Here is a 450,155-nt window from a genome sequence, read left to right on the forward strand (position 1 = left end):
CGACGCGACAGGAATTGTCCTCGTCGTGGACCTTGTAACGGGTGGTGCGGCTGACGGTCTTTTGATAGATGGGATGGGGGAAGCGGTTCTCCACCGCCACCACCACCGTTTTCTCCATCTTGTCGCTGACGACGACGCCGACCCTTTCCTTGAGTGCCATGGGATGCGGGGGGATCAGGAGGCGGCGGAGCGGAGACGCTCCTGTTGCACCGTGTGCAGGTGGGCCAGCTTGATGCGGGCCTCCTTGAAGCGGTGGGGGTGCTCCAGGCGGCGGGTGGCCTGCTGGAAGCGGAGGTCGAACAGCTCGCGACGGACCTGATCGATCTGTTCGGTGATCTGGCCGTCGGTGAGGGAACGCACCTCGGCGATGCTTGGGCGTGCCATGGTCAGGACTCCACGGTGGCGGATTCAGCGGCCGCTGCAGCCGCCTCACTCTCCTGGTCGGCCAGGGAGAGGAACTTGGTCTTCACGGGCAGCTTGTACTGGGCCAGGCGCATGGCTTCCCGAGCGATTTCGGGGGTGATTTCTGCACCGCCCATCTCGAACAGGATGCGGCCCGGCTTGATCACCGCCACCCAGAATTCGGGGTTGCCCTTACCGGAGCCCATCCGGGTTTCGGCGGGACGCATGGTGATCGGTTTGTCCGGGAAGATGCGGATCCAGATCTTGCCGCCCCGCTTGACATAGCGGGTCATGGCACGACGGCTGGCTTCGATCTGGCGGGAGGTGATCCAGCCACACTCCTGGGCCTGAAGCGCAAAATCACCAAAGGCAATCGTGTTGCCCCGGGTGGCGATGCCGCGCATGCGGCCCCGCTGCTGCTTACGGAATTTGACGCGTTTTGGACTCAGCATGGTTCAGGCCTCCCTCACTCCTCGTTGGAGCGATCTTCGAACTGTTGGGGCCGCCGGCTGGTGCGGCGCTTCGGAGCGCCACCCACGGGCAGCTTCTCCTGCTGGCCCGGCAGCACTTCACCCTTGAACACCCACACCTTGATGCCCAGAACCCCGTAAGTGGTGCTGGCCACCTTGGTGGCGTAATCGATGTCGGCCCGCAGTGTGTGCAGGGGAACCCGACCTTCACGCGTCCATTCGGTGCGCGCGATCTCGGCGCCGTTGAGGCGACCGCCCACCTGGATCTTCAGACCCAGAACGCCGGCGCGCTGGGCACGCTGCACGGCCATGCGCATGACACGGCGGAATGCGACACGCTTTTCCAGCTGCTGAGCGATGTACTCGGCCAGCAGATAGGCGTCGGCGTCAACGCGCTCCACTTCGACCACATTGATGCGCACCTGACGGTTGGCATCACCGAGGGTCTTCTGGATGCCGCTGCGCAGCTCCTCGATGCCGCTTCCCTGGCGGCCGACGAGCACGCCGGGGCGTGCCGTCTTCAGTTCAACTTCAAGCTGGTCGGCCTTGCGGGCGATCAACACGTCGCTGATGCCGGCAGCCGCGTACTTCTTATGAATGAAGCGGCGGATGCGGTCATCCTCCTGAAGGAGGGTGGGATAGGTCTTGCTGGGGGCATACCAGCGGGACCGGTGCTCCTGGGTGATCCCCAGGCGCAGGCCGGTTGGATGGATCTTGTGTCCCATCGGTCGGTGTCCTCGGGGGTCAGGTGGTGGGAGCTGCCACACCAATGCTGATGTGACAGGTCTGTTTCTTGATCGCGTAGGCGCGACCCTGTGCGCGGGGGCGGAAACGCTTCATCGACGGGCCCATGTCAGCGCTGGCCGCGCTGATCACAAGGGTCGACGGGTCGAGGCCGAGGTTGTGCTCGGCATTGGCCACCGCGGAACGGAGCACCTTGGTGATCGGGCCGGTTGAGCGGTAGGGCATGAACTCGAGCATGATCAGGGCGTCGCGGTAGCTCTGCCCTCGGATCTGATCGAGCACCCGCCGCACCTTGGAGACGGAGCCGCGGATGTAGCGGCCGTGTGCCACGGCCTGGTTGGAATTGGAGTTGGTGTTGGCCATGGCGTCAGCGACCTCCCTTCTTGTCTTTGATGTGGCCGCGGAAGGTGCGGGTGGGCGCGAATTCGCCCAGCTTGTGGCCCACCATCTGTTCCGTGACATACACGGGGACGTGAGCCTTGCCGTTGTGAACGGCAATGGTGTGGCCGATCATCATCGGCAGGATGGTGGAAGCGCGCGACCAGGTCTTGATCACGGTCTTGTCATCGGCGGCGTTCTGCTTTTCAACCTTGCGCAGCAGGCTGTCAGCGACGAACGGTCCTTTTTTGAGTGAGCGTCCCATGGCGGATCAGGCGTACGACAGAGCGGTGGTGGTCATCAGGAGTCGCGTCCGCCACGGCTCCGCTTGGACGTGCGACGCCGCTTGCGCAGCACGAATCGGTTGCTGGGCTTGTTGCGCTTGCGGGTCTTGAGGCCCAGAGCGGGCTTGCCCCATGGCGTGACAGGACCGGAACGACCGATCGGAGCCCGGCCCTCACCGCCACCGTGGGGGTGGTCGCAGGGGTTCATCACACTGCCGCGCACTTCGGGGCGGCGACCCAGCCAGCGCTTCCGACCGGCCTTGCCCAGGCTGGTGTTGCGCTGTTCGCTGTTGCCCACTTCACCGAGGGTGGCGTAGCACTCACGACGCACGAGGCGCACCTCGGTGGAGGGAAGCTTGAGAGCGACGTAGTCGCCTTCCTTCGCCATCACCTGGGCGCTGGCGCCGGCGGTGCGGACCATCTGGCCGCCACGGCCGGCGTACAGCTCGACGTTGTGGACGCTCGAGCCGAGGGGAATGGCCGAGAGGGGCAGGGCGTTGCCGTTCTCGATCGGGGCATCAGGGCCGGAGACCAGCTTCTGGCCCACCTGCACGCCGGCCGGCGCCAGGATGTAGCGCTTTTCGCCGTCTGCGTAATACAGAAGCGCCAGACGGGCGTTGCGATGCGGGTCGTAGTGGATCGCCGCAACGCGCGCTTCGACGCCGTGCTTGTCGCGACGGAAATCGATGACGCGATAGAGGCGCTTATGACCACCGCCGCGGTGGCGGCAGGTGATGACACCGCGGTTGTTGCGGCCCTTGCGGCGATGCTTGGCGATGACCAGGCCGCGCTCGCGTTTCTTGCCGGTGACTTCGCTGAAGTCGGTGACCACCAGGGTGCGGGTGCCTGGGGTGTTGGGCCTGTAGGTACGGATTGCCATTGGAAGTCAGACCTCAGGACTCGGGGAACAGCTGGATGGTGTTGCCCTCGGCGAGGCGGACGACCGCCTTCTTGATCTGGGCGCGCTTCCCGGCGAAACGACCGACGCGTCGGGTACGGCGGGGCGGGTTCATGGTGCTGACGCCGACCACCTTCACATCGAAGAGGGATTCGACAGCCGCCTTGATGTCGGGCTTGGCGGCGCGGTGATCCACCTCAAAGGTGTATTGGTTCAGCTCGAGGGCGCGGGTGGCCTTCTCGGTGATCAGGGGGCGGCGGATCACATCCGCGAGCCTCCCGGCAAAGCGTTCAGCCATCTCCGTAGACCTCCTGAATCCGGGTGATTGCTTCCTCGTTCAACACCAGCTTGTTGGCGTCGAGCAGGTCGACGACGTTGAGCTGGTCGGCGGCGATCAGCTTGACCTTCTCGAGATTGCGCACCGAGAGCTTCACAGCCTCACTGGCGCCTTCCAGAATCAGCAGCACCTTGGCGCCGGACGCGATGCCGAAACGCTCGAGGGCAGCGGTGATCTCCTTGGTTTTCGGGGTGTCGAGCCCCTGGCCGAAGCCCTTGATCACCGTGATGTCGCCGGTGCGGCTCATCAGAGCGGTGCGCAGGGCCAGACGCCGCTCCTTGCGGTTCATCGCCAGCTCATAGCTGCGCGGCTTCGGTCCGAAGACGATGCCGCCACCCGGGCGCAGCGGAGTGCGGATCGAACCCTGGCGGGCACGGCCGGTTCCTTTCTGCTTGTAGGGCTTGCGGCCGCCACCGGCCACCTCAGCGCGGGTGAGCGTGCTGGCGGTGCCCTGACGGGCATGGGCCTGCTGGCGCACGACGGCGCGGTGCAGAAGATCGGCGGCGCTGCTCTCGCGGGCGACGCTCAGGCTGAGAGACGCTTTACCGCTCTCCTTGCCCTGCCAATCGCGAATGACACAGTCAGTCATGGATGTCCTCCTCAGTTCGCGGCCTTGCTGCCCACCCGCTTGGCCGGGCGGATGTCGAGCAGGGATCCGGGCTTGCCGGGTACCGAGCCCTTGACCACGAGCAGGTTGCGCTCGGTGTCGACCTTGAGAATCACCAGCCCGCGGGTGGTGGTCTGCTTGCCGCCGTAGCGACCGGCCATGCGCTTGCCGGGGTACACGCGGCCGGGGGTGGTGCCGGCGCCGGTGGAGCCGGGTTCGCGGTGGTTCTTCGAGCCGTGGGTCATCGGACCGCGGCTGAAGCCGTGGCGCTTCTGATAACCGGCAAAGCCACGTCCCATCGTGTCGCCGCTGACGTCGACCTTCTGGCCGGCTTCGAACGCCGCGACGGTGATCTCGCTTCCGAGCTCGAGGCCGTCGACGGTGTTGACGCGGTACTCGCGCAGATGGCGCAGCAGCTCGTCGCCGGACTTGGTCAGGTGGCCGCGTGCGGGGCGGTTGACAAGCTTCTCGCGAATGTCACCGAAGCCCAGCTGGACTGCGGCGTAGCCGTCGGTGGCTTCGCTCTTGAGTTGGGTGATGCGGCAGGGACCGGCTTCGATCAGCGTGACCGGGATGGACCTGCCTTCGGGGTCGAAGAACTGGGACATTCCCAGCTTCTTCCCAAGGATGCCGATGGACATGGATAGGGACGTGACGCCAGCTGGACGAACCACCCGCTGGATCCTTCGGCCGGCCTGAACGGCGCGGCACCCGGTGTGCGCAGGTGGCAGAAAGGCTGAATTCGGACGATTGCACTTGGAAACCCGGGCGGATCCCTGAGGACCTGCGGCAGGGCCATGGCGCTAGCGGAGCGAAATCAGCGGGCTGGGACTGCTCCGGCAACCGGCGGCAGAGCCACCTGGCTGTGTGTTCCGGCTAGTTTCCCGACGGTTCCGATGCGGTCAGGGGATTCCCCCGTTCCGCCCGTGAGCCGTACTGGCCTGGAGAGGACATCACCAATGACGTCCCCTGTGCTGTCTCCCGGAGGCCCGGCTAGCGGACGGGCGCGGTGCAACAGCACAAGCAACCAATGTAGACCATAGGGTGCAGGGGTACCTCAATGAAGCAGTGCAGCTGCCAGACTGCGGCCCGCCCGCCCGTCCTGCGATGCCTCTCCTGCTCACCGGTCGCAGCTTCCGTCAGGATCTCGAGCGCTCCGGCGCCCTGGCCCTCTTCGCACCGCTCGAGGGCGGCGCTGAGACCCGTCTGATGCGACGTCTTCGTGCCGCCGGCTATCAGGCCCAGATGCTGTCGGCCCGCGGACTGGGTGATCCGGAGGCCTTCCTCACCCGCCTCCATGGCGTCCGGCCGCCCCACCTCGGCCATCAGAGCGTCGGGCGGGGGGCGGCAGTCGGGGAAGTGCAGCGGGCGGCTCCCCTGCTCGGACCGCAGTTCGCGGCCGAGGGGCCGGTGCTGCTCTGGCTGCTCGAGGGTCAGGTCCTCTCCAATGCTGAGCTGGAAGCTCTCTGCCGGCTCTGCCGCAAGGAACCCCGCCTCAAGGTGGTGGTCGAGATGGGCGGCGCCACGGCCCTGCGCTGGCAGCCCCTGGAGACCGCTCTCCCCGCCTGACCCCAGAACCCAGAACCTTCATCTTGAACCTGCCCGATCGGCTGGCGCTGCTCTGGGGCGCGTCCTTCTTCTCCGGCTCGCTCGCCCAGCTGGTGGCCCGGCTGACCGGTCTGCCGATCGTGGTGCTGCTGCTTGGCGTGGGGCTGCTCTTCGGTGAGAGCGGTTTCGGCCTGATCCAGACCTCACTCCTGGGCCGCAGTCTTGAGCCCCTCGTGGGGCTCCTGGTCTGTCTGGTGCTGTTCGACGGCGGTCTCAACCTGCGGCTGGCGGGACCGACCCTGAAGCGGTCGGTGCTGCAGCTGGTCCTGGTGAGGGCGTTGCTGGGTCTCGCCTGTACGGCCCTGCTGGCCCATGTTCTGGTGGGTCTCTCGATGAGCCTTTCCCTGGTCTTCGGGGCGATCGCTCTTGCCACCGGGCCGACGGTGGTCGCGCCGATCCTGCGTCAGCTGGGCCTGGCTCCCTTCCTGTCCTGCCTGCTGGAGGCCGAAGGACTGATCCTTGAACCGGTGGGTGCGGTTCTGGCGCTTCTTCTGCTCGATCTTGCCGTCGGTGATCTGGGCCGCTGGCAGGACGTGGTGGTGCGGCTCCTGGTGCGGCTCGGAGGGGGCGTGCTGATCGGGGCCCTGGCGGGCTGGCTGCTCTCGCTGTTGCTGCTGCGGCTGATCGTCCCCGGTGGCGGCGGCACTGAGGTGCTTTCCCGCGAACGACCGGGGACCCCTCCCCTGGGGCCGGCCTCAGGGCCTGACGCGTCTGGCTTCAACCCCCTGTTGGAGAGCACCCTGCCCCTGCAGGTGACGCTTGGGTCCCTCTTCCTGCTGTTCAGCGGCTGTGAGGCCCTGCTGCCGGAATCCGGCCTGCCCGCCGCCGTCAGCGCCGGGGTGGTGGTGGGTCTCCGGTTGGAGCGATCCGCCACACTGCTGGATGAGCTCATCGCCCAGCTGGCGCTCCTGGCGATCACTGTGCTGTTCCCGCTGCTGGCGGCCGATGTGACGCGTCAGGAGCTGCTGCTTCCGGGCCTGGGGGGCGTGTTCTGCGTGCTGGCCCTCACCCCCGCCCGCTGGCTGGTCGTGCAGGTCGCCGGGCTGGGCCTGCCGCTCAACGGCTCCGAGAAGCTGATGCTCAGCTGGCTGGCGCCTCGGGGCATCGTCACCGCCGCTGTGGGAAGCCTGTTCGCGCTTCGGCTGGAGGAGGCCGGCGTGGCCGGTGCAAGCCTCCTCAAGGGCCTGGTGTTTCTCACCATTCTTCTGACGGTGGGGCTGCAGGGCGCCACCGCTCCCTGGCTGGCTCGGCACCTCGGGCTCAACGCCGGCGCTCCGCCTGATCCCTCCACTCCCGAGGGCCTGCCGGCAGCCGGGTCCGCCGCTGGAACGGCGCCGGGCCTTCTCGCCGTGCCCGCCGCTCCTCTGGCTGCCGGGGATCCTCCATGAGCCTGGGCTCCACCGCCATGGATCCCGAGCGGGCCCTGGCCCAGGGGTGCTGGGTCAAGTGGATCGCCGGTGCCAGCAACCAGGATCTGGCCTCGATCGAAGATCTGGCCGGCATCCATACCCTGGCCGGCGTGCATTGCCTGGATGTGGCCGCCGACGCGGCGGTGGTGGCGGCCGCCCGGCGCGGCATCGCCTGGGCCCGGGAGCAGGCGTCCCGGTGCGTGGCTGCCGACCGGGGCGCGCCTGCGATGCCATGGCTGATGGTCAGTCTCAGCGATGGGGCGGATCCCCACTTCCGCAAGGCCAGCTTCGATCCGCTGCGCTGCCCGCCGGACTGTCCCAGGCCCTGCGCCCGCGTCTGCCCCGCCCTGGCGATTCCTGCCGTACCTGAGGAGGGCGGGGTCCTCGCTGACCGCTGCTATGGCTGCGGACGCTGCCTGCCGGCCTGTCCCCTGGGGTTGATCGAGGAGCGTCAGCATGTCCTCGAGCCGGTGGCCGTGGCCCCCCTGCTGGCGGAGCTCCGGCCCGATGCGATCGAGCTGCACACGCAGGTGGGCCGGCAGGACGCCTTCGCCGAGCGGCTGGCTCAGGTGCGCGCAGCCGGTGTCCCGCTGCGCCGTCTGGCCATCAGCTGTGGTCTGGAGCCGGCGACGGGATCGGCGTTGCCCCCGCGGCCCGTGTCGGTCGGGCAGCTGGCCCGGGAGCTGTGGCAGCGCCACGGCCTGGTGCGGGCCGCCGGTCTGCGGCCGCTGTGGCAGCTGGATGGACGGCCGATGCGCGGGGATGTCGGGGCAGGCACCGCCCACGCTGCAGTGCGCCTCTGGCAGCAGCTGGCCCCCCTGGCCCCGCCGGGGCCCCTCCAGCTCGCCGGAGGGACCAACGCCCATACCCATGCGTTGGCGCGGCAGATGGCTGGCGAGGTGCGCGCACCGCTGGCGGGCATCGCCTTCGGTGGTGTCAGCCGCAGCCTGCTCCAGCCCTGGCTGCTGCGCGCCCAGGAGCGCGGCCAGCGTCTGCTCGACGCCGACGATCTCTGGCCCGAAGCGCTGCGGCTGGTGCGCCGGCTGGTGGACCCCTGGCTGGCGGCCCCGGACCCCCGCGTGGAGCGGTCTCGCTAGAACCAGACCAGATCACGCGAGTCGCGTCGCCTTCCCCGCTGCCTTCCCTCACTCCTCCCTCCCCGCCGGGGCCTCCTCCCCGCCCACAGCCCTCCTCGCCGGGGCTCACCCAGCGGATCACCGACGATCTGGACCGCCTGCTGGCGGTGCTGCCCGCGCCCGTGCAGGACGCCCTGGCGGAGGTCCAGGCCCGGGAGCAGCTGCTGGAGGTGGTTCTGGACCTGGGACGGGTGCCTGAGGCCCGCTATCCGGGGCGCGCCGTGGCCCTCGGGGAGGCGGCGGTGGAGCGGGCTGATCTGGCTTCGGTGCTCGATCGGCTCGGCCCCTTCGGAGGCGATAACCGCGCCGGCATCGAGCGCACCCTGCATCGCATCAGTGCCATCCGCAACCGCACCGGCGAGGTGGTCGGCCTCACCTGTCGCGTCGGCCGCGCTGTATTCGGCACCGTTGGGATGGTGCGCGATCTGCTCGATTCGGGCCAGTCGCTGCTGCTGATGGGGCGCCCCGGCGTGGGCAAGACCACGGCCCTGCGTGAGATCGCCCGCGTGCTCGCCGATGACCTGCTGCGGCGGGTGATCGTGATCGACACCAGCAACGAGATCGCCGGCGACGGCGACATTCCCCATCCCGCCATCGGCCGGGCCCGGCGCATGCAGGTGGCGCGGCCGGAACTGCAGCATCAGGTGATGATCGAGGCGGTGGAGAACCACATGCCGGAGGTCATCGTCATCGATGAGATCGGCACCGAGCTGGAGGCGCAGGCGGCGCGCACGATCGCCGAACGCGGCGTGATGCTCGTGGCCACCGCCCACGGCAATGCCCTCGAGAACCTGATCCGCAACCCCACCCTCAGTGATCTGGTGGGCGGCATCCAGTCCGTGACCCTCGGCGATGAGGAAGCGCGCCGCCGCCGCACACAGAAGACGGTGCTGGAGCGGGCGGCCGAGCCCACCTTCCCGATGGCGGTGGAGATGCACAGCCGCCACCGCTGGCTGGTGCATCGCGACGTGGCCGGCACGGTGGACCTGCTGTTGCGAGGCCACAGCGCCCGGCCTGAGATCCGTGAGCTCGGCGCCGATGGCCAGGTGCTGCGGCGTCAGGAGGCTGCACCGCTGCGACCGCCGTCGCCGGCTGCGGAGCGCTCCGTGACGCCGATCGCAGGCTCCGGGCTGCGGCCCGTCAAACCGTTGGCGCCGGTGCCGATGCCGGACCCTCTGGCATCGCCCCAGGGGGCTGACACTGACCTGGGCCCGGGAGGGACCGTCTCAATGGCACAGGAGGCTGTCGCCAGCCCGACCGGCTCCACGGAGCCGCTGCGGCTCTACGGCGTCGGGCTGCCGGCCCAGCTGCTGGAGACCGCCGCCCGTGGTCGGGGGCTGCCGGTGGAGGTGGTGGCGGATCCGGAGCGGGCGGAAGCTCTGCTGAGCCTGCGTGGCGAGCTGGGGCGCGATCCGGCCCTGCGCCGCCGCGCCCAGCTGCTGGGGCTGCCGATCCTGGTGATCAAGTCGGACAGCCTGCACCAGTTGCAGCGTGCGATGGAACGGCTGCTGGACCGCCGTGGCGGCGTCGATGCCGCCGACGGCCCGGAGCGTTCCCGCGAGGACCCCGACCCGCTCCGGCGGCTCGACGATGCCCACGCCGCACTGGAGGAATGCCGACGGGCCGTCGAGCAGGTGGTCCTGCCGCTTGGGCAGCCGGTGGAGCTGCTCCCCCGCAACGAGCGAGTGCGGCAGATGCAGGCCGAGCTGATCTCCCGCTACCGGCTGCGGAGCGCTGTGTTCGGCCGAGGACCGCAGCAACGCCTGCGGGTCTTCCCGGCCTGAACGCCATGGCTGGAGAAGCGGGCCGGGCTGTTGACGAAGGACCGGCCGCTGTGGGTAACTATCAAGGCAGTCGATTCCGAGGCCTGGCCGCGGATATCCGACCTGCGTTGGGCCGTCGCCAAGCGGTAAGGCAGCGGGTTTTGGTCCCGCCATTCCTAGGTTCGAATCCTAGCGGCCCAGTTTTTGGATTCCTGTGTCGTCTCAGCCATGACCCCTGAGTCCACGCCGGGGCCATTGCTGGTCTTTGACTTCGACGGTGTGCTGGTGGACGGCATGCCGGAGTACTGGTGGGCTGCCCGTGCCGCTGCCCAGCGCCTCGATCCGTCCCTGGAGCTTCCCGCGCAGGCTCCCGCCGGTTTCGCCCGGCTGCGGCCCTCCATCCACAAGGGTTGGGAGATGGTGCTGGTGGCGGCGGAGCTGGCCCGCGGCGCCGCGGCCGGAACTCCGGACTCGCTGATCGAGGCCGGCGACTACGCGGCGGCCCTGGGGCCCGCGCTGGCGCGCCGGGGCTGGACCCCTGATCGCCTGCAGGCAGTGCTGGAGGAGGCGCGTGCCGAGGCCCTGCAACGCGACCGGGAGGGCTGGCTCAGTCGCCATCGCTTCTACCCGGGCGTGGTGGAACGCCTGGGCCGTCTGGCCGCCGAGGGGGCTGACTGGGGGGTGCTGACCACCAAGGGCGGAGCGTTCGCCGCCGAGATTCTCGCCGCGGCCGGGCTGCGGCCCTCCTGCCTCTATGGCCACGAGCAGGGCAGCAAGCCGGAGGTGCTGCTGCAGTTGCGCCAGCTCCGGCGGCCCCTGTGGTTCATCGAGGATCGCCGCCCCACTCTGCAGGCGGTGCGTGCCACGGCGGGACTGGAGGCGGTGCGCTGCTTCCTCGTCTCCTGGGGCTATCTGGCTCCGGACGATGCCCTTGGCCTGGGCGAGGTCGGCATCGGCTGGCTGACGCCGGAGCGTTTCGCGGCCCCCCTGGCGCAGTGGCCCTGAGTCGCTAGAGTACGCCCGTACTAAGCGCCGGCGGTCGTCCTGGCGGCGCCTGTCCCCGGCTCTGCTCCGGCAGGCCGGAGTGGCCGGTCACCCGCCCGATGGGACAGCGCTCCTCTCCTGGTGGCATTGATTCTCCGGGGGGCTGAAGGTTGTCCTTGTCCCCCTGTCACGTCGCCCTCAGATCCGCCTTCCGGTCCTGTGCCGCGGCGGTTCACCTCGCTGGGCTGTTTCCTTCGCTGATTCTTTCCATGCCCGCTGATCCCAAGGCCACCGACTCCCGGAGTTCCTCCTCCTCCGCGGCCGCCGCCGCCCGGGCCACGGCTGTTGACGCCCGGGCCGCCGCCGAGCGGGACAAGGCGCTGGGCCTGGTGCTCAACCAGATCGAGCGCAACTTCGGCAAGGGCTCGATCGTCCGCCTCGGCGACGCCTCCCGCATGCGGGTGGAGACGATCAACACCGGTGCCCTCACCCTCGATCTCGCCCTCGGCGGCGGCTATCCCAAAGGCCGGGTGGTGGAGGTCTACGGCCCGGAGAGCTCCGGCAAGACCACCCTCACCCTGCATGCCATCGCCGAGGTGCAGAAGCGCGGCGGTGTGGCGGCCTTCGTCGATGCTGAGCATGCCCTCGACCCGGTGTATGCCGCCGCCCTCGGGGTCGACATCGAGAACCTGCTGGTCTCCCAGCCCGACACCGGTGAGATGGCCCTCGAGATCGTCGACCAGCTGGTGCGCTCCGGTGCGGTCGACATCGTCGTGGTCGACTCGGTGGCGGCACTGACACCCCGTGCCGAGATCGAAGGTGAGATGGGTGATCTGGCTGTGGGCAGCCAGGCCCGCCTGATGAGCCAGGCGATGCGCAAGATCACCGGCAACATCGGCAAGTCGGGCTGCACGGTGATCTTCCTCAACCAGCTGCGTCAGAAGATCGGCGTCACCTACGGCAATCCGGAGACCACCACCGGCGGTAATGCGCTCAAGTTCTATGCCTCGGTGCGTCTCGACATCCGTCGCATCCAGACCCTCAAGCGAGGCACCGAGGAGTACGGCATCCGCGCCAAGGTGAAGGTGGCCAAGAACAAGGTGGCGCCGCCGTTCCGCATCGCCGAGTTCGACATTCTCTTCGGCCGCGGCATCAGCACCCTCGGCTGCCTGCTCGACCTGGCGGAGGAGACCGGTGTGGTCACCCGCAAGGGCGCCTGGTACAGCTACGAGGGCGACAACATCGGCCAGGGGCGCGACAACACGATCGGCTGGCTTGAGCAGAACCCCTCCGAGAAGGAGACGATCGAGCAGCTCACCCGCCGCAAGCTGATGGAGGGTTCCGAGGTCACCGCCAATTCGATGAAGCCCCTGGCGGCTGCGGCTCGGGTGGCCGCCACCGCCTCAGGCAATGGTGCCGAAGAAGCGGCCAAGTCCGATCTCGAGGAGCTGGCCAGCGCCGGCTGATCCCTCGGTGCCCTGCGGGTGTCCCGGTCACGGGATGCCCGCAGGTGGCCCTGGCACGACGCCCAGGGCCATTCGGCTGGGATCGGCGCAGGGGTCGGATGCCTGTTGAGGTGATGGCACAGGTCCTCGGGCAACCCGGCCTGGTTGTGGACCAGGGACGGCATGAGAGTCCGCTGACACTCGGCCCCTTCTCTGATCCGCGTCGGCATCAGAGAAGGGGCCGCTTGTTCTCGGCTGCTCTTGACCTGCGCCGTTGTGGAAGCACACCGGTTGGGGCAGATTGCCGTCAGCAGAATCCCTGCGGATCTGAGGTCGCGGCCGTCATCAGGTCCCGGCTGGATCCTGTCTGGGAGGCTGCGTGCGACCCCTGCCAGAGATCCGCGTCGGTGCTGAGCGCGAATCAGGCCACGCTGGAGCGAGACGCTCGGATGGAACGGTGGCGGGTGCCTGCCAGGGGGATTGGCGGGCTGAGAGGCTCAGCCACGGCAGCGTCAGCCGTTCTGGGAACGCTGTCGCCACTGTTGAGGTCCTGGAGCATGACCACCAGGCGCTGGAGCTCGTTGATCGCTTCGGCTCCCTCAAAGCGCACGAGTTCACAGCCGTCGCGGCACTCCACCCAGCTGATGCCGGAGTCGGAGACCAGGAAGCGGACGGTGTGGCGCTCGCCCAGGTCGGCGACGAAGGAGGCGCCCTGGTGGATCTGTTCGTCGCCGCACACGTAGCAGGTGGCGACATGCCCGCGCTCCTTGAGGCCCTTGGCCAGGGCCTGCAGGCTCATCACCAGATCCCGCGCCAGGGCTCGGTACTGCTCGGCCAGACGGGGAAACATGGATCGCCTGCAATGGAATGAAACGATCCTAAGGTTTTCTTCCGTTTTGCGCGACGCATGTGGCGCCTGTCGGGATTCGCCCACGAGGCTGGATGCGCCATCGGGTAGTCGGTCGGCGCTCTGCTGCCTGTCACCTGCGTCCCGCGGGCGGTCTCAGCCGTCGGCCAGGGTCCACCAGCCGGCAGCCGGGCCGATGAAGCGCACCGTCACCCAGAAGAGCACCAGGGCTGCGATGCCGATCCAGGCGCCGCGGGTGGTGATCGCCACGAAGCGATCCGCCTGGTTGCGCGTGAGCGGCAGCCAGGTCACCAGGCGTGGGGAGGTGTCGACGCTGGGCTCCGGTTTCTTCTGGCGCGGCGGCAGTCCCTGGGCTGCGCGGCGCTTGGCTTCCCCCATCGATGGTGTGGCAGGTCTCGGAACCCAGGCTACGGAGTTCGTGGATCAGCCCGGCAGCAGCCGCGGCAACTCCACCCAGGGTTCAAGGGCTGCCCCCACCAGCCGGCCCCAGCTGCGTCCCCGCAGGCGACCGTCCAGTACCGCCAGCCGGCCGCCTTGGCGCCTCAGCCCGGCCAGACCCCGTTGCAATCGATTGAGCGCCTCCGGCAGCAGCAGCTCCCGGAACCAGTCGCGTCCCTCCTGACGCAAGGCCGCCACCCGGGCCGCCGTCAGAGGATCCTCAAGGCTGGCGATCGGCAGCAGCGCCACCACGACCTGTCCCGGATGGGGGAGGCGCTCCTGATGCTCCAGCCACCAGCTCCAGCGGCAGCAGATCACGCCGTTCTCCTCCGGTGCGGTGCTCTCCTCATCGACCCGTCGGCCGAACTCGGCCGCCAGGCCGCTGGCCAGCCGGCGCCTCAGCGTCGCGTCGTCGAGCAGCACCACGGTGAGCTGCGCCTGCCCCAGCACCAGGCGGCGGCACTGATCGAGCAGGTGCTGGCCATACAGGGGACTGTTGGGAAGCGGTTGGCGCAGCGGTGCGTAGAGCGGCAGTGGATCGCTCAGCGGCGGATCTCCCAGCGCGACGCTCACCTGCGGCGCGAAGCCCAGATCGGCTGGCAACTCCGAGGCCTCGCTACCCGCGCCGCCCAGCTCTCCCACCAGCACGGCGCCGCGGCCCCGCAGCAGGCCGCTGAGCTCGGCCAGGGGATCGAGCGGTTGGCGATACAGGCGCCATTGCAGCAGCGTCGGGTCAACCTGCGCCCAGCTGGTCCAGCGCTGCGAGGGGGTCGCCAGCCACTGGGGCCAGGGCTCCGGAAGCGGACTCAGCAGCTGCAACAGCTGGCGCAGCGGCGCCTCCTCCTCGGCTGAGATCGGGACGGCCAGATCGGGCTGGCGTGGATGGCAGAGGATGCGCGCACTCAGGCGCCGGTGCAGATCCAGCAGGCTGCCGCTGGCGCTGGGGAGGGCCTGGCGCAGGGTCTCCCAGTCCTTCGGTTCCAACGTCACGCCCATGGCCTGACGCAGCTGACCGGCCAGTCGTTCGGCCTCCGGGATCACCAGCTGCCGCTTGCCCAGGAGCCCATCGCGCCACGCCAACAGCAGTTCGCTGTGGCTGAGCAGCCAGATCCGGGCCTCCACAGGGGCCTGGCGCCCCTGCCAGCAGGCCAGTTCCAGCCCTGCAGCCGCCAGCCGAGGACAGTCCCGCTGCAGCAACCGTTGCCGCTGGGCATCGCTCACCACCAGGGCGACAGGGTCGTCGCTGAGGGCCAGGGGCACCAGCAGGCCGATCCACCAGCTCGGGTCGGTGCCGGGGCTGAGCCGAACCAGGGTGTGGTCGGCCCGCCTGAGGCTGCGCGCCACCAGGCGGCTGAGCGTGAGGTGATGCGGCCAGCGCTCCGCCCCCTCGCCCCGCAGGAGCGCCTTGAGCTGCTGATGGGCTCTGGCTTCCAGCATCGCGGGATCGTAGGAAGCTCTCGGCCCTGACTCTGCGGCATCGATGACAGCTCTCTGGCAGCGGCAGCCGGTCGGGATCGTCGGGCTGGGTCTGATCGGGGGCTCCCTCGGCCTCGATCTGATCGCCCGTGGCGCCGAGGTGCGCGCCCTCGTGCACCGTGAGGCCACCGCCGTCCGCGCCCGCGAGCGGCGCCTCGCCACGACGGTGAGCACCGACCCCGCGGTGCTGGCTGGCTGCGGCCTGGTGGTGCTGGCTCTGCCCCTCGATCAGCTGCTCGACCCGTCTCCGCAGCTGCTGGCGGCCCTGCCCCCCGATGCCGTGATCACCGATGTGGGCTCGGTGAAGGGCCCGGTGCTGGAGGTCTGGCAGGCGCGGCTGGGCCTGACGGCAGGGCGTTTCGTGGCCTCCCACCCGATGGCGGGAACGGCCCATGCCGGCGTCGAGGCCGGCGAGGTCGATCTGTTCCGGGGCCGGCCCTGGGTGGCCACCCCGGGCGTGTGTACCGATCCCGGGGCCTTGGAGGCGGTGCGGCAGCTGGCCGAAGCGCTCGGCGCCCACTGGATCAGCTGCGATGCCGCCGATCACGACCAGGCCGTGGCCCTGATCTCCCACCTGCCGGTGCTGGTCAGTGCCGCCCTGCTGCAGGCCGCTGATCACGGTGCCGAGCAGGCGGGTGGGGCGCTGCCCCGGCTGGTGCGTGCCCTGGCCTCCAGCGGTTTCGCCGACACCACCCGGGTGGGCGGCGGCAACCCGGAGCTGGGCCTGTGGATGGCCCGCTGGAACCGCCAGGCCCTGCTGGAGGGATTGCGCGCCTACCGGCAGGCCCTGATGCAGCTGGAGCAGCAGGTGGAGGGGCAGGACTGGCCGGCGCTGCAGCGCAGCCTGGCGGACTGTCAGCGGTTGCGGCCGGAGTTTCTCTGACCCGTTGTCTCCGTGGAGCGATGACGACGCGGGGCGTTGCATGGATCGTCTCGAGCGTCCCGCCGATGCCGGCGTCAGTTGTCGTCTTCCGGATCCAGGGGCAGTGGCAGGCCGCGGCCCTGTAGCAGCTGGCGCACCGCGATCAGGGCCGAGAGGCTCACCCCGGCGGTGCCCTCGCCGGGGTGGATGCTGTCGCCGCAGAGCCACAGGCCCCGGAGAGGGGTGCGGCTGGCCAGGCCGAACGGCCCGAAGCGCAGCGGGTGCTGCCCGAGGCCGCCCACATACCCCCAGGGCCGCCCCGTCCAGCGGGCCCAGCCCCGTGGGGTGGCCAGCTCGCCGTGGAGCCAGCGCTCCGGGCCGAGCCCCAGCAGCCGCTCCAGGCCGGCCTCGATGCCGCGGCGCGCCTCCGCCTTGCGTTGCCGGTAGCCGCTGGCATCCCCTTCGAGCCAGGGCCGCGCCGGGCTGAACACGCTGGCGATCACGGTGGCCTGCCCCTGGGGTGCGCGGCCGTCCCCCTCGCGGCTCACCGAGACGAACAGCGGTCCGGGTGCGTCCCAGTCGAGCTGCAGATGGCCCGGGCACTCAGGCGGTAGGTCGGCCCGCTCCACCGCGCCGTAGAAGACCACCGCTCCGCTGGGCTCCGGCAGGGTGTCGAGCCGTCGCCGGTAGCCCTCCGGCAGCTCCTCGCCCAGCAGGGCCGGCAGGGTCTGGGGCGGCAGGGTCAGCACCACCTCGCGGGCCTGCAGGATGCGTTCGCGCTGATCGCCGCTCTCGATGGTGAGCCGCCAGCCTCCGTTCTCGACACGCAGGGCCGTGACCCGCTGCTGCAGCCGCAGCTGGCCCCTCTCCTGCGCCAACGCCTGCTCCAGTCGCTCGCAGAGGCTCTGCATCGAGCCCTGCAAATGCCAGAGGCCCAGGGGTTCCTGCACCGTCTGCAGCACGGTCGCGCCGTAAAGGGCGGCGGTGCGATCGGCGGGTTCCTGGGAGTAGAGGCGCAGCTGCAGATCGAGAAAGCGCCGCAGCCGCCGGTCGCCACTGCAGCCGCTCAGCCGCAGCAGATCGGCGATCGAGGCGGTCGTGAGCAGGCCGCTGGCCAGCACAGCCGGGTCGAGGGCCCCGAGCAGCTGCCCCAGGTCCCACAGGGAGCGTGGCGGCAGCACCGGCTGACGGGCGGCAAAGCGCCAGCTGGCGGTGTGGATCGTTTCGCACAGCCTCCAGAAGCGCTCGCTGCCGGGGAACTGACGCGCACGCTCGTCCCGCCAGGCCCGGCGATCGCGGTGCAGGCGCACGGGAGGGTGCCCGTCGGCCAGATCCACCACGCAGCCGGGATCGAGCGGCTCGGCCGGCGGCGGCGCGACGCCGAGGTGGGCGAACAGGCGCCGGTGGATGCCGCCCTCCTCCAGACCCGCCACCTGGGTGGCGCCCACATCGAAGATCCACTCCCGGCGCCGGAAGGTGCCGGCGCAGCCGCCGCTCTGCTGATGGGCCTCCAGCAGCTCCACCTGCAGGCCGGCTCGGGCGAGCAGGGCTGCAGCCGTGAGACCGGCGATGCCGGCACCCACCACCGCCACGTCGGTCCGCTCGGGAAGGCTGGCAGCCGCGGCCTGACTCATGGGCCGCATGCTGCCAGCCGGGCCGGCGCCAGCGTGGCCCGCCTCAAGCGGGCATGGCAGGGTGGGCGCGGCTTCGCCCGGTGGGATGACGACGACGCTGCTTGTTGTCGTGGTGGTGCTGCTGGCCTTGCTGCTGCTGCGGCTGATCGGTCGGGTGGTGGGGCTTGTGCTGCGCCTGGCCCTGCTGGCGCTCCTGGCCGCCCTGCTGCTTCTGGCCTTCGCCCCGCCTCCCCCGGACCCGGCCCCCCAGGGCCCGGGCAGGGGAGACCCGCGTCCCGCGATGACGCATGAAGCGGCGCCCCAGGGCGCCCGGCCGTCCTGACCGCCTTCGTCCCTGCCTGAGCGAAAGGCTCCCTCTCATGAGGTGAGGCGAGGCATCCTGTCCCGCCATGCTGTAGGCCCGGGAGCGGTCGCATGCCGCCGTCTTCCTGCAGGCCGCCGGGGCGTTCTCCGCCTTCCCTTCTTCAATTGCCGCTGATGGTCGCTGCCGGCTCTGATCCCCTGGCCCCATGGCTGCAGCGGCAGCTGGGGGTGGCCCTGCGACACCGCTCAGCCGTCGCCGGTGGGTGCATTCACAGCGCCTGGCGCCTGGAACTGGACGACGGCAGCCTGCTGTTTGCCAAGACCGCCCGGGCCTCGGCGCTGCCGTTGCTGGAAGCGGAGGCCGATGGTCTGGCGGCCCTGGCGCTGGCGGCCGAGGGCTGCGGCCTGCTGCTGCCCCAGCCCCGCGTCCTGGGCCGCAGCGGCGATCAAACGGTGCTGGTGCTCGACTGGCTGGATCTCGAGCGGGCGGCATCTCCACGGGGCTGGGAACGGCTGGGCCGGGGACTGGCCCGCCTGCATCGCCGCAGCCTCGAGAGGCCCTGCGCGGAGAGGGATCGGTGCGACGGCGCCTTCGGCTGGCCCCGCGACAACGTGATCGGCTCCACCCCCCAGGCCAATGGCTGGCTGCCCGACTGGGGTGCCTTCTTCCGCCGCAGGCGACTGGAGCCGCAGTTGGCTCTGCTCGCCGGGAAGGGTGTTCGCCTGCGAGGCGGCGACGCTCTGCTGGAGCAGGTGGAGGGCTGGCTGGCCGCGCACCGGCCCGACGCGGTGCTGGTGCACGGCGACCTGTGGTCGGGCAATGCCGCGCTCACCGCCTGTGGCCGCGGCGCCCTCTTCGATCCGGCGGTGCACCGCGCCGACCGGGAGGTGGATCTGGCGATGGCGCAGCTGTTCGGCGGGTTCCCGGGCAGCTTCTTAGAGGGCTACGGCCAGGAGTGGCCCCTGCCGCAGGGCCATGGCGCCCGGGTGCGCCTCTACAACCTCTATCACCTCCTCAACCACGCGAACCTGTTCGGTGGGGGCTACATCGGCCAGGCCCAGTCCACGCTCGATGCGCTGCTCTCCCAGCCGCCGGTGGCCTGAAGGAGCCCATTCGCTGATGTGACGGCCGACAGACACTCCCTGCCGTTCTGCCCCCATGACCTCGTGGGAGCGCTCAGCCAATGGAGGGAGGTGTGCCCGGGGTCCCTGATCTCGGCTGCGGAGCGGCATGGATCAACACAGTCCACCGAGGTCGACAAAAAAGCCGCCCCGAGAGGGGCGGCGAACAGGTGAGTGGAGTGTTGGCTCAGCCCAGATATTCCTGGCGCAGAGCCTGGACCTTGGTCATCACAGCAGTGCGCTTCTCACTGGTGCTCAGGTTCTGCCAGCTCCAGCGGCCGACGATCACCAGGCCGAGCAGCTCGAGCAGACCCGGCACCACCGGCAGCAGGTTGATGGTGTCGAGCACACCCTTGATCAGGATCTGGGCCACGATCACGGCCAGGATGATGCCGGAGGCCTTGGCGAACTTGCCGACCTGGCTCCAGTCGATGGCATCGAGCGAGGCATTGATCTTGCCGACGACATCAGCCAGTCGGGCGGAGATGTCGGACTCGGCTTCGCCGCTGCCGGGGGTGAACTCGGTCTTGGTCTCGAGTTCAGTCATGGTGTCACTCATGCCTGGCAGGGCAGATCAGTTGGACCGGCTTAAGGTACCGGGGTGACAGGCCGGACGCCAGGGGAGATCCAGATCCGTCGGCGGGCGCTGACGGTTCTGCGCCGGGTGTTGATGGCCGCCCAGCCTCAGGAGGGCTGCGCGCTGCTGCTGGGCGAGGCCTGTTCGGCGCCTGGGGCTTCTCCGCCCGGGATCGAGGCTGCCCAGGCGGGGATCGGTGCGGCGGACGCCCCATTGGCTGCCCCGGGGGCGGGGGCCGTGCCGGCCCAGCGGATCCGGCTGATCTGGCCCTGTCTCAATGTCTGGGAGCCCACCGCCGAGCGGACCAGGCGCTTCCGGCTCGATCCCCGCGAGCAGCTGCTGGCTCAGCGCTGGGCCCGCGAGCGGGAGCTGCAGGTTCTCGGTGCGGCCCACAGCCATCCCTGCAGCGATCCGGTGCCGTCCGCCACCGACCTGGCGTTGGCCTTCGCGCCCACCCTGCAGCTGATCCTCTCGCCGCTGACGGACTGGGAGCCGGCCTGCTGGTGGCTGGAGATTCAGGACGAGGAGCGCCCCACGCCGAGGCCGCTGCGATGGAGAATGGTGGATTGACGCGGTGGCGTTACCGGTTCACGGCCGGCCTGCACGCTCTCCTCGTCCCGATCCGCGCGGATCCGCCGTTCCATCCCGGTCCCCATGCTTCCTCCCGACACCAGCGGTGTTCAGCTCAGCCCCGATGAGGTGGCCCGTTTCTCGCGCCACCTGATCCTGCCCGAGGTGGGCATGGAGGGTCAGAAGCGTCTGAAGGCGGCCTCGGTGCTCTGCGTCGGCACCGGCGGCCTGGGTTCACCGCTGCTCCTTTATCTGGCTGCGGCCGGTGTGGGCCGCATCGGCATCGTCGATTTCGACGTGGTCGATCACAGCAACCTGCAGCGCCAGGTGATCCACGGCACCAGCTGGGTGGGCAAGCCCAAGATCGAATCGGCAAAGGCGCGCATCCTCGAGATCAACCCCCACTGCCAGGTGGATCTCTACGAAACGGCGCTCACCAGTGAGAACGCCCTGCAGATCATCGAGCCCTACGACCTGGTCTGCGACGGCACCGACAACTTCCCCACCCGCTACCTGGTCAACGACGCCTGCGTGCTGCTGGGCAAGCCGAACGTCTACGGCTCGATCTTCCGCTTCGAGGGCCAGGCCACGGTGTTCAACCTCGACGAGAGCAGCCCCAATTACCGCGACCTCTTCCCTGAGCCGCCGCCGCCGGGCATGGTGCCCTCCTGCGCCGAGGGTGGTGTCGTGGGCGTGCTGCCCGGGATCATCGGCGTGATCCAGGCCACCGAGGCCGTGAAGATCATCACCGGCATCGGCACCACGCTCAGCGGCCGCCTGCTGCTGTTCGATGCCCTGGGCATGAAGTTCCGCGAGCTCAAGCTGCGGCCCAATCCCGAGCGCCCGGTGATCGACGGGCTGATCGACTACCAGGAGTTCTGCGGCGTCGGCGGCACCGCCCCTGGCCAGGAGGAGGCCGGCAGCGTGCCCACGATCACCGTGGCGGAGCTCAAGACCGTGATCGACGGTCAGCTGGAGGAGTTCCTGCTGCTCGATGTGCGCAATCCTCAGGAGGCGGAGATCGCCGTGATTCCCGGTTCGGTGCTGGTGCCGCTCGATCGCATCGAGAGCGGCGAGGCGATCGACGATGTCCGCCGCCTCGCCGAGGGCAAGCAGCTGTATGTGCACTGCAAGCTCGGCGGCCGCTCCGCCAAGGCCCTGCTGGCGCTCGGGCGCCATGGCATCGAAGGGGTCAATGTGGCCGGTGGCATCCAGGCCTGGAGCGAGGAGATCGATCCGTCGGTGCCGCGCTACTGAGCTCCCCTGCGGGCCGAACCGGCCAGACTCGCTTCCCCTGGGGCTGACCGGTGGCCTTGCCTCCGTGGGTTTCTCATCCTTCTGAGGTGCTGATGCAGCTGCTGCCCCTGGCCGTGACGCCCCGCGCCGAGGCTGACCGGTTGCGCCGCCAGGAGGGGCGCTACGTGCTGCTGCTGCTCGCCACTCTGGTGCCGATGCTGCTGCTGCCATTGACGGCGAACGCCCACCATGGCGGCTATGCCGTTCTGGCGGCGGTGTTCTCGCTGCTGATCCTGCAGGCGTTGCACACGCTGTCGGTTCCCAGCGGCGGCCTGCGCGGCCTGATGGGGCGGGGTGGCTACCGGTTGCTGGGCCTGCTCTGCCTGGCGGGGATCTGGATTCCGCCGCTGCGCGGCAGCTGGCATCCGGTGGCGCTGAAGCTGGCTGTGCTGTTGCTGCTGTCGCTGTTCTTCCTGGTCAGCTCGGTGCGGCTTGTGCAACTGCTGGCCCGGGCGCCGCGGGTCAATGCCCGGGTGATGGCCGGGGCCTGCGCGGGCTATCTGCTGCTCGGCATCTCCGGCGGCGTGATCGCCACCGCCACCGAAGTGTTCGTGCCGGGCAGTTTCCGGCTCGATGTGGTGGCCGACCAGGAGCTGCTGCTCGATCGCCTCACCTACTTCAGCTTCGTCACGATCGCGAGTCTGGGGCCAGGCGACATTGTGGCGGGCAACGCGGTGGGCGAGCGCTTCGTGATGCTGCTGAGCGTCAGCAGCACGCTCTACGTGGCGATGCTGGTGGGTCTGCTGCTGGGGCGGTTCATCGCCTCCCAGGAGGTGGAGTACCTGGTGGAGGATCGGCGCGTCGAAGTGCAGCGGCGGCTGGGTGGAGGGCGGGAGGATTCGCTCTCTGGTGGCTGGGAGCAGCAGCCTCCGCACTGAGCCGATACGTTGCCCGGGCCTCCAGGCCAGGAGCCAGCCGGCGGCGGTTGCTGCTGCTGCCGTCATCACGCCCCTTTGCCCTGTCCTGTGCGGCGGCTCCACGCTGTGGCTGCGACAGGATCGCGGGCCCTGCGAGCCGCCCATGCTCTTCGGTGCTTCCTTCTCCTCCTGGTTGTATGCGCTCTGCTGGCAGGCGCGGTGGGACTGGCCCCGCCTGGGGGGTGCTGCTGGTGCTCATGGTGGAGGCCCTGGGCCTGGCCCTGAACTGGAGGCTGTGCCGCAGGCTGCTGCGCCCGCTGCTGCAGGACTGGCTGCAGCGGCGCCGACGAGGACGGCGGCTGTTGGAGCAACCGGCCCCGCTGCGGGTGCTGGTGCTGCTGCCGATGAATCTGGTGAACGCCAGCTGTGCCCCGTCGCCCACGCCGCAGCGTCGCTACGCGATCGCCAGGATGGCGCTGGTGCCGCGCTTTGCGGTGATGGTGCTGGCCGGCGCCATCGGGGCTGAGGCGGTGAAGGGGGACCTGGGTCCGTGGACGTTGGCGATGCGACGGTAGGCAGTGCTGGCCACGGCTGCCGTGCTGTGGCGCATGGGCGAGGGTCTGCGCCGCAGCCTCAAGGCCATCCCAGGCGAGACTGGCCGCTCTGGCAGGAGGGTTGTTTGAACGATCCCACCCGAGCGGAACCGGCGCAGCGGGCTGCAATCCCAGTGGAGGCCTCCCGGAGCAGCGATGCCGTGCCTGAGCCGTTGTACCTGGACCCTCAGGAAGGAAAGCGCTTCCGGCCTGACGACCCGCGCTTCCGGCGCCGCAACGCCCTTGTCAATGCGCTTCTGGCCCGCTGGGCGGTGATCGGCGGCACCGGCTCCTGGCTGGAGGCCCATCTGATGGCGCGGTTGGCCCTGTCGATGGGTGTGCCGGGCATGAAGGGCTGCGGCGTCGACGAGCCGGAGGTGCTCGATCTGGTTGGCGCGCGGCCCCTCGGGGAACCGGTGCTGGTGATCCTCTGCGATTCGATCGCGCCGGATCTGGGCCTGGCGCTGATCCGTCGTCTGCATGGCCTCCCCCAGAAGCCATCGGTGCTGCTGATGATTCAGCGGACGGAGTTGCTGCCCGGGGTTCTCAGGGAGAAGCGGCTGGCGCTTGTGGATGTGCGCAGTCTCGGCAGCGGGAGGGTGCTGCAGGCCTTGCAGGCCCTGTGGCACGGGGACAGCTACCGCGATCCGACGCTGTCGGGATCGGAGTCGGACCATCGACCGATGCTGACACCGCGTGAACGGCAGGTGCTGGAGGGAGTGGTGGCCGGACAGAGCAACGGCGCGATCGCGGCAACCCTGGGGATCGCGCCCAGAACCGTGCGCGACTACGTGTCGGTGATGTTGCAGCGGCTGCAGATGCCGAACCGCACGGCCCTGGCCAGCAAGGCCGTCGCCGAGGGCTGGCTCGAACGCTGAAGCCGCCTTCCGCGCATCTGAATATTACGCCCCCGACAGTTGTCGGGTCACGGTTTGCCTGGATCTGGGCATCCTTTCCGAAGGAGTTCCAGGCTCAGCAAGCGCATGCCGTACGCCAGCAGCATCCAGATCGTTAACGACGCCAATGGGACGGCCTATGCCTTCCTGGAGGACGACGGCGCCATCTGGCAGTGCCAGTGGAACGCCGAAGCGCAGCGCTGGGACAAGGGCCTGCTGGTGCCGGAGGCGTTCGGCGGCGAGAAGCTGCAGGCGCTCGTCCTGGAAAAGCTCTGGCCGACGATCGACAGCGGCGGCAACAACCCAGGCACGGCGCCGGGCATCGTGCTGGCTTACCGGGTGGGGGAGGGCAGCAGCAGCCAGGTATTGGCCAGCTTCGGGCGCTGGGGCAGCGATGGGGCGCTGCAATGGAGTGCGCCGGCGGTGCTGAGCGCGCCGGGGGTGGAGGTGCAGCAGTTTGCGCTGGTTCCGGGGGAGGCCAACACCGCTGAGGACAATGGCCAGACGTTTTCGCTGGTGTTGCAGGCGCAGCAAGCGCAGCCGCCGGCGATCAGCACCCTGGAGCAGCTGGCGCAGACGCCGCAGGATCAGCTGGAGAGGGCTCTGGAGCAACTAGCGAGCGCCAGCCGGCCGGACACCGATCTCTATCGCAGCAGCTACCGGATTGCTCCGGGCCGCTCAGCCTCCTCAGCCCCCAGCCTGCAGACCTACGGCATCGATGCCTCCGGGCAGCCCACCTGGGCTGCCGCCAACACCCTGGCGCCGGCCGTGCAGGAGAGCAGCCCGGCCGGGAGCCCTGTTCTGCTGGGGGGCAACACGCAGCTGTCACGTCAGCAGCTGGTGGTGGCTCCATCTTCTGAGCTGCCGGAGAATCTGGCCCGTGCTGAACCGGGTGGTGTTGCTCGAGAGAAACTAAATCTTTATAGCTTGGAGCCGTTAGCCAGCAGCAACGGGAATAGCGACGGCTTCTTTAACAATCCCATAAAAAACAAGACTGCAAATAATACTATACCTTTCTTTCTCACTAGTGAAAATACGCGGCGATGGTCGTGGTTTGGACTCTCCCGCGAGCGCATCCGAAATGCATCTGATCTTAGCGCGAATGAGTCTGATAATAGAATTAGCCTCATATTACAGGGCAGTCTAGGAAAGTCAAATTTCTCCACCTCTTCACACTTCACCTACAGCATAGCCAGGGTTCGCGCTGACTATCAATCTCTTAGAAGTAATAAAAGATACAAGAACGCCGATGGTTTCATCGAAGTTCTAGGGCAATCTGAAGCGGGAGTATCCGGATACATTGGAACCGAATATAGCTACGAGAATAAGATTAGTGGCGGAGACCTGACTAGTGTTAACACGAAGTACGGTGTAGGTGTAGACTTATATCTTAGACGTGTTTACAAAAATCCCGAAAATGGAACCATTCGATTAAGTAACTACGATGCCTTTGGCTATTCCTTGGAGCAGAGTCTCTCCAACCCTTCGGGAATAGAGTTGGGATGGCTCTCTACGAGCGGAAAAATCCCCGCATATGTGAAGCCGATTGTGGGCATCGGTGGCCTTACCCTTAATGCCATTAAAAATCGGGATAAATTTAAGTATTGGAGACGTACGGGCGATCTGCCCGGCTTCAAGACTCCTGGCAAGGACGAGTTGGACGCAAAGAACGTCGGCCTGTGGGCTAATATAATCAGTACAATTGCTGGCCTTGAAACAGCCGTGATAGGTCCAGTCCTTGTGGGTCGTGAGAACGTCCAAGACAGCAACACATTTTCGAAAGGGGAGGGAATATCGGGGTTTGTCAGGATTACGGGTGGTTGGCTAATCAAGGGTATAGCGGGTCCGCAATTAAGTTTTGCAAACAACTTCAACTATTATACTTCTGCTACTTCCTCCGATGTAGCCAATACTTTTGAAGATCGTCTACTGATCAATGTCGGAGTAGCTCTACCGCTCGGTATCTACTTGCCCCTTTTAAGCTACACCAGCAAGTTTGGATCAGGCGTCGGACCTGGGACAAATCTTTCTGAGCCGGAGGTTGTATCCACTGTGGAGGTGGCTGCAGCAGCAACAACCCAGAAATCCGCCTTCATCAGCGCCCCTGATGGTGCCGCCTACCCCCTCAGTTACGCCCCCCAGTCTGCCGATAACAGCTACTTCGCCCCCGATTCATCGGCTGGAGCCACCAATCCCTATCTGCTCGGTGCCAGTACGGAACCTCTTCTGCAGCTGAGCCTGGTTGCCTACACCGGCGCTGTCAACAGCGGTTCTGGAGGCGATGCGCCGTTGACCCTGGTGAACTCTGGCCAGGACCTGGTGGATGGCACGTACAGCGACGTACCGATCCTGGGCCTGGCACTCACGGGTGGCATTGGGGCCTTCGCGAAAGCCTCCTTCACGGTGGCCGGCGGCAGCATCGAGGCCGCAAGCCTGCAGATCACGGCGGGGGGCTCCTGCATCGGCCTGCCGGAAACGCAGCCGGGAAGCGGTATTTATGCCCTGGTGCTGGATGTGTTTTCCAGCGGCATTGCGATACCACCTAGCAAGGATGTGGTTGGCAATCCCTTCGCCAATTTGCCCCTGCTTACGGTCGATAGCACCAAGCAGAACTCGCCGCTGTCCGCCAGCGCGATCCAGCGGATCAGCGGCGTGAGCAGCGTGCCGGCGGAGTCCAGCAGTCAGTCTGCGGCTGCCAGCACCGCCGTGATCTATCCGGAATACAACCCAGTCACCGGGCAGACCAGCGCGCCGCCCAGCAACGACAACGGGCCTTATACCTATCAGTCTGTTGCTGTCACCCTTCAGGACGATTCAGGGGCGACAATCACACTGCTCAACCCCGACCAGCCGACGGCCACGGTGGTGCTCAGCGGCGGCACAATCCAGAGGGTGGATCTCAATCAGCCGCTGCTTTTCAGCAGCGGAACTTCCGGTGGTGCTTCCGGTGAGGCGTACTCCGTCACACTCACCCTGCCGGCGGCTGTGGTGACGTCGCTGCAGCAGTCGCAGGCGCCGCAGGAAGCGTATTCACCCAGCTACGCCTTCAGTCCCCAGAGCCAGGCCTACAACAACGTGGTGGCCGAGGAGGAGTTCAGCGCCCAGAGCGGTGCGCCCGACTCCGGGGTCTATCTGGCGTCGGGAGTCAGTGATCAGTTGCCATTGCTGCCTCAGATGGCCGGCTGGCCGGTGCAGAACCGTGTCACCTACAGCACGTTGAGCAGCGATGAAGGCGTCACCACCTGGGTGCTGAATCGCCTCAAGCAGACGCCAGCAAGCCCGAGCCAATCCGGCAGCACGGAGAACGCCCTACCGATCGCTCCACCCTCGCTGCGAGAGGTGTACCAGGATCAGGAGTCGGTATTCACGGCTGCCAGCCATCCCACGGCGGTGACCATCGCCGGGCCGCAGGGTGCGACCTACAGCGGGACGACATTCGTTGCTTGGGTGGAAGCCTCCGAGCCCGTGATCCCCTTCACCAGCGCTGATGGATCCAGCAACTATCAGCACTTCATGCAGGCGCTATATGGCAACCAACGGATCAATTTCCGCATCCTGCAGACCGACGGTTCCTGGGAGAACCCATCCCTGTTGGATCTCTACAGCCCGGATGGAGCCGTGATCAGCCAGCTTCGGGCGTTTCAGATCGCAGGGTTGCAACCCAGCAGCTGGTACCCGGATGGCGTCGGCACCCTGCTGGTGTGGGATGAGCTACGCATTGACGCCATTCAGGATGTGACGGCCGCGGAGGGGGCTGGCGCTTCCATCCCCAGCGTGCTCAAGGCCGGCTGGATCAACCCCAACGCAACCTCGTTCCAGTGGAACGATCTGTTCAGCTTCACCGACGCCAGCGGCCAGGCGGTCTCCTCGATCCAGACCATTCCCTGGGATGCGAGCACGGCGGTCGGGCTGACGATCAGCGACATCAGCGCCGGCTCTCTGCCGGTGCTGGGAGCCGATGGAAGTGCCGGCACCACGGCGCTGATCAATTTCAGTCAGACGGTCCGCACCCCTTACCGCCAAAGCGTGCTCAATGATCAGCCCACTCTGTACCTGGAACTCGGTGCCCTGCAGAGCGGCATCAACACCATCAACATCGGCACAGTCCAGGATCCAAGCACCACCTCCACCTTCGCCTCCGACACGGGGCTGAATTTCACGATTCCCGGGGCGTTGCCCAAATCCACGGCAGCGGCCGTGCAGAACGTCGATGGCACCGGCGTGCTGAGCACAGGTCTCGGTACACTCAATGCCCCCACTCTGCTGATCACTCGCAACATCCCCACGCAGGTGGCGGTGTTCAGCGGCAGCATCAACGGCACCACCCTCAGCGTGACCAGCCTGACGGCGGGCCGCCCGCAGGTGGGTGATGGCCTCAGCGGTGCCGGCGTGAAGGCGGGCACCACAATCACCGCCATCCTCAACGCCGACTCCACTACTGGACTGGGCACCTACACGGTCAGCCAGAGCCAGAGTGTGGCGCCGGAAACCCTTCAGGCGCTGCCGGCCGCAGGGCTGCTCAGTTTCAGTGGATCCATCGACGGCACCACGCTCACGGTGAGCGCGCTGCCCCAGGGCGAACTGAATGTGGGCGATGTGGTAGCAGGGCAGGGGGTGGCTCCCGGCACCCGGATCACGGCCGTGCTGTCTGCCTTTGACGCCGCCACGGGCCAGGAGGGCACCTATGCCGTGGATCGCAGCCAGACCGTGGCCGCCTCAGCGCTGCTGGCCACGCCGCCACCTCCCAGCGATCCCTACACGCTCGAATTCTGGGCACAGCTGCAACCCGGCAGCAATCCCGATGGCGCCGGCCTGGTGGCGCTGGGTCAGCCATCGGCAGGCGCTGTCGGCCCGGCCGTGCTGCCGGAAGGCTGGCTGCTGGGGGCCAGCTTTGTGGTGGACCGGATCACCTATCAGCAGGCAGCGGGCCAGGGGCTCATCACCGAGATTCCCAGCGGCCAGAATGCCAAGGACACCTACGCCTGGGGATGGGCGGTGGTGGCCACCGGGGCCGACACCACCGCGCTGGGAGGCAATGGCGGCAGCAACCTTTATAGCAATGCACTGCAGATCAGCAACCTGGTCAGCGGTGTGACACTGCAGGGCGTTGACAGTTTTCTCGCCAATTACAATGTCGAAGCCAGCGAGTTGATCGGCATCAATGGCAGTACGGCTGCCACGATGATGAGCCTCCCGTTCATGGAGCTGCAGGTCGACAACTTCCTGGACAGCAGCAACGATAATCTCCCTACATCCAGCCTCAATGGCATCGACGTGGATACCTCCTCGGCGGTGCTCAACGGCGGCCTGGTGCTGGCTGCAGATGTCAGCGATAACGCCGATCTCGATACCCTGTTTAACAGCCTTTGGAGCTTTCAGGAACTCACCGGAGAGGCCAAGGTGAGCTTTGATCTTGCCCCTGGCAGCAGTGACAGCACCACGACACCCGTAGCCAGCAGCAGCGAGCGCTATAGCGGTTACAAGCTGAAATTTACCCTGCTCGATGGACCGGCTGTATCGGTGAATGGAGAGGGACAGCTGGTGTTTGATGTGGCGCCGGGTGTGTCGATCACCGGCACCACAGATCTGCGCGATGGCGCCTGGCACTATGTCGCCGCCACCTATCTGCCGCAGTATGGCAACGAAACAGTGCTAGGCCCGAACGGTGCGCCGACCCAGCCGCCGACACTGAACGGGACTGCCACGCTGGTCGTCGACAACCAGGTTGTGGGCACCAGCTCTGTGCGGGCGGCCTATGCCGCCAATAATCTCAGCGATCAGGCGTTGTTACTGACCAACAACGCCGGGGGGGCCATTGATCAATTGGCTCTTTACGGCAAGGCCCTCACCACCAGCAGCCCGCCGGTGGGAGTTTCAGGGGTGTGGCCGCAACCTACCGCCAACGAGGCCCTCGCCTTGTGGGGTGCCGCCGGGGTGGTGGTGCCTGGGCAAACGCCGGACCAGGGATCCATCCCCGGTGCCCTCACGTCCCACTGGGCAGCCAGGGATGTGAATCCCAACGGTGCTGAACTGGCCACCTACAGCACGGTGTTTGATCCCAGAAGCGGCAGTTGGTCGCAGGCCACCACACTCAATCCGCTGTTGGCCGCGCAGCCTACCAACCCCAGTGCCAGTGCCGGTTCGCTGCAGAACGATCTGGTGATCGCCGTGCCCACCAGCAACTGGACCTCTACTAACAGCTGGGAGGAAACTTCTAGTGGTGAGAGCACATCTGATGGCTTCTTCAATCCCGCCAATCAGCAGCTCACGGGTGTCGCCGTCACGTTGACGAACACGACAGAGACGAGTCAAACGCCTGTCACGATTCAGTTGGCAGCGGATCAGGTGTTGATCGGAGACCAGCCGCTGCAGCTGCTTCAACCCCTGGCCCAGGGAACCTCTCTGAACTACACCGTTCTCAGCGATGCTCCGGCCTTCAATCTTGTGATCCCTAGGGATCAGATCACACCACGGGATCTCTACAACGCCACCTATACCTTCACATTTTCCGATGGCACCAGCGTCAGCAATGCCACGGCAGTACCCGTGAATGCTTTCGCCAGCAGTGTTGCCACCAGTGGCTTGGGCAACAGCGCCGTGCAGGCCACAGTTGAGAGCCGAAACAAAGCACTGGCGACAGCGGCGGTGCTGGAGCAAGCGCCGCTGCAACTGGAGTACATCGACAGCGGCGAAGTGTTCCAGAGTCGGCCGACGGCAGCATCCACCAGCAACACCGCGCTCAGCAATACACCCGAAACATTCGGCACATCCCAGGTGTTCGGATCGTTCCAGGATTCCAGTGGCAACACCAACGGGTGGCTGGCGATCGCCCAACCCAGCTCCTTGAATGCGGCCAGCAACCCCGCCGGTCGCATCTGGATTCAGTACACCGGTCAGTCGACAGATGGAACGCCGAGCAGTGATCCGGCACAAGCTCCGACCACCTGGCTGAATGCGCTGGCGAACAGCAACTTCTCTCCAGACGCCCCCAACCTGCCGCTGCTCGGAGATGCCTTTTATCCCAGCAGCACCGGCGGCCTGTTGATCCAGGCCGATCCCACGGCGGGCTGGAGTCAGCAGATGGGCCAGACCATGTTGGTTGCCGATGTCGATGCTGACGGGTTTGAGGACCTGGTGATCGCGGCACCTGCCGCGAATGGGGGCGGCAAGATTTACATCATTAACGGCAAGTGGATTAGCAGTAATCTGACCACGGAGACGGGCGAGGTGATCTTGAATCTCGCCAATCCTGAGGCCTTTGGCAATAATGTTCTCGTTTTGGAGGCCCAGCCCCAGGCCCTCAATTCGGATGGCAGTGGCTATGACACCAGCGTGGCCGGCTTCGGGACGGCACTGGCGTTTGACAGCACCACCACCACCCTCTGGATCGGGGCGCCACGGGTGCTTCAGCAATTGAATCCTGGCAGTAGCGATTCCCTCAGCTCCCTGGTGCCATGCGGCGCCATTTACAGTGTCGATCTGTCTGGTGGCGCCTTCCAGGAAGATCTGATCTCGCTAAGTCCCACCTACTACGGAACGAGCGGAATGGCCATTGTGCCTGGAGCCGCTGGTGGCTCTGATACCACCTACTGGGGCAGCGAACTGGGCACAGCTCTTGCTGTGGATGGCAGTGGCAATCTTGCCGTGTCGGCTCCGGGGGTCTTCGCCAGTCTTGCTTATAGCGGCACAGAGGCGGTTCAGAAGCAGGCTACGGAAGGCAAGACGATCACAACTCCCTATGGCGATGGGGCCCTGGTGCAGATTCAGTTGCCTGATGCAAGCGGCACTGTGTCGTCGCTGAATGGCGGCGCCAACCCCGATCTCCAACCTGTCGCCAGGCAGAGCATCAAGACAAACAGCGTACTGGCTACAGAAGAATCGGCTTACATGCAGACCCTCAAAACTCTGCAGAGCGTGCAGATTGCCGATGCCACTCTGTTCAACAATCAGGCCTATCAGGCTGCGGCTGTGGGGGCGGTGTATGTCTTGCCGGCAGCTTCGCTTGCGTCGTCATCGACCTCTGCATCCCCGCTCAGTGGCGTCTCACTCCCTGGCAGTGGATACACCCTTTATGGCGCCAATCCCTGGAATGTGCTGGGCCCCTCCGGCTTCGGTAGCAGCCTCGCCTTTGCGGATCTGACCAACAACAATGGTAGCCCGATGCTGGCCATCGGAGCTGATCAGGCCGGAGGCTCCGGGGCTGTCTATCTGGTGGATACCAGCCAATCGTTCAGCGACCCTTCGGGCTCGGGCTGGGTTCAAGACATCAATCTGGGCAGCCAGCAATACCTGGCTCATCTGGCCAGCGCGCTGACGCTGTATGGGGCTGCCTCAGCGGACAACTTCGGCAACGGCCTCGTCAACCTCGGCGATGTGAACGGCGACTCCTATGAGGATCTGTTGATTCAGGCTTTCAATGCCTCAGGCGGAGCTGGCAATGGCTATGTGCTGTTTGGCACCGATCAATTCAGCTCCACATCAACGATCAACAACCCCGCAGCCGGCAATGTCGCCACCAGCACGATCGGCCAGATGAAGCGGGCCGATGGGTCCAGCTTCACGGCCCCTATTCTCAGTGAACTGGGGTATGGCCCGAGTGCCTTCACGGGTCTTGGCAGCTTTGGCCCCGGCGATGTGAATGGCGATGGTTTGCCTGACGTTCTGCTCGGTGCTGGCGGCGATGCCAGTGCCTATGTCACCTACGGTCAGGACTATCTCGAGTCCATCAGTGATCTGCAGCTGCAGAAGCTCACCAGCAGCACCGGCTATCGCCTGCAGGGCCTGGCCACCACCACCCAGGGATCCTTGCGTTCGATTGGTGATTTCAACGACGATGGCTATGGCGACTTCATCTCGATCCAGCCAGGAGATCTTTACACCACGGTGCGTCTGCAGTTGGGGGCTAACACTCAGGAGATCCTGGCGGACTATCTCTACGAGTACTACAGCTTCACGGTGGCCAACGGCACCGAGGTGCTGGGGGCGGGTGATGTCAATGGCGACGGTTATGCCGACATCGCCCTGTTCCTGGAACAGAACCTGAGCAGTGCAGTTGATGGTAATGCCGGCGCTGGCAGTACCACCGGCATTCTGTATGGCCGTAGCTCTGACCAGCTGCCGATCGGTTCCGGTTTCGGACTGCAGGCCCCTGTGGATACCTCCAGCCAGCCACTGGCGGCGCTGCCGGCCAATGCTATCCCCGGTGCCCTGAGCACCCAGGCGCCGGCGATGCTGGCGGAGGATGGCACGATCTATGCCGTCTGGTGTGACGAGACAGGCAACGGCGATCTCTGGTTTGCCCTGAGCAGCGATGGCGGCAACAGCTGGAGTGATGACACCAACCTGAGCAATGCCGTTCCAGGCCTGGTCAGTCTTCAGACTCCCTCACTGGCCCTCTTCAACGGAAGCCTATTTCTCGCGTTCCTCAACAGCGACAATCAGGTGGAGCTGTCCAGCTGGAACCCTGCATCCGGCAATTCCGCCAATTGGAGCTCCCCAACGGTGCTCAGTGATGGCAGCAGCCCTTTTCTTAGCGGCCGCACCCCTCAGCTGCTCGCGACCGGTGATGGCCTGACGGTCACCTGGGCCAACGTCGAGGACGAGGAATCCCTTTACAGCTCGCTCAGCACCAGTCCGCAGTCCTCGCCCTGGACTTCCGTGGATCCCACCGAAAATGGAGGCGCATCAAGTTTCAATCCGGCTCTCGCCATTGATGCCAGCGGCACCATCTATATGGCCAGCCTGGGCTTGGACAATCAGCTCTACTGGACCTCCAGCAGCGATGGCGGCCAGAGCTGGGCCAGCTGGCAGGAGCTGCCCAGCGGCATGACCAGTCAGGACGCCCCCTCGCTGGCGGTGCTGAACGGCAGCCTTTATCTCACCTACCTGGGGTCCGGCCAGGAGCTGACCATCACCCAGCTGACCGACGCAGCCAGCAATTCCTGGGCCACTCAGACCGTGATCAGCGATCAGACCGCCAAGCTCGGTCTGGGTGCTGTCGCAATCGGCGAGACCGAGAACGACGTTGAGGGTCTTGCCATCTACTACGTCGCCAACGACGCCAGTGGGCTGATCCTGCGCACGTGGTCGCCCACTCCCCTCACCTCCAGCAGCTGGTCGGACTCCCAGACACTCGGTGCCACCAGCACTTTCAGCGGCTTCACCACCTCCAGCCCACTGGCGGTGACAAGTTTCAATGGAGACACCTATCTCGCCTACATGGGCGATGCATCAACGTCCAACACCACGGCGTACATCGCCACTGCATACAGCAATCCCAACTCCACGTCGGACTGGGAGACTGTTGTTACGCTTGATACAGGCAACACCAAAGGCATCGGGCTCAGCAGCGACAGCGAGCAGCTGTTGCTCAACACCAGCGATATCGCTAACGATCAGCAAGAAACTTATTCCATTTCCCCCGGCGGTAGCGCTGGTGATCAACGCATCCAGTCCAGCCGTTATAGCATAAGCAACACCGCCAACACAGCCACTCTTCTCGCTATTCCTGCAGCTGCCAACAACGCAAACTTGCTGCTTGCGGTCAGCGATCCCAGCAATGGCAATAGCGTCGCCATCAGCAGTCAAGGCGGCTGGCTGCAGCAGCGGCAACTGCTGGAGCGACTCGAGAGCACAGATGGAACCGTCAGCTTCTCGCCGATCAAAACCCAGGGCCGATTCAGCGCCACCCTGCTGAACGGGGCACCGGTCCTGGCAGTGACGAGCGAAACGGTGGATGTCTATGCCAGCACTGGCAATACAACCTTTACGCTGGCTTCCTCATTCAATTACGAATCCAATGCCAGCGGCCAGGGTGTAGGTGCTATTACCACCACCGACACCGGTCTGGCACTGGCATACACATCCGACGGATCGGTCACGCTTCAACGGCTTGATTTTCTTCAGTCTGATGGCACACCTGTCGATGGCGTCTCGTTCAGTGCTGACGGCAGTCTTGATACCAGCAGCAGCGATCTGCTGTGGCAGGGCATCACCCTGACGGCCACCGAAGGAATCAGCACCGATCTGGCCACGACCCCCCTGAGTGTGAACGGCACCCTGCTGCTGGGCAGCACCAGTAACGCCAGCGGCAGTGCCAATCAGCTGCAGCTCACTGCCATCCCCGTCCTCAGCAATCCAGACAGCACCACCTGGTTGAACAGCACGGTGCAGCTCCCCGACGGCAGCGGCGGCTGGACGGTGCAACAGCAGAGCGGTGGGAGTTCCGGTCTTACGGCGGCTCAAACCGGATCAAGCCTCTCGCCTGTTGGTGATCTCAACAACGATGGCTATGCCGATCTGATCGTCACCGCCAGCAACGTGCTGCTCAATCCGGGTAGTGATCCGTCCGCCGCTGCGCAGGGCACAGGGCTACGGGTGATCAGCGGTGCGGCCACCAGCGCCCAACTGCTCAGCAACAACAACGCCACCGCCAACAGCCAGACCGTGCAGGTGGCGCCCGGGTTCGGCAGCAGCAGCAGCACACCTGTGGCCTCGCTAAGCGCCTCAGTCAATGACGCGCCCACGCTGGTTCTTCGTGCTACCGATCAGAGCAGCGGCCAGGGTTCTGAACTGCAATCCCAGCCCTCCAACACGGCGAGTTCCTGGGTTGCCTCAGCTGGCGAACTGGCCTCTGCCCAGCAGTTGTTCAACCCAGCGACACCCCCGGCCGCAGGACCTCTGGGGCTTGGTCTGGGCTTCGGCGATCCAGCCTTGAACACCACAGGCAGCTTCGGCGATCTCAATGCGGATGGCTATCTCGATTTCCTCGTGGGTGACACCACGTTTGCTTTTGGTGTTACTGGCAGCGTTGGCTGGCATGTATGGAGTATCCGCGCCGCCGGGGACGTGAATGGCAACGGGACGGATGATGTGTTTCTCAGCCTGTCACCGGCAGAGGTCCCTCAGAGTAGCTCCGGCCAACCGCAGGATCTCCAGGCCGTGCTTGTGGATGGATCCCTGTTCGAGGTGGACAGGACCTCGAATAGCTTCAGTCTCAGTTTTCTGCGTGCGCCCCTGGAACCTGGCTCGATGCTGCAGGCCTGGATTCAGCCGGTGCAGTCCTTCCAAGCCCCGGCAATTGATACAACCTCTGAGACATCTCCCTTTAAACTAACCAATACCGCCACTGATAGCTACGGATTCAACGGCGGCAACATTGCCACCACCGTCTCGGATGACGGGGTCGGCTATGTCATTTCCCAAGGTCCCCCTGGTGCCTACTTCGCCCAAGGCGAGATTCCACTGCAGATCCAGAGCATCAACGCGTTGACTTCGGAGGTGCTCAATCTGGGACAGATCACTGCCTCGACACTATTCGGTAGCGACAGCGCTACGCCGCTTGTAATCTATTTCTCCACCAATGGAGCTATTTTCTTCCGAGGTCGCCTGTATCTGGCGATGCAGACGTACGCAACCACTGAGGACTATGAGAATACACAGAATGGTCTTCTGGCCATTTCCTCGATTGCTATTGAGCATCTCACGGCAGAAGGGATCGCGGATTCGGCTAACTGGAGTACTTACACGCTTCCTTCCGCCTACGCATCCACGTTTGCGCCGGCTTTGGTCAATGAGGGTGACCGTCTCGGGCTGTATTTCGTTGACACCACAACCAATTACCTGAGTGGTGTCTATGCCTACGAACCCGAGGAGGGTGCTGCTGATTGGGGGGCGGTGAACGCCGGCGTGTTTATGCCGGGTTCCATCGAAACCATCCAGACCAATCAAGGGCCGGTTACGATGAATACGGGGGGAGATGAGTATGCTAATATTGCCGCAACGAGATTTCTCGGGCGGACGATTGTAGTCACAAATGATCCCAAGGGGCCGTACGACTGTATACTTTTGGAGCAACCTCTGGCCGGCAGTCCCTCCCGGTGGAATCACTACGAACAAGCGCTAACCTCCCCATATGGTGGGTTGTGGCTCCAAGCCAATGCGACTCAGTTATTTCTTGGCGCACCCGATGGCTACTCGGTCTGGGGTGAGGACCTCGATGAAGGTAGTCCTGTTGAAGAATATTCGTTTTCCGTAAATTTTCCTAGGGGGCAAATCGGCAGCCTGCTGTTGCCAGGCTCTGGTCTGAACATTTTCGATTTTTACTCCACCGGTAATGGCGGCGTTGCGGCCGATGGAGAAACGAGCTCCAATTTGGCCCCGTCCACCTGGTTGGCTACGTCTGGCACGCCGATCACTCCGTCGCTGGCTGGCTTTTCCATCGATGCCAACATCGATACCAACGGCGATGGTTTCATGGACATGTTGGTGTCCGATCCGTCGAATCCAGCTGCCGGTCTTGCTAATCAATATGTCCTGTTCGGCGGCGACTACAACCAGCTGGCCTCCCAGGTGGGTACACCCGCCAACGATGTGCTGATCGGCACTCCCCTGGCCGATGTGATCTACAGCATCCAGGGCTCCGATCAGGTGGCCAGCCGCGGGGGAGCCGATGTGATCTACGGCGGAGCTGGTGATGATCAGATCTCGATTACCGACAATGCATTCATCCGCATCGATGCCGGTTCCGGCTTTGATGCCCTGCTGTTGGAAGGTGAGGCAAATCAGCCCTACGACTTCCGCCTTGCTGTTGCCACCCCCCAGTATTTCGCTGGCACCAAGCTACGCGACATCGAGCTGATCAGCTCGATCGATTACGGCGCCAATCTGCTCTCGTTTGATGCGGCGGCGATCAACGCCATCAACCCCGATCGGGTGTTGTTCGTCACCCCCGATGCCAGCGACAGCATCGCCCTCAGCAGTGAATTTGCGCGCAACGCCAACTTCGACACCAGTTACGGCGGCACGCTCTGGAGCGCCTATGCCGCTGCCCCGCAGAGCGCTACGCCCGCCAGCGCGAATCCAGCCCTGCTTTACGTGCGCACCCCCACCGGCCAAACCGCCGACTGGCTCAGCTCGCAGGTGAGCACCACCGCTACCGCGCCGGCCCTGAGCGCGTCCGTTCAATCGGGCGAGCCCCTTGCCTCCCTTCCCACTCCCAGCTCCATCGCCGACACTCAGGAGTTCGGCAACGGCTTCACCCTGCTGGCCCTCCGCGAGGCCCCCGGCGCCGACACGGTTCGCTTCGCGATCGAGCGCAGCGACACCCGCAAGCGTCAGACGGTGCTCTATGCCTCGTCATCGCAGAACAGCAGCGCTGAGCCCGGTCGCCATTACCCCCCCGTGGCCGGCCTGCTGGCGTTTGAGATCGGAGAACTTCGCAAGGACATCACGATCCCGATTGATGCCGCCGCCTTTGCAGCGCTCCGCCGGGGCAGTGTGTCCTTGTCGGTGGAGGAGCTGCCGGATCTGGGACAGCAGGAACGGCACCTGCTGTTCCGCCCCGCCGCCGCCCCCGATGGCGCTGTGCCGGTGCTGTCGGGCTTCGACTTCAGCGTGGATCCCTCCTCCAGGTCGGCGCAGCTGAGTTTCCGCGCTGATGTCAACAACGGCAGTGGCTCGCCCAACACGCTTCGTTTTCAGGTGGGCCAGCGCAGCACTGCCGATGCTGCTGCCCCGTTGGTTGACAGCCTCAGCACCCTTGCCGTGCTGGATGCCGTCGTGTCAGACAGTTCGGTGCCGCCCGCCTACAACAGCGATCTGGCGGCCTATGCGCTGGACACCGACCAGCGCCACAACGCCCAGGTGCGCAGTCAGCTGAAGCTGGATCTGATGGTTCAGGGCAGCGACCCTGCGCTGTTCCTCTCCGGCCCGGCCCTGCGCTGGAGTTCGCCGGCCAGCAGCACCGGCGGCGGCAGCCTGAGCTTCGATCAGACCGTGAACCTCTCCGCCTGGCGTGCGGATCAGGGCACCGGTGCGGTGAGTTTCGCCCTGGTGAGCGGCGACCGGAGCGTCTCCCTGCTGGAGAACGCCATTGGTGGCAGTGCTGGCGCGATCACGCCCGATGCGGCGCTCGATCCGGGCAGCAGTGGCTGGCGCAGCACGGAGGGCAAAGCCGTGGGCAGTCAGGCGGCCTTGAGCAACCTCAATCTCACGGGCAGCACCTGGACCCCAACCGCCAGCCGGGATGGTCAGCAGCTGGCCCTGCAGGATCTGCAGGTGGATGGCAACTGGATCAACGCCCGGTTCGAGGGCGGCGTCAGCCTGCAGCTCTTTCTCGACGCCATCACCAGCGCACCCACCCCGACGCCCGTGCGGCCGCAGGTGGATATCCAGCGCCTGGCCGGCCAGGACAACGGGATCGGGTTCTATGCGGTCGATGCGATCACCGGTGCCGTGGATGGGCTGAATCCCGGCGACAGCGGTTACCTTGAGGCGGCGCTGCGGCGCTCCGAGGCGGCTGACCTGCTGCTCGATGCCAGTGAGCTGCCGGCCTACGGGCAGGAGCGGACCTATCGCGAGCTGGCGCTGGACCCCAATCAGCAATACGGCGTGCTGCTGCTGGTGGATGGCAGCCGCGATCGGCTGTTCTCCTCCTTCGCGGCGGCGAATCCCGGCGGTGCGCCCCAGATGCTGAGCCTTGGTAGTGACAGCAACGGAATGGTGCTGGGGATCGAGGATCTCTCGGTGATCGGCGGCCGCAGCGATGGTGACTACAACGATCTGATCGTGAGGCTTGAGAGCGTCATTGTGGCGGTGTTGTGAGGGGCTGACGCCTCATTGCGCTGGTCAGGCCCACCCCTCAGTAATCAACCCCGCGCTTGAGATCGACGCCGCGCTCGGCGTAGTGCTTGTGGCATACCATCTCAGAGTGGACCGAGGCCAGATCGAAGTAGGCAGGCCTTGATTTGCAGCGGCCGGTGATGATCACCTCGGTCTCGGCGGGTTTGCGCAGCAGCGTCTGCACGATCGGCTCCACCGGCAGCAGCTCCAGATCGACGGTGGGATTGAGCTCATCGAGGATCACCGTCTTGTACAGGCCGCTGGCGATCGCGGCGCGGGCGATCTCCCAGGCCCGCTCGGCCTCCACGTAGTCGATCGGCTGCTGCTGGCCCCGCCAGACGATCGCATCGCGGCCGGAGCGCAGGTGATCCACCAGGTGTGGATAGCTTTCGCGCAGGGCCGCGATGGCGGCGTCCTCGGTGTAACCGTTGCCGCCCTTGAGCCACTGCAGGATCAGCACCCGGTGGCTCTTGTCCTGGCTGATGCCGCGACCGATCGCCTGCAGCGCCTTGCCCAGGGCGCTGGTGCTCTTGCCCTTGCCCTCACCGGTGTAGATCTCGATCCCGTCGAGGCCGCGGCTCAGGGGGATGGCTCCTTCCGCCTCCTCGAGGTCGCCAGGGAGCTGGCGGCGATGGGCGCGCATCTCCGAGTGCAGATCGGCCAGCTGAATCAGCTCGCGCGGCGCTCCGCGGCCGGTGCAGATGATCTCCATCCCCGCCGGCTTGGTGGCCAGCACCCGCACCACCTCGTCCACGTCGAGCAGGCCCAGGTCCAGCACGGGGTTCAGCTCATCGAGCACCACCACCGAGTAGAGGTTGCTGGCCAGCGCACCCTTGGCGATGTCCCAGCCCCGCTGCGCCTCCTGGCGGTCGAAGCGGGTCACCTCCTCGGCATTGAAGTAGTCGCCGCGGCCGGTGCGCACCTGGTCGATCAGGTGCGGGAAGCCCTGCTGCAGGGCCTCGATGGCGGCGTCTTCGTCGTAGGAGCGGCCCGGGCCCTTGAGAAAGCGCAGCAGCAGCACCCGTGTCTGCCGTCGCTCGCAGATGCCCAGCCCGATGGTGCGCAGCACCACACCCAGCGCCGCCTGGCTCTTGCCCTTGCCGTCGCCGTCATAGACGTGCAGCTGACCGTGGACGCGTTCGTCGCTGCCGGCGGCGGTGCGGATGCCGATCCCCCGTCCGGTGCCCCGCTGGGGTGTCTGGGTGCTGCTCGCGGGGGCCATGGACAGGACGCTCCGATCTGGATGCTACCCAGCACCGGCGATCCGTTTGCCAGGATCGCCGCCATGTCCTTCTCCCTGCTGGAGACGCTCCCCGCCGATCTGGAGGTGGCCCTGGTGGCGCTGCGACAGCGGCTGGCGGGCTACGAGCGTGTGGTGGTCGCCTATTCCGGCGGCGTCGACAGCGCCCTGGTGGCGGCCCTCGCGGTGGAGGCCCTCGGCGCCAATGCCCTGGCGATCACCGGCGTGTCACCCGCGCTGGCTCCCCATCTGCTGCGGGAGGCGCGCGAGCAGGCCCGCTGGCTGGGCCTTGCCCATCGGGAGGTGCCCACCGCCGAACTGCAGGATCCCGCCTACAGCGCCAATCCGGCGGACCGCTGCTACGCCTGCAAGCGTGAGCTGCACAGCGTGGTGGCGCCGATCGCCGCCGCCGCCGGCGGGGCGGTGGTGCTCGATGGCGTCAACCGCGACGACCTCGGCGATCACCGGCCCGGGATCCGTGCCGCCCGTGAGTTCGGTGTGCGCTCCCCCCTGGCTGAGCTGGGTGTGGACAAGGCAGGCGTGCGCCAGCTGTCGCGGGCCCTTGGACTCCCCTGGTGGGACAAGCCGGCCCAGCCCTGCCTGGCCTCCCGTTTTCCCTACGGCGAACCGATCCACGCCGACGGCCTGAGGCGTGTCGCCGCGGCGGAGGACTGGCTGCGCCAGCGGGGCTTCGCTGAGCTGCGGGTGCGCAGCCAGGGGGACAGCGCCCGCATTGAGCTGCCTGCCGATCAGCTGCCGCAGGCGCTGCAGGCACTGGCCGCCGGCCCCCTGCGGCTCCAGCTTTTGGAGGCGTTCCGGCAGCTCGGCTTCACGGCGGTGGGGCTCGACCTTGAGGGGCTGGTGAGCGGCAAGCTCAACCGATCCCTGCCAATGGCCGCCGCCCATGCCGCGCCTGGGCTGACCTGTGGGGGCGTTCCCGAGATCCCCCTCTCCCGGTCGTGAGGCAACCGTTCTCAGAGGGACGTCGCTGGCGCGGTGCTGTCCAACAAAAAAGGAGACGGTGTTCCGTCTCCTCACAGGCTTGCCGACTCGGAGACCGGAAGGCGGCCAGCCGCAGCGCTCAGGCAGCCGCCAGCTCAGGTTCCCGGTCGCTCCCCTCGATGCAGGTGGGCGTTTCGCGGCGGAAGCTGGTGAGCTTGTGGCGTCCGGCGCCGAGTTCCTCCCAGAGCACCTGGCAGGCCTTCTCAGGCATGGTGTGATCGCCGCAGGTGAAAACATCCACAGCCGCATAGCCGGATTCCGGCCAGGTGTGAATCGAGATATGAGATTCGGCCAGCAGAGCCAGGCCCGTCACTCCCTGAGGTTGGAAGCGGTGGGTGATGAGGTTGAGCAGGGTGGCACCAGCACGTTTTGCAGCGGTGGTGATGGTGTCCCTGAGAAAGGCTTCGTCGTCGAGCCGCGAGGAGTCGCAGTCGTAGAGCTCGAGGATGCAATGTTTGCCTACCGCGTCGGTGGTGGAGGCCGTCGGGGTCTGCTGGCTGGCGAAGGAGGAGGAAGACTGACTGTCGGCTGCGGTCCATCCGGGGTGCGGGTGGAGGCAGGGCAGGCTCTGGTTCATCAGGGGTCCTGACGAGAGGGCTCAACACCATAGGGCCTGGCAGCGCTGTGCACCCGGCTCTGCCCGGCTGTGGCTCATTCCACACACACCCGACCCGCCTCCATGCGCACCACCTGGCCGGCGAGGCGCCAGTCCTCGCTGAACACCCCGAGATGGGTGGCGCTCACCAGGCACTGGTGTCCCGTGCCCACCGCCTCGAGCAGCAGCTGCTGACGGCGGGGGTCGAGCTCCGCCAGCACATCGTCGAGCAGCAGCAGCGGGGGCTGACCCACCACCTGGCTCACCAGGTCCAGCTCGGCCAGCTTGAGGGCCAGCACCAGGGTGCGCTGCTGCCCCGCCGAGCCATAGCGGCGCGCCGGCCGCTCGGCCAGAAGCAGCTCCACCTCATCACGGTGCGGGCCCGCATGGCACTGCCCCAGGCGCCGCTCCTCGCCGCGCTGCTCCCGCAGCCTGCGCTCCAGCAGCGGCCGCCAGCGCTCCTCGTCGTCGTCCGGGCCCAGATCCCCCTCCAGGGCAGTGCCGCAGCGGTAGGCGAGGGTCAGCGGTTCGCCCTGGCCGCCGATCCGCTCCTGCCAGGCTGCCGCCAGCGGCTCCAGGCGCCGCAGGGCCCGCCAGCGGCGACGATGCAGGCGGGTGCCGAGCAAGGCCATCTGCACGTCGAAGGCATCCAGCAGGGCGTCCTGGCTGCCTTCCGCGAGGCCACGTCGCAGCAATTGGCTGCGCTGCCGCAGCAGTCGGCCGTAGTGGCGCAGCAGGTTGGCGTAGATGGGTTCGAGCTGCAGCACCACCCGGTCCAGCCAGTGCCGACGCAGCGCCGGTTCGCCCCGCACCAGCTCGAGATCGAGGGCGCTGAAGCCGACGCAGCGCAGGCTGCCGGGCAGATCGAGCTGGCGCTCCAGCAGTCGGCCGTTGCGCAGGGCCTGGCGGCCGCCGCGGTGGCGCAGCTGCAGCTCGAGCGTGTCGCCTTCGGTGGTCGTGGCCCGCAGGCGGCTGCCGCTGTGGCCATGGGCGATCAGATCGCGATCCTGGCCGCAGCGATGGGAGCGCAGGCTGGTGAGCAGCTCGACGCTTTCGAGCAGGTTGGATTTGCCCTGGCCGTTGGCCCCGATCACCAGCAGCCGTGGCGCCTGCAGTTCCAGTTCCAGCGCCGCGAGGTTGCGGAAGTGCTGGATCTCCAGGCGATGCAGCCGGATCGGTCTGGCGCGGTGAGCGGTTAAGGTAAGTCCTGCCTGCCGATCGCCGGTTGGCCCCTGCGCGTCGCCACCCAGTCCGAATGCCGTTCGCATCGGCCGCGTGATCACGTTGTGGGCATGTAGCTCAGTTGGATAGAGCGTCAGATTCCGGTTCTGAATGTCGGGGGTTCGAGTCCCTCCATGCTCGTCGTCTGCCTCCCCAGTCCTGAGGGAGGCTTTTTCATGCTCTGCAGCGGGCCATCCCGGCCCCTGTCCGCTCCGGCGCACAGCCCGTCCCGCGTGCTGCGCCCAGCGGCTTCCGGCCGCGAGGCTGTGCATGCCCCTGACGCCACAGCAGCGGATTCGCCCTGAATCCGCGGACCGCTCCGTCCGTTGTGGCATCCCTCCGTGTCGGGGCCTGACGTCGGTGCGACAGGGCTCAGCGCAGGTCGCGGCCCATCGCCCGGATGCCGCCGGGATCGAGCACGAAGCCAACCCGGTTCAGGGCGCTGAGTGCCTCCGGTGGCGCCGACAGCGACACGCTGCAGCCGCCCAGCTCGCGCCGCAGCCGCCCCAGCCCGGCGTGCACCAGCACCGCCAGAACGTCACCGCGGCCCGGATCACCAGGATCGCTGAGCAGATCCCAGAGGTTGGCGTTGAGGGCCAGATCGCTGGTGGCTCGCAGGAAGCCCACCAGTCGCTCCGCGTCGTCGCGGACGCCCAGATGCCAGGTGCTGCGCTCGAGCACCAGCTGCCAGCGGCCGCTGGGCCGGGGCCGCTCGCCGCAGAGTTCGAGCAGGCGGTTGAGCTCCTCGACCTCCAGCGGCGGTTGCCAGAGGAGCTGGTAGCCCTCCCGCAGGCGGGGCTGTGGCGGTTGGCTGCGGAACGGAAGCAAGGGAACAGCGCTGCGGGAGGGGATCAGCCGGTGTTGCGCATGCCGGCGGCGATGCCGTTGATCGTCAGCAGCGCCCCCTGCAGCAGATCACTGCGGCTGTAGGTGCGGCCATCGCTGGCCCTGGCGGTTCCCTCGCTCATCGGTGGCTGGCGGTTCTGGTCACGCAGCAGTCGCAGCAAGGCCACCTGCAGATAGCCCAGGGGGATGATCGTGCGGTTGCGCAGCTCCACCGACAGCTGCAGGGCAGGGTCGCCGTCGAGCAGGCGCTCGTGACCGCTGATCGCCAGCACCAGATCGCGGGTGAGGGCGAATTCGCTGGCGATCGCCTCAAGGATGGCGGCGAAGGCCTCGCGGTGGCTGTCGCGTCCCAGCGAGCGCACGTAGTGACCGGCCAGGTCGAGGTCCACCTTGGCGAGGGTCATCTCCACCTTCGAGATGAGCATGCGGAAGAACGGCCAGCGCTGGTAGAGCAGCTGCAGCAGCTCCATCTGGCCCGCATCCTGCTGCAGCTCTGCCTGCAGGGCCGCCCCGACGCCGTACCAGCTGGGGAGCAGGAAGCGGCTCTGGGTCCAGCCGAACACCCAGGGGATGGCGCGCAGGCTGGAGAGATCCTTGGCGCCGCCCTTGCGCCGCGCCGGTCGGCTGGAGATCTGCAGCTTGCTGATCTCCTCGATCGGGGTGACCTGCTGGAAGAAGGCCACCAGATCAGGGTTGTCGTGCACCAGCGCGCGGTAGTGATCGCGCGAACGTGCCGCCAGCCGCTCCATCAGAGCGTTCCAGCTGGGCGTGTCATCGAGCGGGGTGGTGACGAGGCTGTTCTGCAGCACCGCCGTCGTGACGGTCTCGAGGTTGTAGAGGGCCAGCTCGGGCAGCGAGTACTTGGAGGCGAGCACTTCGCCCTGTTCGGTGATCTTGATCCGCCCCTTCAGCGTGCCGCCGGGCTGGGCCAGGATCGCCTGGTAGGCCGGGCCACCGCCGCGGCCGACCGAGCCGCCGCGGCCGTGGAAGATGCGCAGAGCGATGTCGTGATCGTCCGCCAGGCGCTGCAGGGCGATCTGGGCGCGGTGGATCTCCCAGTTGCTGGAGAGGAAACCCGAATCCTTGTTGCTGTCGGAATAGCCGAGCATCACTTCCTGCAGCGGCTGACCGGAGTCGGTGTTCGCTGTGAGCAGCTGGCGGTAGAAGGGCTCGGCGAACAGACGCCCCATCACCGCAGGCGCCCCCTGCAGGTCTTCCACCGTCTCGAACAATGGAATCACCAGCAGTTCGGAGCGCTGGGCGAGCGGATCCACCAGGCCGGCCTCCTTGGCCAGCAGCAGCACTTCCAGCAGATCCGACACCGTGTGGCTCATCGAGATCACATAGGTGCGGCAGATGCGCGTGCCGAACTCCTGCTGCAGGCGCTGCAGCATGCGGAACACCGCGAAGGTCTCGGCGGTGGCGGGGCTCCAGCGGGCCGCCGGCGGCAGCAGCGGCCGGCGGGTCTGCAGTTCCGACAGCAGCCAGGTGATCCGTTGCTCCTCGTCCATCTCGCCATAGGGCACCGGCAGCTGCAGGTAGCGGCTCAGCTCGTCGATGGCATCGCTGTGCCGGGTGCTCTCCTGGCGGATGTCGAGGCTGGCCAGGCAGAAGGCGAAGATGTGCACCTGCGTGAGCAGATCGCGCAGGGCCTCGCAGCGCAGACCGGTGGCGTCGAGGCTCTCCTTGATCAGCTCCAGGTCGTTGCGGAACTCTTCCGCGGAGGCGAAGTGCAGATCGACACTGGGGGTGCCGATGGCCGGCAGGCCGAAGGATCCCTCCCCGGGAACCGTGGCTGGGCCATCACAGGGTGACTCCCAGCCGGCCTCGGCGAGCTGCTCGTTGCGCCGGGCACTGAGGCGCAGTCGCTCGAGGATGTAACTGAGCTTGAGCCGGTAGGGCTCCTTGCGATAACTGGTGGCCCGCTCCTCGTAGATGTCGGGGAAGCGCAGCCGGTCGAGCTCGAGCGATTCGAGCAGCGCCTTGCTGGGCGGGCTCCACTGCATCGAGATGCTCAGCTGGTCGCGCAGCTCCTCAACGGCGCGGATGTAGCGGCCGAACATCAGCTGACGCTGGAAGCAGGCCGTCCGCCAGGTGATCTCCGGCGTCACCGAGGGGTTGCCGTCGCGGTCGGAACCCACCCAGGAGCCGAAGGTGCAGAAGGCGTCGCGAGGCGGCACCACGTCGGGGTAGCTGCTGGCCAGGGCGGTGCGGATGCGGCTGCGCAGCTGCGGCATGGCGTCGAAGAGCACCTGCTGGAAGTAGTGCAGGGCGTAGTCGACCTCGTTGATCACCGTCGGCTTGAACTGGTGCAGCTCGTCGGTGCGCCACCACAGTCGGATCTCCTCCTCCAGCTGTTGCCGCAGCCGGTCGTGCTCGGAGGGATTGAGGGGATTGCAGTTCTGCAGCCTCTGGATCAGGGCCGCCACGCGCCGCTGCTTGTGGCGCACCGTGTGGCGCACGATCTCGGTGGGGTGGGCCGTGAACACCAGGCGGATGTCCAGCTCGCGCAGCAGCGTCTCCACCTGGGCGGGCGGCACCCCCAGTCCCCGCAGCCGCTCGAACAGCTCCCGGAAGGTGGCCGGCTCGCTCTGACGGGCCAGAGGGGGCACGAACGGGTCGCTGCTGACCACCTGGGGGGCGCTGCGCAGGCTCTCGAGATAGCTGTCCTCCTCGATGTGCTGCTCGATGATGTTGACGAGCTGGAAATAGAGCGAGAAGGCGCGCGCAGCGGCGATGCCGTCGGCCAGATCCATCTCACGGATCAGCTGCACGATGCCCGCCGTGTCGACGCTGCTCTCGTCCGCCAGCTCGGTGGGGGTGATCGGACCGCTGAGCTGTTTGAGCCGCAGCAACCTCTCCACCCGGTCGGGTGGGCACTCGCTGCGCAGCACCGACTGCCACAGGTCCTCGACCAGCTCGAGCCTCTCTGACAGCAGCCGGATCACCCGGGGAGCGGCCTCGTTCAGGCCGGCGGCGTGGGGAGCGCTGGGGAGGGCTTCCGGAGCGGGGCTGGGCACGGGCGTCACGGCCATGGGCGCTGCGGAGGGCTGCCGCATGGGGGCAGACGGTGAAGAGAACGACCCATCATCATCTCAAAGCGTGCGACGCATCTGTCGCAAGCCATGCCATCAGCTGTTCCTCCCGCTCGGCCAGTTCGGCGGCGGCGCTCGCCACGATCGCTGCGATCGATTCCCCGCGGCGGTGGCGCTTCTGCCAACGCATCGCCTGATTGCCGTGCTCCAGCAGGGTCTCCAGCGGGCTGAGAGCCGTGCTCAGCCCCAGTTCGGACGCCAGCGGCGCCAGCTCCGTCAATTCCTGCTCCAGCCAGCGGCGCGCCTCGATCGGTCGTCCGTCGCGCCAGTGGCAGAGGGTGCTCTCCAGGCTGCTGCGGGCGGCGGCGCGGTCGTTGGCATCCGCCAGGGCGGCCAGTTCCGCGCCTCCCAGGCGGCTGCACATCAGCGGGTCGTGCGGCTCCGGGTCGCGCAGGATCCGCTGCAGGCGCAGCTCGGCGAAGGCGGTCACCGCCAGCAGCTCCAGCGGATCGGCGATCAGATCACAGATCCGCAGCTCGACGCGGTTGAGGTCGTGAGGGCGGTCGTCGCCATTGGGCCGCACCGACGTCCACAGGTGGCGCACGTTGAACATCGCCCCGGCCGCCAGCTGCTCCTCCATCCAGCGGATGTAATGGGCGTGATCGGTGAACAGCGGCACCTGGGGCGGTGTGAGCGGGAACTGCAGCCAGCGCTGCGAGTGCACGCCGCAGCTCTCGCCGTCCAGGAAGGGGGAGCTGGCGCTCAGGGCCAGCAGCAGCGCCGCCTCGCAGCGGAGCAGCCGCAGGCCGGCGAACAGGGGCTGCATCGCCTCGATGCCGAGGTTGATGTGCACGCTGGCGGTGACCACCCGCGTGCCGTAGGCGGCCTCGATCGTGTCGTGATATGGGTTTTCGGGGGCTGATCGCTCGAAGCGGTGGCTGTCACCGAGGCTCAGGGTGCTGCCCGGCAGCAGGGTGAGGCCGCGGGGGGCCAGCCAGGCCCGCAGGCGGCGACGGGGCTCCAGCAGCAGCTCCAGCTGGTGGCGGTAGCTGGGCTCTGGCGGGGTGGTGTACTCGAGGTTGCGGTTGTCGGGTTCGGTGACGAAGTCCGCCAGAGCGGCCGCCGCCTCGGCGGCGCAACCCACCACCTGGCCGTCCGGGCGGCCGGTGTACATCTCCACTTCGAACCCCTTGAGCAGACGCGCTGCCGCCATCACGGCCGCTCCGTGCCGTGACCGCCGCCGGTCGCCTCCGGCAGCAGGCAGGCCAGGGCCTTGAGCATGCCCCGGGCCTTGTTCAGTGTCTCTTCGTACTCGGCCTCGGGGCGGGAGTCGGCCACGATGCCGGCGCCGGCCTGCACCTGCACCCGCCAGCCGCGCCGTGAGCTGCCCGCCGCAGCAGGCTCGGGCAGCACCACCATCGTGCGGATGGTGATCGCGGTGTTCAGGGCACCGCGCAGGTCGACGGCGCCGTAGACGCCGGAATAGGGCCCGCGGGCGTCGGGCTCGAGGTCGTGGATCAGCTGCATCGCCCGGATCTTGGGGGCGCCGCTGACCGTGCCGGCGGGGAAGCAGGCCATCAGCAGATCCCAGATGTCCCGGTCAGGCGCGAGCAGGCCCTCCACCTGGCTGACGATGTGCATCACGTGTGAGTAGCGCTCGATCACCATCAGGTCGCCCACGGCCACACTCCCCGGCCGGCAGACACGCCCGAGGTCGTTGCGGCCCAGATCGACCAGCATCACGTGTTCGGCCCGCTCCTTGGGATCGGCGAGCAGCTCCACCTCCAGAGCGCTGTCCTCCTGTTCATCGCCGCCGCGGGGCCGGGTGCCGGCGATCGGCCGCACCGAGGCCCGCACCGTGCCGTCCTCCAGGGGCTCGGCCTTCACCATCACCTCGGGGCTGGAGCCGATCAGGTGCCAGTCGCCGAAGTCGAAGAAGGCCATGTAGGGCGACGGATTGACCATCCGCAGGCTGCGGTAGAGGTCGAAGGGATCGCGCTCGATCCGCGTCTCCAGCCGCTGGCTGAGCACCAGCTGGAACACGTCGCCGGCCTCGATGTGGGCTTCGCCGCGGCGCACGGCGTCTTCGAAGCTGGCCCGCTCGACGTTGCTGCGGATCGCCAGGTCGTGCATCACCTGATCGGTGGAGGCGTCATGCCAGCTCAGCGGGGTGACCGAGGCGGGCAGTGGCTCATGCATGCGTGCCTCCAGAGCGGCGATGCGGCCGGCGGCATGGTGCCAGGCGTGTTCGGCGTCCACCGGGTGCCCATCGGCCCCGGAGAGGTCGGCGTAGGCCAGGGCGGTGATCTGGCGCCGGACCTGGTCGAACACCAGCAGGCTGTCGGCAAGCATCCAGCAGCCGTCCGGCGGCGCGTTGGCAGGGGCGTCGTGCACCGGCACGGTGGGCTCGATCCAGCGGATCAGCTCGTAGCCCCAGAAGCCGAACAGCTGGCCCACCGGCGGCAGCCCCGGTACCGGCGCCGGGCTGAGCGGTGCCAGACACTGGCGCAGCAGCTGGAAGGGATTGCCCTGGAGCTCGTCGTGGCGCCCATCGCGCCAGCGACGCTCACTGCGCTCGCCCCGGGAGGTGAGGGTCCACAGCGGGTCGCTGACCACGAAGCTCCAGCGGCCGAGCCGTTCGCCCCCCTCGACGGACTCCAGCAGCACGCCGTGGCCACGGCCGGCGCCCACCTTCAGCCAGGTGGTCAGGGGCGTCTCCAGGTCGGCGGGCCAGCGCTTCCACAGCGGGATCAGGGTGTGGCCGCCGAAGGCGAAGCGGTCGCCGGAACGCGCCCGGGCGGCCTCCGCCAGGAAGGCATCGCGGTCGGGTGAGCGGGCGGGTGCGGGCATCGGGCGATGGACAGGCAGAAAAAAGGCGGGGCCCCGGGCCCCGCCATTCAAGATGCTCGCCGGAACGGATCAGGCGTCGTAGGTGGCTTTGCCGCTGAACTTGAGTCCGGCGGGATTGGGGTTGGCGCCGATGCTGCGGGGGTTGTGGCCCACCATCGCGCGACCCTCGTTCACCTTCTCGGGGAAGACGCCGTCCTTGGGGTGCAGATATTCGGTGTCGCCGCCGGGATAGATGCGATAGATCTTGTAGTCCTCGATCCGAGGCTTGAATTTCGTGCGCAGCTGCGTGCCCAGAGCCAGGCACTGCTCCTTGCGGGCGAAATACATGATGTTTTCGCCCTCGTTCATGAGGGCGGCGCCACCGGTGGGAAGCTCGAACGCCTGGGACTTGCTGCTGGTCCAGGTGATGGCGTACTTCTCTTCGGTTTCGGCGGAGTTCAGCAGACCACCGGTGCTGCCGATGTGCTTGGGAAGTTGACCCGTGAGGGCAGTCGCTGGCATGGCTCGCTGACCGTTACAGGCGGAAGCTAGCACCGTGTTTTTGGTCGCTCGGGCCCGGTCGCGGCACTCTTCACACTCGTCGACAAACGCTGCGTCGGCCTGCACGAAGGGCGCGCTGGCAACGGCGCCTCTGGCGCTCTCAGCCCATCGGTTCGGCCAGCGGGAAGAACACGATCAAGGAGCTGCCATCGCGTTCGGTGAGCCGTCCTCCCAGGCGATGGAACAGACGGCGTGTCGCCTCGCTGCTCAGCTGCAGGCTGCCGGTGGCGGGGTTCCAGCTCAGTACCGGGCCCACCCGCTCGGCGGCGGTCGTCTCGCCGGTCTCTCGTTCCTCCTCCGCCAGGCCGGTGGCGCCCGCGGCCTTGCTGCTGAGCTGCAGCTTCAGGCGGGACCCCGCTGGTTGCAGGCTGAGTCGCACCTGGCTGCCGCTGGGCAGGCCGCGGCTGAAGCGATCCATCAGGCCGCCGAGCATCGTCTCGAGCCGGGTGGGATCGCTGAGTACCGGCGGCAGCCCCGGCTGGATGCGCAGCTGCAGCGTCAGGTCGCGGCGGGCCAGCTGACGCTGCCACAGCTCCTCCATCGCCTCCAGCAGCCGGCTGAGGTCGGTGCGGGCCAGCTCGCTGGCGGCCAGGGGCTGGCCGCTGCCGGGCTGGCGCTGCAGCTCGGCCGCCAGGAAGATCAGGCCGAAGCGGTCGATCTGCTCGCTGCACTCGCTGTCGATCTGCTCCAGGCGCTGACGCACCAGCGGCGTCAGTTCGCGGCGGCGCAGCAGGGAGCGGATCAGGGTGCGGATCGTGGCCAGCGGCGTGCGCACCTCGTGAGTGAGGGCCTCCAGAAGCTCCAGCTCGCCGGCAGTGCCGTCGGGGCGCGGTGAGGCCAGAGGCTGCAGGGTGACGCTGGGGGCGATCGCGGCCAGGCGTTCGGCCAGCCGGGGCCAGAACTGCAGCGCCAGCTCCGGGTCATTGTCGAGCGGGCCGAGGGCCTGCAGGGCCGCTGCCAGGGCGGCGGCGGCCGCAGGTTGCTCCTCCTGGAGACGCTGCAGCACAAGCTGGAGGGCGCCGGCGAGCACTTCGGCGTCGAAGCGCACGATCAGGCGCCGGGCCTGGGGAGGCCCATCGAGGGCGAGGGCCACCTGCACCGCCGGTGTGATCAGCAGCAGCAGTGGATCGGTGCCGTCGTCCGGGTGCAGCGGCAGGCGCTGGAAGCCGAAGGGCTCGGCGGTCTCCCGGGACTCGTGGCGTCCCGGCAGCAGCGGCGCGCCGGTGGGCAGGAGCTGCTCCACTCCCTCCGGCGCCCACACCCAGCCCTGCAGGCGGCGCAGCAGGCGCGGCTCATACAACGCCGGCAGAGGGGCGGCGAGCCACAGGCCCCGGTCGGCGCCCGGTCCCGGCGCCAGCAGATCCTCCTGCAGGGTGGCAAGGGCAGCCCACCATTGACGCCGCACGCTGTCCTCGTCACCGCGACCGGGGGGAACATCCAGCGACAGCCGGCTGCGCAGCTCCGCGAGGCTCACCACCATCGCTGCAGGGCGCGGGTGCGACCGGCCACCGAGGCACACAGGCCGAGAGCCATGAAGTTCATCAGCAGGGAGGATCGTCCGTAGCTGAGCCAGGGCAGTGGGATGCCGGTGATGGGCCCCAGCCCGATCGTCATGTTGATGTTCACCACCACCTGGAACATCAGCATCGTCCCGACACCGATCACCACAAGCGATTCGTAGTCGCTGCTGGCCTGCCTGGCGATCCGCAGCAGCCGGGCCATCAGCAGGGCGAAGGCGGCTACGACGAGCACGGAGCCCAGGAAGCCCGTCTCCTCGCCGAGGGCGCTGAAGATGAAATCCGTGTGTTGCTCAGGGATGAAGCGCAGCCTGGTGAGCTGCCCTTGCATCAGGCCCATGCCCCAGAAACCGCCTGAGCCGATCCCGACCGTGCTCTGCAGCAGGTGATAGCCACCGCCGAGAGGGTCCTGGGAGGGGTCGAGAAACATGGTGAGCCGCTCGCGCTGGTGGGGCTTGAGGCCGTGCTGCCACAGCCAGGGCGTGGCCACGGCGGAGGCCCCCTGCACCGCCAGCACCACCGCCAGGCCCAGGCGTCTCCAGGGCAGAGAGCGCCAGGCCAGCAGCGCCATCAGCGGCACCCACGCCAGCAGACCCCAGGGGAACACGCCGGCCACGATTGCGGTGACCAGGGGCGAGAGCACAAGGATCAGCCAGTGCAGCGGCATGCCCGCCCAGAACAGCATCACCAGCAGGATCGCCCCGAACACCAGCGAGGTGCCCAGATCGGGCTGCACGAAGACCAGCAACCAGGGCAGCGCGATCACCGCCACAGGGCGCAGCAGATCCACGGGGCGGTCGATCGGGTGGCGCGCCAGCACCCCGGCCAGCAGAAGGATGGCGCCGATCTTGGCGAACTCCGAGGGCTGCACATAGAAGCCGCCGATGTTGATCCAGCTCTGGGCCCCCAGGGCTGAGGTGCCCACCAGCCGCACGGCGATCAGGCTGAGGACCATGGCCCCATAGATGGGCCCCTGCCAGTGGCGGTAGTGCCCGACGGGGATGCGCGAGAGGCCCAGGGCCACCGCCATGCCCACGCCGGCCGTCACCCAGTGCTGATACCAGTCGGCGTAGTCAGCCTGACGCTGGGTGCTGGCGATGAGCACGCCGGCGATCAGGCACAGACCGAGGGGCACGCCCCAGAGGATCCAGTCGATCTGGCCGAGGCGTCGCCGCAGGGCACCCCGTCGCGATGGCCAGGCGCCGCGACGCCGGCCGCGGGCGCTCAGCACGGCCATCGCTTCAGGCCCGGCCGGCCGCGGGAACGGCGCCGGTCAGAGCATCCAGCCGATCGGCCAGCTCCAGGAAGGCGCGGGCACTGAGGGATGTGGGCGCGCCGAGCACCACCGGCTGGCCGCCGTCACCACCGGTTCGCACCGGCATCTCCAGCGGCAGCTGGGCCAGCAGTGGGACGCCGGCCTCCTCGGCCAGCTGGGCGCCACCGCCGCTTCCGAACAGCTCGTAGCGCCGGTCCGGGGCATCCGGAGGGATGAAGGCGCTCATGTTCTCGATCACGCCCAGCACCGGCACCCCCATCTGCAGGAACATCGCCAGGCCGCGGCGGGCATCCTGCAGTGACACCTTCTGGGGGGTGGTGACGATCACGGCGCCCGCCATCGGCACCGCCTGGGCCAGGCTGAGCTGGGCGTCGCCGGTGCCGGGGGGCAGGTCCACCACCAGCACGTCGCGTTCACCCCAGTCGACCTGATAGAGGAACTGGCGGATGATGCCGTTGAGCATCGGCCCCCGCCAGATCACCGGCTGGTTCTCCTGAATCAGCAGGCCCATCGACACCATGGCAATGCCGCAGGTCTCGATCGGACTGAGCACCTGCTCATTGCCGCTGCCGCGCACCTCCGGCGTGCGGTCGGCCACGCCCAGCATGGTGGGGGCGTTGGGGCCGTAGATGTCGGCGTCAAGCAGGCCGACGCGCAGGCCGCGGGCCGCCAGGGCGCAGGCCAGGTTGACGGCCACCGTGCTCTTGCCGACGCCGCCCTTGCCGCTGCTGACGGCGATCACCCGCTGCACGCCCGGGATCGGCTGCCGCTCCGGTACCTGGCCATGGCCGCCTGTGCCGTGGCCGGCACCCCCGATCGGGCCGCTGGAGGGCGGCGTCTGGGCGGCGGCCAGCTCGATCTGCACGTCCTCGATGCCGTCATGGCCGAGCAGGGCGGCGCGGGCTGCCTCGACGATGCGCTGCTGCTGGCTGGCGGCGAAGCGGGGCAGGGCCAGTTCGAAGATGGCGCGCTGTTCGCGGCGGCGCACCCGCCGGATCCAGCCCAGCTCCAGCAGGGTGCGACCGCTGCCGGCGTCGCGCAGCTCGTTGAGGCAGGCCTCCAGAGCGGCGGTTTCGGGATTCGGCGTGGAGGGGGCCGGAGCGGGGGAGGCCATGAACAGGCGCAAGGGGCGGAGAGGGGCGTCCGGGGGAGAGGCCGGCCTGGGTGGCGGGGCGGGCCCCGCGGTGGAGGGCACCCCCACAGGCGGCATCCGGCAGGGCGGATCCTAGGGAGGACCTCCGTGGCGCACGGTGCCGGTCGGGACGGTCGGCCCCCCGTGGGCCCCATGGCCCTGGCATGACAGAGGTTCTCGCCCCCTTGTGTGCGGGGGGGGGCGCCTGAAAACGTAAGGAAGTCCCCACCCTGCGGTTCCGCCCCGCAGATCCGCAGCTCGCCCATGCCGTCCGACACGCCGTCCGCATCAGCTTCCGTCGCCAGCTCCGATGCCTCCAGCGGCGTGGCGGCGTTGCTGCCCTCCGACTCGCGGCAGCGGGCAAAGGCCCTGCTGATGGGCCTGCAGGATTCGATCTGCGCCGGCCTGGAGGCGCTCGACGGCGAGGGCCACTTTCAGGAGGAGAGCTGGCAGCGCCCGGAGGGTGGCGGCGGCCGCTCGCGGGTGATGAAGGGCGGGCGCGTGTTCGAGCAGGGCGGCGTCAACTTCTCCGAGGTGGAGGGTGATCAGCTGCCGCCCTCGATCCTCAATCAGCGGCCGGAGGCGGCCGGGCAGCGCTGGTTCGCCACCGGCACCTCGATGGTGCTGCACCCGCGCAATCCCTATGTGCCGACGGTGCACCTCAACTACCGCTACTTCGAAGCCGGCCCGGTGTGGTGGTTCGGCGGCGGTGCCGATCTCACGCCCTACTACCCGTTCCTCGAGGATGCGAAGCACTTCCACCGCACCCTCAAGGGCGCCTGTGACAGCGTCGACCCGGCCTACTTCCAGGTGTTCAAGCCCTGGTGCGACGAATACTTCTATCTGAAGCACCGCGGCGAAACCCGAGGCGTCGGCGGCATCTTCTACGACTACCAGGATCCCTCCGGACAGCTCTACAAGGGGCAGGACCCGGACGGTCCAGCGGCGGCGGCCGGCCGGGCGATCGGCCCGGTCCAGCACGACTGGGAGAAGCTGTTCGCCCTGGCCAGTGCCTGCGGCAACGCCTTCCTGCCCAGCTACGTGCCGATCGTCGAGCGCCGCAACCCCCTGGAGTACGGCGACCGGGAGCGTCAGTTCCAGCTGTACCGCCGCGGCCGCTACGTGGAGTTCAACCTGGTGTTCGACCGCGGCACGATCTTCGGGCTGCAGACCAACGGCCGCACCGAGTCGATCCTGATGTCGCTGCCGCCGCTGGTGCGCTGGGAGTATGGCTACAGCGCAGAGCCCGGCAGCCGCGAGGCCCTGCTCACCGACCTGTTCACCCGGCCCCAGAACTGGCTGGAGGACGCCTCCCTCGAGGAGCGCTGCCGGCCGCATCAGGCGATCGGCTGACGCGGCCCATCAGCTCCCGCCCGGGCTCAGCGCTGCGCGGTGCGGGAGCTGCCGACGGGCAGCGGGCTGCTGGCCTGGGCCGGGTTGGGGCCGCTGCGGCCGAGACCCTCCTCGAGGGCGCGCACCACCCGTTCGGCGATGGCCTGCACCGTCTGATCGCGGCTGGAGGGATCGCGCAGCGAGGCTTCCAGGGAGCCTTCCAGCTTGCCGATCTCCAGCAGGGCGATGCCGCGCCTGGGGCCTCCCAGCACGTTGCGGAAGCGCCAGGGATAGCCGCCGAAGGCGCGGGCCAGGCTCTCGTCGATGCGGCTGAAGGGCCGATGCAGCGGTGGGATCAGGCCGGAGCCGACACCATCGGGGCCATAGGCATCGAAGTGGATCTCCATGGCATAGCCCCCGGCGACGGCGTGTTGGCGCCCCTCGCTCCAGTTGGTGCCGGGCTGATCGCCGTCGACGATCGTGCGGAATGGTGGCCGGTGGTAGCGGATGTTCAGTCCCCGCTGCTGCCCCAGCTGGACGACGGCGATGGCGACCACCATGTTCCAGTAGAGCTCGTCGCTGATGCCGGTGTACATCGGTGCGGCACCGCGCAGGGCCACCGCTTCACCGGGGGTGCCGGCGCCGGAGATGTTCTGGGAATCCGCATGACCCGCCATCACCAGGATCGGCGTGTCCGCCGGCACGGACCGCAGGCCCACCCAGTCGCGGGACAGGCGGCTGCGCGGACCGGTGAGCGGATCGACGCCTCCTCCTGCGTCGTTCGGCCCGCTGCCGGGGGCCTGCCCAGCCGGCAGCAGAGCGGCGGCGCGGGGACGGGCCAGCTCGAGGGACTGGGCCAGCACCGGAGCGGTGCCCGCATGGAGCGGAGCGAGTGCGGCCGCGGCCAGCAGCAGGCCCAGCGGGCGGGAACGACGGGGCATGGGCGAGGCAGCGGGAGGGGTCAGATCGGCGAGGAGAGCAGCGAGCCATCGCTGGCCAGCTGCAGACGCGGACCCAGCTCCTGCTCGATGGCGATCAGTTCATCGCGGTGAGCGCGCAGGCGCAGGTTGCTCGGCGCGGCCTCGCTGTCGCTGAGGAGGCGCAGCTCCAGGGTCTCGGCACGCGCGGCGCGGCGGCGGTAGACCAGGCCAGCGACGGGCCCCAGCAGGGCGAGCAGCAGCGGCCAGGCCCCCAGCGAGGGCAGCAGCTGAGCCATCACCAGGCCCAGGCAGGCGGCTCCCACCGCGCCCAGCAGAGAGAGCAGCAGGGCCAGGGGAAGGCTGGAGCGCACCTGACCGCGGAAGCGCAGCACCTGGCGTCCGGGGTCGCCGCCTTCGGTCTGCCAGCCGCGCTGCTCCAGCCAGTCCTGAAGGCCCTGCAGCACCTCCAGGGGCGGCCGCGGAGACTGAACATCCACCACGGTGGTGCGGTCCTTGCTGGCGGCGCGCAGGAAGAACACCAGGCCGATGGCCATCAGCAGGGTGAGCAACAGCGTCGAGGCCAGGGGGTGCATCGGCGCGGCGTCGGTCTGTCGGATGCTCATCCTCGCCCATCCTCGGCAGGGGAAACGGTCGCGGGGGCTGCAGCCCGTCTCCGGCAGAGGGGGCCGATGCCGCGACCGGCTTCCCGCCGCTGCTGGGTCACGATGGAGAACCCGTCTCTCCCCGCCGCGATGGCTCAGGATTCCGCCGCTCCTTCCGGTTCGAAGCCGCAGACGCCGCCGCCGCAGCGCTTCGCCGTGTTCGACGGCGACCTCGACGCGGAATGGCTGGCTCTGTACAGCCGTGCCCGTGCCCTGGCGATCGACACCGAGGCGATGGGGCTGATCCACGGCCGTGACCGCCTTTGTCTGGTGCAGCTCTGCGACGCCCAGGACAACGTCTGCTGCATCCGCCTGGCGCGCGGCCAGAGCGAGGCGCCGCGGCTGAAGCAGCTGCTGGAGAACACGGCGGTGGAGAAGGTCTTCCACTTCGCCCGTTTCGATGTGGCGGCCCTGGCCGAGAACCTGGGCATCGCCGTGAATCCGATCTTCTGCACCAAGATCGCCAGCCGCCTGGGCCGCACCTACGCCCCGCGCCATGGCCTCAAGGACGTCGTCAATGAGCTGGTGGGCGTCGAGCTCGACAAGCAGGCCCAGAGTTCCGACTGGGGCCGGGTGGAGGAGCTCAGTGAGAAGCAGCTCACCTATGCCGCCGGCGACGTGCGCTGGCTGCTGGCGGCCCGTGACCGGCTGGAGACGATGCTGCAGCGCGAGGAGCGCTGGGAGCTGGCCCAGCGCTGCTTTGCCTGCATCCCGGTGTTCGCCGATCTCGACCGGATGCGCTTCGGCTCGGTGTTCGAGCACTGAGGTCGGCAGATGCAGGCTCCCCGGCGGGCTGTCTGAAGGACCGGCGAAGGCGTTGGCTTCAGTCCTCGACGCTTCAGTCCTCGACCATGAAGTTGTCGTCGCTGCCGACGGTGTGGAGCTGGGCGTTGAACACCTCGCCCATGTCGATGCCGCTGGAGCGGATCTCCTCCAGCATGCGGCCGGCCAGGGCGATCTTGTCGTCAACGGCGCGCAGGCCCTCCCTGACGGCGCGGATGTCCACCTTGCGGCGCGCCGAGGCCAGGCTGATGCCCATGCAGGAGGCCAGCTGACCGCAGGCCACCGTGTAGTCGCGGTCGGAGATGGGAGGCATCGGGGCGGGGGTTCGGGGGAAGGGAGGCCAGCGGTCGGTGGGTGCGCGCAGCGCCTGAAGGGGGTGGCGCTCAGCCCACTCCCAGCAGGCGTTGATCGATCAGCTCGGCCAGCCGGTCGCTGCCGCCGGGGGCGCCCATGCGGCGGCGGCCGATGCGGCCGAGGCGCTGACGCTCCGCCTCATTGTCCAGCAACGTCAGCAGGGCCTGTCGCAGCGCGTCGGGGGTGGGCAGCGGCCGCACCGCTCCCCCCAGCAGACGGCTCTGGCGGCGGGCGAACCCCGCCTTGAATTGCGGGCCTGGGCCGGGCAGCGAGAGAGCCGGCACCCCGAGTCCCACCAGTTGTTCCGTGGCGGTGCCGGCGGTGGCCAGCCCCAGCTCGCTCCAGCCGGCCCAGTGAGCGAAGCGGCCCGCCCCCGCCCACAGTTCGATGCCGCCACGTTTCCAGATCGCCTCCGGGGCCGCGGCGGGGTCGGTGTCCAGCAGGCCAGGGCTGCTGTCCCGTGGCCGGAATCCCATCCCCTGCAGGACGGCCGCCAGCGCATCGCCGTCGGGTTGGCGGCCGGTGGCCAGCAGCACCAGCCAGCGGGTCTCTTCGGCTTCGCCGGCCCCGGGCAGATCCGGCAGGGCGGCCAGCAGGCGTCGGAGGTTGGTGAGGGCCTCCGGCATGCGGCTGCCGGGCAGCAGGAGCACCCGCCTCGAGGTGCGCTGGGCCCTGGGGAGAGGAGCGCCCCGCAGGCCATCCATCATCGGGTTGCCCGGGGCCAGGGCGGGGACAGCGTGGCGGCGGAGGCCGCGGGCGGTGAGGCCGTCGCGCATCGCCACCAGCCGGCAGCGCCTGCTGCGCATCAGGGCCCATTCCCAGGGATCCCACTCGCTGCCCTTGCAGCGGTGGTAGCCGTCGGCGAGGGGGGAGGTCCCCCAGCCGGGAGGAGGGCATGAAGCCCAGGTGTAGTCGCTCTTGGGGGTGCCCAGGAAGCCGTAGGGGCCGCCGCCGCTCCAGGCCAGCAGCAGCGGCAGCAGATCGCCCACCGCCAGCACCGGATGACCGCGGCGACCCCAGGCGCGCACCAGTCGCCATTGGTGCCAGCTCAGCAGCACCAGGCCCGCCCCGAGGTCGCGCAGCAGTCCCGTCAGGCTCTGGTTACTGAAGCCGCCACTGGGGAGTCTTCGCCGCGGGCCGACCCGCATCAGCAGCCCCCGCTGCTCGGCGCCGGCGAAGGCCTCGCCGGTACCCACCAGGGGCAGCACTGCCACGCTCAGCTCGGGCCTGCGCTGCTTGAGAGCCTCTATCAGGGCCAGGGAGATGACGTCCTCGCCATGGCCGTTGCTGAGCACCAGCAGGGGTGGGGGCTGGTGGCTGGGCATGCCGTGGCTGATACGATCCCGTCACGGGAGTTTGCTCCCGGCCTGGCGGCATGGCCAAGTGGTAAGGCAGAGGATTGCAAATCCTTTATCCCCAGTTCGAATCTGGGTGCCGCCTTCGGGACAATCCCGCTGAAACATTGTGGTGCGGCGGGATTGTCGATGTGACGTCATCTCCGGCATTCACGGCGACGTCCTGACATCCGGACGCTCAGAGCACCACCGGCGCTCCGCCGCCCAGATCGGGGGCGCCGCTGAGTTCGAGCTGGAAGTCGACTGCCAGGCTGCCGCTGCAGTTGCCCTCCAGCAGGCCGTTGCCGTTGCTCAGGATCGTGTAGCGCAGCTGGCCGAGGGCGGTGAAGGGCGCCTCGCCGATCCAGACGAACGCCTGGTTTCCCTTCTGGTCGGAGCGGGCATCGATCGCTGAGAGGTCGATGCGATCCGCGTCGTCGAGGGCTGTGATCAGATCGCGCTTGCCGAGTCCCAGGCCCGCCTCCTTGACGTTGGCGAACACGAACAGGTCGGCCCCATCGCCACCGATCAGCGTGTCCACCCCGGCGCCGCCCTGCAGGGTGTCGTCGCCATCGCCGCCCTCGAGCCGGTTGGCGCCGCTGCTCCCGATCAAGCGGTCGCCGTGGGCCGAGCCGATCAGATGCTCCAGGCCGCTGAGCTGATCACTGCCCGCTCCGCCGGTGTTCTGCAGTGCCGTCAGCGCCAGGTTGACCGTCACCGGGGCGCCGGCGCGGGCATAGCTGGCGGTGTCGCCGCCGACGTGATTCCCGCCGACGAGGGTGTCGTTGCCGCCGCCGCCCTCGAGGGTGTCGTCGCCATCACCTCCTTCAAGGCGGTTGCCGCCCTCATCACCCAGGAGGTGATCGTGACCGCTGCCCCCCAGCAGATGTTCGACGGAGAGCAGGGTGTCGAGGCCGGCACCGCTGTCCTGCGGGCCCTGGAGGCTGAGATCCACCCGCACCGGAGTGGTCGTTCCCGCCCAGGAGGCGGTGTCCAGGCCGTCGCCGCCCAGCAGCAGGTCGTCGCCGTCGCCGCCGACGAGGGTGTCGTTGCCGATGCCTCCCTGCAGGGTGTCGTGGCCGGCCAGGCCCTGCAGGAGGTCGTTCCCCTGCATGCCATCGAGCCAGTCATCGCTGTCGCGGCCGCTCAGCTTGTTGGCGGAGCTGTTGCCCATGAAGGTGTTGGGGAATTGGCTGGCGAGCATGCCGGCATCCCAGCGCGTGCCCGATCCGAATTGGATGAACTGCAGCGGATTCCAGGGATTCAGAACTGATAAATCCCGGAAGAAATCCTCGACGCGGATCGTGCTGTAGCCCGCAAGACTGGCATTCTTGTAGGTGATTGTCAGCAGGTTGTCCTGTCGCTCCAGGATCAGACCCTCCGGTCTGACCAGGGGCAGCTCCAGGGTGTTGGTGCTGGCTCCGCTGCCCTCCGGGTTCGCCGCCAGCAGAACATCGCCGCGGTAGTGCCTGATCAGATTCCTGCCTGCTCCGGGCAGCAACGTATCCACGCCGCTGAGGCCTCGGACCATCAGCAGATCATCGCCATCGCCAGCCTCGATCGTGTCACTGCCGCCCTCGCCATCGAGCGTGTCATTGCCGCTGCCGCCCAGCAGCAGATCGTTGCCATCCCTGCCATACAGCGCATCATTCCCCGCCTCGCCCCAGGTAAGCGTTCAGGGGTCGGGACACCCCAGTGCGTCAGTCAATCTCCGATCTCTCCTCTGAGAGGGGCCATCTGTTCCTTCCACGTGTGATCGCTGCCTCAGCGATCCGGCACCAGCGATGGCATCACGCCGCCGAGGCGATGGGCAATCCAGGCCTGCTCCAGGAATTGCCAGACATCGCGGCCCTGCTGCCGCAGGGTGGCGGTGACGGTGAGCAACCGGCTGCGGCAGATGGCGCCGCCGGAGGACTGGACGCCATGGCTGATCTTGCGGTGAATCACCGATTGCCGCAGTGCCCGCTCGGCAGCGTTGTTGGTGGGCTCGATCCCTGGCGTTTGCAGAAAAGTCCAGAGCGCCTGCTTGCGCTGCAGCAACTGGCGACAGGTTCGCACCGTCTGGGCCCAGGGCGTTTGCTCGCCCCGCTCACAGCCCAGATCCACCACCCGCTGCAGCGTGGCCTCGAACGCCAAGCGGAGGGGGTGGCATCGATGCAGGAGCTGGGGCCGGTCGATCGCTCCGCTCTTCCACTGGTGCCAGTGAGCGAACAGATGCTGCTGCAGAGCCAGCATCTGGGCTCCGATCTCCCTGCTGGCGCCCTGGCGTTCAGCGATGGCCGCCAGATCCCGGATCAGGTGGGCCCAGCACAGCTGCCGCTGCTCCACGGGCAGGTGGTTGTAGGCCGAGAAGCGATCACTCACCACGATCCCTGCAAAGGTATGGCCCAGAAGCTCCATTGCCGCTGCACTTGAGCGGCTCAGGCCCTGCAGGAACACCGTAACCAGTGGTGTGACCATGACCCACTGCCAGCCGCGCCTGCCAGCAGGATTACAACCGTCGGCGTTGCCGGTGGGGGCGCCGGTTTCATCCACGTAGGCCACCGGCTGCTGCCGGGCCACCTCCAGGGCTTCCTCCACCGCCTGCTGCAGGGCTGCGCTCAGACGTGCCCGGATGGTGGCGATAGCGCCGCGGCTGATTTCCACACCCAGCAGCTGATCCAGCAGCGCCTGGGTTCGGCCGAAACTCAGGGGAAAGGCGCTGCCCAGCAGTCCCACCAGGCCGCTCAGGCGTGGGCCGTAGCGGCTGGGCTCCACATCCGCCGGCAGCTCGGCGCAGGTGCTGGTGGAGCAGCAGGGGCAGACCAGACGGTGCAGACGGTGTTCGATCACCACCGGTCTGATCGGTGGAATCTCGATCACCTGATGGCGCAGCGGCTCCGCATCCTCCCCCTGTAGCAGGGTGCCGCAGCGGCGGCAGGCGTCCGGGTGGTGCTCGAGCACCTCATCCACACGCGCGATCGGCAGCAGCTCCGGCCCTGCTCCCGGGTGCCCCTGCTGACCACCCCGCTTGCGACCAGTGCCTTTGCAGCGGGTGGGCGGCTTAAAACCCGTGCCGTCACTGGAGGGCGGCTTGGAGGAGTTGCGGGAGTTGCGGCCGATCCGCTCGCGCAGGCTGGCCAGTTCCGTCGCCAGGTCGGTGAGCTGCGCTCGGAGCTGGTCGTTCTCCTGCTGTTGTCTCTGGAGCTGTGCAAGAACCTCAAGGAAGCCAGCCCTCACGCCCACCGGAGTGGAAGCCCAGTCCGCTTCTGAAATCCCGGCCGGAGGGGTGGTCATCGCAGGAAGTCTCTGCCTGAGATGCAACCGGGATTCAAGCCGACGTCAAGGGTTCAGTCGTATCGATGTTCGCGATGAGCTGTCCCGCCCCCCTGAATGGGTACCGCCCCAGATCGTGTCGTGATTGCTGTATCCGGTGATCTGGTTGTCTGCCCCGTCGCCGCGCAGCAGGAGCTCCTTGACGGTCTGCAGGCTCCAGCTGCTGCCATCGCTGAAGCGGATCGTGCTCAACGGGAAGATGGCTTCGAAGAGGGTGCTGCTGTGTCGGGACTCCTGAAAAAGATTCTCGGCCCATCGGCGCCGAATTCGTCCGTTTGCTTCGCGTTAATCAGGCCGGCAAGCGCCGTGACATCAAGTGGGCCAGATCTCAAAAGTCTGGCTTGCAGATGACCGCAGGAGCTCTGATCGCTGACCAGGCCATAAGAAAGCTGTAGATCCACCCAAAAAGAAGGGCAAAAAAGAGGCGCAGCAGCCTCAAGACCTTTTCCGCGCACATCACGACAAAGGCCATCGAGATGGAGGATTCGGCACCAGCTGGTAGACGAACCATGATCAGATCCAGGGAATACTTGCGCTTTCCATATCCAAAGACGCCTTCCACTTCATTGCGTCGAGCTTGATCAGATCGGAGCTGCTGCTTGTGTGCAGTGGTGACATCAGGATCCTTGGGCGGGCGGCCCAATCGCTTGCCGGAGAGGCGAATACCGTTCCTCATGCAGAAATGCCTATTCTTGGCCGTGATATAAATCCGGTCGGCGCAGATGCGCTCTGGGTAAGATCCTGTATCCAGCTTGTATTTTTCCGCCTGAGCGATCAGGTCTTCTCCTTCGTTGTAGGGGTTCCAGCTGATGCGGTGCAAGAACGGAAAGCCGTTTTGAACCGAAACACTGATTTTGGCACCAAACTCCACCGCAGCACGTGCTTTGCCTCGCACCATTGGGCGGATATGGGTCTGCACAAGATTCACCAGGCGGTCTGGAATGCTGTTGGTCTGAGAGGCGAGCAGAAGGCCCTGCTGCCGCTCCAACTCGCTGCAGGCCAACAACTTCTGCCACCAATGCCTCTTGAGCTCAGAAAGCCTTGCCCCACAGCCGATCAGAGCATCAATGGCTTTGAGATTCTGCCGCACATATCCAAGCTGATGTTTAATGGCAGCCTTCACTTTTCGGCGGCGTGGCCGTTTTTGCTTCGCCACTCTCAGGAAATGAGCACGAGCAAGGCCACGGTCGTAGCGAGGTCGATGTCTCCTGAATCCCGATGACTGACTGCACAGATCATCAATGACTCGCTCGGTCGTTGTGCGAGCCTCGCTGAGGAGCCTGAGGTCTCTGGGATAGGTAATGTCGGCAGGAGTGCAACTAGCATCAATCGTGAGAGTGCCCCAATTCTTTCCTTCTGGCCAGTCAGCAGGCTTGATCAACGCATCAAGTTCCAGCTGAGCGCCTCCTCCTCTGGAATCAGGATCATCATGGTCGTCATCGTCTGCTACCTGAGCAAGTGCTTCCAGAAGGATCTCTTTGCCGCGCTGCACCACCAGCTCATTGATACGGCGCAGATCCTCGTCAGAAAAGCGTTTGCGAAAATGCACCATCATCGAGGCATCAAACGGTGCCTTGGCTGTGTAACCCGCAAAGCCGAGAAAGAACTGCATATAGGCGTTCTCTCTGATCTGATGGACAGTCTCTTCGTCGGTTAACCCCAACTTCTGTTTGATGTAGAGAGCACCAAAGGCCATCCGCACTGATTTGGCTGGAGCGCCAATTGTGGCGTTGAATGAGGGGCATAGGCTTGTTCCAGCTCATCCCATGGCATCAGCCCCTCCAGTTGAACCCAGCGATTCTCGGGATCAAGTGTGCCGCCAAATGGCAGGTGGAACTCCTTGATTGAGATCTGACCGTTATTGTGCCTCCGGTACATCTGGAGTGATCAGGAGTAAAGGCAATCACGGATTGCCTGGTTCACGGCCATTTTAGCGGCTTCTCATGCTTGAGACCAGCCGCGGCGCAATGGATCTGGATTTTTCAGGAGTCCCTGTGTCGGAACTGATTGGGCAGGCGGATGCCGTTGCCTGCAGGGCCGAATTCGAGGCTGAGGTCCGTCTCAGAGCGGACCAGCCGGATGTCAGCAGCGCTGATGCCTGGCCCGAGGAGCAGTTCATTCCGGGCCTGATTGGAGTTGCCGATCAGAGTGTCGTACCCATCCCCAAGGTGATGGATCAGGGTGTTCGTACCGTGCTGGAGGCTGAGGCTGTCGTTGCCTGAGCCGCCGACGATCGTGGTGTGTCCTGCAGCGGCACTGGTGCTGATCAGGTCATCGCCTCCTGAGGCCAGGATCAGGTCGTTGCCGCCATCGCTGAGCAGGGTGTCGGGGCGTTCGGAGCCGAGCAGCACGTCGGCGCCGCCACCGCCGCTGATCGTGGCGCTGCCATCGCTGCCGGCTTCGATCAGTTCATCCTCAGCCTGATTCCAGATCCAGGTCTGAGGCGAGGCAGTCGTCTGCCGTGCGGGCAGCAGCAGCAGCCACAGGCGTCGATCGGGTTGATGCAGGTTGTCCAGGGCATGGGCGCGCAGGCCCTGCGTCAGCACCTGACTCACCAGGACGTGGCTGCGCAGTGCCCGGCTGGCGGCCATCAGCTGCTCGTCGCTGCGGGATCGGTTCAGCTGATCCTCCAGGGCGAGCGCAAACCGCTCCGGATCCAGCTGCGGCTGACCCTCGGCATCAATGCGGATCGACCGGCTCCAGAGTGGGGAGAGGAGAAGCTCGGCTTCGAGCAGGGTTCCGATCTGCCGGCAGAGCGCCTGGAAGCTCCCCCGCAGCACGGTGACCGTGGTCTCGTTGTTCAGATCCCAGGCGGCGTTGAGGAAGCGGTCGTTGCTGAAGGCATGCAGAGCAGCGGGAATGCGTGCGTCGAGCAGCAGGCTGCCGGAGGGGGAGGGCGGGTCGGTGATCCCGGCCCAGCTGAAGGCGATGTCCGCCAGCAGGGCCGGACGCTCGCTGCCGTCCGCCAGCTGCCATCGATGCAGCAGCTCCTGCAGATGGCCGCTGCTGTCGGCGTTCAGGGCCTCCTGAAGCCCCGGCACCCGGCCCATGCCACCGATGTCCGGCCATCGTGAGGACAGGTTGTGCGGCGCCGGGGCGCTGTCGCTGTTGGAGGAGGAGACCGGGCTCACCTCTGCCAGGGCTGTGGTGGGCGCCGGTGCGGTCGCCAGCCAGATGTCGGCGAGCAGGTGACGGGAGCCGTCCTGTCGTCGAAAGTGACCGGCCAGCCGCAGATCATTGCCCTGGGCATCGAGACCGCTGCCGGCGCTGAACTCCAGCTCGAGGGAGGTGATGTTCTGGGAGGAGAGGCTGAGCCATTCGCCGTCGTCGAGGCTGCCGTTGCTGTTGCGGTCGCGCCACAGGCCCAGTTCGCCCCATGCGGCATCACGGGCGTCGATCTGTCCGTCGCGGTGGGAATCCAGGTCGGCGAGGGCGGCGAATCCGTGCTCCGCCCGTTCCCCGTTGCGCAGCAGTGTGTGATCGCCGAACAGTTCCAGGCCGGAGTCGATCCGGCCATTGCCATTGAGATCGCGCACGAGCAGGGCCTCCGTATCGGCGATCCAGCCACAGGCTTCGGAGGTGCCATCGCCGTCCAGGTCGAAGCGGACGCCGGAGCTGCTCAGCGAAAGCGTGGCCAGACCATCCCCCGCGAGATCGAGCACCAGCGGACAGCGGAAGATCGGATTCAGCGGCTGCAGATGGGTGGTCAGGGTGGTCTCGTAGCCTGCAAGGCTCGGGCGGCCGGGTAGGGAGAAATTCCCGAGATTGTTTCCAGTGATCGCCTCGACAGAAAACAGCATCTGTTGCTGAAGGCTCCACTTCTGAAGCTCGGTTGCTTCGATCCAGGCCTCTCCAAGGCGTCGTCCCAGCTCCCAGATCGCGGCGGCAAGCCTCGGCCCTTGATCCCGAAGAATCACGGGGCCTGCCTGCATATAGACTTCCCCAAGTATTTGCCCTAGATCCTCCGCAAGGAATAGGGCTGAGCCCATGGGGAGGGTCAGGCTAGCCGCCATGATCTGCATGGCTCCTGCCAAGGTTTCTCCTTCCTTCAGTAGTCTCAATAACCCCATCGCCAGCTCTCCCGCGACCATCTGGGAGGTGTCATAGAGGTCAAGATAATTGGGGCTGGCTTTGCTGATGGTGCCTGCCAGCAGCGACTCAGTCAGCTCCTCTTGCATGTGAGCCGCCAGAACGCCCATGATTTTCCCCTCGGGGTCATCAAGGCGCAGCATTTCGCCGCCCACATGTCCCTTGCCAAAGCGGGCGACCAGGTCGTCTTCGCGGAAGTAGTGGCGGGCTTGGAACCCTTCCATGATCGTGGGGTCGTAGCCGCCGTTCCGCTGCAATCCCCAGACTGCGCCAAGGGCGTTCCAGGTCGTGAGTGAGAGTTGACTAAGGATCTGTGATCGCTTCTCTTCGCTGTCAGCACTCTTTATGAAGTCATAAGCTGAAAACTGAGCCAATGCCCCGCCGAGGCTGTGGCCTGTGATTTCCACCCTTCCGCCTTCCTCAATTAGCAGTTCCAGAATTCGCTGGATATCTCTTTGTGCACTGGCATATTGTGGCCAGCCCAGATTGGCGTCGGCGGAGAGGTCATTGAGCTTGGTGGTTTCGGTGCCGCGGAATGAAATGATGTAGTCTCTGCTTCCTGTGCGGCGGTAGATCTCCATGTGAAGGCCGCTCGGGCTGCTGAGAACCTCCTTGTCGCGCAGATAGCCGGCAGGGGGAGTGCTGTCTGGATAGGAAGAAAACGCAGCCTGAAGCAGCACGGTGGCTTCCGTGGTCATGGTGGATAGCATTGTGATTGAATGAGTGGGTCAGAGCTCTTTGCTCTTCAGCTTCGGGGCCAGTCGCTGAACTCAGCGTTTGGCAATTGGGATGGCGCCGCACAGATCCAGCACCACGAGGCGCGGTCCGCCCTCCGGGATGCCGGTATCCAGGCGTGGCCGAAAGCCGTAGGCGACCCGGCAGCCGTCGGGCGACACGGACGCCTCCTCGACCAGGCCTTGTTCCAGCAACTGGGCAGGGGTGCCGGGGCGCAGCAGGTAGAGACCCGCACCACCAGCGGCGCCGCCGCTAGCGAAGTTGTTGCTGGTAATCAGAATCCCCGGACGGACCGCGGAAGGAATGCGATCGTGCCCGAGCCAATGTCCACCCAGGGGCCGGCGGGGATTCGAAGGGGCTGGCCCTGCAGGTCGCCATTTAGTCTCCAGATCCTTCGGTGATTCGCTGCTATCCAGAGTTGTTTATCGGTGTGACTCTGATGCATGTCGTAGACCAAATAAGTGCCGTCATGGCTGGCATGGATCGCCATCGGAGCCATCGGCTTCGGCATGTAGATACCGGTGGCTTTGTATGTTCGAAAATCTTTGCTGAGGTAGAATACTTTGTTAAAACTGTTTGTTTTTCCGTCACGTTTTCCGAAATCGAGAAAGCCTTCCCCTTGAGCTAGTGGCAACCAGGTGTGGTTGTTTAAGGGCTTTGGCCTAGTGATCCACTCGCAGCTAGCGGGATCCTGGATGCCCGGTCCTGCTGCTTGCGATGCTGCCTGTGGTTGGGGTTTGAAGTCCGGCGCGCGGAGCCTTACGGTTCTGTTCTGGTTTTTCCCGTTTAATTGAAGTGTTTGTATCTGGTCTCCGACTGTGCAGGAGTGATGGCTCCTGCTTAATAGAATTCTGGGGCGTTCTCGCAGATTCCAGAGATATAGTGACTTGTTGTCTGTTTGGGGGGCAGACGGGAAACCGTGAAAGATCACCTTGTCATTGCCAACCCACCCAATCGACCCGAACGGCATATACCCCTGCAGGACCTGCTTGCGCAGCGGGGCCTGCACCGGCATCGGAGGGGTGAGCTGCGCCACCGGGGGTTTCAGCAGACTGCAGCTGCTGACGCCTGGGGCCAGCAGCAGAAGCGCCAATAGCCGGGTGATCCGCTGCCGGGGGTGCGCCCTGATGTTGGAGAACGGCTGATCCATCGGGGGAGGATGACCCGCGGTTGCCGTCAGTGTTCCCCGCCTCGGACAGGCCGTCCAGTTCGCCTCGTCAGCGGGTCTCTCAGGTGTGCGGTGGCTCGCCTGCCGGGCCGGGTGGCGTCAGTGCCGCATCGCGCCGCTGCCGCTGCCAGACCCCCTGGGCCGTGCTGAACAGGGACTGCTGCATCTCGTCCATGAAGCGGCGCAGGCAGGCCGATCGCCCCTCGCTGGCTCCGAGCGCATCGGAGAAGACAGCTGCGTGGCACAGATCCACCAGCAGGGCCACCTCCTCGGACGACAGGCAGACCAGATGCTCCTCGCCCAGATGGGACACCTTCATGGCCTCCGTCCCTCCGATACGCCTCGTTGTGTCGGGACTCTCTCCCGTCGGGTGCGGGGCATCGCCAGGTTCTGCGCTGAAGCATTCGGGCGATGGGGGCACCACCACCCGTGGCCGCGGACGTCCATGCTGAACTCCCATGGCCTGAGGGGCATCGGCGGCATGGCTGGAGCGGACTGCGGACCCTCAGGGTCTAAGAGTTTGCGGAAAAACCGTCAGAAACGCCGCGTTCCTCCCTCGCGTGATCTGATTACGCGCTGTTCGGGCTGGATTCGTTGATTCAGCGGTTCAGAACGCCAGATTTCAGGCGTTTTGCCCCGTTGGGGCTTCCTGGAAGCCGCCTCGTTGGCACACCTCTGGGCAACCACCTGTTCATGCCGCCGCCATCGCCGGTTTGAGCAGGTTGCCCAGCCGGATCAGGTTGTAGGCGATCACGTGCAGGCCAAACACTGCACCCACCTTTTCGGTGCCGCGCAGCTTGAACTGACGCAGACCGCCCCACTGCTTGATCCAGCCAAACACCTTCTCGATGCCGCGGCGGGCATTGATCGACTTGCCGTAGCCCTCATGGCGAGTGGTGCGGCCATCAATGGCGGAACCACCAGAGCGAGCAGTGTTCTGAGCCACGTGAGGTGTGACTCCGATGCGGCGCATCTCTGCGACAAAGCCCCTGGTGTCGTAGTTCTTGTCGGCACCGATCGTTTTCTGGTGGGCACCGGGACGATCTGCCGCCATCACCTTGGCGGCATCCCGCTCTCCGGTGCCCGTCGCTTGCGTGACGCGACAGTCGACGATCAGGGCATGGCGGTTGTCCATGAGCACGTGCCCCCGGTAGCTGGGCAACGCCGGATGGGCCTTGGATTTGCGGCACAGCAAGGCATCCGGATCGACGCCGGAGCGATGGGTCTTGTTGCTGAGCTTGATGCCGCGGAAATCCCCTTTCGCGCGCTTCCTGCCGGGCTTTGGAGCACCAAAGCCCTCGCCAGGGCCCGATGGCGGCGGCGGCGGATCGTCCTGCCCATCAATTCGCTCCAGCGAGGCATGGGACGCCCAGGCCTGCAGCAGGGTGCCATCCACCGAGAAGTGCTCATCGCTGAGCAGCGGCCTGACCTCCGGCGCACCCATCAACTTCTCCAGGAAGCGCCCCATCACCTCCTCGTTGAGCAGCCGCTCGCGGTTCTTGGTGAACGTTGTCGGATGCCAGATCGGATCATCCGGGCTGAGACCCACGTAGCCGCAGGCCCGGCGAAGCCGTAGCAGCGAAAGAGCAGGTTGTAGTGGAGCTGCTCCAGCAAAAGACGCTCCGAGCGGATGCCATAGAACGCCTGCAGCAACGAGGCCAGAAGCAGCTGCTCGGGCGGCACCGATGGCCGGCCTTCTGAGGCGTACAGCGCGCAGAAGGTGGGATTGAGTCGATCAAGGGCCTGATCGGCCAGCTTGCGGATCCGCCGCAGCGGATGACTGGCCGGAATCCGATCCTCGACCGAGACGTAGGAGAACAGCGAGCCGGTGCGCTCCTGTCGACCTCGCATCACAGGGTGGGCGGTTGCCCCATTTTCGCAGGGATGGGCGGGTTTTTCAGCGAACTCCTAAGGCAGGTCTGCTGAGACCAGGCAGTGCAGAGATCCGCACCCAGCAGGCGGATCAGCTGAATGCTCCCAGCAGCATCGAAATCAGCGCGAAGCCCACGATGCCGGCCAGGGCGAGCAGAGAGGCGGAGGCAGGCATGGGATATCCGGCTTTTTCAAAACCATAAAGGAAATCGAAAGACCGCTGGTTGTCATGGTGACCAAACTTCGCAGCCGGCCCTGTGCCTCCGCCGCTGCAGGGCCGTCGCTCACCAGCGCACCGTCGCCTGCCAGCGGCCGCCTTCGCGGTCGCGGGCGGTGCAGATCACCCGGGTGCTTTCGAGGCTGCAGCTTCCCTGGACCACCCGCGCCTGGGGCAGGCCCAGTGTGCGCACATTGGTGGTGGCGAGTGCGCTGAGCTGCACGCGGACCGGCCAGCTGGGCTCGCAGCGGCTGTCTCGACAGCGCATCGGCTGACTCCCCGGCCGCAGCACTCCGGCGAACAGCAGCTGATGTGACGGGGCGCTGCCTTCCTGTGCTGCGGGCAGAAAGCGGATGCTCAGCAGCCCGGCCAGTTGCTGGTCGAGCCGCACGCCGCTGCAGGGCAGTCGCTCCGGTGGACTCTCCGGCTGCTCCTCGATCTGGATCTCGCACTGCTGCGCATTGCGCTCCCAGCGGCCGAAGTCGTCCTCCGATAGGGTCCGCGGCTCCTCCGGGGAGACGCTTCCCAGCCCGCGCTGGGGCGCCTGCCCCTCCCGCGGGGCCTCCGCCGGCACGCTGCCGGGGGGCCTCCTCCTTGACGGCTCGGCGTTCCGTATCAAGACCGGTGCCCTGCTCGGTCCCCCTGACCTGGCCTGGCGCTCCGCCGGCGGCGTGTCGATCTCCGCTGGCGGAGCGCTCTGCTGCATCGGCGCGGTTTCGTGGTCCTCCGGGGCCGGACCGGCCGCCTCCGGTGCGACCGGCTCAGGTGCGACCGCCTCCGGTGTGACCGGCTCTTCGGGCGGACCGGCCTGTGGCTTCTCCTGGGGAGACTCCTGCGGGTCAGCGGCTCCCGCCGTCGCGGGCTCTGGGGGGGGCGCCTCGGCCAGGGCAGTGGGGACCGGCAGCAGCAGGGCCATCACCAGGGCCCGCCACAGGGCCGCGGTTCGATGCCGGTGGGACTGGCGCGAGGGCATGGGCGGCCTCAATAGCCGGAATCGGCCACGCACATGCCCTGGCAGCTGATGCCGTTGCTGGCGGTGCGCCCGCAGTGCCCGCAGAGGATCGGCTCCGCCGTGAGCGGTGCTGCATCCGCCTGGGTTGCGGCGGCTGGTGCCTCCAGGCCCCGGGCAGCGGCGGCTGGTGTCGCTGCGCCGGGAATGGAATGAGCTGCGCCGCTGGCCATGGGAGCACGGATGGGGTGCACGGGTCCGATCATGGCCACCAGCCTCCTGCATCCGGGTTCGCCATGGAAGCGGCTTCCCTCACGATCGACGCCTCCGATGTGCCTGCGACACCGGGCATCGGTGTGGGCACGTGGGCCTGGGGCAATCAGTTTCTATGGGGCTACGACCCGGATCAGGACGCCGAGCTGGAGGCCTGCTTCCGGCGCGCCGTGGAGCGGGGACTGCTGTTCTTCGACACCGCCGACTCCTACGGCACCGGACGTTTCCATGGCCGCAGCGAGAGCCTGCTGGGTCGCTTCTGCGCCTCCCTGGAGCCCACCCGCCGCGAGGCGCTGACCGTGGCCACCAAGCTGGCTCCCTTCCCCTGGCGCCTGGGTCGCCGCGGCTATCGGTCGGCCTTCGAGGCGTCCTGTCTGCGCCTGCAGGGCAAGCTCGATCTCGTGCAGCTGCACTGGAGCACAGCCCGCTACCTCCCCTGGCAGGAGCTGCCGCTGCTGGAGGGCCTGGCCGATCTGGTTCAGGAGGGACGGGTGGCCGGCCTGGGGGTGTCGAACCTGGGGCCGAAGCGCCTGCGCTGGCTGCATGGGCATCTGGCGGAGCGGGGTGTGCCGCTGCGCAGCGTGCAGGTGCAGCTGTCGCTGCTCTCCCCCGATCCGATCGCCCCGGGTGGCGTGGCCGAGGTGTGCCGGGAGCTGGGGATCGCCCTGATCGCCTACAGCCCCATGGCCCTGGGGCTGCTGGCCCGGCCGGCCGGTGTCGCCCCGGCTCTGAGCGGTGCCCCGCGTGGGCTGCTGGCCCGGCGGGTCTGGCCGCGGATCCAGCCGCTTCTGGCGGTGATGGAGACGATCGCCCGCTCCCGCGGCGGCGATGTGGCGGCGGTGGCCCTCAACTGGTGCCGTGCCCATGGGGCCCTGCCGCTGGCGGGGCTGCGCCGGGTGTCCCAGGTGGACGCCGCCGCCGCCGCCCTGAGCTGGCAGCTCAGCGAGGCGGAGCGACAGGAGCTCGATTCCCTCTCCCGAACCTGCGTGGCGGCGGGTGGGGCGATGCCCGCCAATCCGTTCCAGAGCGCCTGAGCGCAGCGGATCCGCTGTGGCGCTGAGGGGCCGCTGCCGCTTCAGCTGGCCGTGGCTTCGCTCTGTGCCGGAGTCAGCACCACCGGCAGGGCGGCGGGGCGGGGCTGGGGCGGCTCGGGGCGCTGCAGCAGCCGCAGGATCTGGGGATCCTCCGCGCTCCCTTCGCCTTTGGCGGCCGCCGGGCCGCAGGCGGCCAGGGCTTCCTGCAGCAGCGAATCGAAGGTGGAGCCGGGCAGCCGGTGGCGGGCCAGCTCCAGGAAGGCGCGGGCCAGCGACTCGCCGGCGGCCGCTCGCAGGGCGGGGTTGCTGCGGCGCAGCTCCTGTTCCTGGGCGATCGCTGCCAGGAAGCGCTCGGTGACATCACGCTTCGTGCCGGCGCGGATCCGCGTGTCCTGCTCGGCCTCGCTCAGCAGGCTCTGCTGCTCGAGTTCGGCCAGGCGGCGGTTGAGGCTGTCGAGAACGTCCTGGGCTTCCTTGGCGATGTGGGTCAGCTGCCCATCGGACAGGCGGGGCAGATCGGCCACGTAGACCTTGCCGTGATCGCGCAGGGTGAGAAAGGTCGGGCGCTGGCCGCCACCTCCTTCGCGGCCCTCCCGAGGCCCTGGTCCGCTCTCGCGCAGGCGCGGACGGGGCTGGATCGGGCGCTGGGGCGGCACGGGGCCGGCTGAGGAGCGGCGGCGGGTGATGCGGGACGTTCTCTCGAGCATCAGCGATTAGGAGGTGGGATATCCGGGGTGTGGTGCGGCATGCCCCTGCCCTGCGCCGACGGATGGCGCCATGGGCGGAGCGGCAGGCGTCTGAGAGCAGGCAGCCTCGGGCCACCCTACGGAGCGACTGCGGCGGCGTTTTCGCGTCAGTACGGCAATCCCTCCAGCGGGTCACCGCTGGCTTCCCCCTCGATCACCTCGCCCAGCAGCCAGGCCTGGTGCCCCGCGGCGGAACAGACGGCCAGGGCCGCCTCGACTGCTTCGGCGGGGACCACCAGGCAGTAGCCCACGCCCAGGTTGAAGGTGTTCCACAGGTCGGACTCGGGCACCTCTCCCTGCTCCTGCAGCCAGCGGAACAGCGGCGGCCGCTGCCAGCTCCGGGGATCGATGCGGGCATGAACGCCGGCGGGAAGGCAGCGAGGCAGGTTCTCCGGCAGGCCGCCACCGGTGATGTGGGCCATGCCGTGCAGCGGAACCGCCGCCTGCAGCAGTGCCTTCACCAGGCTCCCGTACAGGCGGGTGGGGGTGAGCAGAGCGTCGATCACCGGCGGGCCTTCCGGCTCCAGGGGGGTGTCGGGGCCGATGCCGCCCAGTTCGAGGATGCGGCGCACCAGGCTGAAGCCGTTGCTGTGAACGCCACTGCTCGCCACGGCCACGATCCGGTCGCCGGCGCGCACCAGGCGGCCGTCGATGCGTTCGTCCTCCTCCACCACCGCCACGCAGAAGCCGGCCAGGTCGTAGCGGCCGGGTCCGTAGAAGCCCGGCATCTCGGCGGTCTCGCCGCCCAGCAGGGCGCAGCCACTCCGGCGGCAGCCGTCGGCGATGCCCTCCACCACCTGCGCCATGGCCTCGGGGCTGAGCTTGCCGGTGGCGATGTAGTCGAGAAAGAAGAGGGGCTCGGCGCCGCTGGTGATCACGTCGTTGACGCACATCGCCACCAGGTCGATGCCGACGTCGTGGTGGCGGCCATGGGCCTGGGCCAGCTCCAGCTTGGTGCCCACGCCATCGGTGCCGGCCACCAGCAGTGGCTTGCGCAGGCCCTCCGGCAGACGGCAGAGGCCACCGAAGCCTCCCAGCCCGCCCAGCACCTCGGGACGCCGGGTGGCCTCGACACTGCTGCGGATCCGTTCCACGAAGGCGCGTCCGGCGACGACGTCCACGCCGGCTGTGCGGTAATCCATGGCCTCGGCTGGGTTGGCAGGTTCGATCTTCCGATGCTGCCGCCTCGCGGGACCATCAGCCCCTGTCACGGGTGTGCGATCCCCGGATCGTCACAGCAGGGCATCGGTCGGGCTTATGGGACTCATTGGATTTTCTGATGCTCGTGGGGGCTTGCCAGTCTGGAAACCTCAGCAGCGCAGGCGGTTCGGGGAAACGATGAAGAAAACTGATCGTTGGATTCGGGTGGTTGGCTGTCTTTTGCCGTGCAGTGGCAGCCGTTAACTTTGCGCCGTCGTTAATTCCTGTTAGGAACTCGTCCACTCAGTTCCAGCTGATAGCGGTGATCCGTTTCAGGTCTGGTTCTGCCGGTTCTCTTCTGAATGGCCAGCCGGCCGCCTGGAAACAGACCTGATCCGTGGATGTGTTCCGCCTGTCATGCGTGGACCTCAACTCCTGGGCGCCGCCGCCCTCCTGATCGTAGGCAGCCAGGCTCCAGCCCTCGCTGCATTCTCCTCCCCCACCGCGCCTTCGGCCGTCATCCGTGACGCCGAGCGCACCCCCGCCTGGGAGGACAAGTTCATCAGGAAGGTCGCTCCGGCCGCCCCGGCCAATGGTCTGCTGGCTTCGGCCAGCGTCGGTCAGGCCAGCTGGTACGGACCCGGTTTCTTCGGAAATCGCACCGCCAACGGTGAAGTCTTCCGTCCCGGCACCATGACCGCGGCCCACCGCAGTCTTCCCTTCGGTACCAGGGTTCGGGTCACCAACCTGAACAACGGCCGCACCGCGGTGGTGCGGATCAATGATCGCGGCCCCTTCCATGGCGGTCGCATCATCGATCTTGCCCACGGTGCGGCGCAGCAGCTGGGTGTCACCGCGAGCGGTGTGGCCCAGGTGAAGCTCGAAGTGATCGATTGAGACTTCTCCATCGCTGCGGCGGCTGCGGTCGTCGCCTGCTCCCCAGGTCCATCCGTCAGATTGGCGGCTGGACCTTTTTTTGTTGTGCGGCTGCTGCGCACCCGAGCCGAGCTGCTGAGCTGGCGCCATCTGGAGCCGGATCGGCCGCTCCATTTCGTTCCCACCATGGGGGCCCTGCATGGGGGGCACCAGTCGCTGCTGCGGCGCGCCGCGGAACGGCTGGACGGTCGGCGCCCGCGGGTGCTGCTCAGCGTCTTCGTGAACCCGCTGCAGTTCGGCGCCGGGGAGGACTTCGAGCGCTATCCCCGTGATCTGGAGCGCGACGGGCAACTGGCTGCGGAGGCGGGAGCCGAGGCTCTGTTCGCCCCGGAGCTGTCCGTCATCTATCCCGATGGCCCCGAGGGCGGCACGCGCGTCCTGGCGCCTGCTCCACTGCAGCGAGAGCTGTGCGCTCGCTCGCGACCGGGCCATTTCGATGGGGTGGCCACCGTGGTCTGCCGCCTGCTTGCTCTGGTGCGCCCCGATCGGTTGCTCCTGGGCGAAAAGGACTGGCAGCAGCTGGTGATCCTGCGGCGGGTGGTGGCCGATCTGGGTCTGCCGCTGACGGTGCAGGGCTGCGCCACCATGCGGGGTGAGGGCGATCTCGCCCTCAGCTCACGCAACCGCTATCTGCAGGGCGGTGAGCGGCAGCAGGCGCTGGCCCTGCCGGCGGCCCTGCGCGACCTGGGAGCGGCCGCGGCGCCGGGAGCTCCGGCCGGACCGCTGCTGGCTCTGGTGCGCCAGCGGCTGCAGGAGGCAGGGCTGGCCATCGATTACGTGCAGCTCACGGCGGCGCATACATTGAGGCCGCTGCCCAGGGTGGAGGGACTGTCGCTGCTGGCGGCGGCCGTGCACTGCGGTTCCGCGCGCCTGATCGATCACGTCTTCCTGATGCCCCGTCCCCCGATCGTCGCCATCGACGGCCCCGCCGGTGCCGGCAAGAGCACGGTGACCCGGGCCCTGGCCGCGCGGCTGGGGCTCGTGTACCTCGACACCGGCGCCATGTACCGCGCCGTGACCTGGTGGGTGATGCGGCAGGGGGCCGACCCTGCCTCCGCCGAGGCGGTGGCACCGCTGCTTCAGAACCTCGATCTGCAGCTGTCGCGCGATGCGGACGGTGGCCAGCGGGTCAGCGTCAATGGTCAGGACGTCAGCGAGGCGATCCGCTCGCCGGAGGTGACGGCTCTGGTGTCGCAGGTGGCGGCCCACGGTTGCGTGCGCGAGGCGCTCACCGACCAGCAGCGTCGCCTGGGCGAGAAGGGTGCACTGGTGGCCGAGGGTCGCGACATCGGCACCGCCGTCTTCCCCGACGCCGACTGCAAGGTGTTTCTCACCGCCACGGTGTCGGAGCGGGCCCGCCGCCGCGCCGAAGATCTGCGCCAGCGGGGCTTTGCCGTGCCGCCGCTGCAGGAGCTGGAGGCGAGCATCGCCGAGCGTGACCGGCTGGATTCGAGCCGCGAGGTGGCGCCGCTGCAGCAGGCCGAGGATGCGGTGGAGCTGATCACCGATGGCCTGTCGATCGACGCGGTGATCCAGGCGCTGGTGGACCTGTTCCGCGAGAAGGTGCCCGAGGAGGCCTGGCCGGGGCCGGGGGGGCAACCCCGCGCGTGAGTGTCTCAGGTGGCCACCGGATCGGCGTGGGCTGATGGCGCCGCCCCATCCTGAGGGTTGCAGCGATCAGCCATGGCGGTGTCGGGGGCTCCTGCGGGTGCTCCCGCTCCCCGCCGCGCAGGGCTGCGCGGGTGTTTGCCTCAGGCCAGCTGCCGGCGCTGTTCCAGCAGATCCTCGAGAAGGCCCTCGCAGGCGTCCTCGAGCAGATCCAGCACCTGATCGAAGCCATCCGGGCCGCCGTAGTAGGGATCGGGCACCTCGCTGGCGCGCAGCCGGCGGCAGTGCTCGGTGATCGGGGCGATGCGGGCGCTGGCCGGATGGCGCCGGGCCATGGCGTGGATGGCGCTGAGGTTGTCCGCGTCCATGGCGAGGATGTGATCGAAGCGGCTCAGATCGGCGGGTTCCAGCTGACGGGCGCGGCTGGGCAGATGGATGCCGCGGCGGGAGGCGGCGCTGCGCATGCGCGGATCGGCCGGGTTGCCCACATGCCAGCCGCCGGTGCCGGCCGAGTCGACCTCGAAGGCCTCCTGCAGCCCCTCGCGTTCGAGCAGATGCAGGAACACCCCCTCCGCCGCCGGCGAGCGGCAGATGTTGCCGAGGCAGATGAACAGAACGCGGGTGGGGGCGGCGGTCATGGCGTGATCGGCAGGCGCTGGCGAGCCATGCTCGCCCGCAGGCGCACCACGGGGGTGTCCTCCGCCTCACTGCAGCAGAGGGCCTCCAGGGCCTCCGCGGCCCGGTGACTCTCCTCGGCGCTGGGCTGCATCCGCTGCACCAGGGCCTCCAGGCCGACGGCCACGGCATAGCGCACCACCCACTCGCCATCGCGGCATCCGGCCACCAGAGCCGCGAGGGCGCGGGAGCGCACGGCGCTGCGTTGCACTTCCACCAGGGTGTCCAGCCGCAGATTGCCGAGGCCGCAGGCGGCTGCCCGCCGCACGCTGGGGCCCACATCACTGGCCAGGGCCTCCTCCAGCAGCTCCAGGCCGCGCACGTCGCCGATGCCGGCCAGGGCGCGCACGGCCCAGGCGCGGGCGCCGTAGTTGCGGGGATCGAGGCGCTGCAGCAGCGGCTCCACCGCCGGTGCACCCAGGGCGATCAGGCCATCGACGGCGGCGACGGCCGCCCCGGGGTTGTTGAACCCGAGCACTTCCACCAGGCAGGCGATCGCGGCGCCCTGGTGGTCGGCCGCGGCGCTGGTTGGGGTGCCGGCAGCGTCACTGCTGACGTCCGCAGCGCCCGGCAGGGAGGCCAGATCATCGGCCAGAGCGCGGGTGGCTTCCAGCAGGGCCAGGGCGCTGGTGGCCTGCTCCACCGCCTGGATGCGCTCGCGCAGGGGGAAGGAAGGTGTCATGGCTGGATGGCGCTCACGAAAGCAGGGCGATCGATGGGCCGCCGCCCCGCGGCGCCGAGCGGTGCGGCACCCTGTTGGCACGCGACGGCACCCTGCCCGCGGCGCGAGCGGCGTGGCAGGGTGCCTGGCAGGCCATCCGAGCGCGCCGCCGCGGCCGGTCCGGGTTGGGAGCCCCCCGGGTTGTGTCGGTCATAGCAGCGCATCCATCACCTCCAGGACACGCGCCGTGCTGATCTCTGCTTCATGATGGGCGCCGTGTTCGACGAGGCCGCGCAGGGCGATCAGCTTGAGGCTGTTCTCGGCGAGGGTGACGCGGATCGACTCCAGCGCCGGCCGCCAGCCGCTGGCGCCGAGATCCATCAGGGCGGCGCGGCGCACCTGCAGCTGGGGGTGCTGCAGCAGAGCCAGGAGCTCGTCGGCCCAGCCGGCCTCACCGCTGAGCTGCAGCAGGGCCCGGCAGGCGGCGCTGCGGATCAGCGGCCGATCGTGGCGGGTGAACGGGAGAATCACCGCCACGACCTCCTCGCCACCGCTGCCGATCTCGCCGAGGGCTTCCAGCAGCGCTTCGCAGGGTTCCTGGAGGCGGGGACTGTCCTGGCGCGGGGCACCGGCCACCGCCGGTCCGCTGGCCAGCCTCTGCACCAGGGCCGGCACAGCGGCCTCGGCCCGCAGTTCCCCCAGGGACCGGGCGACGGCTTCGCGCAGACCGTCATCCGGTTCGTCGAGAGCGGCCAGCAGCTCGGGGACCGCCCCCGGATCGCCGAGCTTGCCGAGGGCGCGGGCGGCGTTGCGGGCCACGGCGTTCTCCTCGACGCCGGCGCCGGGATCGCGGGGGCGGCGTTGCTTCAGGGCCGTCAGCAGCAGCGGCAGGGCCTCGGGGTGGCGGCTGCGATTGCGGCCCAGCCACCAGGCGGCGTAGTACTGGGCGGAGGGGTCGCCTGAGCGCAGCCGTGCCAGCGCCTCGTTCTCATCGATCGGGCCCTCGCTCATCGGCGGCAGGCAGGCAAGGGGACTGATGCTGCCACTCAACGCCCTCTCACCGGGGCCTCTGCAACGGGCTGCAAAACAGCAAGGCCGTGATCCTCGTCCCCGCTCCCAGTGCCAGCCACCGCCTGGCGCACTGCATGCCGCACCCCCGCCCTGGGGGTGCACAAAAAAGGGCCCCATGCGGGGCCCCGAGGAAGGAGACGCGATCGATGCTCAGACGAGAGCGTTGATGGCGTAGTCGATGTAGTTGTTGGCGATGACGCCGGGGTCGCCAGCGATGCCGTGGTTGGCCTTGATGTAGTTGAGGGCCTCGACGTACCAGGAGGGGGAGAGTTCGAAGGCGCGGTTGATCTCATCGAGACCGGCGATCAGGTACTCATCCATGGGGCCGGTGCCACCAGCGACGAGGCAGTAGGTGACCATGCGCAGGTAGTAACCGATGTCACGGGCGCACTTGTCCTTGCCACGCTGATCGGCGGCGTAGTTGTTCCCCTGCATCTGGGTGGTGTAGGGGAACTTGTTGTAGACGGCCTGTGCGGCGCCGTTCACGAGTTGGTCAGCCTTGGCGGTGAGGGCCTTGGCGGCTTCCAGGGCGTTCTTGGCGCGCTCGAAGCGACCGAAGGCGGCGTTCAGCTCGGTGTTGCCGAGGAAACGGCCCTGGGAATCAGCGGCGGCGACGGCCTCGGTGAGGGGAGTCTTCATGGTGAGGTGTTGAAGATGAAGGTGAACCGTGAATCGGGTTACCGATCAGGCGACAGCGGCAGCAGCGCGGTCGAAGTAGGTGCCGACTTCGGACATCAGGGCGGAGCAGTCGCCGGGGGTGATGCCGTTGCGATCGTTGGCGATGGCGATGGCGGCGTCCTTCATCTTGCGGATGCCTTCAGCCACGGAGGCGCCGGGGACGCCGAGGGCGAGGTAGGTCTCACGCAGGCCGTTCAGGCAGCGGTCTTCCAGCACGGAAGCGTCGCCGGTGAAGACGGCATAGGTGATGTAGCGGAGAACGATCTCCATGTCGCGCAGGCAGGCAGCCATGCGGCGGTGGGTGTAGGCGTTGCCACCGGGAGCGATCAGGGCGGGCTGCTGGGCGAACAGCTCGCGGGCCGCGTTGGTGACGATGGTGGAAGCGTTGGAGGTGATGCGGTTGACGGTGTCCATCCGCTTGAGGCTGTCACCGACGATCGCCGAAAGGGCGTCGATCTGACCAGCGCTGAGGAATTCGCCGCGGGCATCAGCCTGCGCAACGACCTTGGTGAAGGCGTCGAACATTGATTAGCTCCTGTTCTCGACTGGAGGTCGGGAGGGTGGGAAAGAGGGGTGAAGCGCCGAGGCGCTTCGTGCCAAGCATCGGGACGCGAAATCGAAGACACGGTGATCAGCGGCCTTCACCCCAGGGATGCACCTTCTTGTGAAAGGCGGTCCCGGTTGGGGTTTCTGGTCTGAACCTGGATGGCAGGAGGCTGCTCGAGCGAGTGGCTTCCTGCGCGGATTGATGCCGTGTTTCGTGCCGCGCACTTGGCTGAGCACCGTGACATTCTCGGTGCAACTCCGTCGCCATCCCGACAACTTTACAAAGGGTCATTGGCCCGGTCGCTGCATGCCCCCAGGCCTTTGTGCTGGCGGCCTTGTTGTTGTGTCCGGCTGAACAATGCGCCGTCCACGGCGCCAGCATTGGCGCAATTGCGAAGAAAAGGTGAAGTGTTGCGGGTCCGGTGCGCTCGCCTCCGCTGTTGCTGTGGGGGGGCTTGCTCTGGATGCAGCCAGTGAGAGTGCTCATGCGCTCTTCCCGTGCCCCGCCGCCGTGAGTGCCGGGCCCGGCCGTTGTGTTCCGCGCTTCGATCGCGACGGCCCGCTGGCCGAGAGCGGACTGCCGGTGTGTCGCAGCAAAAGACCCGGCCACGCCTGATGGGCGGCCGGGTCCGGGAGTCTCTGGTGTGAGGCGGCTTCAGGTGAGGCCGCCATTGCCGTCGCAAGGGGGCGTGTTCAGGCGGCCCGTGTTCAGTTCACGGGGGTGACGCTGACGACGCGGCCGCCCTGGCGGTGGATCGCCTGCTGGGTCTCAAGCATCTTGTTGAAGGGCACGAAGCGCACGGTGTTGCTGCGCTTGTGCAGGCGGTAGTTGTTCAGGCCGCTGACCTCCACCCGGTAGACGCGGGCCTTCTGGCCGACGCCCTGCATCATCTGGGTGATGCTGCTGCTGGCGATGCCGGCGGGCTGGGTGGCGGCGGAGCCGCGGCTGGGGCTGGTCACCGGCACGGCGCGATCCTGGTGCAGGGCGGCACCGAGGCGGAAGTTGGTGCCGGCGCTGTCTCCCTTCACGGAGGCGGCGGCGCCGCGGGCGAGTTGCATCAGCCAGGAAAACTGGCGGCCCTGCTGACCGGCGGAGTAGCCCCACCCATGCAGATAAGGAACAACCTCCTCACCGAAGCGGTCCTGATATTCGGCACTGTCGATGTAGGAATCGATCTCTGCGTCGTAGCCCTGATCCTGCAGAATCGTGAAGTGATGCAGCATCTCGGCCTTGTTCTGAGGTGCGCGGCCGAGCAGATGCTTGAAGTTGAGCTCGATGAAGTGATAGGGGTTGCAGTTCTCGAAGAAGCGAGAGCGATAGAGGCCGCTCTTGGCCACCTGCCGCACGAATTCGCGCACGCTCAGATAGCCATTGCGGAACAGCGACTCCACGCCATCGAGACGCTCGCTGTTCATCACGTACTGGTATCCGAGCACCTGCTGATAGACAGCGCGGATGATCGTGGTCTTGTCGTTGTCTGTGGCGTTCGTCCAGTTCTCCTTGTTGCGTTCATTCGCGAAGCGCTCGATGCCCAGGAAGGGCGCATTCACCAAGGGTACCCATTCAGGGGGGCGGGACAGCTCATCGCGAACATCGATACGACTGAACCCTTGACGTCGGCTTGAATCCCGGTTGCATCTCAGGCAGAGACTTCCTGCGATGACCACCCCTCCGGCCGGGATTTCAGAAGCGGACTGGGCTTCCACTCCGGTGGGCGTGAGGGCTGGCTTCCTTGAGGTTCTTGCACAGCTCCAGAGACAACAGCAGGAGAACGACCAGCTCCGAGCGCAGCTCACCGACCTGGCGACGGAACTGGCCAGCCTGCGCGAGCGGATCGGCCGCAACTCCCGCAACTCCTCCAAGCCGCCCTCCAGTGACGGCACGGGTTTTAAGCCGCCCACCCGCTGCAAAGGCACTGGTCGCAAGCGGGGTGGTCAGCAGGGGCACCCGGGAGCAGGGCCGGAGCTGCTGCCGATCGCGCGTGTGGATGAGGTGCTCGAGCACCACCCGGACGCCTGCCGCCGCTGCGGCACCCTGCTACAGGGGGAGGATGCGGAGCCGCTGCGCCATCAGGTGATCGAGATTCCACCGATCAGCCCGGTGGTGATCGAACACCGTCTGCACCGTCTGGTCTGCCCCTGCTGCTCCACCAGCACCTGCGCCGAGCTGCCGGCGGATGTGGAGCCCAGCCGCTACGGCCCACGCCTGAGCGGCCTGGTGGGACTGCTGGGCAGCGCCTTTCCCCTGAGTTTCGGCCGAACCCAGGCGCTGCTGGATCAGCTGCTGGGTGTGGAAATCAGCCGCGGCGCTATCGCCACCATCCGGGCACGTCTGAGCGCAGCCCTGCAGCAGGCGGTGGAGGAAGCCCTGGAGGTGGCCCGGCAGCAGCCGGTGGCCTACGTGGATGAAACCGGCGCCCCCACCGGCAACGCCGACGGTTGTAATCCTGCTGGCAGGCGCGGCTGGCAGTGGGTCATGGTCACACCACTGGTTACGGTGTTCCTGCAGGGCCTGAGCCGCTCAAGTGCAGCGGCAATGGAGCTTCTGGGCCATACCTTTGCAGGGATCGTGGTGAGTGATCGCTTCTCGGCCTACAACCACCTGCCCGTGGAGCAGCGGCAGCTGTGCTGGGCCCACCTGATCCGGGATCTGGCGGCCATCGCTGAACGCCAGGGCGCCAGCAGGGAGATCGGAGCCCAGATGCTGGCTCTGCAGCAGCATCTGTTCGCTCACTGGCACCAGTGGAAGAGCGGAGCGATCGACCGGCCCCAGCTCCTGCATCGATGCCACCCCCTCCGCTTGGCGTTCGAGGCCACGCTGCAGCGGGTGGTGGATCTGGGCTGTGAGCGGGGCGAGCAAACGCCCTGGGCCCAGACGGTGCGAACCTGTCGCCAGTTGCTGCAGCGCAAGCAGGCGCTCTGGACTTTTCTGCAAACGCCAGGGATCGAGCCCACCAACAACGCTGCCGAGCGGGCACTGCGGCAATCGGTGATTCACCGCAAGATCAGCCATGGCGTCCAGTCCTCCGGCGGCGCCATCTGCCGCAGCCGGTTGCTCACCGTCACCGCCACCCTGCGGCAGCAGGGCCGCGATGTCTGGCAATTCCTGGAGCAGGCCTGGATTGCCCATCGCCTCGGCGGCGTGATGCCATCGCTGGTGCCGGATCGCTGAGGCAGCGATCACACGTGGAAGGAACAGATGGCCCCTCTCAGAGGAGAGATCGGAGATTGACTGACGCACTGGGGTGTCCCGACCCCTGAACGCTTACCACCAAGGTCATTGGGGCGGGCGGGAAGAGAGGGGAATGCAGGCGGATCGGCACCAGTTGCAGACAGGCAGATGCTGAAGCCGCAATGATGCACATTGCAGCGCAAGGGCCTTCCTCTGCAGCCCTGAGATGATCCGCAGCATGGATCGGATCCTATGGGCTGCTTTCGCCGCCGAATCATGGACTGCCGCAATCGTTACAGCACGCAAAAGCCTGTTCTCATCTTTCGCGGGGACTCTTGCCTTCGGCTGCTTGCGTCACTCTCGCAGGCGTCCGTAACGATACAGAACGAGGGTCCCCCCAGCATCTTCTCTCCGATCGTCGGGCGCGGTGCGTGTCCACGGCCATCGCGGATGCAGGTATGGGTGGAGCTGGCAGGTGTGGAGGCTCAATCGGCGCTGCATTCCAGGTGCTGCAGACTGTGGCCGATCGGTGATGCGCGGTACCTGCTGGCTGAAGCCGATCGGGTACCAGGCACAAAAAAGGGCCCCATGCGGGGCCCCGAGGAAGGAGACGCGATCGATGCTCAGACGAGAGCGTTGATGGCGTAGTCGATGTAGTTGTTGGCGATGACGCCGGGGTCGCCAGCGATGCCGTGGTTGGCCTTGATGTAGTTGAGGGCCTCGACGTACCAGGAGGGGGAGAGTTCGAAGGCGCGGTTGATCTCATCGAGACCGGCGATCAGGTACTCATCCATGGGGCCGGTGCCACCAGCGACGAGGCAGTAGGTGACCATGCGCAGGTAGTAACCGATGTCACGGGCGCACTTGTCCTTGCCACGCTGATCGGCGGCGTAGTTGTTCCCCTGCATCTGGGTGGTGTAGGGGAACTTGTTGTAGACGGCCTGTGCGGCGCCGTTCACGAGTTGGTCAGCCTTGGCGGTGAGGGCCTTGGCGGCTTCCAGGGCGTTCTTGGCGCGCTCGAAGCGACCGAAGGCGGCGTTCAGCTCGGTGTTGCCGAGGAAACGGCCCTGGGAATCAGCGGCGGCGACGGCCTCGGTGAGGGGAGTCTTCATGGTGAGGTGTTGAAGATGAAGGTGAACCGTGAATCGGGTTACCGATCAGGCGACAGCGGCAGCAGCGCGGTCGAAGTAGGTGCCGACTTCGGACATCAGGGCGGAGCAGTCGCCGGGGGTGATGCCGTTGCGATCGTTGGCGATGGCGATGGCGGCGTCCTTCATCTTGCGGATGCCTTCAGCCACGGAGGCGCCGGGGACGCCGAGGGCGAGGTAGGTCTCACGCAGGCCGTTCAGGCAGCGGTCTTCCAGCACGGAAGCGTCGCCGGTGAAGACGGCATAGGTGATGTAGCGGAGAACGATCTCCATGTCGCGCAGGCAGGCAGCCATGCGGCGGTGGGTGTAGGCGTTGCCACCGGGAGCGATCAGGGCGGGCTGCTGGGCGAACAGCTCGCGGGCCGCGTTGGTGACGATGGTGGAAGCGTTGGAGGTGATGCGGTTGACGGTGTCCATCCGCTTGAGGCTGTCACCGACGATCGCCGAAAGGGCGTCGATCTGACCAGCGCTGAGGAATTCGCCGCGGGCATCAGCCTGCGCAACGACCTTGGTGAAGGCGTCGAACATTGATTAGCTCCTGTTCTCGACTGGAGGTCGGGAGGGTGGGAAAGAGGGGTGAAGCGCCGAGGCGCTTCGTGCCAAGCATCGGGACGCGAAATCGAAGACACGGTGATCAGCGGCCTTCACCCCAGGGATGCACCTTCTTGTGAAAGGCGGTCCCGGTTGGGGTTTCTGGTCTGAACCTGGATGGCAGGAGGCTGCTCGAGCGAGTGGCTTCCTGCGCGGATTGATGCCGTGTTTCGTGCCGCGCACTTGGCTGAGCACCGTGACATTCTCGGTGCAACTCCGTCGCCATCCCGACAACTTTACAAAGGGTCATTGGCCCGGTCGCTGCATGCCCCCAGGCCTTTGTGCTGGCGGCCTTGTTGTTGTGTCCGGCTGAACAATGCGCCGTCCACGGCGCCAGCATTGGCGCAATTGCGAAGAAAAGGTGAAGTGTTGCGGGTCCGGTGCGCTCGCCTCCGCTGTTGCTGTGGGGGGGCTTGCTCTGGATGCAGCCAGTGAGAGTGCTCATGCGCTCTTCCCGTGCCCCGCCGCCGTGAGTGCCGGGCCCGGCCGTTGTGTTCCGCGCTTCGATCGCGACGGCCCGCTGGCCGAGAGCGGACTGCCGGTGTGTCGCAGCAAAAGACCCGGCCACGCCTGATGGGCGGCCGGGTCCGGGAGTCTCTGGTGTGAGGCGGCTTCAGGTGAGGCCGCCATTGCCGTCGCAAGGGGGCGTGTTCAGGCGGCCCGTGTTCAGTTCACGGGGGTGACGCTGACGACGCGGCCGCCCTGGCGGTGGATCGCCTGCTGGGTCTCAAGCATCTTGTTGAAGGGCACGAAGCGCACGGTGTTGCTGCGCTTGTGCAGGCGGTAGTTGTTCAGGCCGCTGACCTCCACCCGGTAGACGCGGGCCTTCTGGCCGACGCCCTGCATCATCTGGGTGATGCTGCTGCTGGCGATGCCGGCGGGCTGGGTGGCGGCGGAGCCGCGGCTGGGGCTGGTCACCGGCACGGCGCGATCCTGGTGCAGGGCGGCACCGAGGCGGAAGTTGGTGCCGGCGCTGTCTCCCTTCACGGAGGCGGCGGCGCCGCGGGCGAGTTGCATCAGCCAGGAAAACTGGCGGCCCTGCTGACCGGCGGAGTAGCCCCACCCATGCAGATAAGGAACAACCTCCTCACCGAAGCGGTCCTGATATTCGGCACTGTCGATGTAGGAATCGATCTCTGCGTCGTAGCCCTGATCCTGCAGAATCGTGAAGTGATGCAGCATCTCGGCCTTGTTCTGAGGTGCGCGGCCGAGCAGATGCTTGAAGTTGAGCTCGATGAAGTGATAGGGGTTGCAGTTCTCGAAGAAGCGAGAGCGATAGAGGCCGCTCTTGGCCACCTGCCGCACGAATTCGCGCACGCTCAGATAGCCATTGCGGAACAGCGACTCCACGCCATCGAGACGCTCGCTGTTCATCACGTACTGGTATCCGAGCACCTGCTGATAGACAGCGCGGATGATCGTGGTCTTGTCGTTGTCTGTGGCGTTCGTCCAGTTCTCCTTGTTGCGTTCATTCGCGAAGCGCTCGATGCCCAGGAAGGGCGCATTCACCAAGGTCATTGGGGCGGGCGGGAAGAGAGGGGAATGCAGGCGGATCGGCACCAGTTGCAGACAGGCAGATGCTGAAGCCGCAATGATGCACATTGCAGCGCAAGGGCCTTCCTCTGCAGCCCTGAGATGATCCGCAGCATGGATCGGATCCTATGGGCTGCTTTCGCCGCCGAATCATGGACTGCCGCAATCGTTACAGCACGCAAAAGCCTGTTCTCATCTTTCGCGGGGACTCTTGCCTTCGGCTGCTTGCGTCACTCTCGCAGGCGTCCGTAACGATACAGAACGAGGGTCCCCCCAGCATCTTCTCTCCGATCGTCGGGCGCGGTGCGTGTCCACGGCCATCGCGGATGCAGGTATGGGTGGAGCTGGCAGGTGTGGAGGCTCAATCGGCGCTGCATTCCAGGTGCTGCAGACTGTGGCCGATCGGTGATGCGCGGTACCTGCTGGCTGAAGCCGATCGGGTACCAGGCACAAAAAAGGGCCCCATGCGGGGCCCCGAGGAAGGAGACGCGATCGATGCTCAGACGAGAGCGTTGATGGCGTAGTCGATGTAGTTGTTGGCGATGACGCCGGGGTCGCCAGCGATGCCGTGGTTGGCCTTGATGTAGTTGAGGGCCTCGACGTACCAGGAGGGGGAGAGTTCGAAGGCGCGGTTGATCTCATCGAGACCGGCGATCAGGTACTCATCCATGGGGCCGGTGCCACCAGCGACGAGGCAGTAGGTGACCATGCGCAGGTAGTAACCGATGTCACGGGCGCACTTGTCCTTGCCACGCTGATCGGCGGCGTAGTTGTTCCCCTGCATCTGGGTGGTGTAGGGGAACTTGTTGTAGACGGCCTGTGCGGCGCCGTTCACGAGTTGGTCAGCCTTGGCGGTGAGGGCCTTGGCGGCTTCCAGGGCGTTCTTGGCGCGCTCGAAGCGACCGAAGGCGGCGTTCAGCTCGGTGTTGCCGAGGAAACGGCCCTGGGAATCAGCGGCGGCGACGGCCTCGGTGAGGGGAGTCTTCATGGTGAGGTGTTGAAGATGAAGGTGAACCGTGAATCGGGTTACCGATCAGGCGACAGCGGCAGCAGCGCGGTCGAAGTAGGTGCCGACTTCGGACATCAGGGCGGAGCAGTCGCCGGGGGTGATGCCGTTGCGATCGTTGGCGATGGCGATGGCGGCGTCCTTCATCTTGCGGATGCCTTCAGCCACGGAGGCGCCGGGGACGCCGAGGGCGAGGTAGGTCTCACGCAGGCCGTTCAGGCAGCGGTCTTCCAGCACGGAAGCGTCGCCGGTGAAGACGGCATAGGTGATGTAGCGGAGAACGATCTCCATGTCGCGCAGGCAGGCAGCCATGCGGCGGTGGGTGTAGGCGTTGCCACCGGGAGCGATCAGGGCGGGCTGCTGGGCGAACAGCTCGCGGGCCGCGTTGGTGACGATGGTGGAAGCGTTGGAGGTGATGCGGTTGACGGTGTCCATCCGCTTGAGGCTGTCACCGACGATCGCCGAAAGGGCGTCGATCTGACCAGCGCTGAGGAATTCGCCGCGGGCATCAGCCTGCGCAACGACCTTGGTGAAGGCGTCGAACATTGATTAGCTCCTGTTCTCGACTGGAAGTCGGGAGGGTGGGGAAGGGGTTGAGGCGAGACAGCCAGTGGTCGGGTGGGCGACTGGCGGGAACCTCGGCGTCGAACGGGAGGTCACGGGGGCGTGGCGCAGGGCGAACGCCGGTTGTGTCTCGTTTGACTGGACCATTGTTGTTGGCCATCCCGTGGCGATGAGGACGGCCTTTACAAATGGTCACCGCGCCTGGGCTGATCAGGCCTTCCCGGCGCCGGCCAGCGGGTGAGATCGGTTCCCTGCCGGACGTCCCGAGGCCCTGGTCGCTCGGCCACAGCAGCCGTCATTGGTTCTTGCAGAGGTACTCGACTCCGCCCGAGACCCTGCCGCGATCCTGCCTGCACGGGCCTGCACGGGCCTGCACGGGCCTGCAACGCCCGGCCTGCGTCGCCCGGTTGTGCCGTGCAGCAGACGCTCCGTCTCAACGCCGGCGACGGGAGGGGCCCTGCGGCTGTCCTGCCGGCAGCGGTGGCCGGAGCTGCTCCGTCTGCCCCGCCGCAGCCCATGAAAAAGGCCCCGTCGCCGGGGCCTGAAGCGCGGAGCAGGGGGGTCAGTCTTCCTTCTTGCCCTTGGCCTTGCGGGGTGCCTTGGCCGGGGTGGGCAGATCGCCGCCGCTGACGGCCACCTCGGTCACCTTGCCGCCCATGCGATGCACGAGGCGGAGCGTTTCGTTCATGCGGGTGAACGGCACCTGCATGACGCAGTCGGAACTGCGGGCGTAGTCGTTGTTGGCCAGGCCGGTCACGGCGATGGTGACCTGGCGGCCGCTGGCGAAGCTGGTGCCTCGGGTGCCTGCGGAAACCTTCATGGCTCGTGGGGGAAGAGGAACGAGGGAGGGGATCAGTTGACCGGGGTGAGGCTGGCGATGCGGCCGCCCTGGCGCTGCACCTGCTGCTGCACCTGCAGCAGCTTGTTGAAGGGCACGAACAGCACGCGGTTGCTGCGCTTGTGCAGGCGGTAGTTGTTGAAGCCGGTGATCTCAACGCGGAAGGTGCGACCCTCCTCGCCGGCGCCGACGCCCTGACGGGTGATGCCGTCGCTGTTGACGCCGCGGAAGATGCTGCCCTTGGCGTTGGGACTCACCACCGGCAGCGGTTTCTCGGCGTGCACGGCCGGGTTGAGACGCGACTGGGTCTTGAGGGCGTCACCACGCACCGAGGCGCCGACACCGCGGGCCAGCTGCAGCACGTAGGAGAACTGAAGACCCTGCTGGCCGACGTAGTAGTTGAAGCCGTGGATGTAGGGCACCACTTCCTCGCCGAAGCGCTCCTGGTACTCGGCGCTGTCGAGGTAGGAGTCGATCTCGGCGTCGTAGCCCTGCTCCTGCAGGATGGTGAAGTGATGCAGCATCTCCGCCTTGTTCTGGGGAGCGCGGCCGAGCAGATGCTTGAAGTTGAGCTCGATGAAGCGATAGGCGTTGCAGTTCTCGAAGAACTTGGCGCGGTAGAGGCCGCTCTTGGCCACCTGACGCACGAACTCACGCACCGTGAGGTAGCCCCGGCGGAACAGCGACTCAGGCCCCTCGAGCCGCTCGCTGGCCATCACGTACTGGTTGCCCAGGACCTGCTTGTAGACGGCGCGAATCAGGGCAGCTTTGTCGTTTTCGGTGGCGTTCGACCAGTTTTCCTTGTCGCGATCGCTGGCGAAACGCTCAATGCCCAGATAGGCAGCGTTGGCGAGTGTCATGGGCGTGGGCCTGGGGAGGATGCGGGTTGGCAGGAGGGAGGGGCAGCGGCACTGAGAAAAGGTGAGAACGTCTCGTGAGCCTGTGATCCTCAGAATCGACGCGTCAGAACGTCCTCAGAGAACGTGCCGGGCGGCTGCAATCTCTCAGCCTGAAGCTGCATGGCGGATCCTATGGGGCACGCCTGGCCAGGGAGCAGGCCTTTCATAATCGTTACAAACCCTGGCGATGCTCCCCTCCGGGGCCAGGTCGGTTTCTGCCGCTCTTGAGTGCTGCGGCGACCATTCCCGCTCGCGGGCATCCGGCTCGCAAGCTTGCCCCTGGCGCCCCACGGCAGGATCGGTACCATCCGGCCACCGCGTTCCCTTGCGCCGGCATGACGCCCGTCTCCCCGTCCTCCCCGGTGGTCCCGCCCTGGGCCCAGCGGCTGGTGGAGCAGCTGCAGCAGATCAGCGAAGTGAGCGAGACGCTCACCTATCGGCTGCTGGAACTGGAGGAGCGGCTGGCCGAAGGCGAACGGGAGCTGGCCGAGCTGCGGGAGCGGGCCCAGGGCGCTGTCGAGATGCCGGAGGCGGTGGAGAGCAGGCTGGAGCAGACCGACGAGCGGCTGGCCCGCGTCGAGGAGCTGCTGCGCCGCGGTGATGCACGCAACTCCGGTGGCGGTGCGAGTGCGGCCCGTCCACTCAAGGCGGTGTCGCCGGCTCTGTCCCGTCCGGCGGCGGCGTCGCTGGATGACGCGGTGGAGTCCGACCCCGATCCCTTTCCGGAGGAGGGGGAGCAGGCGTTTCTGGACGACCAGCCCTTCCTCGACGAGCAGATCGCCTGAGAGCTGCTGCCTGAGAGCACCGGATCGGATGGATGGCCTGGCCGCTCCCGCAGGGGGGGCGCATGTTTGGCCTGCGGGGAGGTCCCTGGCCTCAGATGCAGGCCACGCCTTGAACCCTTGAAGGGGCCACGGCCTGGAGTGTCGGACTGAGGCCCGCGGTTCCCGGGCACCCCGGAGGTCGGGATGCCCGGGCGGTGGGCTCAGGAGCCCGCGGTGCTGAGCATCACGGCCGCCGTGTAGAGCACGAAGGCGGTGAGCACGAAACCACCCAGGGTGACGGTGCCCTGCCAGATGCGGCGGGCCAGGGGCGAGGGGGCATCCGCCAGCCAGGCCGGACGGGGGGCCATGCCGCTGCCACTGGGCTGCCAGCCGCTGCCGTTGCCGGTCGGGGCGCGGCGGGCCATCGCCTCGCGCCAGCTGCGCTCGTAGCGGGGCGCCTGCTGGTTGAAGGGGAGTTCGCCGAGGGGACGGCCGGGCAGCACGCGTGAGCGCTGATACGGCACGGTGTCGAGGCCGAAGGACTGCAGATACTCCTCGGAGTCGAGCAGGCGATCCACCAGGGCGGGCAGGCCCTGCTGGGCGATCAGGATTGAGAGGGCGATGCGCTCGGCGTCGCCATGCACCGGCCGGCCGAGGACGCGGCCGACCAGTTGATCGACCATCCGATAGTTGCTGTTGCAGCGATAGAAGTCATCGCGGAACTTGCGCGAGAGCAGCAGCGAGCGGATGAACTCCCGCACGGTGATGCGGCCATCGCGCAGCTGCGATTCCAGCACCGGGTCGCGATCGATCTTGAAGGCATGGAAATAGATCTGCCGGTAGGCCTGATCGATCAGCGCATCGGCCTGGGTGCTGTTGCGGCCGTCCGTGTGGATCACCTGCCGGGGACTTTCATCGCTTCCGATCGCGAAGCTGGAGACGCGCGCGTTGAGGGTGCGGGGGGCAGTGGCCAGCAGGGGCAGGCTCATGGGCTGAAGGGAGCGAGACGGGAGGCGCTCGGAACCGTAGGGATTCGCCCCGGGGACCGGACGATCCGGCACGGAGTCGCATCACTCCTTCATGACATTCTTGTGATGTTGCCTTCACGCAGCCGTTCACAATCCTTCTGTCAGCCCACAGCTTTCATTGGGAGCGCTGTGAAGCTTCCGTTCTGGCGGAGCAGGCGAATCCGGCGCGGCACCGGAGCGCTGGGCACCCGAGCTGCCGGGCTGACGCTCGCGGCCGTCGCGGCAACTGCCCTCACGCGGTTGCGTTGGGGTTCAAGGCATTCAGCGCAGCTCTTCGAGCCAGGGATCGGGAATCTCGGGGCTGAAGTCGTCGGTGCGCTCGAATTCGAACGGTCCGGCCAGGGAGCCCCAGAGCTGCTCGTGCGTCTCGGGGTCGTGGCCGCGATCGATCGTGCGCATGCCGCGCGGATCGAGCTCGAAGCTGCTCACCAGGTAGGCCGTGGATCCCTTGCGCTCCACCAGGCAGCGGCAGCCGGGTTCCACCTCGCCGATGAAGCCGTCGCCGTTCTCGCGCACCACGTAGGTGCAGCCCTCGAGCAGGCGCACGTCATCAGGGCGGATCGCTTCGCGTTTGGACGTGTCGTCGATGGCGCCCCAGAAGCGCTGCTCGTCGTGCAGGGCCTGGTTGTGGATGATCAGGCCGCCATCGGCGGTGCGCTGGGGCCGCAGCACGCGGATCCGGTAGGGAGCGGCGGGGTTGATCGCATAGGACTGCTCCAGCAGCAGCGAACCGGCCTCCAGCTGCGGCAGCGGCCGGAAGCGCACCAGGATGTGGGCGTAGAGAGGCGGGTTCTCGAAGGCCTGATTCTGGTTGCTGAAGCCGGCGCAGAGCTGTTGCACCAGGCGGGTGAGGGAGCTGCTCATGGGGTGAGGTTAGGAGTCGCAGTCGGCGGCTTTTCTGTGTCTGTGCGCAGCTGTAAAGGCTTGATGGAAGTGGCTGCGCCGCCGGGGCGGGCAGGGACGAGACAGTGCCTCCCTGCCGTCTACAGGCCCAGCAACCGCACCCGGAAGGCCGCCACCTGGCGGGCCTGCTCCGGGTTGTCGATCGCAAAGGGATGATCGGCCACCCGATCGAGGATCAGCGGGATCTTCTCCTCGGCGCTGAGGCCGTGATCGGGCTCCTGTCGCGAATGGCGCTGCCAGGCGTCATCGAACACCATCGCGAAGCTGTCGGCGTTGTTGAACAGCCGATCGGAGCTGGGGGGAATCGAGGGCATCGGGTGGGTTGGCTGGAGCCGCAGGCGTTGTCAAGCCCAGCGGCACGGGGCGGAAGGCCACCCCAATGGCTCCACCGTAGGCAGCGACGTGCGGACGCCCCTGAAAGCCTCCGCCGACGCGGCGAACGGTCGCTGTGGCGTATCGGTCATGGGCGTTCTGTCCGGTTGGGCGGCCTGTTGGTTGAGAGCGGCTGGTGCGGGTCGCCGTCGCGCCCGGCGGAGCCACGGTCGCATCGCTGGCCTGGAGACGGGCCAGCTTGTGGCGTCTGATTCGCGTTGCGTGGTCGGCCAGTCTCGCTGGAGTGCCCGCCGTGGCTAAGCGTCCGGGGGCATGGTGCGTACGCATGCCGCCGGAGGCTCCTGCGCCACGTTTGGGACAGGGGGGATGGGAGCGCTCGCCCGATCCGCTGATGGGTTCGGTCTGTCAGTCCGGAAAACGGTCAGCACCGGGCCGGCTGGCGTGGCCTCCCCTGTCGCGGTTGAGCCTGCCTCGGGAGCATTGATCCCGACCTCGTAGTGCCAGACCCTTCGCCAGGGGTTCGATCGAGGCCGCCCCTGCCGCTTGAGACGATCGCTCAGCCAGGCTGTGAGCGCAGGCCGATGCAGACCGGCGCCAGGCTCCCGCTGCACGGGAACGCGTCTTCTCGGACCGCGTCATCCGGGATTGCGCTGTCTGCCGCAGCGCTGCCGGTCACGGCGCTGGCTTGGCTCGGCGGCCCGGCCTGATCGTCTGGCTGCCTTGCCGGAGCGGCTGGCTTGCAAGTTGACGACTTTCATCACGCAAGGCTGTGAGGGCCGGTCGCTCACAAGACAGACTGGGCAGAAGGCAGTCCGGCCTGAAGAGCGGCGGATCCAAAGCCAGATCGATCAGCACAGAGATGGATCCGAAGCCAGAAAGCAGGCGAAGCGATGCAGCTGAACCCGCTGATGGCTGCAGTCTGGATGCTGTCGCTTCGCGGCAGAAGCCTCGCGGCTGATAGGGCACAATCACTGCGCGAGATTCAGTGTATGGATTCGTCGTTCCCCATTGCTGCTGAGGGGCTTAAACTCAACTCAACTCAACTCAACATAAGCAGCTGACTCTGGTATGTTGCTTTATGCTTCCGTTCTCTACGGGTTGGGGCTCAGCAAGCGCCTTGGCGTCGGCTGCTTCTATGCGTGCATTATTGAAGCCTTGTATGCTTCTTTCTTTCGGTTGGAGATGCCTGTATCGATGGCGGTGTGAATCGCGGCCGGCATGCTTTTGTGATGTCCAGGGTGGTTGGAAGCTCGGGTCTGGTGATTGGCTTTGAAGCGCTCCCAGGTCTGGTTCATGCGGTCAACCAACGCATCGCTGAGGGGGGATCCAGAATATCGAGATCATCCCGAAAGCCATTTCCAACTTTTCTGGGTCTGTCCGGTTCACGCAGGTTGCGGCTGCTGATGGCTTCAGCGGTATCCGCCAGAGAAAGGGAATCCCTCCTGCCGCGCGTGAGTCGATTCGGTTGGTTGAGGTGCCATGCACCACCATCGATGAAGAGCTGGATCGCCTGCGTGGCGCTCATGCTGTTCCTCGCTTCATGAAGCTGGATCTGGAGGGTGGTGAGCTGCACGCCTTGATGGGAGCAGTGCGAATGCTTGCCCGGCAGCAGACCTTCGTCGTGTTTGAGAATGGGTGCCAGGAGTCTGCCGATGTCTATGGATACAGCTGTCATGACTGGTTTGATTTCATGTGCTCAGTCAATGACAAGATCGATGATCCGTTCGGGCGACCGTTTGGTCCGGATGAATGGACGAAGCGTAAGATCCCCTGCTACTTCATCGCGGTTCCAGCAGCTCATCGGGATTGGGTTCCCTTCATGGATGCTGACAACGCCGGCTGGCACGACGCCACCGCGATGCGCTGTCGTCGTGCGGGTGTGCGATCAGGGCGTGAGGGGCTGGTGGGGGTGATCGCCCGCTCTGGAGCTGACAAACCTGGCCTTGCCGGCCGAGCGCCTTCGGGCCTTTCCGCGTTGCAATGGTGGCATCGACCCCGTCGTCGCGATGCTGCGCGGGTGGCCCTCGGCTCTCCGCGGCGCCCCGTTCAGCTCCCTGGCGAGCCCAGCAGTCCCTCGAGGATCCGCGCCGCCGTCGCGGTCGAATGGTGTTCCCGCACCCAGGCGCCCGCCGCTCGGACCAGGCGATCCCTCAGGGTCGGATCCCGTCTGAGCCGCAGGCAGGCAGCGGCAAAGTCCGCCGGCGACTCGGCAAGCAGCAACTGCTCTCCGTCGCTCACGGCAAGCCCCGCCGCTCCGCGCGGGGTGGCGACCACCGGCACCCCATGCGCAAAGGCCTCGAGGATCTTGATGCGGGTGCCACTTCCCGCCCGCAGCGGTACGACCGCCAGTGCTGCCCTGGCGTATTCGGGGCCGAGATCCGGCACCGCGCCGACCAGGTGCACCCCAGCATCGTTCGCCACGGCGGCCACGTCATCGCTCTCCCCCGCTCCCACGATCCACAGGTGCATGCAGGGACGGGCCGCCCGGATCAGCGGCAGAATGTCGGCCACAAAATGTGTGACAGCGTCTTCGTTCGGGGCATAGTCCAGGGTGCCGACGAACAGCATCCGGTCGGGATCCGTCTCCTCCTGCTTCAGCGACGGTGCGGGCTCACGGATCACGTTCGGAAGCTGGCTGAACGCCACGGCCGGGTACTGCTCCTGCAGGCGTTGCTGATCCTCAGGATTGGCCAGCAGAACGTGCTGGAAACGGCTCATGATCACCAGCCGCGCCAGCGTCATCTGGTGCAGCTCGCGCCGCAGACGCCGAGCCTGCTCCGGACGGCCGGCCAGCTCCTGCAGCTGCGCGAAGGGTTCCGTGCGCTCGCATTCATCATCATCGAGGTCCAGAACCGTCGCCTGAGGCCGTGCCTGTCCGGCATCCATGCAGGCGATCGCCGATGGGGCCACCACCTGTCGGAAGGCGTAGACCACGTCGAGCGTTCCACCACCGGGGACGCCGTCCAGGAAATCCGCCAACAGCGGGCGGATCTCTCGCAGCCGTGCGGAACCGACCTGGAACAGGGCGGCTGACCGGGACCGAGCCCACTCCGGGTCAAACAGTCCTGGGCGGTCCCCCCAGAGCCGGGCATGGACCACGATCACCGGCTGTCGCTGCGCCAGGGCTTCAAGGGCGACGCTGGCGCGCATGGCGCAGCCCGAGCCGGTGGGATTGGGGAGGATCGGCGTGATCAACAGGCTGTGTGTCATGCGAGCGGCCGGCGAAGGACGTTGAGCAGGCGGGCGCGCCACAGGACCATCCGCCGGTGCAGGGCGTGTTCGATCCGGGAGCGTCGAAGCGCGCCAGGTTCGGCACCGTGCCCGCGCTGGGCCTGGAGGCGGGCGAAGGCGACAGGGGCATAGCGGGCGGCGAGCCGGGCTGCAGCGGCCCATTCCGCGTCGCTCAGGGGAAGCAGCGCCGCATCCACCTGCCAGGGGATGGGCCCCTGGCAGCGCGCTTCCTCGGCGAGACGCGCGAGCATCAGGTGTGGGGAAGGCAGCAGCGGTTCCGGCCGGCTCCAGAGCTCCTGCTCGTACTCCCTGGCCCGCCAGGGGACAACCCGTGTGGGGCGCCACAGCAGGCGCAGGGACTGGCCCGGTCTGCTCCAGTGCCACTGATCCACCCAGTTCAGTGCCTTCGCAGGCGGTCCCGGCGTTGCAGGCCGCCAGTGCAATTGCCGCAGCCGCTGGTCGGCGGCGTCGAGCTGCTGGCGAGGCAGCAGCAGTTGCAGCTCTCCGATCGGCCGGATCCTGCCGGCTTCTGACAGGCGGCTGTGGAGCGCGGCCTCCCCCGCGATCATCACAGGCCCGACTCCTGCGGCCTGGAGCTCTCCCACGATGCCCCGCAACTGATGGAGCTGCAGCTGGGCTTCACTCCAGGCCCGGCGCACCAGCCCAAGCAGGCGGCCAGCGGCCGGGTCGTCGCCCAACCACGCTTCCAGCTGCGTCTGTGGCAGGAGCGGCAGCAGCTGGATCTCACTCCACGGGAGGGCATCCAGCACCACCCCCGCCCGCCAGGCGCGCCAGGCATTCTCCGCCTCGAGGGGGCCCTGGGCGCACAGCACGGTCGCAAGGCTCAGGGGCATCGGACGTTCTCCGCCCGTCGCCGTCGCTTCTGCAGCAGCCAGTGCATCGCTTCGACGTAGTCGGCGCGTCCACGCCTGTCGCGGGTGGTGTTGTGGCTATGAATCCGCCGCCGCACCAGCACATCGGGATGCAGGCCGGAACGGAAGCCGATCTCCTTGGCCCAGCCGAACCAGGCGATGAACTCGCCGGCGCGCAGACAGGGCAGCGGTCCCGACTGCTCGTAGACCTGGCGCCGCCCCAGAAAGCCGCAGGGAGAGAGCAGCGGATAGGGATCGGGGCGACAGGGATAGGCGCCCGGTGGGTCCGAGAACTCCTCCCCGTGGCAGAACACGATCGCCAGCGAGGAATCCGCCTCCAGCACAGCCTTCTGCCTCTGCAGCTTGTCCGGCTGCCAGAGGTCATCCGCATCGAGGAAGGCGATCAGCTGGCCCTGGGCTCGGGCCAGGCCCGCATTGCGGGATGCCGCCGGACCGGGTGTGGGTTCCTCGAGAAGTTCCACCCGGTTGCTGAACCGCTCCCGCACCAGCTCGACGGTGTTATCGCTCGAACCATTGTCGACGACCAGGACCTGCAGCGAGCCGGGGTTCATGCCCTGCTGGTCGAGGATGGAGTCGACCGAGGCGGCGATGAACCGGGCACCGTTGCGAACCGGAACAATGACGCTGATCTCGATCATCCGAGCAGGCCTGACACGGCGCGGTGGATGCCATCGGGGTCGCTGCCGAGTGCCAGGGTGACCGCTGGACAGGAGCTGACCAGGTTCAGCAGCCGCTCGCAGTCGCTGCCGTTGGCTTCGGGGAGCTGGCCCACGGTGCTCGGCAGCAGGGCCAGCAGGGCGTCGACCGCGCTGGCGGGCTCAACGCGGGTCTCCAGACGGCCGGTGATCCGGGGAATGGCCAGAAGGCGGATCGGCATCCGCTCCACCATCCGGTCGGGCCAGACCTCGTTGAGCATCACCACGGCCTTGCCGTCCCCACCCCCCTCGAAGCCATCGGGGTTGCGGGCGCGGCCGCGCAGCGACGGGAAACGCTCCAGATCGTCCTCCCCAACCAGCTTGCCGCTGCAGTACAGGCTGTACACCCAGCCTGCGGCCGCATCGACGAGGCAGTAGTCGTCGCCCGCGAAGTGCATCCCGGCGGCGGCGCAGAGCATCGAGGTGGTGGATTTGCCGGCGCCGCCTGGACCGACCAGCAGGACCGCTCCACGGGCGTCGCCCACCGCTGCGGCATGGACGAACTGAAGGCCGCGTCGCGCAGACCAGCTGTGGAGCAGAAATCGGAAGGGTGAACCGAGTTCCCAGTAAGGCATCGGCAGCGCATCGAGTTTCACGAACCAGGCCCGGCCTGCCTTCACGTCGACCACGCTCAAAACGTCCGGCCCTGCGTTGTAGATGGCGGAAACATTCGTGCCCTGCAGTTCGAGCACCTCGCCGCGGGGGCCGCAGACCTGTTCCCAGTTCTCACGTAACCGCTGGAACAGATCCGCCAGCAGCGGGGCCGATGGCGGGGTGGCCAGCGTCCAGAGACGAATCTCGAGATCAACCGACACGGCGGGGGGCAGCACCAGCGCCAGGTGGGAAAGGGCGTCCTGAACCGGCTGGGCGTTCTGGCCGGGAATGGACAGGACCCGCACCAGCGCTCCGCCGATCCGGAACCCTCGCCGCTCGATGCCTTCCGCCGCAGCCGTCTCCTCGAAGCAGCGGTCGAGCCGCTCAATCAGCTGCCGGCCCTGGGCCGTCTGCTCGCGCGGCTGGGGCCTTGGGGCCCGGATCCAGGGGCGCATGATCGCCTCGAGCTCATGATGCACCCTGATCCCGATCGGGCTGCCCGAGGGCATCGGGCTCGCTGCTGTGCTGGTGGTGGCCGGCTGGACCAGCCCGGCGGCCTCGAGGCTGCCGCGCAGATCGTGGTCGCTCACCTCCACAGGGCCGGCCTTGAGCTGCTCCCAGAGCGCCGTGCCCCCCCCGTCGAGCACGACGTAGCAACCCAGATCGCGGTTGACGACGAGGCTGGTGCCATCGAGGCAGGCCTCCAGCAGATCCGCGTCCGTGTCCGCTGTCCGTGCCGCATGGGTCGGTTCAGGGAGCCCCGGAGCGGGATGGGGCCAACCGGCCGCTGCATCCACCTCATGCACCGGGTCGAGCAGCAGGAGCTCGGCGAGGTCGTTGTAGGTCGACAGGCTGGGGGGGGCGTAGGGCGTGTTCGTCTCCGGAATGTCGGCGTCCGCCGCGGAGGGAGGCGACGCGGCGCAGGGCACGATCAGCTCCAGATCCAGCAGTTGGCTCAGAAAAGGCTGGAGATCGCCGAGCAGCCGATCTGCGGCGAGGTTGTAGCGCCTGGCCAGCGCCTGCACGACAGCGTCGACGCGGGCGCCCTCACCAGCCAGCAGCAGCCACACCTGGCCCGCCACGGGGGAGAGGCTGAAGTAACCGCCGCTGCGAAGGTCGATGGCGACGATCTCCTCACCGAACAACTGATGAATCACGTCCGGTTCGGCCAGACGGTATCCGCAGACAGGGTCGAGGACCCCGGAGAGGGCAGTCATGCGAGGTCTTCCTTGAGACGGGACAGGGTCCGAACCTGCCACAACCGGGCAGGCGGAGATTGGAGGAGCGAAGCCCACAGGCGAAGCATGCGCTGGAGCAAGGTGGTGCTGGGCTCACCGTTGACGCGTTCGAAGGCCTGCATCAAGACTCTGTAGCGATGGCGGCTCCGCCAAAGCCCCCGCACGATCTTCTGTGCTGCCAGGCCACTGAACAGATAAGCGAGATCTGTGTTGATCGGCCCATGGGCAAGCTGGTGGGTGTAGAGCTCTGCGAGCCGCCGGGCTGCAGTGCTGGCGGCTGGACCAGTCTCTGCCGCCTCCGTTGCACCTAGCTGAACGAGAATGCAGCGCAGGGTCTCGATCGCGGCCGGGATGCCCGCCGGGCCGTCCACGTCGACAGCCGCGTTGCCCAGCAGACGGAGCCATCCCTGGGTATCGATCAGATCGCGGGCGATGGCGTCCGGCACGAGGTCGTTGCGCAGGGCATGGTGGGCTGTGAGGCACAGGCCATCCAAGGGCCCCACCACCCGCAGTGTTCCCCCCGCCACTGGCATCTGTCGGGACCTCGCCAGCAGGTGTTGCGCATCGAATCCCCCCAGCTTCCAATGGAGGTCGATGTCGATGCCCGTTAGATCGACGAGGCTGATCGCTTCATTGCCGGCTGAGCCTGGAGAATTTCGGATAAAGGCGACGTACTCGGCGGGGGGGATTGGGCCGATCTTGGGCCGGAATCCACGCGCCTGGAGCAGTTCGATCGCCCTGGTCGCCTCCTCAGGGGTGACCAGGAGATCGATGTCGCCGATGCTCCGCCCAGCCCCACCAGCATGCAGCAGGGCAAGAACGGCCACCCCTTTGAAGGCGGCCACGGTGATGCCGGCGTCCTGGAGCGCCTGATGCACAGCCGTGGCCGCGCGCAGCTGGCGCGAGCTGTTCACCATCTGCTCAAGAACCGCATGCCGGAGGCGTGCGGCTTGGATGGCAGGCAGGAGATGCCGGAAGCTCGCCAGCCGCGCCGCGAGGGTTGGCAGGACCCGCCAGCGTTCGCAGAGGTTCAGGATCTCGGGCCAGCAAGACTCAGAATCGAGTCCTCCCAGCAGCCCCGGAAGTTCGGCGTCAGGGGCCACCAGCAGGCGCATGGTGCGCGTGCGTGGATCTGACCGTCCCAGCTGGGGCGTGCCTTGAGGCATGACTGAGGCGAACGGTTCCACCAGCCACATCTTTACTACGATCTCTGGCCAAAGACCTCATCTTCATCTTGTGTCCATGGCCCATGCCGGACCAGGCCTGGTCTCTGGCGTGCCCTGGCCATTGGCTGGCAGCCAGGCCTTCTGCGGCATGGATGCAGCCACGCGCCGCCGGTTGGCCAGCCAGCTCATGGCAGCACTTCAGCAGGACGTGCTGGCGACCTGGTTCATGCATTCCGTCGATCGGGAGCGAGGCGGTTTTCTCCCGGACCTCGATCGTCGCTGGCGGCCTGAGGGACGACAGGACCGCCTGCTGGAGTTCCAGGCCCGTCAGACCATGAGTGCCGCCCGTCTGGCTGTGGAATTTTCCTCAGAGCATCGCTGGCTGGAACTGGCTCTGCATGGTTTCCGTGCTCTTCGCGACACCCTCTGGGATGCCCAGTACGGGGGGTGGTATCAGTTGGTCGATGCTGAAGGTCGTCCCCTTGCCCGTGGTACCAAGCATGCCCACGGCACTGCGTATGCGATCAGGGCCTGTCTTGCGATCCACCGCGCCTCGGGTGACCCGCAGGCCCTGAAGTTGGCCTGGGAAGGAGTCGCTTGGTTGGAGCGATCTCTCCATGATTCTGTGCATGGTGGCTACCACGGATGGGCATGCCGGGATGGACGCCCCATCCTCAAGCCGGAGGATGCTCCTGATGGCCAAGTGGATAGTGATCCCCTCGGCCACGGCATTGGTCATAAAGACATCAATGTCACCTCGGATCTCCTTAAAACGTTCGCCGAACTCCACGCTGCGGCTCCGTCATCATTGACCGGACAGCGCCTTGAAGAACTGCGTGGCTGCATCACCAGGATGTTGACACCCGATGGCGCTCTTCACTACGTCGCGCATGCCGATTGGAAGCCGGTCCCTGGCCCGGAGCGCTTTGGCTACGTGCTGCAGACAGCCTTCCGCCTGGCCTCGGCAGGAAGCCTTTGCGGCTGGCCGCGCGATGCAACGTTCGAGACCGTCAGGCGGATGGTGAGCCACGCCACCGAATGCGGTTGGCACAGGGGTGGCGGATTCATGACCGGGGGGGCGGCATCCCCTCCTTACAGCCTGGAAGGCCATTCACTCCAGGTGTCGACGCGCTCGTGGTGGGTTCAGCTGGAGGGGCTGCGGTCGCTGATTCTGCTTGCCGTTCAGAATCATCCCACGCGAGCATTCTTCGCCGACAGGCTGGAGGCCCATCTGCGCTTCATCGATTCTCAGATGCGGGATCATCGCTTCGGGGGCTGGTACGCCACGGCGCCTGCAGATCTGCCCTGGCCAGAGCGCCTGATCCCGTCGCGGCGTCGCGTCTGCCTGGCGAAGGGAAACATCTGGAAGGACAGTTCCCATGAAGTGGATGCCTATCTGAATGGAATCCGCATGCTGCTTGGCCTCGATTCTGAGGCCCCTCTCCCCCGGTTTGGATGAGATCGGCGGCAGATGTTCGCAATCTGTCGATCGGGGACCGATGTTTCTCCTTGGAAAGCAACAAGGGCAACGCGCTTTGTCGCGTTTTTCATGCCGGCAGAATGACGGGGTTCCAGCGTCCCTGAGGGGTGCATCACTTCTGCGGTTCGGCCAGCTCTCATGTTGTCGATTCAGAATGTTGTGCGCATGGCGCCAGATCAACGCATGATGTCCTTGCCCCCAGGAATGCTTCTGCCTGGCGCTGCTCAGCATTGCCGGCCCAGCACCTTGGCTGAAGCCTGATCGCCTCCTCTCTGCACCTGCCATCGTTCAGCGGAGTCCAGTCGCCGCCGCAGCCTGCGCCCGTTGTTGACGGATGCAGGGTCGAAGGCCGCCAGTTGGCCTTTCAGAATTCGCTTCAGCGGATCGCTCCGGAGACAGGGGGATCCCTCAACTGCTCTGCAGCAGCTGCAGGCAGGCGGTGCGCTGGCTGAGCAGCAGCACCAGGTGCTCGCCCGCTCCCACCAGGCCCGTCTGGCGGCGCAGCTGCTCGGTCTGCACCAGGGCCAGGCCGCAGGTCTCCACCAGCAGCAGCGGCATCGTGGAGGTGGTTCCGTGCATCGCCTGCAGGTCGAGTGCCTGCTGCACGGCCCGCCTGCTGCGCTCCAGCCCCAGGCGCTCCACCAGCTCGGGCCAGAGATGGTTCACCGGCGTGAAGCGGGCCAGATCAAGGTTGGGATCGGTCATCGATGAGCGGGAACGGGCTGAGGCGTGGCGGTGAGGCAGGCCGCTCGGTGGGTGAACGGTTCGAGGTTCACGCCGGCTCTGATTGAGCCGCTGTCAACAAGGCGCTGTCATCAAGCTGCCGTCATCAAGACGGCGGTGCTCTGGCCGGCGCTGCTCAGGCCGGGGGGAGCTCCGCCAGTGCCGCCTCGATCATCGCCGCCGTCACCGGGATCGTCTCCAGGGCGTCGTCGTTGTCGAGGAAGGCGTCGAAGGAGGCGTAGCGCCGCAGGCAGGGCTCCGCTCCCGGCGCGTTGCAGGCGGCGTCCCAGTCGCCGTCCTCAGGTGCCACGGCGGCGTAGGCCTGCAGCGCCTCCTGCGGATCGCCGCCATCGCCGATTCCCTCGCCATGCCAGATCACCTCGAAGAACGTCATGGCTATGCGGGTTCAGAGCCCAGGATGGCACCGTCAGAGCCAGCGCCGGTCCTGATGGGGAACCGTGTCCGCTGATCGCCGTCCTCTGGCAGGCAAGGAAGACGGCGGGCGGCAGCGCATCGTGCTGATCTCTGCGCTGTGCGTGTTGTCCCGTGCTCACTCCCGCAGCCTGGGCAGCAACTGCACCAGATTGCAGGGCCGGGTGCTCTCCTCGAGCTGGGCATGGATCAGCCGGTCCCAGGCGGTTTCCACCGCATCGAGCGAACCTGGCAGGACGAAGATCACGGTGCCGTTGGCCACTCCTGCCAGGCAGCGGCTCTGCAGGGTGCTCGTGCCGATCGTCTCGAAGGAGAGCACGCGGAACAGCTCGCCGAAGCCCTCGATCGTCTTGTCGAGAAGCGGTGCCACCGCCTCGGGGGTGCCGTCGCGGCCGGTGAGGCCGGTGCCGCCGCTGCTGATCACCACCTGCACGGTCGGATCGGCGATCCAGCGGCTGATCTCGGAGCGGATGCGGTAGCGGTCGTCCGGCACGAGGGTGCGTTCCACCAGCCGGTGACCCGCCGCCTCCAGTCGCTGCTGCAGCGCTTCACCGGAGCGGTCCTCCGCCAGGGTGCGCGTGTCGGACACCGTGAGCAGGGCGATGGCGAGCGACACGACGGGGGGGCTGCTGGGCGGATCGTAGGGAGGGCGGATGCTCGCAACCGCAGTGGGGAGCCTTTGCTCGGGTGATGCCCATGGGGCCCTATCCGCTCGCCTGGGGGTCGGTGCTCGCCGCCAGTTCGGCGGCTATGAGTCCGAGGAATCGTCGGTGCAGGGGGGAGGGCTCGAGCTGGACAAGTGCAAGCGCTCGAAGCGCGCGAGCCTGGAGTTGATCGCGTCGAGCTGCACGATCTCGTTCTCGAGCAGCGCGATCTCGCTCTCGATCTGCTCGGTGTCGCTCTGCAGCTGCTTCATCCGCTGCTCGTGCTCCTTCTCCCTGCGCTCGAACTCGGTCTTCCTCCGCTCGAACTCGATCGCCCTGATCTCGTAGTCGACGACGGGTCGCCAGTTGAGCATCGCCAACCAGCGTCGCCAACGAGGCAGCGAGGAGAGGAACTCCGATCTGCTGATTGAGCTGGATCCGGGAGACTCCAGGGAGATCGACATGGTCATAGCCAGTGAACAGTGTGATCAGAACCAGCAGCAGGCCGGCGGCGATCGTGATCCAGCCCTGAAGATCAAATCCGAGAAAAACCATAGCCAGAACCGATTGCCCGAACTGCCTTCAGGGATGAGTGGTCGTCCAGCCACCGCCATCCGCCAGGCCTGCAGGCCGTACGCCTCAACAGCCCAGGCTGAGGCGGAGCGACGGGGCCCGCATCCGTGAAAGCACCGAATCGCGTCGCCAGCGGGACGGGGCGCTGAGCCGGCGGCTTCGCCGACGGGGCTCACGGGTGCCTGAGGGGGCGGCGCCGAATGCGGTGCCATGGGCCAGCGGCCTTACCGTGCCAGTGCCGTCCGGCCTCTGAAGCGATGGGTCCACGCCGTGCCGCCTGCCTCCCGCGGCTGTCCGTGCTGCTGCTGCCGGCTCTGGTCTGCCTGCTGCAGCCGGGCGAGGCCGAGGCCGGGCCGCTCGTCCGTCGGGCCCAGGAACGCAGGGCCTGTCAGGAGTTCGCCGGCAGGCTGCAGCAGGCCAGCGGCAACCCCGCCATGGCCCAGCAGGTGTATCAGCAGGGGGTGTTGCAGCTGGTGAGCCGCTTCGGTGAAAACCCCTGCGGCGACATCCCGGCACCGACGGCCGCCGTGACGCCGGCCAACCCTGCGGCGAGCACCTCCCCGGGCGCGGTTCCGGCGGGGGCCAGCCCGGCGCCGACCGCACCTGCTGTGGCGCCGGCCAGTCCGGCAGCGGCCTCCAGCGGTGCCGCAGCGGCCACAGGGGGCACCGCTGCTCCCAGCTCCCAGCAGCAGCAGGCCTGCCAGCAGTTCGCCGGCAAGCTGCAGGCCGCGGCCGCCAGCGGTGGTGCCGCCGCGGCCCAGCAGACCTACACGATGGGGCTCCAAATGCTCAGCGGCATGTTCGGCCCCAACCCCTGCCCGGCGGTGAAGGCGCCGCAGTGATGGCCAGCTCTCCTGAAAGCGGCACCAGCGCCTGCGTGGTGAAGGTGCGCCTGTTCGCCGGGCTGAGGGAGCGTGCCGGCTGGGGCGAGCGGCTGGTGCGCGTGGAGGGTGACCCGGCAACACCGCTGCTGCTCTGGCGGCAGCTGCGGCTGGTCGAGGCCTGGAGCGAATCCAGCGAACAGGGTGCTGCGGCGGTTGGCGAGCCGTTCCACCCGCCTGTGCCGCGGGGGCATCAGGCGAACGAACCCACAGCGGCCACGGTTCGCCGCGCAGCGCCCGCCGAGGCGGACAGGCCCCGCCCGGATCTCGTCGGAGGCAGCCCCGATCGTGAGGCCACCGGCGATGGCCTGCCTGTGGGTGTGCGGGTGGCGATCAACCAGGCCTTCGCCGCGGCCGACACGCCCCTGGCCGACGGCGACGAGCTGGCCTTCCTGCCGCCGATCAGCGGCGGCTGAGCGATGGAGAACAGCGCCCACCGAGCCGAACGACCGGCCGAGCCCATGCCATCCGGATCGGCGGCGAAGCACTCTGGCCCCGCCGGCCGGCTGCTGCCGGGGCAGCACGCCGGGACGAGCCAGCCCCTGAGCGCCGCTCCTGGGCAGAGCCTGGCTCCCCACGGCGCTGGCGCTGAACTGGAGCTGCGGCTCAGCGAGGAACCCTTCAGCCCCCTGGACGTGCTGGGTCGCTGGCAGCAGCGGCTGGCGCAACGGCCGCAGGGAGCGCCGGCCGCCGAAAGCCATTTCCTCGGGCGGGTGCGGGCCATCGGCGGGGCGGGCGAGTGCGTCGCGGCGCTGGAGCTGGAGCACTACCCCGGCATGACCGAGGCCCAGATCGAGCTCCTGGCCCGCAACGCCGCCGTGCGCCATGGCGTCGTTGCGGTGCTGGTGTGGCACCGGGTGGGCCGGGTGCTCCCCGGCGAGACGATCGTGCTGGTGGCGGTGGCGGCCGATCGGCGCGGCCCCGCCCAGCGCTGCGGCCAGGAGCTGCTCGAAGCGCTCAAGCATGAGGCCCCGTTCTGGAAGCGGGAGCTGCGCCCCGACGGCACGGGTCACTGGGTGCAGGGCAACACGGCGTTGTGAAGAGGCCTGCTGTCAGGGCAGTTGCAGAGCACTGGCCACGACTGCGAAGGCGTGCTGCATGGATGTCGCCGGGGCGTCAGAGCGTCTCCACGCCGGTGGATCGCACAGGACTCAAGATCCGCTTCAGAACAACGGCAGCCGCAGCAGCTGGGCCCACAGCGCTGTGCCGGCCGCCAGGGCCCCCAGTTCCGCCGGGATCTCCAGCAGCAGGTCGGCCCCCTGCAGGGAGCCGATGCGCGAGGAGGCCTGAGACCCCTCGACCCGGGCCCGTAACTCCCCCGCCTCATCCACCACGAGCCGGGCGCGGGCCAGCTCCGGCCGGCCGGGATTGCGCTTCAGCACCGCCTCCAGCCGCACCTTCAGCCGCGGCAACGGCTGCGGCTGCGCGGCGCCCTCCAGCCGCTGCAAGGCCGGCCAGAGCAGCTGCAGCGCCGTGATCGCCGCCGCCACCGGATTGCCCGGCAGCCCGAAGAACGGCGTGCCGCCGATGTGCCCCCAGGCGAACGGCCGCCCGGGCCGCAGAAACAGCTTCCAGAAGCTCACCTCCCCCAGCTCCGCCACCAGCGCGCGGATCCAGTCGGTGTCGCCGGCCGAAACGCCGCCGGTGCTCACCACCACATCGCAGCCCTCGGCCAGTGCCCCCAGGGCCTGGCGCAGGGCGTCGGGCTGATCGCCCACCACCCGCCGCTCGGCCACCACCGCACCGAGCCGCTGCAGCAGCGCCTCCAGCAGGGTGCCGTTGCTCTCCCAGATCTGGCCCGGGCCGCGGGGCGTGCCGGCCGCCACCAGTTCATCGCCGCTGATCAGCAGCCCGATCCGGGGCCGCGGCCGCACCGGGAGCATCGCCACCCCGCAGCTGGCCAGCCGCCCCAGCTCCGCCGGCCCGAGCCGCACCCCCGCCGCCAGGAGTTCCGCTCCGGCTGCCGCCTCCTCCTCGGCGCCGCGGATCCAGGGGTTCGGCCCGGCGGGCTTCACCAGCCGGATCGCGTCCGCTTCGGCGGCCACCAGCTCCTGGGGCAGCACCCGCTGGGCTCCCTCCGGCAGGGGGGCACCGGTGAGGATGCGGATCGCCTCGCCGGCGGCCAGGGCGCCGGTGAAGGGAGCTCCCGCCGCCGAGCGCCCCACCAGCGGCCACATCGCCCCCGTCTCCGGCACGGCGGCCTCGCTGATGGCGTAGCCATCCATGATCGAGGCGCGGAAACCGGGCACCGCCTCGGTGGCACACACGGGCTCGGCGCTCACCCGCCCCAGGGCCGCCGCCAGCGGAACGGTTTCGGCGCCGGGCAGAGGGTTGAGGGCCGCCAGCACTTGGAGGCGGGCCTGCTCCAGCGGCAGGCCTTCGCGGCCATAGGGCTCGGACACGGGTGCAGCGCAGCGGAGGCTATGGCCAGGATCCCACCGGCGACGCCTGCGTGGAGGTGCTCGAGGGGCCCACCCCGACGGCGGGCGTCCCCGGCACAGGCATGCCCAGACGATGCAGGTCGAGTGGCGCTCCGCCTGGCGCCTGGTCGCTCCGGTGGCGCGGGAGCCATGGACCGGGAGAGGAGACGCGATGGGCTGTTCCCCTCCCGGTGCAGATCCGCTCTGAACGCTGGTGTGCTGCGAGCGCTCAGCCGGCCCCGCGCCCCGCCTCCCCGTCGCGGACCCAGTCACCGTTGCGACCGCCGCTCTTGGCCAGCAGCCGCACCGGCCCGATCGTCATCGCCGGATCGGCGCTCTTGACCATGTCGTAAAGGGTGAGCAGGCCCACCTGCACGGCGGTGAGGGCCTCCATCTCGACGCCGGTGTGGCCGGTGGTGCGGGCCTTCGCCTCCAGCCGCAGGCCGCTGCCGTCGGCCGTCGGCTCCAGCTGCACCGACACGCCGGAGAGGGGGATCGGATGGCACAGGGGAATCAGCTCCCAGGTGCGCTTGGCCGCCTGGATCGCCGCCACCCGCGCCACCGCCAGCACATCGCCCTTGGCGGCCCGTCCCTCCAGCACCAGGGTCAGCACCTCCGGCCGCATGGTGATGAAGCCCTCGGCCGTGGCCTCGCGCCGGGTCGCCTCCCGGTCGCCCACCTCCACCATGTGCACCTCGCCGGCGGCATTGAGGTGGGTGAGCGACGCGGGGGTGGGATCGGTCATGGTGGCGATGCTGGCAGGGAGGAGGAGCCACAGGCGGCCCTGCACCCTCCGGCCAGCCTGCGCCGAGGGCACCACCCCCCAGGCCCCGCCGCCAGACTCCTCCCATGTCGAACGCCACCGCCAACCCGGCGCCCGCCGATCCGGCCCCCGTGCTGGTGTTCGACGGTGGCTGCGTGTTCTGCCGCCATTTCGCCGAGCTGAGCGAACTGCGCAGCGGCATCCCGGGGCTGCGGATCCGCGATGGCCGCGCCGAGGGGGCGCTGCGCGAGAGCCTTGAGCGACGTGGCTATCGCCTGCGTGACGGTGCGGTGCTGCTGGACGGCGAGCGTGTGCTGCATGGGGCCGAGGCGATCCAGTGGCTGTGCGCGCGCATGACGCCGAGCGCCGCCCTGCTGCGACTGCTGGCGCCACTGCTGGCCACCCCGGCACGGGCACGGGCGCTGTACCCGCTGCTGCTGCTGGCCCGCCGCGGCGCCCTGGCCCTGCGGGGTCTGCCGGTGGATCCGGGCGCGACCGTCGTCGGTCGCGGCGAACGATCCGCGGGCGGCGAGCCGGGAGGCCTCTGACTGCCCTCTTGGCCGCTCCCCGTCCAGTGCCGCCGCAACGGTGTCATGTCACCTGTGACACGTCTCACGGCGGCTGGCAACAAAGCGTCCCTCTTGAATGGCATGGTCTTTGCCATCAAGCCATGAGCGCCCTGGCCTCCTTTCTGGCTGCACTGCCCCGGAGCCCTGAGCTGCAGCAGAAGCTGCGCGAGGCGACCACGGCCGAAGCCTTCACGGAGGTGGCCCAGCGCGCCGGATTCGACCTCAAGCCGATCGATCTGGTGGAGTGCTTCTGCGAGCAGCTGAGCAGGGGAAGCGAGACCGAACGGCTGGAGCTGTTCAATGCCTGCTCCTGGGACTTCGGCGAACTGGCCTGGCTGCTGCGCAGCATCGCCGAGCGGGAGGCATCGGCCGGCTGAGCGGCTCCCAGGATGGGGGCCAGCCTCAGGGCCTGGATGTCTGACATCACGCGTGCAAGCGGGCCGGGCCGCGCCGCCGGGCCCGGTGACAACGGGGTGCCGGTGCTGCTGCTGCAGGGCTGGCTGGGCTCCGGGCCCGGTCACTGGCAGCGGCACTGGTTGCGGCTGCGGCCCCACTGGCAGCTGGTGGATTTCGGCAGCTGGGAGCACCCTGAACCGCAGGGTTGGCGCCTGGCCCTGGCCACGGCGATCGCAGCCTGTGAGCGACCGCCGCTGCTGATCGCCCACAGCCTCGGCTGCCTGGCGGCCGCCGGCCTGCTGGCCGGGCCCGGGGCCCCAGAGGTGGCTGCCGCTCTGTTGGTGGCACCCCCCGATCCCGGCCGACCGGACACCCCGGATGCGTTGCGCCCCTTCCATCCGGTGCCGCGTGCCCGCTTGAGGGTGCCGGGGCAGCTGCTGCTCAGCAGTGACGATCCCTATGCCAGCGAGGCCTATGCCCTGGAGCTGGCCGCCGCCTGGGGCCTGGAGCCGCTGCGCCTGGGACCGCTGGGGCATATCAATGCCGAAAGCGGCCTCGGCCCCTGGACCCAGGGGCTGGCCCTGGCCGAGGCCCTGCTCGAGCGGGTGACCACCGCCGGCTGAGAGGCGGCGGCGGCGAACGATCTCTGCACCGACAGCTCTCTGCGCCCAGACCTCGGCGCGCAGGCCCCCCGGCGCCCGCGGCAGGCCGATCCGCCACCTTCGGTTCACGGCGAGAGACGGACAGGCCCCCGGTGCTCTGCTGCCTACCGGCGCATGCAGGAGCGGCCTCGTCGCCACAGCATGAGGGCAGCGTCGCGAACCCGGTGCAGCTCTCCGCCGCCCAGCCGATCTGGTCCCTGAGCGTGCAGGAGGCCTGGGCCGCCGTGCAGAGCCGCCCGGAGGGGCTCAGCCAGGCGGAGGCCAGCCAGCGTCTGGAGCGCTACGGCGCCAACCGGCTGCCACCCCAGAAGCGTCGCCCCCTCCTGCTGCGCCTCACCGACCAGCTGCTGCACTTCATGGCGCTGCTGCTCTGGGTGGCGGGCACGCTGGCGTTCGTGGCCGGGGCGCCGCAGCTGGGCTGGGCGATCTGGGCGGTGATCCTGATCAACGGCGCCTTCTCTTTCTGGCAGGAGTTCAAGGCGGAACGCACCCTCGAGGCCCTGGCCGGCAATCTGCCGCCGCGGGTGCGGGTGTGGCGCGACGGGCGGCTGCAGGAGCGCAGCGCCGACCAGCTCGTCTGCGGCGATCGGGTGGCGCTGGAGGAGGGCGATCAGGTGCCGGCCGACTGCCGCGTGGTGGAGGCGCACCAGCTGTATCTGGATCTGTCGGTGCTCACCGGCGAGGCGCTGCCGGTGGCCCGTGACGCCGAACCCCACGGCAGCGAGGGCCTGCCCGCCCGGGAGCGCACCAACCTGCTGCTGGCCGGGTGCACCGTGGCCTCGGGCCGCGGCGAGGGGCTGGTGTACGCCACCGCCAGCGAGACGGAGTTCGGCCAGGTGGCGCACCTGAGCGCCAGCACGGCCCGCAGCACCAGCACCCTGGAGGCGCAGATCCAGCGGATCGTGCACACGATCACCCTGATCGCGGTGGGCACAGGCGTGTTCACCTTCACGCTCAGCGTGCTGGTGGAGCGCATGGCACCGCTCGAGAGCCTGCTCTATGCGGTGGGTTCATCGTCGGCCTGGTGCCCGAGGGCCTGCTGCCTCTGGTGACGCTGACCCTGGCGCTGAACGTGCAGCGCATGGCCCGCCGCAACGCTCTGGTGCGGCGCCTCTCGGCGATGGAGACGCTCGGTTCGGTGAGCGTGATCTGCTCTGACAAGACCGGCACGATCACCCAGAACCGCATGGCGGTGGAGGAGTGCTGGCTGCCCGAGGAGGCCCCGGAGCTGCGGCGCCTGCTGCTGCTGGCCGCCAGCCTCTGCTCGAACGCGCGCCTCGAGCATGGGAACGCTGGCCCCGAACAGGTCACCCCCGAGCCCTGGCGGGCCAGCGGCGATCCCACCGAGACGGCCCTGCTGCTGGCGGCGGCCGAGGTGGGCCTGATCCACGGCGAGCAGCAGCGGCGCTTCCCGCGCCGGCGTGAGCTGCCGTTCGCCTCGATCACCGCCGCCGCATGACGGTGGTGATCGAGGCGAGCGGGCCGATCGAGGGCCTGCCGCTCCGCGAGGCCGATGCCGCCACACCGTCTGCCGGAACCTCCTCTGCCGCCACACCATCCCTGCTGGCGATCACCAAGGGGGCGCCGCTGGAGGTGCTGCAGCTGTGCACGGGCTGGCTGACGCCGGCGGGTGTCGTGCCGCTCGATGATGCGGCGCGGCAGCGGGCGGTGCAGGCCAACGATGGGCTGGCCGCGCGCGGCTTCCGGGTGATCGCCGTGGCGGTGCGCAGGGGCGATGCCGGCCTGCTGCCGCTGGCGCCGGAGGTCCTGGAGGCGGAGCTGTGGCTGGTGGGCCTGATCGGGCTGTATGACCCGCCGCGGCCGGAGGTGGGCGAGGCGATCCGCCAGTGCCGCCAGGCGGGCATCAAGGTGACGATGGTGACGGGTGACTATGGCCTCACCGCCCAGGCGATCGCCCGCCAGATCGGCCTGCTCGACCCGCCGGAGCCGAACGGGGCCACGGCTGGCGCGGCGCGGCCGGTTGCGGTCGCGGCTTCCGGTGTCTCCGGCGCCGATCCGGTGCGGGTGATCGAAGGGGCGATGCTGGCCCGCCTCAGCGATGCGCATCTGCGGGCGCTGCTCAAGTACCGCAGCCGGCTGGTGTTCGCCCGCATGGCGCCGGAGCAGAAGCTGCGGCTGGTCCAGGCCTACCGCGACCTGGGCGAGGTGGTGGCCGTCACCGGAGATGGGGTGAACGACGCGCCGGCGTTGCGGGCGGCGGATGTGGGGGTGGCGATGGGCCGCATCGGCACCGACGTGGCGCGCGAGGCGGCCGACATCGTGCTGCTCGACGACCACTTCGCCACGATCGTCGAGGCGGTGCGCTATGGCCGCGGCGTGGTGGCCAACATCCGCAGGTTCATCACCTACATCCTGGTGTCGAACGTGGCGGAGGCGGCGCCGTTCCTGGCGATGGTGGCCTTCCGCATCCCGGCGGCCCTCACCGTGATGCAGATCCTGGCGGTGGATCTGGGCACCGATCTGCTGCCGGCCCTGGGGCTGGGGGCGGAGGCGCCGGAGTCGGGCCTGATGCACAGGCCGCCGCGGCGGCGCCAGGCACCGCTGCTCGATGGCCCGGTGCTGCGGCGCGCCTTTCTGGTTCTGGGGCCGCTGGAGGCGGGCCTGGCGCTGCTGGCCTATGGGCTGGTGTGGCGGCAGGCGGGGGTGACGGGGCCGCAGCTGCAGGCCCTGGCCCCCCAGCTGCTGCAGCACACGGCGCCGGCGGCATTGCAGGCGGTGCAGCAGCGCGCCTCGAGCGTGGCCTTCACCGCGATCGTGCTGGGCCAGGTGGGGGCGCTGATGGCCTGCCGCAGCGAATGGCGGCCCTCCTGGCGGATGCTGCGCGAGCCCAACCCGTTGCTGTGGTGGGGGGTGATCAGCGAGCTGCTGCTGCTGGCGGCGCTGCTGCTGGTGCCGGCCTTGGGGGTGGTGTTCGCGCTGGGGCCCTACCCGCTGCGCTGGCTGCCCCTGCTGGCCCTGTCGGCGCCGTTGATCGTCCTGGTGGACGACCTGCGCAAGCGCTGGCCGCGGCGCCGGACACGGGAGCGAGCCGTGGGCCCGGGCTGACCGGGATTGGTTTCACTGTGCCCAGACAACGCTGCGCCAGGCGGCATGGGGCCGGTACCTTGCGGTTTTCGTGCCGCGCCGGTGGGCTGGGATCACGGTTACTCCTCGCGGGATACCTACACGGCCCATTTCCATAGCGAAATGGCGCCCAACTGGCTGGATTTCGCTGCCCTGGTGAAGGGCCATGCGCCGCCGCGCCGCCGGGAGGGGGCCTCGTTCCGCTATCTGGAGCTGGGCTGTGGCATGGGCTTCGGCCTCTGCCTGCTGGCGGCCCTCTACCCGGAGGGGCGCTTCCTCGGCGTCGACTTCCACCCCGACCACATCGCCCATGGCCGCCGCCTGGCCGAGACCCTGGGCCTGGAGAACCTGCGCTTTCAGGAGGCGGATTTCGTCGACCTGCAGGCCGATCCCTCCCCCCTCGGCTTCGAGCGGGGCGAGACGGGTCCGTATCACTACGTGGCCGCCCACGGCATCGCCACCTGGGTGGTGGAGCCGGTGCAGCAGGCGCTGCTGGCGGTGGCCTCGGCGGCGCTGCTACCGGGCGGACTCTTCTACAACTCGTACAAGACCCTGCCCGGCTGGCTGCCGCTGACGGCCTTTCAGCAACTGGTGCGGCTGGAGCTGCAGCGGGGCGAACCGGCTCTGCCGGGCGAGGCCTTCCGGCGGGCGACCGCCACCCTGGCCAGCCTGCTGGGGGAGGAGGGCCAGGCCACGCCCCTGCGCAATCTGCTGCCGACGCTGAGCACGGAGCTGGACGACCTGCGCCTCGACAACGTCCCCTACCTGCTGGGCGAATACGACAACGCCGGCTGGCAGCCGCTGTATGTGGCCGAGATGCACCAGCGCTGCGCCGCCCACAAGCTGCGGCCGGTCGCCACCGCCAATCTGCCGGAGCTGTTCGAGGAGCTGCTGCCCGAGCCGCTCCGCAGCCAGGTGAACGGCGAACCGAATGGGCTCATCCGCCAGACCCTGATCGATCTGGCCTGCGCGAGACGCTTCCGCCGCGATCTCTTTGCACGCGGCAGCGTGCGCCTCAGCCCCGACGCCTGGCGCCGCCGCCTGAGCGGCCTGCGCCTGCGCCGGCGAGAAACGCCGTCCCGGCAGGACTGGCGCTTCCGCACCAGCTTCGGAGAGCTGAGCGTGCCTCCGGCGATCTGCGAGGCGATGGAGGCGGCCCTGGCCCCGGGCCCGCGCAGCCTGGCGGAGCTGGCCGAGGCGATCGGCCAGCCGCCGGTGGAGGCGCTGCGCCTGGCGGCGCTGCTGCTGCATGAGGAGCGGCTGGGCCTTGATCGCGGTGAGGCGGGAGCTCAGGCTCAGGCCGGCTGCGAGCGGGCGAATGCCCGTCTACTGCAGCGCATGGCGGAGGGCTGGGGCTACGGCAGCCTGGCGGCGCCGGCGGTGGGCAGCGGCGTGGACTGCTCCCTGGTGGAGGCTCTCTGCTGCCAGGCCCCGGGCCAGGGCCCCCTGGGAGCCACGGAGGAGCGCTGGCTGCTGGAGCGGCTGCGCGAGCTCGGTGCCCGATCCGCCTCCACCGCCAACAACGATGTGAAGCCGGTCTACGCTTTGGATGAAAAGACTCTGTATGTCGTGACCGCGTTCCAGCGCGATCGCCTGCCTTTTCTGCAGGCGCTGGGCGTGGTTCTCGCCCGATTCCAGCCCCGGAGTCCCGGCCATGCCGATGCCTGACCTGAGCACGCTTCTGAACTCTTACCGCACCAGGGCCCGCTCTGGCAGCCGAACCGCCGCTTCAGGCGTGCGGGGTCGGCGACGGCGGCGACCGGTTGCCGTGGAAGCGGGCAGCGCCATGCGGCTACGGCGACGGACAAGGGGAAGTGCCCTGGTGCTGGCCCTGATGGCGGGTCTGGTGGCGCTGATCGGTGCGCTGCTGCTGGCCAGTCGCCTGTTCTCCTCCCGCTTCAGCAGCGCCTCCCGCAGCGACACCCTGGCGGCCCGTGAGGCAGCGGAGTATGGGCTGAATACCATTCAGGCGAAGCTGAACACCAACGAGCTCGGCTATCTCTGGGTCACCAAAAAAGAGCAATGGGGCAACGTCACCCGTGAAGCTCTTGGAAACTGTCAAGTGTCCGTCCTTGACGCCGACGGCGAAGAGATTGCGAACCTGCCTGCGCTCCCGGATGAGCTGGCGGCCTCCGAAGCTCAGGAGATCAAAAGCGCAGGCGATACCAGAATCACCTATGAACTCACTGGCTTTCAGCCTCCCAACTTGCCAGTTGGTCCAGAGTTAAAAGATGAAGATAGAGAATCGCTCCTGGCTCAGGAGGCGTTCTGTGGCGAGACGGGATCCGGGAGTGATTTCGGTAATCTCAATGGCGGTTCCGCTATCATCACGGTCACTGGGACCGTCACACGCGGCAATAACAAAACCACGTTCAAGCTCAGTCGTCGCACACACGTGGCGGCTGCATCGGCCGGGACAGAGCTTGTTGCCTCTTTCGTCATTCTTGGTAATGCTTACAAGGCCGACAAAAAGAACAAATTTGGCGACGATTCCGATATTACGCAGCTTCTCTCCGCGGATGGCAATATTTGTTACGGAACGGTTGATAGTCCAGGCTGCTTCAGTCCTGACCTGCCCAAGACTGTCATCGGCTGTTTCGACCTTGGCTCTTGCTTGATTAATAATGTTGATCTTGACGATAAAACACGCTCTAAATATTGCAAAGATGTTCAGCCAAAAGAGAAAGGAAAAAAGAAAACAAAAGCGGGATTTACTTGTAACGAGTTCCAGCAAATTGGTGATCTCCCGCCAGTGCCATTGCCAAGCACCTCTGGGATGGTGATCAGCGGCTCTCTGTATCAGGACTCTGATTGGGAAGATTATTCTCGCGAATATGACTGCAAGGCGGATGAAGTTGGCTCTGGCTCCTCAAAAGTTATTCAATGGAATTGCGAAATTGATGGAGGTATCTCGAGTGGCAAGGGCAAGGGCAAGGGCAAGGGCAAGGGCAAGGACACAAGCGCTGACCTTGAAGATGTCCGCTTCCCCTATCTGAATACTGCCAAGCTTCCCTCCAGTCTTGCTGCGACATGGAGCCTCAGTAATTCAGATTTAGTCCCCGGTTGTTATTTCGCGGGGGTGGACGCAAGCAATTCTGCCAGTAAGGCGGACCAGATCAAAACAACGGCCATCAATTGCTTGGTTGATAAAATAAAGATTGATAATGATAGCAAGTTCGGCAATTTTATTGTGCACACTGCCAACGGCGGGAATCAACTGCTTCCCGTAAATATTTTCCTTCATGGCGATGATAAGGATAAGGTCGAATTGTCCAAAGGGGGCATCCAGGGAAATGACGTGAGCCAATACGGTTGGAATCGATTGCGCATCCTTGGCGAGCCACAGGAGACAGCAGATGGTGATCCAGTGGCCTGCGATGTCTCCAGCCCGATTGTCAGCAAAGGGAGCAAGACCAATGACCTTGATAATCTCTTTCTGTGGCTGCCCAATGCTTCGTTGGAATACGATAAAAAGGGCACCAAAGAAAATTCTTTTGCTGTCATCTGGGTGTGTCAGTTTACTGGTCCCAAGAAGGACAAGGATGGCACTAAATTTTCCATTGTCACGCCCTTCCCCGAGGAGGTGGCGCGAGCCGGCGTTGCCGGAATTGATCCCACGCTCGGCTCCAGTTTCGTCACGGTCGGTGGTGGTACCTATCGCGGCTTCGGATCGCAGGACAGTCCGGGATCGTGAACATCAGGCACCTGTCAGGATCCGATCTGCATCGGGGGGCGAGTCTGTGGCGGTCGCGGCCCCCCATCTCCCTGCGTCGTCGTCCAGCTGTCCGGCAGAGTGGCGGCTTCACCATCCTGGAGGCCCTGATCGGGGTGGTGATTCTCACTGCCTCCATCGGTGCCTTGGCTGTCGTCACGGCCCGGCAGTGGAGCCGCTCCGTGGATGTGGATGTGCTCGATCGGGTCGAGAATGCCGTCGCCAGTGATCTGGGTTGGCTGAAGACCTACGCCAAGTACTGGCGCATGACCAGCGGCCCCTATCCGCTCACCTGTGAGCAGGCCGGCTTCGGCAGTGACTGCACAGATTTTGTGACGTCAAAATTGGCAACCGTCTATGAGCCGGATCCGGCTCTCTGCACAGAAACAACCGGTCTGGCCGAAGGGTTCGTCGAAGCGGCCAGCACGGTTTCGCTCACGCCAGCGCGGCCGTTTGCCATTGATCCGGAGACTCTGACCCAGACCCTGTTGACCAGCGACCCCAACCCTGATCCTGGAGAAGGCCAATACGAATCCTCGCTTCCACCGGGAGCAACCCTGGTGCGTACCATCACGCCGGGCACCAATATTGTTTTCCTCTCGTATTCGCTCACGGGTGGCAATGCGGCTGCCTACGGCTTCCTTCGCGAAGCGGCCCTGCAGTTAGATGCCTCTGCCTGGTGCCCATGAGCATCCGACACCTCCGCCACGTGCATCGAGCGGCGGGTTTCACCCTGGTGGAGTTGCTCGTCACGGCGGCTGTGCTGGTGGTGGTGTCCTCGATCAGCTTCCCGAATGTGGTGCGTTTCTATGAGGATCAGAAGCTGCGCCAGGCTGCCATTGAACTCCAGAGCCATCTGCAGCGTGGTCGCACCCTGGCCCAGCGCTTCCAGAATCTCTGCACCCTGGGGATCAGCAGCGGCGCCGCTGGCGCTGCGGTGCAGGTGAGCGGCACCACCGTCACGAATAATTCCTGTGCAGCCGCCAACCTGCAGGCGCTTGATCTCAGCGCCGTGACGGGTGTGAGCGGCCTCAGCGTCACCTGCTCAGGCAGCGGCTGCAGCACCCCCGTTGCCATCAATTTTCTTCCCCTCGGGGTGCTGGCGGGTGACGCTCAGACCGTGTTCCTCGCGGGAACCGCCACCGCCACCCAGTTCTGCGTGGACCTGGACCTCACCCTGATCCGTGTCGGCTTCCGCAACGGCAGCAGTGGCGCCTGCACCTACTCGCGCAGCTGAACGGAACCATGGCTCAGCCTTCTCGCCCTCCAGTCGCCCGCCGGGCTTCCGTCCTGCGCCTGCAGCGCAGGCAGCGGCAGATCCAGGGCATCAGCCTCACGGAGCTGCTGATTGGGGTGGTGATCTCCATCGTGGTGCTCGGGGCCGGGGTGCAGGTGCTGGTCTCCCTGATCCGGGGGGACACCGCCACCCAGGTGGAACTCAACCGCAAGGACGGGGTCAGCCGCGTGCTCGGTCTGATGCAGGAGGAGATCCGCGACGCGCAGCGGGTGGAGAGCGGAGGTAGCCTGACAGCCCTGTCCGGCTGCAGCACAACGCCGCTGTTGGTCCTCCGTGGCGCAACAGGCGCCGAGGACATCTCTTATGGCCTGCTCACCCAGGCCACCAGCGCCACGTGGCGGGGTCCGGCCCGTGTAGTGCGTTGCGGTCTCCCTTATAACACCAACGGCCAACTGGACACTACGGCCAGTCGTAGCGAGCAGGTGTTGGTGGACAGCCTGACGGCCAATGGGTTCACGGCCAGCACCCTGGGAATCAGCAGCCAGATCAGCCGCAACGTGGAGCTGACCCTCATCAGCGATGCCTCCGGCACAGCCATCAGCAACACGGTTCAGGTGCCGATCAACAGCAACCAGCTCTTCGGGCTCGCCAGCAGCGGCGTCACGGGCGGCTGTGTCGCCACAGGCTGCGCTGATCCAAGCGGAACCTCCATCCATTACAGGCCAGCCCTGACGCAGGGTGGAAGCACGCTCACCGGGAGCGTCGATACTGTCGTTGAAGATATCTTTTATTTTGAAGGTTTGCGCAGTGCCTACAACCTGACGGAAACCCCTGGAACCGGCGCTTGTACAAAAGCGAAGTGCACCGTCCGGTTAGGTGCCTCAGGCCCCTGGGTGACCCTGTCTGAGGGTGAAGTGCTTGTCTTCAGAGATCTCCAGATCCGTCTTTGAGCCGTCTTTGAGCGCCTGACATTGTCGGTGAGCTGGCGATCCTTATGTGTCCCTTTTGCGCAGGCTGAGCCCGTAGCCAATTGGTGCTGCGTCAGGTAGGGACTCCTGAAAAATCCAGATCCATTGCGCCGCGGCTGGTCTCAAGCATGAGAAGCCGCTAAAATGGCCGTGAACCAGGCAATCCGTGATTGCCTTTACTCCTGATCACTCCAGATGTACCGGAGGCACAATAACGGTCAGATCTCAATCAAGGAGTTCCACCTGCCATTTGGCGGCACACTTGATCCCGAGAATCGCTGGGTTCAACTGGAGGGGCTGATGCCATGGGATGAGCTGGAACAAGCCTATGCCCCTCAATTCAACGCCACAATTGGCGCTCCAGCCAAATCAGTGCGGATGGCCTTTGGTGCTCTCTACATCAAACAGAAGTTGGGGTTAACCGACGAAGAGACTGTCCATCAGATCAGAGAGAACGCCTATATGCAGTTCTTTCTCGGCTTTGCGGGTTACACAGCCAAGGCACCGTTTGATGCCTCGATGATGGTGCATTTTCGCAAACGCTTTTCTGACGAGGATCTGCGCCGTATCAATGAGCTGGTGGTGCAGCGCGGCAAAGAGATCCTTCTGGAAGCACTTGCTCAGGTAGCAGACGATGACGACCATGATGATCCTGATTCCAGAGGAGGAGGCGCTCAGCTGGAACTTGATGCGTTGATCAAGCCTGCTGACTGGCCAGAAGGAAAGAATTGGGGCACTCTCACGATTGATGCTAGTTGCACTCCTGCCGACATTACCTATCCCAGAGACCTCAGGCTCCTCAGCGAGGCTCGCACAACGACCGAGCGAGTCATTGATGATCTGTGCAGTCAGTCATCGGGATTCAGGAGACATCGACCTCGCTACGACCGTGGCCTTGCTCGTGCTCATTTCCTGAGAGTGGCGAAGCAAAAACGGCCACGCCGCCGAAAAGTGAAGGCTGCCATTAAACATCAGCTTGGATATGTGCGGCAGAATCTCAAAGCCATTGATGCTCTGATCGGCTGTGGGGCAACGCTTTCTGAGCTCAAGAGGCATTGGTGGCAGAAGTTGTTGGCCTGCAGCGAGTTGGAGCGGCAGCAGGGCCTTCTGCTCGCCTCTCAGACCAACAGCATTCCAGACCGCCTGGTGAATCTTGTGCAGACCCATATCCGCCCAATGGTGCGAGGCAAAGCACGTGCTGCGGTGGAGTTTGGTGCCAAAATCAGTGTTTCGGTTCAAAACGGCTTTCCGTTCTTGCACCGCATCAGCTGGAACCCCTACAACGAAGGAGAAGACCTGATCGCTCAGGCGGAAAAATACAAGCTGGATACAGGATCTTACCCAGAGCGCATCTGCGCCGACCGGATTTATATCACGGCCAAGAATAGGCATTTCTGCATGAGGAACGGTATTCGCCTCTCCGGCAAGCGATTGGGCCGCCCGCCCAAGGATCCTGATGTCACCACTGCACACAAGCAGCAGCTCCGATCTGATCAAGCTCGACGCAATGAAGTGGAAGGCGTCTTTGGATATGGAAAGCGCAAGTATTCCCTGGATCTGATCATGGTTCGTCTACCAGCTGGTGCCGAATCCTCCATCTCAATGGCCTTTGTCGTGATGTGCGCGGAAAAGGTCTTGAGGCTGCTGCGCCTCTTTTTTGCCCTTCTTTTTGGGTGGATCTACAGCTTTCTTATGGCCTGGTCAGCGATCAGAGCTCCTGCGGTCATCTGCAAGCCAGACTTTTGAGATCTGGCCCACTTGATGTCACGGCGCTTGCCGGCCTGATTAACGCGAAGCAAACGGACGAATTCGGCGCCGATGGGCCGAGAATCTTTTTCAGGAGTCCCCAGGTAGAACAGCGTTCTGCTCAATCTTGTGGGCACCCTTCTCGCCCCGCTTCAGGCCGCGTGACGGAAGGCCGGCGGTGCCGCCTCGTGATGGGGCATGGGCGGGACCACCGGCCGGCGGGGAGCCGCCGCCCTGGCTGGGGCCTCCGGGCGTTGCCGCAGCGGTGTGATCGGCGCCGGCGTTGCTTCGGCCTCTCCACGGGCGTCCGGGCGCTCCGCGGGCGCCTGGCCGCCGGCCCCGCGATCGAACAGGCCATCGAGGTAGTGGCGGGCCACCGCACGCTCGCGGCTGCCCTGCTGGAACAGGAACCCTGCCACGGCCACCTGCATCAGCCGGTACTGGTCCCAGTGCGGGTGGCTGCGCACGAAGTTGCGCATGGCGTCATACAGATCCTCCGGAAACTCGTTCACGACGGACACATAGGCAGGGGCGACATCCGGGGTCTGGCTCATGGGGCGGCGCGGGCAGTGCGGCTATGACGCCACGCCCTCCGAGCGTCGTCAAAGTGCCGGCCGCCCTGGCCGTCGCACCCGGACGCACGACGCGAATCCAGTGGTGGCGGTGGATCTGGAGGCGGCATGCGGCTCGGGTTCCACCATTGACAGCTTCATGCGGAAACGTCAAGGGGAGAGAGGGTTTTCCAGTCCTCGCCGCGCCAGGGCCGCCGCTGCCGGCGCCTCAGCACCCCGCTTCTGTGGAAAAACCCCATTCCAGATGGGGAAAACATCCGCCAGCGGGGGAAAACGGCGATTGCTAAGCATCGGTGATCAGTCCCAACCGCGTCCGAATCGATGCCCCGGAGGCCCAGGTCTCTCCGATGTGCAGAGGCTGCATTCCCAACTGAGACCCCTGCCCTTGCCGGGGTGCCCAGCCTCGGCGCCCCAGGGGTCCGCGCGAATCCGCAGGCGGCCCGAAAAGGCGGAGCCACTGCGCTGTTGTGATGTGTCGCAACATTGCGGCGACCCCCGGCGCTGCCATCCGGGCATGAGTCGATCTCCCTTGGGCCGGGGGGACGATTGAGGACGCCAGCTGCTGGGAGGGGTCAGCCCGTCTTTCGTTTCATTGCCAGCTGAATGAGGGATCAGCGGCCGAAGCGTGTAGCTGCCCCGCCCCAGTGCGGGCGGCCTGACGAGGGCGGGATGGTTGATTCGCTGAAGATTTGTCCGAAAAAACTGGCGCTGCTGAACAATCGTCCGCCAACGCCAAGCTTTGCCAGACTTTGATCGTGTGCCGCTCCCGGCTGGGCGGAGCCGGTTCTCCGATGCATCAGGCCCATGACCGTCGCACCGAGCCATCCCCCTGAACGCGATGGAACCGGACGGGAGTCCGGCGCCATGCCTCTCGGCCAGCGTCCGCCGGCGCCGCCGCCGCCTCCGGGCTGGGCTCCCACCTCGGCTGCAGCGCCCGCCGCTGCAGAGGCCGTGAATGGGGCGGAGGCCCTGGCGCCCCGTCGCCATCCGCGCCATCGCCTCGATGCCGAGCCGCCGGCCCGCATCGCCCTGGCGAATCACCAGCCCGTGTTTGTCACCATCAACGACATCAGCTCGGGCGGCTGCTGCGTGGTGCGCAAGGGCAGGCTGGACCTGGCCAACGGCGACATCGTGACCCTTGACCTCTGGACGGAGCAGATCAACACCAGGCTGTCGATCCACGCCCGCGTCTCCTGGTGCAGCCAGCAGGAAAACAGCAGCCGCGTGGGACTGCGCTTCGTGGAGACCGATCACCGGCTGCAGCGCCAGATCGAGGCCTACGTGCACCATTACCGCCAGCCTTTCGATGACTCCAGGCCCCAGGTCAGGATCCCCCAGCAGTCCCGCGCCATCGTCGAGGATCCGCTGCTGCCCCACCTTCCCGTTGATGCATCCGTCCTCGACCCGTCCCCCGCCGTCGAGCCCGGCGAGACGCGAGCCCCGCAGCGCCGGGGGCTGGCGGCGATGCCGAGGCCGGGCAGGCTGAAATCCCTCGATCAGCAGCGTCGCCTGCGGCCGGTCGATCGCCACGAGGTGGCCCGCATCGCCGAGGAGACAGGCCTTCACATCAACACCCTTTACGGCTGGCTGCGCACCCTGCGGCTCGAGGGTGAGGTGGATCCCGAGCGGTCCGGCGACCCCGACACCTGGAGTGCCACCGATAAATTCTCGGTTCTGCTGCAGGTGGCCGGCCTCAGCGCCGCGGAACGCGCCGCCTACTGCCACCGCCATGGCATCGGCGAGGAGCAGCTCGAGCGCTGGCGGCAGGCGGCCCTGCAGGCCAATGAAAAGCCGATGCTCATTCTTCGCGCCGAGGAGGAGCTGCAGCGGCTGCGGTTGCGCGATCAGGCCGAGATCCGCCGTCTGCAGAAGGAGCTGCGTCGCCGGGAGCGCAGCAGTGCGATCAGCGAGGAACTGCTGCAGGTGGTGCGCAAGCTCCAGATCCTCTGGGAGCAGGGCGACAGCCCCTGAGCCTCCCCCTTTGCCGCCATCGATGTCAGAATCCCGGCCAGGATCCGGGCTGCAGGGTTGTTTGTTCGGAGCACTCCTGCGGGGCGTCAGCTTGACCGCCGGCCTCCGCTTCCGCTGATCTGAACCAGCCAGGCGGCCCACGAGCGGACCTCCTGCTTTCCGTTCACGCTCTCTCCCTCCACCTAATTTCTGCGCGGAACCGCACAGCGCCATGGACCAGCCTCAGGGGACGACGACACAGGCCGCATCGGATGGCGATCCCCCACCGATCACCACCGCAGCGCCCGTGGATCTCCTGGCTGCGGCTGAACCGTCCTCCCTGCCCCGCATCACCAATCGCAAGGGCCTGCCCGTGGAGAGCCCAGGCCGCATGGTGCTGCCCAACAAGCAGAGCGTCTTCGTCACCCTGAGCGACATCAGCCGCGGCGGTTGCTGCGTGGTGCGCAAGGGCCAGCTGGCCCTCAAGCCCGACGACAGGGTGTGCATCGAGATGTGGCGCGAGGATATTCAGACCAAGGCCTCCCTGCCGGCCACGGTGCGCTGGATCCGCCACGTCGACGGTGAGACGAAGGCCGGCCTCCGCTTCCAGGACACCTCCGTCAGGACCCATCGGATGATCGATCAGTACCTGCAGCGCAGCTTCCGCCCGGGGGGCTGATGACCTCCTGCCGCTGCCCGCTCAGGCGCCCCCCAGCCAGCGGCGCCGCAGACGGTCGCTGATCTCCTCGCCAGCGAGGGTCAGGGCGGCATACACCAGCAGCAGCGCCGCCAGCTGATCCCAGGCGAAGGAACTGAGGCTCTCCAGCAGCTGGCTGCCGAGCCCGGTCGCTCCGGCCAGGCCCACCACCACCGTTTCGCGCAGCATCACATCCGCCCGGTAGGCCCCGTAGGCCAGATAGGGCCGCGCTACCGGCGCCAGTCCTCCATAGAGCAGTGCCAGGCGCGGCCCGCTGCCGGCACTCGTCAGGGCCTCGCTGGTGGCGGCAGGGGTGTCCTGCAGGCTCTCGCGCAGCAGGCGGCCGAGGATGCCGCCGTTGTGGAGGCCCAGAGCCAGGGCGGCCGGCAGCACCCCCGGCTTGAGCACGAACAGCAGCAGCAGCACCGTCAGCGGTGGTGGCCACAGCCGCGCCAGGGCCCAGCTCAGCCGCACCGCTGCCCGGGCCGCCGGCCATGGGGCCGCCAGCAGCAGCTGCAGCGGCGCCAGCCCCACGGCCAGCAGGGCCGCCACGGCGGTGAGCAGCAGTGTCGAGGCCACCAGCGCCGGCCAGGGCAGCGACCGCACCGCCTGCCAGCCGCCGGGGGGCAGCGGCGGCAGGGGCTGCCAGCGCAGCAGGCCCGCCGGGTCGACGCCCAGGGCCCAGCCCACCGCCAGGCTCAGCGGCAGCAGGGCCAGCAGCAGTGCCAGCATCTCCCGTCCGCGCTGCCCCACCCCCTGGCCGCGGCCGCGGCTGGCGGTGCGGAGCTGCAGCCGGCGCGGCATCAGCCAGCGCCTTCGCAACCAGCCCAGCAGGGCCTCCAGGCTCAGCATCACCGCCAGCAGCAGCCACAGGCCGCTCCACAGTTCGCCGAATTCCAGCGACTGCAGGGTGAGCTTGAGCTCAGTGCCCAGGCCCCCCAGGCCGAAGACCCCGAGCAGCGTGGCGCTGCGCAGGGCGCATTCGAGCCGGTAGCCGCCATAGCTGATCACCCCGGGCAGCAGCGGCGGTCCCAGGGCGGTGAGCAGCGCCGGGGCGGCCGGGGCACCGCCGGCCCGCAGGGCCTCCAGCGATCCGGTGGGCAGCGCATCGGCCCAGTCGCCCACCACCCGGGCTACCAGAGCGCCGAACGGGATGGCGATCGCCAGCACCGCCACCACGGGCTGCAGACCGAGCAGCTGCAGCAGCAGCAGGCCCCACAGCAGCTCGTGGATCGCGCGCGGAAGTGCCAGGAGCCGCCGGATCCACTGCGCCGGCCAGGCGACCCCGCAGACCGTGCGCCACAGGGTGCGTGAGCTTGCCAGCCCCAGCAGCAGGCCCGCCACCAGGCTCAGCGCCCAGCCGAGCAGGGCCATCCCCAGCGTCACCGCCAAGCCGCGGGCCAGCGAGCCGAGCACCAGGGGATCCAGCGATGGCTGGATGGCCGCCAGCAGGAACGTGCCGATCAGCTCCCAGCCGCCACCATGCACCCTGCCCGGCAGCAGCAGCAGGATCGGCAGCAGCACCAGGGCCGGCAGCAGGGGCAGCAGCGGCGCGGCGGGCCGCAGGGCGACGCGCATGCTCACCCCGCCTCGCCAGCGCTGGTCGCCATCGCCTCCGCGCCAGCGTTGCCATACAGCTCCTTCAGCGTCGCCGCATTCAGCGCCGCCACCGACCCGTCGAACAGCACCCGGCCGTCGCGCAGGCCGATCGCCCGGTCGAAGCCGGCCAGCAGATCGGGGCGGTGCAGGCTGAGCAGCAGGGCCCGCGGGGCCTCACCCTGGCGCAGCAGCAGCTCCAGCACCTCGGCGGCCAGGCGTGGATCGAGGCTGGCCAGCGGTTCATCGGCCAGCAGCAGCTGGGCCTCCTGGCGCAGCAGCCGGGCGATCGCCACCCGCTGGCGCTGGCCGCCGGAGAGGGCCGATACCGGCTGATCCAGCAGCGCCGGATCCAGCCCCACCCCCAGCAACGCCGCGGCGCAGGCGTCGCTCTCCAGGGGCAGCAGCAGGTTGAGCACCGCCCGCGGCCAGCCCCAGTGGGCCAGCCGGCCGGCGTTGAGGTTCTGCTGCACCGTCAGCTCCTCGATCAGGCGCAGGTCCTGCCAGAGGGTGCCGATGCGGGCCTGCTGCAGACGTCGCCGCCGCCGCGAGCGGGACGGGGCCTCGCCCTGCCACCGCACGCTGCCGGCCTCGGGCGTCAGCAGGCCGTTGGCCACCGCGATCAGGGAGCTCTTGCCGGCGCCGCTGGCTCCCAGCAGCGCCACCCGCTCCCCTGCCGACACCGTCAGCGACACGGCATCCAGACGGGGGACGCCGCGGCCGGGCACCTGGATGTCCGTGAGCTCCAGCAGTGGTGCCGCGCCGTTCGGTGCCCCAGGCCGAGACTCCAGGCCCCTGGGCCCTGCCGCGGATCGTCCGTCCACGATGGATGAACTCCCGCTCGGGCCTGCAGCGGAGGTGTCGGGCGGCAGGGTCATGGCGCTCAGCGGATCTTGCCGATCTGCCGCCCCACCTTCTCGATCGGGGCGTAGTCCGAGGCCTTGGCGGTGGTGAACTGCTGGGCGCCGAACAGGGCCAGGATCGTCTTCTGCTGCGGATCGCTGGGGCGCCAGCTCAGGATCGCCTTCTGCAGGCGGGCGGTGAAACCCTTGCCGAAACGGGCATCGAGATTGCCCTGCGCCAGCCAGTGGTAGTCGGGGTAGCCGGGGCTGCGCCAGAGGGCGATCACCCGGTTGCGCTTTGCCTTGCCGTCCAGCAGGCTGGCGCGCCACACCTGCTCGTTCACCACGCCGGCGTCGTAGGCGCCGCTCGACACCAGGGCGATGGTGGCGTCATGGCTGCCACTGAAACCCGGCGCGCCGGCGAAATCGGTGAGCTTGACGCCCGCCTGCTGCAGGAACAGCTGGGGCATCAGGCGGCCGGAGGTGGAACTCTCCGAGCCGAAGGTGAAGCGCTTGCCCTTCAGCGTGCGCAGCCCCGACTGCTGGAAGAAGGGTTTGAGGCCGCTCCTGGTGCTGCCGATGAAGATGCTGTGGAACTGGGCGTCGATGTCGCGCTGGGCGATGACCCGAGAGCCGGGCTTCTGCAGCCGCGCCTGCACGCCGGTGAGGCCGCCGAACCAGACCAGATCGAGGTCGCCGGTGCGGAAGGCGCTCACCGCCGCCGCGTAATCGACCACCGGCACGTACTTCACCTGGACGCCCAGCTGGCGGCTCAGCTCGGAGGCCACCAGCGGATAGAGGCGGTTGAGCTTCTCGGGCTTCTGATCGGGGATGGCGCCCAGCCGCAGCACCCGTTCGCCCTGCGGCGGGGCGGCCAGGGCGGTGCCCAGCGGACCGGGGGCCTGGGGCAGCACCCCACCAGCCACGGCCAGCGCCGCACTCAGGCCGGTGAGCACGGTGGTGCGCAGGGCCATCCGTCCGAGGCCGCTCAGCAGCGAGCGGCGGCCGATCGGCTGCGGGCCGCTCCCGCCCGAGCCGGCACGCTCGGCAGGCGTCGACGCGCGGGAGGAGCGGCTGTCCATCGGTGTGGCGATCGGAATCAGGGCCATTCATGCTGCCCCACCACCGGAGGCGTCGGGCCCCGATCCTTCTCCAGGCCCGTCAGAGTGAGTTGATTCGTCTCCTCCCCCGGTCCCGCGCCGATGTCCGCCTCCGCCCAGGCCGGGTCGCTGGGCCTGCTGCTGCCGCTGGAGTCGCTGCCGCTGCCGGGGGCCACCACCAATCCTGATGGCACCGGCCTGGGGTTGTTCGTGGTGCAGACCACCGCCGAGAGCCACGGCGGTGGTCTGCGCTTCAGCCGCTCCGCGGAGTTGGGGGGTGTCGAGGTGCGGCTGGAACTGCCGCTTCCGGCCGCAGCGGAGACTGTCCGAGCGTTGCCGGGTGCCGTGAGATCCGTTTCCGAGTCACCGGCATCCCGCCGGAGGGACACCGCCTTCGCGGACGTGGCCCCAGGTGCGCCGGAGCGAAGCCGGAACGATCCCCGTTGGAGGCCTGCCGTCCCATTCAGCCCTTCCCTGCCGGGACTCCCCACCTCGCGCCAGATGCCGCCTGCCCTGGACGGCCTTCGGCGGGAAACCGTTCCGCTCGGAGAAGCGCGCGCCACCGATCCACGGCGGATGGGGCCGGGAGGGCCGGCATGAATCCCCAGAGCCTCGCTGTCGAGCCCTTCCTGGATGCCAGCGGCCCGATCCTCGATGTGCGCAGCCCTGGGGAATACGCCCAGGCCCACATCCCCGGCGCCATTTCCCTGCCCCTGTTCAGCGATGCCGAACGGGCCGAGATCGGCACCCTCTACAAGCAGCGCGGCCGCGGCCCGGCGGTGCGGCGTGGTCTGGCCGTCGTCGGTCCGCGGCTGGAGGCGCTGGCGGCGGAGCTGCAGCGGCATGCCGATGCGGCCGGTGGTGAGACGCTGCGGCTGCACTGCTGGCGGGGCGGCATGCGTTCGGGCAGCGTCGCCTGGCTGGCGGGCACGCTCGAGCTGCCGGTGCTGCTCCTCGAGGGCGGCTATAAACGCTTCCGCCGCTGGGCCCTGGAGTTGTTCGAGCAGCCCTGGCCGGTGCGGCTGCTGGGGGGGCGCACCGGCAGCGGCAAGACCGAGCTGCTGCTGGCTCTGCAGCGGCGCGGCGTCGCCGTGATCGATCTGGAAGGGCTGGCCCACCACCGCGGCAGCAGCTTCGGTGCCCTGGGGCTGCCGCCCCAGCCCAGCACGGAGCATTACGAGAACCGGCTGGCGATGGCCCTGCGGCAGCTGCGCGGCGCACGCGAGATCTGGCTGGAGGCCGAGAGCTCCCAGGTGGGCCGCTGCCGCATCCCGGCCGGCCTGTGGCGGCAGATGCAGCAGGCGCCGGTGCTGGAGGTGCGTCGGCCGCTGCAGCAACGGCTCGATCATCTGGTGGCGATCTACGGCGTGCAGGATCCGGGTGCCCTGGCCGATGCCACCCGCCGCATCGCCCGAAGGCTGGGCCCGCAGCGCACCGCCGCGGCCCTGGCGGCGATCGAGCAGCGCGACTGGCACACCGCCTGCGCCCAGATGCTCAATTACTACGACCGCTGCTACGACCACGAGCTCACCTCCCACCCGGTGGATCCCGTCGACCTGGGCGCGCTGGATCCCGAGGCGGCGGCGGCGCTGCTGCTGGAGCGGGGGCTGATCGCAGGCGCCTGAGCAGGGGGCGGTCGCCTCGATGCCGGAGTTTCAGCGCACCGTGCCGATCACGGCGGCCTGGGCGAAGCCGGCCTGCTGCAGCGCCGCCAGTGCGGCCGCCGCCCGCTGTCCGGGGAGGGCGGCCAGCAGGGGCCCGCAGGTCTGGGGATCGAGCAGCAGATCACGCCGTGCCGCCGCCGGCGATCCCTGCTCCGGTTCCGCCAGGGTCTCTCCCTCCGCCCCCACCAGGTGGATCGGCCCTTCCAGCAAGGCCAGGGCGCGGGCATTGGCCGGGGCGAGGGTGCTGGCGAAGCCCCGCTGCAGCAGCGCCAGCGCACCGGGCCAGGCGGGGATCGCCTCCGGATCGAGATGGACGCTCAGACCCGGGCTGAGGGCCACCATCTCGCCGAGATGGCCCAGCAGGCCGAAGCCGGTGATGTCGGTGCAGGCGTGGCAGCCGTGGGCGGCCAGCAGCGCCACCAGAGGGGCCTGAGACCCCTGCAGTCCCGCCAGCAGGGCATCGAGATCGGCCGGATCGGCTGCGCCCGCCATCGCCGCCGCCAGCAGCACGCCGCTGCCGAGGGGCCGGCTGAGCAGCAGCGCATCGCCCGGCTGCAGGGGGCCCTTGGGCCAGGGATCGCCCACCACCACCGGCCCCTGCACCGTCAGCGCCAGCGCAGGCCCGGCGCCGTCGCGAGCTTCGAGGGTGTGGCCTCCGATCAGCCGCGCTCCGAGCGGCTCGAGCACCGAGCGCACACCGGCCAGGCTCTGCACCAACTGCTCCTCCTGCAGATCCGGCGCGGCCTGGGGCACGGTCACCAATGCCTGCACGCTGTCCACCCGGGCGCCGCAGGCCCAGAGATCGCTGCAGGCGTGCAGGGTGGTGAGGCGGGCGTTGAGCCAGGGGTCCTCCACCAGGGCGGGGAAGCCATCGACGCTCTGCAGCAGCAGCGCACCGGTCTCGCTGCGGCCCAGCGGCACCGCATCCTCGGCTGACGGCGCCGGATCCTCGGGATCGAGCCGGGCCAGGGCGGCGGCCAGCGGTGCGGCGGCCAGCTTGGCGGCGCAGCCGCGGCAGGCCATCGCAGCGGTGGTCTGGGCCGGCGGCGGCTCGGGTTCGCCATCCGCTGTGCCCAGCCTGCGCATGAAGCGCCGATCGATGTGGTCCTTCCAGCGGCCGAGGGCCGTGCTGGGCCCAAAGGCGAAGGGCCCCCACAGGGCCAGAGCGGCGAAGGGCGTCGGGCTCTCCCCAGGCTGGGTTCCAGCCGCCGTCGAGCCATCGGCCAGAAGCTGCAGCGCCCATCGCTGCGGCCGCCAGCGCTGCAGCGGAGCGCCGGGATCGCGGAGCCGACGGCACAGGTTCTCGGCAAGCACCGGCGCGGCCCGCACCGCCCACACCCCGGAAGGCGGCCGAGGATCGGTGTGGATCAGGCCGCAGTCGCCGCTGACGAAGAGGGCGTCATGGCCGCACACTGTCAGATCGGCCTCGCTCAGCACGCGGCCGCTGACGGGATCCACCGGCAGACCGGCGGCCGCCAGCCAGGCCGGCGCCCGGCTGCCGGTGCAGAGCAGATCGGCAGGGGCCTGCGGCGGCGCCTGCCGCGCGATCGTGACTCCGGCGCGTCGCAGCAGCCGCTCGCCGGAGTGGTTGGCGGCCTCCGAGCCCAGATGCAGGCTGTCGCCGCGCAGGAGCACGACACAGTCCGTGCCGCGGCGCCGCAGGGCCAGGGCCAGCTCCACGGCGGCGGCACCACCACCGCGCAGGCGCAATCGCCGGCCGGGTTCGAGCCGCTCGCACCAGGCCAGGAAGGGCTCCAGCGGTTTGACGGGCATCGGCGTGGCTCCTGGAGCAGCCCCGCCCGCATCGGTGACGGCCCCCACATCCAGGCTCAGCAGCTCGTACGCCAGTGGCGGTCGCCCCCGCAGCCGCAACCTCCGGGCGGCGCCATCGAGGCCTTCGATCTCGGCCTGAACGAAGGCCACTCCTGCCTGCCGGCACAGCTGGCGCAGATCGATGCTGCACTGGCGGCGCTGGTAGATCCCCGCCACCAGGCCCGGCACCATGCCTGAATAGAGGCTGGAGCCGCAGCGGCTCACCAGGGTGATCTCGGTGCCGGCGGGCCGCAGCCGCGGCCGCATGGCCCACATCCGCAGCAGCAGAGCATGGCTGTGGCCGCCTCCGGCGAGCAGCAGGCGCTGGCGGGAGGGCTCCGGCAGGGATGGGACGTGGCCCTGCACGGCATCAATCCGAGCGTCTGGCTCCATTGTGCGGCGAGGCCCCGGCTGCCGGGGCACCCGGGATCTGACCGCTCTGCTGCCCGGTGTCGCCGAAGCCGCAGCTCCATAGCCTGGGACCCGGATTGTGATGTGACCATGGATCCGCTGCATGACCAGCTGCTGCAACGGCTGGAGGCTGGTCAGATCCACCCCCAGGAGATGCAGGCGTTCCAGCTCGCCAATCAGGACGCGACCGTGGAGCGCGAACTGATGTGGATACTGTTCAGCATTGAACAGCTTGAGAAGCACCGCCTGCGACTGGTGGAGCACCTGCGCTCCCTCCGCCTCGATGCTTGATCGTCGGTCTCCCCACCCGTGGCTACCTGCATCGGCACGGCCCAGCCGGCGATGGGAGGCCTGGGTGCAGGCTGTGCCGCTGACGGTCCGCCGGCCGGGTGGCCAGGTGGTGGGGCCCTACTGTGCGCCTCTGAGCGAAGGCGGGATTCCACCGGTAAGACATGGTGAAGGAAGAAGGCAGCAGGGCCGAGGAACTGCGGGCCCTGGGCTGGTCGGCCGAAGAGGTGCGCACCTACGAGGAGCTCTGGGAGTACCGCCAGCGCTGGGGCGCGATCAACCTCGAGCCGGAGGAGCGGCAGCTCCTGCGCAAGGCGGAGGCCCTCCTCCCCAGGCGCACCAGCGGTCGCGGACCCCAGCGCAAGACGATCCGCGAGAAGTCGCATTACCGCTGGCTCAGTCACCATCTCGAGGCGCTCCGAGCCGGCGCCACGGAGACCTCTCTGCTGGAGGGTGAGTGTGGCGCCTGGCCGATCCTGCTGGAGGAGGAGCTGCGCGCCCTGCGCTACTACCAGCCGGTGCTGGGCCTGCCCGACACGCTCAAGAGCAAGGCTTTCTTCCCCGAGCGGGAGCGCTGGGCCGGCGAGGCGGCTCAGATCGGGCGGGTGCTGCAGCACGATTTCAGTGCCGCCATGGCTGACCTGCCCGCTGATGGCAGTCGCTGGAAGCCTCTGCGAGGCGACGCGCATGCCGCCGCCAGCGATTACCCGGTGCTCGACGCCCAGGCTGCCGCGGCGTTCCGCAGCCGGGTCCGCGCCGAGATCTGCGCCTTCACCCGCGCCACCTATCCCTCGCTTCAGGACAGCGACAAACCCGAGCCGCCATCCGACTGGGACGGCTGAAGCCGGAGGACGCCCTCCGACGGCGCGAGCCGTGCCTCCGACCCTTCATGATCTGACAGGATCGTCGTTGAACAGGCCCGCTCACCCGGCACGATCGACGCCCGTATGAGTCTTTCCGCTTCCTCATCCGGCTCCCACACCCCTGCGGGTTCCGGGGGATCCACTGCTGGCGGTGCCCCTGGCTCTGCCGGCCGCGATCCCCAGGCCCCCAAGGCGACGATTCTGGTGGTCGACGATGAGGCGAGCATCCGCCGCATCCTCGAAACCCGCCTGACGATGGTGGGCTACACGGTGGCCACTGCCTGCGATGGAGAGGAGGCCCTGGAGATGTTCGCCTCGGTCGAGCCCGATCTCGTGGTGCTTGACGTGATGATGCCGCGGCGCGATGGCTACGGCGTCGTGCAGGAGCTGCGCAAGACCTCCGACGTGCCGATCGTGATGCTCACCGCCCTCTCGGAGGTGAAGGACCGCATCCTCGGCCTCGAACTGGGCGCTGACGACTATCTGATGAAGCCCTTCAGCCCCAAGGAGCTGGAGGCCCGCATCCGCTGCGTGTTGCGGCGGGTCCAGTCCCAGGGCGGTTCCGGTGGCGTGGCCCGGCCGATCGCCTCCCAGGGCATCGAGGTGGGCGGCCTGCGTATCAACACCGCCAAGCGGCAGGTGTTCCGCGGCGAGGAGCGCATCCGCCTCACCGGCATGGAGTTCGGCCTGCTGGAACTGCTGCTGAGCCGTTCCGGCGAGCCCCTGAGCCGCTCCGACATCCTCACCAAGATCTGGGGCTACACCCCGGAGCGCCATGCCGACACCCGCGTGGTCGATGTGCATGTGTCCAGGCTGCGGGCCAAGCTCGAGGAAGACCCTGAGAATCCGGAACTGATCATCACCGCCCGCGGCATGGGCTACATGTTCCAGCGCATCGTGCCGGGCGGCTGAGTCCCTGCCCGGGCCAACCCCCTACTGACCTGCAGGGAGGCAGGTGTGGCGTCACTCCGGGGGCTAGACCGGAAGGCCACACTCCCCCGGCCATGACGCGAGCGTGCCCGAGCCTCAGCATCAGCCTTGCCCTGGCCGGGGCGCTGCTGGGCTCGGTTCACCAGGCGGCGGCCAACCCTGGCGGCGCCGGCGGTCCCGCTTCCGGCGCGGGCCTTCGCCCGGGAGTCGGCATCGGCGCTCCTGGCGCCGGTGTCACCCGTGCTCCGGGAGTGGATCCCGTCGCCTACCCCGCCAACCCCGGTGGTGCCGGCGGTCCCGCTTCCGGCGCGGGCCTTCGCCCGGGAGTCGGCATCGGCGCTCCTGGCGCCGGTGTCACCCGTGCTCCGGGAGTGGATCCCGTCGCCTACCCCGCCAATCCCGGTGGTGCCGGCGGGCCGGCGTCCGGTGCAGGGCTGCGCCCCGGTGTCGGTGCCGGTGCTGCGGGGCCGGGGCTGCGCCTCGTTCCCTGAGAGGACTCCAGGGGCGCTTCAGCAGCAGGCACCCTGCGCTCTGCGAACGGCATCCACCCTCCCTCGAGGCCAACCGCAGCCTGCGTCGGGGTGTTCTGACAACCCTGCTAGGGTCCGGCCCTGGCCGACCTTGCCTGCAGCCTGCTCGTGTCCCCGCTGCTTGCTTCCGCCGGTCTGGAGATCCTGCTGATCCTGGTGCTGATCGTCGCCAACGGCGTCTTCTCAGGCTCGGAGATCGCCATCGTCTCGGCGCGGCGCGTGCGGCTGGAGCAGCTGGCGAATCAGGGCAATCGCCGCGCATCGGTGGCCCTGCGGCTGGCCACCTCCCCCAACGACCTGCTCTCCACTGTCCAGATCGGCATCACCCTGATCGGGATCCTCAGCGGCGCGCTCGGAGGCGCCACCCTCTCGGGCCGTCTGCGGCCGGTGATCGATGCGATCCCGCCCCTGCGCCCCTGGAGTGAGCCCCTCAGCCTGGCCCTGGTGGTCAGGGAACCCCTGAAAAACCCGATAGAATCAGTACAGTTCCAATAATGAGACTGGCAGCGGATGGCGGCCCCCCTCCAGTTGGGTTTCACGGACTACGAGCAGACCTACGCCAAGAAGAAAACGCGCCGGCAGCGCTTCCTCGATGAGATGGAAGCCACAGTGCCCTGGGATCCTTTCCTGGCCTTGATTTCGCCTGTGTACCACAGGCCTTCTGCCAAGGGCGGGCGCCCACCGTTTCCGCTGGAGGTGATGCTGCGCATCCACCTGCTGCAGCAGTGGTTCACGCTTTCCGATCCCTTGATGGAGGAGATGCTGATCGATACCCCCTGCTTCCGCCGCTTTGCTGGGATCGACATGGTTGAGGACCGGATCCCTGACGAGACGACGATCCTGAACTTCCGCCACCTCCTGGAAGAGAATCGGATAGCAGAGCAGATCCTGGAGACGGTGAACCAGAGCCTGCGGGAGAAGGGCGTGATGCTTAAGGAGGGTACGATCCTCGATGCCACAATCATCAACGCTCCCAGTTCAACCAAGAACAAGACGGGCGAGCGGGATCCTGAAATGCACTCGGTGGCCAAAGGCAACCAGTGGTTCTTTGGGATGCGGTGCCACATCGGTGTGGATGCAGCCTCGGGTCTGGTCCATTCCGTGGTGAGCACGGCTGCCAACGTCCATGAGCTGAACACGGCACCCGATCGCGTCCATGGCGAGGAACGCGTGATCTACGGCGACTCTGGCCACATCGGCATCGAAAAGCGTGAGGCGTTCAAGGACTGCGAAGCAGAGATGCGCATCGCCATGAAGCCCGGACAGCGCCGAGTTCTACCGGACACCCCAGAGGGAAGACTGCTGGATCTGATGGAGGCGGCGAAAGCACATGTCAGGGCAAAGGTGGAGCATCCATTTCGGATCATCAAGTGCCAGTTTGGATTTCGGAAGGTCTTCTACCGAGGCATCCGCAAGAACAACCTCAAGCTGACGATGCTGTTTGCCCTCGCCAATCTCTGGATGGTGCGCGAACGTTGTCCTTCTACAGCGTAAATGACAGAATAAGTGTGCCATCTTGAGGGTGAGCAGCCAAAAATGATCGGGGAACTCACGAGAAATAAGCCAGTCAGGCCCTGGATTGGAGCACCTGGCGAGTAGCCAAGGACAAAATACCCCACTTGTGTCTCATTGGCGAGAATGAGACACGCTTGCGCTCAATTCCCGGTCTTGATCAGAGCTTCCTCAGCGTGATCACCTATTTCTCGCTGGTGATCGGTGAGCTGGTCCCCAAGCGGATCGCTCTCAGCAATCCCGAAGCGATCGCCTGCGCCGTCGCCCAGCCGATGCGCTGGCTGTCGCGCGCGGGGGCTCCCCTGGTGCACCTGCTTGGACGCTCGACCGATGCCCTGCTGAGCCTGTTGGGCATCGCGATCGCGAGCGAGCCCGTCCTCACCGAAGAGGAGATCCGCGCCCTGATCCGCCAGGGGGCGGAATCAGGCGTGCTCGAGGAGGCGGAACATGAGCTGGTGCAGCGGGTGTTCCATCTGGCCGACAGGCCCGTGCGCGCGATCATGACGCCGCGCACCGAGATCCGGTGGCTGGATCTGGAGGAGTCGTTCGACAGCCAGCTGGCCGAGGTGCTCGCGACCAGCCATTCGCGCCTGCCGGTGGGCCGCGGCCGCCTCGATGACTGCGTCGGCATCGTGCGCAGCCATGCGCTCCTGGCCGCCCGCCTGGAGCAGGGCACGGTCGAGGTGAGCGCCCTGCTCCAGAAACCGCTCTACGTCACGGAGACGGCTGGAACCCTGTCGGTGATCGGCCAGTTCCGCGAGAACGGTGTCGAGATCGCCCTCGTCACCGATGAATACGGAGGCATCGAGGGTCTGGTGACCCTCACCGACCTGATGGAGGCGATCATCGGTGACCTGCCCAGCGCTGAACAGGCGCAGGAGCCGGCGATCCAGCGCCGTGAGGACGGCTCCTGGCTGATCGATGGCGTGCTGCCGCTCGAGGCGCTCAAGGAGTTGCTCCAGCGTGATCAGCTTCCCGGCGAGGAAGCCGGTGGTTTCCACACCCTGGCGGGCTTCCTGCTGCATCGCTTCGGACGTGTGCCCGGCACCGGCCAGCACTTCAGCTGGGATGGGTTCCGCTTCGAGGTGGTGGATATGGATGGGCACCGGATCGACAAGGTGCTCATCAGCCCCGAGGAGCGGCGTTCAACCCCCTGAAGCGCTTCCCATCCCGAGGGTCAGCAGCCCCCAGAGCAGCCCGAGAAAGTGCAGCGACAGGGGTATCAGGCGCCGGGGCGGATAGCAGCGCAACAGCGGCACGCCCCGCAGGCGGGCGTGGGAGAGATACCCCGCACACAGCACCCCGAAGCCATCGAGGCCCACCATCGCCAGGGCGAAGAGCGGGCCATCGAACGGGGCCCGGGCCGGGTGGGAGAGTGCCGCGGCGAAGGCCGCCAGATGGGCGGGGATGCGCGCGCTGAGCAGCAGCAGCAGCCCGCAGGCGACGATCTGCCGGATCCAGGCCAGGGGACGATGCGGGAGAGGATCCAGTGGCCTGGCGGTCTGTCCCGGCTCGGTCGCTGCCCGCCTTGATGCCCTCACGGGCTGCGTCGGGATCCGGCGAACAGCCAGACGCCCAGCAGCAGCAGAGCCCAGGGGGCCCAGGAGCCGTGCAGCAGCGGATGGAGCAGCGCCGCGAACGGCTCCACCAACCATTGGTGCACGGCCAGGGTGAGCAACACCACCAGACACACGCCGATCATCGGTGCCCTCCCGCAGGCGCAGTGTCGGCGGCCTGAGCTGGCTGCACGGCCCCGGGTCGCAGCACCTGCCAGGGCTCGGAGGGATGGGCCTCCCCCTGCCAGCGCCACACGGAACTGGCCTGACCCGAGGCCTGTGGCCAGGGGAGCGGCGCCAGCAGCGGCAGCTCGGGGAACTGGGTCGCGGCCTCGGCCGCAGCGAGCGCTGACGGCTGACCGGAGCGGTTGGCGCTGCTGGTGGCCAGGGGGCCGCTGAGTCGCAGCAGCTCCTGCATCGGCGCACAGGCCGGCACGCGCAGGCCAAGGGTGTTCCCCCCGGGATTCAGGCGCTCGGTGATCGGCCCTGTGATCGGCAGCACCAGCGTCACCGGTCCAGGCCAGTGGCAGCTCGCCACCTGCAGCCAGGCTTCCGGCCAGTGAATCGCCAGCAGGGCCTGGAGCTGCCCCAGATCGGCGCCCATCAGGATCAGCGGCTTGTCGGGGGGCCGCTGCTTCCGCGTCCAGATCTGGCTCGCCTGATCTGGGGCCACGGCCAGGGCAGGCAGGGTGTCGGTGGGCAGCAGAGCGGCGCCGCCACCGAGCAGATGCGCCGCCATGGCCGGCGCCTCCAGCAGTCGCTCCTCCAGGGAGGCCTTGCCGGCAGAGGGACTCATGAATGAATCCCCGCAGGGCTGAGCGCCATCGGGCCATCGGGCTCAGCAGGTCGGCGGGCGCTGGCGAAGCGCAGCACTCCCTCAAGATCGCGGTGGGCGTGGCACTCCTCCAGGCCGGCCTCGGCCAGCAGGGCGAGCACCGCCTCGCTCTGATCGTGGTGATGCTCCAGAAGCAGCACGCCGCCGGGGGCCAGGGCCACCGCAGCACCCGCTGCGATGCGGCGGATCGCTGCCAGGCCATCGGCGCCACCATCAAGGGCCAAGGCCGGTTCGTGATCGCGCACCACCGGCTCGAGAGCTGCCAGCACGGCCGAGGGGATGTAGGGCGGATTGCTGACCACCAGCTGCAGCCGCCCCCACCACGGCTCGATCGCCTGCCACCAGGAGCCCTGCAGCAGCTGCACGCCGGGCAGCATCCGGCTCGACGGCTCTGCCCCTGGCTCCGGCTTGCCATCGACGGCCGTCTGTGGCTCCGCACCCACCGTCGCCTCCGGCTCCGTGGCGTACGGCCCGGCGATGCGTGTGCGGGGCGGCAGCAGAGCCCGCAGGTTGGAGGCGGCCTGGCGCAGCGCCTCTTGGGAGGCATCCACTGCCAGGCCGCAGCCGTGGGGGAGCGCCCGGGCCAGGGCCACGGCCAGACAGCCCGAGCCCGTGCCCAGGTCGGCCCAGCAGAGCGGGCTGCCTGAAGGTTGAGCCGCTGCCTCGGCCAGGGCCAGCTCCAGCAGCAGTTCGGTCTCCTGGCGCGGGATCAGCACCCCCGGAGCCACGGACAGCTCCAGATCCCGCCAGGGGCACCGTCCCACCAGGTACTGCAACGGCTCTGCATTGCGGTGGTGCCGCTGCCAGAGATCCTCCAGCTCCTGCAGCGAACAGCGCAGCTGGATGCGGCGCTGCGGATGCAGCCACAACGCCTGGAGTGCCGGCCAGCTGAGGCCCCCGGTCAGATCGAGCAGCCAGTCGAGCCGCGAGGCGGCATCGGCACCGCCGCCTGCGAGCGCCAGCATCGAACGGCGCCAGGCGAGCAGCTCGGTGGCGCTGAGGTCGAGGGAGTGGCGGGCGGCGGCGGGCTTCCCGCTCGGCGATGCGATGGCCATGGCGGCAGCCTAGAAGCGCTGACAGACCCCCTAGAGAACCCCAGCCGCTCTCTCACTCAGCAGGGCCGCCAGCGCAGACCGGGCTCCGGCCGCACCAGCCCGGCCAGCTCCAGCTGGAGCAGCGCCGACGAGAGTACCGGCGCCTCCAGGGCGAGCGCCTGACCCAGATCCTCCAGGCCGGCCCCCTCGCCCAGGGCGGCCAGAACCCGGGCGGCGGGGCCACCGGGCTCGAGCGCTGCCGGCGCCGGCGTGGCGCGCCGCCAGCCGCGATCCGTCAGAGGTCCGGGGCCCAGCTGATCGGTGAGATCGCCTGGCTCCAGCAGGGGCGTCGCCCCGCGGGCCAGCAGACGGTTGCTGCCCAGGGCGGTCCGGCGGGCGGCATCACCCGGTACGGCCCAGAGCGGCAGTCCCAGCTGCCAGGCCAGTTCGGCGGAGTGCAGCGCTCCGCTCTCCGGCGGGCACTCCACCACCACCACGGCGGCCGCCAGGGCCACCAACAGCCGGTTGCGACTGGCGAAATGTCCGGGCCGCACGGGCGCGCCCGCGGGCCATTCGCTCACCAGCAGGCCGCGGCGCCCCACCTCGGCCTGCAGCGGCCCGTGATGGCGGGGGTAGACCCGCTGCAGCGGCGTTCCGAGCACGGCCACCGGCGAGCCGCTGCGGGAGAGACAGCCCTGATGGGCCGCTGCATCGATGCCCTCGGCCAGACCGCTCACCACCGGCCAGCCCTGGGCGGCGAGGTGGGCGCCGAGGCGATGGGCCATCAGCAGGCCGTGCTCGGAGGGATGGCGGGTGCCGACCACCGCCACGGCCTGGCGGCGGGCCAGCAGCGGCCAGAGGCTGCCCCGCCCCTGCCAGTGCAGCCACAGCGGTGGCCGCGCCAGGGTCTGCAGAGCCGCCGGCCATCGCCTGTCGCCCGGCAGCAGCAGGCCCCTGCCGCCGCGGCGCAGCCGCCCCAGCCGAGGCAGGGGATCGTCGCCCCAGCGCTCGCGGTAGGCGGCGATGGCCGCCAGGAGCGAGGTCGGCCAGCCGGTGAGATGGGCCAGGGCTTCGGGGGAGGCGGCCCAGGCCCCGGCGAGACCGCCGGGGAGGCGTTCCAGCTGTTGCAGGCGCACCACCCCCACCCCCGGGCAGTCACTCCAGAGCATGCGCCACAGGCGCTGTTGCTGCGTGGGTGCCGGCGGGCGCACGACGACGAGCCGTGGTGGCTTCGGAGGGCTGATGTCCGGCGCAGGCTCCAGCGGCAGTGGGGCTGCAGCGCCAGAAGCAGGCTGCACCGCTGAAGCGGGAGATTCCAGGGAACGCAGCGACGGCCGAGCCACCACACCACCGACGGCAACAGAACAAATGTACTAGGCGCCGTCCCGGCCCGGGCCGCGGACCAGCGCCTCCACCGCCGTCGCCAGGTCGTCAGGCAGGCGGCGCAGCAGGCGGCGCTGATCCGCTCCGGCGGAGAGATCCACGAGCACCAGCTCCACCCGCGCTTCGGCCGCAACCACGCCGGCCGGCCCGATGAAGCGGCTGCGCCAGGGGAGCTTCACACCCTGCCGGGGCAGCACCTCGCTCTGCAGCTCCACCGCATCGCCGTGCAGCAGGGCCTGGCGGTAGTCGATCGCCAGGGACACCACTGGCAGCTCCAGCCCCCGGGCCGACAGATCGCTGTAGGCCAGCCCTGCTGCGGCCAGCGCTTCGACGCGGGCCTCTTCCAGCCAGGCCAGGTAGGCCCCATGCCACATCACGCCGGCATGGTCCGTGTGCTGGGGCAGCACCCGCCGCCGCAGGCTCCAGGGGCGGGGGCCAGGCTCAGACAGGGCGGGAATCGATTGCATCACGGAGTACCGCGGAACGGCGAAGAAGCATGGAGATCGGCCATAGGCTGCGACGCAGACACCCGAGCACCAGTGTTCCGCAATCTTCTCGTCGCCGATTCCGGCAAGGGTCAGGTGGAGGACATGGTCCGCATCCTGCGGGACATCCCCCCCTGCCGGCAGGCGAAGGTGACCCTGCTGCACGTGATCCCCGAGCAGGCCGGCACCGATCTGGAGGAGCACCGTGCCCGTTCCCAGGGGGTGGTGGACGAGGCCCTCTCCCGCATCGGCCTGAGCGGCGCCGAGGCCACCACGCTGGTGCGCCAGGGCGACACCAAGCAGACCGTGCTCAAGGTGGCCGACGAGATCGACGCCGACCTGATCGTGATGGGCTCCCGCGGCCTGGGTCGGCTGCAGTCGATCCTCTCCAACAGCGCCAGCCAGTACGTCTTCCAGCTCTCCACCCGCCCGATGCTGCTGGTGCGGGACGATCTCTACGTCCGGGCGATCAACCGGGTGCTGGTCACGGTGGATGGCACGGGCGTCGGTGATGACGCCATCCGCCTGGCCTGCGAACTGGTGAAGGACATCCCGGGAGGCAGTCTCACCGGCGTGCATGTCAGCCGTCAGGACATCGCCCCTTCGCGCGGCGGCCGCAGTCCCGCCGACGAGGTGCTCGACAAGGCGGTGCAGCGGGCCCGCAGCTTCGGGGTGACGATGCAGCCGCTGCATCGCACCGGCGATGTCGGGCGCGCCGTCTGCACGGTGGTGGAGGAGACCAAGGCCGACCTGGTGGTGATCGCCTCCCAGGACCGTCGCCCGCTGGTGGCCAAGGGGCTGGTCGATCTCGACCGGTTGCTGGGCAGCTCGGTGAGCGACTACATCCGCGTGCATGCCCAGGCGCCGGTGCTGCTGGTGCGCGAGCCGGAGGGTCGCCGCTGACGGGAGGCCAACACAGTCTCCGCGGCCGTCTCCCCGAGGATCGGCCGCTGTTGTGCCGCTCCTTTGAAAGACCTGGATTCACAGTCCAGGGTCCCCGAAGCTCCGTGCGGCTCTGACCCGCTTCGTGGGTTCCCCGGTCAGTCCGTTTTGCCCCTGGAGGCATCCTCTCCGCCTCGATCGTGGTGGATGGACTGGGTCGCAACGCGTTGGCGGGGCAGCCCTGGGCGCAGGGGCTTCGCGCACGGCGATCGCCCATCGGCGCAGCCGATCCGGCTCCGGGAGGAGCCAGGCCCCGATGCTGGACTCGGTGAGAGCGACGCTGCCGCGAATCCGGCATGCCTCGGCGTGCCACAGCGTGGATCAGCCAGAGTTCCGCGCCCTCGGCAGGAAGGCGAGCGGTGTTCAGCCGCCCTGGCGGCTGTTGGTCTGGATGTAGAGGATGATCAGAAAGACAGCCGGAACCAGGACGAACAGGAGGCTGGCAACGAATCCGAGATCGTTGGTTTCCATGGCTGACGGGAAGATCCCGCCGAACGTATCACCGCCCCTCGGGCCCTCCGGCGGCCGCTTCATCGCTCGTTGCGGTTGAGCCTGCAGAGGCTGCGGCCCGCTGGCGGAGAGGCGCCCGCTGCCGGCGCCACCGGCTGGCCGGCCTCGACGCGTCGATGGAGGCACCGAGTTCGAGCGCCAGCGCCGGCCAACCCTCCCGGGCTGAGGCAGGCAGCCAGGCGCAGTGCATCGGCCGGTTGTGGGCCTCCAGCGACGGCACTCGCCCAACGGGGTGAGCGCTGGGCCCGGCCGTCAGAGAAACGGCGCGCCCCGGCGGCGCGTCAACACCCTCAGCGGCACATGCTGGACGGCGGATCAGGACACCTCGTCGGCGTCTTCAGCTGCCGCGGCGCCTTCCATGTCCTCGGCGTCCCCCTCGTCCTCCTCGTCCTCGGTCCTGGGAGGCGTCGGCCAGGCGGTGGGGCCGGGCGGCAGCGGTTCGGCGAGGGCGGCGGCCAGGAGCCGCTCCCGATCGGCGAGCCCCACCTGGGGCCGGGTCAGCACCACCAGCGACTGCTGCACCAGGGCCTGGCAGGCGAGACGCCAGGTCTGGGGGCGGCCCCGCAGCTTGCGCTCCTCCACCGCCGTGCGCGGAGACAGGGCCAGATCAGCAGCTCCCTCCACGTCGACGAAGCAGGTGATGCATTGACCACAGCCGCCGCAGTTGCCGAGCTTTCCCTTCAGGCCGTAGAGCTCGATGCCCTCGCGCAGGGCCACCTCGCGCAGGTTCTCGCCTGGGTAGCACTCCACCTCGCGGCCTTCGCGCATGAAACGGATCACAGGCATGGCGGATCACCGGCGGCAGCCTTCATTCTGAGACTGTCGGGTGCGGCGGCGGTTGCGGTCCGTTACCTGCTCCCCGTGCGGCCATCCGCACCCTCTACCATCGCCGAACGGATCGGCCTGGCCGATCGCCAACCCAACCCAGATCTGACCCCCCATGGGATTGCCCTGGTACAGGGTGCACACGGTCGTCATCAACGACCCGGGCCGACTGCTCGCCGTGCACCTCATGCACACCGCCCTGGTCGCCGGCTGGGCCGGCTCCATGGCGCTCTACGAGCTCGCCATCTTCGATCCCTCCGACCCGGTCCTCAACCCCATGTGGCGGCAGGGGATGTTCGTGATGCCGTTCATGGCCCGTCTGGGCGTGACCGGCAGCTGGGGTGGCTGGAGCATCACCGGCGAAACCGGCGTCGACCCCGGTTTCTGGAGCTTCGAAGGTGTGGCCGCCGCCCACATCATCTTCAGCGGATTGCTGTTCCTGGCCGCCATCTGGCACTGGACCTACTGGGATCTCGAGATCTGGCAGGACCCCCGCACCGGTGAACCGGCGCTCGACCTGCCCAAGATCTTCGGCATTCACCTGCTGCTGGCAGGCCTCGGCTGCTTCGGTTTCGGGGCGTTCCACCTCACCGGCGTCTTCGGCCCGGGCATGTGGGTGAGTGACGCCTATGGCCTGGGAGGCCACATCGAAGCGGTGCAGCCCGCCTGGGGACCTGAGGGCTTCAACCCCTTCAACCCGGGCGGCATCGTGGCCCACCACATCGCCGCCGGCATCGTCGGCATCATCGCCGGCATCTTCCACATCACCACCCGTCCGCCGGAGCGCCTCTACAAGGCTCTCCGCATGGGCAACATCGAAACGGTGCTGGCCAGTGCCATAGCTGCCGTCTTCTTTGCTGCCTTCATCGTGGCCGGCACCATGTGGTATGGCGCCGCCGCCACCCCGATCGAGCTGTTCGGCCCCACCCGCTATCAGTGGGATCAGGGCTACTTCAAGACCGAGATCAACCGCCGTGTTCAAACGGCGATCGACAACGGTGCCAGCAAGGAGCAGGCCTGGGCGTCGATCCCCGAGAAGCTTGCCTTCTATGACTACGTCGGCAACAGCCCAGCCAAGGGTGGTCTCTTCCGCGTCGGCCCGATGGTCAACGGTGATGGCCTGCCCACCACCTGGCTCGGTCACATCAGCTTCACCGACAAGCAGGGCAACGAGCTCGAGGTGCGCCGCCTGCCCAACTTCTTCGAGAACTTCCCTGTCGTCCTCGAGGATCAGAGTGGCGTCGTCCGCGCTGACATTCCCTTCCGTCGCGCCGAAGCCAAGTATTCGTTCGAGCAGCAGGGCGTCACGGCCACTGTCTATGGCGGTGCCCTCGCCGGTCAGTCGTTCACCGATCCGGCCGATGTGAAGCGCCTGGCCCGCAAGGCCCAGCTCGGAGAGGCCTTCGAGTTCGATCGCGAGACCTACCACTCCGACGGCACCTTCCGCAGCTCGCCCCGCGGCTGGTTCACCTTCGGCCATGCCTGCTTCGCGCTGCTCTTCTTCTTCGGGCACATCTGGCACGGCGCCCGCACCCTCTACCGCGATGTGTTCGCCGGTATCGACCCCGATCTCGGCGAACAGGTGGAGTTCGGTCTGTTCCAGAAGCTCGGCGACAAGTCGACCCGCCGCCTGCCCGAGGGATACGTTCCTCCGGCCGGCTCCACCCTCGGCTGATCTCAGCCGTCACTCCTCACCTGACGATCCGCCATGGAGAGCTTCGCCTACATCCTCATCCTTGCCCTGGCTCTGTCCACTCTCTTCTTCGCCATCGCCTTCCGCGATCCCCCGAAGATCGGCAAGTGAATCCCGGTTCATCCCGGTCCAGGCCCCCGCGATAGCGGGGGTTTTTTCTTGGCGGGCCATCCGGCTGCAGAGGTCTGCCCGGGTGGGCACCGGCAGAACCAGCGCCGCCTGCCCCATCCGGGATGTTCCGGATCCTTCGCGGGAGCGACAGCCGCAGATGCGCGGACCGGGGCTGACGGGCTGGTCCACCTCACGCCACGAGCAGAGTTCTTCCGCTTCAGAACTGACCAGGCACGTCGGGTGTGGCAGACCTGAGCGGTCGCGAAGGCCCGCGGTGCCGAGCGTGATCGCCGATCCAACAGGCCGAAGAGCCTGAAACCCCTCTCCAGAGCGGCAGCCAAGAGCGGAGAAATGAGCGAGCGATGTGGCGAATCCGTTGCGCTCCAGCCGATCCCAGCCTGGCTGTCGTGCCTCGGTCGTTGCAGTTCGACGCCAGATCTGTGCAGGGCAACATCAGCGGCTGAAGAGGAAGTGAACCCCAGATCACTTCAAGCGTGCGATTCAGATGCCTCTGCCCCTTTCCCTTGTGCCGTGGACTGTCTACACTTGCAACACACGGAAACGGAGCGACTCCGGGCATGCAATGCCCCTCCTGCCAGCACACCGACAGCCGGGTGCTCGAATCACGGGCCGCCGACGGAGGTCGCAGTGTGCGCCGACGCCGTGAGTGCCTCAACTGCGATTTCCGTTTCACCACCTATGAACGGGTGGAAACCGTTCCGATCACTGTGATCAAACGGCTTGGCGGTCGCGAAACCTTCAATCGCTCCAAGCTGCTGCATGGTCTGCTGCGTGCCTGTGAGAAGACGGGTCTTGAACCCGCCCAGCTCGAGATGGTCGTCGACGACATCGAGCTGCTGCTGCAGCAGCGCAGCAGCCGCGAGGTAAGCAGCAACGAGATCGGAGAACTGGTGCTGCAGCGTCTGCGTGACATGAGCGAGGTGGCCTACGTGCGTTTCGCCTCCGTCTATCGCCAGTTCCAGAGCGTCAGCGATTTCGTTGCCACACTGGAGGGCCTCAACGAGCGCCGCTCCGCCCCGCACAAGGGGCAGGACAAACTCCTGGCCGTGGGCTGAGGGTCAGCTCTCGACCTGCCCGGGGGCCTGCCTTCCGACACTGCATCAGGGCGTTCCGGAACTCTGCCGGCGGGAATGGCCTGACATGGATGACGAAGCCAGGCAGCCGGAGTCAGATGCACCGCCTGGGCACGTGAGGCCGGACGCTGCCGAGATCTCCCAGGCCGATCCCAAGGGCTGCCCGCCTGCCACGTCATGGGGCCGGGACCGGCATCTCCGCCAGGAGCGGGGGCCGGTGGCAAATGGCGTCGGCCAGCCGGCGGCAGGTGACGGGCCGAATCCCGTCAGCCAGCGCCTGCGCGCTGCGGGCGGCCAGGCTGGGACCCTCTGTCTGCGCCCGCTCAGGACGGGAGAGTCCCATAACGGCAGCCCGCCGCAAGCATGGGGGGACCTGATGGTGGTGGTGTGACAGGCCGCCATCCCCCCAGTTCCGAGGGAGCCGGTGTCGTTCCTGGATCGACTCCGCCCGCAAGAGGCCTGGCGTGACGCTGCAGGCTGCAACGGCTCGATGCCGAGAGGAAGGTGGCGCAGGGGTCGCTTGCTAAGTTTCAGGATTGCATCAGCACTGCAGGCGGCAGGCCGATGCTCTCCCTTCGCACTGCCCGCGGGCAGACCGCCCCCCTTCCATGACCCTGACCCCTTCGTCCGAGCGCGAGGCCCTGAGCGCAGCCGATCTCAGCAATGAAGAGGCCGGCCTCGATCCGGCACTGCTTGAGGATGTGCCCAGCGCGGACGACTCCAGCAGCAGGGTCGTCAGCCGCGATGGCGATGGCGTCGGCTTCACGCTCGATGAGTTCGCCGCTCTGCTGAGCAAGTACGACTACAACTTCAAGCCCGGCGACGTGGTCAACGGCACCGTGTTCGCCCTCGAATCGAAGGGCGCCATGATCGACATCGGCGCCAAGACGGCTGCCTTCATGCCTCTGCAGGAGGTGTCGATCAACCGGGTGGAGCATCTCTCCGACGTGCTCGAGCCCGGTGAGGTGCGCGAGTTCTTCATCCTCAGCGAGGAGAACGAAGACGGTCAGCTCACCCTCTCGATCCGCCGCATTGAGTACATGCGCGCCTGGGAGCGGGTGCGCCAGCTGCAGAAGGAGGACGCCACCATCTACAGCGAGGTGTTCGCCACCAACCGCGGTGGTGCTCTGGTGCGGGTGGAAGGCCTGCGCGGCTTCATCCCCGGCAGCCACATCAGCACCCGCAAGGCCAAGGAAGAGCTGGTCGCCGACTTCCTGCCGCTCAAGTTCCTGGAGGTGGACGAGGAGCGGAACCGCCTCGTGCTCAGCCATCGCCGCGCCCTGGTGGAGCGCAAGATGAACCGCCTGGAGGTGGGCGAGGTGGTGCTCGGCACCGTCCGCGGCATCAAGCCCTATGGCGCCTTCATCGACATCGGCGGTGTCAGCGGCCTGCTGCACATCTCCGAGATCAGCCATGAGCACATCGAGACGCCGCACACCGTGCTGAACGTCAACGATCAGATGAAGGTGATGATCATCGATCTCGACGCCGAGCGCGGCCGCATCTCCCTGTCCACCAAGGCCCTCGAGCCCGAGCCGGGCGACATGCTCAGCGATCCCCAGAAGGTGTTCGACCGGGCCGAGGAGATGGCCGCCCGCTACAAGCAGATGCTGCTTGAGCAGGCCGAAGACGGTGAACCGATGGGTGTCAGCCTCGACTGAGGCAACCCAGTGATGCTACGGCTGTTGCTGCGCGGCACTGTTCTGGGTGAGGTGAAGGCGGTGCTGTTCGACAAGGATGGCACCCTCAGCATCAGCGAGCCCCAGCTGATCACCCTGGCCGAGGCCAGGGTTTTTCTTTGTCTGGAGCGGGTCGAGGCCGGCCTCCGGGAGGAACTGCGACCGCTGCTGATGCGTGCCTATGGGCTGCGCGAGCGGGCGTCTGGCACCGGCGCTGGTGAGGCAGCCGGTGCGGTGGATCGTGTCATCTGTCCCGCGGGCATCACCGCAGTGGCCAGCCGCGACCACAACCTGATCGCCACCGCCACCGCCCTCGTGCAGGTGGGCCTCGGCTGGCCGGAGGCGCTCAGCCTCAGTGAGGAGGTGTTCGCCGCCGCCGACCGGGCCGATGCCCGTCGCGCTTCAGCGCGCCCATCCATCAGCGCTTCAGCGCGCCCAGTCAACGAGCGGCTTGGGGAGGCAGGTGAGCCATCCAGCGCCAACGCGTCCAAGGCGTACGCCGAGGGCACGGTTGATGAGGCCGCAGCATCGCCCATGGCCAGCGGCGGGGATGCGGCCGCGCAGGCCATGGCTGCCGGCGCCGCGACCCATCTCGACAGTGCTGGCCGGCCGGCCGTTGGCACCAGCCGCATCACCGAGGGCCTGCGGGAGTGGCTGGAGCAACTGCGTGCCGCCTCGGTGCTGTGCGCCGTGATCAGCAACGACGACGTCGCTGGCATCGAGCACTTTCTGGCCAGCCATGGCCTGGAGTCGCACTTCACGGCGATCTGGAGCGCCGAGCACCGGCCGCGCAAACCCGACCCTGCGGCGGTGCATGGCCTTTGCGCCGAACTGGGCCTGGCGGCGGCCGACTGCGCCCTGATCGGCGATGCCAACAGCGACCTGCGTATGGCGGTGGCCGCCGGCATCCCCCACCAGCTGGCCCTGGGCTACACCGCTGCCTGGAGCACGCCGCCGCCACTGGCCGAACCGCACCCGCGCGTGCATCACTGGAGCGAGCTCAGCCTGGCCTGAGCGGCGTGGCGCCGCTGACATCGGCGCGAGATGCCGCCGAATAAGGTATTAGGCCTTCCGTGTCCACCCCGTCCGGCATGAGCAGCCCCTCCGGGTCCACCTCCCGTCACGTCTTCACCTCTGAATCGGTCACCGAGGGCCATCCCGACAAGATCTGTGACCAGGTGAGCGATGCGGTGCTCGATGCTCTGCTGAGCCAGGATCCGGCCAGCCGCGTGGCCTGTGAGACGGTCGTCAACACCGGCCTGTGCCTGATCACCGGTGAGGTCACCACCAACGCCAAGGTGGATTACATCTCGCTCGTGCGCGGTGTGATCGAGCGCATCGGCTACAGCGGTGCCCGCGCCGGGGGCTTCGATGCCCACAGCTGTGCCGTGCTGGTGGCCCTCGATCAGCAGTCCCCGGACATCGCCATGGGCGTCGACGAGGCCGACGATCACGACGGCGATCCGCTCGACCGCATCGGTGCCGGCGACCAGGGGATCATGTTCGGCTACGCCTGCGATGAAACGCCGGAGCTGATGCCCCTGCCGATCAGCCTGGCTCACCGCCTGGCCCGCCGCCTCGCCGAGGTGCGCCACAACGGCACGCTCGGCTACCTGTTGCCGGACGGCAAGACGCAGGTGAGCGTCGTCTACGAGAACGAGCAGCCGGTGGCGATCGACACGATCCTGATCTCCACCCAGCACACCGCCGAGATCGATGGGGTGAGCGAGGAGAACGCCCTGCGCGAACGCATCAAACGCGACCTGTGGAGCCACGTGGTGGAGCCCGCCACCAGCGACCTCACTCTCAAGCCGAGTCAGGAGAGCACGCGCTTCCTGGTCAACCCCACCGGCAAGTTCGTGGTCGGTGGTCCCCAGGGCGACGCCGGCCTCACCGGCCGCAAGATCATCGTCGACACCTATGGCGGCTATGCCCGCCACGGCGGCGGCGCCTTCTCCGGCAAGGACCCCACCAAGGTGGATCGCTCCGCCGCCTACGCCGCCCGCTTTGTGGCCAAGGCGCTGGTGGCCGCCGGGCTGGCCCGCCGCGCCGAGGTGCAGCTGAGCTACGCCATAGGCATGGCGCGCCCCACCAGCATCCTGGTGGAGAGCTTCGGCACCGGCGCGATCAGCAACGCCGATCTCACCGCCCTGGTGCAGGAGCACTTCGACCTGCGGCCTGGCGCCATCATCAACAACTTCGGCCTGCGCGATCTGCCTCAGCAGCGCGGCGGCCGCTTCTACCAGGATGTGGCTGCCTACGGCCACTTCGGCCGCTCCGATCTGAATCTGCCCTGGGAGGAGGTGGGCGCCATCGCTGAAACCCTGCGTCAGGCCACCGCCGATCGTGTCGCCGCTGGCGCTGGGGCTTGATCTCGGCAGCAGTGGCCTGCGGCTCGCCCTGGCGGAGACCACTCCCGCGGGCGAGCTGCGGCTGCTGAGCGAGGAGAGCGCCCCCTATCCGCGCCCCTTCGCCGATCCACACGGTTGGCGAGAGGGGTTGACGCTGTTGGTGGCACGGCTGGATCCCGCCCTGCGGGCACGGGTGGGATCCATCGCCATCGCCGGCACCTCCGGCACCCTGCTGGGCTGCCGCCCCGATGGCACCGTACTGCCCGGCGAGCCGGGCCTGGCCCTCCCCTATCACCTCAGCTGCCCGGAGCAGGCGGAGGAGGCGCTGCGGATCTGCGGCGACCCTGGCAGCCCCGCTGCCAGTGCCAGTGGCAGCCTGGCCCGCGCCCTGCGGCTCATCGCCGCTGCCGAGCCGCCCTTCCTGCTGCGCCATCAGGCGGACTGGCTGATGGGCTGGCTGCTGGGCGACATGCGCTGGGGCGAGGAGGGCAACAATCTGCGTCTGGGCTGGGATCTGCAGCGCCAGACCTGGGGCGGCACGATCGCGCAGCAACCCTGGGCGGCGGCACTGCCTGAGATCCGCCCCAGCGGCGCCGTTGTCGGTCGTCTTCACCCCGAGGTGGCGGCGAGCCTCGCGCTGCCCGCAGGCTGCCGGGTGGTGGCCGGCAGCACCGATGCCAACGCCGGCGTGCTGGCCACAGGTGCCCGGGAGGGCGACGGGATCACCGTGCTGGGCACGACGCTGGTGCTCAAGCAGTTCGTGGACAAGCCGATCCAGGCCCCCGGCGTCAGCTGTCACAGGGTGGATGGGCGCTGGCTGCTGGGCGGTGCCTCCAACGCCGGCGCCGGCATCCTGCGTCGTTTCTTCGACGATGCTCAGATCGCTGAACTCAGCCGCCAGATCGATCCGCGCCGCCCCAGCGGCCTCGATCTGCTGCCGCTGCCGGCCCGCGGCGAGCGCTTCCCGGTCGATGATCCGCTGCTGGAGCCGCGCCTGGAGCCGCGCCCCGTCAGCGATGCCCTGTATCTCCAGGCCCTGCTGGAGGGGCTCACCGAGCTGGAGCGGCAGGGATGGCAGCGCCTGCGCGGGCTGGGAGCGCCGCCGCTGCAGCGGGTGCTCACCCTGGGCGGCGGCGCCCGCAATCCCCAGTGGCGGCTGCTGCGTCAGCGGGCCCTCGGGGTGCCGGTGCTGCAGCGGCCGGGCCTGTCGGCCGCCCTGGGCATGGCGCGGCTGGCTCTGCGCAGCGCAGGCAGGATGGAGGCCCCTGCACCCGCGGACGCATGAACTCAAGGCTGGGCTCGATCCTGTCGATGGCGCTGTTCGTGGTGCTGGCGGGCTATGTCGGCTTCAGCGCCGTGCGGCTGGGTCTGATCCTGTGGCAGCGGTTCGGGGCCGCCTGAGCCCTTGGCCTGCCGTCGCCGACTCCCCTGCAACCGGCTGGATGCCAGCGGCGACGCCTCCGGCCGCCGGCCCCCAGAATCGGCCGACCGTCGCCTGAACCACGCCCATGGCCGCCGACCCTCTCACCCCCGCTGTCAGCGACCGCATCTGCCGGCACATGAACGACGACCACGCCGACGCGGTCGTGGCCTACGCCCGTCACTACGGCGGCATTGCGACTGCCGAATCGGTACGCATGCTCGCGGTGGCTCCTGAGGCGATGCGCCTGGAGGTGGATGGCGCGGTGGTCGAGATTCCGTTCGATCGCACCCTCACCGACAGCGAGGACGCCCACCGCACCCTGGTGGCGATGCTGCGGTCGCTGCCTGGGAAGGCTTGAAGCAGATCGCCTGCCCCCGGGGCAGCTTCCCGTCTGCTCTCCAGTCTGTTGCAGCGCGGCCTGGCGGTGCTGTGGCCACCGGGCCAGACCCCTGTGCAGCACCCTGCCGGCATGGCCGCGCCGAGCGGTCAGGGCTCCGCGGGCTGTGTATGGCGACCCGCGGCCGATCGGCCGGCAGGGGCCGCTTCAGCCACTTCAGCTCAAGCGACGGCCGCCACGTCGCGCCGGACAGGGGCGCGATCGGGAGGGCAGCCGTGGTGGCCTCAGCTGGGCTGGCTGCTGGCACGTCCCTGTCCCCTCTGCCGTCGGCTGCCGCCGGCCCTGTCTCCGTGCCGCTCGTCGGTGGATGGCCTCTGCGAGGCCTGCACGACACGGCTGGAGCTGCCCGCAGCGGGGCTGCGCGGCCTGGCGCCCCTGCCCTGGTGGAGCAGCGGTGCCTATGCCGGCGCGCTTCGCCGCACACTCCTCGACCAGAAGTGCCGGCGTGCCGATGCCGCTGTGATCAGAGCCCTGCTGCAGCCCCTGCTGGGCGCCCTGCAGGAACAGCCACTGTCCCGGCACGGCCCGCGGGCTGTTCTGGTGGTGCCCATCCCGGGCTGGAAGCGCCGCTCCAACCCGCTGCCGGGTCTGATCGCTGATCAGCTGGCCCGTGGGCTGGGGCTGCGCCGACGCGATCTGCTGGTGCGCAGGCACCCGGTGCTGGGCCAGCACCGCCTTGGCATTCAGCTGCGCCGGACCAACCAGGAGGGATCTTTCCAGCTGGGGCCCGCGAGCCGAGGCCGTCGCCCGGCGCCGGTGCTGCTCGTCGATGACATCCTCACCACCGGCTCCACCCTCCGGCATGCGGCCCTCTGCCTGGAGCAGGCCGGCTGGCCGGTGCTGGGCGCGGCCTGTCTGGCGCGGACCCCCAGTCGGCGGGACTGGCTGCGGACGCCATGATCTAAGATCTGCAAGTCGCCAAGGCGACGGGCCGGGATAGCTCAGTTGGTAGAGCAGGCGACTGAAAATCGCCGTGTCCCCAGTTCAAATCTGGGTCCTGGCATTTTATAGATAATTAGTTTCAGTCAGGTGTAATCTGGGATTTTTTAATCAATCCCCTTGCCTGGCTATCTTTGTTGTTCATGCCGATGGACTGGTTGCGGTATGTCGCCTGTCGCCCAGCAGTCGCACTGAGGCGATCTCGGCAGTGGCCTCACCAATGTGGGCCAGCAGGCTGTCGATCAGCGCCTGGCTGCGGCGATGCCCGGCGAAATCAGCATGGATCACCAGCACATCCCCGAAGTGAACGGGGATCTCCAGCGGCAGGGATCGATACTCCGGACCGTACAGCGGCAGGGTCAGGGCGGAGGCGATGCCCAGGCAGAGCTCCGCGAACGAGAGTTCCGTGTTCGCCGGCCCTGCGCTGTCCTGGGGCGGCATTCCGTCGGCGGGAGTCCCCAGTCCGAGCTCCCTGAGCCGGGCCTCGAACACAGGGAAGGCTCCCTGTGGCAGGGGCAGCAGCGGATAGGCGGCCACATCCGCCAGGGTCAGTGGTGACTGCTGCCGCAGCAGGGGGTGGTCATGGCGGGCGGCCAGGAGCATCGCCATCTCGAACAGTGGCACACAGATCAGATCGGGATCATCGGGAAGATCGGGTGCCCCACACAGCCAGGCATCGATGATGCGGTTCCGGAGGAGATCAACAGGTCGCTGATATTCCAGATAATTGAGATTGCCTTTCCTCCAGTCGGCCGGTTGCCATGTCGCATAGAGATCGCGCATCCAGTGCTGCGTCTCGAACCGCAGTGGCAGATTCATCTCCCAGCGGTAGAGCTGATGCAGCCTGCGTTCGGCGGCGAGCAATTCGACGTCACCATTCACCACCCATTCCGCCGATTGGCGCCTCAGCTTCACAGCGAAGACGTGCTCGCACTTGCTGGCATGGCGGCTGATCGTGGACTGGTTGCAGCCCAGGGCCTCGGCCGCCCTTGCTCCGGTTCTCAGCCAGATCAGGTGATCAAGGGCATCCAGGCACTCCAGTGTGACCACCAGGTAAGGCTGAAATGATCAGGCGAAGTATCGCCCCGTACCCCGGCAGACATCAGCCGTGGGCCCCTGAACATGAAGATCTGCATCTCATTATTCAGTTTCCGCATCAAGCACTCCTCTGGTTGGTGGCTGAGCGTGTCGCTCATGCGGCGTTGCTGTCAGCGCTGAGCGCCAGGGAGTCCCCGCAACCTGGCCTGGTCTGGTTGCGGGGAGCGCGGGCTGGGCGAGGCTCGGGGCTTCTCTATGGGGACCGCCCCAGCCCTCCGATCAAGGGGGCTCCGGCAGCGCGTTCCTGGCAACGCTGCGACAGCCGACGCCTCGGAGTCGTCCATAGGGTGTGAGGCGATCCGCGCCGGTCGACGCCATGACAGCTCCTGCCGATGGTGCCGGGCCGTCGAGCCCCGATGCCGTGTCGGGGGATCGGCCCGCAGCTCCCGCGTCCGCGCCCCATGCGCCGGGCCCTGCGCCGTCCCCTGAGGATCTGAGTTCCGGCGGCGGCTGGCCAGTGATCGACGGCTGGGCTCGCGCCACCCTCTCGCCCACCGGGCCGAAGCTCTGGCAGACGCTCACCCATCAGAGCGCCTGCCTCTCCTGCGCCTGGGGTACCGGCGGGCAGAACGGCGGCTTCCGCGATGAGCTGGGTGAGCCGCTGCAGCGCTGCCTCAAGAGCGTCGAGGCGATCCAGGCCGAGCTGATGGCCCCGGTGCCTGCGGAGGTGTTCGCCGGCCGCACGCTCCCCGAGCTGCAGCGGCTCGATTCCTACGGCTGCGACCGGCTGGGTCGGCTGGACCGGCCCCTGATCCTGCGCCAGGGCTCCCGCCACTACGAACCGATCGGCTGGGAGGAGGTGCACGCCCTGGTGGCCGAGGCCTTCCGGACGCCGCCGCCGGAACGCGTCGCCTCCTACAGCTCCGGCCGCTCCTCCAACGAGGCGGCCTTCCTGCTGCAGCTGCTGCTGCGCGCCCTCGGCTCCAACAATCTGGCCGACTGTTCCGATCTCTGCCACGCCCCCTCCACCATCGGTCTCAGCCGGGTGTTCGGCAGCGGCACCTCGATGGTCAATCTCGAGGGCCTGCAGCAGGCCGATTGCGTCGTGCTGGTGGGCTCCAATGCCCCCGCCAATCACCCGCGGCTGATGAACGAGCTGATCCGCCTGCGCGAGCGCGGCGGCACGGTGATCGTGATCAACCCGGTGCTGGAAGGCGGCCTGCTGAAATTCGGCTCGCCCGCCTTCCCGATCCGCTCGCTGCTGCGCGGCAGCGAGATCGCCTCGCTGTTCCTGCAGCCCGTCCCCGGTTCCGACACGGCCGTGTTTCTCGGCATCCAGAAGGCGCTGCTGGAGAGCGGGGCCATCGCCTGGGACTTCGTGAAGGCCCACAGCGATGGCTGGCAGCCCCTGATCGACCAGATCACGGCCACCGACTGGGAGGCGATCAGCGGCTGCTGCGGCCTCAGCCGCGAGGAACTGGAGCTGGTCGCATCCCGCATCGCCGCCAGCCGGGCCGTGGTGTTCGCCTGGGCGATGGGCATCACCCACCACGCCAACGGCACCGACAACGTCCAGGCGATCGCCAACACCGCCGTGCTCAGCGGCAACGTCGGCCGTCCTGGGGCGGGCACGATGCCGATCCGGGGCCACTCCAACGTGCAGGGCTTCGGGTCGATGGGGGTGACCGTGCGCCTTCGCAAACCGATGCAGCAGGCGCTCGAGGCGTTGCTGGGCCGGCCCCTCAGCCGCGTGCCGGGCTACGACACCCGCTCGCTGATCGAGGCCGCCGAGCGGGGGGAGGTGGATTCGTTGCTGTGCCTGGGCGGCAACCTGTTCGGCGCCAACCCCGACAGCGCCCAGGCCCGCCGCGCCCTGGGGCGGATCGACACGGTCATCCATCTGGCGACCAAGCCGAACACGGGGCATTTCCATGGCCTCGGGGCGCGTCAGACGCTGCTGCTGCCGGTGCTCAACCGCTTCGAGACGCCGCACCGCACCACGGTGGAATCGGGAAACAACTGGGTGCGGCTCAACGAACCGGGTCGCAGCCATCTGCGCAGCGGCCTGTTGATCAGCGAGGTGGCCTTTCTCTCGCGCCTGGCCAGGGATCTGCATGGCACCGACCCGATCGACTGGGGTCGCCTGAGCGACCCGGTCTACGTGCGCGAACTGATCGCGCGCACCGTGCCCGGTTATGAGGCTATCGTCGACATCGATACCAGCCGTCGTGAATTCGAGGTGGCCGGGCGCGTGTTCCATCAGCCGTCCTTCCCCACGCCAAGCGGCCGTGCTCAGCTGGCGGTCACACCCCTGCCGCAGCTCGCGCTTCCTGACGCCGATGCCTTCGGCGGCCTGGCCGCCGGTGAGAAGGGGGTGGTGCTGAGCCTGATCACCGCCCGCAGCTACGGCCAGCACAACACCGTCGTCTACAAGAAAGGTGACGCCTATCGCGGCATGCCGCACCGCCAGACGATCCTGATGAACCCACAGGATCTGGCGGCCAGCGGTCTGCGGGCCCATCAGCGCGTCACGGTGCAGGGAGAGGCCGGCCTCCTCGAGCACATTGAGATCATTCCCGGTTCGGTGCGATCCGGCGCGGCGCTGATGTTCTATCCCGAGGCCAACGTGCTGATGCGGGCCGAGACGGATCCAGGCAGCGGCACGCCGGCCTTCAAGCGGGTGTCGGTGCTGGTGCGGGGCTGACCCCCGATCCGTAGCGATCGCCACCCTGGCGGGTCAGGGCCCCTCCGACAGTGAGGGGCAACCGGCGAGGCGTGGGGAAAGGAGATGGGGATGGAACTGGTGGGCCACATCGGTGCGCTGTGGCGCTATCCGGTCAAATCGATGCTGGGCGAACGGCTGGAGCGCCTGGAGGTCGATTCCCGCGGCGTGCTCGGGGACCGGGGCTACGCCCTCTGGGATCCCGAGGCAGGACGGGTGGCCAGTGCCAAGAACCCGCGCCGCTGGGCGGACCTGCTCGCCTACAGCGCCCGCTACCTGGAGGAGCCCCGCTCGGGTGAAGCACTGCCGGCGGTGGAGGTGGCAGGGCCCCTGGCGGGCCCGGAGACCCCGCCGCTGAGCCTGCGCAGCGACGATCCCGAGCTGGTGGAGCGGCTGAGCCAGCGACTGGGGCGTCGCGTCCGCCTGCTGGATCAGCCGCCGGTGGGGGCGAGCCTGGACCAGTACTGGCCGCAGGTGGAGGGGCGTGCCTTCCAGAATGTGACCAACGAACTGGTGCTGCCGGAGGGCACGTTCTTCGACGCCTGCCCGATCCATGCGATCACCACCGCCACGCTGGCGACCCTGCGCCGCCTCGAACCCGCGCTCGATTTCGCCGTGGAACGCTTTCGCCCCAAACTGCTGATCGAACCGACGCCCGGTCTCGAGGGCTTCGTGGAGGAGCGATGGGAGGCCGGCACCCTGGCCATCGGCGACCGGCTGATCCTGCGTGTCGATGGCGGTTGCCCCCGCTGCGTCATCACCACCCTCCCCCAGGGAACGTTGCCGGAGGAGATGGAGATCCTCCGCGCCACCGCCCGCCACAACCGGGTCACCGCCGGCATCCGCCTCAGTGTCGAGCAGCCCGGAACGCTGACGGTCGGAGATGCGGTGCGCTGGACGCCCGCCGAGACCCTGGCCTGAAGCCGGTGCTGGTCTTCAGGGAGCCGAGGAGTGCGATGGTGCGGCGCTGGCTGCAGGAGCAACGCCGGCTCGGACGGGCCTACCAGCCCCGTTTCCAGCGACGCCACCTGTCCGTCACCTGGCTGGGTGCCCTGCTGTCCCTCGCCCTGCTGGGACTGCTCAGCACCTGGAGCGGCATGGCTCTGCTGACGGCGCCGCTGGGGGCCTCCTCGGTGCTGCTCTTCGGATACCCCGCCAGTCCCCTGGCCCAGCCCCGCAACCTCGTGCTCGGCAATCTGGTGGGCGGCCTGGTGAGTGTGCTGGCGGTGGCCTGGCTCGGGCGCGGCCCGCTGGTGATCGCCCTGGCGGTGGCGTTGACGATCCTGCTGGGTCAGCAGCTGCGCTGCCTGCATCCCCCCGCCGGCGGTCTGGCCTTTCTGGGGGTGGCGCTGGGAGCCAGGCCCTCCTTTCTGCTCACGCCGGTGCTGAACGGCTCGCTGTTGCTGGTACTGCTGGCGGCAGGCTTCAGCCGCTGGGTGAAGGGCGCCCAGCCCTATCCCGTGCACTGGTTGTGAAGGGATGGTGGTGAGGCAGGCCCAGCCCGATCCGAGGCCGCTCTGATCCCACCACCGCTGTTGCCGCTGCCCCTGTTGCCGCTGACCCTGTCGCCCTGGCTGCTGCCGCCGCTGGCGCTGGTGGCCTTTCTGTATGCCACGGTCGGCCATGCCGGCGCCTCCGGTTACATCGCCGTGCTGGCCCTCGCCGGCCTGCCCGCAGCCCTGATCAAGCCGCTGGCGCTCCTTCTCAACCTGGTGGTGGCAGCCCAGGGCAGCTGGCAGTTCTGGCGCGCAGGCCATCTGCGCGGGTCGCTGCTCTGGCCGCTGCTGGCCAGCGGCATGCCGGCGGCCTTCCTGGGTGGCTGGCTGGATCTGCCGACGGAGTGGTTCCAGCGGCTGGTGGCGCTGGTGCTGCTGGCTTCAGCCCTGCGCTTCCTGCGCCAACCTCGCGACCCCGAGCGGTTGCACACCCCGCCCCTGCCCCTGCTGCTGCTCAGCGGTGCGGGGCTGGGCCTGTTGGCCGGTCTCACCGGAACCGGGGGCGGCGTGTTCCTCACCCCCCTGCTGCTGCTGGCCGCCTGGGCCACCACCCGCCAGGCGGCGGCCGTGTCGTCGCTGTTCATCCTGGTCAATTCCTTCAGTGGTCTGATGGGCCTGCTGCTGGCCCGTCAGGGCATCGGGCTGGCGCCGGCACCCCAGCTGGGCTGGCTCCTGCTGACGGTGCTGCTCGCCGGCGGGCTGGGTTCGCGCCTGGGCAGCCGCCACTGGCCGGTGAGCTGGATCCGGCGCGTTCTGGCGCTGGTGCTGCTGCTGGCGGCCTGGAAACTGCTTGGGTTCGCCGGCTGAACAGGCTGGCGCGGGCCTTGGGTTCAGGTCCGCCCGTCGAGCACGAAGCGGTGGCACACCTGCAGCGCCAGCTCTCCGGGGCCAGGCGTCATCGGTTCGACTTCCCGGTGCTGCAGGGGCCCTCCCGGGCCGCCGGCCTGCCAGACGCACGGGATGGGAGGGAAGCGACGCGGATGGGCGCGGTTGTAGTCCACCGGAGGCCGGGAACCACTGACAGGGATGGGCGCTGCGGCGGTCATCCGCCCAGGTAGGCCATCTCGGCATGGCGGGGCGCTTCGGCGGAGGCCGGCCCGTTGGCCGGCGGCCCCGCCGTGTTCCAGACCTCCAGACGCTCCTCGCTCCAGCGGTCGCTCCGCTGCCTCCACAGCCCGGCGAGGGCCTCGCGCAGGTCCGCCTGCCCTGCCTCCGGCGTCAGCCAGGGCCGCAGGTCGAGGCCACTGCCGGGGGCGGCGAAGAGGCAGGTGTAGGCCAGGCCGTCGGCGGTGACCCGCAGCCGGTTGCAGTCACCGCAAAAGGGGGCCGTGATCGAGGCCACCACCGCCAGCGTGCCGCCACTGTCCGCCGTGTCCCGATCGCAGTAGCGCCAGCGCCGCGCCGTGCTGCCGGCGCCGCGGCCCAGGGGCAGCAGCGGCCAGCGTTCAGCGATCACGGCCACCATCTCGGCGGCACTCACCACCACTTCGGGCGTCCAACCGTTGCGGTTGCCCACATCCATGAACTCGATCAGGCGCAGCTCGATGCCCCGCTGGCGTGCCAGGTCCGCCAGGGGCAGGAGCTGATCCTCGTTGCGGCCCCGTTGGATCACGGCGTTGAGTTTGAGCTCCCCCCGCTCCGGTGCGAAGCCGGCGGCCCGGGCGTGCTCGATCGCCGCCAGCACCTTCGCCAGCAGCGCCTCGCCGGCAGGTTCGCCGCCGCTCAGACCCGCCATCGCCGCCACCGCTTCGCCCGAAGCACCATCGAGGCTGAGGGTGATCCGGTCGAGGCCGGCCTGGCGCAACGTCCGCGCCCGCTCGCCGCTGAGCAGGGCGCCATTGCTGGTGAGCGCGATCTCGCGCAGGCCTTGCCGCCGCAGCGGTTGGACCGCCGCCACCAGGTCCTCGAGGCCGGAGTGCAGCAGCGGTTCGCCGCCGGTGAGCCGCAGGCTGGTGACCCCCAGGGCCACCGCCGCTTCGATCACGGCCAGCCGTTGGGGCAGGGTCAGCAGCCCAGGCGGTTCCACCCCATCGGGCAGGCAGTAGGGGCAGGCCAGGTTGCAGCGGGCCGTCAGCGACAGGCGCAGCACCCCCATGGGGCGATCGAGCTGGTCGTTGACGCTGGCCATCGCCGCCACGCTATGGCTGCCGGCCTGGAGTTGGCGGTAGCGTTTTGCCATGGATGCCGCCGCCGCTCCACCTTCCACGCCACTTTCCACGCAACCGTTCACACCGCCGGCCATTCCCTGGCGAGAGCCCCGGGAGTTGGAGGCCTCGCCTGATCTGGGTCCGGGTCTGGATCCAGGCCTGTGTGGCGAAGCGTTGGCGCGGTTGTGCGACGAGCCCGATGTGCAGGCGGTGATCGCCTTTGGCTCGCGGGCTCGGGGGCAGGCGCGGGACGATTCGGATCTGGATCTGGCGGTGATCGTGCGCCAGTCCCAGCTCACTCCCGCGGAAAAGATGGCGTGCTGGCAGCGCTTCCATGGGGCACTGGGCCGGCTTGGCGTCGGTGTCGACCTGGTGGTGGCGGGCGCCGCGGATGCCGAGTGGCTGAGCGGCTCGCGCTGGCATGTGTTCGGCGATGTGGCGCGTGAGGGGCGGGTGCTCTATGTCTCCGGCTGAAGACGCGCTGCTGCTGCTGGCGATCGTGCGCCGCCATCTGCGGAGCCTGCGGCTGACCCTGGATGGCGCCTATCCGGAGGAGGACTGGGGCTTCACCGCCCAGCAGGCAGCCGAGAAGCTGATGAAGGCCTGGATTGTGCTTGCCGACCGGCGGCCCCCCCGGCTCCATCGGCTCGAAGACCTGGCGGCGCTGGCGGATCAGCCCCTGCTGCCCCAGCTGGCTGAGCTGCAGGTGTTTGCCGTGGAGGCCCGCTACGAGCAGGGGCCGTTCCCGCTGCCGGCGCCGCGCGAGGAGCTGCTGGCGTTGCTGGAGGCGGAGCTGGGCCGCTGTGAGCGCAGGGCGGAGGAGCTGGGCGGATCGCCAGGGGATCGGTCCGGGGGCTCGGCCGGCTGACCGCTTCGGGCAGCGTCCCGGTCGGAGGTTCAGCTTCCTCCTGGCTGCCGGCCGGCCGCCCGATCCCATCGAGGAGCGTTCCCTCTGGAGCGTTCAGGTTCAGGCCGGGTCATGTCGAGGGTTCACGTTCCGTGCGACTGACGGCGCCGGGTGCGGCTGCATCCTGCGGATGGTTCACGTTGCGAAGGGCCTTTGGATCGAGCCGCACGGTCTTGATCGCCTGGGTGGCCAGCCAGCCCTGCAGCCGCCGTTCGCCCCGTTGCACAGCCGCTGTCAGTTCGGAACGCAGCGGTTCCAGGCTCGGATAGACCCCCAGCAGGGGCTGCAGGCGCTTGCCGTCGTGGGCCAGGTGGATCCTGCCGCCGGGGCTCTCTGCGGTTGCCGTCAGCAGGTCCTGCAGGACCGCGAGGCTGAGATCGGGCATGTCCACGGGGCAGAGCAGCAGGCGTTCGCCGTCATACCGCTGCATCAGGCGCTGCAGCGCCAGCAGGGGGCCCTCCCAGGGCGGCGGTTCCTCCAGAGGTGTGATCGCAGCGGTCCTGGCTGGCGCGACGACGTCTCCCTGGCGCGTCGCTGCCGTGGCAGGGTCCGCCGGCGTCTCGGAGTTGCCTGGCGCATCCCAGCTCAGGGCATGGGCGATCCTCAGATGCTGCTCATGGCGGCTGAACAGCGTCACCGGGATCTGCAGGGCCAGCAGCAGCCGCAGGGTGCGCTCCAGCCAGGTGCCGCCTTCGGGGTGGAGCAGCAGTGCCTTGTCGCGGCCCATGCGCCGGCTGACGCCGCCGCTGAGCAGGCAGGCGCGCAGCGGCGGAGAGTCTTCCAGGAGCGGGGCCGATGCTGCGCCAGCCCTGGGTATGGGCAGGCCCGTCGGGCTCATTCGCCCTCGTGGTGCAGTCGCATCCGCGCCGAGACCCGCGCTTCGGGATCGACGCCGGCGAAGGTGGGCGGCAGCCAGACACGCACCACCATCAGCAGGGCGGCGGTGGCCAGGAACAGGCAGACCGCCAGCATCTGCTGCCACTCCGTCTCGAGCACACCGTTGACAATCACTTCGCGCAGCACCGACACGATCGCGATCTCGACCGACACACCGATCGACACCCGCTGTTCCTGCAGATAGATGATCAGCAGGCGGAACAGCTCCACCAGGATCAGGATGAAGAGAATATCGGCGGTGATGGCGTGAAACTGCGGCTTGCTGAGCAGGGAGGCGAAGATGCCCTTCAGTTGCAGTGCCATCACGCAGAAGAGTCCCAGGCACAGCGAGACAGCGATCAGATCCTGCACCGCTTCGAGAGCCTGAACGATCTGCGGCCGGCGGAACTGCTGGTGCCACGGCACGCGCGAGAAGGGAGGCGGCGCCGCGGTCGGATCAGGCTGGACGGCCTCTCCGGGCGGAGCGGCGCGTCCCGGTTGGAGAAGGGAGGCCTCGGCACGTTCATCGGTTGTCAGAGGTGAGATCGTCATCAGCTCGGCTCGGTTGGCCCGCAAAATTACGGGGCCTCTGCTTATGGGTCAATGCTTGATTGATTGGCTTGGCTGATAGGTCTGATGGGTCCAGCCGCTCGCCTCGGGGCAGCGCCCGGCTGCCGCCACAGCCGTGGCAGTGATGGTTCCCCTGCTGTGATGTCGCTCTCCCGGCCGCTGATCGGCATGGCCCTGCAGTGCGCCGTCGGCTACCTGGTGCCCGAGCGAGAGGGTCTTGATCGCGCTGTCATCACCACCCACGCCACTGGGTTGATGGATCTTGAGGTGCCCTGGCCAGCCTGGACGCCACAGGTTCGATGGGAGAAGGCCTGTAACGGGTAGAGGCCCAGCGGGGGCTGGGATCGCAGGCCGTCGTGGGCTAGGTGGATCCGGTCCGTCTCCGCCCGTCTCGTGCAGTGTGGAGGGTCTCGAGACCCTGCCCCGGAATGTCGACGGGTCAGTGCTGCACGGATTGGTCGGTATGGCCCGGCAATCGCCGGTGAGGCGTCAGCAGCGGCCCTTCCCAGGGAGCCTTATCGGCAATGGCGCAGATCACCGCCGGGTTCGGCAGCATCTCGGCACACTCCAGGTGGTGCTGGTAGCGGCTCAGCAAGGTCAGGTTGATCCGCCGCCACAGCTTCGCCACCAGCTGAGTGTGCACTCCAGCCAGGTGCCGCCCTCGGCGAGGGTGAGCAGGGCCTTGTTGCTCCCGTCCTCCGTCTCCCGCTGCCGCAGAGCATGCAGCAGTGCAGGAGCTCCCTCAGCGGCGCATCGCTCAAGCTTCCTGCTCCAGCAGGCCGAACTCGGCCAGAGCCCGCGGCAGATTGCGGTGTTCGTGGCCGGGATGGCTGAGCTTCACCAGCGCGAAGCGCTGCAGCTCGTTGAGCCCAGCCCAGCCGTCCGTCCGCAGGGGGAGGCCCAGCTGGGCGCAGGAGGCGGCCAGCAATTCCGGCACACGCTCCCTCTGCTGCCAGGGTTCCGCTGAGGGGCGCGGCAGTTCCCGGGCCCGGCCCGGCCCCAGAGTTTCCGTTCGGGCGAGCAGGTGCCGGTGAAGCGCTTCGATCGCCGCGGCATCGTCGGGCCAGGTCAGCAGCTGGGACCGTTCGGCGGGGCTCAGCTCACTCCAGTGCTGCAGCTTGAGCTTCACGCCGGCAAGATCGAGCTTGCGCCGGACCGCCATCGGAATGCAGCGCAGTTCGGCCGTGAAGTCGGCCTCAAAGCCGAAGCAGGTGCTGGCGTGAGAGGGGCTCAGGGCTATGAACCTGTGACGAGATGATCCCAGTGTGGTCGGATGGCGGCTCATGCGTCCGATGGGTCGTGGTGCCAGGTTCACCTTCCGTAGCAATAGCCACAATGGTCTCGCAGGGCAGGGTGGTGTAATCAACAGACGGTTTGCATATGCGCCGTCACAGCCATCGCCCGGTCGCGTTCGTTTTGAGGGCCAGGGACCTTACCCTCAATCGCGCATTTTTTATGTTAAGCGATCTTTGGTCGCTCCAGGGTAGATATCGAACACTTCATCTCACCTGGTTCGCCTTTTTTCTGACATTTGTTGTCTGGTTCAATCTTGCTCCCCTGGCAACCACGATCAAGGCCGATTTTGGTCTGTCTGTGCCGCAGATCCGTACCCTGGCAATCTGCAACGTTGCCCTCACCGTGCCGGCCCGCATCCTGATCGGGATGCTCCTCGATAAGTTTGGACCGCGCATCACTTATTCCACATTGCTGGTCTTTGCCGCGATTCCTTGTCTGATGTTTTCTGCCGCTCAGGACTTCAGCCAACTGGTCGTAGCCCGTCTACTTCTCTCCATCGTGGGCGCCGGCTTTGTGATTGGTATCCGGATGGTGGCGGAATGGTTCCCCCCTAAGGAAATCGGCCTGGCTGAAGGCGTCTATGGAGGTTGGGGAAACTTCGGATCCGCTTTCTCTGCTCTGACCATGGTGATTGTGGCTGGGTGGCTTTCGTTTTCCGGAGGCTTTGAGCTGCCCACTGGCGAAATTCTTAACTGGCGCGGCGCCATTGCGCTTACCGGTGTCATCTCAGCCGTCTACGGTTTCATCTACTATGCCAATATAACCGATACTCCCCCCGGTAAAGCTTACCAGAAGCCGGCCAAGTCTGCTGGTCTTGAGGTCACTTCTCTGAGGGATTTCTGGGGTCTTCTCGGGATGAATGTGCCGTTTGCTGTCATTCTTGCAGTGTTGGTGTGGCGATTGCAGAAGGTGAAATTCCTCGATGCGACTGGCTACACGATCGGCATGGTCTTGGTGCTCATCTGGTTTGCTTTCCAGACCTGGGGTATTGTCCGCACCAACCGCGACCTCATCCTCGGCAACAAGACCTACTCCAAAGAGGATCGCTACGAGTTCAAGCAGGTAGCCATTCTTGAGCTCACCTATATTGTGAACTTTGGTTCCGAGCTTGCGGTGGTTTCGATGTTGCCCGCCTTCTTCGAGAGCACCTTCGACTTGCCCAAGGCCACGGCTGGAATCCTGGCCTCCTGCTATGCCTTCGTGAATCTCGTGGCGCGCCCAGGTGGAGGCCTGATCTCCGACCGCATGGGCAGCCGCAAGAACACGATGGGTTTCCTCACCGTTGGTCTCGGATTCGGTTATCTGGTCATGAGCATGATCAAGCCTGGCGCCTTCACTGGTACAGCTGGCATCGCCATCGCAGTTCTGCTCACCATGGCCTGCTCCTTCTTTGTGCAGGCGGGTGAGGGCGCCACCTTCGCGATGGTCCCCCTGGTGAAGAAGAGAGTCACCGGTCAGATCGCCGGCATGGTAGGTGCTTACGGCAATGTCGGAGCTGTGGCCTATCTCACCATCTTCAGCCTGCTTCCCGTCTGGATGGGTGGCGATTCAGCCGAGCCCAGCGCCGAGATCGTGGCCGCCTCCAACAGCGCTTTCTTCCAGATCCTTGGCATCGCTGGCCTGGTGGTGGGTCTTCTCTGCTACTTCTTCCTCAGGGAACCCAAGGGATCCTTCGCTGATGAACATGCCGACGAAGTGTCTCTGGCTCGGGTGTGATCTCAGCTGCGGTGCGTGTAATTAGTCGCGGGGGTGCCCTGAGGCGCCCCCTTCGCTGTTTGTTCCGCTCAGCTTTCCATTGTTGATGACCGATTCGTCTGCCGACAGTGTGCGCAGTCAGTGTCCCTACTGCGGGGTAGGTTGCGGCCTGGAGCTCATGCCGCCAGCACAGCCTGGTCAGGCAGTGAAGCGCGATTCAGATGGTAACCCGATCTGGACCGCCCGCGGCGATCGCCGGCATCCATCCAGCCTCGGCCAGGTGTGCATCAAGGGAGCCACGGTGGGGGAGACCCTGGCCAGGGGGCGACTCACGCAACCGCTGTATCGCGCAGGTCTAGACCAGGAATTCCGGGCGATCGGCTGGGACCAGGCTTTGGAGCTCCTGGAGTGGCGTATCCGCAGCACCCTGGCCGGCAAGGGGCCGCGGGCCATCGCCATGTATGGCTCCGGGCAGTTCCACACCGAGGACTATTACCTCGCCCAGAAGCTGCTCAAGGGAGCACTTGGCACCAACAACTTCGATGCCAATTCCCGCCTCTGCATGAGCTCGGCGGTGGCGGGCTACACCCGCAGCTTCGGCTCCGACGGGCCTCCCTGCTGCTACGACGATCTCGATCACTGCAGCGTGGCTTTTCTGATCGGCACCAACACCGCCGAGTGCCATCCGGTGCTGTTTCAGCGGCTGCTCAAGCGCAAGAAACGCAATCCCAGGGACGTGACTGTGGTGGTCGTGGATCCCCGTTCCACTGACACCACCAAGGCCGCCGATCACCATCTGGCCATCCGTCCGGGCACCGACCTTGCCCTGTTGCATGGCCTTGCCCATCTGGTGTTGGAGGTCAGCGGCTTCGATGCCGACTTTATCGAGGAGGCCACCGAAGGACTGTCGGAGTTTGCCCAGCTGATCGCCGAGGCCACGCCGGCCCGCACGACCCAGATCTGTGGCATCACCGAGCAGCAGCTCAGGGAGGTGGCTGCCCTCTGGGCGATGCGGGATCGGATTCTCAGCCTTTGGTCGATGGGCGTGAACCAGCGACGCGAGGGCACGGCGGTGGTGTGCGGGTTGATCAACCTGCACCTGCTCACCGGGCAGATCGGCAAACCCGGCGCCGGGCCCTTTTCGCTCACGGGGCAGCCCAATGCCATGGGAGGTCGTGAAGCCGGCGGTCTGGCCCACTTGCTGCCGGGCTATCGCCTTGTGGTCAATGACGAGCACCGCGCTGAGGTTGAGAAAGCCTGGGGCTTCCCCCCCGGGTCGATTGCATCGGCTAGGGGGCTGTCGGCCTGGCAGCAGATCGAGGCGATGGAGCGCGGGGAGCTTGATCTGTGGTGGGTGGTGGCCACCAATCCTTTGGTCAGTCTGCCCAACCTCGAGCGGGTGAAGGGCGCGATAGCAAGCTGTCAGCTGGTGGTGGTGAGCGAGGCTTATGCTGATACTGAAACCTCGCATTATGCCCATCTGCTGCTGCCTTCCAGTCAGTGGAGTGAGAAGGCTGGGGCCATGACCAACTCCGAGAGGCGTGTCACTTACTGCCCCTCCTACCGCCCCCGCCATGGTCAGAGCCGGCCTGACTGGGAGGTGTTCGCTGAGCTGGGACGGCGGCTCGGATTCGAGCATCAGTTCAGCTATGGTTCCGCTGCGGAAGTGTATGCGGAATTCGCTGCTCTCACGGCCGGCCGGGTCTGTGATGTGTCCGGGTTGAGTCATGGGCTCCTCGTGGAACATGGTCCGCAGCAGTGGCCCTTCCCGCAGGGCAGCGAGCCCTGCGGTGGTTCAAAGCGGCTGTATGGCGATGCCTGCTTCCCCACCCCATCAGGGCGCGCTCGCTTTGTGGCTGACGCTGTGATGGGCCTGGCGGAGCCCCCCTGTGCGATCTATCCCCTTGTGCTCACGGTGGGCCGCTATCTGGGGCAGTGGCACACGATGACGCGCACGGCCAAGGTTGAGCGCCTGCAGACCATGCATCCCGAGCCGCTGCTCGAGATTCACCCCGATGACGCCAAGCGCTTCGGGGTGATGCATGGCGAGCTGGCGGCCGTGAGCTCAAGGCGTGGCAGCGTCACCGCCAAGGTGCTGGTGAGCGACCGCATTCGCCCCGGTTCGGTGTTTCTGCCGATGCACTGGGGGTTCAGCCAGGAATCGGCCTGTGAGGTCAATGTTCTGATGCATGAACAGTCCTGTCCCATCTCCGGGCAGCCGGAACTGAAGGCGGCTGCCGTGATCGTGGCTCCGGCGGTGTCGGTGGTGAAGCCCACGGAGCACAGTCAGGGCCGTCTGGAATTGTTGCGCCGTCTGTTTCGAGATGGTCATGCTTCTGCTCGCAGCAGAGCCTGAGAAGGCTGCAGAGCTGGTTTCCTGATCGGTGTGAATCGATGCAGCGATGACCTCGACGCTCCTACAGGATTTCTTTTTCTTTGTAGCGAGTCATGCGTCTGGCCATCGTGCTGGGAATGAGCCTGGGCCTCTGCCATGGCTGGATTGCTTCGGATCCGAATGCCCGGACGAAAACCGCTGCCTCTGCTCTGTCTGTAAGCCTTGTAACACTTTCTGATCCCGCGACTGACTTCCTGATGGAAGCGCGGCAATAGTGGAGTCAGCAATCGAAGTCTGACTCATGGCAAGGCAGGTGGCAGCAGGGATCACAGGACGCAGTCCTCTGGCTGTGTCTGCCGGTTTCCTCGGTGCTTTCGTTGTGGCATCCCTGGCCGTGCAGTTGGTTCGCAGCTATGCACCAGGTGATGCGGTCGTGGCTCCGGCCAGCGTCCGGATTGAACCTGTTTTGGCGCATCAGGCCGCCCTTTGGCAAACGCTGGGCCAGCCCTGAAGTCAATGGCTGTCAGGATTGTCCACCAGAACGGAATTCCTCCAGCGGGGGAGTCAGGCGAGCAGCCTGCTGCGATGCCCTTCTCCGCAACGGGCTGCCAACAGCGCATTGGACTGCTCCAGGGCCTGGTGAAGTGAAGGGTGCAGGCCAGCCAGCCAGAGATAAGCGGCCACATTCCAGCGCAGAGGCTCGGCAAGGGGGCCTGCTCCTCTGAGGGCTGCCAGAGCCTGCCCTTGCCAGGTTTCCAGGTTCTGCCAGGCCACCTCGTTGCCATGAAGGCCGTGGTCGCGTGGATGCAGCAGGATCCGCTCCGGCGCTGCATCAGCCCGCAGCCGCGCGGTGATGCCCGCCCGGCTTGTGGGCAGGTCGGCGGACCCTTCCAGGCCCTTCACGGTCACCACATCGGTCTCCTCGGCGGCTGCGAGGGCTTCCCAGGCCCGCTTCTCGGTGGGCGGGTGCACGAAGCCGCTCACCAGCAGGTGCTCACCTCGGTGGGGGGTCCACAGCAGCTCCAGGCTCGCCACCGGCGGCCGCTTGCCGATCGCGTCGCGAACCGGCAACAGTCGATCGGCGGCGGCGAAATGGTCGGGCTGATGGGTGAGCGCCAGATTGTGCAGCTCCAGGCGCTCCTGCACCGCTGTCAGGCTGAGGCCTTGCCAGTTGATGCCGATGGACCTGAACAGTTCGGCCAGGGTGACGCCGAATTTGACCGGCATCGGATCGCCGCCGTGCAGCACCACGGGCACCCCCGCACTGGCCAGCACCAGGGCGGTCAGCGGCAGCAACGGTGCGGTGCGGCTGCGCCCGTCGTAAGGCACGCCGAAGCAGAGGGCCCGACGCCCCGGAGTTTCCAGCACTGGGCCGTGGTTCCGGTAACTGTCGATCATGCCGGTGAGTTCGATCGGCAGCGGCCGCCGGATCCGGTGGGCGATCAGGAAGGCTCCCATCTGGGCCTCGCTCGCCTTGCCCCCCAGCATCAGGTCCATCGCTTCACGGGCTTCGTCGCGGCTCAGCCCGGTGCTGGTGTGTTCGCCGCTGCCCACCTTGGCGATCAGCTCGCGGAATCGGGCTCGCTCTGGTCCGAGTGCCGCCAGCCGCCGTTGCTGCCGGTCGGACGTAACCGCGTCAGCGATTGCGCTCTGCGGCGTGGTCCGCTTGCTCGGTAGCGGTTGCGACACGGAAACGAATAACGGGGTTGCACAATCCAGATTGTCTCCTGTCAAAGGAGCCCAAGTGACGTCAGGTCTTTGCCGCGGTCATCAGCTCGGCCTGGCATTCAATCCGCTCCCGGCGGCGTAGCTCTCATTGACGCTGACCTGGGCCCAACCGCATTCCATTCGTTAGGAGCGGCCTGGGCAGGGTGAAGTTCCAGCGTCCTGACGTGCCACTCCATGAATCGCTCCGAAGTTCCCGCCGATGCGCCCCCAGCCTCGATGGCGCCCAACCAGCCGCCGCTCAGCAAGATCGAGCAGGCCAAAGCCGAGCTCTGCGGTCTGGAGCTGGAGCCGCGGCTGGCGGAGCTAGCCGCCCAGGGCTGGGAGACTCTCGATGAGGCCACGCTCACGATCCGGCTCAAGTGGCTGGGCATCTTCTTCCGGCCCGTCACCCCCGGGCGCTTCATGGTGCGACTGCGTCTGCCCAACGGCGTGATTCGCTCCGATCAGCTCGAGGTCCTCGCCGAGGTTGTGGATCGGTGCGGCGAGCACGGCAGTGCCGACATCACCACTCGCCAGAACCTGCAGCTGCGAGGACTGCTCCTTGAGGACATGCCGCCGTTGCTGGCCGCGATGGCGGCCGTGGGGCTGACCAGTCGCCAGTCGGGCCACGACAACCCCCGCAATATCACCGGCAACCCCCTGGCCGGCCTCGACCCGGAGGAGTTCGTCGATACCCGGCCGCTGGTGGACGCGATCCAGACGAACCTGCTCGGCCCGCACGGGCCCCGCAACCTGCCGCGCAAGTTCAACGTGGCCGTGGGCGGCGCCCCCGACAGCTTCCTGCTCCACAACGATCTTGCCTTCCTGCCGGCCCGTCGTCAGGTCGATGGCGCCCTGGGCTTCAGTGTGATGGTCGGAGGCTTCTTCTCCGGCCAGCGCAATGAGCTGGCGGTTCCACTGGGTGTCTGGGTTCCAGCGGAACTGTTGCCTGACTTCACCCTGGCGCTGGTGCGCCACTTCTCCCGCTGCGGCGATCGGAGGGTGCGCACTCGCACACGCCTCTGGTATCTGATCGAGGCGATGGGCCTGGATGCCTATCGAGAAGAGGTGCTGCAGGAGCTGGTGGAGCTCGCCGGTGAGCAGGCCCGCAGCCTGGCCCTCCCCCATGACGGCAGCCATCTGGTCTGCCGTCCGCCGCGCGACATCTGTGGCATCCAGACCCAGAAGCAGCCAGGGTTGTACTGGGTCGGGCTGAACGTGCCGATGGGGAGGTTGGATGGCGAGGGCATGTTCGCCCTGGCCGATCTCGCTCGGCGCCACGGCACGGGCGAGCTGCGCTTCAGCGAGAGCCAGAACGTGCTGATCGCCTCGGTGCCGCAGGAGTCGCTCCAACCGCTCTGCGCTGAACTGGATCACCCCGCCCTGCACCACCGTTTCCGCCGCGATCCCGGACCGCTGATGGCGGAGGCGGTGAGCTGCACCGGCAATCGCTACTGCAGCTTCGCTCTCATCCCCACCAAGACCACGGCCCAGCAGGTGGTCGAGGAACTGGAGTCGCGTCTGTCGTTGCCCCACGGTATCCGCTTGCACTGGACGGGCTGTCCCAACGCCTGCGGTCAGCCCTACATGGGACAGATCGGGCTGATGGGGGCCAAGGCACGCCAGGACGGCTGCATGGTCGAGGCGGCGAAGATCTATCTGGGCGGGTCGATGGGGCCCGAGCCGAAGCTGGCTGAGCTGCACCACAAGGGGGTGCCGCTCAGCCAGCTTGTCGATGCGCTGGAGGTGCTGCTGGTGGAGCACCACGGAGCTCGGCCGCGCGTCGCCAGATGAACCAGAAGAACCGACGGCCGCTCGCGGTGTGCCGGATCTTCAGACGACGATCGAGCGTCACCATCACTTGCATGTCGTTGTGGTCGCTGACGCCATCCAGGAGCGCCTTGTTCCGGTCGGGGACCCGCCCAAGAGCAGCCGCGTCCTGCCAGAGCGGCTCCCTCGGTCCTGGTCGGTGTGGATGATCTCGGCATTCACCAGCTGTCGTGGAAGCAGGAACACCAGTTTCTGCTCCTTACGGGCCGCTGTACCCAGCGCCGGCTTCGATGTCCGCACAGGGACGGTCCCGGAGGTGCGGAGCCCGGCGTAGCTCACGCCTGTGCAGTTCACCGGAGCCGTGTTCGACGGACTGCTCTCGATCGAGGAGGGGACGGTTCTTCGGATGTGATGGCTTCAGGAAAGGCATCGGTCGTCACCACCCTTCAGTGCATCGATTCGTCGTGCTGGGGTCACATCCTGATCTACATCCCCATCGCCTGATCGTCTGCCTCCAGGCGGCCCGTGTCAGACCGTTCGCGCGTCCGATCAGCCGCCGCCCTCCACTTCAGTGCCTCGCCTTTCATTGCAGGCACCTCCACTGCGTGCGTGCCGCTGACCTCAGCTTCTTGTGCTGAAGCTCCGGCGGTTCCCAGGCCGGTGCTGATCGTCCCACTTCGATGACCGACCGCCACATCTGCCATGGTGAAACCACAGGCTGGAACCTCCGCCATGAAACCGCCGGTTGCCGTCTTGCCACCGACCCCGGCGGATCTGCCTCCGGTCGGGGATCCGGGACGCTGGGCGGCGTTGCAGCGGCTCCGGCGTCAGGCCCTCCTCGACGCCGCGAGCTGGGTGGTGGCTATCGAGCTCGGGGAGATCTCCCTTCAGGCCGACCTCATCGCCGTCCTGGCCCCCCATCTCGATGGGGGCATGGCCTGCCGGCTTCTCGACTGCTGGTTGGCGCGGTGGCCGGGCGAGGCTGCCATCCCCTCCCTGATCGGCGGCTGTCGCGATCCCCGCTGGGCGGAGCGACTGCGTCAGGCTCTCAACGAAGAGGGGGGCGATCGGCAGGTCCTGCTGCTTCCTCTGCTTGGTCATCAGCGCGATCCCACTGATTTTTCCCTGCTCAGCGCCCGGCTATGCGATCCCGGGCCGCTGCCGCTGCGCCAGGCCGCCCTGGAGGCCCTGAGTGTCGGACTGAGCGCATGGCCCCGAGACCGGTTGCGTCAGGCGTTGGCGGAGGTTGTCCGGGATCTGCATCCCGGCCTGGCCGCCTCGGCGCTTGATCTGCTGGCGCGATTGCCCTGCGCGCGAGCCGACCTGCTGCGCCTCAGCCGTCACCCCCTCGCTCCCTCTCTGGAGCCGCGCCTGCGGCGTCGTCTGTCTGCCCTGCCCGCCGCGCCGCTGCTGCTGCTGGTGCATGGCCGCTCCGGTGGTCGCATCCCGACCGAGCTGGAATCCCTGGCCACCGACCTGGAGCAGCGGCGCGGGGCGGCGGTGCAGCTGCTGGCGCTCACCGATCCGCGGTTGCCTTGCCCCCCGCCCGCCGAGCCCCTGGCGCCGGTGGCCACGCTGGTGCCGCTGCTGCTGTTGCCCGGAGGCCATGTCCGCCAGGATCTGCCCAGACTCACGGCGGAGATGAGACGGCGCTTCCCCTTGCGGCGCCTGCCGTTTCTGGGCAGCTGGCCCCTCTGGCAGCGGGCCCTGGCGGCGGAAGTGCGTGAGCTGGCGGCTTCGGTGGACACGGCCGGGGCGCCGCTGCTGCTGCACCATCCCCTGCAGGGCCCGTTGGCGGAGCGGTTTCTCTCCCTGCTGTCCCGGCGCTGCGGAGCTGTCTGCCTGCCGGCCTCCTTCGAGGACGCCACGGCCCTGCCCTGGCGCCATGAGGGCCGCCGCGGTGCCCACCCGGCTGTTCTGCCGCTGGCCCTGGCCGCCAACCGGCTCACCGACAGCCTGCTGGCGCTGGCGCCTGGGATGGGGGCGATGCCCCTGCTGCAACGGCCCCGGCTGCGGCAGGTGCTGCTGGAGACTCTGGAGGGCCTCCCGTGAAGAAACACGGCGGGCCGTTCAGGTGAGGTCGCAGCAGCTGGTCCCTTCCCCGTGTGTCCGGATCACCGTCATCGATGGCGACTTCCGCGCCATTCCTCTAGAAAGAAGGGGAATCGAATGAGCCCTCTGGCTGTCGTGCCCGCCGCGGAGAAGAGGCCGGCGGTCGTGCAGGCGTTGGCGAAGACCCTGCGGATGGCGGGCCGGGGTGGGCGCCGGGGCCGATGGGCCGGGTGGAAGTCGCGTCTGGGGCTACGCCTGTAGGGACGTCCACGCGCCTCGGCCGTTTCCGATCGGAGAGTGCCGTGGCGCAGCGGCATCGCGGTGCTGCCCCGCATGCCGTTGCTTCCCGCCCTTGGCCTGCTGCTGGCTCTTGGTTTCGGCAGCTCCGCCCTGATCAGCTATCTGGCAGCCCGCGCCTCGAACGAGTCTCAGATTGCCGGAACCACCCTGCCCCTGAGTGCCGAGACAATCGATGCGGAGCTCGAGAGCCAGCTGTTCCAGAAGGTGGCGGTGGCGCGGGCGATGGCGGCCAACACGTTCCTGGAGCAGTGGCTTGAGGCTGGCGAGCAGGATCCGGCCCAGGTGATCGCTTACCTCAAGGGTGTGCGGAGGGAGATCGGCGCCACCACGGCCTTTCTCGTGTCGGAGTCGAGTGGCCGCTACTACCACCCCGACGGTGTCCTCAAGCGGGTGTCCCGCAGTGACCTCCGTGACGCCTGGTATTTCCGTTTCCGAGAGCATCCGGCTCCATTCGAGATCAACATCGATCGCGATACGGCTGATCGGAGTCGCGTCACGGCCTTCATCAATCAGAAGATCCGTGGCCCGCAGGGACAGCTGCTGGGCGTGATCGGGATCGGCGTCGAGGTGAACACCCTGACCTCCCTGCTGCGGCACATGGAAGAGCGCTACAGCAGTGAGGTGCTGTTCAGCGATTCCCAGGGCCGCATCCTGCTTTCCAGCGCGGGCAACGCCATCTCAGGGCCCAAGGTCCTGGCCGATCTGCCCGGCCTGCGCCCCCATGTGGACCGCATCCTGTCGCGGGCGAACACGGCGTTTCAGTACGCCAATGGAGGTGGGCAGATCTTCATCAACAGCCGCCGCCTGCCCGAGCTGGACTGGTGGCTGCTGGTGCTGCAGCGCAGTGGCCCCAATCAGGGAGGCATCCTCACCACGCTGTTCAACAATCTGCTGATCGCGCTGTTGATCACCCTGGTGGTGCTCTGGCTGGCAAATCTCACGATCGGCGACTATCAGCGGCGCCTTGAACAGCTCGCCACCACCGATCGGCTCACCGGCCGGCTCAACCGCACGGCCTTCGATCCGCTGTTCGCTGGCCTCACACAGGCAGCCCTGCGTCGCGGCGAGTCTCTCTCCGCCCTGCTGGTGGACATCGACCACTTCAAGGCCATCAACGACAGCCAGGGCCATCCGGTCGGCGACCGGGCCATTCAGCTTGTCTGTGAGCGGATGGCCGCCCGGATCCGTCACAGCGATCAGCTCTTCCGCTGGGGTGGAGAGGAGTTTCTGCTGCTCCTCCCAGCCTGCGAGCCGGAGGCGGCGGAGCGGATGGCCTGGGATCTCTGCAGGGCGATGCGCGCCCAGCCCCTCTGTGATGACCAGCTCCACATTCCGATCACGGTCAGCATCGGGCTGACCGGCTGGCAGCCGGGGGAAGACCAGCATGCGCTGCTGGCCCGCGCCGACCGTGCGCTCTATCAGGCCAAGCAGGCGGGCCGGGACCGGGTGGTTCGGGCCTGAATCCGGTCAGCGGCTGTGGATCCCCCGACGGCCGCTTCTCGCGTCCCGGAGCCGATTCGGCAGAATGAGCCATCAGATTCGGGTCCGTTGATGGCAGTGCCGGGCACCATGCCTTCTCCACAGCTTTTGGACGAGTACTGCCAGTTCTTCCGGCTGCTGAGTGAACCGGCCAGGCTGCAGCTGCTCTGCCATCTGCGCCAGGGGCCGATGGATGTGGCGTCGCTGATTGCTGCCACCGGCTTTTCCCAGTCGCACATCAGCCGCCAGCTCGGCCAGCTTCAGCGGGCCGGCCTGGTGCGGTGCGAGCGCGATGGTGTCCGCACGATCTGGCATGCCGATGGTGATCTGGTGGAGGATCTCTGCGCCCTGGTGCAGAACAGGCTGCGGCAGCGTCTGGAGAATCAGCTGCAGCAGCTGGGACGCGGCTGAACGGCGGTCGATGACGATGGCTGGATGGACCGGTACGCCAGGTCACGGAGGACGCACGATCTGCTGCAGCGCCAATGTCGACCGACGCCGACGCAGGCAGATCCACCAGCGTGGCGAGGCGCTGAACACCTGGAGCGGCCCACTCCCTCAGCCCGATCAGAGTGCGTCGCATTCAGAAGCCGGCTAACGGATTTGAACCGATGGCCTTCGCTTTACAAAAGCGCTGCTCTACCGCTGAGCTAAGCCGGCTGGCAATTCACTTTACGCGTGCGCCTGGCTCCAGAGCGTCAGTTGAGTGCGGTTGCGGCAGCCGGTCTTGGCCAGGAGGCTCGAGACATGGCTTTCGACAGTCCGCGGACTGAGCACGAGTGCCTGGGCGATTCCCCGGTTGCTCTCCCCCAGGCGGAGCAACGCCAGCACCCTGGCCTCCGCTGGGGTGATCGTCCCCAACGGGGTGAAGGCCGCGGGCTGCAGGCTGGACAACTGGGGGCTGCGAAGACGCATCGCGGCAGGTCTGCTGCCTTGAGTGTTCCCGGCTTCGGTCGCCGATGGAACGGGGGCTCAACCCGGAAGGGGCGCCACGGCCGGATCGCTGCTGGCGTTGCCCTCGGCTGTCTCGCCGTCAGCGTTGAGAGTGTCTGATTCGGTTGCCGCAGCCGCGCCCGGTTCCGCTCCTGCTTCGGCATCACCCTCGACGGGCAGGGGTTGCGGCCGCGTGCGCTTGATCGGCAGGTTGGCCAGCAGGGCCGTCACCCGGTCCTCGGTTTCCAGGCTGACATCGCAGCTGTCCAGGTCGATCTCCACGTAGCGCTGCACCACCGCCAGGATCTCGCGGCGCATCTGCTCCAGCAGTTCCGGATTGAGGTCGCTGCGGTCGTGGGCAAGCACCAGCTGCAGGCGCTCGCGAGCGGTGGCGCCGCTGGGTTTCTGGCGGCCCAGCAGGCGGTTGACGTAGTCCAGCAGGGTCATCGCCTTCAGAAGAATCCGGTGGTGGTCCTGAGTTTGTGCAGCAGCCGGGCCCGCAGGCCCCGGCGCTCCCGGGTGGGGTCGTTGAGCGGCACCTTCTCGCCGCAGAGGCGGCGGGCGATGTCGCGGTAGTCGCGGCCGGCGGGAGACGGATTGTCCTTGAGGGTCAGTGGCTCACCGCGGTTGGTGGACACGATCACCTGCTCGTCCTCCACCACCAGCCCCAGCAGCGGCAGGGCGAGCAGGTCGCTCACCTCATCGACCGACAGCATCTCCTGGTTCATCACCATCCTGGGGCGCACCCGGTTGAGCACGAGCTGCACCGGCTGCACATTCATGGTGCCCAGCAGGCCGATCACCCGGTCGGCGTCGCGCACCGCCGACACCTCCGGGTTGGTCACCACAATGGCCTCGGCGGCCGCCTCCGCGGCGTTGCGGAATCCCTGCTCCACACCGGCAGGAGCATCGATCAGCACATAGTCGGCGCGGGCGGCCAGCAGCGCCACGATGCGCTGCATGTCCTCCGGCGTGAGCCACTCCAGCATGCGCGGGTTGCCTGCAGGCAGCAGCGTGAGTGACGGCACCTGTTTGTGTTTCACCAGGGCCTGCTCCAGCCGGCAGGTCTCACCGAGCACGTCCTGGGCGGTGTAGACGATGCGGTTCTCCAGACCCAGCAACAGGTCGAGATTGCGGAGGCCGAAATCGGCATCGAGGACGGTCACCCTGTGCCCCAACCTGGCCAGGGCGATCCCAAGGTTGGCCGTGAGGGTGGTCTTGCCGACCCCCCCCTTGCCGGAGCAGATGACGATGGTGCGGGCGGAGACGGACGACACGGCGGCGTAAGGCGTCGCCGCAGACTAAGGCCAGTCGTCCGGAGGCCGGGCGATTGCGGCCGGACCACCATGAGGTGGCCGGAGCGACTCGACAGCACCTGCTGCCTCGCCTAGAACGGCCGTTCTCCTGTGCGTCGGATCGATGACCCTGGCCCCCCCGTCACACCAGCGTCTGCTGGTCATGCCGGATGACAGGGCGCAGGCGGTGGTCGATCTGATCGATGGCGCACGCACCCAGCTGCTGCTCAAGCAGTTCAAGCTGCAGTCCGAGGCGATCCTGCAGGCCCTTGAGCGTGCTCATCAGAGGGGCGTTGAGGTGCGGGTGATGCTCAATCCCCACACCTCCGGCGGCGACCGCTGGAATGACGAGGCCTACGCCACGTGCAAGAAATGGGGTTTGCAGGTGGCCTGGAGCCATGAGGCCTTCCCGGTCACCCATGAGAAGTCGATCGTGATCGACCGTGAGGCGGCGCTGATCGCCACCTTCAATCTGTCTGACAAATATTTCACCCAGACCCGCGATTACGGCGTCATCTCCCATGACCCTGCCGTCGTCGCCCAGGTGATCGCCGGCTTTGAGGCTGACTGGCATCGCCGCTTCTTCGAGCCCGAGCTTTCCGTCGGGCTGGTCTGGAGCAGCGCCCACAGCCGCGGTCAGATGGCCCGCATCATCGATGCTGCCCGCGAGACCCTCTGGATTCAGCATCCCAAGTTCGTCGACGCGGTGATCCTCGAGCGCATCGTCTGCGCCAGGGATCGGGGCGTAAAGGTGCGGGTGCTGTGCGGCGGCAAGCATGGCATCAGCGACTGGGACATCTACGACACCTTCTCCTCGCTGCGGATCATGGAGCGATTCGGTGTGAAGATCCGCCGGCAGAAGCATCTCAAGCTGCATGCCAAGTTGATTCTCGTCGATGGGCACTTCGCCCAGACCGGATCGATGAACATCGATCGCAGCGCCTTCGATGTGCGCCGCGAGCTGGGCATTGAATGCGATGCCCCGGAAGTCGTCGGCCGGATGAAGGACGTGTTCCAGTCCGACTGGGATCAGGCCAGCAAGTACAGGGCCCCCGATCCGCTCGATCCCAGTGCGCACGAGCACGGTGAGCTGCCGCCCGATCCCCATTTCGTGCATGACTGAGGCCGCCTCGCCCGCTTCCGCGCCACCACCGAGCTACCGCCAGTTGTTCATCGGCATGCTGCAGGTGGCGCTATCGGCATTCGGTGGTGGGCTCTCGGCCTGGAGTCAGCGCATCGTCGTCGAGCAGCACCGCTGGCTCACCAACGAGCAGTTCCTCACGGGGCTCACGGTGGCGCGCCTGTTTCCAGGGCCGAATCAGATCAATATGGCGGTCTACATCGGTGCCCATTTCCATGGCATCCGTGGAGCCATGGCTGCTCTGGCCGGCATGTTGATTGTTCCCTTCAGTCTGCTGATGGGGTTCGGTGTGCTTTATTTCAGCGTCCATCAGCTGCCTGCCGTCGACCGGGTGCTGGCCGGTGTGGTCGCCGCCGCGGCCGGGATGGCCCTGTCGATGGGCTTCAAGATCCTCGATCAGTACTGGAAGGATCCCGTCGCTCTGCTCCTGGCGGCGGCCACTTTCGTGGCGATGCAGTTCTTCCATGTGCGGCTGGTCCCACTGGTGCTGATTGCCGGTCCCCTGGCGATGGCCTGGTACTGGCCGCGCCGGGGCCAGGCGATGCCGGCGGCTGAGGAGAAGCCGTGAGCCTGATCCCTTCCCTCCTGGCTGCCGCATCTGTTCTGCACACCACCGGCACCCAGGCTGAGGCCGCCTTGAGCGGTGACGTCGCCAGGGCCTGTCAGGCCACCGATCTCGGCGACTGGCGCAATCTGGTGGCGGTGATCTGGGATTTCCTCAGCCTGTCGCTGTTCTCGCTGGGGGGTGGCAACACGCTGCTGAGCGAATATCACTATCTCAGCGTCAGCAAGTACTGCTGGCTCACCTCCAGCCAGTTCGCCGACATCTATGCCCTGGCGGAGGCCGCCCCAGGCCCCAGTTCGATGATCGTGGGCCTGCTGGGTCTCGGAGCCGCCTGGAAGGAGGGCCCGTTCTGGGGGGTGCTCAGCGGTTTCACGGCGGAGGCGGCGATCCTGCTGCCTTCCACGCTGGTGATGGTCGTCGCCTGCCTGAGCTGGAACCGGATGCGCGATTCGCCCTGGCGGCTCGCGTTTGAGCGGGCGATGGGGCCGATCACCCTCGGCATCCTGTTCGCCGTCGGCCTCAAGATCCTGCATACCGCCGACACCAACACCCCTGGAGTGATCGTGTCGGTGGTGGTCTGCATCCTGATGCTGCGCACTCGCATTTCCCCCCTCTGGTTCATGGCCGTGGCGGGTGTGCTCGGCGCTTTCGGGGTGATCAACCGCTGACGTTCAGCTGGGCAGCGGCCAGACCGGGGAGGCCGGATCGATGCGGATCTCGCCATCCACCAACCTGGCCTCCTCCGCCTGGCCGGCCTCCGGAGCCTCCTCCGGGCCGCGGGCGACGGCCCCGGCGATGCGCAGCTGCAGTGGGCGCAGCTGCAGGGCCGTGATGCAGGCTTGGGCATCCCCATGGCAGCCGGCGTGGGCCATGCCCCGCAGCCTCCCCCACACCAGTACGTGACCGGCGGCGCTGACCCGGGCCCCGGGATTCACATCCCCCAGCAGCAGCACCGAACCTTCGCTCTGCAGGTGGTCGCCGGAGCGCAGGGTGCCGCGGTGGATCGTCAGGTCGCCAGGCATTGCCGTCGACGTCGTCGGGGTGAGGTCGCTGCCGGCTTCCGTTTCCAGCCCCAGGGCGGCAGCGGCCACGAGCGTTTCCGCACGCCGCGCTGCCACCCGCTGCAGCACCAGCTCCTGGCGTTCCAGCAGGTCCTGAATGGCGCGCAGCTCCCGCAGCCTGAGCCACCATTCGCCGGCCTCCAGGACAACGGCGCCCCGCAGCGGCGTGTTCCCCAGGCAGTAGCGCACTTCCTCGATCGGCGTCGAGGCGCTGCGCAGCTCCGGCAGCCGCAGCCGGTGAGGCTGACCCGCGGGGAGGCCTGGAATCAGGGAGGCGGCCATCGCTGGGCGATCAGTGGATTCAGGGTAAGGAGAGGGGCCCCGCTCCGGAACCCTGGCCCGAAGGCGGTTCCCGTTGCCTCAGTTCCCGCTCCAGTGGTTCGCTCACCTCGCGTGGATGGATCAGCCAGGCGCTCTGCTGGCTTCGGGCCAGGGTCTCCACCAGGGGCGAGCGCTGTTCCAGGGCTCGCAGGTCCTGGCCATCCCACAGCCGCAGGCCGCCTTTGTAGGAGTGGTATCCGCGGCTGGAGCGCTGCTGCAGCGCGCAGGTGCCTTCCGGATCAAGCCCTGCACGCGCGGCCAGGCTGCGGGCCCGGGCGAGCAGTTCCAGCCGTTCGCCGCTGCTGCAGGTGCTCACATCCGCGGCCCGCAGCAGGCGGCGGTCCATCAGCCGGCCACACGGATCGGCCAGCTCCGGCGGGCCCTCCTCACGCCAGCGCAGCAGGTGGTAGCCGCTGCGGATGTCGTCGTTGGCCAGGTAGCCGTCGATGTCCAGGTCCCCCTGCTGCCAGAGCCAGCGGGCCATGGGGCCATCGGCCGGCACATGGTCGGGCCCCAGCCGGCGGGCCACGGCGACGGCGCGGCAGAGCAGCCAGGTGCTCACCACATTCAGCCGGTGGTTGTAGACGGAGCGATACATCAGGTGGCGCACCACCAGGTAGTGCTCCACCGCCATCAGACCCTTGGGGTGCACCGCCAGCTGGCCGTCGGGGGCGAGGGTGAGCGAGGCCAGGATCCGCTCCAGATCCAGCTGGCCGTAGCTGGTGCCGGTGCTGTGGCTGTCGCGCAGCAGATAGTCGAGCCGGTCGCAGTCCAGCTGGCTGCTCACCAGGGCGGCGATGGCGCGGCAGGGATGACGCCCGTGCTCCAGCAGGTCCGCCACCTCGCCGGCCAGTCCGGGCCGTTCGGCCTCCAGCCGGTCCCGCAGCTGCGGATGTTCACGGATCAGCCGGCCGGACCAGCTTTCGTGCCGCAGTCCGAACATCTCCTCGCCGGAGTGGCTGAACGGGCCATGGCCGATGTCATGCAGCAGGGCGGCCGCATACAGGGCGCTGCGCTGCGTGGCGAGTTCCGGGGCCAGCCGCACCAGGTGGTCCAGGGCGAGGCGGGCGATGTGCAGCACGCCGAGGCTGTGGGTGAAGCGGCTGGACTCGGCCCCCTGAAAGGTCAGGTAGGCGGTGCCCAGCTGGCGGATGCGCCGCAGCCGCTGGAAGGGCGCGGTGTCGATCAGGTCGATCACCAGCGCCTCAGCGGGGTCGTTGTGATCGAGCCGGATCGCCCCATGCAGGGGGTCGTGGTAGGTGCGCAGGCTCATGGGGCGTCGCCCTGGAGGATCCGCTCCACCAGCAGGTCCTCAGCCTGCGTCATCCAGGGGTCGTCGGCTCCGCCGGGGTTCAGCGGCTCCGGACCCTGCAGCGGCAGATCCGGCTCGATGCCGAGGTTCTGGATGTCGCGGCCGCCGGGGGTGAGGTAGCGGGCCACGGTCACCGCCAGGCCGCTGCCATCCCCGAGCGGGATCAGGGTCTGGATCAGTCCCTTGCCGAAGGTGCGGCTGCCCACCAGGGCGGAGCGCCCGTCGTCCTGCAGGGCCCCCGCCAGGATTTCACTGGCACTGGCGGTGCCTCCGTTCACCAGGGTGAGCATCGGTCCGTCGAACAGCTGTCCAGGGCCGGCCTGCTGAATGTCCTGCAGGCCGCCGCGGTCTTCGGTGGCCACGATCGTGCAGCCATCCAGGAGGGTGTTGGCCACCGCCAGTCCCGCCTGCACCAGGCCACCGGAGTTGTTGCGCAGGTCCAGCAGCAGCCCTTCGATCGGCGGCTGCTTCGGTGCGTCGCTGCTGAAGGAGATCAGGGCCTCGCGCACCTGCTGGGGCACCGTTTCACTGAACTGGGTGATGCGCAGGAGTCCCAGGCTGTGGCCGTCCCGCTGGAGGCGGGCGGTGCGCACCGGCCTGAGGTCCACGTCCCGGCGTTTGAGCACCACCTCTCGCGGCTTCCCGCTTCCCGGTGGTCGAAGGCTCACCAGGACTTCACTGCCGGAACTGCCACGCAGCCTGGCGGCGGTGGCTTCCAGCCCCAGCTCGGTGCAGGGTTGCCCATCCACCGAGAGCAGCTCGCTCCCGGACAGGATGCCGGCCTCAGCAGCGGGTGAGCCTTCCAGAGGGGCAATCACCACGATCCGCTGGCCGTCGCGCAGGGCCAGCTGCAGTCCAACGCCGCTGACGGTGCCTCGGGTGTTCGAGCGCAGGCTGCTGAATTCAGCGGGCCTCAGCAATCGGGTGTAGGGATCGCCGATGGGGGTGAGCATCGACTCGATCGCGTCGTAGGCGTCCGTCGAGCTCAGGATCGGTCGCTCCAGCGTCTTCTGTCGCACCTGCCGCCAGTGCATCTGTTCCAGCTGGTCGGGGTCGACGTAGCTCTGGTTCACCAGCCGCCACGCTTCCACCACGAGCTGTTGGGCGTCGCTCAGGGCCAGGGCGGGTCGGATGGCAGGCCCCAGCAGCAGGGCGATGGTCAGCAGGGCTGCCCAGCCGCAGCGGAGGTTCAACCCGAACCGACGGGGCTGCCGAGTCCGGATCCGGCCGCAGAGCCCTGTTGCAAACGGTTGAGCGGGGGGAAACGGGGGGCCGGAGGGGCTCACGGGCGGGTCGAGACGGTCGGTAGACTCTCGCAACCAAAGCCCCACGCTGCATGGCGAACTCGTCTCCTGCCGCACCTGACGCCAAGAACCCCATCTACAACTGGTTCGACGAGCGTCTGGAGATCCAGGCGATCGCCGATGACATCTCCGCGAAGTACGTGCCCCCGCACGTCAACATCTTTTACTGCCTCGGTGGCATCACGCTGGTCTGTTTCCTGATCCAGTTCGCCACCGGCTTCGCGATGACCTTCTACTACAAGCCCACTGTGGTGGAGGCCTACAACTCGGTGCAGTACCTGATGACGGATGTCAGCTTCGGCTGGCTGATCCGCTCGGTGCATCGCTGGAGCGCCTCGATGATGGTGCTGATGCTGATCCTGCACGTCTTCCGCGTGTATCTCACCGGTGGCTTCAAGCGCCCCCGTGAGCTCACCTGGGTCACGGGCGTCACCATGGCCGTCATCACCGTCTCCTTCGGCGTCACCGGCTACTCGCTCCCCTGGGATCAGGTTGGCTACTGGGCCGTCAAGATCGTCAGCGGTGTCCCTGCTGCCGTTCCCGTCGTCGGCGATTTCATGGTTGAGCTGCTGCGTGGCGGTGAGAGCGTTGGCCAGGCCACCCTCACCCGCTTCTACAGCCTTCACACCTTCGTCCTGCCCTGGCTTCTGGCGGTGTTCATGCTCATCCACTTCCTGATGATCCGCAAGCAAGGTATTTCCGGTCCCCTCTGATCGGTACGAGATCTGGTCGAACCGCCCTACGCTTCCCATCACGCCCCCCCAGCCATGCACATCCTCAAGAAGCCTGATCTCACCGATCCCAAGCTGCGGGCCAAGCTCGCCAAGGACATGGGCCACAACTATTACGGTGAACCCGCCTGGCCCAACGACCTCCTCTACATCTTCCCGGTCGTCATCCTCGGCACCATTGCCTGCCTCGTCGGTCTGGCTGTCCTCGATCCGGCCATGCTGGGTGATCGGGCCGATCCCTTCGCCACTCCTCTCGAGATCCTCCCCGAGTGGTACCTCTACCCGGTGTTCCAGATCCTTCGGGTGGTTCCCAACAAGCTTCTCGGCATCGCTCTGCAGACCATGATTCCTCTGGGTCTGATGCTCGTGCCCTTCATCGAGAGCTTCAACAAGTTCCAGAATCCGTTCCGTCGTCCGATCGCCATGGCGGTCTTCCTGTTCGGCACTCTGTTCACCATCTACCTGGGTATCGGCGCTGCTCTGCCGATCGACAAGTCCCTCACCCTTGGTCTTTTCTGAGTTATCGGGCCTTGGAGGGGCCTTCTCCCAACCCATCTCCCAGTAGCCGCGGCTGATGCCGCGGCTTTTTTGTTGTGCAGGCGTACTCCCCAGTTGTGTTGGCCGTCTGCTGAATCCAGCAGGATCCGCTGGTCATGGGAGTGGTGCTGATCCCGATCCCCCGGCGAGGATCGGGGGCGAAGACCGCAGTCGCTTTCTCGGCCCCAGTCATCACAGGTCGCCATGGCCTGAATCGCCCAGGTTCCGCAAGCTACTTCCTCGGAAGCTCAGCAAGAGAAGCCGGCAGCATTCAAGTCAGGACCTGGGCCGAAGGGTGAGCAGCAGCAGGCTCCCAACGCGGAAGGTCCCCGCTCGGAAGGCCGCCCTGGTTGCCGATTGTTTCAAGACTGACTCTGGATGCTCGGCCCGACGATCGCCGCTGTGACGCAGTTGGCTGGGCTGTCAGCCTGTATCCCTTAGTAGCACTGGTGTCTGCGGTGAAGGGTGGGGCTGGGGATCCCCTTGTATGCAGACCGGCTGGTGGAGAGGCAGGGAGCTGTGCTAAATTTTTGAACTGCGCGGCGGAGGCAACGCCCTCAGTTACGCAGGCCGAAACCAAAAAGGACTCCGGTCCCCCATGGTGTAGGCTTCAGAAGTCGTCGCGAGACGACGAGCCCGCGAGGTTCCGAGAGGGACCGAAAGCGGGAGCACCTGGACAAGTAAAGAGTTTAGGAACTGACGCTTTCACTGCGTCGTCCCTGAAGGAAGCAACTGCAGGTGACTGTAGAAGCGATTCCGAAAGCCTCGCGTATCAGTCGATACCGGGTGGAGGGAAGGAGGCGAGAGCCGGCCGGAGGGAGACGATGAACGAGCAGTGAAGGTGTGAGGTCCCGTCAAAGAACAACGCTGAAGCATCGCGATGTTGGATGGCCTGAGGTTCTCACGACCGAGGGCTGTCGAAAGTGACGAGCGATGGGACGGCAAACCGGATCTGAGATCCTGGAAAGCTATGGAGATTGTATCAAGATAGCACTCTCGAAACCTTTGTGTCAGCGAAGGGGCAACAACTGAAGGCTGATTGAGAGATCAGTGATTTGGGTGATTGCAAATCAGTCTGAGGACCAATTGTGCTTGTGCAAGCAAGTGTGAGTGGATTCAAGAGGGATTGATCTACAACGGAGAGTTTGATCCTGGCTCAGGATGAACGCTGGCGGCGTGCTTAACACATGCAAGTCGAACGCACCTTCGGGTGAGTGGCGGACGGGTGAGTAACGCGTGGGAACCTGCCCTCAGGAGGGGGATAACGGCTGGAAACGGCCGCTAATACCCCATATGCCGAGAGGTGAAATGAAATTCGCCTGAGGATGGGCCCGCGTCTGATTAGCTAGTTGGTGGGGTAAAGGCCTACCAAGGCGACGATCAGTAGCTGGTCTGAGAGGATGATCAGCCACACTGGGACTGAGACACGGCCCAGACTCCTACGGGAGGCAGCAGTGGGGAATTTTCCGCAATGGGCGAAAGCCTGACGGAGCAACGCCGCGTGAGGGATGAAGGCCTCTGGGCTGTAAACCTCTTTTCTCAAGGAAGAAGAACTGACGGTACTTGAGGAATAAGCCACGGCTAATTCCGTGCCAGCAGCCGCGGTAATACGGGAGTGGCAAGCGTTATCCGGAATTATTGGGCGTAAAGCGTCCGCAGGTGGCCCTGTAAGTCTGTCGTTAAAGCGTGGAGCTTAACTCCATTTAAGCGATGGAAACTACAGGGCTAGAGTGTGGTAGGGGCAGAGGGAATTCCCGGTGTAGCGGTGAAATGCGTAGATATCGGGAAGAACACCAGTGGCGAAGGCGCTCTGCTGGGCCATCACTGACACTCATGGACGAAAGCCAGGGGAGCGAAAGGGATTAGATACCCCTGTAGTCCTGGCCGTAAACGATGAACACTAGGTGTCGGGGGAATCGACCCCCTCGGTGTCGTAGCCAACGCGTTAAGTGTTCCGCCTGGGGAGTACGCACGCAAGTGTGAAACTCAAAGGAATTGACGGGGGCCCGCACAAGCGGTGGAGTATGTGGTTTAATTCGATGCAACGCGAAGAACCTTACCAGGGTTTGACATCCTGCGAATCCCTTGGAAACGAGGGAGTGCCTTCGGGAGCGCAGAGACAGGTGGTGCATGGCTGTCGTCAGCTCGTGTCGTGAGATGTTGGGTTAAGTCCCGCAACGAGCGCAACCCACGTCGTTAGTTGCCAGCATTCAGTTGGGCACTCTAGCGAGACCGCCGGTGATAAACCGGAGGAAGGTGTGGATGACGTCAAGTCATCATGCCCCTTACATCCTGGGCTACACACGTACTACAATGCTACGGACAAAGGGCAGCAAGCTCGCGAGAGTTAGCAAATCCCATAAACCGTGGCTCAGTTCAGATCGTAGGCTGCAACTCGCCTACGTGAAGGAGGAATCGCTAGTAATCGCAGGTCAGCATACTGCGGTGAATACGTTCCCGGGCCTTGTACACACCGCCCGTCACACCATGGAAGTTGGCCACGCCCGAAGTCGTTACTCCAACCCTTGTGGAGGAGGACGCCGAAGGTGGGGCTGATGACTGGGGTGAAGTCGTAACAAGGTAGCCGTACCGGAAGGTGCGGCTGGATCACCTCCTAACAGGGAGACAAACCAGACATTGCTGTTGGATCCATTCTGTGATCCGGCCGATGTCCTGTCATCTCGAAGGTCGATCGGTACCTCAAGCCAGGTTGCCATGATGAGAAGGAGACTTCTGATCGATGGTGATGGTGGTTTCAGTTCCTGAACTCTGTCTAGGTCACCCCACAAGGGTAAGTACTCCTGGGCCATTAGCTCAGGTGGTTAGAGCGCACCCCTGATAAGGGTGAGGTCCCTGGTTCAAGTCCAGGATGGCCCATTCACCGCCTGCTGAGCAGGCAGGACTTGACTGCTGGGGGTTTAGCTCAGTTGGTAGAGCGCCTGCTTTGCAAGCAGGATGTCAGCGGTTCGAGTCCGCTAACCTCCATCCAACGAGGAATCTCGAGTAGCGAAGGAAGGAGTCGCTGCGGTGGTGACCGAACTGCTGAACGCATGTTGCCTCAACAGAGGTGAGGATGCGGAAAGGAATCTAGCCTCCAGGCATTCTGAACGATCAGCTGCCTGGAAGCTGGATTCAGGCTTCTTGAAGGAGAAGCGATGAATTCAGCAAGAACCTTGACAACTGCATAGGTGAGTTTGGAAAGAAAGCATCTCATGGATGCCCAGCGCGAGCTGGGATTCTATGGAGTTTAAGAGCTGAGACTTTCCAATGTTCTTCCAAGCCTGCCGAGGGTAAGGGAGTTTGATCCTGGACGTCAGGAGGAGAGTGGATTGTGCTGCGAAAGCAGGATGGTCAGCTCAAACCTTGACGCTGGGAGAAGGGGCCTCAACAGCCCTATGGCATTGGAAAGATTTTATAGGTCAAGCTACAAAGGGCTCACGGTGGATACCTTGGCACACAGAGGCGATGAAGGACGTGGTTACCTGCGATAAGTCTCGGGGAGCTGGAAACACGCTTTGATCCGGGAATTTCCGAATGGGGCAACCCCTAGAACGGCCGCCTGAATCCATAGGGCGGTGCGAGCCAACCCAGCGAACTGAAACATCTTAGTAGCTGGAGGAAAGGAAAGTAAAAACGACTCCCTCAGTAGCGGCGAGCGAACGGGGAAGAGCCTAAACCGATGGGTTCGCCCATCGGGGTTGTGGGACAGCGTTGTGGTACCAGTGCCGTTAGGAGAAGCGCTTGAAAGGCGCGCCATAGAGGGTGAAAGCCCCGTATCTGAAAACGAATCTGGCCTAGCTGTATCCCGAGTAGCACGGAGCACGTGAAATTCCGTGTGAATCCGCGAGGACCACCTCGTAAGGCTAAGTACTCCTGTGTGACCGATAGCGCAACAGTACCGCGAGGGAAAGGTGAAAAGAACCCCGGGAGGGGAGTGAAATAGAACATGAAACCGTGAGCTTACAAGCAGTGGGAGCCCGACTGATCGGGTGACCGCGTGCCTGTTGAAGAATGAGCCGGCGACTTATAGGCACTGGCAGGTTAAACCGGAAATGGTGGAGCCATAGCGAAAGCGAGTCTGAATAGGGCGATCGTCAGTGTTTATAGACCCGAACCCGGGTGATCTAACCATGGCCAGGATGAAGCTTGGGTGATACCAAGTGGAGGTCCGAACCGACTGATGTTGAAAAATCAGCGGATGAGCTGTGGTTAGGGGTGAAATGCCAATCGAACCCGGAGCTAGCTGGTTCTCCCCGAAATACGTTGAGGCGTAGCGTCTGGTGCTCCAATTGGGGGGTAAAGCCACCGTTTCGGTGCGGGCTGCGAGAGCGGTACCAAATCGAGACGAACTCTGAATACCCAATGTGTAGCCAGGCAGTCAGACTGTGGGGGATAAGCTCCATGGTCGAAAGGGAAACAGCCCAGACCGCCAGCTAAGGTCCCCAAATCGATGCTCAGTGATAAAGGAGGTGGGATTGCCCAGACAACCAGGAGGTTTGCCCAGAAGCAGCCATCCTCAAAGGAGTGCGTAATAGCTCACTGGTCGAGCGATCCTGCGCCGAAAATGAACGGGGCTAAGCATCGTACCGAAGCTGCGGATTTAACTTGTTAAATGGTAGGGGAGCGTTCCATGTGGGGCGAAGCGTTAGCGTAAGCGGGCGTGGACTGCATGGAAGTGAGAATGTCGGCTTGAGTAGCGAAAACATGGGTGAGAATCCCATGCCCCGAAACCCTAAGGGTTCCTCCGGCAGGCTCGTCCGCGGAGGGTTAGTCAGGACCTAAGGCGAGGCCGAAAGGCGTAGTCGATGGACAACAGGTCAACATTCCTGTACCGGTCATGTTTTGGGAAGGGGGACGGAGAAGGCTAGCCTGGCCAGAAGTTGGTTACTGGTCCAAGCGTTCGAGGCGTTGAGAGCTGGCGAAAACAGCTTGAGCTGAGGCGTGAGTGCGAGCTGCTACGGCAGCGAAGCAGGTGATGTCAAGCTTCCAAGAAAAGCCCTATACCCGTTAAGGCATGACTGCCTGTACCCGAAACCGACACAGGTGGGGTGGTAGAGAATACCGAGGGGCGCGAGGTAACTCTCTCTAAGGAACTCGGCAAAATGGCCCCGTAACTTCGGGAGAAGGGGTGCCACCGCAAGGTGGTCGCAGTGAAGAGGCCCAGGCGACTGTTTACCAAAAACACAGGTCTCCGCTAAGTCGCAAGACGATGTATGGGGGCTGACGCCTGCCCAGTGCCGGAAGGTTAAGGAAGCTGGTCAGCGCAAGCGAAGCTGGCGACTGAAGCCCCGGTGAACGGCGGCCGTAACTATAACGGTCCTAAGGTAGCGAAATTCCTTGTCGGGTAAGTTCCGACCCGCACGAAAGGCGTAACGATCTGGGCGCTGTCTCGGAGAGAGGCTCGGCGAAATAGAATTGTCTGTGAAGATGCGGACTACGTGCACCCGGACAGAAAGACCCTATGAAGCTTTACTGTAGCTTGGTATTGTGCCCGGGCTCGCAATGCGCAGGATAGGTGGGAGGCTTTGATCATCGGCTTGCGGGTCGATGTGAGCCACTGGTGAGATACCACTCTTTGCGAGCTAGGGTTCTAACAGCCACCCGTGATCCGGGGGCTGGACAGTATCAGGTGGGCAGTTTGACTGGGGCGGTCGCCTCCTAAAAGGTAACGGAGGCGCGCAAAGGTTCCCTCAGGCTGGTTGGAAATCAGCCGACGAGTGTAAAGGCAGAAGGGAGCTTGACTGTGAGACCTACAAGTCGAACAGGGACGAAAGTCGGCCTTAGTGATCCGACGGTTCTGAGTGGAAGGGCCGTCGCTCAACGGATAAAAGTTACTCTAGGGATAACAGGCTGATCTCCCCCAAGAGTTCACATCGACGGGGAGGTTTGGCACCTCGATGTCGGCTCATCGCAACCTGGGGCTGAAGTCGGTCCCAAGGGTTGGGCTGTTCGCCCATTAAAGCGGTACGCGAGCTGGGTTCAGAACGTCGTGAGACAGTTCGGTCCATATCCGGTGCATGCGCAGGAATATTGAGAGGAGTTCTCCCTAGTACGAGAGGACCGGGAGGAACGCACCTCTGGTGTACCAGTTATCGTGCCAACGGTAAACGCTGGGTAGCCATGTGCGGAGAGGATAACCGCTGAAAGCATCTAAGTGGGAAGCCCACCTCAAGATGAGTATTCCCATGGCGTTAGCCAGTAAGGTCACGGGAAGAACACCCGTTGATAGGCTCTACGTGGAAGCGCAGTAATGTGTGAAGCGGAGGAGTACTAATAGACCGAGGGCTTGACCACCACTCAACTCAAAGCTTTCTTTTCCAGGCGTGTTGTTTCTGTCAAGGCAGGGACGACCCAACCTATGCAGTTCTCAGGGCTCACCTGAGGATCAAGACTATCCTGGTGTCCATAGCGCTGTGGTCCCACTCCGATCCATCTCGAACTCGGATGTGAAACGCAGCAGCGGCGATGATAGTTGGGGGGTAGCCCCCTGCGAAAGCAGCACGATGCCAGGTAAAACCTTGATTCCAGCCTCCAGTGAAGCCATGACCGGACTGCCGTGTCATGGCGTGATGGAGGATCAATGATGGATGCAGTTACTGCACCGAGATCAGCCACCCGATGGGTGGCTTTTTTTATGGCGTGCCTCCGCTGGGTGGTGTGCGCTGGGGCCGTCACCTCACTGATGATGCGGGTGGGTGTACTCCCTGTTCTTGATGGTCTTCTGTCCATTTGATCCCTAGGCATGGTTTCTCGGGGTTCAGGGGATGCCGTCCGCCATCGAGGCCTGATCGGTTCGCCACCCTTGCTCCCGTCTTGAGGGCACCCCACCAGGTCTTCACTTCCCGTCGCCCGCCGAGCAGGCTTTCAGCTCCGGTGTGGAGTTTCTGTAGGAGGATCACTGCATCCTGCTGCAAGGAGGGCTCTGCGCATGGGGAGAGGGACTGGTGGATGGAATTCTGGAGAACTTCGTCTCCGTCGCTCCCCCAGGCGTCTGGAGCTGCGCCGCGGCCTGTTGCGTCCCGCCTGGTCGGCCTACATCCTCTGGCTGCGTGCGGACTGTGTCGATCTCAGTGCCGCCTTCGCCTATCACAGTCTGCAATCCTTTCTGCCCGCGCTGCTGATCATTCTGTCGCTGCTCTCCCGATTTCTGGGCCGTGACCAGGATCTGCTCCTGCGCATCCAGGAGCAGATGGCGCAGTTATTGCCGCCATCAAGTATGCCGTTCTTTGTCCAGACTCTGGAGCGATTCACCCGCCAGGGTTTCGGTGCCGGAATCCTCGGTGTTCTGTTGTTGGTGTGGAGTGCCAACAACATCTATCTGACCCTGCAGCGGGGTGCGGACCGACTTTGGTGGAATCGACCCTTTGATCTGCCCCCCCTTCCCTGGCCTCGCCTGGTGCGTCGCTTTGTCTGGCTGCGGCTCAAAGCCTTCGTGTTGCTGCTGTTCATTTCTTTGCTGGTTGTTCTGGATCAGATCGTCAGCAATCTGCGCTTTCTTGGTCTCAAGGTGCTCAGACAGTGGCTGGTCGATGCTCTCCCCTGGAAGCTGCACTGGCTGATGAAGGTCTCCAGTGGTGCCGATGTGCTGATCTCTCTGTTGATCGGCTGCCTCTCCGCCCTTCTGATTCTGTGGCTGCTGCCCTCTCGTCCGGTGCCGCTTCGCCCCCTGCTGCTCCCCTCGCTGTTGGTCGGCGTTGCCTTCACGACGCTCAATCTGCTGCTCGGCCGGGTTCTGGTGGCGATCGGTATCCGCTTTCAGGCCTACGGGGTGGTCGGTGGGGTGCTCATCCTGACCCTCTGGATCTGGTTGCTTGGGGTGGCCCTCTATTACGGCCAGTGTCTCGGGGTGGTGCTGGCACGCCGCGACCGCCAGGGGGGGCGATCCACACCGATGCTGCCGCTGTGATCGGGCCTGATGGGGTGAGGATGGCTTTCTGACTGCTGTGCTGCCGTGCTCCCCTCTCCTCGTCCTGCCGGGCCCTCCCGGCTCTGGAAGGTCCCTCCTCTGGCGGCCAGCCTGCTTCTGCTCAGCGCTGCCGTTGGGGCGGTGCTGCTTGCCGTCGTTGCCGGCCTGGCCGTGATCCCCGTGGTCTTCACCCTGGCGGTCGCCCTGGGTTGGGTGACCGCCCTGCTTCTGCTTGGCTGGGCCGGTATTGAAGCGTTGGCGGCGCTGGAACGGTGGTTTGAGAACGATCCTCGCTTCCATCGCTGATGTCCCGTCCTCTGCCCTGGTTCTGGATTGCTCTGGCGGCGGTTCTGTTGCTGTTGCCGATGCCGGTCGGACGTTTCCTGCTGGATCTGTTGGGCGGTCTGACGCTCACCTTGTTGCTTCTGCCGTTGCTCGCGGGTGCCGCCGCCTGGATTGGCTGGCAGGTCCTGCGCTCCCGACTGCGACCCTGTCCGGTCTGTGGCGTCAGCAGCCTGGCGGTCGATCGTTGCCCGGCCTGTGGGTCTTCGATGCAGGCTTCGGGGAGCGTTTCACCTGGCTTCACTGCGCCTGCGACCGAGATCGACGTCACCCAGGTCACCATCAACGTCGAGGCTGTCGAAGTCGAGACAAGCGATAGCGGCAGCGAACAGCACCGTTCACCCGGCTGATCCTGACCATGGCGTGAAGGATCTGCCCCGGAGAGATCCTTTCCGCCATCGATGTTGAGGCTCAGCAGAGCGCGTTTCGATCGTGCGGTTCAGTCGTACCGCACCACCTTGATCTGGTGCTCACATTGACCGTTTTGTCCCCCGGGTGGTCGATGTCTCTGGAAGTCTCCGCGAGAGACGACGCTGCCGTTGCTTCAGCCGTTCCGTGCGATCTCCTGCAAGCGCCTTTCCCTCAGATAGAGAAACAGCGGGGCGCCGAAGGCGAAGGCGATCGTCACACAGCCCAGCAGCACCCATGGCAGCCCGCGCATCTGCAGGCGACGGGCTTCAGCCACCATCCAGATGGTCACCGCGGAGGCGCCGATCAGCAGATCCCGTGACAGCGACTGTGCGGCGGCATTGGCGTTGGCCAGCTGCACGAACAATCCCAGGTTGAAGCTGGCGCCATAGGTCTGGATGAACTCCCAGTTGGCGAGCCAGGGGAGGATCGCCCCGGCGATGGCCAGGGTGAGATAGAGCCAGCTCAGCAGCGGAGTGGTGGGTTGGCCGGGGCTTGTGGTCTCGTCGCTCATGGTTCGGCGGGGGAGGGCAATGGCCTGCGCAGGGCGGCGCTCAGGCCTGGTAGGGCTGCGGCGTGACTTCGGGCTGCCCGGGGTCCCATTGCATCACCTCCTGCTCCACCCGCTCGAGCAGCTGCTCACAGCGATCCGCATAACGGCTGGCCCGTCGGTAGAGCCCTGCCATCTGCTCCACATCGAGATCGCTGGCCTGGAGTTCAGCCAGAGTCAGCTCCAGGGCGGTCTGTGCCTCACGGAAGCTGAGTTCTCCCGCGATGTCGTCATCGACATCTGCAGGCTGTGCGGGGCCGTCGGGAGCAGATGACGCCGCAGACGCTCGGGTTCGCGGCTCCTCGCATGGCGTGTCGCTCGTCCCACGACTCTTGCGCCGCGCGCCTGTTGCGGAGGGCTGATCCGAGGAGGATTGCTGAGGGGGCATGGCCTGTGTGCAGATCGTCGATGAGGGGCAACGGTGGGAGCAGTCGGCTGCAAGGCTCGCCACGGCATGCAGGCCAGGTGATGTCGGAGTGGCCCCCCCGTCTTCAGAGGGCGATCGGTGCCGACTCGTCCTCGGGGGATTCCGGCCGGAGCGATTCAACACGTGCCGTGAGACTGCCATCCCGCAGCGCGATGGCGATGCAGTCGCCCGGGGTGAGCTCCCGCACCGACCGGATCAGCTGACCCCGAGAGTCCCGCAGCCAGGTGAACCCCCGTTCCAGCAGATGGGTCGGGGAGAGCGCACGCAGCAGGCGACGCTGCTCGCTGAGCCGCCGTCGCTCCCGTTCCAACAGCAGACGGGGATGCAGATCCTGCAGGCGCTGGCGCTGTCGACGCAGGGCTTCGCCGGTCCGTTCCAGTCTCAGGGCCACCAGCTGGCCTAGATGGCGCCGGCTCAGCTGCAGCTGGGCCAACACCGCGTTGCGATCCGGCAGCAGGGCCACCAGGGCGGCGGTCGGCGTCGCAGCTCTGTAGTCGGCCACGAGGTCGGCGATGGTGGTGTCGTCTTCATGGCCCAGCCCACAGACCACCGGCAGGGGACAGGTGGCAATCCTGCGGGCGAGGTCCTCGCCGTCGAACACAGCCAGGTCCTCGCGGCTGCCGCCGCCGCGGGCCAGCACCAGCGCGTCGAGTCCGAGGGCTTCGGCCCGCTCCCCCAGCCCTGAAATGGCCTCGCAGATCCGGGCCTCCACCGCACCCTGCACGGGGATCGGCACCAGCAGGATCGCCGTGGCCGGCCAACGCTCCCGTGCCGTGCGCAGCATGTCAGCCAGGGCGGAACTGGGAACGGCGGTCAGCAGGGCGATGCGCCTGGGCCAGGCCGGCAGTGGGCGCTTGCGCTCCATGGCGAACAGGCCCAGGGGCTCCAGCAGGGCCCGCACCCGCTCGAACTGGCGCAGCACGGCCGTGAGGCTGGGACGCACATCGAGGATCTGCACCGTCAGGCGGGCCTGGGCCGCCCAGAAGTTGAGCTTGCCGACCACCACCACGCCATCGCCCTCTTCCGGCACGAACCGCAGCCGAGCCAGCTGGGAGGCCCAGATCACCCCGGGAACCGAGGCCTGCCCGTCGGTGAGGGTCAGCCAGAGATGCCCTTTGTGCAGCTGCGGGCGACTGATGGTGGCCTCGACCAGAAAACGGGGCGCGAAGCCTCGCTCCAGCAGGGTGCCGATCGCCTCGTTCAGCTCCTGGACGCCATAACGGGGCAGCGGGTCGTCGCGATCGCCTCCCATCACCACGTCGGTCGCTTCCTGGCGGGACTCACTGTTTCAGCTGGCGATACTGCAGCCACCAGAACAGGCTCAGGGCGCCCGCGATGGATGCCACAACACGACCGGCAGTGTGCTGCCAGCCCACCAGGCCGATCACGGCGATGGTCAGGGTGCTGCTCAGCAATCGGGCGCCATCGCGGCGGTTGCGGGCGAAAAATCGAGGTCCGCGAGGCTGAACCAGCATCTCCCCGGCATCGGGTGTCGGATTCGGTGCAGAGGAGTTCAAGACGGTCGACTCAGACCAGGAATCACCCTAGGAGCCGGGGCTGATCAGCCCCTCTGCCCGGGTGAAGGGATGATTCAGCGCTGCTTCGGCCTGGGTGGGGACCGTTCACAGAGGACTGGGCGGAGCTCGGGAAGATGCCCTTCCGGTCTCCGTGATCGCCCGCGGTGGTGGTATCGAAAAGCCCCTCCATCTCCGCAGAGCTGGAGGGGCTGTGCCTTATGGGCCAAATCAGCCGGGACCGATCTGGGACAGGATGCCCTGGCCGGTGAGCAGTTCGGTGGCCAGGCCGATCACGAAGCCGAGCATGGCGAGTCGGCCGTTCCAGGTCTCGGCGAACTGCACGAAGCCGAAGCGGGAGGAGGTGGACTCAGACACGGGGTGGGAATGCATGGCCAATGAACAGTAACGATCCGTTGCGCTGCCTTGACGAATCCGTCGCTACCGGGAGGTGTTCGGGTTTCCGGTGTTGCCTCGGCGTGCCAGGGCTGCCTTGGTCAGACTGGTGGCCTCGGCACCGGTCGGATCCTCCGGCCACGGATGGCGGGGGTAGCGCCCCCGCAGGTCGCGTCGCACCTCGCCATAGCCGCTCGCCCAGAATCCCTGCAGGTCCCGGGTGATCGCCGCCGGCCGGCCCGCTGGTGAGAGCAGCTGCACGGTGATCGGCAGGCGCCCTTCCAGGAGGGGCTCCAGTCCCCTGCAGCCGAACAGCTCCTGCAGCTTCACTGCCAGCACCGCCTCCCCACCGCTGTAGTCGAGCGCCACGGATCGCCCCGACGGCACCTTGAGGCTGGCCGGCACCAGTTGATCCAGCTCCTGCCTGCACTCCCAGGTCAGATCTCCCCACAGAGCGCTCTCCAGATCGAGGCGCTGCAGATCCTGCTGACTGCGCAGGCCGAGCAGCTGCGGTCCAAGCCAGGTCTCCAGATCCCGTTCCAGGGCCTCGGGGCGACGGTCGGGCCATGGTGCGCCCAGATGCTGGTGCGCCAGGGTGAGCCGTTGCTGCAGCCCCCTGCTGCGGCTGTTCCAGGGCAGCGCCTCCAGCCCCAGCTGGCGCAACCCCGCCAGCATCGCCTCAAGCGTCTGGTCTCCATCCGGATCCGGCCAGGGGCTCCGCTCCACGATCAGCGCTCCGAGGCGCAGCAAGCGCTCTCCCTGGACGCGTCCGGCGATCGGGTCCCAGCTCACCTGGCTCACCCGTTCTCCCTCCGTCAGAGCCAGCTCGTCCAGCAGGTCTGCGGGCAGTGTCACCGCCAGATGGACGCGCGCATCGGCCCCCTGGCCATCCAGTGAGGCGATCGCCAGAGAGGGGTGCCGCACCAGAGGGTCCTCCGGCGCAAGCTGGGCCCCTCGGCCCGCCCGCATCAGGAAGCGGCCGTCACCGCGGCCACGGGCCAGCGCGATCCGCTCCGGATAGGCCCAGCACACCAGCCGGGCCGCCGTAACCGCCTCGTTCTCCGGGGGCTGAGGGAGCGATGGCTCCGGAGCCGCCTCCGCGGCTCTGTCGCTGATCGCCTCGACCACCTGCCGGCGCCACTGCTCCTGCAGGCGCTGCAGTTGCCGCTGCCGCCCCCCCGGCCTGCGCAGCCAGTCGAGCCGCAGCAGCAGATCCGCTCCCGCCTCGCGTCGATCGAGCGGATCGCTCTCGCTGAGCAGCACCGCCAGTTCGCAGGCCAGCTCCAGGGCCCCGATGGACTGGCTCCGCAGGAGCATGTGCCCGAGGCGGGGATGCAGCCCCAGTTGACTGAGGGCACGCCCATGGGTGGTCAAGCGGCCGTCTTCGTCGAGGGCTCCCAGCTGATGCAGCAGTCGCTGGCCTTCCCTCAGGGAAGAGGCGGGGGGCGGATCCAGCCAGGGCAATCCCTCGCCATTCCCCGCACCCCAGCGCGCCAGCTGCAGGGCGACCGGCAGGGGATCCACCTCCAGCAGTTCCGGCGGATCGAAGGGGGGTCTGCGCTGCTGCTCGGCGGGAGACCACAGCCGCAGGCAGCGCCCGGGCCCGAGGCGGCCGGCGCGTCCGCGGCGTTGCTCGGCACTGGCCTGGCTGGCGGGCACGGTGACCAGCCCATCCAGGCCGGTGTTCGGGTCGAAGCGGCTGCGGCGGCTGAGGCCGCTGTCGATCACCAGACGTACCCCCTCGATCGTCAGGGAGCTCTCGGCCACGGCGGTTGCAAGCACGATCTTGCCGTCGTCACCGCGGGGCGGAGCCAGGGCGCGGCTCTGGGCCTCCAGCTCCAGCTGGCCATGGAGCAGGGCCAGGTCCATATCCCCTCCCCAGGAGGTGGCGAGGATCGCGCGCTCGCAGGCCAGCAGTTCCCGCCGGCCGGGCAGAAACACCAGGACGGTGCCGCTGGGTCCGGGGCTCTCCAGCCAGTGCTCCTCCAGGGCCCGCAGCACCTGGCGCTCCAGCCGCTCCTGGGGGCGGGGGGGCTGATGCAGCACCTCCACCGGCCAGCTGCGTCCCTCGCTCTCGATCAGCGATGCCCCCTCCAGCCTCTCCTGCAGCGACTGGCCGGCCAGGGTGGCTGAAATCAGCAGCAGGCGCAGATCCGGCCGCAGCAGCTCACGGGCCTGTCGCAGCAGGGCCAGGGCCAGATCAGCCTCGGCGCCACGCTCATGGAACTCATCGAGGATGACGCAGGACACCCCTTCCAGGGCGGGATCCTCCTGCAGCTGGCGCAGGAAGAGTCCGGCGGTGAGCACCTCCAGCCGCGTGCGACGCGACACCCGGCTCTCCAGGCGCACGCGGTAGCCGACCCGTTCGCCGATCCCTTCGCCCAGTTCGCCCGCCAGGCGCAGCGCGGCGTTGCGAGCGGCCAGGCGCCGGGGCTCGAGCATCAGGATCCGACCCTCATCACCGAGCTGTTGCAGCAGGGTGAGCGGCACGCGCGTGGTCTTGCCGGCACCGGGCGGGGCCTGCAGCACCAGCACCGCCCCTTCGGGTGCCAGGGCTTCGGCCACCGCCGGCAGATGGCGGTCGATCGGCAGGGGCGCCGCGTTGCCCTCAGGCATCAACGCACGTGGCGGTTGCCATCCACCGGGTGGTAGGTCTCGCCGGTGCACTCCTCGTAGACGATCGCCGGCAGACCGGTCTCGAACATCGTCTGCAGGGCCTCCTTGAGGTAGGGGTTCCAGCCGCCGGTGCTCACCTTGCCGTGCCGCACGGTCCAGTCCCAGGTGCCCTGCAGGTCGCGCGGGATGCGGCCTTCCCGGTCGCGCCGGGCCACCAGATCCTGCGATTCGACGATGCCCACCAGGATCGGATCCTTGCCGTAGGCAGGGGTGAGGCTGAGCTCGAGACGGACCGGGTCGTTTTTGACCAGCTTGAGGCGGAAGCGGGGGGGGAGCTTCAGCGAATTCAGCACGGCCCCAACGATTCGGGTTCTCTGGTCCACCATCAACCTCCGAAGGAGAGCGCGTTCACTGTGGGGAGCCTATTCAGCGGCAGGTTCGCGCCCGGCAGCCCTGGCCGGTCAGCCTGCTTCCCCGGGTCGGGCCGAAGCGTCCTGGTCTTCACTGAAGCGAACCGTGAGAAGGTCCTCGCGGGTCAGCTGCCCGTCGGCATCCAGCAGCTCGGGGTGAATCGTCAGGCGGCCGGTGCGATCAGCGGCGGCTGGACCGGCTCCGCCGGCGCTTTGCGGGTCGCCGGGACGGGGCACGGCACTGAAGCCCTGCCCCATGATTCGGAATGCCTGCCAGAGCAGCGCCAGGAAGCAGGCTGCGTAGAGGAACGGGAAGAGATCGGAGAGGAACGAGGCCATGACCGGAAGGGGGGTCCCCGCAGGCAGATTGGATTGCGGCGTCCAGCCGAATGACACCATCATCGCCCCTGCGATGAGGAGTTGGAAGCCAGCATCCACGCCCAGAGGGTCGTGGTGGCAGCTCCAAAGGCCAGGAACGCAAGCAAGAGACGACTTGTGTCCACAGATCGATAGAAAATTTCACAAATCCTAGGTGGCTCGCCTCCCGGATCGCGCTTGTCGGTCCAGGGGCGTGCGCTCGTGATCGTTTGTCTCTCGCGGCCGGTGGCGCCCTTCTCTCTGTCGGGCCGGCGCTGCATGCCGTGAGCGTGGGCATCCCACCCGTTCCTGGGTGGGCGGTTTGCCTCCCCTTCCAGGTGTTGGCCCCGCTGCCTACGGTCTTTCTCTTCGCCTGGTCGCCCGATGCGATCTTTCTGCATCCGGTCCGCCGCCGGATCCGCCTCCCTTCGCCGTGCTGCCACCGGTCTGGGTGGTGCGGGAGCCATCGCCACCCTGCTGCTGGGGGCCCAGCCCCTGCTGACTCCCCAGCCGGGGCTGGCTCAGAGCGCCGCGTCGGCGGCGGCCCTCTCCAGGCAGTCCTTCGTCGCTGTCGCGGTCCGTCGCGCCTCGCCGGCGGTGGTCACGATCGACACCGAGCGCACGGAGGCTGTGGCCGGTGGCCGTGGCGCGGGTGGGTTGCCGGGGGCGCTGATGCGTGATCCGTTGTTCCGGCAGTTCTTCGGCCTGCCCCAGATGCAGATGCCGCCCTCCCAGCGCACCGTGCGCGGCCAGGGCAGCGGCTTCGTCTATCAGGCCGATGGTCTGGTGCTGACCAATGCTCACGTGGTGGAGAAGTCCGACCGGGTCACGGTCGGCTTCCAGAACGGGCAGCAGGTGGAGGGCCGTGTCGTGGGTCTGGACCCGATCACCGACCTGGCCGTGGTGCGACTGCCCGCTGGCAACTGGCCGGTGGCGGCGCTGGGCAATTCCGATGCGCTCCAGGTCGGTGACTGGGCCATCGCCGTGGGCAATCCCTTCGGGCTCGACCACACCGTCACCCTGGGGATCATCAGCAGCCTCAATCGCAATGCCAGCAAGCTGGGCATCACCGACAAGCGTCTCGATCTGATCCAGACCGACGCCGCCATCAATCCCGGCAACTCCGGCGGACCGCTGCTCAACAGTGAAGGAGAGGTGGTGGGAATCAACACCCTGGTGCGCTCCGGCCCCGGTGCCGGCCTGGGCTTCGCCATCCCGATCAACCGCGCCCGTGGCATCGCTCAGCAGCTGGCGAGCAGCGGTCGCGTCAGCCATCCGATGATCGGCGTCGGCCTCGATCTGGCCCGGGGAAGCAATGGGGCCACCGTTCCCGGTGCCGTGGTGATGGCCGTGCAGCCCGGAGGGCCGGCCGCGCGCGCCGGCCTGCGCCGTGGTGATGTGATCGTGGCCGTTGCGGGCCGTCCGGTGCCCGATCCAGCCGCGGTGGTGCAGGCCGTGGAGGCTGCCGGTGTCGGCAATCCCCTGACCCTCACCCTGCTGCGCAACGGCCAGCAGATCTCCCTGGCGGTGGTGCCCACCGACCTGCGGGTGAGTGGGGCTCCCTGAACCCGCGCGATGGTCTCGCCGGGCCCTTCACCCGGTGCGGCTGCCGCTTGCCTCTCCCTGCCGGGGGCTCACCCTCCTCCTGCTGACGGTGTGTCTGACGGCCTGTGGACTTTCGGAGCGCGGCGGCGCCTGCCTCGATGGCAGCCGCCGCTGTGCCGCCGCGGAAACACCGCCGGGGATGCGCTCCGTGCGCAGGGGGTACCGGATCGGCCGCTACCAGTGGCTGCGCCGCATCAACCGTGAATCCGGCGTGCCGGATGTGGGCCTCCAGGCGGAGTGGCTGCCCATCCGGGAGGCACTCTGACCGCTCGACTGTGCGGCCCCGGCCCTGAGCTCCGGGTCGGCGGGGGGGGAGACACCCGGGCTTTCAGGTCTGGCGTGATCGCCCGTCGGCTTGCGGTGAGCAGAAGGATCTCCCGACGCCCATTGGCACGGCTGCCGCTGAGGAGCCACACCCCACGCGGTTGCCTTCCATGGCCTCTGGGTCCCTGCCCCTCGCCTGTCCTGGCCGCCGCCATGCGGCTGGGCCCGGTGGATCTGCTCGATCGGCTGCAAAAAAAAATCCGGGACGCTTCTGGTGTGAAGCGATCCCGGAAGGGCTCAGGGCTTGATGATGGGGAAGAGAATGGTGGTCAGGCGGGATCGGAGCCTGGGTTCCCCTCGGGCAGCAGTGCATCGAGGGAGGCGGGATCCAACGCCAGGCCCGCGGACACGCTGGGCGGGCTGCCCAGCTGCTGGCGCATCACCCATTGGGTGGCGGCCTTCTGGCTATGCCAGGCCTGAAGGAGCTGTTTGGCCAGACCACGCAGGGCCTGGGGGTCGACGGTGGCATCGATCGCCCGGCTCATGCGTTCGAGCTCGAATTGCTGACCAAGGCTGAGGGCAAGCGGTTCGGACATGACGGGCTACGCGGTGACGTCGCGGACACCGCAAAGCTACGAAGTGTTTCGATGCCGCACGTAGCCGTTGCGACATCCCCGCCTGGCGAGTCAGGAAATCAAGGCCTGCCGATCCCCCGTCCACCAGGGGCCAGGGGATCGGCAGTGGCGCTCAGGCCGTCTGCCGCAGCTGTTCCACGCAGCGGGTCACGCACTCGCCATCCTCGAGCGAGCAGGTGGTGATGCATTCGAAATAGGTCTCCATCGCATCCCAGGTTTCGGCGTGCTGACGGCTCGGCTCCTCCCAGCTCTGCAGGGCGGAGCTCACCGAGTGGAGGGAGGAGGCCCCGGGATGGATGCTCATGGCGGGAGGTGAGAAGGGTTGAAGTCAGCCTATGCACACATTCGTGGCCTGACCAGCGGAATGAGCCGAGATGCCTATAGCTCTGTGAAGTTGTGTGTGTTCAGTTGGTGTTTCTGCCTACGGCTTCCTGAGGCTCTCTGAGCTCCTGTGGGGCTGGGCCGCAATCAGGGGAGCGATGCCTGCCCTTCTCGCCCTGGGCTGCGGTCATCGGGTCCAGCCGCCGTTGAGGCACCGAAGCATCGGTGGTCTGAATTCAGAGCCGGCGGGGAGATGTCCGGCCAGGCGCGATCGCCCCGCTCAGGAGGCCTGGGCTTTGGCCGCTGCCTTACGGGCCTGCGTGCGGGCCTGTTGTTTGAGCCGGTTGGCCTGCTTCTGCTCCTCCCGGCGCCGCTGCTCTTCCGCCTCGCGCGCCGCATCGGCCTCCTCACGCTTCTTCTCGCGGTAATAGGCGTAATCGCCGCGGTAGAGGATCAGCTCGCCATCGCGCACCTCGACGATCCTGTTGGCCACCCGGCCAATGAAGTAGCGGTCGTGGGAGACCAGCAGCGCCGCGCCGTCATAGGCACCCAGCGCCTCTTCGAGCATCTGTTTGGCCGGGATATCGAGGTGGTTGGTGGGCTCATCGAGCACCAGCAGATTGCAGGGGCGCACCAGCATCAGGGCCAGGGCCAGCCTTGCCTTCTCGCCACCCGAGAGATGGCCCACATCCTTGAAGACGCTGTCATTGCTGAAGCCGAGGCTGCCCAGCAGCGAGCGCACCTGGGTCTGCGTCCAGTCCGGAACCGCCTCAAACAGGGTGTCGATCACGCGGCGATCGAGGTCGAGGGCCTCGGCCTGGTTCTGCTCGAAGTAGCCGGGCACCACGTGATGCTCGCCCAGCCGTGCGATCCCCTCGTCGGGCTGCTCCATCCCCAGCAGCAGCCGCAGCAGAGTGGATTTACCGGCACCGTTCGGGCCCACGAAGGCGATGCGATCGCCTCGCTCCACCTCCAGGCTGGCCCCCAGGAAGAGGATGCGATCGCCGTAGGCGTGGGTCATGTCCTCGATCAGGGCCACCTGGCGACCGCAGCGCGGGGCGGGCGGGAACTGGAAGCGCGGGCCGGCGACGCTTTCGATCGGGGCCTCGATCCGCTCCACCTTCTCCAGCAGCTTTTCGCGGCTCTTGGCCTGGGTGCTGCGGGTGGCGCTGGCGCGGAAGCGGTCGATGTAGGCCTGCTGCGTGCTCAGCTCCTTCTGCTGGCGCTCGTAGGCCGACTGGCGCGCCTCGCGCTCGAGCTCCTTCTGCTCGAGGTGCTGGCTGTAGTTGCCCAGATAGCTGCGCGAGACGCCCCGCTCGGTCTCCACGATCTGGTTGCAGACGCGGTCGAGGAAGGCGCGGTCATGGCTGATCACCACCAGCGGGATCGTCTGGCCGACCAGATAGTCCTCCAGCCACTGGATCGTCTCGACATCCAGGTGGTTGGTGGGTTCGTCGAGCAGCAGCAGATCGGGCTCCTGCAGCAGGATCTTGCCCAGGGCGATCCGCATCTGCCAGCCACCCGAATAGCTCGCCACCAGCTGCTCGGCTCCCTCCGGCGTGAACGACAACGTCGGCAGCAGGCGGTCGATGCGGGCGTCGAGCTCGTAGCCGTGCAGGGCCTCAAAGCGGCTCTGCAGCCGGCCCAGCTCCTCGATCAGCCGGTCGAGGTGGTCGGGATCGTCGGCGGCCCGCTCGCTGCCCATCTCCTCCTCGACCTGCCGCTGGCGGCGCAGCACCTCGGCGGCCTCGCCGAAGGCCTGGAACAGCTCTTCGCGCACCGTGCGGCTGGGATCGACGTCGAACTCCTGCTGCAGATAGGCGATGCGGGGGGAGCCCTCGCGGATCACCTGGCCACTGCTGGGTTCCTCCAGGCCCGCGAGGATGCGCATCTGGGTGGATTTGCCCGCCCCGTTGACTCCCACCAGGCCGATCCGATCCCCCGTGCGCACCTCCCAGGTGACGTCGCGCAGCACCTCCCCGGTGGGGTAGATCTTGCCGATGCGTTCCAGGCGCAGCACGGGAGCGGGAAACCAGGGATGGCTGCATCATCTCCCCTGGCCTGGGAAGCGGCGATGCCGACCTGGCGGCACCACGGGCGGTTCTCCTTGACCTGCAGCGTGCCTCTCCGGGGCGAGAGGAGCAGGCGGGCGTGTCGGCGATGATCAGCGACTGAGCCGTCGTGCCCCTCCGCCCATGATCAAACGTCTGGAGCAGGTTGCCGCTCTCGTGGTCGCCGCCGGACTGGCGATCGTCAGTTACTGGCTGTTCTTCAGCTGGGCCCAGGGCGGTGGTTCCGAGCGTCGTCTCCCCACCCGTCAGTCGCACCTGCTCCCGGCGTCAGAGACCGCCGCGGGCCTTGATCAGCCACTGGCTTGTGGCACCGTCATCGAGGCTGCCGAGATGCTCCCGCACTTCCTCGGCCGTCACCGGCAGATTCTCGCCCGCACCGATCTCGACGATGCGTGCCAGAGCGCCGGTCGGATCCTGCAGTGCCTGGCGGAACAGGGACTGGGTGAGATCGTTGTCAGCGCTGATGCGCCGGTACAGCTCGGCGGCGTTGCCGTTGGCCATGGCGGAGTGGCGGCGAAGGGGTGAACCCGCAAGGGGAGGGCGGACCGCCAGGGGAGCGGCCCCGCCTGAGCAGGAGGGGCAGGCCCCGATCCGGCTCGGATCCTCTGACCCTATGAACGGATCACCTCCGTTGTCCGTGGCTGCTGCAGGCCTTAACGGGCTGTGCCCCCGGCTCGGGAAGGTGGATGGCTCAGGCAGCGGCGCTGGTGCCGCAGGCTTCCTCGCTGCCGCTCGCGGAGGCGTCCTCCATGCTGCGGGCATCGAGGCAGAGCACCTTGCGCAGCTGGGCGTAGTTGGCGGCCAGGGCCTTGTGTCCCTCCTGCAGGGCTCCGTACTCGGCCCGCTGCAGGACGTGGTGCAGGTGGGTGAGCAGATAGGTGCTGATCACGGCGGACCCGAGCACATCGCTGCGCTCGGCGGTGCGGCGGCGACGGGTGCTGGTGCTGCGGCCGGCGCTGTTGCGGTGTGTGCCGGGGGCCTGGGCCTGAGACGAACGGGCCATGGGTGAGGAGGGCTGGGGAGCCGTGTGGTGGGGCGGGGAGGGGATCCGCGACCCGGAGTTCCACCAGCATAGTGCTGGATACTATCCATGACTGTCTCTGTACACTGGGTGATAGCCGATCCCTCCCGTGGGGCTCCTCGCTGTCCGCTTCCCTCCGGGGCCGGGCGCCCTGGAGGTTCCACCGCGGACGGTGTCACTCCCAGGCTTCGCCCCGCCGGACGTGCCCACCCGACAGACCTCATCGAGCGGGCGTCCCAAGTCGCCACGCATTCAGGTCGTCCTGCCGGAGGAGCTCTGCGCCCGTCTCTCGGCTCTGGCAGATGCGGAATCACGCACCGTCAGCAACATGGCCAAGGTGCTGATTCAGCAGGGGGTGGAACGGCTTGAGCGCCAGCTGGCGGGCCAGGCGACGGAGGTGCCTCCGGCGGCGCCCCTGCCGGCGCCTCAGCCTCTCCATCCAGCTGTCCCCGGCACACCGTCGTCCTCTTCGGCTGAGATCCGCGCCGAGCTGGAGCAGAGGCAGCAGCAGGTGCCCCGTCCCCTGCGCCGTGGCCCGCGGCGGGTGCGCCTGCAGCGGCCCTCGGTCTGACGATGCTCCTCCGTCCGACCATTCTCCCCGGGCTCAGACGGGCTATTCCTCGCCGACACGCGTTCCGGCGCCTGGCCTGATACCGAATGCGTCAGCCCGGATGCGTCATCGGGTCGAACGGCATCGGAGTCTCGTCCGTTCCTGTGGACACCGGATGAGGCCTGATCCTTCAGCGCGTCGGTTCAGCCCGCACGCCCAGCACCGCGGCCCGGCTGGCTCCGGTCACCGAGGGCAGCGAGCCGGGATGGCGGCGCTGGTGCCACCAGGCCAGCAGGGCGAAGGCGAGGGCTTCCCGCTGATCGTCGCCGATGCCCAGCTCCGCCAGGGGCCGCACCCGCACGCCGCGGCACCGCCGGCGCAGCTCGCCCATCAAGGTGGCGTTGCGGGCGCCACCGCCTGCCACCAGCAGCTCCACCGGCAGAATGCCGCGACCCAGATCCTGGGCCACGGCCGCCGCGCTCAGGGCGGTGAGGCTGGCGAGGGCATCGGCCGGGCTGTGGCCGGGCGCGGCCTCCTCCAGATCCCGTAGTCGGCGCTCCAGGTCTGCCGCGCCGAACAGTTCGCGGCCGGTGGACTTGGGAGCGGCCTGCTGGAAGTAGGGCTCCCTCAGCCAGCGCTCGATCAGCGGCTCGGCGACCCGGCCCGTGGCCGCCCAGGCGCCGCCGGCATCGAAGCTCTGTTTTCCCTGGCTGAAGCGCTGGCAGGCCAGGTCCAGCAGGGTGTTGGCCGGTCCGCAGTCCCAGCCGCGCACCGCGGTCAGGCGATCGGGGCCGGCGGCCGGCGGCAGCAGGGTGAGGTTGGCGATGCCCCCCAGGTTGAGCAGGGCGCGCCAGCCACCGCTCCCCCCCAGCAGTGCCGCGTCGGTGGCGGGCACCAGGGGGGCTCCCTGGCCACCCAGAGCCAGATCGGCGGCGCGGAAGTCGTGGACCACGGGGCGGCCGAGGCGCTCGGCCAACAGTGGCCCGAGCAACAGCTGCCAGCTGGCCCCGTTTGCCCGGGGGCTGGGGGGCCGGTGCCAGACCGTCTGCCCGTGGCAGCCCACCAGCTCCGCCAGGCCTTCCGGGTCGCAGAGCCGTGCTGCCTCCGCCTGGGCCTCGGTGACGGCCTCAGCGAGTTCCAGCCAGGCGGCCGCATCGAGCGGCTCACCCTGCCCGGCCCGGATCAGCCGCTGGCGCAGATCGCGAGGGTAGGGATGGGCGGCGCTGGCCAGAATCCGCCAGCGGGGGCGTCCCACCGGTCCCTGGAAGGTGGCCAGCACCGCATCGACGCCGTCGGCGCTGGTGCCGCTCATCAGACCCAACACGCGCATCGCCGCTCTGCCGCCTCCGGCCGATTCAACGCCAGATCCTGGCGGCGTGGCGCGCCGCCGCCCGATCTCCCGCCAGATGGGGGTGTTCCCAGGCGTCGGCTCGCATCGCTGCAGAGCCGCGCCCGCAGACGACAGGTCGCTTGGGACTGCGGGCTCCCCTGGCGTCGTCGCGGCGGCGGCGGGAGCCTGCGCAGCTGCTTCTCACTGATTGGAGAGTTCTTCGAGGTCCTTGCTGCTGCCCATCACCACCAGCAGTTCTCCCTCCTGCAGGATCTGGGTGGCGGGTGGGTTCACCTTCAGCTGGTTGGCAGGACCGGCGGCCAGGACGCTGACGCTGAAATGTTTGCGCAGGTTCAGATCCCGCAGGGAGCGGCCGGCGAAGCTGGCCGGCACCTTGATCTCCTCGATGCTGTTGCGCTCATCAAGACGCAGGCGCTCCAGGAGATTGGGACGCATCAGCTCCAGGCCCAGCCGGGTGCCCTGCATCTTGGAGGGAAACACGACGCGGTCGGCGCCGACCCGCAGCAGCATCTTTTCGTGCAGGTCGCTGGTGGCGCGGGAGATGACCTGCTGCACGCGGCTGCCCTCGGCATCCTTGGCGATCAGGGTGGCGGTGATGCTGGCCTCGATCGGCTCGCTGATCGCCACGACCACCGTGTCGACATCGAGGGCGCCGGCGGCACGCAGGGCCTCCTCGTCGGTGCAATCCAGCAGGCGTGATTCGATGCTGGGTTCGAGCTTGAGCAGCTCGTCCATCGCCCGCTGGTTCTGGTCGAGAGCCAGCACTTCGGCGCCGTGGAACACCAGCTCCCGGCAGACGGCGCTGCCGAAGCGCCCGACACCGATCACACAGAAGCTGCGGGCCTGCCTGGCATGACCCTGCCATTGCCACCACTGGTTGGTCGGGCGGGCGTTCGACACGGGGGCAGGTCGGGGGATCGGGGATGGCCCGGCGCTGTCGCCGGGCCGGAGGGGGGCAGGCAGGGGCGCCGAGGCCAGGGACCGTGCGGTTCCGACGACGACCGGATCAGCGGTTGGGCTGGGGGGTCATGCGCAGGTAGGGCCGCACCTCGGTGACCCCCTTGGGGAACTTGCTGCGGGCTTCCTCGGTGGGGATCGAGGGCACCACGACGCAGTCATCACCGTCCCTCCAGTTCACCGGTGTGGCGACCTGGTGGTTGTCGGTGAGCTGCAGCGAATCGATGACGCGCAGGATCTCATTGAAATTGCGGCCGGTGCTGGCGGGATAGGTGATCTGGAGCCGCAGCTTCTTATTCGGATCGATGATGAACACCGAGCGAACAGTGAGGTTGTTGAGCGAATTGGGATGGATCATCCCGTACAGATCGCTCACCTTCTTGTCGGCATCCGCGAGGATCGGGTAGTCGACGGTGGTCTTCTGGATTTCGTTGATGTCGCAGATCCAGCCCTTGTGGCTCTCGGCGGAATCGACGCTCAGGGCGATCGTCTTGACATTGCGCTTCTCCCACTCGGGACGCAGGCGTGCCACCTCACCCAGCTCGGTGGTGCAGACGGGGGTGTAATCGGCAGGGTGCGAGAACAGCACGACCCAGCTGTCACCAGCGAAGTCGTAGAGGTTGATCGGGCCGAGCTGGGAATCCTGGGTGAAGTCGGGGACGGTGTCACCAAGCTGCAGCGCCATAGGGAAGAAAAGATCAGCTGGCCGATCCTGCCACAATCGTGGCAGTGTCGCCTTGTGGAGCCTGCAACGGCCACTGCAGCAGGCGTTGACGCAGGCTCTGCAGGCCGAGATCGGCGGTGGCCGAAACGAACAGCATGCCCGGTTCGAGGCTGCGCGCCCGCTCCAGTTCGCCCGCGGGGCAGCGGTCGATCTGGTTGCCGATCACCAGCTGGGGTTCCCGGGAGCCCAGGTCCGCCAGGATGCTGCGGACGGTGCGCAGCTGCTCGGGCCAGGCCGGATCGGCCAGATCGACCACCAGCAGCAGCCCATCAGCGTCGAGGGCCTCCTCGATCGTGGAGCGGAAGGCTTCCACCAGCTGGGGCGGCAGGGCGCGGATGAAGCCCACCGTGTCCGTGACCAGGAGGGTGCGCAGGGGCTGCTGCTGCTCTTCCAGCAGCGTCAGCCGGCGGGTGGTCGGGTCGAGGGTGGCGAACAGCTTGTCCTCGGCCAGGACCGCCTCCGACGCAGGGGCTCTGGTCAGGGCGTTGAGCAGGGAGCTCTTGCCGGCGTTCGTGTAGCCCACCAGGGCCACCCGCGGCAGGCCGCCGCGGCCCTGGCGCAGGCGGCTGCGGTGTTCCCCCAGGCGGCTCACCTCCCGCTGCAGGCGTTCCAGCCGGCGGCTGATCGCCCGCCGGTCCTTCTCCAGCTGGGTTTCGCCAGGACCGCGGGTGCCGATGCCGCCGCCCTGGCGCGAGAGGCTGGTTCCTCGGCCGCTCAGCCGCGGCAGGCGGTAGCGCAGCTGCGCGAGCTCCACCTGTAGGCGGCCGGCACCACTGGCTGCCCGCTGGGCAAAGATGTCGAGGATGAGCTCGCTGCGGTCACTCACCGGCAGATCCAGGAGCCGCTCCAGGTTCCGTGATTGCACCGGCGTCAGCTCCCGGTCGGTGACCACCAGATCCGCCCGCAGCCGCCGTGCCTCCAGAGCGGCCTCGCGCAGCTTGCCTTCGCCCCAGATCGTGGCGGCCGCCGCCTGAGGCCGGCGCTTCTGCTCGACCACGCCCACCGGTTCGCCGCCGGCGCTGCGCACCAGTCCCTCCAGCTCCGCGATCTCCCGCCGCGTCTGCCCCGGGTCGGCGCCGCTGAGGCAGAGCAGCAGCACCCGCTCCACGCCGGCCGGATCGGCCTGGGGCTCCGGGCCGGCTGCGCTCCGGGGCAGGTCCGCCGGTTGCGCGCAGAGATCGGCCAGGTCTCCATCGGCCTCGGCCCGCCAGGGCGTCTGGCCATCACCCGGACGCAGCAGCCGCGCAGGCCATCGCCCGCCAGCGTCCGCGTCGTGGCTGTAGCGCAGCCACAGGCTGGGGGCCAGATCGAGCGCCACCAGCGCCTCGCTGGGACCCGGCTGCAGCTGGGGATGGCGGCCGCTGCCGTGGCAGGTGATCAGGCGCAGCTCGCCGGCCTTGCGCCGTTCGCTGCCGCTGAGCCGATCCCGGAGCCGTCCGGAACTGTCGAGATCCCCCACCCAGAGCAGTCGGCACAGGCCGCGCGTATCCAGAACCAGGCTGAGCGGCAGCTCCAGCTGCCGCGCCTGCTCACCCAGCCGTTGCAGGGTGAGCAGATCGGCAAGGCTCTCGGATGGATGGCGCCGGTGGCAGAGCCGCTCCAGCTGCCGCCGCTGCGAGGGGCGCAGCCCCACCGTGCGGCCGCCCAGCACCCCCTGCCTCATGGGCGCCGCACCAGCACGCAGGGCAGCCCCGCCGCCCGGGCACCGGCCTCGTCCTCGGGGCTGTCGCCGACATGCCAGGCCTGATGAGGGGCCAGGCCGAGCCGTTCGAGGGCGAGCTGGAAGGGGCGCGCTGAGGGTTTGGCCGCCCCGGCCCGGCTGGACAGGATCACCCCATCCAGCCAGCGCAGCAGATCGAAGGCCTCCAGCAGGCGCTCCAGCCGCTGATCGAAGTTGCTGACCACCGCTAGGCGCAGCCCCTGCCCGCGCCACCGGGCCAGGGCCTCCGGCACCTCGTCGTAGACCCGCCAGAGCTGCGGGTCGGCATAGAGATCGAACAGCTGCTGATGCAGCGCGGCTGGGCCTCCCTCCTGCTCGCCGACGCCGCGGAGCACCTCGGCGATGCGCTGCGACCACCAGTCGCGCTCGGCTTGCTCCAGCGCGTCCCCGGCCAGGCCCGGGAAGGCCAGAGGTGGTGCGGCTCGGTAGACCTCTCGGAAGGCCTGATCCACGGCGACAGGATCGAGCTGCAACCCGTGCTCCGCCGCCACCGCCGCGTAGGTGGTGCCCACCGAGGCCCGCAGGCCGATCAGGGTGCCCATGGCATCGAGCAGCAGGGCTCTGGGCCGGGGCCAGTCGAGCCGGTTGATCTCCGCGCCGACCATGCCGAGCATCAGCGCCAGTCCGCCAGCCAGCCGGCGGCCACCCGCAGCGTGTGGCTGAGGCCAGGCATGCGGCTCAGATAGGCGAGCTGCCGCAACCGGAAGGCCGCCCGCCCCGCCAGGGTGACGCCGGCGCCGCAGAGGCTCGCCTCGCCGCGCCCGAGCGAGAGCATCTCCCCCAGGTCGTTCCAGCGGAAGGGCTCCAGGGGCTCCTGCGCCAGGGAGCGCAGCAGGTTCGCCGCCAGCAGAGGCGCCTGCTGGAAGGCCACCTGGGCGGAGCTGGGCAAGGGACCGTCCAGGCCGCCCGGCGCGGCCAGGTCGCCGATCACGAACACCTCGGGACGTCCCTCCAGCTGCAGGGTGGGCTCGCAGCGCAGGCGGCCCCGTGCGTCCTGCGGTGGGGCGGGCGTGATCGCCGGTGGGCGGAAGGCCAGTCCCGCCGTCCAGATCACCGCGGCCACCACCAGTTCCTCCTCCGGCGGGGGCGTCGGGGCAGCGCTGGCCGCCGCCGCATCGGTCCGGTGCAGGCGCAGTCGGTCTGCCTCGACCGCCACCACTGCGGTGTGTGTGCGCAGGCGGACATCGCGACGCTGCAGAGCCAGCGCGGCCTGCTCGCGGTTGAAGGAGCGGCTCTGCGGGAGGAGCTCCGGACCCTGTTCGATCAGCTCGATCACGGCGCTGCCGTCGGCCAGATCCGCCAGTTTGCAAGCCAGCTCCACGCCCGTGGCGCCGGCGCCGACCACGGCAAGGCGCTGGAGCGGCCTGGGATGGCGCGCCAGATTGCCCAGCAGCTTCTGCAGCCGCTCCACATCGGCGAGCGTGCGGAAGCCCTGGCAATGGCGCTCCGCGCCCGGAACCCCGAAGGTGGTGGTGGTCGCGCCGCTGGCGATGACCAGCCGTCCGTAGCGAATCGTCTGGCCGCCCTGGGTGTGGACCTGCCGTCGGTCGGTGTCGATGGCTTCGACGCGATCGCGGAGGTGGGCGATGCCGCGGCCGGCCAGCAGCGCGTCGTAGCGCGGAGCGATCTCCCACCGCCGCAGCTCACGGCTCAGCAGTTCGTACAGCAGCGGCAGAAACAGAAAGTGTTCGTTGGGCTCGATCAGGAGGATCGGCGGGTGCTCGGGCCGCTGGGACAGCGCCAGGGCGGTGTAGAGGCCTCCGAAGCCGCCGCCGACGATGACGACGGCCTGTGCCGCGCTGTCCGCCTCCCAGGTTGGATCGCTCAGGCCCTCGGGGCCGATGTCGGAGGCACCTTCCATGGGCGAACCCTACCCAGCCGGAGGCGTCGCAGCAGATGCCGCCAGGGGTGATGATGGCCCGATGCTGAGCGCACCATCCCAGAGCCAGTCCGCCGAGCGCCGGCCCGGTTCCGGTCCGGTTGCGGCGCCTGATCTGCCCCTGCCGCTCGAGGAGGCGCAGGCGCAACTGGAGAGTCTCGACGCCCTGGGGCGACTGCACTGGGCCCATCGCACCTTCGCCGATGGGCTGGTGATGACCACCAGCTTCGGCATTCAGTCGGCGGTCCTGCTGCATCTGGCCCATCAGCTGTCGCAGCGCGAAGGCCTCGCCCCGATCCCGGTGTTGTGGGTGGATACCGGCTACATGCCTCCGGAGACTTATCACTACTCCGAGCAGCTGCGTGAGCGCCTCTGCATCGATCTGCGCGTGATCCAGTCGGAGCTCAGCCCCGCCCGCATGGAGGCCCTGCACGGACGCCTGTGGGAATCCGGTCGTGTGGAGGATCTGCAGCTCTACAACCGCCTGCGCAAGGTGGAGCCCCTCGATCGCGCCTTCGCCGATCTGGGGGTGCGCTGCTGGGCCAGCGGGGTCCGCGGTGGCCAGACCGATCACCGCAGGGGAATGCGTCTGCTGGAGGCGGTGCGCGGTTCCTGGGCACTCAGGCCGCTGCTCTCCTGGACCAGCCGAGACGTCTATTACTACATGCAGGAGCACGGATTGCCCCAGCATCCGCTGTTCGAGCAGGGGTATTCCACCGTCGGCGACTGGCACTCGAGCGCCCCCGACACCGGGGAGGTGAGTGGTCGCGCCACCCGCTTCGGTGGTCTCAAGCAGGAGTGCGGCATCCACCTGCCCGGACTGATGGGCGAGGGCATCTGAGCGTCGCGGCTGGCCAGGCCGGCTTGGCTCCCAGCTGGTTGCTGGTGGGCAACAGCCGCTGGCACCGGGCTGAAGCCGCCGATGCCGGGCTGCGCATCCACCACCGGGAGGCGGCGGTGGCGATCGAGGAACCCTGGCCGGCTCCCCTTGTTGCCTGGGCGGCGGTCGGCCATCTCCCCACCGGCTTGTGCGATGAGCCTGCGGGCCGCGTGCTGACGGCTGATGTGCCGCTGCAGGCGATGCCCGCCTGGCTGGGGGTGGACAGAGCCCTGGCCGGTTGGCTGGCCTGGCGACAGCGTCGTGAGGCGGTGCTGGTGGCCGATGCCGGCACGGTCCTCAGCCTGACCCGCGTCGACCGTGACGGTCGATTCGCAGGGGGGCGGCTGATGGCCGGATGGCGGCTGCAGCAGCTGGCAATGGCTATGGGCACGCAGGCCCTGCCGGCGGCACCCTCTGCGGGGGAGTGGTCAGACCTTCTGGGGGAGCAGCTCTGGCCGGACGGCACCTCCGCAGCCATGGCGGTGGGGGTGGCCCATGGGCTGGCCGCGGCAGTGGCGGTGGCGTTCCGCCAGGCACGTGCTGAGCTGCCGGGCTGCCGCCTGGTGCTCACCGGTGGCGATGCCTCAGACCTGCTGCCACTGGTGAGGGATCAGCTGGCCGGAGGGGAGGAAAGCGCGGCACTGGAGCCGGATCTGGCCCTGCGGGCTCTGGTGGCTCTGCGGCCGGTGTCCCCAGGGGGGATCAGGCCAGGCCGAGATCGGCCAGCACCTGATCGGCCATCGTTTCGGCTTTGACCTTGGTGTAGATGCATTCGAGGCTTCCCTCCGCATCGATCACGAAGCTGTGGCGCATCATTCCCATGTATTCGCGGCCCATGAACTTCTTGAGGCCGTAGCTGCCGTAGGCCGCGGCCACCGGGCAGGGTTCGGCATCCGTGAGCAGCGTGAAGGGAAGGCTGTACTTGCTGATGAACTTCCCGTGGCAGGAGGCGCCGTCCTTGCTGATCCCCAGGACCCGGATGCCGTTGGCCTCGAAGCGATCCCAGCGGTCGCGGAAGTTGCAGGCCTCCTTGGTGCAGCCAGGGGTGTCATCCTTGGGATAAAAGTAGATCACCACCCGCTGACCACGCAGCGAACTGAGACTCACGGGATTCCCGTCCTGGTCCGGCAGGGTGAACTCAGGGGCGGGATCGCCGATCTTCAGGTCCATTACGAGACGGGGTGCTGGCGCCGAGAGCTTAGATGCGCTAACCCTGTCGCGGATGTGGTCATGGTTGCCGCCGAACGCTAAGTTTCGGGGGAAGTCCTGTGCCTTCAATCCTGTGCTCAAGCGTCTGATCGCCGGTCTCGCGATGGGATCGGCCCTCTCCTTGTCTGTTCTTCCCGCTTCGGCTGCCGTTGACAACAACCTGCCGGTCCGCTGGAACACCGGTGGTGCCGTCTGGTCCACCAACCAGGACGCCTTCGACACCTTCCTGGGCAGCGGTGAAGTCACCGACCGTGGCCTCGCCGGCGGTCTCGCCCGCTCCGGTTGGACCTCCGATGAGATCCGCACCGGCATGACCAAGACCTACAACGTCGATCTGGTCGGTGTGTCCCGCTTCCTGTATTCGGATGCTGGCGTGAAGTTTCTCAAGAACGCCACCAACAGCTACTTCCCGTACTGGAGCATGAACACCTACGCGGTTCAGGCTCTGCGCTCGGCGATCATTGCCGATGCCGCTGACGGCGTCATCTCCTCGGCCACGATCATGCGTGCCCTGCCGACCGACTTCCGTCTTGCCGATTTCTGCAACACCTACACCGGTGCGCAGAACATCTGTGCCGAGGGTCGCTGCCAGGAAGGCACCGCCCAGTGCACCTCGCTGCTCTCCTGGTACGTCTTCCTGCCTGCCTGCATCCAGGCCAATCAGATGGCCGATCCCGTGGCCCAGGTGCGCACCGTCGCCCCCGCTCCGGCTCCGGCCCCGATGGCCGAGCCCATCCGCGGTCTCTGGTGATTTCGCCGGACCCTCAGGGTCCGCTCCTCTGTTCCGGGCCCCGGCATTGCCGGGGCTTTTTTATGGGCACCCGCTGTCGTGTGCTTCCGCTGCCGGGCGGCGGGAGGAGCGGGGGCCCGGCCGGCGTTTTCGGCGCTCCGCTCCGGCCGGATCCGCCGCGCCAATGCGGCGTCCCCGCAGCAGCAGATGCCGCAGGGGCTGGGGCAGGGCGACCCCCCGGTGGCGGCGGAACAGCTGCTCCACCTTGGTGAGCGCCGCGGCTTCCAGCCCGCTCTCCAGCCGCTGGCGGTAGTCGCCGCCAGGGCCGAACCAGCGTTGCAGCAGGCCATCCGCAAGCGTGAGGCTCAGGGCTTCCTCCCAGCTTTCGTGCTCCAGTTGCCAGCCCCGCTGGCTCAGCCCCTCGGCCACCGCCTCGGAGCACCCCACGCGCTGCAGCTGCTGCAGGCGTTCCATCTCCAGCACCGCGCTCAGTGTCGCCTGCGGCTGCAGCGCCTGGGCGGCCTCGGGCACCGCAGCCAGCAGGCTGCCGAGCGGTCCCAGCAGGGGATCGCTGAACAGGAAGCGGGCCTGGGCCCCGGGGCTGCAGCGCTGTTCAAGGGAGTCGAGGAGCGCCTCCAGCTGGCCGGGACTGAGGTCGCGGAAGGGTTGGCGCGCGGCCACCCACTCGAACCTGATGTCAGGCTCCAGCTGCTCTGCCAGATCCATCGGGCGTTGCCGATCCGCCAGCAGCAGCCGCGGGCGCCGGAGCGGTTCAAGCAGCTGCAGCTGGGCTTCGATCCGGTCGCGCTCAGCCGTGTCTCCCACGGCCAGCACCACCTCACCCTCGGCGGCGGCCTCGAGAGGATCCAGGGCCCAGAGCAGGGAACGGGCCTCCAGCACGAGCACCCGGTCCAGCCGGCCGATCGCGGCTTCCTGCCAGAAGCGTTGACGCAACCGGTCGAGCCGCTCCCCCTCAGCCGCCGCCTGGCGGCGCAGCCACCGTGCCAGCACCGGATCCTCCGGGCCGCTGCTGAGCAGCTCGGGCGGATCGCAGGCCGACTCTGCCGCGGCCGCCAGCTGGGCGGCCCGACGCTGCAGCAGCCGGGGCCGCAGGCCGCCCTCCCATCCAAGGGGACCCGGCTGCCAGAACACCTCTCCCTGCAGTGCGGTGGGCAGATATTGCTGCGCCACCCAGTGCTGGCTGTAGGCATGCGGATAGCGGTAGCCCACCCCGTCGCCGAAGGCCTTGCCGTCGCGGTTGGCGTCGCGCAGATGGGCCGGCACCTGCTGGCGGTTCGTGTCGCGCACCGCCTTGACCGCATCGAAGAAGCCGAGGCTGCTGTTGCTCTTCTCGGTGGCGGCCAGGTACAGGGTCGCCTGGGCCAGTGCATAGAGCCCCTCCGGCAGGCCGATGCGCTCGAAGGCGCTGGCGCAGGCCTCCACCACCACCATCGCCTGGGGATCGGCCAGGCCGATGTCTTCGCCGGCGCTGATCAGCAGGCGGCGCAGGATGAAGCGCGGATTCTCGCCGGCCTCGATCATCCGGGCCAGCCAGAACAGGGCCGCGTCGGGGTCGGAGCCGCGGATCGACTTGATGAAGGCGCTGATCGTGTCGAAGTGGGCATCGCCCTGCTTGTCGTACAGAACGGCCCGTTGCTGGATCGAGTCCTCGGCAATCGCCAGATCGATCGTGATGGCGCCATCCGGGCGGGGTGGCGTCGTCTCCACCGCCAGTTCCAGGGCGTTGAGCAGGCTGCGGGCGTCGCCTCCGGCCACGTTGAGCAGGTGTTCGCCCGCATCCGGATCGAGGACGACGCGCCGCGCGCCGTAGCCCTGCTCCGCATCCCGCAGGGCTCGCTGCAGCAGCTTCTCCAGGTCGGGTCGTTCCAAGGGCTGCAGCCGGAACAGGCGCGAGCGGCTCACCAGCGCCTTGTTGACCTCGAAGAACGGGTTTTCGGTGGTGGCGCCGATCAGCGTCACGGTGCCGTTCTCCACCCAGGGCAGCAGCGCGTCCTGCTGGGCGGCGTTGAAGCGATGCACCTCGTCGATGAACAGGATCGTGCGCAGCCCGTGCTGCGCCAGTCGGCTGCGTGCCGCTTCGACCTCGCTGCGCAGCTCCTTGACCCCGGCCAGCACGGCGTTGAGGCTGCTGAAGTGCGCGCGCGTGCTGTGGGCGATGATCCGCGCCAGGGTGGTCTTGCCCGTGCCAGGCGGTCCGTACAGGATCAGGTTGCCGACCCGGTCGGCGGCGATGGCACGCCGCAGCAGTCGCCCCGGACCGAGGATCGCCTCCTGGCCGACGAAGTCCTCCAGGGTGGTGGGCCTGAGCCGGTCCGCCAGTGGCGCGATCCGCCGCAGGGTCTGCTCGCGGTTGTGGCTGAACAGGTCGCTCAAGGCCCGGAGGGATTGCGGATGCGGAGGCTCGACCGACAGCGGGCTATCGGCCTTGCTGGCGCCTCGATCACGGGGGCCGCGGCGTCGCGCGCAGCGACGACACAGTGCCGCGCTGACGGTGCCATCATCGGGCCTGTGCTTCAGGCGTTCGGTGGTTGCTCGCAGCGTTCGCTTCCCGGCGATGGCTCTGCCGCCGGCGCTGCTCCTGGCCGGGCTGATCACGGCCTGTTCCCCGACACCGCCTCCGGGCGAACGGCTGCCGTCGGTGCGCAGCTCCGAGGTGAATTCCAGGAGCTTCTCCCAGACCGTGGCGGGCATCGCCACCCTAGAGGCGCTGCAGGAGGTTTCCCTGGCGGCCCAGGCCGGGGGGCGCATCGAGCGGCTGCTGGTGCGGCAGGGTGACCGGGTGCGGCGAGGCCAGCTGTTGCTGGTGCTTGATCAGGCCCAGGCCCGCGCCGACGTGGTGCGGCTGCGTTCGGAGATGGAGACCAACCTGCTCAATTACCGCCGCTTCGAGGTGCTGGTGCGTCAGGGGGCTGCCACCCCCTTCCAGCGGGATGACTTCCGGCAGCGTTACGTGGCGGCGAGGGAGGAGCTGGCGGCACGCCGCGCCGATCTCGCCTTCCGCCACCTGCGTGCCCCGATCGATGGAACCGTGGCCGATCTGACGGTGAAGCAAGGCGATCTGATCCAGGCCGGAGCCCCGTTCACCAGCATCATCCGCAATGACCGCCTCCTGGCGCGGATGGAGGTGCCCGCGGTGTATTCCGCAGCGACCCGGCCGGGTCTTCCTCTGCAGCTGCTCCAGCCATCCGGTGCCGCCCCCCTGGCCCAGGCCCCGGTCATCTCGGTCGATCCCGGCATCGATCCCGCCAGCCAGACCCTGCTGGTGAAGGCCGAGTTCCCCAACCCGGATGACGCGCTGCGCGACGGCCTGCGCACCCGCGCTCGCCTGGTGCTCCAGGACCGCCCCTCTCCGGCTGTGCCCTTTGCGGCCGTGAGCCGCCAGTGGGGCCAGAGCTTCGTGTTCGTTCTCGGTGATCTGGAGGCGCTGCGTCGCCGTCCGGGCCGCAGCGATCTGGCCAAGGCGGCCAGGCTTCCCCGCCAGACCCGCTTCGCCCTTCAGACTCCGGTGCAGCTCGGTCCTCTGCAGGGGGGCTGGTATCCGGTGCTCCAAGGATTGCCGGAAGGCGCGGAGGTGATCACCTCCAATCAGCAGAACCTCCGCCATGGCCAGCCCGTGCGTGCCATCTCCCCCTGATTCCCATGGAAGGAGGGACGACCGGGCGTTTTCCGGTAACTTGCGGCGACATGCAGCAACCCGAGTGCTCCGGACGGCTCCTCCCCCACCCTCTGCCGCCCCGCTGCGCCGGTTGGTCGGGATGTCCCTGCTGCTGCCGGGGGTGATGCTGGGCGGCTGCACCAAGCCGCAGGCCAAGACCCCACCGCCCCCCTCCGTCCAGACGGTGATCGTCGGTTCGGCACGCTTTGCACCGGCGATCGATGTGGTGAGCCGCATCCAGTCTACCAGCAACGTGGTGATGCGCCCCGAAACCGACGGTCGGGTGGTGCGCATCCTGGCCAGCCAGGGACAGCGGGTGAAGGCGGGACAGCCGATCCTTGTGCTCGACAACGTGCAGCAGTCCGCCACCCTCGATGCCAGCCGTGCGGAGGCGCTCAAGGATCGCGCCAACGCGGAGCGCTACATCTTCCTCAATCAGCAGGGTGCGGTCTCCACGAAGGACCGTGATTACTACGTCACCCAGGCCATCCAGAGCCGTGAGCAGGTCCGCGCCAATGCCGCGACGCTGGGCTACAAATTCGTCACGGCGCCGATCGATGGCGAACTCGGCAACCTCGATTCGGTCAAGCTGGGTGATTACGTGCATCAGGGCCAGGCGATCACCGGCATCGTCAACAACGCCGTGCTCTGGACGCTGATGGATGTGCCGGCCACCCAGGCCTCCCAGGTGAAGGTCGGCCAGCCCGTCCAGGTGGAGAGCCAGGGAAACCCGCCGGTGCGAGGCGTCGGCCGGGTGGTGTTCATCTCCCCCTATTACGGGGAAAACAACGAGAAGGCATCCCCCAACACCGTTCTTGTGAAGGCAGAGTTTCCCAACCTCACCGGCCAGCTGAAGACCAATCAGTATGTGCGCAATCGCATCATCACCGATGTCAAAGATCAGCTGGCGGTTCCGGCGCAGGCCGTGCAGATGAAGGCGTCGCAGGCGTTCGTGTTCAAGGTCTATCCGCTGCGTCAGGTGCTGCCCCGAATCCAGGCCTCCGACCAGCTGCCAGAGGCCCAGAAGCAGACGCTGGCCAAGCTGCCCGGCAGCACACCGATCGCGGTTCAGGTGCCGGTGACGCTGGGCCAGATGCAGGGCAATCTGTTCCCGGTTCTGTCCGGGCTGAGCAAGGGCGATCAGGTGATCGTCTCCAACACGGCCCTGCTCCGTTCTGGCATCCCGGTGCGGGTGACGGGCAGCGGCTCCATGAACTGAGGCGGCCATGTCCCTGTCGGATAATTTCATCAAGCGGCCGGTCCTCACCACCGTCTGCAGCATCCTGATCGTGCTGGTGGGGCTGATTGCCATTCCCACCCTCTCGATCGAGAATCTTCCCAACATCGCGCCGCCCCTGATTCAGGTGACGGCGAACTACGGCGGCGCCAACTCTCTGGTGACTGAGCAGGCCGTCACCAATCCGATCGAACAGCAGATCAACGGTGTGCCGGGGGCGAGCTTCATCTCGTCCACCAGCAACATGACCGGGAACAGTGTGATCTCGGTCTACTTCGATGAAGGCACTGATATCAACATTGACCAGGTCAATGTTCAGAACCGTGTGTCACTGGCGATGCCGCAGCTGCCCCAGCAGGTGCAGGCGACCGGTGTGTCGGTGAGTCAGAGCACGCCGTCGATTCTGTTGGCCTATCAGGTCTCCTCCAGTAGCGGTCAGTTCGACGCCGCCTATCTCAATGGCCTGATCTACGAAAATCTCTACTACCAGCTCGGGCGGGTCCCGGGTGTGGCCACGGTCAGCCTGCTTGGAGGCAGCAACCCAGCCTATTGGTTGTTCGTCGACCCGGTGCGGCTCAGTGCCAACAACCTCACCGCCGATCAGGTGGTCACGGCTGTCAAGAGTCAGAACTTCGTCTCCGTCGGGGGCATCGTCGGTGGCCCGCCGGCCGGAGGAAACCAGCAATTCGCCTATCCAATTCTCGTCAAGGACAACGGCAATCTCGTCTCCATCAAGGAGCTCAATGACCTGATCGTCGGTCGCTCTCCTCAGGGCAATCTGCTGCGACTTCAGGATGTGGGTCAGGCCACCTATGGCTTCAATTCTTTCGGCCAGGCAGCCGTCAGCAAGGAGGGATATCCGGCGATCACCGTGGCTGTCTTCCAGACTCCGGAGAGCAATGCCCTGGATGTTTCCGAGGCGGTGGTGGCTGTGATGAATCAGTTCCGCCAGGGCGTGCCGCCCGGCGTGACGGTGAATCAGATCTATAACATCGGTCAATTTATTGAATCTGCCGTCGACGGTGTCGTCGACGCCCTTGGCCTGGCGATCGTGCTGGTGCTGCTGATCCTGTACGTGTTCCTGCAGGACTGGCGGGCGACCGTGGTGCCCAGCCTGGCCATCCCGATCTCCCTCGTCGGCACCTTCGCCTTCATCAAGATCTTCGGCTTTTCGATCAATCAACTCACCTTGCTCGGTCTGGTGCTGGCCACCGGCCTGGTGGTCGATGACGCCATCGTCGTGATCGAGGCCGTCTCCAAGAACATCGAGAAGGGCATGCGTCCACGCCAGGCAGCCCTGGAGTGCATGGGCGAGCTGATCGGGGCCCTGATCGCTACGGCTCTGGTGCTGATGGCCGTGTTCGTGCCGGTGGCCTTTTATCCGGGCAGCATCGGCATCATCTATCGCCAGTTCGCCCTGACGATCGCCTTCTCGATCGCCATCTCCGCCTTCAATGCGCTCACCTTCTCGCCGATGCTCTCGGCGTTGATCCTGCGCAATGAGAAAGCGCCACCGCCTGGGCGGGTGCTGGGCGCGATCGCGGGGCTGATCGTCGGCCTGGCCTTCGGACGCTTCAGTTCGGCCTCGTTCGGTAACATCTCCTATCTCATTGGTGTGGTGCTGGGTGTGCTCGGCGGCGCAAATCTGCGCTGGGTGTTTGATCGCTTCAATGCCTTCTTCGCCCGCGTCGAGAAAGGGTACGCCGCTCTGATCAGTCTGCTGATTCGTCGTCGTCGTCTGATTCTGGCCGGCCTCGGTGGCGGCATCGTGCTCACAGCCATCGCCTTCACGGCCCTCCCCTCGGCCTTCATTCCCGAGGAGGATCAGGGTTATGGACTCGGCATCTACCAGCTCCAGAATGGTGCCTCACTCACCCAGACACAGCGTGTCGGCATGGAGATCGCCAAGGTCCTCAATCAGGAGGAGGACATCATCGCGGGATCGGTGATCAGCGGCTACGGCTTCAATGGCACCAGCCCTGATCAGGGGGTGTTCTTCTATGGCTTCAAGCCGCTGGACGAGCGCAAGGGCAACGCCCAGAAGGCCCCGGCCATCGTGGCGCGTCTGAACCAGAAGTTCAGCACCCTCAGCGAGGCGACTGTGATCGCGGGACAACCCCCTGCGGTTCCGGGCTTCTCGGCGCAGGGGGGCTTCTACTTCCAGTTCAATGATGAGAGCAATGGCGGCTACAGCTTCGTGGAGCTCGATGAGCAGGCCAACAAGCTGGTCTCTGCGGGGAGGGCGACCGGTGCCTTCGGGTCTCTCTATACCCAGTTCATCCCGAGCGCCCCAGCATTCGGTCTTGATGTCGATCGCTCGATCATGGGCGCCCTGAACATTGATTTCCAGGAGGCGATGAACACCATTGCCGTGCTGGCAGGCGGCAACTATTCCGGTCTCACCTATGAAAGTGGGCAGGTCCGCAATATCTACGTCCAGTCCCAGGCAGCCAATCGCAGCAAGCTGGAGGATATCCTCGCCTATTACGTCCGCAGTCGCGACGGCAAGATGGTGCAGGTGTCGGAATTCGCCAAGCCCGAACTCACCAGTGCACCCCCGATCATCAGCCATTACAACCTCTATCGCACCATCCTGGTTCAGGGTATTGAGGCCGCCGGTACAAGCTCAGGCCAGGCCCTCGACACGATTCAGGAGGTCTTCAAAAATCTCAACTTTAATAACATTGGCTATGCCTTTACCGGCCTGGCGGCCCTGCAGCTATCGGCTGGAAACGCCAGCGTTCTGGTGTTCGGGCTGGGCATTCTCGTGGTGTATCTGGTGCTTTCGGCCCAGTATGAGAGCTATGTCACGCCTGTGATCATTCTGATGACCGTGCCCCTGGCGATGCTCGGGGCGCTGGTGTTTCTGGCGCTGCGATCGATCGATCTCAACATCTATGCCCAGGTGGGCCTGGTCACCCTGATCGGTCTGGCGGCCAAGAATGGCATCCTGATCGTGGAGGTGGCCGAGCAGCACATGCAGGCCGGCATGACCGCCACCGAGGCCGCCATTGCTTCGGCGGAATCGCGGCTTCGGCCGATTCTGATGACGGCCATTGCCGCTCTCGCCGGCTTCCTGCCCCTGGTGGTGGCCAGCACCGCGGGCGCCAACAGCCAGCAGTCGCTGGGCACCGTGATCTTCGGCGGCCTGTTGGTGGCCACCGTGTTGTCTCTCGGGGTGGTTCCACCCTTCTATGTGGTGATCAAGGGGCTGGAGGAGCGGCTCTTCCCCGCCAGGCCGGAGGAGGAGCCCCTCCCCGGCGAATCGGGCGGGGTCTGAGTTGTGTCTTCATCCACCTGTTATCTCGTGTTGCCTGATTTCTGCCTTCACGCCGGCGGGTCAGCCGCTTCCGGCGAACATCTCGCACCACGCAGGCGATGACTTACTGCATCGGCTACTGGCTTGAAAAGGGTCTGGTGCTCGCCTCGGATTCGCGCACGAATGCCGGGGTCGATTACATCTCCGCTTACAGCAAGATGCATGTGTTCCAGCCATCCTCGGATCGGCTGTTCGTGCTTCTCGCCGCTGGCAGCCTTGCCACCACCCAGGCCGTGGTGAACTGGATCCGCCGCGATCTCGATCGACCTGCCGAGCTGGAGCATGGTGGCTCCAGGGATCTGCGCCACTGCGATTACCTGTTCGAGGCGACAGCCTATGTCGGCCGCGTCAGCGTGGCCGTTCAGAAGGAAAATGAGGCGGAACTGCGCGCAGCGGGTGCCAGCGGTGCCGCCTCCTTCCTGCTTGGCGGCCAGATCGGAAGTGAGCCCCACGGCCTGTACCTCATCTACCCCCAGGGCAACGCGATCATGGCGACGCCCGAAACCCCCTATCTGCAGATCGGTGAAAGCAAATATGGCAAACCTCCCCTCGATAACGTCGGCCACACCCATCTGTCCCTCGAGGATGCGGCCCGGCTCTGCCTCATCTCCGAGGTGCTCACCCAGCGTTCCAACCTCAGCGTCGGTCCGCCGTTCGAACTGGTGGTGATTCCCGCCGGCAGCCTGCGCATCGCCCAGAAGCTGCGGATCGAGGCGGATGACCCCGATCTCAGGGCCATGATCGAGATCTGGAGTGAGGCCCAGCGGGAGGCTCTGCATCGTCTGCCCCAGTTGCCCTGGGAGCGCCAGCCCGAGGCTGAGGCCTCATGACGACCGACGCTCCCGGCTCCGTCACAGACTGGGTCTCCACCGGCCACTTGCCGGGCGAGGAGGCCGTGAGGGAGCTGGTGGCGGAAGCCCATCGTCGCTTCTCTCCCGTGCAGGACTGCGAGGTGGCCCGCTACATCCCGGCTCTGGCGGCGGCTAACCCAGGCCACTTCGGCCTCTGTGTGGCCTCGACCGGCGGCCTGCTGTTCGAAGCGGGCGAATCGACCCAGCCCTTCAGCATTCAGAGCCTGTCGAAGCCGTTCCTGTTCGCCCTCCTCTGTCAGGCGATCGGTGAGGACGTCGCCCGCGCCAGACTGGGAGTGAACAGCACCGGTCTGCCCTTCAATTCGGTGCTGGCGGTGGAGCGCAGCGGAGAGGGGCTCTCCAATCCGATGGTGAATGCCGGTGCGATCGCGGCCACCAGCCTGGTGCCGGGTGACACCGCTGAGGCCAAGTGGCATTTCATCGAGGAGGGCTTCTCCCGTTTCGCCGGCCGGCAGCTGCAGGTCGATCAGGCGGTGTATGCCTCGGAGATCGCCTCAAACCGCCGCAACCTCGGCATCGCGACCCTGCTGGAGGAGCAGCAGCGCATCTGGTTTGACCCCGATGCCGCCACCGACCTCTATACCCGACAGTGCGCCCTGAGCGTCACCGCCCGCGATCTCGCATTGATGGCCGCCACGCTCGCCAATGGTGGCTGTCAGCCGTGCAGCGGTGAGCGGGTGATCGAGCCGCTGATCTGCCAGCACGTGCTCGCGGTGATGGTGACCGCGGGGCTCTACGAAACCTCGGGCGATTGGCTCTATGACACCGGTCTGCCTGGCAAGAGCGGGGTGTCCGGCGGCATGATCACGGTCTGCCCGGGCAAGGGTGGCCTGGCGACCTATTCGCCGCCGCTGGATGAGTCGGGCAACAGCGTGCGCGGTCAATTGACCGCCCGCTTTCTCTCGGAGCGCCTCGGCCTCAATCTGTTCGCCTCCCGGCCACTGGCACCGTTCTGAATCGCCCTCAGACCCGGTGCAGGAAGAACGGGATCAGCACGGCGTTGAGCAGATCGATGAAGAAGGCCGACACGAGCGGCAGCACGATGAAGGCCTTCGGAGAGGGGCCGAACCGCTGGGTCACCGCGGTCATGTTGGCCATGGCGGTGGGGGTGGAGCCCAGGGTGAAACCGCTGAAGCCGGCGGCGATCACAGCGGCGTCATAGGTGCCGCCCAGGAGAGGGAACACCAGCAGCATGTTGATCGCCAGCGCCAGGAGGAACTGGGCCAGCAGGATCAGCAGTAGTGGGCCCGCCAGCCCCACCAGGGTCCAGAACTGGATCGTCATCAGCGACATCGCCAGGAAGGCACCCAGGGAGATCTCGGCGATCAGGTCTAGGGAAGCTCTGATCAAGACCGGGAATTGAGCGCAAGCGTGTCTCATTCTCGCCAATGAGACACAAGTGGGGTATTTTGTCCTTGGCTACTCGCCAGGTGCTCCAATCCAGGGCCTGACTGGCTTATTTCTCGTGAGTTCCCCGATCATTTTTGGCTGCTCACCCTCAAGATGGCACACTTATTCTGTCATTTACGCTGTAGAAGGACAACGTTCGCGCACCATCCAGAGATTGGCGAGGGCAAACAGCATCGTCAGCTTGAGGTTGTTCTTGCGGATGCCTCGGTAGAAGACCTTCCGAAATCCAAACTGGCACTTGATGATCCGAAATGGATGCTCCACCTTTGCCCTGACATGTGCTTTCGCCGCCTCCATCAGATCCAGCAGTCTTCCCTCTGGGGTGTCCGGTAGAACTCGGCGCTGTCCGGGCTTCATGGCGATGCGCATCTCTGCTTCGCAGTCCTTGAACGCCTCACGCTTTTCGATGCCGATGTGGCCAGAGTCGCCGTAGATCACGCGTTCCTCGCCATGGACGCGATCGGGTGCCGTGTTCAGCTCATGGACGTTGGCAGCCGTGCTCACCACGGAATGGACCAGACCCGAGGCTGCATCCACACCGATGTGGCACCGCATCCCAAAGAACCACTGGTTGCCTTTGGCCACCGAGTGCATTTCAGGATCCCGCTCGCCCGTCTTGTTCTTGGTTGAACTGGGAGCGTTGATGATTGTGGCATCGAGGATCGTACCCTCCTTAAGCATCACGCCCTTCTCCCGCAGGCTCTGGTTCACCGTCTCCAGGATCTGCTCTGCTATCCGATTCTCTTCCAGGAGGTGGCGGAAGTTCAGGATCGTCGTCTCGTCAGGGATCCGGTCCTCAACCATGTCGATCCCAGCAAAGCGGCGGAAGCAGGGGGTATCGATCAGCATCTCCTCCATCAAGGGATCGGAAAGCGTGAACCACTGCTGCAGCAGGTGGATGCGCAGCATCACCTCCAGCGGAAACGGTGGGCGCCCGCCCTTGGCAGAAGGCCTGTGGTACACAGGCGAAATCAAGGCCAGGAAAGGATCCCAGGGCACTGTGGCTTCCATCTCATCGAGGAAGCGCTGCCGGCGCGTTTTCTTCTTGGCGTAGGTCTGCTCGTAGTCCGTGAAACCCAACTGGAGGGGGGCCGCCATCCGCTGCCAGTCTCATTATTGGAACTGTACTGATTCTATCGGGTTTTTCAGGGGTTCCCTAGGAGTTTGTTGCCCATAGAGCAGCAATCCTGGCTGCGACGAATCATCTGCTGAGGTGAACCGCTGAGACGGTGCTAAGGCACGTTTCTTCTGGTGAGCGTGCCCATCGCACGTAGGCCTGAGCCGGCTCTGGCCGCTGTGGCCAGTGCCGCTGCCTCTTATCCCGGTGCCTCCGCCATTGCCTGCTGCAGTGATCGCCTGCACCTGAACAACTTGAGCAGGTTGTGCGTGGCAGCGATCAGGTGCCATTCACCATTCACCTTCTCCAGCCCCCTCAGCAGGAAGCGCCGTAGGCCCCGCGCTTCCTTGATCTGTCCGTTCACCGGCTCCACGATCGCCTCCTTGCGCTGGGCGTAGATCCTTGATCCCTTCTTGCTTCTGATCTTGCGGGCCATGAGGGCTTTGGCGTCGGCATCCTTGGGCATTGGGCCGCGTTTCGGCGGTAGTGGCTGGCCGTGCGGCAGGCGGCCGGTGGCGATGTAGGCATCAATACCCTGATCCACGCAGGCCTTGGCATTTTCATCAGTCCAGTAGCCCGCATCCATCGTCATCACCGCGGGCAGTGCACCAGCGCTTGTCGCGATGCGATCCAGCATGGGCTCCAGGTGCTCGAAGTCCGGTGGCTGGTTGCTCACGCCAACCGCCACGATCACCTGATGGTCGCGATCGACAGCCAGCTGGCAGTTGTAGCCCTGGATGAAGTGGCCATCGGTTTTCATGAGGTGACTGTCTGGGTCAGTGAAATTGCGCTGGGTTGCCTTGGTTGGAGTGCCATCAGCCTTTCTCGACAGGCCCCGCCTGGGCATCGCATCAGACGCAAGTGGCTCCAGATCCGGTGGTTCGATGCCGGCGCTCTCGGCGGCATCGATCGCCTGCTCCCTCGCAGCTTTGGCCTTGGCCGTTGCCGCCTCGTCTTTCCTGTTCAGCGCGGCCTGCTCCGCTGCCGGTGCAGCGGCCTCTCGGGCAGCCGTTGCTTTGGCCCTGGCCTCTTCTGCTTCCTCCTGGCGCTGACGCGCAGTTGCTGCTGCGGTCTCCGCTTCCATCTCCTTACGGGCCTGGCGAATCCTGGCCAGGCGGTCCTGACGCCGACGCAGTTCATCGGGAAGATCACTGCCGCGGTTGCCCTTGCCGTAGCGCCGATCCTCCTGGGCATGAAGGATCTCGGCCTTACGCATCAAGGCGTTGATCTCCTTCTCCAGCTGCTTCTCCGCTTTGAGCATCCGCTCGTGGCTCATGGCCTTGTGCTTGCTGGCATTGGCCTGCACCTTGGTGCCATCCAGGGCCACATGGCCCAGGCTCACCATGCCGGCCTTCTGGCACAGCCGCAGGATCTGAACGAACAGATCGCTCAGGGCATCAAGGTTGCGACGGCGGAATTCACTGATGCGACTGTGATCCGGTTGCTGGTTACCGGTCAGCACCCGGAACGCCAGGTCCTCGTAGCAGGCGCGCTCGATCTTGCGGGAGGAGACGATGCCCACGCAATAGGCGTAGAGCAGCAAGAGCGTCATCATCCGCGGATCAAACCCTTTCTCCCCACGAGGATCCTTGGCCTGAGCGGGAATCAGGACCTGTGAGAGATCAAGCTCATCCACCAGATCCAGCAGGAAATACACCTGGTGGTCATCCGAGAGCCAGTCACTGGGTGATGGCGGCAGCAGGGTTGTCTGCTCCGGCTGCCAGGGACGGAAGGACTTGGGCTTCTGCATGCCCCATTGTCTCAGCCAGAACCATTGCAGTCACTGGGATCTGGGCAGATTCAGGGGCGTCTGTGGGGAGATCGGGGCGGGATCTACGCGCGACACGCTCCTAGCGAGGGGGTGCGCGACGGCCAGCGGAAGGGCATCCAGGCCGCTCTTCGAGGCAAGAGGTTGCTCAGCAGAATGCCGACGATCAGGCAGGGCACGAACAGGGGCAGAAACAGCCCGAGATCACGGATCAGTTCCTGCAGGATCGAGCCCAGGATGATGCAGATGTGGATCGCCAGCACCGCGGAGAGGAACTCCTCGGATCCGATCAGCTTGCCGCTGGTGGAGGGCGGCTGCGCATCCGTCTCGGCGACAGCACCGGACGATTGTGGAAGGGATTCGCTCTGGCGGGCTGGCAGGGCCAGGCGATGGCGGCGGATCAGGAAGCGGGCGATCGGGCCGCCGCTGGCGCTGGCCAGGATCAGTCCGAAGGTGGCCGCGGCGATGCCGATCTCCAGCGCGTTGGCGACACCGTGTTCGGAGGCGAACTGCGGTGCCCAGGCGATGGTGGTGCCGTGGCCGCCGATCAGTGAGAGAGTGCCCACCAGAAGTCCGGAGGCCGGCGGCAGGCCGCTCCAGCGAGCCAGGGTGATGCCCACCAGGTTCTGCGCGAGCATCAGCACGATCGTCAGCACCAGCAGCACCACCAGCGCGCGACCGCCGCGTCGCAGGTCCGCGAAGCTGGCGTTCAGGCCCACCGTGGTGAAGAAGTAGACGAGCAGCAGATCGCGGGCGCGCATCCCGAAGTTGATCTCCAGCCCGAAGATCAGATGCAGAACCGTGATCACCAGCGCCACGAGCAGACCACCGCTGACCGGTTCGGGAATGGTGTACTCGCGCAGGAATCGCAGACGGCGGTTGAGGGTCTTCCCGAGAAAGAGAACCAGAATCCCGAGTGTGACTGTCAGAAAGGATGCGATCTGGATCTCACCATCGACAACATTCATGGATGGGTTGATCTCTTGCGGCCGCGCAAGTGTAGGCGCTGGGCTCCGCTCATTCCCTTCAGGTGCTCATGGGCTCGCTTCGCTCCAACCGGTGTGCGATCGGAGGACGGCTTCGCCGTGTCCATCAATCAAGGTGTGACGGGCGGCGCAGGCTCCTTGCCGGGAATCAGGGGATGGGGCGTGCCGGGCCCTGGGCCCGCGCCTCCCGTGGTGGCTGCTTCCTTGCGTGGAAGGCGGCCAGAGCCGTGGGCAGGGTGGGGAAGAAGCGTTCCGGCCCGATCCGCGCGACCAGCCCCGCCCGCTGCAGTTGCTGATAGAGATCCTGCTTGACCCTGGCCATGGCGAGGACGATGCCCCGCGCCGCCAGGGCCTGCTGGAGGTCCAGCATCATGTCGGCGGCAGTGATGTCGATCTCGATGATGGCCTCGGCGTTGAGGACGAACCATTCCACGGGGGTGCGTTCCGCGTCGATGGCTGCCAGTGCCCGGCTGCGGAAATGCTCGGCATTGGCGAAACAGAGGGGTGCGTCATAGCGATAGATCAGCAGTCCCGGTGTGGTGGTGGCTCCCTCCCAGTCGCTGATGTCATGCAGGCCGGCCAGATTCGGAACCCGCCCCATGACCGCATCATTCGGTCGCATCAGGCGGGCGAACAGATCGATCACCGACAGCGCCACCGCCACACCGATGCCGGTGAGGATGTCTGTGACCAGAACTCCCGCCACAGTCACCAGCGCCAGCCTGAACTCGCTGGGCTTGAACTGATGCATCCGCCGCAGCTCGGCGATGTCGATCAGGCGCAGCGCCGCGAAGATCACCACCGCACCCAGGGCGGCGCGCGGAAACAGGGCCAGTACCGGCCGCAGCACGAGCAGCACCAGCAGCACCATCACCAGGGCAACGAGGGAGTGGAGCTGGCTGCGGCTTCCTGCGCTGTCGCCCAGGGCCGTGCGACTGCCGCTGCTGCTCACCGGGAAACCCTGCAGCAGGCCGGCCCCCAGGTTGATCGCCCCGAGCGCCAGAAGCTCCTGATTGGCGTTGATCCGCCCGCCGCTGCGGATGGCGAACGCTCGCGCGGTGAGCATGTTGTCGGAGTAGCCGACCAGCGCGATGCCCACCGCCGCCGAGAGCAGGTACCTCAGCTGCTCGATCGGGACTGCCGCCGGCAGCGCCACATGGGGCAGCCCTGCCGGGACAGCGCCGATCACCGCCACTCCCAGCTGATCCAGCCGCCCCAGCCTGACGACGACCACACTCAGCAGCACCGCGACGAGCGGGCCCGGCGCCCTGGGGGCCAGCCTCCGCAGCAGCAGCAGGAAGAGCAGGACCCCGAGGCCCAGCAGCAATGTCGGCAGATGGATCTCCCCACGACGCTGCAGCAGCTCCAGCACCTGCGCCGGCGACGCGGAACTGTTCAGCTGCAGGCCCGCGATCCTGCCGATCTGGCCCGTGATCATGATCACCGCCACGCCGGCCATGTAGCCCACCAGGATCGGCCGGGAGAGCAGTTCGGCCAGGAAGTCGAGCCGCGCGAGTCGACCCAGACCACAGACCAGGCCCACCAGCAGGGCCAGCAGGGCGGCCAGTCCGGCGCTGGCCTCCGGATCCCCTGCGGTCAGGGGGGCGATCGCCGCAGCGGTCATGACCGAGGTGGTGGATTCGGGCCCCACCGACAGCTGCGGGGAGGATCCGAGCAGGGCATAGAGCAACAGCGCCGGCAGGATGGCCCAGAGGCCATGAATCGCCGGCAGGCCTGCCAGTTCGGCGTAGGCCAGGCACTGAGGCACCAGGTAGGCCGCCACCGTGATTCCGGCGATCACATCACCCCGCCACCAGGCCAGGGGATAGCGCCGCAGGCTGGTCAGGCCTGGCAGCCAGCCCGAGGATCGCGGCGTGGAGTCACTCAAGAGATCCGCGAGGGATCAGGTGATCACCGTCGGGCGCTCCATGCCGGTGCGCGTTCTGATCTCGGCCAGCGCATCAATCGCTGTGATCATCTCCGCCAGGGCCACCTGGGGATCCTGGTGCAGATCACCGCTCGGAGGCACATAGCTCTCGAGATACACGCGCAGCGTCGCGCCCTGGGTGCCCGTGCCCGACAGGCGGAGCACGACGCGGCTGCCGTCATCGAGCAGCAGGCGCAGACCCTGGCCACTGGTGAGTGAACCATCCACCGGGTCGCTGTAGGCGAAGTCGTCGGCCGTCGCGATCGTGCGGCCGGCGAAGGCCTGGCCCACCAGGGTGGGCTGCATGCTCTTCACCCGGTCGTAGAGGCCATGGGCGGCCTCGCTGGCGATCGCCTCGTAATCGTGGCGGGAGTAGTAGTGGCGCCCGAACCGTCCCCAGTGCTCGGTCATGATCTCGGCCACCGAGCAGCCCCGCACCGCCAGGATGTTGAGCCAGAAGAGCACGGCCCAGAGGCCGTCCTTCTCGCGGATGTGATTGCTGCCGGTGCCGAAACTCTCCTCACCGCAGAGGGTGATGCGGCCGGCATCGAGCAGGTTGCCGAAGAACTTCCAGCCGGTCGGTGTCTCGAAGCAGGGGATGCCCAGCTCCCTGGCCACCACATCCACAGCAGCGCTGGTGGGCATCGAGCGCGCCACGCCCGCCAGCCCCGCGGCATAGCCTGGCGCCAGCGTGGCCTGGGCGGTGAGCACGGCGAGGCTGTCGCTGGGATTCACGAAGCAGCGGCGGCCCAGGATCATGTTGCGGTCACCGTCGCCGTCGCAGGCGGCGCCGAAGTCGTAGAGGTCGCCCTGCAGCAGCAGCTCCGCCAGGTCGTGGGCGTAGGTGAGGTTGGGATCGGGGTGGCCGCCGCCGAAATCCTCCAGCGGCAGACCGTTGCGCACCGTGCCGGCCGGGGCGCCCAGCAGCTGCTCGAAGATCCGCTTCGCGTAGGGCCCGGTGACCGCATGCATGGCGTCGAAGGCCAGCCGGAAGTTGCCGCGCAGCAGCGCCGCGATGGCATCGAAGTCGAACAGCGTCTGCATCAGTTCGGCATAGGCGTCGACGCCGTCGAGCACCTCCACCTGCATGGATCCGATGCGGAAACTGCCAGGACTGTCCAGGGAGAGTGCCTCAGCCTCGAGGAATCGGTAACCGTCCAGCTGGCGTGTGGCGGCGTAGATGGCGTCCGTGACCGATTCAGGGGCAGGGCCGCCGTTGGCTCCGTTGATCTTGACGCCGAAATCACCATCGGGGCCGCCGGGATTGTGGCTGGCGGAGAGGATCACGCCGCAGGCGGCAGCGTGGCTGCGGATCAGATTTGAGGCGGCCGGTGTGGAGAGGATGCCGCCGGTCGTCGTGATCAGCTTCGCGACGCCGTGGGCCGCCGCCATGCGGGCGATCACATCGATGGCCCGGCGGTTGCCGTAGCGGCCGTCGCCGCCCACGACGATCGTGCCGCCGGTGATGCCGGGAACGACGCGCAGGGAGGCTTCGATGAAGCTCTCGAGGTAGTGCGGGGTCTGGAACTGCTGGCTGCTCTTGCGCAGGCCGGAGGTGCCGGGCTTCTGGTCCTCGAAGGGACGATCCAGCGTCACCTGGCGGACGGGCGCATCAGCGAGGTCGGTCATCGGCATCGCCCGTCGCCGGGCCCGCGGGGGCACCAAGTTAGCCCGCAGCTCCTGTCGTCCCTGTTGCCCGGAGAGCGCGCCTTCCTAGGGTGCGCCGATGATCCAGTTCCCCATGATCCCCTCCGTCAGGGTCTTCCAGCTGCTCCGCCCCTCCTCCAGGCTGGCAGGCCTGGGCGCGGCCCTCGCGCTCTTCTCGGCGTCGGCGGCCTCTGCCGCTCCGCCTGCCTATCCCCAGGCGGTGGCCAACAGCGAGGCCGCCGCACGGGCGGTGTTGGCCCGCGCCGGTCGTGAATCCTGCCTGCGCGGCAAGCTCACCCGAGCCCTGCTCGAGCTGTCGAACAGTTGTGAGGCCAGCGGCACCCGCAACTCCCTCTGCTCCCTCGCGGACAAGGCGGTGGTGGTCACGCCGATGAGCCTGACCTTCATGGATGACACCTCCCACCAGCTGCTGGATCTGATCCGCCCCGTGGGCTCCACCACCCAGGCGTCGGCAGGCCGTGTGGCGCCTGAAACGGAGATGCCTGGGGAACCCTGAGCGGTCTGGGCTTTCGGTGGCTCAGGCTCAGCGGGGTGCCGGGGCACTGAAGGACGGGCTGCCACCGCCGCTGCCTGCGCTGCCTGAACCGGAGCCGCTGGTGGAGGGTCGGTCCGGCTGCCGGCAGAACACGGTCACATCCTTTGCGGCACGGTCGATTGCGTCGCGGCGTTCCCGGCTGTTCGTTGTGGCGGCGATGGCCTTCTGACGGATCGCCCAGAGGCTGTCCTTGCAGGTTGCGGAGAGGCGCGGATGATCCAGCAGCGGATCCGCCATCGCCCGGGCCTTGTCGCAGCTGGCGGCATCGTTGTCGCGGGCGCAGGCGAGGGTGGTGAGCTGCAGGCTGCGGAATGTGCTGGACGGTGGATAGAGACTGGCGGTCTCGGCGCCGGCAGGAGCCGCCAGCAGCGCCACCGCGGCAAGGCTGCAACCGGCCCGGCGACCAGCCTGTCCGGCACGGGTGAAAGGGGCGGTGGGCCGGCTCATCGGGCGGCGGAAGCTCGCTCCATCATGGCGGCCTGTGGTGGAGCGGGGTGAAGCGCTCCCGCCAGGCCCTGCCGCAGCGGTCCCTGGCTGTGCTGCCAGACCGCCGCCAGGAGCGGTGCCAGACCTGGGGCCAGCGCCGCGAGCAGCCTGCGCAGGGCCGGGCGGTGACCGAGCCGCTCGGCCCGCTGCCATTCCTGTTGCTGCAGGGCCTGCATGCGCTCGATCTCCGGACGGCGCAGCGTTTCCATCGCGGCCAGGGCCCGATCGAGCGCCCCATCCCGACCCTGGCCGGCAGGCTGCTCGAGGGCGGCCGGCAGCAGGTCGGTGGCGGCCACCACATCGCGCAGGGCCATCGCCGTGCCCTGGGCCCGCAGAGGACTCATCGGATGGGCCGCATCGCCGAGCAGCAGCAGACCCGGCCGCCACCAGCGGTGGGCCAGACCCACCCGCACCGGCAGGCGCAGCGGCCCCTCGATCGCCTCCGGCGGAACAAAGGCCAGAGCTTCCGACAGTCCATCCGGACAGAGCCGCCGCCACAGCTCGCGCCACTGCTCCGTGCTGCGCTCGATGCGTTCGCCGCCCTGCAGGGGCCAGCCCAGCTGCACGCCGCCGCTGGCGGAGGCGAACAACGCCATTGAGCCATCGTTGCCGATCACCGTGTGAAACCGTCCCGCCAGCTGGGCAGCCAGGGCCTCACCGGTGGGGCCGCCCAGCCGGAACCAGAGCACATCGACCGTCGGTGACGTGTCGGTCAGCTCCAGGCCGGCGCTGCGGCGCAGCAGCGATGCGCGTCCGTCGCAGGCCACCACGACGTCTGCCTGAAGGCGCTCGCCGTCGCTGAGGCGCACCCCCTCGATCCGCCCCTGGGAGAGGCCGTCATCGGTGTGGATCAGTCCGGCGACAGCCCGGCCGAGGAGCAGCCGTGCCCCGGGCAGCTGCCGCAGCTCCTCGGCCCAGCTGTGCAACAGCGCCCCAGGCTCCACCAGGGTGCAGGGATGGCGGCTGCCCATCGGTTCCTCCACCTGGAACAGAGGCCGACCTTCCAGCCAGAAGCTCCAGCCGCGCAGAGGCAACTGCGGCACCGTTCCGGCCAGCGGCAGCAGGTCCAGGTGTGCAAGCGCCTCAAGGCCACTCGGCATGAGGGCCTCGCCACGGAAGCCTCCGCTCAGGCCGGGTCTGGCTTCCACCAGGGTGACGGGAAGCTGCCGTCGGGCCAGCTGCAGCGCCAGGGCCATGCCCGCAGGGCCGGCCCCGATGATGAGGGTGTGGCCGGCCGTCGAGCCTGCCGGGTCACTGGGACCGCCGGGAGGGTTCAGAGGGGGTCGCCCGTGGGGATGGAGGTGCTGGTGTCCACGCCAAGCAACTGGTGTTTCTTGGCGAGCAGGTAGTCGACCAGCTCCTGCTGGACGGTCAGGAGCTCGCGTGTGCAGCCGCGGAAGGCGGCGCGATGGCGGATCTCATCGTGGCGGGTGTTCAGATCACGCAGCATCAGGTCGATGGCGTCGAGCCGGGGCGTGATGGTGCGGGGGGAGGGCGCCGACGACATCGCGGATTTCAGGGCTGAGGCCGGGGGGGAACTGCGATCGTAGGCCGTGCACTGGCTGTCAGCAGGCGCCCGCTGCCGCAGCGGCGCCACTGGCGCGCACGCTTGCGCTGCAGCCTGGCGCTCACCCCCAGTTCCGCACCACGCCACATCCGCGCCATCTCGCGTTCGAAGTGGGCCGCCAGCTGTGGTGAGTCGATCCGCAGCAACGTTTCGTCGTTGGTGTGCGCGGCGCTGGGACTCCAGTTGAAACTGCCGCTGATCACGCTGCGGCCATCGAGGATCGCCACCTTGTGATGCAGCTTGTCGCCCCGGGCCAGGCGGGGGGTGCCGGCCGCCTCGATCGGCGTCGTCCAGACCCGGTTGCCGGCCTCGAGACGGCAGTGGTGGTCGCTGATCTGCACTCCCAGCAGATCAAGCACCTCGCTGTAGGAACGGCTGGCAAAGCCCGGATCGGCCAGCACCCGCAGCGTCACCCCCCGTTGGCGCAGCTCCGCCAGGGCGTCGGCGATGCCCTGCGCCGAGAACACGAACAGGCTCAGATCCACCCGCTGGCGCACACCCCGCAGCTGCCGCTCCAGCCAGGCCAGTCCGTTGTCCGGATCCTGACGGCGATGGGGGGTGAACAGCACCTCCACGGGGGTACTCCCGATCCGGATCCGCTGCGGTGCGCCGCCCCCCTTGCCCGTGCCGAAGCGGCTGTCGGGACGGCCGCCTGGGCCATCACCCCAGAGGCGACCGAATTCCGTGGCGAACAGCTCCGCCAGCGCCGGGCTGTCAAAGCGCAGCAGGTGGTTGACGTTGCCGCGGGTGCGGGGATCGTCGGCGTCCCCGTGGATGCAGGAGGGGCTGAAGTTCGCCGACCCGGTGATCACCACCCGGCGGTCCACCACCAGAAACTTGTGGTGCATGAGTCCGCTGCCGGCGCTGCCGTCGGCCGTGTCGTCGATCAGTGGCACGCCGCCTCGGCGCAGGATCGCCACCGCGTCGCCCTGGCCGAGGGCCTGCAGCTGCGACACGCGCTGGCGTTGATGGGGCTCCACATCGATCGCGTGCAGCTCGCTCCAGGGAGTGCTGTAGGTGTTCTCAAGCACCACCCGCACCTGCACGCCCTGCCGGTGGCGATCCGCCAGAGCCTCGGCCACGGCCGGCAGCGACAGCTCCTGCACAGCCACCAGAACCTCGCTGCGGGCTTCGCCGATCGCCTCCAGGATCAGCGCTTCAAGGTTGTCGCCCTGGCGCCACTGCCCGCTGACCGGGCTGCGATAGCGCCGGTCGGCTCGATGGTTGAAGGCGACGCGGATGCCCTCCGGCAGGGGAAGATCGGCGCTGGGGGCGCCGCTGCGGACGGCCGCGGTGGTGGTGCTGCAGCCCGCCAATGGCCACAGCAGTGCCAGAACGAGCAGCAGCGTCAGCCTGAGGCGGTGTCGTTGTCGGCAGGCGGTCATCGGTGGGGGGCGGGCCTGCCCCCCAGGTTTCCCAGGGCCCGTCAGTCGTGACCGGGCATCTCAGCCGTGCGCAGCATCGTCACGAACCAGACGCTGCCCAGGACCACAGCGGCCAGAACGCCGGTGCCGATGCCGTGGCGCACCATCAGCAGCGCCACCACCAGCGGGAAGAGCACTGTGCCCAGAAGGGGAGTCAGGGCCACGAAGGTCCTGAGGGCCACCGAAGGGGAGGAGGGTGCTGCCATCAGAACCACTCGGCGACGGCCTGGCTGGCCGGATTGCTGTTGTCCTCGGGTGTGGTGCGGCGGAACTCGAGGGTGATGTTGCGTCGCTGCTCGCCATCGGCGGCGATGGCCTCGATGGGATAGAGCTGCTGTCCGTCGCGGAAGGGGACCTGGATGCGGAAGGTGCCGTCGGGTGAGAGGGGGACGTCCTCGCCGCCGATGGTGAGGCGTGCGGCGGGATCGGTGGCGCCGTAGACGATGAGCTCGGCGTCGGCGACGAGCCAGAAGGAGCGCTGGCGGGGCGGGAGGCCTGCGCCGGACTCGCTGCGACCGGAGGCCCAGACGCCTGCGGCGGAGGCGGAGAAGCCCTCACCGGAGAGGGAGGAGTCGTGTTCGGCGAATTCATGGAAGGCCTCGGAGCCGCGTCCGAGGCGTCGCCAGCCTGTGGTGGCGGATTGATAGAGGCGCTCGTGGAGGCCGGTGTCTGCGGCGGCGGGAGTCAGGGGAGCGGGAGCAGGGGCGTTGCCGGGATCGAGGGAGAAGGGGACGAACTGATCGAGGATCTGCTCGGAGGGATGGAGAGCGGGGACGCGGGCGACGGAAGAGAAGGCGAGGGAGATCCAGCCGCCGGCGGCACCCTTGCGGTAGCCGAGCTCGACGCGGTAGTCGCGATCGGAGAGTGGAACGGGGAGATACCACTCGCAGGCGTGGGCATCGACGACCACTTCCTGAAGGGTGTGGGGGTGGGCGGAGCCGGGAGCGAGGCCTGTGACGTCGGCGACGCGGAGACAGAGCTGAGAGGCACCGGCGGCGAGGGCCTGGTCGCGGTCAGCGTCGGCGATGTCCCAGAAGACGTAGGCCCACTGGGGATCGCGTGGGAGGAAGACGACGCGGGTCTCGGCGTCGGAGCGCTGAACGGGGGCGGCCATCGGGGGCTCGTCGCGCATCAGGCTTTCGATCGGCAGATCGCTGTCTTCCTGGCGGGCACTGATCGCCTCGAGCAGTTCTTCCTTGGTCTTGCGGCTGTACAGCGTGACGCCGAGTTCGCTCGCGATCTGGCGCAGTTGACGCAGGGTCTGCGTAGCCAAGGACGAAAGCGGCGACTGGCCCACAGTGAAGATTTCGTTTGGGATCAGTCTGGCTGAGTTTGCCCAGGGTCGCTGTGCTGGGTCGGGAGGTCGTCAGGGACCACTGACCGCGCTGATCCCACGCAAAAGGGTGCCCGTCCAGCGGACGGACACCCCCGGTCGGTGTGTGTTGCCTGCCCCTGAGGTCGCCTCAGCGGCTGATGCTGCGGTAGGGGACCTTGGAGAGGTAGTCCATGCCGGTGTTGCCTTGGGCACTGCCGACGCCACGCAGGGCGGGCAGGGTGCGAACCCAGGGGAGGTAGTCCTCGGGGAAGCCACCGCGACGTTGCTGGGCACGCTGCGGGAAGGCCTTGGCAGTACCGGTGTAGACGATCTGCGGGAAGCCGAAGATGCCCCGGTAGTACTCGTCGTAGCGGGGGGAGGTGAGGTTGAAGGGAGTTTCGCCGACCTCGCGGGAGCCGACCACACGATTGCGGTGGTACGGGACGGTGTCGTAGCCGAAGGCGTCGAGATACTCCTGGGAGTCAAGGATGTCGTCGACCATGCCGCGGACGCCGCGGGTCATCAGCACGGCGGACCAGGCGATCTCCTCGGACTTGCCGTGGGTGGGACGACCCAGAAGCTTCTCCACGAGGTGGCGGGCCACCTTGTAGTTGTTGTTGAGGTTGTAGAAGCTGCGGGTGAAGGTGTCCGACAGGCAGAGCGAGCGGATGAAGTCACGCACGGTGATCTGACCGTCGCGCAGCTGGCTCTCCAGGGTGCGGTCGCGGTCGACCTTGAAGGCGTGGAAGAAGATCTGGCGGTAGGCGCTCTCAATCACGAAGTTCTGATCTTCGCGATCCATGGCCTTGTCCATGGACGCGGCGCGGGGATCCTCGTCGGAGCCCACCCGGAGGGCATCGACCCGGGAGTTCTGGGAGGTGGGGGCGTACTTGAGGAGGGGAAGAGCCACGCGGGGTCCGGTCATCCGTCGGACGAGATCGTAGAAGTGCGCTCGCGGTGGGGTCTCCGGGCTCGCGTCAGGACTCACAGTCCGTAACGTTGGCCACCGTCGCGCCCGGGGCCGGCGCTCACCAGCCCAGGGCTGTCAGGGGTGCGTCCTTGCCGGTGGTCGTCACCGCGGCGCCGGGCTCGCCGGCCTCCATGGCGGTGATGCGGGTCTCGACGCAGAAGGAGGCGGTGTTGGAGAGTCCCTGCACGGTGCTGGTCCGCAGGCGCACGTCGGGCCCGGCGAAGCTGAAGCGCTCCAGGGACTGCATCGTCTCGTATTCGGTGGTCAGCAGCAGCCCGTCGCGCTCGTCCATGGCGAAGCGGCCGGCCACAGGCGCCGTCTCGGCGTAGCCGCGGTCGCGCAGCAGCAGGCCGGCGCGGCCGCGGTCGTCCAGGGGGATCAGCCCGAAGACGCTCTCGCCTTCATGGGCCTCGCCGGCCTTGTCCCAGGCCATCGAGCCGCTCCAGGTGACGCGGCAGCCGCCCACGAGGGCGCCTGGGTCCTGGCCATGCAGCGTGGCGATCGCCTGCAGCCGCGGGTCGTCCGGCTTCAGCTCCACCACCTCGATCCAGGAGCCGCCCGCTTCGGCGCGGCGGTGCAGCAGATGATGGCTGCTGCGCTGGGAGCGCCAGCGGCCGCAGCTGAGGCGGAAGAAGTGGAGGGCGTCGGGGATGGATCCGCTCACGGGAAGCCTCGGGGCACGGCTCGATGTTCAGCATGATCGCAATGCGGCAGACCGGAGTGGGGCTGGCCCTCGCTGCCGGCTCGCCCGGCCGGATGCGGAGCGATCCCCCTCGGATGGCGGCCGCTGTGCCTCGAAGAGGGCTGAGGCCCGGTTCAGGCTCGGTTCCGCGGGTGGCCGTGGTGCGTCATGGATGGGGGCCGCCGGCGAGGCGGCAATCGGCCTGTCGGCGGGCCCAGCGCTCCAGGTCGTCGAGCTCCAGATCCAGAGCCATGCGCGATGGGCCGGCGATCGCCCGCAGCTGATCGGCGACATGCAGCATCTGGGCGCTGAAGGCCTCGGCGAAGGGCTGATCTCCTGCGGTGGCGTCCTGCTCGAGCACCCACCTGCGGATGGCCTCGCTGCTGGGAGGGTTTCCCTGACGGCGGCCGGCGATCTGCTGCAGGGTGCGCAGGCCGTGGGCCAGCAGCCGCAGGTGGTGGCGTTCCAGCGCGGGCAGCAGAGTGGCCTCGAGGCCGGCGAGTTCGTCGGGCGTGAGCATCCGCTCAGGCGCTGACGTGGCCCGGGGAGAGGCGGAAGCCGCAGAAATGGTCGTCCTCCAGCCGCCAGTGCACCCGCTCCACCTGGCAGTCGGGGAAGGTGTGGCGGATCAGCTGGAGCTCCTGGTCGCAGACCATCGGGAACTCCTCGGCGATGCGCATCACCGAACAGTGGAATTCGCTGAGAATCCAGCCCCCCTGGTGGGGTGCGGCGCTGCTCGGCAGCTCGGCATCGGCCCGCAGTTCTGCCACGTATCCCTCCTGACGTCGGAGTTCGACAAGCCGCTCGAGGCGTTCGTGCAGGGTGCCCTCCCCGATCCGCTGGCGATAGAGCGTCGCCTTGGAACGGGCCTGATCATTCAGGAGGGCTCGCAGTGTCTCGGGGGGAAGGCTGCTGGAGATCGACTGCAGCAATCCAAGGGCGAAATGCTCACTACCGTCGGGGAAGCGTTCATGCCCCTGGGCGGTGAGGTGCCAGCGGTTGCTGGGGCGGCCGGGGCCGTCGTGGGAGGAGCAGGCTTCCACGAGCCCGTCCTCTTCGAGACTGCGTAGGTGACGTCGCATCACCTGCACCGAGACGCCCAGGCGATGGGCCAGGTCGGCGGCGGTGGCTTCACCTTCGCGCAGGAGAAGAGTGAGGGCTGCCTCGCGGGTGGTTGCCTGGCTCGTTGTTCCGCCTGAGCCGGAAGGTTGCGGAGTGGGAGTGTCGTTCCCGGCGGGGACTGCCGCCACCATGCCGGGCGCCGGGACGGTGGCGGATTCGATTCCAGTGGGCGGCGGGACGCTCATGGCGGGGGCGGAACGCCTTCACCATGCCACGCGTTCATGGCAACTGGCGTGGATGGTCCTGTCGATGTGCGAGGCCGGCGACGGGGCTGAGGCTCCGGTCGCCCGGCGCGCCCAGGACGTGACGGTGGGCACAATGACCAGCTGCACCCGCGCATCGCTTCAGTGCCCTATGGTCTGACTAACGAAACCCTGGCGTTTCGTAAATGGTCACCCGCAGGTTCCGCTGACGCGATCCCGCCTGCCGCTGCCCCCTGACCCCGTCCCCATGTCCGACGCCGCCACTGGCTCCAGTGTCAACGCCTCCAGCGCCGCGCCTGCTCCTCAGGCGTCCGACAGCCTGGAGGTGATCCGCAAGTTCGCCGAGACCTACGCCCAGCGCACGGGCACCTATTTCTGCAGTGACCCCGGCGTCACCGCCGTGGTGCTTGAGGGTCTCGCGCGCCACAAGGATGAGCTGGGCGGCGCTCTCTGCCCCTGCCGGCACTACGAGGACAAGGAGGCTGAGGTGGCCCAGGCCTTCTGGAACTGCCCTTGTGTGCCGATGCGGGAGCGCAAGGAGTGCCACTGCATGCTCTTCCTGACGGAGGACAACCCCTTCCGTGGCGAGAAGCAGACCATCTCGATCGAAGAAATCCAGTCCCACGTTGCCGGCTGAAGCCGTTGCCCCGATGAGTTCTCCCGCAGCCAGCGTCGGCGATCTGGTCAGCCAGCCGTACAAGTACGGGTTTGTCACCGACATCGAAACCGAGAAGATCGCCAAGGGTCTCAGCGAGGATGTCGTCCGGCTGATCTCCAGCAAGAAGCAGGAGCCTGCCTTCCTGCTGGACTTCCGACTGCGCGCCTACCGCCAGTGGCTGCAGATGCAGGAGCCTGACTGGGCGGCGCTGGGCTATCCGGCGATCGATTACCAGGAGATCATTTATTACGCCGCCCCCAAGCAACAGGCCAAGAAGGCCAGTCTCGATGAGGTGGACCCCAAGCTGCTGGAGACCTTCGACAAGCTCGGGATTCCGCTGAGCGAGCAGAAGCGTCTCTCCAATGTGGCCGTCGATGCGGTGTTCGACAGCGTTTCGATTGCCACCACCTACAAGGAGAAGCTGGCTGAGCATGGCGTTGTCTTCTGCTCGATCAGCGAGGCGGTGAAAGAGCATCCCGAGCTGATCGAGAAATATCTGGGCACCGTCGTTCCCAGCAATGATAACTATTTTGCTGCCCTCAACTCAGCGGTGTTCAGCGATGGCTCCTTCGTCTTCATACCCAAAGGGGTGGAGTGCCCGATGGAGCTGTCCACCTACTTCCGCATCAATTCAGGCGACACCGGTCAGTTCGAGCGCACGCTGATCGTCGCTGAGGAAGGCGCGTCGGTCAGTTATCTCGAGGGCTGCACGGCGCCGATGTTCGACACCAACCAGCTGCACGCGGCGGTGGTGGAACTGGTGGCGCTCGACGACGCCTCGATCAAGTATTCCACCGTGCAGAACTGGTACGCCGGTGATGAGAATGGTGTCGGTGGCATCTACAACTTCGTCACCAAGCGTGGTCAATGTCGTGGTGCCCGTAGCCGGATCAGCTGGACCCAGGTGGAAACCGGCTCGGCGATCACCTGGAAATATCCCAGTTGTGTGCTCCAGGGCGAGGACTCCGTGGGAGAGTTCTATTCGGTGGCGCTCACCAACAACCGCCAGCAGGCCGACACCGGCACCAAGATGATTCATGTCGGCCCGCGCAGCCGCTCGACGATCGTCAGCAAGGGCATCAGCGCCGGTCAATCGAGCAACAGCTATCGCGGTCTGGTGCAGATCGGCCCCAAGGCTGTGGGGGCCCGCAACTACAGCCAGTGCGATTCGATGCTGATCGGTGATCGCGCCGCCGCCAACACCTACCCCTACATCCGCTCGCAGCAGCCCAGCGCGAACGTTGAGCACGAGGCCAGCACCTGCCGCATCTCCGCCGATCAGCTGTTCTATCTGCAGAGCCGCGGCATCGGCTTCGAAGAGGCGGTGTCGATGATGGTGAGCGGCTTCTGCCGCGATGTGTTCAACCAGCTGCCGATGGAATTCGCCGCAGAGGCCGACAAGCTGCTGGCCCTCAAGCTGGAAGGGTCGGTGGGCTGATCACCAGCCCATTCGTCATCTCTCCTCTCGCCCTGACTGCCACCCCGGCGTCCTTCCTTTCTCTCCTCTTCGCCTTCCCCGCCGCCGTGATTCGCCCCGACGCTCCGGTCCTGCTCGAGATCCGTGATCTGCACGCCCGCGTGGAGGATCAGCCGATCCTCCATGGCGTCAATCTGACCCTTCGTGCCGGGGAGATTCATGCCGTGATGGGCCGCAACGGCAGCGGCAAGAGCACCCTCTCCAAGGTGCTGGCCGGCCACCCCGCCTACAGCGTCACCTCCGGTTCGGTGCTGTTCCAGGGAGAGAATCTGCTGGAGCTCGATCCCGAGCAGCGGGCACGCATCGGCCTGTTCCTGGGCTTCCAGTACCCGATCGAGATTCCCGGCGTCAGCAACCTCGAGTTCCTGCGGGTGGCCACCAACGCCCGCCGCGCCCAGAAGGGTGACGACGAGCTCGATACCTTCGCCTTCGAGGATCTGGTGCGCGAACGGCTGGCGGTGGTGCAGATGGATCCTGCCTTCCTGGAGCGCTCCGTGAATGAAGGCTTCTCCGGCGGCGAGAAGAAGCGCAACGAGATCCTGCAGATGGCCCTGCTGGAGCCGCTGGTAGCGATCCTCGATGAAACCGATTCCGGCCTCGACATCGATGCCCTGCGCATCGTCGCCGGTGGCGTCAACCACCTCGCCAGCCCCGACAACGCCACGTTGCTGATCACCCATTACCAGCGACTGCTGGATGTGATCACGCCCGATTACGTGCATGTGATGGCCAAGGGCCGCATCCTGCGCACCGGTGGCAAGGAGCTGGCTCTGGAGCTCGAAGAGCGCGGCTACGACTGGGTGGATCAGGAGCTCGCCGCCCTGGAGGTGGCCTGATGGTGGCCGCATCCCTCTCCCGACCCGCCGCGGCGCCGGCCTGGAGCCAGGCTCTGCTGCAGGCCCTGCCTGCTCCTGCCGGTGTTCTGGCCCCGGTGCAGCAGCGTGGCCGTGATGCCCTGGCGGCCCTGCCCCTGCCCTCCAGGCGCGATGAGGCCTGGCGGTTCACGCCGCTGGAGGTGCTCACGGCCCTGGATCCATCCCTGCTCACCCTCGGCGCCGAGCCTCCGGTCTCGCTGCCGGCGGCGGCCAGTGGCACGGTTCGACTCGTGCTGGACGGCCGCGGCGATCCGCTCGCCGGCGTGACCCTGCCCGAGGGCCTCTCCCCGCTGAGTGAGGCGGAGCTGCAGCAGCGGCTCGGCCAGACCCTCGAGGCCAACGGCTGCCGTGAGGCCTGGCCGGTGCTGCTCAACAAGGCCGCCGCCGGTCAGCTGCTCGCCCTGCGGGTGCAGGGACCGGTGCAACCGGTTCTCGAACTCGTGTGTGACGCAGGCGGTGAAGCCTGCCTTCTCCCCGTGCGCATCCTGCTGGTGCTGGAGGCGGGTGCCAGCCTTGCGGTGTTGCAGGTGCACCGCAGCCGGGGGGCCAACCTCAGCAGCGTTGTTGTTGAAGCCCAGCTTGGCGAGGGCGCCAGGCTGCAGCACGGCCTGCTCGCCCACGGCCACAGCGAAGCTGCGCTGCTGGCGCACCTGGCCGTATGCCAGGAGCCTGGCAGTGAGCTCAGTCTCAGCTCGGCGACGGCCGGCTGGGGCCTGCTGCGTTTCGAGCCGCGGGTGCAGCAGGCCGGCGGCCAGGCCCAGACCACCCTGCGCGCCCTGCAGCTGGTGAGCGGCCATCAGCTGGCCGACACCCACAGCCAGGTGGCGTTTGAGGGACCCGAGGGGCGTCTCGATCAGCTGCACAAGGTGGTGGCCGGCGATGCCGGTCGCAGCGTGTTCAACGGCGCGGTGCGGGTTCCCCGGGCCGCCCAGCGCACCGATGCCTCCCAGCTGAGCCGCAGCCTGCTGCTCAGCGAGCGCGCCCGGGTCGATACCAAACCCGAGCTGGAGATCGTGGCCGACGACGTGCGTTGTGCCCACGGCGCCACCGTCAGCCAGCTGCAGCAGGATGAGCTCTTCTACCTGCAGAGCCGCGGTATCGGCGCCGATCGGGCCGCTGCCCTGCTCCTGCGCGGCTATTGCGAGGAGATCCTGCGCAGCCTGCCTTCCGCTGCTGCCGCCTGGCAGCCCCTGCCCACCCTGCTGGGGGAGACCACCGACTGATGACGCTCACCCCCACCGCCCGTTCTGAGGAGGCCTCCGGCCCCGTGTGCAGGGACACCGAGACCCTGGCTGAGTCCGCAGCGGCCCAGGCTGCTGGGATTGCAACCGGATCCCCGGCAGATGCCGCCGGCTCCGGAGTGGCTGGGGTCCCGCTGGCCCCCCAGGAGGATCTGGCGGCCCTGACCCGGCCTGATTTCCCGCTCCTGGCCCAGACCGCCTGCCTTGGCCAGCCGCTCATCTATCTCGACTACGCCGCCACCAGCCAGAAGCCCGCCCAGGTGCTGGAGGCCCTGCAGCATTACTACGGACACGACAACGCCAATGTGCACCGCGGTGCTCACCAGCTGAGTGCCCGTGCCACCGAGCAGTTCGAGGCGGCCCGCGACAGCGTCGCCCGCTTCATCGGTGCCGCCAGTGCCCGGGAGATCGTCTACACCCGCAACGCCAGCGAGGCGATCAACCTGGTGGCGCGCACCTGGGGTGAGGCCAGTCTGCGCCCCGGTGATGAGGTGTTGCTGACGGTGATGGAGCACCACAGCAACCTGGTGCCCTGGCAGCTGCTGTCGGCTCGCACCGGCTGCGTGCTGCGCCATGTGGGCCTGACCGAGAGCGGTGAGCTGGATCTCGACGATCTGCGATCCAAGCTCAATGAGCGCACCCGCCTGGTGAGCCTGGTGCAGGTGAGCAACACCCTCGGCTGCCTCAACCCGATCGCCGAGATCGCCGCCCTCGCCCACGACGCCGGCGCCCTGCTGCTGGTGGATGCCTGTCAGAGCCTGCCGCACCTTGCGGTGGACGTGAAACAGCTCGGCTGCGATTTCCTGGTGGGCTCCTCCCACAAGTTCTGCGGACCCACCGGCATGGGCTTTCTGTGGGGCCGCGAGGCGCTGCTGGAGGCGATGCCGCCGTTCCTTGGTGGTGGCGAGATGATCCAGGATGTGTATCTGGAACACAGCAGCTGGGCGGATCTGCCCCACAAGTTCGAGGCGGGCACGCCGGCGATCGGTGAGGCGATCGGCATGGGTGCCGCCATCTCCTACCTCGAGGCGATCGGCATGGAGCGCATTCATGCCTACGAGCAGCGGCTGACCCGGCACCTGTTCACGCGGCTCCAGGCGATCGACGGGCTGCGGATTCTGGGGCCCACGCCCGAGCAGCAGCCGCACCGGGCCGCCCTGGCGGCCTTCCATGTCGACGGCCTGCATGCCAATGACATCGCCGCCCTGCTCGATTCGGCCGGCATCTGCATCCGCAGTGGCCACCACTGCACCCAGCCGCTGCATCGCCACTACGGCCTGAGCGCCACGGCTCGAGCCAGCCTGGCCTTCACCAGCACCTTTGAGGAGATCGATCGCTTCGCCGAGGAGCTGCAGAGCACGATCGGCTTTCTGCGCGAGCACAGCTGAGCCGCGGCGATGCCGATCACCTCTCTGCTGGCCACCAGCCCGTTCGCCGGGGGTCTGCTGCTCGCGGCTCTCGAGATGGTGGCCAGCCTGGTGGTCGATCTGTCGCAGCAGCAGCTGCGCGCCTATGACGCCGCCGGTCGGCTGATCTACCGGGCACCCGTCTCCACTGGACTTCCCGCCACCCCCACCCCGATCGGACAGTTCCAGGTGGTCGGTCGTTATGCCGAAACGACCCTCACCGGCGCCGATTACCGGGTGCCGGGCGTGCGCGATGTGCTCTGCCTGGGCGGCGGCGGCCTCAGGCGGGATGCCATCTGCCTGCATCCGGCCCCCTGGCAGGAAGAGGCCCGCCAGTGTTTCGGGGTACGGCGCAGCCACGGTTGCGTGCGGCTGAGCAGCGCCACGGCCCGCTGGCTGTTCGAGCGCACCACCGTCGGCACGCCGGTGACGATTCAGGAGTGATTCCGCTTCAACGCTGATTCGGCGGGGACATCGCGATGGCGTTGCATGGGGTCAGTGGCCAGGGGCGCGGGGGCAGCCCATTCCGTTGCGGTCTCAAAGCGTTGTCCCGACCCAGGTGGGGCCGATGGCCGGCAGCATGGCCTGGCGGAGCCCCGAACGGATGCAGGACAGCAGTGCGAGCAGCCTCCCCGTCGTCGTGAGTTCCGGCATGGGGGGCCTGGCCTCGATGGGCGCCACCGGGAGGGGAGTCAGAACGATCGTGAGGCGCAATCGGCGCTTGCCCCTCGTCCTGGCGCCGTTGCTGCTGCTCAGCGCATGCGGGCCCAGGCCGCCGCAGGCGCCCTTCCCGGTTCAGACCCTCGCCGATGCCGGACTCAGGCCCCTGAGCGCCGAGGCCCTGCAGGCCTGTGCCACACGACTGGGACTGCCGGCGGAGCTGCCCCGCCCGGCCGACCGCACCAACTACGGCGAACGGCAGCGCCTCGATGCCTTCGGCAGGGAGGTGCCGCATACGCCCCAGCTGATCGTGCTGCATGAAACCGTGATCTCAGCGCCGGACACCGTCAGGCTGTTCGCCACACCCCACCCCAGGGATGACGATCAGGCCAGCTATCACCTGTTGGTCGATCGCCTTGGGAACCGGCTGCGGATCGTGCCCGATGCCGGCCGGGCGTTCGGGGCGGGCATGGCGGCGTTCGGCGATTTCACGGTGCGCATCCGGCCGCAATCGGTGGGTTCGCTGAACAATGTGGCCCTGCATCTCAGCCTGGAGACGCCGCCCGATGGCCGCGGCGACGACGATGCCCATTCGGGCTACACCGAAGCCCAGTACAAGGCGGCTGCGGCGCAGGTGCTGCTCTGGCAGGCGGCCCACGGCATCCCGATGACCCGTGTGACCACCCACCAGGCAGTGGACCGCAGCCGCTCGCGCCGCGATCCGCGCAGCTTCCGCTGGGACCGCTTCGAGGCGGCCTGGCGTCAGGCGGTGCAGGCCTGCGGGCTGCCTGCGCAGGCTTACGATCGCGGCCGGGCGACGATCTGAGGGGCTGGAGCCGAGATGGAGTTCACCAGCCCTGGATCTGACCGCGTGGGCGAGCTGACAGAGCTCTTCCGTACCAGCTTTGCCGCCTCCGAAGGTGAGGCTGAGGGTGAGGCGATCGCCAGGCTTGTCTCCAGGTTGTCCAGGGCGATCGATGCGGAGCGTCTGTTCTGCTTCGGTGCTGAGGAGGATGATGCCCTTGTGGCCGCGATCTTCTTTTCCGAACTTGTCTTCGCCGCCGATGTGCGCGTGTTCATGCTCGCTCCCGTCGCGGTGCTGCGGCCCTTCCAGCGGCGTGGAATCGGGAAGGATCTGATCCGTTTCGGCCTGGGTGTCATGCAGCAGCGCGGTGTGGAGATTGCGGTCACCTATGGAGATCCGGCCTTCTATGGCAAGGTCGGCTTTCTGCCGCTGGCGGAGTCCAGCCTGAGGGCGCCGATGCCGCTCTCCATGCCCCAGGGCTGGCTCGGACAGTCGCTCACAGGCGAGGCGATCCCCACCCTGATCGACCGTCCATCCTGTGTTGCTGCGTTCGAAGACCCCCACTTTTGGTGAGATCGCGCTCGCTTGATGCTGGCGCCGCAGCTGCAGCGTTACTGTTGCGCCACCTCAGCTCAAGTCATGTCCGTTCTCGGCCGCGCGGCCATTCTTCAGGCGATCGAGCAGGGTGACATTCAGATCACGCCCTTTGCAGCGGAACGGGTGGGGCCCGCCTCGGTGGATCTCACGCTCGCCAATTCCTTCCGGGTGTTCCGCAAGGTGCATCAGGTGATCGAGGTGCGCGAACACACCGACTATCGCGAGCTCACCGAGAAGATCACCGTTGCCGATGGCCGTCACATCCTGATCATGCCGGGAGAAACGATCCTCGGCATCACGCAGGAGCGTCTGCGGCTGGGGCCCGGTCTGTGCGGCTGGCTGGAGGGGCGCAGCCGTTTCGCCCGTCTGGGCCTGATGGTGCATATCAGCGCCCCCTTCATGGGTCCCGGCATCGACAGTCAGCAGGTGCTGGAGATGAGCAATTTCGGTCCCGCTCCCCTGGCGGTGGTACCGGGAATTGCGATCTGTCAGTTCGTGTTTCAGAAACTCGAAGGTTCGGAGCAGTATCAGGGTCGCTTCGCCGGCCAGACGCAGGAGAGTTTCTGAGGCTCCGGTGCGTCCGATTCCCGTGTCTGCGTGCTGTTCGCTCCCTGAGGCTCACGCATCCCAGACGACGTGCTTTGGATAGGGGCCACCCGGCAGATCCCAGAAGCTGCCATCCACGAAGCGCTGATGGCGATCCAGTCCGTCGATCCGCGCCAGCTCCTCAGCGCGCAGCTGCAGCTGGGATGCGGCGAGGTTGTCAGCAAGCCGTTCGCGCCGCACCGATTTGGGGATCACGCTGGTGCCGCAGGCGATCCCCCAGGCCAGCAGGACCCGGGCCGCGCTGCAGCCGTGCGCTGCGGCAATGTCCATGACCTCCGGAATCTGCAGCAGGGGAGAGATCGCTCCGGAGGGCGCCAAACCCAGCGGCGAGTAAGCCGTGATGGCGATCTGCTCGCGCCGGCAGAAGGCCATCAACTCGGGTTGCTGCAGCCAGGGGTGCCGTTCCACCTGGTTCACCGCGGGGCGGATGCGGCAGTGCGGCAGCAGCCCGGCCAGTTTGCGGGCGCTGAAGTTGGAGACGCCGATCTGCCGCACCAGGCCGGCCTCCACCAGGTCCTCCATCGCCGCCCAGGTGTCGGTCAGGGGCAGCTGCTCCAGCGGGATGAACTCCTCGGCCCGGCTCGGCATCAGTACTCCCGGTTGCTGGGCCACCGGCCAGTGGATCAGATACAGATCCAGCTGCTCCAGGCCCAGATCGGCCAGGCTGCGCTCCAGAGCCGGTCGCACCAACTCCGGGGAGTGGCTGTCGTTCCACAGCTTGGAGGTGATCCAGAGGTCGTCGCGCTCCAGCCCCCCCCGCACGCAGGGCTTCCTCCAGGGCGACGCCGATCTCGGCCTCATTGCCATAGATGCTGGCGCAGTCGATATGGCGGTAGCCCAGTTCCAGGGCATGGCGCACCGCCGCGCCCACCTCACCCGGGGCCGCCTTCCAGGTGCCGAGCCCGAGGGATGGGATCGAGGTGAGCGGGGACGCCATGGGTGGCGGTGCGGCTGGCCCCAGGTTGGCAAGCTGCGGGGGCGAAGGGCGTGCTGATGCCGATGAGCCCTCTCCTCCCGGCCGAGCCCCGGCTGTTCCTGGCGGTGCTGGGCGGCAGGGCCCACGGTTGCCACATCGAGCTGCACGATGTTCGCTTTGTGGTGGGCACCACGATCGATGCGGCCATTCCGGAGCTGCGGCGGCAGTGGTTCGGATCGCGTGAAGGCCTGCACCTCGATGCCTGGATGGCGGTGCAGGCGGTGGATGGCTGGATGGTGCGTCTGCAGCGCCAGCCCGATGCGCCCCGGCCCGAGCGGCTGTGGTTCGTCAATCTCGGTGCCTACCGCCCGGACTGCCTGGCGGAGCTGCATCACTTCGGCCTGGTGGTGGCCCGCTCACCCCAGGCGGCCAAGGCGGCGGCCAGGCGTCAGTGGCTCAGGGGCGCACTCCAGCAGCACAAGGACGATCTCTGCGCCGTGGATGACTGTCTGGCGATCGAGCAGCTGGAGCTGCTCGGCGGCGAGCGTTGGCACGTGCGGCTCGAACGGCACCCTGAGGGGTTCAGCCAGCCCCAGGTGCCGGACTGGTTCGGCTACCGGCGGATCGATCGCTCCTGAGTGTTGCGGCTGATGCTGCCGCTGCGGCCGCTGAGGGTCGCCGGCAGGCGGTTCCAGGCCAGCGGTTGCCCCGTGGCCACGGCGTAGGTGGTTTCCAGCAGCGACTCGGCCTGCCAGCGCAGATCGAGCGTGGTGAAGGTCTGCTGGGGTGGGATGGTGCCCTGCAGGAGCCGGCGGGGGCCGCTGCCCAGGGCGCCGAGCTGGATCCGATCGAGCTGGCCGCGGCGGGCGGGAAACCAGGCGTGCTGATGGCCGCTGATGTAGGCCTGCACCCGCCCCTCCTCCAGCAGGCGCTGCACGGCAGCCGCCTGATCGAGCATCTCGCCGGGGCGATCGCGCCCCTGGCTGACGCCCGCCAGGGGCAGGTGCCCCACCACCAGCCGCAGCCGCGCCTGGCGGGCCTGCGGACCGGCCAGCTGCCGGCGCGCCCAGTCGAGCTGATCAGCGGGGATGCGACTGGAGCTGGCATCCCACACCAGGACGAACACCTGCTCCTGCAGGACGCTGTAGTGGAAGGGGAAGTCGGCGGCGTCGACGAAGCGCAGCCCCAGCGCCTGCCGCCGCGGGCTCCAGAAGCGGCTAACGGCGGCGCGATCGGCCCTGAAGCCCGGGGCGCCGTCGTGGTTGCCCACGGCAGGCAGGAACGGCACCCCCGCCTGGCGCACCGGTGTGAGCACCGTGCGGGCGAAGCCCTCCCACATCGCATCGAGCTGGGCGGTGCTGAGGCCCGGTTTCTGGCCGGCCACCATGTCGCCGGCGCAGATCAGCAGTGCGGGGTTGAGCGCGAGCAGCTGGCGCAGCCCCTGGCTCACCTGGGGGATGTAGGTGGTGGAGCCGTAGCTGCTGTTGAGGTCGCTGATCAGGCCCAGTCGCAGATCAGGCGCGACCTGCGGTGCGGCTTGCAAGCTGGCCTGAGGTGCGGCGGCGGCACGGCCCCGGGCCAGCAGCCAGCCCGTGCCTCCCAGTCCGGAGGCGGCGAGCTGAAGCAGCTGGCGGCGGCGCAGGGGCACGGAGGCACAAGGGTGGGTTGCCGCTCAGCATGGAGCAGTCGCTCGGCAGCAGGCCAGGGTCCGGGAGCGGCGGCCTGTTCCCGCAGGCCTCATTCCGGGGATGTCTGGGCAGCAGGTGCCGCGCTGAAGCAGGGCCCATGACTCTGCGGCTTGTCTGAGTCGTCCTCCAGGCGGTGAGCCCCGGATGCATGCGTGCAGGCCAGCTCGGGTGCGCGTGGTGGCCGCTCCGGGCTCCTGCGGGCGGAGATGATCGGCAGGCGACGCACGCAGTGCTCCTCCATGAACATCGACGGGAAGGCCTGGCGCACCATCGGCCTGGATCCGGGCGGTCGTTCGGTCTGGGTGATTGATCAGACCGTGCTGCCCCACCGTTTCGAGACCCGCACCCTGACCAGCTGCGAGCAGGCCGCCGAGGCGATCCGCACGATGGTGGTCCGCGGCGCACCGCTGATCGGCGTCACCGGGGCCTACGGGCTGATGCTGGCCCTGCAGGAGGATCCGTCCGATGGGGTGCTGGCGGCGGCCTTCGAGCAGCTCAACGCCACCCGGCCCACGGCGGTGAACCTGCGCTGGGCCCTGGAGCGGGTGCGGGATCGCGTGGCCCCGTTGCCCCCTGACCGGCGCGCCGAGGCGGCGAGGGACGAGGCGGGCGTCATCGCCGAGGAGGACGTGGCGATGTGTGAGGCGATCGGCGACCACGGCCTGGCGATCTTCCAGCAGCTGGCGGCGGCCAGGCCGGCGGAGCGCCAGGGGCAGCCGTTCCACGTGCTCACCCACTGCAACGCCGGCTGGCTCGCCACGGTCGACTGGGGCACCGCGCTGGCGCCGATCTACAAGGCCCATCGCAGCGGCATGGCCATCCACGTCTGGGTGGATGAGACGCGGCCCCGCAACCAGGGCGCCAGCCTCACCGCCTTCGAGCTCGGCAAGGAGGGGGTGCCTCACACCGTGATCGTCGACAACGCCGGCGGCCACCTGATGCAGCACGGTCAGGTGGATTCGGTGATCGTCGGCACCGACCGCACCACCCGTCGCGGCGACGTCTGCAACAAGATCGGCACCTATCTCAAGGCTCTCGCCGCCCACGACAACGGCGTGCCGTTCTATGTGGCCCTGCCCGCCTCCACCATCGACTGGACGATCGACGACGGTGTCGCCGAGATCCCGATCGAGGCCCGCAGCGCCGCTGAGGTGACCGCCATCCAGGGCCGGCTCCTGAGCGGCTCCGGAGGCGGCGAGATCGCCAGCGTGCAGCTCAGCCCCGATGGCAGCGAGGGCTTCAATCCCGCCTTCGATGTCACCCCTGCCCGGCTGGTGACCGCCCTGATCACCGAACGCGGCGTGGCACCGGCGACCGAGGCGGGCCTGCGCGGGCTGTACGGCGGCCAGGCGGGCTGAGCGAGGTGGCTGCCCCTGCGCCGCAGCGCCGGAGTTCCAGGCTGCCTTCCCTCCTTTGCTGTCCCCAGCGTTGCCCCAGGCTCCGACAATGGCCCCCCGTTCCGTTGCGTCCCCATGCCCGAGGCCCTCGCCGCCGCCAGCCCGCCGCCCAACTGGGTGGAGAGCCGCCATCCCCTCGGCTGGGCCATCGACAGGCTGCTGGCGGTGGAGCCGTTGCGGCAGCTGCTCTTCTGGCAGGCCCGCGGCCTGATCATCCGCACCGCCGAGGGCCGCGGCATCGCCTGGCGACAGCGGCGCGAGCAGCTGCAGGCCGCCGCCGAACCGCTGCTGGCCGAGGTCACCGATCCGGCCACCCAGGTGCCTGCCTACTACCGCGCCCGCTTCCACGCCTACGACCAGGGCAATCTCTGCTGGCAAGCTGCCTGCGAGGCCGAGCAGGCCACCGATTCGATGGCGCTCAGGGTGTGGCCGCTGGAGAAGGCGTTGCCCGCCGGGGAGGCCCAGCAGCGGCTGCGGTCGGCGATCTTCAGCGCGATCGAGCCCAGCCTCTGCGGTCCGGTGCACCGGGCGCTGGATCTCGGCTGCTCGGTGGGCGTCGGCACCCTGGCCCTGCGCGACTGGCTGCAGCAGCGCCAGCAGGCCCGAGGCGCTGATGCTCCCGTGCAGGTTGAGGGCCTTGATCTCTCGGCCGAGATGCTGGCGGTGGCGAGGGTGCGCGAAGCCGAGCGGCAGGCCGCCAGGCGCGCGGCTGCCTCTGGCCCGGCTTCAGCCGGCAGCCCTGCCGTCGTCACGGCGCCTCCGATCACCTGGCACCACGCCGCCGCCGAGGCCACCGGCCTGCCCGCCGGCGCCTACGACCTGATCACCCTGCAGTTCGTCTGCCATGAGCTGCCGGGCGAGGCCACCGGCGCCGTGCTGCGCGAGGCGGCCCGCCTGCTGCGTCCCGGCGGCGTGATCGCCGTGGTGGATCAGGATCCCGACTCGGAGGTGATCCGGCGGCTGCCGGCCCCGATCGCCACCCTGCTCAAGAGCACCGAGCCCTACCTGGAGGACTACTTCCGGCTCGATTTCCCTGCGGCCCTGCAGGCGGCCGGCTTCCGGGAGGTGCGGCGCGAGGCGGCCGATCCGCGTCACCGGGTGCTGGTGGCGACGCGCTGAACCTCAGCTCCAGCCTTGCAGCGCGATCTTGCCCAGGGTGCGGCTGCTGGAGAGCAGGTCATGGGCCTGCTGCAGATGGGCGGCGCTGATCGGTCCGAGGGTGCGCGTCAGGGTGGAGCGGATCTCGCCGGCTTCCACCAGATCGGCCAGGCGATCGAGGATCCGCCCCTGCGCCAGCTGGGCCTCGCCCCCCTGGGCGCTGCGGCTGAACATGAACTCCCAGCACAGGCGCACGCTCTTCTCCTTGAGCCGCTCCATCGCCAGCGGTCCCTTGTTGCCCACGATCACCAGCATCGAGCCGTGGGGCCGGATCAGCTCGCCCATCGGCTCCCAGTAGGCATCGGTGTCGGCGAAGTTGGCGATCGCATCCACCTGCTCCAGGCCCAGGGCCTGCAGCTGCGGTGCCAGGGGCTGGCGGTGGTCCACCACGGCCTCGGCACCCAGCTCCCTCACCCATGCCTGGCTGTCGGGTCGTGAGGCGCTGGCGATCACCCGCAGGCCGGCGCGGCGGGCCAGCTGGATCGCGATCGAGCCGACGCCGCCGGCCGCCCCCAGGATCAGCACCGAGCGCCGGGCCTCCTCGTTGCCAGGACAGCCGCTGCCCTCCGGATCGAAGCCGATCCCTTCGAACAGCCCTTCCCAGGCCGTGAGCGTCGTGAGCGGCAGGGAGGCGGCCTCGGCCCAGTTCAGGTTCTCCGGCTTGCGTCCGCAGAGGCGCGCGTCCACCGCCAGCCGCTCGGCGTAGCAGCCGGGGCGTCGGATGTCCCCCGCCACCATCACGGCGTCGCCGGGCCGGAAGCGGGTGACGGCCTCGCCGCAGGCCTCCACCACGCCGGCGGCATCCCAGCCCAGGATCCGCCCGTCGCCGCCCGGGGCGATGCCGGCACGCACCTTGGTGTCCACGGGGTTCACCGCCAGCGCCTCCACCCGCAACAGCACGTCGTCGGGGCCGGGAATCGGGTCGGCCACCACGGCGTCGATCAGCTCGGGGGTCGCAAGAACGGCCTTCATGGCAGGGGCTGGAGAGAGACAGGCGCCAGGCACGTTCTACGCCACGCTTCTCTCGGACCGGCCCGTCCTCCGGGGCATGAGCCGGATCGTCGCTGCCGCCACCGCCCAGGGCCACCGCCCGCGGCATCCCGTTCCCTCAGCGCAGCCAGGCCGTCGCGCCTCCTCCCGGTTCCAGCGCCTGCAGCGCCCGGATGCGCGCCTCCAGGGGCGGATGGCTGGCGAACAGCGACAACCAGCCATCGGGAACGGCGATCTTGAAGGCATTGAGGCGGCCGCCATCGCGCCGGTCCACCGCGCCGCTGGTCTGGCCCAGCAGCGCCAGGGCCCCGGCCATCGCCGCCGGCCCGGTGAGCTGCGCTGCCCCGGCATCGGCGCGGAACTCCCGGTGGCGCGAGAATCAGGCGGTCACCAGGGATCCGGCGATCCCGAGCAGCAGCTCCAGGGGCCAGATCAGGGCCGTCGGCGGGGGCGGTTGCCGATCACCGTCACGTTCGCTGCGCGGCAGCAGGATCACGATCGCCCGCGCCAGGAACATCACGAAGGCGTTCACCACGCCCTGCAGCAGCGTCATCGTCACCATGTCGCCGTTGCCCACGTGGCTCAGCCGTGGCGACGCTCCCGGTCTGCCGCGCTTCGCCGCATAGCCTCAGCCGAGCTCATCCCGCCACCGATGCCCGTGCAACACCGCTGGTCCGAGGCCGGTGCCCGTGAGGCGGTGGAGCACTACGGCGGCCTCGGGATCAGCGAGCCCCTGGCCCTGCGCACCTACTCAGCCCGCCTGCTGGGGGCCGATCCGGAGCTGGTGCTGCACGGCGGCGGCAACACCTCGGTGAAGACCCAGGTCACGGGCCTGCTGGGCGAAGTGATCAATGTTCTCTGCGTCAAGGGCAGCGGCTGGGACCTGGCCACGATCGAGCCCGCCGGCCATCCCGCCGTGCGTCTCGAGCCCTTGCGCGAGCTGCGGGCTCTGGAGCGCCTCAGCGACGAGGACATGGTGGCCGCCCAGCGCCGCAACCTGATTGACCCTGCCGCGCCCAACCCTTCGGTGGAGGCGCTGCTGCATGCCTTCCTGCCCCACACCTTCGTCGACCACACCCATGCCACGGCCCTGCTGGCCCTGGCGGATCAGCCCGACGCCGAGGCGGTCTGCCGCGAGGTGTACGGCGAGCGGGTGGTGCTGGTGCCCTACGTGATGCCCGGCTTCGCCCTGGCCAAGGCCTGCGCCGATCTCTACGAACAGGCCGCCGCCCGCTCCGCCGCAACGGGCATTCCCCTGGAGGGGATGGTGCTGCTCAAGCACGGTCTGTTCTCCTTCGGAGGCACCGCCGAGCAGAGCTATGGCCGCATGATCGAGCTGGTGCGCCTGGCCGAACAGCGGCTCGAGCGCGGCGAACGCCGCCTGCTTCCCCTGGCCTCACCGCCGCCGGCTCCGGATGCCGCCAGCCTGTTGCCCCGCCTGCGCGGCGCTCTCGGCCGGGCCGCCGCCGCCTCAGGCGCCCCCCCACACTGGCTGCTGGACTGGCGTGCCACCGCCGACGCCCGTGCCATCAGCGATGACGCCCGTCTGGCCGACTGGGCCGGTCGTGGCGTCGCCACCCCCGATCACGTGATCCGCACCAAGGCCCGGCCGCTGGTGCTGCCCCCCGATCCCGATGACGCCGCGATCGAGACGGCGCTCCAGGCCTACATCGACGCCTATGGCGCGACCTTCGGCCGTCAGAACCTGCGCGTCGGCGGCCACAAGCGCCGCCTTGATCCGCTGCCGCGCCTGGTGGCGGTGCCGGGCCTCGGGCTGATCGGCCTCGGCGCCAACGCCGAAGCGGCCGCCATCACCGCTGACATCGGCGAGGCCTGGGCCCGCACCCTGCTGGCCGCCGAGAGCATCGGCCGCTTCGAGCCGGTGGGCGAGGACGACACCTTCGACATGGAGTACTGGAGCCTCGAGCAGGCCAAGCTCGGCAAGGGCAGCCCGAAGCCCCTGGTGCGTCAGGTGGTGCTCGTCACCGGTGGCGGCGGCGGCATCGGGGCCGCCACGGCGCGCGCCTTCGCTGCCCAGGGGGCCGATCTGGCGGTGCTCGACTACGAGGGAGAGGCCGCGGCGTCGGTGGCGGCGGCCTGCAGCCCCCATGCCCTGGGCCTGCGCTGCGACGTCACCGACCCGCAGCAGGTGCGCGCGGCCTTCGATGCGGTGTGCCGCCGCTTCGGGGGCCTCGATGTGGTGGTGAGCAATGCCGGCGCCGCCTGGACCGGCGCGATCGCCACCCTGCCGGAGCGGGAGCTGCGGGCCTGCTTCGAGCTCAACTTCTTCGCCCACCAGAGCGTGTCGCAGGCGGCGATGGCCGTGTTCCGCGCCCAGGGCCTCGGCGGTCAGCTGCTGTTCAACGTCAGCAAGCAGGCGCTCAACCCTGGGCCGGATTTCGGTGCTTACGGCATCAGCAAGGCCGCCCTGCTGGCCCTGATGCGCCAGTACGCGCTCGAGGAGGGCGGCAACGGCATTCGGGTCAACGCGATCAACGCCGACCGCATCCGCTCCGGCCTGCTCGACGGAGAGATGATCCGCGAGCGGGCGGCGGCCCGCGGCGTCAGCGAGGAGGTCTATATGGCCGGCAACCTGCTGGGCCGCGAGGTGCAGGCCCGCCATGTCGCCGATGCCTTCGTCGCCCTGGCGCGCATGGAGCGCACCACCGGTGCCGTGCTCACCGTCGACGGCGGCAATGTGGCTGCCATGGTCCGTTAGGCCCCTCTCGGGGCCGTGGTGCGTCAGGCCCCTGGCGGGGCCGGTTCGCGGAGCGCAGACGTTTGCTGTGGCCCCGTCAGCCCGGTTCAGCCGGGTGCGAGCCGGAGGCCGAGCCCCGTGTCAGGCCAGCCTCCTCCTGACCGATTCGGCGTGGCTGTGCAGGCCTTCGCTCTCGGCCAGCCGAACCACCGCCGGGGCGGTGGCCTCCAGGGCGGCGCGGTTGAAGCCGATCAGGCTGGTGTGGCGCAGGAAGGTCTCCACGCTCAGGGCACCGGCGAAGCGGGCGGTGCCGGAGGTGGGCAGGGTGTGGTTGGGGCCGGCCAGGTAGTCGCCCACGGCTTCCGGCGTCCAGGGACCCAGGAAGATGGCGCCGGCGTGCTGGATGTGCTCGGCCAGGGCCTCGGGATCCTCCACCAGCAGCTCCAGGTGCTCGGGCGCGAAGCGATCGCTCAGCGAGGCCGCTTCCGTCAGGTCATCACACACCACGATCAGGCCCCACTCCTCGAGGGCCTGGCGCGTGATCGCGGCACGGGGATGGTTCTCCAGCTGCGCCGCGATCGCTATGGGCACGGCCGTCGCCAGGGCCTCGCTGGTGGTGATCAGGATCGCGGCCGCCAGCGGGTCGTGCTCCGCCTGGGCCATCAGATCGGCGGCCACCTGCTCGGGGCGGGCCGTGTGGTCGGCGATCACCAGCACCTCGCTGGGCCCGGCCAGCGAATCGATGCCGACACGGCCGTAGACCGCCTTCTTGGCCAGGGTCACCCAGAGGTTGCCGGGGCCGCTGATCACATCCACCCGGGGAATGCTCTCGGTGCCCCAGGCCAGGGCGGCGATCGCCTGGGCGCCGCCGATCCGGTACACCTCCTCGACTCCGGCCAGGTGGGCGGCGGCCAGCACCGTGGCGTTGGGCATGCCGTCCGGCCCCGGCGGGGTCACCATCACCAGTCGCTCCACCCCGGCCACCCGGGCAGGGACGGCATTCATCAGCACGGTGCTCGGGTAGGAGGCACGTCCTCCCGGCACGTACAGGCCGGCCCGCTCCACCGGCCGCCAGCGCCGGCCCAGCCGCTCGCCGTGGGGGCCCTGAAGGGCAAGGTCCCGGGGCATCTGAGCCCGGTGAAAGCTGAGGATCCGTTCGTGGGCCAGCCGCAGGGCGTCCTGCAGGTCGGCGGGGGTCGCCTCCCAGGCCTGCTGCAGCTGCTCGATCGGGATACGCAGCGGATCGGGGCGGATGCCGTCGAAGCGCTCGGTCAGATCGAGCAGGGCCGCATCGCCCTCGCGCCGTACCTGCTCGAGAATCGCCGCCACCCGGCGCTCCTCGTCATGCAGTCTGGCGCCGTCCGTGCGGGATGCGATCGCCTCGAGGCGTTGCAGGGCCGCTTCGCCGCCGCGCAGCATCGCCACCGGCACGGGTGTGGGATCAACGGCGCGGTGGTCGCCCGCGGCAACGGTTGGGGAGACGCTCACGGGCGCGGCTGTGCGGAGGGACAGGGCAGTGAGGCGAGGCTAGGGCCCGACGGCTGCTCCACGTCCCGGCGCCGCTGACGCGGCAGGCGTCCAGGGGGCCATGCACCCCAAGGGGTAGGATCCCCGTCTGCCGAACCAGCGCCAGCACCTGTGGCCAATAACAAGTCGTCGAAGAAGCGCATCCAGATCGCCGAGCGCAACCGCCTGCGCAATCGCACCTACAAGTCGGCGCTCCGCACCCTGATGAAGCGCTGCTTCACCGCCTGCCAGGCCTACAGCCAGCAGCCCGGCGATGAGGCGCGTGTCAGCGTGCAGAGCAGCATGAACGCCGCCTTCAGCAAGATCGACAAGGCGGTCAAGGTCGGGGTCCTGCACCGCAACACCGGCGCCAATCAGAAGTCCCGCCTCAGCGTTGCCGTCAAGAAGGTGCTGGAGCCCGCTGCTTCCCCCAGCCAGGTCTGAACGCGTCGGGGTGGATCAGAGGCCGTGACTCATGGTGGGCGGCCACCCCTTGGTTCGTCGGGTGGATTCCACTGGTCACCCGTGCGCTGACCTGACGTCATTTCAGCGAGCAGAGTGCTCCATGACCGTGATCCGGCCTCCGGCTGCGGTCAGTCTCTGTCGGTGATCCGCCATCCCGCAGGGTTCAGGCGTTTGTTCTCCGAAGGATTGCTCAGAAGCCTCCGTCTGCGCTGCGGTCAGGGGCTGTCTGATTCGACATTGACGACCTTCGTCTCATGGTGTTCTCCGCCCGTCGTCCGTTTGGACGGCGGGCCTTTTTCATCCATTCCGTTCGCCAGGCGCCGTGTCCGGGATCGGCTGCCGCGTCAGCCCCTGCGGTCGCAGGGCGCCAGTCGGACCTGTGCCTGCTGATGATGCAGCCACGCGCTCCTGTCGTTTTCCGGCGATGTCTCCCACCACCATCGATGCCACCGCACCCGCTGCCCCACCGGCGGTGGCGGAGGGTGTGCTCGTCGACAGCCATTGCCATCTGGTCTTCCGCAACTTCGAGGAGGATCTCGATGCAGTCCGTCAGCGCTGGCACGAGGCGGGGGTGAAAGCCCTCGTGCATGCCTGCGTGGAGCCGTCCGAGATCCCGGCCATCCGTGCCCTGGCCGATCGCCTCCCGGAGCTGCGCTATTCGGTGGGCGTCCATCCGCTCGACACCGAGCACTGGCAGAGCGACACCGCTGCGGTGCTGTCCAGGGCGGCTCGCGATGACCGCCGGGTGGTGGCCATCGGTGAGCTGGGGCTCGACCTGTTCCGCCAGAAGAATCTCGAGGAGCAGCTGCAGGTGCTGCGTCCCCAGCTGGATCTGGCGGTGGAGCTCGACTTGCCGGTGATCATCCATTGCCGCGACGCGGCCGAGCCGATGCTCCAGGAGCTGCGGGAGCGGGCCGGCCGCGGTGCCTGCCCCCGGGGCGTGATGCATTGCTGGGGCGGCACGCCCGAGGAGATGCGTGGGTTTCTGGAGCTCGGCTTCTTCATCAGCTTCAGCGGCACCGTCACCTTCCCCAAGGCCACGGACACCCACGCCTGCGCCTGCGAGGTGCCGGCTGATCGCTATCTGGTCGAGACCGACTGCCCCTTCCTCGCCCCGGTACCCCGCCGCGGCAAGCGCAATGAGCCCGCCTACGTGCGAGCCGTGGCCGAACGGGTGGCGGCGTTGCGTCAGGAGCCCGTTGCGCAGGTCTGCCGGACCAGCACAGCCAATGCCCTGCGTCTGTTTGGGTTTGCCCTTGACGATGTATGATGTTTCATTGGCCTGGAAGCGGAAGCGCTCCCTTTGTCGACTACGGCACCGACGATCACCGCGGCTCCGCCGCTGCGCCTCACAGAAGCCCGACTGTCTTCAGTCCGCGCGGCCCCATTGCCGCTGGGCATGGCAGCTCGCCGGCCGGTTGAAGCCGAGGCGTCTGTCTTTGAGCACCCCTGCCTGGCTCACCGGTCAGGTCTGCCATTCAGCTCTGCGTCGCTGGCTCGCTCAGCGCCTGCAGGGCTGTTCCTGCCTGCGGTCATCTTAGGGGCATCGTCCCTGCCGCCCGCCTGGGGAGATCCCATCTAGGCGTTCTCCTCCTGCACGGCCCCCTCCCGGCCTGTCCGGGCAGGTTGCCGTCGGTGGGTCTCGCCGTCAGGAGAGGCGCCCTCCAGGGGCGTCCTTTCCGCCGCCGCCTTCTCTCTCCGGCCGCTTCCCGCTTCGCCGGCCCCGTCCCGTCCCTCTCCATCCCTCCTGCAGGTTCCCCGCATGAGCAGCGCGATCCAGGTCGCCAAGACCGTCACCTACCTGCCCGATCTGGTGGAGGTGCAACGGGCCAGCTTCAAATGGTTTCTGGAGAAGGGGCTGATCGAGGAGCTGGAGAGCTTCTCTCCGATCACCGACTACACCGGCAAGCTTGAGCTCCACTTCATCGGTAGCGAGTACCGACTCAAGCGCCCCCGTCACGACGTCGAAGAGGCGAAACGCCGCGATGCCACCTTCGCGTCGCAGATGTACGTCACCTGCCGCCTCGTCAACAAGGAGACCGGCGAGATCAAGGAGCAGGAGGTGTTCATCGGCGAGCTGCCGCTGATGACCGAGCGTGGCACGTTCATCATCAACGGCGCCGAGCGTGTGATCGTCAACCAGATCGTGCGCAGCCCCGGCGTTTACTTCAAGGACGAGCAGGACAAGAACGGCCGCAAGACCTTCAATGCCAGCGTCATCCCCAACCGTGGTGCCTGGCTGAAGTTCGAGACCGACAAGAACGATCTGCTGCACGTGCGCGTCGACAAGACCCGCAAGATCAACGCCCATGTGCTGATGCGAGCCATCGGCCTGTCGGACAACGACGTTCTCGACAAGTTGCGGCACCCGGAGTACTACCAGAAGTCGATCGAAGCCGCCAACGAAGAGGGCATCTCCTCGGAGGATCAGGCGCTGCTCGAGCTCTACAAGAAGCTGCGTCCCGGTGAGCCCCCCTCGGTGAGCGGCGGCCAGCAGCTGCTGCACAGCCGCTTCTTCGATCCCAAGCGTTACGACCTTGGTCGGGTCGGCCGCTACAAGATCAACAAGAAGCTGCGTCTCACCATTCCCGACGCCGTGCGCACCCTCACCCCCGAGGATGTGCTCAGCACGATCGACTACCTGATCAACCTTGAGCTCGATGTCGGTGGCGCCTGCCTCGATGACATCGACCACCTCGGCAACCGCCGGGTTCGCTCGGTGGGCGAGCTGCTGCAGAACCAGGTGCGGGTCGGCCTCAACCGGCTTGAGCGGATCATCAAGGAGCGCATGACGGTCGGTGAGACCGAATCGCTCACCCCGGCCCAGCTGGTGAACCCCAAGCCCCTGGTGGCGGCGATCAAGGAGTTCTTCGGCTCCAGCCAGCTGAGCCAGTTCATGGATCAGACCAATCCGCTGGCGGAGCTCACCCACAAGCGCCGCATCAGCGCCCTCGGCCCCGGTGGTCTGACCCGCGAGCGGGCCGGCTTCGCCGTCCGCGACATCCACCCCTCCCACTACGGCCGCATCTGCCCGATCGAGACGCCGGAGGGCCCCAATGCCGGTCTGATCGGCTCGCTGGCCACCCACGCCCGCGTCAACGAGTACGGGTTCATCGAAACCCCCTTCTGGAAGGTCGAGAACGGCGTTGTCCACAAGAAGGGCAATCCCATCTATCTCTCCGCCGACCTCGAGGACGAGTGTCGCGTCGCCCCCGGTGACGTGCCCACCGATGCCGACGGCAACATCACCGTCGACCTGGTGCCGGTGCGCTACCGCCAGGACTTCGAGAAGGTGCCACCCCAGCAGGTGGACTATGTGCAGCTGTCACCGGTGCAGGTGATCTCGGTGGCCACCTCGCTGATCCCCTTCCTCGAGCACGACGACGCCAACCGCGCCCTGATGGGTTCGAACATGCAGCGCCAGGCCGTGCCGCTGCTGCGCCCCGAGCGTCCCCTGGTCGGCACCGGCCTCGAGACCCAGGTGGCGCGTGACTCCGGCATGGTGCCGATCACCCGCGTCAACGGTGAAGTGGTGTTCGTCGATGCCACCGCCATCGTCATCCGCGACGACGACGGCCAGGAGCACACCCACTTCCTGCAGAAGTATCAACGCTCCAACCAGGACACCTGCCTCAACCAGCGTCCGATCGTCCGCCAGGGCGACCGCGTCATCGCCGGTCAGGTGCTGGCCGATGGCTCCGCCTGCGAGGGCGGTGAGATCGCCCTGGGCCAGAACGTGCTGATTGCCTACATGCCCTGGGAGGGCTACAACTACGAGGACGCGATCCTGGTCAGCGACCGGCTCGTGCAGGACGACCTCTACACCTCGGTGCACATCGAGAAGTACGAGATCGAGGCCCGTCAGACCAAACTCGGTCCCGAGGAGATCACCCGCGAGATCCCCAACGTCGCCGAGGAAAGCCTCGGCAATCTCGACGAGATGGGCATCATCCGCATCGGCGCCTATGTCGAGAGCGGCGACATCCTGGTGGGCAAGGTGACGCCCAAGGGCGAATCCGACCAGCCGCCTGAAGAGAAGCTGCTGCGCGCCATCTTCGGTGAGAAGGCCCGCGACGTGCGTGACAACTCGCTGCGGGTGCCCAGCACCGAGCGCGGCCGCGTCGTCGATGTGCGCATCTACACCCGCGAGCAGGGCGATGAGCTGCCGCCCGGCGCCAACATGGTGGTGCGGGTCTACGTGGCCCAGCGCCGCAAGATCCAGGTGGGCGACAAGATGGCCGGCCGCCACGGCAACAAGGGCATCATCAGCCGCATCCTCCCCCGCGAGGACATGCCCTACCTGCCCGATGGCACACCCATCGACATCGTGCTCAACCCCCTGGGTGTGCCGAGCCGCATGAACGTCGGCCAGGTGTTCGAGTGCCTGATGGGCTGGGCGTCCGCCCACCTCGACTGCCGCGTCAAGGTGGTGCCCTTCGACGAGATGTACGGCGCCGAGAAGAGCAAGCAGACGGTGCAGGCCTATCTCGAGGAGGCCGCCCGCCAGCCCGGCAAGGACTGGGTCTACGACCCGGAGAACCCCGGCAAGATCCAGCTGATCGATGGCCGCACCGGCGAGGCGTTCGACCAGCCGGTCACCGTCGGCTACGCCCACATCCTCAAGCTGGTGCACCTGGTGGACGACAAGATCCACGCCCGCTCCACCGGCCCCTACTCCCTGGTCACCCAGCAGCCTCTTGGCGGCAAGGCCCAGCAGGGCGGCCAGCGTCTCGGGGAGATGGAAGTGTGGGCCCTGGAGGCCTATGGCGCCGCCTACACCCTGCAGGAATTGCTCACCGTCAAGTCCGACGACATGCAGGGCCGCAACGAGGCGCTCAACGCCATCGTCAAGGGCAAGCCCATCCCCCGCCCCGGTACGCCGGAGTCGTTCAAGGTGCTGATGCGCGAGCTGCAGTCGCTCGGTCTCGATATCGCCGTCTACACCGACAGCGGTGAAGAGGTCGACCTGATGCAGGACGTCAACCCCCGCCGCAGCACCCCCAGCCGGCCCACCTATGAGTCCCTCGGCGTCGCGGACTACGACGACGACTGATCGCCGATTCTCCGTCCCCTCCTGACGGGACGGATCGCCCTCCGCCTTCCCCTCTCACCGCACGGTCGCCGCCATGTCCAACAGCAATCTCCGCACCGAAAACCACTTCGATTACGTCAAGATTACGCTCGCTTCGCCCGAGCGGATCATGCAGTGGGGCCAGCGCACGCTGCCCAACGGTCAGGTGGTCGGTGAGGTGACCAAACCGGAGACGATCAACTACCGCACGCTCAAGCCCGAGATGGACGGCTTGTTCTGCGAGAAGATCTTCGGCCCGTCCAAGGACTGGGAGTGCCACTGCGGCAAGTACAAGCGGGTGCGGCACCGCGGCATCGTCTGCGAGCGCTGCGGCGTGGAGGTCACCGAGAGCCGGGTGCGGCGCCACCGCATGGGCTTCATCAAGCTGGCGGCCCCCGTCTCGCACGTCTGGTATCTGAAGGGGATCCCCAGCTATGTGGCGATCCTGCTCGACATGCCCCTGCGCGACGTCGAGCAGATCGTCTACTTCAACTGCTATGTGGTGCTTGATCCGGGCGATCACAAGGATCTCACCTACAAGCAGCTGCTCACCGAGGACGAATGGCTGGAGATCGAAGATCAGATCTTCGCTGAGGATTCCGAGATCGAGAATGAGCCCGAGGTGGGCATCGGCGCCGAGGCGCTCAAGCGCCTGCTCGAGGATCTCGATCTGGCGGAGATCGCCGAGCAGCTGCGGGAGGAGATCGCCGGCAGCAAGGGCCAGAAGCGCGCCAAGCTGATCAAGCGCCTGCGCGTGATCGACAACTTCATCGCCACCAACGCTCGCCCCGAGTGGATGGTGCTCGATGTGATCCCGGTGATTCCTCCCGATCTGCGCCCGATGGTGCAGCTTGACGGCGGCCGCTTCGCCACCAGTGATCTCAACGATCTCTACCGGCGGGTGATCAACCGCAACAATCGTCTGGCCAGGCTCCAGGAGATCCTCGCCCCCGAGATCATCATCCGCAACGAGAAGCGGATGCTGCAGGAGGCCGTCGACGCCCTGATCGACAACGGTCGTCGCGGCCGCACTGTGGTGGGCGCCAACAACCGCCCGCTCAAGTCTCTCAGCGACATCATCGAGGGCAAGCAGGGCCGCTTCCGTCAGAACCTGCTCGGCAAACGGGTCGACTATTCGGGCCGTTCCGTGATCGTGGTGGGTCCGAAGCTGAAGATGCACCAGTGCGGCCTGCCCAAGGAGATGGCGATTGAGCTGTTCCAGCCGTTCGTGATCCATCGCCTCATCCGCCAGAACATCGTCAACAACATCAAGGCCGCCAAGAAGCTGATTCAGCGCGCTGACGATGAGGTGATGCAGGTGCTGCAGGAGGTGATCGAAGGGCACCCGATCCTGCTCAACCGTGCCCCGACCCTGCACCGCCTCGGCATCCAGGCCTTCGAGCCCAAGCTGGTCGACGGTCGCGCGATCCAGCTGCACCCGCTGGTCTGCCCCGCCTTCAACGCCGACTTCGACGGTGACCAGATGGCCGTGCATGTGCCCCTGGCCATCGAGGCCCAGACCGAGGCCCGCATGCTGATGCTGGCGAGCAACAACATTCTCTCGCCGGCCACCGGTGAGCCGATCATCACCCCGTCCCAGGACATGGTGCTGGGGGCCTATTACCTCACCGCCGAGCAGCCAGGCTCGAACCGTCCGGCCTTCCCGGCGCGCGGCACCGATGACCGTTCGCGTCTGTTCGCCTCGCTGTCCGATGTGATCGGCGCCTTCGAGGAGAAGCACCTCAGCCTGCACGACTGGGTGTGGGTGCGCTTCCACGGTGAAGTCGAGAGCGACGACGAGGACAGCGCCCCTCAGTCCAGCGAAACCCTCAGCGATGGCACCCGCATCGAGCAATGGAAGTACCGCCGCGACCGCTTCGATGAAGACGGCGCCCTGATCAGCCGTTACCTCCTCACAACGGTCGGCCGGGTGGTGATCAATCACACGATCATCGCCGCCGTGGCCGCGACCTGAGGTCAGCCGCTCCGCTCTCTTCCTCTTCCGCCTTTTCCCATCCCGCGCGCCCTCCGGCTTCTCCGTTCATGACCGCCTCCCCCTCCAAGAAGTCCACCAAGAAGAGCAAGGCCGCCGCCGCGGCAGCTGATGTGGCTCCCCAGAGCACTAGTCCGGCCCTCAGCCGTGAGGCCCCTCCGTTCCGGAACCGCGTCATTGACAAGAAGGCCCTGCGCAACCTCGTCGCCTGGGCCTACAAGCATCACGGCACCGCCGCCACCGCCGCGATGGCGGATGATCTCAAGGATCTGGGTTTTCACTACGCCACCCAGGCTGCCGTGTCGATCTCGGTCGATGACCTGCGCATCCCCGGTGACAAGGCGGCCCTGCTCGAGGAGGCCGAGCAGCAGATCACTGAGACCGAGGAGCGTTACCGGCTCGGTGAGATCACCGAGGTTGAGCGTCACACCAAGGTGATCGACACGTGGACGGAGACGAATGAGCGCCTCGTGGCCGCCGTGCGGCGGAACTTCAACGAGAATGATCCGCTCAACTCGGTCTGGATGATGGCCAACTCAGGCGCCCGGGGCAACATGTCCCAGGTGCGTCAGCTGGTCGGCATGCGCGGCCTGATGGCCAATCCCCAGGGGGAGATCATCGACCTGCCGATCCGCACCAATTTCCGTGAGGGTCTGACGGTCACCGAATACGTCATCTCCTCCTACGGCGCCCGCAAGGGTCTGGTCGACACCGCCCTGCGCACCGCCGACTCGGGCTACCTCACCCGCCGTCTGGTCGACGTGGCCCAGGACGTGATCGTGCGGGAGGAGGACTGCGGCACCACCCGCGGTATCCCGATCGATGCCGATGAGAAGGGTCGTTATGGCAGCAAGCTGATCGGCCGTCTGGCTGCCGAGCCGGTGCTCGCCGCCGATGGCACCGTTCTGGTCGATCGCAACGGCGAGATCGATGTTCCCCTCTCCAGGGCGATCGAGGAGGCCGGCGTGCGCTCGGTGGTGGTGCGTTCACCGCTCACCTGCGAGGCCTCCCGTTCGGTCTGCCGTCATTGCTATGGCTGGGCCCTCGCCCATAACGAACTCGTTGATCTCGGCGAGGCCGTCGGCATCATCGCCGCCCAGTCGATCGGTGAGCCCGGCACCCAGCTGACCATGCGCACCTTCCACACCGGTGGTGTGTCCACCGCCGAGACCGGCGTGGTGCGCTCGCTAGAGGAGGGCGTGGTTGAGTTCGGTGCCAAGGCCCGCCTGCGCTCCCACCGGACGCCGCACGGGGTGGAAGCCCATCTGGCCGAAACCGACTTCGTGCTCACCCTCAAGCCGAATGGCAAGGGCAAGCTCCAGAAGCTTGACATCACCTCCGGCTCCATTCTGTTCGTCAACGACGGTGACACCGTCCCCGCCGATACCACCCTCGCTCAGATCTCCTCGGGCGCCCAGGTCAAGAAGAGCGTCGAGAAGGCCACCAAGGATGTGATCTGTGATCTGGCCGGCCAGGTGCGCTTCGAGGATGTGATCCAGCCCCGCGAGGTCACCGATCGCCAGGGGAACATCACCCACAAGGCCCAGCGCCTCGGCCGTCTGTGGGTGTTCAGCGGTGACGTCTACAACCTGCCGCCCAATGCCCTGCCGGTGGTGGAGACGAACACCGCTGTGACCACCGGTCAGGTGCTGGCCGAGAGCCGCCTGCAGAGCGAATATGGCGGCGCCGTGCGTCTGCGCGAAAGCGCCGGCGACTCGCGCGAGGTGCAGATCGTCACCGCCAGCCTCACCCTCAAGGACTGCAAGCTCGTCGGCGAATCCACCCACTCCGGTGAGATCTGGCACCTGGAGGGCAAGGACAACATCCGCTACCTGCTCAAGACCCAGCCCGGCAGCAAGATCGGAAGCGGCGAAGTGATCGCCGAACTCGCTGACGACCGATTCCGCACCCAGACCGGCGGCATGGTGCGTTTCGCACCCGGCCTGGCGATCAAGAAGGCTCGTTCCGCCAAGCACGGTTATGAGGTCAGCAAGGGCGGCACGCTGCTGTGGATTCCGCAGGAAACCCACGAGATCAACAAGGACATCTCCCTGTTGATGATCAATGACGGTCAATGGATCGAAGCCGGCACCGAGGTGGTGAAGGACATCTTCAGCCAGACCGCCGGTATCGTCACCGTCACACAGAAGAACGACATTCTGCGCGAGATCATCGTTCGCTCCGGTGAACTGCATCTCATTTCCGACAGCAAGGTTCTGAGCCGTTATTCCGGTGATGGCCGTATGGTCAATCCCGGCGAGGAGATCGCTCCCGGTCTGGTGGCTGAGACGATGAAGTTCGTCGAGGCCGTCGACACCCCCGAGGGCGGCGCGCTGCTGCTGCGCCCCGTCGAGGAATACGCGATTCCCGATGCCGCCCACCTGCCTGAGCTGGGTACGGTCAAGCAGGCCGGTGGTCCTTCCCTGGGTCTGCGCGCCACCCAGCGCCTGACCTACAAGGACGGTGAGCTGATCAAGTCGGTGGAGGGTGTCGAGCTGCTGCGCACCCAGCTGATCCTTGACACCGTCGACACCACGCCGCAGATGACGGTGGATGTCGAGGCGGTGCCCGACAAGCGCGCCAAGACGATCGAGCGTCTGCAGCTAGTGATCCTTGAGACCCTGCTGGTTCGCCGCGATACGCTCTCCGATGCCAGCCACGGCTCCACCCACACCGAGCTGCAGGTGGAGGACGGCGACAGCGTCAAGCGCGGTGACGTCGTCGCCACCACCCAGATCCTCTGCAAGGAGGACGGCCTGGTGCAGCTCCCTGATCCGCTGCCCGGCGAACCGGTGCGCCGCCTGATCGTCGAGCGCTCCAGCGACATCCGCAGCATCGATCTCGGCGGGGCCGCTCCGGCGGTGGAGGTCGGTCAGCGCCTGGTGGATGGCGACATCCTCGCCCCGGGTCTGCTTGCTCCCTGCTGCGGCCAGGTCGAGGCGATCGAAGCCGGCGAGGTGCGCATCCGCCTTGGCCGTCCCTACATGGTGTCGCCCGATTCGGTCCTGCACGTCCGCGACGGTGAACTCGTCCAGCGCGGCGACGGCCTGGCTCTGCTCGTGTTCGAGCGCCAGAAGACCGGCGACATCGTCCAGGGTCTGCCCCGTATCGAAGAGCTTCTCGAGGCCCGTCGCCCGCGCGACTCGGCCGTGCTCTGCCGCAAGAGCGGCACGGTGCAGATCAAGCAGGGTGAGGACGACGACTCCATCACGGTCTCGGTGATCGAGTCCGATGACGTGATCACCGAATACCCGATCCTGCTCGGCCGCACCGTGATGGTGAGCGACGGCCAGCAGGTGAAGGCCGGTGACCTGCTCACCGATGGTCCGATCAATCCCCACGAACTGCTGGAGTGTTACTTCGAGGATCTGCGCAGCCGCAAGCCCACCATGGAGGCGGCCCAGGAGGCGATCTCCAAGCTGCAGTTCCGCATGGTCACCGAGGTGCAGAACGTCTACAAGTCGCAGGGCGTTTCCATCAGCGACAAGCACATCGAAGTCATCGTGCGCCAGATGACCAACAAGGTGCGCATCGAGGATGCCGGCGACACCACCCTGCTGCCCGGTGAGCTGATCGAGCTGCGCCAGGTGGAGCAGGTGAACTCCGCCATCGCCATCACCGGTGGCGCTCCCGCTGAGTTCACACCGGTGCTGCTCGGCATCACCAAGGCCTCGCTCAACACCGACAGCTTCATCTCCGCCGCCTCCTTCCAGGAGACGACCCGCGTCCTCACCGAGGCCGCGATCGAGGGCAAGAGCGACTGGCTGCGCGGTCTCAAGGAGAACGTGATCATCGGTCGCCTCATCCCCGCCGGTACCGGCTTCGGGGGCTTCGAGGAGGAGCTGCGTGCCGAGGCCGGCCCCCATCCCGACATCCTCGAGGAGGAGGGCGGCTACCGGCGTGCCCAGAACCTGCGTCCTGACTACACCGTCGAGATGCCGGCTCCGGCCGAGACCGCTGCGGTGCTTGATGACCCCTCCGATGAGGACCTGGAGGCCACCCGCAGCCGCCATGGCATCGAGGCGTCCGCCAGCACCTTCGCCGCCTTCACCCGCCCCACCGCGGAAGAGGGACTGGAGGAGGAGCTGATCGCCGATCCCGCCGCGCTCGAAGGCCTGCAGGAAGAGGGGCTGCTCAGCGATGACTGATGCCAACTCCCCAGGGACAGCCACCGCCACCCGTCGCCCCGGCTCAGCAGCCGGGGCCGGCCTGACCGAGCTCGGCACGCCGATCCCTGTGCGGCGCCTGCCCCGCTGGGGCTTTCACACCCACAACGAGCTTCTGAACGGTCGCATGGCCATGCTGGGCTTCATCGCCCTGCTGGCCGTGGAATGGAAGCTCGGACACGGCATCCTGATCTGGCCTTGAACGGGGCTCCAGCCAGGCCCCTTCTCGGCATGTCCCTGCAGGATCTGCAGGGATGGTGTGTGCAGCAGGGCCAGCCCGGTTTCCGGGCCAAGCAGTTGCATGACTGGATCTACGACCGTGGTGCCCGCTCGATCGATGCGATCACGGTGCTGCCGAAGGCCTGGCGTGAGCAACTGCAGGCCTCCGCGGCAGATTCCAGCCCTGCCGTCGGGGATTGGATCGGCCGCTCCCGCGAGCTCCTGCGCAGCGAAGCGCGCGATGGCACCGTCAAGCTGCTGCTCGGCACCCGCGATGGTCTCAGCCTCGAGACCGTCGGCATCCCCAGTGGCGACCGTCTCACCGTCTGCATCAGCAGCCAGGTGGGCTGTCCGATGGCCTGCCGGTTCTGCGCCACCGGCAAGGGCGGCCTGCAGCGCTCTCTGGCCGTGCACGAGATCGTCGATCAGGTGCTTGCCATCCGCGAGGTGATGGAGCGCCGCCCCAGCCATGTGGTGTTCATGGGCATGGGTGAGCCGCTGCTCAACCTCGAGGCGGTGCTGGCGGCGATCGATTGTCTCTGCAGCGATCTGGGCATGGCCCAGCGCCAGATCACCGTCAGCACGGTGGGTGTGCCGGCGGCCCTGCCCACCCTGGCGGAGCGCGCGCTGGAGCGGCTCGGCCGCGCCCAGTTCACCCTGGCGGTCAGCCTGCATGCCCCCGATCAGGCCCTGCGCCAGCGTCTGATTCCCACCGCCCACGCCTACCCGATCGAGCAGCTCCTGGAGGACTGCCGCCGCTACGTGGCGATCACCGGCCGGCGCGTGAGCTTCGAGTACATCCTGCTCGGCGGTCTCAACGATCAGCCCCGCCATGCCGAGGCGCTGTCCCGACTGCTGCGCGGCTTCCAGAGCCACGTCAATCTGATCCCGTACAACCCGATCGAGGAGGAGGATTTCAGGCGTCCCACCCCCGAGGCGGTGGAGAGCTTCCGCCGGAATCTCCAGGAGCGGCGCATCGCCGTCAGTGTGCGTGCCAGCCGCGGTCTCGATGCCGATGCCGCCTGCGGTCAGCTGCGCCGCCGCCAGCTGCAGGCATCCTCTCAGGGCTGAGGGGCGCGGATCGCCACCGCGGAGCAGACTGCCTCGCGTCTGCACCGCGCCTGCGCCGATGGCCCCGATCGACTGGATGATCCTGATCGCGTATCTGGTGGCCAGCCTGCTCGTCGGCCTCTGGCTGGCGCGTCGCAACAGCGATCAGGCCGACTACTTCGTGGCGGGCCGGCAGCTGAAGGGCTGGCTGGCTGGCGCCTCCATGGCGGCCACCACCTTCTCGGTCGACACGCCCCTCTATGTGGCGGGGCTGGTGGGTGTACGGGGCCTGGCCGGCAACTGGGAATGGTGGAGTTTCGGCGTGGCCCATGTGGCCATGGCGGTGGTGTTCGCTCCCCTGTGGCGCCGCAGCGGCGTGCTCACCGATGCCGCCTTCACCGAGCTGCGCTACGGCGGCACAACCGCCGCCTGGCTGCGGGGGATCAAGGCGTTTCTGTTCGCCCTGCCGATCAACTGCATCGGCATCGGCTACGCCTTCCTGGCGATGGCCAAGGTGAGCGAGGCCCTGGGCCTGGCTCCCACCCCCCAGGCACGCCTCACGTTGCTGGCGATCGTGGGTGCGCTGGTGCTGGTGTACACAGCTGCCGGAGGGCTCTGGGCGGTGGTCGTCACCGACATGCTGCAGCTGGTGATGGCTCTGGCCGGTGCTCTCGCGGTGGCCGCGTTTGCTGTTCAGGCTGCTGGTGGCATGGACGCGATGCTCGCCAGCCTGCGGGAACTCAACCGTCCCGAGCTGCTCTCGCTGGTGCCCTGGCAGCTCGAGGGGGGCCAGCTGCGCTGGATCGATGGCGCGGGGATTTCAGTGGCCACCTTCAGCGCCTACATCGCCCTGCAGTGGTGGAGCTTCCGGCGCAGCGACGGCGGTGGCGAGTTCATCCAGCGGCTGCTGGCCACTCGCGATGAGCGTCAGGCACGCATCGCCAGCTGGGTGTTCCTGGCGGTGAACTATCTGCTGCGCAGCTGGCCCTGGATTCTGGTGGCCCTCGCCGCGGTGGTGCTTCTGCCCGAGACCACCGACTGGGAGCAGAGCTATCCGCTGCTGGCGGTGAAGCTGCTGCCGCCGGTGGCCCTGGGGCTGGTGGTGGTGTCGCTGGTGGCGGCCTTCATGAGCACCGTGAGCACGGCGGTGAACTGGGGTGCCAGCTACCTCACCCACGATCTCTACCAACGCTTCATGCGCCCCGCCGCCGGCCAGCGGGAGCTTCTCCTGGTGGGCCAGCTGGCCTCGGTGCTGCTGGTGGCTCTCGGCGTGCTCACCGCCCTGCTCAGCAACAACATCGGCACGGTGTTCCGGCTGGTGATCGCCATCGGCACCGGCCCCGGGGTGGTGCTGGTGCTGCGCTGGTTCTGGTGGCGCATCAACGCCGCCGCCGAACTGACGGCGATGCTGGGCGGCTTCCTGGTGGGCTTCTCCACCTCGGTGCTGCCGCTGCTGCGCATCGACGACTACGGCCTGCGCCTTTTGGTCACCACGGCCCTGACCGCGGTTCTGTGGATCCTGGTGATGCTCGCCACTCCTCCCGAGAGCCCTGAAGTGCTGGAGCATTTCGTGCGGCAGGTGAAACCCTCCGGACCCGGCTGGACGCTCTGGCGTCAACGCACTGGTGTGGAGCCCGAGGAGAGCCTGCTCGACCTGATCAGCCAGCTGGTGTTCAGCTGCGCCGTGCTGTTCGGGGCCCTGCTCGGGATCGGTGGTTTTCTGCTCAAGCTGCCCGTGTGGGGCTGGGGCGGCCTCGTTGTGGCGGTGGTCGGCGTGACGGCGCTGCAACGGCGGCAGCAGCTGCAGAGCTGGTTGCGGGGCCTGGCGGCCTGAGCCTCCCGATCAGGTCTGTCGCGCAATACTGGCGAGGTTGACGCCGAACCCCGTGAACTTTCTCCGCTCCACCCTGCTGCCGGCGGCGATCGTGCTGCTCTTCGGCGTCGCCCTGTTCGCTGTCAGCGCCCGCATCTGGCTGCCGGGCGACATGGCGGCCCCGGCTCCGGTGGGCTGATCGACCGGGTTCTGCGGTTCCTGCCGTCTTGTGGCTGGGGGAGATCCGCTGCTGAACCGACCGCTGGCCGGTGGACTGAGAGAATCGCGCCACGTCGAATCCGCCATGCCGGCCGAGGATCTGCCCCACCCCGCTCCCTTCACCGACAGCAACACGGATCTGGTGCTCGATCCGGAGGTGCTGGCGGCGGAACTGGCGCAGGAGCTGCTGGGTGATCCCCTTGATGAGATCGATACCGTCGAGGAGGAGGCCATCGATGTGGCCGCCGTCTGCGACTGGGGTCTGCAGCAGCTGGCCGGCGATCAGGACGAACGTCTCCAGGGCCTGCGGGTGTTCTGTGAGCATCGCGACCCGCGCGCCATCCCCCTGCTCCTGCCCCTGCTCGGCTCCAGCTGTCCGATCGTGCGGATGAGTGCCGTGTATGCCCTGGGACGCAACCCCTCCCCGCTGGCCGTGGAGCCGCTGCTGGGCCTGCTGGCCGGGGACGACAACGGCTACGTGCGCAAGGCGGTGGCCTGGAGCCTCGGCAACTACACCGACGCTCCGATCCTCAACCCGCTGATCCGCTCCCTGCAGATGGATGTGGCGGCGGTGCGTCTCTGGGCCGCCAGCTCCCTGGCCGATGCCGGCGGCACCGGTGCGGCCAAGGCCGATCCCGCCGCCGCCCAGCTGCTGCTGACGCTGCGCATCGACAGTGAACCCGCCGTGCGCAGCAACAGCGCCTGGGGCCTGGGCCGCCTCTATCCCGATCTGGTGGAGCCCCGCCAGAAGGAGGTGGTCGAGTGCCTGCTGCAGACGATGCTCCACGACGCCGAGTCGGGTGTGCGGGAGGAGGCGCGCCTCGCCCTCGAACAGCTGGAGCAGCCGGAACTGCTCGAGCGCCTGCAGACCCTGATCGACGACGGTCTGATCGGCTGACCGGCTGGGCCCGTGGGGACTTCCGCCGGCACTGTCGGCCACGGTGCCGTCGCTCGCAACCGGCCCAGGACGCCGGCTCTCCGTGGGTGATGGGCTGTCTCACCGGCGCGGCGCAGAGCTCGACACCGTGTTGCGGGGCATCCGCTCGTCGCGTGCCTTCTGTCTCCCTGTCGTTCCTGCGCGCGGACGGCGGCGCAGACCTCGGAAAACCCCCTTAACATCGCCCCACGCCGTCCGTTCCATTCCGGCAGCGCCCATGGCCCAGCGCACCATCCGATTCCGGATCCGCCCCGACGGCCGTGTCGAGGAGCACGTCGAGGGAGTGCAGGGCCTGGCCTGTGAGTCGCTCACCGAGCGGATCGAGGCCCGTCTCGGCCGGGTCAGCCAGCGCCGCAGCACCGCGGACGCCTTCGCCGCCCAAACCCAGGCGCTGCCCGAGCTCCAGTCCCTCCAGCAGCACCCCGAGTCCTGAGGCGCCAGACCCTCCTCAACGGGGATCCCTCCCGCCAACCCCTCCGATTCCGATGTCGCACTTCAGCACCATCCAGACCGAACTGCGTGATCGCGACGCCCTGCTCGGCGCCCTCGGCGATCTGGGTTACAGCGCCAGCGAGGAAGCCCAGCCCGTGCGCGGCTACCGCGGCCAGCAGGTCACCGCTGAGGTGGCGATCCGCCAGGAGCAGGGTGCTGACATCGGCTTCCGCCTCAATCCCGACAGCGGCTGCTACGAGCTGGTGGCGGATCTCGATCTGTGGCGCCAACCGGTGCCGGTGGAGCGCTTCCTCTCCCAGCTCAACCAGCGCTATGCCCTGCGCACCATTCTGGCTGCCACCGCTGAGGAGGGCTTCCAGGTGAGTGAGCAGAGCCAGCAGCTCGACGGCAGCATCGAACTGGTCGTCACCCGCTGGGACGCCTGATCCCTCCGACGCCTCCCTTGGCTGATCCAACCCTCGCCTGGAGCGCTCCGGCCGGTCCGGCCGCCACGCCCCCCTCCGGTCTCGAGCCGGTTCTGGGCGGTGAGCTGCGTCAGAAGGCCGTCTGGGTCGATGAGGCCGTCTGCATCGGCTGTCGTTATTGCGCCCACGTGGCCACCAACACGTTCCTGGTGGAGCCCAACTGGGGTCGTTCGCGCGCCATCCGCCAGGACGGCGACAGCACCGAGCGGATCCAGGAGGCGATCGACACCTGCCCGGTGGACTGCATCCACTGGGTGGACTACGAACAGCTGCCGGAGCTGGAGCAGCGCCTCAATGAGCAGGAGATCCTCCCCCTGGGAGTGCCCTCGCCGGCAAGGCTGAAGCGCACCCTGCCGCGCGCGCCCGGTGGTGTGGCTCCCGCCCCTTCCGATCCCTGAGCGGATGCGGGCCCTGCCCACCTTTCTTTGTCCCGGGTGATCAGCCGGCGGCCCATGGGCCCACAGGCAGGCTGGGACTGCTCCCGGGGCTGACTCCGGGCCTCCCCCCGCATCTGACTCTCCAGCGATGAGCGCGATCGCGATGTCCACGACCGAGGGAGCGATCCCCTGCCGGCGCTTCGGCCGCACCGAGCTGCCGATGCCCGTGCTGTCGCTGGGGGGGATGCGCTTCCAGCAGAGCTGGAGCGACCTGCCGCCGGAGCAGATCGAGGCCGCCAGCCAGGACAACCTGCGGCGGATCCTGGAGTGCTCCGTGGCGGTGGGGATGCATCACATCGAAACCGCCCGCCACTACGGCAGCTCCGAGCGTCAGCTGGGCGATCTGCTGGCGCAGGTGCCCGATCCGGCCCGCATCCTGCAGACCAAGATCCCGCCCTGTGCGGATCCCGCCCGCTTCGAGCAGGAGCTGCTCACCAGCGTGGAGCGCCTGCGTCTGGCGGAGCGGGGTGAGCGGATCGAGCTGCTCAGCATCCATGGCGTCAACAACCGCGAGCTGCTGGAGCACACCCTGCGCCCGGGTGGCTGCCTGGAGGTGGCCCGGCGCTGGCAGGACGAGGGTCGGGTGGGGCACATCGGCTTCTCCACCCATGCGGCTCTGGGCGAGATCCTCGAGGCGATCGAGACCGACGCCTTCAGCTACATCAACCTGCACTGGTACTTCATCCGCCAGGACAACGGCCCCGCCATCGAGGCCGCGCGGGCCCACGACATGGGCGTGTTCCTGATCAGTCCCACCGACAAGGGCGGCCATCTGCACAGCCCCAGCGAGCGTCTGCTGGAGCTGTGCGAGCCGCTGCATCCGATCGTGTTCAACGATCTGTTCTGCCTGAGCCATCCGGGGGTGCACACCCTGAGCCTCGGGGCGGCGCGGCCTTCCGATCTCGATCGGCACCTCGAGGCGGTGGCCCTGCTGCCGCGGGCGGCCGAGCTGCTGCCGCCGATCGTCGAGCGCCTCGAGAGGGCCCGCCATGAAGCCCTGGGCGAAGCCTGGCTCCACACCTGGAGGCAGGGGCTGCCGGACTGGCCCGAGACGCCCGGCGAGATCAACCTGCCGGTGCTGCTGTGGCTGCACACCCTTCTGGAGGCCTGGGATCTGGAGGCGTTCGGCCGCGCCCGCTACGGCCTGCTCGGCAACGGCGGCCATTGGTTCCCGGGGCGCAATGCCGATGCCCTCGATGCCGCGGTGAGCGAGGCGGAGCTGCGGGCGGTGCTGGGGCGGAGCCCCTGGTCGGCCGAGATCCCGGCGATCCTGCGGGGCCTGCGCGAGCGGCTGGGCGGGCAGACCGTGAAGCGCCTGCAGCAGGAGTGAGCCTCTGGTCGCCCGGCCACTGACCAGGGCCCGGGCCGATGGGCAAAAGCGTGCCGCCGAGCCAAAGCATCCCGCCGAGCCGTGCCACGGCGGCGGTGAGCCTGGCTTCAGGCCCGGCCCGGGCGCCTGCTGCTCGATCGCCGTGCGGTGGAGCCCCCGGCCGGCGCGCTCTGTCCCAGCGGCAGCTTGGCCGGCACGCCGATCGCGCGCGGGTAGGTGGCCGGGCAGGTCGCGGTGGGCACAACAGTCAGGGCGGTGCGCAGGCCGCGGCCGCCGGGAAGCTCCCGTTGCTCGCAGCGTTCGACGCGGGCGCTGAGCGGCAGGAGGGCGCGCTCGAGCTCCGCTTGATCGTCCGTTGACCACTGGCCGCGGTAGAGCAGCGCCTGGCCGTCCCGGGCCAGCAGCGGCACCAGATACTCCGCCACCACAGGCGCCGCGGCCACCGCCCGCGCCATCGCCAGCTGGAAGCGGCCGCGGCAGGCCGCCTGCCGGCCGGTGCGCTCCACCCGCTCACTGCGCACGCGCACCCGGTCAGCCAGGCCCAGTTCGGTCGCCATCGCCGCCACCGCATCCAGCTTGCGCTGCACCGAATCCACCAGGGTGATGCGGGCGCCAGGCAGGGCGATCGCCACCGCCAGCCCGGGGAAGCCGCCGCCGGTGCCCACATCGATCACCTCCAGGCTGCTGCCCGCCAGGAGTGGGGCAACACTGGGCGCCCCGGGGGCTGAGCCGGCAGTCGGGGCGGTGTCGCCAGAGTGCCTCTGCTGCTTCGTGTCGGGGGCGTGCATCTGGGGCGCCTCGCCCGCAGCGGCTGCGGGAACTTCCCCCTGCTGAGCGTTGAGCAGCGGTACGAGCGGCCAGAGGCTGTCGAACACCTGGGCGATCCAGTAGTCGTCGCCCTCCACCAGCCGCGTCAGGTTGAGCCGCTGGTTCCAGCTGCGCAGCAGATGCTGGAGCTGGCAGAGCTGCTGCAGCTGGCGTGGCTGCGGCTGCCAGCCCAGCGCCTGCCAGAAGTCCGCTGCGGGCGGTGCATCGGCGTGCATCGGGTTCGGGCTGTCGTTCTCCCTAGGATCTCCCAGCCGCGGCGCCCTGCGCCGCCAGAGAGATCCGCCACCGGTCCATGTCGAGCCATCGGGCCAGCTCCAGTGCCAAGAGCGGGGGCGGCGAGCCGGCCCTGCGCTCCCCGGCGGGCGGCCTGAGCCACTACCAGCTGCTCGAGATCTCCCCGCAGGCGACGGCCGCCGAGCTGCGCCAGGCCTTCCGCCATCTCAGCAAGCGCTACCACCCCGACACCACCACCCTGCCGCCGGCGGAGGCCCGCGAGGCGTTCACCCGCCTGCGCCAGGCCTATGCGGTGCTGGCGGATCCCGACAGCCGCCGCGCCTATGACGCCGCCCTGCAGCGGCCTGCACCGCCGCTGGTGGTGGTGCCGCCTCTCCCCACGGGCCCTGGCGCCGCCGCCAGACCGATCGGGGTGCGGCGCAGCCTCTCCGGGGGCGAATGGTTCGCGTTGGTGCTGCTCGGCCTGGCGCTGGCCCTGAGTCTGGTGCTGGGGGTCGGCCTGGCCTGGGCCCGCGGCGCCGCCCTGATCACGCGCCCCAGCTGGTGGAGCGAGGCCACCGCCGTTCCGGCTGCAGAGCGACTGGCCGCTCCCCCGTCGCTCCCGGCGTCGCCGGAGCCATCCGTCACCGCCCCCGCCCCGGCCTCCCTTCCGCACACCGTCCTCTCTCAGCCAGCTCTCTCGCAGGCCGACCGCTCGCCGGGGGTCCGCTCGCAGACCCATGAGACCCCGCCGGAGGCGTCGCTCGCGCCTCTGTCACCCACCGCCGGCTCTGCGGAATCTGACGGCATCGTGCAAGCTCCCTAGATCCTTCCGCCCCTCCGATGGCGACCCTGCCGCCCGATCGCACTCCCCTCTATCACCACCCACTGCCGGCTCTGGAGGAGTGGCTGCGCGGTCTCGGCGCGCGCCAGCGCGGGACCCATGCGGCCATCTGGGATCTGCATCGGCCCCAGTGGAGCGCCACGATCGAACTGGCTGTGGAGGATCTGCAGGTGAGCTGGTATCACGACGGCCAGGAGCGCCTGCGCCACTTCCCCTATGGCCTGGCCCGCGCCGATGTGGAGGCGGCGATCCTCGCCGGTCCCTGAGCCGCAGAGCCCGCCTGCCGTTCAGAGGCGATCCAGGGCGCGGGTGATCGCTCCGTAGCACTGCTCCAGCTGGCTGTCGCTGATGCACAGGGGGGGCAGCAGATACACCACCTGGCCGAGCGGCCGCAGGAACACCCCTTCCTCCAGCACCAGGCGCTGCAGGGTGGGGCCGAGGGGATTGAGGTAGCCCTCCTCGCCGGACGCCAGGTTGAAGGCGGCGATGCTGCCGAGCAGACGTGGCCGTCGCACGGCCGGATGGCCGCTGAGGGCCTCGAGGTGGGGCCGGTGGCGATCTTCGATGCCGCGGTGGCGCTGCGGATCGGCCTCCAGCAGATCGAGGCTGGCGAGGGCGGCGGCACAGCCGAGTGGATTCGCCGTGAAGCTGTGCCCGTGATAGAAGGTGCGCGCTGGATTGCGGTCGACGAAGTCGCTGTAGATGCGCTCCGCCGCCAGGGTGACGCCCATCGGCAGGAAGCCGCCGGTGAGGCCCTTGGACAGGGCGATCAGATCGGGCTGGACGCCGGCGAGCCGGCTGGCGAACAGCTCGCCGCAGCGGCCGAAGCCCGTCATCACTTCATCGGCGATCAGCAGGGCGCCCGCCTGGCGCACCCGCCGCTCTACTTGCTGCAGAAAGGCGGGCCGCACCATCGCCATGCCGCCGGCTCCCTGCACCAGGGGTTCGAGGATCACCGCCGCCGTCGGCACCTCCAGCAGCTGCTCCAGCCTGGCCAGGGCCTCAGCCTCGCGGGCCTCCACCTCGGCGTCGCCCCACCAGGTGGCCGGCCAGGGGGCACGGGCCACCTCAAACAGCAGCGGCTCGAACGGCGCGCTGAACAGCGAGCGCTCCCCCACTGCCATCGCCCCGAAGGTGTCGCCGTGGTAAGCGCCGTCAAAGGCGATCAGTCGGGCCCTCGGGGTGCAGCGGTTGTGCCACCACTGCCAGGCGATCTTGAGCGCCACCTCGACGGCGGTGGAGCCGTTGTCGGAGAAGAACAGCCGCTCCAGGCCACTCAGGGCGCTGAGGCGCTCGGCCAGGCGCTCGGCGGCCGGATGGCGGAAATCGGCGAAGATCACCTGCTCGAGCTGCAGGGCCTGGGCGGCGATCGCCGCCGCGATCGTCGGCTCGCCATGGCCGTGCAGGGTCACCCACCAGCTGCTGATGGCGTCGATCAGCCGGCGGCCGTCGTCGAGCTCCAGCAGGGCTCCCTCGCCCCGCACCGCCCGGCGCGGCGGATCGGCGCTCGCCGGCTGGATGAAGGGGTGCCAGAGATGGGGATGCCAGAGCCTGGGCGCGGCGTCCTGCCGGTCCGATCCCGGCGTGTGGGTGCCATACGGGTGGCTTGTGGACTGGTCGATGGGGATGGCTGGCAGAGGGAGGCAGCGGTGGAGGCCCGTGCGTGGGTGCGGACCTGCGAGGGAAAGTGTGCCGCCACGGCACCGGCATGGGGGCAGGGCGCAGGCGCGACAGGCAGCCGTCACGATGCGGTGGGCAGGCCCTGACAGGGTTGCCATGATGGGGTCGGCCGATCGGATCCGGAGACGTCCGTGTCCAAGCGTTTCCTCCAACCGCATGAGCTGACGCGGCGATCCCGCTCCGACCGGGGCTGGGGTCCCTACGAGCAATTCGCCGACGGCCAGTGGCAGGACATCCGGGTGACCCTGGAGCGCCAGGGCTGGAACTGCACCCAGATCGAGATGCTGCACGATCAGCTGCGTCAGGGCTGGCCCCTGCCGATGGCCAAGCACAACGTCGCCGCCATGACCGGCCACTGCCCGCTGCGCTCCCGCCATCCCGGCTGACTGCGCCAGTCGGCTGCAGCGCTGGTGGAGGACGCGGCGCGATCAGCTGCGCCGGAGCTCTGCCCTGCCGCCGGAGGATCCGGAGCCGGATGGCTCAGCGGCAGATATCGGAGTCGCGCTCGCGCTGGATCGCCAGGGGACCGCAGTTCACCCACTCGACCACCTTGACCTCGATGTCGGTGAACAACACCAGGATGCCGCCGCAGAGAAGGGCAACGGCCCCGCCGACCAGAAGATGCGTTTTGCTCATGCCTGCAGCCTATGGGCCAGGGCGCTGCCGTGCCACCGCCCGGCCAGTGAGGCGGCGTCGAGGCGCTCCAGCGGCGGCAGCTCCAGCAGCACCGGCACGCCGCCCAGCTCGGTGAGGGTGCGGGGATTGTCGGCGTGGAGGGGGCCGTTGAGCACCAGGCCCAGCACCGGAATGCTCCGTCGCTCCAGGACCTCCAGCGACAGCAGCGTGTGGTTGAGCGTGCCCAGGCCGCTGCGGGCCACCAGCAGCACCGGCAGGCGCCAGTGGGCGATCTGCTCAATCTGCAGCCAGTCGCGCCGCAGCGGCACGAGCAGCCCCCCCGCTGTCTCCACCACCAGCGGGCCCGGGACCTGCTCGAGGGTCGGCAGCTCCAGCTTCTGTCGATCGATCCGCACCCCCTCCCGCTCGGCGGCCCAGTGGGGGGAGACCGGCGCCTCGAAGCGGTAGGCCTCCGGCAGCAGCCGTTCCGGCGGCAGGTTCAGCAGCCGCTGCACCCGGCCGCTGTCGCCCCCCTCCTCAAGGCCGCTCTGCACCGGCTTCCAATAGGTGGCGCCCAGGCCCTGAACCACCAGGGCGCTCACCACGGTCTTGCCGACGTCGGTGTCCGTGCCGACGATCACCAGTCGCGGACCGGGGGCCATGCTGCGCTCCTGCCTTGTGGTTCAGCGGCGGCACCCTATGGCCGCCGCTGGCCGATCAGCAGCAGCACCTCCCAGGTGAGCGGGCTGGTGGCGGGCCAGTGGGCCAGGAGGCGGCGCAGTTGGATCGGTGTGAGGGGGCTGCGGCGGCTGGCGCCGGCGCCCAGGCGCTGCAGATGGCGGAGTGTCGGCAGGCCCCCCTGGTGGTGGCGCGTGAAGCGCAGCCTCTGGGCGTGTCGCAGGCTCAGACCACTGGCCTCCGCGGCCTGCAGAAGGCCTGCAGCGTCGGGCAGGGGCAGGGCCGTGCAGGGCACATCGGCGTGCTCGGCGGCACGATGCCACTGGGGGAAGCTGCCGGCGGTGGGCAGCGCCAGCACCAGCCAGCCTCCGGATGCGAGGCCGCGGCACCACAGGCCCAGGGTCCGGATCGGCTCGTTCAGCCACTGCAGCGCGAAGCTGGAGGCCAGCAGGGAAGCGTTCTGCAGGTCTTCGGGCAGGCCGTCGTTGAGATCCCAGAGCCGGCCCAGGGGGTCGTTCTCCGCGAGGACGTCCCCGTTCGCAGGGAGCGGCCCCGGAGAAAGGAGTTGCTCGGGTGCCAGCTGGTGTTGGGGCCCAGGGTGGTGCCAGGGGCCGGTGGCGAGGGGATTGCGCCCCAGCAGCTCCGGGCAGAGATCCAGCTGCAGCGGCGGCCGCTGGTTCAGCTGGCGGTGGTGGCGCTGCAGGGCGCGGCTGAGGAGTCCGGTGCCCGCCCCCAGATCGGCGCAGGGACCATCCGGAAGCGGCAGATCGGCGCAGTGACGGGCCAGCCGCCAGGCCATCGCCTGCTGCAGCAAGGCCTCCTGATCGTATTGAGGGGCACCGCGGCCGAAGCTCTGCCGCACCCGCTGGCTGAAGGCAAGGGCCGCGCTGTCCCCGCCATCACCGCTCCGGTCACCGCCGCTCTGGTTCAACCTGTTCAGCTCAGCGCTGCTGTCGCCGCCGCCCGGGGCGCTGCAGGCGCTGCCAGCAGAGTCGCCGTGGGGCGTGGGGTCGTCACGGGCGGGACAGGGGGCGCCGTCGGGGTGGATGGCGCGGTGGAGGTCGGGGGGGGCCGGGATGCTCATCACGCCTCCAGGTTCTGCAGCCAGGCCATCACCTCCGCCACCAGCCCTGGCTGCAGCAGGCAGTGCCCCGCCTTCTCCAGGGTCAGCCACTGCAGCGGGTGCCGCCGCGTCTCCAGATCGCGCCGCAGCAGGGCGCGCGCCTCGGGCACGACGATGCGGTCCTGGGCGGCCTCCACCACCAGCACCGGGATGCCGTCGGGGAAGCCGGCGGGAAGCCCCTCGGTGCGGCCCAGCAGCTCCAGGTCCTGGCGGAGGCGCTGGCGCTGGAGTGTGCCCAGGGGGCCGTCGGCGGGGCCGGGCAGCAGCAGCGCCGGGTCCTCCGGGGCGGCCGCCTGCGCCATGAAGCTTTGCAGCATGGCCCGCGCCGTCAGGGGCTCGTTCAGCTGGGCGGCCATGCCCTCGAGGGCGGTCCGCAGGCGGCGTCCCGGCGCTCCGGGAGGCACGAATCGCCCGAAGCTCGCGAGCAGCACCACGGCGTCGGCCGCCGCGAGCAGCTCCGCGTTCAGCAGGTGCGGGCCCATCGAATGGCCGATCAGCACGCGCCGTCCGGCGTCCTGCCAGCCGGGCAGGAACGGTTCGGCCTCGCCATAGCCCCGCTCGCCGCTCTGCCAGCTCCAGCCGGAGCGGGCGAAGGCTGTCCGCCAGGGATCCCAGTGGTGCGCCTGGCCATTCCAGCCATGCATCGCGATCACCTGCAGCGGTGCCTGCGGGGTGAGGGCCTGAATTGACGAGGTCGGATGCATCGTGGGCAGAGGACCTGGCGAGGGCGGTTCAGCTGCTGGCATGGGTCGACAGGCGCGAGCAGGGAGGCCCCAGGGCCTTGAGCAGCCGCTCCAGCGTCCCCAGGGGAAGATCCTGGCGCAGCACCAGACGCAGACGGGCGGTGCCCTCCGGCACTGTCGGCGGCCGGATCGCCACGGTGAGCAGGCCGGCCCCCTCGAGCCGTTGCTGCAGCGCCAGGGCTTCGGCGTCGCCGCCCACCAGCAGCGGGAGCACCGGACCCTCTCCCGGTGGCCGCGGCCAGCCGGCGGTCTCAAGGGCGTCGCGCCAGCGCCGGGCTCGCTCCAGCAGTGCTTCGCACGGAGGTGCCGCTGCTGATCCGTCCCTGGCGGGCAGGGGTTCCTGTGGACTGGGTGCGGGATCCTCCGGGTTCTGCTGCCGCAGCCAGCGCAGCGCCGCCAGGGCGCCCGCGGCCAGGGGCGGTGCCAGGGCGGTGCTGTAGCGGAAGGCGCCGCAGTGCTGCAGCAGCCAGTCCCCCAGCAGGGCATCGCCGGCCAGGAAGGCGCCGCCGCTGCCGAAGGCCTTGCCGAAGGTGCCGCTCAGCAGGGTGTGGTCGCGCAGCTCCTGCGGCAGCTCAGCGCTGAGGCCGCGGCCGCCCACTCCCAGCACCCCCAGGGCGTGGGCCTCATCCACCAGCAGCAGGGCGCCGTGCTCGGCGCACAGAGCGGCCAGCCGCGGCAGATCCGGGCTGGTGCCCTCCATGCTGTACAGACTCTCGACCAGCACCAGAAGGCGCTGCATCGGGTCGCCCCGCCGTGCGTCTCGCAGGCGTTGCTCGAGGTCACCGGCATCGTTGTGGCGAAAGCGCTTGAGCCGGGCGCCGCTGGCCCGCACCCCCATCAGCAGCGAGTGATGGATGAGGCGATCGGCCAGCACCAGGCTGTGGCGATCCGCGAGGGCGGTGACGGCGCCGAGGTTCGCCTGGAAGCCGCTGGGGAACAGCAGCACCCGCTGGCGGCCGAGCCAGGCGGCCAGCTCCTCTTCCAGCTGCAGGTGCACGGGTCGGGTGCCGCTGATCAACCGCGAGGCGCCTGCACCCAGACCGCTCCGTTCCAGCTCGGCGGCAGCCGCCGCCAGCACGGCAGGGTGGCGGCTGAGGCCGAGGTAGTCGTTGCTGGCCAGATCCAGCAGGGGGGCGGCGCCGATGCCCTGGGGATCGGACGGCGTGCAGGGGGTGGGCTGCAGCAGGGTGCCGGCCGCAGGTGCGAACGACAGCAGGCTGCGGCGGCGTGCGGGGGGGAGCTGGGCGAGTTGTTCGCGCAGCTGCTGGCGCCAGAGCGCCGCGGTGGCTGCTGCCGCTGGAGACTCTCTGGACATCGCGGCAATTCCTCGCGACTGCTGTTCAGTCTGGTGCCTGGTCCATGGGCCCAGGCGGTATGGCGCTACGGAGCTGGCGGCCCCCTGGCCCCTGGCCAGTCCTCCGGGCAAGATGCAGGCGGGCGCACCGGGCATCACGCCTGTGGAGGACTGCTTGCCGTTGGGACGTGGCAGAAGGATGCGCTCTCCTGGTTCAGCTCTGTGCCTGCATCGCGATGCTCACCGCCATGTTGGGCTGTAGGGATTCACCTCAACGCTCTGTATCTGCGGCCGCAGCACCAGGTCCATGTCCTCCATCGGGATCGCTCCCAGCAGCATCTCGTTGCCGAGCACCATCGCGCCGCTCCAGCTCGCTCAGCTGCAGCAGGATCGCCAGATGCTCCGGGATGCACAGATGCACGGCGCCGCTGTCCGCCAGGGCCGACACCTCCACGGCGTCCAGCTCGGGCCGGCTGGGGTTCAGAAGCGTGAAGCGGCCGCGGATCAAACCCGTGCACCGATACTGAGTTGAATGCTAGCGAGACTGTTCCCGGAGGCTGTCGCGGGTCAGGACATGGGCTGCCGTCCAGCGTGCCGCTCCATTTCCCCAGGTTCATAGCCAAGCCTGCAGTGGAGGCCGCAGCTGGGTTCACGCCTGACAGATCACACCGCCCAGATCTCCACCAGCTCCAGCCGCAGCCCCGGGAAGCCGTCGCCGCCCTCCAGCGCGCTCGGCTGCTCAAGGCGCTCGGAGTCCAGCGCCGCGCCGCCCGCCGCAGCCGGCGCCGGGACGCCGGAGCCCCGCCAGATCTCCACCGCACGCTGCTCGGGGTGGATCAGCCAGCCCAGCCTGTCGCCGTTGGCAATGTAGGCGCTCATCTTGCGGCGCAGGGCGCTGATGCCGCGCGGCCCTTCGTCGCTGGCGCTGGCCAGTTCGATCACCAGATCGGGGCAGAGCGGCGGGAAGCCGCGGCGCTGCTCGGGCGTGAGGGCCTGCCAGCGCTCTTGCCGCACGGCGCTGGCGTCGGGGCTGAGCACCGAGCCATCGCCCAGGCGAAAGCCGCTGGAGCTGTCGAAGACGATCCAGCCGCCCTGATGATTGGCCCAGGTCTGCAGCTGAAAGGTGAGCTGGGTGTTCCGGGCCCCGGTGTCGCCTCCAGTCGGTGTCATCTCGATCAGGTGGCCCTCGGCCGACAGCTCCAGAACCGCATCGGGGTTGGCCTCGCACAGCTGGGCGAACTGCTCCGGCGTGAACCGCAGCCCTTCACGGAGTTCGCGCGGCAGGGTGAGCTCGCAGGGCAGCGTTGGCTCAGGCGGCAGGCTGGGCGAAAGCGGCAGCGTGACCATGACCCTGCGGGGACTGGAGCAGGTTGACTCTAGGGAGGCTTCCCAGGCCGGGACGCGGATGTCCCGAAGGGGCACTGCGTGGGGGTGGCTGCGGGCTTGATGGGATGCAGCGTCCTCCCCACCGTCAGCCCATAGGATCGGCCCATGCCCGAGCAGGACACCACCGGCACCGTGCCGCCCCTCGGGCAGCTGTTCCCCTTTCCGCTCGATGGTTTCCAGCTGGAGGCGATCGATGCGCTCAACCAGGGCCATTCGGTGGTGGTCAGTGCCCCCACCGGTTCCGGCAAGACGCTGGTGGGCGAATACGCCATCCACCGCGCCCTGGCCCATGGCCGCCGCGTCTTCTATACGACGCCGCTGAAGGCCCTCTCCAACCAGAAGCTGCGCGATTTCCGCGAGCAGTTCGGGGCCGAGCGCGTCGGCCTGCTCACCGGTGACCTCAGCCTCAATCGCGAGGCCCAGGTGGTGGTGATGACCACCGAGATCTTCCGCAACATGCTCTATGCGGAGATCGATCACCCCGACAACGATCCGCTCGTCGATGTCGAGGCGGTGGTGCTTGACGAGTGCCACTACATGAACGATTCCCAGCGCGGCACCGTCTGGGAGGAATCGATCATTCACTGCCCCTCCACCATCCAGCTGGTGGCCCTCTCGGCCACGGTCGCCAACGCCGGGCAGCTCACCGACTGGCTGGAGCGGGTGCATGGCCCCACCCGGCTGGTGTGGAGCGATTTCCGGCCGGTGCCGCTGGCCTTCAGCTTCTGCAGCGCCAAGGGCCTGCATCCGCTGCTCAACGACGAGGGCACAGGGCTGCATCCCAACTGCAAGGTCTGGCGCCCTCCCAAGACCACCCGCCGCAAGGGCCCGAAGCTCCCCAAACCGCCCCAGCCGGAGGCGCCGCCGATCGGCTTCGTGGTGGCGCAGATGGCGGATCGGCAGATGCTGCCGGCGATCTATTTCATCTTCAGCCGCCGCGGCTGCGACAAGGCTCTGCGGGATCTCTCCAAGGCCTCGTTGGTGACGCCCGAGGAGCAGGCGCGCATCCGCGCCCGTCTCGAGGCGTTTGTGGCCACCGCACCCGAGGCGGTGCGTGAGGGCGGCCACGCCGACGCGTTGCTGCGCGGCATCGCCGCCCACCACGCCGGGGTGCTGCCGGCCTGGAAGGAGCTGATCGAGGAGCTGTTCCAGCAGGGCCTGATCAAGGTGGTGTTCGCCACCGAAACCCTGGCGGCGGGCATCAACATGCCGGCACGCACCACCGTGATCTCAGCGCTCTCCAAGCGCACCGAGCGCGGCCACCGGCCGCTGATGGGCAGCGAGTTCCTGCAGATGGCGGGCCGTGCCGGCCGCCGCGGCCTCGACACCCAGGGCTACGTGGTGACGGTGCAGAGTCGCTTCGAAGGCGTGCGCGAGGCGGGCCAGCTGGCCCTGGCGCCGGCCGATCCGCTGGTGAGCCAGTTCACCCCCAGCTACGGCATGGTGCTCAACCTGCTGCAGCGCTACGACCTGGCCAAGGCGCGCGAGCTGGTGGAACGCAGCTTCGGCCGCTACCTGGCCAGCCTCGATCTGGCCGAAGATGAGGCCCGCATCGCCGAGCTCGTCGCCCAGTTCGATCGCCTCTCCTCCACCGCCGGCGACATCCCCTGGGAGGAGCTGGAGGACTACGAGAAGCGCCGCGGCCACCTGCGCGAGGCACTCCGCCTGCTGCGCATCCTGCAGCAGCAGGCCGAGGAGACGGTCGCCCACGAGCTCACCCTGGCGCTGCAGTTCGCCAGCGAGGGCACCCTGGTGAGCCTGCGCTGCCCGCAGCTGCGCAGCCGCGTCACCCCTGCGGTGATCGCCGCCAAGGTGCCGGGGCCAGGGCAGTTCCCGCTGCTGCTCTGCCTCACCGATGAGAACGTCTGGATCCTGCTGCCCTGCAGCGCCGTGGTGGCCCTGCACGCCGAGCTGGCCTGTCTGCAGGTGAAGCAGCTCGACCCGCCGGAGCTGCAGCACGTCGGTGAGCTGCGCCACGGCGACAACGCCAGCGGCGGCATGGCCCTGGCGGTGGCGTCGCTGGCTCGCCGCCATGACATGCACACCCCCCGCTACGACCTGCAGGAGGAGGTGCGCCAGCAGGCCGAGCAGGTCCGGTTGCTCGAGGATGAGCTGGAGGCCCATCCCGCCCACGGCTGGGGCGATCGCAAGCAGCTGCGCAAGCAGCAGCGCCGCATGGAGGAGCTGCACGACGAGATCGAGGAGCGGCGCCGGCTGCTGCATCACCGCTCCAACCGCCACTGGGACACGGTGCTGCAGCTGATCGAGGTGCTGCGCGTGTTCGGTGCCCTGGCCGGCGACGACGGCCTCGAGCCCACCGAGGTGGGCCGCACGGTGATGGCCCTGCGCGGCGACAACGAGCTGTGGCTGGGGCTGGCGCTGATGAGCGGCCATCTCGATGAGCTCAGCCCCTCGGAGCTGGCGGCGGTGCTGGAGGCGATCTCCACCGAGGTGAACCGCCTCGATCTGTGGTGCGCCTGGCAGCCGCCGGCGGCGGTGGAGGAGGCGATGCACGACCTGCGCGGCCTGCGCCGCGAGCTGGGGCGCCAGCAGGAGCGCCGCGGCCTGGTGATCCCGATCTGGTGGGAGCCGGAACTCACCGGCCTGGTGCATGCCTGGGCCGAGGGGGCCAGCTGGAGTGAGCTGATCGCCTCCACCTCGCTCGATGAGGGCGACGTGGTGCGGGTGATGCGCCGCACGGTGGACCTGCTGGCCCAGCTGCCCTATGCCGAGGTGATCAGCGAGCAGCTGCGCACCAAGGCCCGCAAGGCCCTGAGGGCGATCAACCGCTTCCCGGTGTGCGAGCTGGAGGATCTGCTCCCGAAGGGGCAGAACGGCAATGGCGTCGCGCCGGAGCAGGCACAGGGTCAGGAGGCGGTGTCGGCCTCGATGGCTGGCTCTGGAGTCCTCCCGCAGGACGCTGACTCCGCGGCGGGAGACGCCCCCGCCACCCTCTGATTCCGGAGGGGGCGACGTTTCGACGTCTCAAGCCATCGATCCTGTGTCTTGCCACAACGGACGCGGATGGGCTGGCACGCCGCGCTGCGGCCTCAGGCGACCCGGGCTCACACCTGGCGCATGAACTGCCCCCACAGTTCGGCGGCCAGGGCGCCGGCGGAGGCTTCGGCGGGGCTGCTGTCGTCGTTGCCCAGCCACACGCCGGTGAGGATGCCCTTGCTGGGCGAGTAGCCGATGAACCAGGCGTCGCGGCCATCGTTGGTGGTGCCGGTCTTGCCGCGGGCATCGGCCACCACCGCAGCGTTGCGGCCGGTGCCGACCTCCACCGCCCGCCGCAGCATGGCGTCCATCTGAGCGGCGATCTCCGGGGCGAGCAGCTGCTGCGGTTTCTCTGGCAGGGGCTCGAAGATGCCGTGGCTGGGGCAGCTGTTGAGGGCCAGCTCCGAGCGGCAGATGGCGAGGTCGTAGATCCGCTCGACGCCATGCATCGGCACGGTGCGGCCGCCGTTGCCCACCACCGCGAAGGCGCGCGCCATCTCATAGAGGAGCACCTCATTGCCGCCCAGCACCATGCTCGGATCCGGCTGCAGGTGGGGTGAGGAGATGCCGAGCCGGCGGGCCATGGCGATCACCTCGTCGAAGCCCACCCGATCGGCCAGATGCAGCGCCACCGGGTTTTCGGAATAGGCCAGACCATCGCTCATGCTCATCGCCGCCTCCCCCCGCAGGCAGCCGCTCTCCAGCTGAAAGATCGGGGCGCACGACATGCTGTCGCCGGGCTTCACCCCCTGCTCGAGCGCCGCCAGATAGGTGAACAGCTTGAAGGTGGAGCCGGGCTGCCGCAGCGACTGGACGCGATCAAACCTGTAGTCGCCGCCGCCCACGTAGGCCAGGATCTTTCCGGTACGGAGATCGAGGCTGATCAGGGCGGCCTGGTGCACGCCGAGCGGCCGGGCCTCGCTCTCGAGAAACTGCTGCACGCTGCGCTGGGCCAGCGCCTGCAGCTCCGGGTCGATCGTGGCGACGACGTGATAGTTGCCGCCTTCCCGGCTGGGGTCGATGTTGAGCGAGAAGCGCTGCCCCTCGATCTCCCACATTGCGTAGTCGCTGAAGAAGGGATAGCTCACCCAGCGCGACTGCTGGCAGGCGGCAGCATCGAAGATCAGCGGGCTGCGCACCGCATCGCGGTACTGCTCGCGGTTGAGATAGCCCTCCTCGAGCATGCGGCGCAGCACCAGATCGCGGCGCAGCTTCGGTGTCCACACCTGTTCATCCGGCAGCGGGGTTTCCGCTCTGCCGGTCTTCTGTTCGCGCGCCAGCCGCCGCGCCCGCAGCTCACTGGGGCCGGGGGCGCAGATGTTGTAGCCGTTCGGGCTCGGCAGTAACCCCACCAGGTAGGCCGCTTCGCTGGCATTGAGCTGGCGCGCCGATTTGCGGAAATAGAGCTGAGACGCCTGCTCGAAGCCCTCGGTTCCCAGGCCCAGAAAGGCGCGGTCGAGATAGAGCTTGAGGATCTCGCTCTTGTTGAAGCGGGTCTCCAGCTGCCACGACACCGGCAGCTCGCGGATCTTGCGCGCCAGCACGCCCCAGCGGGTCGGGTCGCCGTTGGCATCGGTCTCGGGCGTGCTCACCCAGGGCCAGATCGACTGCGGATTGCCGCTCTTCACCCACGGGACCACCATGCGCGCCACCTGCTGGGTGAGGCCGCTGCCGCCGCCGCTGCGCCGCACCAGCGAGCGCAGGGTGCCGCCGATGTCGAGGCCGCTGTTCCAGCCGAAGCGCGCATCCTCCGAGGCCAGCAGCGCCTGGCGCAGCACCAGCGGATAGTCCTCCAGGGTCGGCAGGGCGGTGGCGGCCCCTTCGCGCGAATCGATGCGCCGTCCGTCGGCCGCCACGATCTTCACCGGCCCGCCGATGAAGTCCACCCGGGAGCCGCCGGTGATCGTGCTCAGCAGCAGCAGGCCGCCGATCACCGCACCTGATCCCACCAGCGAGGCCAGGCCCACCCCATGCACCAGCTGCTCCCAGGGGCTGCGCGGATAGTGGTACCGCAGGCTGGGCGCCTCGCGCAGGGGCGAGCCGAGCTGCACCTCGTCGCCATGGCGCAGGCCGATGGCGCGGAGGCGGCGGTCGTGTCGGTAGAGGCCGTTGGCGGAGTTGAAGTCCTCCAGCAGCCAGTCGCGGTCCCGGGGGCGCTCCTTCTCGACGAAGGCATGCACGCGGCTCACCCCCTGGCCGCGGGCCACCAGCTCACAGGTCGGATCGCGGCCGATGCGCACCCGCTCCTCCCCGAGCGGCAGCGCCTGCAGGCGCTGCCCTCCCTGCCAGAGCTCCAGCCGGGCCGTGCTGTGGTGGGCCCAGCGCCACAGGCGCTGGGCCGCCGCCAGGCGCGAGGATCCATCGCCCTGGAGCAGCTCCCGCCAGGGCGATGGATCCGCCAGGGAGCGTCCGGCGTCCGCCACGCCGGGGCCTCCAGACGCGGCGGTGCCGAGGGCGTCACCGTGGTGGTTGGGCTGGTCGTCGTGCTGCTGTGGCTGCCCTTCGCCTCCGCTTCGGGTGTGCGGCGCCCGGGTGCGGCCGGAGGGAACCGGGAGGTCCGTGCCGGCTGACTCCGGCAACTCCGACTCCCGCGCCGCCATCCCTGCTGTCCTGTGTGCCGTTGGGCTGTTGCCATAGGCTACGGCCTGCAATCGGTGGGTCCAGAGGTGGAACAACGGCGCGATCCCTGGGCGCCCTTCCGGTTGTGGGTGGCCCTGACGATCGCTCTGTTCGCGCTTCGTGCCGTTTCGATCACCGCTCCCTTCGCCTGGCTGCGCGCGCTCGCCTCGATCCCCGGCTGGGTGCTGCTGCTGATGGTGATGGTGGCGCTTCTGCTGGCCAGCATCGCCCTGCTGTTCCCGGCCCGGATCGTTCCCTGGCGCGAGGGTGAGGCCGGTCTCTGGGCGGAGATCAGCGAGGACTGGCGCCATCGCTGGCGCCGCGGTTCCGGGCGCCGGGGGGGCGGCCGATGAGTGGCGGGGCCCGGCTGGTGCTGCTCAGCGACCCCTCCAAGGTGGCGCCGCTGCATCCGTCCCGGCCGCACACGATCGGTCGGGAGGCCAGCAACCTGCTCTCCATGCCCACCACCGATGGAGTGGCGCCGCATCACGCCGTGGTGCGCTGCTCGCGCGCGCACGGCTGGCTGGTCTGCGACTGGGGCAGCCCGCAGGGCACCTGGCTGGAGGGGCAACGCATCCGCCACTGCCGCCCCCTTTCCGATGGCGATCACATCCAGCTGGGTCCGGAGGGCCCGGTGCTGGTGTTCCAGCTCCAGCCGCCGCCCGCCGCGGGCCGGCCCGCACCCGGGTCTGCAGATGCACCGCAGACGCCATCGGCGTCTGCCCGCACCGCCTCCGGGCCCAGGCAGGCGGTTTCGCCGCCCGCCACGGGGATGCCGCCTCCCGCTGCGGCCAGGCCGGCGGAGCGTCCGGTGATCACGCCAGCCCCTGCGCCGGGCCGGGCCGGCTCAGCAGCGGCGAGCCCCTCCGTTGTCCGCCCGGTCGCGGCGCCCCTGGCCTTCGCCGGCCGCCCCATTCCCCTCGAGCAGATCCGCTCCGCCCACGTGCAGAGCCGCGCCCGCTTCCCCCACAGCTTCAGCTGGTGGGTGCTGATCAGCCTCGGCGGCCTGGTGCTGCTGCCCTGGCCCTTCCTGTTCTGGCCCCTGGAGATCGCAGCGCTGGTGGCCTGGATCCTGCTCGGCTCACGCAAGGAGCATGTGCTGACGGTCACCCTGCGCGATGGCATGGCCCACCGCCACAGCTTCGCCAACAGGATCACCGCCCTGAGCCATCGCAACGGCATCCGCGCTGCCATCGGCCAGAGCCTGGAGCGCGGCTGAGTGGTGGGATTCTCTCCGCGCGTCACCGCCCTGCGTCGCATCGCGCGCGACACCCTTCACCGTCACGATCCCTCGCTGCCATGAACGCGATGTTCCGCGAGGGAGCCGACCTCGCCTTCAGCAGCACCTCCAGCCCCGCCCGGGTGATCCGCTGCCTCGGCGGCGGCGGCCAGGGCCAGGTGTTCGAGGTGGCCTTCGCCGGCGAACCGATGGCCATGAAGTGGTACTTCCCCAGCTGCCTGCAGCGGGATCCCGGCCTGCGCGAGCGGCTGCGCAACAGCATCCGCACCGCCAGCCCCAATGCCAGCTTCCTGTGGCCGATCGTGCTGCTGCAGCCCACGCCCCAGTGCCAGGCGGAGCTGCGCATCCCCGCCGGAAGTTTCGGCTACATGATGAAGCTCAGGCCGCCGGAGTTCGTGGGGGCGGTGGACCATGGCGCCGGGCGTCTTGCGATCAGCCTGCGGGCAGTGCTGCGCGCCTGTTTCCTGCTGGCGGAAGCCTTCCATGCGCTGCACAGCAAGGGCCTCTGCTACAAGGACATCTCGCTGGGCAATCTCTTCCTCGATCCCGCCAGCGGTCGCATCCTGATCTGCGATAACGACAATGTCGATGTCAACGGCTCTGCGCTCGCGGGTGTCAAGGGAACGCCTGGATTCATGGCCCCGGAAGTGCTGCTCGGTCGCGCCACCCCCGGCACCCAGAGCGATCTCTTTTCCCTGGCGGTGCTGCTGTTTCGCCTGCTCACCCGCCACGATCCCTACCGCGGCCGCCTCGAACTGCTGATCCGCTGCCTCGATGAACCGGCGCGGCTGCGTCTTTATGGCGAGGATCCGGTGTTCATCTTCAGCGAGGACGATGGCCGCAACCGTCCCGATCCGCTCGAGCATCCGGCGCCGCTGCTCACCTGGCCGATCTATCCGCCTCCGCTGCAGCAGCTGTTCCAGCGCAGTCTCGGGGTGGGCGCCAGGCAGCCCTCCCAGCGGGCCTACACCGGCGAATGGATGAAGGCCCTGGCCCGCACGCTCGATCAGCGCCGCTTCTGCCCCCACTGCCGGCAGGAGGTGTTCCCGGAGCCGGGGCAACCGGGCCAGTGCTGGGCCTGCGGCGGCAGCTTCCCCGCCGGTCCGCGTCTGCTCGCCCCAGCCGCGGTGGTGGCGGCGGCGCCGGAGAACGAACTGCATCGCCACCACTTCGATCCGCTCGCGGCCGAACGAATCGATGCGCCGCTCGGCCGCATCGTCACCCATCCTTCGGATCGCGATCTGCAAGGGCTTGAGAACCTCACCACGCACCCCTGGCGCCTGGAGCTCCGCGGCGGCGAGACGCTGGAGCTGCCACCGGGAAAGCGCTGTAATCTCGCCACTCTCGGGTGCGTTCACACCCCCCTGGGCCGTGTGACTCTGGAGCGCTCAGGGGAGCGCTGAATCATCGGCTGTCCCCTGGTTGATGCCGCGCGATTCTTCATCCTTCAAGCCTGTTTTTCGCCGCCTTGCTGATGGCTTTTCCAGACGTTCAGCTCTCCCGCCGTCCCCTCCATTTCATCTATCTGTGCGACTGCTCCGGCTCGATGCTGGCGGGCGGCAAGATGCAGGCGCTCAATCAGGCCATCCGCCAGTCGCTGCCCGCGATGGTGGAGGTGGGTCGCCAGAACCCCGAGGCGCGCCTGCTGGTGCGGGTGCTCGGTTTCGGCAGCGAGGCCCGCTGGCACCTCGCCGAGCCCACGCCGGTGGAGCAGGTGCCGCAGCTGTGGGTGGACCTGCAGGCCGGGGGGATGACGGCCATGGGATCCGCGCTTGAGCAGCTGGCGGCGGTGCTGCGGACGCCGCCGATGGAGCAGCGGGCCCTGCCGCCGGTGCTGGTGCTGATCTCCGATGGTGCCCCCACCGATGGCTTCGAGCGGGGTCTGGCCACCCTGATGGCCGAGCCCTGGGCGAAGAAGGCGGTGCGTCTGGCGATCGCCATCGGCCATGACGCCGATCTGGAGGTGCTGCAGCAGTTCATCGGTCCGGAGCCCGGCGGGTCCGGTGGGTCCTGGGCTGGGCCCGACGGCGACCGCCTGCCCGGTCAGCCGGCCCGGCCCGGCGCCCGGCCGCTGCAGGCCAACGACAGCGGCACCCTGGCCCGCTACATCCAGTGGGCCTCCACCGCCGTGGTCGGGGCCGCCTCCCAGCCCCGCAGCCAGCCCGGTGGCGCCGTGGCGGGCAACGTGCCCTTGCCCGACCTGCCGCCCACCTGGATCGACCCGGTCGATTCCGCCGGCCTCGACGCCCGCCAGGTCTGGTGAACCACTGGATCCGCCCCAGCTGCGACAGCCGCACCGGTGCCTCCCATCTGCGACGCGGCGCCCCCTGCCAGGACGCCAGCGGCTTCGCCGGCTTCCGGGATGCCGCCGGCACTCCCGTTCAGGTTCTGGTGGTCTCCGACGGCCACGGCGGCTCCCGTTATGTGCGCAGCGATGTGGGAGCCCGGCTGGCCTGTGAGGTGGCGTTGCGCACGGTGGAGGAGACCCTGCGCACCAGCCGCACTGGCCAGGCCGGCAGTGAATCCGAGTGGCGGCAGTGGTTGGCCGAAACCCTGCCCCAGGCGATCGTCGAGGCCTGGCTGGAGGAGGTGCAACGCCACTGGCAGGCCCAGGGCCCCCAGGGCTCCGAGTCTGTCCCCGCATCGCTCCCCGCGTTGGCCGCCGGCTCGGCCGAGGCAGCGGCGGCTGCGTCACCTGCGGGCTTCTCCCCCATCCCCTATGGGGCAACGCTGGGCCTGCTGGTGCTCACCCCCCGCTGGTGGGGCTACACCGGCTTGGGCGACTGGGATCTGGTGCGGATCGAGGCCGCCGGCGAGGGGCGGCTGATCAGCGAGGAATCCGAGGCCGGCGGCGGTAGCGAGGCCACCTACAGCCTCTGCATGCAGGGTGCCGCCCGGTACTTCGCGCCCCGCACGGCTCTGCTGCCCCTGACGGTCGATACCGCGCCGTTCGCATTGCTGCTGTGCAGCGATGGCCTGCGCAAGTCCTGTGGCAGCGACGCCGATTTTCTGACCCTCTGCCGCTATCTGGTGGGGCTTGCGCCGGCTGCGGATCAGGCCGTCTCCGCCGAGCTGGCCGAGGCCCTCGATCACATCAGCCGCCAGGGCAGCGGCGACGACATCAGCGTCGCGCTGGCCAGCTGGGCTGCGGCGGGTCAGGCCGCGGGCTGGCCCGGGCCGGGCCGGAGTCTGCCGCCGCGGTTGGTGCAGCCGGCGCCTGAGGTGGTCTCCGGGCTCCCGGTCGATGCGGCGGCGGCGGACGGTGTGGTGGCAGCGGGGTTGGGGGCGACCTCACCTTCGGAAGGCACGAGTGGGGTCGGGGTCGCCGCTCCCCTTCCTGGAGCGGCAACGGGAGCTTCGGCGCCGCCGATCGCCTCCCGCCGCGTCGGACCCACCTCCAGCGGGCCCCAGCCGGCTGCTGGCCGTCGGCCCAGCTCTTCTGTTCACCGGCGGGGGCGCCAGCGGGTCGTGGTGGCACTGGTGCTGCTGGGCCTGGGTGGTGCCGGACTGGTGATCGCCGCCGTCCTGGGTCGCGGGCCGCTCGCCGGCCGCCGTGAGCCGGCATCCCTCGTCCTGACGTCCCGGCAGCGCAGCGACCTGCAGCGGCAGGTGGCCCTCCTCTGCGACTCGGCAGCGGTTCCAGGTGGCGGGCAGGAGCCCGCCGGCGAGGCGCTGGAACGCGGGACGGCCGCCGGCCGGGGTGCCGATGCAGCCCGCAGCGGGATCGCCTCCGCCGGTCGGGGACCTGCCCCGGTGGCAGGCAGTTCGGCAGCGACCGGGGCTCCACCGTCTCCGGGCCGGCAGCCCGCCGCGACAACCACCGGGAGGATTGCCGGCACACCTGCCACCACCGGGTCCGGGGACGTTGCGAAAGGAAGCACCGTTCCCCCCCGATCGGGGATGGCCCAGGGAGCCGCTGGGCCGCTGCGCTCCACCGCTGAACCCGCCACCCCTGTCGCCGGCGCGCTCTCCAGCGGCGCAACCGCTGCGGCCAGGCCTCCCGATCCCCAGCGCCTGCAGCGCATCGCCGCCACCCTGGCAGCCCGCGCCAGCATCTTCCAGCGGCTGGAGCGAGGCGAGCCCGCGCGGGTGACCACCGCGCTGAGCCAGAGCCAGGCCGATCCCCTCACGGCTCTGATCGCCTACAGCGCCACCGATCCCACCCTGCGGCCCGTGCCGCCGCCGCCGGAGCGCACGGGATGGTGGTCCTCCCTGGGGCGACATGCCGCCGGCCTGCTGCCGTTCGCGACCCGTCCGGGCGGGAGCTCCCTCGAGGCCGCTTCCCCCGTGGCGGAGCTGGGGGCCTGCCCTGAACTCACCCAGGCGTTGCGGGCCGCCTGGCAGCGTCAGGACTCCCCCGGAGCGGTGCAGAGCCCGGCAGCCCCCTCGCCAGCTGCGGTTCCGCTCCGGGCCGGAGGCGACGGTCGTGCTCCTTCCGGGCAGTCCGGACCGGCCGGCGCGCCTCGTGCTGCTGCGGCCAGGATGCCGGCGTCTCCGGATCCAGGCGCGTCCTCCCGCTGATCAGGGCCGTTGCCTTCGGCCGTGGGTTCAACCCACGCCAAGCGACAGCATGGGCGGCGTGCCGGCGTCGGTTCCACACGTCGCGGACGCCTCCCCTTCCCCCGATGACCCTGCAGCTGCTGCTCGACACCGCCGATCCCGCCGCCTGGAAGGCCTGGCTGCCGAGCGGGCTGTTCCGTGGGGTGACCACCAATCCCACCCTGCTGCGGCGCGCCGGCCGGCCCTGCAGTCTCGAGAGCCTGCAGGATCTGGCCCATCAGGCGTTCTCCCTTGGGGCCCGGGAGCTGCATCTGCAGACCTGGGGCGCTGATGTCGAGGCGGCCACGGCAACGGGCCTGGCGCTCGGGGCGATCGATCCGGCGCGGGTGCTGGTCAAGGTGCCGCTCACCCGCCGCGGCGCCGAGGCGGCCCGGCGGCTGATCGAGGCGGGGCTGCCCGTCACCTTCACCGCCTGCTACGAGCCGCATCAGGTGCTGATCGCGGCCGCCCTGGGAGCCCGTTATGTGGCGCCCTATCTGGGGCGGATCAGCGACAGCGGCCGCGATGGCCACGCCGAGCTGATCGCGATGCAGCGCTGCCTCGATGGGGTGGGCACCGGCACGCGCCTGCTGGTCGCCAGCCTGCGCCACCCGGACGATCTTGCCCGCCTGGCCGCCGCCGGCATGGGCACCTTCACCCTCGGCCCGGATCTGGCCGCCGCCCTGTTCGCCAGCGAGGCCACCGCCGCTGCAGCGGCGCAATTTGAAAAGGACGCGGCAGCGGCGCAATTTGAAAAGGATGCGGCAGCGGCGCAGTTTGACTGCGACACCGCAGCGGCGCCGGTGCCATGAGAGTTCGCTGCGAGGTGCCCTCTCCCCCGGTCCCGATCAGCGGAGGGCGCCGCCACGCCATCGCCGTGGATGGGTCGTGGTTGGGCTGTGATCGCGGTCCGCATGGAACCCGATGCGCCCGTTGAACCCTCGAGCCCTGCACCCGGTGGGAACGGCGTGACGATGGTGGCGCGGACCATCGCGGCGGAGCCGCCGCCGCCGCTGAAGTGATGCTGATCAGACCTGCCCTGGAGGCCCATGCGGCGTGCGTGCTCCCCCCGCTGATGTGGGATCCATCGAGAGCGGCCAAGCAAAAACCCCTCCCTGGCACAGGCCGGGGAGGGGCTGGGGGCTTGCCTGGGCTGCCTGGATCAGGCGGTGCCGCAGAAGGTGACGTCGGGGAACTTGACCTTGGCCTCCTCGAGGCTCTTGCCGCGGCCTTCCTCCTGCCAGTAGTTGATCACCTCGGTGGCCTTGTTGAGGATCTCGACGCGCTCGTTGTCGGTGATCCAGCTCTTGCCCTCGAGCTCGCTCTTGAGGGTCTCCCAGGCGTCCTCGCGGGGCCAGAAGAAGTAGGCGGTGAGGGGACTGGGGCCGCCGCCGACGATCTGGTCGACCGCCAGGGCGACGTTGTCGGGAAGCCAGAGGATCTTCAGCAGGAAGCGGCCCTCATCGGCCTTGGGGGTGTAGCCGGAGGGGACGCCGTCCTCATCGATGGTGGCGGTTGCCAGGGCGGCACTGCCGCCGCGCAGCTGGGGCCGGCCCTCGGTGGTGGTCACGGCATCAGCGCCCTGGGCCGTTTCCACCGCTTCGGTCGCGCTCACCGCATCGGCTGGTGTGGGGGCGGCTTCCGTGGCTGGCATGGTCGGAGATCCCAAGGCGGGAGAGCAAACAATTAAATTACCAGCCGATCCGCTCCCACGCCCTGAGCCCCCGCACGGCTTCCCCATGCAGAGCTGCCCTGCTGTTCGACATCGACGGCGTCATCCGTGATGTGGGTGGCAGCTACCGCCGCGCCATCGTCGAGACGGTCCATCACTACAGCGGTGTGCGGCCCGAGCCGGCATCCATCGATGCACTCAAGGCCGAGGGCTGCTGGAACAACGACTGGCAGGCTTCATTGGAACTGCTGCGCCGCGGTGGCCTGGGTGAACCCGGGCGGCCGCCGCTGCCGGAGTTCGAGGCGCTGGTGGCCGTGTTCAACGGCTTCTACTTCGGTGGAGATCCGCAGGGCGATCCGGCCGGCTGGCGGGGCTTCATCGGCAGCGAGCCGCTGCTGGTGGAGAGCACCTTCTTCGAAGCGCTCAGCGACGCCGCCATCACCTGGGGCTTCGTCAGCGGCGCCGAGCCGCCGTCGGCCCGCTATGTGCTGCAGCGGCGGCTGGGGCTGAACGATCCGCCCCTGATCGCCATGGGCGATGCCCCCGACAAGCCCGATCCAACCGGTTTGCTGCGGCTGGCGGCCGAGCTGATCGGCGCGCCGCTCGGGAGCGGGGCGGTGCCGGTGGCCTATCTCGGCGACACGGTGGCCGACGTGCTCACGGTGGTGCGGGCTCGTGAGCAGCTGCCGCAGCAGCGGTTCCTCAGCCTGGCGGTGGCGCCGCCGCACCTGCAGGCGGCGGAGGCCACCGAGCGGCGGATGGCCTACGAGGCCCAGCTGCTGCAGGCGGGTGCCGATCGGGTGATCCAGGAGACGGCGGGGGTGCTTGAGGTGCTAGAGCAGGCTCTGGAGGATTGAGGCTCAGGTCCCTGTACGGCGGGCCGAAGCCCAACCCTGAAGCCCCAGGGGCCTGAGCTCCCCTCAGCGCTCCATCGCCGCGACGCTCTTGAGGGCCGCGGCGGTCAGGTTTTCGTGGCCGTGCTCGCTCACCGCCACGTCGTCCTCGATGCGAATGCCGATGCCCTTCCAGCGCTCGTCGATCGCCGGCTGGCCTTCCGGCACCGCCAGCCGGTCGCTCACATAGAGGCCCGGCTCGACGGTGAGCACCATGCCCGGCTCCAGCACCACCGGGTGCTCGCCGAGCCGGTAGGCGCCGACATCGTGAACATCCAGCCCCAGCCAGTGGCCGGTGCGGTGCATGTACAGGTGCCGGTAGGCGCCCTGCTCGATGATTCCGTCGCGTTCGCCGCAGAGAAGCCCCAGCTCCAGCAGGCCCTCGACCAGCACCCCGACGGCGGTTGCATGGACCCCCTCGGCGGTCTGGCCCGGGCCCACCGCCGCCACCGCCGCCTCCTGCGCCGCCAGCACCAGCTCGTAGAGGGCCCGCTGCTCGCCTGTGAAGCGGCCGTTGATCGGGAAGGTGCGGGTGATGTCGCCGTTGTAGTAGTCGCTCAGGGAGCAACCGGCGTCGATCAGCAACAGGTCGCCGTCTTTCAGGCTGGCGTTGTTCGCCGTGTAGTGCAGCACGCAGGCGTTGTCGCCACCCGCGACGATCGAGCCGTAGGCCGGGCCGCGGGCGCCCTGCTCGAGGAAGTGCTGCTCGATCACCGCCTGCACCTGCCGTTCGCTCAGCCCCGGCCGCACCACCCGCCGGGCCAGCTCGTGGGCCTCGGCGGAGATGCGGGCGGCCTCGCGCAGGCGCTCCAGCTCCTCGGGCGCCTTGCGCAGGCGCATGTCATGCAGGAGCGGGCAGGGCGACACCAGGCCGAGGGCGGCATGGCCGCTGCGGGGGGCGCGGTCCAGCTGGCGCCCCCAGGCCTGCAGCACCAGCGGTTCCACCTCGGGGTGACGGCCGACGCGGAAGGCGATGCCCTCGGCGCCGTCGAGATAGCCGCTGAGGCGCTCGGCCAGCTCGCTGCGGGGGTGGGCCAGATCAGCGCCGAAGCGCTGCACCGCCCCTTCGACGCCCCAGCGGAACCCGTTCCAGACCTCGGCGCTCGGATCGCGCGGCTCGACGAACAGCACGAACGGGTTGTCCGGCTGATGGGGCAGGAACAGAGCCACCGCTCCGGGCTCATCGAAGCCGGTGAGATACCAGAAGTCGCTGTTCTGGCGGAAGGCATGCTCCACGTCGGCGTGGTGCGTCACCAGCGGCGCCGCCGGAATCACCGCGGCCGCACCGCCCAGGCGCCGCAGGAACTCGGCCCGTCGCTGCGCCAGGAGCTGCGGATCGATCAGGGTCTGGGACATGGCGGCCGCCCGGGGGACACGGACAGAGATCAGATACAGCGAGAAGATGGCACAGCCGCTTGAATGCAGGTGATCGGCCGCACCGCTTCTCCCATTCCTTCAGCCCTGTCCGCTCTGCGCCGGATCACCTGCCGCCACCGCTGGTGGGGGACACCGCCGCGCCCCCCCGCCTGCCCCGCTGACGCCAGGTGGGATTCGGGACGCACCCACCCGTCGGCTGAGGAACACCGGCAGCGGGACTGGTGGCATCGCGGCCTGCAGGCCTCCGCGTGGGGTTGTCGTTGCGCGGGCTGCCGTGACCTCCGCCCAGGCCGCTGCCCCGGCGTGCCGGATGGTCCTTCACGCGTCGCCGGGCGCCCTGTGCCTCCGCCGCCAGCACGACGCCCTGCGCGATTCACGCGTGTCGGAGCGATGCCCCGATGAATGACGTGTTGCTCCTGGTGCTGGTGGTGGCCCTGATGCTGGGCGGTTCCTTCCTTTGCTCCGGCGTCGAGGCGGCCCTGCTCACGGTCAACCCGGTCAAGGTGCATGAGCTGGCGGGCCGTCCGCGGCCGGTGGGCGGCGCCAGATCGCTGGAGCGGCTCCGTCAGAAGCTCGGGCGCACCCTGGCCGTGGTGGTGATCGCCAACAACGTCTTCAACATCTTCGGCAGCCTGATGGTGGGTGGCTTCGCCGCCTCGGTCTTCGCCACCCATGGTGTGAGAGGCCCGGCGCTGGCCCTCTTCTCGATCGGGCTCACCGTGCTGCTGATCCTGCTGGGCGAGATCCTGCCCAAGGCGATCGCCAGCAAGCTGGCTCTGCCCGTTGCCCTGGCCACGGCGCCGGCGCTGGAGCTGTTCCAGAAGCTGATGCTGCCGGTGGTGCTGCTGCTCGAGCGCCTCCTGCCGGCGATCACCGCCGAGAACGAGATCAGCACCGACGAGAACGAGATCCGCCTGCTGGCAAGGCTGGGCTCCCAGAAGGGCCAGATCGAGGCCGATGAGGCGGCGATGATCGCCAAGGTGTTCCAGCTCAACGACCTCACCGCCCGCGATCTGATGGTGCCGAGGGTGTCGGCTCCCACCCTCGATGGCGCAGACAGCCTCGAGAGCCAGCGCACCACCCTTCTCCGCCACGCAGCCCCCTGGTGGGTGGTGCTCGGAGAGGAGGTGGATGAGGTGCTCGGTGTCGCCAGCCGTGAGCGCCTGCTCAGCGATCTGCTCGACGGCCGCGGCGCCAGCCCGGTGGCTGCCCTCAGTCAGCCGGTGGAGTTTGTCCCGGAGATGATCCGCGCCGACCGGCTGCTCACCAGCTTCCGCCGCAACAGCAGTGGCGTGCGTGTGGTGGTCGATGAATTCGGCGGCTTCGTCGGGGTGGTGGGGCCCGAGGCCGTGCTGGCGGTGCTGGCGGGCTGGAGACGGACCGGCCGGAGCGGCAGCGAGCCCGGCGAGTCCGCGGTGGTCCCATGAGCCCCAGACCGCAGCCCCATGATCCCCGGCCGGAGAAGGACACGGCTGGCCGTCGGCCCCGATCGGCCACGCCGGAGGCGAGGCTGCCTTCCCTCTCCTCGCCCGCTGGGACTGGCGCTGCGTCGGCCTGGCTCGCTGAGGGAGCCGGCTGGGCCCGCTCCGGCCGCTTCGGCGTGGATGGACACTCGCGGAGCGATGCAGTCGCCCCCCCTCCGACGCCCGAGCGCATCGCTCTGCTGCTGCGCCGCTGGCGCGCCGAACTGGCGCTCAGCCCCCGTGAGGCCTCCCTGCTCGGACCGGAGCTCGCCAGCCTCGACCGGCAGCTGCAGCGGCTGGGCGAACGTCGCATGCGGGTGGCGGTCTTCGGCCGGGTGGGCGTCGGGAAGTCGAGCCTGCTCAACGCCCTGCTCGGGCAGGAGCACTTCGCCACCGATGTGGCCCATGGCTGCACTCGCCGCCAGCAGGCCCAGCCCTGGCTGGAGGCGATTGGCGGTCTGAGGCGGGTGGAGCTGGTCGACACTCCCGGCATCGATGAGATCGCCGCGGGGGGTCGCGCCCGGCTGGCAGCGCGGGTGGCCCTGGGGGCCGATCTGGTGCTGCTGGTGCTCGACGCCGATCTCAGCCGCGTCGAGCTGGAGGCGCTGAAGCAGCTGCTGGCCTTCGGCAAGCCGCTGCTGCTGGTGCTCAACCGCAGCGACTGCTGGCCCGCAGGCGAGCTGGAGGCGTTGCTCGCCAGCATCCGGCGCCGTCTGCCGCCCGCCGCGAGGGATCTGAACCTGATCGCGGTGGCGGCGGCGCCGCGCCGCGCCCGCCTGCGCGACGACGGACGGGTGCGCAGCGAACCGGAGCCTCCCCGGATCGAGCCGCTGCGCCAGGAGCTGCAGACCGTGCTGAAGCGGCGGGGAGAGCTGCTCCTGGCCCTGCAGACCCTGCGGGCCGCCGATCGCTTCAGCACGTCCCTGCATCGTCAGCGCCTGCGCCTGGGACGCCGCCGCGCCGAGGCGCTGATCGGTCAGTTCGCCGCCCTCAAGGCCACGGGGGTGGCCGCCAATCCGCTGCCGCTGCTGGATCTGGCCGGTGGCGTCGCCTGCGACAGCGCCCTGGTGCTGCAGCTCTGCCAGCTCTACGGCCTGCCGATGACCCGTTCGGCGGCCAGGGAGCTGCTCACCCGGCTGTCGGGCCACAACGCCCTGCTGGGGGGCGCCCAGCTGGCCATCCAGCTGCTGCTGGGCGGGGTGCGTCAGCTGCTGCTGCTGGCGGCCCCCGTGAGCGGCGGCCTCAGCCTGGCGCCGGCGGCGCCGGTGGCCCTGGCCCAGGCGGCCCTGGCGGTCGCCACCACCCGCCGCACCGGCCGGCTGGCGGCGTTGGCGCTGCTGCGCAGCGCGCGCTCGGCCGGCCAGCCCGGTGCCCTGCTGCGGCGCCTGGCCCAGCAGGATCCCCGCGTCCGCCCCTGGTTGGTGGAGGCCCCTGCGGAGCCGTCAGCGGCACGTCCCTCACGCCAGGGCTCCCAAGGACGCCGCAACGGCATGGAGCGCTGGCCAGAGGCGCTGCGCTCCTGATGACGCCCACGCCGCGGCTGCTGTCTGACCCCGCTGCTGCGGACAGGCTGCCGATCGCCCTGTTCGGCACCAGCGCCGATCCGCCCACCCATGGCCACCGGGCCCTGCTGGAAGGGCTGCTGCAGCTCTATCCACGGGTGGCCACCTGGGCCAGCGACAACCCGCTCAAGCAGCACAAAGCCCCCCTGGAACTGCGCATGGCGCTGCTCGGAGCCCTGGTGGAGGCCATCGGCGATCCGCGCCTCAGCCTCGAGCAGTCGCTCAGCAGCCCCTGGACGATGGAAACCCTGGCCCGCGCCCGCCAGCGCTGGCCCCAGTGCCAGCCGGTGTTTGTGATCGGCAGCGATCTGGCGGCCCAGGTGCCGCGCTGGCGTGGCGCCGCCCAGTGGCTGCCGGGCTGCCGGCTGGCGATCGCTCCCCGCCAGGGCTGGCTGCTGCAGGAGGAGGAGCTGCGGCGGCTGCGTCAGCTGGGGGCCGGGATTGAGATCCTGCGCCTTCAGATCCCGGCCACGGCCAGCTCCGGGGTGCGGGCCGCTCCGGCGCCGGAGCAGGTGCCGGCGGAACTGCATCCGCTGCTGCGCAGGCATGATCCCTACGGCCTGCTGTCGCCCGGATGCGCCTCGCCCTCGCCCAGCTCGATGCCCTGATCGGCGATCTCGAGGGGAATGCTGAGCGGATTCTGCGGGCGGGCCTGCAGGCGGCGGAACAGGGGGCCGAGCTGCTGCTGACGCCCGAGCTGTCGCTATGGGGCTATCCGCCGCGCGATCTGCTGCTGCGCCCGGCCCTGGTGGAGCGCCAGAACGACGGGCTGCAGGCTCTGGCCGAGGGGCTGCCGGCGGGGATGGCGGTGCTGGTGGGGATGGCCGAGCCGGTGCCGGGCGGCGGCAGCCCCGGCCTGTGGAACGCCATGGCCATGGTGCGTGCTGGCGGCTGGCAGGTGGTGGCGCGCAAGCGCCTGCTGCCCAGCTACGACGTCTTCGATGAGAGCCGCTATTTCCTGGCCGGACAGCAGCCGGCCGTGCTGGAGCTGGGCCAGCGACCCGGCGGCGGATCCTGGCGACTGGGGCTGAGCATCTGCGAGGACCTGTGGGTGGAGCAGGAGCTGCAGACGCAGCGAGTGGCCGGTGTCGATCCGATCGGCGAGCTGGCTCAGCTGGATGTGGATCTGCTGCTGAACCTGTCCGCGTCTCCCTATGGCCGCGGCAAGCATGCGCTGCGCAGGCAGCTGGGGCAGCGCGCCGCCAGCCGGGCCGGCTGCCCGCTGGTGTATGTGAACCAGGTGGGCGGCAATGACGAGCTGGTGTTCGACGGCGCCAGTTTCGTGGTCGATGCCGATGGCACGCTGCTCGGCCAGGGGCCCGTCTGCAGGGAGGCGCTGCTGCTCTGGGATGCCGCTGATCCCCGCGGCTCCTGGCGGCAGCTGCCGCTGGACAGGAGATCCCAGGAGGCTGGACCGTCGGATCGACTGGCAGCGGGTGCTTTGCGCCAGACGCAGCCTGAGGCGTCATCCACGATCACGGCTGCCACCAGCTCTGTTGGATCGACCGGCGGCGGCGGCGTGCAGGGAGGCCAGCCAGGCGTCGCGCCGCCGCTTGCCGTGCCCCCGGAGATGGAGCAGCTGCTGCGGGCCCTGGTGCTGGGGGTGGGCGATTACGCCCGCAAGTGTGGCTTTCAGGGAGCGCTGCTGGGCCTGAGTGGCGGCATCGATTCGGCCCTGGTGGCGGTGATCGCCGCAGCAGCCCTGGGCGCGGATCGGGTCAAGGCCCTGCGGCTGCCGTCCCCCTGGAGTTCACAGGGGTCCCTGGAGGATGCCCAGGCCCTGGCCGATCGCCTCGGGCTCGACCTGCAGACCGTGCCGATCGCCCCGCTGATGCACAGCTTCGATCAGGCCCTGACGCCGGTACTGGAGCAGGAGCCCAGTGGCGTGACGGCGGAGAATCTGCAGTCGCGCATCCGCGGCACGCTGTTGATGGCCCTGGCCAATCAGCAGGGACGGCTGCTGCTCTCCACCGGCAACAAATCGGAACTGGCGGTGGGCTACTGCACCCTCTACGGCGACATGAACGGCGGCCTGGCGGTGATCGGCGATCTGTACAAGACCACCGTGTTCACTCTGTGCGACTGGATCGACAGCCCCGAATCAGCAGGCTGCCGCCAGGATCTGGGCCTGCCGCCCGATGGCGAACTGATCGGCAGGGCGATCCGCACCAAGCCCCCCAGCGCCGAGCTGCGCCCCGATCAGAAGGACAGTGATTCGCTGCCCGACTACGCCGTGCTCGATCCGCTGCTGAGGCGGATCATCGAGGGGATGCAGACCCCCGAACAGCTGATCACTGGAGGAGCCGATCCGGCCCTGGCTGAGCGGGTTCAAGGACTGCTGCGCCGCGCCGAGTTCAAGCGTCGTCAGGCGCCGCCGGTGCTCAAGATCAGCAGCCGTTCGTTTGGAGGCGGGTGGCGGATGCCGATTGCGGGGGTGGGGTGAAATGAAGAGGCCTCATCTGGGTTCGATGACTGAACTCGTAACCCAGATGAGCCTGCCGACTCATGCGCTGACAGGATTGGTGCGCGACACCTGGATGCGCTTTCGCATTTTACGGCTGGCACTGAAGGCGACACCTGCTCCAAGAATGGGCAGCGGCCCAGGTACAGGCGTCGCCCCGGCAAGGTCGGCAACGAGGGGGCCACCAGGAGAAGTGAAAGGCAAAGCAGAAGCCGCCCCAGTGGCGGTGTTAATCGAATACCAATTGCCGGCTGCATTAGTGGCAAAGAGGGTGGGGCCTCCACTAAAAGCAATTTGGACGTTTTCTGATAAGCCAGTTGAAACAGGATTGATAATGGGAGAAAGTGTTCCACCGTTGGTGAAATTTTGGATATTGTATTTGTAGAAAAGTCGATCATTTGCGGTAACGCCATACAGGCCGCCAGCGCTATCAATTGCAATGTCTCCATAGGCACTTGTGGCGATCGAAGGAGCACCACCGAGCGTCATGGAATCAGGGAGGAAATTATTAAACTGCCCTGCAGTAGGAAGGGCACCGTTGTATAAGATAGGGATCTTGTAAATGGTATTGGTGGTATTCTTGATGGCATAAATAGAGCCATTGAAGAAAGCTGCACCAGCAAGACCATTGTTAGTACTGGTGGCAGTATTAACTGTGTTGCTCAATGTGCCAATCGTGCCCCACTGGGGAGTGCCGCTAGCTAGTGAAACATAGTTAACTTTGATTGCTCCGTTGTTGACTGGAGTTCCGTTGGTGCCGCTAAAGTTGTTATCGAAGAAAAAGATGGTTTTGTTGGCGGCATCGTAAGAAAATCCATTGACCGAAGCCTGAGTGCAGGCTGCAGCAGAACAAACAAGACCATTGTTGGAATTGCTTGAACTGGAAAAAGTGGCCGTATTTGATGCTACTGTGTAAGTGGTAAGTTTGAATGGTTGGCTGGTTCCTTGAGCTTCAATAGCATAAAATGTACCTGAAACAGAAGGTACCGCTTTTGCGGGCTGGCCAAGTGCCGACATGGCAATGCAGCTTGCGAGGGTGCCAGCTGCAATCAGCAGATGATTCTTGAGCTTCGGAGACGCCATTGATCTTTCTACTCTCGATCTTATGCTAGCTCATGCATTGCACTGCTGAGGTGTCCTGTCAGAAAATTCACGTGCAGGACGTGGCTGGGGCGGCTGCTAACGGGTCTCATTCTGTGTCCAATGGTATGCGTGGAGGTCTTGAGGGCTCTGGTTCATCCCCGCGAGATCTCGTCAAGGCTGCTGGTGTGAGCTCAGGTAGGAGCACCGGTCTTCTCTCTGTGTCCAAAAGCGCCGTTGCAGGTGTCCAAAAGCGCCGTTGCAGCAGCCGATCTCGATCAGATCGGCTTTCTCAAGGCCATTCCAGATCAACGGATGCGGAGTGAGCTGCAATTCCCTCGTCTGCTGAGGCTGCCAGGGGCGGAAAGTCCTGCGCTTCTACATGCCCATTATCTTGCCAAGATCCATTGCAGTCACAGGGATCTGGGCAGATTCGGTGGGGGCTGTGGAGAACGCGGCTGCTGATCTATGCGCAACAGCCTCCTACTTCAGCTTTGGGAGGACCTTCTGGTCGAACATCGTCAGCCGTTACTGGGAATTGGCATCGTAGGCGGCCCTGCACCAGCGGGCTACCTGCTCAGAAATAGGCCCGCTTTCGGCAGTTGTACCCGTTCAGGGGGCGGAAAAGTCCAGCGCGAACTAAAGCCCTGCTGAACCCTTGACGGGAGCCTGATTGCCGGTTGCATCTCAGTCAGAGACCACCTGTGATGAGCAGGCCAACTGCCGGGATTCCTGACGCGGGCACCGTGACCTGGGCGACAACGCGGTGGTTGCCGTCGTCCGTCTCAATCGTTGAGCTCCGCGGGGTTTTGCCGTCACAGACCAACTCATTCAGACCGTCTGGCCCACCTGGGATCTGGCCGATCATCCAGGCCTGGAGCACCTGGCCGAACTCCTGCAGATGAGTCTTATGCACAGGTAGAGGAAGGTGGTATCCGACGGCCAGCGCTTGAGGGCCAGGCCCTGCGCTTGGTTCAGTACCTCCCAAGGTCTGCCTAAAAGTGTGACCATGTCGAGCTCAATCTAGTTAGGGCTTCCTGAGAAAGTGAGAGGGAGGTCAAGCTGTCAAAGAGCCGAGCCTGAGTGAGGCGGAGACTGGCCGTTCATGTGGGGCTGAGATGAGTGCTCACACACACGAATGGGGACCCCTTGCCTGGTTGATTGCACAGGAGAAGTTGCAGCCAGGACGCAAAAAGAACAAAAAGAAGCTCCAGCAGCTTCTCGAGGTTCATCACCAGAATATTGAGTGCAATGGTTGAACCCTGGGTCACAGCGAGCTTCTCACGAATCAGGCCCAGTCCAAAACGCCTCTTGCCTTGGCCGATCTTGCCTTCAACGGCATTCCTTTGGCGCTGGTCATCGATGAACTGCTGCTTCTCGGCAGCCACCAATTCAGGATCGTTCTTCGGCCGTCCAAGTCGCGGGCCACTCAAACGGATTCCATGGCGCTGGCAGAAGGCACGGTTCGATCTTGTGCGGTAGATCTGGTCAGCACAAATCACCATCGGATAGTGACCATGGCGACGCCGATAGGAAATCGCTTGACCCTTGAGGTCTTCTCCTTCGTTGTAGGGGTCATAACTCAGGCGATCGAGGAAGGTGAATCCCTCGCCGGTGACAGAGATTGAGATCTTGGCTCCGAACTCAACATTGCAACGAGCTTTCCCGCGGACAATCGGCCTGATATGTGCCTGGCAGAGGCTGACGATGCGATCTGGGATGCTTCTGCTGTCTGCGTGATAGAGAATAGTCTGCTGGCGGACCAGCTCGCTGATCACCAGCAACTTCCGGTAGATATGCCGTCCGGCGGCCAGAAGGCTGCCACCACAGGCGATCAGGGCGTCAACGCTTGCCAGATTCCGCTTGAGGTGACCAAGCTGCTGCTTGATCGCTTTGCGGATCTTGCTGATCCTTGGCTTCTTCTTTTTGGCCACTGCAAGAAACTGCTGCCTCGCCTTTTTGCGGTGTGTACGCGGCTTGTAGCCGAAGCGTTCCCTGACCTGGGGATGCATCGCATCAATCAGGATCTCAGTCACCTCCCTGGCTTCATTGAGCAGGGATAGATCGGTGGGATGACGGATATCCACCGGCGCACAGGTGGCATCGATCAAGAGTGAACCCTGATTCGGCTGCTTCTGCAAGGATGGCTTTGGTTGGTCGGGAGGACTGGTCGATCCGCCACTGCCGTCGTCATCCCCTGTGCCCTGGGGATCTGATGAGCGAATCATTTTCAGGCCGTGGCGCACAATCCTTTCATTGCATTCATTCACAATCGCTTCTGGCAAGCGCTTGCGGAAATACACCATCATCGATGGATCAAACGGCGCCGAAGACTGGAACGCTTCCAAGCCAATGAAAAACTGGAGATAGGGGTTTTCCTTGATCTGCTCCACCAGTTCTTCATCCGTGAGCCCGAGACGGGTCTTGATGATCAAGGCACCCAGTGCCATGCGAAAGGGTTTTGCCGGTGCTCCAAAGCCCTTACAGAATTGCGCTGCGTAGTCGTCCTCCAGTTCATCCCACGGAATGAGCTCAGCCAGCTTGATCCACCGATTATCACCGGAGAGTTTGCCGCCAAACGGCAGGAAGAAGTCTTCGAACGAGAGCTGATAACGATGCTCACGCCGATACATGTGGAAAACTCCGGACCGCTTTTGGGCTCAGATCAGCCCTTTCACGCACATTTTACCGTCAGAAACTGCCGAGATCCATTGCACTGCAGTGGATCTGCCCTTATTCAGGAAGCCCTAGTTACCACGCCTTCCAGGCCAGCATTCCTTGGATGTCGTAGGGCAAGTCCCGGAGCCCTTGCCGGATCGAGCGGTAGCCACCACGCAGCAGGTTCATTCACGATGGTCTGCAAGAAGGCAAAGACCGCTGCCCCGAGGCGGTTGGCGAAGCGGTGATCGTCCTCACCCAGCTTGGGAATCACGAGCCATCAGGGCCCACTTGGCTCTACAGGGGCTGAAGCCCGAGTAGGCAGCTCAACAGGAAGCTGCAGCATGACCACACCCACCCACTCTCATAAAGCCTGGACCAATAAAGGAGATCACATCACTTTCGCCAAACACTTAACGGGCTGAAGGCGAGGCGGTGTGATAAGTCCACCGCAGTCCGAGATTGAAGTCGTACGCATAAGCATCACAGCGTCGTCAGCTCAGCGATTAATAGTGTGATGCCTCCGCTCTTTGGTCGGCTTAATAATAAAATCTTCCCAGCATGGCTTGCTGTCTATTTCAATTTCATGAAACCACAGATTGCCGTACAGCTGTGTCCGCTGAGTGCGCAGATGATCATAACTCGCCTTGATAGCGTGCAGTGATGAATTGGTAGGCGCAAATATGATTATCGAATTGTTTTTCGTCTGCCTAAACACTGTATTGCACCAGTCCCAGGGAACCCAGCATCGGTCCTGCATTGGGTTGCCTTCCCAATAACACTGGATGTATCGAAACTCATCTTTAAAGACCATGTATTGAGTGTGATAATTAATGAGCTCGCTATCGCCGGAGGGATTAATGTTGACCATGTACGTTAGGGCTTTTCTTCGGATGTCCGGATGTGGGCTGATCTCGTAACCGTCCAGATATTTGTGTAACCCTGAATCCCTGAATGTCAGACCATAATTAACGTCAAACTTCTTGGCGCATGAGGAGAAAAAGTATTCTGACCCGAAAAAGTGAACTAATGAAGTGAGCAAACTAGATTCAATTTTGCGCATTCGATAGGTGATCCCAAAACCTTCGCAAGTTGTTACATTGCCACATTCCTGAATATTCTTTCGTGATCTCCAGCTTAGATAAGTCTTCTCGTCTGTTGTGCACCCCGGGAATTCTATTGCCTCGTATCCGGCATCGGAAAGAGATCCAAGGAGTTCAACATCGCCTGTCGATCTTGGGAGATTAATTTGCGGCTCGTTTAGAATGCCGTCAAGGTCATGGGGCTCAAGGATGTTCTCAATATACAAGTGTGGAAATGGAAATTTCTTTATCGGAGTCGAATTGATCTTTTCTATGATGTAGGCAAAGCGACTCATCTTAGGGGCGCATTGATTTGGCGATTTTAGCACAATGCCCATGATCAGCGTGCATGGTCATCGACTGAAACTCTTTCTGTAACGCTCCTTGGAGCGTAAGCGATTCTGCTGCGCCTCACCATCTCGCGAGAGAATGGCACTGTGGTCGCAGATGTGACGAGTCCCTATGTCCAGTAGGCTATAGATTATTGGAGATTATGCGCATTCCACGGCCCAAATGCTCACCAAGCTCGAATGCTCTCTGGCTGAGATGGAGGCAGGTATGCCTCGGAATTCGCTGGTCGTAGTAACGTCATTTTTCCCACGACGAGCTACAGGGTGGCTGCAGGGCCTATGAGAAGTCAGGCAGGGCTCAGTGCCAACCTAGTCCCCTGGTGATTGGCTAGAGCTCACCGAAGCGGAAGTCATTCAAGGCAATCCTGGCTAGTACGAATGGGATCTGATCGATGTTGACCTTGCAGCCGGTATGGAAGCCTTCTCGGCGCTGGGTGTCGCGTGCGCAGTGCCAGGGGTCTTTAAATCTCCATCAATCACGACTCGGCTGTAGCCGAGCATGGTCGCTGATGTGCAAGCTACTGTAGTGGTAACGGGTTTCGGTTACACGCTCGCAGTCGCGACTCCTCTAGCAGCGGACTGTGAGAAATGTGACACGATTGGGGAATTTTAGGCCAACCACTCTGGGGGTGTTCATGCCCAGCAGATCACTGATCTTCGATCAGCACGCCCAACAGGGAAGGAAGCAGCACCCATCCGGGGACAGATGGCATGGGCAGGCTGAAATGGCTTGCTGCGCCTTTATCGGCAACAAACTCCTATGATACGAATGGGTTTCAGCTGACGTCCATCTTGACTGTATATGGAATCAGAACTGCCAGCCAACTCTCTACTCAACTTGAGTGCAAATTGTGCCCTTGCTAGCACACATGCGTTTAACTATGGCAGATCGTCGAGCTAAAACAGGCTTAATTATTGCATGTAGTCTGCTGATCCGCTATGCACTAAAGCCACTCATTCCATTGCCTTGCGACTGTCTATTAAGGCTCGAGACAGCGTATTGCGTTTATTCACGTGATTGCGAGACTTATACGCCATTGGCTATCGGACGACTATTCGAGTTGTATTATTATCGTCAATCCTCTAGGTGGCCTTAATTCATTGGTTGCGCCAACACACTGCATGACCCCATCTCTTTTATTGATTGCTTTTTAAGTCGATCCCACGATCTGTACAATGACCTTATCACCTGAGTCGGGTATTGAGTCTTCGAGCTCTACCCCTAATTGCATAAAGCTATGCATTGTCAGTCATGGCGGCTCAGGCTCCACCATGCTAATTAACTTTCTGGGAAGCTATACGCAAACCAATCAGCCCAATAGCATGCACGATGGCTTAAAGCATTGCAACTCTCCAGATCATCCGATGCTGGCAAGATTAAATCCAAATAGATATATCTACTGCTACGATGATCCCCGAGTGACCGTCCTATCTCTATTTAGGCGAAGGCTTGCCGAGGGAATGCAGTTCAAGCTCCGTCACTTTTCAGATGATATTGTCCATTATCGACTTCTTGCTGAAACTCTCAAGCCCAGGGTTCGGAGTCTCGCGGATTTCTTCGATCTAGGGTATGACTGCTTTGGTATTAATGCTTTCTGGCAGAATTGGACACATGGGCCTGTCGGCCGCCCTATCTTGTATGTTAGGTATAGCCAAATCTGGGAGTCTCTGCCTCTCATACTTGACTTTGCTGGTGTGGATCAGCAGTATTTGTCTAAATTCCCAAAGCGCCAAGTTCGTGCATCAAATCTTTCCGATATCACAGAAGAGCAGTTTCGAATATTAGATCGCATCTACGGGCAAACTGTTGCTGAGATGTCGCGCCTGCCCGCGTGCTACCAGCTCTAAACATCGCCACCAGTGGTGTTTTGGTTAACCTTCGTGCAGTGCCTTTGATTCTGTAATATTCATGTTTTAGTTGCACATCTAAGATTCGCTAGCATGCTGTTCTCGCCCGCGCCCGGATCACTCGGCGAGAAGAACGACTTGCCGAATCGAATGGCCTCCATTCTACTTTGTCCGCCATGGCATCTCAGGAATTAGTCACTGAATTTTGAGCTTCATCGCACAGCCCTGGCTACGCCGGGGCTGTGGCCCAGGGGCTTTGCACCACTGTTGGGGACGCCAGCTTCCGGTTCCAGCGATCTCACCAGTAGGAACCGAGAACAGCTACTGGATGAGGGGCAGGCAAGCGTCCTGGCTGACTTCCTCATGGCGGTTGGAGCCCAACATCGATCGGGCTTGGTGCCGACGCCGGAGAGCTTCAGTGGCTCAGCACATCCGAGGCGGTAACTGCCAGGAAAGATGACGCCCCTGCCGCCGTTCAGGCAGCCATCGCCAATGTAGCCGGAGTGATGCCGTTTTCTGGTGGTGGCGGATTGATCCAGACCACCTCCGGTTGATGCCAACAGCGAATGCTGCGGCTCCAACGACGCGGGTGCAGCTGGCGGGCCTGTTCGTAGACCTCAGCCCGTTGGCGAGCAATGGAGACAGCCCGGCCGGTGTGTCGCTGAACAGGTGTCACGAACCGGATGCCGCTGTGGCGGTGCCGCTCGTTGTACCAGTCCACGAACGTCATCACCCAGCGGCAGGCGTCGGCCTGGCTGGGGAAGGGGCGCCTTGGGTAGTCCGGCCGGTATTTCACCGTCCGGAACAGCGACTCCGAGAAGGGGTTGTCGTTGCTCACCCTCGGCCTGGAGAAGGATCTGAGCACACCCAGCTCCTCCAGGCGGCTTTCCAGCGTGGCGGCCCGCATGGCATTGCCGTTGTCGGCATGGAGGATCAAGGGCTGAGGGCGTCGGCGACTGATGCGCTCCCGCAGGCAGGCTCGGCTGACGAGATCAGCCGCGATCTGGGCGTCTTCCCGTTCAGCGACATCCCAGGCCACGATCTTGCGGCTCCATACATCGACCACCAGATAGAGGTAGAGCCAGATGCCCCGGACTTGGTGGGCAGGTAGGTGATGTCCCAGCTCCAGACCTGATTCGGCCCGTCAGCCCTCAAGCGCGGAACAGGACGCGGCTCCTGCGGAGGGCGGGCTCGGCCGCGGCGGTGCGCCTGCCCATGGGCGTGGAGCACGCGGTAAAAACTGCGCTCTGAACCGATGTAGAGCCCCCTGTCCGCCAGTATCGGCACGATCTGTCCCGGCGGCAGAGCAGCAAATTCCGGTTCGTTGCAGGTCAGCAGGATCCGCTGACGCTCCTCGTCCGTGAGGCGATGAGACACGTGGCGTGGACTGCCTTTACGGCGATCCAGGCCGCCCCCATCACCGGTGAACTGACGCCTCCAGCGCTGCAGGGTCGTCAGACCCACGCCCAGCAGCTCGGCGATCTGGCAGGCCCGTGCGCCAGCTTCCATACCGGCATCGAGGATGTCCAGGGCCTTGCGCCGATCCTCGGGCGAGGTCAATCCGCCTCGTCCTCTCCCCAGTAAGCCTGGATCTTTTTTGAGGCGATCAGCAGTGCCGCCGCCTCCGCCAGGGCTTTGTCCTTGCGGCGCAGCTCCTGCTGCAGGCGTTTGATCTCCCGCTGATCAGCCTGGTGGCGCTTCTCGAGGTCCTTCTGCTCGGCCATCGTCAGCAGCGGCTGTGCGTTGGCATCCTCGGCCGCCTGTCGCCAGCGGTCCACCTGCTCGGGGAACAGGCCCCGCTCGCGGCAATAGGCCGCAAGCTCGGTGCCGTTGAGCCCCGCAGTCTCCAGGACCACGGTGAACTTGTCGCTGGAGCCCCAACCCTCGGGATCCTTCTGGCTGGCGGGCACCACCTCCCCCTGCAGGCGCCAGGCCTTGCGCCACTTGTAGAGGGTGATCACGTGGATACCCAGCTCGGCTGAGATCTGGGCCACGCTCTGCCGGTGCGGCGGCCCCATCCGACGACGGACATCAGCCTTGACGGCCTCGCTGTAACGACGCATCGCTCTGTTCCATCAAGCCCCCTGGTGGTGAAAGTGGTCCCGATGGAGAGGCGTCATCTTTCCTGGCAGAGGGGGAGGCCCGCAGTGATAGCTGCGCGGGGGACTTATGGGCAACACGCTTTTCGCCAGATGAGTCTCAGTCCACATGAGAACCAGCATAACGACACACTGTCTTGCGGATTATCTCATTTGCAATGACGTATGATCTTTTGTCGGCATGATAATTTCTTGGCTGTACCTCCCAATCTGATTGCCATTGGTCCATGAGTCGACGCCAACGATCGCTCCCGAAAGTCGCTGTTATTACTCCGTATCTGCGCAAAGATCTTGACTATCTAAGGCAATGCCACCAAAGTGTTCTTGATCAAGAGGAAGCTTGTTGGCATGTGATTGTCGCAGATGGTGAATCGATTGATGAAATTGATCACTGGGATGCGCACCATGTCGTGCTGCCAGTTCGCCATCATGATATTGGTTCTACTCCTCGCTTGATAGGTAGCTTCCACGCCATCGGACTTGGCGTGGAGGCAGTCGCTTTTCTGGATGCTGATAACTGGTATGCTCCCAACCACATCAGCGGACTGCTCACCGCGCTCCGCGCGAAGAATGCTTCCTTTGCGTCCAGTAATCGTCTTTTGTGCCGCGTTGATGGGACAGCGATGGCATCCTGTCCCATCACTAATCCCTCCCGTTTTATCGATACGAACTGCATGCTCTTCGGCCGTGGTGCATTTCACTTGTTGCATCATTGGGTGTTGATGCCTGACTACGGTCACCTCATTGGAGATCGCATTATGTTGTACCATCTTCGTCAGTCTGGAGTATCTCATGTGCACTTAGACAGCCCAAGCGTTAATTACCGCTGCGGTAAGGAAGGGCTTTATCACCTACTCGGTGAAGCGATTCCCGAAGGAGTGAGTCAGCGTCCCGATTATGAACGCTCCTTTCAGAGGTGGATTAAAGATGGTTTTCCGCCCCTCTGATAAGACTAGGGTCTCAATGCTTCTATAGAAATAACTTGTCATGATATGCAGCTTTTATTCTGGAGTTATGGTTAAACCTATTTGCTCAGTGATCAATCCATTAGCTCGCGAATAATGATAGCGAGTGGAGCCCGTACTCCTTCCTTCCAATCGTTCGTATCCTATCAGAAATTATCCGATCCTACGCCTTATCACCCTATGGATATTCAACCTCAAGGCAGGTCCGACACACAACTCACGCGGGGCGATGATCTTTTTGTGAATGTTCATATGTTTTGGGCTTATGGTGACTTTTCGACTTTGGAGCGGTTGGCCGCGACAAGCTTTATTCGCCATGGTTATCATCTAACTATATGGACATATGGAGATATCAAGAATATTCCAGTAGGCGCCAGTCAGTGTGATGCAAGAGAGATCGTTCCCGAAAATCATGTCTTTGTATGTGGCCGAGGCTCCTATGCAGCCTTTTCAGATTTATTTCGCTACACACTTCTTTCGCAAAGAGGTGGCCTGTGGTCCGACACTGATGTGATATGTCTGATACCAATGAGTCAGTTTATGGAGAATCATAGTCTCCCTTTTGTGGTTCAGGAGATGGTTAGTGAAACGGCCCTACAAGTCAATAACAATCTGATTTATCACCCAAGCCCAAGCGCAGGTGATCTCGTCGATCTAGCCTGTGCGATCAGCCAGCGGTTTAAGCCTGAAAAACTGAAGTGGGGTGATTGTGGACCGAAGTTGTTAACAGCTCTGGTCAATACATATCCACATCTATCACCACTAACTATGCCCCCTAGCTTTGCAAATCCAGTTGCATGGAATAATTGCCCTCATCAACTCCTAGATGAGACAGCTGTGCTCCCTCAGGAAACACGGTTTCTACATTGCTTCAATGAGATGTGGCGCCGATCAGGCGTTGATAAAGACATGCGATATCCGTCTAATTCTATCTTGGGGCGCCTTTGCTCTGAGCTTCAGGACTTCTTTTGACGAAAGCTGGCGATTCGTGGGTAAAGTCACAAGCGTAACGGTACATAATAAGTGGAGCTTGGATTTCAGCGATCGAACTATTTGGCGCTGAGAAATGCCATCACTCTTCTTCTGAAGGCTTCATTTGCTGCAACAGCAAGCTGCAAGTAGCGAGAAGTCTTGCTGGGCATTTCAGTGAGTCTTGTCTTTTCGATCGTTGCCTTAAGATTGGATGGACTTGTGTAAGCCACGGGCCATGGGTAATGATAATGTGCACTTGAAAAAGGCACACAGATGACGCGTTTGCCTAAGAGGCTGCCCCAATACATGCCATGGTAGCTATTTGTAACCAAGATGTCCGTCTTGGCAATAAACTCTATTGCGGCAGATGGCTTGCACTTCCTGTTTATCAGTCGTTTATAGGGTAAGCCTGGGCCAAGTCTGACGTCATTATGCTCAAAGATCGAAATTCCGTGGCCTCGGCGCCATCCATGACTGGCAACGAATGACTCAATGAGTTTGCAACTGGCACACGGTACGAATTGTAGGCTATCTGTAAAGGTGCGAATGCCTACTAGATGCGACGGAGAGAAATCATCTCTGCCAAGAGGGGGGCCTGCTTCTTCTAGAGGCAAGTAGCCTTTGATGCGATTCTCATGACGGCGCTCACCTACACCCCACCAGATGACCTTGCTCGGCTTCCTTTCAAGAAGTCGTGAGCGATAGAGATCAAACCATGGCATCATCAGCCCACCTCCACCAACAATGACGTGATCGCATCTTTCGATTCTATTGATAGCGTCTTCACTGCAGATATCAGCAATCACGTGCGCCCCCCATTCCCAGTAACGGTAAGGACCTGAGAGATAATCGCCAATATTCCGGTCAATACGATGAATAAACCATAGTCGGCTCATGGTCGCAAAACCTCGTTTGAGTATGCTAGTTCTTTTTGAGCCTTAGACAGCTCATAGACATAGTCTGAAAGCGAGGTCAGTTCCGCTTTACAACCCTTTGCTTGCCGTCCAAGTTTTATCACCTCTTCGGAGCTGAGTAAGTCAGTGATTGCGGAAGCTCCTCGGACAGCAAGTCTCTCATGCTCAAGTATCCTTATCTTGGATTCTCCAAGTAGAGTCCGAAGGCGAAGGCACTCGAATTTATGTGATACAATGCGTGCTAGGCAAAGTCTGTCTAGAGAAAGAGCTTCGATGTCTGTTTTGCAATTGACTCCAAAGAATCTATTTGGATATTCAGCGGCGATGGCACCATGCCTGAGTCGTTCATACCACTTAAGAACGCCTTGATCCTTTAACATGCTGGCAAGAATCTGTTCGTTTGGGCGCCAGGGAAAAATGAAGATACATTCGGGAAACATCATCGAAAGCGATTCGACAAACCACAGCAATGGATAGCTTTGGTCAATGTATACATGACCTCTTTCGTTGGCTTCTCGATACTTCGTGGCAATTGTTGAGTAAACTCTCTCGTTAAGCGGACATCCTGAAATGGCTGCTAGCGCTGTTGGCTCTAGAGTCTTAGGATCTTCGACGCCGCCCATTAAGTCTGTTGCGGCTTCAAAGCTGCACATTGTTCTGCAGAGCAAATGTGCTTCGCTTCTTTCCGTGGCAACTATAAAGACTGACTTCATGATCTCAGCGCTTCACTTCTTGAGGATAGGCGGAATTATTTTGCTTATTTTGGCTTTCCCGGGTGACTTTCTCTCTGCTCGTGTAGATGCTGCTGGAATGCTTCCACCATTGAATTGCGTTGATGTTATGGGGCGCTTCTTTTGTTCGCATCTATTTTGCTCAGTCAGCTTAACTGTAGCACGATAGCTGAGAAGGCTCCTGCCATCTCAGCCTCACGGAAAACTCACCTGATGAGACTCATGCCATTAGCTTGATGGCGAATGGCTCCGTAGATGGTTCAGGGTAGATGAATCATGAGACACGGACCCTTATCTGTCGCTGTTAGCACACGGGTTGCGCCTGGCGGAATCGCGACCTCACTTGTCCCAACCGCCGCTTTCTGCAGTGGTTCTCTCTGAAGGTCTTTCTCTGGGAGATCACTGAAGCGCGGTTGCGACCCGTTTCCCGTATTCTGGTTTTGTCTCTGCTTCTGGTGGCGGTTGTCGTGATCCTCAGACGTTGCCATCGCCTGCGGGATCCATATCGTTTTGCCTATCCGTCGACTTCGGCTTGGTGTCCATTGGAACTGGGCCAGGCGTTGCTTGTCATGTATCTAGTGGTCGGCATCCATGTCGACAACGGTCTGCTGGGCGTTTGAATATTTGCAGCCGGGGTTTGATCATTTTGTTTTGCACTCGCGATTGCCGCTTTATAATGAAGCTGTTTGCGCGATGTATTGCGTCTTGGGCTTTTCTGCTGAAGAGTCAATGTTTGCCATGCAAGTCTGAGTGTCATGGCTTTTCTATCGCTCGTCTTCTGCTGGCATCTAGTCTTTATTGCAGCAGCGTATTGTTTTCATGCCATATGCCTTTTGCTCCTGCGAATTCTATGGGTGCCTTACCGTTGCATCGTGGGTATACTTTGCCACCGACCCTCCCTTCTGGCTTGCGTGTTGTGCTTGAGAACCTCTCTGGCGAGATGCCACTTGTTGCCACTTTGCTGTGTCGCAATGAGATCGATATTATCCGAGCCAATCTTGACTTTCACTTTGCTCTGGGTGTAGACGCTTTCATTGTTACCGACAATGCATCGATTGATGGCACTTATGAGCTTTTAGAGGCCTACGCCGAGACCCGCCCATTGATTTTAATACGAGAATCAGAATTAACTCACGATCAAGGGCGCTGGGTCACGACTATGGCGGCTCTTGCACAAGCAGAATTTGGTCCATGCTGGTTGATTCATACGGACGCTGATGAGTTCTGGCTTCCCGATACGGGCAATCTGCGCAACTATTTCATGGCTGTGCCATCTGCCCTGCAGGCGTTAAGTGTGTCACGGAATAATATGCTACCGCCTTTGCCTTTCAGTTCTTCCCCGGAGTCTATTTTCTATTTGAGCATGATCATACAAGATACGCAGTCGCTCAATTCCCTGGGTCGCCCCCTGCCCGGGAAGATCTGTCATCGCTCACATCAATTCGTCACGGTGGGAGATGGTAATCATCATATCTCTATTGATGGGGCCGTGATTCGGCCTGCCTCTGCGGAAGGACTTCAAATTATTCATTATCCCGTGCGCAGCCTTTCTCAATTAGAGCGTAAGATTCGTGATGGCTCTGCGGCTTTGGCTCGCAATCCTGATCTGCCGGCTTCGTGTGGTGCTACCTGGAGGGTGCTGGGTGAGACGCTTCGTCGTGAGGGGACTCTGATGCCTTATTACCAGTCGCTGATCCCATCAAAGGATGAGCTTTCTTCGCTCATTGCCTCAGGTCGCTACCGATATCAGTTGCGAGTTCGGGACATCATTGAGGCTGCTCGGACTTCTTGACTTGATCATCTTGCTTTGAAGTTGTTGGCGTTTTGCGTTGTTGTCTTTCTGCTTGTTTCTGGTAAGGCGTATCGGGTTGCGCATCTTTGTTGTGATGAGTTTTGAGTTTTCGTCTTCGGGTGTCAAGATTGCATGTTCACTGATTCCCTTCATCGCTTTGCTGACCTGATAGGGCGCCAGCGTTCTGATGTCTGAAGTGCATCTTATCTGCTCTGCCGCTGTAGGATTCCTGGATATGCACGACTGGATCAATGGGTATTTCGCTCCCTCCCATGGCATCCATCGGCGTCCCCACCGAGATCAAGCGCGACGAGCAGCGGGTGGCGCTCACCCCAGATGCCGTCCGTGAGCTGGTGGGCCAGGGGATGGAGGTGCGCATTCAGGAGGGTGCCGGCCTCGGTGCCGGCCTGACTGATGAGGCCTATCGCGCTGCCGGCGCCCGGCTGGTTAGCCGCGAGCAGGCCTGGGATGCCCATCTGGTGGTGAAGGTGAAGGAGCCGCAGCCCGAGGAGTTCACCTTCCTGCGGCCCGATCTGGTGCTGTTCACCTACCTGCACCTGGCCGCCTATCCCCATGTGGGCCGTGCCCTGCTGGAGGCCGGGACCACCGCGCTCGCCTACGAGACGGTGCAGCTCGAGGACGGCAGCCTGCCCCTGCTGGCGCCGATGAGCGAGGTGGCGGGACGCCTGGCGGCCCAGGTGGGTGCCCGGCTGCTGGAGAAACCCCAGGGCGGCCGCGGTGTGTTGATCGGCGGCTGCACCGGTGTGCAGCCGGCCCGCGTGGTGGTGCTCGGCGCCGGCAGTGTCGGCTGGAATGCCGCTCGCCTGGCCGCCGCCATGGATGCGGAGGTGTTCCTGCTCGATCGCTCTCCCCAGCGCCTGCGTGAGCTGGAGGCCGACCGTCGCGGCCGCCTGGTGAGCCTGGTGAGCAGCGGCAGCCTGATCGAGCGGCTGGTGCCCACGGCTGATCTGCTGATCGGTGCCGTGCTGCTGCCCGGCGGTCGCGCACCAACGCTGGTGAGCGAGGATCTGGTGCAACGCATGCGCCCCGGCTCGGTGATCGTCGATGTGGCGATCGATCAGGGTGGCTGCATCGCCACCAGCCGCGAGACCAGCCACACCGATCCGGTGTTCACGCTGCATGGGGTGCAGCACTACGCCGTCGGCAACATGCCCGGTGCTGTGCCCTTCACCTCCACCGAGGCGCTGGTCAGCGTCACCCTGCCCTACATCCAGGTAATGGCCGGCCGGGGTCTGATCGAGGCGGTCACCGATCGGCCCGAACTGCTGTCAGGTCTGAACACCGTCGATGGCGCCGTCTGCCATCCCGGTGTGGCAAAGGCCCTGGGGGTGCCCACCCGCCATCCGATGGCCTGCCTGCGCTGAAGGCTGCGGCTCAGGTGGTGGCCGCTGCGTTGCTCAACGGCCGCCGCAGGCTCGCCGGATCGATCCCCTCCCGCAACGCCAGTACCAGCCCGGCGGCCTCGGCGTAGGAGCGGGCGTGCGTCGCCTCCAGGCCCAGGGCCTCGGCCGTGACCTCCAGCAGACAGGGGTTGTCCACCGCGATCAGCGGCACGCCGCGCTCCGCGCAGGCCAGCACCGCTGCCCCGCCCATGGCGCCTGCGGGTGCCACCACGGCACCCAGGTCGCGGCCATGCAGCCATCCCGGACCTGGTGCATCCACGGCCCGCAGATCCGGGGCGCGGCTGAGACCCACCAGCACGCACGGCAGGAAGGTATGGCCCAGCTCCTCGGCAGCCGCTCTCGGGTCGAGATCGGGGTCGAGGGGCGGCGGCTCCAGCGCCGGTGCATGGGCACAGGGGATGCCCAGGTGCTGCACCAGCAGGTGGCTGATCACCGCTTCGGCACCGGCGAGGGCATCAACGCCTGATCCACTCCGGTAGGCCGCCAGGGCCTCGCTGTCCGGGTCATCGGGGAAGCGGGCCACCACGGCGATGGCGGTGGCACCGGCCGCCACCAGCCGCTCACCGGCGCGCAGCAGGGCGTCGGGACGGACGATCGTGCCCCAGCTGCTGCCGCTCTCGGCCAGCTGCAGGCTCACGCCCAGCGGCGCGTCGCTCTGCAGGATCGGCCCGATCCGCAGGCCCAGGCTGGCCCTGCAGGCATCGATCACCTGGCGGTGGCGCAGCAGCAGCTCTGGTTCGATCCCGGCATCGAACAGCACCCCGATGCGCTGGCTGGCGCGGGGGGCCAGGGCCAGCTGCCCGGCCGCGAAGCGATCGAGGGCCCAGCCTTCCACGTAGTGGATGCGCCGGTCGCTCCAGTAGAGGGAGGCTGCATTCATCACGTTGGGATGGGTGATCAGGCAGCCGCTGGCGCCTGCCAGCAAGCGCGCGGCCGGCAGCCCATCACCGGCATAACCGCCCAGCTCGCAGCCGATGCCGGTGGGGATCACCAGCAGGGTGGGCAGGGAAGGTGTCTCTGCCATTACTGCGCCTCGCTACCCGAAGCGTTTCCGTGTTCCTGCGGCCGGGGGGGCGCTGTGTTCGTGGCTGGATCGCCGGCAAGGCCTGCCGCTGCTGCCACGCGGTGCAGGCCGATGCCTTCGATCCGCAGCCCGTGATGTGGATCGATGCCGGTGATCGCCCAGCGCAGCGGCTCGGCGCCCGGATGCCCCAGCGTGTCGAGATGGCCGGCCATGGCCAGCTGCAGCTCGCTCAGGGAGGGGGGCGATCCAGGGGCGCCGGCGCGCGGAGAGGCACCTTCGCAGGGTTCCGGGTGATCCGGATCGGCCCCGCTCAGGCCTGCAGTACCCGCAGGTGGCTCCTGCGGGCCCGCATCACTGTCACGCTCGGACGCCATCCGGGTCTCGGTGGTGCAGGATCCGCCGTCAGTCCCCACCGGTCGGCTGCCGGGCTGGAGCCAGAAGGCAAAGGGAATCAGCCTCAGCGCCTGCATCCCTGGAGGCAGAGCGCTGGTTGTTGGATCGGCGTGGCCGAGGGCCGCTCGTTCACTTCTGGTACTGGCCGAACTGGGCCTCGTACAGGGCATCCTCCTGGCCTGCCAGCACGTCAAGGTCGCTGCGGGGATAGGCGACACACAGCAGCGCGTAGCCCTGCTCCTGCAGCTCCGCCTTGACGCCCATGGCGTCGGGCTGATGCACCGTGCCGCTGCGCACCATGGCGGCGCAGGTGGTGCACACCCCCGAGCAGCAGGAGCTCGGCAGCATCACCCCGGCCGCCTCGGCGGCCGCCAGCACCGTCTGATCGGCGCGGCCGCCGAAGCTGTGTTCCACCCCGTTGATGGTGGCCTTGATCTGGAAGGTGGGCGCGTCGGACACCGGGTTGTCGTCTCTGGGGACCATCTTCCCTGACCGCGGGGTGAACGGCCTGCGGCGCCGGGGTCGGGAGCGCCCGTGGGGCACCGATCAAGGCGCGATCCGCCTCGCAGAGTGCTGCCCCCGGGCTTGCCGCTCGGCCGGCCATGCAGAGCCCGGATCCCGCGGCATCGCGGTGCCGCAGAGACGCAGCAACTCCGCTGCCCCGCCAGCGGAACGCTCGCCGCCTGTTAGAGTTTGTTACGAAAATCTTGACGTGTGCCCAGATGTTCACTCTTGACAGGGCGACACGCATTTTTCCTGAGACCCGCTCGGCCGATGCGGTGCCCGCGTTGACGGCCCGCTTCCAGCTCCTGAGCGCCGAGGATCAGCTGGCGCTGATCTGGTTCGCCTACTTGGAGATGGGCAAGACCATCACCATCGCCGCGCCGGGTGCCGCGCGCATGCAGTTCGCCGAGCCGGTGCTCACCCGCATCCGCGCCATGAACTTCGCGGAGCAGAGCCAGGTCATGTGTGATCTGGCCAATCACGCCAACACCGAGATCGGGCGCTGGTATGCCTCGTGGTCGGTGAACATCAAGCTTGGCTTCTGGTATCAGCTCGGGGTGTGGATGGAGCAGGGCATCGTCGCCCCCATTCCCGAGGGTTATCAGCTCTCAGCCAACGCAGCTGCCGTGCTCACCTCGCTGAAGGTGATCGACAAGGGCCAGCAGATCACCGTGCTGCGTAATTTTGTCGTCGACATGGGTTATGACCCTGACAAGATCGACGCCTCCACGCGGGTGAGCGAGCCCGTGGTGGCCCCTACCGCTCCGGAGCAGCGGGCGAAGGTCTCAATCGAGGGCATCAGCAATGCCACGGTCGAGAGCTACATGAACCTGCTCAACGCCAACGACTTCGACAACCTGATCGATCTGTTTCTGCCCGACGGCGCCCTGCAGCCGCCGTTCCAGCGCCCGATCGTCGGTCGTGAGGCCGTGCTGCGCTTCTTCCGCGAAGACTGCCAGAACCTGGTGCTGATTCCGGAACGGGGCGTGAGTGAACCCTCCGACGGTGGTTTCACCCAGATCAAGGTCACCGGCAAGGTGCAGACGCCCTGGTTCGGAGCCGGCGTGGGCATGAATGTGGCCTGGCGTTTCCTGCTGGATCCGGAGCAGAAGATCTATTTCGTCGCCATTGATCTGCTGGCTTCTCCGGCCGATCTGCTCCAGTTCGCCCGTTGAGCGGATGCCGCACCCTGTCGGCACTGGAGCACACGCCACCCCCCGGTGAGCCTCGCTTCTTTCCGCAGGGTCTTCTCTGGGCGCTGGCGATCGTGACGGCCTGGGTCGTCAGCCTGCTCATGCTCCTGGTGCTGCCGCTTCAGGGGCCAGGGCTGCCGCCGCTGGCGTGGCTGCCGCTGATCCTGATCCGGACCTTTCTGCAGACGGGCCTGTTCATCGTCGGGCACGACGCCATGCATGGCTCCCTGCTGCCCGCATCAACGCGCTGGAATGAGCGGATCGGGCGTCTGGTGCTCGCCCTCTATGCAGGACTGCCCTGGGAGCCCTCCTGCCGCAAGCACCACAACCATCACCAGGCTCCCGGCAGCCTCCTGGATCCGGATCATCAGGGCGCCCGGCCAGGGGGGCCGGTGCGCTGGTACGGGAGGTTCATGGCCTCCTATCTGAGCGTCAACCAGCTGGCCGGCCTGATCGGGGCCTGGCTGGTGGCGCTGCTGCTGCTGCGTCCGCTCACCCCCCATCCGCTGGCAGGCCTGCTGCTGGTCTGGATCCTGCCGCTGGTGCTCAGTTCCCTGCAGCTGTTTGTGGTCGGCACCTATCTGCCCCATCGGCAGGGGGAGGGCCGCAGCGTCGATCGCCACCGTGCGGCCAGCCTGCCGTGGCCGGAAACCCTCTCCTTACTGGCCTGTTATCACTTCGGCTACCACTGGGAGCATCACCGCCATCCCCAGCTGCCCTGGTACAGCCTGCCGGCCGCACGACGGTTGATGACGGTTCCAGGCGGCGGGCCCTCTCCGCTCGCGCCGCTCGTGAGCCGCCGATAGCTTCGCCGCACGCCGATCGGTCAGGACATGATGGACGCGGAGCTGGCCGGCTGGACGGTCGAGGAGCAGGATCTCGCCCGCGCGGTCTTCGAGCGCGCCCACAGCCGAGAGGTGGATGTGCTGATCGACAGATTGCGCCGTCAGGTGTCGGCGCTCTCGAGCGCCGAGCAGATCTGGGAGCTGCATGACTTTCTCAGCCTGCAGCGCCATGCGATCGAGGGGCGGTTGGAGTTCCGCCTTGACGGGCTGCTGTTCGTCTTCGCCGGATTCGTCCGGGACGGGCTGATCAGCCTGGAGGAACTGGAGGGTCTGTCCGGCGACAAACGGGCCAAGATCAGCGCCATGGCTCGCTTCTGAACGTCCTCCGGGAACCCTCCAGGGCCCATCACCCCAGTGCCTGCCAATCGGATGGGTGGGGCGCCAGGTATTCCGGGGGTGTCCCTGCTTCCGACGCCGGCGCGGTCAGTACCAGATCGAGGCTGATCGAGAGGCGGTTGTCGTCGGGATCCTCGTTCTCCAGCACGGCGTGATCGACGCTGGAGGGGAACAACACCAGCCGGCCCGCCTGCGGGGCGACATCGAACCAGGGGGCGTTCCAGCGGGCGGCGGTGGCGGCGTCCGGGCGGATCGGCCCGTCATGGCCCACCGCCAGGCCCGGCACCAGCTCGTTGGGCTGGTGCGGCGGGAAGAAACGCAGGCAACCACTGCGGCCGCTGCCGTCGCCGTTGAGGTAGATCACGGCGCTCAGGTGGGCGTTGGGATGGTGGTGGCGGCCCACCACCTGGCCGAACGCGCTCACCACCGGCCAGCAACGCTGGATGTGCAGGGCGACCCGGGATCGATCGAAGCCCAGTCCCTCCAGGTAGGCATGGGCATGACTGCTCACGGCTGTGAGCAGCGGCGCGAAGACGGGGTGCCGGTGCAGCTGCCAGACACCGTTGAGATCGCCGGTCCAGGCGCAGCCGGGATCGGGATTCGAGGCCGCTCCATCCTGCAGCTCGCCGATCGCCTGCATCTGCAGCGCCGTGTCGAGCGGGTCGCATGGCAGTTGCACCAGGCCCAGCGCCAGCGGGAACAGGGGCTGGAGTTGAAGGGCGCCCCCGGGCAGTGGGAGCGGCGGCGGCGTGGGCATCGGTGGCGGCAGCAGCGCCTGCAGCATTGCGCACGGCAGGGTCGTCGCCTAGCCAACAGAACGGAAACCGCGCCTGCCCAACAAAAAACTGCTCCCCCCGGAGGGAGGAGCAGCTGAGCAGGACCTGGAACCCAGACGAGCCGGTTCGCAGGGGCAGAATCACATCGCGGAGGCGCCACCCACCACTTCCAGGATTTCCTGGGTGATGGCCGCCTGGCGGGCTTTGTTGTAATCGAGCGTCAGCGTCTTGGCGAGTGCCTTGGCGTTGTCGCTGGCGTTGTTCATGGCCGTCATCCGGCTCGCCAGTTCACTGGCGGCGGCTTCCTGGAGGGAGCGCAGCAGCTGGTTGGACAGATACAGGGGCAGGAGGGCATTGAGCAACTGCTCCGGGTTCTGCTCGAACACGAAATCGGACTGCAGCGGTGCCTGGCTGCTCTCCACCTTGCCCACTTCGACGCCAAGGCGGCCGTCGCGGGTGATCAGGCGGAAGATCTCATCGTCCTCCACGGCGATGCCCTGGGGATCGAGGGGAAGCAGGGTCTGCACCACGGGTTGAGAGCTCACCAGGTTGATGAACTTGGTGTAGATGATCTCGACCCGATCGGTGCTGCCGGAGAGGAATTCAGCCAGCACCTCATTGGCGATCTGGTTGGCTTCCGCGGCTGTGGGCACCTGCTCGAGGCCGGTGAAGGTGGCCCGGATCTTGTACTGGGAGGCGCGGTTCTGGAAATAGGTGATGGCCTTGCGGCCCATCAGCACCAGATCCACCTCATAGCCCTGACCCTTGAGTTCAGCGAAACGCTGCTCGGTGCGCTTGATGATGTTGGCGTTGTAGCCGCCACACAGACCCCGATCACCGGTGACCGCCAGCAGGGTGATGGTCTGCACCTCACGCTGATCGAGCAGCGGGGCGTCGGCGATCTCGAAACGCATGCGGGTCTGCAGGTTCTGCAGCACCCGCGCCAGCCTGTCGGCAAAGGGGCGGCTGCGGAGAACCTGTTCCTGGGCCCGCCGCACCTTGGCGGCGGCCACCAGACGCATGGCCTCGGTGATCTTGCGGGTGTTCTTGACCGAACTGATCCGGTCGCGGATCTCCTTGAGATTGGCCATTTAGGGTTGACCTCAGGCTGCGGCGAGCATCGAGGAGGTGACCTCCTTGATGGCGTCCTTGAGCATGGCCTCGGCTTCGTCGCCGAGCTGCTTCTCGCTCATCACCTTGGTGATGAACTCAGGCTTGCTGCTCTTGAGGTACTCGCGCAGTTCACGGGCGAACTGCACCACTTTGTCGACGGGCACGTCATCGATCAGACCCTTGACGCCGGCATAGACGACGGCGACCTGTTCGGCCAGGTTCAGGGGGCTGAACTGCGGTTGCTTGAGCAGCTCGCGCAGACGCTTGCCGCGGGCCAGCTGCTGTTGGGTGGCGGCGTCGAGGTCAGAGGCGAACTGGGAGAAGGCGGCCAGTTCGTCGAACTGGGCCAGTTCCAGCTTCAGGGTGCCGGCGATCTTCTTGATGGCCTTGGTCTGGGCGGCACCGCCGACGCGGCTCACCGAGATGCCGACGTTGATGGCCGGCCGCAGGCCGGAGTTGAACAGGTCGGAGCTCAGGAACACCTGACCATCGGTGATCGAGATCACGTTGGTGGGGATGTAGGCCGAAACGTCACCGGCCTGGGTCTCGATGATCGGGAGGGCCGTCATCGAACCCTTGCCCATGGCGTCGGAGAGCTTGGCGGCGCGCTCCAGCAGACGGCTGTGGCAGTAGAACACGTCGCCGGGATAGGCCTCACGACCGGGCGGGCGACGCAGCAGCAGCGACATCTGGCGGTAGGCCTGGGCCTGCTTGGTGAGGTCGTCGTAGATCACCAGGGTGGCCTTGCCCTTGTACATGAACGATTCGGCGATCGCCGCGCCGGTGTAGGGCGCCAGGTACTGCAGGGCAGCGGCCTCGGAGGCGTTGGCGGCGACGACCACGGTGTAGTCGAGGGCGCCCCGCTCGCGCAGCACTTCCACCACGTTGGCGACGGAGGCGGCCTTCTGACCCACGGCCACGTAGACGCAGACGACGTCCTCGCCCTTCTGGTTGATGATCGTGTCGATCGCGATGGCGGTCTTGCCGGTCTGGCGGTCGCCGATGATCAGCTCGCGCTGGCCGCGGCCGATGGGGATCATCGCGTCGATGGCGGTGATGCCGGTCTGCATCGGCTCATGCACCGACTTGCGCTGGATGATGCCGGGCGCCATCGACTCGATCAGGCGGGTCTCGCTGGTCGCGATCTCACCCTTGCCGTCGATCGGCCGGCCGAGGGCGTTCACCACGCGGCCGAGCATGGCGTCACCCACCGGCACCGAGGCGATCTTGCCGCTGGCCCGAACGGTGCTGCCCTCCTGAATGCCGCGGCCCTCGCCCATCAGCACGGCGCCGACGTTGTCCTCCTCCAGGTTCAGCGCGATGCCTTCGGTGCCGTCCTCGAACTGGACGAGTTCACCGGCCATCACCTGCTCCAGGCCGTAGATGCGGGCGATGCCGTCGCCGATCTGCAGCACGGTTCCGACGTTGCTGACCGAAACCGACTTGTCGTAGTCCGCGATCTGCTGTTTGAGGATCGCGCTGATCTCGTCGGGGCGGATGGAAACCATGGGAGGAATTCCCCGGAGGGGAGGAGAGGGAACGTTGGGAGGGGGAGGAGGAAGCCGGTGTGGCCGGGAAAGACGCGGTGGAGGCGCCTAGCTGACCCTGGCCAGCTCGAGACCCAGGCGTCGGACCTGGCCGGCCAGGCTGGCGTCGATCACCTTGGAGCCGACGCTGAGCACGAAACCACCGATCAGGGCAGGATCCACCTTCTGCTGGATCTCCACCTTGCGGGTGCCGGCCACGACGCGGGCCTTCTCGCCGATCTGGCTCTGCTGCTCTTCGCTGAGCGGCACGGCGGACGTGACGGTGGCCAGCGCGATGTCGTTCTGATCGCGGTAGAGCTCCAGCACGCGGTTGAGCACGTCATCCAGCAGCGAAATCCGCTGGCGGTCAGCCAGCAGACGCAGCAGATTCAGGAGGCTGGGGGCGAGTTCGGAGCCGAACAGCCGTTCGAGCGCGGCTTTCTTGCCTTCGACCTCGAGCACCGGCGAGGACATGGCATGCCTGAGTTCAGGCGAGCTCTCCCACAGGTGGAGCAGCGAGCGCACCTGCTCGATGACCTGCTCGGTTTCGCCACGGCTCTCGGTGACCTGCAGGAAGGCCTCGGCCCAGGGAGAGGTGATGGTGTTGAGGAGCGGCATCAGGCATTCCCCAGGGATTGGATGGACTGGTCGATGAGACGGGTCTGCGCCTCATCATTGAGGCGGCCCGGCAGGGTGGCGAGCGCTTTCTCGATGGCCAGGCGGGCGGCCTCGCGGCGCAGCTGGGCGGTGACGCGGGCGGCCTCGGAATCGAGATCGGAAGCAGAGGCCTGCTTGATGCGGGCCATTTCCTCAACCGTGCGCTTCTCGCTCTCGAGACGGATGGCCTGGGCGCGTGCCTGACCGTCGGCGCGGATCCGCTCGGCCCGGGCCTGGGAGTCGGCCAGGCCGTTCTGCACCTCGGCGAGGGCGGCGGCAGCGGCGGCGAGCCGATCTTCAGCGTCCTTGAGGTCGGCCAGGATCGCGGCCCGGCGACGTTCGAGGATCCCGCCAAGGAAACCGCGCAGGAACCACACAAGACCGGCGATCACGATCGCCAGGTTGATGATGTTGGTCTCGAACGGGTTGAAATTCAGACCGAAACCGCCGTGGGAGCCCAGCAGCGGGACCAGGGGAGACAGGGGGACCATGGTCAGGATGCGGAGAGGAGACGGTCGACGATCTGGGTGGCGAGCTGACTGGCATCGCCACTCAGCTGTTGCAGAGCGGTTGTGCGCTGACTGTCGATTTCGCGACGGGCCTGCTCACGGCTGGCGTTCGACTCGGCGGTGGCCACCGCCAGAGCCTCGCGGTACAGGCGGTCGGATTCCTGTTCGGCCTCGAGGATCAGCTTCTGGGAGAGCTGGCGCGCTTCCTTGAGCTGCTCCTTGAGTTCAGCTTCGAGCCTCTCGGCCTGGGCCAGCTTCTGCTTGGCTTCGGCCCGGCTGGTGGCGATGTAGCCCTCACGGTCCTCGACGGCTTTGCCGACGGGGCGGAAGAACAGGGAATTGAGGATGAAGGTGAGGATCACCACCTGCAGCGCCATCAGAGGCAGGGTGGCGTCGAGGTCGAAGAGACCTCCCTCCTTTGCGCCTGCTTCGGCAAGCAGTAGCCAGCTGGTCATGGGACGGGATGGCGGGCGGGTGGTGCTGGAAGGAAAGGCAGAAAGGCTGGAGCGACGGCAATCGCTCTGCGATCAGCGCAGGCTGATCGGCTGGTTGGATCGTTGGCGAAGCTTTGGCTGGAAAGCTCACCCGGCGCGTCTCGTGGTCACGAGTTCACCGAGGCGGAGTTCAGCAGCTTCCGGTCACTGGCTGGGGCAGACCCGGCCCCCGACAGGGGACCGGATCCTCTCCAGTGGACGACGACAGCCTCAGCCGGCGAACGGGTTGGCGAACAGGAGCACCAGAGCGACCACCAGGCCGTAGATGGTGAGAGCCTCCATGAAGGCCAGGGAGAGCAGCAGGGTGCCGCGGATCTTGCCTTCGGCTTCCGGCTGACGGGCGATGCCCTCGACAGCGCCGCCGGCAGCGGTGCCCTGACCGATGCCAGGACCAATGGCGCCGAGGCCGACAGCCAGACCAGCAGCCACAACAGACGCAGCGGAAGTAATCGAATCCATGGTGGAGAAGAAGATGGGGCGCCGTTGAAGCGCGGAACGGACCGGAGTGAAACGGGGCGCCTGGGACATCCCTGAGCTGGAGCGTCAGGAATGGGCCCGGACTGGTCCGGACCTGCGCGCGACTGAGTTTGCCAGAGAGGGTGACCTCCCCGGCGACAGACATCAGTGGTGTTCTTCGTGCACCGCTTCGCCGATGTAGTAAGCGGCAAGGGTGGCGAAGATCAGGGCCTGAATAGCGCTGGTGAACAGTCCCAGGAACATGGCCGGAAGGGGCACGATCAGGGGAACCAGGAACGCCAGCACAGCAACCACCAGTTCGTCAGCGAGGATGTTGCCGAACAGACGGAAGGACAGTGACAGAGGCTTCGTGAAGTCCTCGACGATCTTGAATGGCAGCATGATCGGAGTCGGCTCCACGTAGTACTCGAAGTAACGGAAGCCTTTCCGGCTCAGGCCGGCATAGAAGTAAGCCAGAGACACCAGCAGCGCCAGGGCGATGGTGGTGTTGATGTCGGCTGTGGGAGCGCCCAGCTCACCACTGGGGAGATGGATGATCTTCCAGGGAATCAGGGCGCCGCCCCAGTTGCTGACGAAGATGAACAGGAACAGAGTGCCGATGAAAGGCAGCCAGTCGCGATAAGCCTTTTCGCCGATCTGCTCACGGGCGAGATCGCGCACGTAATCCCAGAGAAACTCCAGCAGGTTCTGCACGCCGGAGGGATCACGCTCCATCTTGCGAGTGCCGACGATGACCACCGCCAGCAAGGCACCGATGACGACCCAGGAGCTCAGGAAGACCTGGCCATGAATCTTGAGATTGCCGAGCTGCCAGTAGAGGTGCTGGCCGACTTCGAGCTCGGCGAAGGGGAGGGAGAGGGGCAACGGAACCATCGCGTTGAGTGTCCTGGGTGGATCCTGAGGAAACGGGCTGGGCCGGAGGCCCGATCAGGGAGGAACTCCCTCGATGCTCAGCGATCCAGGTAGGCCTGAACCAGCAGAGCGGGTTTGTAGAGCAGGAAGCCCACGAGGGCGGGAACAAGCTCGAGGCCGGGGATCCGGGCACTGGCGAGAACCAGCACAACCGGAACCAGAAGCTGGATCTTGCCGACCGAGCGTCGATCACCGCCGAGGCGGGCCACGCTGCGGGCCAGAAGCACCAGGTACAGAAGTCCTGCCACGGCTCCCACCAGCAGGCTGAGAGCCGCCGGGAGGTCGAACAGTAACCAGCAGACCGGTACGGCAGTCAGACTCGCCAGGAGGGTGGAGACAAGCAGCCGGCGCCGGAGGCGCTGGAAATGCTCCATTCCGTTGGAGAGATCTTCCGTGCTGCCCATGGCACCTTCGCCCTCGGGCGCAGGCGCTGGACGGCTGACGTCCATCGCTGCCGTGATCTGATCAGGGACTCCTGGTGAGGCGTCGCTGGACCCAGGCGATTCGAGGGAAGCTTGGGCGGACAGGCCGCCGTGCTCGTGCTCGTTGGTGGAGGCGTCGGACTGCTCCTGATGCCCCTTCCCTTCAGGCTTCTCCCCCTGGGGGGAAGGACAAGCCGTCAGAGAGGGCATGGACAACCGTCGCGATTCGGTCTAGGCGGCGTGAGGTTATCACGCAGCGTTACGCATCCCTGACCGACAGGGCTTGCGGCTGTAGCTCAGACGGTCACCGGCAGCAGCACGGCCTGATCGCGCAGCCGCCGGATCCCGGCGATCCGCTCCTCGGGGCTGAGCTCCACTGGAAGCTGCCCCAGCGGGGTGCCGGCCGGAGCCGCCTCCATCGCCTGCACCAGCGCCACGTCGGCGGGTTCGAGGCTGAGGGGCTGCAGATCCGGACCGAGAAGAGAGGTGGAGGGCCAGCCCCAGAGGCAGCGGTTGCGCTCGCCGGCCAGGGCCAGCAGCGCCGCACCGTCGTCTTCCGGCCGCTGCGGCAGGGGCGGGCGGGCCAGTAAGAATTCGAAGTGACTGATGTCGGGGTCCAGCTCTTCCACAAGCTGCCAGCGCTGTCGGTCGTTCAGGCCACGGGCCCGTTCCAGGAGCGGCCCCTGAAGCAACCGGGCCGGATCCCAGACCTGCGGATTGGAGAACCCGGCGAACTCCAGCCCGCTCTGGTCGATGAAGGCGAACAGGCGCTCGAGGTTGTAGCTGGTTTCCTGCGGATGCAGGTACATGTCGGCGAAGTTCGCGTCCGCCGCCGTATCGAGCGCCCAGCGCTGCTCATGGTTGTGGCGCAGCCGGTTCTCCGCCGGAAGGACCTCGAACAGCTGGCGGCCGAGCCGCAGGCCCTCTCCGCCTGTTCCCGCGCCGAGGAGCTCCAGGGCCCGCTGGGTCCGGTGGATCTCCCAGCGCCCGCCGTCGGCGTACAGAAACAGGTGCAGCACCCCCCCGGGCGCGAGCCTGGCCGCCAGAGCCCGCAGGCCCGCCTCCGGCTCACGCAGATGGTGGAGCACCCCCACCGAGTTGATGTAGTCGAACTCCCCTTCGCCCTCCAGATCGAGCAGGCTTCGCTGCTCGATCCTCAGCTCCTCCACGCAGGCGGCTGCCCCGGAGCGTCGCAGCCGTTCCCGTGCCACCTCCAGGGCGCCGGCGCTGATGTCCACGGCCAGCAGGCGCGAGCCCGGATTGAGATGGCAGAGGTAATCGCTGCTCACGCCGGTGCCGCAGCCGGCATCGAGGATCCGCCAGCGGCGGGGGGCCGGGGGGAGGGATCCGAGGGCGGCGGCCCGGGCGCTGTCGACGCACCAGCGCCAGTTGTATCCGGGGGGAGGCCCGTCCTGAAGCGGATCCCCGGGATAGGGGAAGCGGTCGTAGAAGGCACTCACGACCGGGGTGGCGGCGTCGCTGGGCGGCGGCGGCGGGGTGGAGGAAGACGTCATCGGAGCGGGAGGGGCGACCGTGCCGCGAGCATTTCATGCGACCAGCCGGGCCGCCGCGCCATCCCTCGGAGAGGCTGCAAACATTTGTTCATGGCCCCCCGGAGGCCTGTGGGGACAGCCGTAACGTGCCCAGGCCCGGCTCGCTCTCGTCCATGACCGTGACCGCCAGCAGCGGCAGTACCAGGGTCGCCCCCCAGCTCTACGACACCCTGCCGCTCTCCAGCGTCCGTCAGGCTGAGCAGCAGGACCGTTTCCCGGATGGCGGGGAACTCGACTCCCTGATCACGTTCTTCCAGAGCGGTCGCGTCCGGGTCCTTGCTGCCCAGCGCCTCTCGGCCAATTCCGCGGCCATCGTCGCCCGGGCCGCCAATCGCATCTTCTCGGGCGGCACACCCCTCTCTTACCTCGACTCGCCCCTGCCGGGCAGCGCCGGCGCCGACGGTACGCCTCTGGCCGCCGACCAGGCCGCCTTCCAGCGCTCGGTGCAGACGTTCGCAGGCGCCACCGGCAGTCGCGGCAACCTGTTCACGCGTCTGCTGGAGGGCGCCGGTGGTGATGCCGATGTGAGGGTGGTGCTGCCCACCGGGTTCAGTCCGATTGCGGTCGGCCGCTACGGCACCGAGCGGATGAAGAAGTCGATCCGCGACCTCGCCTGGTTCCTGCGCTACGTCGGCTATTCCATCGTCGCCGGCGACCCCAGCATCCTGTCCGTCAACACCCGTGGGCTGCGGGACGTCCTCGAGAAGGCCTGTTCGCTGGCGGCCACCAACGTGGCTCTGCAGGAGATGCGGGCCGCCGCCGCCGGCCTGCTGCGCGATGAGCCCGAAGCCCGTCAGCTGGTGGTGGACGCGTTCAACGTGCTGCTCAAGGAGCTGGAGATTCCAACCCCGTCGGCCCGGCAGCGTCTCGGCAGCCCGGTGAATCAGGGCCTGCAGCTGCCGGCGATCTACGCCCTGGCGGCTGATGGCGCCCAGCGGTTCATCATGCGGCCGCGGATGTCCGGCGCCCAGAAAGCGGAGGTGGTGCGCGCCGCCTATCGCCAGGTGTTCGAGCGCGACATCGCCAAGGCCTACTCGCAGGTGGTCTGCCCGGTGGAGGCCACCCAGGTGCGCCAGGGGCAGATCTCGATGCGTGAATTCATTCGCGCCCTTGGCCGCAGCAACGAATATCGCCGCCAGTTCTACGGTCGTTTCGTCAACAGCCGGGTGGTCGAGCTGGCGTTCCGCCATTTCCTTGGCCGCGGCATCAGCTCCCGGGAGGAGTTCACCCACTACTTCGACATCGTTTCTTCCAAGGGCCTGGGCGGACTCGTTGACGCACTGGTCGATTCGATGGAATATGCACGCGTTTTCGGAGAGGAGACCGTCCCCTATCTGCGCGATCTTGGCGAGGAGGCTCAGGAGAGCGCCGGCTGGGGTTCCAACCGCAAGCTGTTCCGCTACAGCGCTCCATTTGAAGGTGCACCCCAGTACGTCACCCTCTACGCCTCCTATCGCCAGCCTTACGCCGATCAGCATCCCTACGGCGGCGGCAACGATCCGATCGCGCTCAACTACGGCGCCATTTTCCCGTCGGGCACCGCATCGGTCGCCACGCGTCCCGCTCCGATCCGCTACGACAGCCGCCGCATCCTGATCGGCAACGGGATTCGTCAGCCCGGGCCGATGAACAGCGCCCAGTTCCGCAGCTCCACCCCTCGGCGGGTCGGGCCCAAGGTGCTGCGTCTGCAGCAGATCGCCACAGGCGGCAACTCCGTTCCTCGCCGAGGTGGCCAACCGAGCGTGCGCGGCAGTGAATCAGCCACCCAGGCCGTCATCCGCGGCGTCTACGTTCAGATTCTCGGCAACACCGGGTATGCCGGTGAGCGCAACACGGTCGAGGAGATCAAGCTCGAGAACGGAGACATCAGTCTGCGCGAGTTCGTGCGTCAGGTGGCCCGCTCCGACGCCTTCCGCCGGCGCTACTGGAGCGGTCTCTACATCTGCAAGGCGATCGAGATCATGCATCGCCGCATCCTCGGTCGCCCCACCTTCGGTCGCTGGGAGATTGACTCTTATTTCGATATTGCCGCCCGCAAAGGCTTCTATGGCGTCGTCGACGCGCTGATCAACAGCCGTGAATACAACGAGGCCTTCGGTGAGGACACCGTCCCCTACGAGCGCTTCCTCACCCCGGCTGACCGGAACTGCCGTCGCCTCCCAGGCCTTGTCCGCCCCTTCGATGCTCGTGCTGTCGCCGACCTGACGCCCCAGCAGCGTCCCGATGTGCCGCGTCCGAATCAGCTCCGCACCGTGGCGGATGTGGTTAACCGCAACCTGCCCGATCGCCGTCAGGTGATCCGCGGCACCTGGACCGCTTCGATCGGCGATGGGCAGATGTCCACGGCTCCCACTGCTCCGAACTCCGGTCCCACCACCCTCAGGCAGCCCCCTGCTCCGACCCGCTTCTGGAGTCAGCCTGCTGCCACTCCTTCGGTTCCTTACACCCGACCCGGGATCACGCCGAGCGCTTCGCCGGTCTCTGCTCCTGCCGCCGCTGCCCCGCTCACCATCGGTGGCTGGACTGCAGCCGTCAGCCGCGGTCTCAGTGCTGCCGCCGCGGAGCAGCCGGGAGCGCCCATGGTGCGTGCGCTGCGTGCGGGCACACCCAGGGCCCTGGGCCGCCGCCAGAGCCTCGGCAGACCCGTGCAGCTTCTCACCGACCCGAGCGAGGCTCAGCTGACCGAGGTGATCGAGGCCAGCTACCGCCAGCTCCTCAACCGACCGCCCCTCGCGATCGAGCGTCTCGGTGACGCCGAATCTCAGCTTCGCAACGGTGTGCTGACCGTTTCCGATTTCATCGGCCAGATCGCCGGCAGCGAGATGTTCCAGGCCCGCCTTCAGCGCATGGCTCCCCTCCGTGCCGCCACAGCCGCTTACCTTGCCCTGCTTGGCCGTGCCGCCCAGCCTGCCGAGGTCAGCCGTTTCCTGGCCCGACGGGCGACAGCCGGTCAGCGTGCCGCTCTGGAGGATCTGCTCGCCAGCCGCGAGTACGCCACCAGCTTCGGACGCGACACCGTGCCCTATCTGCGCGGTCTCGGCACCCTGGAGGGCCAGCCCCTCTCCACGGTCAACCGCACGGCCCAGTTGTATGGCGGCAACGCCGCCCTCAATCCCCCCATTCGCGAAGCCCTCTGATCGGAGCCTTCTCTGAACAGAGCGCTCTGCAGCTGCATTGCCATCTGCTGTCGCAGTTGAGGTCGATCCAGACGTCAAAGCGCTGTATTCCTCCCGGAGCCCTTGATGCGGCTCCGGGTTTTTTCATGTCAAGACATTGCGATTCGGGCGTTCATTGCGCCTCAAAAGTGTTGTGCCAAGCCCGTTGCCAAACGCCTCGGCGGCGCAGAACTATTCCCGCTTCGCTGGCGCTCGCCACTGTCAAGAACTGCAGTGAAAGCCTTTGCAGGCCAAGGGTTTTCAATCAGTCCGCTGCCGTGAAGATCTGTTACCGGGCTTCGGTCGACAGCAGAGCGCTGGCGCAGAATGTCTCGGCGGTCGAACCCCACGGCCAACCCCTTACCCACCGGATGCCGGTCACCTTCAACGGCGACCGCTTGTTTCGAGGCAGAACTGCATGAGCATCGTCTCCAACTCGATCATCAACGCGGACGCCGAAGCCCGCTACCTCAGCCCTGGCGAACTCGACCAGATCAAGTCGTTCGTGGCTGGCGGACAGCGTCGCCTCCGCGTCGCCCAGGTCCTGGCCGAAAGCCGGGAGCGCATTGTCAAGCAGGCCGGCGGCCAGCTGTTCCAGAAGCGCCCTGACGTCATCTCCCCCGGCGGCAACGCCTACGGCGAGGAGATGACCGCCAGCTGCCTCCGGGACATGGATTACTACCTGCGCCTGGTCACCTACGGCGTCGTCGCTGGCGACGTGACCCCGATCGAAGAGATCGGTATCATCGGTGCCCGTGAGATGTACCGCGCCCTGGGTACTCCTCTGGAAGCGATGGCGGAAGCCGTCCGCGAGATGAAGAACGTGGCCACCAGCATCCTCACCGGCGCTGACGCCGAGGAAGCCGGTTTCTACTTCGACTACGTCGTCGGCGCCCTCTCCTGAGGTCTTCCCCCTTTCTCCTCCATCGCCTCTCTCTCAGGATCCATGCAAGACGCCATCACCAACGTCATCAATCAGGCCGACGTCCAGGGCCTGTACCTGGACCCCGGCGCCATGGGGCGCCTCGAGCAGTACTTCGCCAGTGGTGAACTGCGCGTCCGTGCCGCTGCCACCATCAGCGCCAATGCCTCGGCCATCATCAAGGAAGCCGTCGCCAAGTCGCTGCTCTATTCGGACATCACCCGTCCGGGCGGCAACATGTACACCACCCGTCGCTATGCGGCCTGCATCCGCGACCTGGATTACTACCTGCGCTACGCCACCTACGCGATGCTCGCTGGTGACACCTCGATCCTCGACGAGCGTGTGCTCAACGGCCTCAAGGAGACCTACAACTCCCTGGGCGTGCCCATCGGTGCCACGGTGCAGTCGATCCAGGCCATGAAGGAGGCCACTGCTGCTCTGGTCGGTCCTGATGCCGGTCGTGAAATGGGCGTCTATTTCGACTACATCTGCTCGGGTCTCGGCTGATCCCAACCGTTATCCCTGAGAGGAGTCGTCCCCATGCGCCTGTTCAAGATCACAGCCTGCATTCCCTGCCCTGAGAAGGTTCGCACCCAACGTGAACTGCAGAACACCTACTTCACCAAGTGGGTTCCCTATTCCAGCTGGTTCGCGGAACAGCAGCGGATCATGAAGCAGGGGGGCAAGATTCTCAAGGTGGAACTGGCGACCGGTCGTCGGCAGCAAAGCTGCGGCAACTGATCTGCTTCGACCTCGTCTCTGGATCGGCCATTCAGGCTTTGAGCTGATTGGTCGATCCTCGGCGTCTTCCCCGGCTCCGCCGGGTTTTTTTATGCTTCGCGCTCGTGGCCGCGTCCCTCCGTGCGCCTCCCGCGGCCCGAGGCCCCCGAGGGAAGCCTCGCCTCCCGTTCCCCGGTGACCATGCCTGGCCCGCCGTGATCCCGCCGCGGCGGGTAGGGGTGGCGAGAGCCGTCAGGGAATGGCCGCCGATGGTGGCACCTGGGGCCTGCCTCTCCGCCCATCTCGCCGGTTCTCTGGCGACGCGGCTTCCATGGGTGGCCGCTCCTCCTGATGGCCCCTGACCCAGCCTCAGCGACTGCGCGAGAGCCTGCCGCTGTGCCTCCTGACGTCGTCTTGATCCGCCTTCTGCGCCGGACAGCCAGCCTGGAAGCCCGGGGATCCTTCGCTGGGCTGGTCGCGATCCGTCTCTGAAGGTGCTGCATCGTGTCGCTGGTCACCACAAGTGGATCCGGTTCGTGATGGAGCGTCGGGGCCTGCCGGACGTGTCCGATCGCTCCGCTTCTCTCGACAAAGGGCGCCGCAGACGGCTCAATGGAACGATGGTCGTCCCCGTTCCTCCGGCCTCGATGTCCACCTCCACCCGAGCCTTGCCGGTTGACGCCGACGCCGTCTCCGGACGTCGGCGCGGCATCCTTCCCCTGCCCTGGAGTCTCTGGCCAGCGGAGGCCCGTCTGCTGCTCGGCCTGGTGGCCCTCTGGAGCTGTTTCGGGCTGTTGGTGCTCACCTCGGCCAGCTGGTTCGTGGCGGATCGCGAGATGGGGGATGCCGCCTTCTACCTGAAGCGTCAGCTGATCTGGCTGATCGCCAGCTGGGGTCTGTTGCTGCTGGCGATCCGCAACACGATGCGGCGCTGGCTGCATCTGGCGGCCCCGGCCCTGCTGATCGGCATGGCCCTGATCGCCGCCACTCTGGTGATCGGCAGCACGGTGAACGGAGCCAGTCGCTGGCTGGTGATCGGGCCCCTGCAGATTCAGCCCACGGAGCTGATCAAGCCCTTCATCGTGCTGCAGGGTGCGGTGCTCTTCTCGCACTGGCGCCGGATCGCCAAAGACCAGAAACTCCTCTGGCTTGCCATCTTCGGAGCCGTGATGCTGCTGATCCTCAAGCAGCCCAATCTCAGCACCGCAGCGCTGATAGGCCTGCTGCTCTGGCTGATGGCTCTGGCCGGCGGCCTGCCCCTCGTCCTGCTCCTCGGGGCTGCCGGTGGAGGTGGACTGCTCGGGACGTTCAGCATCATGGTGAACGAATATCAGCGCCTGCGCGTCACCTCGTTCCTTGACCCCTGGCGTGATCAACAGGGAGACGGCTACCAGCTGGTGCAGAGCCTGCTGGCGATCGGTTCCGGTGGCCCCCTGGGCCAGGGGTTCGGTCTCTCGACCCAGAAGCTGCAGTATCTGCCGATCCAGACCACCGATTTCATCTTCGCGGTGTTCGCTGAGGAGTTCGGCTACGTGGGCTCCCTGATGCTGCTGCTGTTTCTGATGGTCTTCGGCTTCGTCGGTCTCCGCATCGCCCTCAGCTGCCGCAGCAACCAGCACCGCCTGGTGGCGATCGGTTGCACCACCCTCCTGGTCGGCCAGTCGATCCTCAACATCGCAGTGGCCAGCGGCGCCATGCCCACCACCGGTCTGCCGCTGCCGCTGATCAGCTACGGCGGAAACTCGCTGCTCAGCAGCCTGTTCGTGGCCGGTCTTCTGATCCGCTGTTCCCTGGAGACCACCGGCCTCGAGGGGAACCGGCCCCGCCGGCAGCGTTCCGTCCCCGCCTCGATAGGCTGATCCACCGTCGGCCTTCCTACGGCCATGTTCAGCCCGGCCCTGCTGCTCGCCGACTGGGGTCGCAGCGGTGAACTGCTGCTCCAGAACTCCCTCTCCCACCCCGGACCGCTCACCCTGGGCCTGGTCTTCACCGGAGGGCTGCTCACCAGCCTCGGACCCTGTTCCCTGTCGCTGCTGCCTGTCACCCTGGCCTATCTGGCCGGATTCGGGGGCGACACCGCCCCCCTGCCTCAGCAGGCTCGCTCACTGCCCTGGCAGCGCAGCCTCAGCTTCACCGCCGGCATCGTCGCGGCCCTGGTGCTGCTGGGCGGAGGCAGCGCTCTGCTTGGACGCCTGTATGGGAGCCTGCCCAGTCAGATCCCCCTGCTGGTCGCCGTCGTGGCGGTGCTGATGGGCCTGAACCTGCTCGGTTTGCTCCCCATCCCCCTGCCCGCCGGTCCCGATCCGGAGCGTTGGAGACGTCTTGTGCCTGCTCCGCTCGGCCCGCTGGCGGCCGGCCTGGCGTTCGGACTGGCCTCCACGCCCTGCACCACGCCTGTGCTCGCGGTGTTGCTGGCCTGGATCGCCCAGAACGGCCGGCCTCTGACGGGCATGCTGCTGCTCATCAGCTTCGGGGCCGGGCAGGTGATCCCTCTTCTCCTGGCCGGCACCGCCGCCGCCATCCTGCCCTCGCTGCTGCGCCTGCGGCGCGTCGGGCAATGGATCCCACCGCTCAGCGGTGTGGTTCTTCTCACCACCGGTTGTCTCACCCTGCTCGCCCAGATCCCATGACCGCATCGGCCCCGCAGCCCTGGCGCCCGCTGCAGCGCCTGCTGGGCCTGATCTCCGATCTGCGCCTGGCGATCGCTCTGCTGCTTCTGATCGCTCTCGGCAGCGGCATCGGCACGGCGATTCCCCAGCAGGAAAGCGAGGGGTTCTATCACCAGCGCTACGACCCGGCCCCCTGGCTCGGGCTGCTCCATGGCGACGGGGTGCTGGCGCTGCAACTGGATCACGTCTATTCCAGCGGCTGGTTCCTGGCCCTGCTGGCCTGGCTGGGTCTCTCCCTGCTGCTATGCAGCTGGCGGCGTCAGTGGCCAGCGCTCTCGGCCTCCCTGCGCTGGATCGACTACCGCTCACCGCGTCAGCTCAGCAAGCTCAGTGTCGCCCAGACGCTGGTCTGCGCCGATTCCCAGGCCGCACTGGAGAGGCTGGATCTGGAGCTGCGCCGTCAGGGGTGGAGCATCCGCCGCCAGGACGATCGCCTCGCCGCCCGTCGTGGCGTGGCCGGTCGCGTCGGCCCGCTGCTGGTGCATGCGGGCCTGGTCGTCCTGATGGTGGGCGCCGCCTGGGGCGCTCTCGGGGGTCAGCGGCTCGAGCAGTTCCTGGCGCCGGGCCGTGAGCTTGAGCTGATGGACAGCCGCGGCCGCACCCAGCTGACGGTGGCTCTCGACGCCTTCGCGATCGAGCGTGACCCGGCGGGCCGGCCGGAGCAGTTCCGCTCCGAGCTGCGCCTGATCCCGCCAGGGCCGGATGCCGTGCCGGCTCCTGCCCAGCCGGATCAAGGTCTCCCCTCCCCTTCTTCCGTCCCTGACGGCGGCGAGGTGGTCCCCAGGGCCCTGCGAGCTGAGATCAGCGTCAATCACCCACTGCGCCACCGCGGCATGACTCTGTATCAGGCTGACTGGGCCCTGGCGGCGCTCAACGTCCAGCTGGGCCGCAGCCCGGTGCTGCAGCTTCCCCTGCAGAGCCTTCCCCAGCTGGGTGAGCAGGTCTGGGGGGTGGTCATGCCCACCCGGCCGGATGGCAGTGAGCCGGTGCTGCTCACCCTCTCCAGCGAGGAGGGGCCCGTTCAGGTGTTCGGTTCGGATGGCCTCCGAGTGGCCCAGCTGGTGCCTGGGGGCGAGGCGCAGGAGGTGCTCGGCCTGCCGATCAGGGTGGCTTCGGTGCTCCCCGCCAGCGGCATCCTGCTCAAGCGCGACCCCGGCGTGCCGCTGGTCTACGCCGGCTTCGCCATTGCCCTGATGGGGGGCGGACTGAGCCTGCTGGCCACCCGTCAGCTCTGGGCGATCAGTGAGCCCGCGGCTGCTCGCCTGCATGTGGCGGGCCTGTGCAATCGCAATCTCACCGCCTTCGCGGCTGAGCTGCCGCAGCTGCTCAGCAGGGTTGCCGCTGACCGTGACTGACCCGCACGACGGTGTGGACATTGCCGCGCGGGTTGAAGTCCGCCACCAGCTCCATCCACACCGGATCGCAGGCCGCGACCAGGTCGTCAAGGATGCGGTTGACCACCTCCTCATGGGAGATGGTGCGATCCCGGTAGCTGTTCACATACAGCTTGATCGCCTTCAGTTCCAGCACCCGCGGACCGGGCTGGTACAGCAGCCGCAGCACCGCGAAATCGGGATAGCCCGAGAAGGGGCAGAGGCAGGTGAATTCCGGCAGCTCGATCGAGACCTCGTAGGCCCGCCCAGGCCGGGGGTTGTCGAAGCAGATCAGCTGGGCCTCGGCGATGGCCCGCTCGCCGTAGAGCGGCGTGCGGGTCTGCTCGGAGACGCTGCTGGCCTCGGCGCTGGAGACGCTGGAACTGGTGGCGGTGGCCATGGGCCCTGGAGACACATCGATCGTTCCCGGACCGTACTGGATCGGTCCGGGCCGGCCGGCGGCGGCGTGCCCGTGCGTGCCCGGCTGCGCATGCAGCGTCGCTCAGGGCCCAGGGCGCTGCCTTTGGGTGGCTCCCGGTTCCGGTGGAGCCGCTCCGGCGATGGCGCCTCCTGCGTAGCAACGGTTACGACGACTCTCGTCGCTCTCGGGCCTAATGACCCTGCCCGTTCACCCGGGCCCGCACTTCAGGCGCCGGGATTCCGCCGTTTCCCTGTCGCGAAGTGCTCAGGGTGGCTTGCCCTGCTCCTGCCAGCCCTCCAGACTCCAACTGAGACAACCCCTCACCCATGAAGAAGATCGAGGCCATCATTCGTCCCTTCAAGCTGGAAGACGTCAAGATCGCCCTGGTGAACGCCGGCATCGTCGGCATGACGGTGAGCGAGGTGCGCGGGTTCGGCCGCCAGAAGGGCCAGGTGGAGCGCTACCGCGGCTCCGAGTTCACCGTCGAGTTCCTGCAGAAGCTCAAGCTCGAGATCGTCGTCGATGACGATCGCGTCGACACCGTGGTCACCGCCATCCAGGATGCGGCCCGCACCGGCGAGATCGGCGACGGCAAGATCTTCATCAGCGCCATCGATGCCGTGATCCGCATCCGCACTGGCGATCGCGACAGCGAAGCCATCTGACGCGCTTCGATGGTCGGGGGGGAGACGGAGCCTGAAGCGATTCAGGTGCCCTCTCCTCTCGCGTTGTGTCGACACTGTTCCAGGGGTGATGCCGTCTGGGCGGCCTCGCCTGTTGCGGCGCTCATCCCCCCTTCCCAGCCATGGTGCGCTGCACAACGGCGTTCACCTCGGCTTCCGTCAGCAGGGGCGCCGCAGCCGCGGCCAGCGCATCAGGCTCTCGCAGCCAGAGCAGGTATTCGTGGTTGCCGGCCGGTCCGGTGATCGGAGAGGCCACCAGCCCAGCGGGCGCCCAGGTGAGCTGTCCGGCCGCTTCGATCACCGTCAGGATCGCGTCGCAGTGGGCACGCGGGTCGCGCACGACGCCCCCTTTCCCGACCCGCTCACGACCCACTTCGAACTGCGGTTTGACCAGCAGCACCGCTTCCGGTTCCGCTGCGGCCGGCACTGCGGACTGTTCTCTTGAGCGCAGCAGGCCCCGGAGCGCCGGCAGCACCCGGGTCAGTGAGATGAAGGACACATCGGCCACCGCCAGATCGGGCCAGGGGTTGCCCGGGCCATAGAGATCGGCCGGCTGCAGGTGCCTGAGGTTGGTGCGCTCGCGCAGCACGACGCGGGGGTCGGTGCGCAGGCTCCAGGCCGTCTGGCCATAGCCGACGTCGATGCCATAGACGCGCTGGGCGCCGTGCTGCAGCAGGCAGTCACTGAAGCCGCCGGTGGAGATGCCGCCGTCGAGGCAGATCCGCCCCTGCACCTGGATCGGCCATGCCTCCAGTGCCGCCAGCAGCTTCTCGCCGCCGCGGGAGACGAAGCGTGGTGGCGTCTCCACATGGAGTTCCAGATCGGGCAGGACCTCCGTGCCCGGTTTGTCGAGCAGCTGATCGCCGCCGCGCACCTTGCCGGCGCGGATCAGCTGCTGCGCCTGTTGGCGGCTGGCGGCCAGGCCGCGCCGCACCAGTTCCAGATCAAGACGCTGCCTGCGGGCCATGGACCGCCACTCCCCCGATGCATCACAGTCCGTTTCCGTTCTTCATCGAACCACAGACGAAACCGAACAAAATCCGAGAGAGCGCCGGCGCTGCCCAAAGTCGCCGGAAGATGGCGCCACTCCCGCACCAGACGCGATGGCCCATGCTCCTGAACCGACTGGCCACGGCATGACTGCTCCACAGCCGCTCCGCGCTGCGGCAACGTCCACGGTGCTGGAGCTGCTGCAACCGGGAGCCTTCGTCAAGCTCCGCAACCAGCCTGAGGATCTCCCCCCCTTCCAGCTGATCCGCTGCCGGGGCGGCCGCTGCTGGGTGCGGCAGCAGGCCTGGGGCCGTCTGGTGCACTGGGAGGTGGCCCACCGCCAGCTCACCGCCGTCGCCTGAGCCTCCGGGGAAGACCTGATCGGCGAGTCCGTAGGTTGGGATCGACGACACTTTTCCACCGGCCTTGATCGAGCGCTACACCCTGCCCGAGATGGGCCAGATCTGGAGTGAGGAGGCGAAGTTCCAGAGCTGGCTTGATGTGGAGATCGCCGCCACGGAGGCGAACTGCGAGCTGGGGCGCGTGCCCTCCGAGGCGGTGGCGACGATCAAGGAGAAGGCGTCCTTCTCGGTGGAGCGCATTCTCGAGATCGAGGCAGAGGTGCGCCACGACGTGATCGCCTTCCTCACCAACGTCAATGAGCACGTGGGTGATGCGGGCCGCTATATCCACGTCGGCATGACCAGCTCCGATGTGCTCGACACCGGCCTGGCGCTGCAGATGAAGGCCTCGGTGCGGCTGCTGCGCAGCGAGCTCGACCGTCTGGCCGAGGCGATCCGCGAGCTGGCCCGTGCCCACAAGGGCACCGTGATGATCGGCCGCAGCCACGCGATCCATGGCGAGCCGATCACCTTCGGTTTCAAGGTGGCCGGCTGGCTGGCGGAGGTGGAGCGCAACCGCGAGCGGCTGGAGCGGCTCGAAGCGGTGGTGAGTGTCGGCCAGATCTCCGGTGCGATGGGCACCTACGCCAACACGGATCCCTGCGTCGAGGAGATCGCCTGCTCCAGGCTGGGCCTGGTGCCCGACACCGCAAGCACCCAGGTGATCTCCCGCGATCGCCACGCCGAATATGTGCAGACCCTGGCGCTGGTGGGCGCAGCACTGGAGCGCTTCTCCACCGAGATCCGCAACCTGCAGCGCACCGATGTGCTGGAGGTGGAGGAGAACTTCGCCAAGGGCCAGAAGGGCAGCTCGGCCATGCCCCACAAGCGCAACCCGATCCGCAGCGAACGCATCAGCGGCCTGGCGCGGGTGCTGCGCAGCTACGTGGTGGCGGCGCTCGAGAACTGCGCCCTCTGGCATGAGCGCGACATCAGCCACAGCTCGGTGGAACGGATGATGCTGCCCGACTGCTCGGTGACGCTTCACTTCATGCTGCGTGAGATGACCGATGTGGTGAAGGGCCTGGGCGTCTACCCCGAGAACATGGCGCGCAACATGAATGTCTATGGGGGCGTCGTGTTCAGCCAGCGGGTGCTGCTGGCCCTGGTGGAGAGCGGCATCAGCCGCGAGGAGGCGTATCGCATCGTCCAGCGCAACGCGCATACGGCCTGGAACACCGCCGGCGGCGACTTCCGCGCCAATCTGGCGGCCGATCCCGATGTCACCTCACGTCTCAGCGCCGAGCAGCTGGCGGAGTGCTTCTCCACCGATCTCCACCAGGCCAATCTCGATGTGATCTGGCAGCGGCTGGGGATCTGAGTCGAAGGCCTCAGGCCCGGTGATACGGCCCGCCCTGCTGGATCGACAGGGCCCGGTAGAGCTGCTCGAGCAGCAGAAGCCTGGCCACGTCGTGCGGGAAGGTCATCGGTGAGAGGCTCAGGCGCCAGCTGGCTCGCGCCTTGAGGGCCGGATCGAGGCCATCGGCGCCGCCGATCACAAAGGCCAGCCGCTCCGAGCCTGAGCCCTCCAGGGCGCTGGCGAACGCTGTGGAGGTGAAGGTCTGGCCCTCCTCGCTGAGCACCACCAGGCGCTCCTGGGGAAGGAGGGCGGCGCCGATCGCCGCGGCCTCCCGCTCCATGCCGCCATCGCGCAGCTCCACCACGTCCAGGCCCGGCAGACGCTTGAGATAAAGGGCCACCCCCTCACTGAGCCAGCCCTTGCGGACCTTGCCCACCGCCAGGATCCGGATCCGGGAGGGATTGATCATGGGCCCGCGCGGAGACGCCGCAGGCTACGGCGAGGGAAGCCTTCCTCAGGCTGTGGCTGTCGGGACGAGGCAAGTCGGCAGGGGGCAGCCGGGCTGCGCAGCGCTCAAGGCTCCGTGCCGCCGCGTCAGGCCGGATTCAGAGACTCAGCCTTTGCGCACCCGCAGCTCGATGCGGATCTCGGCGATCAGGTTGGCGTAGATCTCGGCGAAGTCCTCGGCCCTGTCATCGGCGCGCAGCAGACCCCGCTCCCGCAGCAGCGCCTCGGTGCGGGGATCGGCCACGTACTGGACTGAGTCGAGCTCGAAATCGACGCCGAGGATGTGAGCCCAGGGCGTCATCGGCGAGGAGACCGCCGCGGCCTGGTCGCATTCCGCCTGCGAGAACATCGAGAGGCTCTGGGGCGTGATCGGCCGTACGTGGCTGGGATCGGTGCGGTAGTGCTCGTGCAGCGGATGGGGCACGTTGATGCGGATCAGGGCGCCGTCGCGGCAGACGCGATGCAGCTCGCCCATCACCCCGAGAAAAGTGCCGGTGCTGGCCCCCAGGTGCTCGAGCACGTGGTTGAGCAGCACTTCTTCGGCGGCGTCTGTGGGTAGATCCCAGGGGGTCTGCTCCAGATCGATCACCCGGTCGGGCTCAAAGCTGGCGACGGTGTCGATGTTGAGCCAGCCCTCCAGGCGCCGCGGGCCGCAGCCCAGGTTCAGCTTCATCGGCGGGGATTGCGGCGCACTGGCGTGGGATCCTACGGGCCATGCCCTGGACCCCCTACGCCGACGTCATCTATGCGGTGGTGAGCACCACCGGGCTGCTGCTGTTCGTCTGGCTGGTGCTGCGGCCAAGGCCCTGAGGCTGATGCCCATCCGCGTCGACAGGCCTGAGTTCTGTTCGTTTTCTCTGTTGATCTCTGCGGCGCTGCGGCCGCTGCTGAGGCCCGAGTCAGGCCTGAGCCTCCTCCGGCTCTGCGAGCTTGTGACGGCCGTGCCAGGAGGGGTGTGAAGGCTGGCCGCGGCGGCCCGAAGCGAACCGGCAGGGTTGGGCAGACAGTGCGTTCACTGTCTTGTCATTTTTGCCGAATTTGCCTTTAACATCGGCCTCAATCAGGCCTGTCCAAAACGATCGGGGGCGTTTCTTCCCTTCATGTTGTCTTCCTCCCGCAGCGCGGACCGGGACCTGGCCGGCATTCTCCAGGGCATCAGCGTTGGCCTCCTGCTGGTCTATCTGGCCACTGAGCTGAAACTGCTGTTGCCGCCGGCCTTGCTCCAGCCGGCCTGGCAGCTGCGGGCCGGCGAGGCCCTGCGCGGCGCCGCCGCCCTGCCCCTGGTGGCGGGCGTGCTGCTGCTGCTGGCCCGGCGCTTCGATCCTCAGGCTGAGGGGCTGGGGCGGCGGGTGGTGCTGCTGCGGCGGTTGTCGATCGCGGCCTGCCTGGGGTTCCTGCTGCTGATTCCGCTGCAGATCACCGCGGGCCTGCGACAGATCAATCAGACCACGGCCGCCGAGGCGCGCCAGCTGGATTCGGTGCGACGCGTGGCACAGGCGATCGAGCAGGCCGAAACCCCTGCGGCGATGAATCAGGCGATCGCCCAGCTGCCGGGCCTGCCCTCCGATTTCGAGGGACAGTTCGCCAAACCGCTCGATCAGGTGCGCAGCGGCCTGCTGGCGCAGATCCAGCCGCAGATCAAGAAGCTGGAGGCGCGCCTGGCGGAGTTGCGCAGGCAGCGGCTGTTCAGTGCGCTGGGAATTTTTGTGTTCGATGGCTTCATGTCGCTGGCCTACGCAATCGGCTTCGCCGCTCTGGCGAGCAGTGGAGAGGACAAGCCCAGCCTGCTGCAGCGGTTGCTCTGGAAGCTTGACAAGCTGGCTGGCTGGCTGCGTCGGCCGAGGCTTGCTGTACGGCGGCAGCAGGGACCGGTGAGTGAGGACTGGATTCGCGCGATGTCGGATGAGAATGAGGATTCATTCCGCCGCTAAAGCTCAGGCCATCAGCGATTTGTGAGGCCTCTGGAGCGCAGAGGAACAGACGTGATGCATCGATCTGGCCGAGCCCCGGCCACAGCAGGGTTGGTGTGCATGGGACCTTTGTCGCGGGCGGTAACGATTCGATTCCCGCTCGGACAGCTGCAAAGCAAAGGGCTCACCCATGGCCCCCCGTATGTGTCGAGCCGACAGACGCCTGGAGATGTCACGCACAACAGGGCGAAGGTCGGCGCGGCAACAGGTGATGATGACGGGCCAGGGGCAGGCGTTTTCATCCATCAAAAAAGCCCTGGGCAATTTTCCAGGGCTGATTTGGTACTGGAGATGGTTTTCAGTGAATCTGGGAGGAAGACTTCAGGCCACGGAGGCAACCGTGGAAGCCTTCTTCACCCGGCGGCGCAGGCGGCGGCTCCAGCCGAAGGCGGCACCAGCACCGACGATGGGCAGGGGACCGGGGACAGCATTGAAGGCGTTGCCGTAAACGGTGGATGGCGTGACCATGCCCATGTTGGGATCACTGTCAAAGAGAGCAAGGCCGGCCGAGAATCCGGAGAAGTTGCTGCTGCTTCCACTAAAGGTTCCTCGGATCTTGGCACCCGTGAAGCTGGTGATCCCAGCGGTCTGTAGATTCACTGCCGTTGTGTTGATCAGGGCAGCGATGCCAAGAGCGGAGGGTGGTGCCACCGGACCAGTGAGCGTGAAGGATGCCTGAGACTGCACATCAGTGCCGCCGAAAGTATTGGACGTGCCAGAAGTGCTATAGCTGCCTAGCCCTTGAGCGAAGGGAAAAATGGGAGTGGACTCAGTAGTTGAATTCGTCCAGATGGTGATTGCTTGATCTGTGAAGGGGGTCCCGCCTTGCTGACCGGAAACGAGAAACTCAACGTTGGAAAATGCTAAGGTATTGGAGGGGACTGTGTTGAGGTTGGCAACCTGAAGGCTATAAAACTTGTCGAGAGGCAGTGAGCCGCCATTGTCTGCGAAGACATCAGAGAAATCCAGTTCAAAAATGTCTCCAAATTGCACGAAGTTCGTGCAAGCCCCGCTTGGGATGTTCCCTGAAACAATGCTGGTTGCGTCGATCGCTTTGCAGCTCACCGTGGCGGCCTTGGCTGGGGCGTGAAGGGCCATGGCCCCGATGAGGGGGAGTAGCGCGGCCAGGGTGGCCGCGCGGGCGTGGGTGCTGGCCGCGCGTCGCATGGCCAGGTGGGAAAGGCGTGGCACAGGAATGTTCGTTCAAAACGTATCCACAATAAGGTAGCCGTGGTCGGCAGGATTGGATCTCGGCGGCGAGGATATTCGTAAATGGACACAATGGAGTCCTGCCGCGCAGTGCTTCCGTGGAATTGGTCAGGATTGTGGGCAGTTAAGAGGTATTTCTTGATACAGAACTATTTTGTGCGGGGTTCTGGTTCCGGGCGGGTCTGTTTCATCCTGGCTGGCAGTGCTGCAGGTTGTGCCGCTCTCGCGAGGGTGAGGGCCCGGCACGGGTCTGCCGCGTTGCCTTTGCTGAGCAGCTGCCTGCTGCCCCGGGTCTGCTTTCACTTTGGTGGGGGCCCGCTGCCCAACAAGGGGCAGGCCCGTCGCCCCGGCTTGATCGGGTCAATCAGCGGGCTGCACCGTTGCCGTTCAGATCGGCCCCTCGCTGACACCCTCGATGCGGTCTTCGATCTGCTGGTAGATCTCCTGCAGCTGCTGGATGTTCTCGTCGGAGGTTTCCCAGTAGCCGCGGCCGTTGACCTCGAGCAGGGTGCCGACGATGCGACGGAAGCTGTGGGGGTTCAGCTCCATCAGCCGCTGGCGCATCTCCGGGTCGTTGATGAAGGTGTTGTTGGCCTCCTCGTAGACGAAGTTGTCCACCTGGCCGCTGGTGGCGCTCCAGCCGAGGGTGAAGTTGAGGCGCTTGGCCACTTCGCGCACCCCTTCGTAGCCGCTGTTGAGCATGCCCTCGTACCACTTGGGATTGAGCAGCTTGGTGCGGGAGTCGAGGCGGATCGTTTCGCTCAGGGTGCGCACCTGGGCGTTGGCCGTGGTGGTGTCGGCGATGTAGCTCGCCGGCGCCTTGCCGTCGTCGCGCAGGTTCTGGATCAGCTTGGTGGGATCGGAATCGAAGTAGTGGCTCACATCGGTGAGCGAGATCTCAGCCGAATCGAGGTTCTGGAAGGTGACGTCGGCGGTCTTCATCGCCGCCTCGAACACCTCGCGCTTCTGATTCATCTCGCCCGGGTTGTCGGCATTGAAGGCGAAGGTCTTGCGGGAGAGATACATCTCCTGCAGCTCACCCTCCTCCTCCCAGGTGCTGTTCTCCACCGCCAGGTTGACGTTGGAGCTGTAGCTGCCGCTGGCGTTGCTGAACACGCGGGTGGCGGCATCGCGCAGGGAGATTCCTTCCCTGGCGGCCTGCTCCTGGGCGTGCCGGCGCACGAAGTTCCTCTCTAGGGGCTCATCGGCCTCGGCTGCCATCTTCACGCCCTGATCGATCAGGGCCATCTGGTTGATGAACAGGTCGCGGAACACACCGCTGCAGTTCACCACCACATCGACCCGCGGACGGCCCAGCTCCTCGAGCGGGATCAGCTCCAGCTTGTTGACGCGGCCGAGCGAATCGGGCACCGGCTTGACGCCGATGAACCACAGGATCTGGGCCAGTGATTCGCCGTAGGTCTTGATGTTGTCGGTGCCCCACAGCACGCAGGCGATCGTCTCGGGCCAGGTGCCCAGATCGGCCTTCTGGCGCTCCAGCAGCTTGTCGACCACCACCTTGGCGGCCGCGATCGCGGCACGGGTGGGGATGGCCTGGGGATCAAGGGCGTGGATGTTCTTGCCGCTGGGCAGCACGCCGGGGTTGCGGATCGGATCGCCGCCGGGGCCGGGCAGCACGTATTCGCCATCGAGGGCGCGCAGCAGGCTCTGCATCTCCAGATCGGCGCACACCTGCTCGAGGCAGAACTGCAGGTAGGCGAACAGCTTGTCGAGCTCGGCCTGATCCACAGTGCCGAAGCCGGCAGCCCGGCAGGCGCTCAGCCAGGGGCTGGGGAACGTGATGCCAAGGCGCTCCAGCAGGGCGAAGAACCAGCCGAAGTTGCGGCGCAGCGTCACCCGGCCGTCGTTGCCGGTGACGGCCTTCACCATCGCACCGACAGCGGCGCGGCTGGCTTCGGTGATGACGCGGTTGAGCTCCACATCCTCCAGCACGCCTTCGTCGTTGCCCTTGTAGATGGCCTCGATCGTGCGGCCGCGGCTCTCGGCCAGCAGCGCCGGCAGGGAGCGCAGACCCTCCTCCTCGCGCTCCAGGGCGGCGATGTTGACCAGGGTGGCGATCGCCTCCTCGGCGGTGGGGGGCTTGCCGATGGTGTGCAGGCCGCAGGGCAGCAGACGGCTCTCGATCTCCATCAGCTGCCGGTAGACGGCACCGATCACGGAGTCCCTGGCGGCCAGATCCAGCTCAGCTGCATCCACCTCGGGCAGCTGCACGTCCTTGTCGAGGTTGCACTGGCGCGCCGTCTCCACCACGGCATTGACGATCTGCACACCTCTGGAGCCTTCGCGCAGCTGCTGGTAGCTGCCCACCAGTTCGCCCAGCTCCTTGAGGCCCTTGTAGAGGCCAGCATTTTCGGCAGGCGGGGTGAGATAGCTGATCGTCTCGGCGTAGCCGCGCCGCTTGGCGATCGTCGCCTCGGAGGGGTTGTTGGCGGCGTAGTAGTAGAGGTTGGGCAGGGCGCCGATCAGCGAATCGGGGTAGCAGGTGTCACTCATGCCCATCTGCTTGCCGGGCATGAACTCCAGCGAGCCGTGGGTGCCGAAGTGCAGCACCGCGTCGGCGCCCCACACCTTCTCGAGATAGGTGTAGTAAGCCGCGAAGCCGTGATGGGGGCTGGCGCTGCGCGAATAGAGCAGCCGCATCGGATCACCCTCGTAGCCGAAGGTGGGCTGCACGCCGACGAACACGTTGCCGAAGTGGCGGCCGTAGATCAGCAGGTTGGTGCCGTCGCTGTTGAGATTGCCAGGCGGCTTGCCCCAGTTCTCCTCGAGCCGCTCGGAATAGGGTGTCAGCCGCTCGTACTCCTCGACGCTCATGCGATGGGCGATCGCCAGCTCCGGCGCCCCCTCCATCGCCTCCGGATCCTTGAGCACCGCCTCCATCAGCTCCTTGCTGGTCTTGGGCAGGCCGCTGACGTCATAGCCCTTGAGCCGCATCTCCTCCATCACCCGGTGGATGGAGCCGAACACATCGAGGTAGGCGGCGGTGCCCACATTGCCCTTGTCGGGCGGGAAGCTGAACACAGTGATCGCCAGCTTCTTGTCACTGCGCGGCTTGACGCGCAGCGAGGCCCAGCGGATCGAGCGCTCGGCGATGGCCTCCACGCGGTCCTGCAGGGTGTGGGCCTTACCGGTGGCGTCATCGCGCCCGCTCAGCACGATCGGTTCGATGGCGCCATCGAGCTCGGGGATGGCGATCTGCAGGGCCACCTGCACCGGATGCAGGCCGAGATCGCTTTCTTCCCATTCCTGGGTGGTCTGGAACACCAGCGGCAGAGCCACCATGTAGGGGCGATTGAGCTTCTTGAGCACCTCGATCGCCCTGGGATGGTCCTGCCGAGCCGGGCCGCCCACCAGGGCGAAACCGGTGAGCGACACCACGCCATCCACCAGCGGCACGTCGGGATTGAGCGGGTCGTAGAAGAAGGCGTTCACCGGCTTGGTGAAATCGAGGCCGCCGCAGAACACCGGAATCACGGTGGCGCCGCGGTATTCCAGTTCCTGGATCACGGCCACGTAGTGGGCCTCATCGCCGGTGACGATGTGGCTGCGCTGCAGCACCAGGCCGATCACCGGCCCCTTGCGCGCCTTCTCGGAGAGGTCCCTGCGGCTGGCGCTCCAGTTCAGATATTCCTTGATGTCCTCGAACATCGCCGGCGCCAGCGGGTGCCAGATGCCGAGATCAGGGAACACCACCGGATCGGCCACCTGCAGCTCGGGACGGGTGGCGTTGTCACCGTCCTTGCTGCGCGGGAAGACATATTTGTCGGCCAGCATCAACAGGAAGTTGCGCAGGTTGTCCGGCGTGCCGCCCAGCCAGTACTGGAAGCTGAGCATGAAGGAGCGCGCATCCTGCGCCTTCTCCACCGGCAGATACTTGAGAACGGTGGGAAGGGTGTTGAGCAGCTTCAACATCGCGTCCTGGAAGCCGGCGCCGCCGGCCTCCTTGCGCTTCTTCATGAACCCGGCGATCGCCGATTTGCTCTGGCCCAGCTGGGCCATCGAGAAGGTGCCCAGTTTGTTGAGCCGCATCACCTCCGGCATGGAGGGGAACACCACGGCGGCCTTGAGGCGGTCGCGGTGCGGCGCCACGGCCTCCACCACCTTCTGAGCGAGGTCTTCGATGAAGATCAGCGAGGCGATGAACACATCGGCCTCGGCCACGTCGGCGCAGAAGTCGGCGTAGTTCTGTGGGTCGCGCAGCTCCTCGATCAGATAGCCGCTCAGGTCGATCGCCAGCGGGCCGTTCTGCTCGTTCAGCGAGGTGGCCGCCTGGGTGAGGGCGTTCTGATACTGGGGCTCGAGCACCACGTAGACGGCCTTCATCACGGCACGTCCTTCGGGTCCCTGGCCGGGGGCCGGGCTGACCCGGCGGTTGGCGGAGCGGACCTGGGTGAACATGCGGAGCGTCGGCGCGTTGCAGCGAGATTACGAAGCTTCCGGTGGCTGGCGCGACCACGGCCGCCATTCCGATGGCGCTGGCCGGATCGTCCGCCGCCGGCTACCTAACGGTGCATGCGCACGTCCGAACGCCGTCCCCGCCTGCGCCTGTCGTTCCAGGTCACCCTGGTGGGCCTGGTGCTGCCGCTGGTGCTGGGCAGCGGCCTGCTGATCAGCTGGATCTCCTACCGGCGCAGCAGCGCCATGCTGATCAAGGCCGGCGATCAGATGCTCCAGGCGGTGGGGGGGCAGCTGGATGCCGCGATGACCGCGGCGCTCGACCCGCAGCGCACCGAGCTGGAACTCGACCAGCTGCAGGCGATGGCGGGCCTCGAAACCCTGTCTGGCCGGCTCGCGGCCCTGCCCCGGATCGAGCAGGCGCTGGCCCAGAGCCCGAATCTGCGCTCCTACTTCATCGGCTTCGCCGATGGCCAGAGCCTCCTGGTGGCCCGCGTCCGCGATGTCGTGGGCCGGCGTCTGCTCGGCCTGCCCGCCGAGGCCGCCCTCGTGGTGGAGAGCATCGCGCCGGACACGCTGGCCGGTGTCGGGGTGGTGAACCGCTTCGGCCCCGATCCGGCCCTGCGTCACCAGCAGGTGCTCCTGGACAGCCAAATGCGACCGCTGGGCCAGCAGGGTCGGGTGGCGCTGCTGCCGGCGGACTTCGATCCGCGCCGACGCTCCTGGTACCGGCTGGCGATGCAGTCGCAGACGGCGGTGCTCTCGCCGGTCCACCGGTTGGCCCTGGGCAACCAGCTGGGCTGGACCCTGTCGCGTCGGCTGAGCGATGGCCGGGGAGTGGTGGGCGCCTCGCTCGAGTTGGGCAGCCTCGAGGGGCTGCTGGATCGGCATCGGCCCACGCCAGGATCGCGGCTGGCGATCGTCACCGCCCAGGGGGTGGTTCTGGCCGCCAGCAGCCCCGGCGGCGCGCAACAGCCCCCGGCAGCCGCCGCTGAGCAGGCGGAGCCCGAGCCGCTCGATCGGCTCGGTGAGCCGGCCTTCCAAGGGCTCAGCGCCCGACTGCGCCAGCGGGTCGGCCGCGGCTTCGTCAGCAGCCGCCATCGCGGCCAGGACTGGCGCACGGCGGTGCTGCCCCTGCCCCCGGCCGTTCCAGGTGAACCGCTGTATCTGGCCGTCACCGTCCCGGACAACGAACTGCTCGCCGGAGCCCGCCTGCAGCAGCGCGAGGGTCTGCTGCTCACCGCAGCGGTGCTTCTGGCGCTGGTTCCCCTGGTGCTGCTGGTGGCCGGTCAGCTGTCGCGGGAGCTGCGCCGGCTGGCCGCGACGGCGGCGGCGATCCGCCGCTTCGAGTTCAACAGCAGCCAGCCCCTGCGCTCCTATGTGCGGGAGGTGGACGACCTGTCACTGACGCTCGAGAGCATGCGCGCCGCGGTGAAGCGCTTCCTCGACATCTCGGCGATGCTGGCCGCCGAGGACGACGTTGATCAGCTGCTGGAGAAGCTGCTGGTCGAGTCGATCGCCGCCGCCGGCGCCGAGGCCGGGGCCCTGTACCTGCCCACCGCCGCCCCGCCCACCCAGGGGCCGCCCGGGGATCAGCCGGAGCCGCCGGGCTTCGAGCCGCGCCTGTTTCACCACAACGGGCAGTGGCAGGAGCCCTCCCGTCTGGCGGCCCTCGATGCGGCGGAGACCGAGGAGTTGCTCGATGGTCCGCCCGGCATGGATCTGGTGGAGCCCCTGCCTGAGTGCCCCTGCCTGGTGATCCTGCTGGAGGACCGGCTGCAGCGCGAGCGGCTCGGTCTGATGCTGCTCTGGTTCGACGCTCCGCCCGAGGCCGCCCAGGAGGCCTTCTGCCGGGCCCTCTCCGGATCGGCGGCGGTGGCCCTCGAGACCCGCGAGCTGATCGCCGCCCAGAAGCGCCTGTTCGAGGCCTTCATCCAGCTGATCGCCGGCGCCATCGACGCCAAGAGTCCCTACACCGGCGGCCACTGCGAACGGGTGCCGGAGCTCACCAAGCGCCTGGCCGCGGCGGCCTGCGAGACCCGGGAGGGCCCCTTCGCCGGCTTCGACCTCGATGCCGAGGGCTGGGAGGCGCTGCATGTGGCCGCCTGGCTGCACGACTGCGGCAAGGTGACGACACCCGAGTACGTGGTCGACAAGGCGACCAAGCTCGAGACGATCCATGACCGCATCCATGAGGTGCGCATGCGCTTCGAGCTGCTCAAGCAGCAGGCCGAAACCGACTACTGGCGGTCCGTGGCGGAGGGGGGCGATCCCGGCGCCCTTGGCCGGCAGCGCGACATCACCCTGGCGGAGCTCGACGACGACTTCGCCTTCGTGGCCTCCTGCAATCAGGGCGGCGAATTCATGGCGGCCGCGCAGCTCGAGCGCCTGCAGCGCATCGCCACACGCCGCTGGCGACGCACCCTTGATGATCGCCTCGGCATCTCCCAGGAAGAGCTGCGCCGCCGCACGCGCGAGCAGGCCGCACCGCTGCCCAGCTGGGAGCCGCTGCTGGCGGATCGTCCGCACCACGTGATCCCGCGGCTGGAGCGGGAGCGCCTCGATGAGACCAACCCCTGGGGCTTCCGCATGGAGGTGCCGGAACACCTCTACAACCGCGGCGAGCTTTACAACCTGTCGGTGGCCCGGGGCACCCTCAGCGCCGAGGAGCGCTTCAAGATCAATGAGCACATCATCCAGACGATCCGGATGCTCACGGCCCTGCCGTTTCCCAGGCACCTGCGCCGGGTGCCGGAGATCGCCGGCGGCCACCACGAAATGATCAACGGCCGCGGCTATCCGCGCGGCCTGCGCGGGGAGCAGATGAGCGAGCTGGCCCGGATGATGGCGATCGCCGATGTCTTCGAGGCGCTGACGGCGGCAGACCGGCCTTACAAATCCGGCAAGACGCTCTCCCAGGCCTTGGCGATCATGGGGCGCATGGTGGCCGACGCCCATCTCGATCGGGATCTGTTCGTGCTCTTCCTGCGCGCCGGCATCCACCGCGATTACGCCGAGCGCCATCTGCCGCCCGAGCAGATCGACCCGGTCGATGTGGAAGCCCTGCTGGCCGGACTGCCTCCGGCCCCGGACGGCTCATAGGCTCAGGGCCCTGAAGCGTTCCCAGCGATGACCACGGCCCCAGGTTCCGCCGATGCGCCGTCCGCGGCGCCGATCCCGGTGGTGGTGGCCGGCGCCCTGGGGCGCATGGGCGCCGAGGTGGTGAAGGCGGTGCACGGCGCCCCCGACTGTGTGCTGGTGGGCGCGATCGACAGCACCCCCGGCAAGGAGGGGGCTGATGTGGGGCTGGAGCTGGGTCTGGGTGACCTGGAGGTGGCCATCACCGCCGATTTCGAGGGCACCCTCTGCCAGGCCAGCCAGAGCGTGCGCCAGAGCGGCCCCGGCGGCGGCGCCGTGCTGGTCGACTTCACCCATCCCAGCGTTGTCTACGAGCACACCCGAGGCGCCATCGCCTACGGCGTGCATCCGGTGATCGGCACCACCGGCCTGTCGCCGGAGCAGCTGCAGGATCTGGCCACGTTCGCCGCCAAGGCGTCGGTGGGCGGCGCCGTGATCCCCAACTTCTCGGTGGGCATGGTGCTGCTGCAGCAGGCGGCGGCGGCGGCGGCCCGCTTCTACGACTTCTGCGAGCTCACCGAGCTGCACCACAACCGCAAGGCCGACGCTCCCAGCGGCACCTGCATCAAGACAGCGGAGCTGATCGAGGAGCTGGGCAAGACCTTCAACCCACTGCAGGTGGACGAGCACGAGAGCCTGGCCGGTTGCCGCGGCGGCCTGCGCGACAGCGGCCTGCGTCTCCATTCGGTGCGCCTGCCGGGCCTGGTGGCCCACCAGGAGGTGATGTTCGGCGCCCCGGGCGAGACCTACACCCTGCGCCACGACACGATCGACCGCAGTGCCTACATGCCCGGCGTGTTGCTCACGGTGCGGCGGGTGCGCACCCTGGAAGGGCTGATCTACGGCCTGGAGAAACTCCTTTGAGACCGGCGCCAGTCCTCATGCACGGTCGCCTCCGCTTCGGCTTGGTGGCGCGGCCCCCCGCGCCGCCGGCGGTGGATCGATGCTGATTCCCGTTTCGGCCAGCGAGCTCTCGCGCCTGATCCCGGCGGTGGCCACCGGGCCCCAGTTCACCGCCTGCAACCGCAACCCGCGCCAGTTGCTGCAGCGGGTTCTCATTGCCGTCATCGGCGGTGTTCTCTCGCTCCTGATCAGTCAGGGGCTGTCGATGAACAGCCAGTTCGCGCCGGTGATGCTCGTGATCGGTGTGGTGTTCTTCCTGTATCTCCTCTGGGGACCGATCCTCGAGGCAGGCCGCCGTAATGCCACCCTGCGTCGCTATCCGGTGGCGGCGATCTTCGAGGGAGAGGTGGCCGATCTCTACCAGCGGGAGGTCGTCGAGGATCGGCGCGAGCAGGCGGACCGCAGCGGTCGGCTGGAGCTGGTGGAGAACCGCCGCACCTGGCTGTGCCTCGAGCTGGCCGATGAGGACGGCTACCTGGGACAGCTGCGCTTCCCGATGGAGAAGAAGCATCAGCAGATCCGCCGCGGCATGGTGGTGCGTGCCCTGGTGCTGAGCGAGCGCCGCGATTTCTCGCGCATCGGCGCGATCAGCGACGCCTGGCTGCCGCAGCTGAAGCTATGGGTGGGTGAGTACCCCTATCTGCTGCGTCCGGCCTTCGAGGAGCTCTGCCTGCGTCGCCTGCGTTGACACGGCCCCAGCTGGAGCTCCGTGCGGCTGAACCCTCGGCTTGGTGCTTGCGGGCAGGGCCGGCGGGTGAGCCGGCGACCAGGGCGCCGGTGATGGCCGGGTTGCTTGCTCGCTCCTGACGCGCATGTCGAGGCGGGGCGGCGCGCTGCTGACCGCCTGAATCCAGGGCGGGGGTCACGCCGGCCAGATGGGTGGCCGGTGTCACTCCGGGGGGGCCGGCGGGCCGCGACCGTACCGCCGTGTGCGGCCCTCCTCACCCGCAGCCTTCTGCGCCGCCGCAACATAGCGTTACAGTTCTTTCACACATCGCAACACCAGGTCATGGCTGCTTCCCCCGCCAACGCTCCCGCCATCCGCGGCGCCACCGTCACCACCGAAGATGGCGGCCGTCTCAACGCCTTCGCCACCGAGCCCCGCATGGAGGTGGTGAGCGCTGAATCCGGCTGGGGTTTCCATGAGCGCGCCGAGAAGCTCAACGGCCGCATGGCCATGCTCGGCTTCATCGCCCTGCTGGCTACCGAGTTCGCCCTCGGTGGTGAAGCCTTCACCCGCGGCCTCCTCGGCCTCGGCTGATCGCCGCCGCTCCTCACCCCGGAGCTTCTGAAGCGCCGCAGCAGACTCTGCTGCGGCGTTTTTCGTTCGGTGTTTCTGACCTCCCTGCCCTGACTGCTCCCCTCCCCTCCCAGGGTGCCCCCTTGCGGGTGCGCATCCATGGCGCAGGCCCCACCGGCGCGCTGGCCGCCCTGGCCATGGCGGATGCCGGCTGGGTCGTCAGCCTGCATGATCCGCTCGAGGCGGCGGCCCTGACCGCCCGAGGCCGCGCCTACGCCCTCACCCACTCCAGCCGGAGACTGCTGCAGCGGCTCGGCCTGTGGCAGGTCCTGGAGCCCAGGTTCACCCCGTTCCACCGGCTGCATCTCTGTGATCTGGGGGCCGGCGCCTCCCTCGACTTCACCACGGTCGACCTTCCCGATCCCGCCGCCCGAGCCGCCGATGCTCCCCTGGGCTGGATCGCACGCCATCACGACCTGATGGAGACCCTGCTGCAGCGGCTGCAGGGGCATTCGGCCGTCTCCCTCCGGCTTGGCAACGGAGCTACCGGTCATCCCCACCTGCCGGGAGCACCGCCTGATGGTGCGCCGGATGGCCGCCCTCCGGCCCCGGGCGACGAGGGGTTGCCCGCCGCTGATCTGATCCTGGCGGCCGACGGCCCCGCCTCCCCCACCCGCGAGGCCCTGGGGATCGGCCGTTGGCGGCTCCCCTACCGCCAGGCCTGTCTGACCGTGCAGGTGGAGCTGCGGGGCGCCTCCGCGGGCGAAGCCTGGGAGCTGCTGCGGCCTGAGGGGCCGTTCGCGGTGCTGCCGCTCGGTGAGCGGCGGGCCCAGCTGGTGTGGAGCGCTCCGGCAGAGCGCTGTCGCCAGCGCCAGGAGCTCGACGACACCGCCCTGCTCGAACGGCTGGCCGGCGCCCTTCCCGCCGGGCTCGAGCCCGATGGCCTGCTCGATGTGCCGCGCAGTTTTCCGGTGGCCCTCGAACTGGCCCGCCGGCTGCGACGGGGCAGCACCCTGCTGGTGGGCGAGAGCGCCCATCGCTGCCATCCTGTCGGCGGCCAGGGGCTGAACCTCTGCTGGCGCGATGTGGCCGAACTGCATCGCCTGGCGCTGCGGGTGCGCCAGGGGCGGCTGCCGCTGCGGCGGCTGGCCCCCCTCTACGCCCGCCGCCGCTGGCCCGACCTGCTGCTCACCCTGGCGGCCACCGATGCGATGGTGCGCCTGTTCTCCAACCGCTCGCCGCTGCTGTTGCCGCTGCGCTCTCTGGCCCTGGGCCTGCTCTCCCGTGGCCAGGGGCTGCGCCGCCTGAGCCTGCGGCTGATGAGTGAGGGGGCTGGCCGTCTGGCGGCGACCTCGCCAGAGTGAGGCTCCCCCGCTGACGCCGCTGGCTGGCCTGCCTCCTCCGTTCCGCCCATGGTGATCAGCAGCTCGCCCCAGCCGCCGCCACCGTCGGCGCTGATCCTGTTCCTGCGCAACCAGCTGGGCCTCAGCGAGAGCGCCCTGGAGCTGGGCATCCGCCAGTCACAGCTGGAGCAGGCGCCGCTGGCGGTGGTGCTCTGGCGGTTCGGTCTGATCAGCCTGGAGCAGTACATCCAGCTGCTCGACTGGCAGGACGGTCGCCCCTGAGCACGCCAATCCGATGTTCATCGCAAGTGCGGGGGATGGCACCAAGGCGAGCCTCCCGACACTCGTGGGCTGGAATCAGGCACGATCGGGTGGTGTTCGACTGCGACGTCACCTCTCGGCTGTGGGGCCTTGTCGCCGCAGTACCTGTCAGCAGGACCTGTCAGTCGTAGCGGATCAGGGACTCCACCGGGATTCCCTCCGGCAGCCTGCGGCGTCCTCCCAGCGCCGCCAGCTCGATCAGGAAGGCGAAGCCGCACACCTCCCCACCGACCGTCGTCACCAGATCCGAGCAGGCCTTGGCGGTGCCGCCGGTGGCCAGCAGGTCATCCACGATCAGCACCCGCGGCTGATGGTCGAACCCGGTTTTCATGATCTCGATGGCATCGCTGCCGTACTCGAGGTCGTATTCGAGGGTCTCCACCGGTGGAGGCAGTTTTCCCTGTTTGCGCGCCTTGATGAACCCGATCTTCTGGGCGGTCGCCAGGCTCACCCCCACGATGAATCCACGGCTCTCGATGCCCACGATCAGATCCGGCTGCAACTTCTGGCAGACCTTCCCCATCTCGTCCATCGCCTGCTGCCAGCCCTGGGGATGGCGCAGCATCGGACCCATATCCCGAAACAGGATGCCGGGTTTGGGGAAATCGGGGATCTCCCGCACCAGCTGGCGCAGATCGATCGGGTCGGTGCTGGAGGGATCGGCGGTGGGCGAATCGCTGCTCATGGGGGCGGATGACGCGGCGGGGCCAGGGCCGGTGGGATGCGCAAAGGGTGGGCCTGCTGGCATCATCGCAGCCATGACCCAGGCTCCCCCTTCCACGCCAGTCGACGGCACGGTTAGCCCCGGGCCGTTGCCGCTGGCCCCCGGGACGGCTCCCCAGGCCACGGAGCGGCCGCTGCCGCGACGGGGGCTCGAGCGGCTGGATCTACTGCTGCTGTGCCTGGAGGCGCTCGATCTCAACGGCGGTGAGGCGATGGTCTGGCTGAGCGAGCAGCTCGGCTACCAGAAGCTGTTCCCCAACCGGGTGGAGCTGTGGAAGCAGCGCTGCCATAACCCCCTGCGCCGGGCCTGCCGCCGCGGTGAGCTCTCCAGCGACCACACCGATGCCCTGATCCGCATTCTCTGCCTGATGGCGGATCGCCTCTATCCGATGCTGCGTGCCCTGCTCTCCAGCCAGGAACCCGCCGAACTCACGGCGCAGCGCTGGCAGCTGTTCGAGGAGCGGTTGGGGGCCCTGCTGCGCGAGCGGATGAACCCCCGTCGCAGTGGTGTGCAGCAGTTGCTGGATCCCGTTGCCGGAGCCGAGCAGCGCCGTCGCCTGGTGCGCAGCCTGGCGCTGGCCACCGGCATCGGCGGGTTCGAGCGCCTGCGCGCCAGCCTGCTGGATGCGGCCGCCTGAGCTCCAGCCCTCTCTCCGACACCGCCTTGATGAAGCAGACCCTCCGCTACGACCAGCTCAGCTGCCGCCTGCAGGTGGAGGGCTTCCCCGATGTGTCGATCGGTCAGGCGCCGGAGGCCGTCGGCATCATCACCGGCTGGTCTCTGCAGTGGCTCGGCCGGCCCGAACTGGAAGGGGAGCGTGAGCACCTGCTGGCGCTCCTGCAGGTGGTGCTTCCCTACGCCCGCCACCAGATCAGCGCCGTCGGGCGGCGCTTCGGCGACGAGGCGAGCCCCGTGACGATCGAACCGGGGGAGTCCGGCCAGCATCGCCTGATCCTGCGCAGCAGCCAGAGCGGCAACCCCTCGCTCACCCTGGATCTGGACGACGCGGAACTGGCGGATCTGGTGCGGGTGCTGGATGCGCTGCGGCTCGACCCGCGTCTGCAGCTTCCCCTGACGTTGCCGACGGCCCAGCCGCTGCGCTCGCGTGAGCTGGCGGAGCGGCTGCCCCTGCCCCGTCGCCTGGCCGCCCCCGTCGGCGGGTTGGCGGCCGTGAGCGTGCTGGCGGCTGTGGCCCTGTTGCTGCCGCTTCCCCCTGCCCCCCGTCAGCCAGTCCCCTCGCAGCCGTCTGCGGAGGCTCCTGCGCAACCGCGTCGCTGAGCCTCGGCCGACCGAGCCGGTTCCGGAGGGTGGCGGGTGAGACTGGAATTCCTCTGGCGGCCTGATGCGCGATGACAAAGACCTGGTCGGAGCTGCGGCGGCGCGTCGCCCGTCTGGGCGCCGCTCTCGACGTCGTGGTGCGCAGCGATCCGGAGGTGTGTGGCCTCAGCGGTGAGGACTTTCTGCTCACCCTCCATCACGGCGGCCAGGGCGATTGCACAGTCAGGAACCTGTCCCTGATCGATTGCCCCAACGAACTGGTGCTGGTGGAATTCGAGCGCTGGATGCGCGGAGCCGGCTACCGGCTTGATCTCTGAGGGTCGGCGCCCTGGCCGGCAACGCCCACCAGACCCGCCATGCCTTCTCGCTCCCACACGCTGCAGCTTCCCCGGCCTGGCAGTCCCCCTGAGCGGAAGTCCCGGCGGCGGCCCCGGCGGCGGCGGCGCCAGGCCCGTTGGCGCCAGGCCGGTTTCGGCCTGGCGCTCCTGCTGGCCGGCTGCGGTCTGTTGGCACTCCTGCTGCTGCTCACCAGCCGACTGGATGCCCTGTCGCTGGTCAACGCGGCGATCGCGAATCTGATCCGCGGGCTGGAGCAGCTGGGGCTGGCCCTGCTGCAGCTGCTGGTGATGCTCCTGGTGGTGGTTCTCGCCCTGCTGGCCCTGCTGTTGCTGGTCGGTGGGGCCGTGCGGCTGGTCAGGGCGGCGTGGCCGGGACGCTCCGCCGGCCCCACCGTCCCCTGATCAGCCGTGCAACCTTGCCAGCCAGAGGCCGGCCAGCTGCCAGGACGACCAGAGGAAGGCGAGCAGGATCAGCCAGTTGAGCCAGGCGGGACGGCGCTGCTCCGGCAGGGGCATGGCGGGACGGGCGGATCGCTTCCGCGGACAGTGGATGGTGCGCATGGTGGCACTGACAGGGGGCGTGCGTTTCGCTCCCCATGTCCTCTGCCGCTCTGTTGTCCTGTCTGGGGGTCCCAGGCTGGGGGCCGCTGCACTGGTGGCTGCGGCGTGACGGGGAGCCGCAGGCGGTGCTCGAACGCCTGCGCCGCGCCTGGCGTCTGGCGGCGGCCCGCGGCGGCGCCGATCCCCGGGCCGCCCTCCTGCTGGCGGCCCTGGTGCACAGCGACACGGATCTGATCCCGCTGGTGGGGGCTTTGCCCCCGCCGCGCAGTCGTGGGGCGGCCTACCGGCACCGGCTCGTCTGCCGGCCCGGGGAGCGATGGCTGCATCTGCGCAGCTGGGAGTGTTCCTCCGAGGATGCACCCTGGCGCGGCTGCGGTCTGGAGCGCTGCCTGGATCCGGCGTTGCTGTCGGATGGGGCGGGACCTGATGCCGTCGGCCTCGCAGCGGTGCCGATGACGCCTGCCTCGCCGTGATCCGCAGTGGTGGGGTGCACGGCTGTCAGAATCTGATCAATCTCTGGCGAACGCGTCGTCGCGTGTTCTTCGGCGTCTGCGTCGCTGTTGCTCAGATTGTTGTCTCTCTGCAGCGGTACTGCCCATCCGTTCACGGGTCAGCGTTCCCTGATTTGCCCTCTTCCCCGGAGGGTGACATGCGTCACCCAGCATCACCTCCTGTCCCTGCTGACGCCCGCTTCGCTTCGTGCCTCCCTGGCTGCTGATTCTGATCCTGGTGGAGGGACTGATCGTTCTGATCAATCCTCCCAGCAGGGATTTTGCCTGGTATCAGGGTCTGAGGCGGCCATCCTGGGTACCCTTTGTCTCCAGTCTCCCTCTGATCTGGCTCCTGATTCACAGCGGCATCTACCTCTCCAGCCTGGTGATCTGGAACGCCCGCAATAACTGGAATCTGATCCTGCCCTACACCCTGTTGCTGGTCCTGGTCCAGGGTTCTACCTGGATGATGTGCCGCCGCCGCCGTCTCGCGATCGGCGCGCTGCTCTGCCTGCTGGGATGGGTCTACGCGCTCATCCTGGCCGCTGCTCTGCTGACGGTGTCGCCGCTGGCCTCCGCCCTGCTGTTGCCCTATCTGCTCTGGGCTCCCGTGGAGGCCCTGATCATCTGGGACATGCGCCGACTGAACAAGGGCTGCTGAGGTCAACCAGCCTGCCTGAGGCCATGCTGTGTGCGGATGCCGTTCTTGGTCTGGCATGGAGCCGCTGATCACCGCCCTGCTGCAGCCTGAGGCCTATGACCATCCGGTCGAGGAGGTGCAGCTTCTCCAGACCCACATCTCCTGGATTCTGCTCACCGGCACCTACGCCTACAAGATCAAGAAGCCTGTCGATCTCGGCTTCGTCGATTTCAGCACCCTCGAGCGTCGGCGGCATTTCTGTGAGGAGGAACTGCGCCTCAACCGCAGGTTGGCTCCAGATCTCTATCTCGGCCTGCGCTCGATTCATGGTCCCGTGCAGCGGGCCCATCTCGGTGGCGTCGGCCCGCCGATCGAGGTGGCGGTGCAGATGCGCCAGTTCCGTCAACGGGATCTGCTGCCCGCCGTGCTGCGGCGCGGTCTGCCTCTGGCCTCGCTCCTGGCGTTGGTGAAGGATCTGGCGGGCCGCCTGGCCACCTTCCACGCCGGTGCCGCCATCGCCCCGGCGGACAGTGCGTTCGGGACCGCCGCACGGGTGCGCCAGCCGGCGCTGGCCAATCTCGCCGTGCTGGAGCGTTTCCTGGGGCCGCAGGACCGGCTCCTGCCACCGCTGCGGCAGTGGTGCGAAGCCGAGGCGCTGCGGCTCGAGCCACTGTTCGAGCGTCGGCTCCAGCACGGACGGGTGCGCGAGGGCCACGGCGATCTGCATCTCGGCAATCTGGTGCTTCACCGGGGGCAGATCGTCGTCTTCGACTGCCTGGAGTTCAGCCCCGCGCTGCGCTGGATCGATGTGAGCAGCGACCTGGCGTTCCTGGCAATGGACCTGTGCCGCCACCGCCACAGCCTCCTGGCAGCCTCTCTGCTCAACCATTGGCTGGCCGGCAGCGGCGATTACGGCGCGCTGGCGAGCTGGCGCTGGTACCTGGCCTATCGGGCCCTGGTGCGGGCCAAGGTCACCGCTCTGCGGCTGGAGCAGCAGGCAGCGGAGGAGGAGGAGTCGGCGCGGGGCTGGGTCGATCTGGCGGCCTACCTGCATCTGGCGGCTTCCGTCCAGCGCTGGAGACAGCCTGTGCTTCTGATCACCCATGGCGTCTCCGGCAGTGGCAAGAGCCACCTCAGCCGCCTTCTGGCCGAGCGGCTCGGCTGGCTGCACATCCGCTCTGACGTCGAGAGGCTCCGGCTGTTCGGCCGCTGGGGTGAGCCCTGCGGAACGCCGTTGCAGGGGGATCCCTATGGCTCCGGGGTCAGCGAGACCCTCTATCGCAGTCGTTTGAGCGATGCCTGCTCCGCTGCCCTGGAGGCCGGTTTCTCGGTGATCTGCGATGCCACCTTCCTCAGGCGCTGGCAGCGCCTTCACTTCCGCAGCCTGGCCGAGCGGCTGGGGGTGCGCCTGGCGATCCTGTCCTGTTCCTGCACGCCGGAGCTGGCGCGACGTCGCATCGCGTTGCGCCGCGAACGGGGGGGGGATCCCTCCGAAGCCGATGCTGCCGTCCTCCAGGCGCAGCTGGCGGCTCTGGAACCGCTGGAGGCCGACGAGCGCCCGCTCTGCCTGAATCTGGAGACGGCCGCTGTTCCATCCCCCGGCCGGGGCGCTGGCGAGGCGGGCTCCGACCGCCAAGCCGCAGCCGTCGAACAGGCACGCCTCGATTCCCTGCTGCATCAGCTCGCCGCCCTGATCTGAGGCGCCTGCTCCTGCCCTGGCACCTGCCCCCCAGGACCTGCCTGCCATGCGCCTGCGGCGATCCGGGGCATCCCCCTGCTGAGGGCCGGTGACGCATCAAAAGTCCCGGACGGCCTGGCCGCCCGGGACCCGGGATCGATCGGAGATGTCTTCAGGAGGCGTCCGACGGCGGCCCCATGGCTGTGGCGAGTGGTGCGCGAGCCTGGAGCCGCGCCTCAGAACCACTCGGGAACGGCGGCCTCGCGGGTGTTCACGTTCGCCTCAGGTGTGGTGCGGCGGAACTCAAGGGTGATGTTGCGTCGCTGCTCGCCATCGGCGGCGATGGCCTCGATGGGATAGAGCTGCTGTCCGTCGCGGAAGGGGACCTGGATGCGGAAGGTGCCGTCGGGTGAGAGGGGGACGTCCTCGCCGCCGATGGTGAGGCGTGCGGCGGGATCGGTGGCGCCGTAGACGATGAGCTCGGCGTCGGCGACGAGCCAGAAGGAGCGCTGGCGGGGCGGGAGGCCTGCGCCGGACTCGCTGCGACCGGAGGCCCAGACGCCTGCGGCGGAGGCGGAGAAGCCCTCACCGGAGAGGGAGGAGTCGTGTTCGGCGAATTCATGGAAGGCCTCGGAGCCGCGTCCGAGGCGTCGCCAGCCTGTGGTGGCGGATTGATAGAGGCGCTCGTGGAGGCCGGTGTCTGCGGCGGCGGGAGTCAGGGGAGCGGGAGCAGGGGCGTTGCCGGGATCGAGGGAGAAGGGGACGAACTGATCGAGGATCTGCTCGGAGGGATGGAGAGCGGGGACGCGGGCGACGGAAGAGAAGGCGAGGGAGATCCAGCCGCCGGCGGCACCCTTGCGGTAGCCGAGCTCGACGCGGTAGTCGCGATCGGAGAGTGGAACGGGGAGATACCACTCGCAGGCGTGGGCATCGACGACCACTTCCTGAAGGGTGTGGGGGTGGGCGGAGCCGGGAGCGAGGCCTGTGACGTCGGCGACACGGAGACAGAGCTGAGAGGCACCGGCGGCGAGGGCCTGGTCGCGGTCAGCGTCGGCGATGTCCCAGAAGACGTAGGCCCACTGGGGATCGCGTGGGAGGAAGACGACGCGGGTCTCGGCGTCGGAGCGCTGAACGGGGGCCATCTCGGCTTCGATCGCCGCCAGATTGGCTGTCTCGATCGCTTCGACGGCCTGCTGCGGGGCCCGCTTCTCGGCGATGGCCTGGGCGAGCCGTTCGCGGTTCGAACTGCTGTAGCGGGCCACGCCGAGGGTGCGCGCCACTTCGCGCAGCTGCCGCATGCTCAGCGCAGCCAGACGGCTCAGCAGATTGCTGTCGGACATGGGCGGTGACTCGATATGTGAACAAGAGTGTCTGCGATGTGCGCCCGACGGGATCGCACCTGTCAGCAGACAGGGACACAAACGCCCGGCTGGATGCCGGCCGCCGCCGCCATGACTGCTAGAACAGATGTACTGATCGGCGGGTGGCTGGCGGCGTCCCGCCGCTGCGTGTGTCCCTGTCCCTTCCGGTGTCCGTGTCCTCTGCTCCCTTGCTGCTCTGGGGTCTGCCGGCCGGGCTGCCGGTGCCCCTGCGGGCCGAAGCGGAGCCCCATCTCTGCGCTCTGGCCGGAGAGGCCGTCGCCGCAGGCTTTCCCAGTCCGGCCGAGGACTATGTCGAGGCTCGCATCGATCTCAACCGGGAGCTGATCGCCTCGCCCCTGTCCACCTTCTTCATGCGGGTCTGTGGTGATGCCATGCGCGGCGATGGCATCGTTGATGGCGATCTGCTCGTGATCGACCGCAGCCTTGAGTCCCGGCCGGGTCGGGTGGTGGTGGCTGTCCATGCCGGCCGCTTCCTGGTGCGGCGCCTGGTGCGGCGGCGGGAGCGCCTGTGGCTGGAGGCCAGTGACGGCAGCAGTGCTCCCCTGCTCCTGCCCGCCGGCCTGGAGGAGGGTGGGGATCCGGAGCTGTGGGGCGTGGTCATCCACGCCGTGCATCACCTCAGCGGTCGCCGGACGACCGGCTCCGGTGGGATCGCGCCATGATCACGCCGGCGTCGGGACAGGAGGCGGCGTCGGGACGCGGGGCGGCGGCGCGCTGGGGGAGTGACCATGTCAGCGTCCGCAAATCTTCTGCGCTTCTGTCCGGGATTCGAGGGCGATGTCGGCAGGTCGTGCCGGGGTGGCGAGTGTCGATGGCCGGGCCTGGGCGCGCGGTCCCGTCGGGATCCGGCTCAGCCGATCCGTGTCAGGGGCTGATGCGGGGCAGGGGCGCGAGCAGGCCGCGGCGACGCAGCTCGTGGCGGAACTCCGAGGCCAGGCTGTGCCCCTCCTCCCGCCACAGGCGACGCAGATGGCCGAAAAGCATCAGGGCCCGCAGCGCGATCGTCAGGCAGACCAGCAACTGCAGGCAGAGCTTGAGCACAGTGGCGGGGAGGCGGTGGCGTCGAGAACGTGACGGCCCAGCCAGGGCGGAGAATGCCACTCTAGGTGCGGCTCGCGGGTCGTGCCCTGCCGATCACGCCCTGTTCCGGTTCCGTGGCGCCTGATGGCCGATCCCCTTCCTGAGCTCACCAACGCCGATCTGGAACTGTTGCAGACGGCTCTGGATCCACGACTGGATGGCTTCGGGGATGGCGGGACGTGCCTCGACGATGCCCGAGCCTTTCTCGAGCGCCTCGGTGGCGATGGCCGCATCAGTGACACCCTTCAGCACTGGCTGAGCAGCTGGCAGGCCGCCGGCGGCAACCGCGACACGCTGCGCCTGATGGTGAGCACGCTGCTGGCGGAACGGGGCGCCGGGCCCGAGACAAGGGACCAAGGGCCGGAGCCGGACGTCGAATCCTGAACGGATCAGGGGGTCTTCGCCCTGCGCCGGCTCCAGACCCCCTGGGCCGTGGAAAACAGGGAATGCTGCAGGTCCCCCATGAACCGCATCACCCGTCCCGGCGGCGTTCGGTCATGGCCGAGAAGGTCGGAATACAGGCCGGCATGGCAGAGATCCACCAGCAGGGCCACTTCCTCGGAGGACAGACACAGCAGGTGTTCGTCGTCGTGATGGATGACTTTCACCGCAACCTCCCGAAGGAAAAAGCGAGAAACAACTGTAGAACCTTTGCTCAGACCCCCGGGGGCGACCTGCTGACGACAGCGGCGCCGGCGCCATTGATCGGGGGAGACGGCAGGCAGGGTGCAGAGTTTCAGCGTTCGCGCCTGGCTGGCGTCAGGGTCTGGAGTGGAGCGATCGAGGCTGTCAGCGATCGAGGAGGATCCGGCGGGAGCGCCGGTCCGGCGTCAGGCCCGAAGCCGCGAGCGGGACACGGGAGCAGCGGCCCGATGGAGATCCGCCAGTGGCGGAACTGTGGCATCCCCTGCACAGCCATGGGGTGTCCGGCGCCGCCCGCGTCCTGAGCAAGCCTGCATCGGCGACGGGGTCGGCCGACCTTTACAAAACGGCAAAGAGCCGTTACATTCCTTCTTGTCGGCGCTTGCCGGCTCTTCCTAAGTCCTTGATCCGTTGACGGATCGAACCCCGTTCTCATGACCGCCACTCTCCAGCAGCGCTCCGGCGCTTCCGGTTGGCAGCAGTTCTGCGAGTGGGTCACCTCCACCAACAACCGCCTCTACGTGGGCTGGTTCGGCGTGCTGATGATCCCCTGCCTGCTGGCCGCCACCATCTGCTTCGTGATCGCCTTCATCGCTGCTCCCCCTGTGGACATCGATGGCATCCGTGAGCCCGTTGCCGGCTCGCTGATGTACGGCAACAACATCATCTCCGGCGCCGTTGTTCCTTCGAGCAACGCCATCGGCCTGCACTTCTACCCCATCTGGGAAGCCGCCAGCCTTGACGAGTGGCTGTACAACGGCGGTCCTTACCAGCTGGTGGTCTTCCACTTCCTGATCGGCGTCTACGCCTACATGGGCCGTGAGTGGGAACTCTCCTACCGCCTCGGCATGCGCCCCTGGATCTGCGTTGCCTACAGCGCCCCTGTGGCTGCTGCTTCGGCTGTGTTCCTGGTGTATCCCTTCGGTCAGGGCTCCTTCTCCGACGGCATGCCCCTCGGCATCAGCGGCACCTTCAACTACATGCTGGTGTTCCAGGCTGAGCACAACATCCTGATGCACCCCTTCCACATGCTGGGTGTGGCCGGTGTGTTCGGCGGCAGCCTGTTCTCCGCCATGCACGGTTCGCTGGTGACCTCCAGCCTGGTGCGTGAAACCACCGAGTCTGAGTCCCAGAACTACGGTTACAAGTTCGGCCAGGAGGAAGAGACCTACAACATCGTGGCTGCCCACGGTTACTTCGGTCGCCTGATCTTCCAATACGCCTCGTTCAACAACAGCCGCAGCCTGCACTTCTTCCTGGCTGCCTGGCCTGTGATCGGCATCTGGTTCACTGCCCTGGGCGTGAGCACGATGGCCTTCAACCTGAACGGCTTCAACTTCAACCAGTCGATCCTTGATTCGCAGGGTCGTGTGCTGAACACCTGGGCGGACATCCTGAACCGCGCTGGTCTGGGCATGGAAGTGATGCACGAGCGCAACGCTCACAACTTCCCGCTCGACCTGGCTGCTGCTGAGGCCACGCCTGTGGCGCTGACCGCTCCGGTCATCGGCTGATCCTCGGGATCTTTCCGACCCTCAACGCTCTGTTGAGTTCAGGCCCCCTCCTCGGAGGGGGCTTTTTGTATGCGGACGAAGGCAGCAGTTGGCAGCTGGAGCGGTGGAGCGGGCGTGATCCCGCGGCCCATGGGTGCCTGACGGCTTCCCCGCATGGGGCCTATTCCATCGGTGGGGACTCGGCCTCGGACCCTGGGAAGCTGCGCTCGGGAATCGCTGCATCTGGCTACACTGCCGCCGAGGTTTGTGCGAGCAGCCGGGCCCCTGCATTGCGGGGGTCTTTTTTTCTCACGCATCTGCCAGGCCACCGTTGTTCCGGTTCCGTCCTCGCCATCGTGAGCGGTCATCGTGCCCTCCCCAGAGCTCATGACCGTGGAAGCGCTGATTCGCCGCTATCGCCTGGAGCCGCACCCGGAGGGTGGCTGGTATCGCGAACTGCATCGCAGTCGAGAAGCGGTGAGCCGCGCAGATGGTCAGCGCCGTGCTGGCCTGACCGCCATCCTGTTCCTGCTGCCTCAGGGTGAGATCAGCCGCTGGCACCAGGTCTGCGGCGCCGATGAGAGCTGGCATCACGCTGGTGGTGCTCCGCTCGAACTGCTTTGCCTGCCGCCCGAAGGCGGCGCGCTGCGGCGCCGGCGTCTGGCGACTCAGCTGGTGGACCTGGCTGACGAAGAAGTCATGCCTCTGGCGATCGTGCCGGCTGGCTGGTGGCAGGCCGCCTACAGCCTCGGGGCCTGGAGTCTGGTGAGCTGCTGCGTGGGGCCCGGCTTCGATTTCGCTGACTTCACCCTGCTGCGCGATCTCCATTCCTCGCAGCATCCCGGCGGCGCGCTGCCGGCCTTTCTCTGAGGGGACGGGCGAGTCGGGGAGAGCTTCAGGCGCTGCGGCGCCACTGCGGCGCAGGCAGCTCTCCGCGTGGCCGTGCCGGTTCCTCCGCTTCCACCGGATCGACCGGAAAGGGCAGGGCCGCGATCTCTCGTTCGCTCAGCCGCCGGCTCCAGGCCTTCGGCACCGGTTCGTTCCAGCGGAAGCCCGCATCCTTGGCCAGCTGTCGCTCGTCGTAGGAGAGTCGGGCCCGCACCAGCCGGCGCGGTTCCAGGGCCCCCTGCAGCAGGGCTTCAAGCTCATCGCACCGCTGGAACACCTGCACCAGATAGATGCAGTCGGTGAGAGCACGATGGGCGGCCCAGACGGGCACCCCATAGGCCAGGGCCAGATCACGCACCGAGGGTGTGGGCCGCAGTTGACGCTCTGCCGGCCACCGGATGTCCTCCATCGAGCAGATCCAGGGCTTGCACAGGGCCGGCAGTTCGCCGTTGCCGAACCACTGGCGATCGAAGGCGGCGTTGTGGGCGAGCACCGCATCGGCGTCCGCCACCATCGCTTCGAAGCAGGCCAGTCCGCTGCGCCAGGGCTGTTCCAGCCGGCTGACAGCCGCCGGGATGCCATTGATCGCCTGGGCTGGGTTGCGGTCGCAGGGCAGCAGGAACGACACCTGCATCAGCACCGAGCGACTGGTCACGTCGAAGAGCACGGCGCCGACCTCGATGCACTGCCCCTGCTGCGGGCTCAGAGCTGTGGTTTCGGTGTCGAGGATCAGCAGCCGCTCGGGGCAGGTCGGAAGGGCGGGCGTGTCGCTGAGACCGGGCAGCGGCGGCAGTGACGGAGAGCGCTTCGTGAGCGGGCTGTGAATCTCCGCGGGGGAGGCTGCAGCTGCCCTGTCGCTGGCTTCGGCCTCCTCCCTGTGCCCCCTGGCATCGGCGGGAGGGGCTTCCCCATGCCGCGGATCTTCGGGTTCCTCGGTTGCGGCCAAGGACGCCGGAGGCCAGGCAGCGATGGCCGCACCTGTGTGCTGAGACCGGCTGCTCGGCTGGTGGACGGGGAGCGCCGTGCCATCGGCGTCCGCCTTCATGGCGGCACCAGGGGGAGGTGTCGCCGGCGGTTGGCTGGGCTGCGCGGGCGCTTGCGTCGCTGTGACCAGTTCGAGCAGATCGCTCTGCTCCCAGAGGCTGCCCTGCTCGTTGCCGCTGTGCATCGCCGTCCCCTGGCTCTGCCCCATCGTCCCAGGCGCGCCGGGCCGCCGCCAGGCATCGACCGCCGGTTACGCGCGCCTGGGCCGTGGCAGGTCGCTCATCTGCCCGGGGGCCGCCTTCGGCGCTGTTGGGGAGTGATTCACACTCCAACTCCGGTGCCGGCATGGGTTGCCCTGTGCCGGTGGCCCTGGTGTGCCGCGGTTGCGCTCTGGAAACGCCGCTGCCTGGCCTCGGCTGCTCTCCTGGCCGTTCGTCTCTTCCTAGGGTTGGGCTCGTTCTGTTGCGTTTCATGGCTCTGGCCCCCGGTGACCGCGCTCCCCTGATTTCGCTCGAGGACGCCCAGGGCACCGAGCGGCGCAGCGATCAGCTGGGCGGTCGGCCGCTGGTGCTGTTCTTCTATCCCAAGGACGACACCCCCGGCTGCACCGCCGAGGCCTGCGCCTTCCGTGACAGCTACGCCGATCTGCAGGCGCTTGGGGCCGAGGTCTGGGGTGTCAGCGGTGATGATGCTGCCAGCCATCGTCGCTTCGCCGAGCGCCATGGCCTGCCCTATCCGCTCCTCGTGGACCGCGGCAATGCTCTGCGGCGTGCCTTCGGAGTGCCCTCGGTGCTGGGCCTGCTGCCTGGCCGGGTCACCTACGTGATCGACGGCCAGGGCGTGATCCGCCATGTGTTCAACAACCTGCTCGATGGTGCGGCCCATCGGCGTGAGGCGCTCGAGGCGCTGCGGCGCCTGCAGGGGCAGGGTGGCTGAGGCGACCTGGACGGCCGCTCCTGGGCTAGCCCCGGCGGAACCCTCCTGGCGACAGCGTGGGGCGCTGTGGTGCCTGAGCCCGAGGCCCGGCTCGTTGCGTGGCCTGATCGAATTCATCGGCGGCAGCTATCTGGCGGCCACGCCTCAGGTGAGCTACCGGCGCCTGCTGGAGGCGCTGTCGGCCCTTGGCTGGCAGATCCATGCCTGGAGCTATGTGCCGGGTTTCGATCATCAGCTGCAGGCCAATGAGGCCTGGCGGTTGTTTCGCCAGGAGCGACAGCGCTGGCTCGAGAGCCACAGCATGGATGTCTCCCGCCAGTGCCGCCCAACGGCGGGCCTGGAGGCAGGAGCCTCCCGCGGCGCCGGCCCTGCCGTTCTCAGGCTGGGCCACAGCCTCGGCTGCAAGCTGCATCTGCTCGCCCCGGACGCCGGCCGCGGTTGCGACGGGCTGGCGGCACTGGCGTTCAACAACTTCAGCGCCGAGCGCTCGGTGCCGCTGCTGGCTGAGGTGGGCCAGCAGTTCGGCTTCCGCAGCGAATTCAGCCCCTCGCCGGCCGAGACCCTGCGGCTCGTGAGCGGTCAGTATCGCCAGCCCCGCAATCTGCTGGTGCGTTTCGATCGCGACGGTCTCGATCAGAGCGGGCGGCTGCTGGCGGCCCTGCGTCAGCGGTCTGAGGATGCCAGCCAGTTGCTGGAGCTCCCGGGTGATCACCTCACTCCGGCCAGCGCCGGTCTGCGTCGTCGCCTGCTGGGTGAGTGGGCCGATGACCCGTCCCGTCAGCGTCAGGTGGATGGGCTCGCGCGGCGGATCGAGGCGTGGTGGGAGCGCTCGCCGTAGGGCGGATCAGGGCGGTGCCGATCATGTTGTGCGCGAGGTGCTGTTGTCAGCGTCAGAGCACCATGAATATTTGCCAAAAAGCCTGGTGCGACCACCTTCATGCTGCTCTATTTAGCCGGAGTCTTCCCGATCCTCTCAGTCATGATCGATGCCTTTGTGTCTGGCTGGCAGCGCTCCTTTGACTACGAAGGACGTTCCAATCGGCCAGATTTCTGGTGGTTTTACCTGGCTGACAGCATTCTCATCCTGATCCTGCTGGTGCTGGGGCTGTTCAATGAGCTGTTGTTCAAGCTCTACATCCTCTATGTCATCGCCCAGATCTTTCCCTCCCTCTCTCTGACCGTGCGCCGGCTGCGCGATTCGGGCAAGCCATGGCCCTGGATCTTCATTTCACTGGTGCCGTTCATCGGTGGGATCTGGCTGATCGTGTTGCTGGCTCAGCCCTCTCTGCCGGTCTGATCGCCGAGCAGGGACCGCCCCACCAGGGTGACCGGACACGCCGGAGCGGGAGAGTTCCCGGCTCCGGCTTTCAGGTGGCAAGGTCGGCCCTGCCTCACACCCGCAGGGCATCGAGCACGGAGCGGTCCTCAAGCGTGGAGGTGTCGCCGCTCACCTCCTGGCCGGCGGCCAGGGAGCGCAGGATGCGCCGCATGATCTTGCCGCTGCGGGTCTTGGGCAGGGCGTCGGAGAAGCGGATCACATCGGGGCGGGCGATCGGGCCGATCTCCTTGCCCACATGGCTGCGCAGCTCGCCGATCAGGGCCTCGTCGCCGCTGCGGCCGGCTTCGAGGGTCACGAAGGCCACGATCCCCTCGCCCTTGAGCTCATCGGGCCGCCCCACCACCGCGGCCTCGGCCACGGCCGGATGGCTCACCAGGGCGCTCTCGATCTCCATCGTGCCCAGGCGGTGGCCGCTCACGTTGATCACGTCATCGACGCGGCCCATCACCCAGAAGTAGCCGTCGGCGTCGCGGCGGGCGCCATCTCCGGCGAAGTACAGCCAGCTGCCATCGGCGGGTCGGATCTCCTCCCAATAGCTCCTGCGGAAGCGCTCGGGATCGCCGTGCACGGTGCGCATCATCCCCGGCCAGGGACGCCGGATGGCCAGATAGCCGCCCTGGTCGGCCGGCTGCGAGTTGCCGTCGTGATCGACGATGTCGGCGAGGATCCCCGGCAGGGGCAGGGTGCAGGAGCCGGGCTTGGTGGGAGTGGCTCCGGGCAGCGGGCTGATCATGACGCCGCCGGTCTCGGTCTGCCACCAGGTGTCCACCACCGGGCAGCGGTCGCCGCCGATCACATCGCGATACCACATCCAGGCCTCAGGATTGATCGGCTCACCGACGGTGCCGAGAATCCGCAGCGAGCTCATGTCGTACTGATCCGGCACCTCACGGCCGCTCTTCATGAAGGCGCGGATCGCCGTAGGGGCGGTGTAGAAGATCGTGCAGCGGTGCTTCTGGATCACCTCCCAGAAGGCTCCCGGTTTGCTGGGGCGGGGCGCGCCCTCGTACATCACCGTGGTGGCGCCGTTCGAGAGCGGTCCATAGACGATGTAGCTGTGCCCCGTGATCCAGCCGACGTCCGCGGTGCACCAGTGGATGTCGTCCTCACGGATGTCGAAGATCCACTGGAAGGTGAGGTGGGCCCACAGGTTGTAGCCGGCGGTGGTGTGCACCACCCCTTTGGGCTTGCCGGTGGAGCCGGAGGTGTAGAGCACGAACAGCCGGTCTTCGCTGGCCATCGGCTCCGCCGGGCATTGCGGGCTCTGGGCCTCCACCAGCTCATGCCACCAGGCATCGCGGCCCTCCTGCATGGCGCAGTCGCCCCCGGCACCATCGAGACGGCGCACCACCAGGACCTTCTGCACGCTGGGGGCCCCGCCTTCCGCTGCGAGAGCCTCATCCACCGCCGGCTTCAGCGGCACGGGCCTGTCCTTGCGGAAGCCGCCGTCGGCGGTGATCACCAGCTTCGCCTCGCCATCGATGAGACGATCGCGCAGGGCATCGGCCGAAAAGCCGCCGAACACCACCGAATGGGGGGCACCGATGCGGGCGCAGGCGAGCATCGCGATGGCCGCCTCCGGGATCATCGGCATGTACAGGGCCACCAGGTCGCCCTTGCCGATTCCCAGATCCTTCAGGGCATTCGCCGCCCTGCACACCTCGGCGTGCAGCTGGCGGTAGGTGAAGCGGCGCGTGTCCCCGGGTTCCCCTTCCCAGATCAGGGCCATCTTGTCGGCCCGTGGCCCCGCGAGGTGACGATCGAGGCAGTTGAAGCTCAGGTTGGTGGTGCCGCCCTCGAACCAGCGGGCGAAGGGCGGGTTGCTCCAGTCGAGCACCGTGTGGAACGGCTCGAACCAGTGCAGTTCCTGACGGGCCAGATCGCCCCAGAAGCCGTCCGGATCGCTCTGGGCCCGTTCCGCTAGGGCGCGGTAGGCCTCCATCGAGCCGATGCGCGCCTGCGCCGCCAGCTCGGCCGGCGGATCGAAGCTGCGCTGTTCCTGCAGCACCGATTCGATCGTGGGGGCGATGGGCTCGCTCATGGAGGGCGCTGGGCGCGGACGGCGTCCCAGCATTGCGCACGATCCCAGACGTGCCAAGGAACCTGCCGTGCTCTCCGCTGGCCGCGGCTCGGCCGGATTGGCGGGCATCAGCAGGCCTGATCGGAGATCGGAGGTTCCGCGCTTGGCAAGGGCCTGGCGCGGCATTAGCAGAGGGGGAGTGGCAGGCATCGGACGTGGACGAGCAGCCGATCACCCCCCATGCCGGACCGGTGCTGGATGCCCAGGGCAACCTCACCTACATCGGTGTGGACGGCCGCCGCTATGTGATCGGCCTGCCCCCCGAGATCGATGAGGCCAGCCTCGAGCGGGTGATGACGCTGCTGCGCCGGGGCAACGCCGTGTTCCACGAGATTGAGCGCCTCTGCCACCGCTGGATCTCCGAGGTCACCGGGCCCGATCTCGACAGCCGCGCTGCCCTGGTGCTGCTGCTCACCACGATGGAGACGGCCCTCGAGGAGTGTTATCCCGAGTCGGATACGCCCTGACGCCTGCTCCCCCGATGGCCGCTCGGGCAGGCTGGGGGGATGAGTGCCCCTGCCGCCTGCCTGTTCGACCTCGATGGTCTGCTGCTTGACACCGAGCCGCTGCACAGCCTGGCCTGGCGACAGGCGGCCGAGCGTTTCGGCCTGCAGCTGCCCGACGCCGAGCTGATGCGGCTGCGGGGCCGGCGTCGTCTCGACAATGCCCGCCAGGTGATCACCTGGATCGCGGAACGGGTCGGAGCACCTCCGACGGTGGAGGAGCTGCTGGCCGTGCAGCAGCCGATCGCCCGTGGCCTGCTGCCCCGGGCCGAGCCCATGGAGGGGGCGCCGGAGCTTCTGCGGCAATGCCTTGAGCGGCAGGTGGCGATGGCGCTGGTCACCAGCAGCAGCCGTGAATCCCTTGCCCTCAAGACCGCCGGCCATCCCTGGCTGGAGCTGATCGAGCTGCGCATCGACGGCGATGACCCCGACCTGAAGGCCGGAAAGCCGGCGCCCGATCCCTTCCTGCTGGCGGCCGAGCGGCTGGGGGTGAGCCCCGGGGACTGCTGGGCCTTCGAGGATTCACCGGCCGGGGCGATCGCGGCGGCGGCGGCCGGCTGCCGGGTGCATGTCCTGGTGCCGCCAGGACTGTCGCCCGAGGAGCGCCAGCGGCTGTATCCGGGTGACTGGATCTTCCTGGAGAGCCTGCGCGATCTCGCGTTCGAACGGCGCGCCTGATGACGATGGGCTCTGCGCCCGGGACGGAGCTCCAGCAGGCGGCTGAAGACTGCCGGCTCCGGCTGCGCGGCAGAGCGATGGTCGTGAGGCTTCAGTACAACCGGCTCAGCACGAACTCCGGCAGGGCCCGCAGGGCCGATCGGGGCTCGGAGGCGGGCAGCCAGGTGATCGCCTCATGGGCCTCGCGGGCGAAGCCCTCCGCCAGGGACCGGGCGCGCGGGATCGCCTCGCAGCCACGCACCAGTGCGAGGGCCTGTTCCAGATCGCCCGTCTCGCTGAACTCACGCTCGATCAGGCCGGCCAGGGCGGGACGTTCCTCCAGCGCGAACAACGCCGGGGCGGTGAGGTAGCCGGAGGCCAGATCGCTGGCGGCTGGTTTGCCCAGCTGCTGGTCGCTGCCGGTGAAGTCGAGGATGTCATCCACCACCTGGAAGGCCAGGCCCAGCTGGCGGCCGAAGCGGTAGAGATCATCGAGGCGCTGGCCATCCAGACCGGACAGCACGCCGGCGGCGCGGCAGCTGTTGGCGATCAGCGAGGCCGTCTTGCAGTAGCTCTTTTCGAGGTAGGTCTCGAAGCTCTGGCCGGTGTCATAGCGGAACAGCCCCTGCTTCACCTCGCCATCGGCGAGGTCCATGATCACCCGCGACAGCAGCTTCACCACCTCGAGATCGTCGAGGTTGGCCAGATGCCAGCTGGCCTGGGCGAACAGGAAGTCACCGGCCAGGACCGCCACGCGGTGGTTGAAGCGGCTGTGCACCGTGGCCACACCGCGACGGGTGTCGGCGCCATCCACGACATCGTCATGGACGAGTGAGGCGGTGTGGATCATCTCGGTGATCTCCGCCAGGCGCCGGTGACGGGGGCTGAGGCCGCCGTCCGGGGCGATCGCGCGTGACAGCAGCAGCACGATGCCCGGCCGCAGGCGCTTGCCCCCGGCGGCGAACAGGTGCTCAGCCGCAGCCTGCAGGATGGGGTGGCCGGCGCCGATCAGGGAGCGCAGATCGGCCAGCAGGGCATCGAGGTCGGCCTCGACGGGTTGGAGCAGCTCTGCAACCGTCGACACGGGGCCTCCAGGGTGAGCGTGATCCTAGAAGGGCTGCGGCGGCGACTGCAGCCGCAGGGGCTCCGCCTCGGAATCGCGAGGGGTGTCCGGCCGCCAGGGAACCGCCTGACTGGCGGCGTCGATGCCGATGAGATGGCTGGCGTCGCGGTCGAAACAGGCCGCCTGGCCCGTGGTCAGGAAGCGGTGCTCCACCCCCCGCCCGGCCGGAGCCTCAAGGTCATGGCGTTTCAGCAGGCAGCCCAGGTGGCGTGCCACGGCCGGCGCCGGATCGATCACGGTCACCTCCGGTCCCGCCAGGCGGCGGATGGCATCGATCACGAACGGGTAATGGGTGCAGCCGAGCACGATCGTGTCGGCACCGGCCGCCAGCATCGGCTCGAGGAAACTCCGCAGCAGCGCATCGGTGTCGGCCCCTTCCGGGATCCCCGCCTCGACCAGATCGGCCAGGCCCAGGCACACCTGCTCGACCACCGTCACCTCGCCGGCATGGCGTCCCACCGTGGCTCGGTACAGCTGCCCCTGAAAGGTGGCCGGTGTGGCCATCACCCCCACCACGCCGGAGCGGGTGAGGGCCACGGCGGGCTTCACCGCCGGCTCCAGCCCCAGGATCAGGTGGCCGGGGAAGCGCTCGCGCAGGTGATGCAGCGCCACCGCCGAGGCGGTATTGCAGGCGACCACGATCGCCTTGCAGCCGGCTTCCACCAGACAGGCGCAGATGGCTTCGCTGTAGAAGCGGATCTCGCGGCTATGGCGGCTGCCGTAGGGGACATGGGCCCTGTCGGCGAAGTAGAGGGTGGATTCATCGGGCAGCTGGCGCACGATCTGGCGCCAGACGCTCAGCCCTCCCACGCCTGAATCGAAGATGCCGATCGGTGCCGCGGCTGCCGGCGCCGTCATGGATTGAGGTACTCCAGGATCGCGGTGGCCACCGCCAGAGCGAGCCGGCGGCGGAAGTTGGGATCGGCCAGCCGCGGGGCGTCGATCGAGCCGGTGACGAAGCCCATCTCGGCCAGTGCCGAGGGCATCGTGGTGCGACGGATCACGTAGAAGCGTCCTGGCCGGGCGCCCCGGTCGGGAGTGCCGGGCGAGACGGCCATCAGCTGCTGCTGGATCACCGACGCCAGGCGCTGGGAATTGCCTCCCTGGAAATAGAAGGTTTCGACGCCGTTCACATCGGGCCTCGACATGCTCAGGGCGTTGGCATGCAGGCTCACAAACAGGTGGGCGCCGATGTTGTTGGCCAGAGCCACCCGCGGCGGCAGGTCGACGTCCACCTCTGAGGTGCGGGTCAGCGAGACGCTCACCCCGCGGGCCTGGAGCAGCTGGGCCACCTGCAGGCCGACATCGAGCACCACGTTGGTCTCGCGGAGCCCGCCGATCCCCACGGCGCCCGGATCCGGGCCGCCATGGCCGGGATCGATCACCACCCGGTAACGGCCGCGCGGTACCGAGGGCAGACCGGCGGGGTTGAGCGGCAGCGGGGAGGTGGTGCGGCCGCTGTTGCCGAAACCGCTGCCGGTGTTGCGGCTGATCCAGCCGCCGCTGCGCACCGGGGCGTCGAAATCTCCCTCACCCACCGCCAGCAGCGAGCGGCTGGGCAGGCCCTGGAAGTCCATGCGCCAGCGGTCGCGGGCGGTTCCCACCAGACGGAGCTGGCGTGGGTCGAGGCGGGTGCCGGGCTGGAACTCGAGCACCAGCCGGGTGGTGCCGGGATCCGGCTTGCCGATGCGCACCTCGCGCAGCACCCCTCCCGCCGGCACCGTGCGGGTGCGGCTGGGGGCGCCGGGCAGGTCAATCCAGACCCGTGGTCCCTTGCCGGGCGGTCCCTCCTCGAAGAAGGCCTGCACCTGGATTCCGGGGGCGGTCCGGATCTCGAGGCTGCCTTCGCGGTTGAAGCGCCAGGCGGACAGGCTGCTGCCGGCCCAGGCGGGCAGCTCGGCCAGCAGCGTCAGCAGAGCGACCAGCAGGGCGGAGCGGCCAGCGGTGCGCAGGCCGGTGCGGCCGAAGCGGAAACGGGGAATCATCGGCCGCTCAGAACAGCGCCGGCCGGCGATGCTGCAGGCTCGGCATCTGGGCGCGGATGCGCTGCCCGTGGGCAGTGTCCACCGGTGCCATCGTCAGGCCCGGAGCGGTGCCCGCATCGGCCAGAACCGTGCCCCAGGGATCGATCACCAGCGCGTGGCCGTGGGTCTGGCGGCGGCCGTAGTGGAGGCCGGTCTGGGCGGGGGCGAGCACATAGGCGGTGTTCTCGATCGCCCGGGACTGCAGCAGAACCTGCCAGTGGTCCTTGCCGGTGTAGGCGGTGAAGGCGGCCGGCACCATCAGCAGCTCGGCGCCGGCTCCGGCCAGGTGGCGGTAGAGCTCCGGGAAGCGCACGTCGTAACAGATGGACAGGCCGATGCGGCACAGGCCGGGCACGTCCACCACAGGCGGCAGCGTCGAACCCGGCTGCACGGTGGCCGATTCGCGGTACGGCACCCCGTCGGGGATGTCGACGTCGAACAGGTGGATCTTGTCGTAGCGGGCCAGCAGCTGACCCTCCACCCCCACCAGCTCGGCGCGGTTGTAGGTGAGGTTCTCGCCCGCCGGTACCGGGAAGCCGCCCCCCAGCAGGGTCACCTGATACCGGCGCGCCATCGTCACCAGGAAGCGGCTGCAGCGTTCGGCGAGGGCCGGGGCCAGGGCGATGCGCTCCTGGTCATCGCCCATGAAGGCGAAGTTCTCGGGCAGCCCCACCAGTTCGGCGCCGCGGCGTGCGGCCAGCTCGATCAGCTCCTCGGCCGCCGCAAGATTGGCATCGGGATCCGAGGTGCTGGTGAGTTGCAGGGCTGCGGCCAGAAAACTGCTCACCGACCATCCGGATGCGACCGGCGAACTGTAAGGGCGTGACCCCGGCCAGGCCAGGGCCAACCTTGCGCCGGCCCGCCAAGGACCGGTGCGGCAGGAGCCGGGACGCCGGGTGACGCTGCGGGCCTGCACCGAGCCGATCCAGCAGCCCCCGGCTGCCGCTCGGTTGCGCTCGCCAGCACCCCATCCGCCGGTGCCGACAGAACTCCCCTGGTGCAGCCGGCCGGCAGCCGGGAGCTCAGCTGGCCCGCAGCACGCCCGGCTCGGCCTGGATCGGCACGATCTGCAGGCTGTCGACGGCGCTGCAGCAGGTGAAATCGGCGTCGTGGTCACCGATCCCGATCAGCCGCTGGCCGTGGCTGGCGGCGCGCAGGCAGGTCTCGGTGTCGTGGCGCCACTGCTGCCACAGGGCCAGGGCGGCCAGCATCTCGTCGTTGGCGCAGTGCACGCCGCGGTGGGGACCGACCGCCAGCTCGATCGCCGCCGAGGCCACTGCCCCGGCTGCCAGGCTGTCCTCCAGCGAGTAGTCGCCCTCCCAGCCGCTGCCCACGATCCAGACCAGCTGGCAGTCGCGCTCGATCAGCCGCCGGGCCACGGCGGTGCGGTTCGGCAGGCAGGCGGTGAGCAGCAGTGGCACCTCGCGCACGGCCGCCAGGGAGCGGGTGCCGTTGGTGGTGCTCATGAAGATGCGCTTGCCGCCCACCACCTCCGGTGTGACCGCCAGCGGGGAGTTGCCCAGGTCGTAGCCGTCGACGCGCTTGCCGCCCCGCTCGCCGGCCCGCAGGCGCTGGTCGGCCGGCCAGGCGGCGGCGGCGGCCTCGAGTTCGGCCAGATCAGCGAAGGCCTGGATCGCCTCGGCACCGTTCTGCAGCGACCAGGCGATCGTGGTGGTGGCCCGCAGCACGTCGATCACCACCGCTCCATCGGGGCCGCCCTCGCTGGGGGGCCGCACCGGTGGCACCGCTTCGGAGGTGTGGAAATAGGCGATCTGCATCGGTGCCTGGCGCGGCGGACTGGCTGCGAACCCTAGGCAGGCGCTGCAGGGCGCGATTCCAGCGCGGGGCACGCGGCTCGGGAGGGGAACCGCGCCGTCAGCCGTTGCTGCTCCGCGGCACTGAGCGCGTCCGCTCGCGTCCCGCCCGGCCAGCGCTGCGGCCCCGCCGGCCGGGCAGGCACTTGCGCCACAGTGAGCATCCCCCCGGCCCTCCGCCCGCTGCCATGACCATCGCTCCGGCCGCGCCTGCGCTCACCCGCCGCAGCCGCCGCGATCTGCGGGGCTTCCTGGAGCTGCTCGAGCAGCGGGGCCGGCTGCGGCGCATCAGCGCTCCGGTCGATCCGGATCTGGAGCTGGCGGCAATCGCCGATCGGGTTCTGGCTGCTGGGGGACCGGCGCTGCTCTTTGAGAATGTGATCGGCTCCACCATTCCGGTGGCGGTCAACCTGCTGGGGACCCAGGAGCGGGTGCTCTGGAGCCTCGGCATGGAGCGGCCCGAGGAGCTGGAGGCTCTCGGTGAGAAGCTGGCGCTGCTGCAGCAACCCCGCCCGCCCAAAGGCGCCCGCGAGGCCGTGCGCTTCGGCTCGGTGCTGCTTGACGTGCTCAAGGCGCGCCCCGATCTCGATCTCACGCCACCCTGCCGCCAGCAGGTGTTCCGGGGGGATGAGGTCAATCTCGACGCACTGCCGCTGCTGCGGCCCTGGCCCGGCGATGGCGGCCGGATCATCACCCTTGGTCTGGTGATCACCAAGGACCCGGAGACCGGCACGCCGAATGTGGGGGTGTACCGGCTGCAGCAACAGTCGATCAACACCATGACGGTGCACTGGCTGAGTGTGCGCGGCGGCGCCCGCCACCTGCGCAAGGCGGCGGCCATGGGCAAGAAACTGGAGATCGCCATCGCCATCGGCGTGCATCCGCTGCTGGTGCTGGCGGCGGCCACACCGATTCCGGTGCAGCTGAGCGAATGGCTGTTCGCCGGCCTCTATGCGGGCGAAGGCGTGCGACTGGCCAAGTGCAGGACCGTGAACCTGGAGGTGCCCAGCCACAGCGAACTGGTGCTGGAGGGCACGATCACCCCCGGAGAGGAGCTGGCCGACGGGCCCTTCGGCGACCACATGGGCTTCTACGGGGGCATCGAGGAGTCGCCGCTGATCCGCTTCCAGTGCGTCACACAGCGGCGCGATCCGATCTATCTCACCACCTTCAGCGGCCGCCCCCCGAAGGAGGACGCGATGCTGGCGATCGCCCTCAATCGCATCTACACGCCGATCCTGCGCCAGCAGATCCCGGAGATCGTCGATTTCTTCCTGCCGATGGAGGGGCTCAGCTACAAGCTGGCGGTGATCGCCATCGACAAGGCCTACCCGGGGCAGGCGAAGCGAGCGGCAATGGCCTTCTGGAGCGCCTTGCCCCAGTTCACTTACACCAAGTTCGTGGTGGTGGTGGACAAGAACATCAACATCCGCGATCCCCGTCAGGTGATCTGGGCGATCAGCGCCCTGGTGGATCCGCAGCGTGACCTGTTCGTTCTGGAGGACACCCCCTTCGACACCCTCGATTTCGCCAGCGAGCGGCTGGGCCTGGGCGGTCGCCTGGCGATCGACGCCACCACCAAGGTCGGCCCGGAGAAGCGCCATCCCTGGGGTGAACCCCTGAGCCGTCCAGTCGCGCTGGAGCAGCGGCTCGATGCACGCTGGGCGGAACTGGGCCTGGCGGATGTGCAGGGGAGCGAGCCGGATCCGGCCCTGTTCGGCTACACACTCGAGCACGTTCTCGAGCGGCTGACGGGGATGCGGACCTGATGTTGAGCCGCGCCGCCGCCATCGCCCTGCGGGCTTTGGTGGAGCTGGCCCGTGAGCCCGCCCTGACGCTGTCGGTGGCGGAGCTGGCAAGGCGGCAGCAGCTGCCTCAGCCCATGCTGGAGCAGATTCTGTTGCGGCTCAGGCGCGCCGGTGTGGTGGAGGCCCGCCGTGGCCGTCAGGGCGGCTATCGGCTGGCGCAGCAGGCCGAGATGCTGCCGCTGGCCCGGGTGCTGGAGGCCGTCGAGCTCCCGCGCGCCAGGCCGCAGGCCCACGCCGGGACGCCCCCCCTCGCCCCGCTTCGCACCGCGCCACTGGTATCCGAAGAGCCGGGGAACAGCCTCGGAGCCTCCGCCGGCCATCGGGTGGAGCAGCAGCTGCGGCGTCGGTTGGAGCGTCTCGTGCAGCTGGAGCTGCAGCGCCTCACCCTGGCGGAACTGCTGTACGACCAGCGCAGCTGGGAGGCCAGCCTCGGCCCCGAAGGAGGCGTGATGCTCAGCTGATTCGCATGGCCTCCTCGCTCGCATGCTCCACGAACGCTCACCCAACGACCAGCTGCGCCTCGATCTGCTCGAGGCCTGAAGGCCGGATCGACACTTGAGGCGGGATGGGCGTGGGGTGTGTCCCCTGCTCGATACAGTCGCGCTCACCCGCCCTTGCCGCCCTGTCCGACTCCGATGTGCTGGTGATCGGCGCCGGGCCGGCGGCTCTGGTGATCGCCGCCGAACTCGCGGAGAAGGGGCTGGCGGTGACGGCTCTGGCTCCGGCAGATCCGCGCACTCCCTGGGTCAACACCTATGGCATCTGGGCCGACGAGGTGGAGGCCCTGGGGCTCTCCCCTCTGCTGTCCCATCGCTGGCTGGACACGGTCAGTTATTTCGGGGCCGGCGGCGGGCAGGTGGACGGCGGCGATGCTCCCCTGCCCCATGGCCGCGCCTACGGCCTGTTCGACAAGGCTCTGCTGCAGGGCCATCTGCTGGAGCGCTTCGCACGCGCCGGCGGCCGCTGGCAGAAGGGCCTGGCTGCGGCGATCGAGCACGACGCCGATGGTTCCTCGATCCGTGTGCGGTCTGCCGAAGGCGTCCTAGATGCTGCCGCCACCTCCTCGGGAGAGCCCGCTCCCGCGCACCTGCGCGCCGCCCTGGTGATCGATGCCACCGGCCACGATCCGGTGTTCGTGCGGCGCGATCCCGACGGCCCGGTGGCGGGCCAGGCCGCCTACGGCATCGTCGGTCGCTTCTCCGCTCCGCCGATCGCGCCGGGGCAGTTCGTGTTCATGGACTACCGCGCCGATCACCTCAGCGAGGCGGAGCGCCGGGAGGAGCCGCCCACTTTTCTCTACGCGATGGATCTGGGCGAGGGGGTGTTCTTCGTCGAGGAGACCTCCCTGGCCCTGGCGCCGGCGGTGCCGTTCGCGCTGCTGCGGGAGCGGCTGAACCGCCGCCTGGCCCACCGCGGCGTGAAGGTGCTCGAGATCCGGCACGAGGAGTTCTGCCTGTTCCCGATGAATCCGCCTCTGCCGGATCTGCAGCAGCGGGTGGTGGGCTTCGGGGGGGCAGCCTCGATGGTGCACCCTGCCTCCGGCTATCTGGTCGGGGGCCTGTTGCGCCGCGCTCCCGGCCTGGCCGCTGCCGTGGACGCGGCATGGCGGGAGGGGCTGCGGGGCGAAGCGCTCTCCCGCGCCGCCTGGCAGGGCCTCTGGCCGGCTTCGCTGCGCTGGCGTCACGCGTTTTATCGCTTCGGCCTCGAGAAGCTGATGCGCTTTGACGAGGCGCGGCTGCGCAATCACTTCGCCACCTTCTTCTCGTTGCCCTCCGAGCTGTGGTATGGCTTTCTCACCAACACCCTGGAGCCGTCCCGGCTGCTGGCGGCGATGGTGCGCCTCTTCGGCCTGGCCCCGTGGGATGTGCGCTGGGGGCTGATGGGCCTGCAGGGACGGGAGGCGGCGCTGCTGGCCCCCATGCTGCGGCCGGGGCGCCAGCATGCAGCCACCTTCAGGCAGGAGTGGCGCCGTGAATGAGGCGTGCGATGGGATCCCCTCCTCTGCCGGGGGGAGCGAGCCATCCAGGACCCATGGCGGCGCTCCGGACCCGGTGCGGACGGAGCTGCTGGCCCTGCTCCAGCCCGGTGCCGCCGCGGCCGATCCCGCCCGGGTGCGCGCCCTGATCGAAACCCTGGAGCACTCCAGCCCGGCTGACCTGGACCGCGATCGGGCCCTGCTGGCGGGTGTGTGGGAGCTGCGCTGGAGCAGCAGCAGGTTGCCCTACCTGGCCGTCGCACCCTGGCTGGAGAATCTGCAGCTGCTCGATCCGGACCATGGCCGCGGCATGAATCTGCTGCGCCTGAGTGGCCCCCTGGGACCGCTGGCCGGCATCGCTGTGCAGGCCGAGCTCACCCTGGCGCCGGCGCCCGAGGGGCAGCGGGCCCAGCGGGTGGGAGTCCGCTTCGAGCGGGGCGGCTGGCTGGGGCCGCAGCTGGGGGAGCGGCGCCTGAGCCTGTTTCGCCAGGTGAGCCAGAGCTTTCCCGCCTGGCTGGACATCACCGTGCTGGATCAGGAACTGCGGGTGTGCCGCGGCAATGCCGGCACTCTGTTCGCCCTGCGGCGTCGCCCCGATCTGCGTCTGCAGGATCTGATGCCCCACCAGGACGGCTGAGAGCAGCGACTCCTCGCTCTCCCGGCGCAGCTCCGCACCTTGGAGGGGCGTCCTGATGCCGGCCCGATGCTGTGTGCAACAGGACTGCGTGCGTTGTGACACAAAAGAGCCCCGGTGGCGAAGGACCACCGGGGCTGAGGGCTGCAACGGCTCGATCGGCCGTCCCGATGGGCCGTTGCGCGATCCGATTCAGTGGCCCTGGGCCATGGCCACGGGAATGCGCGGCACCGGGAAACCGTTCTGGCTGAGCACCTCGACGATTGTGCGGTTGGTGTCGAAGTACACCTGCCAGTAGTTCTCGTTGCTGGTGTACGGGCGCACCGCCAGGCGGGGACCGCGTTCGCTGAATTCGAGGATTTCCACATCGGCTTCCATGCCGGGGTACTGATTGGGGATGGCTTTGAGGCCGTCCTTGAGCAGGGCGATGGCACGGGCCACATCGGCTGTGTTGTCGAGCTGGGCGATCAGATCGACACGGCGATAGGGATGGGAGGAGTAATTGACGATCGTGTCTCCGAAGAACTTGCCATTGGGAACAATGTGACGCACGTTATCCAGCGTGAGGATCGTGGTCACGAACATGCCCACTTCCTCCACGGTGCCGGTGACGCCGCCGCCTTCGACGAAGTCGCCGAGGCTCACCGGACGGAAGAGCTGCAGGAAGACACCGGCGGCGAAGTTGCCGAGCATGCCGCTCCAGGCGGCGCCGATGGCGACGCCGGCGCCGGCCAGGAGGGCGGCGAAGCTGGCGGTCTGGATGCCGAAGAAGCCCAGGATCGCCACCGCCAGCACCACGCGCAGCAGGGCGCCGAGGATGTTGAGCAGGAAGCCGATCAGGGTCGGGTCCAGGTTGGCTTTCGAGAAGGTGCGCCTCAGCACCTTGGTGGCCAGGCGGATCAGCCAGGTGCCGACGATCCAGAGGGCGATCGCCCCGGCAAGCTTGAACAGGAACGGCACCACGATGGTGGTGAAAACGCCGGGGGCCGCGGCCACGGCCCCAGTGGCCGCGTCAAGGGGTGCGGCGGTCGCAAAAAAAGGCATGCAGCCTGAGTTGGAGATCAATCGCTCTTAAAATGCTGGCCGGCCTGCAGGATGTCAACCATGCCTTAACGCCTGGCTCTGTATCCCCTGCGTCTTTTTTTGGGTTCCGTTGGGATGTGATTCCCGGTCGCCCAATGTGGTGGCCCTGATGCATGCCGCGTCGAGGAGATGCTGAGGCTCGGTCGCCGGCAGGTCTGCGCCCGTCAACGGCAGAATCAGAAGGATCTGGCAGGTTGCGGTTGGTTCCCCGGTCCGGCAGGTGCCGGCGCTGCAGCCTCTGCAGGCATGGATGCTGTTGCATCGATGACCGTCGCTCCTTCGTCCTGGCTGAGGAGGCCGCTCATCAACGTCGCCTGCATCAGCTCTGCTCGCCCCGAAGCCCCAGTGCCAGCAGTGCGGCGCTGACCAGGAGCACCAGCGTCGAGAGCACCTGGATCTGGGGTGCGATCTCCCGTTGGAAGGCCCCGGCGATGTACAGGGGCAGGGTCACCAGATCCCCGGCCGTGAAGCTGCTCACGACGAAGTCATCGAAGGAGAGCGAGAACGACAGCAGGGCCGCCGCCAGCAGCCCCGGCGCCAGCAACGGCAGGGTGACGCGTCGGAAGGCCTGCAGCGGCCTCGCCCCCAGATCCTGGGCCGCCTCCTCCAGCCGGCGGTCCAGGCCCGCCAGTCGCGCCTTCACCGTCAGCGCTGCATAGCTGAGGCAGAACAGGCTGTGGGAGAGCAGCAGCGTCAGCGCTCCCCGCTGCAGGCCCACGCTCGCGAACAGGTTGAGCAGGCTGGCCGCCAGCACGATCTCCGGATTGGTGAGCGGCAGCACCAGCAGCGCTTCCACCCAGCCGTGGCCGCGCGGCCGGAAGCGCCCCAGCGCCAGGGCCATCAGGCCCCCCAGCAGGGTGGCGATCAGGGCCGCCGCCACGGCGATGCTCAGGCTTGCGAGGAAGGCCTGGCTGAGTGCCGCGTCCCGCAGGGGATGCATCCAGTTGTCCAGCGTGAAGCCCTGCCAGATCAGGTTGAAGCGGCCGCGGGGGGCGTTGAAGCTGAACAGCACCGTCACGGCGATCGGCGCGTAGAGCAGCGCAAAGGTGAGGCAGGTGCCCAGCCACAACAGGCGGGATCCACGGTTGCTCATCGGCTGCTCCAGCGGGGTTGCCGGATGCGATCAGCGCGGCGAGTCTCCTGGTCCCCTGGGATCATCGGCACCTGAGCAGGGCGTGGCGCGGCACTGGTCATGGCAGCGGGAGCTCCTGCAGCTTTCTGCCCCGCAGCAGCAGTGCCGCCGTGACGCTGATCAGGAGCATCAGCAGCAGGGTCAGGGCGGACGCCTGCGGGGCCTGGCGCTGCACCAGCAGCAGGTTCTCGATCGCGCCGGCGATCATCCGCTCGTTCGGCCCTCCCAGGAAGCGGGGGTTGACCACATCCCCCGCCGCCGGGATGAGGCTGAGCAGCACGCCGGACACCAGGCCCGGTTGCGACAGCGGCCATTCGACGCGCAGGAAGCGGCGCAGCGGTGAGGCATACAGATCGGCGGCGGCATCGAGGAGCAGCGGATCGATGCGCTCCATCGCCACCACCAGGGGCAGCACCAGGAAGGGCAGGCTGTTGTAGGTGAGGCCGCCGATCACCGCCGCAGGCGTGTTCAGCAGCCGTCCGTCCACCAGCACCCCCAGATGTTGCAGCGGTGCGATCAGCCCCAGCCCGTGCAGCAGGGCCAGCACCGGTCCCCGGTCCGCCAGCAGGGTGGTCCAGGCGATGGCCCGCACCAGGTAGGAGGTGAAGAAGGGCAGCACCACCAGCCCCAGCAGCGCCGCCTTCCAGCGGCCACCGCGGAAGGCGATCGTCCAGGCCAGCGGATACGCGATCAGCAGCCCCAGGCCGGTGGAGGCGGCCGCAAAGCGCAGCGAGCGCCCCAGCACCGGCCCGTAGAGGGCGATCACCTCGCCGTAGGTCTGGATCCGGCCGGTGAACACGGTCCGCAGGCTGAAGCGATCCAGTTGCTCCGACAGGGACAGGGGAATCAGGGCCCCAAGCGGCAGCACGTAGAGCAGGAGCAGCAGCAGGAGCCCGGGGGCCAGCAGGGCCCAGGGCAGCCAGCGGCGCCTTCCCCCCGGCCCCATCGGCCGGCGCCGCTCAGGCCTGACTGATGCGGGCGAAGCGCTCATCGAAGCGGGCCTCCTCCTCGGAGCTCAACGGGCCGAACACCCGCAGTCGCTGCTGCATGGCGGCGTCGGGGAACATCTGCGGGTTGGTCGCCAGCGCCTTGGTGGCCGGATCGGCCGCCAGGATCTCCTGGACCCCCTGCACCGGCGAGATGTACTGGACGCTCGCGGCGATGCGGGCGGCGTTCTCGGGGTCGTAGACCCAGTTGAGCCACTCAGCCACCGCCTGGCGGTTGCGGGCGCCCCTGGGCATCACCATCACATCGGCCCACAGCACGCCGCCGGTCTCGGGAACAAGGAAGCGCAGCTTGGGCTGCTCCAGCACCAGCTGGGCCACATCCCCCGACCAGGCGATGCAGGCGGCGAAGTTGCCGGCCAGCAGATCGTCCTGGTAGTCGTTGCCGGTGAAGGCGCGGATCTGGCCCGATTCCCGTGCCTTCTGCATGCGATCGAAGGAGGCCTGAGCGGTATCCCAGGTGGGCCGGCTGATGTCCTGCCCGTCGGCCAGCATGAGCAGGCCGAGGGTGTCGCGCATCTCGGTGAGGAAGCCCACCTTGCCGCGCAGGTCGGACGCGAACAGATCGTCGACGCCCTTCAGCTCGCGGCCGGTGACCTCGAGGTTGTAGGCGATGCCGGCGATGCCCGACTGCCACGGCAGCGAGTGGCGCTGCTGGGGATCCCAGCTGGGATTGCGCAGGGAGGGCATCAGGTTGCGGGCATTCGGGACCTGCTCCAGAGGCAGCGCCTCCACCCAGCCGAGGCGGATCAGCCGTTCGGCCAGCCAGTACGGCACCACCACGAGGTCCTGGGCGATCGGCCGGCCCGCGGCCAGATCCGGCTGCACCTTGGCGAAGAAGGTCTGGGCGTCGTTGAGGTCCTCGCGATAGGTCACCGCGATGCCGGTCTGCTTGCTGAATCGCTCGACGCTGCCGGGCACCCCGTCCTCGCTGGGGTCGATATAGATCGGGTAGTTGGAGATCACCAGGCGGCGCTCCCCCGTCGCGCCGGAGTCCGGGGCGCGTCGGCCGCATGCCGCCAGCAGGGATGGACCGGCCACCGCGGCCGTGGCCGCCAGGATCGAGCGTCGCAGGAAGGTCCGTCGTGTCGAGGCAAGCGGCGGCCGGCTCGGGGGCGGTTGGCGCATCGTCAGGGGGCGGGGATCGGTGAGGACGGGCAGAGGCTCATCGGGGCGGCGCTCCCAGCTCCCCGGGAGTGGCTGTGTCGGGCGGAGCGCCACGCAGCGGATGGGTGTCGGCCGGATCCCAGACGCACCAGTACGGGCAGCCGGGAGTCAGGTTCGCCGGCAGGTTATCCCTGGCGGCCAGCGCCAGCAGTTCAGGGCCGCTGACAGCGGCATCGACCGCCGCCGCTGGGCCGCCGCGGCGCGGTTCGTGGCAGACCGCTGCGGCCGCGGCCCCTGGAGCTCCTGCCGGTTCCTTTGCCCCAGCTGCCTGGGGCGGGGGGCCTCCGGGGCGCCCGGGGCCGGTCGGGGCCGCGCCGGCTTCAGCCTGGGGCAGGGGCTCGAGTGCTCGCAGCCGCAGCTCCAGGGTGGGCCCCTGGAAGGTGACGCTCTCCAGCTGCGCCCGCACGCCCTTTTCGCCGTCTGCGGGGGGGCGGGCGCGCAGACGCAGGTGCTCGGGCCGCAGCAGGGTCCAGCCGCCGCGGCCATCGGGCAGAAGGTTGGCGCCGCCCAGGAAGGTGGCCACGTAGGGGCTGACCGGTCGGTCGTACAGCTCGCGCGGACTGCCCACCTGGGCGATGCGGCCGCCGTGCATCACCGCCAGCCGGTCGCTGAGGGCGAGGGCCTCCTCGCGGTCATGGGTCACGAACAGGAACGTGATGCCCACCTCGCGCTGGATCCGCTTGAGCTCCCCCTGCATCGTGCGCCGCAGGTTCGGATCAAGGGCCGCCAGCGGTTCGTCGAGCAGCAGCGCGGCGGGTCGGTTCACCAGCGCCCGCGCCAGGGCCACCCGCTGCTGCTGTCCGCCGGAGAGCTGCTGCGGCCGGCGGCGGGCCAGATCCGAGAGGCGCACCACCTCCAGGGCCTCCCCCACCCGCCGGCGCAGTTCGGCGTCGGCCAGGCCGCGGGAGCGCGGGCCGAAGGCGACGTTGTCCCAGACGCTCAGATGGGGGAAGAGCGCGTAGTTCTGGAACACCGTGTTCACGGGCCGCCGGTGGGCCGGCAGGGGCGTCACGTCCTGTCCCTGCAGGTGGATCGAGCCGGCATCGGGGTGCTCGAAGCCGGCGATCAGCCGCAGGGTGGTGGTCTTGCCGCAGCCCGAGGCCCCGAGCAGGGAGAAGAATTCGCCGGCGGCCACCTCCAGGTGGAGGTCCTCCACGGCATGGACGCCGCCGTAGCCGCGCCGCACGCCCCGCAGGGCGATCACGGGCTCGGAGGCGCTGCGCGGAGCCTCAGCCGACCGATCCGAAGGGGTGCCATGGCCGTTGCCGCGGCGCTCAGAGGTCCTCGAGCGGGTCATCGTCGTCGCCGTCCTCGGGTGGCCAGGCCAGGTTCACCACCACCGGCGCATGATCGCTGGGCTGGGGGTTGCCGCGCTGTTCTCTGTGAATCACGCAGCCGCTGGCCCGCTCCAGCAGGTCGCGCTCCAGATAGATGTGATCGATCCGCCAGCCCCGGCCGGTCTCCCAGCCGCCGCTGCGGTAGTCCCACCAGCTCCAGTGGCCGCTCTCCGGTTCGAACAGGCGGAACACATCGGTGAGCCGTTCGCCGAGGAGGGTACGCAGGGCCGAACGTTCGGCGTCGCTGGCCATGATGCCGCCGCTCAGCCGTTCGGGATCGTGAATGTCGCGATCCTCCGGGGCGATGTTGAAGTCACCCACCATCACCAGGGGTTCGCCCTGCCGTTCCTGGACCTCCAGGTAGCGATGCAGGCACTGCAGCCACTGCAGCTTGTAGGTGTATTTGTCACTGCGCAGCGACGAGCCGTTGGGCACGTAGAGGTTGAGGATCCGCAGCCCCTCGATGCGGGCGCTGAGCACGCGCTTCTGCTCCCCCAGCTGCATCGCCTCCGGGTCAGAGGGCAACAGAGGCACGAAGCCCACCTGGACATCCTCCAGGGGCAGCCGGCTGACGATCGCAACGCCGTTGTAGGCCTTCTGGCCGCTGATCGCCACCTCATAGCCCAGCTCCCGGAAGGCCTCCTGGGGGAACAGGTCATCGGCCACCTTGGTCTCCTGCAGGCAGAGCACCTCGGGCTGTTGCCGCTGCAGCCAGGTGCAGACCTGATCGAGGCGCGTGCGCACGGAATTGACGTTCCAGGTGGCGATCCGCATCGGGGCGCAGGCAACTTCAACCGAGCGGTTCTCCTAACATCGAGCGACTCCATTGACTGCCGACTTCGGCACTGAGCCATGTTCAGCGAACTGCGGGTCCGATCCCTGCCGCAGCGTCGGCTGCGGCCCGGCCGGATTCCGGCCTTCCTGGCGGTGGCAACGCTCTCCTCGCCGCTCCTTCTCACCCCCGCACCGGCGGCCGCCCAGCAGGCCGGCTACGGCCAGACCCTCGGCAACACGCCGATGGAGCGTCAGCTCTATGACGGCGGCACCGGCCGCCCCAACAGCGGTTCGATCTTGGATTCCACCAATCCGATCGATCTGATGAACAAGATCCGGCGCAGCACGGCGATGGATGAGGCCACCCCGCCGGCCTCGGCGATCGATCAGGCCCTCCAGCAGCTCGAAGCCCAGTCGTCACCGGCAGCCGCCGGTCCCGATCAGGCCGCCACCGGCGATGTCAGCGGCTCGACCCGTCCTGTGGGGACGGCGCCGGTGTGGGCGCCGTCCGCGACTCCCCAGAGCCCGTCCGGTTCGACGCCCCAGCGTCCTGCCCTCTGAGCGAGGCCAGTCCCCAGCTGGCCGCAAGCCGATCCAGGCGCGGATCCCCCTTGCTGGGATCCCGCAGCCGCTGGCGGGCCTGATTGAGAGCGTCGAGGGCGCCATTGCGGTCGCCCTGCTGTTTCCGCAGCAGGGCGAGGGCGATCAGCGGCCGCTGGTCGTCAGGAAATTCGGTGGCCAGCCGGCGATAGGTCGCCATCGCGGCGGGAATCTGACCGCGCCGCTGCTGCAGATCCGCCAGCAGCAGCCCGAGTCCCATGGCCTGGGGCTGCACCGGTGGTCGCATCGCCTTCTGATAGGCGGCCTTCACCTGGTTCTCGGCCTGGTTGCCCTGGCCCTGTTCCAGCTGCAGCAGCGTCATCAGCTGTAGAGCTTCCATCTGATCGCTGCGGCGATTGAGGATCATGCGCAGCTCCCGCTGGGCGCCGGCACGGTCGCCCTGGTCGCGGCGCAGTTCCGCCAGCAGCAGCCGCAGGGACCAGCGGTCCGGCTCGCGGTCGGCCAGTGGTTCCAGCACGGCGATCGCTTCCTGGCGGCGGTTGAGGGCCACGAGCAGCTCCAGCAGTCGCTGCTGTTCGGCTGGGCTGGCCTGCTGTCCTTGCAGCTGCTGCCGCAGGCTGCGGACCTCCCGCTCCAGCCGCGCATTGGCAGGTGTCGGTGTCGTGGCCGGCGGGCGCTGGCGGCGGCCCAGCCACCAGCCGCTGGCGGCGGCCCCCGCGAGCAGGGCCAGTGCGAGCAGCAGGGCCCCCAGCCGGGCACGCCTCGGTGTCGATTCCGTCATCTGCTCAGCGACAGCCACACCGGGCGGGGCGGTGGCGCTCCCTGGAAGGTGGTTTTCCGGCCAGCCTGCTGCAGCGGCGCCTCATGGTGTGGCAGCGCGTCATGGCTTCTCAACTGCCCTCATCCGCGCCGGACCGCCTGAACCGGGGAGACACATCAGGACCGGAGGCTACCGCCGCTGCTGGTTACATTGGCCGGGCGGCCGGATGCCGCCCCTGCCTCGCGGTGGGGCCCACCCGAACCTGCTCATGCGCCAGCACCCCATCTCCCCGGTCACCGAGCCGATGCAGTACCGGGCCATCGGTGTCGTGCGTGGTCAGTACGTGCCCACCGATGCCGACCATCCCACCCGCGGCCTGATCCGAACCGCTGAGGGCCAGGAGATCGAAGCGGTCGTGCTCGGCCGCCTGCTCACCCTGATGCGCCGTCACCTCGACGCCGAGCAACCCCATCTCTGGGTGGTCTACCCGCGCATCCGCGAGCAGGACAGCCTGCACCTGCAGATGGTCGGCGTGTGGGAGCCCAGCAGCCTCGACCCGGAGGCCACCGATGCCGGCGCAGCGGATGTCCTGCCGGAGGGCGATGACTACTTTTCGATCCGCGGCGAGCTGATCTACACCCGTCCCGAGACCGGTGAGCTGGTGATCAAGGTGCGCCAGCAGCCGCGCCCCGACGGCAGCCGTCCGGTGCCGTTCAAGCTCCAGCTGCGCGGCGTGATCCCTCTCGAGCATCTGCGCCACTTCGTGTCGCTCGATGTCCGGCGCCAGGGCCAGGCCCTGACCGTGGAGTCCTGCGAGGTGATCGGTCCGCTGGCCCAGCGGGGCAACCGCGGCGGCAAGCGACGCCGAGGCCCCGAGGACGGGGCTGTGCGGCGGGAACGTCGGCCCCTGCCTGCCACGGCGGCCACGGCAGAGCCGGGGGAGGCACCGCGTCCGGTGACCCGCAGCCGGGCGATCAGTCGACCCAGCCGCTGAGATGGATCCGGTCGCGGCCGGGCTGGCGGTGCTGGCGATCAGCCTGGCTGCGGTCTATGGACCGGCGCTGGGCGTCTCGCCCTGGTGGATCACGCTGCTGACCGTTCTGGGCCTTGGCTCCCTCAGTGTCGATGCCGCCCGCTTCGGAGGCCGTGGCGGCCATCTGCTGGCTGAGGCGCTCCCCGGCGGGGTCCGCCGACTCCGCCGCATCGCCATCCATGAGGCCGGGCATTGCCTGGTGGCCGAGGCGGAGGCTCTGCCCGTGCGGCAGGTGCTGGTCGGCAGCCTGGCCTGTCTGCGGGCGGGCCTGAGCAGCGGTGGCAGCACGGTCTTCGACGCGCCCGGCCGGGCCCGACTGCCGGTGGAGGAGCTGCGACGCTGGAGCCGGGTGCTTCAGGCCGGTATGGCGGCCGAGCGGCTGATCTACGGGGAGGCTGCCCGCGGTGGCGCCGATGACAGCGCCCTGCTCGGCCAGCTCTGGGGCCTGTCCGGGTTCGATGTCGCCACGGCCCAGCGGGAGCAGCGCCAGGCCCGCCGCGAGGTGGAGCGGCTGCTGAGGGAGCACCGTCAGGATCTGGAGCGGCGCGCGGAGCTGCTGCTGGTCGAGGCTCCGCGGCTGGGTCATCGCTCCGCCGGGTCCGCTTCCTCAGCGCAATGACGCTGGCGCTCGTCGATTGCCCCACCGGTCTGGCCGGCGACATGTTGCTGGCGGCGCTGTTCGATCTGGGGCTCGATGAGGCGGTGCTGCATCACCCCCTGCGGGCTCTGGGCCTGCAGGGTCGCTACAGGCTGGAGCGGGCTGAGGGCCGCAGCGGTGGTCTACGCGGCCTGCGGCTGCGGGTGGAGAGCCTGGAGAGCGAGCCGCCGCATCGGCACTGGCGGGATCTGAAGCGCCTGCTGGACGAGGCTCCTCTGGCGGAGCCTCTGCGAGCAAGGGTGCTGGCGGTGTTCGCCCTGCTGGCGGAGGCGGAGGCGGCCGTCCATGGGCACGCGCCCGAGCATGTGCATTTTCATGAGGTGGGTGCCCTCGACGCCCTCGTGGACATCGTCGGGGTGTGTGCCGGCCTGTTGCACTTCGGCGTCGAACGGCTGATCTGCGGTGTGCCACCCGCCGGCCACGGCTGCGTGGGCACCGCCCATGGGCGGTTGCCGTTGCCGGCTCCGGCGGTGCTGGAGATCGCCCGCCGCGGCGGGATCCCGCTGGCCGGCAGCGAGGATTTCCCGCCGGGGGAGCTCACCACCCCCACCGGTCTGGCGTTGATGGCCTGCTGGGCCGACCGGTTCGCGCCGCCACCGGCCGTCCTGCCGGAGCGAGTGGGTGTGGGCCTGGGAACCCGGGAGCTGGACCGCCCCAATCTCCTGCGGATCACTCTGGCGCGCCCCTGGCCTGAGGCGCCGCCGGTGTCGCCGGAGGGCATCGAGATGGGCGGGGCTCCCACGGGGCCGGAGATGGAGCGTCTCGAGGGGGAGCGCCTGGAAACCGTGGTGCTGCAGCAGTGCCAGATCGACGATGCCACGGCAGAGGATCTGTCCTTCCTGCTGGAGGAGCTGCAGCGGGCGGGGGCGCTGGAGGTGTTCTGCCAGCCGATCGCGATGAAGAAGGGGCGGCCCGGGACTCTGCTCAGCGTCCTGGCACCGCTGCAGGCTGCGTCAGCGCTGCGCCGTGTCTGGTGGCGCCACAGCAGCAGCCTCGGCGTGCGCGAGAGCCTGCAGCCGCGTTGGGTGCTGGAGCGCAGTCAGCGGCGGGCGAGCACCCCGCTGGGAGAAGTGGGGCTGAAGCGGGCCCTGCTACCCGGCGGCGGCGCCCGGGTGAAGATCGAGCATGACGATCTGGCCGCCATCGCGCGGCGTCAGGATCTACCCCTGGCCGATGTGCGCCGAAGGGTGCGTCAGGCCCTGATCGAAGCGGCCGATCCCTGGTTCGCCCCGCCCGTTCCCGGCGCACCACCCCCACCGCAGGCCACCTCTTCCCCTCCTCGCCAGCCATGACGCCCTGGATCGCCTCGCTGTGGAGTCGCCTCCTCGCCGCCGGTCATGCCGTCGCTGCGTCTGCGGCCCGATGTCGGTGGCGGCCGGGTGCTGGCCGCAAGGTTGATGGGTCTGCCGATCCCGCTGCATCGGTCCTCTCCGACCCCGGCACCGACACCGGGCAGTCGATGGCCCGCTCCGCCCGTGCGGAACAGCCCGGCCGCGCGTTCGCAGGCCTCACGCTGCCGGGTCTGAAGGCGGCAGGCCTTCGGCTGCCCCGCCTCTCATTGCCCGGGGGCCTGCGCCCCTGGATCACCTGCCTGAGTCTTGGCTTCGTGCTGGCGGCTCTGCTGGGTCACGGGCGACAGCTGCTGCAGCTCAGCCTGGATGCCCAGGGCTGGTGGTGGCTGCTGCTGGCGGTGGGGCTGCAGGGGCTGAGCCTGCTGGTGAACGGGCTGGCCTGGGTCGTGATCCTGCGCTGGCGGGGCCTGCGGCCACGGCCCGCACCCCTGGTCAGCCTCTATGTGAGCTCCAACCTGCGCAAGTACCTCCCGGGGGGCATCTGGCACCTGGCCGCCCGCGTGCAGGCCCTGCGTCAGGAGGGCGCTCCTCTCCAGGATGGACCGACGGGCACGGCTCCGGCTCTGGTGGCCACCCTGCTCGATCCGCTGCTGGCGGCAGTGGCCGCCCTGGCGCTGGTGCCGCTGGGGGGATGGCAGAACGGCCTGGCGGTTCTCTGCCTGTTGCCGCTGCTGCTGCTCCACCCCCGCTGGCTGCAGCCCCTGTTGCTGCGTCTGGAGCGACAGCGGGCCCGTCAGCTGGGTCTCAGCCAGTCGCTGGAGCAGGAACTGGCTGCCGGCGAGACCGGCGCTGCGGCTTTGCCGGCGATCTGGCCGTGGGGGCCTCTGCTGGTCGAACTGCTGTTCGTGCTGCTGCGCTTTGCCGGTTTCTGGGCCTGCGTCTGGGCCTTCGACCTGCAGCTCAGCCTCGACGTCTGGACCTGGCTGGGCGGTTTCGCTCTGGCCTGGACGGTCGGCCTGGTGGTGCCGGGCGCTCCCGGCGGGCTGGGGGTGTTCGAGGCGGTGCTGCTGCTGCGTCTGGCAGTGGAGCTGCCGCAGGCCTCGCTGCTGGCGGTGGCGCTCAGCTATCGCCTGGTGGTGACGCTGGCGGATGTGCTGACGGCGGCTCTGGTGGGAGCGGATGAGCGGCTGGCCGTCTCTGGCCGTTCTTCGCAATAGGACTTACTGTTGAGAATCGCCGAGCCTTCCTGGTGCTTCCCCCCACTCAGCCTGCGTCCTCTCGCCAGGAGCCGGCGCTCACCAGCGCTGCTCTGAGGACCAGTCTCCACAACCGAGGCCAGCGGCTCACGCCGCAGCGCCAGCGCATCCTTGATCTGTTCGAGGGGCTTGGTGAAGGCAGCCATCTCAGCGCCGAGGAGGTGCATCAGCGGTTGCTGGGCTCCGAGGGGCGGGTGTCGCTGGCGACGGTGTACCGCACCCTGCGGCTGCTGAGCTCGATGGGGCTGCTGCAGGAGCTGGAGCTGCCGGAAGGCGGTCGGCGCTTCGAGCTCGCCGGAGCCAGCCACCGCGATCATCACCATCTGGTCTGTGTCCGCTGCGGCCGCACGGAGGAGTTCGAGAATGCCGCCGTGCTCGCTGCCGGCAACGCCGCCGCCGACGGCCATGGCTTCCAGCTGCTCGAGTGCGTCCTCAACGTCCGCGCCCTCTGCCCGGGGTGTGTCGCGGCTGGCCGCGCCGAATGACCGCGGTGAAACCGCGGTCTGAACAAGCGCGTGAGCGCGCCGAATGACCGCGTGGCAACGCGGTCTGAACTCGCGGCTGGCCGCTCCGAATGACCGCGGTGAAACCGCGGTCTGAACAAGCGCGTGAGCGCGCCGAATGACCGGGCGCTGGCCTGGTTTTGAAATCCGCTCAGCCCTGGCCGTCGATCAGCGTGTCCTTGCTTTGCTTGAGCCCCTTCCAGAGCCGGCGGATCTGGGCATAGGCCTGCTCCTGGCTGAGCTTGCCGTTGCTCTGGAGGCCCACGATCAGCCCCACCTGTTCGGCGAAGGATTCAAGGTTGTGGTGGAACACCAGCCGCTGCGGCGACCAGTCGCGACCGCGATAGGAGCCGTGGGCCTCCATGGGCGAGCGGACCGGCCCCACGGCGGGACGGTCCGCAGGCGGCGGTGTCCGGTCGGAGGGGGGAGGTCCGTCGCTCGCCACGGGACTGCCCGGAGGGCCTGCACCTTAGCGATCGTTTCAGGCCCGAGCGGCTGAAGGGTGTCCGCCGGATCCGAACCCTGCCTGCCGGCCCCGTCCAGGCTGGATCGCCTGTTCTTGAGCAAGCCTTAAACGCCTCCTAACGACCGAGGGGTCGGCGGTTCGTTATCTAAGGAGTGACCCCCTCCAAGGCGCTTCAATGACCTTCGCGAAGAAGGCCCTGTTTGCCAGTGGCATGACCCTCCTCGGCGCCGGCGCGTTGACGTCCGCCGCGGCACTGGCCCAGGCCACGCTCAACGGCGCCGGAGCCTCCTTCCCGGCTCCCTTCTATCAACGCGTCTTCGCCGGCGCTGCGTCTCAGGGCGTGCGGGTGAACTACCAGTCGGTCGGCTCCGGCGCCGGTGTGCGCCAGTTCGTGGCCGGCACCGTGGACTTCGGCGCCACCGACGAACCGATCAAAGCTTCCGAAGTCGCCAAGGTGAAGCGCGGCGTCGTGCAGTTTCCCGCCGTGGGCGGCACCATCGCCATCGCCTTCAACAAGCCGGATTGCCCCTCACTGCGGCTCACCCAGAAGCAGGCTGTCGACATCTTCCTCGGAAAGATCAGGACCTGGGAGCAGCTGAAATGCGGCAAGGGTCCGATCACCGTCGCCCATCGCTCCGACGGCTCCGGCACCACCTTCGCCTTCACCAATTCCCTCTCCGCCTTCTCGCCGGAGTGGAAGAGCAAGGTGGGTGAGGGCAAGGCCGTCAAATGGCCCGTCGGCGTGGGCGGCAAGGGCAATGAAGGCGTGGCTGCGCTGATCTCCAACACCCCAGGTTCGATCGGCTATCTGAACCAGGCGTTCGTCAAGGGAAGGATCAAGGCGGCTGCCCTGCAGAACCGGGCCGGTCGCTTCGTGATGCCCAACCTGCGGGGTGGTGCCGCGGCTCTGAACAACATCAAGCTCAACAGCATGCTCGCCGGGGAGGATCCCAATCCCGCCGGTGCCGACAGCTACCCCATCTCCACCCTCACCTGGATTCTCGCCTACAAGAGCGGCAATGGTGCCAAGGCTCCAGCGATCCAGAAGGCGATGAATATTCTGCTCAGTTCCGCTGCTCAGAATCAGGCCGACGACCTCGGCTACGTTCCCCTCAAGGGTTCCATCCTCAGCCAGGCCCGCAACGCCGTGAAGAGCATCGGCAAGTGAGCTGAATGCTCCTCTCTTTCCCTGTGGCCGGTGCCCGCCGGCTGCAGGGAATCCCCCGGAGACGGGGGATTTTTCATGGGAGGGTTCCCATGGCTGCACAGGCGAGGGGAGGCATGAGAAGGTTCCCTCAGAACCCTTATCCCCGCCTTAACCACCTGTTGATCGTGCCTTGATTGGCTCGCCCACGACTCTGTTTAGGTTTGCCAACAACCGCTCGATTTCCCATGGTGGTGACGCCGTTCCGCGAAGCAGCCGGCAGCGACGCTTTCCGCGATTTTCTGGAGACGAGCTTCCGCAAGCGCAATCTTGTGCAGCTCGCCTGCGGCAGCCAGGTGCCGCTGCTGCGCCACTCGATCTGGCTGGTGGTGCGTGGCATGGTCAAGCTGGGCGCTCTCACCATCCACGGCGATGAGCTGCTTCTGGGCCTGGCCGGCCCGAACGAGCCGTTCGGTGAGCCGCTCACCGATGTGGAGGCCTTTGAGGCCCGCACGCTCTGCGACACCGACCTGCTCTGTCTGTCGATGGATGAGGTGCGCGCCAATCCCACCCTCTCCCTGGCCCTGCTCGAGGCTGTCAGCCGCCGCTATCGCCAGTCCCAGGCTCTGCTGGCCCTGATGGGCCTGCGGCGAGTGGAGGAGCGGGTGCGCGGCTTCCTCGAGCTGCTGGCCCTTGATTACGGCCAGCACTGCGAGGAGGGGCTGCGCCTTGATCTGCGCCTTACCCACCAGGAGGTGGCCAGCGCCCTGGGCACCACCCGCGTCACCGTCACCCGCGTGATCGGCCTGCTGCGTCAGGAGGGCTGGCTGCAGCTCGATGGCCAGCGCCGTCTGGTGATCAGCCACCCCCCCGCCTCGTCAGGACATCGGCTCCGTTGATCACGCCACCGGTGATCGCATCCTTCTGGGAGACCCCCCTCAGCGGCGAGAGTGGGGAGATGCAAGCCTCCCTCCTCCTGGTCGAGGACGACGACACGATCCGCGAGACGATCCGCGATGCCCTCTGTCTGGAGGGTTTTGAGGTCACGGCCTGCGGCAATGGCCGCGACGCCCTCAAGCATCTGCAGATCGGGGAGGGTGAACCGCCCTTTTCGCTGGTGGTCCTCGATCTGATGCTGCCCGGCCTCGGTGGCCTTGAGGTGTGCCGCCAGCTGCGCCAGGTCGGCGACCGCACCCCGATTCTCGTGGTGAGTGCCCGCGACAGCGAGGCCGACCGGGTGCTGGGCCTCGAGATCGGCGCCGACGACTATCTGATCAAGCCCTTCGGGATGCGCGAGCTGGTCGCCCGCTGCCGCGCCCTGCTGCGCCGCTCCCAGCCGGCCGCCGAGCCCGGGCCGGTGGTGCTGCAGCACGCCAACCTCGCCCTGTATCCGGAGGAGTGCCGCGTCACCCGCGATGGCCTCGAGGTGAATCTCTCGCCGAAGGAATACCGGCTGCTGGAGTTGTTCATGCAGCATCCCCGGCGCGTCTGGAGCCGCGACAAGCTGCTGGAGCAGGTGTGGGGCGTCGATTACTTCGGCGACAGCAAGACGGTGGATGTGCACATCCGCTGGCTGCGCGAGAAGCTGGAGGCCAACCCCTCCGCGCCGGAGCACCTGATCACGGTGCGCGGCTTCGGCTACCGCTTCGGCTGACCGCGGCCGGTGAGCCCCGTCCCTCTGCTGTTCGGCCCCCTGGCTCTGCCCCTCGGTCTCCTGCTGGGGGTGGTTCTGACGCTGCTGTGGACGCGTCGCAGCCGCCGCCGGGTCCGGCGCCTGGCGGGTCTGGCACCGGCGCAGCTGCTGCGCTGGCTGGAGGCCGCTCCGACTGGCTGGCTGATCATCGATGGCGACGATGTGGTGCGGCTGCTCAATCCGCGCGCCGAGCGCCTGCTGGAGGTGGGTGGACCGGCCCTGCTCCATGCTCTGCCCCTGCAGCGGGTCTGCGATGCCCCGGAGCTGGCGGAGCTGGTGCGCGATGCCCGTCGCCGCGGCCGGTTGCAGCGGCTGGAATGGCAGCGCCCCGGGGAGGAGCTGGAGCTGTTCGCACTGCCCGGCGAGGCCGGCTGGGTGGCGGTGCTGCTGCAGAGTCGTCGTTCGCTCGAGGCGCAGCTGGAGCAGCAGGAGCGCTGGGTGTCCGATGTGGCCCATGAGCTCAAGACGCCGCTGACGGCTCTGCTGCTGGTGGGTGACAGCCTCGCGGCCCAGGTGAACAGCGGCAATGCGGTGCTGGTGGAGCGGTTGCAGCGGGAGCTGCGGCGCCTGCAGGCCCTGGTGGGTGATCTGCTGGAGCTCTCGCGCCTGGAGAACACGCTGCCCCGCGATGGTCTTCGTCGCAGTGCCGTCGATCTGCCTGAGCTGGTGCGGCAGGTGTGGATGGGCCTGCGGCCGCTGGCGGAGCCGCGCGACATCCACCTGGAGCTGCAGGTGGAGCCCGCTGAGGCCGCCGCGGTGGTCTCCGCTGACAGTTCACGTCTGCACCGGGCTCTGCTCAACCTGCTCGACAACGCCATCCGTTTCAGCCCTGACGGCGGCACCATCCACGTGGGCATCCGGCTGCGCTCCGGCTGGTGCCGGCTGAGCGTGCGCGATCAGGGGCCGGGTCTCAGCGAGGAGGACAGCCGCCGCCTGTTCGAGCGCTTCTATCGCGGCGATCCGTCCCGGGCTCGCGGCCAGCAGGGCGGCACCGGTCTGGGGCTGGCGATCGTGCAGCAGATCGCCCACGCTCACGGTGGCCGCATCCGCGCCGGCGACCATCCCTCCGGCGGGGCGCTGCTGGAGCTGTTGCTGCCTCTGGAGGGCTGAGCAGCCCGCAGAACGTGTCCCGCTCCTGGCGCTCGCGGCCGGAATCCCGGTCCGGGCCGACTGCAGGGATGCCCGGAACCTGCGGGTCGGTTGCCAGTCCTGGCGCCGGCCCCGCGCGGCAGCATGCCAGCAGATCCGGCTGCCTTGCCCTGATGTCCCTCCAGAGAGCCTCCGTCGAGCCTGCCCGCCGCCTGGCATCGGTGCTCGAGCCGGTGATCCCTCTCGTCGGGACTCTCACCGCCGCCCACCCCGGCACCCTGTCGATGGCCCAGGGCATGGTGGACTGGGGCCCGCCTCCGGAGGTGCTCGCGGGGCTCCAGGAGGTCCTGGCTGCTGCCCGGACTGAAGCAGGGGCGGCCGCGGCGCTCGATCGCTACGGCCCGATGCAGGGGGATCCGGAGCTTCTGGAGGCACTGGCCTCCCATCTCCGGAATCGGCACGGCCTCGATCTGGAGGGGGCCGCTCTGTTGGTGACGGCCGGCAGCAACATGGCCTTCAAGACCCTGATGCAGGTGCTCTGCGATCCCGGCGATGAGGTGATCCTGCCGGCGCCCTGGTACTTCAACCACGTCATGGCCGTGCAGCTTGCCGGCGGTGTTCCGGTGCTGCCCGATGCCGGCCTGATCCCCGACCTGCCGGTGCTCGAGGCGGCGATCACCCCCCGCAGCCGTGCCATCGTCACGGTGTCGCCCAATAATCCCAGCGGTGTGGTGATGCCGCCGGAGCGGCTGGCGGCGATCAACGCTCTCTGCGCCAGCCGCGGCCTCCTGCACATCAGTGATGAGGCCTACGCCGCCTTCGTGCATGGCACGGTTCCGCACTGGAGTCCGGCGGCGGCAGCAGGGGCGGCCGCCCACACGGTGACGCTGCAGTCGTTCTCCAAGGCCTACGGCATGGCGGGCTGGCGGCTGGGCTACGCGGCCGTGCCGCAGCGGCTGCTGCCGGCCCTGGCGAAGGTGCAGGACACCAATCTGATCTGCCCGCCGCGCCTGAACCAGCGGGCCGCCCTGGCGGCCCTGGCCGCAGGGCCCACCTGGCTGGAGCCGCGGCTTGCGACGATCCGCCATCGCCGCACCCAGGTGCTCCAGACCCTGGCTCAGGCCCAGGATCAGGGCCTCCCCGCCACGCTGCTGCGCGAACCCGACGGCGCCTTCTATGCCCTCTTGCAGGTGCGCACCCCCCTGTCCGGGTTGGAGCTGGTGGAGCGGCTGATCCGCGAGCACGGTGTGGCGGCCCTGCCTGGGGAGAGCTTCGGTCTGCCGGCCACAGGGGGTGACGCCGTGCTGCGCCTCAGCTATGGCCTGCTCGCGCCTGACCCGCTGGAGGAAGCCCTGCAGCGGCTCTGCGGGGGTGTGGCGGCCCTGGCCGGTTGAGTGGCGCCAGCCGCCCCCCGGATCACGGGAGATTCAGGGAAGGGCGGAAGGGGCAGGAATCCTCACCGGCTCTGACTAGGGTGCCGCCAGAACCGATCTGTCCGTTTCGCCGCCCTGATGAGCTCCATCTACGCCGATAACAGTCTCAGCATCGGCCGCACACCCCTGGTGCAGCTGAATCGCGTCAGCGACGGGGCCGGAGCCCGGATTCTGGCCAAGATCGAGGGGCGCAATCCCGCTTATTCGATCAAGTGCCGCATCGGCGCGGCGATGATCTGGCAGGCGGAGAGGGATGGCCTGCTCGGGCCCGGCAAGGAGCTGATCGAACCCACCAGCGGCAACACCGGCATCGCACTGGCCTTCGTGGCGGCCTCGCGCGGCATTCCGCTCACGCTGACCATGCCGGAGACGATGAGCCTGGAGCGTCGCAAGCTGCTCACGGCCTACGGGGCACGGCTGGTGCTCACCGAAGGGCGCATGGGGATGAGCGGGGCGATCGCTGCCGCCCGCGAGCTGGCCGAATCCGATCCGGATCGCTACGTGATGCTGCAGCAGTTCATGAATCCGGCCAATCCCCGCATCCACCACGACACCACCGGCCCGGAGATCTGGGAGGACACCGATGGATGCGTGGATGTCCTGGTGGCGGGCGTGGGCACCGGCGGCACGATCACCGGCGTGAGCCGGTACATCAAGCAGACGCTGGGCAGGCCGCTGGTGTCGGTGGCCGTGGAGCCGGTCAACAGCCCGGTGATCAGCCAGACGATCGCTGGTGAGGCGCTCAAGCCCGGGCCCCACAAGATCCAGGGCATCGGCGCCGGCTTCGTGCCCGACAACCTCGATCTGTCGTTGGTCGATCGGGTCGAGACGGTGAGCGACGAGGAGGCGGTGACGATGGCGCGCCGTCTGATGCGCGAGGAGGGCATCCTCGCCGGCATCTCCTGCGGCGCCGCCACGGTGGCGGCCCTGCGGCTGGCCCATGAGGAGGCCTTCCGCGGCCGCACGATCGTCGTGGTGCTGCCGGATTCGGGCGAGCGCTACCTCAGTTCGGTGCTGTTCGAGGGCATGTTCAACGAGCGTGGTCTGGCGACGGTGTGAGCGCGATGGTGCTCCTGGAGTGGCCCCTTGGGGGGATGGGGCCTGTCGATGCTGTTTCGATGACGCCGGTCGCGCAGGCGACAGCAGCGCGCGGCGGCACCGCCTAAGTCATCGGGAGTCCGTGATAGTCCCCATGGCCAGCTACACGATCACCCTCGAAGGCGGCGGCAGTTTCACCTGCCCTGATGACACCTACATCCTTGATGCCGCCGAGGAGCAGGGCATCGACCTGCCCTATTCCTGCCGAGCCGGCGCCTGCAGCACCTGTGCCGGCAAGATCCTCAAGGGCAGTGTGGATCAATCGGATCAGAGCTTCCTCGATGATGACCAGATCGCCGAGGGTTTCGCCCTGCTGTGTGTCAGCTATCCCCTCAGCGACTGCACCGTGAAGCCCAACGCCGAGGACGATCTCTGAGCCTGAAGCCGGCCCGGACCGCAGCTGACGCGGATACCGCCCTGTTCGCGTCAGCACCGACCTGCGGGCTTTGGTCTTCGGGGCGCTTACGGTTGCCCTGGGCCCCCAGGTGCACCTCGCCGGGATCAGCTCCGTGGTGAGGGGGCAAGGGCGGCACCTCCGGAGTGTTGTGGGTCATCAAGCGCTGGGTTGTTCAATCCGGCATCGTCACGAACTCCTCGGCCACCGAGGGGTGCAGCGCCATCGTGCGGTCGAAGTCGGCCTTGGTGGCGCCCATGCCGATGGCGACCGCCGCCATCTGAATGATCTCGGCGGCGTGTTCGCCCACCATGTGGGCCCCGAGCACCCTGCCGCTGGAGCGCTCCACGATCAGCTTGAGCAGCACCCTGGGGCCGGTGGCCGGCAGGGCCTGGCTCATCGGCCGGAAGCGGGCGCGGTGCACGCGGATGCCCTCGCGGCCGCAGCGCTCGATCGCCTGCTCCTCCGTCAGGCCCACGCCGGCCAGTTCCGGCTGGGAGAACACGGCGCTGGCCACCAGGCTGTGATCCACCCGGCGGGGCTTGTTGCCGTAGATGGTGTCGGCGAAGGCGCGTCCTTCATCCACCGCCACCGGCGTCAGGCAGATGCGGTCCGTCACATCGCCGACGGCGTAGATGCCCGGCACGTTGGTGCGCTGATCGGCATCCACCGGGATGCGGTGCCCTTCGATGGCGACGCCGGCGGCTTCGAGATTGAGGCCCTGCAGGAAGGGGCGCCGGCCGGTGGCCAGCAGCACACCCCCGCAGGAGATGGCCTCGCCGCTCTGGGTGGTGACCGTGAAATCTCCGGGGGCGCAGTCGCCGGTGATCGCGGCGGGGGAATGGGCGAAGCGGATGTCGATGCCGGCGGCCTCCATGCCCTCCCGCACTGCGCCAGAGGCCTCGCGGTCGAAACCGCGCAGCAGATGATCGCCGCGCACCAGCTGCGTCACCTGCACGCCCAGGCCGCGCAGGATGCAGGCGAATTCACAGGCGATGAAGCCGGCACCCACCACCACCATCGACTGCGGCAGCGTCTCCAGCTCGAACATGTCATCGCTCACCCAGCCGAGGTCGGCGCCCGGGATTTCGGGGCGGTGGGGCCTGCCGCCCACCGCGATCAGGATGCGCTCGCCGCGCAGTTCGCGCACGTTGCCGTCTGAGGCGGTCACCGTGATGCCGTTCGGCCCGCTGAAGCGGCCCCAGCCCCGCACCAGCTCGACGCCGGCCTTCTCCAGAAAGCCGATGTGCAGTGTGTTGAGCCGGTCCACCTCGGCGCGCACATTGGCCAGCAGTGTCGCGGCATCGTGGCGCACCTCACCGATGCTCCAGCCGTAGCTGGCGGCATCGGCGAGCAGGTGCCGGTAAGCCGAGCCGTACACCAGCAGCTTCTTGGGCACGCAGCCGCGGATCACGCAGGTGCCGCCCACCCGGTCTCCCTCCACGATCGCCACGCGGGCTCCGTAGGAAGCGGCCCGCTTGGCGGCGGCCAGGCCGCCGGAGCCGGCGCCGAGCACGATCAGATCGAAGGTGTCGCTCATCGAGGGGGGAGGGACGGAGGGGCTGTGGTCGGAGTTTGGCGCCCATGGGTCAGCCGGGCAGCGCCAGGGTCACGACGGGCGCGGACTGCGGCCGATGCACCAGGTCACACGACTTGACGCTATGAACATAGGCGCATGTCTCTGGCCTGTTGGCCCTCGGCGGTTCCGGGTGAGGGCCGGGTCCCGGTCCGCCCATCTGCCGAGCTGGCGTCCGCCGCGGGCCGCGCGCGGATCTCTCAGGGCGCCAGCCGCTCGATCAGCCAGCCGCCATCGCCCTGCTCCTCGCGCCGGTAGCGGAAGCGATCGTGCAGGCGGTTCTCGCCCCCCTGCCAGAACTCGAATTCGAGGGGCTCCACCCGGTAGCCGCCCCAGCCGGTGGGCAACGGCACGCCGCCCTCGCGGAAGCGCTGTTGCAACTCCTGCCATTTCTGCTCGAGCAGGCTGCGGGAGCTGATCACCTGGCTCTGCTGCGACACCCAGGCGCCCAGCTGGCTGCCGAACGGCCGGGAGGCGAAGTAGGCCAGCGATTCGGCCGCGGAGATCCGCGCCGCCGGCCCCAGAATCGCCACCTGCCGCGCCAGCCCGTACCAGGGAAACAGCAGGCTCACCTGTGGCTGGGCGGCGATCTCGCTGGCCTTGCGGCTGCCGTAATTGGTGAAGAACACGAAGCCGCGCGGATCGAAGGCCTTGAGCAGCACCGTGCGGCTGCTGGGGCGCTGGCCATCGGTGGTGCCGAGCACCATGGCGTTCGGCTCCAGCAGCTCGGCCGCCTGGGCCTGCTGAAACCACAGCCGGAACTGCTCGACCGGATCGGCCAGCAGATCGCGGCGGCGCAACCCCGCCTGGCGGTACTCCTGGCGCAGCTGGCTCAGATCCATGGGCGGAGGGGGCAGGGGATCTCTCGGGCCATCGTGGCGGCATGGCGGGTTCGGGGCAGTGGTTCCGGTCTCTGCTGTCGCGGGCCCCCACCGGCCTGGCGCCCATCCCCGGCACCGATCGCAGACCGCGCCGGATCACTGCGCTGCCTGGCTTGTTCCTATGCTTTAAAAAACATTCACGCTTTTCCCACCACATTCCTTCATGGGGTCCTCTTCCGTTGTCCCTTCGGCTGATGCCGAGGCAGGGGCCTCGATGTCATCCGTCTCCGCCGCCTGGGATCAGCGCTACCGCGAGGGCAGCGATGGCTGGGAGCTGGGCCGCCCGGCCCCGCCCCTGGAGGTCTTTCTGCGCAGTGATCCCCGCTCGCCCAGGCCTCCGGCTCGGGTGCTGGTGCCCGGTTGCGGTCGCGGCCATGAGGTGGCGCTGCTGGCGGAGCTGGGTTTCGAGGTGTTGGGCCTCGACTTCAGCGGCGAGGCTTTGGCGGAGGCTCGCCGGTTGCATGGTCCCGAGCGGCCCGCTCTGCAGTGGCTGCAGGCCGATCTGTTCGATGCCCAGGCCCTGACGGCTGCAGGGCTGGGGCCGGCTTCCCTCGAGGGAGTGGTGGAGCACACCTGTTTCTGCGCCATCGATCCAGCCCTGCGCCCGGCCTATCTCGCCCGGATGCACCAGCTGCTGGTGCCCGGCGGCTGGCTGCTGGCGCTGTTCTGGTGCCATCCGCGGCCGGGCGGGCCCCCCTGGGGCAGCGATCCGGCCGCCCTGGAGCAGCACCTGCGCGGCGCCGGTTTCCTGCCTGAGTTGTGGGAGCCGGCCCGTGGCTCCGTCGACGCCCGCCAGGATGAATGGCTGGGGCTGTGGAGACGGGAGCCATGAACGAACCACGCCAGCCGGCGTCCCCTGGGGCCGAGCCGTCGGCGCCGCCAGCGGGCCCGCAGCAGCTGCTGCTGCGCTGGGGCTTCAGCTGGCAGGGCCTGCGCGACAACCGCCGCGGCGAATGGTGGCTGATCGCCCAGGTGCTGCTGATCGCCGCCCACCTGCTGCCGGCCACGCCGCCACCGGCCTCGCTCGGCCTGGTCTGGCCGCCGCTCCTGGCGCTGCTGGGGTGGGCCACCCTGGCGCTGGGCCTGCTGCTGGCGGCCCAGGCCTTCTTCAACCTCGGGCCCAATCTGACGCCCCTGCCCGAACCGATGCCGGGGGCGGAGCTGGTCACCGGCGGCGCCTACGCCCGCAGCCGCCACCCGCTGTATCAGGCGGTTCTGGTCTGCTCCTTCGGGGTCACGCTCGCCCTGGGCAGCCTGCTGCACCTGGGCCTGCTGCTGGCCCTGGCGTGGGTGCTCGCCAGCAAAGCCCACCGGGAGGAGCAGAGGCTCCTGGAGATCCATCCCGGCTACGCCGCCTACCGGGCTTCCACCCCGGCGATCCTGCCTGGGGTGCCCGGTCTCGACTGGCGCTGTTGAGTCACTCCCGCGCGGTGTTTCGGCTGCTTGCCAGCCGCCAGGGCAGCTCTCCCTCCAGCTCGATCTGCACCGAGAAGCTGAGGATGCTGCGCACGATCACCAGCAGGCCCAGGGTCGTGATGCTGCTGAGGGTCAGATTGAGCGAGACGCTGCGCAGCAGGTCGGCGGCGATCAGGATCTCCAGCCCCAGCAGCAAGCCCCGGCCGAAGGTCTGGCGCGCGATGGTGTATGCCGCCTCGCCACCCTGACGCCGCAGGGTGAACAGCGCCCGCTGCAGCGTCAGCACGGCTCCCCCCAGGATCGCCACGCCCCCCAGCAGATCGAACAGTTCCCCGAGCCGGCCCAGCTGGGCCAGCAGCGGGGCGTCGGTGTGGAGGGGCAGGGGGGCGGTCATGGGGTGGGAAGGCGGCAGGCAGCGGCGGATCCTGGCCCGCACGATCAGGGTGACAGCCACCGGGCGGATGCGCTGGCCGCTGGCGTGCAGCTCTGCCCGGTCAGCTCCACAGTGCCGCTTGCCATCCGCCGGGACGGCCCCCGGTGGTGTCCTGTGACGCGGCTCCGATGCCTGCCTGGTGCCGTCTTCAGAGGCAGGGATCGCGGCGGCTCCCCTCCAGCCGGGTGGTCTCCAGCTGGGCGCCGTCCAGGTTGCAGTCGCGCAGATCGCAGCCGCGCAGGTCGGCCTGGCTGAGATCGCAGCCGCGCAGATCGGCTCCGTACAGCGTCGCTTCGCGCAGATCGGCACCCCGGAGCAGGGCTCCCTGCAGCTGGGCGAAGCTCAGGTCGGCACCCTGGAGGTCGGCGCCGCCCAGATCGGTGAGCTGATCGAGGCCGCTGCGGAAATCGGCCTCCACCAGGCGTGCGCTCCGCCAGAGGCTGCCGGCCGCCACCACCCCCCGCAGACAGGCGCGGTGCAGCAGGGCCGCGCTGAAGTCGGCCCCCTGCAGCCGCGAACCGCTCAGGTCGGCCTCCTGCCAGCCGGAGCCAGAGGCGCGCACCTCCGACAGATCCGCCCCCCACAGGAGGGAGCGCTGGAAGCTGCACCGTTCCAGGTTCGCCCGGCGGAAGTGAGCGCGGCCGAAGCGGGCCTCCTGGAAGCAGCTGCCGCGCAGGTCGCAGTCGTTCAGGTCCAGATCGACCCCATCGAGATCGCCGAGCTTCAGCCCCTCGAAGCGGAGCCGGCCCGCGGCGAGCGCCTGGCGCAGGGCCTCCAGATCGGCCGGCCTCCCGTCCTCCTGGGGAGGCCTCGGCTCAGGATGCATGGCTTCGGCGCGGCAGCGTGGTCAGAGGATCGCCGCCAGGGCATCGAGCTGCTGGCGGCGGGCATCGAGCAGCAGCGCCTCGGCCTGGGCCAGCAGCCGGAACACCTGCGCATCGATCACCTCGTAATAGACGAGGCTCCCCTCCGGACGGCGCCGCACCACGCCGGCGATGGTCAGCAGCTTGAGGTGCTTGGAGACCAGCGCCTGACTGAGGCCTGTCTTCTCCACCACGGCGGTGACGTTGAGCGAACCCTCGCGCAGGGCCTCCAGCACCGCCAGACGGTTGGGTTCGGAGAACACCTTGAAGTACTCGGCCAGGGCCTCAGTGGGCAGACCGCTGGGCAGAGCGGAGGGCGGGACGGCGGACATGGCGCGCAGCAGAGAAGGAAAACGCGGTGAACAGGTGGTCCGTGGACCGGCTGGCATCAGGACATCGTATCAGCAGAGATCCTGGATCACTGATAACATGGTAGCGTTATGCCGTTGCATTGCCAGCAGGGCCGGTGGCCGCCCAATCGCGGGTACCGAATCGCGGCTGGTCGGTCGCGACAACCCGATGGCAGCCATCCGATGACAACAACCCGATGACCACCGCCACCACCGCCGCTCCTCACCTGCGCGAGGACCTGCTCACGCCGCGCTTCTACACCACGCAGATCGCCAAGGCGGCCCGAACCGACCTGGAGGGGCAGCGCCAGGCCTTCGAGGCAATGCTTGGCGAGATGGAGGCCGACTACAACCGCGAGCACTTTGACCGGCGGGCGCCGCTGGCGCGGCTGGCGGACCTGACGCCCGAGGAAAAGGCGGCCTACGAGAGCTATCTGGTGCGCTCCTGCGTGTCGGAATTCTCCGGCTTCCTGCTGTTCAAGGAGCTGTCGCGCCGTCTGCAGCAGGCCCGGCGCCCCGAGCTCAGCCGCCTGTTCAACCTGATGGCGCGCGATGAGGCCCGCCATGCCGGTTTCCTCAACCGGGCCCTGGTGGCGGAGGGCATCGAGATCGATCTTCCCTCCCTGAGCGGCAAGCGGCCGATCACCTGGTTCCCGCTCAGCTGGGTGCTGTATTCGGTGTATCTGTCCGAGAAGATCGGCTACTGGCGATACATCCTGATCGACCGCCATCTCAAGGCCCATCCCGAGCACGCCTTCGCGCCGTTGTTCGCGTTCTTTGAGCCCTGGTGTCAGGACGAGAACCGCCACGGCGATATCTTCAACATGCTCATCCGCTGCTGGCCTCAGCTCCGGCAGGGTCTGCGCGGCCGCCTGTTGAGCCGCTTCTTCCTCTGGAGCGTCTTTCTCACCCACAGCCTCACAGTGTGCGAGCGCGATGAGTTCTATGGAATTCTCGGCATCGACGCCCCCGCCTTCGACGCCGAGGTGATGCGCCAGACCAACCGCACCGCCCGTCGCGCCTTCCCGCGGGTGTTCGATCTGGAGAACAGCGACTATCTGAACCTGCGCGATCGCCTGGTCGCCACCTACCAGCAGATCAAGGATGCCGGCACGAGCGGCGGGCCGCTGCAGCGTCTGGGCCTGCGCCTGCGCTTCGCCGGTCTGTTGATCCGCCAGTTCTGCCAGCCGATGGTCGACTCCAGCCAGACCACCGCCGGAGGTGTGGCATGAGCGCCGCTCCCTTTGCCCCGGCATCCGCTGCGCCGACGCCCGTGGCGTCGCGTCCGGATTACGGCAGTGCCAGCTACGGGGATGCCTTCAGCCGCATCAATGCCCTGGTGATCGTCGGCGAGGCGATGGCCGATCGCCACTTCCGCCGCCTCGCCGCTCTGCTGCCCCAGGACCGGGAGGAACTGCGGCGTCTGGGGGCGATGGAGGGCCGCCACGCAGCCGGCTTCGTCGGCTGCGGCCGCCACCTGGGGGTGACGCCTGATCTGGCCCTGGCCCGCCGCCTGCTGGCACCGCTGCAGCAGCAGTTCGACGCCTGTGAATCCGAAGGCGATGTGGTGGGCTGTCTGACGCTGCAGTGCCTGATCATCGAGTGCTTCGCGGTGGCGGCCTACCGCTGCTACCTGCCGGTCGCTGATCCCTATGCCGCGCCGATCACCGCGGCGGTGCTGCAGGACGAAGATGAGCATCTGGGCTATGGCGAGCAGTGGCTGCGCCAGCGCCTGGAGGCAGTGCGCGAGCCGCTGGAGCGCTGCTGCAGGCAGGCGGTGCCGGCGGCCCTGTCGCTGCTGCAGGCCCTGCAGGCCGACCTCGAGGCGATCGCGATCGCACCGCTGGAGCTGATCGCTGAATTCGTCGTCTGCTTTCAGGAGGCTCTCGAGGCGATCGGCTACATGGGGCTTCCTGAATAAGGCCAGATCCGCTGCAGCACAATGGATCTCAGCTCTTTTTGACGGTAAAATGTGCGCAAATGGGCCGATTTGTGCCCAAAAGCGGCCCGGAGTTTTCCACATGTATCGGCGCGAGCATCGTCATCAGCTCTCGTTCGAAGACTTCTTTCTGCCTTTCGGCGGCAAACTCTCTGGTGACAATCGCTGGATCAAGCTGGCTGAGCTGATTCCGTGGGATGAACTGGAGGACGACTACGCGGCGCAATTCTGCAAGGGCTTTGGAGCACCGGCAAAACCCTTTCGCATGGCACTGGGTGCTTTGATCATCAAGGCCCGTCTCGGGCTCACGGATGAAGAACTGGTCGAGCAGATCAAAGAAAATCCATACCTGCAGTTCTTCATCGGCCTGGAAGTATTCCAGTATTCGGCGCCGTTTGATCCATCAATGATGGTCTATTTCCGCAAGCGCCTACCGGAAGCCGTTGTGAATGACTGCAACGAACGGATTGTGCGTCATGGCCTGAAAGTGATTCGCTCATCTGATACCGAGGGCCCAGGCGATGACAATGGCAGTGGTGGTGGATCGACCAGTCCTGCAGACCAGCCACAACCATGCTCGCAGAAGCAGCCGAATCAGGGTTCACTTTTGATCGATGCCACCTGTGCGCCTGTAGATATCCGTCATCCAACAGACCTATCACTGCTCAATGAAGCGAGGGAGGTAACTGAGATCCTGATTGATGCAATGCATCCCAAGGTCAGAGAAAGCTTTGGCCATAAGCCGCGTACGCACCGCAAACAGGCAAGGCAGCAGTTTCTTGCAGTGGCCAAAAAAAAGAAGCCAAGGATCAGCAAGATCCGCAAAGCGATCAAGCAGCAGCTTGGTCACCTCAAGCGGAATCTGGCAAGCGTTGACGCCCTGATCGCTTGTGGTGGCTGCCTTCTGGCCGCCGGACGGCATATCTACCGGAAGTTGCTGGTGATCAGTGAGCTGGTCCGCCAGCAGACCATTCTCTATCACGCAGACAGCAGAAGCATCCCAGATCGCATCGTCAGCCTCTGCCAGGCACATATCAGGCCGATTGTCCGCGGGAAAGCTCGTTGCAATGTTGAGTTCGGAGCCAAGATCTCAATCTCTGTCACCGGCGAGGGATTCACCTTCCTCGATCGCCTGAGTTATGCCCCCTACAACGAAGGAGAAGACCTCAAGGGTCAAGCGATTTCCTATCGGCGTCGCCATGGTCACTATCCGAAGGTGATTTGTGCTGACCAGATCTACCGCACAAGATCGAACCGTGCTTTCTGCCAGCGCCATGGAATCCGTTTGAGTGGCCCGCGACTTGGACGGCCGAAGAACGATCCTGAATTGGTGGCTGCCGAGAAGCAGCAGTTCATCGATGACCAGCGCCAAAGGAATGCCGTTGAAGGCAAGATCGGCCAAGGCAAGCGTCGTTTTGGGCTGGGCCTGATACGTGAGAAGCTTGCTGTGACACAGGGTTCAACCATTGCACTGAATGTTCTGGTGATGAACCTCGAGAAGCTGCTGGAGCTTCTTTTTGTTCTTTTTGCGTCCTGGCTGCAAGTTCTCCTTTGCAATCAACCAGGCAAGGGGTCACCATTCGTGTGTGTGAGCACTCATCTCAGCCCCACATGAACGGCCAGTCTCCGCCTCACTCAGGCTCGGCTCTTTGACAGCTTGACCTCCCTCTTACTTTCTCAGGAAGCCCTACATGCCGCATCAGGCCCGGGTGCTGGTGGCGCGGCTGGCGGGCGCTGCGGTGGCCTGAAGCGGAACCGTGCCAGGGTTGTAGGGAATTCCCTTCAGGCCCCGGCCATGGAGCCCGGCAGACCCTGGCTGCGGACCGCTGACCGCCTGGCCGTCGCCCTGCTGGTGGCCGGCTGCGGCGTCGGGTTGGCGGGTCTGCTGTTGCGTCCACCGCTTCCCCACCACCTGCCGCTCACCCCTGAGGAGCAGCAGCAGCGGGTCAGGGAGCTGGAGAACCGGCTGCTGGAACAGGTCCCCAGGGCGGTGGAGCTGCGCTACCGCGATCTCTGAAGCGTGGCCCGGATCTCTCCGCTGCGTGGATGGTTCGGGTGCAGCGGCGTGATGTCGCGCGCGTCAGGGTTGCAGGGGAGGGGTGTGATTCAGCAGCGATGACTTGCTGTCCTTGAGCTGATTCCAGGTGCGGCGGATTTCGGCATAGGCCTCTTCCTGGCTCAGTTTGCCGTTGCTCTGCAGCGCCACGATCAGCCCCACCCGCTCGGCGAAGGTTTCGAGGTTCTGGTGGAAGGCGAGGCGTTGCGGTGTCCAGTCCTGTCCCCGGTAGCTGGAGAGCGCCGGCATCGGCGATCGCACGCCCTCCGGCCCGTAACTCCCAGCCGGAGCTGGTCCGTCACCGGGGGCTGGGGCGGAGGGATGCATGCTCAACCCCGGCGAATGCGTTTGCGGAACCCTAGGAAGAGCGGATTAAGAGCAACCTAAGAACGGACGATCGTGCTGTGGAGCACAGCCAGGCCCGCGCCTCACTGGCCACGCTGCACCAACCGATCCCGGGGAGGCGCCCGATGAAGCCCTGGTTGCCGCAGGTGGGGATCTGTCTGCTGTTGCAGGGCGGGATCGCCGTCACCGGTTTGCTGCTGCATCATTGGCTGCCGGCTCCCCCACCGTGCTGCGATCGACACCTGGTGCTCTGAGCTCGCGCCTGCTGGAGGAGCGGCCCGCGAATCTTCCCGGCCAGCTGTTCGTCCATGGCGGCCGTCAGCCCAGCCGCTTCTGTGCGGTGCTGTTCGAACCCCAGGGGCCCAGGCTGCTGCAGCTCGAGACCCCTGCCTGCGTGCAGCGTCTGGTCGGCTCCGGACAGCCGATCTGGCTGCGGGTGATGGGGCTCTCCGATGGAGACCGCATCCGCGCCATGCTCGAGCCTCTGGAGGTGCCGCCGGTGCTGTTGCCACCGACGCTGGAGGTGCCACAGCGTCCCCGGGTCGATTGCCTGGGGGATGCGCTGCTGGTGGTGCTGCATCGCCTCGGTTTTGCCAGGGATCCCCTGCATCTGCTCAGCGCCCAGGTGGGATTTCTGCTGTTGCCGCACCGGCTGATCACCTTTGAGGAGGCTCCCTCCGGTGAGGCCTTCCCCCAGCTGACCGAATGGCTGGCGCAGCAGAGGGGCTGCGGTGATGATCACGATCTCGATGACATCCTCCACTATCTGGTGGACGAAGTGCTCGATGCCCTCTTCCCGATGCTGGAGCACATCTCGAACCGGCTGGATGATCTGGAGGAGGCTGTCCTGCGGGATCCCAGGCCGGGGCAGCTCAGCCGCGCCTTCAGCCATCGCAGCAACCTGCGCACCATCCGTTCCCAGGTGTGGCCGCTGCGCCATCAGATCCGGGTCCTGTTGCGGCAGCGCCAGCAGCTGCTGGGCCCGGAGGCCCTGAGCGGCTTCCAGGACATGGGCGAACTGGTGGAACTGCTGTTTGACAGCACCGAACTGTTGCGTCATCAGTGCGATGCGATCACGCAGGCCTATGCGGCGAGTGTCGGCAATCGTATGAACCAGGTGATGAAAACCCTGGCCATCCTCACCAGCATCTTCGCGCCGTTGACCTTCATCGCCGGCATCTACGGCATGAACTTTGAGCACATGCCCGAGCTGCGCTGGCGCTACGGCTATGCCCTCGTGGTTCTGATCATGCTGATCGTGGCCCTCCTGCAGGCGTGGCTGCTGGCGCGTCGCGGTTGGTTTGAGGACTGGACCACACCGCGCTGAGCATCGGGCGCTACATGATCACCTGTTCTTAACCCCCGCCGCCATCGATCTGAAGCAGATTCAGCTCGGTAAGGAGATCCCCATGGCCCTTGCGATCCTGGAGCGGGCTCGGTCGGGTGTCGCGTCGAGAGCTGTTGTCGTTGCCGGCGTTGTGTTCGCCCTGGCCCCGGCCGGCAGCGCCCAGCAGAGTGCCCCGGCGATCCGTCTCGGTGGCTCCAGCACCGTGCATCCGATCCTGGCCGAGGCGGTCCGCGACTTCCGGCGGGCGAATCCCGCTGAGGCCCGCACCCCCATCCAGCTCAGTGAGGAGGGGACAAGTGGTGGCTTCCGGCGCTTCTGTCAGGGCCAGCTGCTGATCGCGGGTGCCTCCCGGCCGATCAACAGCGCCGAGCTCAAGGCCTGTCGCTCGAAGGGGGTGGCGTTCATCGAGCTGCCGATCGCCTTCGATGCCATCACCGTGGCGGTCAACCCCCGCAACACCTGGGCGCGCCTGATCACGACCCGTGAGTTGGCGCGCCTGTGGGGTCGCCAGGCCCAGGGGCGGATCATGCGCTGGAATCAGGTGAACATCGACTGGCCGGATCGTCCCCTGCGCCTCTGTGCGCCTGGGCGCGACTCCGGGACCTACGACTTGTTCAACAAGGCGATCAGCGGTGCTGTGGATAATGCCCGCCAGGATGTGGTCAGTAGTGAGGATGATGGGGTGCTGGTCAAATGTGTGGCTTCCGATCCCAATGCCATCGGCTATTTCGGCTACAGCTACTACGCCACCAACCGCGACAAGTTGCGTGCCCTCACCGTCGTCGGAACCAAGGGCCCTGTCGCTCCTTCCGCGCGGTCGGTTCAGAATGAAACCTATCTGCCGCTGTCACGGCCGCTCTTTCTCTATGTCAATGATCAGGCTCTCCTGCGCAACCAGACTGGTCGTCGCTTCCTGAAATGGACCCTGCGCAATGGCCTGCGTCTCAGTGAGAAGGTGGGCCTGATTCCGCTGCCCTCCAGCACCTATCGCCTCGCTGAGACCAAGCTCTACCGCCGTGTGCTCGGCAGTGCCTTCGGTGGTGATCTGGCGGTGGGTCAGGGCGTCAGTCAGACCCTGCGCCGCAGTCTCGAGAGCCTGAAACGACCGGAGTTCCGTTGATCCGCCAGCCCTGCTGTGGATCAGGCCTGTGTGCGGGCCCGTTCCAACCCAACACCCTTCAGCCATGACTGTATCGATGACGGCCGTTGAGGCCTTTGCCGCCATACCGCTTGCCGCCGTGTGCTGCGATCAGCATTTCAGCAAGGATGAGGCCTGGGTGATCCGTGAACAGCTTCTGTGTCGCTCGGCTTATCGCGCCATGGAGCCCTATGCGTTCGGCCTGTTGATCTCGCGTCTGTTGAAGCGCTTTCGTGAGGAGTCCTGGCAGGGCTTGATCGCTGCTGCCGCTCCCGTTCTCTCGCCAGGGCATCAGGAAACCGCCTTTGCCCTGGCCTGTCAGCTGATCCACTGCGATCGGGATGTGTCCGAACTCGAGCGCGAGTTCCTGATCGCCCTTTCCGGCATCCTCGACCTCAGTCAGACCAGGGCTGCCCAGATCGTCGAGGTGTGCGCCCTGCTGAACCGCGATGCCGACTTCGGGTCGGAGCTTCACTCAGATCCGGCCTGACGTCTGTCGGCAGTCCCTGAGGCGGAAGGCCAGCAGCCCCCTCAGCCCCAGCATGCCTGCGGCGGGCCACGGGCCTGATCGACCAGGGAGCAGGGCGGGTGCTGCGGCGGAGATGCACTTGTCGGGCCATCTCGGAAGGCCACGTGGGTGAATCAACCTGTCACAGGCTTTGTGAACGTGAAGCCGTTCGTGCAGCGAAGGGGCGGAGAAGGTGACCGCCAGATCATCGGCATGGGCCTCGAGATGGCCGGGCGTTCAACGTTGCGGTGGCTGCAACTTCTTGCATGATGACGTCTTGGTCCCGTTCATGCGTTGCTGGGGCCGTGTTCCAGCGTGACGATCGGTCTGATGTGTCGCCGCGAGCCGGAGCGTGTCGCCGGGACTGCGGTGGTGGATATGTTCTTAACCTGGTCATTTGCAGCATGAATTCAGCAGTGCTCGTTTCACCATGACCGTCTCCCTGCAGCCGGGTCAGGACATTCCATCCCCCACCAGCTACGGCGATCAACAGCGCACTGGGCTGAGCGTTGCCGATCTGCGCGACGGGGTCACGGAGCATTTGTTCTTCACACTTGGCCGCAGTGCCAGCTCCGCCACCACGCATGATCTCTACATGGCCTCAGCCATGCAGTGCGCGATCGGCTGATGAGCCGACATCTGGCCAGCAAGGAGACCCTGCGCCAGCAGCGCTTCAAGGCCGTCGCCTACCTCTCGGCTGAATTCCTGATCGGCCCCCAGCTGGGGAACAACCTGCTGATGCTGGGCATTCGCGAGGAGGCCGAACAGGCGATGCGCAGTTTCAATCTGCCTGGTCTCGATCCGCTGCTGGCGATCGAGGAGGAGCCGGGGCTCGGCAACGGTGGCCTGGGGCGTCTGGCCGCCTGTTATGTCGAGTCGCTGGCCAGTCTGGAAATCCCGGCGACGGGCTACGGAATTCGCTACGAGTTCGGCATCTTCGATCAGATCATCCACGATGGCTGCAGGTGGAGATCAGTGATCAATGGCTGCAGGGCGGCTGGCCCTGGGAGCTGGTGCTCCCCGACAAGCAATGCCGTGTTGGCTTCGGTGGCCATTGTGAGCCCTGGCGTGATCCCCAGGGCCGCGAGCATGTGCGCTGGATTCCGGCCGAGCAGGTGCTCGGAATTCCCCATGATGTTCCCATCGCGGGCTACAGGGTCAACTCCTGCGCGCGGCTGCGGCTCTGGCGTGCCGTGCCGATCGATAACTTCGATCTTCATGCCTTCAACAGCGGCGATTTCCAAGCCGCCGAGCAGCAGAAGGTGCAGTCCGAGTCTCTCTCCAAGATTCTCTATCCCAACGACGGCAGTGAGGCGGGGCGACGCCTGCGTTTGATGCAGCAGGCGTTCTTCGTCAGCTGTTCCCTCAAGACATGCTGCGCAACCTGATCAAGCGGTGCATTCCTCTGCAGGCGTTTTCCGAGCATTGGGCTATCCAACTGAACGACACCCATCCCGCCATCGCGGTGGCCGAGCTGATGCGGCTGCTCATCGATGAGCATCGCTTCGGATGGGAGGAGGCCTGGGCGATCACCGGCCTGGCCGTGGCCTACACGAACCACACCCTGCTTCCGGAGGCGCTGGAGTGCTGGGATCTGGGGCTGTTCGCGTCGTTGCTGCCGCGTCATCTGGAGATCATCTATGAGATCAATCATCGCTTTCTGCAGGCCATCCGCCGCCTCAATCCCGGTGATCAGGATCGGCTGCGCAAGCTCTCGATCATTAATGAGGATGGGGTGCGATCGGTGCGCATGGCCAACCTTGCCGTGGTTGCCTCTCATCATGTGAATGGTGTGGCCGATCTCCACAGCCAGCTGGTGCGCACCAGTCTGATGCCGGAGTTCGCGGCGCTCTGGCCGCAGAAGTTCACCAACGTCACCAACGGTGTCACGCCGCGTCGCTGGATGGCCCTGGCCACCCCATCGCTCGATGCTCTGCTGCAGGAGGCGATCGGCCCCGAGTGGTGCGTGCAGCCGGATCAGTGGCAGCGCCTGGAGGATCGTGCAGCAGATCCCGCCTTTCTGGAGCGCTGGGCCCTCAGCCGGCTGCAGGCCAAAAAGCACCTTGCCGCGCACATCGCCACCATCTTTCATCTGTCGGTCGATCCAGAAAGCCTGTTCGACATCCAGGTCAAGCGGATCCATGAATACAAGCGTCAACATCTCAATGCCCTGCAGCTGATCGCCCGTTATCTGCGCATCAGGCAGGGTGAAACCGCCGACATGGCTCCGCGCACGGTGATCTTCGGTGGCAAGGCTGCGCCTGGCTACTTGATGGCCAAGCTGATCATCCGCCTGATCCATGGCCTGGCTGAGGTGATCAATAACGACCCGGCCTGCGAGGGGTTGCTCAAGGTGGTGTTTCTACCCGATTACAACGTTAAGTTGAGTGAGAAGGTCTATCCGGCTGCTGATCTTTCCGAGCAGATTTCGACGGCGGGTCTGGAGGCCTCCGGTACTGGGAACATGAAGCTGGCGATGAACGGCGCACTCACGATCGGGACGCTGGATGGAGCCAACATCGAAATCCGTGATCGGGTGGGTCCGGATCAGTTCTTTCTGTTCGGCCATGACGTCGGCCAGATCCAGGAGCTGATGCCCCACTACCGCCCGTGGCAGTGGCTGGAGGGGATCCCGCTGGCCAGCGAGGCCCTGTCGCGGCTGGAGGCCGGGGAGTTCAGCCGCGGAGATCGCGACCTTTTTCGCCCGCTGCTCCACAGTCTCAGGTCTGCGGATCCCTATGCGGTGATCGCAGACTTTGATGCCTATCGGCAGGCGCAGACGACGGTGGATCAGGCATGGAACCGGCCGGCCGACTGGCTGCGGATGAGCGTCCTGACCACGGCGCGCTGCGGCTTCTTCTCCTCGGATCGCGCGATTGCGGACTACGCCGCCAGGATCTGGAACGTCCGTTCGGTGCCCGTGCAGATCACCTGCGACCTGACAGACCGCCAGGCATGACACCGATCCCGCGTGCCGCCTGGGTGTCGCCACTGACAGCAGCAGGTCGCGCAGATTGCTGCAACGGATCCCCGCCTGCAGAACGCTGACCGTCTTAGGGGTGCACCCCGTTGCGATGACACATCCTTCAGGGTCTCTCGCCGCGTTCCTGAGCCGGTCTGGGATGCATTTGTCTGACCGTCCTTATGTCGATGGCTGAGCACCGGCCCGGTATCCATCGCCGCACCCTGTTGCTGCAGCTTCTGGGCCTCGGCGCGGCGACCCTCTCCTCCCGGGTGCTGGCAGATCCCCAGGCCCAGCCGGCATCCCCCACGCGAGCCCGGGGTGCTGCGGGCCTGGATGCCCTGCCTTTTGAACCTCTGCGAGGACCCATCCCCCTGCCCAGTGATGGGATGAGCGCCGCCGAGCAGCGGCGCACCTATGCCCGCGTCACCCTCCAGGACGCCGTCCTGGTGCCGGAGGGTTTTCGCAGCGACCTGGTGCTGCAGTGGGGCGATCGGCTGGGTGAGGGCCATTTCGGCTTCAACAACGATTACATCGCCCTCACCCCCCTCGATGGCGAGCGGGCGCTGCTGACGGTCAACTTCGAGTACATCAGCACCCGGCCCTGGTGCGCGGGGTACGCCACGGTCATGGGACGCCAGCTGCCCTTCGCGGCGCTGCAGAAGCTTCTGGCCAGCCGGGGCGGCCGTGTGGATGCACTGGCTCTGGCGGCCGACGATCCACTGCACGCGCCACTACTTGCGGTGGCGACGGCGGCGATGGAGGACCTGGGTGTCGGTGTCGCCGAACTCGCGCTCCTGCCGGACGGAGCCTGGCGCCACGAGGGCGGCCGCTTCGACCGGCGCCTCACCGGTCTGAGCGGCTGGCACCGGCCGGCGGAACGGCTCCGCACCACGGGGCCTGCCACCGCGGTGTTCCGCCGTCGCCACCGCCTCGGTTACGACGACGGTCTCGGCGAGCAGGTGATCGGCACCTTCGCCAACTGCGCCGGTGGCCAGACCCCCTGGGGCACGGTGCTCTCGGCTGAGGAGAACATCCAGAGCCATGTGGTGGAGCCGGTGTATGCCGATGGCAGCTCACCCTCGCCGTCCCTGCGCCCGTTCCGCTTCGATGGCGAGCGGCTCGAGGGGCTCGGCAATCCCTTTGGCCTGGCCGGCAACAAATACGGCTGGATGGTGGAACTCGACCCCCGCAGGCCGGAGCGGCCGGCGCTGAAGCACACGGCCCTCGGCCGCTTCCGCCATGAGGCGGTGGCCGTGCGGGCCAACGCCGGTGAACCGCTGGTGGTGTATTCCGGCTGTGATCGCCATGGCGGCCACCTCTACCGATACGTCAGCGAGGAGCCGGTGCGTGATCCGCTCGATCCGGCCAACTCGCGCCACCTCGAGCGGGGCCGGCTCGAGGTGGCCCGCTTCTCCCCCGATGGCAGCGGCATCTGGATTCCCCTGCTGCCGCAGACGGTGGTCGACCCCCTGTCGCCGGCGCACTTCGAAGCCTATGAGCTGCCGGCGTTGCTGCCGCTGCCCCACAGCGACCGCAGCCTCGCCGGCGCGGAGCTGTTGCGCGGCGAGGACGCGTGGCGGGCCTACCGACAGCGGTTCCGCACCCTCGCCGACCTCTACCCCGGCACCGGTGACGAGCAGCTCGGCGCGATCCTGATCGACGCCCACCTCGCCGCCAACGCCGCCGGGGCGACGCCGACGGCACGCCCGGAGGACACCGAGCTGGATCCGCGCACCGGGGATCTGCTGATCACCTTCACCGCCGCTGGATCCGATGGGGAGGGACAGGCCGATCCGGCGATCTTCCGCGGCCCTGGGGGCCAGAGTCGCTGGCCCTATGGCTGGCTGATGCGGTTGCAGGACGATCCCGCCCGGATGGACCGCGGCGGTGGCGGGTTCCGCTGGCGTCTGGTGGCCACCGGCGGTACCCCCTGGGAGGGGGGCATGGGCTTCGCCAACCCCGACAACCTGGCGGTCGACCGCGGCGGCAACGTCTGGATGGTGACCGACCGCGCCGCCGTCAACGGCAGTTCCGATGTGTTCGGCAACAACAGCTGCTGGGTGTTTCCGGCCACGGGGACGGCCGCCGGCGATGCGCTGCTGTTCGCCACCGGCCCGATGGAGTGTGAGCTCACGGGCCCCTGCTTTGATTCGCGCGAGTCCACCCTCTTCCTCGCGGTCCAGCATCCCGGGGAGGACAACGCCGTGCACCAGGTCGGCCAGGAGGAGTTGCAGAGCTACCGCCTCCAGGACCGGGACGGTGGCGGTTTCGAGCAGCTCCGGCGGCTGCCTCTGGGGTCGAACTGGCCCTCCACGGAACCGGGACGGATCCCGAGGCCTGGGGTGGTGGCGATCCGCCGCCAGGATGGGGGCCCCCTGCTGGCTTCCACCAGGGGGCGCAAGGGTTGAGCGTGTGGATGTCGTCTGGTTGAAGCGGGCTCGGTGCCCCGTCGCCGGGGCACCACTGGGCCGTTCCGGATGAGCGCAGGGATGGGGCAGGAGGAAGCGCCGGTTCTGGTCTGCGGGTTGGGGCTCTTCGGGCAGGTAGTGCTCGCACGCCTGCGGCCCTTCGGGGTGCCGCTGCGGTTGCTCGATCGCTGCGTGCCGGACTGGGGCAGCCCCGGACTGGAGGCGGCATTGAGTCAGTGCCTGACGCTGGGCGACATGCGCAAGTCCCATGTCCTGCGTCAGGCGCAGGCCGAGCGGGCGCGCGCCGTGTTGCTGCTCAGTTCGGACAGTGGCGTCAACATCGAAGCGGCGCTGCAGGTGCGCCTGCTCAATCCGGATGCGGAGATCGTGATTCGCTCAAGCAGTGATCTCGACCGATTGGGATCTCTGCTCGAGCAGCGGTTGCCGGGCCTGGCGGTGGTGAATCCGCTGCAGCTGAGTGCTGGTGCCCTTGTGCAGGCGCTGCGCCCCGGCCCACAGCTGGCCCGCTTCGAGGCCAACGGCGAGGCCTTCGAGGTGCGCGACATTCCCCTGGAAGACCATCGCTTTCAGCGCCCCGTGCGGCTGGAGGAGGGCGGGCCATCTCTTGTGGTGATGCCGCGCACGTTCTATTCCCCACGGCCGGATCGCCCCCCCAGCCGGCGCCATGCCACCGTCTCCGCCTTGGTCAGCCTCCTGCGCAGGCAGCGGGCCCATGGGCGTCGCCTGTGGCTGTGGTTCCGGTCCCGCAGCCGTCTTCAGATGGCGCTGCTGATGACGGTGCCGGCGATGGCGGTGATCGGTATTCCCCTGTTCGCCGCCCGTGGCAGCTGGGTGCAGGGACTGTTCGTGATGGCGGCTCTGCTCAAGGGCGACTACATCGATCCCACCAACGTGGTGCTGGGGGCGGGAGGGGGACCGCACGACGATGACGCGGCACTGGTGCTGGGCACCCTGCTTTATTCGCTGGTGGGAACGCTGCTCAGCTCGGCGCTGGTGGCCGTGATCCTCGATCAGTTGCTGTTGCAACGCCTGGGGGTGCGGCGAGGCCGCCGCCTGCCCCGTGCGGCCGAGCCGATCCTGCTGGTGGGCGGCGGTCCCCTGGCCAGCCAGGTCTCGGCGATCCTGCGCCGCGAACGCCATGTGGTGGTGCGCGTGGAGGCAGGCGAAAGCGAGCGCCGTGAGGACGGCGACGCGATCGCCCTGGCCAGCCTCCAGCAGGCGGAAGCCCTTCTGCAGAACGTCCGGGTGCGTGGCGTCGCCCTGCTGTCCGGCCAGCTGCTCACCGATCTGCAGAACACCCTTCAGTTGCAGGCCCTCTGGCCTGAAGCCCGCTTTGCCCTGCTGGCCCATCGCGAGGCGGCGGGGGAGGGATTGGGTGACCTGCTCGGAGGGGCCAGCCTGATCTCGCCCACGGAGCTGGGCGCCGAGGTGGCCGTCGCCACCGCCTTCGGCGAACGGGTGGAAGGGGTGTGGCGGATCCGCGGCCAGAACCTGCTGCAGGTGCGTTACCGGCTGAGCGCCGACGACACCCTGGTCGGTCACACGGTGTCCCGGCTGGATCATGGATACGGCCTGACCGTGCTGTCGCTTTGGCGTCATGGACAGCCCCGACCGCTGGCCATGCCCTCTGCGGGCACGGTCGTCGCGGCGGGGGATCAGCTGGTGGTGCTGGCCGGCCTGGAGGCCCTGCGCCGGGTCGAGCAGGGCCGGATCCGGCCGCCGGCCTGGGAGATCGCGTTCCAGCTCCCCGATTCGCTGGGATCGGATCAGACCCTGACGCTGCGTCAGATCCTGGCCCGGCAGCTGGGGGTGGCGCCGGCCGAGGCTGCAGCTCTGATGGGCGATATGCGCCGCCTGCGTCTGGCGGTGGATCCCGACTGCGGTGCGTTGCTGCAGCGGGATCTGCAGCACCAGGGCATCAGCGCCCAGCTGGAGCCTGTCGCTGACGCCCCCGCCCCCGGTTGAGTCGCCTCGCCCGATGGCAGGCCATCGGATCGGGCCGCCACGCCTAACGTTTTGCCATGGCCGATCCCATCCCACCCGGTGATGCCGCTGCCCTGCTGGAGTCGGTGCTCGGGCCCCTGCTCGACGATTTCTCCAGCTCCTTCGAGCGCGGCCTCAAGCTGCTCGAGGCCTGCCCCGATGCGGTGATGGGCGCCGAGGCCCGTGAGGCGATGCGCCACCGCCTGCTGGAAGCCCGGGCCCAGTTGCGTGCCGCCCGGGCGCTGAGGGCGGCGGCCCCCTCCCCGATGGCGCTGGAGATGGCCACGATCACCCCCTGGCATGAGCTGCTCGTGGAGGTGTGGTCGCTGTCGGCGGCGCTACGGGCGGCGGGGATCAGCGTCTGAGCTGGATACGCAGGTCACCACGGGGCGCCCGGCCAGCGCCTCCATAGGATCCCCCCACCCTTGCCCCTGAGGCGTGAGCAGCCCTGCCACCCTGACGCCGCAGAGCGGCTCCCTGCCGTCCGAGCAGCTCCTGCCGGGGGGTGGTCGACTGAGCGGATCGGTGCGGGTGCCGGGCGACAAGTCGATCTCCCACCGTGCCCTGCTGTTCGGCGCCATCGCCGAGGGCGAGACGCGCATCGAGGGTCTGCTGCCGGCGGAGGATCCGCTGAGCACCGCCGCCTGCCTGCGGGCGATGGGGGTGGAGGTCTCCGAGATCGTGGCCGGCCAGCCGGTGTGGGTGCGCGGCGTTGGCCTCGATGGCTTCCGGGAGCCGGAGAATGTGCTCGACTGCGGCAACTCCGGCACCACGATGCGGCTGATGCTCGGCCTGCTGGCCGGGCGGGCTGGGCGCCATTTCGTGCTCAGCGGTGATGCCTCGCTGCGGCGCCGGCCGATGCGTCGCGTCGGTGGGCCGCTCGGCGAGATGGGCGCCTCGATCCATGGCCGCCAGGGCGGCAATCTGGCGCCGCTGGCGATCGAGGGGCAGAGCCTGCGTGGGGCCACGATCCGTACGCCGGTGGCCTCCGCCCAGGTGAAGAGCGCCCTTCTGCTGGCGGCCCTCACCGCCGGTGGCCCCACCACCGTGATCGAGCCGCACCTGTCGCGCGATCACAGCGAGCGGATGCTGCGCGCCTTCGGCGCCGATCTGCGCGTCGAAGCCCCCGAAGGCACCACGGTGACGGTGCACCCCGGGCCGTCTCTGCGTGGCCAGGAGGTGGTGGTGCCGGGCGACATCAGCTCGGCGGCCTTCTGGCTGGTCGCCGCCGCGATCACTCCCGGCAGCGACCTCACCATTGAGAACGTGGGCCTCAATCCCAGCCGTACCGGCATCCTCGAGGTGCTCGAGGCCATGGGTGCCCGCGTCGAGATCCTCAATCGCCGCGATGTGGCCGGCGAACCGGTGGGTGATCTGCGTGCCCAGCACGGCGCGCTGCGGCCGTTCACGATCGGCGGCGAGCTGATCCCCCGGCTCGTCGATGAGATCCCGATCCTGGCGGTGGCCGCCTGCTGCGCCGAAGGCGTCAGCCGCATCAGCGATGCCGCCGAGCTGCGCGTCAAGGAGACCGACCGGCTGGCGGTGATGGCCCGCCAGCTGGGGGCGATGGGCGCCCGCCTCCAGGAGCACCCCGATGGCCTCACGATCGAAGGCATCACCCCCCTGAAGGCCGCCACGGTGGACAGCGAGACCGATCACCGGGTGGCGATGAGCCTGGCGGTGGCCTCGCTGGTGGCCACAGGCGACACCGTGCTGCACGACCCGGGCGCCGCCGCCGTGTCCTATCCCGGCTTCTGGGACGACCTCAGTCGTCTGCGTGTCTGATGGCACCCTCCCCGCCTCGCCGGGCCAGGGTCTGACGATCCGCCGCGGCGGCGATGGCAGCTTCAGCCTCTGGAGCGAGGCGTTCCGCGAGGGGTTCCACAGCGGCCGCGGCGCCCGGCGCGAGGCCGAGGAAACGTTTCTGATCCCATCCGAACTGGAGCGGTTTCCACCCGGCCGCACGATCCGGGTGCTGGAGGTCTGTGTCGGCACCGGATCGAATCTGGCGGTGCTGCTCGAGGCCTGTGCCTCCCGGGGCCTGCCGCTCGACTGGGTCGGCCTGGAGCTCGCTGCCGAACCGCTGCAGCTGGCTCTGGGAGACCCTGCCTTCCGCGCGTCCTGGCCTCCGGCGACGCTGACGGTGCTCCAGGAGCTGCTGCAGCGGGGCCGTTGGCAGGCCGCCGTCTGCGGTGCCCCTGGCAGCGACAGGCACAGCGATGCATGCGCCGGCGACCAGCCCAGCGGCCCTGATCCTGGTTGCGTCAGCCATGGCCGCATGGTCTGGGGGGATGCCCGTCAGACGCTGCGGCAGCTGCGGGTGGAAGGCTGCGGCCGGTTTGATCTGATCTGGCATGACGCCTTCTCGCCCCAGCGCTGCCCCCAGCTCTGGAGCGTCGAGTTCCTCACGCAGCTGACCGGCCTGCTGGGGCCTGAGGGCCGCTGGCTCAGCTACTGCTCGGCCGCGGCGGTGCGCGAGACCCTGCAGCTGGCCGGGCTGCAGCTGGCGGCTCTGCCCACCCCCGAGCAGCGGAACGACTCCGCCAGGGCCTGGAGCGGTGGCACCGTCGCCAGCCCCGGCCCCTTACCGGCCTGCGCCCTGTGGCGAGCCCTCAGCCCCATGGAGCAGGAGCACCTGGCCAGCGGCGCCGGCGAGCCCTACCGCGACCCGACCGGGACGGGCACGGCGGAGGAGATCCTGGCGAACCGCCGCCTGGCCCAGGCCAAGGCGCTGGCCACCGGAAGCCGTTGCTCCAGCAGCGCCTGGCGGCGGCGCTGGGGGGTGGAGCGGTAGGGCGCCGCCAGTGCCAGTGCCAGTGCCAGTGCCACCGAGGCACGCAGCCCGGAGCGGGTCTCACCGCCCAGGCGAGTGTCGATCGGGCCGACCTCCATCGCCGCATCAGCTGGCCCCCTTGCCTGGTGGATGCTCGCGACCCTCTTCCAGGGGGAGGATGTCACTTGATCTGGCCTCTGCACCGACGACCTTCAGCCATCGCGGGAGGTCTGGGTGCCGCCAGGTGGATTCAGGCGCATCGACTCGATGATCCACCAGCCGAGAAGGCTCTGCCGCAGGCGGACCGTGACCGTGCCGCCTGGTTGCCAATCGGTGAACAGGCGGGTTCTCGTGATGAACACCTCCTGGTCCAGCCCCCGCCAGGAGGTGGTCTCCAGGCGATTGTGCGGCGCTGATCCTTCTCTGCGAATCCAGCGATTGCTGAGGATCCGCGCCTCCACAACCGCACTGCCGCTGTTCTTCGGCAGCTTCGTGGCAGCCACGCCGAATGAACACAGCAGACTGGTGATCCCCAGCAGCGCCGCCAGGGCCCAGGCGAACAGGCCTGCCCCTGCCCAGCCCCTGTCGCGGTCTGATTGTTTCAGTGCCTGCTGGCGCCGCTGCAACGGTTGCAGATAAGGACGCGATACCAGAAGCGTCAGCAGGATCAGGATGGCCAGATCCCACCAGCGATCAGGCTGACCACTCGCCAGGTGGAGCGTCTGATGGGCCAGGGTCCGCTGCAGGGCCACGACCCCGCAGGTCAGCACGATGGCATAGAGAAACCGAGCCCGGTTCCAGCTCGTCATCGCGCCGATTCACAGCCAGCGGGTTGCTGCATTCTGAATTGCGAACCCCATCCAGTCGCGCGGCACCGTCTTTGTCTGAGGCCCGGATCGCAGAGGCCTCGCGACAGCGGCCGGCCGATCCCGACCCTCCCGCAGACGAGCAGCGACCGTCACGTCCCGCGCCGATCCTTGCAGCGGGAACCCTCGCCGGAGCCCGGTAGATTCCCGCCCAGCCGCCGTCGCCTGCATGCTCGCCGTTGCCGTTCTGGCCGCCGGGAAGGGCACCCGCATGAAGAGCGACCTGCCCAAGGTGCTGCAGCCCCTGGCCGGTTCCACCCTGGTGGAACGGGTGCTGCAGAGCTGCGAGCAGCTCAGCCCCGAGCGGCGACTGCTGATCGTCGGCCACCAGGCGGAGCGGGTGGAGCAGTCCCTGGCGGCCCACGGCGGCCTGGAGTTCGTGCTGCAGGCCCCCCAGAACGGCACCGGCCACGCCGTCCAGCAGCTGCTCGAGCCCCTGGCCGGTTTCCAGGGAGATCTGCTGGTCCTCAACGGTGATGTGCCCCTGCTGCGCGAGCAGACGATTCATGACCTGCTGGAGCGCCACCGCCGCAGCGGTGCCGCCGTCACCCTGCTCACCGCCCGCCTTGCCGATCCCACCGGCTATGGCCGGGTCTTCGCCGATGCCGAGGGTCGCGTCAGCGGCATCGTCGAGCACCGCGACTGCAGCGAAGCCCAGCGTCGCAATGACCTGATCAATGCCGGCATCTACTGCTTCTCCTGGCCGGCTCTGGCGCGGGTGCTGCCGGAGCTGCGCAGCGACAATGATCAGGGAGAGCTGTACCTCACCGATACGGTGGCGATGCTGCAGCCGGCCATGCATGTCGAGGTGGCCGATGCGGAGGAGATCAGCGGCATCAACGACCGCATCCAGCTGGCCGAGTGCGAGGCGGTGATTCAGGACCGTCTGCGCCGCCATTGGATGTGCGAGGGTGTCACCTTCGTCGACCCCGCCAGCTGCACCCTCAGCGACGGCACCCGCTTCGGCCGCGACGTCGTGGTGGAGCCCCAGTGCCATTTCCGCGGTGAGACGGTGATCGGCGACGGCTGCCGCATCGGCCCCGGCTGCCTGATCGAGAACAGCACGCTGGCCGAGAACGTCGAGGTGCTTCATTCGGTGCTGCGCGACGTGACGGTGGAGCGGGGCTGCACGGTGGGGCCCTTCGCCCAGCTCCGCGCCGGAGCCCACCTCGGGGCCGAGGTGCGCATCGGCAACTTCGTCGAGGTGAAGAACAGCCGCCTGGCCGCCGGCGTCAAGGCCAATCACCTCACCTATCTGGGCGATGCCGATCTGGGGGCGGGCGTGAATGTCGGAGCGGGCACGATCACGGCGAACTACGACGGCGTGCGCAAGCACCGCACCGTCATCGGTGCCGGCAGCAAGACCGGTGCCAACTGCACGCTGGTGGCCCCGATCACGGTGGGCGAACAGGTGACGATCGGCGCCGGCTCCACCCTCACCAGGGATGTGCCTTCCGGATCCCTGGCCCTGGGCCGCGCTCGTCAGCTGGTGAAGGAGAACTGGCCGGGGCCGCGCTGAGCCCCACTCGACCGGCCGCCGGCAGCCGCCCCGGATCTCCCCGCTGGGTTGATGCCCCTCAGCTGCCCGGATCCAGAGGCAGGTTCAGCTCGCGCCGCCAGTCCTCCACCGTTCGCTCCCAGCCCTCCTCCAGTCGGGCGGCGATCACGAGCTCGGCCTGGAGGCCCAGCTGGAATCCGCGGGCCAGGGCGCTGAGCAGCGGTTCGAGCGGCTCGTCGTCCTGCAGCGCCTTGAGCATGCCGCCGAAGATCAGCATCACCGCCAGGGGAGAGCGGTTCTGGGCCAGGTTGAAGGCCTGCAGGCCCAGTTCACCGGGGCCGTCGATCCCGAACCCGGTGAGCACATGCACGATGTCGTGGGTTTCGCGCAGGCGATGGGTGATGAAGTCAGCCGGGCCCTTGATCGGCCGCGGATCGATCAGGCTCTCGGGCGTGATCCCCAGGCTGCGCAGCTGGTTGGCGTAGGTGTGGCCGAGAGTGCCGGGCGGCATCTGGGCCAGGGCCTCCAGATCGATCGGGGCGGGCCGCCAGTGTTCGGCCACCAGCGCTGCCATGGCGGGATGTTCGAGCAGATGCCGCTGCATCTGGGTGGAGAGGGGGCTGTCCTTGAGGCTTCCCGCTACCGCGAAGACGCTCTCCAGCGAATCGGGGTTCTGCAGGAAGCGCGACAGGCCGGCCACCAGCCGCAGGGACTGCAGCTTCTGCTGAAGGTTGATCCGCATCGGGCTATCCGCGACCGGAACCAGCCTGGCGGCGGCAGCCGCTCGGTGGCAACGCCGGCGCTCAGCCCAGCCGCTGCTCCAGCAGAGGCAGCAGCTGCTCGAGAGCCACCCCACGGCTGGCCTTGAGCAGCAGGCTGTCGCCGGCGCTCAGCCAGTCGGCCAGCGGTGCGACGGCCTCCTGGGGTGTGGCCACCCGCGCCAGCCGGGAGAGAGGGCCCGCCCCCTGCTGCATCGCCTCCCCTTCGGCGCCGGCATCGACGATCACCAGGCCATCAAGGCGCCCGGCGGCCGCATGGGCCGCGGCCCGCTCGCCGACGCGCCGGTGCAGCTCCAGGCTCTGCTCACCCAGCTCCAGCATGGTGCCCAGCACCGCATAGCGATGGGCGCCGCCGCCACCGGCGAGCAGATCGAGGGCGGCGAGCATCGCCTCCGGCGACGCGTTGTAGGTCTCATCGAGCACCTGCACGCCGGCCAGCTTCAGGCGGCGGCTGCGGCCGCCCGGCAGCGCCACCTGCAGATCCGTGAGGGCCTCCTCCGCCACGCCCAGCTCGCGCGCCACCGCCAGGGCCAGCAGCAGGTTGCGGGCGTTGTGGCGACCCGCCAGGGGCATCCGCACCGGCGGCCAGCCGGGCAGCGCCAGCCCCTCCGGGGTAGGGCTGCTTCCGCGCGGCGGTTCGCTGCCCGGGGCAGGAGCAATGCCGCCGGTCAGCGCACCGCTCCACTCGGCCACCCAGTCCGCCGGCGGCAGATCCGAGGGAAAGCCGGTCAGCTCATCGGCCAGGGCCACCCGCAGCACCCGGCCGCTCCAGCCTGTGGCCAGGGCCGCCTCCAGCAGCGGGTCGCCGGCCGGGATCACCACCAGGCCGTCCGGCCTGAGGGCCGCGGTGATCTCGCACTTGGCGGTGGCGATCGCCTCGCGGCTGCCCAGCCGGCCGATGTGGGCGGTGCCGATGTTGGTGATCACCGCCACATCCGGCTCGGCACACAGGCTCAGTCGTTCGATCTCGCCCAGCCCGCGCATGCCCATCTCCACCACCAGGGCGGCGGTGGCCTCATCGGCCTTCAGCACCGTCAGCGGCGCACCGATGTCGTTGTTCTCATTGCCGCTGCTGGCCACCACCGGCCCCAGGGGCGCCAGGGCGGCGCGGATCAGCTCGCGGCTGGTGGTCTTGCCCGCCGAGCCCGTCACCGCCACCACCGGCAGGGCCAGGCGGCGGCGCCATTGGCGGGCCACCTCCTGATAGGCCTGCAGGCTGTCCCCCACCAGCCACAGCGGGCAGCCGCAGCGCTCCGCCAGGGGGATCAGCGCGGCGCCATCGACCCGGTCCCGCTGGGCAACGGCGGCCGCGGCCCGCTCCAGCACCGAGGGCAGGAACTGATGGGCATCGAAGCGCTCCCCCACCAGCGGTACGAACAGGCTGCCCGCCAGCTCGGCGCGGCTGTCGGTGCGCACCGCTCCGATCGTCAGGTCGACGCACCCGCCAGCGGTTCCGGCCACGGGATCGCCCCACAGCTCCTGCAGGTGCTCGAAACGCAGGACCATCAGGCGTCGGGGACGGGCGCGAGCAGGATCATGCCCGATCCCACCAGAGCGCCACGCCCGCGCAGGCGGCCCTGACGATCGCGCAGTTCCAGCCGCTCATAGCCTTCGTCACGGGCCCGTTGCTGCATGCGCTGCGCCCAGGCCAGCAGCTCGGCCTGCGGCAGGGCCTCAGCCGCCTCCGAGAGGGTGAGGCTGAGCCGGGAGCCGGTGGGATCGGGCCGGGCCGCCAGCAGCAGGTCGGCGTCTTCTCCCTGGCTGAGCAGCTCGAGCAGCGGATCCAGCCGCAGCCCGGGAGCGGTGCCGGCGGCTTCCTCTGGTGCCTTGACGTCGGTGTCGCGCGCAGATGCGCCTGCCTTCTCCCGTCCAGCGGCGGTCGGCTTCCGCCCGGCACCGGGGCCCTCTGGGGCCAGGACAGGGACGGCGGCCGGAGGCTCCAGCGGCCTGCCCGGCTCTGCCGGCGGCGGCGCGGTGGCGTCAGCCCCGGCCGGGGTCTGGCCCCGGGGGGACGGGCGGCGTTCGGCAGACAAGGCGACGCCTGCCGGCGGGGACGCCTGGTCTGACTGCAGCGGGCGCAGCACAACGAGCAGGCGACTGCCCAGGCCGAGCACGAGGGCCAGGGCCAGGGCCAGCAGCAGAGGCCAGAACAGGGGCGCCAGATCCCGGGGCCAGAAGCCCGGAACCGACAGCTCCCCCTCGCGGTTGCGTCGCCACAGGCGCTGCAGTCCAAGTCGCTGGTCGGCCAGCACGGCCCTCAGCGCCTCCGCCAGAGTGCTCCAGGGGTTGCGGTAGGGCGCCGGCAGCTGGGAGCCGGGCCTTGGCGGCTCACCCCTCGCCACGCCGCAGCAGCTGGGCCAGGGGGTTGCGCGGGCGCGGCACCGGGCCTGGGCGCCCCGGAGCTTCCTCGGGGGCGGGAGTCCCCTCCGCCGCCTGGCGCTGGAGGCTGGGGTCGGCCCCCTGGCCCTGGGAGAAGCGCTCCACCTCATCGGCATCCGGGCCGGCCACCTTGACGCCACACACCTCGCGGTACATCACGTCGTAGTCGTGGGCGGAGCGCTCCCAGCTGTAGTCCTTGGTCATGGCCCGCACCTGCAGCTCGCGCCAGCTGTCGCTGTGGCGATAGGCCTCCCAGGAGCGCACGATCGAGGTATAGAAATCCACCGGCTCGTAGCGGTCGAAGCAGAAACCGGTGCCGCTGTGCGCCCGTGGGTCATGGGGGGGCACGGTGTCCACCAGGCCGCCCACCTTGCGTACCACCGGAATCGAGCCATAGCGCATCGCCAGCAGCTGGCTGATGCCGCAGGGTTCGAAGCGGCTGGGCATCAGGAAGGCGTCGCTGCCGGCATAGATCAGCCGCGACAGGGCGTCGTCGTAGGTGAGGAACACCGCGAATCGCCCCGGATGGCGGGCCGCCATCTGCCAGAGGCCCGATTCATAGCCGCGGTCGCCGGTGCCGAGCACGACGATCTGGCTGTCGGTGTAGGCGAGCACCCGGTCGGCAACCTGCAGCAGCAGATCCACACCCTTCTGATCCACCAGTCGGCTGACCATGCCCATCAGGTAGGTGTCGGGATTCACCTGCAGGCCCATGCGCTCCTGCAGGGCGCGTTTGTTCACCGCCCGGCCGCTCAGATCGGTGGCGCTGAAGGTGGCCGGCAGCGCGGTGTCTGTGGCGGGGTTCCAGTCTGCGACGTCGATGCCGTTGAGGATGCCGCGCAGCTTGCCGCTGATGTAGTTGAGCAGGCCCTCCAGCCGCTCGCCGTATTCAGCCGTGCGGATCTCGGCCGCGTAGGTGGGGGACACGGCATTGACCCGATCGGCATAGAGCAGGGCCGCCGCCATCGTGTGGTCACCCTGCATGTACCAGGGGCACCAGGTCATGCGCTCGAGTTTCCAGCGCCAGGGCCCCTGATACTTGAGGTTGTGGATCGTGAAGACGGTGCTGATCTCGGGGTCCTGATGCATCCAGACCGGGATCATGCCGGTGTGCCAGTCATGGCAGTGAAGCACCTGCGGTTTCCAGACATTCCAGGCGAATTCGGCGGCAGCGCTGGCGAAGAAGGTGAAGCGCCAGTCCTCATCCTCACCGCCGTAGATGCGCTCCGGATCGAACACCGGATGGCCCACCAGATAGATCGGCAGGTTGTTGGTGGGATGGCGGGTCTCGAAGATGGCGAAGTCCGTGCCCATCGTGTGGCCGCGCCAGATCGGTTCGGCCGGAATCGTGAGGCGGCTCCAGAGTTTGCCGTAGCCCGGCATGATGATGCGCACGTCGTGGCCAAGTTCGGCCAGGGCCGGTGGCAACGAGCCCACCACATCCCCCATGCCGCCCACCTTGATCATCGGGGCACATTCGGCGGCGGCGAACAGGATGCGCATCGGCGTGCGGCGCCTGAGACGCCGCGGTCGGGTGCGGCGACTCTACGGGTGTCCCAGGGATCTCCCCTGCCGGGTCGGTCGCATGCGGTGTCGCATTCAGGGCAGCACTGTCACGGGCGTGCCGACGCGCACCAGAGTGAAGAGATCGCGCACATGCTCGTCATAGAGACGCACGCAGCCGTGCGAGGCCGCCTGGCCGATGCTGGCGCGGTTGGGGGTGCCGTGGAAGCCCGCCACCACACAGCCCTGCACCACCAGATGTTCCTTGCCGTTGAAGCCGCTGCGCCCCTGGCAGTCGCGGTGGAAGCCGATCCAGCGGCTGCCGAGGGGATTGTCGGGGCCCGGCTGGATGCGATGGCCGCTGACGGGATGCTCCCAGACGGGGTCGGTCCGCATCTCCATCACGGCGAAGCGCCCCACCGGTGTCTCCCAGCCCGGCATGCCCACCGCCACCGGGAAGCGGCGCAGCGGCATGCCCTTGTCGATCACCACGAGCTCCCGCCGGCGGCGGTCCAGCACCAGTTCGCGCTGGAGAGCCTCGCGGTCCGCACTGTCGGCAGGGTCTGCGGTGGAGGGATCCGGGGCCGGTGTGGTCTGGGGCCTGGCGTCCGGCGCGGCCTGGAGCGACCGGGGATCGCTGCCGACTCCCTGTCCCTGGGGCACCAGCACGCCGGGTTCCGGATTGGGGGGCGAGGCCTTCGCCGACGGGCCTGACCTGGCGCCGGTCGCCGCTGTCGCGCCGGTGGAGGTCTGCCCGGCCGGTGGCAGCCCCTCGCCGCTGCCGGGTTGGCGGGGATCGACGGCCTTCGGCGCCGGCGTCGGGAGCGCCCCTGGCCGTTGGACCGTCACGCTGGCGGGCGGTGCCGGATGGTCACCCTCCGGGTCGATCTGGATCACCCCGCCCAGCAAGGCCGCGGCACCGGGACGCCGCGGAGCGGCATCGGCCGCCGTCGAGAGCAGAAGACTGCCGAGCAGGGCACCACAGACGCGAAGCGCGCCGTCCCCTGCTCCCGGCTTCCTGGATCCGCAGCACCGTTCCGCAGGCGTGTCGAGGCGGAGCGGCGGGGCCACGGGGCGGGCGGGGGCACGGGCGGAACGCCCCAGAGAATAGGAATCCTCAGGGAAGCCAGGGGGCATCGGAGAAGTCCGGTTCCCGCTTCTCGAGAAAGGCGTTGCGGCCTTCCTGTCCCTCGGATGTCCGATAGAAGAGGTGGGTGGCCTGGCCGGCCAGTTCCTGGATTCCCGCCAGACCGTCGGTCTCGGCGTTGAAGGCGGCCTTGAGGCAGCGGATCGCCGTGGGGCTGTGGCGCAGCACCTGCCGCGCCCAGGCGATGCCCTCGTTCTCCAGCTGCGCCAGGGGCACCACCGCGTTCACCAGGCCCATGCCCAGCGCCTCCTCGGCGTTGTAGCGGCGGCACAGGAACCAGATCTCGCGCGCCTTGCGCTGGCCCACGACCCGGGCCAGATAGCCGGCGCCGAAGCCGCCGTCGAAGCTGCCCACCCGCGGGCCGGTCTGGCCGAAGACGGCATTCTCCGCCGCCAGGCTCAGGTCGCAGAGCAGATGCAGCACCTGGCCGCCGCCGATCGCGTAGCCGGCCACCAGGGCGATCACCACCTTGGGCAGGCTGCGGATCAGCCGCTGCAGATCGAGCACGTTCAGCCGCGGCAGGCCGTCCTCATCGACGTAGCCGCCGTCGCCGCGCACGCTCTGGTCGCCGCCGCTGCAGAAGGCCCAGACGCCGTCGGCCGCCGGCCCGTCGCCGGTGAACAGCACCACGCCGATGCGGGTGTCGTCGCGCACGCGGGCAAAGGCATCGCAGAGCTCGCGCACGGTGCGCGGCCGGAAGGCGTTGCGCTTCTCGGGGCGGTGGATGCTGATGCGGGCGATGCCCTCGTCACTGCACTGCAGCCGGATGTCCTGGTAGTCGCCGACGCTCTGCCAGTGCACCGGAGCTGCTGTGTCGGTGGTGGGGGAGGGAGGCGTCATCACCGCTCGGAGTCCGGGCCCGCCATTCTCCCGGCCGATGCGGCTGCTGCTGTGCCGGCGGCCTGTCTCAGCTGCTGGCGCAGGGCGGCGTCGTGCCGGCGATGGGTGCGCAGCTCCAGCACGGCGAACGGCTGTTCCAGGGCCCAGGCCAGATCGCCAGGCAGGTCGGCCCGCTGCTGCAGACGCCGCCCGGGCACGCCGTGCAGGGCGGCCAGGGCCAGCTGGTCGATGCCCTGGGGCATGGCGAACAGCCGCTCGAAGTCCAGCCGCCCGGGGGGGTGGGTGCGGATCGGCAGCTGCTCGAAGATGCCGCCACCGCCGTTCTCGATCAGCACCACCGTCAGCTGTCCCCGCAGCTGGTGTGCCCACAGCCAGCCGTTGGAATCGTGCAGCAGGGCCAGATCGCCGCTGACCAGCACCAGCCGGCCGCAGGCCTCGGCCAGGCCGCAGGCGATCGAGAGGGTGCCATCGATGCCGGAGGCGCCGCGGAAGCCGTGGATCGGCCGCCAGGGGGCATCGGCGGCGGCGAAGCTCTCCCAGTCGCGCACGGGGCTGCTGCTGGCGAGCATCACCGGCAGGCCTGGCGGCAGCAGGCGGCTGAGGGCGCGGGCCAGCCAGGGTTCGCTCAGAGGCTGTTGGGGGACAGGGCCCTCTCCCCTTGCGGAGCAACCCTCGGCAGGGTGGCTGGAGCCGTCTTCGGCTCCTCCGGGCTGGTTGCCCCCAGCCTGTCGATGCAGGCCGGCCTCGCCGTCTTCAATGGGCGGCCCCCCGCCAGCGCAGGCCTGAGCCATCGGCGAAGCCTCCCTGCGGTCCATGAGCTGCCGCTCGAGCTGCCGCTGCGCCACTGCCTCCAGCTGCTGCCAGTGCTGGGCCAGGGTCCGTGAAGCGGCCGGGGCCGCGGTCATGTCTCGAGAGGATGGAGAGGGACCCAGCACCCCTGCCACCCAGCGCGCCAGGCCGGCGCTCCAGTGATTCTCCGGCGTCACCACACCGAGCGGATCGAGGCGGCGTGGATCCCCCTGGCTGATCAGCACCTGGCGGCCGCCGCAGGCTTCGAGCCAGCGCTGCAGGCGTCGGCTGGCCGGCAGGGTGCCCAGCCGCAGCACCTGATTCGCCGCCGGCACGGCCTCGGGGCCGTCGAGCAGAAGGTCGTAGGCGCCCACCAGCTCCAGATCCGTCAGGCCCCGCAGCCCGGAGAGGGCATCGGCCAGCACAGGCCAGCCGCTGTGCCGTTGCCAGCGCCGCAGGGCCTCGATATGGCTGTCCCACTCCTGGGGCGCTCCGCGCCAGGGGCCCGCCACCACCACCCCGGGCCGGTCGGGATCGAGTCGCGGCAGCGGGGCCCTGTCCGCAGCCGTGGCCGCAGCGGCGCCCCCATCGGACGGGGCTCCGGGGATTCTGGTCAGGTGCCCCAGGGCGGCTTCCAGGGCTGCCACATCGGCGCCATCGACATGCAGCGGCTCCTCGAACGGCAGGTTGAGGTGCACCGGCCCGGCGGGTGCTGTGCGCCCCTGGCCGCAGGCAGCCTCCATCGCGGCGGCGGCCAGCCCCTCCAGCTCCGCCGGTGTCATCGTCGCCAGTCCCGAAGGCGCTCCCTCGAGGAGCAGTCGGCAACAGGCCAGCAGAAACGTCTCCTGGGGCACCGCCTGGTTGGCGCCGCAGTTCTTGAGCCGCCGGGGCCGGTCGGCGCTCAGCAGCAGCAGCGGGATCGTGCCCAGATCGGCCTCCACGGCGGCCGCCAGCAGCTGGGCCACCGCTGTCCCGGAGGTGGTGACCACCGCCGCTGGCTGGCCCAGGGCCCGGCCCAGGCCGAGCGCGAAGAAGGCGGCCGAGCGCTCATCGATCGCCGTGTGCAGTCGCAGGCCCTGCCGTTCCAGCAGGGCCGCCGCCACCGCCAGCGGCGCCGAGCGGCTGCCGGGGCAGAGCACCAGATGCCGCAGGCCGCGCCGTTGCAGGGAGCTCAGCAGGGCGAGGGCCGCCAGGCCGTTGGCGCGGGCACCGCCTGCGGGATCCGGAGGAAGGCGATCCGGACCGGCGGACCCCATGGCGCTGACTCCCTGTACAGGATGGAGCGATCATCCCAAGCCGGGGCGGCTACGCCGTCCCGTCCATCCAGCCGCCCGCCCATGTCCAGCCGTTCCTCCTCCGAGCCGGTCGCCGGTGACTGGCGCAGCCGCTGGCGGCGCCAGATCACGGCGCTGCTGCCCTGGCTGGTGCTGGCCCTGGTGCTGCGCTGGGGCGTGCTCGAGCCCCGCTGGATTCCCTCCGGCTCGATGCTGCCCACCCTGCAGCTCCAGGACCGGATCCTGGTGGAGAAGGTCAGGCCGCGCCTGGGGCAGGAGCTGCCGGCGGGCACGATCGTTGTGTTCCATCCCCCTGCGGCGTTGGTGGCCGCCGGGTACGACCCCAGGGCGGCTCTGATCAAGCGGGTGGTGGCCCGTCCCGGCGATCGGGTGGAGGTGCGCGACGGGAGGCTGTGGCGCAACGGCGCACCGCTCGAACCGGACTGGACTGCCGAAGCGATCGACTACAACCTGGCGCCGTTCACCGTGCCGGACGACCACTTGCTGGTGCTGGGCGACAACCGCAATGCCAGTCTCGATTCCCATATCTGGGGTCCCCTGCCCCGCTCCGAGGTGATCGGCACCGCGATCTGGCGTTACTGGCCGCTGCAGCGCTTCGGGCCGATACGGATCCCCGCCGTTGGTGCCGCTGGGTCCGTCTGAGCAGCTGCGTTATGGTTCGTGGCGTGTCCGCGGACACCCGCTGTCCCGCTCGGGAGATCCAATGTTCAATCCGGAGTTCCTGACCAGCGACAACGAAGCGATCAGCGGCAATTCGCTGATTCAGTATCTGCAGGAGCAGTCCCCGGATGTGCTTGAGCGGGTGGCCCGCTCCGCCAGCGGAGACATCCAGGACATCATCCGCCACAACGTTCAGGGCCTGCTCGGCATGCTCCCGGGCGAGCAGTTCGAGGTGAAGATTCAGGCGAGCCGCGACAGCCTGGCCGGACTGCTCGCCTCGGCGATGATGACCGGTTACTTCCTGCGCCAGATGGAGCAGCGCATGGAGCTCGAGACCACACTCCTGGGCAGCGGCTTCGCTGGGGAGGATGGCGAGGATCCCGGCGAGCTGCACCTCTGAGTCCCGGCTGGCTCCGCCCCTCAGGGCTCCTCGGGCACCAGCCCCAGCTTCAGAAGCAGCTGGTCAATGGCGGCGAGCAGCCCCCAGGAGCCGTCGCTGGGAGCCCAGTCCCGCTGCTCCAGCGCCTGCGCCAGCTGCAGCAGTTGTTCGCCTGTGATCGCCGCGGGAGCGTCGTAGTGGGCGGGCACCAGCCAGCGCACCCCCTCAAGGCCTGCCAGCTGGCGCACCCAGGCCACCAGGGCCGTGCGTGAGCGCGGAAACACCAGTCGCTCCAGTACCGCCGCCACCTGCAGCCCCGCAGGTCCGCCGGTGATCAGGGCCTCAGCCTGACGCTCCCAGCCCGGCCGCCAGCGGAACGGGTACAGGCCGAAGTGGCTGCGCGGTCCGCGGCAGCCGGGGGCGAAGCTGTGGCGCAGCACCTCCGGTATGGCGGGCACGTCCAGCGGCTCGGGCCGCAGGTAGTTGGCGAACAGCACCAGCCGCCGCCAGCCGCGCAGACGCCGCTCCGGGCTGTCGAGCAGGGGGTCATCGCCCCGCTCGCGGGCGTGGAACAGCAGGGGCGTCGGATCGAGATCGAACAGGGCCGGGGGCTGGGCCGGAATCGCCACCAGGGCGTCGGTCACCAGCAGGGCGC

At 67.6% G+C, this 450,155-nt stretch carries 416 protein-coding genes, 7 tRNA genes, 3 rRNA genes and 10 pseudogenes (2 of these 436 running past the window's edge); 221 read left to right on the top strand and 215 right to left on the bottom strand.

The window, feature by feature from the left end:
* The 10 genes in view from rpsQ to rplC are tightly spaced (at most 35 nt apart) and all read right to left on the bottom strand, a layout consistent with a single transcriptional unit that may run on beyond the window.
* Positions 1-160, bottom strand: the 5' portion of a protein-coding gene (gene rpsQ / locus H8F25_RS14925) for a 30S ribosomal protein S17 (RefSeq protein WP_197211081.1). It extends 107 nt beyond the left edge of the window; the window shows 160 of its 267 coding nt (coding positions 1-160); it begins with the start codon at positions 158-160; its stop codon lies beyond the left edge, outside the window.
* Between the two features lie 14 nt (positions 161-174).
* Positions 175-384 (bottom strand): 50S ribosomal protein L29, encoded by a 210-nt coding sequence (rpmC, locus tag H8F25_RS14930; protein WP_197211082.1) that lies wholly within the window; start codon positions 382-384, stop codon positions 175-177.
* Positions 385-386: 2 nt separating this feature from the next.
* Complete coding sequence (gene rplP / locus H8F25_RS14935; RefSeq protein ID WP_197211083.1) at positions 387-854, bottom strand: 50S ribosomal protein L16; 468 nt, start codon at positions 852-854, stop codon at positions 387-389.
* 14 nt (positions 855-868) lie between these two features.
* A complete protein-coding gene (rpsC, locus tag H8F25_RS14940; RefSeq protein WP_197211084.1) occupies positions 869-1,597 on the bottom strand; it encodes a 30S ribosomal protein S3 in 729 nt (242 codons plus the stop codon).
* Positions 1,598-1,616: 19 nt separating this feature from the next.
* Entirely contained in the window at positions 1,617-1,979 is a 363-nt protein-coding gene (rplV, locus tag H8F25_RS14945; protein WP_197211085.1) for a 50S ribosomal protein L22, read from the bottom strand.
* Between the two features lie 4 nt (positions 1,980-1,983).
* On the bottom strand, positions 1,984-2,259 hold the full coding sequence (rpsS, locus tag H8F25_RS14950; RefSeq protein WP_197211086.1) for a 30S ribosomal protein S19: 276 nt from the start codon (positions 2,257-2,259) through the stop codon (positions 1,984-1,986).
* A gap of 35 nt (positions 2,260-2,294) precedes the next feature.
* Positions 2,295-3,158, bottom strand: a complete 864-nt coding sequence (rplB, locus tag H8F25_RS14955) for a 50S ribosomal protein L2 (RefSeq protein WP_197211087.1) — start codon at positions 3,156-3,158, stop codon at positions 2,295-2,297.
* Positions 3,159-3,171: 13 nt separating this feature from the next.
* Positions 3,172-3,474 carry a 50S ribosomal protein L23 gene (locus H8F25_RS14960; protein WP_197211088.1) on the bottom strand — a complete coding sequence of 101 codons (303 nt, stop codon included), beginning with the start codon at positions 3,472-3,474 and terminating at the stop codon, positions 3,172-3,174.
* Positions 3,467-4,102 carry a 50S ribosomal protein L4 gene (gene rplD / locus H8F25_RS14965; protein WP_197211089.1) on the bottom strand — a complete coding sequence of 212 codons (636 nt, stop codon included), beginning with the start codon at positions 4,100-4,102 and terminating at the stop codon, positions 3,467-3,469. The genes H8F25_RS14960 and rplD overlap by 8 nt, the downstream gene beginning before the upstream one ends.
* A gap of 11 nt (positions 4,103-4,113) precedes the next feature.
* Positions 4,114-4,761, bottom strand: a complete 648-nt coding sequence (rplC, locus tag H8F25_RS14970) for a 50S ribosomal protein L3 (protein ID WP_197211090.1) — start codon at positions 4,759-4,761, stop codon at positions 4,114-4,116.
* 466 nt (positions 4,762-5,227) lie between these two features.
* Between rplC and H8F25_RS14975 the strand changes: the two genes are divergently transcribed.
* From H8F25_RS14975 to recA, 7 genes are all read left to right on the top strand, one after another.
* Positions 5,228-5,689 (top strand): NAD(P)H-quinone oxidoreductase subunit N, encoded by a 462-nt coding sequence (locus tag H8F25_RS14975; protein ID WP_197211091.1) that lies wholly within the window; start codon positions 5,228-5,230, stop codon positions 5,687-5,689.
* A 29-nt stretch (positions 5,690-5,718) separates the two neighbouring features.
* Complete coding sequence (locus H8F25_RS14980; RefSeq protein WP_197213941.1) at positions 5,719-7,116, top strand: cation:proton antiporter; 1,398 nt, start codon at positions 5,719-5,721, stop codon at positions 7,114-7,116.
* On the top strand, positions 7,113-8,234 hold the full coding sequence (locus tag H8F25_RS14985; RefSeq protein ID WP_231596888.1) for an LdpA C-terminal domain-containing domain: 1,122 nt from the start codon (positions 7,113-7,115) through the stop codon (positions 8,232-8,234). Before H8F25_RS14980 ends, H8F25_RS14985 begins: the two co-directional genes overlap by 4 nt.
* Positions 8,235-8,380: 146 nt before the next feature.
* Positions 8,381-10,057, top strand: coding sequence for an AAA family ATPase (locus tag H8F25_RS14990; RefSeq protein WP_197211092.1), 1,677 nt, complete (start codon positions 8,381-8,383; stop codon positions 10,055-10,057).
* Positions 10,058-10,165: 108 nt separating this feature from the next.
* Positions 10,166-10,237: transfer RNA gene (locus H8F25_RS14995), tRNA-Gln, on the top strand.
* A gap of 27 nt (positions 10,238-10,264) precedes the next feature.
* On the top strand, positions 10,265-11,041 hold the full coding sequence (locus H8F25_RS15000) for an HAD family hydrolase (RefSeq protein ID WP_197211093.1): 777 nt from the start codon (positions 10,265-10,267) through the stop codon (positions 11,039-11,041).
* Positions 11,042-11,289: 248 nt separating this feature from the next.
* Entirely contained in the window at positions 11,290-12,486 is a 1,197-nt protein-coding gene (gene recA, locus H8F25_RS15005; RefSeq protein WP_197211094.1) for a recombinase RecA, read from the top strand.
* Between the two features lie 400 nt (positions 12,487-12,886).
* On the opposite strand, the gene H8F25_RS15010 is transcribed toward recA, so the two are convergent.
* From H8F25_RS15010 to H8F25_RS15020, 3 genes are all read right to left on the bottom strand, one after another.
* Positions 12,887-13,315 (bottom strand): DUF1815 family protein, encoded by a 429-nt coding sequence (locus H8F25_RS15010; RefSeq protein ID WP_197211095.1) that lies wholly within the window; start codon positions 13,313-13,315, stop codon positions 12,887-12,889.
* Positions 13,316-13,468: 153 nt separating this feature from the next.
* Positions 13,469-13,711 (bottom strand): DUF2839 domain-containing protein, encoded by a 243-nt coding sequence (locus H8F25_RS15015; RefSeq protein ID WP_197211096.1) that lies wholly within the window; start codon positions 13,709-13,711, stop codon positions 13,469-13,471.
* A gap of 45 nt (positions 13,712-13,756) precedes the next feature.
* Complete coding sequence (locus H8F25_RS15020; protein ID WP_197211097.1) at positions 13,757-15,208, bottom strand: helicase; 1,452 nt, start codon at positions 15,206-15,208, stop codon at positions 13,757-13,759.
* A gap of 43 nt (positions 15,209-15,251) precedes the next feature.
* Between H8F25_RS15020 and H8F25_RS15025 the strand changes: the two genes are divergently transcribed.
* A complete protein-coding gene (locus H8F25_RS15025) occupies positions 15,252-16,130 on the top strand; it encodes a prephenate/arogenate dehydrogenase (protein WP_197211098.1) in 879 nt (292 codons plus the stop codon).
* 74 nt (positions 16,131-16,204) lie between these two features.
* Here H8F25_RS15025 and crtD read toward each other — a convergent pair whose 3' ends face one another.
* A complete protein-coding gene (gene crtD / locus H8F25_RS15030; protein WP_197211099.1) occupies positions 16,205-17,743 on the bottom strand; it encodes a C-3',4' desaturase CrtD in 1,539 nt (512 codons plus the stop codon).
* Between the two features lie 85 nt (positions 17,744-17,828).
* On the opposite strand from crtD, the gene H8F25_RS15035 reads away from it, so the two are divergent.
* Together H8F25_RS15035 and H8F25_RS15040 are read left to right on the top strand one after the other, a co-directional pair.
* The gene (locus H8F25_RS15035) at positions 17,829-18,065 is read left to right on the top strand and encodes a hypothetical protein (protein ID WP_197211100.1); all 237 of its coding nucleotides are present in this window, start codon (positions 17,829-17,831) and stop codon (positions 18,063-18,065) included.
* A 155-nt stretch (positions 18,066-18,220) separates the two neighbouring features.
* Complete coding sequence (locus H8F25_RS15040; RefSeq protein WP_197211101.1) at positions 18,221-19,150, top strand: fructosamine kinase family protein; 930 nt, start codon at positions 18,221-18,223, stop codon at positions 19,148-19,150.
* A gap of 205 nt (positions 19,151-19,355) precedes the next feature.
* On the opposite strand, the gene H8F25_RS15045 is transcribed toward H8F25_RS15040, so the two are convergent.
* Positions 19,356-19,727: a CAAD domain-containing protein gene (locus H8F25_RS15045; protein WP_197211102.1), complete on the bottom strand. Its 372-nt coding sequence runs from the start codon at positions 19,725-19,727 to the stop codon at positions 19,356-19,358.
* Between the two features lie 42 nt (positions 19,728-19,769).
* Here H8F25_RS15045 and H8F25_RS15050 point away from each other — a divergent pair, with 42 nt between their 5' ends.
* From H8F25_RS15050 to H8F25_RS15075, 6 genes are all read left to right on the top strand, one after another.
* Entirely contained in the window at positions 19,770-20,315 is a 546-nt protein-coding gene (locus H8F25_RS15050; RefSeq protein WP_255518285.1) for a M67 family metallopeptidase, read from the top strand.
* Between the two features lie 84 nt (positions 20,316-20,399).
* On the top strand, positions 20,400-21,572 hold the full coding sequence (moeB, locus tag H8F25_RS15055) for a molybdopterin-synthase adenylyltransferase MoeB (protein ID WP_197211104.1): 1,173 nt from the start codon (positions 20,400-20,402) through the stop codon (positions 21,570-21,572).
* A 92-nt stretch (positions 21,573-21,664) separates the two neighbouring features.
* Complete coding sequence (locus H8F25_RS15060; protein WP_197211105.1) at positions 21,665-22,489, top strand: potassium channel family protein; 825 nt, start codon at positions 21,665-21,667, stop codon at positions 22,487-22,489.
* A gap of 176 nt (positions 22,490-22,665) precedes the next feature.
* The gene (locus tag H8F25_RS15065) at positions 22,666-23,043 is read left to right on the top strand and encodes a hypothetical protein (protein WP_197211106.1); all 378 of its coding nucleotides are present in this window, start codon (positions 22,666-22,668) and stop codon (positions 23,041-23,043) included.
* Positions 23,044-23,234: 191 nt separating this feature from the next.
* Positions 23,235-23,939, top strand: a complete 705-nt coding sequence (locus H8F25_RS15070; protein WP_197211107.1) for a LuxR C-terminal-related transcriptional regulator — start codon at positions 23,235-23,237, stop codon at positions 23,937-23,939.
* A gap of 2,076 nt (positions 23,940-26,015) precedes the next feature.
* Positions 26,016-39,560 carry a DUF4114 domain-containing protein gene (locus H8F25_RS15075; protein WP_197211108.1) on the top strand — a complete coding sequence of 4,515 codons (13,545 nt, stop codon included), beginning with the start codon at positions 26,016-26,018 and terminating at the stop codon, positions 39,558-39,560.
* A gap of 37 nt (positions 39,561-39,597) precedes the next feature.
* On the opposite strand, the gene H8F25_RS15080 is transcribed toward H8F25_RS15075, so the two are convergent.
* The gene (locus H8F25_RS15080) at positions 39,598-40,800 is read right to left on the bottom strand and encodes a cob(I)yrinic acid a,c-diamide adenosyltransferase (RefSeq protein ID WP_197211109.1); all 1,203 of its coding nucleotides are present in this window, start codon (positions 40,798-40,800) and stop codon (positions 39,598-39,600) included.
* Positions 40,801-40,863: 63 nt separating this feature from the next.
* On the opposite strand from H8F25_RS15080, the gene larE reads away from it, so the two are divergent.
* Positions 40,864-41,781 (top strand): ATP-dependent sacrificial sulfur transferase LarE, encoded by a 918-nt coding sequence (gene larE / locus H8F25_RS15085; protein ID WP_197211110.1) that lies wholly within the window; start codon positions 40,864-40,866, stop codon positions 41,779-41,781.
* A 118-nt stretch (positions 41,782-41,899) separates the two neighbouring features.
* Here the strand turns inward: larE and speD are convergent, their stop codons facing one another.
* Both speD and recF read right to left on the bottom strand, forming a co-directional pair.
* Entirely contained in the window at positions 41,900-42,397 is a 498-nt protein-coding gene (speD, locus tag H8F25_RS15090; protein WP_197211111.1) for an adenosylmethionine decarboxylase, read from the bottom strand.
* Positions 42,398-42,471: 74 nt separating this feature from the next.
* On the bottom strand, positions 42,472-43,569 hold the full coding sequence (gene recF / locus H8F25_RS15095; RefSeq protein ID WP_231597388.1) for a DNA replication/repair protein RecF: 1,098 nt from the start codon (positions 43,567-43,569) through the stop codon (positions 42,472-42,474).
* A gap of 134 nt (positions 43,570-43,703) precedes the next feature.
* Here recF and H8F25_RS15100 point away from each other — a divergent pair.
* Positions 43,704-43,777: transfer RNA gene (locus H8F25_RS15100), tRNA-Arg, on the top strand.
* Positions 43,778-44,008: 231 nt separating this feature from the next.
* Here H8F25_RS15100 and H8F25_RS15105 read toward each other — a convergent pair.
* From H8F25_RS15105 to H8F25_RS15140, 8 genes are all read right to left on the bottom strand, one after another.
* The gene (locus H8F25_RS15105; protein ID WP_197211113.1) at positions 44,009-44,464 is read right to left on the bottom strand and encodes an N-acetyltransferase; all 456 of its coding nucleotides are present in this window, start codon (positions 44,462-44,464) and stop codon (positions 44,009-44,011) included.
* Positions 44,465-44,487: 23 nt separating this feature from the next.
* Complete coding sequence (ppc, locus tag H8F25_RS15110; RefSeq protein WP_231596890.1) at positions 44,488-47,517, bottom strand: phosphoenolpyruvate carboxylase; 3,030 nt, start codon at positions 47,515-47,517, stop codon at positions 44,488-44,490.
* A 55-nt stretch (positions 47,518-47,572) separates the two neighbouring features.
* Positions 47,573-48,730 (bottom strand): glutamate--cysteine ligase, encoded by a 1,158-nt coding sequence (gene gshA, locus H8F25_RS15115; protein ID WP_197211115.1) that lies wholly within the window; start codon positions 48,728-48,730, stop codon positions 47,573-47,575.
* Positions 48,730-50,367: an anthranilate synthase component I family protein gene (locus H8F25_RS15120; RefSeq protein ID WP_197211116.1), complete on the bottom strand. Its 1,638-nt coding sequence runs from the start codon at positions 50,365-50,367 to the stop codon at positions 48,730-48,732. Before H8F25_RS15120 ends, gshA begins: the two co-directional genes overlap by 1 nt.
* Positions 50,368-50,436: 69 nt before the next feature.
* Positions 50,437-50,868 carry a photosystem I reaction center subunit II PsaD gene (locus H8F25_RS15125; protein WP_197211117.1) on the bottom strand — a complete coding sequence of 144 codons (432 nt, stop codon included), beginning with the start codon at positions 50,866-50,868 and terminating at the stop codon, positions 50,437-50,439.
* 139 nt (positions 50,869-51,007) lie between these two features.
* Positions 51,008-52,387, bottom strand: coding sequence for a sensor histidine kinase KdpD (locus H8F25_RS15130; protein WP_197211118.1), 1,380 nt, complete (start codon positions 52,385-52,387; stop codon positions 51,008-51,010).
* Positions 52,378-53,661, bottom strand: coding sequence for a rod shape-determining protein RodA (gene rodA / locus H8F25_RS15135; RefSeq protein ID WP_197211119.1), 1,284 nt, complete (start codon positions 53,659-53,661; stop codon positions 52,378-52,380). Before rodA ends, H8F25_RS15130 begins: the two co-directional genes overlap by 10 nt.
* Positions 53,662-53,665: 4 nt before the next feature.
* Complete coding sequence (locus H8F25_RS15140) at positions 53,666-54,814, bottom strand: Mrp/NBP35 family ATP-binding protein (RefSeq protein WP_197211120.1); 1,149 nt, start codon at positions 54,812-54,814, stop codon at positions 53,666-53,668.
* Positions 54,815-55,207: 393 nt separating this feature from the next.
* On the opposite strand from H8F25_RS15140, the gene hemF reads away from it, so the two are divergent.
* A complete protein-coding gene (gene hemF / locus H8F25_RS15145; protein ID WP_231597389.1) occupies positions 55,208-56,185 on the top strand; it encodes an oxygen-dependent coproporphyrinogen oxidase in 978 nt (325 codons plus the stop codon).
* 26 nt (positions 56,186-56,211) lie between these two features.
* On the opposite strand, the gene H8F25_RS15150 is transcribed toward hemF, so the two are convergent.
* Complete coding sequence (locus tag H8F25_RS15150) at positions 56,212-57,105, bottom strand: dehydrogenase (protein WP_197211122.1); 894 nt, start codon at positions 57,103-57,105, stop codon at positions 56,212-56,214.
* Positions 57,106-57,125: 20 nt separating this feature from the next.
* Entirely contained in the window at positions 57,126-57,707 is a 582-nt protein-coding gene (locus H8F25_RS15155) for a cofactor assembly of complex C subunit B (protein ID WP_370525761.1), read from the bottom strand.
* Between the two features lie 129 nt (positions 57,708-57,836).
* Here H8F25_RS15155 and H8F25_RS15160 point away from each other — a divergent pair, with 129 nt between their 5' ends.
* Complete coding sequence (locus H8F25_RS15160) at positions 57,837-58,511, top strand: ribonuclease D (protein ID WP_197211123.1); 675 nt, start codon at positions 57,837-57,839, stop codon at positions 58,509-58,511.
* Between the two features lie 73 nt (positions 58,512-58,584).
* Here the strand turns inward: H8F25_RS15160 and H8F25_RS15165 are convergent, their stop codons facing one another.
* Entirely contained in the window at positions 58,585-58,842 is a 258-nt protein-coding gene (locus tag H8F25_RS15165) for a hypothetical protein (RefSeq protein ID WP_197211124.1), read from the bottom strand.
* Positions 58,843-58,912: 70 nt separating this feature from the next.
* Positions 58,913-60,208 carry a lipid-A-disaccharide synthase-related protein gene (locus H8F25_RS15170; RefSeq protein WP_197211125.1) on the bottom strand — a complete coding sequence of 432 codons (1,296 nt, stop codon included), beginning with the start codon at positions 60,206-60,208 and terminating at the stop codon, positions 58,913-58,915.
* 44 nt (positions 60,209-60,252) lie between these two features.
* Here H8F25_RS15170 and H8F25_RS15175 point away from each other — a divergent pair.
* Positions 60,253-60,323: transfer RNA gene (locus H8F25_RS15175), tRNA-Cys, on the top strand.
* A 93-nt stretch (positions 60,324-60,416) separates the two neighbouring features.
* Here H8F25_RS15175 and H8F25_RS15180 read toward each other — a convergent pair.
* From H8F25_RS15180 to H8F25_RS15235, 12 genes and pseudogenes are all read right to left on the bottom strand, one after another.
* Entirely contained in the window at positions 60,417-61,748 is a 1,332-nt protein-coding gene (locus H8F25_RS15180) for a calcium-binding protein (RefSeq protein ID WP_197211126.1), read from the bottom strand.
* 51 nt (positions 61,749-61,799) lie between these two features.
* Positions 61,800-61,859 (bottom strand): annotated as a pseudogene (locus H8F25_RS18225) (hypothetical protein); the annotation flags it as partial.
* 122 nt (positions 61,860-61,981) lie between these two features.
* On the bottom strand, positions 61,982-63,493 hold the full coding sequence (locus tag H8F25_RS15190; RefSeq protein ID WP_197211127.1) for an IS66 family transposase: 1,512 nt from the start codon (positions 63,491-63,493) through the stop codon (positions 61,982-61,984).
* Positions 63,494-63,538: 45 nt separating this feature from the next.
* On the bottom strand, positions 63,539-63,724 hold the full coding sequence (locus H8F25_RS15195; protein WP_197211128.1) for a hypothetical protein: 186 nt from the start codon (positions 63,722-63,724) through the stop codon (positions 63,539-63,541).
* A 136-nt stretch (positions 63,725-63,860) separates the two neighbouring features.
* A complete protein-coding gene (locus H8F25_RS15200) occupies positions 63,861-65,228 on the bottom strand; it encodes an IS5 family transposase (RefSeq protein WP_231596891.1) in 1,368 nt (455 codons plus the stop codon).
* Between the two features lie 286 nt (positions 65,229-65,514).
* Positions 65,515-68,331 carry an Mbeg1-like protein gene (locus H8F25_RS15205; protein WP_231596892.1) on the bottom strand — a complete coding sequence of 939 codons (2,817 nt, stop codon included), beginning with the start codon at positions 68,329-68,331 and terminating at the stop codon, positions 65,515-65,517.
* A 60-nt stretch (positions 68,332-68,391) separates the two neighbouring features.
* A complete protein-coding gene (locus H8F25_RS15210; RefSeq protein WP_197211130.1) occupies positions 68,392-68,550 on the bottom strand; it encodes a hypothetical protein in 159 nt (52 codons plus the stop codon).
* 80 nt (positions 68,551-68,630) lie between these two features.
* On the bottom strand, positions 68,631-69,506 hold the full coding sequence (locus H8F25_RS15215; protein ID WP_197211131.1) for a hypothetical protein: 876 nt from the start codon (positions 69,504-69,506) through the stop codon (positions 68,631-68,633).
* Positions 69,507-69,585: 79 nt separating this feature from the next.
* Positions 69,586-69,843 carry a hypothetical protein gene (locus tag H8F25_RS15220; RefSeq protein ID WP_197211132.1) on the bottom strand — a complete coding sequence of 86 codons (258 nt, stop codon included), beginning with the start codon at positions 69,841-69,843 and terminating at the stop codon, positions 69,586-69,588.
* Between the two features lie 372 nt (positions 69,844-70,215).
* Positions 70,216-71,375, bottom strand: a pseudogene (locus tag H8F25_RS15225) (IS5 family transposase).
* Positions 71,376-71,680: 305 nt separating this feature from the next.
* The gene (locus H8F25_RS15230; RefSeq protein WP_197211133.1) at positions 71,681-72,586 is read right to left on the bottom strand and encodes a hypothetical protein; all 906 of its coding nucleotides are present in this window, start codon (positions 72,584-72,586) and stop codon (positions 71,681-71,683) included.
* A gap of 8 nt (positions 72,587-72,594) precedes the next feature.
* Positions 72,595-72,795: a hypothetical protein gene (locus H8F25_RS15235; protein ID WP_197214067.1), complete on the bottom strand. Its 201-nt coding sequence runs from the start codon at positions 72,793-72,795 to the stop codon at positions 72,595-72,597.
* A 63-nt stretch (positions 72,796-72,858) separates the two neighbouring features.
* Here H8F25_RS15235 and H8F25_RS15240 point away from each other — a divergent pair, with 63 nt between their 5' ends.
* Positions 72,859-73,869 carry an aldo/keto reductase gene (locus H8F25_RS15240; RefSeq protein ID WP_197211134.1) on the top strand — a complete coding sequence of 337 codons (1,011 nt, stop codon included), beginning with the start codon at positions 72,859-72,861 and terminating at the stop codon, positions 73,867-73,869.
* Positions 73,870-73,910: 41 nt separating this feature from the next.
* On the opposite strand, the gene H8F25_RS15245 is transcribed toward H8F25_RS15240, so the two are convergent.
* Positions 73,911-74,579, bottom strand: coding sequence for a hypothetical protein (locus tag H8F25_RS15245; RefSeq protein WP_370525897.1), 669 nt, complete (start codon positions 74,577-74,579; stop codon positions 73,911-73,913).
* Between the two features lie 143 nt (positions 74,580-74,722).
* Positions 74,723-75,757, bottom strand: a complete 1,035-nt coding sequence (gene purM / locus H8F25_RS15250; protein WP_197211136.1) for a phosphoribosylformylglycinamidine cyclo-ligase — start codon at positions 75,755-75,757, stop codon at positions 74,723-74,725.
* A 415-nt stretch (positions 75,758-76,172) separates the two neighbouring features.
* Between purM and H8F25_RS15255 the strand changes: the two genes are divergently transcribed.
* Both H8F25_RS15255 and H8F25_RS15260 read left to right on the top strand, forming a co-directional pair.
* Positions 76,173-76,652: a septal ring lytic transglycosylase RlpA family protein gene (locus tag H8F25_RS15255; protein WP_197211137.1), complete on the top strand. Its 480-nt coding sequence runs from the start codon at positions 76,173-76,175 to the stop codon at positions 76,650-76,652.
* Between the two features lie 84 nt (positions 76,653-76,736).
* The gene (locus H8F25_RS15260) at positions 76,737-78,302 is read left to right on the top strand and encodes a bifunctional pantoate--beta-alanine ligase/(d)CMP kinase (protein ID WP_197213956.1); all 1,566 of its coding nucleotides are present in this window, start codon (positions 76,737-76,739) and stop codon (positions 78,300-78,302) included.
* 140 nt (positions 78,303-78,442) lie between these two features.
* Here the strand turns inward: H8F25_RS15260 and H8F25_RS15265 are convergent, their stop codons facing one another.
* The 6 genes from H8F25_RS15265 to H8F25_RS15290 all read right to left on the bottom strand — a co-directional run bounded on the left by H8F25_RS15265 (position 78,443) and on the right by H8F25_RS15290 (position 83,484).
* Positions 78,443-78,937, bottom strand: a complete 495-nt coding sequence (locus H8F25_RS15265) for a low molecular weight protein-tyrosine-phosphatase (protein WP_197211138.1) — start codon at positions 78,935-78,937, stop codon at positions 78,443-78,445.
* A complete protein-coding gene (locus H8F25_RS15270) occupies positions 78,934-79,656 on the bottom strand; it encodes a HEAT repeat domain-containing protein (RefSeq protein WP_197211139.1) in 723 nt (240 codons plus the stop codon). Before H8F25_RS15270 ends, H8F25_RS15265 begins: the two co-directional genes overlap by 4 nt.
* Positions 79,657-79,845: 189 nt before the next feature.
* Positions 79,846-80,646 carry a HEAT repeat domain-containing protein gene (locus H8F25_RS15275; RefSeq protein WP_197211140.1) on the bottom strand — a complete coding sequence of 267 codons (801 nt, stop codon included), beginning with the start codon at positions 80,644-80,646 and terminating at the stop codon, positions 79,846-79,848.
* A 210-nt stretch (positions 80,647-80,856) separates the two neighbouring features.
* Positions 80,857-81,345, bottom strand: coding sequence for a phycocyanin subunit alpha (cpcA, locus tag H8F25_RS15280; protein WP_197211141.1), 489 nt, complete (start codon positions 81,343-81,345; stop codon positions 80,857-80,859).
* A gap of 45 nt (positions 81,346-81,390) precedes the next feature.
* Positions 81,391-81,909 carry a phycocyanin subunit beta gene (locus H8F25_RS15285; RefSeq protein ID WP_197211142.1) on the bottom strand — a complete coding sequence of 173 codons (519 nt, stop codon included), beginning with the start codon at positions 81,907-81,909 and terminating at the stop codon, positions 81,391-81,393.
* A 729-nt stretch (positions 81,910-82,638) separates the two neighbouring features.
* A complete protein-coding gene (locus H8F25_RS15290) occupies positions 82,639-83,484 on the bottom strand; it encodes a phycobilisome rod-core linker polypeptide (RefSeq protein WP_370525762.1) in 846 nt (281 codons plus the stop codon).
* Between the two features lie 106 nt (positions 83,485-83,590).
* On the opposite strand from H8F25_RS15290, the gene H8F25_RS15295 reads away from it, so the two are divergent.
* Positions 83,591-85,102: an IS66 family transposase gene (locus H8F25_RS15295; RefSeq protein ID WP_197210264.1), complete on the top strand. Its 1,512-nt coding sequence runs from the start codon at positions 83,591-83,593 to the stop codon at positions 85,100-85,102.
* A 623-nt stretch (positions 85,103-85,725) separates the two neighbouring features.
* Here H8F25_RS15295 and cpcA (H8F25_RS15300) read toward each other — a convergent pair.
* From cpcA (H8F25_RS15300) to H8F25_RS15330, 7 genes are all read right to left on the bottom strand, one after another.
* The gene (gene cpcA, locus H8F25_RS15300; RefSeq protein WP_197211141.1) at positions 85,726-86,214 is read right to left on the bottom strand and encodes a phycocyanin subunit alpha; all 489 of its coding nucleotides are present in this window, start codon (positions 86,212-86,214) and stop codon (positions 85,726-85,728) included.
* 45 nt (positions 86,215-86,259) lie between these two features.
* Positions 86,260-86,778 carry a phycocyanin subunit beta gene (locus tag H8F25_RS15305; protein ID WP_197211142.1) on the bottom strand — a complete coding sequence of 173 codons (519 nt, stop codon included), beginning with the start codon at positions 86,776-86,778 and terminating at the stop codon, positions 86,260-86,262.
* A gap of 729 nt (positions 86,779-87,507) precedes the next feature.
* A complete protein-coding gene (locus tag H8F25_RS15310) occupies positions 87,508-88,359 on the bottom strand; it encodes a phycobilisome rod-core linker polypeptide (RefSeq protein ID WP_197211143.1) in 852 nt (283 codons plus the stop codon).
* Positions 88,360-88,873: 514 nt separating this feature from the next.
* On the bottom strand, positions 88,874-89,362 hold the full coding sequence (gene cpcA, locus H8F25_RS15315; RefSeq protein WP_197211141.1) for a phycocyanin subunit alpha: 489 nt from the start codon (positions 89,360-89,362) through the stop codon (positions 88,874-88,876).
* 45 nt (positions 89,363-89,407) lie between these two features.
* Positions 89,408-89,926: a phycocyanin subunit beta gene (locus tag H8F25_RS15320; RefSeq protein WP_197211142.1), complete on the bottom strand. Its 519-nt coding sequence runs from the start codon at positions 89,924-89,926 to the stop codon at positions 89,408-89,410.
* Between the two features lie 580 nt (positions 89,927-90,506).
* On the bottom strand, positions 90,507-90,764 hold the full coding sequence (locus H8F25_RS15325; RefSeq protein WP_197211144.1) for a phycobilisome linker polypeptide: 258 nt from the start codon (positions 90,762-90,764) through the stop codon (positions 90,507-90,509).
* 32 nt (positions 90,765-90,796) lie between these two features.
* Positions 90,797-91,642 carry a phycobilisome rod-core linker polypeptide gene (locus H8F25_RS15330; protein WP_197211145.1) on the bottom strand — a complete coding sequence of 282 codons (846 nt, stop codon included), beginning with the start codon at positions 91,640-91,642 and terminating at the stop codon, positions 90,797-90,799.
* Between the two features lie 374 nt (positions 91,643-92,016).
* Here H8F25_RS15330 and H8F25_RS15335 point away from each other — a divergent pair, with 374 nt between their 5' ends.
* On the top strand, positions 92,017-92,466 hold the full coding sequence (locus H8F25_RS15335) for a hypothetical protein (RefSeq protein ID WP_197211146.1): 450 nt from the start codon (positions 92,017-92,019) through the stop codon (positions 92,464-92,466).
* A gap of 200 nt (positions 92,467-92,666) precedes the next feature.
* Here the strand turns inward: H8F25_RS15335 and H8F25_RS15340 are convergent, their stop codons facing one another.
* The 3 genes from H8F25_RS15340 to H8F25_RS15350 all read right to left on the bottom strand — a co-directional run bounded on the left by H8F25_RS15340 (position 92,667) and on the right by H8F25_RS15350 (position 94,690).
* Entirely contained in the window at positions 92,667-93,434 is a 768-nt protein-coding gene (locus tag H8F25_RS15340) for a phycobilisome rod-core linker polypeptide (protein ID WP_197211147.1), read from the bottom strand.
* A gap of 300 nt (positions 93,435-93,734) precedes the next feature.
* Positions 93,735-94,337: a chromophore lyase CpcT/CpeT gene (locus H8F25_RS15345; protein WP_197211148.1), complete on the bottom strand. Its 603-nt coding sequence runs from the start codon at positions 94,335-94,337 to the stop codon at positions 93,735-93,737.
* A 119-nt stretch (positions 94,338-94,456) separates the two neighbouring features.
* A complete protein-coding gene (locus H8F25_RS15350) occupies positions 94,457-94,690 on the bottom strand; it encodes a hypothetical protein (protein ID WP_197211149.1) in 234 nt (77 codons plus the stop codon).
* 1,373 nt (positions 94,691-96,063) lie between these two features.
* Here H8F25_RS15350 and H8F25_RS18230 point away from each other — a divergent pair.
* A pseudogene (locus H8F25_RS18230) lies at positions 96,064-96,348 on the top strand (FkbM family methyltransferase); the annotation flags it as partial.
* A 407-nt stretch (positions 96,349-96,755) separates the two neighbouring features.
* Here the strand turns inward: H8F25_RS18230 and H8F25_RS15360 are convergent.
* From H8F25_RS15360 to H8F25_RS15380, 5 genes are read right to left on the bottom strand one after another with little or no spacing between them, the layout of a single operon-like run.
* The gene (locus H8F25_RS15360; protein WP_197211150.1) at positions 96,756-97,919 is read right to left on the bottom strand and encodes a glycosyltransferase; all 1,164 of its coding nucleotides are present in this window, start codon (positions 97,917-97,919) and stop codon (positions 96,756-96,758) included.
* A complete protein-coding gene (locus H8F25_RS15365) occupies positions 97,916-98,794 on the bottom strand; it encodes a nucleotidyltransferase family protein (protein ID WP_197211151.1) in 879 nt (292 codons plus the stop codon). The genes H8F25_RS15360 and H8F25_RS15365 overlap by 4 nt, the downstream gene beginning before the upstream one ends.
* Positions 98,785-99,471 (bottom strand): glycosyltransferase family A protein, encoded by a 687-nt coding sequence (locus H8F25_RS15370; protein WP_197211152.1) that lies wholly within the window; start codon positions 99,469-99,471, stop codon positions 98,785-98,787. Before H8F25_RS15370 ends, H8F25_RS15365 begins: the two co-directional genes overlap by 10 nt.
* On the bottom strand, positions 99,468-101,339 hold the full coding sequence (locus H8F25_RS15375) for a PqqD family protein (RefSeq protein WP_197211153.1): 1,872 nt from the start codon (positions 101,337-101,339) through the stop codon (positions 99,468-99,470). Before H8F25_RS15375 ends, H8F25_RS15370 begins: the two co-directional genes overlap by 4 nt.
* Complete coding sequence (locus H8F25_RS15380) at positions 101,336-102,475, bottom strand: nucleotidyltransferase family protein (protein ID WP_231596895.1); 1,140 nt, start codon at positions 102,473-102,475, stop codon at positions 101,336-101,338. Before H8F25_RS15380 ends, H8F25_RS15375 begins: the two co-directional genes overlap by 4 nt.
* Before the next feature lie 49 nt (positions 102,476-102,524).
* On the opposite strand from H8F25_RS15380, the gene H8F25_RS15385 reads away from it, so the two are divergent.
* Complete coding sequence (locus tag H8F25_RS15385; protein WP_197211155.1) at positions 102,525-103,985, top strand: AGE family epimerase/isomerase; 1,461 nt, start codon at positions 102,525-102,527, stop codon at positions 103,983-103,985.
* Positions 103,986-104,414: 429 nt separating this feature from the next.
* Here H8F25_RS15385 and H8F25_RS15390 read toward each other — a convergent pair whose 3' ends face one another.
* The 4 genes from H8F25_RS15390 to H8F25_RS15405 all read right to left on the bottom strand — a co-directional run bounded on the left by H8F25_RS15390 (position 104,415) and on the right by H8F25_RS15405 (position 106,269).
* A complete protein-coding gene (locus H8F25_RS15390; protein ID WP_197211156.1) occupies positions 104,415-104,711 on the bottom strand; it encodes a hypothetical protein in 297 nt (98 codons plus the stop codon).
* 154 nt (positions 104,712-104,865) lie between these two features.
* A complete protein-coding gene (locus tag H8F25_RS15395) occupies positions 104,866-105,123 on the bottom strand; it encodes a hypothetical protein (protein ID WP_197211157.1) in 258 nt (85 codons plus the stop codon).
* A 156-nt stretch (positions 105,124-105,279) separates the two neighbouring features.
* Positions 105,280-105,777, bottom strand: a complete 498-nt coding sequence (gene moaB / locus H8F25_RS15400; protein ID WP_197211158.1) for a molybdenum cofactor biosynthesis protein B — start codon at positions 105,775-105,777, stop codon at positions 105,280-105,282.
* A gap of 132 nt (positions 105,778-105,909) precedes the next feature.
* Complete coding sequence (locus H8F25_RS15405; RefSeq protein ID WP_197211159.1) at positions 105,910-106,269, bottom strand: hypothetical protein; 360 nt, start codon at positions 106,267-106,269, stop codon at positions 105,910-105,912.
* A 366-nt stretch (positions 106,270-106,635) separates the two neighbouring features.
* Here H8F25_RS15405 and H8F25_RS15410 point away from each other — a divergent pair, with 366 nt between their 5' ends.
* Genes H8F25_RS15410 through H8F25_RS15420 form a run of 3 tightly spaced genes read left to right on the top strand, consistent with a single transcriptional unit; the run spans position 106,636 to position 108,299 of the window.
* Positions 106,636-107,220, top strand: a complete 585-nt coding sequence (locus tag H8F25_RS15410) for a hypothetical protein (protein WP_197211160.1) — start codon at positions 106,636-106,638, stop codon at positions 107,218-107,220.
* Positions 107,220-107,675 carry a MoaD/ThiS family protein gene (locus H8F25_RS18235; RefSeq protein ID WP_370525763.1) on the top strand — a complete coding sequence of 152 codons (456 nt, stop codon included), beginning with the start codon at positions 107,220-107,222 and terminating at the stop codon, positions 107,673-107,675. Before H8F25_RS15410 ends, H8F25_RS18235 begins: the two co-directional genes overlap by 1 nt.
* Positions 107,676-107,678: 3 nt before the next feature.
* On the top strand, positions 107,679-108,299 hold the full coding sequence (locus H8F25_RS15420) for a molybdenum cofactor biosynthesis protein MoaE (protein ID WP_370525764.1): 621 nt from the start codon (positions 107,679-107,681) through the stop codon (positions 108,297-108,299).
* Between the two features lie 123 nt (positions 108,300-108,422).
* Here H8F25_RS15420 and glp read toward each other — a convergent pair whose 3' ends face one another.
* Positions 108,423-109,661 carry a gephyrin-like molybdotransferase Glp gene (gene glp / locus H8F25_RS15425; RefSeq protein WP_197211161.1) on the bottom strand — a complete coding sequence of 413 codons (1,239 nt, stop codon included), beginning with the start codon at positions 109,659-109,661 and terminating at the stop codon, positions 108,423-108,425.
* A gap of 247 nt (positions 109,662-109,908) precedes the next feature.
* On the bottom strand, positions 109,909-110,424 hold the full coding sequence (moaC, locus tag H8F25_RS15430; protein ID WP_197211162.1) for a cyclic pyranopterin monophosphate synthase MoaC: 516 nt from the start codon (positions 110,422-110,424) through the stop codon (positions 109,909-109,911).
* A 104-nt stretch (positions 110,425-110,528) separates the two neighbouring features.
* Between moaC and H8F25_RS15435 the strand changes: the two genes are divergently transcribed.
* The 12 genes from H8F25_RS15435 to H8F25_RS15490 all read left to right on the top strand — a co-directional run bounded on the left by H8F25_RS15435 (position 110,529) and on the right by H8F25_RS15490 (position 122,816).
* The gene (locus H8F25_RS15435) at positions 110,529-110,990 is read left to right on the top strand and encodes a DCC1-like thiol-disulfide oxidoreductase family protein (protein WP_197211163.1); all 462 of its coding nucleotides are present in this window, start codon (positions 110,529-110,531) and stop codon (positions 110,988-110,990) included.
* A gap of 122 nt (positions 110,991-111,112) precedes the next feature.
* Positions 111,113-111,388 carry a Nif11-like leader peptide family natural product precursor gene (locus tag H8F25_RS15440; RefSeq protein ID WP_197211164.1) on the top strand — a complete coding sequence of 92 codons (276 nt, stop codon included), beginning with the start codon at positions 111,113-111,115 and terminating at the stop codon, positions 111,386-111,388.
* Between the two features lie 36 nt (positions 111,389-111,424).
* Positions 111,425-112,030: an alpha/beta hydrolase gene (locus H8F25_RS15445; protein ID WP_197211165.1), complete on the top strand. Its 606-nt coding sequence runs from the start codon at positions 111,425-111,427 to the stop codon at positions 112,028-112,030.
* 203 nt (positions 112,031-112,233) lie between these two features.
* Positions 112,234-113,121: a cation-transporting P-type ATPase gene (locus H8F25_RS15450; protein ID WP_197211166.1), complete on the top strand. Its 888-nt coding sequence runs from the start codon at positions 112,234-112,236 to the stop codon at positions 113,119-113,121.
* On the top strand, positions 113,094-113,528 hold the full coding sequence (locus tag H8F25_RS15455) for a hypothetical protein (RefSeq protein WP_197211167.1): 435 nt from the start codon (positions 113,094-113,096) through the stop codon (positions 113,526-113,528). The genes H8F25_RS15450 and H8F25_RS15455 overlap by 28 nt, the downstream gene beginning before the upstream one ends.
* A complete protein-coding gene (locus H8F25_RS15460) occupies positions 113,525-115,135 on the top strand; it encodes an HAD-IC family P-type ATPase (RefSeq protein WP_197211168.1) in 1,611 nt (536 codons plus the stop codon). Before H8F25_RS15455 ends, H8F25_RS15460 begins: the two co-directional genes overlap by 4 nt.
* Before the next feature lie 45 nt (positions 115,136-115,180).
* A complete protein-coding gene (locus H8F25_RS15465; RefSeq protein ID WP_197211169.1) occupies positions 115,181-116,821 on the top strand; it encodes a class I SAM-dependent methyltransferase in 1,641 nt (546 codons plus the stop codon).
* A gap of 154 nt (positions 116,822-116,975) precedes the next feature.
* Positions 116,976-118,847, top strand: coding sequence for a hypothetical protein (locus H8F25_RS15470; RefSeq protein ID WP_197211170.1), 1,872 nt, complete (start codon positions 116,976-116,978; stop codon positions 118,845-118,847).
* A 134-nt stretch (positions 118,848-118,981) separates the two neighbouring features.
* On the top strand, positions 118,982-119,554 hold the full coding sequence (locus H8F25_RS15475; RefSeq protein ID WP_197211171.1) for a hypothetical protein: 573 nt from the start codon (positions 118,982-118,984) through the stop codon (positions 119,552-119,554).
* Positions 119,551-120,102: a Tfp pilus assembly protein FimT/FimU gene (locus tag H8F25_RS15480; RefSeq protein WP_197211172.1), complete on the top strand. Its 552-nt coding sequence runs from the start codon at positions 119,551-119,553 to the stop codon at positions 120,100-120,102. The genes H8F25_RS15475 and H8F25_RS15480 overlap by 4 nt, the downstream gene beginning before the upstream one ends.
* A gap of 8 nt (positions 120,103-120,110) precedes the next feature.
* Positions 120,111-121,052, top strand: coding sequence for a type II secretion system protein J (locus tag H8F25_RS15485; protein ID WP_197211173.1), 942 nt, complete (start codon positions 120,111-120,113; stop codon positions 121,050-121,052).
* 213 nt (positions 121,053-121,265) lie between these two features.
* On the top strand, positions 121,266-122,816 hold the full coding sequence (locus H8F25_RS15490; RefSeq protein WP_197210801.1) for an IS5 family transposase: 1,551 nt from the start codon (positions 121,266-121,268) through the stop codon (positions 122,814-122,816).
* Between the two features lie 152 nt (positions 122,817-122,968).
* On the opposite strand, the gene H8F25_RS18240 is transcribed toward H8F25_RS15490, so the two are convergent.
* On the bottom strand, positions 122,969-123,370 hold the full coding sequence (locus H8F25_RS18240; protein ID WP_197211174.1) for a DUF2811 domain-containing protein: 402 nt from the start codon (positions 123,368-123,370) through the stop codon (positions 122,969-122,971).
* Between the two features lie 822 nt (positions 123,371-124,192).
* On the opposite strand from H8F25_RS18240, the gene H8F25_RS15500 reads away from it, so the two are divergent.
* Both H8F25_RS15500 and H8F25_RS15505 read left to right on the top strand, forming a co-directional pair.
* Positions 124,193-125,359 carry a PilZ domain-containing protein gene (locus H8F25_RS15500; protein WP_197211175.1) on the top strand — a complete coding sequence of 389 codons (1,167 nt, stop codon included), beginning with the start codon at positions 124,193-124,195 and terminating at the stop codon, positions 125,357-125,359.
* Positions 125,360-125,570: 211 nt separating this feature from the next.
* On the top strand, positions 125,571-126,017 hold the full coding sequence (locus H8F25_RS15505; RefSeq protein ID WP_197211176.1) for a PilZ domain-containing protein: 447 nt from the start codon (positions 125,571-125,573) through the stop codon (positions 126,015-126,017).
* Positions 126,018-126,038: 21 nt separating this feature from the next.
* Here H8F25_RS15505 and H8F25_RS15510 read toward each other — a convergent pair whose 3' ends face one another.
* From H8F25_RS15510 to H8F25_RS15520, 3 genes are all read right to left on the bottom strand, one after another.
* A complete protein-coding gene (locus H8F25_RS15510; RefSeq protein ID WP_197211177.1) occupies positions 126,039-127,613 on the bottom strand; it encodes an ABC transporter permease in 1,575 nt (524 codons plus the stop codon).
* 2 nt (positions 127,614-127,615) lie between these two features.
* A complete protein-coding gene (locus H8F25_RS15515; protein ID WP_231597392.1) occupies positions 127,616-128,383 on the bottom strand; it encodes a phosphonate ABC transporter ATP-binding protein in 768 nt (255 codons plus the stop codon).
* A 131-nt stretch (positions 128,384-128,514) separates the two neighbouring features.
* On the bottom strand, positions 128,515-129,447 hold the full coding sequence (locus H8F25_RS15520; protein ID WP_197213964.1) for a putative selenate ABC transporter substrate-binding protein: 933 nt from the start codon (positions 129,445-129,447) through the stop codon (positions 128,515-128,517).
* 228 nt (positions 129,448-129,675) lie between these two features.
* On the opposite strand from H8F25_RS15520, the gene H8F25_RS15525 reads away from it, so the two are divergent.
* Entirely contained in the window at positions 129,676-130,173 is a 498-nt protein-coding gene (locus H8F25_RS15525; protein ID WP_197211179.1) for a hypothetical protein, read from the top strand.
* Positions 130,170-131,198, top strand: coding sequence for a tRNA 2-selenouridine(34) synthase MnmH (gene mnmH, locus H8F25_RS15530; RefSeq protein ID WP_197211180.1), 1,029 nt, complete (start codon positions 130,170-130,172; stop codon positions 131,196-131,198). The genes H8F25_RS15525 and mnmH overlap by 4 nt, the downstream gene beginning before the upstream one ends.
* Before the next feature lie 30 nt (positions 131,199-131,228).
* Here the strand turns inward: mnmH and selD are convergent, their stop codons facing one another.
* Positions 131,229-133,442 (bottom strand): selenide, water dikinase SelD, encoded by a 2,214-nt coding sequence (gene selD / locus H8F25_RS15535; protein WP_197211181.1) that lies wholly within the window; start codon positions 133,440-133,442, stop codon positions 131,229-131,231.
* A 108-nt stretch (positions 133,443-133,550) separates the two neighbouring features.
* Between selD and H8F25_RS15540 the strand changes: the two genes are divergently transcribed.
* The 7 genes from H8F25_RS15540 (at position 133,551) to H8F25_RS15570 (ending at position 138,740) form a co-directional block, all read left to right on the top strand.
* On the top strand, positions 133,551-133,751 hold the full coding sequence (locus H8F25_RS15540; RefSeq protein ID WP_197211182.1) for a hypothetical protein: 201 nt from the start codon (positions 133,551-133,553) through the stop codon (positions 133,749-133,751).
* A gap of 161 nt (positions 133,752-133,912) precedes the next feature.
* On the top strand, positions 133,913-134,590 hold the full coding sequence (locus H8F25_RS15545) for a hypothetical protein (RefSeq protein WP_197211183.1): 678 nt from the start codon (positions 133,913-133,915) through the stop codon (positions 134,588-134,590).
* Positions 134,591-134,695: 105 nt separating this feature from the next.
* On the top strand, positions 134,696-135,523 hold the full coding sequence (gene rpaB / locus H8F25_RS15550; RefSeq protein ID WP_197211184.1) for a response regulator transcription factor RpaB: 828 nt from the start codon (positions 134,696-134,698) through the stop codon (positions 135,521-135,523).
* A 92-nt stretch (positions 135,524-135,615) separates the two neighbouring features.
* Complete coding sequence (locus H8F25_RS15555) at positions 135,616-136,032, top strand: hypothetical protein (protein WP_197211185.1); 417 nt, start codon at positions 135,616-135,618, stop codon at positions 136,030-136,032.
* Positions 136,033-136,179: 147 nt separating this feature from the next.
* Complete coding sequence (locus H8F25_RS15560; RefSeq protein WP_231596897.1) at positions 136,180-136,566, top strand: CNNM domain-containing protein; 387 nt, start codon at positions 136,180-136,182, stop codon at positions 136,564-136,566.
* Between the two features lie 15 nt (positions 136,567-136,581).
* A complete protein-coding gene (locus tag H8F25_RS15565; protein ID WP_197210200.1) occupies positions 136,582-137,565 on the top strand; it encodes an IS5 family transposase in 984 nt (327 codons plus the stop codon).
* A gap of 155 nt (positions 137,566-137,720) precedes the next feature.
* Positions 137,721-138,740: a hemolysin family protein gene (locus tag H8F25_RS15570; RefSeq protein WP_231596898.1), complete on the top strand. Its 1,020-nt coding sequence runs from the start codon at positions 137,721-137,723 to the stop codon at positions 138,738-138,740.
* On the opposite strand, the gene H8F25_RS15575 is transcribed toward H8F25_RS15570, so the two are convergent.
* The 6 genes from H8F25_RS15575 to H8F25_RS15600 form a co-directional block, all read right to left on the bottom strand.
* Positions 138,729-139,124, bottom strand: coding sequence for a hypothetical protein (locus H8F25_RS15575; RefSeq protein WP_197211186.1), 396 nt, complete (start codon positions 139,122-139,124; stop codon positions 138,729-138,731). The two genes, H8F25_RS15570 and H8F25_RS15575, sit on opposite strands and share 12 nt — an antisense overlap.
* Entirely contained in the window at positions 139,121-139,285 is a 165-nt protein-coding gene (locus tag H8F25_RS15580) for a hypothetical protein (protein ID WP_197211187.1), read from the bottom strand. Before H8F25_RS15580 ends, H8F25_RS15575 begins: the two co-directional genes overlap by 4 nt.
* Complete coding sequence (locus H8F25_RS15585) at positions 139,282-139,935, bottom strand: L-threonylcarbamoyladenylate synthase (protein ID WP_197211188.1); 654 nt, start codon at positions 139,933-139,935, stop codon at positions 139,282-139,284. The genes H8F25_RS15580 and H8F25_RS15585 overlap by 4 nt, the downstream gene beginning before the upstream one ends.
* Positions 139,932-141,029 (bottom strand): HemK/PrmC family methyltransferase, encoded by a 1,098-nt coding sequence (locus H8F25_RS17850; RefSeq protein ID WP_231596899.1) that lies wholly within the window; start codon positions 141,027-141,029, stop codon positions 139,932-139,934. Before H8F25_RS17850 ends, H8F25_RS15585 begins: the two co-directional genes overlap by 4 nt.
* A 56-nt stretch (positions 141,030-141,085) precedes the next feature.
* The gene (locus H8F25_RS15595; protein WP_231596900.1) at positions 141,086-142,306 is read right to left on the bottom strand and encodes a DNA-processing protein DprA; all 1,221 of its coding nucleotides are present in this window, start codon (positions 142,304-142,306) and stop codon (positions 141,086-141,088) included.
* 75 nt (positions 142,307-142,381) lie between these two features.
* Positions 142,382-142,858: an acyl-CoA thioesterase gene (locus tag H8F25_RS15600; RefSeq protein ID WP_197211189.1), complete on the bottom strand. Its 477-nt coding sequence runs from the start codon at positions 142,856-142,858 to the stop codon at positions 142,382-142,384.
* Positions 142,859-142,930: 72 nt separating this feature from the next.
* Here H8F25_RS15600 and H8F25_RS15605 point away from each other — a divergent pair, with 72 nt between their 5' ends.
* Positions 142,931-143,779 carry a universal stress protein gene (locus H8F25_RS15605; protein WP_197211190.1) on the top strand — a complete coding sequence of 283 codons (849 nt, stop codon included), beginning with the start codon at positions 142,931-142,933 and terminating at the stop codon, positions 143,777-143,779.
* A gap of 402 nt (positions 143,780-144,181) precedes the next feature.
* Here H8F25_RS15605 and psbM read toward each other — a convergent pair whose 3' ends face one another.
* Both psbM and H8F25_RS15615 read right to left on the bottom strand, forming a co-directional pair.
* Positions 144,182-144,289, bottom strand: coding sequence for a photosystem II reaction center protein PsbM (gene psbM, locus H8F25_RS15610; RefSeq protein ID WP_015109223.1), 108 nt, complete (start codon positions 144,287-144,289; stop codon positions 144,182-144,184).
* A 354-nt stretch (positions 144,290-144,643) separates the two neighbouring features.
* Positions 144,644-145,114 (bottom strand): 2Fe-2S iron-sulfur cluster-binding protein, encoded by a 471-nt coding sequence (locus tag H8F25_RS15615; RefSeq protein WP_197211191.1) that lies wholly within the window; start codon positions 145,112-145,114, stop codon positions 144,644-144,646.
* A gap of 154 nt (positions 145,115-145,268) precedes the next feature.
* On the opposite strand from H8F25_RS15615, the gene psbB reads away from it, so the two are divergent.
* The 10 genes from psbB (at position 145,269) to H8F25_RS15665 (ending at position 154,904) form a co-directional block, all read left to right on the top strand.
* The gene (gene psbB, locus H8F25_RS15620; RefSeq protein WP_197211192.1) at positions 145,269-146,828 is read left to right on the top strand and encodes a photosystem II chlorophyll-binding protein CP47; all 1,560 of its coding nucleotides are present in this window, start codon (positions 145,269-145,271) and stop codon (positions 146,826-146,828) included.
* Positions 146,829-146,861: 33 nt separating this feature from the next.
* Positions 146,862-146,957: a photosystem II reaction center protein T gene (locus H8F25_RS15625; protein WP_197211193.1), complete on the top strand. Its 96-nt coding sequence runs from the start codon at positions 146,862-146,864 to the stop codon at positions 146,955-146,957.
* 578 nt (positions 146,958-147,535) lie between these two features.
* Positions 147,536-148,033, top strand: a complete 498-nt coding sequence (gene nrdR / locus H8F25_RS15630) for a transcriptional regulator NrdR (RefSeq protein WP_197211194.1) — start codon at positions 147,536-147,538, stop codon at positions 148,031-148,033.
* A gap of 626 nt (positions 148,034-148,659) precedes the next feature.
* Positions 148,660-149,712 carry a 30S ribosomal protein S1 gene (locus H8F25_RS15635; protein WP_197211195.1) on the top strand — a complete coding sequence of 351 codons (1,053 nt, stop codon included), beginning with the start codon at positions 148,660-148,662 and terminating at the stop codon, positions 149,710-149,712.
* A 12-nt stretch (positions 149,713-149,724) separates the two neighbouring features.
* Positions 149,725-150,744 (top strand): HAD family hydrolase, encoded by a 1,020-nt coding sequence (locus H8F25_RS15640; protein WP_197211196.1) that lies wholly within the window; start codon positions 149,725-149,727, stop codon positions 150,742-150,744.
* 77 nt (positions 150,745-150,821) lie between these two features.
* A complete protein-coding gene (gene metK, locus H8F25_RS15645) occupies positions 150,822-152,102 on the top strand; it encodes a methionine adenosyltransferase (RefSeq protein WP_197213976.1) in 1,281 nt (426 codons plus the stop codon).
* Positions 152,077-153,366 (top strand): FGGY-family carbohydrate kinase, encoded by a 1,290-nt coding sequence (locus H8F25_RS15650; RefSeq protein WP_197211197.1) that lies wholly within the window; start codon positions 152,077-152,079, stop codon positions 153,364-153,366. Before metK ends, H8F25_RS15650 begins: the two co-directional genes overlap by 26 nt.
* Before the next feature lie 223 nt (positions 153,367-153,589).
* Positions 153,590-153,862 (top strand): DUF2470 domain-containing protein, encoded by a 273-nt coding sequence (locus H8F25_RS15655; RefSeq protein WP_197211198.1) that lies wholly within the window; start codon positions 153,590-153,592, stop codon positions 153,860-153,862.
* Positions 153,863-154,204: 342 nt separating this feature from the next.
* Complete coding sequence (locus H8F25_RS15660; protein WP_197211199.1) at positions 154,205-154,801, top strand: ComF family protein; 597 nt, start codon at positions 154,205-154,207, stop codon at positions 154,799-154,801.
* A 30-nt stretch (positions 154,802-154,831) separates the two neighbouring features.
* Positions 154,832-154,904 (top strand) — tRNA-Phe (locus H8F25_RS15665).
* 77 nt (positions 154,905-154,981) lie between these two features.
* On the opposite strand, the gene H8F25_RS15670 is transcribed toward H8F25_RS15665, so the two are convergent.
* Positions 154,982-155,890 (bottom strand): LysR substrate-binding domain-containing protein, encoded by a 909-nt coding sequence (locus tag H8F25_RS15670; protein ID WP_197211200.1) that lies wholly within the window; start codon positions 155,888-155,890, stop codon positions 154,982-154,984.
* 364 nt (positions 155,891-156,254) lie between these two features.
* On the opposite strand from H8F25_RS15670, the gene H8F25_RS15675 reads away from it, so the two are divergent.
* The 4 genes from H8F25_RS15675 to H8F25_RS15690 all read left to right on the top strand — a co-directional run bounded on the left by H8F25_RS15675 (position 156,255) and on the right by H8F25_RS15690 (position 160,903).
* Positions 156,255-158,582: an FdhF/YdeP family oxidoreductase gene (locus H8F25_RS15675; RefSeq protein WP_197211201.1), complete on the top strand. Its 2,328-nt coding sequence runs from the start codon at positions 156,255-156,257 to the stop codon at positions 158,580-158,582.
* 84 nt (positions 158,583-158,666) lie between these two features.
* Positions 158,667-159,521, top strand: a complete 855-nt coding sequence (locus H8F25_RS15680; RefSeq protein ID WP_197211202.1) for an MOSC domain-containing protein — start codon at positions 158,667-158,669, stop codon at positions 159,519-159,521.
* Positions 159,522-159,556: 35 nt separating this feature from the next.
* On the top strand, positions 159,557-160,075 hold the full coding sequence (locus H8F25_RS15685; RefSeq protein ID WP_197211203.1) for an HPP family protein: 519 nt from the start codon (positions 159,557-159,559) through the stop codon (positions 160,073-160,075).
* Positions 160,076-160,135: 60 nt separating this feature from the next.
* Positions 160,136-160,903: a sulfite exporter TauE/SafE family protein gene (locus H8F25_RS15690; protein WP_231596901.1), complete on the top strand. Its 768-nt coding sequence runs from the start codon at positions 160,136-160,138 to the stop codon at positions 160,901-160,903.
* A 23-nt stretch (positions 160,904-160,926) separates the two neighbouring features.
* Here H8F25_RS15690 and H8F25_RS15695 read toward each other — a convergent pair whose 3' ends face one another.
* Positions 160,927-161,142, bottom strand: coding sequence for a hypothetical protein (locus H8F25_RS15695; protein WP_197211204.1), 216 nt, complete (start codon positions 161,140-161,142; stop codon positions 160,927-160,929).
* Complete coding sequence (locus H8F25_RS15700; RefSeq protein WP_197213985.1) at positions 161,139-162,224, bottom strand: GTP 3',8-cyclase MoaA; 1,086 nt, start codon at positions 162,222-162,224, stop codon at positions 161,139-161,141. The genes H8F25_RS15695 and H8F25_RS15700 overlap by 4 nt, the downstream gene beginning before the upstream one ends.
* A 136-nt stretch (positions 162,225-162,360) precedes the next feature.
* Between H8F25_RS15700 and H8F25_RS15705 the strand changes: the two genes are divergently transcribed.
* Together H8F25_RS15705 and H8F25_RS15710 are read left to right on the top strand one after the other, a co-directional pair.
* Positions 162,361-162,717, top strand: coding sequence for a nucleotidyltransferase domain-containing protein (locus H8F25_RS15705; protein WP_231596902.1), 357 nt, complete (start codon positions 162,361-162,363; stop codon positions 162,715-162,717).
* Positions 162,704-163,111 (top strand): HEPN domain-containing protein, encoded by a 408-nt coding sequence (locus H8F25_RS15710; protein WP_197211206.1) that lies wholly within the window; start codon positions 162,704-162,706, stop codon positions 163,109-163,111. Before H8F25_RS15705 ends, H8F25_RS15710 begins: the two co-directional genes overlap by 14 nt.
* Positions 163,112-163,220: 109 nt before the next feature.
* On the opposite strand, the gene H8F25_RS15715 is transcribed toward H8F25_RS15710, so the two are convergent.
* Both H8F25_RS15715 and H8F25_RS15720 read right to left on the bottom strand, forming a co-directional pair.
* The gene (locus H8F25_RS15715; RefSeq protein WP_197211207.1) at positions 163,221-163,988 is read right to left on the bottom strand and encodes a molybdenum cofactor guanylyltransferase; all 768 of its coding nucleotides are present in this window, start codon (positions 163,986-163,988) and stop codon (positions 163,221-163,223) included.
* Entirely contained in the window at positions 163,985-164,578 is a 594-nt protein-coding gene (locus tag H8F25_RS15720; RefSeq protein WP_197211208.1) for a phosphate-starvation-inducible PsiE family protein, read from the bottom strand. The genes H8F25_RS15715 and H8F25_RS15720 overlap by 4 nt, the downstream gene beginning before the upstream one ends.
* Before the next feature lie 159 nt (positions 164,579-164,737).
* On the opposite strand from H8F25_RS15720, the gene H8F25_RS15725 reads away from it, so the two are divergent.
* On the top strand, positions 164,738-164,920 hold the full coding sequence (locus tag H8F25_RS15725) for a hypothetical protein (protein ID WP_231596903.1): 183 nt from the start codon (positions 164,738-164,740) through the stop codon (positions 164,918-164,920).
* A gap of 115 nt (positions 164,921-165,035) precedes the next feature.
* Here the strand turns inward: H8F25_RS15725 and H8F25_RS15730 are convergent, their stop codons facing one another.
* Complete coding sequence (locus H8F25_RS15730; protein ID WP_197211210.1) at positions 165,036-165,224, bottom strand: hypothetical protein; 189 nt, start codon at positions 165,222-165,224, stop codon at positions 165,036-165,038.
* Between the two features lie 129 nt (positions 165,225-165,353).
* Positions 165,354-165,758 carry a nitrate reductase associated protein gene (locus H8F25_RS15735; protein ID WP_231596904.1) on the bottom strand — a complete coding sequence of 135 codons (405 nt, stop codon included), beginning with the start codon at positions 165,756-165,758 and terminating at the stop codon, positions 165,354-165,356.
* A gap of 293 nt (positions 165,759-166,051) precedes the next feature.
* Here H8F25_RS15735 and H8F25_RS15740 point away from each other — a divergent pair, with 293 nt between their 5' ends.
* Together H8F25_RS15740 and H8F25_RS15745 are read left to right on the top strand one after the other, a co-directional pair.
* Complete coding sequence (locus H8F25_RS15740; protein ID WP_197211212.1) at positions 166,052-167,608, top strand: NarK family nitrate/nitrite MFS transporter; 1,557 nt, start codon at positions 166,052-166,054, stop codon at positions 167,606-167,608.
* An 85-nt stretch (positions 167,609-167,693) separates the two neighbouring features.
* On the top strand, positions 167,694-169,943 hold the full coding sequence (locus tag H8F25_RS15745; protein ID WP_197211213.1) for a molybdopterin oxidoreductase family protein: 2,250 nt from the start codon (positions 167,694-167,696) through the stop codon (positions 169,941-169,943).
* A 543-nt stretch (positions 169,944-170,486) separates the two neighbouring features.
* On the opposite strand, the gene H8F25_RS15755 is transcribed toward H8F25_RS15745, so the two are convergent.
* Entirely contained in the window at positions 170,487-171,527 is a 1,041-nt protein-coding gene (locus tag H8F25_RS15755) for an anthranilate phosphoribosyltransferase (protein ID WP_197213986.1), read from the bottom strand.
* Positions 171,528-171,824: 297 nt separating this feature from the next.
* On the opposite strand from H8F25_RS15755, the gene H8F25_RS15760 reads away from it, so the two are divergent.
* The 4 genes from H8F25_RS15760 (at position 171,825) to H8F25_RS15775 (ending at position 177,641) form a co-directional block, all read left to right on the top strand.
* Positions 171,825-173,423 carry a ferredoxin--nitrite reductase gene (locus H8F25_RS15760; RefSeq protein WP_197211215.1) on the top strand — a complete coding sequence of 533 codons (1,599 nt, stop codon included), beginning with the start codon at positions 171,825-171,827 and terminating at the stop codon, positions 173,421-173,423.
* A gap of 708 nt (positions 173,424-174,131) precedes the next feature.
* A complete protein-coding gene (locus tag H8F25_RS15765) occupies positions 174,132-175,451 on the top strand; it encodes a CbiX/SirB N-terminal domain-containing protein (protein ID WP_231596905.1) in 1,320 nt (439 codons plus the stop codon).
* Between the two features lie 333 nt (positions 175,452-175,784).
* Positions 175,785-177,212, top strand: a complete 1,428-nt coding sequence (locus H8F25_RS15770; protein ID WP_197211217.1) for a sensor domain-containing diguanylate cyclase — start codon at positions 175,785-175,787, stop codon at positions 177,210-177,212.
* A 108-nt stretch (positions 177,213-177,320) separates the two neighbouring features.
* On the top strand, positions 177,321-177,641 hold the full coding sequence (locus H8F25_RS15775) for a helix-turn-helix transcriptional regulator (protein ID WP_197211218.1): 321 nt from the start codon (positions 177,321-177,323) through the stop codon (positions 177,639-177,641).
* Between the two features lie 177 nt (positions 177,642-177,818).
* Here the strand turns inward: H8F25_RS15775 and H8F25_RS15780 are convergent.
* The 4 genes and pseudogenes from H8F25_RS15780 to minD form a co-directional block, all read right to left on the bottom strand.
* Positions 177,819-177,890, bottom strand: a tRNA-Thr gene (locus tag H8F25_RS15780).
* 12 nt (positions 177,891-177,902) lie between these two features.
* A complete protein-coding gene (locus H8F25_RS15785; protein WP_197211219.1) occupies positions 177,903-178,145 on the bottom strand; it encodes a response regulator transcription factor in 243 nt (80 codons plus the stop codon).
* A gap of 201 nt (positions 178,146-178,346) precedes the next feature.
* A pseudogene (gene minE / locus H8F25_RS18245) lies at positions 178,347-178,610 on the bottom strand (cell division topological specificity factor MinE); the annotation flags it as partial.
* A 5-nt stretch (positions 178,611-178,615) separates the two neighbouring features.
* Positions 178,616-179,440, bottom strand: a complete 825-nt coding sequence (gene minD, locus H8F25_RS15795) for a septum site-determining protein MinD (RefSeq protein WP_197211221.1) — start codon at positions 179,438-179,440, stop codon at positions 178,616-178,618.
* Between the two features lie 142 nt (positions 179,441-179,582).
* On the opposite strand from minD, the gene H8F25_RS15800 reads away from it, so the two are divergent.
* From H8F25_RS15800 to H8F25_RS15810, 3 genes are read left to right on the top strand one after another with little or no spacing between them, the layout of a single operon-like run.
* Positions 179,583-180,581 carry a phosphatidylserine/phosphatidylglycerophosphate/cardiolipin synthase family protein gene (locus H8F25_RS15800; protein WP_197211222.1) on the top strand — a complete coding sequence of 333 codons (999 nt, stop codon included), beginning with the start codon at positions 179,583-179,585 and terminating at the stop codon, positions 180,579-180,581.
* Positions 180,574-181,167 carry a chromate transporter gene (locus H8F25_RS15805; protein ID WP_197211223.1) on the top strand — a complete coding sequence of 198 codons (594 nt, stop codon included), beginning with the start codon at positions 180,574-180,576 and terminating at the stop codon, positions 181,165-181,167. The genes H8F25_RS15800 and H8F25_RS15805 overlap by 8 nt, the downstream gene beginning before the upstream one ends.
* Positions 181,164-181,832, top strand: a complete 669-nt coding sequence (locus H8F25_RS15810) for a chromate transporter (RefSeq protein ID WP_231596906.1) — start codon at positions 181,164-181,166, stop codon at positions 181,830-181,832. Before H8F25_RS15805 ends, H8F25_RS15810 begins: the two co-directional genes overlap by 4 nt.
* Positions 181,833-181,835: 3 nt before the next feature.
* On the opposite strand, the gene minC is transcribed toward H8F25_RS15810, so the two are convergent.
* The 3 genes from minC to ctpZ are packed head-to-tail and all read right to left on the bottom strand — an operon-like array spanning position 181,836 to position 185,051.
* Positions 181,836-182,507: a septum site-determining protein MinC gene (gene minC, locus H8F25_RS15815; protein WP_197211224.1), complete on the bottom strand. Its 672-nt coding sequence runs from the start codon at positions 182,505-182,507 to the stop codon at positions 181,836-181,838.
* A 19-nt stretch (positions 182,508-182,526) separates the two neighbouring features.
* Positions 182,527-183,819 (bottom strand): HD domain-containing protein, encoded by a 1,293-nt coding sequence (locus H8F25_RS15820; protein WP_197211225.1) that lies wholly within the window; start codon positions 183,817-183,819, stop codon positions 182,527-182,529.
* The gene (ctpZ, locus tag H8F25_RS15825) at positions 183,816-185,051 is read right to left on the bottom strand and encodes a carboxyl-terminal processing protease CtpZ (protein ID WP_370525765.1); all 1,236 of its coding nucleotides are present in this window, start codon (positions 185,049-185,051) and stop codon (positions 183,816-183,818) included. Before ctpZ ends, H8F25_RS15820 begins: the two co-directional genes overlap by 4 nt.
* A gap of 143 nt (positions 185,052-185,194) precedes the next feature.
* Between ctpZ and petB the strand changes: the two genes are divergently transcribed.
* The 10 genes from petB to H8F25_RS15875 all read left to right on the top strand — a co-directional run bounded on the left by petB (position 185,195) and on the right by H8F25_RS15875 (position 195,028).
* On the top strand, positions 185,195-185,875 hold the full coding sequence (gene petB / locus H8F25_RS15830) for a cytochrome b6 (RefSeq protein WP_197211227.1): 681 nt from the start codon (positions 185,195-185,197) through the stop codon (positions 185,873-185,875).
* 54 nt (positions 185,876-185,929) lie between these two features.
* Complete coding sequence (gene petD, locus H8F25_RS15835) at positions 185,930-186,412, top strand: cytochrome b6-f complex subunit IV (protein ID WP_197211228.1); 483 nt, start codon at positions 185,930-185,932, stop codon at positions 186,410-186,412.
* 1,151 nt (positions 186,413-187,563) lie between these two features.
* A 16S ribosomal RNA gene (locus H8F25_RS15840) occupies positions 187,564-189,048 on the top strand.
* 185 nt (positions 189,049-189,233) lie between these two features.
* Positions 189,234-189,307: transfer RNA gene (locus H8F25_RS15845), tRNA-Ile, on the top strand.
* Between the two features lie 35 nt (positions 189,308-189,342).
* Positions 189,343-189,415 (top strand) — tRNA-Ala (locus tag H8F25_RS15850).
* 432 nt (positions 189,416-189,847) lie between these two features.
* A 23S ribosomal RNA gene (locus H8F25_RS15855) occupies positions 189,848-192,724 on the top strand.
* 101 nt (positions 192,725-192,825) lie between these two features.
* Positions 192,826-192,942: ribosomal RNA gene (gene rrf / locus H8F25_RS15860) — 5S ribosomal RNA — on the top strand.
* The 16S, 23S and 5S rRNA genes sit together here with 2 tRNA genes alongside, the layout of an rRNA operon.
* Before the next feature lie 500 nt (positions 192,943-193,442).
* Positions 193,443-194,336, top strand: coding sequence for a YhjD/YihY/BrkB family envelope integrity protein (locus H8F25_RS15865; RefSeq protein ID WP_231596907.1), 894 nt, complete (start codon positions 193,443-193,445; stop codon positions 194,334-194,336).
* A gap of 45 nt (positions 194,337-194,381) precedes the next feature.
* Positions 194,382-194,642: a glypican gene (locus tag H8F25_RS15870; RefSeq protein ID WP_197211230.1), complete on the top strand. Its 261-nt coding sequence runs from the start codon at positions 194,382-194,384 to the stop codon at positions 194,640-194,642.
* Positions 194,642-195,028 (top strand): hypothetical protein, encoded by a 387-nt coding sequence (locus H8F25_RS15875; protein ID WP_197211231.1) that lies wholly within the window; start codon positions 194,642-194,644, stop codon positions 195,026-195,028. The genes H8F25_RS15870 and H8F25_RS15875 overlap by 1 nt, the downstream gene beginning before the upstream one ends.
* Before the next feature lie 194 nt (positions 195,029-195,222).
* Here the strand turns inward: H8F25_RS15875 and H8F25_RS15880 are convergent, their stop codons facing one another.
* The 8 genes from H8F25_RS15880 to H8F25_RS15915 form a co-directional block, all read right to left on the bottom strand.
* The gene (locus tag H8F25_RS15880; protein WP_197211232.1) at positions 195,223-195,600 is read right to left on the bottom strand and encodes a DUF2834 domain-containing protein; all 378 of its coding nucleotides are present in this window, start codon (positions 195,598-195,600) and stop codon (positions 195,223-195,225) included.
* A gap of 40 nt (positions 195,601-195,640) precedes the next feature.
* Positions 195,641-196,024, bottom strand: coding sequence for an exodeoxyribonuclease VII small subunit (xseB, locus tag H8F25_RS15885; RefSeq protein ID WP_197211233.1), 384 nt, complete (start codon positions 196,022-196,024; stop codon positions 195,641-195,643).
* Between the two features lie 103 nt (positions 196,025-196,127).
* On the bottom strand, positions 196,128-197,315 hold the full coding sequence (xseA, locus tag H8F25_RS15890) for an exodeoxyribonuclease VII large subunit (protein ID WP_197211234.1): 1,188 nt from the start codon (positions 197,313-197,315) through the stop codon (positions 196,128-196,130).
* A gap of 28 nt (positions 197,316-197,343) precedes the next feature.
* Positions 197,344-197,538, bottom strand: a complete 195-nt coding sequence (locus tag H8F25_RS15895) for a hypothetical protein (RefSeq protein WP_197213989.1) — start codon at positions 197,536-197,538, stop codon at positions 197,344-197,346.
* Positions 197,539-197,808: 270 nt separating this feature from the next.
* On the bottom strand, positions 197,809-197,970 hold the full coding sequence (locus H8F25_RS15900; protein ID WP_197211235.1) for a chlorophyll a/b-binding protein: 162 nt from the start codon (positions 197,968-197,970) through the stop codon (positions 197,809-197,811).
* Between the two features lie 48 nt (positions 197,971-198,018).
* Complete coding sequence (hrpB, locus tag H8F25_RS15905; protein WP_197211236.1) at positions 198,019-200,589, bottom strand: ATP-dependent helicase HrpB; 2,571 nt, start codon at positions 200,587-200,589, stop codon at positions 198,019-198,021.
* Complete coding sequence (locus tag H8F25_RS15910) at positions 200,589-200,972, bottom strand: hypothetical protein (RefSeq protein ID WP_197213990.1); 384 nt, start codon at positions 200,970-200,972, stop codon at positions 200,589-200,591. Before H8F25_RS15910 ends, hrpB begins: the two co-directional genes overlap by 1 nt.
* A 78-nt stretch (positions 200,973-201,050) precedes the next feature.
* The gene (locus tag H8F25_RS15915; protein WP_197211237.1) at positions 201,051-201,338 is read right to left on the bottom strand and encodes a DUF2973 domain-containing protein; all 288 of its coding nucleotides are present in this window, start codon (positions 201,336-201,338) and stop codon (positions 201,051-201,053) included.
* Between the two features lie 402 nt (positions 201,339-201,740).
* On the opposite strand from H8F25_RS15915, the gene H8F25_RS15920 reads away from it, so the two are divergent.
* Together H8F25_RS15920 and H8F25_RS15925 are read left to right on the top strand one after the other, a co-directional pair.
* Positions 201,741-202,922 (top strand): trypsin-like peptidase domain-containing protein, encoded by a 1,182-nt coding sequence (locus tag H8F25_RS15920; RefSeq protein WP_197211238.1) that lies wholly within the window; start codon positions 201,741-201,743, stop codon positions 202,920-202,922.
* A 34-nt stretch (positions 202,923-202,956) separates the two neighbouring features.
* Positions 202,957-203,226, top strand: coding sequence for a hypothetical protein (locus H8F25_RS15925; protein WP_197211239.1), 270 nt, complete (start codon positions 202,957-202,959; stop codon positions 203,224-203,226).
* Between the two features lie 328 nt (positions 203,227-203,554).
* Here H8F25_RS15925 and H8F25_RS15930 read toward each other — a convergent pair whose 3' ends face one another.
* The 5 genes from H8F25_RS15930 to H8F25_RS15950 all read right to left on the bottom strand — a co-directional run bounded on the left by H8F25_RS15930 (position 203,555) and on the right by H8F25_RS15950 (position 207,256).
* Positions 203,555-203,821 (bottom strand): hypothetical protein, encoded by a 267-nt coding sequence (locus tag H8F25_RS15930; RefSeq protein WP_197211240.1) that lies wholly within the window; start codon positions 203,819-203,821, stop codon positions 203,555-203,557.
* 151 nt (positions 203,822-203,972) lie between these two features.
* The gene (locus tag H8F25_RS15935) at positions 203,973-204,164 is read right to left on the bottom strand and encodes a hypothetical protein (protein WP_197214069.1); all 192 of its coding nucleotides are present in this window, start codon (positions 204,162-204,164) and stop codon (positions 203,973-203,975) included.
* Between the two features lie 297 nt (positions 204,165-204,461).
* The gene (locus H8F25_RS15940; protein WP_197211241.1) at positions 204,462-206,201 is read right to left on the bottom strand and encodes an ABC-F family ATP-binding cassette domain-containing protein; all 1,740 of its coding nucleotides are present in this window, start codon (positions 206,199-206,201) and stop codon (positions 204,462-204,464) included.
* 319 nt (positions 206,202-206,520) lie between these two features.
* Positions 206,521-206,754: a hypothetical protein gene (locus H8F25_RS15945; protein ID WP_197211242.1), complete on the bottom strand. Its 234-nt coding sequence runs from the start codon at positions 206,752-206,754 to the stop codon at positions 206,521-206,523.
* A gap of 190 nt (positions 206,755-206,944) precedes the next feature.
* Positions 206,945-207,256: a hypothetical protein gene (locus tag H8F25_RS15950; protein WP_197211243.1), complete on the bottom strand. Its 312-nt coding sequence runs from the start codon at positions 207,254-207,256 to the stop codon at positions 206,945-206,947.
* Between the two features lie 220 nt (positions 207,257-207,476).
* Here H8F25_RS15950 and H8F25_RS15955 point away from each other — a divergent pair, with 220 nt between their 5' ends.
* Entirely contained in the window at positions 207,477-207,845 is a 369-nt protein-coding gene (locus H8F25_RS15955) for a hypothetical protein (protein ID WP_197211244.1), read from the top strand.
* Positions 207,846-208,014: 169 nt separating this feature from the next.
* On the opposite strand, the gene H8F25_RS15960 is transcribed toward H8F25_RS15955, so the two are convergent.
* From H8F25_RS15960 to H8F25_RS15985, 6 genes are all read right to left on the bottom strand, one after another.
* The gene (locus tag H8F25_RS15960) at positions 208,015-209,154 is read right to left on the bottom strand and encodes an anhydro-N-acetylmuramic acid kinase (protein WP_197211245.1); all 1,140 of its coding nucleotides are present in this window, start codon (positions 209,152-209,154) and stop codon (positions 208,015-208,017) included.
* Positions 209,155-209,355: 201 nt separating this feature from the next.
* Positions 209,356-210,075, bottom strand: coding sequence for a TrkA family potassium uptake protein (locus tag H8F25_RS15965; protein WP_197211246.1), 720 nt, complete (start codon positions 210,073-210,075; stop codon positions 209,356-209,358).
* Positions 210,076-210,181: 106 nt separating this feature from the next.
* Positions 210,182-210,817, bottom strand: a complete 636-nt coding sequence (locus tag H8F25_RS15970; RefSeq protein WP_197211247.1) for a peroxiredoxin — start codon at positions 210,815-210,817, stop codon at positions 210,182-210,184.
* A gap of 13 nt (positions 210,818-210,830) precedes the next feature.
* The gene (hflX, locus tag H8F25_RS15975) at positions 210,831-212,519 is read right to left on the bottom strand and encodes a GTPase HflX (RefSeq protein ID WP_197211248.1); all 1,689 of its coding nucleotides are present in this window, start codon (positions 212,517-212,519) and stop codon (positions 210,831-210,833) included.
* Positions 212,516-213,181 carry an HAD-IA family hydrolase gene (locus H8F25_RS15980; protein ID WP_197211249.1) on the bottom strand — a complete coding sequence of 222 codons (666 nt, stop codon included), beginning with the start codon at positions 213,179-213,181 and terminating at the stop codon, positions 212,516-212,518. The genes hflX and H8F25_RS15980 overlap by 4 nt, the downstream gene beginning before the upstream one ends.
* 8 nt (positions 213,182-213,189) lie before the next feature.
* A complete protein-coding gene (locus H8F25_RS15985) occupies positions 213,190-214,437 on the bottom strand; it encodes an NAD(P)/FAD-dependent oxidoreductase (RefSeq protein ID WP_197211250.1) in 1,248 nt (415 codons plus the stop codon).
* Between H8F25_RS15985 and H8F25_RS15990 the strand changes: the two genes are divergently transcribed.
* Positions 214,436-215,296, top strand: coding sequence for a phosphoadenylyl-sulfate reductase (locus tag H8F25_RS15990; protein ID WP_370525766.1), 861 nt, complete (start codon positions 214,436-214,438; stop codon positions 215,294-215,296). The genes H8F25_RS15985 and H8F25_RS15990 overlap by 2 nt on opposite strands.
* Positions 215,297-215,319: 23 nt before the next feature.
* The gene (locus tag H8F25_RS15995; RefSeq protein ID WP_197211251.1) at positions 215,320-216,090 is read left to right on the top strand and encodes a type III pantothenate kinase; all 771 of its coding nucleotides are present in this window, start codon (positions 215,320-215,322) and stop codon (positions 216,088-216,090) included.
* On the opposite strand, the gene bcp is transcribed toward H8F25_RS15995, so the two are convergent.
* Entirely contained in the window at positions 216,038-216,505 is a 468-nt protein-coding gene (bcp, locus tag H8F25_RS16000) for a thioredoxin-dependent thiol peroxidase (protein ID WP_197211252.1), read from the bottom strand. The two genes, H8F25_RS15995 and bcp, sit on opposite strands and share 53 nt — an antisense overlap.
* 112 nt (positions 216,506-216,617) lie before the next feature.
* On the opposite strand from bcp, the gene H8F25_RS16005 reads away from it, so the two are divergent.
* A complete protein-coding gene (locus H8F25_RS16005; protein WP_370525767.1) occupies positions 216,618-217,295 on the top strand; it encodes an alpha/beta hydrolase in 678 nt (225 codons plus the stop codon).
* Between the two features lie 60 nt (positions 217,296-217,355).
* Here H8F25_RS16005 and H8F25_RS16010 read toward each other — a convergent pair whose 3' ends face one another.
* A complete protein-coding gene (locus H8F25_RS16010) occupies positions 217,356-219,668 on the bottom strand; it encodes an AAA family ATPase (protein WP_197211254.1) in 2,313 nt (770 codons plus the stop codon).
* Between the two features lie 181 nt (positions 219,669-219,849).
* Here H8F25_RS16010 and H8F25_RS16015 point away from each other — a divergent pair, with 181 nt between their 5' ends.
* From H8F25_RS16015 to glsA, 5 genes are all read left to right on the top strand, one after another.
* The gene (locus tag H8F25_RS16015; protein ID WP_197213999.1) at positions 219,850-220,929 is read left to right on the top strand and encodes an efflux RND transporter periplasmic adaptor subunit; all 1,080 of its coding nucleotides are present in this window, start codon (positions 219,850-219,852) and stop codon (positions 220,927-220,929) included.
* Between the two features lie 121 nt (positions 220,930-221,050).
* Complete coding sequence (locus H8F25_RS16020; protein ID WP_197211255.1) at positions 221,051-222,169, top strand: efflux RND transporter periplasmic adaptor subunit; 1,119 nt, start codon at positions 221,051-221,053, stop codon at positions 222,167-222,169.
* 7 nt (positions 222,170-222,176) lie between these two features.
* Positions 222,177-225,467, top strand: a complete 3,291-nt coding sequence (locus H8F25_RS16025; protein WP_197211256.1) for an efflux RND transporter permease subunit — start codon at positions 222,177-222,179, stop codon at positions 225,465-225,467.
* Positions 225,468-225,565: 98 nt separating this feature from the next.
* Positions 225,566-226,336, top strand: coding sequence for a 20S proteasome subunit A/B (locus tag H8F25_RS16030; protein ID WP_197211257.1), 771 nt, complete (start codon positions 225,566-225,568; stop codon positions 226,334-226,336).
* Positions 226,333-227,334 (top strand): glutaminase A, encoded by a 1,002-nt coding sequence (glsA, locus tag H8F25_RS16035; RefSeq protein WP_197211258.1) that lies wholly within the window; start codon positions 226,333-226,335, stop codon positions 227,332-227,334. The genes H8F25_RS16030 and glsA overlap by 4 nt, the downstream gene beginning before the upstream one ends.
* A gap of 7 nt (positions 227,335-227,341) precedes the next feature.
* Here glsA and H8F25_RS16040 read toward each other — a convergent pair whose 3' ends face one another.
* From H8F25_RS16040 to H8F25_RS16065, 6 genes are all read right to left on the bottom strand, one after another.
* Positions 227,342-227,728, bottom strand: coding sequence for a sodium/glutamate symporter (locus H8F25_RS16040; RefSeq protein ID WP_231596908.1), 387 nt, complete (start codon positions 227,726-227,728; stop codon positions 227,342-227,344).
* A gap of 174 nt (positions 227,729-227,902) precedes the next feature.
* The gene (locus H8F25_RS16045; RefSeq protein ID WP_197210200.1) at positions 227,903-228,886 is read right to left on the bottom strand and encodes an IS5 family transposase; all 984 of its coding nucleotides are present in this window, start codon (positions 228,884-228,886) and stop codon (positions 227,903-227,905) included.
* A gap of 218 nt (positions 228,887-229,104) precedes the next feature.
* The gene (locus H8F25_RS16050) at positions 229,105-230,655 is read right to left on the bottom strand and encodes an IS1182 family transposase (protein ID WP_197211260.1); all 1,551 of its coding nucleotides are present in this window, start codon (positions 230,653-230,655) and stop codon (positions 229,105-229,107) included.
* Positions 230,656-230,738: 83 nt separating this feature from the next.
* Entirely contained in the window at positions 230,739-231,641 is a 903-nt protein-coding gene (locus H8F25_RS16055; protein ID WP_197211261.1) for a sodium/glutamate symporter, read from the bottom strand.
* A 166-nt stretch (positions 231,642-231,807) separates the two neighbouring features.
* A complete protein-coding gene (gene sulP / locus H8F25_RS16060; protein ID WP_197211262.1) occupies positions 231,808-233,547 on the bottom strand; it encodes a sulfate permease in 1,740 nt (579 codons plus the stop codon).
* 15 nt (positions 233,548-233,562) lie between these two features.
* Positions 233,563-235,215: an alpha-D-glucose phosphate-specific phosphoglucomutase gene (locus H8F25_RS16065; RefSeq protein ID WP_231596909.1), complete on the bottom strand. Its 1,653-nt coding sequence runs from the start codon at positions 235,213-235,215 to the stop codon at positions 233,563-233,565.
* Between the two features lie 97 nt (positions 235,216-235,312).
* On the opposite strand from H8F25_RS16065, the gene H8F25_RS16070 reads away from it, so the two are divergent.
* Complete coding sequence (locus tag H8F25_RS16070) at positions 235,313-235,750, top strand: hypothetical protein (protein ID WP_231596910.1); 438 nt, start codon at positions 235,313-235,315, stop codon at positions 235,748-235,750.
* A gap of 27 nt (positions 235,751-235,777) precedes the next feature.
* Here the strand turns inward: H8F25_RS16070 and H8F25_RS16075 are convergent, their stop codons facing one another.
* The 10 genes from H8F25_RS16075 to sufR form a co-directional block, all read right to left on the bottom strand.
* Positions 235,778-236,236: a hypothetical protein gene (locus H8F25_RS16075; protein WP_197211264.1), complete on the bottom strand. Its 459-nt coding sequence runs from the start codon at positions 236,234-236,236 to the stop codon at positions 235,778-235,780.
* Entirely contained in the window at positions 236,233-237,471 is a 1,239-nt protein-coding gene (locus H8F25_RS16080) for an FAD-dependent monooxygenase (protein ID WP_197211265.1), read from the bottom strand. Before H8F25_RS16080 ends, H8F25_RS16075 begins: the two co-directional genes overlap by 4 nt.
* 77 nt (positions 237,472-237,548) lie before the next feature.
* On the bottom strand, positions 237,549-237,782 hold the full coding sequence (locus tag H8F25_RS16085; protein WP_197211266.1) for a hypothetical protein: 234 nt from the start codon (positions 237,780-237,782) through the stop codon (positions 237,549-237,551).
* Positions 237,783-237,790: 8 nt separating this feature from the next.
* A complete protein-coding gene (locus tag H8F25_RS16090; protein WP_197211267.1) occupies positions 237,791-239,227 on the bottom strand; it encodes a phosphatidylserine/phosphatidylglycerophosphate/cardiolipin synthase family protein in 1,437 nt (478 codons plus the stop codon).
* A 41-nt stretch (positions 239,228-239,268) separates the two neighbouring features.
* Positions 239,269-239,472 carry a hypothetical protein gene (locus H8F25_RS16095; RefSeq protein WP_197211268.1) on the bottom strand — a complete coding sequence of 68 codons (204 nt, stop codon included), beginning with the start codon at positions 239,470-239,472 and terminating at the stop codon, positions 239,269-239,271.
* Positions 239,472-240,539, bottom strand: a complete 1,068-nt coding sequence (locus H8F25_RS16100) for a DUF4912 domain-containing protein (protein ID WP_231596911.1) — start codon at positions 240,537-240,539, stop codon at positions 239,472-239,474. Before H8F25_RS16100 ends, H8F25_RS16095 begins: the two co-directional genes overlap by 1 nt.
* Before the next feature lie 190 nt (positions 240,540-240,729).
* A complete protein-coding gene (locus H8F25_RS16105; protein WP_197211270.1) occupies positions 240,730-241,491 on the bottom strand; it encodes a phycobilisome rod-core linker polypeptide in 762 nt (253 codons plus the stop codon).
* A 118-nt stretch (positions 241,492-241,609) separates the two neighbouring features.
* Complete coding sequence (locus H8F25_RS16110) at positions 241,610-242,215, bottom strand: phycobiliprotein lyase (protein ID WP_197211271.1); 606 nt, start codon at positions 242,213-242,215, stop codon at positions 241,610-241,612.
* Positions 242,216-242,399: 184 nt separating this feature from the next.
* The gene (locus H8F25_RS16115) at positions 242,400-242,753 is read right to left on the bottom strand and encodes a hypothetical protein (protein WP_197211272.1); all 354 of its coding nucleotides are present in this window, start codon (positions 242,751-242,753) and stop codon (positions 242,400-242,402) included.
* 4 nt (positions 242,754-242,757) lie between these two features.
* Positions 242,758-243,486: an iron-sulfur cluster biosynthesis transcriptional regulator SufR gene (gene sufR, locus H8F25_RS16120; protein WP_197214003.1), complete on the bottom strand. Its 729-nt coding sequence runs from the start codon at positions 243,484-243,486 to the stop codon at positions 242,758-242,760.
* Between the two features lie 319 nt (positions 243,487-243,805).
* Between sufR and H8F25_RS16125 the strand changes: the two genes are divergently transcribed.
* The 9 genes from H8F25_RS16125 to dcd all read left to right on the top strand — a co-directional run bounded on the left by H8F25_RS16125 (position 243,806) and on the right by dcd (position 251,844).
* Positions 243,806-244,195 carry a ferredoxin-thioredoxin reductase catalytic domain-containing protein gene (locus H8F25_RS16125; protein ID WP_197211273.1) on the top strand — a complete coding sequence of 130 codons (390 nt, stop codon included), beginning with the start codon at positions 243,806-243,808 and terminating at the stop codon, positions 244,193-244,195.
* A 13-nt stretch (positions 244,196-244,208) separates the two neighbouring features.
* On the top strand, positions 244,209-245,654 hold the full coding sequence (gene sufB, locus H8F25_RS16130) for a Fe-S cluster assembly protein SufB (protein ID WP_197211274.1): 1,446 nt from the start codon (positions 244,209-244,211) through the stop codon (positions 245,652-245,654).
* An 86-nt stretch (positions 245,655-245,740) separates the two neighbouring features.
* The gene (sufC, locus tag H8F25_RS16135) at positions 245,741-246,529 is read left to right on the top strand and encodes a Fe-S cluster assembly ATPase SufC (protein ID WP_197211275.1); all 789 of its coding nucleotides are present in this window, start codon (positions 245,741-245,743) and stop codon (positions 246,527-246,529) included.
* On the top strand, positions 246,529-247,791 hold the full coding sequence (sufD, locus tag H8F25_RS16140) for a Fe-S cluster assembly protein SufD (protein ID WP_197211276.1): 1,263 nt from the start codon (positions 246,529-246,531) through the stop codon (positions 247,789-247,791). Before sufC ends, sufD begins: the two co-directional genes overlap by 1 nt.
* On the top strand, positions 247,791-249,197 hold the full coding sequence (locus tag H8F25_RS16145) for a SufS family cysteine desulfurase (protein WP_197211277.1): 1,407 nt from the start codon (positions 247,791-247,793) through the stop codon (positions 249,195-249,197). Before sufD ends, H8F25_RS16145 begins: the two co-directional genes overlap by 1 nt.
* A gap of 9 nt (positions 249,198-249,206) precedes the next feature.
* Entirely contained in the window at positions 249,207-249,659 is a 453-nt protein-coding gene (locus H8F25_RS16150; RefSeq protein ID WP_197211278.1) for a L,D-transpeptidase, read from the top strand.
* A gap of 277 nt (positions 249,660-249,936) precedes the next feature.
* A complete protein-coding gene (locus H8F25_RS16155) occupies positions 249,937-250,701 on the top strand; it encodes a peptidoglycan recognition family protein (protein WP_231596913.1) in 765 nt (254 codons plus the stop codon).
* A 45-nt stretch (positions 250,702-250,746) separates the two neighbouring features.
* Positions 250,747-251,253, top strand: coding sequence for a GNAT family N-acetyltransferase (locus tag H8F25_RS16160; RefSeq protein ID WP_231596914.1), 507 nt, complete (start codon positions 250,747-250,749; stop codon positions 251,251-251,253).
* A gap of 66 nt (positions 251,254-251,319) precedes the next feature.
* Entirely contained in the window at positions 251,320-251,844 is a 525-nt protein-coding gene (dcd, locus tag H8F25_RS16165) for a dCTP deaminase (RefSeq protein ID WP_197211280.1), read from the top strand.
* A gap of 51 nt (positions 251,845-251,895) precedes the next feature.
* Here dcd and H8F25_RS16170 read toward each other — a convergent pair whose 3' ends face one another.
* On the bottom strand, positions 251,896-252,645 hold the full coding sequence (locus H8F25_RS16170; protein ID WP_231596915.1) for an aldo/keto reductase: 750 nt from the start codon (positions 252,643-252,645) through the stop codon (positions 251,896-251,898).
* A 67-nt stretch (positions 252,646-252,712) separates the two neighbouring features.
* Positions 252,713-252,820 (bottom strand): annotated as a pseudogene (locus tag H8F25_RS18250) (hypothetical protein); the annotation flags it as partial.
* A 62-nt stretch (positions 252,821-252,882) separates the two neighbouring features.
* Here H8F25_RS18250 and H8F25_RS16175 point away from each other — a divergent pair.
* On the top strand, positions 252,883-253,437 hold the full coding sequence (locus tag H8F25_RS16175) for a DUF1543 domain-containing protein (protein WP_197211281.1): 555 nt from the start codon (positions 252,883-252,885) through the stop codon (positions 253,435-253,437).
* Here H8F25_RS16175 and H8F25_RS16180 read toward each other — a convergent pair.
* The gene (locus H8F25_RS16180; protein WP_197211282.1) at positions 253,413-254,447 is read right to left on the bottom strand and encodes a metallophosphoesterase; all 1,035 of its coding nucleotides are present in this window, start codon (positions 254,445-254,447) and stop codon (positions 253,413-253,415) included. The genes H8F25_RS16175 and H8F25_RS16180 overlap by 25 nt on opposite strands.
* Positions 254,448-254,726: 279 nt before the next feature.
* Between H8F25_RS16180 and mtnA the strand changes: the two genes are divergently transcribed.
* The gene (gene mtnA, locus H8F25_RS16185; RefSeq protein WP_197211283.1) at positions 254,727-255,845 is read left to right on the top strand and encodes an S-methyl-5-thioribose-1-phosphate isomerase; all 1,119 of its coding nucleotides are present in this window, start codon (positions 254,727-254,729) and stop codon (positions 255,843-255,845) included.
* Positions 255,846-255,959: 114 nt separating this feature from the next.
* A complete protein-coding gene (locus H8F25_RS16190; RefSeq protein WP_197211284.1) occupies positions 255,960-257,003 on the top strand; it encodes a class I SAM-dependent methyltransferase in 1,044 nt (347 codons plus the stop codon).
* Between the two features lie 3 nt (positions 257,004-257,006).
* Here the strand turns inward: H8F25_RS16190 and H8F25_RS16195 are convergent, their stop codons facing one another.
* From H8F25_RS16195 to H8F25_RS16205, 3 genes and pseudogenes are all read right to left on the bottom strand, one after another.
* Entirely contained in the window at positions 257,007-258,014 is a 1,008-nt protein-coding gene (locus H8F25_RS16195) for a zinc-binding alcohol dehydrogenase family protein (RefSeq protein ID WP_197211285.1), read from the bottom strand.
* 136 nt (positions 258,015-258,150) lie between these two features.
* Positions 258,151-258,351 (bottom strand): annotated as a pseudogene (locus tag H8F25_RS16200) (hypothetical protein); the annotation flags it as partial.
* 60 nt (positions 258,352-258,411) lie between these two features.
* The gene (locus H8F25_RS16205) at positions 258,412-258,609 is read right to left on the bottom strand and encodes a hypothetical protein (protein WP_197211286.1); all 198 of its coding nucleotides are present in this window, start codon (positions 258,607-258,609) and stop codon (positions 258,412-258,414) included.
* 75 nt (positions 258,610-258,684) lie between these two features.
* Here H8F25_RS16205 and H8F25_RS16210 point away from each other — a divergent pair, with 75 nt between their 5' ends.
* Positions 258,685-260,751, top strand: a complete 2,067-nt coding sequence (locus H8F25_RS16210) for a bifunctional aldolase/short-chain dehydrogenase (RefSeq protein ID WP_197211287.1) — start codon at positions 258,685-258,687, stop codon at positions 260,749-260,751.
* 120 nt (positions 260,752-260,871) lie between these two features.
* Here H8F25_RS16210 and hisD read toward each other — a convergent pair whose 3' ends face one another.
* Positions 260,872-262,149, bottom strand: a complete 1,278-nt coding sequence (gene hisD / locus H8F25_RS16215; RefSeq protein ID WP_197214007.1) for a histidinol dehydrogenase — start codon at positions 262,147-262,149, stop codon at positions 260,872-260,874.
* A 219-nt stretch (positions 262,150-262,368) separates the two neighbouring features.
* Between hisD and rpsT the strand changes: the two genes are divergently transcribed.
* From rpsT to H8F25_RS16285, 14 genes are all read left to right on the top strand, one after another.
* A complete protein-coding gene (gene rpsT / locus H8F25_RS16220) occupies positions 262,369-262,680 on the top strand; it encodes a 30S ribosomal protein S20 (protein ID WP_197211288.1) in 312 nt (103 codons plus the stop codon).
* Positions 262,681-263,125: 445 nt separating this feature from the next.
* Positions 263,126-263,971, top strand: coding sequence for a TatD family hydrolase (locus tag H8F25_RS16225; protein WP_197211289.1), 846 nt, complete (start codon positions 263,126-263,128; stop codon positions 263,969-263,971).
* Positions 263,972-264,463: 492 nt separating this feature from the next.
* A complete protein-coding gene (gene rpoB / locus H8F25_RS16230; protein ID WP_197211290.1) occupies positions 264,464-267,754 on the top strand; it encodes a DNA-directed RNA polymerase subunit beta in 3,291 nt (1,096 codons plus the stop codon).
* Between the two features lie 73 nt (positions 267,755-267,827).
* Positions 267,828-269,747 (top strand): DNA-directed RNA polymerase subunit gamma, encoded by a 1,920-nt coding sequence (locus tag H8F25_RS16235; protein ID WP_197211291.1) that lies wholly within the window; start codon positions 267,828-267,830, stop codon positions 269,745-269,747.
* Positions 269,748-269,815: 68 nt separating this feature from the next.
* Positions 269,816-273,913 carry a DNA-directed RNA polymerase subunit beta' gene (locus H8F25_RS16240; RefSeq protein WP_197211292.1) on the top strand — a complete coding sequence of 1,366 codons (4,098 nt, stop codon included), beginning with the start codon at positions 269,816-269,818 and terminating at the stop codon, positions 273,911-273,913.
* A gap of 61 nt (positions 273,914-273,974) precedes the next feature.
* Positions 273,975-274,133: a high light inducible protein gene (locus tag H8F25_RS16245; protein ID WP_197214009.1), complete on the top strand. Its 159-nt coding sequence runs from the start codon at positions 273,975-273,977 to the stop codon at positions 274,131-274,133.
* Between the two features lie 29 nt (positions 274,134-274,162).
* Complete coding sequence (gene rlmN / locus H8F25_RS16250; RefSeq protein WP_231596917.1) at positions 274,163-275,221, top strand: 23S rRNA (adenine(2503)-C(2))-methyltransferase RlmN; 1,059 nt, start codon at positions 274,163-274,165, stop codon at positions 275,219-275,221.
* Positions 275,222-275,279: 58 nt separating this feature from the next.
* Complete coding sequence (locus tag H8F25_RS16255) at positions 275,280-277,034, top strand: sodium:solute symporter family protein (protein ID WP_197211294.1); 1,755 nt, start codon at positions 275,280-275,282, stop codon at positions 277,032-277,034.
* A 52-nt stretch (positions 277,035-277,086) separates the two neighbouring features.
* Positions 277,087-277,212, top strand: coding sequence for a hypothetical protein (locus H8F25_RS18010; RefSeq protein WP_255518286.1), 126 nt, complete (start codon positions 277,087-277,089; stop codon positions 277,210-277,212).
* A gap of 105 nt (positions 277,213-277,317) precedes the next feature.
* Positions 277,318-278,130, top strand: a complete 813-nt coding sequence (locus H8F25_RS16265) for a HEAT repeat domain-containing protein (RefSeq protein WP_197211295.1) — start codon at positions 277,318-277,320, stop codon at positions 278,128-278,130.
* Between the two features lie 256 nt (positions 278,131-278,386).
* Entirely contained in the window at positions 278,387-278,602 is a 216-nt protein-coding gene (locus tag H8F25_RS16270) for a DUF2997 domain-containing protein (RefSeq protein ID WP_197211296.1), read from the top strand.
* A 52-nt stretch (positions 278,603-278,654) separates the two neighbouring features.
* Positions 278,655-279,047, top strand: a complete 393-nt coding sequence (locus tag H8F25_RS16275) for a DUF1257 domain-containing protein (RefSeq protein WP_197211297.1) — start codon at positions 278,655-278,657, stop codon at positions 279,045-279,047.
* Positions 279,048-279,064: 17 nt separating this feature from the next.
* On the top strand, positions 279,065-279,484 hold the full coding sequence (locus H8F25_RS16280; protein ID WP_197211298.1) for a ferredoxin: 420 nt from the start codon (positions 279,065-279,067) through the stop codon (positions 279,482-279,484).
* A gap of 142 nt (positions 279,485-279,626) precedes the next feature.
* Complete coding sequence (locus H8F25_RS16285; RefSeq protein ID WP_197211299.1) at positions 279,627-280,853, top strand: aldo/keto reductase; 1,227 nt, start codon at positions 279,627-279,629, stop codon at positions 280,851-280,853.
* A 107-nt stretch (positions 280,854-280,960) separates the two neighbouring features.
* On the opposite strand, the pseudogene H8F25_RS18255 reads toward H8F25_RS16285, so the two are convergent.
* Together H8F25_RS18255 and H8F25_RS18260 are read right to left on the bottom strand one after the other, a co-directional pair.
* Positions 280,961-281,527 (bottom strand): annotated as a pseudogene (locus H8F25_RS18255) (RsmG family class I SAM-dependent methyltransferase); the annotation flags it as partial.
* 177 nt (positions 281,528-281,704) lie between these two features.
* Positions 281,705-281,896 (bottom strand): annotated as a pseudogene (locus tag H8F25_RS18260) (16S rRNA (guanine(527)-N(7))-methyltransferase RsmG); the annotation flags it as partial.
* Positions 281,897-281,973: 77 nt separating this feature from the next.
* On the opposite strand from H8F25_RS18260, the gene H8F25_RS16295 reads away from it, so the two are divergent.
* Both H8F25_RS16295 and H8F25_RS16300 read left to right on the top strand, forming a co-directional pair.
* Positions 281,974-282,720, top strand: a complete 747-nt coding sequence (locus tag H8F25_RS16295; protein ID WP_197211301.1) for a J domain-containing protein — start codon at positions 281,974-281,976, stop codon at positions 282,718-282,720.
* A 17-nt stretch (positions 282,721-282,737) separates the two neighbouring features.
* The gene (locus H8F25_RS16300; RefSeq protein WP_197211302.1) at positions 282,738-283,004 is read left to right on the top strand and encodes a DUF3143 domain-containing protein; all 267 of its coding nucleotides are present in this window, start codon (positions 282,738-282,740) and stop codon (positions 283,002-283,004) included.
* A 21-nt stretch (positions 283,005-283,025) separates the two neighbouring features.
* On the opposite strand, the gene bioA is transcribed toward H8F25_RS16300, so the two are convergent.
* Positions 283,026-284,516 carry an adenosylmethionine--8-amino-7-oxononanoate transaminase gene (gene bioA, locus H8F25_RS16305; protein WP_197211303.1) on the bottom strand — a complete coding sequence of 497 codons (1,491 nt, stop codon included), beginning with the start codon at positions 284,514-284,516 and terminating at the stop codon, positions 283,026-283,028.
* Positions 284,517-284,549: 33 nt separating this feature from the next.
* Between bioA and H8F25_RS16310 the strand changes: the two genes are divergently transcribed.
* A complete protein-coding gene (locus H8F25_RS16310; protein WP_197211304.1) occupies positions 284,550-284,804 on the top strand; it encodes a hypothetical protein in 255 nt (84 codons plus the stop codon).
* A gap of 94 nt (positions 284,805-284,898) precedes the next feature.
* Here the strand turns inward: H8F25_RS16310 and H8F25_RS16315 are convergent, their stop codons facing one another.
* From H8F25_RS16315 to H8F25_RS16345, 7 genes are all read right to left on the bottom strand, one after another.
* On the bottom strand, positions 284,899-285,054 hold the full coding sequence (locus H8F25_RS16315; RefSeq protein ID WP_197211305.1) for a hypothetical protein: 156 nt from the start codon (positions 285,052-285,054) through the stop codon (positions 284,899-284,901).
* Complete coding sequence (gene bioD / locus H8F25_RS16320; protein WP_197211306.1) at positions 285,051-285,695, bottom strand: dethiobiotin synthase; 645 nt, start codon at positions 285,693-285,695, stop codon at positions 285,051-285,053. Before bioD ends, H8F25_RS16315 begins: the two co-directional genes overlap by 4 nt.
* 35 nt (positions 285,696-285,730) lie before the next feature.
* The gene (locus H8F25_RS16325; RefSeq protein ID WP_197211307.1) at positions 285,731-286,795 is read right to left on the bottom strand and encodes an SAM-dependent methyltransferase; all 1,065 of its coding nucleotides are present in this window, start codon (positions 286,793-286,795) and stop codon (positions 285,731-285,733) included.
* A complete protein-coding gene (locus H8F25_RS16330; RefSeq protein ID WP_197211308.1) occupies positions 286,795-287,538 on the bottom strand; it encodes an alpha/beta hydrolase in 744 nt (247 codons plus the stop codon). Before H8F25_RS16330 ends, H8F25_RS16325 begins: the two co-directional genes overlap by 1 nt.
* Positions 287,539-287,566: 28 nt before the next feature.
* The gene (locus H8F25_RS16335) at positions 287,567-288,892 is read right to left on the bottom strand and encodes an aminotransferase class I/II-fold pyridoxal phosphate-dependent enzyme (protein ID WP_197211309.1); all 1,326 of its coding nucleotides are present in this window, start codon (positions 288,890-288,892) and stop codon (positions 287,567-287,569) included.
* A 250-nt stretch (positions 288,893-289,142) separates the two neighbouring features.
* Positions 289,143-289,379 carry a hypothetical protein gene (locus H8F25_RS16340; RefSeq protein ID WP_231596918.1) on the bottom strand — a complete coding sequence of 79 codons (237 nt, stop codon included), beginning with the start codon at positions 289,377-289,379 and terminating at the stop codon, positions 289,143-289,145.
* 155 nt (positions 289,380-289,534) lie between these two features.
* Positions 289,535-290,218 carry a Uma2 family endonuclease gene (locus H8F25_RS16345; RefSeq protein ID WP_197211310.1) on the bottom strand — a complete coding sequence of 228 codons (684 nt, stop codon included), beginning with the start codon at positions 290,216-290,218 and terminating at the stop codon, positions 289,535-289,537.
* 144 nt (positions 290,219-290,362) lie between these two features.
* Between H8F25_RS16345 and H8F25_RS16350 the strand changes: the two genes are divergently transcribed.
* Positions 290,363-293,215, top strand: coding sequence for an RNA helicase (locus H8F25_RS16350; RefSeq protein WP_197211311.1), 2,853 nt, complete (start codon positions 290,363-290,365; stop codon positions 293,213-293,215).
* Positions 293,216-293,322: 107 nt separating this feature from the next.
* Here H8F25_RS16350 and H8F25_RS16355 read toward each other — a convergent pair whose 3' ends face one another.
* Positions 293,323-295,833 carry a transglycosylase domain-containing protein gene (locus tag H8F25_RS16355; protein WP_231596919.1) on the bottom strand — a complete coding sequence of 837 codons (2,511 nt, stop codon included), beginning with the start codon at positions 295,831-295,833 and terminating at the stop codon, positions 293,323-293,325.
* A gap of 75 nt (positions 295,834-295,908) precedes the next feature.
* Between H8F25_RS16355 and H8F25_RS16360 the strand changes: the two genes are divergently transcribed.
* The 6 genes from H8F25_RS16360 to H8F25_RS16385 all read left to right on the top strand — a co-directional run bounded on the left by H8F25_RS16360 (position 295,909) and on the right by H8F25_RS16385 (position 302,464).
* Positions 295,909-296,226, top strand: a complete 318-nt coding sequence (locus H8F25_RS16360; RefSeq protein WP_231596920.1) for a hypothetical protein — start codon at positions 295,909-295,911, stop codon at positions 296,224-296,226.
* Positions 296,223-297,092: an FHA domain-containing protein gene (locus H8F25_RS16365; RefSeq protein ID WP_197211313.1), complete on the top strand. Its 870-nt coding sequence runs from the start codon at positions 296,223-296,225 to the stop codon at positions 297,090-297,092. Before H8F25_RS16360 ends, H8F25_RS16365 begins: the two co-directional genes overlap by 4 nt.
* Positions 297,093-297,172: 80 nt before the next feature.
* The gene (locus H8F25_RS16370) at positions 297,173-298,516 is read left to right on the top strand and encodes a protein kinase (RefSeq protein WP_197211314.1); all 1,344 of its coding nucleotides are present in this window, start codon (positions 297,173-297,175) and stop codon (positions 298,514-298,516) included.
* 71 nt (positions 298,517-298,587) lie between these two features.
* Positions 298,588-299,376 (top strand): VWA domain-containing protein, encoded by a 789-nt coding sequence (locus H8F25_RS16375; protein WP_197211315.1) that lies wholly within the window; start codon positions 298,588-298,590, stop codon positions 299,374-299,376.
* Positions 299,373-301,634: a protein phosphatase 2C domain-containing protein gene (locus tag H8F25_RS16380; RefSeq protein WP_197211316.1), complete on the top strand. Its 2,262-nt coding sequence runs from the start codon at positions 299,373-299,375 to the stop codon at positions 301,632-301,634. The genes H8F25_RS16375 and H8F25_RS16380 overlap by 4 nt, the downstream gene beginning before the upstream one ends.
* Positions 301,635-301,738: 104 nt before the next feature.
* Positions 301,739-302,464 (top strand): transaldolase family protein, encoded by a 726-nt coding sequence (locus H8F25_RS16385; RefSeq protein WP_197211317.1) that lies wholly within the window; start codon positions 301,739-301,741, stop codon positions 302,462-302,464.
* Between the two features lie 350 nt (positions 302,465-302,814).
* On the opposite strand, the gene H8F25_RS16390 is transcribed toward H8F25_RS16385, so the two are convergent.
* Positions 302,815-303,306 carry a 30S ribosomal protein PSRP-3 gene (locus tag H8F25_RS16390; RefSeq protein WP_197211318.1) on the bottom strand — a complete coding sequence of 164 codons (492 nt, stop codon included), beginning with the start codon at positions 303,304-303,306 and terminating at the stop codon, positions 302,815-302,817.
* Positions 303,307-303,368: 62 nt separating this feature from the next.
* Here H8F25_RS16390 and H8F25_RS16395 point away from each other — a divergent pair, with 62 nt between their 5' ends.
* Entirely contained in the window at positions 303,369-304,181 is an 813-nt protein-coding gene (locus tag H8F25_RS16395) for a TIGR01548 family HAD-type hydrolase (protein WP_255518333.1), read from the top strand.
* A 63-nt stretch (positions 304,182-304,244) separates the two neighbouring features.
* Here the strand turns inward: H8F25_RS16395 and H8F25_RS16400 are convergent, their stop codons facing one another.
* Positions 304,245-305,573, bottom strand: a complete 1,329-nt coding sequence (locus tag H8F25_RS16400) for an aminopeptidase P N-terminal domain-containing protein (protein ID WP_197211319.1) — start codon at positions 305,571-305,573, stop codon at positions 304,245-304,247.
* A 419-nt stretch (positions 305,574-305,992) separates the two neighbouring features.
* Here H8F25_RS16400 and H8F25_RS16405 point away from each other — a divergent pair, with 419 nt between their 5' ends.
* Genes H8F25_RS16405 through H8F25_RS16420 form a run of 4 tightly spaced genes read left to right on the top strand, consistent with a single transcriptional unit; the run spans position 305,993 to position 311,062 of the window.
* Positions 305,993-307,021 carry a CNNM domain-containing protein gene (locus H8F25_RS16405; RefSeq protein WP_197211320.1) on the top strand — a complete coding sequence of 343 codons (1,029 nt, stop codon included), beginning with the start codon at positions 305,993-305,995 and terminating at the stop codon, positions 307,019-307,021.
* Positions 307,018-308,580, top strand: coding sequence for a DUF697 domain-containing protein (locus tag H8F25_RS16410; protein WP_197211321.1), 1,563 nt, complete (start codon positions 307,018-307,020; stop codon positions 308,578-308,580). The genes H8F25_RS16405 and H8F25_RS16410 overlap by 4 nt, the downstream gene beginning before the upstream one ends.
* Entirely contained in the window at positions 308,580-309,227 is a 648-nt protein-coding gene (locus H8F25_RS16415; protein ID WP_197211322.1) for a nicotinate-nucleotide adenylyltransferase, read from the top strand. Before H8F25_RS16410 ends, H8F25_RS16415 begins: the two co-directional genes overlap by 1 nt.
* On the top strand, positions 309,194-311,062 hold the full coding sequence (locus tag H8F25_RS16420; RefSeq protein ID WP_197211323.1) for an NAD+ synthase: 1,869 nt from the start codon (positions 309,194-309,196) through the stop codon (positions 311,060-311,062). The genes H8F25_RS16415 and H8F25_RS16420 overlap by 34 nt, the downstream gene beginning before the upstream one ends.
* A gap of 60 nt (positions 311,063-311,122) precedes the next feature.
* On the opposite strand, the gene H8F25_RS16425 is transcribed toward H8F25_RS16420, so the two are convergent.
* The 4 genes and pseudogenes from H8F25_RS16425 to H8F25_RS18265 all read right to left on the bottom strand — a co-directional run bounded on the left by H8F25_RS16425 (position 311,123) and on the right by H8F25_RS18265 (position 320,161).
* Positions 311,123-312,163 carry a hypothetical protein gene (locus H8F25_RS16425; RefSeq protein WP_197211324.1) on the bottom strand — a complete coding sequence of 347 codons (1,041 nt, stop codon included), beginning with the start codon at positions 312,161-312,163 and terminating at the stop codon, positions 311,123-311,125.
* Positions 312,164-313,263: 1,100 nt separating this feature from the next.
* Positions 313,264-314,793, bottom strand: coding sequence for an IS5 family transposase (locus H8F25_RS16430; protein WP_231596832.1), 1,530 nt, complete (start codon positions 314,791-314,793; stop codon positions 313,264-313,266).
* Positions 314,794-315,317: 524 nt separating this feature from the next.
* Positions 315,318-316,196, bottom strand: coding sequence for a hypothetical protein (locus tag H8F25_RS16435; protein ID WP_197211325.1), 879 nt, complete (start codon positions 316,194-316,196; stop codon positions 315,318-315,320).
* 2,377 nt (positions 316,197-318,573) lie between these two features.
* Positions 318,574-320,161: pseudogene (locus H8F25_RS18265) on the bottom strand (IS3 family transposase).
* Positions 320,162-320,424: 263 nt separating this feature from the next.
* Here H8F25_RS18265 and H8F25_RS16445 point away from each other — a divergent pair.
* The gene (locus tag H8F25_RS16445; protein ID WP_197211326.1) at positions 320,425-321,144 is read left to right on the top strand and encodes a glycosyltransferase; all 720 of its coding nucleotides are present in this window, start codon (positions 320,425-320,427) and stop codon (positions 321,142-321,144) included.
* A gap of 198 nt (positions 321,145-321,342) precedes the next feature.
* Positions 321,343-322,134 carry a glycosyltransferase gene (locus H8F25_RS16450; RefSeq protein WP_197211327.1) on the top strand — a complete coding sequence of 264 codons (792 nt, stop codon included), beginning with the start codon at positions 321,343-321,345 and terminating at the stop codon, positions 322,132-322,134.
* A 77-nt stretch (positions 322,135-322,211) separates the two neighbouring features.
* On the opposite strand, the gene H8F25_RS16455 is transcribed toward H8F25_RS16450, so the two are convergent.
* Positions 322,212-323,030: a hypothetical protein gene (locus H8F25_RS16455; RefSeq protein WP_197211328.1), complete on the bottom strand. Its 819-nt coding sequence runs from the start codon at positions 323,028-323,030 to the stop codon at positions 322,212-322,214.
* Positions 323,027-323,761, bottom strand: coding sequence for a hypothetical protein (locus H8F25_RS16460; protein WP_197211329.1), 735 nt, complete (start codon positions 323,759-323,761; stop codon positions 323,027-323,029). The genes H8F25_RS16455 and H8F25_RS16460 overlap by 4 nt, the downstream gene beginning before the upstream one ends.
* Positions 323,762-324,370: 609 nt before the next feature.
* On the opposite strand from H8F25_RS16460, the gene H8F25_RS17870 reads away from it, so the two are divergent.
* The 3 genes from H8F25_RS17870 to ald all read left to right on the top strand — a co-directional run bounded on the left by H8F25_RS17870 (position 324,371) and on the right by ald (position 326,956).
* Positions 324,371-324,529 carry a hypothetical protein gene (locus H8F25_RS17870; protein ID WP_231596924.1) on the top strand — a complete coding sequence of 53 codons (159 nt, stop codon included), beginning with the start codon at positions 324,371-324,373 and terminating at the stop codon, positions 324,527-324,529.
* A 166-nt stretch (positions 324,530-324,695) separates the two neighbouring features.
* On the top strand, positions 324,696-325,571 hold the full coding sequence (locus H8F25_RS16470) for a glycosyltransferase family 2 protein (protein WP_197211331.1): 876 nt from the start codon (positions 324,696-324,698) through the stop codon (positions 325,569-325,571).
* A 272-nt stretch (positions 325,572-325,843) separates the two neighbouring features.
* Positions 325,844-326,956, top strand: coding sequence for an alanine dehydrogenase (gene ald / locus H8F25_RS16475; protein ID WP_370525768.1), 1,113 nt, complete (start codon positions 325,844-325,846; stop codon positions 326,954-326,956).
* A gap of 10 nt (positions 326,957-326,966) precedes the next feature.
* Here the strand turns inward: ald and H8F25_RS16480 are convergent, their stop codons facing one another.
* From H8F25_RS16480 to H8F25_RS16490, 3 genes are all read right to left on the bottom strand, one after another.
* On the bottom strand, positions 326,967-328,019 hold the full coding sequence (locus H8F25_RS16480; protein ID WP_197211333.1) for a DUF3326 domain-containing protein: 1,053 nt from the start codon (positions 328,017-328,019) through the stop codon (positions 326,967-326,969).
* Positions 328,019-328,393 carry a hypothetical protein gene (locus H8F25_RS17875; RefSeq protein WP_231596925.1) on the bottom strand — a complete coding sequence of 125 codons (375 nt, stop codon included), beginning with the start codon at positions 328,391-328,393 and terminating at the stop codon, positions 328,019-328,021. The genes H8F25_RS16480 and H8F25_RS17875 overlap by 1 nt, the downstream gene beginning before the upstream one ends.
* A 148-nt stretch (positions 328,394-328,541) precedes the next feature.
* On the bottom strand, positions 328,542-328,895 hold the full coding sequence (locus H8F25_RS16490; protein ID WP_197211335.1) for a 2Fe-2S iron-sulfur cluster-binding protein: 354 nt from the start codon (positions 328,893-328,895) through the stop codon (positions 328,542-328,544).
* A gap of 239 nt (positions 328,896-329,134) precedes the next feature.
* Between H8F25_RS16490 and H8F25_RS16495 the strand changes: the two genes are divergently transcribed.
* From H8F25_RS16495 to H8F25_RS16505, 3 genes are read left to right on the top strand one after another with little or no spacing between them, the layout of a single operon-like run.
* The gene (locus tag H8F25_RS16495; protein WP_197211336.1) at positions 329,135-330,091 is read left to right on the top strand and encodes an orange carotenoid-binding protein; all 957 of its coding nucleotides are present in this window, start codon (positions 329,135-329,137) and stop codon (positions 330,089-330,091) included.
* The gene (locus tag H8F25_RS16500; RefSeq protein ID WP_197211337.1) at positions 330,088-330,915 is read left to right on the top strand and encodes a fatty acid desaturase; all 828 of its coding nucleotides are present in this window, start codon (positions 330,088-330,090) and stop codon (positions 330,913-330,915) included. The genes H8F25_RS16495 and H8F25_RS16500 overlap by 4 nt, the downstream gene beginning before the upstream one ends.
* A gap of 27 nt (positions 330,916-330,942) precedes the next feature.
* Positions 330,943-331,272 (top strand): hypothetical protein, encoded by a 330-nt coding sequence (locus H8F25_RS16505; RefSeq protein ID WP_231596927.1) that lies wholly within the window; start codon positions 330,943-330,945, stop codon positions 331,270-331,272.
* A 28-nt stretch (positions 331,273-331,300) separates the two neighbouring features.
* On the opposite strand, the gene H8F25_RS16510 is transcribed toward H8F25_RS16505, so the two are convergent.
* The 10 genes from H8F25_RS16510 to H8F25_RS16555 form a co-directional block, all read right to left on the bottom strand.
* A complete protein-coding gene (locus H8F25_RS16510; RefSeq protein WP_197211338.1) occupies positions 331,301-332,047 on the bottom strand; it encodes a putative 2OG-Fe(II) oxygenase in 747 nt (248 codons plus the stop codon).
* A 159-nt stretch (positions 332,048-332,206) separates the two neighbouring features.
* On the bottom strand, positions 332,207-333,157 hold the full coding sequence (locus tag H8F25_RS16515) for a F0F1 ATP synthase subunit gamma (RefSeq protein ID WP_197211339.1): 951 nt from the start codon (positions 333,155-333,157) through the stop codon (positions 332,207-332,209).
* A 12-nt stretch (positions 333,158-333,169) separates the two neighbouring features.
* Positions 333,170-334,687 carry a F0F1 ATP synthase subunit alpha gene (gene atpA / locus H8F25_RS16520; RefSeq protein WP_197211340.1) on the bottom strand — a complete coding sequence of 506 codons (1,518 nt, stop codon included), beginning with the start codon at positions 334,685-334,687 and terminating at the stop codon, positions 333,170-333,172.
* Between the two features lie 87 nt (positions 334,688-334,774).
* On the bottom strand, positions 334,775-335,323 hold the full coding sequence (atpH, locus tag H8F25_RS16525; protein WP_197211341.1) for an ATP synthase F1 subunit delta: 549 nt from the start codon (positions 335,321-335,323) through the stop codon (positions 334,775-334,777).
* Positions 335,323-335,853, bottom strand: coding sequence for a F0F1 ATP synthase subunit B (locus H8F25_RS16530; RefSeq protein WP_197211342.1), 531 nt, complete (start codon positions 335,851-335,853; stop codon positions 335,323-335,325). Before H8F25_RS16530 ends, atpH begins: the two co-directional genes overlap by 1 nt.
* A gap of 2 nt (positions 335,854-335,855) precedes the next feature.
* Positions 335,856-336,326, bottom strand: a complete 471-nt coding sequence (locus H8F25_RS16535; protein WP_197211343.1) for a F0F1 ATP synthase subunit B' — start codon at positions 336,324-336,326, stop codon at positions 335,856-335,858.
* 249 nt (positions 336,327-336,575) lie between these two features.
* Positions 336,576-336,824: an ATP synthase F0 subunit C gene (gene atpE, locus H8F25_RS16540; protein ID WP_010315318.1), complete on the bottom strand. Its 249-nt coding sequence runs from the start codon at positions 336,822-336,824 to the stop codon at positions 336,576-336,578.
* 162 nt (positions 336,825-336,986) lie between these two features.
* Positions 336,987-337,715 (bottom strand): F0F1 ATP synthase subunit A, encoded by a 729-nt coding sequence (atpB, locus tag H8F25_RS16545; RefSeq protein ID WP_197211344.1) that lies wholly within the window; start codon positions 337,713-337,715, stop codon positions 336,987-336,989.
* A gap of 77 nt (positions 337,716-337,792) precedes the next feature.
* A complete protein-coding gene (locus H8F25_RS17880; RefSeq protein ID WP_231596928.1) occupies positions 337,793-338,386 on the bottom strand; it encodes an ATP synthase subunit I in 594 nt (197 codons plus the stop codon).
* Between the two features lie 86 nt (positions 338,387-338,472).
* On the bottom strand, positions 338,473-339,690 hold the full coding sequence (locus H8F25_RS16555; RefSeq protein WP_197211345.1) for a trans-aconitate 2-methyltransferase: 1,218 nt from the start codon (positions 339,688-339,690) through the stop codon (positions 338,473-338,475).
* A gap of 152 nt (positions 339,691-339,842) precedes the next feature.
* Here H8F25_RS16555 and H8F25_RS16560 point away from each other — a divergent pair, with 152 nt between their 5' ends.
* The 7 genes from H8F25_RS16560 (at position 339,843) to H8F25_RS16590 (ending at position 348,553) form a co-directional block, all read left to right on the top strand.
* The gene (locus H8F25_RS16560) at positions 339,843-342,866 is read left to right on the top strand and encodes a phycobilisome rod-core linker polypeptide (RefSeq protein WP_197211346.1); all 3,024 of its coding nucleotides are present in this window, start codon (positions 339,843-339,845) and stop codon (positions 342,864-342,866) included.
* Positions 342,867-343,302: 436 nt separating this feature from the next.
* On the top strand, positions 343,303-343,788 hold the full coding sequence (locus H8F25_RS16565; protein WP_197211347.1) for an allophycocyanin: 486 nt from the start codon (positions 343,303-343,305) through the stop codon (positions 343,786-343,788).
* A gap of 42 nt (positions 343,789-343,830) precedes the next feature.
* Complete coding sequence (apcB, locus tag H8F25_RS16570; RefSeq protein ID WP_197211348.1) at positions 343,831-344,316, top strand: allophycocyanin subunit beta; 486 nt, start codon at positions 343,831-343,833, stop codon at positions 344,314-344,316.
* Between the two features lie 33 nt (positions 344,317-344,349).
* The gene (locus tag H8F25_RS16575; RefSeq protein ID WP_197211349.1) at positions 344,350-344,550 is read left to right on the top strand and encodes a phycobilisome linker polypeptide; all 201 of its coding nucleotides are present in this window, start codon (positions 344,350-344,352) and stop codon (positions 344,548-344,550) included.
* A gap of 626 nt (positions 344,551-345,176) precedes the next feature.
* Entirely contained in the window at positions 345,177-346,388 is a 1,212-nt protein-coding gene (locus H8F25_RS16580) for an FtsW/RodA/SpoVE family cell cycle protein (protein ID WP_197211350.1), read from the top strand.
* Between the two features lie 24 nt (positions 346,389-346,412).
* Positions 346,413-347,159, top strand: a complete 747-nt coding sequence (locus H8F25_RS16585; RefSeq protein ID WP_197211351.1) for a cytochrome c biogenesis CcdA family protein — start codon at positions 346,413-346,415, stop codon at positions 347,157-347,159.
* A complete protein-coding gene (locus H8F25_RS16590) occupies positions 347,156-348,553 on the top strand; it encodes a cytochrome c biogenesis protein ResB (RefSeq protein WP_197211352.1) in 1,398 nt (465 codons plus the stop codon). Before H8F25_RS16585 ends, H8F25_RS16590 begins: the two co-directional genes overlap by 4 nt.
* Here H8F25_RS16590 and queF read toward each other — a convergent pair.
* Positions 348,525-348,971 carry a preQ(1) synthase gene (gene queF / locus H8F25_RS16595; RefSeq protein WP_197211353.1) on the bottom strand — a complete coding sequence of 149 codons (447 nt, stop codon included), beginning with the start codon at positions 348,969-348,971 and terminating at the stop codon, positions 348,525-348,527. The two genes, H8F25_RS16590 and queF, sit on opposite strands and share 29 nt — an antisense overlap.
* A gap of 347 nt (positions 348,972-349,318) precedes the next feature.
* On the opposite strand from queF, the gene H8F25_RS16600 reads away from it, so the two are divergent.
* Positions 349,319-349,657 carry a P-II family nitrogen regulator gene (locus H8F25_RS16600; RefSeq protein ID WP_197211354.1) on the top strand — a complete coding sequence of 113 codons (339 nt, stop codon included), beginning with the start codon at positions 349,319-349,321 and terminating at the stop codon, positions 349,655-349,657.
* A gap of 121 nt (positions 349,658-349,778) precedes the next feature.
* On the opposite strand, the gene H8F25_RS16605 is transcribed toward H8F25_RS16600, so the two are convergent.
* Positions 349,779-350,642, bottom strand: a complete 864-nt coding sequence (locus H8F25_RS16605) for a TlyA family RNA methyltransferase (protein ID WP_197211355.1) — start codon at positions 350,640-350,642, stop codon at positions 349,779-349,781.
* 169 nt (positions 350,643-350,811) lie between these two features.
* Between H8F25_RS16605 and H8F25_RS16610 the strand changes: the two genes are divergently transcribed.
* Together H8F25_RS16610 and purB are read left to right on the top strand one after the other, a co-directional pair.
* The gene (locus tag H8F25_RS16610) at positions 350,812-351,027 is read left to right on the top strand and encodes a hypothetical protein (RefSeq protein ID WP_197211356.1); all 216 of its coding nucleotides are present in this window, start codon (positions 350,812-350,814) and stop codon (positions 351,025-351,027) included.
* Between the two features lie 64 nt (positions 351,028-351,091).
* Positions 351,092-352,387, top strand: a complete 1,296-nt coding sequence (gene purB, locus H8F25_RS16615; protein ID WP_197211357.1) for an adenylosuccinate lyase — start codon at positions 351,092-351,094, stop codon at positions 352,385-352,387.
* A 10-nt stretch (positions 352,388-352,397) separates the two neighbouring features.
* Here the strand turns inward: purB and H8F25_RS16620 are convergent, their stop codons facing one another.
* Both H8F25_RS16620 and H8F25_RS16625 read right to left on the bottom strand, forming a co-directional pair.
* Positions 352,398-352,832 carry a 23S rRNA (pseudouridine(1915)-N(3))-methyltransferase RlmH gene (locus H8F25_RS16620; RefSeq protein WP_197214023.1) on the bottom strand — a complete coding sequence of 145 codons (435 nt, stop codon included), beginning with the start codon at positions 352,830-352,832 and terminating at the stop codon, positions 352,398-352,400.
* A 147-nt stretch (positions 352,833-352,979) separates the two neighbouring features.
* Entirely contained in the window at positions 352,980-353,546 is a 567-nt protein-coding gene (locus tag H8F25_RS16625) for a hypothetical protein (RefSeq protein ID WP_197211358.1), read from the bottom strand.
* Between the two features lie 427 nt (positions 353,547-353,973).
* Between H8F25_RS16625 and H8F25_RS16630 the strand changes: the two genes are divergently transcribed.
* Positions 353,974-354,804, top strand: a complete 831-nt coding sequence (locus H8F25_RS16630; protein ID WP_197211359.1) for a hypothetical protein — start codon at positions 353,974-353,976, stop codon at positions 354,802-354,804.
* A gap of 360 nt (positions 354,805-355,164) precedes the next feature.
* Here the strand turns inward: H8F25_RS16630 and H8F25_RS16635 are convergent, their stop codons facing one another.
* Both H8F25_RS16635 and H8F25_RS16640 read right to left on the bottom strand, forming a co-directional pair.
* Entirely contained in the window at positions 355,165-355,941 is a 777-nt protein-coding gene (locus tag H8F25_RS16635; protein WP_197211360.1) for a hypothetical protein, read from the bottom strand.
* Positions 355,942-356,439: 498 nt separating this feature from the next.
* Positions 356,440-360,471, bottom strand: a complete 4,032-nt coding sequence (locus H8F25_RS16640) for a magnesium chelatase subunit H (protein ID WP_197211361.1) — start codon at positions 360,469-360,471, stop codon at positions 356,440-356,442.
* A gap of 114 nt (positions 360,472-360,585) precedes the next feature.
* Between H8F25_RS16640 and H8F25_RS17885 the strand changes: the two genes are divergently transcribed.
* The 6 genes from H8F25_RS17885 (at position 360,586) to H8F25_RS16670 (ending at position 367,374) form a co-directional block, all read left to right on the top strand.
* On the top strand, positions 360,586-363,570 hold the full coding sequence (locus H8F25_RS17885; RefSeq protein ID WP_231596929.1) for an HD domain-containing phosphohydrolase: 2,985 nt from the start codon (positions 360,586-360,588) through the stop codon (positions 363,568-363,570).
* A 27-nt stretch (positions 363,571-363,597) separates the two neighbouring features.
* Entirely contained in the window at positions 363,598-364,470 is an 873-nt protein-coding gene (gene dapB / locus H8F25_RS16650; protein WP_197211362.1) for a 4-hydroxy-tetrahydrodipicolinate reductase, read from the top strand.
* Between the two features lie 79 nt (positions 364,471-364,549).
* Complete coding sequence (locus H8F25_RS16655; protein WP_197211363.1) at positions 364,550-365,197, top strand: hypothetical protein; 648 nt, start codon at positions 364,550-364,552, stop codon at positions 365,195-365,197.
* 321 nt (positions 365,198-365,518) lie between these two features.
* Positions 365,519-365,770: a high light inducible protein gene (locus H8F25_RS16660; RefSeq protein WP_197211364.1), complete on the top strand. Its 252-nt coding sequence runs from the start codon at positions 365,519-365,521 to the stop codon at positions 365,768-365,770.
* Positions 365,771-365,898: 128 nt separating this feature from the next.
* Positions 365,899-367,113 (top strand): FAD-dependent monooxygenase, encoded by a 1,215-nt coding sequence (locus tag H8F25_RS16665; protein WP_370525898.1) that lies wholly within the window; start codon positions 365,899-365,901, stop codon positions 367,111-367,113.
* 48 nt (positions 367,114-367,161) lie between these two features.
* Positions 367,162-367,374, top strand: a complete 213-nt coding sequence (locus tag H8F25_RS16670; protein ID WP_197211365.1) for a DUF2949 domain-containing protein — start codon at positions 367,162-367,164, stop codon at positions 367,372-367,374.
* Positions 367,375-367,534: 160 nt separating this feature from the next.
* Here the strand turns inward: H8F25_RS16670 and H8F25_RS16675 are convergent, their stop codons facing one another.
* Positions 367,535-368,098: an adenine phosphoribosyltransferase gene (locus H8F25_RS16675; RefSeq protein WP_231596931.1), complete on the bottom strand. Its 564-nt coding sequence runs from the start codon at positions 368,096-368,098 to the stop codon at positions 367,535-367,537.
* A gap of 73 nt (positions 368,099-368,171) precedes the next feature.
* Between H8F25_RS16675 and H8F25_RS16680 the strand changes: the two genes are divergently transcribed.
* The 7 genes from H8F25_RS16680 (at position 368,172) to H8F25_RS16710 (ending at position 373,144) form a co-directional block, all read left to right on the top strand.
* Complete coding sequence (locus H8F25_RS16680; RefSeq protein WP_197211367.1) at positions 368,172-368,774, top strand: DUF3038 domain-containing protein; 603 nt, start codon at positions 368,172-368,174, stop codon at positions 368,772-368,774.
* Between the two features lie 29 nt (positions 368,775-368,803).
* Entirely contained in the window at positions 368,804-369,415 is a 612-nt protein-coding gene (locus tag H8F25_RS16685) for a DUF4335 domain-containing protein (RefSeq protein WP_197211368.1), read from the top strand.
* Between the two features lie 71 nt (positions 369,416-369,486).
* Positions 369,487-369,732, top strand: coding sequence for a hypothetical protein (locus H8F25_RS16690; RefSeq protein WP_197211369.1), 246 nt, complete (start codon positions 369,487-369,489; stop codon positions 369,730-369,732).
* Positions 369,733-369,771: 39 nt separating this feature from the next.
* A complete protein-coding gene (locus tag H8F25_RS16695) occupies positions 369,772-370,155 on the top strand; it encodes a hypothetical protein (RefSeq protein ID WP_197211370.1) in 384 nt (127 codons plus the stop codon).
* 194 nt (positions 370,156-370,349) lie between these two features.
* Complete coding sequence (locus H8F25_RS16700) at positions 370,350-370,787, top strand: hypothetical protein (RefSeq protein WP_197211371.1); 438 nt, start codon at positions 370,350-370,352, stop codon at positions 370,785-370,787.
* 226 nt (positions 370,788-371,013) lie between these two features.
* Positions 371,014-371,466, top strand: a complete 453-nt coding sequence (locus H8F25_RS16705; protein ID WP_197211372.1) for a tryptophan-rich sensory protein — start codon at positions 371,014-371,016, stop codon at positions 371,464-371,466.
* A gap of 55 nt (positions 371,467-371,521) precedes the next feature.
* On the top strand, positions 371,522-373,144 hold the full coding sequence (locus H8F25_RS16710) for a bifunctional aminoglycoside phosphotransferase/ATP-binding protein (protein ID WP_197211373.1): 1,623 nt from the start codon (positions 371,522-371,524) through the stop codon (positions 373,142-373,144).
* A gap of 215 nt (positions 373,145-373,359) precedes the next feature.
* On the opposite strand, the gene H8F25_RS16715 is transcribed toward H8F25_RS16710, so the two are convergent.
* Positions 373,360-374,463: a DUF4912 domain-containing protein gene (locus H8F25_RS16715; RefSeq protein ID WP_197211374.1), complete on the bottom strand. Its 1,104-nt coding sequence runs from the start codon at positions 374,461-374,463 to the stop codon at positions 373,360-373,362.
* 188 nt (positions 374,464-374,651) lie between these two features.
* Here H8F25_RS16715 and H8F25_RS16720 point away from each other — a divergent pair, with 188 nt between their 5' ends.
* Positions 374,652-375,167, top strand: coding sequence for a LexA family protein (locus H8F25_RS16720; protein WP_370525770.1), 516 nt, complete (start codon positions 374,652-374,654; stop codon positions 375,165-375,167).
* A 202-nt stretch (positions 375,168-375,369) separates the two neighbouring features.
* Here the strand turns inward: H8F25_RS16720 and H8F25_RS16725 are convergent, their stop codons facing one another.
* Positions 375,370-375,546, bottom strand: a complete 177-nt coding sequence (locus H8F25_RS16725; protein ID WP_197211375.1) for a hypothetical protein — start codon at positions 375,544-375,546, stop codon at positions 375,370-375,372.
* Between the two features lie 123 nt (positions 375,547-375,669).
* On the opposite strand from H8F25_RS16725, the gene H8F25_RS16730 reads away from it, so the two are divergent.
* Entirely contained in the window at positions 375,670-375,969 is a 300-nt protein-coding gene (locus H8F25_RS16730) for a hypothetical protein (RefSeq protein ID WP_197211376.1), read from the top strand.
* A gap of 5 nt (positions 375,970-375,974) precedes the next feature.
* Here the strand turns inward: H8F25_RS16730 and H8F25_RS16735 are convergent, their stop codons facing one another.
* Positions 375,975-376,193: a hypothetical protein gene (locus H8F25_RS16735; RefSeq protein WP_197211377.1), complete on the bottom strand. Its 219-nt coding sequence runs from the start codon at positions 376,191-376,193 to the stop codon at positions 375,975-375,977.
* Between the two features lie 468 nt (positions 376,194-376,661).
* Between H8F25_RS16735 and psbA the strand changes: the two genes are divergently transcribed.
* Together psbA and H8F25_RS16745 are read left to right on the top strand one after the other, a co-directional pair.
* On the top strand, positions 376,662-377,741 hold the full coding sequence (psbA, locus tag H8F25_RS16740) for a photosystem II q(b) protein (RefSeq protein ID WP_197210420.1): 1,080 nt from the start codon (positions 376,662-376,664) through the stop codon (positions 377,739-377,741).
* A 366-nt stretch (positions 377,742-378,107) separates the two neighbouring features.
* Positions 378,108-378,590, top strand: a complete 483-nt coding sequence (locus H8F25_RS16745; RefSeq protein ID WP_197214028.1) for a cupin domain-containing protein — start codon at positions 378,108-378,110, stop codon at positions 378,588-378,590.
* A gap of 25 nt (positions 378,591-378,615) precedes the next feature.
* Here the strand turns inward: H8F25_RS16745 and H8F25_RS16750 are convergent, their stop codons facing one another.
* Positions 378,616-379,434, bottom strand: coding sequence for an exonuclease domain-containing protein (locus H8F25_RS16750; RefSeq protein WP_370525900.1), 819 nt, complete (start codon positions 379,432-379,434; stop codon positions 378,616-378,618).
* A gap of 629 nt (positions 379,435-380,063) precedes the next feature.
* On the opposite strand from H8F25_RS16750, the gene H8F25_RS16755 reads away from it, so the two are divergent.
* The 3 genes from H8F25_RS16755 (at position 380,064) to H8F25_RS16765 (ending at position 381,825) form a co-directional block, all read left to right on the top strand.
* A complete protein-coding gene (locus tag H8F25_RS16755; RefSeq protein WP_197211378.1) occupies positions 380,064-380,528 on the top strand; it encodes a peroxiredoxin in 465 nt (154 codons plus the stop codon).
* 103 nt (positions 380,529-380,631) lie between these two features.
* Entirely contained in the window at positions 380,632-381,366 is a 735-nt protein-coding gene (locus tag H8F25_RS16760) for a DUF1350 family protein (protein WP_231597399.1), read from the top strand.
* A 141-nt stretch (positions 381,367-381,507) separates the two neighbouring features.
* Positions 381,508-381,825 (top strand): DUF805 domain-containing protein, encoded by a 318-nt coding sequence (locus H8F25_RS16765; protein WP_197211380.1) that lies wholly within the window; start codon positions 381,508-381,510, stop codon positions 381,823-381,825.
* Positions 381,826-381,919: 94 nt separating this feature from the next.
* On the opposite strand, the gene acs is transcribed toward H8F25_RS16765, so the two are convergent.
* Positions 381,920-383,908, bottom strand: coding sequence for an acetate--CoA ligase (gene acs, locus H8F25_RS16770; RefSeq protein ID WP_197211381.1), 1,989 nt, complete (start codon positions 383,906-383,908; stop codon positions 381,920-381,922).
* A 194-nt stretch (positions 383,909-384,102) separates the two neighbouring features.
* On the opposite strand from acs, the gene H8F25_RS16775 reads away from it, so the two are divergent.
* Positions 384,103-384,414, top strand: coding sequence for a hypothetical protein (locus H8F25_RS16775; protein ID WP_197211382.1), 312 nt, complete (start codon positions 384,103-384,105; stop codon positions 384,412-384,414).
* Positions 384,415-384,453: 39 nt separating this feature from the next.
* Positions 384,454-385,128 (top strand): HAD family phosphatase, encoded by a 675-nt coding sequence (locus H8F25_RS16780; RefSeq protein ID WP_197211383.1) that lies wholly within the window; start codon positions 384,454-384,456, stop codon positions 385,126-385,128.
* 91 nt (positions 385,129-385,219) lie between these two features.
* Here the strand turns inward: H8F25_RS16780 and sds are convergent, their stop codons facing one another.
* The 5 genes from sds to H8F25_RS16805 form a co-directional block, all read right to left on the bottom strand.
* The gene (gene sds / locus H8F25_RS16785; RefSeq protein ID WP_197211384.1) at positions 385,220-386,191 is read right to left on the bottom strand and encodes a solanesyl diphosphate synthase; all 972 of its coding nucleotides are present in this window, start codon (positions 386,189-386,191) and stop codon (positions 385,220-385,222) included.
* A gap of 24 nt (positions 386,192-386,215) precedes the next feature.
* Complete coding sequence (gene murI, locus H8F25_RS16790) at positions 386,216-387,088, bottom strand: glutamate racemase (protein ID WP_197211385.1); 873 nt, start codon at positions 387,086-387,088, stop codon at positions 386,216-386,218.
* Positions 387,085-388,215, bottom strand: coding sequence for an N-acetylmuramoyl-L-alanine amidase (locus tag H8F25_RS16795; protein WP_197211386.1), 1,131 nt, complete (start codon positions 388,213-388,215; stop codon positions 387,085-387,087). Before H8F25_RS16795 ends, murI begins: the two co-directional genes overlap by 4 nt.
* Positions 388,216-388,222: 7 nt before the next feature.
* Positions 388,223-389,041, bottom strand: a complete 819-nt coding sequence (locus H8F25_RS16800) for a carbon-nitrogen hydrolase family protein (protein ID WP_197211387.1) — start codon at positions 389,039-389,041, stop codon at positions 388,223-388,225.
* 235 nt (positions 389,042-389,276) lie between these two features.
* Positions 389,277-390,032 (bottom strand): 2-phosphosulfolactate phosphatase family protein, encoded by a 756-nt coding sequence (locus H8F25_RS16805; protein ID WP_197211388.1) that lies wholly within the window; start codon positions 390,030-390,032, stop codon positions 389,277-389,279.
* A gap of 224 nt (positions 390,033-390,256) precedes the next feature.
* On the opposite strand from H8F25_RS16805, the gene H8F25_RS16810 reads away from it, so the two are divergent.
* The 4 genes from H8F25_RS16810 to H8F25_RS16825 all read left to right on the top strand — a co-directional run bounded on the left by H8F25_RS16810 (position 390,257) and on the right by H8F25_RS16825 (position 394,488).
* Entirely contained in the window at positions 390,257-391,837 is a 1,581-nt protein-coding gene (locus H8F25_RS16810) for a UbiD family decarboxylase (protein ID WP_197211389.1), read from the top strand.
* Positions 391,837-392,337, top strand: a complete 501-nt coding sequence (locus H8F25_RS16815) for an Rrf2 family transcriptional regulator (protein ID WP_197211390.1) — start codon at positions 391,837-391,839, stop codon at positions 392,335-392,337. The genes H8F25_RS16810 and H8F25_RS16815 overlap by 1 nt, the downstream gene beginning before the upstream one ends.
* A gap of 161 nt (positions 392,338-392,498) precedes the next feature.
* Positions 392,499-393,854, top strand: a complete 1,356-nt coding sequence (gene crtL / locus H8F25_RS16820) for a lycopene beta cyclase (protein WP_231597400.1) — start codon at positions 392,499-392,501, stop codon at positions 393,852-393,854.
* Between the two features lie 73 nt (positions 393,855-393,927).
* Positions 393,928-394,488 carry a PAP/fibrillin family protein gene (locus H8F25_RS16825; RefSeq protein ID WP_231596932.1) on the top strand — a complete coding sequence of 187 codons (561 nt, stop codon included), beginning with the start codon at positions 393,928-393,930 and terminating at the stop codon, positions 394,486-394,488.
* A gap of 189 nt (positions 394,489-394,677) precedes the next feature.
* On the opposite strand, the gene H8F25_RS16830 is transcribed toward H8F25_RS16825, so the two are convergent.
* From H8F25_RS16830 to xth, 6 genes are all read right to left on the bottom strand, one after another.
* Positions 394,678-395,529 (bottom strand): mechanosensitive ion channel family protein, encoded by an 852-nt coding sequence (locus tag H8F25_RS16830; RefSeq protein WP_197211393.1) that lies wholly within the window; start codon positions 395,527-395,529, stop codon positions 394,678-394,680.
* A 358-nt stretch (positions 395,530-395,887) separates the two neighbouring features.
* The gene (locus H8F25_RS16835) at positions 395,888-396,661 is read right to left on the bottom strand and encodes an ABC transporter permease (protein ID WP_197211394.1); all 774 of its coding nucleotides are present in this window, start codon (positions 396,659-396,661) and stop codon (positions 395,888-395,890) included.
* Between the two features lie 97 nt (positions 396,662-396,758).
* On the bottom strand, positions 396,759-397,691 hold the full coding sequence (locus H8F25_RS16840) for an ABC transporter permease (protein ID WP_197211395.1): 933 nt from the start codon (positions 397,689-397,691) through the stop codon (positions 396,759-396,761).
* Positions 397,660-398,832: a PotD/PotF family extracellular solute-binding protein gene (locus tag H8F25_RS16845; protein ID WP_197211396.1), complete on the bottom strand. Its 1,173-nt coding sequence runs from the start codon at positions 398,830-398,832 to the stop codon at positions 397,660-397,662. The genes H8F25_RS16840 and H8F25_RS16845 overlap by 32 nt, the downstream gene beginning before the upstream one ends.
* 37 nt (positions 398,833-398,869) lie before the next feature.
* A complete protein-coding gene (locus H8F25_RS16850) occupies positions 398,870-400,168 on the bottom strand; it encodes an ABC transporter ATP-binding protein (protein ID WP_197211397.1) in 1,299 nt (432 codons plus the stop codon).
* Positions 400,146-400,982: an exodeoxyribonuclease III gene (gene xth / locus H8F25_RS16855; protein ID WP_197211398.1), complete on the bottom strand. Its 837-nt coding sequence runs from the start codon at positions 400,980-400,982 to the stop codon at positions 400,146-400,148. The genes H8F25_RS16850 and xth overlap by 23 nt, the downstream gene beginning before the upstream one ends.
* Positions 400,983-401,060: 78 nt before the next feature.
* On the opposite strand from xth, the gene H8F25_RS16860 reads away from it, so the two are divergent.
* On the top strand, positions 401,061-401,543 hold the full coding sequence (locus H8F25_RS16860) for a hypothetical protein (RefSeq protein ID WP_197211399.1): 483 nt from the start codon (positions 401,061-401,063) through the stop codon (positions 401,541-401,543).
* On the opposite strand, the gene H8F25_RS16865 is transcribed toward H8F25_RS16860, so the two are convergent.
* A complete protein-coding gene (locus tag H8F25_RS16865) occupies positions 401,443-402,342 on the bottom strand; it encodes a lipopolysaccharide assembly protein LapB (protein WP_231596933.1) in 900 nt (299 codons plus the stop codon). The two genes, H8F25_RS16860 and H8F25_RS16865, sit on opposite strands and share 101 nt — an antisense overlap.
* 229 nt (positions 402,343-402,571) lie before the next feature.
* On the opposite strand from H8F25_RS16865, the gene H8F25_RS16870 reads away from it, so the two are divergent.
* From H8F25_RS16870 to H8F25_RS16890, 5 genes are all read left to right on the top strand, one after another.
* Positions 402,572-403,297: a hypothetical protein gene (locus H8F25_RS16870; protein WP_231596934.1), complete on the top strand. Its 726-nt coding sequence runs from the start codon at positions 402,572-402,574 to the stop codon at positions 403,295-403,297.
* Position 403,298: 1 nt separating this feature from the next.
* A complete protein-coding gene (locus H8F25_RS16875; RefSeq protein ID WP_197211401.1) occupies positions 403,299-403,955 on the top strand; it encodes a hypothetical protein in 657 nt (218 codons plus the stop codon).
* Entirely contained in the window at positions 403,952-405,286 is a 1,335-nt protein-coding gene (larC, locus tag H8F25_RS16880; RefSeq protein ID WP_197211402.1) for a nickel pincer cofactor biosynthesis protein LarC, read from the top strand. Before H8F25_RS16875 ends, larC begins: the two co-directional genes overlap by 4 nt.
* Before the next feature lie 167 nt (positions 405,287-405,453).
* The gene (locus H8F25_RS16885) at positions 405,454-406,503 is read left to right on the top strand and encodes a lysylphosphatidylglycerol synthase domain-containing protein (protein WP_197211403.1); all 1,050 of its coding nucleotides are present in this window, start codon (positions 405,454-405,456) and stop codon (positions 406,501-406,503) included.
* 32 nt (positions 406,504-406,535) lie between these two features.
* Complete coding sequence (locus H8F25_RS16890) at positions 406,536-407,027, top strand: Fur family transcriptional regulator (RefSeq protein WP_231596935.1); 492 nt, start codon at positions 406,536-406,538, stop codon at positions 407,025-407,027.
* Positions 407,028-407,196: 169 nt separating this feature from the next.
* Here H8F25_RS16890 and H8F25_RS16895 read toward each other — a convergent pair whose 3' ends face one another.
* Positions 407,197-407,430 (bottom strand): hypothetical protein, encoded by a 234-nt coding sequence (locus H8F25_RS16895; RefSeq protein WP_370525771.1) that lies wholly within the window; start codon positions 407,428-407,430, stop codon positions 407,197-407,199.
* A 256-nt stretch (positions 407,431-407,686) separates the two neighbouring features.
* On the opposite strand from H8F25_RS16895, the gene pstS reads away from it, so the two are divergent.
* The 7 genes from pstS to H8F25_RS16930 all read left to right on the top strand — a co-directional run bounded on the left by pstS (position 407,687) and on the right by H8F25_RS16930 (position 414,344).
* Positions 407,687-408,679 carry a phosphate ABC transporter substrate-binding protein PstS gene (gene pstS, locus H8F25_RS16900; RefSeq protein ID WP_197211405.1) on the top strand — a complete coding sequence of 331 codons (993 nt, stop codon included), beginning with the start codon at positions 407,687-407,689 and terminating at the stop codon, positions 408,677-408,679.
* Positions 408,680-408,903: 224 nt separating this feature from the next.
* The gene (locus H8F25_RS16905; RefSeq protein ID WP_197211406.1) at positions 408,904-409,554 is read left to right on the top strand and encodes a Crp/Fnr family transcriptional regulator; all 651 of its coding nucleotides are present in this window, start codon (positions 408,904-408,906) and stop codon (positions 409,552-409,554) included.
* 59 nt (positions 409,555-409,613) lie between these two features.
* On the top strand, positions 409,614-410,309 hold the full coding sequence (locus H8F25_RS16910) for a response regulator transcription factor (RefSeq protein WP_197211407.1): 696 nt from the start codon (positions 409,614-409,616) through the stop codon (positions 410,307-410,309).
* Between the two features lie 9 nt (positions 410,310-410,318).
* Positions 410,319-411,458 carry a cell wall metabolism sensor histidine kinase WalK gene (locus H8F25_RS16915; RefSeq protein WP_231596936.1) on the top strand — a complete coding sequence of 380 codons (1,140 nt, stop codon included), beginning with the start codon at positions 410,319-410,321 and terminating at the stop codon, positions 411,456-411,458.
* Between the two features lie 152 nt (positions 411,459-411,610).
* A complete protein-coding gene (locus tag H8F25_RS16920; protein ID WP_197211408.1) occupies positions 411,611-412,831 on the top strand; it encodes an aminotransferase class I/II-fold pyridoxal phosphate-dependent enzyme in 1,221 nt (406 codons plus the stop codon).
* A gap of 117 nt (positions 412,832-412,948) precedes the next feature.
* Complete coding sequence (cysK, locus tag H8F25_RS16925; protein WP_197211409.1) at positions 412,949-413,929, top strand: cysteine synthase A; 981 nt, start codon at positions 412,949-412,951, stop codon at positions 413,927-413,929.
* 133 nt (positions 413,930-414,062) lie between these two features.
* On the top strand, positions 414,063-414,344 hold the full coding sequence (locus H8F25_RS16930) for a 2Fe-2S iron-sulfur cluster-binding protein (protein WP_197211410.1): 282 nt from the start codon (positions 414,063-414,065) through the stop codon (positions 414,342-414,344).
* Positions 414,345-414,537: 193 nt separating this feature from the next.
* Here H8F25_RS16930 and gorA read toward each other — a convergent pair whose 3' ends face one another.
* Both gorA and pdxH read right to left on the bottom strand, forming a co-directional pair.
* Positions 414,538-415,902, bottom strand: coding sequence for a glutathione-disulfide reductase (gene gorA / locus H8F25_RS16935; RefSeq protein WP_197211411.1), 1,365 nt, complete (start codon positions 415,900-415,902; stop codon positions 414,538-414,540).
* Between the two features lie 236 nt (positions 415,903-416,138).
* Positions 416,139-416,780 carry a pyridoxamine 5'-phosphate oxidase gene (gene pdxH / locus H8F25_RS16940; protein ID WP_197211412.1) on the bottom strand — a complete coding sequence of 214 codons (642 nt, stop codon included), beginning with the start codon at positions 416,778-416,780 and terminating at the stop codon, positions 416,139-416,141.
* 253 nt (positions 416,781-417,033) lie between these two features.
* On the opposite strand from pdxH, the gene H8F25_RS16945 reads away from it, so the two are divergent.
* The gene (locus H8F25_RS16945; RefSeq protein WP_197211413.1) at positions 417,034-417,651 is read left to right on the top strand and encodes a methyltransferase domain-containing protein; all 618 of its coding nucleotides are present in this window, start codon (positions 417,034-417,036) and stop codon (positions 417,649-417,651) included.
* The gene (locus H8F25_RS16950) at positions 417,648-418,235 is read left to right on the top strand and encodes an isoprenylcysteine carboxylmethyltransferase family protein (RefSeq protein ID WP_197211414.1); all 588 of its coding nucleotides are present in this window, start codon (positions 417,648-417,650) and stop codon (positions 418,233-418,235) included. Before H8F25_RS16945 ends, H8F25_RS16950 begins: the two co-directional genes overlap by 4 nt.
* A 1-nt stretch (position 418,236) precedes the next feature.
* Here the strand turns inward: H8F25_RS16950 and H8F25_RS16955 are convergent, their stop codons facing one another.
* The 3 genes from H8F25_RS16955 to H8F25_RS16965 form a co-directional block, all read right to left on the bottom strand.
* The gene (locus H8F25_RS16955; protein WP_197211415.1) at positions 418,237-418,629 is read right to left on the bottom strand and encodes a DUF1622 domain-containing protein; all 393 of its coding nucleotides are present in this window, start codon (positions 418,627-418,629) and stop codon (positions 418,237-418,239) included.
* A gap of 187 nt (positions 418,630-418,816) precedes the next feature.
* Positions 418,817-419,494, bottom strand: coding sequence for a pentapeptide repeat-containing protein (locus H8F25_RS16960; RefSeq protein ID WP_197211416.1), 678 nt, complete (start codon positions 419,492-419,494; stop codon positions 418,817-418,819).
* 21 nt (positions 419,495-419,515) lie between these two features.
* Complete coding sequence (locus tag H8F25_RS16965) at positions 419,516-419,863, bottom strand: helix-turn-helix transcriptional regulator (protein ID WP_197211417.1); 348 nt, start codon at positions 419,861-419,863, stop codon at positions 419,516-419,518.
* A gap of 215 nt (positions 419,864-420,078) precedes the next feature.
* On the opposite strand from H8F25_RS16965, the gene acsF reads away from it, so the two are divergent.
* The 4 genes from acsF to H8F25_RS16985 all read left to right on the top strand — a co-directional run bounded on the left by acsF (position 420,079) and on the right by H8F25_RS16985 (position 423,837).
* Entirely contained in the window at positions 420,079-421,113 is a 1,035-nt protein-coding gene (gene acsF, locus H8F25_RS16970) for a magnesium-protoporphyrin IX monomethyl ester (oxidative) cyclase (RefSeq protein WP_197211418.1), read from the top strand.
* A 41-nt stretch (positions 421,114-421,154) separates the two neighbouring features.
* Entirely contained in the window at positions 421,155-421,802 is a 648-nt protein-coding gene (locus H8F25_RS16975; RefSeq protein WP_231596937.1) for a long-chain fatty aldehyde decarbonylase, read from the top strand.
* A gap of 100 nt (positions 421,803-421,902) precedes the next feature.
* Entirely contained in the window at positions 421,903-423,435 is a 1,533-nt protein-coding gene (locus H8F25_RS16980; protein ID WP_231596938.1) for an IS5 family transposase, read from the top strand.
* 180 nt (positions 423,436-423,615) lie between these two features.
* The gene (locus H8F25_RS16985) at positions 423,616-423,837 is read left to right on the top strand and encodes a hypothetical protein (protein WP_197211420.1); all 222 of its coding nucleotides are present in this window, start codon (positions 423,616-423,618) and stop codon (positions 423,835-423,837) included.
* Positions 423,838-423,900: 63 nt separating this feature from the next.
* Here the strand turns inward: H8F25_RS16985 and H8F25_RS16990 are convergent, their stop codons facing one another.
* Positions 423,901-424,125 (bottom strand): hypothetical protein, encoded by a 225-nt coding sequence (locus H8F25_RS16990; RefSeq protein WP_197211421.1) that lies wholly within the window; start codon positions 424,123-424,125, stop codon positions 423,901-423,903.
* Between the two features lie 301 nt (positions 424,126-424,426).
* Between H8F25_RS16990 and H8F25_RS16995 the strand changes: the two genes are divergently transcribed.
* From H8F25_RS16995 to H8F25_RS17035, 9 genes and pseudogenes are all read left to right on the top strand, one after another.
* On the top strand, positions 424,427-425,548 hold the full coding sequence (locus H8F25_RS16995; RefSeq protein ID WP_197211422.1) for a magnesium and cobalt transport protein CorA: 1,122 nt from the start codon (positions 424,427-424,429) through the stop codon (positions 425,546-425,548).
* Between the two features lie 82 nt (positions 425,549-425,630).
* Positions 425,631-426,689, top strand: coding sequence for a PstS family phosphate ABC transporter substrate-binding protein (locus H8F25_RS17000; RefSeq protein ID WP_197211423.1), 1,059 nt, complete (start codon positions 425,631-425,633; stop codon positions 426,687-426,689).
* Between the two features lie 76 nt (positions 426,690-426,765).
* Complete coding sequence (locus H8F25_RS17005; RefSeq protein ID WP_197211424.1) at positions 426,766-427,197, top strand: tellurite resistance TerB family protein; 432 nt, start codon at positions 426,766-426,768, stop codon at positions 427,195-427,197.
* A 448-nt stretch (positions 427,198-427,645) separates the two neighbouring features.
* A pseudogene (locus H8F25_RS17010) lies at positions 427,646-430,174 on the top strand (glycogen/starch/alpha-glucan phosphorylase).
* Positions 430,175-430,365: 191 nt separating this feature from the next.
* Entirely contained in the window at positions 430,366-432,588 is a 2,223-nt protein-coding gene (locus H8F25_RS17015; RefSeq protein WP_197211425.1) for a PhoX family phosphatase, read from the top strand.
* Positions 432,589-432,657: 69 nt separating this feature from the next.
* Complete coding sequence (locus H8F25_RS17020) at positions 432,658-434,574, top strand: NAD-binding protein (protein WP_231596939.1); 1,917 nt, start codon at positions 432,658-432,660, stop codon at positions 434,572-434,574.
* 56 nt (positions 434,575-434,630) lie between these two features.
* Positions 434,631-434,957 carry a DUF2605 family protein gene (locus H8F25_RS17025; RefSeq protein WP_197211427.1) on the top strand — a complete coding sequence of 109 codons (327 nt, stop codon included), beginning with the start codon at positions 434,631-434,633 and terminating at the stop codon, positions 434,955-434,957.
* A 73-nt stretch (positions 434,958-435,030) separates the two neighbouring features.
* Positions 435,031-436,377 carry a 3-phosphoshikimate 1-carboxyvinyltransferase gene (gene aroA, locus H8F25_RS17030; protein WP_197211428.1) on the top strand — a complete coding sequence of 449 codons (1,347 nt, stop codon included), beginning with the start codon at positions 435,031-435,033 and terminating at the stop codon, positions 436,375-436,377.
* Positions 436,370-437,386, top strand: coding sequence for an MnmC family methyltransferase (locus H8F25_RS17035; RefSeq protein ID WP_231596940.1), 1,017 nt, complete (start codon positions 436,370-436,372; stop codon positions 437,384-437,386). The genes aroA and H8F25_RS17035 overlap by 8 nt, the downstream gene beginning before the upstream one ends.
* 191 nt (positions 437,387-437,577) lie before the next feature.
* On the opposite strand, the gene H8F25_RS17040 is transcribed toward H8F25_RS17035, so the two are convergent.
* Positions 437,578-438,174 (bottom strand): hypothetical protein, encoded by a 597-nt coding sequence (locus H8F25_RS17040; protein WP_197211429.1) that lies wholly within the window; start codon positions 438,172-438,174, stop codon positions 437,578-437,580.
* 226 nt (positions 438,175-438,400) lie between these two features.
* On the opposite strand from H8F25_RS17040, the gene glmU reads away from it, so the two are divergent.
* Positions 438,401-439,750 carry a bifunctional UDP-N-acetylglucosamine diphosphorylase/glucosamine-1-phosphate N-acetyltransferase GlmU gene (gene glmU / locus H8F25_RS17045; protein ID WP_197211430.1) on the top strand — a complete coding sequence of 450 codons (1,350 nt, stop codon included), beginning with the start codon at positions 438,401-438,403 and terminating at the stop codon, positions 439,748-439,750.
* Between the two features lie 58 nt (positions 439,751-439,808).
* On the opposite strand, the gene H8F25_RS17050 is transcribed toward glmU, so the two are convergent.
* The 7 genes from H8F25_RS17050 to menD form a co-directional block, all read right to left on the bottom strand.
* Positions 439,809-440,471 (bottom strand): Coq4 family protein, encoded by a 663-nt coding sequence (locus H8F25_RS17050; protein WP_197211431.1) that lies wholly within the window; start codon positions 440,469-440,471, stop codon positions 439,809-439,811.
* A gap of 61 nt (positions 440,472-440,532) precedes the next feature.
* The gene (gene murF, locus H8F25_RS17055; protein WP_197211432.1) at positions 440,533-442,014 is read right to left on the bottom strand and encodes a UDP-N-acetylmuramoyl-tripeptide--D-alanyl-D-alanine ligase; all 1,482 of its coding nucleotides are present in this window, start codon (positions 442,012-442,014) and stop codon (positions 440,533-440,535) included.
* Complete coding sequence (locus H8F25_RS17060) at positions 442,014-442,850, bottom strand: hypothetical protein (protein WP_197211433.1); 837 nt, start codon at positions 442,848-442,850, stop codon at positions 442,014-442,016. The genes murF and H8F25_RS17060 overlap by 1 nt, the downstream gene beginning before the upstream one ends.
* Complete coding sequence (gene glgA / locus H8F25_RS17065; RefSeq protein ID WP_197211434.1) at positions 442,837-444,390, bottom strand: glycogen synthase GlgA; 1,554 nt, start codon at positions 444,388-444,390, stop codon at positions 442,837-442,839. Before glgA ends, H8F25_RS17060 begins: the two co-directional genes overlap by 14 nt.
* Before the next feature lie 96 nt (positions 444,391-444,486).
* On the bottom strand, positions 444,487-445,461 hold the full coding sequence (locus H8F25_RS17070; RefSeq protein WP_231596941.1) for a L,D-transpeptidase: 975 nt from the start codon (positions 445,459-445,461) through the stop codon (positions 444,487-444,489).
* A gap of 46 nt (positions 445,462-445,507) precedes the next feature.
* Positions 445,508-446,377 (bottom strand): 1,4-dihydroxy-2-naphthoyl-CoA synthase, encoded by an 870-nt coding sequence (menB, locus tag H8F25_RS17075; protein ID WP_197211436.1) that lies wholly within the window; start codon positions 446,375-446,377, stop codon positions 445,508-445,510.
* Entirely contained in the window at positions 446,377-448,422 is a 2,046-nt protein-coding gene (menD, locus tag H8F25_RS17890; RefSeq protein WP_231596942.1) for a 2-succinyl-5-enolpyruvyl-6-hydroxy-3-cyclohexene-1-carboxylic-acid synthase, read from the bottom strand. The genes menB and menD overlap by 1 nt, the downstream gene beginning before the upstream one ends.
* An 81-nt stretch (positions 448,423-448,503) precedes the next feature.
* Here menD and lepB point away from each other — a divergent pair, with 81 nt between their 5' ends.
* Positions 448,504-449,103, top strand: a complete 600-nt coding sequence (gene lepB / locus H8F25_RS17090) for a signal peptidase I (protein ID WP_197211437.1) — start codon at positions 448,504-448,506, stop codon at positions 449,101-449,103.
* Positions 449,104-449,164: 61 nt separating this feature from the next.
* The gene (locus H8F25_RS17095) at positions 449,165-449,521 is read left to right on the top strand and encodes a DUF760 domain-containing protein (protein ID WP_197211438.1); all 357 of its coding nucleotides are present in this window, start codon (positions 449,165-449,167) and stop codon (positions 449,519-449,521) included.
* Positions 449,522-449,541: 20 nt separating this feature from the next.
* Here the strand turns inward: H8F25_RS17095 and H8F25_RS17100 are convergent, their stop codons facing one another.
* Positions 449,542-450,155: the 3' portion of a DUF4336 domain-containing protein gene (locus H8F25_RS17100; protein ID WP_197211439.1), read on the bottom strand. The gene runs 595 nt beyond the window's last position; the window shows 614 of its 1,209 coding nt (coding positions 596-1,209); the start codon falls outside the window, past its right edge; its stop codon occupies positions 449,542-449,544.

This window comes from Synechococcus sp. CBW1004 (assembly GCF_015840715.1).
GTDB lineage: Bacteria > Cyanobacteriota > Cyanobacteriia > PCC-6307 > Cyanobiaceae > Cyanobium.

Bases quoted from the DNA above. Each gene is read 5' to 3' on its own strand.
- rpoB (WP_197211290.1), top strand. From the start codon at position 264,464: ATGAGCAGCGCGATCCAGGTCGCCAAGACCGTCACCTACCTGCCCGAT.
- H8F25_RS15980 (WP_197211249.1), bottom strand. From the start codon at position 213,181: ATGGTCGGCGCGGAGATCAACCGGCTCGACTGGCCCCGGCCCAGAGCC.
- H8F25_RS16535 (WP_197211343.1), bottom strand. From the start codon at position 336,326: ATGACCAGCTGGCTACTGCTTGCCGAAGCAGGCGCAAAGGAGGGAGGT.
- dcd (WP_197211280.1), top strand. From the start codon at position 251,320: ATGTCCGTTCTCGGCCGCGCGGCCATTCTTCAGGCGATCGAGCAGGGT.
- H8F25_RS16070 (WP_231596910.1), top strand. From the start codon at position 235,313: ATGATCCAGTTCCCCATGATCCCCTCCGTCAGGGTCTTCCAGCTGCTC.
- H8F25_RS16235 (WP_197211291.1), top strand. From the start codon at position 267,828: ATGTCCAACAGCAATCTCCGCACCGAAAACCACTTCGATTACGTCAAG.
- H8F25_RS16190 (WP_197211284.1), top strand. From the start codon at position 255,960: ATGCCCGAGGCCCTCGCCGCCGCCAGCCCGCCGCCCAACTGGGTGGAG.
- glmU (WP_197211430.1), top strand. From the start codon at position 438,401: ATGCTCGCCGTTGCCGTTCTGGCCGCCGGGAAGGGCACCCGCATGAAG.
- H8F25_RS16510 (WP_197211338.1), bottom strand. From the start codon at position 332,047: ATGCCCACGCCGCCGCCGCTCCCACTGCCCGGGGGCGCCCTTCAACTC.
- H8F25_RS15015 (WP_197211096.1), bottom strand. From the start codon at position 13,711: ATGGGGGAAGCCAAGCGCCGCGCAGCCCAGGGACTGCCGCCGCGCCAG.
- rpmC (WP_197211082.1), bottom strand. From the start codon at position 384: ATGGCACGCCCAAGCATCGCCGAGGTGCGTTCCCTCACCGACGGCCAG.
- H8F25_RS16690 (WP_197211369.1), top strand. From the start codon at position 369,487: ATGACAAAGACCTGGTCGGAGCTGCGGCGGCGCGTCGCCCGTCTGGGC.
- purM (WP_197211136.1), bottom strand. From the start codon at position 75,757: ATGGATTACCGCACAGCCGGCGTGGACGTCGTCGCCGGACGCGCCTTC.
- H8F25_RS15935 (WP_197214069.1), bottom strand. From the start codon at position 204,164: ATGAGCATCCATCCCGGGGCCTCCTCCCTCCACTCGGTGAGCTCCGCC.
- H8F25_RS15725 (WP_231596903.1), top strand. From the start codon at position 164,738: ATGTCGCTCTCCCGGCCGCTGATCGGCATGGCCCTGCAGTGCGCCGTC.
- H8F25_RS15190 (WP_197211127.1), bottom strand. From the start codon at position 63,493: ATGACCACCCCTCCGGCCGGGATTTCAGAAGCGGACTGGGCTTCCACT.
- xseA (WP_197211234.1), bottom strand. From the start codon at position 197,315: ATGGGAGGCGATCGCGACGACCCGCTGCCCCGTTATGGCGTCCAGGAG.
- H8F25_RS15410 (WP_197211160.1), top strand. From the start codon at position 106,636: ATGGGTCCACGCCGTGCCGCCTGCCTCCCGCGGCTGTCCGTGCTGCTG.
- rplD (WP_197211089.1), bottom strand. From the start codon at position 4,102: ATGACTGACTGTGTCATTCGCGATTGGCAGGGCAAGGAGAGCGGTAAA.
- H8F25_RS15580 (WP_197211187.1), bottom strand. From the start codon at position 139,285: ATGATCGGCGTGTGTCTGGTGGTGTTGCTCACCCTGGCCGTGCACCAA.
- H8F25_RS16460 (WP_197211329.1), bottom strand. From the start codon at position 323,761: ATGAAGTCAGTCTTTATAGTTGCCACGGAAAGAAGCGAAGCACATTTG.
- H8F25_RS14985 (WP_231596888.1), top strand. From the start codon at position 7,113: ATGAGCCTGGGCTCCACCGCCATGGATCCCGAGCGGGCCCTGGCCCAG.
- ppc (WP_231596890.1), bottom strand. From the start codon at position 47,517: ATGGCCGTGACGCCCGTGCCCAGCCCCGCTCCGGAAGCCCTCCCCAGC.
- xseB (WP_197211233.1), bottom strand. From the start codon at position 196,024: ATGCCCCCTCAGCAATCCTCCTCGGATCAGCCCTCCGCAACAGGCGCG.
- H8F25_RS16885 (WP_197211403.1), top strand. From the start codon at position 405,454: ATGGCCCGCTCCGCCCGTGCGGAACAGCCCGGCCGCGCGTTCGCAGGC.
- H8F25_RS17095 (WP_197211438.1), top strand. From the start codon at position 449,165: ATGTTCAATCCGGAGTTCCTGACCAGCGACAACGAAGCGATCAGCGGC.
- bioD (WP_197211306.1), bottom strand. From the start codon at position 285,695: ATGGCCCCCGGTCCGCGACTGGTGATCGTCGGCACGGACACCGACGTC.
- murF (WP_197211432.1), bottom strand. From the start codon at position 442,014: ATGGTCCTGCGTTTCGAGCACCTGCAGGAGCTGTGGGGCGATCCCGTG.
- moeB (WP_197211104.1), top strand. From the start codon at position 20,400: ATGCTTCCTCCCGACACCAGCGGTGTTCAGCTCAGCCCCGATGAGGTG.
- H8F25_RS15930 (WP_197211240.1), bottom strand. From the start codon at position 203,821: ATGTCCGAACCGCTTGCCCTCAGCCTTGGTCAGCAATTCGAGCTCGAA.
- H8F25_RS15820 (WP_197211225.1), bottom strand. From the start codon at position 183,819: ATGAGCCTGCGCACCTACCACGACCCCCTGCATGGGGCGATCCGGCTC.
- H8F25_RS15990 (WP_370525766.1), top strand. From the start codon at position 214,436: ATGGGCGAACCCTACCCAGCCGGAGGCGTCGCAGCAGATGCCGCCAGG.
- H8F25_RS15740 (WP_197211212.1), top strand. From the start codon at position 166,052: ATGTTAAGCGATCTTTGGTCGCTCCAGGGTAGATATCGAACACTTCAT.
- H8F25_RS16965 (WP_197211417.1), bottom strand. From the start codon at position 419,863: ATGTCCGCCGTCCCGCCCTCCGCTCTGCCCAGCGGTCTGCCCACTGAG.
- sufB (WP_197211274.1), top strand. From the start codon at position 244,209: ATGAGTTCTCCCGCAGCCAGCGTCGGCGATCTGGTCAGCCAGCCGTAC.
- H8F25_RS15150 (WP_197211122.1), bottom strand. From the start codon at position 57,105: ATGCCCCGTCGTTCCCGCCCGCTGGGCCTGCTGCTGGCCGCGGCCGCA.
- H8F25_RS17885 (WP_231596929.1), top strand. From the start codon at position 360,586: ATGCGCACGTCCGAACGCCGTCCCCGCCTGCGCCTGTCGTTCCAGGTC.
- H8F25_RS16530 (WP_197211342.1), bottom strand. From the start codon at position 335,853: ATGGTCCCCCTGTCTCCCCTGGTCCCGCTGCTGGGCTCCCACGGCGGT.
- H8F25_RS16055 (WP_197211261.1), bottom strand. From the start codon at position 231,641: ATGAATGTTGTCGATGGTGAGATCCAGATCGCATCCTTTCTGACAGTC.
- H8F25_RS15760 (WP_197211215.1), top strand. From the start codon at position 171,825: ATGAATCGCTCCGAAGTTCCCGCCGATGCGCCCCCAGCCTCGATGGCG.
- hflX (WP_197211248.1), bottom strand. From the start codon at position 212,519: ATGAGGCAGGGGGTGCTGGGCGGCCGCACGGTGGGGCTGCGCCCCTCG.
- H8F25_RS15490 (WP_197210801.1), top strand. From the start codon at position 121,266: ATGTACCGGAGGCACAATAACGGTCAGATCTCAATCAAGGAGTTCCAC.
- menD (WP_231596942.1), bottom strand. From the start codon at position 448,422: ATGGGGTCCGCCGGTCCGGATCGCCTTCCTCCGGATCCCGCAGGCGGT.
- rpaB (WP_197211184.1), top strand. From the start codon at position 134,696: ATGAGTCTTTCCGCTTCCTCATCCGGCTCCCACACCCCTGCGGGTTCC.
- larC (WP_197211402.1), top strand. From the start codon at position 403,952: ATGACGCTGGCGCTCGTCGATTGCCCCACCGGTCTGGCCGGCGACATG.
- H8F25_RS15350 (WP_197211149.1), bottom strand. From the start codon at position 94,690: ATGCCCTCGATTCCCCCCAGCTCCGATCGGCTGTTCAACAACGCCGAC.
- larE (WP_197211110.1), top strand. From the start codon at position 40,864: ATGTCCTTCTCCCTGCTGGAGACGCTCCCCGCCGATCTGGAGGTGGCC.
- cpcA (WP_197211141.1), bottom strand. From the start codon at position 89,362: ATGAAGACTCCCCTCACCGAGGCCGTCGCCGCCGCTGATTCCCAGGGC.
- H8F25_RS16045 (WP_197210200.1), bottom strand. From the start codon at position 228,886: ATGGCGGCCCCCCTCCAGTTGGGTTTCACGGACTACGAGCAGACCTAC.
- H8F25_RS15120 (WP_197211116.1), bottom strand. From the start codon at position 50,367: ATGCCCGCACCCGCCCGCTCACCCGACCGCGATGCCTTCCTGGCGGAG.
- H8F25_RS16455 (WP_197211328.1), bottom strand. From the start codon at position 323,030: ATGAGCCGACTATGGTTTATTCATCGTATTGACCGGAATATTGGCGAT.
- H8F25_RS15765 (WP_231596905.1), top strand. From the start codon at position 174,132: ATGAAACCGCCGGTTGCCGTCTTGCCACCGACCCCGGCGGATCTGCCT.
- H8F25_RS15220 (WP_197211132.1), bottom strand. From the start codon at position 69,843: ATGAAGGTGTCCCATCTGGGCGAGGAGCATCTGGTCTGCCTGTCGTCC.
- H8F25_RS16420 (WP_197211323.1), top strand. From the start codon at position 309,194: ATGCGCCTCGCCCTCGCCCAGCTCGATGCCCTGATCGGCGATCTCGAG.
- H8F25_RS16080 (WP_197211265.1), bottom strand. From the start codon at position 237,471: ATGGCCCTGGCGCTGCAGCTGGCCCGACGGCAGCTTCCCGTCACCCTG.
- H8F25_RS16050 (WP_197211260.1), bottom strand. From the start codon at position 230,655: ATGCAGAAGCCCAAGTCCTTCCGTCCCTGGCAGCCGGAGCAGACAACC.
- recA (WP_197211094.1), top strand. From the start codon at position 11,290: ATGCCCGCTGATCCCAAGGCCACCGACTCCCGGAGTTCCTCCTCCTCC.
- atpA (WP_197211340.1), bottom strand. From the start codon at position 334,687: ATGGTTTCCATCCGCCCCGACGAGATCAGCGCGATCCTCAAACAGCAG.
- H8F25_RS17020 (WP_231596939.1), top strand. From the start codon at position 432,658: ATGAGCGCAGGGATGGGGCAGGAGGAAGCGCCGGTTCTGGTCTGCGGG.
- H8F25_RS16660 (WP_197211364.1), top strand. From the start codon at position 365,519: ATGGCTGCTTCCCCCGCCAACGCTCCCGCCATCCGCGGCGCCACCGTC.
- H8F25_RS15875 (WP_197211231.1), top strand. From the start codon at position 194,642: ATGTCCCGTCCTCTGCCCTGGTTCTGGATTGCTCTGGCGGCGGTTCTG.
- H8F25_RS16295 (WP_197211301.1), top strand. From the start codon at position 281,974: ATGTCGAGCCATCGGGCCAGCTCCAGTGCCAAGAGCGGGGGCGGCGAG.
- H8F25_RS16085 (WP_197211266.1), bottom strand. From the start codon at position 237,782: ATGTCGTCGGCGCCCTCCCCCCGCACCATCACGCCCCGGCTCGACGCC.
- H8F25_RS16685 (WP_197211368.1), top strand. From the start codon at position 368,804: ATGAAGCAGACCCTCCGCTACGACCAGCTCAGCTGCCGCCTGCAGGTG.
- H8F25_RS16920 (WP_197211408.1), top strand. From the start codon at position 411,611: ATGTCCCTCCAGAGAGCCTCCGTCGAGCCTGCCCGCCGCCTGGCATCG.
- H8F25_RS15270 (WP_197211139.1), bottom strand. From the start codon at position 79,656: ATGACACCTTCCTTCCCCCTGCGCGAGCGCATCCAGGCGGTGGAGCAG.
- H8F25_RS16390 (WP_197211318.1), bottom strand. From the start codon at position 303,306: ATGCCAGCCACGGAAGCCGCCCCCACACCAGCCGATGCGGTGAGCGCG.
- H8F25_RS16910 (WP_197211407.1), top strand. From the start codon at position 409,614: ATGCAAGCCTCCCTCCTCCTGGTCGAGGACGACGACACGATCCGCGAG.
- H8F25_RS16630 (WP_197211359.1), top strand. From the start codon at position 353,974: ATGTTGTCTTCCTCCCGCAGCGCGGACCGGGACCTGGCCGGCATTCTC.
- sufD (WP_197211276.1), top strand. From the start codon at position 246,529: ATGGTGGCCGCATCCCTCTCCCGACCCGCCGCGGCGCCGGCCTGGAGC.
- H8F25_RS16990 (WP_197211421.1), bottom strand. From the start codon at position 424,125: ATGCCGGCGCTCTCCAGCTACCGGGGACAGGACTGGACACCGCAACGC.
- H8F25_RS15880 (WP_197211232.1), bottom strand. From the start codon at position 195,600: ATGAGCGACGAGACCACAAGCCCCGGCCAACCCACCACTCCGCTGCTG.
- H8F25_RS15785 (WP_197211219.1), bottom strand. From the start codon at position 178,145: ATGCGTCTTCGCAGCCCCCAGTTGTCCAGCCTGCAGCCCGCGGCCTTC.
- hrpB (WP_197211236.1), bottom strand. From the start codon at position 200,589: ATGCCTGAGGGCAACGCGGCGCCCCTGCCGATCGACCGCCATCTGCCG.
- H8F25_RS16795 (WP_197211386.1), bottom strand. From the start codon at position 388,215: ATGATTCCCCGTTTCCGCTTCGGCCGCACCGGCCTGCGCACCGCTGGC.
- H8F25_RS15310 (WP_197211143.1), bottom strand. From the start codon at position 88,359: ATGACCTTGGTGAATGCGCCCTTCCTGGGCATCGAGCGCTTCGCGAAT.
- H8F25_RS15675 (WP_197211201.1), top strand. From the start codon at position 156,255: ATGACAGCTCCTGCCGATGGTGCCGGGCCGTCGAGCCCCGATGCCGTG.
- H8F25_RS15440 (WP_197211164.1), top strand. From the start codon at position 111,113: ATGAGCGCCCTGGCCTCCTTTCTGGCTGCACTGCCCCGGAGCCCTGAG.
- H8F25_RS15025 (WP_197211098.1), top strand. From the start codon at position 15,252: ATGACAGCTCTCTGGCAGCGGCAGCCGGTCGGGATCGTCGGGCTGGGT.
- atpB (WP_197211344.1), bottom strand. From the start codon at position 337,715: ATGGTTCCGTTGCCCCTCTCCCTCCCCTTCGCCGAGCTCGAAGTCGGC.
- hemF (WP_231597389.1), top strand. From the start codon at position 55,208: ATGGGCCTGCAGGATTCGATCTGCGCCGGCCTGGAGGCGCTCGACGGC.
- H8F25_RS16810 (WP_197211389.1), top strand. From the start codon at position 390,257: ATGACCATCGCTCCGGCCGCGCCTGCGCTCACCCGCCGCAGCCGCCGC.
- H8F25_RS17000 (WP_197211423.1), top strand. From the start codon at position 425,631: ATGGCCCTTGCGATCCTGGAGCGGGCTCGGTCGGGTGTCGCGTCGAGA.
- rplB (WP_197211087.1), bottom strand. From the start codon at position 3,158: ATGGCAATCCGTACCTACAGGCCCAACACCCCAGGCACCCGCACCCTG.
- H8F25_RS16030 (WP_197211257.1), top strand. From the start codon at position 225,566: ATGACTTACTGCATCGGCTACTGGCTTGAAAAGGGTCTGGTGCTCGCC.
- H8F25_RS16680 (WP_197211367.1), top strand. From the start codon at position 368,172: ATGACCCAGGCTCCCCCTTCCACGCCAGTCGACGGCACGGTTAGCCCC.
- H8F25_RS16350 (WP_197211311.1), top strand. From the start codon at position 290,363: ATGCCCGAGCAGGACACCACCGGCACCGTGCCGCCCCTCGGGCAGCTG.
- nrdR (WP_197211194.1), top strand. From the start codon at position 147,536: ATGCAATGCCCCTCCTGCCAGCACACCGACAGCCGGGTGCTCGAATCA.
- H8F25_RS16315 (WP_197211305.1), bottom strand. From the start codon at position 285,054: ATGAGCAAAACGCATCTTCTGGTCGGCGGGGCCGTTGCCCTTCTCTGC.
- H8F25_RS15305 (WP_197211142.1), bottom strand. From the start codon at position 86,778: ATGTTCGACGCCTTCACCAAGGTCGTTGCGCAGGCTGATGCCCGCGGC.
- H8F25_RS15895 (WP_197213989.1), bottom strand. From the start codon at position 197,538: ATGCTGGTTCAGCCTCGCGGACCTCGATTTTTCGCCCGCAACCGCCGC.
- H8F25_RS16605 (WP_197211355.1), bottom strand. From the start codon at position 350,642: ATGGCCCGCAGGCAGCGTCTTGATCTGGAACTGGTGCGGCGCGGCCTG.
- H8F25_RS14975 (WP_197211091.1), top strand. From the start codon at position 5,228: ATGCCTCTCCTGCTCACCGGTCGCAGCTTCCGTCAGGATCTCGAGCGC.
- H8F25_RS17040 (WP_197211429.1), bottom strand. From the start codon at position 438,174: ATGACGAGCTGGAACCGGGCTCGGTTTCTCTATGCCATCGTGCTGACC.
- H8F25_RS16850 (WP_197211397.1), bottom strand. From the start codon at position 400,168: ATGACCCGCTCGAGGACCTCTGAGCGCCGCGGCAACGGCCATGGCACC.
- H8F25_RS15215 (WP_197211131.1), bottom strand. From the start codon at position 69,506: ATGGATCAGCCGTTCTCCAACATCAGGGCGCACCCCCGGCAGCGGATC.
- H8F25_RS16715 (WP_197211374.1), bottom strand. From the start codon at position 374,463: ATGTCCGACAGCAATCTGCTGAGCCGTCTGGCTGCGCTGAGCATGCGG.
- H8F25_RS16255 (WP_197211294.1), top strand. From the start codon at position 275,280: ATGGCCCCGATCGACTGGATGATCCTGATCGCGTATCTGGTGGCCAGC.
- psbM (WP_015109223.1), bottom strand. From the start codon at position 144,289: ATGGAAACCAACGATCTCGGATTCGTTGCCAGCCTCCTGTTCGTCCTG.
- H8F25_RS15285 (WP_197211142.1), bottom strand. From the start codon at position 81,909: ATGTTCGACGCCTTCACCAAGGTCGTTGCGCAGGCTGATGCCCGCGGC.
- H8F25_RS16805 (WP_197211388.1), bottom strand. From the start codon at position 390,032: ATGCAGATCGCCTATTTCCACACCTCCGAAGCGGTGCCACCGGTGCGG.
- H8F25_RS15915 (WP_197211237.1), bottom strand. From the start codon at position 201,338: ATGGCCTCGTTCCTCTCCGATCTCTTCCCGTTCCTCTACGCAGCCTGC.
- H8F25_RS15395 (WP_197211157.1), bottom strand. From the start codon at position 105,123: ATGACGTTCTTCGAGGTGATCTGGCATGGCGAGGGAATCGGCGATGGC.
- H8F25_RS15345 (WP_197211148.1), bottom strand. From the start codon at position 94,337: ATGAGCAGCTCCCTCACCCGCCTGGTGCAACAGCTCTGCGCCGGCTTC.
- H8F25_RS15640 (WP_197211196.1), top strand. From the start codon at position 149,725: ATGCTACGGCTGTTGCTGCGCGGCACTGTTCTGGGTGAGGTGAAGGCG.
- lepB (WP_197211437.1), top strand. From the start codon at position 448,504: ATGTCCAGCCGTTCCTCCTCCGAGCCGGTCGCCGGTGACTGGCGCAGC.
- H8F25_RS15160 (WP_197211123.1), top strand. From the start codon at position 57,837: ATGGCTCAGGATTCCGCCGCTCCTTCCGGTTCGAAGCCGCAGACGCCG.
- H8F25_RS17870 (WP_231596924.1), top strand. From the start codon at position 324,371: ATGTCGACAACGGTCTGCTGGGCGTTTGAATATTTGCAGCCGGGGTTT.
- H8F25_RS18240 (WP_197211174.1), bottom strand. From the start codon at position 123,370: ATGAGCCAGACCCCGGATGTCGCCCCTGCCTATGTGTCCGTCGTGAAC.
- H8F25_RS15625 (WP_197211193.1), top strand. From the start codon at position 146,862: ATGGAGAGCTTCGCCTACATCCTCATCCTTGCCCTGGCTCTGTCCACT.
- H8F25_RS15505 (WP_197211176.1), top strand. From the start codon at position 125,571: ATGGACCAGCCTCAGGGGACGACGACACAGGCCGCATCGGATGGCGAT.
- H8F25_RS17880 (WP_231596928.1), bottom strand. From the start codon at position 338,386: ATGCCCTCTCTGACGGCTTGTCCTTCCCCCCAGGGGGAGAAGCCTGAA.
- H8F25_RS16590 (WP_197211352.1), top strand. From the start codon at position 347,156: ATGACCGCATCGGCCCCGCAGCCCTGGCGCCCGCTGCAGCGCCTGCTG.
- H8F25_RS15555 (WP_197211185.1), top strand. From the start codon at position 135,616: ATGACGCGAGCGTGCCCGAGCCTCAGCATCAGCCTTGCCCTGGCCGGG.
- H8F25_RS15920 (WP_197211238.1), top strand. From the start codon at position 201,741: ATGCGATCTTTCTGCATCCGGTCCGCCGCCGGATCCGCCTCCCTTCGC.
- H8F25_RS16780 (WP_197211383.1), top strand. From the start codon at position 384,454: ATGAGTGCCCCTGCCGCCTGCCTGTTCGACCTCGATGGTCTGCTGCTT.
- H8F25_RS15655 (WP_197211198.1), top strand. From the start codon at position 153,590: ATGGCCGCCGACCCTCTCACCCCCGCTGTCAGCGACCGCATCTGCCGG.
- H8F25_RS15775 (WP_197211218.1), top strand. From the start codon at position 177,321: ATGCCTTCTCCACAGCTTTTGGACGAGTACTGCCAGTTCTTCCGGCTG.
- H8F25_RS15230 (WP_197211133.1), bottom strand. From the start codon at position 72,586: ATGCCCTCGCGCCAGTCCCACCGGCATCGAACCGCGGCCCTGTGGCGG.
- H8F25_RS15985 (WP_197211250.1), bottom strand. From the start codon at position 214,437: ATGGAAGGTGCCTCCGACATCGGCCCCGAGGGCCTGAGCGATCCAACC.
- H8F25_RS16580 (WP_197211350.1), top strand. From the start codon at position 345,177: ATGTCCACCTCCACCCGAGCCTTGCCGGTTGACGCCGACGCCGTCTCC.
- H8F25_RS16400 (WP_197211319.1), bottom strand. From the start codon at position 305,573: ATGTCCCAGACCCTGATCGATCCGCAGCTCCTGGCGCAGCGACGGGCC.
- H8F25_RS16870 (WP_231596934.1), top strand. From the start codon at position 402,572: ATGCGCCAGCACCCCATCTCCCCGGTCACCGAGCCGATGCAGTACCGG.
- H8F25_RS17875 (WP_231596925.1), bottom strand. From the start codon at position 328,393: ATGGCGTCCGAGCGTGACAGTGATGCGGGCCCGCAGGAGCCACCTGCG.
- H8F25_RS15720 (WP_197211208.1), bottom strand. From the start codon at position 164,578: ATGACGATCTCACCTCTGACAACCGATGAACGTGCCGAGGCCTCCCTT.
- H8F25_RS16505 (WP_231596927.1), top strand. From the start codon at position 330,943: ATGATGGACGCGGAGCTGGCCGGCTGGACGGTCGAGGAGCAGGATCTC.
- H8F25_RS16335 (WP_197211309.1), bottom strand. From the start codon at position 288,892: ATGTCCAGAGAGTCTCCAGCGGCAGCAGCCACCGCGGCGCTCTGGCGC.
- H8F25_RS15360 (WP_197211150.1), bottom strand. From the start codon at position 97,919: ATGACACACAGCCTGTTGATCACGCCGATCCTCCCCAATCCCACCGGC.
- H8F25_RS16860 (WP_197211399.1), top strand. From the start codon at position 401,061: ATGTTCAGCGAACTGCGGGTCCGATCCCTGCCGCAGCGTCGGCTGCGG.
- H8F25_RS15700 (WP_197213985.1), bottom strand. From the start codon at position 162,224: ATGGCCAGCGTCAACGACCAGCTCGATCGCCCCATGGGGGTGCTGCGC.
- H8F25_RS16745 (WP_197214028.1), top strand. From the start codon at position 378,108: ATGACCGTGGAAGCGCTGATTCGCCGCTATCGCCTGGAGCCGCACCCG.
- H8F25_RS15265 (WP_197211138.1), bottom strand. From the start codon at position 78,937: ATGACCGCCGCCCCCACCCGCGTTCTGTTCATCTGCCTCGGCAACATC.
- H8F25_RS15635 (WP_197211195.1), top strand. From the start codon at position 148,660: ATGACCCTGACCCCTTCGTCCGAGCGCGAGGCCCTGAGCGCAGCCGAT.
- H8F25_RS16375 (WP_197211315.1), top strand. From the start codon at position 298,588: ATGGCTTTTCCAGACGTTCAGCTCTCCCGCCGTCCCCTCCATTTCATC.
- pstS (WP_197211405.1), top strand. From the start codon at position 407,687: ATGACCTTCGCGAAGAAGGCCCTGTTTGCCAGTGGCATGACCCTCCTC.
- minC (WP_197211224.1), bottom strand. From the start codon at position 182,507: ATGGCCGCCTCCCTGATTCCAGGCCTCCCCGCGGGTCAGCCTCACCGG.
- rpsS (WP_197211086.1), bottom strand. From the start codon at position 2,259: ATGGGACGCTCACTCAAAAAAGGACCGTTCGTCGCTGACAGCCTGCTG.
- acs (WP_197211381.1), bottom strand. From the start codon at position 383,908: ATGAGCGAGCCCATCGCCCCCACGATCGAATCGGTGCTGCAGGAACAG.
- H8F25_RS15420 (WP_370525764.1), top strand. From the start codon at position 107,679: ATGGAGAACAGCGCCCACCGAGCCGAACGACCGGCCGAGCCCATGCCA.
- H8F25_RS15735 (WP_231596904.1), bottom strand. From the start codon at position 165,758: ATGGCGGTCCGGCGCAAGCTCGATCTTGCCGGCGTGAAGCTCAAGCTG.
- H8F25_RS16600 (WP_197211354.1), top strand. From the start codon at position 349,319: ATGAAGAAGATCGAGGCCATCATTCGTCCCTTCAAGCTGGAAGACGTC.
- H8F25_RS15010 (WP_197211095.1), bottom strand. From the start codon at position 13,315: ATGTTTCCCCGTCTGGCCGAGCAGTACCGAGCCCTGGCGCGGGATCTG.
- mtnA (WP_197211283.1), top strand. From the start codon at position 254,727: ATGAACATCGACGGGAAGGCCTGGCGCACCATCGGCCTGGATCCGGGC.
- H8F25_RS16710 (WP_197211373.1), top strand. From the start codon at position 371,522: ATGGAGCCGCTGATCACCGCCCTGCTGCAGCCTGAGGCCTATGACCAT.
- H8F25_RS16765 (WP_197211380.1), top strand. From the start codon at position 381,508: ATGATCGATGCCTTTGTGTCTGGCTGGCAGCGCTCCTTTGACTACGAA.
- H8F25_RS16275 (WP_197211297.1), top strand. From the start codon at position 278,655: ATGTCGCACTTCAGCACCATCCAGACCGAACTGCGTGATCGCGACGCC.
- pdxH (WP_197211412.1), bottom strand. From the start codon at position 416,780: ATGGATCTGAGCCAGCTGCGCCAGGAGTACCGCCAGGCGGGGTTGCGC.
- H8F25_RS16675 (WP_231596931.1), bottom strand. From the start codon at position 368,098: ATGAGCAGCGATTCGCCCACCGCCGATCCCTCCAGCACCGACCCGATC.
- glsA (WP_197211258.1), top strand. From the start codon at position 226,333: ATGACGACCGACGCTCCCGGCTCCGTCACAGACTGGGTCTCCACCGGC.
- H8F25_RS15600 (WP_197211189.1), bottom strand. From the start codon at position 142,858: ATGCAATCGATTCCCGCCCTGTCTGAGCCTGGCCCCCGCCCCTGGAGC.
- H8F25_RS15540 (WP_197211182.1), top strand. From the start codon at position 133,551: ATGGATCCGCTGCATGACCAGCTGCTGCAACGGCTGGAGGCTGGTCAG.
- H8F25_RS15465 (WP_197211169.1), top strand. From the start codon at position 115,181: ATGGGGCCGGTACCTTGCGGTTTTCGTGCCGCGCCGGTGGGCTGGGAT.
- H8F25_RS15380 (WP_231596895.1), bottom strand. From the start codon at position 102,475: ATGCGCCTGCTGGTGGCCCCTGACGCCGAACTTCCGGGGCTGCTGGGA.
- H8F25_RS15080 (WP_197211109.1), bottom strand. From the start codon at position 40,800: ATGGCCCCCGCGAGCAGCACCCAGACACCCCAGCGGGGCACCGGACGG.
- H8F25_RS16980 (WP_231596938.1), top strand. From the start codon at position 421,903: ATGTATCGGCGCGAGCATCGTCATCAGCTCTCGTTCGAAGACTTCTTT.
- dapB (WP_197211362.1), top strand. From the start codon at position 363,598: ATGACCACGGCCCCAGGTTCCGCCGATGCGCCGTCCGCGGCGCCGATC.
- rplC (WP_197211090.1), bottom strand. From the start codon at position 4,761: ATGTCCATCGGCATCCTTGGGAAGAAGCTGGGAATGTCCCAGTTCTTC.
- H8F25_RS15200 (WP_231596891.1), bottom strand. From the start codon at position 65,228: ATGGCCTTTGGTGCTCTCTACATCAAACAGAAGTTGGGGTTAACCGAC.
- H8F25_RS16240 (WP_197211292.1), top strand. From the start codon at position 269,816: ATGACCGCCTCCCCCTCCAAGAAGTCCACCAAGAAGAGCAAGGCCGCC.
- rlmN (WP_231596917.1), top strand. From the start codon at position 274,163: ATGTCCCTGCAGGATCTGCAGGGATGGTGTGTGCAGCAGGGCCAGCCC.
- queF (WP_197211353.1), bottom strand. From the start codon at position 348,971: ATGGCCACCGCCACCAGTTCCAGCGTCTCCAGCGCCGAGGCCAGCAGC.
- H8F25_RS15240 (WP_197211134.1), top strand. From the start codon at position 72,859: ATGGAAGCGGCTTCCCTCACGATCGACGCCTCCGATGTGCCTGCGACA.
- metK (WP_197213976.1), top strand. From the start codon at position 150,822: ATGAGCAGCCCCTCCGGGTCCACCTCCCGTCACGTCTTCACCTCTGAA.
- sufR (WP_197214003.1), bottom strand. From the start codon at position 243,486: ATGGTGGCGGCAGTCCCCGCCGGGAACGACACTCCCACTCCGCAACCT.
- H8F25_RS15040 (WP_197211101.1), top strand. From the start codon at position 18,221: ATGGTCGCTGCCGGCTCTGATCCCCTGGCCCCATGGCTGCAGCGGCAG.
- H8F25_RS16490 (WP_197211335.1), bottom strand. From the start codon at position 328,895: ATGGTCCCCAGAGACGACAACCCGGTGTCCGACGCGCCCACCTTCCAG.
- H8F25_RS16830 (WP_197211393.1), bottom strand. From the start codon at position 395,529: ATGCCTTTTTTTGCGACCGCCGCACCCCTTGACGCGGCCACTGGGGCC.
- selD (WP_197211181.1), bottom strand. From the start codon at position 133,442: ATGGAGCCAGACGCTCGGATTGATGCCGTGCAGGGCCACGTCCCATCC.
- H8F25_RS16730 (WP_197211376.1), top strand. From the start codon at position 375,670: ATGGCCGATCCCCTTCCTGAGCTCACCAACGCCGATCTGGAACTGTTG.
- H8F25_RS15480 (WP_197211172.1), top strand. From the start codon at position 119,551: ATGAGCATCCGACACCTCCGCCACGTGCATCGAGCGGCGGGTTTCACC.
- H8F25_RS16385 (WP_197211317.1), top strand. From the start codon at position 301,739: ATGACCCTGCAGCTGCTGCTCGACACCGCCGATCCCGCCGCCTGGAAG.
- H8F25_RS16095 (WP_197211268.1), bottom strand. From the start codon at position 239,472: ATGGCAGCACCCTCCTCCCCTTCGGTGGCCCTCAGGACCTTCGTGGCC.
- gorA (WP_197211411.1), bottom strand. From the start codon at position 415,902: ATGAGCGACACCTTCGATCTGATCGTGCTCGGCGCCGGCTCCGGCGGC.
- acsF (WP_197211418.1), top strand. From the start codon at position 420,079: ATGACCACCGCCACCACCGCCGCTCCTCACCTGCGCGAGGACCTGCTC.
- bioA (WP_197211303.1), bottom strand. From the start codon at position 284,516: ATGGCAACCCTGTCAGGGCCTGCCCACCGCATCGTGACGGCTGCCTGT.
- H8F25_RS16115 (WP_197211272.1), bottom strand. From the start codon at position 242,753: ATGCTCACGCCCGACGAACTCGCCGGCCTCGAGGCCACTCTGCTGCCC.
- H8F25_RS15140 (WP_197211120.1), bottom strand. From the start codon at position 54,814: ATGGCCTCCCCCGCTCCGGCCCCCTCCACGCCGAATCCCGAAACCGCC.
- crtD (WP_197211099.1), bottom strand. From the start codon at position 17,743: ATGAGTCAGGCCGCGGCTGCCAGCCTTCCCGAGCGGACCGACGTGGCG.
- apcB (WP_197211348.1), top strand. From the start codon at position 343,831: ATGCAAGACGCCATCACCAACGTCATCAATCAGGCCGACGTCCAGGGC.
- H8F25_RS15695 (WP_197211204.1), bottom strand. From the start codon at position 161,142: ATGACCGCCGCAGCGCCCATCCCTGTCAGTGGTTCCCGGCCTCCGGTG.
- H8F25_RS15500 (WP_197211175.1), top strand. From the start codon at position 124,193: ATGACCGTCGCACCGAGCCATCCCCCTGAACGCGATGGAACCGGACGG.
- H8F25_RS16610 (WP_197211356.1), top strand. From the start codon at position 350,812: ATGACTGCTCCACAGCCGCTCCGCGCTGCGGCAACGTCCACGGTGCTG.
- H8F25_RS16905 (WP_197211406.1), top strand. From the start codon at position 408,904: ATGGTGGTGACGCCGTTCCGCGAAGCAGCCGGCAGCGACGCTTTCCGC.
- H8F25_RS16285 (WP_197211299.1), top strand. From the start codon at position 279,627: ATGTCCACGACCGAGGGAGCGATCCCCTGCCGGCGCTTCGGCCGCACC.
- H8F25_RS16270 (WP_197211296.1), top strand. From the start codon at position 278,387: ATGGCCCAGCGCACCATCCGATTCCGGATCCGCCCCGACGGCCGTGTC.
- H8F25_RS16755 (WP_197211378.1), top strand. From the start codon at position 380,064: ATGGCTCTGGCCCCCGGTGACCGCGCTCCCCTGATTTCGCTCGAGGAC.
- H8F25_RS15390 (WP_197211156.1), bottom strand. From the start codon at position 104,711: ATGACCGATCCCAACCTTGATCTGGCCCGCTTCACGCCGGTGAACCAT.
- H8F25_RS15680 (WP_197211202.1), top strand. From the start codon at position 158,667: ATGGGGATGGAACTGGTGGGCCACATCGGTGCGCTGTGGCGCTATCCG.
- H8F25_RS15065 (WP_197211106.1), top strand. From the start codon at position 22,666: ATGCGCTCTGCTGGCAGGCGCGGTGGGACTGGCCCCGCCTGGGGGGTG.
- menB (WP_197211436.1), bottom strand. From the start codon at position 446,377: ATGACGCCTCCCTCCCCCACCACCGACACAGCAGCTCCGGTGCACTGG.
- psbA (WP_197210420.1), top strand. From the start codon at position 376,662: ATGACCGCCACTCTCCAGCAGCGCTCCGGCGCTTCCGGTTGGCAGCAG.
- xth (WP_197211398.1), bottom strand. From the start codon at position 400,982: ATGCGGATCGCCACCTGGAACGTCAATTCCGTGCGCACGCGCCTCGAT.
- H8F25_RS16425 (WP_197211324.1), bottom strand. From the start codon at position 312,163: ATGGCGTCTCCGAAGCTCAAGAATCATCTGCTGATTGCAGCTGGCACC.
- H8F25_RS15275 (WP_197211140.1), bottom strand. From the start codon at position 80,646: ATGAGCGAGGGCCCGATCGATGAGAACGAGGCGCTGGCACGGCTGCGC.
- H8F25_RS16435 (WP_197211325.1), bottom strand. From the start codon at position 316,196: ATGAGTCGCTTTGCCTACATCATAGAAAAGATCAATTCGACTCCGATA.
- H8F25_RS15165 (WP_197211124.1), bottom strand. From the start codon at position 58,842: ATGCCTCCCATCTCCGACCGCGACTACACGGTGGCCTGCGGTCAGCTG.
- H8F25_RS15945 (WP_197211242.1), bottom strand. From the start codon at position 206,754: ATGGCCAACGGCAACGCCGCCGAGCTGTACCGGCGCATCAGCGCTGAC.
- H8F25_RS15340 (WP_197211147.1), bottom strand. From the start codon at position 93,434: ATGAGCCTGCCCCTGCTGGCCACTGCCCCCCGCACCCTCAACGCGCGC.
- H8F25_RS16560 (WP_197211346.1), top strand. From the start codon at position 339,843: ATGACCGTGACCGCCAGCAGCGGCAGTACCAGGGTCGCCCCCCAGCTC.
- H8F25_RS16225 (WP_197211289.1), top strand. From the start codon at position 263,126: ATGTCTCCCACCACCATCGATGCCACCGCACCCGCTGCCCCACCGGCG.
- H8F25_RS17015 (WP_197211425.1), top strand. From the start codon at position 430,366: ATGGCTGAGCACCGGCCCGGTATCCATCGCCGCACCCTGTTGCTGCAG.
- H8F25_RS16840 (WP_197211395.1), bottom strand. From the start codon at position 397,691: ATGAGCGCTTCGCCCGCATCAGTCAGGCCTGAGCGGCGCCGGCCGATG.
- H8F25_RS16265 (WP_197211295.1), top strand. From the start codon at position 277,318: ATGCCGGCCGAGGATCTGCCCCACCCCGCTCCCTTCACCGACAGCAAC.
- H8F25_RS16695 (WP_197211370.1), top strand. From the start codon at position 369,772: ATGCCTTCTCGCTCCCACACGCTGCAGCTTCCCCGGCCTGGCAGTCCC.
- H8F25_RS16845 (WP_197211396.1), bottom strand. From the start codon at position 398,832: ATGCGCCAACCGCCCCCGAGCCGGCCGCCGCTTGCCTCGACACGACGG.
- H8F25_RS16930 (WP_197211410.1), top strand. From the start codon at position 414,063: ATGGCCAGCTACACGATCACCCTCGAAGGCGGCGGCAGTTTCACCTGC.
- H8F25_RS15970 (WP_197211247.1), bottom strand. From the start codon at position 210,817: ATGGCGCTGCAGCTTGGTGACACCGTCCCCGACTTCACCCAGGATTCC.
- H8F25_RS16945 (WP_197211413.1), top strand. From the start codon at position 417,034: ATGTCATCCGTCTCCGCCGCCTGGGATCAGCGCTACCGCGAGGGCAGC.
- H8F25_RS16065 (WP_231596909.1), bottom strand. From the start codon at position 235,215: ATGACCGACCTCGCTGATGCGCCCGTCCGCCAGGTGACGCTGGATCGT.
- H8F25_RS16365 (WP_197211313.1), top strand. From the start codon at position 296,223: ATGAGTGGCGGGGCCCGGCTGGTGCTGCTCAGCGACCCCTCCAAGGTG.
- H8F25_RS16090 (WP_197211267.1), bottom strand. From the start codon at position 239,227: ATGACCGCCTGCCGACAACGACACCGCCTCAGGCTGACGCTGCTGCTC.
- H8F25_RS15035 (WP_197211100.1), top strand. From the start codon at position 17,829: ATGACGACGACGCTGCTTGTTGTCGTGGTGGTGCTGCTGGCCTTGCTG.
- H8F25_RS16330 (WP_197211308.1), bottom strand. From the start codon at position 287,538: ATGCATCCGACCTCGTCAATTCAGGCCCTCACCCCGCAGGCACCGCTG.
- H8F25_RS15365 (WP_197211151.1), bottom strand. From the start codon at position 98,794: ATGCCCCTGAGCCTTGCGACCGTGCTGTGCGCCCAGGGCCCCCTCGAG.
- murI (WP_197211385.1), bottom strand. From the start codon at position 387,088: ATGACGGCGCCGGCAGCCGCGGCACCGATCGGCATCTTCGATTCAGGC.
- H8F25_RS17850 (WP_231596899.1), bottom strand. From the start codon at position 141,029: ATGGCCATCGCATCGCCGAGCGGGAAGCCCGCCGCCGCCCGCCACTCC.
- hisD (WP_197214007.1), bottom strand. From the start codon at position 262,149: ATGCTGCGCGGCGGCGAAGCGGCCCTGCAACGCCTCGAGGCGATCGCA.
- H8F25_RS16565 (WP_197211347.1), top strand. From the start codon at position 343,303: ATGAGCATCGTCTCCAACTCGATCATCAACGCGGACGCCGAAGCCCGC.
- H8F25_RS16555 (WP_197211345.1), bottom strand. From the start codon at position 339,690: ATGACGTCTTCCTCCACCCCGCCGCCGCCGCCCAGCGACGCCGCCACC.
- H8F25_RS15295 (WP_197210264.1), top strand. From the start codon at position 83,591: ATGACCACCCCTCCGGCCGGGATTTCAGAAGCGGACTGGGCTTCCACT.
- H8F25_RS16835 (WP_197211394.1), bottom strand. From the start codon at position 396,661: ATGAGCAACCGTGGATCCCGCCTGTTGTGGCTGGGCACCTGCCTCACC.
- rodA (WP_197211119.1), bottom strand. From the start codon at position 53,661: ATGGCCGTGCTGAGCGCCCGCGGCCGGCGTCGCGGCGCCTGGCCATCG.
- H8F25_RS16960 (WP_197211416.1), bottom strand. From the start codon at position 419,494: ATGCATCCTGAGCCGAGGCCTCCCCAGGAGGACGGGAGGCCGGCCGAT.
- psbB (WP_197211192.1), top strand. From the start codon at position 145,269: ATGGGATTGCCCTGGTACAGGGTGCACACGGTCGTCATCAACGACCCG.
- H8F25_RS15525 (WP_197211179.1), top strand. From the start codon at position 129,676: ATGTCCGCCTCCGCCCAGGCCGGGTCGCTGGGCCTGCTGCTGCCGCTG.
- H8F25_RS16020 (WP_197211255.1), top strand. From the start codon at position 221,051: ATGTCCCTGCTGCTGCCGGGGGTGATGCTGGGCGGCTGCACCAAGCCG.
- H8F25_RS15900 (WP_197211235.1), bottom strand. From the start codon at position 197,970: ATGCATTCCCACCCCGTGTCTGAGTCCACCTCCTCCCGCTTCGGCTTC.
- glgA (WP_197211434.1), bottom strand. From the start codon at position 444,390: ATGCGCATCCTGTTCGCCGCCGCCGAATGTGCCCCGATGATCAAGGTG.
- H8F25_RS16670 (WP_197211365.1), top strand. From the start codon at position 367,162: ATGGTGATCAGCAGCTCGCCCCAGCCGCCGCCACCGTCGGCGCTGATC.
- H8F25_RS16075 (WP_197211264.1), bottom strand. From the start codon at position 236,236: ATGAGCCGGCCCACCGCCCCTTTCACCCGTGCCGGACAGGCTGGTCGC.
- H8F25_RS14960 (WP_197211088.1), bottom strand. From the start codon at position 3,474: ATGGCTGAACGCTTTGCCGGGAGGCTCGCGGATGTGATCCGCCGCCCC.
- H8F25_RS16410 (WP_197211321.1), top strand. From the start codon at position 307,018: ATGAGCCCCAGACCGCAGCCCCATGATCCCCGGCCGGAGAAGGACACG.
- H8F25_RS15715 (WP_197211207.1), bottom strand. From the start codon at position 163,988: ATGAGCCCGACGGGCCTGCCCATACCCAGGGCTGGCGCAGCATCGGCC.
- H8F25_RS15445 (WP_197211165.1), top strand. From the start codon at position 111,425: ATGTCTGACATCACGCGTGCAAGCGGGCCGGGCCGCGCCGCCGGGCCC.
- H8F25_RS15520 (WP_197213964.1), bottom strand. From the start codon at position 129,447: ATGGCCCTGCGCACCACCGTGCTCACCGGCCTGAGTGCGGCGCTGGCC.
- H8F25_RS16625 (WP_197211358.1), bottom strand. From the start codon at position 353,546: ATGAAGCTGAACCTGGGCTGCGGCCCGCGGCGCCTGGAGGGCTGGCTC.
- H8F25_RS15805 (WP_197211223.1), top strand. From the start codon at position 180,574: ATGACTGAGGCCGCCTCGCCCGCTTCCGCGCCACCACCGAGCTACCGC.
- atpE (WP_010315318.1), bottom strand. From the start codon at position 336,824: ATGGATTCGATTACTTCCGCTGCGTCTGTTGTGGCTGCTGGTCTGGCT.
- H8F25_RS15800 (WP_197211222.1), top strand. From the start codon at position 179,583: ATGACCCTGGCCCCCCCGTCACACCAGCGTCTGCTGGTCATGCCGGAT.
- H8F25_RS16145 (WP_197211277.1), top strand. From the start codon at position 247,791: ATGACGCTCACCCCCACCGCCCGTTCTGAGGAGGCCTCCGGCCCCGTG.
- atpH (WP_197211341.1), bottom strand. From the start codon at position 335,323: ATGCCGCTCCTCAACACCATCACCTCTCCCTGGGCCGAGGCCTTCCTG.
- H8F25_RS15170 (WP_197211125.1), bottom strand. From the start codon at position 60,208: ATGCCCAGCCACCAGCCCCCACCCCTGCTGGTGCTCAGCAACGGCCAT.
- H8F25_RS16450 (WP_197211327.1), top strand. From the start codon at position 321,343: ATGGATATTCAACCTCAAGGCAGGTCCGACACACAACTCACGCGGGGC.
- H8F25_RS16415 (WP_197211322.1), top strand. From the start codon at position 308,580: ATGACGCCCACGCCGCGGCTGCTGTCTGACCCCGCTGCTGCGGACAGG.
- H8F25_RS16015 (WP_197213999.1), top strand. From the start codon at position 219,850: ATGGCTCTGCCGCCGGCGCTGCTCCTGGCCGGGCTGATCACGGCCTGT.
- H8F25_RS16195 (WP_197211285.1), bottom strand. From the start codon at position 258,014: ATGAAGGCCGTTCTTGCGACCCCCGAGCTGATCGACGCCGTGGTGGCC.
- H8F25_RS15545 (WP_197211183.1), top strand. From the start codon at position 133,913: ATGGTGAAGGAAGAAGGCAGCAGGGCCGAGGAACTGCGGGCCCTGGGC.
- H8F25_RS15045 (WP_197211102.1), bottom strand. From the start codon at position 19,727: ATGAGTGACACCATGACTGAACTCGAGACCAAGACCGAGTTCACCCCC.
- H8F25_RS15375 (WP_197211153.1), bottom strand. From the start codon at position 101,339: ATGACTGCCCTCTCCGGGGTCCTCGACCCTGTCTGCGGATACCGTCTG.
- H8F25_RS15565 (WP_197210200.1), top strand. From the start codon at position 136,582: ATGGCGGCCCCCCTCCAGTTGGGTTTCACGGACTACGAGCAGACCTAC.
- H8F25_RS16950 (WP_197211414.1), top strand. From the start codon at position 417,648: ATGAACGAACCACGCCAGCCGGCGTCCCCTGGGGCCGAGCCGTCGGCG.
- rpsC (WP_197211084.1), bottom strand. From the start codon at position 1,597: ATGGGACACAAGATCCATCCAACCGGCCTGCGCCTGGGGATCACCCAG.
- H8F25_RS15745 (WP_197211213.1), top strand. From the start codon at position 167,694: ATGACCGATTCGTCTGCCGACAGTGTGCGCAGTCAGTGTCCCTACTGC.
- H8F25_RS16430 (WP_231596832.1), bottom strand. From the start codon at position 314,793: ATGTATCGGCGTGAGCATCGTTATCAGCTCTCGTTCGAAGACTTCTTC.
- H8F25_RS15325 (WP_197211144.1), bottom strand. From the start codon at position 90,764: ATGAAGGTTTCCGCAGGCACCCGAGGCACCAGCTTCGCCAGCGGCCGC.
- H8F25_RS16985 (WP_197211420.1), top strand. From the start codon at position 423,616: ATGGAGCCCGGCAGACCCTGGCTGCGGACCGCTGACCGCCTGGCCGTC.
- H8F25_RS16345 (WP_197211310.1), bottom strand. From the start codon at position 290,218: ATGGTCACGCTGCCGCTTTCGCCCAGCCTGCCGCCTGAGCCAACGCTG.
- rplV (WP_197211085.1), bottom strand. From the start codon at position 1,979: ATGGCCAACACCAACTCCAATTCCAACCAGGCCGTGGCACACGGCCGC.
- H8F25_RS16495 (WP_197211336.1), top strand. From the start codon at position 329,135: ATGTTCACTCTTGACAGGGCGACACGCATTTTTCCTGAGACCCGCTCG.
- H8F25_RS15335 (WP_197211146.1), top strand. From the start codon at position 92,017: ATGACGCCCGTCTCCCCGTCCTCCCCGGTGGTCCCGCCCTGGGCCCAG.
- mnmH (WP_197211180.1), top strand. From the start codon at position 130,170: ATGAATCCCCAGAGCCTCGCTGTCGAGCCCTTCCTGGATGCCAGCGGC.
- H8F25_RS15615 (WP_197211191.1), bottom strand. From the start codon at position 145,114: ATGCCTGTGATCCGTTTCATGCGCGAAGGCCGCGAGGTGGAGTGCTAC.
- H8F25_RS16480 (WP_197211333.1), bottom strand. From the start codon at position 328,019: ATGGCAGAGACACCTTCCCTGCCCACCCTGCTGGTGATCCCCACCGGC.
- ald (WP_370525768.1), top strand. From the start codon at position 325,844: ATGGCATCCATCGGCGTCCCCACCGAGATCAAGCGCGACGAGCAGCGG.
- H8F25_RS15125 (WP_197211117.1), bottom strand. From the start codon at position 50,868: ATGCCAGCGACTGCCCTCACGGGTCAACTTCCCAAGCACATCGGCAGC.
- H8F25_RS15000 (WP_197211093.1), top strand. From the start codon at position 10,265: ATGACCCCTGAGTCCACGCCGGGGCCATTGCTGGTCTTTGACTTCGAC.
- H8F25_RS15710 (WP_197211206.1), top strand. From the start codon at position 162,704: ATGTCTCCGGCTGAAGACGCGCTGCTGCTGCTGGCGATCGTGCGCCGC.
- H8F25_RS15685 (WP_197211203.1), top strand. From the start codon at position 159,557: ATGGTGCGGCGCTGGCTGCAGGAGCAACGCCGGCTCGGACGGGCCTAC.
- H8F25_RS16515 (WP_197211339.1), bottom strand. From the start codon at position 333,157: ATGGCCAATCTCAAGGAGATCCGCGACCGGATCAGTTCGGTCAAGAAC.
- moaC (WP_197211162.1), bottom strand. From the start codon at position 110,424: ATGACCGATCCCACCCCCGCGTCGCTCACCCACCTCAATGCCGCCGGC.
- H8F25_RS16445 (WP_197211326.1), top strand. From the start codon at position 320,425: ATGAGTCGACGCCAACGATCGCTCCCGAAAGTCGCTGTTATTACTCCG.
- H8F25_RS15205 (WP_231596892.1), bottom strand. From the start codon at position 68,331: ATGCTATCCACCATGACCACGGAAGCCACCGTGCTGCTTCAGGCTGCG.
- H8F25_RS15370 (WP_197211152.1), bottom strand. From the start codon at position 99,471: ATGATCGAGATCAGCGTCATTGTTCCGGTTCGCAACGGTGCCCGGTTC.
- H8F25_RS15180 (WP_197211126.1), bottom strand. From the start codon at position 61,748: ATGGTCCGAGGCCTCAGCGGCGTGGATACGTTGCTGCCCGGAGCAGGC.
- rplP (WP_197211083.1), bottom strand. From the start codon at position 854: ATGCTGAGTCCAAAACGCGTCAAATTCCGTAAGCAGCAGCGGGGCCGC.
- H8F25_RS15235 (WP_197214067.1), bottom strand. From the start codon at position 72,795: ATGGCCAGCGGCGCAGCTCATTCCATTCCCGGCGCAGCGACACCAGCC.
- H8F25_RS16150 (WP_197211278.1), top strand. From the start codon at position 249,207: ATGCCGATCACCTCTCTGCTGGCCACCAGCCCGTTCGCCGGGGGTCTG.
- H8F25_RS15320 (WP_197211142.1), bottom strand. From the start codon at position 89,926: ATGTTCGACGCCTTCACCAAGGTCGTTGCGCAGGCTGATGCCCGCGGC.
- H8F25_RS16655 (WP_197211363.1), top strand. From the start codon at position 364,550: ATGCTGATTCCCGTTTCGGCCAGCGAGCTCTCGCGCCTGATCCCGGCG.
- H8F25_RS15510 (WP_197211177.1), bottom strand. From the start codon at position 127,613: ATGCGCGTCGCCCTGCGGCCCGCCGCGCCGCTGCTGCCCCTGCTGCCG.
- cysK (WP_197211409.1), top strand. From the start codon at position 412,949: ATGAGCTCCATCTACGCCGATAACAGTCTCAGCATCGGCCGCACACCC.
- H8F25_RS16585 (WP_197211351.1), top strand. From the start codon at position 346,413: ATGTTCAGCCCGGCCCTGCTGCTCGCCGACTGGGGTCGCAGCGGTGAA.
- H8F25_RS15130 (WP_197211118.1), bottom strand. From the start codon at position 52,387: ATGGTGGTGAGCCTCGCGGAGCTGCGCAGCCGGCTGTCGCTGGATGTT.
- H8F25_RS17025 (WP_197211427.1), top strand. From the start codon at position 434,631: ATGGCCGATCCCATCCCACCCGGTGATGCCGCTGCCCTGCTGGAGTCG.
- cpcA (WP_197211141.1), bottom strand. From the start codon at position 81,345: ATGAAGACTCCCCTCACCGAGGCCGTCGCCGCCGCTGATTCCCAGGGC.
- H8F25_RS16125 (WP_197211273.1), top strand. From the start codon at position 243,806: ATGTCCGACGCCGCCACTGGCTCCAGTGTCAACGCCTCCAGCGCCGCG.
- H8F25_RS15960 (WP_197211245.1), bottom strand. From the start codon at position 209,154: ATGCGCGTGTTGGGTCTGATGAGCGGCACCAGCGCCGACGGCGTCGAT.
- petD (WP_197211228.1), top strand. From the start codon at position 185,930: ATGCACATCCTCAAGAAGCCTGATCTCACCGATCCCAAGCTGCGGGCC.
- gshA (WP_197211115.1), bottom strand. From the start codon at position 48,730: ATGGCGGCAGCGCGTCTGCTCAAGGGGTTCGAAGTGGAGATGTACACC.
- H8F25_RS15330 (WP_197211145.1), bottom strand. From the start codon at position 91,642: ATGACACTCGCCAACGCTGCCTATCTGGGCATTGAGCGTTTCGCCAGC.
- H8F25_RS15405 (WP_197211159.1), bottom strand. From the start codon at position 106,269: ATGTCGATCTCCCTGGAGTCTCCCGGATCCAGCTCAATCAGCAGATCG.
- H8F25_RS16700 (WP_197211371.1), top strand. From the start codon at position 370,350: ATGTCCTCTGCCGCTCTGTTGTCCTGTCTGGGGGTCCCAGGCTGGGGG.
- H8F25_RS16175 (WP_197211281.1), top strand. From the start codon at position 252,883: ATGAGCCCTCTCCTCCCGGCCGAGCCCCGGCTGTTCCTGGCGGTGCTG.
- H8F25_RS15060 (WP_197211105.1), top strand. From the start codon at position 21,665: ATGCAGCTGCTGCCCCTGGCCGTGACGCCCCGCGCCGAGGCTGACCGG.
- H8F25_RS16635 (WP_197211360.1), bottom strand. From the start codon at position 355,941: ATGGCCCTTCACGCCCCAGCCAAGGCCGCCACGGTGAGCTGCAAAGCG.
- H8F25_RS16325 (WP_197211307.1), bottom strand. From the start codon at position 286,795: ATGAGCATCCCGGCCCCCCCCGACCTCCACCGCGCCATCCACCCCGAC.
- H8F25_RS17050 (WP_197211431.1), bottom strand. From the start codon at position 440,471: ATGCGGATCAACCTTCAGCAGAAGCTGCAGTCCCTGCGGCTGGTGGCC.
- H8F25_RS16815 (WP_197211390.1), top strand. From the start codon at position 391,837: ATGTTGAGCCGCGCCGCCGCCATCGCCCTGCGGGCTTTGGTGGAGCTG.
- petB (WP_197211227.1), top strand. From the start codon at position 185,195: ATGGCGAACTCGTCTCCTGCCGCACCTGACGCCAAGAACCCCATCTAC.
- H8F25_RS15435 (WP_197211163.1), top strand. From the start codon at position 110,529: ATGTCGAACGCCACCGCCAACCCGGCGCCCGCCGATCCGGCCCCCGTG.
- H8F25_RS16955 (WP_197211415.1), bottom strand. From the start codon at position 418,629: ATGACCGCCCCCCTGCCCCTCCACACCGACGCCCCGCTGCTGGCCCAG.
- H8F25_RS15950 (WP_197211243.1), bottom strand. From the start codon at position 207,256: ATGGCCCGTTCGTCTCAGGCCCAGGCCCCCGGCACACACCGCAACAGC.
- H8F25_RS16025 (WP_197211256.1), top strand. From the start codon at position 222,177: ATGTCCCTGTCGGATAATTTCATCAAGCGGCCGGTCCTCACCACCGTC.
- H8F25_RS15020 (WP_197211097.1), bottom strand. From the start codon at position 15,208: ATGCTGGAAGCCAGAGCCCATCAGCAGCTCAAGGCGCTCCTGCGGGGC.
- H8F25_RS16370 (WP_197211314.1), top strand. From the start codon at position 297,173: ATGAACGCGATGTTCCGCGAGGGAGCCGACCTCGCCTTCAGCAGCACC.
- bcp (WP_197211252.1), bottom strand. From the start codon at position 216,505: ATGGACCTGAAGATCGGCGATCCCGCCCCTGAGTTCACCCTGCCGGAC.
- H8F25_RS15485 (WP_197211173.1), top strand. From the start codon at position 120,111: ATGGCTCAGCCTTCTCGCCCTCCAGTCGCCCGCCGGGCTTCCGTCCTG.
- H8F25_RS17005 (WP_197211424.1), top strand. From the start codon at position 426,766: ATGACGGCCGTTGAGGCCTTTGCCGCCATACCGCTTGCCGCCGTGTGC.
- speD (WP_197211111.1), bottom strand. From the start codon at position 42,397: ATGAACCAGAGCCTGCCCTGCCTCCACCCGCACCCCGGATGGACCGCA.
- H8F25_RS15255 (WP_197211137.1), top strand. From the start codon at position 76,173: ATGCGTGGACCTCAACTCCTGGGCGCCGCCGCCCTCCTGATCGTAGGC.
- H8F25_RS16640 (WP_197211361.1), bottom strand. From the start codon at position 360,471: ATGTTCACCCAGGTCCGCTCCGCCAACCGCCGGGTCAGCCCGGCCCCC.
- H8F25_RS16300 (WP_197211302.1), top strand. From the start codon at position 282,738: ATGGCGACCCTGCCGCCCGATCGCACTCCCCTCTATCACCACCCACTG.
- H8F25_RS18235 (WP_370525763.1), top strand. From the start codon at position 107,220: ATGGCCAGCTCTCCTGAAAGCGGCACCAGCGCCTGCGTGGTGAAGGTG.
- H8F25_RS16210 (WP_197211287.1), top strand. From the start codon at position 258,685: ATGCCCGTGCAACACCGCTGGTCCGAGGCCGGTGCCCGTGAGGCGGTG.
- H8F25_RS16575 (WP_197211349.1), top strand. From the start codon at position 344,350: ATGCGCCTGTTCAAGATCACAGCCTGCATTCCCTGCCCTGAGAAGGTT.
- H8F25_RS16405 (WP_197211320.1), top strand. From the start codon at position 305,993: ATGAATGACGTGTTGCTCCTGGTGCTGGTGGTGGCCCTGATGCTGGGC.
- H8F25_RS15385 (WP_197211155.1), top strand. From the start codon at position 102,525: ATGACTGAGGCGAACGGTTCCACCAGCCACATCTTTACTACGATCTCT.
- H8F25_RS15460 (WP_197211168.1), top strand. From the start codon at position 113,525: ATGACGGTGGTGATCGAGGCGAGCGGGCCGATCGAGGGCCTGCCGCTC.
- H8F25_RS15155 (WP_370525761.1), bottom strand. From the start codon at position 57,707: ATGAGCATCCGACAGACCGACGCCGCGCCGATGCACCCCCTGGCCTCG.
- cpcA (WP_197211141.1), bottom strand. From the start codon at position 86,214: ATGAAGACTCCCCTCACCGAGGCCGTCGCCGCCGCTGATTCCCAGGGC.
- H8F25_RS15585 (WP_197211188.1), bottom strand. From the start codon at position 139,935: ATGAGTCCCTCTGCCGGCAAGGCCTCCCTGGAGGAGCGACTGCTGGAG.
- H8F25_RS15770 (WP_197211217.1), top strand. From the start codon at position 175,785: ATGCCGTTGCTTCCCGCCCTTGGCCTGCTGCTGGCTCTTGGTTTCGGC.
- H8F25_RS16875 (WP_197211401.1), top strand. From the start codon at position 403,299: ATGGATCCGGTCGCGGCCGGGCTGGCGGTGCTGGCGATCAGCCTGGCT.